The organism is Flavobacterium gilvum, from assembly GCF_001761465.1.
Taxonomy (GTDB): domain Bacteria; phylum Bacteroidota; class Bacteroidia; order Flavobacteriales; family Flavobacteriaceae; genus Flavobacterium; species Flavobacterium gilvum.
The window spans coordinates 4035844-4402594 of sequence record NZ_CP017479.1 but is presented as its reverse complement, the minus strand read 5'-3'; the positions used below and the strand labels follow the sequence as shown (position 1 = coordinate 4402594).

The following is a 366751-nucleotide window of genomic DNA, read 5'->3' as shown; positions in this document are numbered from 1 at the left end:
ATTATTGTTATCAGGGTGATTATTGTCTTACAAAAAAAAATGCAAAAGATTTTCTTTTTTTGGAATAACAAATATGTGAACAATTATCAGTAAAAAAAAATGTTTTGGACTATAATTTTTGAAAATATTTTTGTAAAGGGGTTTTTTGAAAAATAAAATTTAAAGTAAAAATTAATGAAAGATCATCAGATTCAAGTGCGTGTTCGTTACTCGGAAACAGACCAAATGGGGGTAGTTTATCATGGGAATTATATACCTTATTTTGAGATAGGAAGGGTTGAATGGCTTAGAAACAAAGGGATTTCATATAAAATGATGGAAGAGAACGGTATTGGGCTACCAATAGTGAACATGAATATCAATTTTAAAAAATCGGCAGTATATGATGAGTTATTGACCATACATACTGTTTTCAAAAGTCTGACGTCTGTGAGGATAGAATTTGATTGTGCTATATATAACGAGGCTAAAGAGTTATTAACAACTGCACAATTTATGTTGGTATTTGTGTCGCTAAAAACGGGTAGGCCAATTGCACCTCCGGATTACATTTTAGATATGGTTAAATCTTTTGAATAATCCTCAAAATGATTTCTTTTAACTGAGGAATTATAGTTTTTTTATGTCTATTTCAAACAATGATTGAAAAGCGTCGAATACTGTTTCGGCATTTTTTTTTCTTGTTTTTACTGTGATTTTTCCAATTGGCAGATTGGTTTCTTCGTTTATTAACATCTCTTGAGATGCAATTTCTAGCTTTTTTTCTTTAATTACCCGCATGACTTTGTTCATATTTTTATAATCAAAAGAAATTTGAAAAGGGACATCAATTGTTTTTTCGATTATTTCGCAAGATTCCAAAGTAATTTGTGCTGAAGTTTTATAAGCCGAAATCAATCCACCAACCCCTAATTTTATTCCGCCGTAAATCCGAACCACAACTATAAGAACGTTAGTAAGTCCGAAAGATTGTATTTGTCCATAAATGGGGGTTCCAGCCGTACCGCTGGGTTCACCGTCATCATTGGCTCTATATTGAATTTTTTCAGATCCCAATTGATAGGCATAACAATAATGTACAGCGTTTGGGTGTTGTTTTTTTAGGATTTCTATCAGTGGTTTTACTTCTTCCTCTGATTCTATAGGGAAAGCATAACCGTAAAATTTACTGTTTTTTTCTTTGAATAAAGATTCTTCCGAAGGCGATGCAATAGTATTATAGGTATCTTTCATTTTCAAAAATCAAAAATAAATGGTAAGAGGCAATGTCAAAAATCAATTTGAAGTATTAATATAAATTATCTAATTGCCTCATTTTCTAATTTTCAAATTATACCTTTTTCAAATAAATCAACTACATCTTCTTCTCCTACTTGCAGATTCCAAACTGGAAGTCCAAGTGCTTCTGCAGCATCTGTATTTTCTTTTTTATCATCAATGAATAATGTGTGTTTTGCCTGCAACCCGTTTTGATCGAGTACAAAATTATAAACTTCGGGATTGGGTTTTCTCATTCCAATTTCAAATGAAAAGTATATTTTTTCAAAACATTGGTAAAAAGCGCTGTAAAATGAAGTGCCTGTTTTTTGTTCAAAAGTGTCAATATGTATGGCGTCGGTGTTACTCAACAAAAACAAGCGATATTTTTGAGAAAGCATTTGTAGAAATTCCAAACGGTACAAAGGAAAGTCCAATAGTATGGCGTTCCAGGCTTTGGCAATATCTTCGATAGCAGCATTGTTAGTGTGTTTCTGGATTCCGCCCAAAAAATCTTCCTCCGAAATTGCTCCTACTTCATATTGCAAATTCAGTTGGTTTAAATCTTCGTTCCAATGGGAAATGCCAAGATTTTTTAACCCGTCCAAGGTGGCTTGTTTGTCCAAATTGATAAACACATCACCAAAATCAAAAATTATAGCATCAATCATAGTTTCTTGTTATTGTGAGTTCGTCCTCTTCAATTGTATACTTTTCGGAATTTATTTTTGGTATCAAGGGAGCTTTGATTCCATTTCCCAAAAACGCTTTTCCTGTAAAAATTCGGGCCTCATCCCAAAGATTGGCATCGATAAAGGTCTGCAAAGTTTGAAGACCGCCTTCAATAATAACCGATTGAATATTGTGTTTATAAAGTAAATCAGCAATTTGTCCGGCTATATTTTGTTCAAAATTAATAACTTCAAAGGTAGTGCTTTCTTCTGAAATAGCGGTTTTGGAATTGGTAAAGACTATTGTTTTTGTCTGATTATCCAAAACAGCATTCTCTTTTGGTATCCGGTTGTACTGATCCAATACCAGTCGAATCGGGTTGTTTCCATACCAATCTCTAGCATTGAGTTTGGGATTATCATCAATAACAGTTTGAGTTCCTACCAAAATGGACTGTTCCTCGGTTCTCCATTTATGAACCAATTGTCTGGAATGACTGTTGGTGATCCAAACTGGTTTTTTTTCTGATTTTTCAAGTGGCGCTATAAAACCGTCTTGGCTTTGAGCCCATTTTAATAGTATATAAGGTCTTTTCTTTTGATGAAAAGTAAAGAAACGTTTGTTGAGTTCGTTACATTCGTCTTCGAGTATTCCGACAGTGACATGAATACCCGCTTCGATTAATTTTTTGATACCATTTCCGGCTACCATTATATTTGGATCGACCGTTCCGATAACGACATTTGGAATCCCATTTTTTATAATCAAATCACAGCAGGGCGGCGTTTTTCCAAAATGACTGCACGGTTCCAAACTTACATAGATTGTGGATTTCTTTAACAGTGATTTGTCTTTAACCGAATTCACGGTGTTGACTTCGGCGTGGGGTTCACCAGCTTTTTGGTGCCATCCTTCGCCTATGATTTTGTCTTCATAAACAATAACGCTTCCCACCAAGGGGTTGGGATAAGTTGCTCCTAGTCCGTTTTTGGCCAAAGCTATGCAGCGTTTTATGTATTTTTCATGTATTTTCACTTTGCAAAAGTAGTGATTTTTGAGTTTAAGATTTAGTTTTGAAACTTGGGATGTTTCCCATTTACATTGGCTATTTTTGCATATTGATTAATAAATAGTGTGTTTTATGGATAATTGGATGATCAGGAAAATTCAAAAAGAAGACAATCAGTCGGTTGCCCAATTGATAAGAGCTGTATTTGATGAATTGAACATCCCGAAAGTAGGAACGGCTTATGAAGATCCGTATCTCGATTTGATGTTTGAAGAATACAATAAGCCAAGATCGGTATATTATGTAGTAGAAAATGAAGGGAGAATCGTTGGTGGCGCAGGAGTGGCACCACTCGCAAATGAAGCAGAAATTTTCTGTGAATTACAAAAAATGTATTTCCTTCCGGAAATTCGTGGAAAAGGAATTGGAAATCAAATGATGGAGAAATGTTTGCAAAGTGCCCGAGAATTTGGTTTCGAGAAATGCTATCTGGAAACGATGCCTTTTATGTATGATGCTCAAAAGTTGTATAAAAAATCAGGTTTCGAATATATTTGTTCTCCAATGGGAAGCACAGGGCATACGAGCTGTCCAGTTTGGATGCTGAAAGATTTATGATAAATGTATCCCGTTATAAATTAACCACTAAGAACGCAAAGAATTACACAAAGTACACAAAGCTTTGCGTACATTGCGATTCCTTTGCGGACCTTGCGGTTAAATTTTAGATATTTCTAAATCATAATAGTAATTTTTTTTTTTACATTAAATGAAAATAAAAGAATACAGAACCCAATTTATTCAGGAGCTTGCATCTATATATGATGAAGGCGAAGCAGAGAGTTTTTTCTATTTGATATTGGAAGAAAAACAGCAATTGAAAAGAGTTGATTTGGCTTTGAAACCTGATTTGGTGCTTTCTGATGAAGAAATTCAGGTTTGGAATTCGATTTTGGAACAATTGAAATTGGAAATTCCGATTCAGTATTTATTAGGGAAAACAAGTTTTTATGGATTGGAATTTGAAGTAAATTCAACCGTTTTGATTCCGAGGCCAGAAACGGAGGAATTGGTCGATTGGATAATTGAAAGTCAAAAGTCAAAAGACAAAAGTCAAAATCTAAAAATTCTAGACATAGGGACAGGAAGTGGATGTATTGCAGTTTCGCTAGCCAAGAATCTTCCAAATGCCAAGGTTTTTGCAATTGATGTTTCCGAAAAAGCTTTGGCGACAGCCAAAAAAAATGCCGAAAGTAATTCGGTTGACGTTACTTTTATGGAGCAAAACATACTTGAGACAACGGATTTAGGTCAGGAATTTGATATCATCGTTTCGAATCCGCCGTATGTTCGAAATCTCGAAAAAGAAGAAATCAAGAAAAATGTTTTAGACAATGAGCCTCATTTAGCGCTTTTTGTCGACGATAATGATGCTTTACTTTTTTACAGAAAAATAGCCGAATTGGCTCAAAAAAACTTGTCTGTTTCAGGAGAATTGTATTTTGAAATCAATCAATATTTGGGAGAAGAAATGGTTGATTTACTTGAAAAAATGAATTTCAAAAACATTGAACTCCGTAAGGATATTTATGGAAACGACAGGATGATTTTTGGAGCGCATTAGCTCTCGTACAATGTTATTAAGTTAAGATTTGTATTTTCTCGCCAAGACGCAAAGGCGCAAAGTTTTACACGGAATTCTTTGCGCCTTTGCGCCTTTGCGAGAGTTATATTTAGAAAAATCGTATCGAGAAATCGCTAACTTAATGTCATTGGGATCTCGCGAACAAAACGTGTTTTTTATAACATCATAAAAATTAATCGGTTTAAATCAGTTTAATCCGTGGCCAATTAAACATTATTCATAACGCAACGCCTCAATCGGATCCAAATTTGCGGATTTAACAGCGGGATACAAACCCGAAACAAGTGCAACAATAAAACTCGTTAGAAATGCAGCCATAATGGCTCCCCACGGAATTACAAATGCAAAATGCATCGCTGTCGAAAGTCCAAAACCGATTAAGATTCCGAAAATAATTCCGACCAAACCGCCTATTTGCCCAATCAGCAATGTTTCAATAAAAAACTGAAAAGCAATAGTTGATTTTTTTGCGCCCAAAGCTTTTCGGACGCCAATCTCGCGGGTGCGTTCCGTTACCGAAACAATCATAATGTTCATCAAGGCGATAGACGACCCGAGGATGGTGATAATTCCTATGATCCAAGATGCAAATCCTAGATATTGTGTGATGCTAAGGATTCTGTTAATCAAATCATCACTTCGTACTATAGCGAAATTATTGTCTTTTACGGGGCTTAATTTTCGGATTCTGCGCATGCTGCTGATGGCATAATCGATCGCCTGATCTAATAATTCTTTTTTGGCAACCATAACACTCAAACTGTAGTTGATATTTGGAGCGGTAAATAAGGAACGAGCAACCTGAATCGGAATCAAAATTCTTAAATCTTGGCTATTGCCAAAAGTGGAGCCTTTTTCTTTTAGGATTCCGATTACTTTAAATTTTGCCCCTCTTATCGAAAGTATTTTGCCAATCGGGTTAACGTCTTTCAGGATTCCTTTAGAAAAATCGGAGCCAATTACGCAAGTGTAAGTATTGTTGGAAATGTCGAAATTGCTGAAATTCCGCCCCATATTGGTCTCGAGTCCCGAATTGACCAAAAAATGTTCGTCAACCCCCAAAACTCTGATTTCGGGATCGGTTTTCAGGGCTTCGTATCTCACTTCGGCAGTCGAAGTTGCAGTAAAGGACAGCGAGGTTTCGGTAAAAGGATAATTGTATTTATTCTTGAAAGCCACGGCTTCGGGATAGGAAATAATAGGGTTGATGATTTCACGTTCCTTTCCGCCACGTCTACGGGAGGTATTTTCGTATTGGTTAATGTTGAATGTATTGGCCCCCATCGAAGCAAAATCCGATGACAAAGTGTTCTCCAACGCCGCAACAACCGTAAGGATTCCGACCAAGGCAGTAATACCTATAGCGATAATCATCACCGTCAAAATGGTTCGCAATAGCTGTGTCCGAATAGAACCAAAAGCAATTCGGATATTTTCTTTGAATAGTTTTAGCATCATGCTTTGTTTGACACGAAAATACATTTTTTGTTACAATTACTATTTGAGAAATTAAAAGGGCGCATTAAAAAAATCACCATATAAGGCATATAAGAACATATAAGTTAAAGTTTTCTAGGTGCAGGCTTATATGTTCTTATATGCCTTATATGGTTAAAAGAGTTCTCCCAAATTAAATCCCAAATTTTTCAAACATAATTATTTTAAAAGTAAGATATTTGCAGTCGATTTAGGATTTATCGTGTAATCGAAAAATCTAAAATCTAATAATCCAAAAATCTAATAATCTAAATAAATGGCTTCAAAACCAAGTATTCCAAAAGGGACAAGAGATTTTTCACCTGCTGAGGTGGCAAAAAGACAATATATTATCAAAATCATAAAAAGTAATTTCGAAAAATTTGGATTCCAACCTATAGAAACCCCATCTTTTGAAAACTCCGAAACCCTAATGGGGAAATACGGAGAAGAAGGCGATCGTTTGATATTCAAAATATTGAATTCTGGTGATTATTTGGCAAAAGCCAATGAAACCCATTTGGAAGCCAAAGACAGCACACGATTGACATCCAGCATTTCGGAAAAAGCTTTGCGTTATGATTTGACCGTTCCGTTTGCCCGTTACGTTGTGCAACACCAAAGTGAAATTGAATTTCCGTTTAAGAGATACCAAATCCAACCCGTTTGGCGAGCCGACCGTCCTCAAAAAGGGCGTTTCAGAGAATTCTTTCAGTGCGATGCCGATGTTGTGGGGTCAAAATCGCTGTGGCAGGAAGTAGAGTTAGTGCAGTTGTATGACTCGGTTTTTGCAGCTTTGGGTCTTGCAGGCGTTACCATAAAAATCAATAACCGAAAAATTCTTTCGGGAATTGCCGAAGTGATTGGCGCATCAGATAAATTGATCGACTTTACTGTTGCTTTGGATAAACTCGACAAAATAGGCGAGGACGGCGTGAAGAAAGAAATGATTGAAAAAGGAATTGCAGAAGAAGCCATTGTCAAAGTACAGCCTTTGTTCAATTTCACCGGAACAATTTCTGAGAAAATAGAAAAATTATCGGTTTTACTTTCCGCTTCTGAAGAAGGTTTGAAAGGAGTAGAGGAACTACGATTTATATGTGATAATGTTATTAATTTAGGATTGTCTACAGCCAGTTTGGATTTGGACGTAACATTGGCCAGAGGTCTTAATTATTATACCGGAGCCATTTTTGAAGTGGCTGCGCCCAAAACAGTTGCCATGGGTTCCATTGGTGGCGGTGGGCGTTATGATGATTTGACCGGTATTTTTGGCTTGAAAAACATGAGTGGAGTTGGAATTTCTTTCGGACTTGACCGAATCTATCTGGTTCTGGAAGAATTAGGATTGTTTCCCGAAGCAGTAACTTCAACATCCAAAGCATTGTTTATCAATTACGGCGAAGACGAAGCTTTTTATTCGATGAAAGCCATCAAAGAATTGCGAGCCGATGGTATTAAAGTAGAATTGTATCCCGACAATGTAAAAGTGGGAAAACAATTCCAACACGCCGACAAACGATTTATTCCTTATGCAGTAATTGTGGGTGGCGAAGAAATGAATGATAATCAATACAGCTTGAAAAACCTGGTTTCTGGCGAACAGAAAAAAGTGAGTTTACAGGAACTGAAAGATATTTTGAAATAACAGATAAGTCAAAAGGCGAAAGTCAAAAAAAAGCGAATTTCACAGATTGCACGAATTAATAATTTGTGCAATCTGTGAAATTTGTTTTTATGAATGTATGCTAAGCAAACCAAAAAAGGATTGTCCCTTTTTACCATTAAGACATTAAGAAAATTAAGTTTTTAGGCTTAATGAATCTTAATGTCTTAATGGTTTTAGGAGAAAAACAACTTTGTATTTATGGTATGAATTTGGATTTTTCTAACATCCAATTGTAGATTTTATCTTCTCTAAAAAAATGTTCAACACTGCTGTGATTTCCTCCTTTCACAACTGTAAAAGTAAGATTGGCATCGGGATTGCAGGTTTGGATAGCTTTGACCATTTTTTTGGATTCCGAAAGCGGGACAATATAATCTTTGTTTCCATGAATAACCCACAGCGGAATCGTAGCCAGATTACAAGCGTCTTTGGTATTTCCGCCTCCGCAAATGGCAACGGCAGCCGTGATTTTATCGGGATATTTGCCTGCAAAATCAAAAGTGCCATAACCACCAAGACTCATTCCGCAAACATACACTTTTGATAAATCGGTGTTGTAGTTGTTTTGCACATATTCCAGAAGTTTCAAAAGTTTATCGGGATTCCAAGGTCCCGAAGCCAGTTGAGGAGCAACCACGATGGCTGGTATTTCTTTTCCAGTTTCTATTGCTCGCAAAACGCCATATCGTTTTACACGGTCTAAATTGGTTCCAGACAGACTTTTTCCATGTAGAAAAAGAATGACGGGAGCTTTTTTGTCTAACACTTCTTGATTGGGTAAATTAATCCAGAAAGGATATTCGGTTTGGTCTGTGATGGCTTTTAGCTGTGCCTGAACGGTAGGAATAGCACAAAGTGTAAGTAGGTATAGTAGAATTAAACGCATGAATTGGGGGTGTTATTTAAAAATGGGGTTGCAAAGTAAGTTTTTATAATTAAAAAAGGCAAGTTTTTTGGGAATTTGTCTAGTCCTAAAATAACTATACAGAAAAACGTTATGAGAAGTAATAAAAACAAGTAGGAGCTAGTATGAGTTTTTTTTTGGTTTAGATTTGTTTTTGCATTATTTTACAGCCAAAAAATAAAAACTAATATTGTAATTATTAGGTTTTTTGGGGCACAAAATTTTTCGATTAATGTCAATCCACTTTATTTTACAAGTACTTTGAAAAAAAGAAAATAGATGTAATTATAAATTCTAAAATCAGGAAAAGAATATGACCAAAAATTAAAATATTTAGAAATAAATAAACATAATTTTATAAAATAATTGAAATTAATTAATGATTTTTTAAAAAAACTAATAATGAAAAAAGTAACTTTTTTTACCATAACGGTAATGCTATTATTGGTAACAAAATCTTTTTCCGCTGATGTTTATACGGTAGTGTCTCCCAATGGCAAACTGAAGCTGGATATTCGTACAGCAGATTCTCCAAAAGCCAAGGGGGAATTAATTTATAATATTTCCTATAGTGGAAATGCGATTATCTTAAACTCCAATATGGGAATAAATGGTTGGGATAGCGGGTTCACAATAGAAAAAGAAGAAAGAACTTCTAACAATACAACATGGAAACCTGTTTATGGTGAACGTAGTGTAATAACAGATAATTATAATCAGACAATATTCATCGTTAAACAAGAAGGGCATGACACTAAATTGCATGTTGTTGTTCGTGCCTATAACGAGGGAATCGCTTTTAGATATGTATTTGCAGAAAGAGAAAATGCAACGGGATACAGACGGGGAGGTGATTTTATGAAAATTAACTCCGATAAAACCACCTTTGTGGTACCCGAAAAAACTTTTTGTTATCTCACTTATTCAGCACAAGGGAATCCACAATTGATGCCGATTAAGAATTGGAATGGTGAGGCGGAAAGACCTTTAACATTAAAACTTGATAATGGACTTTATGCCACATTGGGTGAAGCTGCCGTAGTGAATTTTTGTCGCACTAAATTCAGGGTTGAAAAAGGGGATGAAAATATTATTCGCAGTTCAATGTATGACATGGTAGAAGAATATGAGCCCCTTGAAATGCCATGGAAACTGGTTATGGTTGCCGAAAAGCCTACTGATTTATTGGCAAACAATGATATTTACCTGAACTTAAATCCGGAATCAAAAATCAAAAACACGGATTGGATTAAGCCAGGAAAAATTATTCGTATAGTATCACTCACCACAAAGGATGCAAAAACTGCAATTGACTTTGCCGAAAAACGAAAATTGCAATATGTGCATTTTGATGCCGGTTGGTATGGTGCAGAAACATTGATGAATTCAGACCCAAGTAGGTATGACCGAGTAGATCCTGATCGTTCATTGGTAAATGATCTGAATTTGGAAGAAGTCGTGAAATATGCAAAATCGAAAGGTATTGGGGTTTGGGTTTACGTAAACCAAAGAGCACTTACGAATCATCTTGACGAAATTCTTCCGCTCTATCAGTCATGGGGAGTTGTGGGAATTAAATTTGGTTTTGTTAATGTGGGTAGTTATAGATGGACAACATGGCTTCATGAGGCTGTGGCTAAATGCGCCAAATACAATATTATGGTAGATATTCACGACGAATACCGTCCAACTGGTTTTAGTCGTACTTACCCTAACTTACTTTCTCAAGAAGGAGTCCGTGGGAATGAAGAATTTCCAGATGCAAATACAAATACTTCTTTACCTTTTACCCGTTTTCTTTGTGGTGCGGCAGATTGTACAGTATGTTATTTTCAGCGCAAAGAATTTAAACCGGAGATTAAAAATGAAGCTCGTTTATTAAAAAACACTTCAGGACATCAATTAGCAACTTCGGTTGTGTTTTACAGTCCGTTACAATTTTTATATTGGTATGATGCCCCTGCGGATGTACTTGATGTACCGGAATTAGAGTTTTTTGACCAACTGCCAACAGTTTGGGATGACTCCAAAATTTTGAGTGGAAATATAGGAGAATCTATTGCCGTGGCACGTCGTAGCGGGACAAAATGGTTCGTGGGTTGTATGACTAATAATGAGAAACGTACTATTGATTTTTCATTTGATTTCTTAGATCCTTCAAAAAAATATCAGGCAACAATTTATTCTGATGGTGGAGAAAAAGTTAAAACTCCGACCCATGTCAAAATTGAAAAAAAGAAAATATCATCTGATTCAAAATTAAAATTAGAATTGCTTGCAAGAGGTGGTTGCACAATGATTATTGAGGAAATTAAAATAGTCGACAATTAAATAGGAAAAATGAAAAAAAATATAGTTTATGCTTTGATATTTTTGTGGGGGCTGAGTATAAATGCCCAAACAAAAATTTATGTATCTCCAAAAGGGAATGATAATGGGAGCGGAGAAATAAAATCGCCATTACGGACTATTCAATCTGCTATCGAAAAAAGTCGTAAAATGCAGGGAGCTGTTGTCATTGAACTTCTTGAAGGCAATTATCATGTGAATAAAACGATCGAAGTCAATAGAGAAGATTTAACAATCAAATCTTATAATAGACAAAAAGTTTCTGTGTCAGGAGATATGGTAATTCCAGTAAATAAAGCAATCAAAATAAAAGATAAACAAATTCTTAGTCGGATTGACAAGGCTCTTGTTGACAAAATTTATGAAATTGATTTTGGGAAAATGGGTATTTCCATAGAAAGGATACATGCTGTGGGATTTGGTCGTGCGAGTAAAGAAGGCTGGAGCGAATTAGTAGTCAATGGGGAACCGTTAAAAATGTCAAGATGGCCAAATGACTCTATGGAACCTATTGGGAAAGTACTGGTTAGTGGAAATGAAAAAGATAAAGAAACAGGAAATCTACCCGTCTTTAAATTTGATACTGATCGGCCAAAACGTTGGGAAAAAGCAGACGAAGTATGGTTGTCTGGTTATTTCGGGTATGGGTATGCCGATGATATGATTCCTGTGAAAAAAATAAATTATCAGGATAGTACTTTTCATATGGCCGATTTTACGAATTATCAGTTTAATTCGGGGAAGCCTTTTTTGCAATGGTTCGCAGTTAATCTTTTGGAAGAAATTGATACGCCAGGTGAATATGCAATTGATGCAAAGGCGCAAAAGATATATTTCATGCCGAAAGGCGAAATTAAAGAATTACGATTACTGACATTAAAAGCGCCTCTTTTTGCTATAGAAAATTGTAAAAATGTCTTAGTTAAAGGATTAACGATTGAGAATTCTAGAGGCATTGGAGTTTATATCGAGAATGCACATAATGCTGTTGTTGACTCTTGTACGATAAGAAATTTAGGAAGCGCTGGTGTTAGTATGGGCAAAGGTAATATACCCAATGATAACAAAAAACTGCACAATATGGCAAATGCCGGAGCTCAAATTTCAAGAGAAATTGGAGGAATGGCAGGCGCTCTGTATGCTAATCCGGTTTTGAACCGTCAGGCAGGAACAAATAACGGTGTGTCAAATAGCTACATTTATGATACGGGTGCCGGAGGTGTTATTCTTAGCGGAGGCGACCGTCTCACTCTTGAAAGAGGAAATAGTTTTGTAGAGAACTGTCAAATACATGATTTTAACCGTATTGAAAAATCGTATAGGCCAGCAGTATGGATCGATGGAGTAGGAAATAGGGTCACTCGTTGTGATATATTTAATGCGCCAAGTATGGCTATTATTTTTCATGGAAATGAGCAGGTTATAGAATATTGTAAAATAACCAATGTATGTACCGAAATTGATGACCAAGGAGCTATTTATTATGGAAGAGATCCTTCTGAAAGGGGAAATATTATTCGTTATAATTATTTTAAAGAGATAAGTCCAAGACACAGTGTTATGGCGACTTACCACGATGATTTGGCTTGTGATGGAAAAGTTTACGGTAACATTTATTACAAAGCAGGTTCTAAGCCTGTGATGATAGGAGGCGGAAAAGACAATCATTATTACAATAATATTTTTATAAATTCTCCTTATGCAATTCATTTGGATAATCGCGGTAACAATTGGGGGAAATTTATGACTGTAAAAGGAGCTATTGTTGATCAAAGATTAAATCTGGTGAATTATACCCAGCCTCCCTATTCAACGGCCTATCCTGAACTGGTGAATTATTGGAAAGAAGGAGCTGAAATGTCGTTACGTAATGTTTTTAATGGTAATTTATTTGTAAATATCAAAAACGTAATTCATGGAGAAAGCTCAATGGGAGAATTTTATAATAATTGGGATACACCAAATGATCCTGGTTTTGTAGACATAAATGATCCTTTAAAAGGATTTAAAGAAGATGCCGAAGTTTTTAAAAAAATTAAAGATTTTCCCAAATTACCTTTTGACAAAATCGGGTGTACCTTAAAAAAAAAATAAGTAACTAAATTAATTTGGGACGGATTAATATTAATAATGAAAATAGAAGAAATTATGCAAAATCTTCATGGGATTTAAAACTAGAATTTTGACAAAGAAAACAGCATTGACTTTGATTCAATACATCAATAAATTTGTATTTGACAGATCTATAAACAATATTAAAAATCAATACATTTAATTACACCCAACGGGTTTACGGTATTAGTTATTTAAGTAACTCGTTGGGCTTAATTAGATTTTGCTACTAAAATATGTGAATTGTGTAGTTAAGACTTGTCAGTTTGTCATTTCGTCTCGTCACAAAAGACGAGACGGAATGAACAAAATGGTATTTTTTCAATTTTAAACAATTATACCAACAGGTTATTTTAGTATTTCTTTTATAATTTGACTTTGTTTTGTTTTTGAAATTTTTAGGGGTGGATACATATCTGGTTTATTGCACCAGTTTTGTTCAAATGCAAAATAATCAGGTATGGAGGCAGAGGTATCTCCTTTCAACTCTGCGATTGACCTAGTTACAAATAATTCCCATCTTGGTAAATAAAAATGCCCCATCAACCCACTCCATTCTTTGTTTGCATATTCATGAAGATTAGTGTCTGAATTATCCGGTCCCCAATAAGTAATCTGCATTTTTGCATTCTTTACTGCTATACTTTTCTCGATAGATGTTTTTCCAAAATCATTAGCCTGTTTTAGCCATGAATAAACCTGAAAATGTTCATTGCAACTCAACAAAGAATCTTGCATTTTTATCATAGACAAAAACAAGTTAGATTGTTTTGAAAACTGGTTAATATTTTTTTGTTCAAAAGCTGTTACCATATCTTGATACACTTTTTCACCCGTATTGGCTAAAACCTGTCTTACAAAATCTATTTTATCAATTTGATAGGTAGCACTGTTGTTCATTTCATCTGAGGCATCCACAAAAAGTTTGACTCCTTCTTTAAATTTCACAACATCATAGTTCCTCTCTCTTGTCCCCCATGAAGAAACACTTGCCACTTTCAAGGAAGGCCTCGCGCAAAATACCGACTCAGGTGGGCCTTCCAATGATTTATTAAAACTGATGTAAATGGTTTGCAAAAAAATCTCCCAAGCCTGTTGTATTTTTTTATTGGATTTTCCATAACGAGCATCAACAAACGATTTAATCCAATCTGAAGTTTCTACTTTCTCTGAGTGCCAGGCAAGATCCAAAACCAAATCATACACTACAGGATTATTATGTATCCCTTCAGGCATAATGCCCACACCTTTCATGAGGGAAGCATATTCGCTGTTATTTGCCCTGTATACTTCGTTGGCAAAACGTTGTAGCTTTCCATACATACCATTTTTATCTCCAAAGTTGGTTACGGTACACCAGATAAATGGTGTGCCTTCATATCCTTTTCGGCTAGACCAATTAGCCGTATTTTCTCCAAACAATTCTTGCACTAGTACTTTTGACTTATCCAGCTTTGATAAAATTTTTGATGAAGGATTAATCTGCCACCCCATCAATACCCATGTACTCCCAGAAAAATGATTTTGCATTTCGGTTTGCACAAGTCGTCCATAATCTGCTACGTTGATATCACCCGATTTTCCTCCTTCATGAAAAGGATCTCCAGAGAAATAATGCAAATCGCTACCATACAACTTTTTCATCTCATCATAATAGAGGGCTGCTATCTTTTTAAAATTATCATCAGGTTTGAGAAATGCTGGACGTTGAAAACCGCCTGCCCATTGTCCTTGTTCCAATATATCTATTCCTTTATCTTTCAAAGTATTGGGCACCATGCCGTAAAAACCCTGCATCACGGGTTGCATGCCAAATATTTTCATTCTGGCTAATATCTTTTTTTCTAAATCCGACTGTTGATTAATAATGCCTTGGGTAATAGGACCTCCCCAGCCTTGCAAATTGCCCATCAGCCACCAAGCTGAAAAAGCTGGGCCTGCAATGAATTGTAGAATTTCTTTTTCATTATAGCCTAATTTTTGCAAAGTATTTTGCCAAACAGCTTCTACACCAATTGGAGCCAACACTAAGTTTACACCATTCAAGGCCATCCAGTCTAGTTCATGTTCCCACTCTTTCCAGCCATAAAAGCTCATGGTGTAATTAATGGTGCAATAATTCAGAGCAAATCGTATATCTGCATTGGATATAATCTTTAGCGGCTCTTTTATTACAGGTAATTGGTCAACAGCAGAAAGATTATCACCCATATGTGACATGGAACGATGGCAATAATTTTTAAGATAATATCCTAGTCCTTTGGTTGCAGCACTGGTGCTTGATGCTGATAATTCAAGACGGTTATTTTTTGTTTGCAAAATAAATACATCCTTCCCGCTTTCTTTCGGTATAGATGAAAAAGATATTTTTTCGGATAACCAAGGTATGCGTCGCTGTGCCAATTCTTTTACAGGTTGATAGATTGATTGAGCTTTTACGACAACCAAAAAGAACAATAAAACAATAAGGAAGCTTATTTTCGTTGATTTCATTTTTTTATTTAGTTTTTTTATGTTGGTGAGATTATTTATTTCCTTTTCGAATCCAGCAATATATTAACCACTTTATCTAGGACAAAAATAATGTATGTTCATGTAAGTGACTTTACTTTTACACCGCTATTTTTCTTAATCTCTGACGTTCTTTTTTGTTGAATATTACTTAGAAATTTAGCCAAATGAAATAAAATTTGGAATGTTGTTAGATGATGTATAATCTAGCGTAAATCTATTTTTTTGCTCTATCATCTCGGACTTTCCTTTCACCTGTATGGTTATATCCTTGCTCTCTTTCATAGCGAATCATTTCATCAGGTCTGAAATTGGTAATAAAGGCGCGACGTTGCTTATCGGTACTGTTTCCTCTGCTGTAATGCAAAGTACCCCCATGATGAAATACACAACTACCGGGTTTTATTTCCATTGCTATTGCTTCTTCTTCATTCGCTTGGCATTGTAAAGCACCTCCTTTTGCCGACGGCTCATGTAATCTTGTAGGTTCTAAGTGAGATTTAGGCACGTACCACATGCATCCGTTCTCTTTTGTAGCCTCATCTAATGCTACCCAACAGCTAGTTGCTCGGGTATCAGGCATACTTATCCAATAAGCACAATCTTGATGCCAAGGAGTAGGTGTGTTGGTATGCGGAGCTTTATTAATGAGCATATCAAAATCAAGAGCAATATCATCTCCTAATAATTGACGGGCAATAGCCAGTGATTTTTGATGAAGAGGTTGGTGTAATAAATTCGGATAAATTCGGCTGGGGACCATTATTTGAGTAATGCGTTCAACGGTTTTATTTGTAACAGTACCATCGGCTTCACCCGCTAAGTCTCCACGGTATCTTGAAGCATCGATTTTATTTGATAAGAAATCCTCATACAAGTTTTGGTAAGTTTTGACTTCCTCTGCAGTTAATAAATTTTCAACTAATAGATAGCCGTTTTTGTTAAAAAAATCAATTTGTGATTGTAGAATAAGATCTTCATTCATTTTTTTTATTTTTTGATAAAGATATATTTATTGTCAACACAAGTTGTTCTGTAGAATATTGTAATACTATTTTGAACAGAAAAGTCGTTTATGATGAAGTTCCTTTAGCTTTAATTTGCGTTGGAGTTTTACCGGTATATTTTTTCATAACGGTCGAGAAATATTGTGTTGTAGAAAAATTGAGCGAATAGGCAAGGGTCGCAAGTGAAATATCAGGCTGTTCTTGTATGATTTCGATTGCCTTAAAAACGCGTTGTCTCTGGATGTAATCCGCAGGTGTGAAACCGGTGTTTGTTTTAAACCAATTTTTGAATCTGGATTCTGAAAGGTTAGTTTCCTTGGCTAGCATTGTTATTGAAATATCTTCTGTAAGATTAGTCGAAATATAATCCAGAACAGAATGCAACCTTTGGTCAACAATTTTTTCTTTTCGTTTTACAACTATATCAAATAGTTGTAATAAAAAAGTCTGTAGCAACAGTTCTGTTCTAATGTTCTTGATTGTTTTATTTTCTTTAGAAGCCTCGTTTTGAAAAATGGCCTCTAGTATTTTTTTTGCCTCATTACCAGCATGGAAATGTCGAATGTTTAGGTCTATTAACTCTCTCAATAAGGAAGATACATTGGCACAAGTTAAATCGCCTGTTTTAGGATTGTTATAAGTTGTTTTTATAATAAGCCAGTACATAGATCCTTTTCCTTCAGGGGCACCTCCAGAACTATGTATTTCGCCAGGAAAATGAATAAAAATATCGCCTCCTTTTACCAAGTATTTTTTATTATTTACGACAAATAGTTGGCTTCCTTTTTCGTAATAACATATTTCTATCATTCCTTCATGGACATGCTCTTCTAATTTTTTTTCAGCTTTATTGTACTTGTACCTTCCTAAGACACACAAATCAATGTAGCCAGATTTCTGAAAATCGATAATAGTTCTTTCTTTGGTTGATTTGATATCTATTTCCATTATAATTAAGTTACAGTATTTAAACAATTTAAATACAATGAAAAAAGGAATTAAAATGATTAATAAGTATAACCAAAGTTAATTCTCCGTTTGTCCCTTGTTTTTGATATACTCGCTAGGCGAAATATTGTATACTTTTTTAAATTCGCGGTTAAAGTATTTAGCATTATTGAAACCTACTTGTTCTGAAACAGATAGGATAGAGGTTTCACCTTTTTGAAATAACTCGACTGCGTGTTTTAGACGCTGTTTTTTTATATAATCGTTTAAAGTAAGGTCGGTAAGTGCGCTAAATTTTTTGTACAAAACGGCTCTACTCATACCAATTTCTGAAGTAATGAAACTGATATCCAAATCGGCGTTGGAAATATTATTTTCGATGATTTGTTGCAGTTTTTGCAGGAATATCTCTTCCTGTGACGATTCTGTACTTATTATAATAGGCAATTTTAATAACTGCTCACTATATTTCTTTTGCAAGGCATTTTTTAAGGATAAGAGATTACGAATATTAAGTTGCAAAAATTGATCGCTGAAAGGCTTGGTAATGTAGGCATCGGCGCCATATTGTAAACCTTGTATTTGATGTATAGGAGCCGACTTGGCTGTTAGCATAATTACCGGAATATGAGAAGTACGTACATCTGTTTTTAATTTTTTACAAAGTTCCAAACCATCCATAATAGGCATCATAACATCGCTGATAATCAAATCAGGAAGATTCTGAATCGCTTTTTTATAGCCTTTCAACCCGTTTTTACTTTCAGAAACATGATATTGATTTCCCAAAGATTGTTTGATGAATTCCCTTACTTCATCATTGTCTTCTACAATTAAAATATGTGCGGTTTTACTTTCGTTCTCAATAACAGGGGAGGCAATATAATCTTCTGTTGTATAATTATTAACTTCTTCATAAATCGGATTTTCGATAGTAGGCGTTGTAGTAATATCAATCTCGTTTATATGATTTTTTCCTAATTGTAATACAACTGTAAAAGTAGTTTTTCCTGCTTCGGTCGCTGTAGCCGGTTTACTAGCCGCCTTTATTTTTCCTTTATGGAGTTCTATCAAACTTTTTGACAGTGCCAAACCAATACCTGTTCCTATATTTTTTCCGGCTTGATAAAAGTTTTTGAAAATATAATCAATGTTATCAATGTCAATGCCTTTGCCATTATCGGTTACAGTAATTTTTACTGTTCGGTTTTTTAGAGCAATTTTTAGGGTTATTCTGCCTTCATTTTGAGTAAATTTGAAGGCATTTGATAGTAAATTAAAAAACACTTTTTCTATTTGATCTTTGTCAAAATAAACCAAAATTTGTGGATCACTACTTTTAAATGTGTATCGAATATGCTTGGACTCGGCAAGGGGTTGGAAATGATCAAAGACCGATTTTAAAGCACTAACAATATCCTTTTCAAAAAAATTCAGGCTCAAGTTACCGGAATCAGCTTTCCTGAAATCCAATAATTCGTTTACCAATCGATACAAACGTTCAGTATTATTTTTAATGCTGACGGCATATTTATTAGCTTGTGTGTTTTCAGCGGTTAATTGCTCTAATTTTTCAATAGGTCCTAAAATAAGGGTCAATGGAGTTCTGATTTCATGGGAAACATTGGTGAAAAAGTCCAGCCTCATTTTTTCAAAATAAAGTTCTTGTTTAAGGTCTGCTTTTGTTTTGAAAAACTTTAAGATGTAATAAGCTATTGCAAAGGCTGTCGCAAAATAGATAAGGTAGGCCCACCAGGTTTTCCAGACAGGGGGAAGTATAACAATTTCAGTTTTTTTGACATTCTTACTCCAAATACCGTCATTATTAGCTGCTTTGACTAAAAGATGATAGTGTCCAGCAGGTATATTGATATAGGTAGCAGATGGAATATCTACATAATTCCAGTTTTTTTCTAAACCATCAAGCTTGTACGCATATTTGTTTTTATTTGATTTTATAAAATTTAATGCCGAAAACTCAATTGTAAAATTATTTTGAGTATGGTCAAAAGTCAAGGTGTTGCTGAAATTGATGTCTTGATTTAGAATACCGTTTTCATCGTTTATTTTGACAGGGGCATTTGATAATTTGAGGTTAGACAGCACAACATCTGGTGGAATCCTGTTTATCGCTATGTTTTTAGGTATAAAACTGACTAAACCGTCAAACGTTCCAAAAAATAGTCGTCCCTGATGATCCTTTAAAACAGAATTGGTATTAAATTGATTGGCAGGGAGACCATCAAGCATGTTGAAAGTTCTAAAAGTTTTTGAACTTAGGTTGTATTTTACCAAGCCATTATCTGTACTTATCCATAAGTTTGAATCATTGTCTTCTATGATGCCTGATATATTGTCGCTTGGTAAACCATTTTTGATATTAAAAATTTTAAAGCTGTTGTTTTCCGGGTTGAGTAATGCTAATCCATTACGTGAGGTTCCTGCCCACATATTGCCTTGACTATCCTGGTAGAAGCAGTTAACACTATAATTGAATGGTTTGTGTAAGCTGTCTTTAAAAATTTTATACTGTATTCTTGAATTTTTATAAAGATGAATTCCTCCTCCCAAAGTTCCTATCCAAATAGATCCTTTTTTATCTTCAAATAGTGTGTAAATAGATTTGTCAATAAATGTTTTTCCCTTGAGAGCTATGAAACTGAATTTTTGATGGGTAATATCAAGAATGTTTAACCCCAAATCGGTTCCAATAAATAAAATATTTTGCTTGTTGATAACTAAGCTGGTGATGCAATCTGAGGCTATAGTGTTTTTGTCGGTATTTCGTCTAAAAGTTGTAACCTTCGAGGTTTTGGGATTAAACAAATTTAAGCCTCCATAATCGCCTGCACCAATCCATAAATTTTGATCCTTATCAATGGCAATGGTCTTAACCAAATTGGAACTTAGGCTGTTTTTATTATTACTATTGTTTTTATATTTGCTAAATTGCTGATTGTTTCTATCAAAGTAATTTAGACCTCCGGCTTCTGTACCAATCCATAAATTGTGATTATTGTCTTCGGCGATTGGACTTATTATATTGCTGCTGATACTATTTTTATTAATGTTATTTTGATAAATAGTGAAAGGAGTATTTACCGAATAAACCACGTTGACTCCTCCAAAATAAGTCGCTATCCAGACGGAACCATCTTTATCCTGAAAAACATCATAGATAGAGTTCTGACTTAAACTATTTGGATTGGATGGATCGTGTTGGTAGTTGCTAAATTGGTGGGTGTAGGGATTTAGAATGGATAATCCATCTTGGGTACCGATCCAAATCGATCCATTTTTATTGAGCAAAATTTTACGCACATTATTATTTACCAATGAATTTTTGTCATTGTTATTTTTTAAAAAGTGTGTCAGCAGTGCTGATTTTTTGTCAAAAAGATAAAGCCCTCTTGTTTTTGTTCCAATCCAATATTTTAAATTTTTATCTTGGACAATGGAATTAATTTGATCTATATTTTCACCGTTTTTAAATATGGAACTCAAATGTCTTTTTATAATGAGTTTTTTATTGGAAAAAAATAATTCAAATAATCCTGCAGAGGTTCCTGCCCAAATGTGTTTTTCATGATCTTCGAAAAGTTCTGAAACATAAATGTTTCCCTTTGCAATTGTGATCGGTATAATTTTTTTCCCCTTGGCAGTTTTAAATTTTAATTGGTTTTTTGTTCCAATCCATAAATTACCTTTTGTGTCTAGTAATATTTTTTTGACGCCTTCTTTTTGAGGAATAATGCTTTCAAAGGAATTATCTTTTGAATGATATAAATCCAAGCTATTCGATTGCACCCACATAGTGTTGTTTTTACAGACTATTAAGGTTCTTATTAAATCAATGGAAGATAGGCTGGTTTTATCTTGCGGGTCATTTTTAAAAACTTTTACTGTACTCCCATCATATCGGTTTAAGCCATAAGTAGTACCAAACCACATAAAACCAGTGGAGTCTTGAGTGATTGATAATATAGAATTGTTTGAAAGACCATTAGTAACATCCAAACGATTAAATGATAATGAATTAGTCTGAGCTAAACTTTTAGAAGTTAAAAAAAATAAAGTCCAAAAGCAAATTCCTAAAAAAAGTGATCCTAGATTATGATTTTTAAAAAGCATTAAAAAAAATTAAATTTTGTAAGATTAAGGGTGCATGTGTGTTATTGAAATATTTGAATTTCACAATTAATGAATGAAAAAGTGAAAGTTCGATAATTATCATGAAAAAATCAATCTTTATGATTACATAACTGGTCAAAAGTAATAGAAAATTCAAAAGTTTGGCTATACAATAAGAAATAGATTTTTTAAAATCAGGTATGATCTTTTTAATCAATTAATTATATAAAAAAATAATCTAAAAAAAAGAGACGATTTCTGCCCAAAAAAAGACGATTGTGTCCACTTTGGAGTCAATGTCAAGGTACTTTTACGAACCAATAAACAGAACCAATGCTTTGTAAAAACAAATTCCTCATAAAAGGGAATATGAGTACAATACGTTTATAACGATATATTCCTATGTAAAAATGGTAAAAAGTATTTAATAATATAGAATAATAACAAATAGAAAAATATGTTGAAAAATAAATTAGTTTGCTGTAGAAGTCTTTCCATTGTTCTTCTACTTTCTTTATTTGGCTTTAAAGCTCAAGCACAATGGGATTTTAAAAGCAATTATTTCAAAATCCATGTCAATAACAAGGGATTTATTACTAGCATGAAAAATACGACTGTAACTCCCAATCGCGAGTTTAGTCCAACAGACAAACCATCACCGCTGATGTGTTTGTACGATAGTCATAAAAAGAAATATTACGAACCACAACAGGCAAAATACGATATCAAAACCAAAACTTTTACGTTGAATTATTCAAATGGTTCAGTAGCAAAAGTGGTGCTTTCGCCAAAAGCAAAATATTTGAAATTAACACTTCAATCACTTACTAAAAGAGAAGGTATAGATGATATTCAATGGGGGTCTTATCATACTAATATCACGAATTTGTTTGGAGAAATGATTGGTGTAGCCAGAGATACGACCAAAGTGGTCAATTACGCAATTGGAGCAATGGCATTGAACGATCAAACTACTGGCGGAATTTCTGGTACTGTAGGAGATGCTGCTCCGTTTCAATATATGATTCATAGCCCAGATCCAAAACGTTTTCCTTTACCAAGTGATTTACATGAGGGACAAATTTTTTCAATTGGAGGAGAAGGAAGAATTGACGTTTATTTTTACAGTCATCCTGAGGAATATTACCGAATTTTATACGGAAACTCGGCTTTGATCGACGAAAAAGGACGTGTTTATATCACTTACCATTCTCTAGATAGAACAAAGAGAAGAGAAATTTTATTTTCATTAATTCCAATGAAGGAAGCTAATATTCCAAATCATATTGATGTTCCTGCAATTCCAAAAGTTGATTATATCGGTTCTTCAATTGCACTATGGGGTAGCCCGGACAATATAGCTCTTATGGATGTATTGCAAAATATAGTGTTATCCGAAAAATTACCCTATCCTACCGTAAATGGAAAATGGATAAAAGATCCGTCAAGATATATTCCGGATGTCACAACTTCTGGAAATCTGTTTGACAGTATTCCTTCTTATACGAAACAATTAGGGTTTAAGGCAATTCACGCAAATGATTTGCCTAATTACAGACCGAATCGTGGTGTTAAAGGATACATTGATGGAAAAGCATTCGAGGAAAAGCCTTTTAAATTCACATCAGGAAATAAATCACATAAAGAATTTTCTGAATTATGTATTCCTTTAGGAATAACTTTCGGACGACATACTGTTTGTACAGCTTTGTCTCAGGGATCCAAAGATGCTAGTCCTATTCCAAGTGACAGTTTGTGTTACCAGCAAAGACGTCTTTTAGCAAAAAACCTTAATGCTACAGATACAATTATTCAGGTGAATGATCCAAAACATTTGGAGGAAATTGGAAGTTGGGAAGGACACAGCAAAAGTTTAAATATGATTAAGATAGGAAAGGAATTGATTCATTATTTGGGAGTTACCTCTACTTATCCTTATACTTTGAAAAATGTAAAAAGAGGGTATTGGGGAACTACTGCAGCAAATCACAAGGCCAACGATACCATCTACAAAATGCAAGTGACTATTAATTGGGGTTATGATGGATTGGTTCCTAATATCGATTTGCAGGATAAGATAGCCGAAGATTATGCTGATGTGGCAAAAATTAACGGAATGTATTTTATGGATTTGGATGGACAAGAATTTCTTTTCAATACAGGTCAGGGATATTACGGTGTGAAAAGATTTTTTAGAAAAATGTTTGACAGAGCTGCTTCTTATAAAATACCTGATTTGAGAATTACAGGTGCCACACTTTCTGAAGGTTCTTGGCATTATCAAAGCGTTTGGAACGTAGGTGGCGGTACAAACATGTACGATGTAGAGAAAAGGGTATGGGGAAGCTCTACAAGTGAAGGAAAAGATCTTAGAGATGTTGCTTTTGCTAATTTCTTTCCTGCAACTTTTGGGGGGAACTTTAGTATAAACAAAAATTCTAAAGTAGAAGATTATGAGCATGTTCAAGCAATTTCAGTCGGCGTTGGAGCGACTTACATGTTGGGACTCGATCAGAATTCAGTTGAAAGTAGTCCTCAAAAATATCAAATCTTTAAAGCCATTAGAACTTGGGAAGATGCCAGAGCAGCCAATGCTTTCCCTGATGATCTAAAAAGAAAATTAGCTGACCCGAAAAGAAGTTGGACTTTGGAAAAAGGAAAAGGGAACAGCACATGGATTTTGTATGAAAAAATAAACGGAACTAAAACCAATCCTATAACTTTAACAAGAGCAGAGGGATATTGATTTGCTATTGCATCAAACCAATGAAAATAAATATAGTTCTTTAGCCTTAATCGCTTTATGCGGTATGGCATTTGTTGGCAATCCCACCTTAATCTAATCAAACTTTATATGTAATGAAAAAGTTTTTTATTATATGCTTATGCTCTTTTTTTAGCTTAGCAAATTTTGCCCAGAAAGATACTGGTAAGGATCATTTTGAGATGAAAAAAATGATTCAAGACAATTTTGTATTTGCTGAAAAGCAGTATCAATATTTAGAAAAGGCAACACCATCTAATGAAATGCCTAAAACATTTGAGAACAATCGCAATGTTAGTTCTGATGTTTGGTGGTGGTGTAGCGGTTTTTATCCCGGGACTCTTTTGTATATCTATGAATACACCAAAAATCCATCGATTATGGAGGAAGCCAAGAAGAGACTCGCCATATTGGATACTGTAAAATACTATACAAAAAATCATGATTTAGGTTTTATGATGTTTTGCAGTTTTGGAAACGCCTATCGGTTGACAAAAAATTCAGCATACAAAAAAGTGATTCTTCAATCATCCAAGTCACTGGCAACACGTTACCGCCCGGATGCCAAAGTGATTCAGTCATGGGAGGTTACCGAGGGGGCTCTGAAACAAAAGGGTTTTGTAGGTCCTGTTATCATTGACAATATGATGAATCTCGAAATGTTGGAATGGGCAAGCCATAACAGTAGCGACAAAAGTTTTGCAAACATAGCCGAAACCCATGCCAATACGACGATTAAAAATCATTTCAGACCCGATTTCAGCAGTTATCATGTGCTGGATTATGATTTAAAAACAGGAGAAGTACGCAAGAAAGTTACCGCTCAAGGGTATTCTGATTCCAGTGCATGGAGCAGAGGCCAAGGATGGGCATTGTATGGTTACACCATGATGTACCGTTTTACAAAAAATCTCGATTACTTAAAACAAGCGCAAGGAATTGCTAAATTCATTTTGAACAATCCTAAATTACCGTCTGATAAGGTTCCATATTGGGATTTTGATACTCCAAATATTCAAAATGCTTTGCGAGATGTGTCGGCGGGATCCCTTTATGCTTCGGCTTTATTAGAATTGGGTCAATATACTTCAGGAAAAGAAAAACAGGATTATATTGATGTGGCCAAAACCATTTTGAAATCATTATCAACTCCAAAGTATAGAGCCGATTTAGGAACTAATGGAGGATATTTATTGAAGCACAGTGTTGGTTCTCTGCCTGGTAAAAGTGAAGTTGATGTTCCGCTTACGTATGCCGATTATTATTTTCTAGAAGCATTGTTGCGTTATCAAAAATGGTATTTATAATCGGTGTGGGATTATAAATCAAACACCTAGATTCGGAGTTGATTTCCAAATAAATCTAAATTTTATTCTTCTCAGGTTATTGTTTTTTATAGTGTAGATTTGTACTCCAAGTCTGCCATAGAGCTAGACTGTATAGCGTGTTTATGCCTTTTGTGCTAACACGCTATTTTTTTGTATTTACTTTTTGGATTCCTATTCATTATCAAAAATGGTTTTGTTTTTGAATAATGTAAAAACAATTTCTAGTATTGGGTCGCTATACATAATGGAGTTCACTACGATAAGAACGTCAGTCTTAATGAAAATAGCAGCATCTACGTTTTTTCTATATGCACAATCCTCAAACTTGTTTTTGTTGAAGGCATTTGCAATACTTACAGACCAAGTCTTTTTTTATGGAGCACTTGCAGCGCTACTTTCAGTATGACATGCAGCTATGTGCTGTGCTATCTTGGCTCATCAGCTATAAATTCAACAAGAGGTATTTCAGGAATAAGCTGAACAAGAAAAAAACTGCTCAGGATTTAGTGTGGATTCAGTGTTAAAATAGTGTTCAACGATTAGTTCAATCCATTGGGTGAAATTATTAAAACCGTCTTTGGTAGTATTTTTTGTGGAGTAAAACGGAATAAAAAATGTATCAAGAATCGTTTTTAATGAAATTTTTCTTGTTCACCATTCAATTTTCTATCGAAAATCAGTCGAACTGACAAAAAATTATCATCAAAAACGAATTCGCCCCAACTAGTTAGTTGACTAAAATAATCTTCTCATTTAAAATTTACTTACAAGGGCGTATCGAGAATATAAATATTGTGTTTTCGAACACTTTTTTTTTGATTGATTTCATGTAAATAAAATATAAAATAAGAAAGAATTTTTATAAAACAAAGTGTTTGGAATATAAAATACTGATTATCAATTGTTTGACTTTATTTTAGTTTTAAAAAAAAGACGTTTTATGCCCAAAAAAAGACGATTGTGCCCATTTTGAAATCAATATCAAGGTAGTTTTGAAAACAGCAAAAGGAACTATATCGATATCGGTATAATTAAAAATAATCGAGCATATAAAATTGTTTTGTGAATTGATTGTTGGCAATTGTATTTTTTGATTTGGTCTTTTAATAAATAATTAATCAGAATAATAATGAATGAAAAATAAACTTAAAAATTAACCTATGTAAAAAAAAACGAACCTATTAACCCAAACCGATTTTTTAATAAATAACTAAAACCAAAATTTATAATTATGAATAATTTAAATTTAAAATGCCAACCTTTTAATAAGGTTTTCAAACTTTTTCTTGTTGGTGTTTTTATGATAGTAGCACCCGTTTTTGCGCAGGAACGAAATAAAACGGTCACTGGTGTGATTACTGATGAACAAAAGTTACCATTGCCGGGAGTTTCTATAGCAATAAATGGTAGTGGAAACGGAACGCAATCGGACTTAGATGGTAAATTTAAAATCCAGGCTGCGACAGGAGATCAATTAGTATTTAGTTTTATTGGATTAGAAAATAAAACGATAACAGTTGGAAATACAACAGAATTACATATTGTTCTTCAGTCTTCCAGTATTGGATTGAAAGATGTTGTTGTAACCGCTTTGGGGATTACCAAAAACAAAAAGAACTTAACGTATTCTACTCAAGCTGTAGAAGTGAAAGATCTCACCAAAGCCAGAGAATTAAACGTAGCTAACTCACTTTCTGGTAAAGTAGCAGGTATTGAGATTACCCGTGGATCTTCTGGACTTGGCGGTTCTACAAGGGTTACACTACGTGGCGATCGTTCTATTAGCGGAAATAATCAAGCATTATTCGTAATCGATGGTGTTCCTCTTGATAATTCAGGTGGTGGTGGAACCACTTCAAGTGGGGGACGCGAGTATGGAGATGGTATATCAAGTGTTAACCCTGAAGATATTGAATCTATAAACGTTTTGAAAGGGGCTTCGGCTACTGCTCTTTACGGTAGTAGAGCTGCAAATGGAGCTGTTATTATTACGACCAAAAAAGGTGCTTCTAAAAAAGGTCTTGGAATTAATTATTCTTTCGGTTCACAACTGGACATGCCTAACCTGATGCAAGATTATCAAAATGAATATGGTCAGGGAAATAATGGTCTTTACAACAGATCTTCGGAACAAGGCTGGGGACCAAAATTAGACGGAAGACAAGTGGCAACATGGAGTAATGCGCCAGAAGATGCCGGAAAAACCTATGCTTTTGTTGCAAACCCAGACAATATTAAAAATTTCTATAGCCCAGGAACAAGTTTCGTAAATAGTCTTGCTCTAAATGGTGGGAACGAAACAACTCAAGGTTATTTCTCTTATACAAATACTAATGCCAAAGGAATTGTTGATAACAATACATTATTAAGAAACAATTTCAATGTAAGGCTGAACAGCAAGTTTGGACAAAGAATCTCTTTAGATACCAAGGTAACTTATTTGAATGAAGTAATAGACAATCGCCAGACCACTGGAGGAGATTTTTTGAATGTTAACCGTCAAATACTTAGAATGCCTAGTAATATTTCGCTAGAAGATGCTCAAAAATATTCTTATGTAAATTCTGCGGGTTCTATACGTCAAAACTATTGGAATCCAGGGACAAACGGGGGACAAAATCCATATTGGGGAAAAAATAATTATACTCCAGTTGATGAACGTAATCGTATAATAGGATTTGCAGCTTTAAATTACAAAATTATTCCAGAATTAAACTTCACTATCCGTACTGGTATGGACAGACATACAGATGATGTAGAAATAAAGATTCATACTGATACTTATACTGTTGCCCCAAAAGGGAATTACGTAATAGAGCACAGAGATATTATGGAATTAAATCATGATTTTCTTTTTAATTTTGATAAAAGAATTAATGATTTTAGTATCACTGCCAATGCAGGAGGGGGTGTTCAAAAAAACAAAGCTACAACCCTAATTACTAATAATGGCGGACTAGTAATTGAAAATCTTTTTACAACAGGTAATGCTGTCGCAGGTACTTTTTCCCGTGCTTTAAGTGAAAGAGAAAAACAATCTTTATATGCAACAACAGATCTAGGTTATAAAGACTTTATGACCCTGTCATTAACTGCTCGTAATGATTGGTCTTCGACTCTTCCAAAAGAGAATAACTCTTATTTCTTTGGTTCGGCTGGTTTGAATGTAATTCTTACTGAAGCTTTTAAATTGCCTTCCTTTATTAGTTTTGCAAAAATAAGAGGTTCGATTGCTCAAACAGGTAATGATGCCCCTCCGTATATTCTAAGTCAAACTTATACTAGTGGAGTTGGAGTACCTCCAAGTGGATTATTTGTCTTCCGTGATGGACTACTACCAATTGATGGATTAAAACCAGAAATTACAACATCCCAAGAAGCCGGTATCGATTTACGTGTTTTAGACAACCGAATTGGTGTTGAATTTACTTGGTTTAATGGAAATTCTAAAAACCAATTAGTGCAATTAACTATGCCAGCTGCATCAGGTTGGGGAGCACAATATATCAATGCGGGTAATGTTCAAAATAAAGGTATCGAATTTACTGTAAATGGTAAAATAATAAAAACAAATGACTTAAAATGGGATTTAACGGTGAATTATGCTGAAACCAAGAATAAAGTGATTGAGATTTCACCTACTTTAAATGAGTTTGTTTTAGGAAGTGATTTTATGAATACCGTAAAAGTTATTAAAGGAAAACCGTATGGAGAATTGTACACACGAGGGTTTGTTCGTGATGCATCAGGAAATATTATTGTGGATGCCAATGGTTTGCCAACTACCACTTCTGCTCAAAGTGTGTATGTAGGTAATACCAGACCAAAATGGACAGGAAGCGTTATGAATAAAGTTGCGTACAAAGATTTTTATTTAAGTTTTCTTGTGAGTGCGCGTATCGGTGGAGTGGTATCTTCATACACAAATGCTAATAATTATGGAGATGGTCTAGCAGCTGAAACTTTGGAAGGACGTGGTGGATTTGTTGTTGATGGTGTTTTTGCTGATGGTACAAAAAACAACAAATCGATTACAGCAGAACAATATTGGACAAAACTTGGAGGAAGAAATGCTCCTACAGGAGAAGTGTTTACTTATAGTGCTACCAATGTTCGTTTGCGCGAAGTAGTTTTAGGTTGGGATGTTCCAAAGTCATTTTTTTCGAAAACACCTATTCAAAGTGCTAATTTATCATTTTCGGGCAGAAACCTGTTTTTTATTAAAAACAATGCCAAAGGATTTGATCCTGAAGTATTGGCAGGTAATGCAAACAGTTCTGTAGGACTAGAATCTTTTGCTCCTCCAGTAAGCCGTTCATTTGGAGTAAATCTTAATTTAAGTTTTTAAAAAATAAACATCATGAAAAAAACAATAAAAAAAACCATTGTCTTTTTGGTTATTACAAGCCTTTTTGTTTCCTGTACAAAGGACTTTGAAGAACTTAACACAGATAAAACAAAACTTGTTGGGTTAGATGTTGCATCGTTAGAATATTCTTTCTCTGCTGCTGAAAATCGAGGGATATATTCGTATGCGGGTCAGTATCAATTAGGTCCCGGGCTCTTTTCAGATTTGCAGGCACAATATTTTGCGACAACGCAAAAAAACTTTGCATCTGATAGAAATGTAATGGTTGCGAACTGGTTAAATGCAGCATGGAACTTTTTTTATGCCGCTGCAAGTCCACAGATGGACGTTGTACTTGAGTACACAAAACCAGGGGGTAAATTGCAGGATCCAATGAAATACGCAATAGCCAAAATCTATAGAGTCAGTATGTACCTGCCTATCACTGACAACTGGGGAGCGATACCTTATTTTCAAGCGGGTAATGGAAAAAAAGAAGTGCTATATGACAGCCAAGAGGATATTTATAAAGATTTTTTAAAGACCCTAAAAGAGGCCACTGCAGTTTTAAGTGCTTATAATGGTACGGGGAAATTTTTCGAAAAAGGAGATATAATTTATGGAGGAAGTCCAGCAAAATGGTTAAAGTTTGGTAACTCTATGCGTTTGAGAGTTGCAATGCGTATTTCAAAGAAAGATCCGGCTCTGGCCAAAGCAGAAGCTGAAGCAGCAGTTGCAGCTCCTGGAGGTTTACTTATTTCTAACGCAGATAATGCCAATGTTTCAGTTTCTCCGATATATACAAATCCATTGGGAGGCTACGCAAACTTGGGGGAGTTTAGAATGAGTTCGTCTATGGAGAGTGTATTAAAAGGCTTTAACGATCCCCGCCTTCCAAAATTCTTTGCACCAGCCTTAAATGGAGGTGCTTATAAAGGAGTACGTAATGGAATGACGGTAACTCAAATGGCTGATCCGACAAACTCAATCAATGTTACTTCTGGAATTAATGCCACTAATGTAAGTAATTCTGTTACTGCAGCAAAAGACAATGAGGGTAAAACACCATGGACAATATTTACAGCTGCAGAAACTTATTTTTTACTTGCTGAAGGAGCACTAAACGGTTGGAATATGGGAGGAACAGCAGCTTCTTTTTATAATGCAGGTATTACGGCATCGCTTAATCAATGGAGTATTACTGGAGCTGAAGTTACAACTTATTTAGCTGGTACAAGTACGCCAATAGCATTGAATGACAGCTATAACACTCCTGCAATGACAGATATTCCTGTAGCATTTGCAGCAACACCGGATAAACAGCGTGAACAGATTGGTACTCAAAAATGGCTTGCCATATTTCCATACAGTTCTGAAGCATGGTCAGAAGTTCGACGTACTGGATTCCCTAAGCTTTATCCTCGATTAAATTCGGATAATTTAGACTCTCCGGCATCAGATCCGTTGAGTATACGAAGATTACCTTATCCTGCTATTGAAGCTGCTGTAAATGCAGGAGGTTTGGCTTCAGGAATTAGTAAATTAGGAGGTCCGGACAAATCTAGTACCAAACTTTGGTGGAACCCGTAGTTGATGTTCTAAAAACCATTTTGACTTCATTTTAGGAATCTAAATACTGAGCGCAACTGGGAACTAATTGTGGTTCTCAGTTGATGCACAGTGTAGATTTGATTACGCATAATGATGAATTTGATGTTCCGCTTACGTATGCTGATTGTTATTTTTTGAAAGCATTATTGTGTTATCAAAAAAGGTATGTATAGTATGAGGGAGACATAAATCGAATACATAGGAGCATAGATTTTTAGTTTATCAAAAGTTACATATGTCACTTGTGTGAAAAAATAAAAATCTGTTTTTGGTATGTTTTTGGTTTTGTTTTTTGGTTAACCCGTTGGGTGTAATTATTTAGAAAATAAAAAAATGCTATTTGTTCATTCCATCTCGTCTTTTGGGACGAGAGCGGTATCACATAAAAAATTGACAAGATGCGATTTGTCGTTCTTTAAAATGATAAAATCGATAAGACTTAACTATATAAATACACGTTTTAATAACTAAATTTAATTGCACTCAGCGAGTTTTTACCTCTATTAGGAAACATGCTATTAATCCGAACCGACTAAGATATTAATTGCTTGACGTTGCCGAAGGCAGCTTGATGAATCGATGTGCTGGTGGCGTGAAGAAAAAAATACCAATCATATTTTTAAAAAAAACCTGAATTAGTATGTTTAATTGTATTTCAGGTATTTAAATCAATAAATGAATTCAAGAGCAAATAAAAAAAGAAACAATGAAAATACATAAACGAGCAATTATTTGTCTAATTTTTGCTGCTTTTTTTGGGGTTAAGGCTTTTGGTGCCATCAAGCTTCCCTATTTATTTTCGGACAATATGGTATTACAGCAACAATCGCATCCGTTGATTTGGGGTTGGAGTACAGCAGGAGCTAAAGTAAACCTTGCCACATCCTGGAATAAAAAGCAGATTACGGTCACTGCCGATTCAAACGGAAAGTGGAAAGCAAATGTTACCACTCCAGTGGCGGGAGGTCCTTTTGAAATAAAAATAAGTGAACCCAACAACAGCGTTATTATTAAAAATGTTTTGATAGGCGAAGTTTGGCTTTGTAGTGGACAAAGCAATATGGAGATGCAAATGAAGGGCTACAAGGATCAACCTATTCTTGGCGCCAGCGATGCTGTTTTTGATGCTGCCAATGATAAAATTAGGTTGTATACTGTGCCAAGAGCAGTTGAGAGAGAGGCTCAGGATAACTCTGTTAAAGCGATATGGAATGAAGCTGAACCCGAATCGGTTTCCAATTTCAGTGCCGCAGCCTATTACTTTGGAAGATTATTGTATGCCAAGTTAAAAGTGCCAATTGGTCTTGTGTGTAACAGTTATGGTGGTACTCCGGTAGAAGGTTTTATGGATGAAGAAGCATTGAAGCCATTTCCAGAAATCACCTCTTTTCCTTCTAAAACAGATACTACGCAAAAGATCAATAATGGGAATGCAACAACGGTGTACAACGGTATGATGCATCTTTTTCTGGGTTATACCATCAAAGGCTGTATCTGGTATCAGGGAGAAAGCAATTCCGCAAAGCCGAAACAATATGAAACCTTGTTTCCTGCTTTTGTGAAAATGCTGAGAACAAAATCGAACGATAATAATCTTCCTTTTTATTATGTGCAAATCGCACCATTTAATTATGGTATTAAATCTCCAAATCTCAATTCAGCTTATTTGAGAGATGCACAGAGAAAAGCATTGGCAGTAATCCCCAACAGTGGTATGGCCGTGACAATGGATATTGGCAGTGAAAACTTCATTCATCCTTGGGATAAGGAAACGGTGGGCAAGAGATTGGGGTATATGGCATTGGCCCAAACCTATGGTCTTAAAGGATTTCCTTATGCCTCGCCTATGTATGAATCAGTGAGTTTTGCAGGGAATGTGGCTACTGTCCAATTTAGTAATACGACAAACGGTTTAACTTCTTATGGAAAGCCTTTAAGCTATTTTGAAATTGCAGGAGCCGATAAAGTTTTTTATCCAGCAAAAGCAGTAATCTCACAAGGAAAGTTACAGGTATCAGCTCCAGAGGTTTCCAACCCGGTAGCAGTGCGTTATGCTTTTAAAGATTTTGTCATGGGTGATTTGTTTAACACCGAAGGATTTCCTGCCAGCAGTTTTAGAACTGATGATTGGTAATAATCAAGTAATCTAACCTTAAAATAATTGTTTATAAAATAGGGCTTTTGGTAAAAGTAAAACCGGACGTTACATCTTTCTTTCGTCAAAAAAAAATGTTTTTATAGGCAATAGTATTACTTATCCGGGTTATTGTGTAACCTGAATAGATACTTGCCTTCATCTTTAATATTCTGAAAGATATTTTGAAATAATTAATATAGGCCTGTCCAGCGAAACTGTTTCTCGCTTGTCGGAGCCTAATCATGCGGGTTGAGGTAAATTTCTCCAGCCCGATTTGCGGGTGCGTCTGGATCGTATTTTAAAAAAATTAAAGACCGACTTCGTGTTTGCCTGTTATGGAATGAATGCAGGGCTTGCTTTACCTGAAGTAGAACAGCAATGTGCAGATATCGAAATGGAATTTAAGAAATGATATAAAATTATAGTAAAATGAGAATAAAAAGCTGTGAAATTACAAATACTGCTCAATGATATGAGTGTTTGAATAATTTCTAGAATGAATAAAATAGCCGTTGTTGGTAAATGTGAAAGAGGTGTAAATAGAATTATGCTAGTTTTTTTTTAACAGATTATTGAAACGGGTAGAATAGAAAAAAATAATAAAAAGTTAAAAATGAGCAATAAAAATTCGTTTTATAAGTGCATAGTTTGTTTGGCTATTATTTGCTGCACGCATTATATGTTTGCACAGACAAATAAAGTCAAGTCTGTCAATTTGGACCCTACACCTCAAAACAAAAATTATACCTATCAACATAATACAAATCCGGGATCACAGTGGTTTCCCGATGCAGGAATCGGAATGTTTATTCATTGGGGAATTTCATCTGTGAATGAACTTGATCTTTCCTGGCCTATGCGAGCGGGAACTCAGATTGGTTGGCGTAACCCTAAATTGAGCGATGAGGAGGTAAAAAAGATAATGGATTCCGGTAATTACATTGCCGGTCATGAATGCGAAAGTAAAAACAATTGTATTACCCCTAATGAGTATTTTGCATTAGCGAAAGATTTTAATCCTAAAAATTGTGATCCTGAAAAATGGGTTAAAGCAGCAAAAGATGCAGGAATGACTTATGCTGTTTTTACCGCAAAACATCATGATGGGTTCGCGATGTGGCCTAGTGCGTATGGAAATTTTAATACTAAAAATTATTTGGGGGGAAGAGATTTTGTGAAAGAATACGTAAATGCCTGTAGAAAATATGGTCTAAAGGTAGGATTATATTTTTCTCCTCCTGATTGGTATTTTGATGGCGATTTTCAAAACTTTATGTATTACGGTGTAGCACGTGATTATCATAACATTCCTGCCTTAGACAGAGACCTAAAACCAAGGACTGCAATAAAAACAAACGAAGAAAAACAGGCACATTATAATGAAGTAGCTCAGTTTATAAAAGGACAAATAGAAGAGCTATTAATCAATTATGGTAAAATAGATGTGCTATGGTTAGACACAGATGGTGTTACTGTAATTCCCAAAGACAATCCAGCTTGGGATAAATGTATCTCAATGGATCGAATTCGTCAATTACAGCCGGGAATTTTGATAACACCTAGATTGTATGGTGTTGGTGATTATAAAACGTATGAAAGCGATAAAAACATTCCAACTGAAATGCAAGATGGCTGGGCAGAATTTTGTACTACCATTGCTACAGATGAGACTTGGGGGTACACAAAGGTTCCGTTGAAATCAACAGCCCATGTGTTAAATAATATGATAAAGGCCAGAGTACTTAACACCAATTCACTATTAAATTTCGGGCCTGACAAAGAGGGGGATTTTAGCCCTGCTATGTATAAAAGTTTAGGAGAAATTTCTGCATGGATGAAGGTAAATGCTAAGTCAATCGTAGGTGCGAAGGCTATTTCGGGAACAGAAAAAGCTTCAGTTCCAGCAACTATGAATGCAAACCATAGGTATCTTTTCTTACTGTCAGAAGAAAAGGAATTACATAAGGACAAAAAAGTAATTTTTAAAACAAATGGGACAGTCAAAGCTGTGCGATTATCTGGTAGTAGAACAAAACTTAGATATGCGGTTCAACAAAATGAAATGATTATTTATGTGCCGGCTTTTTTAAGAACTTCTTTACCAGATGTAATTGACGTAGAATTAAAATAAAGGAGGATATTCATGAATGACGATGTTTTGACTTTCAGGAAAAGTAGAGGTAGAAATTTGTAGAGCTAAATGTAATAAGTAGCAAACGGAAAGTTTGAACTAACCTGGACAACATAAGGAGTTCCGTACACAGAAATCGAGGTTTTCATATTGTCTCTTCCTTTTTTGGGACTAAAATTGGGGAGCTTGTAATTTGCCTTAAAAAAATAGTTGATATGCAAAAAAAACATACCATTCGTGATATTGCTGAGATGGCAGGAGTCTCCACAGGGACCGTTGATAGAGTTATCCATAAGCGTGGTTATGTTTCTCAAGTTGCTTTTGAAAAAGTAAATAAGTTGTTGGATGAAATTAATTATCAACCCAACTTAATTGCTCGTAATTTAAGAAACAACAAAGTTTATCGTATTTGTGTTTTAATTCCTGATCCCAAAAAAGATGTCTATTGGAGTCCTTGCATTGATGGTATTGATAAAGTTATTAGTGAAATGGAAACCTTTGGGATAGATATTGAAATGTCATTTTTTGACCCCGAGAATTCCAAATCCTTTTCAGCTGGCAATTTAGCTATACAAGACACAATTCCTGATGCTGTTATATTAGTTCCTTTATTTCCTAAAGAAGCATTAATTGCAATCGAAAATTATAATGTGTTAGGTATAATGGTATCAACTTTCAATAATAGAATGGATTCTTCATTATTAAAGAATTTTGTTGGACAAGATTTGAATCAAAGTGGGAGAGTGGCTGCAAGATTATTGGAGAGTATTCTAAATAAAGACGGTGATATTGCAGTTATTCATCTGGGCCAAAAAGATAAAAACGATGTGCAAATTCAGGAAAAGGAAAATGGTTTTAGATACTATTTTAAAGAGTCAACCCATTTTAAAAATAATATTATAACCTGTAAATTAAAGCAACTCGACTTTGAAAATGAATTAAGTGTGTTTTTAAAGAATCATAAAAATTTGGCTGGAGTATTTATAACGACATCAAATGCTTATCAAGTTGTTGAGGTAATACAAAGTATAATTGACCGAAAAATAGTTGTTATAGGTTACGATTTACTGGAGGAAAATGTTAAGTATTTAAAAAACAAGGCTATAGATTTTTTAATCCACCAAAACCTGAAACAACAGGCTTATCTTTGTGTAAATACAATAGCGGAATATTTGCTTTTTGAAAAAAATATACCTGTTGAAACGTTTTTGCCGATAGATATTATTAATTCTGAAAATGTGAATATTTATTTAAGTGTTTGATGTTTCCATTTTTGAATAAAAGTACTTTAGAAACCATATTTTTTTGTTTTGTGAATTGATTGTTGGCAATTGTATTTTTTGATTTTGTCTTTATAATAAATAATGAACTGGATAATACTGCATGAAAAAATGAACCTAAAATTAATATATGTTAAACTAACAAAAAATAGAATAATACGTGGGGGAGGTACTTTTGTAAGAGTTCAATTTATAGCCCTTATTTTATTCAGTTGTTATAGTGCTCAATTAAAATCACAAAGTGTGCTTCCAAAATCGTATCAGGTAGTTTGGGAAACACCATCGAAAAATGCTTTAGGTTCTATGCCTTTATCTGGAAGAAAGGGAGCCGGTGCAAATGTATGGGTGCAGGATAATTCGGTATGGGTTTATCTTTCACATAATGGTGCTTATGACGAACAGGGCAGGCTTTTAAAACTAGGATGCCTTCGTATAACACCACAGGAAATTCATCTTGGTAAACCTGGTTTTAAGCAAATTCTTGATATTGAAACTGGTACTATTCGAATTTTGCAGGGTGATTTCAAGATGTCATTATGGTTTGCGGGTGAAACTCTTATTTACGAGGCATCGGCAAACCAACCTATTACTATGAAAGTGGCATACGGAAGCTGGCGTGAAAAACAAAAGGATAGTTTGCGTTTAGATATGAATCGCTTTACTACGGTTACTGCAGACAATATTGTACCACTAAGAAAGTCCTTGCTCTTTTATCACCGAAATGAAGATTTTTCTGTTGATATTATAAAGAAGGCTGGCTTGCAGGGTATTCCTGCCAATGCAGTTAACGACGCAACTACAAAAAGAATTTTTGGAGGAATTCTGTGTTTGGATAATGCTGTCGGGATGCCATTACCAGAGGAGGTACAATGGCAAAATTGGAAGGGTAAAGCATGGCACTATACAAGTATAAAAAGCAAGAAACATGTGGTAACACTGCATTTGGGGGGAAGCCTTAATTCAAATACAAAGCAATGGGAGCAACAGGCAAGTTCGTTATTGTCAGCGCCTAGTCGAACAAAGGCGAGGGAACTCGAATTGAAATACTGGAAACAATTTTGGAATCGTTCGCATGTAGTTATTAATCCAAATAAAACCTTAAAGGATACCGCTTTTGTTATTGGTCGCAATTATCAGTTGTTTCGCTATATGCTTGCCTGCAACAGGGATGGTGAATTGCCGTTGCTTTTCAATGGGGGTATATTTACTGTAGATAATTTTCCTGGAGGAATTACAGGTAATAATGGAGGTGACTTGCCCATTTATCAAAAAGGAGAAAGCACTCCGGATTTTCGCAGATGGATGTTTTGTTCTTTTATGTCGCAAAATCAGCGTTGGCTTGGTTGGCCTGCAATTGTAAATGGCGATATCGATTTGTTATCGCCTTCTATCTCTTTTTACCGTGATCGTTCAAAAACTGCGGCTGCCCGCGCAAAAACAATTAATGCTGCTGGAGTAGTTTATCCAGAGCCACTTGATATCTGGGGATTGTGCAGTTCGGGGGTTGCTCCGGGACCTGATGGTTTAACGACAGCCCCACATTTGAGATACCATTTCTCAATGATGTTAGAACATGCATGGATGGCATTACAAGCACATAACCAATTGGGTATTCCAATTAAAGATGATTTAAACTGGATTAAAGGGGTAGTGCTTTTTTATGATAGTTTTTATAGACAAGAGTATAAAAAAAGGACAGGACAGGAATTAAACGATAGCGGGAAACTTGTTATTTATCCTTCATGTGGACTGGAATTTCTAGAGGGAGCTACCAATCCTATTGAAGTAGTAAGTGGTCTTATCCGTATAACAGATGCTTTGATTACCCTTTCCGAAATAAATGCTGCTGACAAAAAAGAATTGCTTCGTATACAAGCTTCGTTACCTCCATTACCGGAGGGTATCAGGGATGGCAAAAGATCGCTTTTACCTGCGGTGAGTTGGGAAAAGGAATATAATATGTGGGAGCCCATTGAAATGTATGCTTATTGGCCTTACCGCATGGTTGGGGTAACAAAACCATCAACACTTTCCCTTGCCAGGGATACATGGTTGACGATACCTGAAAATAGAGCTAAATTCTGCAAACAGGATTACTCATGGATGGCAAATGTAGCCAATATGGCCGCCTTGGGATGGCCAGACGAAGCAAAAAAAAGAGCTATATATAAGTTGTCAAATATGGTTGCACCACAAGCACGTTTTTCTGCATTCTTCGGGCCGGGTCACGATTGGTTGCCCGATCATAACTGGGGTGGGGCTGGTCTTGTCGGAGTGCAGGAAATGTTGATGGCTGCAGACCCATATGGTGATGACAAAATTTACTTATTGCCAGCATGGCCAAAAGAATGGGATGTTGATTTTAAACTTTGTGCTCCACAAAATACTATTGTTGAAGTATCTGTGCGTAAAGGAAAAATTGTTTCATTGAATGTTAGTCCGAAATCTAGAGAAAAGGATGTGATAATTGCAGAGGGATTTCGGTAATTGATATTTTGCTTATCTTCTAATATGTAAATTCATATTAGTCTAGAAAAATAGTTGATTTTAATGATTAAATGAAAAAATGAATATAAAGTTTTTAGCTGTTTTAGGAATTGTATCAATGAATTGTTTTGGCTTTCTTCCAAATGAATATTCCAAAAAGGTGCAATCGGTGGTAAGGCGTCATATTATTGTTTATACCAATTAGAAATATAAAATAGTCTTTTTTGTTTAACCTCACCCCAACCCTCTCCAAAGGAGAGAGGATAAAGATTGGATTATTTTATATTTTTAAATGTTATAATAACTTATTTTATTCTGAATGCGCCTATTTTATTCTTACAACTGATAAAGCATTGATTACAGGTACACCAGCCAAAGCACTGAATTTAATTTCAATCCCTTCGCTATCTCTTATGTCAATGATGTACTTAAAGGGTACTGCCACTGCTTCGCCATATTGTTCTTTCAGATTTAAATTTCGAAGAAAGGGATAGCCATTGATATCTACATTAAAAATTCTTTTCACTGCTTTATCAACGGTTGCATCTGCTGTTAGGTTATATAATGATTTCTGCATTTGGGCCTCCGATAAGAGTTCTGCAAAATAAAGGCTCACTTCATATGTACCATCTGGAACATCAAAACGGTAGGAGCCGGGATCAATTTGTTGTGTTTGATATAAAGGCTCATCCGCTGTACAGCTGATTTCACGCTGGGATGCCGGCCGACTGCCTGCACGGTATCTTTTACCCGAAGTATAACCCCAGCTTCCTCTGCTGTATGGCTGGTCAACCATCCATGTGCAATGATTCTTTTTGTCGTAATAGGAATAATTTGAGCCGGCATTTACATGTATGGAAGGAAACGATTCCGGATGTTTGTTCAACGGAAAATCCCAAAGTCTAAATTGAATGGTTGCTACATCTTTTATCACATTGCTACCGATTTTACAAACCGCCTCAAGGAGGTTGCTACCATTCGCAAAAGGCACTTCAAAAACAGCTTTATTATCAACAACTGTTTTTTTACCTAATGACTTTCCTTGGAGAAACAACTCAATTTCCTGTTGATTCGAATAGATGGTTACAGGCTGTTTACAGAAATCTTCTTCCATGCTGGCAGCACTGCCCTCCCTTTGCTCCCAGCCCTTGGAAGCAATCGATACCATAGGAGATTTTTGTAAATAAGCTTGGTATAAAAAGTAAGAATCTTTGAGCTCACGGTCTAAGGTTATTAGGCCTTTATTATTTACATGTGGTGTGGCATCCACTCTCGGTTCCGCAAAAAAATCGACAAATGCCCATGCAAACGCACCAGCAATATATGGCCGCTCCATTATAGCTTTGAGATAATGCTCGTGATAGGCATTCTGATACTCCATTGAGAAGTCGAATCGCTCAGGTGCGAAGCTGCGTACCCGGGGGTCGGCGCCTGCACCATATTCTGTTATCATTACCGGCTTATTTGGGTATTTTTTATGAAATGTATCCATGAATTGTTCAAAGTCACTGAGCTTTTCCCCATACCAGCCTTCATAAATATTCCATCCACAAATTTGAGGTAAATCAATCAGGCCAGCATCACGATATCCTTCGAACCATTCAGCATTCGGAATCATCGTAAAACGGTTTTTGTCTTCTTTGTGAAGTATACTGTCAATTGAAATAGCCAATTTGTTTAAACGTCTCAAATTTTCAGGCTTCTTCGGTTTGTTATTGTTCAGCATTTCGTTCATGTAGGCCCAAACAAATACGCTGGGATGATTGTAGTCCCTGCGTACCAACTCTACGGCCATGTTCAAGCAGTTAGAACGGAAATCATTACTGTTTTCATTGATGTAATTGACAATGGGAATTTCCTCTGTTGCAATGATACCTAAACGGTCGCATGCTTCCAGTATCGCAGGGTCATGCGGGTAATGGGCTATCCGTAAACAATTGCCTCCCATTTGTTTCAGTAGTTCAATATCATGAACATGTTGTTCGTTGCTCAAAGCGAAGCCCTGGTGTGAATAATATTGATGACGGTTTACACCAATTAATTTCAGTGGCTTCCCGTTCAGGATAAATCCCTTGTTCGCATCAAATGTATACCAGCGTAAGCCAAGTGGATTGGAAATCTGGTCAATAAGATGTCCTTTCGAATCCCTAATTTCTGTCGTGACAGTATACAAATAAGGCGAATCGGGGCTCCATAAATGGGGATTAGGAATCGAAAATCCATTTTGCTCAGTCTGATATATTTGACCTGGTAAAATTGTAACTGCAGTCGATTTTGTCGTTATCATTTTGCCGCCAGCATCAGTAATGCGGGTATACTGGAGTATTTTTTGTTTGGCTTTTCCGTCGTTTTTTATTGTAGCACGAAGCCGCACTGTTGCGGTTTGTTCTGTCACTGTCGGTGTTTCGATGAAAACTCCATTAGAGCCATTATTGAGCAAGTCGAAATGAACGTTATTAGTTGTAATCAGGTAAACATCCCGGTAGAGGCCTCCCATAAATGAGAAATCAGCATCTAAAGGAGGAATATTCTCATTATGACTATTATCTACCCGCACAGTTATGACATTTTTTGCACCTAATTTTAGAAGTGAAGTAATTTCGAAACAAAATGAAGTGTATCCGCCTATATGTTTTCCAGCTGAAACACCATTTACAAATAATTCACAAACCTGATTGGCTGCTTCAAAATACATGAATACTCGCTGGTTTTGGTAAGAAGAGTCAATAGAAATTTCTTTAAAATACCAAGCACCGCCTCTGTAATAACCATATTTTTCATCTTCACCATCTTCGGCATTAAAACAGTGTGGAAGATTTACTTGTTCCCAATCTTCCTTTTCACGAAGTACAGCCTGCAGTTCTGAGGTATTACTTTTATGAAATTTCCATCCGGCGTTTAGCGTTTGTATTGACCGGTTGCCTTGAGCAAAAACGGTTACAGAAAAAAAACTGAATATTAGGAATAAGGATAGTCTAATTAAAGATTTCTCTCGGGAATATGCTGATATGTAATGGTAGAGAAGACTTGTTAATTCTGTTTTCATAGTATTGTGATTGAACTTAGAATAATGTGCAAAAGTTGTCTAACGAGAGAACTATTGGAATTTCATTGGAAATAATTTGTGTTACATTTTCATCGCCTGTTGTTAAATGTACTTTTGTAATATTAAAAAAGAGTTGAGCAAAAATAGATATTTTCGACTAAATCTGTTTGCATACAGCTAATTTCTTTAATTGATGATTCGACGATAAAAGACGTTGTAAAGCAGGATGATTGGAGTAGATATGTTAAGCGATTTAAAAATCAAAACTGCTGGTCTAGCATGGTTTTTTTGCGACTTGGTAAAGTGTAGTTTTTTAGGTAAAGTTTCAGAAGGAATGCTTGGTTTGTTTATGAGAAAGGAGACTTAAAGATTAAAATGTATTTTTAAGAAAAGTTTGAAAAAAAAATATGGTTTTCCCTTTCAGTACGCCCTTGAAAAACCAATAAAAAAGCCCTAACTGTTTGATTAGTTAGGGCTTACCTTTTGTAGCGAAGACGGGAGTTGAACCCGTGACCTCAGGGTTATGAATCCTGCGCTCTAACCGACTGAGCTACCTCGCCATATTTGAGACAAATCCTGTCCCTGAATGCGGGTGCAAATATAAAACAATAATTATAGTTTGCAAACGAAAAACAACAAAAAAAAATTTTTTTTCAAAACGTTTTTTTATTGAAGTAATAATCTATATATTTCGAAAAAATTAGACAAAATTCATGGATTTAAAAGTGCGTTACGAAATAGAATTCCCTATAAATTCCTCTCCCCAATTATTGTACCAATATATTTCGACTCCTTCAGGTTTGTCGGAGTGGTTTGCTGACAATGTAAATTCGCGAGGTGAATTTTTTACTTTTATTTGGAATGATTCGCAGGAGAGAGCTAGGCTGGCTTCTAAAAAATCGGGTGAGAAAGTAAAGTTCAGATGGGTTGATGAGAATAATAAGGATACTGAGTATTTTTTTGAATTGAATATCTTAGAAGATGAATTGACTAAAGACGTTTCTTTGATGGTGGTAGATTTTGCCCGAAAAGATGAAATTGAAGAAGCAACTCAGTTGTGGGAAAACCAAATTTCGGATTTGAAACATGTTATCGGTTCTGTATAGTAAGATTTGTATATTATGACTTATATTTGTCACGCCTTTTTTGGCGTGACTTTTTTTTATATACAGTATGGTAAATTTTAATGGTACATTGGTGTCTGAAGATACAAATATGTTGGTTCAGAATCGAGGGTTTTTGTATGGAGACGCAGTTTTTGAAACTGTGAAAATTGTAAACGGGAAAATCTTGTTTTTTGAAGATCATTATTTTAGGTTGATGTCTTCGATGCGTGTCATCCGAATGGAAATTCCAATGGATTTTACGATGGAATACTTGGAAGATCAAATTCTTGATTTGGTTAAAAAAGATGGATTAGAATCGTCTTCAAGAGCTCGAATTACAGTTTATAGAAATGACGGAGGATATTATTTACCACAAAATAATACTGTTTCTTTTTTGATACAGGCTAGTCAGCTTGAAAAAGATGTTTATATTCTTAATGAAGCTGAATATGAAGTCGATTTGTTTAAGGATTTTTATATCACAAAGCAATTGTTGTCCTCGATAAAAACGACAAACCGTTTAATAAATGTAACGGGAAGTGTTTATGCTCACGAGAATGGTCTGGATAATTGTATTTTATTAAATGACAGTAAAAATGTTGTCGAAGCATTGCAAGCTAATATTTTTATGCTGACAGGGAATCAATTAATTACTCCTCCTGTTTCCGAAGGTTGTTTGAATGGTGTCATGAGAAAACAAATTTTAGCTTTGGCTAAAAAAATAGATGGCATTGAAGTGGTTGAAGCTATTATTTCTCCTTTTGATCTTCAAAAAGCAGATGAATTGTTTCTGACAAATGTTATTAAAGGTGTGCAACCGATTACAAAGTACAGGAAAAAAGAATTCTCGATTGAGGTTTCCAAAACTTTGGTTGCAAAATTGAATGAGTCTTTGAATTTAGTTTAAATAGGGGTTTTCGGGGGCGTTGGACCAGATAAGGTATTCGCCTCCCAATTCTATGATTTGTTCTTTCCAGAAATGAGCCGTTGGTCTCCCAATGATTTTATTCTCATAATTGTTTTTGGTGATAATCCACGAATTGGCTTCCATTTCTTTTTCAAGTTGGTGTTCTTCCCATCCGGTATATCCTAAAAAGAAACGAATGTTTTCTTTCTTGATTTTCCCTCTATTGATAAGGTCTTTGGTGGATTCAAAATCGCCACCCCAATAAATGCCACTCGATATTTCGATACTGTTGGGAATTAAATCGGGGATGTTGTGAATAAAATAAAGGTTGTCCTGTTCTACGGGGCCACCATTAAAGATTTTGAAATTGGCATTTATTTCAGGAATCAAATCATTGATGGTATATTTCAATGGTTTGTTCATGATAAAGCCTACCGAGCCATCTTCGTTATGATCGGCCAAAAGAATTACGGATCGATTAAACGATAAGTCTCCAATTATGGATGGTTCGGCTATAAGTAAATATCCTTTTTTTAATTTTTCTGAAATCATAAGGCTATATTTTTAATTAAATTTATGAAAATTTAAATACAAACACAAAGAGTTTCGGAGTTTATTCGTTTAAAAGCATAAAAAAACCCTCCAATAGGAAGGTTAATTATATTTTTCGATAAACTATTTCTTAGTTTACTGCTCCTTCTAAATCTGCTCCAGCTTTGAATTTTACAACATTTTTTGCAGCGATTTTAATAGTTTTTCCAGTTTGAGGATTTCTTCCGTCTCTTGCAGCTCTAGATGAAACTGACCATGAACCGAATCCTACTAAAGATACTTTACCTCCTTTTTTCAAAGTTCCGCCTACATTTCCTAAAAATGATTCCAATGCCAATTTTGCAGCTGCTTTTGTAATTCCTGCATCAGCAGCGATAGCGTCGATTAATTCTGATTTGTTCATAATAATTTGATGTTAATGTTGGTTAAAATAATTGTTAATTATAACAAAATTAATAGGAAATACGGTCTTTGCAAGTGTTTTGCTCTTTTTTAGTCCATTTTGTTGATAACTTACATTCTTTGTTCATAAAGTAGGCTAAAATTCTGAGAAAACACCTCCTAAAAGCCTATTTTTATTGATGTTAATAAACCTTCGCTTTCTCCGAAAAAGTAGCGCCATTTGATATTTCTGCAGCAGTCATTTTCTTTTTCCCCGGAAATTGAAGAGACAGTATTTGAATGTAACCTTCGGTAACTGCAATTTTTATTTCTTTTTTGGTACAAAATAAACTTCCTGTTGGATAGGTGTGTTTTTCTAAAATAGCCTTTGCTTCATAGATTTTTATGTTTAATTCTTCGTCTTTATCACTAAAAAAACACCAAGCAGCAGGGTAAGGGCTCAGTCCCCGAATCAAATTGTGAATTTCAGTAATTGATTTTGACCAATCAATTTTGCAATTTTCCTTGTTCAGTTTATATGCAGTTTTGATATCCAAAGGGTCACTTTGGATGGATGTTGTTACATTTCCGCTTTCAATCGTTTTCAAAGTGTCTATTACCGTATCACACCCTAAGAGCATTAACCTGTCGTGTAATTGCCCGGCATTTTCATTTGGTTCTATGTCGGTTTCAGCGCTCAAAATCATTGCTCCTGTATCTATTTTGTCATCGATAAAAAAAGTGGTTACACCTGTTTTTGTTTCTCCGTTGATGATTGCCCAGTTAATGGGAGCTGCTCCTCTATAATTAGGAAGAAGCGAAGCGTGAAGATTGAATGTTCCCAATGAAGGCATTTCCCAAACTACTTTTGGTAACATTCTAAAAGCAACCACGATTTGAAGATTAGCATTTAATGATTTTAATTCTTCGAGAAAACTCTCATCTTTTAAATTTGTAGGTTGCAATAGTTTTAAATTATTTTCTAAAGCATATTCCTTAACTGCTGAATATTTCAGTTTCTGACCTCGGCCGGCCGGTTTGTCAGCGGCGGTAATTACACCTGCTACTTCATAGTTGTTTTTGATTATGGTATCCAGAATGCCAACGGCAAATTCAGGAGTTCCCATAAATACAATTCGTAATTTTTCCATTAGGTTTTTAAAGTGTATTTATTGTTTTTCTGAATTATTAAAAGTTCATCTTCCAATAATTGTTGCAGTACAAAGATAACATCGTCGGCGGTACTTTTTGTCTTGTCTTGGATTTCTCTTGAATTTAAATCTTCATTTTTTAGCAAATCCATGATTTTTTTAGAAAGAACATTATGATCTTTTTTAGGTTTGTTTTGGGTTATGCAATAAGAACAAATGCCACAATCGGTTTCTGCTTTTTCTCCAAAATAATCTAAAATCATTTTGCTTTTGCAGTTTTTTTTTTCCTTTATATAATTAAGAACCGATTGCAATTGATCTTTTTTGAGTTCATTTTGCCTTGCGAGATATTTAGAAACTTTATTTATAGTCCTTTCGTCTTCCCGAATTTCATTAAAAATTAAAGTCGCGTCATTGTTTTTGGAATGATATTCTATAATGTCTTTTTCTTTCAGTTTATGTAATACCGCCAGGATTTCGGACTCAGAGTGATGAGATTTTTTTGCAATCATTGTTAAATTGAAAGCAGTCTGCATGTCGTAAATTCCGGGATAGGTTCTAAGAATGGTCAGAATAATTTCTTCGTCGTTGGGATTTAGACTTGTATATCGAATGACTTCTTTGGATGGAATTAAAAACTGAAGTGTAATTTTTTCTGAAAATTCCTGAGACAAAGTCAAAACGCCCTGCCCGTCCAAAAACCGAATAGCATTGAAAGTTTTAAGGTCAGGAAATCCATATTTCAAACAAAAATGATGCAGGTTAAAAGTGAATTCCTCGTTTATTCCTTCGCCGTAAGCTATCTGAAAATAATTGCAGAGTTTTACATACATCGTATTCAAAAAAGCTTTGTCTGGCAAAACGTTTATGAATTGATTTTCGGTTTGAATTACATCAGATGGGCTAGTCAGCAAAATGGCATATGCCTTATCACCGTTTCTTCCCGCACGTCCTGCTTCCTGATAATAATTCTCTATGTTTTCGGGTAATTGAATGTGGATAACTGTTTTTACATTGGGTTTGTCAATTCCCATCCCAAAAGCATTTGTGGCAACAATAACCTGTGCTTTTTCCTCCATCCAGAGCTGCATATTTTGCTCTTTTTCTCGTGAGCTAAGTCCGCCATGATAAAAAGTGGCATTAAATCCCAAGCTTTTCAATTGGGTCGATAGATCCAGACACGATTTTCTGTTTCGAACATAGATAATCGAAGGCTGTGGATTTTTTTTAAGAATTTGTTGTATCCTAAAAAGTTTGTCTTCCACTTCAAAAACCATATAGGCAATATTCTTTCGGGCAAAAGATTTTTCAAACTGTTGCGGATTGTGCATACCAAGTTCTTTGATAATATCCTCTTTTACCCTTGGAGTGGCAGTAGCCGTCAAGGCCAAAAAGGGAACCTTCGGGAAATAGGTTTTCAGAGCCGAAATCTTCAAATAAGCCGGACGAAAATCATGTCCCCATTGCGAAACACAATGCGCTTCGTCTATAGTTATTAAGTTTATTGGGAGATTTTTTATTCGTTCCAAAATCCAATCCGATTGCAGACGTTCAGGAGACAGATACAAAAATTTATAATTTCCAAATTGACAATTGTCCAACAAGTCAATCATCTCTTCAGATCGTATACCGCCGGTTAATGCAATAGCTTTGATGCCACGGTTTTGTAAATTGGCAACTTGGTCTTTCATTAAGGCAACCAGTGGCGAAATCACCAAGCAGATTCCCTCGTTCATCATGGCTGGAACTTGGAAACAAATGGATTTTCCTCCGCCTGTTGGCATTAAGGCAAAGGTGTCTTCACCACTCAAAACCGAATCGATTATTTCTTTTTGTAGTGATCTGAAGGAGTAATGTTGCCAATACTTTTGAAGAATTGCTAATGCTTCAGACATTATTTCCGGTTTAGATTTCTAATATTTTATCGCACTGAAATACAATAAATTGCTAAATTTTATCTAATATATAAAGAATTCTGTTATCTACACTATCTTTTGGCACTTCAATTAAATTATAGCCATAATTGGTGTAGGTTTGCTTGAGATGTTTGTAAATAGTTTTTGACTGTTCAAAATTTTCATAACGCTCGCTGTCGCTTTCGTAAATGTCCTCCCAAGGCGGAAGAATGAAAATTTTGTCATACACATTTTCACGGCAGGCATTGTCAAAATGTTCAGGAGAATCATCACCAATAAAGTCCAGATAAGCAACGACATCCGGAATGCCACGGTCAATAAAAACCAATTTGTGAGGCTCTTTTTCAGCATTCTTAAATTGGTTTATTCTACCATCAAGCAACATTTGGCTGAACAATAAAGGATCTTCAAGGAACAATTGTTCGATACCTCTTTTTTGAGCCTCAAGTATAACTTCACGCGAAATTTCGGGATAACAGCAATAGCCTTTTGTCTCTAACCCTTTTATGATAGAACTTTTCCCTGTACCCGGCCCGCCAATGATGACAATAATTTCTTTCTGCACTTTTTGTAATTAAGCGGCAAAAATACTCAAACTTATTGGGAATTAAAAAGGGAAATCAGTTATAGATTATGTTAAAATTGAGGAACGAATCATGGGGCATTTTCAGGAATTATGGGTTCCTGCTGTCCGCTATATTTTTTTTATTTTATCTGGTCAGGGTTTTGGAACCCTGACCAGATAAAATAAAAAAGATGCCGCTCCCATCAGGGTTAAAGAGCAGTCATTGTGCTTTTTTGGAAATATTATTTTGATTGAAAAAACAGTATCAAATAAAGAAAATTGTCAGTGATAAAGCATTTGAAGCATAATTCCTAAATCTAAAATCTAAAATCTAAAATCTAAAACGTATATTTGCCTTTATTTTTAATTTAAGAATGGACAACGATAAAGAGAAAAAGACTGCAGAGTTTTATGAAAGACTAAAAGTTGAGTTGGATAAAAGCAATTCCTGGCCTGCAGAATATTTGTTTAAATTTATAGTTCCCACAACCGAAGAAAACATCCAAAAAGTAGAAGATGCCTTCAATTGTATGGGAGCCGTAATCAAAACGACAAAATCCAAAACAGGAAAATTCACTAGTGTTTCAGTTGATGTAACTGTCAAAGATTCACAGGAAATAATAGATAAGTACCAAGAATTATCCACAATAGAAGGTATAGTTTCCTTATAATTATGATCGAAAAATATAAAAAAGAAAATGCGAATGATGTAGTTTTCAACTTGGAATACAATTCCGAAAGAAAACCATTAATCATTCCAGAGTATGGTCGTCATTTGCAAAAATTGATCGAGCAAGCTACCTCAATTGAAGATGATGCAGAACGCAACAAAGCGGCAAAATACATCATTCAGGTTATGGGAAGCCTGAATCCGCACCTGCGTGACGTACCCGATTTTCAGCATAAGCTTTGGGATCAGCTATTCATTATGTCCGATTTTAAATTAATCGCCGATTCCCCTTATCCTATTCCCTCAAGAGAAGTATTGCAGCTGAAACCAGATGTATTAAAATACCCTCAAAATTACCCAAAATACAGATACTACGGGAATAATATCAAATATATGATTGACGTAGCTAACAAATGGGAAGAAGGAGAAATGAAAAGTGCATTGGTAAAAGTAATTGCCAATCACATGAAAAAATCCTATTTGAGTTGGAATAAAGATACCGTAAAAGACGAAGTAATTTTCGAACATCTTTATGAATTGTCTGACGGGAAACTTAATTTATTGCAAAGTTCAGAGGAGTTGTTAAACACGACTGATTTACTAAGAACCAATAAAAGGGTTTCCAATAAAATAGGCCCTGCAGGACAGCAAAAAAATCAAAACAACAATAAAAACAAAACGGGAAAACCAAAACTGTTTCAAAAAAAATAAAGAGACTAAGAGTCTTAGAAACTTAGAACCTAAAAATAAATAAATGGAAGTTTTCAAAATAGAAGGAGGCGTTCGTCTAAAAGGAGAAGTAATACCTCAAGGAGCAAAAAACGAAGCATTACAAATTTTGTGTGCAGTACTTTTAACTCCGGAAAAAATAACAATCAACAATATCCCGGATATTATCGATATCAATAAATTGATAAAACTTTTGGGGAATTTGGGCGTTAAAATTGAAAAATTAGGCCCAGGTTCTTATACTTTTCAATCAGATGAGGTAAATGTTGGATACTTGGAAACAGAAGCTTTCAAGAAAGAAGGAGGTTCTCTTCGTGGTTCTATTATGATTGTTGGACCGCTTTTGGCACGTTTCGGGAAAGGATATATTCCAAAACCAGGTGGAGACAAAATTGGACGCCGTAGATTGGATACTCATTTTGAAGGGTTCATCAATTTAGGAGCAAAATTCAGATACAACAGAGAAGACCATTTTTATGGAGTAGAAGCTCCTGATGGACTTACTGGAAATTATATGTTACTGGACGAAGCTTCGGTAACAGGAACTGCCAATATTGTAATGGCAGCAGTTTTGGCCAAAGGGACAACAACTATTTACAATGCGGCTTGCGAGCCTTATTTGCAACAGCTTTGCAAAATGTTGAATTCTATGGGAGCCAAAATTACAGGAGTTGGTTCTAATTTATTAACCATCGAAGGAGTTGAAAAACTTGGTGGCTGTACACATAGAATTTTGCCAGACATGATTGAAATCGGTTCTTGGATTGGTCTTGCGGCTATGACAAGAAGCGAAATCACAATTAAAGATGTAAGCTGGGAAAATTTGGGGGTGATTCCAAGTGTATTCAGAAAATTGGGGATTACTTTAGAAAAAAGAGGAGATGATATTTTTATCCCAGAACATAAAGATGGCTACGAAGTAAAAACAGATATTGATGGTTCAATCCTTACAATTGCCGATGCGCCTTGGCCAGGATTTACACCCGATTTGTTGAGCATCGTATTGGTAGTTGCCACACAGGCTAAAGGAGATGTTTTGATTCATCAAAAAATGTTTGAAAGCCGTTTATTCTTTACAGATAAACTAATTGATATGGGGGCGAAAATCATGTTGTGCGATCCGCATAGAGCAGTGGTTATCGGACATGATTTTAAATCAATCCTAAAAGCAACAACAATGTCTTCTCCAGATATTCGTGCGGGAATCTCTTTGTTGATTGCTGCACTTTCTGCCAAAGGAACCAGTACAATACAAAACATTGAGCAAATTGATCGTGGTTACGAACGCATTGACGAACGTCTAAGAGCGATAGGGGCCAAAATAGTTCGAGAAAAACAATAAAAATCAATACAATAATTTTCAAAATCGCTTAAAGAAATTATTTTCACGAGAAAATTAAATTTGTTTAAGCGATTTTTTTAATACAAAAAAGGCAAAAAAATGTCTAATGAACAAAAAGCCATTAAGGCAACTTATTTCAGTATCATTGGGAATACTTCCTTGGCTCTTATAAAAGGGGCGGCTGGTTTTTTTGGAAATTCTTATGCCCTAATTGCCGATGCGATAGAATCTACAACAGATATCTTTGCTTCGTTTTTGGTATTGTTTGGTATAAAATATTCCAGTAAACCTGCAGACGATAATCATCCTTATGGACATGGGAGAGCCGAGCCATTAATTACTTTTTTGGTGGTTGGTTTTTTAATAACGTCGGCTACAGTTATTGGTTACGAAAGTATTACAAATATTCAGACTCCACACGAATTGCCAAAATCTTGGACGCTTTATGTTCTCGGTGCCATTATTCTATGGAAAGAGTATTCGTTTCGATTGGTGATGAAAAGAAGCAAAGAGACTAATAGTTCTTCTCTCAAAGCAGATGCCTGGCATCATAGAAGTGACGCCATAACTTCGGTTGCCGCATTTATCGGGATTTCGACGGCATTGTTTTTAGGCAAAGGCTATGAAGCTGCCGATGATTGGGCCGCATTGTTTGCCGCATTGTTTATAATCTATAATAGTTATTTGATTTTTAGGCCGGCACTTGGCGAAATTATGGACGAGCATCTTTATGACGACTTAGTCGAAGAAATCAGAGAGGTTTCTCACCAAGTGGAAGGTATTATCGACACTGAAAAATGTTTTATCCGTAAAGCGGGAATGAAATACCACGTTGATCTTCATGCTCGTGTAAATGGGGATATTACGGTAAAAGAAGGGCACGATTTGTCACATTTGCTGAAAGATACACTTCGGGAGAAAATACCGGAATTGGGTCATGTATTGATTCATATTGAACCGGATTAGTAAAAATGAAAAAACCAATACAATTTTAAGTATTGGTTTTTTTGTAAAGTATTAAATAAAGGATTGTATGGCCAAATCGTAACTTTTCAGACCAAAGCCCAAAATTACTCCTTTTGCATTTCCAGAAATATAGGATTGATGTCTGAAACTTTCGCGGCCATAAGTGTTCGAAATATGAACTTCTATCACAGGTGTGGTTACTGCTTTGATGGCATCGCCAATTCCTATAGAGGTGTGTGTGTAGGCTCCCGCATTGAGGATTATACCATCATAAGTAAAACCGTATTCCTGAATTTTTCCTATCAATTCGCCTTCAATGTTGCTTTGATAGTAGGTCAGTTCCAGTTGAGGGAATTTGTTTTTCAAAATTTCAAAATAGTCTTCAAAAGTCTGACTTCCATAAATTTCGGGTTCTCTTTTTCCCAAAAGATTCAAATTTGGGCCGTTGATAATACAGATTTTCATAAATGGTTTTGTTTATTAAGGTTTGCTGGGATCAATTTTACATCTCAACAGATTATTTTACAATGCCTGTAAAAATAAAGAAACCCTTTTATATAATTAGTTCAGTTTTTATAAAAGTATGTGATATTATTTTTTTTAAAAGAAATAAAGCCGAAAAATTCGCCATTTGTTTTTTAGAATTAGGATTTAAGTGTTTGATTTACAGTTAAAAAAATTAAGAATTTTTTTATAATTTATTGTTTTAGAAAAAAAAATTACTAAATATTTTAGTTGTTTTTTTAAAATCTTAGTAATGTATAAGTTGTTGTTAATAAGGTTGTTATGTTTTAAAATGAAATTTTTTAACTTTTTTTAATAGTTATTTTATATTAAAACTTGATTCTTTGGCGTTTAATACCATAGTTTTGCCGCACGAATAACCAATTAATTTATCAAAAAAAATGAAAAAGATTATTTTATCAATGGTTGCAGTTTTAGCATTTGGTTTTGCAAATGCACAAGAACAAACAAAAAAAGGAAAATGGTTAGTTGAAGCTAACACAAATTTTGGAGCTACTCAAGTTGGTAACACCAGTTTTCAATTATCTTCTTCTGATGGAGATACTCAATGGAATATAGGAGCTGAAGGTGGTTACTTTGTTGCTGATAATTTGGCTGTTAAAGCAGGTTTAGGTTACGGAGATTTTGGTAACACTGTTTTCTCTTATAAATTAGGAGCTAAATATTATTTGCTAAACAAATTTCCTTTAGAGGCTTCTTTCACTGGAGCAAGTATTGAGCACGCTAGAGAAAATCCATCATATTTTGGATTGCAAGGTGGATATGCTTGGTTTATCGGAAAAAATATTTCTCTTGAGCCAGGTCTTCGTTACAATATTTCTTTAAACAACGATTTTTATGATGATGTTTTCCAATTGAATATAGGATTTGCATTGCATTTCTAATCCAAAAAGAAAATATATTTAAAACCTTCCCTCCTCAGGAAGGTTTTTTTTATGGTCAAAAATATGTTACTTTGGCTCTATGAATTGGGAATCGTATTTAAAAAGTTATCAGTCCTATCTTAAGATTGAAAGGGGTTTGTCAAAGAATACCATTGATAATTATTCTTTTGATATTGAACGATTATGTTCTTTTTTGCATCAAAATTCGATTAAGGTTTCACCGATTGCTATTGGCGAAGAAACGCTGCAACAATTCATTTATGCAGTTTCCAAAGAAGTAAATCCAAGATCCCAGGCCAGAATAATTTCGGGTTTGAAAAGTTTTTTTTCCTATTTGATTTTTGAAGATTTTAGAAACGACAATCCTTTGGAATTAATTGAATCTCCCAAAACCGGCCGCAAATTACCAGATACCCTCGCTGTTGAAGAGATTGATGCCATTATATCTGCAATTGACCTGAGTTCGAACGAAGGAGAGCGCAATCGTGCTTTGTTGGAAACTTTATACGGTTGTGGGCTTCGGGTTTCGGAGTTGGTTGCCTTAAAAATATCCGATTTGTTTTTTGAGGAAGGATTTATCAAAATTACCGGAAAAGGAAATAAACAGCGTTTTGTTCCCGTTGGTGATTTGACCCGTAAATATATAGAGATTTATAAAAACGAAATCAGAGTCCATTTGGACATTCAAAAAGGTTTTGAGGATACTTTGTTTCTGAACAGAAGAGGAAGGCAATTGACCCGAGCGATGATTTTTACAATAATCAAGGATTTGACGGTAAAAATTAATTTAAATAAAAAAATCAGTCCACATACTTTTAGGCATTCATTTGCGACTCATTTATTGGAAAATGGTGCCGATTTACGTTCGATTCAGTTAATGCTTGGACATGAATCTATTACGACTACAGAGATTTATGTGCATTTGGATAGAAAATATTTGACAGAAGTAATGAATGCTTATCATCCTAGAAGATAATTTGAATAAAATTCGGTTTTTTGTGTTAATGGTTGTGTGGAATTCAATATTTTTACAATTGTATTAAAAAATATTAGAATTAATGATTTTTACAGCTCATAAAAACCCGGAAGATTTAAATAGATTATACGAAAGTTCAATCAAACAGCTTCCGAATATTATTTTTCAGATAAGGGTGAATTCTCAAAAACAGATAACTGTCGATTTTTTGAGTAAGCCTATTGAGTTTTTAAATGAATTTTCGATAAATGAATTTTTGGAAGACTCCTACAAATTGTCAAATTATAAAATTTATGAGCCAGATTTAAAAAGCTTTTTGGATTCATATGAAACGGCACTTTCTAGTAATGAAAAATGGGAAATTGATTTTAGATTGCTGTTGCCTGAAAGCGGCTATAAATGGCTTCGTATTGATGCGACACCAAAGAAAAATGACAGTGGAGAAGTGGTTTTTTACGGACTTATTTCGGATATAACGGTTGTAAAAGAACAGGAAATAAGACTAAAAGTAGCCGATGAGAGATATCATTTTGCTGTACAAGCTTCAGATAGGGGAGTTTGGGATTGGGATTTGATAACTAATAAAGTATATTATTCTTCAGAATCGATGAAAATTCTGGAACTGACAGAATCGGATTTGGTTGCAGCACCCGAAGAATGGGACGAGAGAGTTCATCCAGACGACAGGGAAGAATATTATGGTAACATAAATCTTCATTTTGACAATAAAATTCCATTTTATGAGACCTGTCATCGGGTTTTGTGTAATGGTAGGTACAAATGGATTCTGGACCGTGGCAAAGTAATTGAAAGAGATGCTGATGACAAGCCTTTGAGAATTGTTGGTACTCATACTGATATATCTGTTCAAAAGGAAAGAGAAATCGAATTGGCCAAAATGCTCGAAATTGTAAATATTCAAAATAATAAGTTGCTGAATTTTGCGCATATTGTTTCCCATAATTTAAGGACGCACAGCGGAAATATTAAATCTTTGTTGGATTTGCATAAAGAAGCACTTTTGTCGGATGTTGACACTTTGAGTAATATTCAGATTGTTTCGGATGAATTGTTCTCCACGATTGAAAATCTGAATGATTTGGTGAGTATATATGCCGAAAAGGAAAGCAATATGCAGTCCTTAAAAGTCAATATTTTTATTGATAAAGTTCTCGACGTTTTGAACGACTCGATAAAACAAAAAGGGATTCAGGTCATGAATTATATCCCGTCGTCAGTTGAGGTGTTTTGTGTTCCTGCCTATCTGGAAAGCATCATGCTAAATCTGGTTACCAATGCAATTAAATATTCGGATCCTGGTAAAGAACCAAAGATCATTTTTACCACCGAAGCTAATGATGATTTCGTGGTTTTGAATGTAAAAGACAACGGATTAGGAATTGATCTGGAAAAACATAAGGATTCAATTTTTGGGTTGTACAAAACATTTCACAGGAACAATGATGCAAGGGGAGTGGGCTTGTATTTAACCAAAAATCAAATTGAAAATATGGGAGGGAAAATAGAAGTCGAAAGTACGCTAAACTTTGGAACAACCTTTAAGATTTATTTTAAGAAGGGGTAATATTTTTATTGTTCAAATGGCAAAAAAAAACCAAATCCCAATTTAAAAATAATTGGAATTTGGAATTTAATAACTTGGAATTTGAGAGCGCTTACTTTGCTATATTTACAGCTCTAGTTTCTCTGATTACGGTAACTTTCACTTGACCAGGGTAAGTCATTTCAGTTTGAATCTTTTGTGAAATTTCGAATGATAAATTAGCAGCATTTTCATCTGATACTTTTTCACTTTCGACAATTACACGAAGTTCTCTACCGGCTTGGATAGCGTAGGCATTTTTTACTCCGCTAAATCCGTAAGCAACATCTTCAAGGTCTTTTAAACGTTGAATGTATGAATCCAAAACTTGTCTTCTGGCTCCTGGTCTGGCACCTGAAATAGCATCACAAACCTGAATGATTGGCGAAAGCAATGATTTCATTTCTATTTCGTCGTGGTGAGCTCCAATTGCGTTGCAAACTTCTTCTTTCTCGCCATATTTTTCAGCCCATTGCATACCTAATAGAGCGTGTGGTAAATCACTTTCTGCATCTGGCACTTTACCGATATCGTGAAGTAAACCGGCTCTTTTGGCAAGTTTAACATTCAGTCCTAATTCGGCAGCCATGATTCCGCAAAGTTTAGAAACCTCACGTGAGTGTTGCAATAAGTTTTGTCCGTAAGAAGAACGGTATTTCATTCTTCCAACTACTTTTATCAATTCTGGGTGCAAACCGTGTATTCCTAAATCAATCACGGTACGTTTACCTACTTCGATGATTTCGTCGTCAATTTGTTTGGTAGTTTTGGCAACAACTTCTTCAATACGTGCTGGGTGAATACGTCCATCTGTAACCAATTTGTGCAATGCCAAACGGGCGATTTCCCTGCGAACCGGGTCAAAACAAGAAAGAATAATGGCCTCAGGAGTGTCGTCTACGATAATTTCAACGCCTGTTGCGGCTTCAAGTGCACGGATATTTCTACCTTCACGCCCGATGATTCTTCCTTTTACATCATCCGATTCGATGTTGAAAACAGATACACAGTTTTCAACAGCTTCTTCTGTTCCAACTCTCTGGATAGTGTTAATGATGATTTTCTTGGCTTCTTGTTGTGCAGTCAATTTTGCCTCTTCAATAGTTTCTTGAATATGCGACATTGCTTTGCTCTTCGCTTCTCCTTTCAGGCCTTCAACAAGTTGTTCTTTGGCCTCTTCAGCAGATAATCCAGAGATAACTTCCAATTGTTGTAATTGACTTTTATGAAGCCTGTCAACCTCTTGTTGTTTTTTCTCTAAATTTTCAATTTTTGAATTGTACTCAGCAGTTTTGGCTTCAAAATCATCGTTTACTTTTTTAGCTTTGGATAATTCATTTGAAACCTGAGATTCTTTGTCGCGAACTCTTTTTTCTACTTCGGCTACTTTTTTGTCTCGCGCCAAAATAACTTGTTCGTGTTCAGCTTTTAGTTCAATAAATTTTTCTTTTGCCTGAAGAATTTTATCTTTCTTTATGTTTTCAGCTTCAAGATTAGCGTCTTTTAGTATAGATGCGGCCTCTTTTTTTGCGCTTTTAATCAAATTAGAGATGTTGCTTTTTTCTATGAATTTGGCTAGACCAAATCCTAGTGCAATACCTGCAATTCCTGAAATAATTATTGTTATGATGTCCATGTTTGTAAAAAAAATTAATATATAAAAAAGCCTACATTAGAAGTTGTATAAACTCGAAAAGACAAGTTTTGGGCTAACTCACTGTTCAAGTTTCCTCGCCGAAGCGTGGCATACTTTAGTAGTGATGATTCGCTCATTCTAAATTGTTAGTGTTGAGTTTACCAATATGAACTAATGTAGGCAGTATCTTAGTCTATGTAAAGAACGTCTTGTGTTTAGAGATATTCGTCCAAAAGCAAATTGATTTTGTTCAATCTTTCAATGGTTTCCTCGCCATTTATGATGTTGTCAATCTGTTTTTGTTCTACTTGAGAGGCAAATTGTAAAGCGCACATGGCCAATACATCTTGTTTGTCTCTTACGGCATAATTTTCTTCAAATTGCTTTATCATTGCATCAATTTTTCTTGAAGCACTTCTAAGTCCTTCCTCCTGAGCAAAATCTACTGTTAATGGGTAAACTCTGTCAGCAATTGATATCTTAATTTTAAGCTTTTCGTCCATTTTTTTACTAATCTGATAGCTGTGCTATACAGTAATCAATTTCACGAATTATTGAATTTATTTTAAGCTTTGTATCTCTTTTATTGTCGTCACTGCCTAATAATGTATTGGCTATTTTGAGTGTTTCTATTTGTGTTTTTAGCGATTCAATCTCATTGGATTGATTTTGTATTAACACTGCAGCATTTTGTAACTCTGTATTTAATTCATGATTGTTTTGTTCTAAACTTTTTATTTTAATAAAAAGTTTTCCAATCTTATTTTCTAGAGTATCAATTATTTCTGCAATCACACTCATTATAATTCCTATTCATTACTTAATCTTACAAAGTTAGTATTCCTTTTTATTAATGCAATATTTTATCGATTTTTTTACGTTAATTTAATTAACTAATTATTAACTAGTGTGTTGTGTATTGTGTTTGTTTTGTCTTGTGGGGTTTGCTTCCTTTTTTTATCTTAGCAAAAATGTATTGTATGAAATTTTCCTTTTTTTCCATCCTCTTTACCACTATTCTTTTTGCCCAAACTGATTATCCTAAAGACTATTTTCGTTCACCGGTAGATATTCCGATTCAATTGTCAGGGAATTTTGGCGAATTAAGACCTAATCATTTTCACGCCGGTTTTGATATAAAAACTCAGCAAAGAGAGGGTTTAAATGTATATGCGGTTGCTGATGGTTATGTTTCTAGAATTAAGATTTCTACTTTTGGTAACGGAAAAACAATTTATATCGATCATCCAAATGGCTATACTTCGGTTTATGGCCATTTGCAAAGAGCAACCGACTCTATTGAAAGTTTTATAAAAAAAACGCATTATAAGGAAAAGGCTTTTGAAATTGAAATGTATTTTAAGCCTAATGAAATGCCTGTTAAGAAAGGACAATTAATTGCGCTTTCTGGTAATACAGGTTCTTCAGAGGGGCCACATCTTCATTTTGAATTTCGGGATACCAAAACGGAGAAAATCATTAATCCGATGTTTTTTGGTTTTGATGCTTTTTTGAAAGATACCAAAAACCCGATTGTTTCTAATTTGTATGTTTATCCACTTGATTCAAAAACAACAGTTAATCATTCCCAGCGGCCTATCCCAATTAATTTGTCTCTGCAAAAAGACGGAACTTATTTGGCTGACAAAGTTGTTGCCAACGGAAAAATAGGATTTGGTGTCATTACTTATGATTATGACGATGTTTCCTTTAACCGAAATGGCGTTTTTGATGTGAACTTGTCCTGCAACGGAAAACCAATTTTTGGGTATCAATTTAACACCTATTCTTTTGACGAAATGCGTTATGTAAACGCTTTAATCGATTATTCGAAGTATAAAAAAACAGGGCAAAGGGTTCAAAAATTATTTATGGATCCACGTTATAATTTGAGTATTATTAGGACTGATGAATCGAATGGGATTCTGACAGTGCAACCCAATTTGATTTCGGCTTGTAATTTGCAGGTTACGGATTTTTATGGAAACAAAACCCAAATTGCGATTCCGGTAGAGTACGATTTGCTTTCGACTATAATCGAAAAAGAACCTGTTGTTTCGAATTATTTTGTAAAAACGTCGAAGGATTGTTTTTTTGAAAAAGATAAATGTTCCGTGTTTTTTCCGGCGGGAACATTCTACAGTGATTTTAATTTGAATTTTGATGTAAAAAATAATGTTTTAACAGTTCATGATGATACTGTTCCGGCGCACAGCAATTTTACAATCACCATGGAAAATGATAGTTTTCCTGCTGATAAAAAAGACAAAGTTTTCATAGGTCGTATAGAGGGAACGAGGATAAGTTATAATACAACTCGTGAAAAAGGCAATGTTTATGAGACAAAAGTGAAAACGCTGGGTCAGTATAAATTAGCGATGGACACTGTTGCTCCTGTGATAAAGATTGCAAAACCAATTGAAGGGAAAAGATTGGATGCTCAAAAATTGCTGCGAGTTAGTATTTCTGATAGTATGTCGGGTATTAAAGCGTATAACGGCTATCTCAACGGAAAGTGGATTTTGATGGAATACGATAACAAAACAGGAGTTTTAACCCATGACTTTGATGACGGAATTGTAGCCGAGGGAGACAATGAATTAAAAGTTATTGTGGTTGATAATGTAGGCAATTCTACTACTTTTGTAACACATTTTCTAAGAAATAAGAAACCGTAAAACAAAATCTATTGAATATTTTTAAACCTCTTTATTGTTTTGTTTTTTTATGGATGGGAATAAATTCATTTGCTCAAACGGCTATTGTAAAAGGAGTTGTTTTGAACGAAAAGAATCTTCCGGCAGAAGGGGTGAATGTGACCTGTCTGACTGCTATTACAAAGACAGATGAACAGGGTTTTTATCAAATTTCAATTCCTGCCAATCAAGATGTTACGGTAGTTTTTACCCATGTTTCCTTAAAAAAAGTCAGTCTGAAAGTTTCATTGTCTCCAAATGAAGTTTTTGTTTTTAATATGAACATGAGTGATTATGAGGAGCAGATGGGAGAAGTTGTCGTTAATTCTACCAATAAAAAAGCAGTTCAGGGGATTGTTACTTTTGAAGCCAAAGACATTCGGTTTGTGCCTGGAGCCAATGCCGGTATCGAAAACGTTTTGAAAACTTTGCCCGGAGTCAATTCCAATAATGAGTTGAGTACACAATATGCTGTTCGAGGTGGAAATTATGATGAGAATCTGGTTTATGTTAACGAAATAGAAGTATATCGCCCTTTTCTCATCAGATCGGGACAACAGGAAGGATTGAGTTTTACCAATACCGATTTGGTTCAGAATATTGATTTTTCGGCGGGAGGTTTTCAGGCTAAATATGGAGATAAAATGTCTTCGGTCTTGGATATAACGTATAGAAATCCGACACAATTTGGTGCTATTATGGAAATGAGTTTCCTTGGTGGAAGCCTTGCCGTGGATGCGGTTTCCAAAAACAAAAAATGGTCGGCAATAACGGGAATCAGGTATCGAAACAATAGTCTTCTTGTTAACAGTGAGGAAACCCAAACCAATTACACTCCGACTTTTGCAGATATACAGGCCAATATCAATTATCAGGCTTCTCCAAAATGGCAATGGAGTTTTCTGGGGAATATTTCGCAAAACAAATATTTGTATCAGCCTTTAACGCGTCAGACGAATTTTGGCACTGCCGATGCTCCAAAGGCTCTTGCTGTTTACTATAATGGCATGGAAAAAGACAAATACGATACTTATTTTGGAGCGTTAAAAACAACCTATCAGGTGAGCGATACTTTTACACTGAAATTTATAGGTTCCCTATTTCATACTATCGAGCAAGAGTATTTTGATATTTACGCACAATACCGTTTGGGAGAAGTTGATACCAATGTTGGTTCCGATACTTATGGAGATATTATGTATTCAAGAGGAGTGGGCTCTCAGCTCAATCACGCGCGAAATGATTTGGATGCTTTAATTGCCAATTTGGAAGTAAAAGGGTTAAAAAATTGGAAGCAAAATCAAATTCAGTGGGGGGTAAAATATACTAGAGAATCCATTCGAGACCGAATTTCGGAATGGGAAATGATTGATTCAGCTGGGTTTGCGATACGACCGCCAAAAGTGTTGCCCAAAAACGATGAGCCCTATCAGCCTTATGAAGGATTGTTGCTTCCGTACCAATATGTAAAAGCGACAAATTTTACCAATATCGATAGGTTTTCGGCTTATGGACAATGGGGGCATAAGGGTAATTTGGGGAAAAATGAAATTTGGTATAATTTGGGTGTTCGTATGCAAAGTTGGGAAGTTTCTGGGGACAATTTAAACGGGAATTTTCAAACGGTTTTTAGTCCGAGAGCTCAATTTGGCATAAAGCCAAATTGGAAAAAAGATATACTTTTTAGGTTCTCGGCAGGGATTTATAATCAGCCGCCATTTTATAGGGAATTGCGCGATTATGATGGGGTAGTGCAGACCAATGTCAAAGCTCAAAAATCGATAAATTTTGTTTTAGGAAATGATTATAGTTTCAAAATATGGCAAAGACCTTTTAAACTGGTGACAGAGGCCTATTATAAAAAAATGACTGATGTTAATCCTTATACGATTGATAATGTAAGGATTCGTTATGCGGCCGATAACAATGCGGTTGCTTATGCTCAAGGTTTGGATGTACGGTTGAATGGAGAATTTGTTCCCGGAACCGATTCATGGATTAGTTTTGGTTATCTAAAAACAGAAGAGAATATCGATGACAAAGGATATATCGCAAGGCCAACAGACCAAAGATTAAAATTTGGTCTTTTGTTTCAGGATTATATGCCAAAGATTCCGAGTTTGAAAGTATATCTTAATTTGGTTTACAACACGGGATTACCCTGTGGTTCGCCCGCTTATGCCGATCCTTATTTATACCAAAATAGATTGAATGACTACCGGCGTGTGGATATTGGTTTTTCAAAAGTTTTCATTGATCAAAAGGTAGGAATGTCCAAAAGGAAATTCTTCAAGGAATTTAAAGAACTGTCTTTGGGTTTTGAAATTTTCAATCTTTTTAATAATCAAAATGCAATAACAAATACTTGGGTGCGCGATGTGTACACCAAGACAGAATATGCAATTCCGAATTACATGACTACACGAGTTTTTAACCTGAAATTGAATGCTAGGTTGTAAATTCCACTCCTTTGGAGGGGTGGCTGTAAGCCGGGGTGGGAAAATGGTGTTTTTTTTAATGAATTTGTGGTGAAACACCCCGCCCTACGGGCACCCCTCTTCAAAAGAGGGGAAGTTGCTCTTCATTTATATTTAGTATTAAATCCAATTATATTTCTTTGCATTTTTCAAAAATGATTACATTTGAGTATATTTTTAATAGTAAGACAGTATGAGAACATTATATTTTGCCTGTATTGGGATTTCGCTTTTGCTTTTGGCAAGCTGTAAAGAAGACGTAGAAAAACCGAAAGTAATTTATGATGCTTCAAAAGGGGTGAAAGAGCCTGCAAAAGTGGATACAACTCAGATAAAAATTGCCGATTTGCCAATACAAATGGAGGGAACCAATTATTTGATCCATCCGGTAGGTGATTTGAGTGTTTATGAAAAAGGAGCGAAAACTAAATATGGCTCTTCGAGTGTGAATGATTTGAGTTTCACGATTTCCAATGAATCGGAGAATGAAATTACGGGTTATTTGCAGAATCTTAAATTTCAGAAAATTGGTTCTGATTCGATAAAAGCCTTAACAGATAAACCGGTTTTGATTCAGACTGCGACTTATTTAAAAAAGGTTTCCGACAAACTCAAAAAGCAAATTATGGTCTATGCCATGATGGATATGGATACCAATAAAGACGGAAAACTCGATGTGAGCGATATTACAACTTTGTATTTGAGCGAAATTAGTGGGGAAAAATTAACCAAAGTTTCTGCTGATTATCAGGAATTGATTGACTGGAATTTAATCGAATCCCAAAACCGCCTCTATTTTAGAACCGTGGAAGATACCAACAAAAACGGAAGATTTGACAGTAATGATGTAGTGCATTATAATTACATTGATTTGACAAGTAAAGACTGGAAAGCAGAAAGTTATAATCCGATTTAATGAGGTTAAGGTCATAAACGGAAAATCAGCTATGCGTTGCGCCAATTTTTATAAATTGACTGCAATGTTTAAAAACAGATGCAATAACATGATTGGTTGGATTTTATTTTTCTGCGGTATTTACATCTTACCATTCATGGTTGGTGAAGGGAAAATACTTCGAAAGTGTAATTATTTTAAGTTTTTTCTTGTTTTGTCTCTAATTCCAATAATTCTAGAAATTGTCCAGCTATTTAAAAATAATGACAAGTTTATTTTTGTGTGTTTAATACCAATATCAATTTTGTTTTTATTTAAATGTGCAGATAATTACATACTCAAAAAATTAAATCGCCATTTTTATTTTTCAAAAAAACACTGTACTGATATTGAATCAAAAGATGCAACTTGGCTTGAATTTTTCATACAAATGTTTATTGCTTTTGGGCCATTATTTTTTTGGATTTTTATTAGTGAAATACTACTCTAATTGTACTGTAGACAATCATCGCTTTAAAAGGTTGTAGTTTTTTCGGTAGTCGGAGGTTGTGATTTTCCATCTAGTGCTCGTTTGCAACGAGTATGAGTAAGTCCAAATTTCTCTCAAAAAGAAATCAGTGCTAATTTGTGTAATTTGTGGCAAAAAAACTCAAACCACCTAAATCAAAATATCACTTTCCAAATCTGATTTTTCTATTTTAAAATCAAATCCAAGCTGCTTTACCAACTGAATCACTAGGTTTTTATACCAATTCTCTGATTTGGGATGGATGTAGATTTTATCAATCAATTGGGAGATATCAACGTTGATTTTGAGACCGTCGTTTAGTTTGATGTTGCTGTCGGTTACATCAGAGATGATGCGAACTTCACGCTCGTATTGAAAACTTTTTCGTTTGAATAAAAAAGGGAAAAACATATCGTCAAACGGAATATATTCTTTTTTATAATCGATATAATTGACTTCGCCTATATATTGTTTGTAGTTGTTTTCGGGTCGAAGCGCATCCTGAAGTCTTTTCACGGTAGACTGAATGGCTAAACCTTCGCTGTTTTGGGTGAAAATTTGCCACATCGCAAATGATTCGTATTCATTGATATGCCAACTGCTGATAGCGACTTTTTCCCGATGTGTTTTGTAGTAATTCAGGAAATCGGGATTGTCTATGGAGAGTTTTTTTATTTCCTCAAATGTTGGCTCGCTAAAAGTACCTTCATATTGATCCTCAAATTTATCGGAACGGGACATGAATAATTTTTGCGAAAGCAATAAATCCAAAAACTTCGACAGGTCCAAGTATTTCCATACGATGGTATCTTGGTCTTGCGGAAGTTTTATGTTGGGATTATTGAGATACATAGTTTGAATTTAATTCAATTTTTCAAAAAGCCATATGACTGTCATTAACTCCTACTAAAAGCCTAAAAGCTAAAAATCGCTTTGACCCTCATTTTTGCGTAAAATTTGGCTCGCAAAGCCGCGAAGACGCAAAGAAATTGATTTCAAACTTTGCGTCTCTACGCCTTTGCGAGAAAAGACCAAGCTTAACTTAATGGCTTTGCACGAGCCCATGGAGTGAACTGTCGAAGCAAATCTAAAATCATTATTCAAGAGACTGCATATTTACTAATTTGTTGTAAGTACCATTCATGGCAATAAGTTCGTCGTGTCTGCCTTGTTCAACGATTTTTCCTTTTTGCATAACTACAATCAAATCAGCTTTTTGAATGGTTGAAAGGCGGTGGGCAATTACAATCGAAGTTCGGTTTTCCATCATATTTTCAAGAGCGACCTGAACAAATTTTTCGCTTTCGGTATCCAAGGCTGATGTGGCTTCGTCCAAAATCATGATTGGAGGATTTTTCAACACAGCGCGGGCAATGGAAAGACGTTGTTTTTGTCCACCCGAAAGTTTGTTTCCGCTGTCGCCAATGTTTGTGTTGATGCCTAGAGGTAAATCTTTTACAAATTCGTAAGCATTGGCTATTTTTAATGCTTCGATGATTTCTTCATCGGTTGCATCTTCTTTTCCTAAGGAAATGTTGGCTTTTATGGTGTCATTAAACAAAATACTGTCTTGCGTTACCAATCCCATCAAGTTTCGAAGAGAGTGCATTTCCATGTCTTTAATAGAAATCCCATCGATGGTGATGCTTCCTTCATTTACGTCATAAAAACGGGTAAGCAAATTGGCGATAGTACTTTTTCCACTTCCGGATTGTCCTACAAGGGCAACAGTTTGTCCTTTTTTGACATCTAGGGAGAAATCTTTCAAAACATTTTCTTTTGCATATCTGAAGTTAATGTTTTTTAGGGATATGGAATCATCAAAGGTGGTTTTTACAATGGCATTTTCTTTGTTTGTAATCTCGTTTTTGACTTCCAATACTTCAAAGACACGTTCTGCAGCCGCTAATCCATTTTTTACAGAGTAAGAAGCTTTTGAAATTGCTTTTGCAGGAGTTAGGATGTTATAGGCCAAGGTTAGGTAAATAATAAATTCAGCTCCATCTAATGTCTTTTGCACTAAAACCAAATTACCTCCGTACCATAGTAATATAGCTATTGTAGTAATACCCATGAATTCACTTAGCGGAGAAGCCAAATTGTTTTTGTTACCTATGCTGTTGGACAGTTTTAGAAGTCTGGTTATAGAATCGTTAAAATTCTTTTTAAAGCGGCTTTCCGCATTATAGCTTTTGACCACTTTTAAACCTGTTAAACTTTCTTCTACAATTGAGATTAAGTGTCCTCCTTCGTTTTGGGCTTGTAACGATTTCGCTTTTAGATTTTTTCCTATTTTGGAAATAATCAATCCCGAAATAGGGATGAAAATCAATACGAAAAGTGTAAGGTCCCAACTGATGACATACATGGTAATTAATGCAAAGACAATTGTTAGAGGTTCTTTTACGATAAGTTCTAATATTGAAAAAAAGGAATTTTGAACTTCTCCAACATCTCCAAGCATTCGGGCCATTACATCTCCTTTTCTCTTTTCGGAATAAAAAGAGACAGGAAGCTCAATGATTTTGTCGTACATTGTTTGTCTTAAGTCTCTTAGAACACCATTTTTAAGATGCATAATATGGAATGATGCCAAATAGTTGAAGAGATTTTTTAACAAAAATGTAAAAATCACCAATGATACAACTAATAACAAGGCAAATTGGGGACCACTTTCTCTGTTTAATTCTGAGATATAGTAATAAAGCATATCTTTGCCATAATCCATTATTCCTCCGATTCCTTCAAAAACTGGCTCCTTTGGGATAGATTTTGTTTTGCCAAAAAGAACTTCCATCATCGGAAGTAATGAAAGCATCGAAATGGTGCTGAATAAAGCATACAAAATGTTGTAAATTATATTCCAAACAATGTTACTTGTATAGGCTTTAGTGTATGGAATTAATTTAAGTAAATTAGAATCTATCATTTTTGATAAGTGTGTTGAAATCAATTTAATTAGTATGTTTTCAACTAATTAATTCGATTTTTTTTTGTTGCAAATGAATTAGTTCAACTGCATAGCAGCAATTATATTTTTAATTTTTTCGTCCAATTCTTGTTCAACTTTGGTGAAATTGGCAACGCTGTCCAATTCGGTTTTTACGCTGATATAAAATTTAATTTTCGGTTCTGTTCCACTTGGTCTGGCGCATATTTTTGATCCGTCTTCAGTATAATAAATCAATACATCCGATTTTGGTACGGCCATAGTTTCTTCTCCGTTTGTAAACAGGTTTTTGGCAATAGATGATTTATAATCTTCCACCATAACCACTCTTTGTCCGTTGATTTCTTTCAAAGGATTTTCACGCAAGGAAACCATCATTTGGTTGATTTCTGCTAAACCTTCTTTTCCTTTTTTGGTTAAAGAAATCAGATGCTCTTTGTAAAAACCAAAATCAACATAATATTGTAATAAAGTATTGTAAACAGAACTTCCTTTAGCTTTTGCCTGAGCTGCAATTTCGCAAATCAATAAAGTGGCTGCAACGGCATCTTTATCGCGTACGGCATCACCAACCATAAATCCAAAACTTTCTTCTCCACCGCCAATAAACTGCAGTTCCGGAAAATCCTTAATCATTTTGGCAATCCATTTGAAACCAGTTAATCCTACTTTGCATTCTACACCGTAAGCTGTTGCCAATTCCAAAATCATAGGAGTGGAAACAATAGTAGAACCCACAAATTGTTTTCCGTTTATTTTTCCGGCTTTTTTCCATTGTTCCAATAAGAAAGCCGTCATCAAAATCATGGTTTGGTTTCCGTTTAGCAAAATCATTTTGCCTTCGTTGTTTCTTACGGCAACCCCCAAACGGTCACAGTCAGGATCTGTTCCCACTACGATATCGGCATTTAGTTTGTCTGCAAGCGCAAGTGCCATTGTCAATGCTTCCGGTTCTTCAGGATTTGGAGATTTAACGGTTGGGAAATTCCCATCTGGTTTGGCTTGTTCCGGAACGATATTCACATTTTTATAGCCCGCTTTTTCCAAAGTACCAGGAACAGACATAATCGAGGTTCCGTGCAAAGAAGTAAACACAATGTTCAGGTTGTCTTTGGCTGCTGCCGATGTGTTGAAACTAGCATTTTCAACCGATGATTTTGCAAAAGCTTCATCGATTTCAGTATCTATATATTGTATCAGATTTTCATTTGCCGAAAAATTGATTTGGTCATAATTCAAGCTTTCGATTGCCTGAATAATTTCACCGTCCTGCGGAGGAACAATCTGTCCACCATCTTCCCAGTACACTTTGTAACCATTATATTCTGGCGGATTGTGCGAAGCCGTAAGGACAATTCCGCACTGGCAACCCAAATATTTAAGGGCAAAAGACAATTCCGGAGTAGGTCTCAAGTCCGAAAACAAATACACCTGAATACCATTTGCAGAGAAAACATCGGCAACCACTTTGGCCAAAGTTTGGCTGTTATGACGACAATCGTAGGCAATAACGACCTTTAAATTTTGCCCCGGAAAAACGCTTTTCATATAATTGGAAAGTCCCTGAGTGTTTTTTCCAAGCGTGTATTTGTTGATGCGGTTGTTTCCAACACCCATCACACCGCGCATTCCGCCTGTTCCAAATTCTAAATTTTTATAAAAGCTATCTTCAAGTTCTTTTGGCGAAGTAGTCATTAATTCTTTAATAGCTACTTGAGTTTCATTGTCGAATGATGGAGTCAACCATTCGTTTACTGCATCTAAAATGTTTTGTGCTATGTACATTGTATTTAGTTTAAGATGTTTTTCTGTTTTTTTGGAGCTATTCCTGCTATTCGCTATATCTTTTCTTGCTTAAAGAAAGCAAGAAAAGGATGCCGCTTCTATCAGGGCTAGGTCCATAAAGCAAGAAAACCAGTTTTTATAACCTATTTTGATTCTTTGTTTTGTTTTATTTTTTTGAGGGCGCAAATTGCGTCCTCAAAGAGTATTATATTTATCCTTTCCTGCTCCCCTCTCCTTCGGAGAGGGGCCGGGGGAGAGGATTAAAAATTCACCTCGGTTGCAACCTTGTATCGTTCTTCATTGTGTTTGGTTCTCAAAATAATTTCTCCAAGAAATCCTGCCAAAAACAATTGCGTTCCCAAAATCATTGTTGTTAATGAGATATAAAACCAAGGGTTATTGGTTACCAAATTATAACGCATTCCCATATACATATGGTATAGTTTTGAAGCGCCAATGTAACCGGCTGCCAAGAATCCCAGAATAAACATGACAGAACCAATCGCACCGAATAAGTGCATTGGTCTTTTTCCAAATCGGGATAGGAACCAAATTGTAATCAAATCGAGAAAACCATTAATGAAACGTTCCATTCCAAATTTTGTTTCCCCATATTTTCGGGCTTGGTGCTGAACCACTTTTTCGCCAATTTTTCCAAAACCGGCATTTTTTGCCAAAACCGGAATGTATCGATGCATTTCGCCAGAAACTTCAATGTTCTTTACAACAACATTTTTGTAAGCTTTCAGTCCGCAATTAAAATCGTTCAATTCAACTCCAGAAGTTTTTCTCGCAGCCCAATTGAATAGTTTCGAAGGAAGATTTTTGGCTACAACAGAGTCGTAACGTTTCTTTTTCCACCCCGAAACCAAATCGTATTTTTCTTTGGTAATCATTTCATACAACTCAGGAATTTCATCCGGGCTGTCCTGCAAATCGGCATCCATTGTGATAATCACGTCACCTTTTGCTTTGGCAAAACCGGCATGCAAAGCCTGTGATTTTCCAAAATTTTTCATGAATCGGATTCCTTTTACATTTGTGTTTTCTGCTGCAAATCCCGAAATGATGTTCCAGGACTCATCGGTGCTTCCGTCATCAAGGAAAATGATTTCATAACTATAATTGTTAGATTTCATTATCGAAATAATCCAAGTGTATAATTCCTGCAGGGATTCCTCTTCGTTTAGAAGCGGTATGAGTATTGATAAATTCATTATTTGTATACTTGCTGTGTAGTGTTGCTTTTAAAGAATGCAGCCATTATTAATCCGAAAATACAATTGACAACGACACTGTAAATGGAGCCTTTTAATAGTTCAATTATGGAATAAGGGTTGCTTTCGTTCAGTTTTTTCATGGCTTCATTGATGGCAGCGGTTGGTGTTCCAAATTTCTGCATCATTTCCATAGTATATTTTGCTGTTAACTCTTTTAAAGTGTCTTTTATAGATGGGTCAATAAAATTGAAAAGAATAATGTTGAAAGTTGTAGATATTGCTACTCCAATAAGTGCAGCAATAAAATAAGTGGTAAAAGCTTCTTTGAAAGGGAAAACTCCGTTTAAGTCTTTTTTGGTTTTTACCAGTAAAATAATCGAAATAATAATGTAGAGTCCAATAATGGTGGCGCCAAGCCAACCCGATATGAAAAGATTGATGTCTATAGCATATATCGTTGCAGTTATTAAGGCAGAAACAACGCCTATTATTATACCGAAACTTATTCCGTTTCTTTTTACGATTTCGTTTACCATTTGGTATATGATTTTTAATTAATCCACAAATATAGTAATTCCCAAAATAATGGCAGGCAAAAAATGATTTTTACGCCTATTTAAAAAAAGTAACACAAAGGTTTGTATATTAAAAAATAAGTGTAAATTTGCAGACTCAAAATAATAATGTTAAAACAAAAAGTTATGGTGCGTCTATACCTTTTCTGTCAGAAGAAAAGCTTCAAGGCAAATTATAATTAACAAATAAAAAAGATTCAAGATGAAAAAAGGTGTACACCCAGAAAATTACAGATTAGTTGCTTTTAAAGACATGTCAAATGAAGATGTTTTTATCACTAAATCTACTGCTGAGACTAGAGAAACTATTATCCACGAAGGTGTTGAATATCCAGTTGTAAAAATGGAGATTTCTAGAACTTCTCACCCTTTTTACACAGGTAAATCTAAACTTATCGATACTGCAGGACGTATTGATAAATTCAAAACTAAATACGCTAAACACGTTAAATAATTTTAACTGTTCAAATACATCAAAAACCTCGCAATTTGCGGGGTTTTTTTATGCAAAAATTTAGTGTGCTCGTTCTTACTACTGCTTCTAAACTTTTATCAACATATAAAATTAGTTGTAACTTTGCATTGATAACCAAATCAGATTTTAATAATTTTTAACTTAATTTATGAACTACATACTTTTTGACGGCCCCGCTCGAAATGCTTTGTTACCATTTACTTTTACCCGTCCGGTAGCCGATATTCTTGTAGGCATTATGACCATTCGTCAAAAATGGGAAGCTTATTTGGGTTCTACCACGACAACCGTGACAGAGGAATATTTGTCAGAGAAATTCCCAATGGTTGAATTGGATGAAAACATAATGATTAATGCCTCATTTTTGCCTAATGCTGTTTTGGCGGAAATGATTATTAATTTAGGGCCAAACCAAGCTGTTTTTAAGGGTGATAATGTTGTGGCTTTTTATACAGATGATAAGCAAGAATCGGTAGATTTTGATACTTATGATATTCTGGAATATAATGATGATTGTATTACGATTGAACATATTTGGGATATTTTTTCGAAGAATGATGCGGCAATTCGAGCCGATTTTGAGTTTTTGACCGAGGATAGAAAGTCGCAGCCAATTCCTAGAAGTGTGAATGTAATTGCGCCTGAGAATATTTTTATCGAAGAAGGTGCGAAATTGGAGTTTGTTACATTGAATGCTTCGACAGGACCTATATATATAGGAAAAGATTCTGAAATTATGGAAGGCGCAGTGATACGTGGTCCATTTGTTTTGTGTGACAATGCTCAGGTAAAAATGGGATCCAAAGTTTATGGAGCAACTACTGTTGGGCCTCATTCCCGAATAGGAGGAGAGGTGAAGAATGCAGTTATTTTTGCAAATTCTAATAAAGGGCATGAAGGTTATTTAGGGGATTCTGTTTTGGGCGAATGGTGTAATATTGGTGCAGACAGCAACAATTCGAATCTGAAAAACAATTACGAAGAAGTGAAATTGTGGAGTTATGAAACAGAAAGTTTCGTAAAAACAGGTCTTCAGTTTTGTGGATTGATGATGGGAGATCACAGTAAATGCGGTATCAACACGATGTTCAACACAGGAACCGTAGTAGGTGTAAGTGCTAATATTTTCGGAAGTGGTTTTCCTCGCAATTTTGTTCCAAGTTTTTCTTGGGGAGGAGCAACCGGATTTACAACTTATATTACCAAAAAAGCTTTTGAAACGGCGAGATTGGTTATGGAGCGTAGAGGTGTGGAGTTTGATGATAAAGAAGCAGCTATTTTACAGCATATTTTTGATGAATCCAAAAAATGGAGGAACGATTGAGAAGTAATTAGATAATGTGTCAATGTGACAATGAGATAATTAAAATGAATTGCTTCGTGAAAGTTTTGTGCTTTTGCGGAGCTTTTTTGCTTAAAAATAGATTTTTGGATGTAATGAAAATTATATAATTATCTAATTGGCACATTGTCTTAATTAAATCTATCTTTGCACCTTCAAAAAAATGGGTAATCAAATAAACGATTAACCGATTAAACGAATTCACAGAAAATAATGATTACAATAAACGATATTTCGGTTCAATTTGGTGGAACAACTCTTTTTAGTGATGTTTCTTTTGCAATAAACGAAAATGATAAAATTGCCCTTATGGGTAAAAATGGTGCAGGTAAATCGACTCTGCTAAAAATTATTGCCGGAGAAAGTAAGCCTAGTACGGGAAGTATTTCGGTGCCAAAAGAAGCTGTTGTTGCCTATTTGCCTCAGCATTTGTTGACAAAAGATAATGCTACTGTAATGGAGGAGGCTTCCAAAGCATTTGGCGAAATTTTCAGTATGAAAGCCGAAATCGACGAAATCAATGAGCAATTGACTGTTCGTACAGATTATGAAAGTGATGCTTATATGAAGTTGATAGAAAGGGTTTCGGATTTAAGCGAAAAATTTTACGCTATCGAAGAGGTGAATTATGAAGCCGAAGTCGAGAAAACCTTGATGGGACTTGGATTTGTACGTGAAGATTTTACGCGTCAAACATCAGAGTTTTCAGGAGGTTGGAGAATGCGAATTGAATTGGCAAAAATACTTTTGCGTAAGCCAGATTTGATTTTACTGGATGAGCCAACGAATCATATGGATATTGAAAGTATTCAATGGTTGGAAGATTTCCTGATTAATTCGGCAAAAGCGGTAGTGGTAATTTCCCACGACAGGGCTTTTGTGGATAATATTACCAATCGTACTATTGAAGTAACAATGGGGCGCATTTATGATTATAAAGCAAAGTATTCCCATTATTTGGAATTAAGGAAAGATCGTCGTATTCATCAGCAGAAAGCCTATGATGAACAACAGAAAATGATTGCTGATAATAGAGCTTTTATTGATCGTTTCAAAGGGACATTTTCTAAAACAGACGCGGTTCAATCTCGTGTTCGAATGTTGGAAAAATTAGAAATTGTTCAGGTTGATGAGGTAGATACTTCGGCTTTACGTTTGAAATTCCCGCCGGCAGCTCGTTCCGGACAATATCCTGTGATTGTAAAAGATATGTCCAAATCTTACGGAGATCACATTGTTTTCAAAGATGCAAATATTGTTATCGAAAGAGGTCAAAAAGTGGCTTTTGTTGGAAAGAATGGAGAAGGAAAATCAACAATGATCAAAGCTATAATGAAAGAGTTTGCTCCTGATAGTGGTTCGGTTGAAATTGGACATAATTCTCAAATTGGTTATTTTGCTCAAAATCAAGCGGCATTATTAGACGAAAACGCAACCATTTTTGAAACGATAGATGATATTGCAGTTGGGGATGTAAGGACGCAAATCAAAAACATTCTTGGCGCTTTTATGTTTCATGGGGATGATATTACCAAGAAAGTTAAGGTGCTTTCTGGAGGAGAAAAAACACGTTTGGCAATGATTAAATTATTGCTTGAACCGGTTAATTTGTTGATTCTGGATGAACCTTCAAATCACTTGGATATGAAAACCAAAGATATTATCAAGGATGCTTTGCGTGATTTTGACGGAACTTTGATTCTGGTTTCTCACGACCGTGATTTTCTTGACGGATTGGCAACAAAAGTTTTTGAATTTGGAAATAAACGTGTAGTTGAGCATTTTGAGGATATTGCCGGCTTCCTGGCTCACAAGAAAATGGACAGTATGAAAGAAATCGAAAAATAATTTTTTATTTTTTATAAATCAAATGAGCAGAAGTTTAATTTCTTCTGCTTTTTTTATTATTTAGCTCGGATACTCTAATAGCCACAAATTACACAAATTAACACAAATTCGAAGAGAGATGTTTTTAAGAAAATTAAGCTTTTGGTACGAATTGTCTTTTTTTTTTTTGATAAAAAATCTGCGTAAGTCTGCGGATTCTGCGTGAAAAAATAATGATAATTTGTGATTTTATATGCGAATACCCGGCGGAAGTAATTCTTTGTAGATTGGATTTTTTTTAAAGAAAAGAACAATTTTTGGATGAATGGGCACCACTTTTAGTTTCTTTTCAGTGGCGGTTTCCATAATGTTTTTTAGGAAATTTGAAATAAATTCTTCGTCGGTGTGATTATCGGGAACATTGATTTTGGTTAAAAATATTTTTTTCTCCTGAAACGAATATTCAATAGATACTATCCCGGATTCTACTTTTGTTTCAAATTGTCTCGCAAAAGTATTGTCTTTGATTTCTAATTTTGTAATGGTTTCCATTTTTTATTTTTTAAGTCTGAGGAAGATTTTTTTAGATTATGCAAAGGTAATCAATTGATAGTCAGTTTTAAGTGTTTTTGTGATTAACTTGTGAAACGGAATTATTAAGATGCTGTTTTTTGTTTGGGAATTGTTTTGATCATTGGCTGGTTAGATTTTTTTTTTTTTTTTTTTTTTGAAATATCAGTAATGAGACTCTTAAAATGGAAATAAAATATTTAATTTTAAAAGGCGTTTTGATAAGTACTTGTATTGATTAATACTGCTTTGGTTATGGATAAAATTCCTGTTTATTTTATGCCGGGTTTGGCGGCTAGTTCGGCTATTTTTGAAAGGATAAAACTTTCTGAATCCGAATTTGAAATGTTTTTTTTGGAATGGGAAATTCCAAAGGAAAAGGAATCGCTGTCTGGTTATGCTAAAAGGATGACAACCAAGATTAAGCATGAAAATCCGGTTTTGATAGGGGTTTCTTTCGGAGGGATTTTGGTTCAGGAAATGAAACGCTTTATTCCCACGCGTAAAGTTATAATTATTTCGAGCGTGAAAAGTAATTTGGAATATCCTAAAAGAATAGTGATTGCAAAAAAAACGAAAGCCTATAAATTAATTCCTGTAAGTTTGGCTCAAAATATTGAAAATTTTGCCCGATTTTCTTTTGGTAAAAAAGTAAATGAGAGGCTGAAATTGTATGAAAGATTCCTTTCGGTGCGAAACGAACATTATTTGGATTGGGCTATTGAGCAGGTTGTTTTGTGGAATAGGAATGTTGTTGACCAAGAGGTGGTTCATTTACATGGCGATGTTGATGATATATTTCCGATTAAGAATATAGATGGTTGTATAGTTGTAAAAGGAGGAACTCACGTGATGATTTTGACTAAATTTAGGTGGTTGAATACAAATTTGCCGAAAATAATATTGGGCCAAAACAAGGTTGAGTGAAATTTAAGATATACTAATTGTGAAAGTTGAGTTGTACTCTGTAGGGCTCTTTTTTTTGGTCAAAGAGCTTTTACCATATTTTCGTTAATGTCTTTGCTGAAGTAATTGTAGCTGCAGGTAATGGCTTCTTTGATTGGAGTTTTAATTTTTATTTTACTGTCAAAATGTTTGATGGCAATGACATTTTTATTCTCGTCAAGAAAAATCGAAGTAGGAAAACCTAATGTGTGTTTGATGCTAGCTACGATATGCGAATCTTTGGAGTAGTATTCATTGGCATAACATACTTTGATATTGTCGTTGAATTTCTTGGCAATATTTTTTAAATCCTTCTTTTTGTCCCAAAATACCACAACAATTTGCAGGTCGTCATGATGTTCTTTTGCCAAAATGTTTAAAGCGGGAATTTCTCCTTTAGGGATTACGCACCAGGAGGCGTAGGTTATAATGAAAACAGGTTTTTGAATTCGGTTTATTTTTACGTTTTTGTCTTTGTAAACCTTTAGACTAAAATCGTCAAATTTTGTCCCGACCAATTTGTTTTTTACCAAAGAATCAAAAAGATTTCTTCCTTCTTCAAAGTCTCTCTTTTCGTATGCTTTATTGCTTGCTTTTTTGTAGGGATTGATATTTTCTTTTATGGCTTCAGATAGGTAGGTGATCGTGTCTTGGCCATAGGAAATGGTTAAGGATAACGACAAAATTAAGGCGTATAAGAATCTGCGCATAAATGATTTAGGACGAAAAATGTTCGGCAAAAGTACTCCTTTGTTGTTAAAGATACAAAAATAACGTTGAATAGCAAATTAATCAGATATAATGCATTTAGGCGTAAAAAAAACCATCCTTTTTTTGGATGGTCTTGAGAAATTAGGATAAAATGAGAAATTAATCAGGGATTATATTTTCTTCATTTGTTCTTTCATCATTGTGATTTGTTCTTTAAGCATGTTTTGCTTGTCTAGCTTTTTTGCTTCGTTCAACAAAGCAGTAGCTTCCAGTTTTCTTCTGCGGGACATGGCAACACCGGCAAGGTTTAATTTGGCAACAGCCAAATCCATGTCCATAGATAATCCAAGTTCAATAGCTTTTTTGAAATGCTTTTCGGCTTGGTTGATGTTTGTTTGCGAAAGCATAATTCCATGCAGGTAATTGAAATATCCTTGTTGTTTTCTGACCAAAGCTGTTTCCGGATTTTTGATGTATGCTAACCATTTTTTGGCTCCTTCAAAATCTTGTTTTCTTAGTTTTAAAAAGGCAAGTAGGATAAATTCGTTTTTGAAATATAAAAAAAGTGGAATTCCAGACAGCAGAATGAGAAAAATTCCGTTTCCTATATTACTTTCTGTAAATTGCCAGATACCAGTGATTATAATGAGTCCGACAAGAATAAGTTTAATATTTTTATGAAACATAATATGTAAAGATTTATGCGTGCAAAGATAGTAAAAGGATTTAAAAATATTTTTTAAAAACTACTTGCCAGAAAAAAAAGTCTTTGTATATTTGCACTCGGTTTTGAAGGAAGCAAAACTCAAAAAGAACTAGATACTATAATTAAGATTTAAATATACAAAGCAATGAGCAAAAGAACGTTTCAACCATCGAAAAGAAAAAGAAGAAATAAACACGGATTTATGGATAGAATGGCTTCTGCTAATGGAAGAAAAGTTCTAGCGCGTAGAAGAGCTAAAGGAAGACATAAATTGACTGTTTCTAGCGAACCTAGACACAAAAAATAATGTTTATGTAAACATCTATAAGGCGTTACTTTTTTTAGTATCGCCTTTTTTTATACCCAAGCGGTACTGTCTTAGTTGAGTTTGATATTTGTGGTTTTTATAACAAATTTCAAATTTTAAGTAATAAAAAAACAACAACTACAATACATAATAAAATGCCAAAAGATACATCAATTAAATCAGTTTTAATAATAGGTTCAGGTCCGATAGTTATTGGTCAAGCATGTGAATTTGATTATGCAGGTTCACAATCAGCTCGTTCCATTCGTGAAGAAGGGATTGAAGTGATTCTAATCAATTCCAATCCGGCAACAATTATGACTGACCCGTCTATGGCGGATCATATTTATTTGAAGCCGTTAACGACAAAATCTATTATTGAAATCCTTAAAGAACATCCGCAAATTGATGCGGTACTTCCAACAATGGGAGGGCAAACTGCCTTGAACTTATGTTTGGAGGCAGAAGAAAAAGGGATTTGGCAAGATTTTGGGGTAAAATTAATAGGTGTTGATGTAAATGCTATTAATATTACCGAAGATCGTGAGCAGTTTAAACAACTTTTGGAAAAAATTAAAGTGCCAACCGCACCTGCAAAAACGGCTACTTCGTTTTTGGAAGGTAAAGAGATTGCTCAGGAATTTGGCTTTCCATTAGTAATTCGTCCTTCCTTTACACTTGGAGGAACCGGAGCTGCTGTAGTGTATAAAAAAGAAGATTTTGATGTGTTATTGACTAGAGGTCTTGAAGCTTCACCAATTCATGAAGTTTTGATTGACAAAGCTTTAATGGGTTGGAAAGAATACGAGTTGGAACTTTTGAGAGATAAAAATGATAATGTAGTAATCATTTGTTCTATAGAAAATATGGATCCTATGGGAATCCACACAGGAGATTCAATCACTGTTGCTCCAGCAATGACTTTGTCTGACAGAACATTCCAGAAATTACGTGATTACGCTATATTGATGATGCGCAGTATCGGGAACTTTGCGGGTGGATGTAACGTGCAGTTTGCCGTTTCTCCAGACGAAAAAGAAGATATCGTTGCTATCGAAATCAATCCACGTGTATCGCGTTCATCTGCTTTGGCGTCTAAAGCAACAGGTTACCCAATTGCTAAAATTGCTTCAAAATTGGCTCTTGGATACAATCTTGATGAATTGCAAAACCAAATTACAAAATCGACTTCCGCTTTATTTGAGCCGACTTTGGATTATGTGATTGTGAAAATACCACGTTGGAACTTCGATAAATTTGAAGGAGCCGACAGAACTTTGGGACTTCAAATGAAATCGGTAGGTGAGGTAATGGGAATCGGTCGTTCGTTCCAAGAAGCACTTCACAAAGCAACCCAATCTTTGGAAATCAAAAGAAATGGAATTGGTGCCGATGGAAAAGGATACAAAAACTACGAGCAAATTATCGAGAAACTGACGTATGCAAGTTGGGATCGTGTTTTTGTGATTTATGATGCTATTGCGATGGGAATTCCGTTGAGCCGCATCCACGAAATCACAAAAATTGATATGTGGTTCCTAAAACAATACGAAGAACTTTATATTTTGGAAAAAGAAATTTCAAACTATAAAGTGGAGACATTACCAAGAGAATTATTGCTTGAAGCCAAACAAAAAGGTTTTGCCGACAGACAATTGGCCCATATGATGAGCTGTTTGGAAAGCGATGTACATACTTTGCGTCTGAACATGAATATCAACCGTGTGTTTAAATTGGTTGATACTTGTGCAGCTGAGTTTAAAGCAAAAACACCATATTATTACTCTACTTTTGAGGCTGAAATCGAAAAAGCCAACGGAGAGCGTTATGTTGACAACGAAAGTGTTGTCACTGATAAAAAGAAAATAATCGTTCTTGGGTCTGGACCAAACAGAATTGGGCAAGGAATCGAGTTTGATTACTCTTGTGTGCACGGAGTTCTTGCCGCAAAAGAATGTGGATACGAAACCATCATGATCAACTGTAACCCAGAAACGGTTTCAACTGATTTTGATACAGCCGATAAATTGTATTTCGAGCCGGTATTCTGGGAGCATATTATTGATATTATCAACCATGAAAAACCGGAAGGTGTAATTGTACAATTAGGAGGTCAAACTGCATTGAAACTGGCTGATAAACTTTCAAAATATGGTGTAAAAATCATTGGAACTAGTTTTGATGCCTTGGATTTAGCTGAAGACAGAGGTCGTTTCTCTGATTTATTAACAGAATTACATATTCCTTTCCCTAAATTCGGTATTGCTGAAACAGCTGAAGAAGCATCTGTATTGGCGGATACTCTGGACTTCCCGTTATTGATTCGTCCTTCGTATGTATTGGGAGGTCAAGGGATGAAAATCGTAATCAACAAACAGGAGTTGGAAGAACACGTTATCGATTTGTTGAAAACGATTCCAGGAAACAAATTACTTTTGGATCATTATTTAGATGGTGCGATTGAAGCAGAAGCTGATGCAATTTGTGATGCAGATGGTAATGTTTACATCATAGGTATAATGGAGCACATCGAGCCTTGCGGAGTTCACTCTGGGGACAGTAACGCTACATTGCCTCCTTTTAACTTAGGAGAATTCGTGATGCAACAAATAAAAGATCATACTCACAAAATTGCGAGAGCATTAAAGACAGTTGGTTTAATCAATATCCAGTTTGCGATAAAAGACGATACGGTTTTTATCATAGAGGCGAATCCTAGAGCTTCAAGAACGGTACCGTTTATTGCAAAAGCGTATGGAGAACCTTATGTAAACTATGCAACCAAAGTAATGTTGGGACATAATAAAGTAACCGATTTTGACTTTAATCCTCAATTGAAAGGATTTGCCATCAAGCAACCGGTTTTCTCTTTCAGCAAATTCCCGAATGTAAACAAAGCATTAGGACCAGAAATGAAATCGACTGGAGAAAGCATCTTGTTTATTGATGACTTGAAAGACGATCAATTCTACGAATTGTACTCCAGAAGAAAAATGTATTTGAGTAAATAAGCTCAAGTTTATATATTGAAAAAGCCCCAATTTAGGGGCTTTTTTTTGTTTAAAGTTAGGGAGCGCGGATTTGCAATCACAAGTGTTCGGAAGATTAACAATATATTATTCGACTCATTTTTTACACTATATTGTCATTCCGAGGAACGAGGAATCTTAGATAGCGCGGATTTGCAATCCGTGCCCACAAAGTATATAGCCATAGGAAATAATAAAATAAAGAGGGTTAAAGGATAGAAAAATAAAGTTGACTGATAGTAGGAACGGGCACGGATTGCAAATCCGCGCTATCGGGTTAAAAGAAAATCCGTGTAATTAGTGACAGTAATATTCTATTTTTCTTGTAATTAATGATGTAGTGATATTATCTTTGGAATATTTTTTCTTTATCCAATTATTATAAGTATCATAATCAGTTTCAATATTAATTGTTTCTGTTTTTTCTTTATTGCTATAAAAACTATCTGATTTCCAATTTGAAACTATGCTTTTTGGAGTCGTAATTGTTTTGAAAAAACTGCGAATTTGTCTTTTTTCATCATAATAATATGTACAATCAGAAATTGAGTCTTTGGATTTATATATGTGTCTGGAATTTCCTAAAAAATTTCTATTATATGTTTCTAAAATCTCTAATGAAAAGTTTTTGTGTTTTATCTCTTTTTTAATTTCTTTCCAAAGTTTCGTTCGATATTTTATTGTTATTAAAGTGTCTTTTATTTTTTTGTATTCAAAAATTATAGAATCGTTTGGGTTTAGTGTTTTTTCATCCTTATCACCCGTAATACTTGCTCCCAAAGTGATACCAAAACCATTTTCTGTGTTAATGAAAAAATCTTTTATTAACCTTCCTTTTTTATCATAAATATAGGTGTTGTAATGTCTTAATGTATCTTGGGTATAAAATTCTTGTTTTATTAATTTTTTTTTATCGAAGCGGTTAATGTATTGCTCTTTAAAATTGTTGTAATAATACATATTTGTAGAATCTGGGTAATCTGAGAAATTATTAAAAAATTGTTCTGAAATTATTCTGGTTTTTCCATCCTCTTTTATTTTTATGTTTTTTATTCTTTCTAATGCATCATATTCGATAGTCTTCCATTCATTATTATGCGATTTGTCAAAATATACATGCTTTGTTATGTTTCCATTTTTAGCAAAGAATACCTTATTAGCAGCTGTAGTTGTATCAATAGTTTTGTTTTTTTCATTAAATGAAGAACTTTTAATTTCTATACTTTTTACGCAACCATTAAAATCTATGGAAAGATTGTTATTAATATCTCCTTCAATTGGTTTTTTTTGAGAATAGATGAATAGATTTGAAAAAAATAAAAAAAGGAATATTATGTTTGTTTTCATTTAATTGGATTTAATGGGGGCTTTTAATAACTAATTTTTTTTTTTACATACCTAATTCAATTCTCTGTTTAAAATAGAGCTAAATTCTTTCTTGTTTTTTTGAAGTTTTTTAAGCCTTAAATTTAAAGAAAAAAGCCATTATTAGGTTTTCTTCTAATTCTGGTTATAAAATTATCATTCTGTTTGGTTTTGTGTTTTTAAACTCATTTATATCAATACTGTAAAGATTTGGAGAAGGAAATTTAGAATAATAATTTTCAATATATCCCCCGAGTAAATACAGTTTTTCGTTTAAGAAGAATAGTTTGGAGGCTTTCATGGGTAAATTAATTAAGTATTCTTTTAGTTCTTTTGAATAAATATTGTAAGTATAGATTTTTTCGTTTTCAAATAAGTAAATCAAATCGTTGTTTGAGCCAATTGCAGGGCTACTTAATGTACAAAACATATTTCCTTCTGTTTGCCATTTTTCGGTAACTAAATCAAAACTTTCTATTATTGACAATGGATTTCCGTTAAAACCACCAAATAGGAAGATCTTGTCTTTAATCAGAATCCCCGTAGTTTCTTTGGCAATTGGCATTGATTCTAATTCATACCAATAACCAGAATCAAAATCATAGGAATGAACTTTGTCTGTGTATTGCTTTATTCCTTTTTGACTCATTTTTATAGAGCCTCCCATGACAATTAAATTGTTTTTATAGGTGAAAGAAGCAAATTCTGCTGCTTGATGAGGATTGGTGTTATCAATTGTAATGGTTTGTCTATTTATGTCAAATACTTCGATTTTATTATCCAGATATTCGAATAAACCATTCGCAGAAATGCTTTTACCTCCTATGACATAAATTTTATTGTTGTATTCGTTTAGATTATGATAAGCTCTTTTTCTAAATTTTATTTTCGAGACATCCCAACGATCATTTTCTATGTCATAAACCATGATGTTTCCTTTGTACATCTGAGCTGAATTTGGATATTTAAGTTCATTGATGAAATCTGTCAATGTTGGATCAGGGTTTTCATATTGTAATTTTTTCCAAGCATCTCTTTTAAAAGAGGCATCACCGCCAATTACATAGATTTTATTATCCTTTAAAACCGAACCAAAATTAGAAATTGCATATTTTAGCGGAGCTAGTTTTGTATATGAAATTTTTGATTTTAATTGTTTGTTTTGGGAAAATGAAAGAGCCACTTCATCTAAAAGTTCTGTTTGTTCATCAAGAAAAATTGTGAATTCATTTTTCTCAAATTCGTTGAAGCTTATTTTTTTTGTAGTATAACCAATATGAGAGAAATATAAAGTGTCAATTTTTTGAAGTTCTGTAATTTTTTCCAATTTGAATTTGCCAGCTTTATCAGTTGTAGTAGTTGAATTGAAAGGCTTAATGGTAATATTTACTCCTTCAATGGGGAGGTTGCTTTTTTTGCCAATTACGGTGCCAATACTATTTTGTGCGATTGAAATTGCAGGAAAAAAAAGTAGAAATAAAATTACTGTTTTCAAAATGTATGTTTGTTTATGGGATTTTAAAAAGATTAAAAATAAGTAATTTCTTTAAAATGATTCATGAAAACTGCAATATTCTGATGTCGTGAATTTTTTATCCGCAGCTTTCACACAGATTATATGTATAATGATTATTATTAAAGAAATCCGTGTGAATATGTGAAATCTGTGGCTGATTTGTCGTGACGAAATCCAGTTTAATTTTGCCTCATAAAATCAAAGGCTCCTTTTCGGAGTTGTATTCCGTATTCGAGATAGGCTTTCATGCAGGCGAGGAAATTGGCCCAGCCTTCGGTGTTTCCCAAAGCCCATTTTAGGTTTTTTTCGTTGTAAGGTTTTCCGTCTTCGGTTACTTTTACAACGGTGCTTTTGTCGGGTTGTGCTTCTAGAATAATTGTTACGACGGTTTCTGGATCCCAAACAAATGAAACGGAATGATTGATTTCGGTTTTGATGTTTTTTACGGGAACTTCCATTGGGAATTCGGGAAATTTCCAGATTAGTTCTTTTCCTGTTTCCATTCTACCAGTGCTTTCGGAGATGAAATAATTGGTCATTTTTTCGGGATTTACGATGCCTTCAAAAACGGCTGTGATTGGTTTTTGAATTTGTATTGTTGCTTTGGCTGTTAGGTTCATAAGTTTATTTTTTAATTTTTTTGGGAATGATCTTAAAAAAGCAAAATGCCGATTTTTAGCCCCGATAGCAGTGAAAATCCTTGTGTGCCGGGGTTCGGCACACAAGATTGTAACGGATAGCGGGAGGATATTTCTTAAAAGGCGAAATGTTTCTGCTCCCAAAAATCGGCATTTTGCGATTATTTCTTTTTCAGTTTTTCTTTGAAAAAATCAATGGTTCTCGTCCAGGATAGCGTGGCGGCGGCTTCGTCGTATCGGGGAGTGGTATTGTTGTGAAAACCGTGATTGACTCCGGGGTAAATGTAAGCGGTGTACTCGACTTTGTTCTTTTTGAGTACGGTTTCGTAGGCAGGCCAACCCTCGTTGACGCGCGTGTCCAGTCCTGCATATTGCAATAGGAGTGGGGTTTTGATTTTTTCGGCCTCTTCGGCGGTGGGTTGTCCTCCGTAATAGGGAACTGCCGCGGACAAAGTTGGGATTTTGACCGCCATCATATTGGCAATCCAACCTCCAAAACAAAATCCGACAACTCCTATATAACCGTTACAGTCTTTGTGGGATTTCAGGTATTCGTAGGCAGCAATAAAGTCTTCGAGCATTTCTTCTCGGGTGCGTTTTTTTTGAAGTTCTCGTCCTGCGTCATCATTTCCGGGGTAACCGCCCAGTGGTGTTAAGGCATCTGGAGCCAGGGTGATGAAACCTTCCAGTGCAGCTCGTCTTCCCACGTCTTCGATATAAGGATTTAGGCCGCGGTTTTCATGAACGACAATGATTCCGGGTAATTTTTTCTTGGCTTCTGCCGGCTCCGACAAAAGCCCTTTGATTGATCCTCCGCCTTTTGGTGATGAATAAGTAATATAGTCCGATTTCAGTCTCGGATCATCGGGTTTTACAGTGATGGAATCCACATAATTGGGAGTCATAAAACTAAGGAGCGAAGGAACCGTAAGGCTTCCTATTGCGAAAAGTGACAGTTTTTCGATAAATTGTCTTCTCTCTATTTTGTTGTGGGCGTAGTCATCGTACAGGTCAAAAATTTCCTGACTGATATCTTCTTTGGTTAGTTTTTTCATAATTTTTTTGGTTTGAACCAACTAATTTAGGAAAAAAAGTGATTGTTTTGGTAAAAACTCAATTTTCTGATTATGGAATTGAGGTGGTTTTTAGCATTGATTTTACTGATTAATTTGTAGAAATCAATTACTTTAAAAGTATTTTCATGATTTAAAAATGAAAAGATTTTTTTACTTTTGCGCCAATCAATATTTGAACTATGTACAAGACTTTTATACGCCCCATTTTTTTTTGTTTTGATCCCGAAAAAGTACACCACTTTACTTTTTCATTTATCAAATTAATCTCAAAAATACCTGGAATTCCATCGCTTTTAAAAGTGTTGTATCAGGTAAATGACAAAAGATTGGAAACGGAAGTTTTTGGTTTAAAGTTTAAAAACCCAGTGGGATTGGCAGCAGGATTGGATAAGGATGCCGTTTTGTACAAAGAGTTATCAAATTTGGGTTTCGGTTTTATAGAAATTGGGACACTTACCCCAAAAGCGCAACCGGGAAATGATAAAAAACGTTTGTTTCGACTTATAGAAGATTCCGGAATCATCAATAGAATGGGTTTTAATAACGGGGGAGTTCTGGAGGCAGTTGATCGATTAAAGAAAAATGACGGCGTACTTATTGGTGGAAATATAGGGAAAAACAAAGTGACTCCAAACGAAGATGCCACTTCTGATTATGAGATTTGCTTTGATGCTTTATATGATTATGTAGATTATTTTGTGGTAAATGTTAGTTCGCCCAATACGCCAAATCTTAGAGAGTTACAGGAAAAAGAGCCGCTTACCCAATTACTTCAAACTTTGCAGAATAAGAATTTGGCAAAGCCAAAGCAAAAGCCAATATTACTTAAAATTGCTCCAGATCTTACAGATGAGCAATTGCTGGATATTATTGATATCGTGAATGATACCAAAATTGCAGGAGTAATTGCAACCAATACAACAATCTCAAGAAGCGGATTACGTTCTGTAAATCAAACGGAAACAGGAGGGTTATCTGGAAAACCATTGACTTCACGTTCTACCGAAGTGATTCGTTTTTTGTCTGAAAAAAGCAATAAAGCATTCCCTATTATCGGGGTTGGCGGAATACATTCTGCACAAGATGCTTTGGAAAAATTGGAAGCAGGTGCAAGTTTGATTCAGTTATACACTGGCTTTATTTATGAAGGTCCGGCATTAATAAAAGAAATAAATAAAGCAATTTTGTCAAAAAAATAGTAGGATAACGATTTTTATATCTGTGTAACCCAAAACCTTTTTATATATTTGAAGGTTATGAAGGCAATAAAAATTATCGAATGTCCGCGAGATGCAATGCAAGGCATAAAAGCCTTCATTCCTACCGAAAGAAAGGTGAGTTATATTCAATCTTTGTTGCGCGTGGGGTTTGATACCATTGACTTTGGAAGTTTTGTTTCGGCCAAAGCCATTCCTCAAATGCGGGATACGGCCGAAGTCTTGGCGCAGCTTGATTTATCTAAAACAAAAAGTAAATTATTGGCTATTATTGCCAATTACCAAGGGGCCGAATTAGCATCCCAGCATTCGGCTATTCAATATCTAGGTTTTCCTTTTTCGATTTCAGAGAATTTTCAAATGCGGAACACGCATAAGACAATTGCGCAATCTTTGGTGACATTAGAAGAAATATTAAATCTTGCTGATAAAACCAATAAAGAAACCGTAGCGTATCTTTCCATGGGTTTTGGTAATCCTTACGGAGATCCCTGGAATGTTGATATTGTAGCGCAATGGACCGAAAAATTGGCTTCGATGGGTGTGAAAATTTTATCCCTTTCCGATACCGTCGGGAGTTCTACACCCGAAGTGATTGATTATTTATTTTCCAATCTGATTCCGCAATATCCTAATATTGAATTTGGTGCTCATCTTCATACAACACCAGATAAATGGTTGGAAAAAATTGATGCGGCTTACAAAGGTGGCTGTCGCCGTTTTGATGGAGCTATTCAGGGTTTTGGAGGTTGTCCCATGGCAACCGATAAGTTAACTGGAAATATGCCTACAGAGAAATTATTGTCTTATTTTACGGTTCAGAAAGAAAAAACTAATTGTAGTCCAATGAGTTTTGAAAGTGCTTATAATGAAGCATCAAAAATCTTTTGGGAATTTCATTGATTATTTGGCTTAAAAGCCGTAAATTAATTGGAATTAAACCAAAAAATAATTGTTGTTTTTAAAATGTTTTTTAGACCTTTAAAAAATAATTACATATAGTGGCAATGCGATGAAATATAGATTTTACAATAGGATTGTTTTAATTACTCTACTGATGTTATGCTCTTTTTCGTGTAGCAGTGATTTGAATTACGATCAGGTAAATAAATTTAATGCAAAGCCTGTTGTAGTTGCAAATCTGGCATATTTTCACGCGGATGCACCCGATTTTGTTGTAAACGGAAACGAAGTGCCTCTTCCTCCCTATACGGGCCCAGTCGGTTTTTTTGATAATTCTTTCGTAAACCAAAACTTGATAAAAGCCGAATTGAATTTTAGAGTTAAAAATACTATAAACAGATCCTTTACTATTTATATTACCTTAAAAGAAAACGATGGAACAGTTGTGGAAAATATTCCAATTTCTGTAGAAGCCTCTGTTGATGGTTCTGAAAAGTTAGGATATTCGGATCCATCACCTTTCGTATTTCCTGAATCCCAAATCGATTTATTAAAGAGGACAACCCAAATGACTTTTGAAGTTAATATGGATCCGGGGACACCGTTAACGGAAAACAGCCGGGGCAGAATTGAGCTGAGCTCAAGTATAACCGCATATTTTGATGTTAAATGAGAAAAATGACAATCCTTTTATGTCTAACAATTTCCTTTTATTGTTTTTCCCAAAATAAAGAAGTTTTATATAATTTCACCCCGCAACCCCAAAGTTTATTGCTTAATCCAGGAGCCGATGTAAAATACAAATGGTTTTTTGGAGTGCCTTTGTTGTCTGGAATTTCTGTAAATGGAGGTTCAACAGGTTTCGATGCTTATAGTTTGTTTGCAAACAATAATGTGGATTTTTCCATCAAAGTACAAAATGTAGTTGATTCAACCAGCAGGAACGATTATGTTACTGCCAACCAGCAGTTGGAAATATTTACCGCTGGTTTAAGAATTGGTGGAGAGGAAAATCCCTCGTACCTTTCTTTTGGAATGTATCAGGAATTGGATTCCTTTATTTATATCCCAAAAGATCCGGCTATTTTGGCTTTGTATGGGAACAAAGATTATATAGGCAAGTCGTTTAATTTGGGCGATTTGAGTGCCAAAGCGGAGGTGCTTTCGGTATTTCACGTTGGATTCAATAAGCAACTGAATGAGAAGTTGACAGTTGGGATTCGCGGAAAAATTTATTCCAGTATTTTTAATGCAACTTCTACCCATAATTCGGGATATTTTTATACTGTTCAGGGGAGTAATTTAATTTATGACCAGGTTATAAAATCCGATATACAGCTTAATACTTCGGGAGCTGCAAAGTATTTGGACGAAAACTATGATGGTGATTTAGCAACAGATTTCAGGAAAGATATTCCAAAAAAAGCTTTCTTTGGAGGAAATCTTGGATTGGGAATGGATTTGGGACTTACTTATTATCCTCAAAAAAATATTCAGTTGACAGCAAGTTTAGTAGATTTTGGGTTTATAAGCCATTCAAAAGACGTTGTGAATTATACCTTCAAAGGAGAATATGATCACAAGGGAGTTGTAAACGATTTTAATGACCAGGGAACTGCAGAAGATGCTTATCAGGATTTTAAAAAAGCCATTCCGAAGGAGGCTTCATATGATAAATATACTACACAACGTCCTCTAAAATTTTATTCTTCTTTCCAATATTCATTTGAAGAAGAAAGACAAACCGAATGTGATTGTGCAACCGATGAGGAATCCTGGTATCGAAGTGCAGTGGGCGCACAGTTTTTTGCTATGTCAACACCAAGAACTCCCATGCTGGCATTGACCGCTTATTACAGAAGAAGAATTCTTAAAGGATTACAAATGAAAGCTACTTATACTATCGATTCCTATTCTTTTTCAAATATTGGTTTGGGGCTGACAACAAAGATTGGTATGTTTAATTTTTATGCAATGGCTGATAATCTTTTGGCTTATAGTGATCTTTCCAAGGCAAATGCGCTCACATTTCAGATAGGATTTAACATAATAGCAGGCGGAAGCAGTAAATAGGGCAGAGAAAAATGATGAGGGGTTTTACCCACAAATTCGCAAATTTTAATAAAAAAATCACTTCTGAATTAGACTTTTTTAATGGAATTAATAATAATTAGTTTCTGAAAAAAGTAAAATTCAGGTTTTAGGGGGAATAAATTTGCGAATTTGCGGTCATTTTGAAAATTAGTGCTTTTGTCTTGTACATATTCGTATTGCAAATAAAAAAAGAGAGTTAAGTTTTTTTAGGTCGTCAAGATTATGTATATTTGCACGCAATTCAACTAGAAATTGCAACATGAAAGCACATACCTCCAAGATTGTCGGCGAAGGTTTAACCTACGATGATGTACTATTAGTTCCCAACTACTCGACTGTTCTTCCGCGTGAAGTGAGTATCAAATCCAAATTTTCAAGAAACATTACGCTAAACGTTCCTATTGTATCTGCAGCTATGGATACAGTTACCGAAAGTTCTATGGCAATTGCTATGGCGCAAGAAGGAGGAATAGGTGTTTTGCATAAAAACATGACAATCGAGCAACAGGCAGCCAAAGTGCGTAGAGTAAAGCGTGCTGAGTCTGGTATGATTATCGATCCTGTTACATTGTTAATGAACTCAACAGTTATTGATGCCAAGAATGCCATGAGAGAATATGGTATTGGCGGTATTCCTATTGTTGACGAAAATAAAATTCTAAAAGGAATTGTTACCAACAGGGATTTGCGTTTTGAAAAAAATGGTTCAAGACCTATTGTTGAGATAATGACTAGTCAAAACTTGGTAACTGTTGCCGAAGGAACTTCCCTTGAAGAAGCTGAGGTAGTATTGCAAGGTCATAAAATTGAAAAATTACCTGTTGTAAATGATAAAAATGAGTTGGTTGGTTTAATCACTTTTAGAGATATTACCAAATTAGCTCAGAAACCAAATGCCAATAAAGATAAATTTGGACGTTTGAGAGTAGCTGCTGCTCTAGGTGTTACTGCCGATGCTGTTGAAAGAGCAACTGCTCTTGTAAATGCAGGGGTTGATGCCGTAATTATCGATACCGCTCACGGACACACAAAAGGGGTGGTAGATGTATTGAAAGCGGTGAAAGCCAAATTCCCAAAACTAGATGTTATCGTTGGTAATATTGCCACTCCAGAAGCTGCTCAATATTTGGTCGAAAATGGTGCCGATGGGGTAAAAGTAGGAATAGGACCTGGTTCTATTTGCACAACCAGAATCGTTGCAGGGGTTGGTTTTCCTCAATTTTCAGCCGTTCTTGAAGTCGCTGCCGCTATTAAAGGTACAGGGGTCCCTGTAATTGCTGATGGTGGAATTCGTTACACGGGAGATATTCCAAAAGCAATTGCTGCGGGTGCTGATTGTGTAATGTTGGGTTCATTATTAGCTGGAACAATGGAATCTCCAGGGGAAACTATTATTTTTGAAGGAAGAAAATTCAAATCCTATAGAGGAATGGGATCTGTAGAAGCGATGCAAACAGGTTCAAAAGACCGTTATTTTCAAGATGTTGAAGACGATGTAAAGAAATTGGTTCCAGAAGGTATTGTGGGTCGTGTGCCTTACAAAGGAGAGTTGAACGAAAGTATGCTGCAATTCATTGGCGGACTTCGTGCCGGTATGGGTTATTGCGGAGCTAAAGATATTCCAACATTGCAGGAATCAGGGCGTTTTGTTCGTATTACCTCTAGCGGAATCACCGAAAGTCATCCGCATAACGTAACCATCACAAAAGAAGCTCCGAATTATTCGAGATAAGATAGTCTAAAGACGAAAGTCTAAAAGGCAAAAGGTGTAGGATTAAGTTCTTGCACCTTTTTTTTGTTTTTTGGGCGTGACCCTTCGTGAAAAACTTCGGGTCGGGCTTTCCGTTCCCGCTTTTTTTCTTTTCAATTGCCCTAGGTTTAGACCTAGGGCAATTGAAAAGAAAAAAGAGCTCCACTTCAATCCCTCACGCGGAACAACTTTAGAATTAAAAATGTGATTTTTTTTCAGGAGAAGTCACAATATTTTGTTGAGATATTTGTTGAGATTTCTTCATAATATTCTTCCTCAAAATTGTCATTCCGAGGAACGAGGAATTCTCAGCTAGCGCGAGCGCAATGCCATTAAGTTAAGGATAAAAACCATCGTTTTGTCATTCCGAGGCACGAGGAATCTCACTAGAGACTCACGTTATGTGATTTCTCCTCCGTCGAAATGACAAAAAAAGCTTAACTTAATGACATTGAGCGCGAGCGTCCCGCTCGTGCCCGCAATCAAAATCAATTCCTTTTTAAATTTTCTAATCATGCCCCAAATCAGACAATAACTTTTTGTCACCAACTATCCATAAAATATCATCTTTTTCCAGAATAACATTCGACTCGGGATTTAGAGTTCGGATTCCTCTTTTTTCGATTCCCACTATCAATCCTTGTGTTTTTTCACGTAGTTTGGATTCCTTGATGCTTTTACCAATAAAAGTGTGGTTTTTCAATTCAATTTGGCGCAGAACAATGTCGGGTTCTACCACTTCTGGTGAAACATCCATTTCGTGTTGGTCAAGGTATTTTTTAAATTCCTGTACTTGGGCATCTGTTCCTATTACACAAATTTCATCTCCTGGAAAAATACGTTCGTTTCTACTCGGAATATGAATGGTAATGTCACCACGTTTTATCGAAACAAGATTAATACCAAGATTCTCCCGAACTTGAAGGTTTTTCAGGGATTCGCCGGCAATATTGGATTCGGCTGCAATGTCGAATACAGCCATGTGACCGTCCCAGGGAGTTAAATCACTACGGCTTCTTTTGGCTCTGGAAATCTCTCTATCGTGCAGATTGCTCAGAAAATGATTTTCAATTTTGTGGTATTGAAAGTGGAGTTTCTTTTGAAAAATTAAATAAATTACAACAGCAATTACCAATGAAATCAGTGCAATTTTTGAAGAAAAGAAAGTGTTTAACAATAAACCGATAAAGAAAATTGTCAATACTATACGGATGAAAAACAACATTGTCAATGGGCCGCGCGATTTTCGGTCTAGCATTAGCTGTTCCACTTCGCGGGTGGCGACTCTGCGGAAAGCCAGGGCCCACAAAAAAGGGGACACTATTGCCAAAGTTATCAAGGCAACCAAAGGATTTCCTAAATGATAATCTATAACCAAAGGCTGAATGAAACGGGCAGAAAGCAAGATGATAGCAAGTATGATTACTACAAGAACAATCACCTGAATTAAAAAAGCATTAATCACCGTTTGCCACAAACTGACTGTTTTTATCGCTTGCGTACTCGCTGAATAACGCTCAATTCGTTTGGTCCATTTTCGGGGTAAATTATGCGATAAATATTCGGAAAAAGGAAGCGAATATTTAATCATAAAAGGAGTGGTAAATACGGTTACCGCCGAAACTGCTACTACAATCGGATACAAAAAAGAATTGGTTGCTTTTAGTGTTACTCCCAAAGTTGCAATGATAAAGGAAAACTCTCCAATTTGCGACAAGCTCATTCCGGTTCTGATGGAATCTTTTAAGGGTTGTCCTGATAAAATGGCGCCAAATGTTGCGCTGACGGATTGGCCAAAAATGGTGACGAAAGAAAGAATAATCACTGGAATGGCGTGTTCGTATAAGGCGTGTGGATTAATTAACATTCCGACTGATACAAAAAAAACGGCTCCAAATAAGTCTTTTACGGGTTTTACAAGGTGTTCAATGTGTTCGGCCTGTGTTGTTTCGGCTATGATGGATCCCATTATAAAAGCCCCAAGAGCTGGAGAAAAACCAACTTTGGCAGCAAAAATAACCATCACCAGGCACAACGCTAGCGAAATGATAAGCAGCATTTCATCGGTGAGTAGGTGTTTGGTTTTTTTGAGAACGGTCGGAATGATGAAAATTCCTCCTAAGAACCAAATCACTAGAAAAAAGACCAATTTTAAAACCGACATCAATAAATCACCTCCAGAAAACTGATTGCTGACGGCAACTGTTGATAATAAAACCATCATCAAAATGGCCAATATGTCCTGAACGATTAAGGAACCAATAACGATTCCGGCAAATTTTTGGGTCTTAACGCCCAATTCGTCATAGGATTTTAAAATAATTGTAGTGGAGGAGATAGACAGAATTACGCCGAGAAAGATACTGTCCATATTCGGCCATCCCAACCATTGGCCAACGAAATAGCCCAAAATACACATACTCAAAATCTGAATTCCAGCAGTGATGGAGGCTGTTCCGCCTACTTTCATTAATTTTTTGAAACTGAATTCAAGTCCGAGGCTAAACAGTAAAAAGATAACACCAATTTCGGCCCAGACTTCGACACTCTTCATTTCTTTGACCGAAGGGAAAAAATCAAAATGATTCCCTGCCAAAAATCCAGCAATCAAATATCCCAATACCAAAGGTTGTTTAAGTTTTCTAAATATCAAGACAGCAATAGTAGCTGTCATCAGGATAAGGCCTAAATCACTGATTAATGGGTTTAAATGGCTTGTAGTTTCGGATGCATCGGTTAAAAGACTCATAAATTGGAATTCTTGCTTGTCAAAATAATTAGTTTTAACAATCGTGAATGGCTAATTTACGAAAAAAGAAAATTCTTTTGGCTTTCACGGCGGTTGCTTGGGGAAAATTCAAACGCAAGGTTCGCAAAAGAAGCGCAAGACACGCAAAGCTTTGAGAACTTAGCGTAAATCTTTGCGAACCTTGCGGTTATTTTTTTGTTTTTTGTCGAGTAACTTGATGCAGAAACAAAAAAAGCCACCCTAAAAAGGATAGCTTTTGATATAAAATATTTCAAGGGTTTATTAAATTCCTATGAAATTGCTTGGTGTAATTTGTAATAGTTCTGCTTTAATCGCATCCGAAACATCAAGCGTAGCGATAAAACTGTGAATAGCATTTTTGTCAATAGCTTCGTTGGTTCTTGTTAATCCTTTTAAAGCTTCATACGGATTTGGATAGGCTTCACGTCTCAAAATTGTTTGAATAGCCTCTGCTACAACAGCCCAGTTTTTCTCTAAATCTTCGTGGAATTTGGATTCATTCAGCAATAATTTGTTCAATCCTTTCAAAGTGGCTTCAAAGGCGATTAAGGTATGTCCCATTGGTACGCCAATGTTTCTCAAAACAGTACTGTCTGTCAAGTCGCGTTGCAATCTTGAAACCGGTAATTTGGCCGATAAATGTTCAAAAATGGCATTGGCAATTCCTAAGTTTCCTTCGGAGTTTTCAAAATCAATTGGGTTTACTTTGTGTGGCATTGCCGATGATCCAATTTCTCCCGCTTTGATTTTTTGTTTGAAATATTCCATTGAAACATACGTCCAAATATCTCTGTCCAAATCAATAATGATGGTGTTTATTCTTTTTAAAGCGTCAAAAAAAGCTGCAAAATGGTCGTAGTGTTCGATTTGTGTTGTTGGGAAAGAGTGGTGTAATCCAAGGTTTTCCTCAACAAATTTGTTCCCGAATTGTTTCCAGTCAATTTGCGGATAAGCTACATGATGTGCGTTATAGTTTCCAGTTGCTCCACCAAATTTGGCCGCAAAAGGAGTGTTGAACAACAAACGCATCTGTTCTTCCAAACGCTCCACAAAAACAGCAATTTCTTTACCCAAGCGAGTTGGCGATGCCGGTTGTCCGTGTGTACGGGCTAGCATAGGAACATGTGCCCATTCCTGTGCCAATTCTTTTAATTTGGATGTCAAAGAAATCAACGATGGCATATATACTTTTTCAAAAGCGTCCTTTGTAGAAAGCGGAATTGCGGTGTTGTTGATGTCTTGTGATGTTAATCCAAAGTGGATAAACTCTTTATATTCGGATAAGCCTAGTTTTTCAAAAGCATCTTTAATAAAATACTCAACGGCTTTTACGTCGTGATTGGTAACTTTTTCGGTTTCTTTTATCCAAAGAGCATCTTCGGTGGAGAAATTTTTATAAATATTACGAAGGCTTTCGAATAAAGAAGCGTCAACATTTTTTAGTTGAGGCAAAGGCACTTCGCATAAAGCAATGAAGTATTCAATTTCAATTAATACGCGGTATTTTATTAGGGCTTCTTCAGAGAAAAATGGAGCCAGGGATACTGTTTTATTTCTATAACGACCATCGATTGGTGATATAGCATTCAATTCGTTCAGGTTAGTCATTTTTGTTGTTTTTTCGAAAGGCACAAATATAAAGAGAATTTGGGGATTAGGGAGTACGAATTTTAAGGTTTGATGAAGAAATTAGTGATATTTTTAATAAAAACAGATGAAGCCTTTTCTTCGGTGATGTAGCTGACTGTACAGTCAAATCGTAAAAGAAGGACTATTTCAATTTTATTAGTACTTTTTTGTATTCTGTTGGATACGTTTAACTTATCATTAATAATCCTGTATAAAATAGAAACTTATATTTGTGTGATAATGTTGACAGCCCCTAATTTTTTAAAAATGAAAAAAAACGTTTTACTAACAGGCGGAACTGGTTTTGTGGGGAGGTATTTGGTTGCTGAACTTTTAAAAAAAGGATATTCCGTTTCGATACTGACCAGAGACAGTAGACCAAATGCAGATGGAATCTCTTATTATATTTGGGATGTTTCGAATCAAAAAATAGACGAAGTGGCTGTGCTCAATGCTGATTATATTATTCATTTGGCAGGGGAGAATATTGCCGAAGGAAGATGGGCTACAAAAAGAAAAGAAGAAATCAGGAGCAGTAGGATTGATTCAGCCCAATTGATTTACTCTGTTTTAAAAAAACATAATAAACAGGTTGAAGCCTTCGTTTCGGCATCGGGAATTGGTTTTTACGGAGTCGTTAATGGTGAGGGGATTTGTACCGAAAACACATTACCTGCCGATGATTTTTTAGGAAAAATTTGCCAGGAATGGGAAAAATCTGCCAGTTTGATGGCTGGTTTGGGCATTCGAACCGTAAAAATCCGAACAGGAATGGTTTTGGGGAGAAATGGAGGAGTAGTAAAAAAACTGGCCCCTATTTTTAAGTACGGATTGGGGAGTGCTTTGGGATCAGGAAAACAATATATGCCTTGGATTCACATCCACGATTTGAGCAGAATTTATATCGAGGCAATCGAAAATAAAAATATGACAGGGGCGTACAATGCCACAATCAATGACAGTACAACGAATTTGTCTTTTTCAAAAACACTGGCGAGTTGTATGGGACGCCCAATGTGGCTTCCAAATATTCCGGCATTTTTGATTCAATTGGCTTTGGGAGAAATGTCTTGTATGGTTTTGAAAGGCAGAAGGGTTTCTTCGGATAAAATAAAAAAACTGGGTTTTAGGTTTCAATTCAAAGGACTCAAAAAAGCACTGAAGGACAGTTTGAGATAGTTGCAAAGTTGCAAAGTCGAAAGTCGAAAGTCGAAAGTTGTTGCTTATTGTTTAAAGCCTAAAGCTACAGCCTTAGTATAAAACACAATCAACTTTCGTATTTACTGTTTTTGAAATTTTGGCAATTACAATACTAGGAATTTCAATTTTAAAATCGTCTGTGTTCAATATAAAATGAGAATTGATGCTGATGCCGTTCGCCACCTTCTTGATTTTGGCATTTACGGCAATCATCCTGGTTTGACCGTGAATAGTCATTTTGCCTTTAATTAGGAAATCCTGATCGTTTTCGGTTATGACTTTCAAATCAAATTTTTCAATAACTCCTTTAAAAATAGCTTTAGAATAGCGGTCACTTTCCATATAATTACTATTGAAGTGCTCTTTCATTAAATCTCTTTTGAATTGAAAATTTTTGATAACGGCGGTAAAAGTGATTTGGCCTTTGTCAGGGATTAATGTACAGTCGACGATGTCATTTTTCGCTTCTACGGCCTCAAATAAAGGCACAGAAGCCTCGAAGTAAATAGTACACTTTGAAGTGCTTAATTTTTCTTGGGCAATGATAGGATATAAAAAAGAAAATAAAGCTAATAGAGTAAATTTTTTCATAATTATATCCATTAAAGGTTCATCTTAAAGATACATCTTTTTTTTAGATTATTATCTTAATATTCTGCCAAAAAAAAGGCTGGTAGCAAAAGATTAATTCTTTTTGTACCAGCGATTTTGAGTTTTAGAAAGGTCGAATTTTGTCTCTTTGAAACTTGAAAAATTAATCTAAATTGATTTGAATATTGTATTTTTTTAGGTTTTCCAAAGTTTCTTTAGAAGTATAATTGAATACTTCCTGATGGATATCGTGTTCTTTTTTTAAGGCAATTTGTTTCAATGCATTGCAAAAGCGTTTTATGTCTTCAAAATTGGATAGAATTAAACCGGGAACTGGTACGCTGTTCCCTTCATTATCTTTGGCAACCATTGTAAAATAGGAAGAATTGCAATGTTTTTTATGACCAGTCTGAATGTTTTCGGCTTCGACCCGAATTCCAACAACCATTGAGCTTTTTCCAACATAATTTACAGAGGCTTTCATAGTTACGAGTTCACCAACTTCGATTGGTTTCAAAAAATTCACAGTATCTACAGATGCAGTTACACAATAATTTCCCGAAAATTTTGAACCACAGGCAAAGGCTATTTGATCCAACAGTGACAAAATGTAACCACCGTGAATTTTTCCGCTAAAATTAGTATGGGAAGGTAGCATCAATACTGAAATGCTGACGTGTGAGGATGCAACTGTTTTGAATGCTTTTTCCATTGGTTTTATTTCTTTGTTTAAGGGGGGATTTTTCATTTTACTATATAATTGGGTTAATTCAAGAGCGTGTTTTCATCGGTTTCTGCTCTTCTTAAAATATTGTCTGGGAGTGCTTTTTTTGCTTTGGCTCCCATTTTTTTGAGTTTTTCTACACTCGTGATGAGGTTTCCTTTACCATCTACCAGTTTATTCATGGCGCCTTGGTATTCTACTTTACTCTCGTCTATTTTCTTGCCTATTTTTATTAAATCGGCAACAAAACCTTCAAATTTATCATACAATGCTCCCGCCTGACGCGCAATTTCAAACGCATTTTCCTGCTGTTTTTGGTTGGTCCACATACTATCAATCGTACGTAAAGTAGCCAGCAAAGTCGAAGGAGTAACAATCACGATATTTTTTTCGAATGCCTTGTTGTATAATGTTGTGTCTTCATTGAGTGCTATCGCAAATGCAGGCTCCATGGGGATGAATAGTAGCACAAAATCTGGACTTTCTATTTGGTACAAATCCTGATAGTTTTTATTTCCTAATTGTTCAACATGAAGTTTTATCGAACTGACATGTTCTTTCAAATAGCGGTTTTTTGTGGTTTCATCTTCATCTTCATTGATGTATTTTTCATACGCAGTCAAAGAAACTTTAGAATCGACAATCATCTTTTTTCCGTCGGGTAAATTGATAACAACGTCTGGAAATACGCGATTTCCTTCTTCGGTGGTAAAACTTTGCTGTACTTCGTACTCACGTCCTTTTTCCAGTCCAGATTTTTCGAGGACACGTTCCAGTACCAACTCACCCCAATTCCCCTGCATTTTGCTGTCCCCTTTCAGGGCTTTGGTCAGGTTAATGGTTTCTTTGCTCATTTGAGCGTTCATTTCGCGTAAGCCTAATATTTGTTGGCGCAAAGCGGCGTGATAGTCAATGCTTTCTTTATGGGTGTCTTCGACTTTCTTTTCGAATAACTGAATTTTATCCTGCAATGGAGACAAGATACTTTTCATGTTTTCCTTGTTTTGCTCCGTAAATTTATTTGACTTTTCGTCTAATATTTTATTGGCAAGATTTTCAAATTCTTTGGTAAATTTTTCCTGAAGTTGTTCTACTTCGTTTTTTTGTTCCTTATTTCGTTCCCAAAGATTTTCAAAATCAACTTCCTTTTTTGTGAGTTGAATGGCAAGGCTGTCTTTCTCGTTTCTAATGTTTTCTTTTTCGGAATTAGCCAATTCCAGTTGCTTTTCGAAGATAATTTTTTCTACCGAAAATTGTTCTTTTTGTTGGTTTATCTGAGAATTCAAAGCAATTAATTTCTCTTCCAAACTAACTTTTTCCGACTGAAAACGTGCAGAAAAAATTAGTTTACCAATGAAAATGCCAATTGCAAGGGCAATAATGAAAACCAATAGGAAAGGAAGTAATGTTGACATAAATATTCTTTTTGAGAGCGTAAAAGTACGCATTAATACGTAGTACTTAGTTTTTAAAAATAAAATTTCACGAATTTATCCGATTCCGATAATAAATCAACATTAATATCGGATTACGGGATGGCCACAAATTCCACAAATTCCACAAATTAGCACAAATTTGAAAAATGATATTTTAATTAAGATTAGGTATTAGATGTAATTTGCACGAATTTTATTTTATGTGCTATTAAAAAAATCTGCGTGAAAAAATCTATAAAAATGTTAATGCGATTTCTAGGTCAATTTCATTTTGTTATAAACTTCAAAAACAAAACTATCTTTGCATTTCTAAAATAAAAAACAAAAATGTCCCACCGTCATTTCATTCTTCATAAACCATACGGTTATTTGAGTCAATTTATCTACGAATTAAAACGCAAGAAGAAACTCTTGGGAGAATTATATGATTTTCCCGAAGGAACAATGGCTATTGGCCGACTTGATGAAGATTCCGAAGGATTACTTTTATTGACTACCGACGGAAAAATGAGTGAAATTATTCGGAGCAAAAAAGTCGATAAGGAATATTATGTACAAGTCGACGGGATTATCACTCCAGTGGCAATCGAAGAATTAAAAAAAGGTGTCGAAATTGGTTTTAACGGCGGGAAATATAAAACAAAACCCTGTGAAGCTTTTATTGTAAACGAAATTCCTAATTTTGGGCCTAGGGGGAAAAAGATTCGTGACGAACGCCATGGTCCCACATCCTGGGCTTCTATTACTGTCAACGAAGGAAAATTTCGGCAAGTTCGCAAAATGACTTCGGCTGTTGGTTTTCCGACACTGAGATTGATTAGAGTCCGAATTGGAGAAGTACATTTGCTCGACCTAAAAGCTGGTGAAGTTTTAGAAGTTGAAGATTTCAATGAGAATATCAATTCTGAAAATCAAATAATCTAAATTACCGATGCCATCAGCAATCAAAAATCTGTAATCAAAAATCTTAAATCACAATGCTAAACATCGTTCTCGTAGAACCTGAAATACCAAATAATACCGGAAACATTGGCCGTTTGTGTGTAGGCACAGAAAGCCGTTTACATTTAATACATCCTTTTGGATTTGTTATTAATGATAAAAATCTGAAACGTTCCGGACTCGATTATTGGGTACATCTGGATGTAACTGAATACCAAAATATAGCGGAATGGATGTTGCAAATTCCTGATAAATCAAGAGTTTTCCTGATGAGTTCCCATGCTTCAACATCGATTTATGATGCTAAATTCCAGGATGGAGATTGGTTGGTTTTTGGGAAAGAAAGTGTTGGTTTGAGTAAAGAGGTTTTGGCGTTATTCGAAAATCACCTAACCATTCCGATGTCGCCATTAATTAGAAGTTTTAATATTGCCAATTCCGTTGCTTTTGTGGTCGGCGAGGCGAAAAGGCAAATTAGATCGAAGATTTTTGATTAACGATTTTTGATTTCAGATTTATGAATATATAAGTTTCTTTTTTTTAATTGCTTTATACTTTTTAACTAATTTGTTTTTAAGATGTTGCGGCGAATGTGTCCTTATTGGGCGATGTACTTAGTATATGATTTTATAATTTTATTTACGCTGATTTCCAATGAAGGTTTTGCTTCTTTGAAAGCATCTTTTAATATACCTTCGGAAGTAAAAAAATCAGTTACAGTTGTCTTTATCGGATTATTATTGATGTAAATTTCTTTTACGGTAAAAGTAAGTGTATATTTTTGATTCTCTCCAAACACAATTTTAAGGGTGTATTTGATATCAAAATCATATTCTACGCCTAGATTTCTGTAATAATACGCATTTTCATAAGGAGCTTCAATGGTTAAGGAATTTGTGGTAACATCAAAAATATCACAACCTTTTACAAAATAATGAGAATATGCCCAGTCTTTGGACATTTCTATTAATTCATTAATCGGATGATTTGGCATTGCTATTTCCAAAGGAAGAAAACCTTTTGGTGTCAATTCCAATTTTGTCTGTGCAGAACCTATGGCAATCCAAAAAATCAAGGCTGTTTTTAGTAAGTATTTCATAGTTAGTTTTTATGACTCTTACAAAGATAAACAACTTATGAATGGTTTTAGAAAGAAAAATTGTCTCTTTCCTTGTTGGAAAACAATAGATAAGGAAGTAAAATGAGGAAACGTTTTTCTGCTTCCTCATTGTTATTTATTTTTTTGTTCGCCATACAAAATCGCTTAGTGTAACATAAGTGTTTCCGTTAGTAGAATTATGAAAAACATTATACTTTGTTGGGTAATTTCCAGATTTTGCAAAGAAATCAGGTTGTGAGTAAGGTATGCTGAAATCTTCTTTAGAAAGAAAATAGTTTAAAGTAATCATTGGTTCTATAAAAATGAATTCACCATCAAAAGTACCATAAATCAAAACTTTGGTAAAAGGAAGTAATGTTGGTAAATTATTGGGAGCCCAATGTTTTCCCATTTCAGCTTCCGCAGTTGCCGGACCAGGAGGAGTTCCGTAATCAGCTGGTAAATAACCAGGAGGAGGGTAGTTATTGAAAGCGTCATTCGTTGCGGGAGACCAAGCCGGTATTGCCATTTGTTCTTCAACAGAAATCATATAGAAATGAATGTCAAAATGTGGTACATCAAAAAAACCTACAGGTTCATGTCCGTGAGGATTCCAGTTGAGTCCAATGTGGTCAAAAGGAGTTGATTGCATAGCTTTCTCATGCAATGGAACAACAATTGTAGCTCCTTCTGGAGGAACGGATTTTGCGTTTTCATCGGAAAGGTTTTTAAAGGCTTCCGGCGTAATTTCAATTCCAATCTCACTAGGGAATCCTTCTTTGTTTACGCTAACCCAGGAACGTACTTTTCCGTATCCAAGCGCAACTTCAGGACCTTTAAAGACATTGAGTTTTTCGTTACTCATTTTTGCAGAAAACGATTGGGTCTCGTTTGTTTGCAAATTGCTATTAACCGTTTCGTCCTGACTGCAGGAAAAAAAGAATAATAGTAAACCTAAAACAATAATTTTTTTGGGGATTCTGTACAAATGTTCCATAATTAAAAAATTTAAAATTGTTTTTAATAATGTAGATCAGTAAAGACTCAGGGAGTGAAAAATGAGGAGGACAAATTTACATTATTTAAATGTAATTATCTGTTATTCAGTGTGTTTATTTGTAAAATAAAAAAATAACAGTTGGTTTTTTAAAAATAATGCCGAAAAGAAAGGGTTTCGAAGGTTCAAAAAAAAAAGCAGAAATTAAACAATTATGAACTTCCCTTTTTCATTATCAAAAACGATATGTTCATCTTTGAATAAAGTATTGAAACTTCCTTTGCGTATTAAATTACAAGGTTCGTCCTGTACCACTGTTTCGGGAGTCATAATAATCATTTCGTCACTCAATTGAATAGCCATTTCGATATCGTGAGTCGAAAACAAAATGCATTTTCCGGTTTCGTGGGTTAGTTTTTTTAAGAGTTTCAGCAACGAAACTTTATGCAGTAAATCCAAATGAGTTGTGGGCTCGTCCAAAATAATCAAAGGGGTGTCTTGTGCCAAAGCTCTAGCAATTAAAACCTTTTGGAGTTGGCCATCACTTATTTCGTAATGTTTTTTTTGGGACAAATGACTAATTTGCGTCAATTCTATCGCATTCTGAACAATTTGAATGTCTGCATCCGATAAAGTCCCAATCCAATTGGTGTAAGGCTGGCGACCCAATGCCACCAATTCAAAAACAGTTAAATTACTCGGAGGCAATTTTTCGGTCAAAACCATGCTTAAGTTTTGTGCTAAAGCTAAAGGTTCATAACTGGATATTTTTTTATCATTCAGAAATACAGTTCCCTGCAAAGGTTTTTGAATCCCAGTAATCGTGCGCAACAAAGTCGATTTTCCAATACCATTGGCACCAATCAAAGCAGTCAATTTTCCTGCCTGTAAGTTCAGGTTGAGGTTTTCGGCAATGGTTATTGTTTCCTTTTTGGAGGAATAACCAATGCTTAAATTTTGAGTGGTTAAGATATTGTTTGACATATTTTATTTTTTTTAACCGCAAAGGGCACAAAGAATATCGCAAAGTTCGCAAAGCTTTGTTTACTTAGCGTCTCCCTTGCGGACTTTGTGGTTAAGCAGGATTCCAATTATCATCTAAAATTCCTCTTTCGGACCAACAACCAAATAACAACCGGTGCTCCCAATATGGAAGTAATTGCATTGATTGGCAACGTAATATCCATTCCCGGCATTTGGGAAACCACATCACAAATCAACATAATTCCCGCTCCAAAAAGTAAAGTACTCCAGAACAAAACCGTATGGTTACTGGTTTGAAACACCAATTTTGCAATATGGGGAACCGCCAACCCGACAAAAGCAATTGGTCCTGCATAAGCCGTTATGCTTCCTGCTAGAATTCCAGTTGCAATTATGATGATTAGTCGGGCTTTTTTGAAATTCAACCCCATACTTTTGGCATAATTTTCACCCAATAGTAGTGCGTTCAAAGGCTTGATGCTTAGTAAACTAAGAAGCAACCCAAACAACACGCAAATGGTTAAAATAAGAATCGATGTCCAGGACAAATTGCCGAGATTTCCCAGAGACCAAAAAGTAAATTTTTGCAACTGTTCCGCAGAACTGAAATAGGTAAGAACCCCAACAACAGCACTGGTAAAACTGCCAAACATCAAACCGACAATCAAAATTGCCATCGTGTCTCGTAAACGTTGGGAAACCAATAAAACCAATAATAAAACAGAAGTACTTCCTAGAGTTGATGCCAAAACGATTCCGTAAGGCGACAATAGAACACCGCTTAAAAAGGAGGGTAATATGCTGGCTCCCAATATGACAAAAGCAACTCCCAAACTCGCGCCTGAGCTAAGCCCCAAAACATAAGGACCTGCGAGCGGGTTTCGGAATAAGGTCTGCATTAATAATCCACTGATTGATAATCCCATTCCAACCAAAACCGCTGTAATCGCTTTGGGTAAGCGGTAATTGATGATGATATATTCCCAAGTCGATTTACTAGATTGACCGCCTGTCAAACTGGTGTACACTTCTTTGAAAGGTATCGCAATCGACCCCAAACTGATGTTTGCAAAAAATAGCACAATCAGCCCTAAAAAAAGGAATGAAAATAGGATTGTATTTCTTTTAGGATTGTTCAATTTACCTTTTTTAGCAAAGACCTAACAGGTTTTTAAAACCTGTTAGGTTTCGTAAGTTGTATTTAATTTAATTTTTTAGCAAAAGTAAAATTATAATTCGGAAGTAATTCCGGATGAAAAATTTTGATATAATCTTTCAAAACCAAATCGGGTCTGGCAGGGGATAATTCATAAAAAACCGTACCGCCGGTAGCGCCTAGTTTTCCTTCAAAAGTGTAAATATTTTTATTAGCGAAAGCAGTAAACTGGCTGTAATGCGGATTAGCTTTTTCCAGTTCGGCCAATGATTTGAACGAACCGGTTGCAATCCAGAAGTTGGCTGTTTTGGCCTTGTCCAATATGTTTTCAAATGACAAACCGAGACTTCCCGTGCCATCAAGGTTTTTCCAGAGATAATCTGCTTTGGCGTCTTTCATAAATTGGGCAACCCAGCTGCTTCCGCGAGCTACAAACCATTGGTCTTGATACATTGAACCATATAAAACAGTCGAAGTTGGTTTTTTGGTGGCAACCAATTCCAAAGCATTATTATATTCTTTCACAATGTTTTCGAATAAAATATCGGCTTCTTTTTCTTTAACAAATAATGCGCCGTACAATTTTAGCCATTCTGCTTTTCCAAGCGGAGATTGCTCCATCCAATCGGCTTGAATCAATACATTTAAACCGCTTTTTTGTAAATTTTCGATACTGGGATTATTGTTGTCAATGCCAAAAGTTACAATGAGTTCTGGTGCCAAATCGATAAGTTGTTCAATATTGAGTTTTTCGTTTTGTCCCACATTTTTAACCAAACCGGCGTCAATTAAAGTCCTTGTTTTTTCGGATGAAATATAATCGGTGTGCGGAAATCCAACCAACGATTTTTCTACACCCAACATTTCCAGAAAAGGAATATTTGTGGTCGATGTCACGACAATAGATTTCAATGGAACCGAAATTTGAGTGTATTTTTTTAAACTATCAGGAACAATTCCGTTTTTTTCTTTTAGAATATAAGTGAAATCTTTTACGGCATCCGGCCATGGATTTGAAACCGTCACAACGGTAAAACCTTCGTGTTTGTGAATTGCCAAACTTTTGGCATAATGGATACTATTTGGGCTGTTGACATCATTTTGAATATCACTTTTTTCATTTTTTTTGCATCCAATAAATGAAAAAAGAAGGACTAATAAAATAACTTTGTAGAACGAAAATCGCATATTTTAGTTTTTTCAATAAGAGCAAAGGTATAGCAAATTATAAATTTTTGAAGTAAAAAATAAGACAAACGCTATCTTTACCAAATGAATACAATAAAAGTGAAACATTGTTCTATTTGTCAAATAGCTTTTGATTGTGGAGATACTGCAGAAGGCAAAGCTTGCTGGTGCAATGATTTTCCACCTATTTTCAATCCTCTTGATAGCGCAGATTGTCTTTGTCCGAGTTGTTTCAAAAAAGTTTGTTCCCACAAAATTGATGAATTTGTAGCGACCATAACTCCTGAAACGGCCATTGGAAACAAAGCTTCGTTATTGCCCGAAACCACAAACATAATCGAAGGAATTGATTATTATTTTGAAGACGGGAACTATGTTTTTAAGCCTTGGTTTCATCTCAAACGGGGATATTGTTGTAAAAGCGATTGCACACATTGCCCGTATTGATTTTAAATTTACACTATGGAAAACGTATCGAATATACTGATTTATCAAACCGAAGATGGAACGACCAAAATAGAAACGCGTCTTCTTGAAGAAACGGTTTGGCTTACCCAAGCACAAATGGCTGACTTATTTCAAAAGAATAGAGTTACCATTACTGAATATTTGGGTAACATTTTCAAGGAAGGAGAACTGGAAGAAATTTTAGTTAGTCGGAAATTCCGACATACTGCTTCTGATGGGAAAAATTATGAAACAACATTCTACAATATTGACGTAATAATTTCGGTTGGTTACCGTGTAAAGTCGCACAGAGGAACCCAATTTCGAATAAAGAATTAACAATAAATGAATTGTCTCCTGTGGAAAATGATTTTATAAAACACATTGAAAATACGGAGCGAATACCAAAGAAAGGAAAGTAAAATGATATATTTAATAACAGGCGGAGAACGTTCCGGAAAAAGCAGTTATGCAGAGAAATTATCCAAAGAATTATCCGAAAAACCAATGTACGTGGCAACCGCCCGAAAGTGGGATGAAGATTTCCAAAAACGCATCGATCGCCACCAAAAAGACCGTGAAGAACATTGGATAAACATAGAGAAAGAAAAACATCTGAGCGAAATAGATTTCTCCGGAAAAGTAGCTATTGTCGATTGTGTGACGCTTTGGCTGACTAATTTTTTTGTAGATACAAAAAATGACGTTGCCCTAAGTTTGGAACAAGCCAAAGCCGAATTTGATGCTATTGCGAAACAGGAAAATGCAACAATCATTATTGTGACTAACGAAATAGGAATGGGAGTTCACGCCGAAACCCATATTGGAAGAAAATTTGTCGAATTGCAAGGTTGGATGAATCAATACATAGCCCAAAAAGCCGATACCGTCGTGTTGATGGTTTCCGGGATTCCAGTAAAAATAAAAGAATAGAATTTTATAAATTTGGGCGTTCCCCAAGGGTCGGGCTGTGCGCTATATCTATTGTGGCGAACCCCGCCACAATAGGATGCCGCTTCCATCCCTAACGCAAAAACTGCACATAATGACATTAGATGAAATTATAAAATCACGCCGTGACACCCGCCATTTTACAAACGATGTAATTCCTGATGAAGTAGTTCAAAGAGCATTGCAGGCAGGACATTGCGCGCCATCAGTTGGATTGACAGATGCTACTAGATATTATCTCATCAAATCGGATGCGATAAAAAAAGCGATAAAAGAACTTTTTTTGGATTACGACCATAAAGCTTCAAATTTAACGGATGATGATTTTCAAAAAGTACAATACAAAGCTTTAAAATTGGAAGCGATTGAGGAAGCGCCACTTGGATTGGTGATTTGTTATGACCGTTCGGTTTTGAATAATTTTACGATAGGAACTGTCGGGAGCAATGAAGCTATAAAATTTAGTGCAGTTTGTGCTGCTCAAAACATTTGGCTGTCACTCACAGAGCAAGGTTATTCTATGGGTTGGGTTTCGATTCTAAATTACTATCAATTCAAACAACTTTTGGGATTACCAGAAAATATTGAGCCTTTGGGGTATTTTTGCGTAGGCAAACCCGCAACCAATTATGACAACCAACCCATGTTGCAACAATTGAATTGGAAACAAAAAGCAGAAAGACCTTTTGTGGAAGAAATTTCAGTTTCTATTCCTATTTCGGTTCCTGAGTCATTGCGAGGAACGAAGGAATCACTTCCAGATAATTACACTATAAAAGAATCTCTTGAGAAAAAAATAGACAATAAAACCAAACCTTTAGGCTCACTTGGTGTTTTGGAATGTTTGGCGAAACAAATCGGTAGCGTTTTCCAAACATTGGAACCAATAATAACAAAACCCAATATTGTTGTTTTCGCCGCCGATCACGGAATTGGAAATCACGGTGTTAGCGCTTATCCGCAAGATGTTACGAGGCAAATGGTGGCTAATTTTATCGAAGGAGGAGCGGCTATCAATGTGTTTTGCAAACAAAATGATATCGCCTTAACAATCGTAGACTCGGGTGTAAATTACGATTTTCCGACTAATGCCAATCTGGTTTCAGCCAAAATAGGGAAGGGAACACAATCGTTTTTGCATGGTCCGGCAATGAGTGAGATTGAATTGAATTTGTGTTTTACTAAAGGGGCAGCAATCGTGAATTCAATTTTTGAAACGGGTTGTAATTGCATCGGTTTTGGCGAAATGGGAATTGGCAATACTTCGACAGCTTCAGTCTTGATGAGTATTCTTTTGGAATTACCAATCGAAGACTGCGTCGGAAAAGGAACTGGTGTTGTTGACGAAAAATTAATTCAGAAACAAAATATCCTGAAAAAAGCTTTGAAAAATTACAACGGCCCAAATGATTTACAAAGTAAGTTGGCCTATTTTGGAGGATTCGAAATTATGCAAATCGCGGGTGGAATGCTTCAGGCGAAACAAAATAATATGCTCATTTTGGTAGATGGTTTTATTTGTACGGTGGCTTTTTTAATCGCTTATAAAATGAATCCTTCAATTAAAGAAAATGCCATATTTTGTCATTCCTCAGCCGAACAAGGGCATCAAAAAATATTGAATTATCTGGATGTTCAGCCGTTGCTGCAATTAGATTTGCGTTTGGGTGAAGGAACAGGTTGTGCGGTGGCATTTCCAATTATCCAATCGGCGGTTTGTTTCCTGAATGAAATGGCTAGTTTTGAATCGGCGGGAATTAGCAAAAAAGAGTAGTTGTTCTTTTGGCTAAAGCCAATTTGAAGCAAATGTTAATTTAATTCCTCCAGATAAATCTGGAGGCAATTCAAAATAGGATTTCTGATTGGAAAGAATATTATTTTGGTAAATCTGGAGGCAATTGAGGAACAAAATATTGAATTGCAATAAGCTTTAAAGATTGTATATAAAAGATAAATCTGGAGTCAATTTAATATGGGTTTATGATTGGAAAGTATATTGGTTTAAATAAATATTGAGGCAATTGAGGAACAAAATATTGAATTGCCAATAGCTTTAGCTATTGGATATAAAATAGAAATATCTAGATTGGCTTTAGCCAAAAAAAAATAAACAACTAAAAATATTAGAATGCCATTTGTAAAAGTCTATATTCACTGTGTTTGGAGTACTAAAAACAGAATTCCGTATTTAGATTCCATTGAATTGCGCCAAAAAGTTTGGAATCATATAAGAGAAAACTCAATTCAAAAAGGAATTTTTATTGATTTTATAAACGGATATTCAGATCATTGTCATTGTTTAATTTCATTGGGTGTTGATCAGAATATTCAAAAAGTAATGCAACTTATAAAAGGAGAATCTTCTTTTTGGATTAACAAAAATGGATTGACTAAAGAACAATTTCAGTGGCAGGATGAATATTTTGCAGTTTCGGTTTCAGAATCGGTCATTGATAAAGTTAGAAATTATATCAAAAATCAAGAGGAACATCATAAAAAGAAAACATTTCAAGAAGAATATGATGAATTTATTCTAAAATTTGGGTTTAAAAAGATTGAGTATAAATGAGATTGATTTCGAATGATTTAGTCGATTTTATTGTAAATACTAAATAAAAAATGAAAAAACAATTACATATATTTTTCACGGCAATGATGTTCTACACCCGAATTCCGTGTCCTAAAAACATCGACCATAATCCTGATTATTTAAACAAAGCATCACGTTATTTTCCTTTGATTGGCTGGATAGTTGGCGGAATTTCTTTTTTGGTTTATTATTTTTCCGCAGTATTGTTTTCCAATGAAATTGCTGTAATTCTTTCAATCATAGCTGGAATTTTGACTACAGGAGCTTTTCACGAAGATGGCTTTGCTGATGTCTGTGATGGTTTTGGTGGAGGTTGGACTAAGGAGAAAATCTTAACCATAATGAAAGATAGCTCTATTGGAGCTTATGGGGCTATTGGTTTGGTTTTATTGTTTTTGTTGAAATTTGAAGCAATTTTTAGTGCGATTTCAAAATCAGAAATCGTTAATCTAGAATCAACAATCTGCAATCTACTAATATTTGTTTCCGCCCATTCGGTAAGCCGTTTGGCCGCTATTTCTATTGTTTTTACTCACGAATATTCAAGAGAGGACGCATCGAGCAAAAGCAAACCGATTGCTCAAAAGTTTACTTGGAAAGAAGTAGTAGGAGCGACTTTCTTTGGATTGCTGCCACTTGTCGTTTTGTCTTTTTTTCAATGGCAATTGCTGTTGGCTTTGGTACCTGTTTTTGTGACTCGGTTTTTTCTTGCCCGTTATTTTCAAAAATGGATAGACGGTTATACAGGAGATTGTTTGGGAGCTACGCAACAGGTGTGTGAAGTGATTTTTTATCTGTCAATTATCGGAATATGGAAGTTTATTTAGTGCGTCACACCGAAACGGTTTGTGAAAAAGGAATTTGCTACGGGCAGAGTGATGTTGGAATTCGCGAGCCTTACGATGCAATTTTTGAATCCATTTTAAGTCAATTGCCTCAAGAAGCCGTTTTATATTCAAGTCCGTTGCAACGTTGTACTATTTTGGCTAGGCATATTCAAAAAAACTCTAAAATAGAATCCATTATTGAAGATTCTAGACTGATGGAAATGCATTTTGGGGATTGGGAACTAAAAAGTTGGGATGCCATTCCCCGTGAAGTTTTGGATCCTTGGATGGAAGATTTTGTCAATGTGAATGTGCCCAATGGAGAATCGTTTGTTGAATTGGATTTCAGGGTTCGGGAATTTTTAGATAATAAGCTTTCGAAAAAGCACACAAAGCCAGTAATCATCGTTGCTCATTCTGGAGTAATTCGAAGTATTTTATGCAAGATAAATAATCTTCCTTTGCAGGAGGCTTTCACAACACAGTTGGATTATGGAGTTGTGATTAAAGGTGAAATGTAAAGTAATTTCGTGTCTGTAAAAGACTGATAAATTAATAGTTATTTTTATTTTAAAATTAAAAAGCTTCATTAGTTTTAATTTTCGTTTTTTTTAACATTATCTTTGCAATCGAATTAAGGTTGTGTTTTTGCTTTTTTTGAAAACACATTAAAAGGGAAGCAAGTGATTGAAGATTGCTGATTAGCGATTTATGATTTTAAATCTAAAATCAAAATTCTAAAATTAAAATTCAAAAATCTTGCGCTGTTCCCGCAACTGTAAGCTATCAAGCTTGTTGTTATCTACAAAACCACTGTCTCGTCCTAAGACGAGATGGGAAGGTCAACAACAAGACGCAAGCCAGGAGACCTGCCTTTTTTCTTAACTAATATCGAGCTTTCGGGAAAAAAGGTTCTGGAATTATGACTATAAAAAAACTGTATATAAGCATTTTTGTATTGCTGTGCCAATTGATTTCGGCGCAAAATGGTGCTATAAACAACTTAAAAGAAGTTGTAGTTTCAGACCGAACTTTGTATTCCAATAATAAATCGCAATCGATTCAGATTCTCAATGATTCGGTTATAAACAAAAATCAATCTTCGCTTACCAATTTGCTGAATTATAACAGTGTGCTTTATTTCAAAGAATACGGTCGCGGAATGTTGTCAACCGTTTCTTTTAGGGGAACGACGGCCTCTCAAACCGCAGTAATCTGGAACGGAATAAATGTCAATTCGCAACTTAACGGCAGTACCGATTTCAATACTTTTACCGCTCCCGATTTTAATTCTGTAAGCATAAAAGCGGGTGGAGGCAGCGTAAGTTACGGAAGCGGAGCCATTGGTGGAACGGTTCATTTAAACAACGATTTGGTTTTTAAAAACAAATTCGAAAACGATTTACGCTTGGATTATGGTAGCTTCAATACAGTTGGTGTGAATTATAAAATGGCGGTTTCAAACAAAAAATGGAGCACGCAAGTGGGGTTTTCTAGAAACAGCTCGGATAATGATTATCCCTACGTAAATCAATATACTTGGGATGGAGTGCAACGGAAAAACGAAAATGGGCAATACGCCACTACGAATTTGTATGCCAATATTGGATACAAAATAAAACCAAATGCTGTCCTTGCTTTTTACAGCCAATCTTCGGACACTGATAGAAATCTTTCTTTAATTTCCGAATCCGATTCTAAAACAAAATACGTTAACACATTTAGTAGAAATCTTTTGGAATATTCAACTTCCAAAAATCGCTTCAGCAGTAATTATAAAGTAGCTTATCTCTCAGAACAATACCAATATTTTGAAAATATTGAAAGTGATGATTTTAGTTTTGGAAAGTCAGAATCTTTTATTGCCAAAATGGATTTGGGGTATAAAGTGACCGATTTTATCAAACTAAACGGGATTTTGGATTACAATAGAACGAAAGGTTTCGGAACCAGTTTTGGTAATAATACACGACAAATAGGAGGTCTTTCTATCAAAGCGGTGGAACAGCATAATGAAAAATGGCAAAGCGAATTGGGTTTCCGAAAAGAAGCAACTTCGGATTATGACAGTCCGTTTTTGTTTTCGTTGGGGACTTCTTATAAATTCAATTCCTTTTATAATTTAAAATTCAATGTTTCGAGAAACTTCAGGATTCCAACTTTTAATGATTTGTATTGGGAAACAGGTGGAAATCCTGATTTAAAGCCGGAAAGCTCCTATCAGGCTGAGATTGGAAATGTTTTTACTTATAAAAAATTCACACTGTCTGAAACGGTTTATTTTATAAAAATAAAAGATTTAATTCGGTGGGCTCCTTTGGATGGAAGCAATTGGACACCCGAAAATATTGATAGAGTAAACAGTTATGGTTCTGAAACGAATTTGGGTTGGTCAAATTCTTTTGGAAAAAATAACGTTGCGCTAAACGCCAGTTATGCCTACACCGTTTCTGAAAATGTTGACACGGGAGAACAATTAAATTATGTTCCTTATCACAAATTGAATTCGAATGTTTCTTATTCGTATAAAAAAATATCGGCTACGTATCAGTTTTTATTTAACGGAGCGGTTACGACACCTTCGCAAAAATACCATTTAGTCAAAGAATATTGGGTTTCCAATTTGGGTGTTTTTTATGATTTTGGCAACAAATATACCTGCAAAATAGGCGTGCAGGCATTGAATCTTTTTAATCAGAATTATCAAAGTATATCTCAGCATTATATGCCGGGCAGAAATTTTTTAATCAACCTAACCTTTAAATTTTAATACAATGAATTTTAGTAAACTAGTTTTAACAGGGCTAATATCTTCTTTGTTTTTTGTGTCTTGTACCAATGATGATACCAATGATGATACACCTTTGGGAAGTTATGATAATGGATTTTTGATTTTGAACCAGGGAGGGTTTGGTCATAACGACGCTTCGGTTTCCTATGTTTCTTCGGATTTTGCAACTGCTCAAAATGATATTTTTTCGGTGGTAAACCCAACAATTACTTTGGGTGATACCGGTCAGGATATTGGTTTTAACGGTGATAATGCCTATATCGTTCTTAATGCGAGTAACAAGATAGAAATCGTGAACCGCTATACTTTGAAAAGTCTTGGAAGCATCAGCACGGGGCTAAAAAATCCGAGATTTATCGCTTTCGCAAATGGCAAAGGATACGTTACCAACTGGGGTGACGGAAGTGTTGCGACAGATGATTATGTTGCCGTAATTGATTTAAACGCCAAAAAAGTATCGAGCTCCATTCCGGTTGTGGAAGGTCCTGAAAGAATCATTGCCAATTCTGGAAAATTGTACGTAGCCCACAAAGGCGGATACAGTTATGGGAATAAAGTTTCGGTTATTGACGCTGCTTCGAGTACGGTTTCTACCACAATCACAGTTGGAGATGTTCCAGAAAGTATGGAAATAAAAGATGGGACTTTGTGGGTGGCGTGTTCTGGAAACCCAAGTTATGTAAGTACTCCTTTGGCAGAAACCGCTGGACGAATCGTAAAAGTGAGTTTGGCAAACAATACAGTGACAAGTACGATTGCTTATTCGGATGTGAAAAAACATTTAACAAATTTGGTTTTGAACGGTTCCGATGTGTTTTATACTGTCGACTCTGATGTTTACAAAATGAGTGCAACTGCAACAGCTTTGCCTACAACAGCTGCATTTAGCACAACATCGCAGGGAGTTTACGGCGTGTATAGTTTTGCAGTTCATGGAAATCATATCTATGTTGGCGATGCGGGAGATTATCAACATAATGGAAAAGTATATGTTTATGCATTAACCTCGCCATCTGTTGGTACATTAGAAAAAACATTCTCAGTTGGAGTTATTCCTGCAGGGTTTTATTTTAATGATTAATTTTTTTTTAGTTTATTTAATTTTTTGGGAAAAAGAAAGGCTTTCAGTTACGAAAGCCTTTCTTGATTAAGATAGTATTTGTTTAATTAGTTAACGTCCCAAAATATTTTGGTTGTCAGCAAATCGCCGCCAATACTTTTTGCGGCTGCATTGTAGTTGGTTGGATTCAAGGTTTGTTCTCTAGTTGGGTATTGCATTCTTGAAGGGACCTGACCATTGGCCGCCGGATCCGCAGATGCCGGAGCATTCAATACAGGGTAATTTAATCTACGGGTCGAAGTATAAGCTTCAAATCCTCTATTGAAAAGCGCATACCAGGCTTGTTCTCCTATTTTTTGTTGCCAAGTTGATGCAGCAGTAGTATAGGCTACATTGGGTTGAGCCAAGTATGCTGTTATGTCTGCATCAGCAATTTCCCAGTCTTTCATCGAGGCAGTAATCGCTTTGTTATAGTGATCTTGGGCAGTTCCGCCAACTGCAATTCCTCTTTCAACTGCTTCGGCTAACAGGAATTCTGTTTCAGCCAAATCAAATAAAGTTGATGGGAAATTTGGTTGTCTGATTTTATCACTAACATGCGTGAATTTAGAATACGAATTCTTAACTCCTACTTTTCCACCTACATACGGAATTTTATTATCTGCAAAATATTCTGTAACACGAGGGTCATTTTTTCCAACCAAATGATTTACAATTGTCTCAGTTACAACAAAGTCATTACGGGCAGAAAGTTCTCTGAAAACAGGATTGGTGTTTGGACCACTATTTTCATACACAAATTTTATATTTTGGTCATTTGATGTAATTACGTTTTTTGAAGCCGATATGATGGCTGCATCAGCAATTGAATTTGCTAATCCAGAAGCTTTCAGGTTGATTCCAATTTTGAGTTTTAAACAGTTTGCAAATTTTATCCATTGATTCATATCGTCATTTCCAATAAAATCTGAAGAACCGAAAGCTCCGTGATTTACATCAATTTTGGCCAAATCATTATCAATACGTACAATTAAATTTTTGTAAATATCAAGTGATTTGTCATATTTAGGTAAGTAATTTTCGGACCCCAGCAATGCTTCGTTGTACGGTACATCGCCAAAAGTATCTACTAATATAGTATAAGAATAACACGTTAATAAGTCAATTAGTGCCAATTGATTTTTTTGCTGTGCTATCAAAGTTGTTTGGTAGCTGGAAAAAACTTGTTTTTCGATAATTTCTTTGGCTTTGTCTAAATCAGCAAGAGGCAATGCATAAAAGTTTTTCCAATGATTATCAGAAATGCTTCTTCCTGTCCAATTGTAGTTTGACTCATCCACATAAGTTGTTTCAGTCCATTGTTGGCATACCAATCTATATATATTCATATTATAATTTGGCGTTGTCATTTCGTCAACAATATTTTTTTGAGCTGTAACAAATAGAGTATTTGCGGGAACTTCCAAAGGGTTTTTGGTATCTGTATTCAAATCTGCAAGAGAGTCTTCATTACAAGCTGCCGTCAGAAATAAAATACCCAGAACATATATTATTTTTTTCATCTTTTTAAGTATTAAAATTTCAGTTTTAAGTTAAATCCAAAATCTCTTGTTGTAGGAAGAGAACCTAAAGAATAACCTCTAGAACCTACTCCAGATCCTAATCCGCTTTCTGGATCTGCATAAGGAAGGTCTTTGTAAATAATCCATAAGTTGGATCCAACGACACTGAAAGTAGCTTCGTTTATTATTTTTTGTTTACTTAACCATTTTGTCGGAATATTATAAGCAATGCTTACTTCTCTTAATTTGACAAATGAAGCATCATAAACAAAGGCTTTACTTGGTTCTACATAATATCCGTAATTAGCATTTTCGTATGATCCTGGGTTTTGAACAGGAATGGTGTTTGGTTTTCCATCTGGTGCAACTCCAGAGTGTACAACCCCATTTTCTCTAATATCTCCCACAGCTGTTTCTTTATATAATCCTCCAGCAAGACCGTAAGCCATGTCCAGTGAGAAAATATCACCACCTTTTTGTGAGTCAATAAGGAAACTCAAAGAGAAGTCTTTGTAATTGAATTTGTTTCGGATACCTGCAATCCAATCCGGGTTTATATTACCAATGATATTATCTGAAGAAGTGGTCATTAAATATTTTCCGGTAGTTTGATCTACTGTTTTCTGTCCATTTGTATAGATATAATCAGAACCTTTTATTGTTCCATAAGGTTGTCCTGGTGTTGCGTTTATAGTAATTCCTTGTGGGTAAGAACCTAGTTGTAAGTTCTCAACGCCTTGAGGTAATTCAAGTACTGTACTTTTGTTGCGAGACCAGTTAACAGTTACATCCCAAGTAAAATCGTTGGTTTTAACCGGAGTTCCTGTCAATTGCAATTCGACACCTTGATTTTGGATTGTTCCCCCGTTTACATAAGCACTGGTAAAGGCAGATGAAGCACTCACCGCAGCCGAAACGATTTGGTCAACTGATTTGGTATTGTAGTACGTAATATCAAATCCCAATCTTCTGTTTAACATCGAATTTTCAAGTCCAATTTCAAATGATTTCGTTCTTTCCGGTTTTAGGTTCGGATTATTGTTTGTATTTGGAAGATAATAAGAACCTTCACCACCAAAATTAGGGTTTCTGTCATAAGTGTTTACCAATGAGTTAACAGGAGCAGAGTTACCAACTTCGGCATAGTTCATTCTGAATTTACCTAAATTCAACCAGTCTTGGTTTAACAATTTTGAGTAAAGTACAGAACCAGAAATTGCAGGATAAATGTAAGAGTTGTTTCCTGCAGGAAGTGTAGACGAAACGTCTCTACGAATGGATGCATCAATAAAATAGGTGTCTAAATACCCCACAGATCCTTGAAGGTAAATTCCGTTTACACCAATTGTTTCTCTTCTTTCAGAAGGGAAAGGCAGCTCATATTTCGAATTCCCCAATGCATAAAGACCAGGAACAACCAATCCTCCAATAGTAGAAGCTTTTACACTGTCAAATAAATTTCTTCTGATATTTAAACCCGCAACACCATTAATACTGAAATCATCACTAAGTCGTTTGTTGAAATTCAACATTACATCATAATTGATTTCTTGAAAATGAATGTCTTTTCTTTGGTAACCCGAAGTTTCATCCACAGGAGAAAGTCCAAAAGGATTTGCAACAGAACCAATAGCTCTTCTTTCTTCCTGCAATTCATTGTAAGTATCAAGCGATACTCTTCCCATGGCAGATAACCAGTCATTAATTTGATAGTTCAAAGTCGCATAACTCAACAAACGAGTTCTTTCGTCAGTGTTGTAATTTTGGTATCTTGTAAAATAGGGATTGTCCCAATATGCAGGTACTAAACCATCCTCAGATGTTGGATCTGCCCAGTTCCAGGAAATGTTTTGCCCTCCTGAATTAAAATAAGCTTCTTTTTGAGCTTGAATATCTGTGTTAACCGACCACCATTGGCGGAAAGCCCCCAAAATATTATCAGAATATCCTGTGCTGTTGCGTCCTTTAGTGTCCTGAAGTGTTACACTAGCATAAGCAGTAGCCGATAATTTGTCTGTAATTTTTTGGTTAAATCGTGCACTGATTTGATTTTTAGCCAATTTACTATTAGGCATGATACCAGTTTGATCTAATTTATTGTAAGAAAGCAAGAAGTTGCTGTCTTCCGTTCCTTTTTCGATAGTCAAACTATTGTTGAAATTTTTTGAATTGTTAAAAAAGGTGATTGGACCATTTTTTGCAGCTTGCCAAGGTGTGGCTTTTCCAAAATTTGGAGAATACTGGGTAAATGCATCCCATTGATAAACCAACTTAGAAGAATCATATTTGTCTCCAAGTGAGGCATCATTTGAAGTATCAACAGTATCGACTGGGTCTGTTCCCAAGAAAGAAGAGCCAAATCCATATCCCGAACCATATTTAGTTTGGTATTCTGGAAATGTTTTTTTATCAATTGTTCCAACAGAAAAACCCGTTGAAAATGTAACACCAATACTTCCGCTCTTTTTGGATTTTCCTTTTTTTGTAGTTACCATTACCACTCCGTTTGCGGCTCTTGCACCGTAAAGTGCGGTTGCAGCAGCTCCTTTAAGAACGTTCACAGATTCAATGTCTTCTTGGTTAATGTCTGATGCGGCATTCCCATAGTCATATCCGGTTTTACCATTCTTTTGGACTTCTTCGTTGGAGTTTGTATTGTCCACAGGTACTCCATCAATAACCCATAAGGCTTGGTTGTTTCCGGTAAGTGATTTGTTACCACGAATTACCACGTTGGTAGAACCGCCAAAGTTGGTGTTTCTAGTTACTTCTACTCCAGCGGCTTTTCCAGACAAAAGGCTCGCAACGTTATTATTGGCTGTACCGCCATTAAGATCTTTTCCCGATACTTCTTGCGTAGAGTAACCTAGTGATTTTTTCTCTCTTTTAATCCCCATTGAGGTTACAACAACGTCTTTTAATTCGTTGGCATCGCTCAACATTTTCACATTGATTGTTGTTGCACTAGCTTTACGTTCTTGGGTTTTAAGTCCAACATAGCTAAATACAAGTATTTGTTCTGGTTTTACTTTTAAGGTGTATTTACCATCTAAGTCAGTTTGAGTCCCTTCTTTTGTTCCTTTGAGAGTAATACTAACTCCAGGAATAGGCAATCCTGCATCATCTGAAACAACTCCCGAAACAGCTCTTTCCTGCGCAAAAATAATTTGCGTCAAGAATGCCAAAAACAGCACTAAGTTTACTTTCATTTTTAACATAATCTTACAATAATTTTATAATTTCATCGACAAACTTCAAAAAAATACGATGAACTACCTAATTTTAAATGTTAAACAATCTTTTTAGTACAGTTTTTTAACAGTAATGTAAGTTTATATTTGTTACGACAACGATGTAATTGGATTTATTTTTTAGGCTTGTTTTTGAAGAAAAATGGATTTAATCTTTTTTTAAGAATCCAAAAAAGGAGATTTGAACAGTGGTTTGATTTTGAAATATTGTGGAATATTCGCTCGCAATATTTTCTTTCCGAGGGATGAATCACTCAATGAACCTCAATCATGATCATAGTGAGCAACGAAACAGCTTCACTTAAGAAAATCAAAGGAAATAATTAGAATGTAGCTACCAGATGTTATTGCCCCGTCAGTTCGTTTTGGTTCGTGCCCTCTGGAATGACGATAGTTAGATGTTGCCTGAAATATTTTTTTAACTAGTCAACTTGAAGGTCATTTTATATAAAAAAATGAAACATTAGAATATAAAATTCCATAATCCGTTAACAAAATTTAATATTAATATTTTTTGTTACGATGAGAAATGAAGTCTAACGCTAAACAAATCAACTTAGTTTAGTTGGGGTTGATCGTAATGGGTTAGGAAAAAGAATTTTTAGAGAATAATTATTGGCTAATTACAATGATTTCAAAAGCCCTGCAGGAACTTTGTCAACATGCATTTGGTTCAATCCATTGATTGATTTGGAATCATCAAAGTATGGGAACTCTTTTCCTTCAGTAGTTTTAATCATTTTGGTAGTTCCTGTAATTTTTCCGATGGCTGTGCTTAATAATGGTTCAGAAGTATCTCCCAATACGCCCAAATTTATTATGTTTTCCTTTAAAGAATAGGTAGGAGTTAAACCATTAAAATAATCACCAAAATCATTTGCATTAACAATCTTCAAAACAATAGGCTGCATCGCATAATGGTGAAGAGGGTTTCTGTTCTCTTTTCCAAAAGTTGGTGAGTCATAAATCGTAATTGATCCAACATTTTTACCTGTGGTAATATCCCCAATCTGAACGACATCAATATAAGGTTTCAAACCATTAATAACCAATTCACTCGCCGAAGCGGTACTTTTTGTGGTTAAAATATAAACTTTGGTAAGATTCAGACTGTTTATTGGAGTGTTGCCAATAGTGTTGGTAAATAAGTTTTTCAATGCATTTGGGTCTTCAGATTCGAAGTAGGCATTGATTTTGTCATTCCATCTTTGTTTTGAAAATACTTTACCGTTGAACTGACCGGTTATCATGCTTGCCAATCGGGTTGCCGTTTGTACAGAACCACCGGAATTGTATCTCAAATCAAGAACTAAGTCGGTAGCACCTTGTGATTTAAATGAAGCAAAAGCATCATTTAAATTGGTGTCATAATTAGAATAAAATCCATTGTACATCAAGTAACCTATTTTGTGCCCTCCAGTTTCAATTACTTTATTTATCATTATCGGATTTTCGGAAAGCTCTGTTTTGGTTAGGTTTACCGATTTTCCGTTTGGTGTAATTTGACCATTATTGTAATCGGCAAGATTTAATGTATAACTATCAGAATTTAATAATAAAGTCTGATAATTACTCGCCGTAAGCTGTGTACCGTTTACGCCATAGAAAATATCGCCACGTTTGATGTTTTTGGTTGATGCATCAGAGTTTGGGATAATATATCTCACGTAACCAAAAATATCATTGGAACCTGAAGATTTATAGTAAAGCCCAAAATCCACGCCATCATTTTTTGTAGTACCTTGAAGCATTCCTTCCAATTCTCTGTAGTCACTAACAATCCAACTGAATCGATCGATAGATTTATCGACTCTCAAAGCATCAAATAAATCTTCCGGTTTTGAATATTGTTTTAGAAAAGAGTTTAAATCGTTTTGATTGGCAAATCTGTTATCGGCCAAATTAGGAACATCGGCTTGCCATAAATAATATAAATTAAGACCTTTCCATATAAAATCATTCACCTCCAAATTCTCTGGAGCTGCAACATCATCCATATCTTCACAACTCTGAAAAGTAAAAAAAGAAATGAATAATAGAAACGCAATTTTGAAAGATATCTTCATATTATGAGTTTATTTGTAGGGACATAACGCAAAAATACTAACTTTAGTTTAAATTAATTTCTTTTTTTGTAACAAAAGTAATACTGGCTCGTCTTGACTGTATAAACGGATTAATAAAATTGCTTTATGAACCAAAATGAATTCGTGCATTTGATTAATCCATTCAAGGATAAGCTCTTCCGATTGGCAAAACGATTACTCGTGAGCACGGAGGAGGCCGAAGATGCCACACAGGAAGTTTTGGTTAAATTATGGAGCAAAAATGAAAATTTAGATACGTACAACAGTGTCGAAGCCGTGGCGATGACGATGACAAAAAATTATTGTTTGGATCAGCTGAAATCAAAACGTGCCAGCAACCTCAAAATTGTGCATTCTAATTTTACCGATAAAGAACCAAGTTTGGATAGTAAGATTGAAGATAGTGACAGTTTACTTTGGGTAGAAAAAATTATTGACCAATTGCCTGAGCAACAACGATTGATTATCCAGTTGCGGGACATAGAGCAATTCGAATTTTCGGAAATAGCGAAAATTATAGAAATGAATGAAACTGCCGTGCGAGTGGCGCTTTCGAGAGCAAGGAAAACGATTAGAGAATATATGTTAAAAGCACATAGTTATGGAGTTCGATAGAATGGAAGCACTTTTAGAAAAATACTTTGAAGGAGAAACAAGTATTGCCGAGGAAAATGAGTTAAAAAACTATTTTTCTTCAGAGGATGTTGCGCCACATTTAGAACAATACAGTTCATTATTTGGTTATTTCATAGAAGCTAAAGAGCAAAAATTTTCGAAAAAAACAGCTCTGATTTCGGAAAAACCAAAAGCGCTATGGTGGTCAATAGCTGCATCTGTGGCTGTCTTGATTGGAGTAGGAACATTTGTTTATTTTAATTCTGCGAATACTGTAAAAGCTAATAAGGAATTAGGAACGTATGATAATCCTGAAGAAGCTTTTGAAGCTACCCAAGAAGCATTGGCAATGTTGTCCAATAATGTAAATGTTGGGGTCGAAGGGGTACAATATCTTCAGGTTTATGAAGTGACCAAAGGAAAGGTGTTTGTGGAGTAAAGAGTAAAGAGTAAAGAGTAAAGAGTAAAGAGTAAAGAGTAAAGAGTAAAGAGTAAAGAGTAAAGCGAGAGTGATTCTAGAGCATTCTGGCCTGGTAATTGAATTGAATTTTAAAAATAATCATTAAATCAAATAAAAAAATGAAGAAGTTAATAATCACATTAGTAATAGTATTAGTATCTAGTCCGTTTTTTGCACAGTCTGCATTTGATAAATTTGACGGCAAAGAAGAAGTAATATCGGTTGTTGTCAATAAAAAGATGTTTGAGTTGATGAGTAAGATGAAGGTAGATACATCCAATAAAGAGATGCAGGAATACATGAACCTAATCAAGAAGTTGGATAATTTACAATCTTATACATCTTTGGATGAAGGTATAAGGAAAGAAATGAAAGTAACAGCAGATAAATACATCAAAACTGCTGGTTTAGAAGAATTAATGCGAATAAAGAATGAAGAAGGAACCACTAGAATAATGGTTAAATCAGGAGCCAAAGAAAACCAAATTAAAGAGTTGTTGATGATTATTGATGGAAAAGCCAAAGGGAGTATTGTTGACGCAAGGGCCAAAGGAGCAAGCGATGAAGCTACAGTTTTGGTGTCGTTGACAGGAGATTTTGACCTGAATGAAATTTCGGTGCTGACCGATAAAATGAAAATTCCTGGTGGAGAAGATTTGAAAAAAGCAACTAAAGACAAAAAGTAATATGAAACAGGCTTTATTTATAATTGCCTTTATAAGTGGTTTGTTTTTGGTGAGTTGTAATTCAGAGCTTACTTTGCAAAAATATTTTGTCGAAAATAGCGAAAAGAAAGATTTTATCGCTTTGGATATTTCATCGGATATTTTGAATGTTGACAAAACCAAATTGACGGCCGTGCAAAAAGAAGCTTTGCAGTCTTTTGATAAAATAAATGTTTTGGCTTTCAAATTAGATGATAAAAACAAAGCACAATTTGAAACAGAACGTGCCAAAGTGAAATCGATTTTGAAAAATACTATTTACCAGCCGCTTATGAGGATTGGCTCAGGCAAAGAAGGTGCATCGGTAAGTTATGTTGAAACGGATGGGAAAATTGATGAGTTTGTGCTTTTTGCCAATAAAAATGATGCCGGTTTTGCTATTGTGAGAGTTTTGGGAAAAGACATGAATCCAACGAATATTATGAATATGGTTTCGGTTTTGAAAGAATCAAAAGTCAATTTAGATCAGTTAAAACCTTTACAGGAATTAATTAAAAAGAAATAAAACAAATTTTATACTGAAAGAAGCGTTTCGATTGTTTCGGAACGTTTTTTTAGTAAAAAAATAACAAGAGTCTTTGGAAGTCTGCGAAGTCAGAGTGAAGTTTTAGCACGCAGACTTCGCAGACTTTCGCAGATTTTTTAAGTATGTTTTTTAGCCACATTCAGAGGTAAGCCTCGCTAGTGCGAGCGTCACGCTCGTACCCATGGAGAGGATAAACCTTTTTTAAAAAATTTAATTTGGATTAATATTGATTGTGTTCACAAGCGGGACGCTCGCGCTAGCGTTGTAAGTAGGATGCCCACAGGTCTGGAGTGTTTAAATTGGTTACGATGCAGGAATCAGATACAGAAATAGTCGTAATCTTAGAAGGATATACTTTTTTGATTTCCAAATCCAATCGGCTGTTTTTATCGGTTGGATTAAGGAAAAGTAAAGTGTTCCAGAATTCAGATTGCAATTTTATCGGGTGCCCATTTTTGCCTTCAAAATTTGGGAGCACGATCTCATTTTGAGTATCGATAATTTTTTGTAATTCGTTTGTATTCAATATCGGAATATCAATCGGGTTAAATAATACCGATTTATGTTTGGGGATTTCTTGTAAAACAGTTTGTAATGTTGAGAAAGGACCTAATTGCGGATTTTGGTTCACCACAATTCTCAATTTTACGTTTTCATAAGGAGCAAAATGCGATTGTGCCTTTGCAAACCATGGAATTGTTTTTAAATATTCTTCGTGGCGATAACCCAATCCAATATAAATTTCGCTTATCGTAGAAGCTGAAATACGGTTTATTTGTTCCAAAATCCAATAGGAGTTTTGGAAATCCAATAATCCTTTTGGAACACCCATTCTTTCGGATTTTCCTCCGGCCAATAATACAAATACGGTATTATTTTCCATAATAAGCTTTCAGTAATTCGGAAGCAATGCTAATGGCAATTTCTTTGGGGGAATTGCCCCCTAAATCCAATCCGATTGGGCAATGGACAGGAGCGATTCCAGGTTTGAAATTCAATTCGTTTATCAAAAGGTTGTTGAATTTGTTTTTCTTGGTTTTGCTGCCAATGAGCCCGATGTATTTTGTTTGTTCGTGCAAAGCCAAAGCAGTAATCTCAAAATCCAGTTTGTGGTCGTGAGTCAAAATAACTACGTAGCAGTTCGGCCCCCAATTTACGGTTTGTTTGTAGAGGTCAAAAGGGATGTCACTGTAAGTTACAGTTTCATCAATTTTGATGGTTTCTTTCCAATTTTCACGGGTATCGAGTAGCGTAATCGAGAACGGGGTGTCCTTGAGAACATCACAAATAGCAACGCCAATATGCCCGGCACCAAAAAGATATAATTCTGGGGATTGATTCATGGGTTCAATAATTAATTCGACTTTTCCTCCGCAGCATTGTTCAAATTCAGGCCCCAAAGTAAAATTTGATTCCAAAATTTTATTTTCTCTAATGGCACGAACCGCTTCGTCGATTACCTGAAATTCGAGTTTTCCGCCACCAATGGTTCCGTGAATTTCTTTTTGATGAGTAACAATCATTTTTGACCCTATTCTACAAGGAGCCGAACCAAGAATTTTGGTTACGGTAACGAGTGCAACGGGTTTTCTATTGCTTTTAAATTCGTGTAAGAGTTCAATCCAATTGTTCATCAAATTTATTCGTAGGGATTTTATTTATTGGTTATTACACGAGTTCGTAATCGCTTAGCGGTAAGTTGTAATATCGTTTTCCTGTCAGTTTGAAAATTGCATTAATTATCGCCGGTGCAATTACTGGTACGCCTGGCTCGCCGACGCCTGTAGGTGTATCGGTACTTTCCACAATTTCCACATGAACATTTGGAATTTCATTCATACGTACCATGCGGTAGTCGCTGTAGCTGTTTTGTTCAATAGCACCGTCCTTAGCTGTTATTTTTCCATAATAAGCTATTGACATTCCAAAAATAGCTGCACCTTCCAATTGGGATTTTATGGTGTCCCTGTTTACAGCTGTTCCGCAATCAATAACGGTATGAACATTGTGCGTTTTTACTTTGCCTTCTATAAGTGAAATTTCCACGACCGAGGCTACATAAGAATTAAAACTATAATGAACTGCCAATCCGTGAGCGTGTCCTTTTGGTAAAGGTTTTCCCCAATTGGCATTTTTTGCTGCCAGTTTCAAGACGTTTTTTAAGCGTGCTGTATTATATTTTAGGGGACTTTTGGTATTCTCAATACGGTCTTCGCCAATTAATTTAAGTCTAAATTCCAAAGGGTCCTGTTGCGCGGCATGTGCCAATTCATCGGCAAAAACATTGATGGAAAAGCCATGCAAAATATTGATTACCGATCGCATCCATCCAATTCTCACCATTGCAGGCGCTTGTCCGAATTCAATTTTTAAATTTTTTATATCAAATGGAACATCGGCAGCACTAGAAATTTCCCATCCGGCGGGGTATTCGGTTCCAGGATTAAAGGTAGACATGATTGAAGGAAAAGCAGAACGGTGTAGCCATCCAGTAACATTGCCTTGTGCGTCGAGTGAGGCTTTCATGTATTGCGAACTTACAGTATGATAATAACCGTGTTTTATGTCGTCTTCGCGAGACCATATTACCTGCACCGGTGCATTGATGGCTTTTGAAACCATTACGGCTTCTACGATATAATCTGGTTTTGATTTTCGGCCAAAACCACCGCCTAGGAAAGTAACGTTTACAGTAACTTTTTCTTTTGCTGTTCCCAAATAGTTTACTACTTCATCTCTGGCGGTTTGAGGGGATTGAGTTGGAGCCCAAACTTCGCAGCTGTCGCCTTGAACCCAAGCTACGGCATTGGGGACTTCCATGGGAGCATGAGCGAGATGAGGTAATTTAAAAGTGCTTTCGACAACTTTTACCGCTTCGCCAAAAGCCTTGTTTACATCGCCAATTTCTTTATCCACCTTGCCTTCTTTGTGGACTCTTTCGGTCAATTCGGCCATGTATTTTTCAGAATCATAGGCTTCGTTTTTTCCGTAGTTCCATTGTATTTCCAGCGCTTCTTTTCCTTTGAAAGCAGCCCAGGTATTTGAAGCAATAACAGCAATTCCGCCAAGTGGCCCGAAAGGCCTTTCTATTTTTTGAAGTTCGATTACATTCTCTAGTCCGCGAATTTTCATAGCGGCTGTTTTGTTGAACGATTTTACGGTTCCAAAAGTAACGGGACATCTAGCAATGGCCACAAATTTCATGTTTGGCAATCGTTTGTCAATTCCGTAAGTGGCACTTCCGTTGACAAAATTCTTTATATCAACGCTTTTTAGAGTTTTCCCAATGTATTTAAAGTCTTTTGGATTTTTATAAATAATATTTGTTGGAATAGGTAATGTTTTTGCGGTATCTACCAATTCGCCAAAGCCAATTTTTTTTCCACTAGAATGAATGATAAAATGATTTTGAGCGGTGCATTCGCTTTCAGGAACCTGCCATTTTTTTGCGGCAGCAGATATGAGCATCATTCGAGTCATGGCTCCCATTTTTCGCATGGTTTCATACAAATAGGTTACACTTCGGGAACCATCCGTGTTTTGATCGCCGTATTTTTTATCGCCAACAGCCTGCTTAACAGTGACTCTGTTCCAATCGGCTTCCATCTCATCGGCAACGACAGAGGTAAGGGAAGTTCGTACTCCATTGCCCATTTCTGATCGTGAGGCTATTATGATAAGGCTTCCGTCCGGATTTAACTGTACAAAAAGGTTTGGATTGAATTCGGTTGCCAATTGAGTTTCATTTTCATTTGAAAAAAGAGAATAATTGCAGGCAAGAATTAATCCACCGGATGCTAATCCAACATTTTTGATAAATGTTCTACGGCTTATGTTTTGGATATCACTCATGATTAGCGTTGTTTCTTAAGTTTCACAGTATGCTGAATTGCGTTTTTAATACGTTGATAAGTACCGCAACGGCAAATATTGCCACTCATGGCATTGTCAATATCAGAATCAGAAGGATTTTTATTGGAATTGAGCAAGGAAGTGGCCGCAATTAATTGACCAGGCTGGCAATAACCGCATTGTGGAACGTTGAATTCCTCCCAGGATTTTTGTAATAATTGCAAATTTTCTGAAGTCCCTTCGATGGTCGTGATGTTTTTGCCAATAACAGTAGAAACAGGTGTTAAACATGAATACGTGGCTACATTGTCAACGAGTACTTTACAAGCGCCGCAAGCCCCAATTCCGCATCCAAATTTGGTTCCGGTAAGACCTATAGTGTCTCGTATAGCCCAAAGTAAAGGCATCTCTGGATCGACATCTATGGTGTATTTCTTCTTGTTTATGAGTAATGTAGTCATTTGTATTTCAGTTTGAAATTATGAAGCTGAAAGTTATGACTTTTTTTAAAATTTGGTTTTAATTTTTTGAAGAAGATTGAAAAGAGTGGGGTTTTATTAGGTCATAAAAACAAAAACAGTGGCTATTTCCTGAAAAATAATCACTGTTTTTGTTAATAGTAAATAGTGTATTATTTACTCATTACCTGATAGCGTTCTTTACTTTTGGGTGAAATTTGTGATAAGCTGTAATTACCAAAAAGTTTATCAAAGTATAATTTTGATTTCTTTGGATTGTTGTTTTCATAATAGTAATTACCCAGAAATTCATAAACTTCGAGAGATCCATAACCTTGATTTGCAATTCGTTCATAGGTTTTCTGGACATCAACGAGTATGTATTTTTTCTTAGTCACCGAATCGTATTTAACGGTCTGCGAATTCGCATTTGCAATAGCCAGCATTATAAAAACGAGGCTAAAAAATAAAGATAAATTCTTTTTCAAAGGGATTACAGTAATTTTTTCCATAGGCTAAATTTTTTATAGTAGAAAAGGACTGCTAAATTGTTTAGGGCAAGCAAGTTAGCGATTTTTTTTGGTAAACAGCAAATGAAAAGTTAAAAAAATATAAAATATTGAATTTTAGTTGTTAAAATTTATGATTTTAACTCAAAAAGAGCATAAAAAGTCAAAATATACTGACTTTTTATGCTCTTTTGTTGTTTTTTGTATTTTTAATAATGTGGAATCCTGACTTTTTTTAACCCGAATTAAACATTTGATGCAAATCGATTTGTTTGTTTTTGTTATCCCTCGAATGATTAAATTAACATTTCTATTTCGAAGGTTTAATAAAAAGTTTTTTTATAATGTCCGAAGTAATTAAGTGGTCTTTGGCCTGCATAATTTTCAGATAGTAATAAGTAAAACACTGCTATTGAGAAAGTTATTTGTTTTTGCATTAAAAAATGAATAAAAAACTTTGGGTATCTTGTGGTTAAATTGTTGTAGGGTTAAAATTTGATCCAAACTAATTATTAGAAGGCATATCTTCCCATAATAGTTGGGAATACTTTGAATTCTTCTGAAGGAACAAAGTTGTTGCTGATTTCGATTTCAGAACCCAAAGAAAAGTTTTTATTGAAGTTGTACATTACTTGAGGTTCGGTCAATAAAATTGCTTTTTTGCTTGAACCATCGGCTCTGTCTTCAGACCAAAAATCAAGAAACCCTCTTATGGTTATTTTGTTGTTGAATAAATTATGGAACCAAACAGCGGTAAACTGCCCGTCAAGCCCAGTAGACCCATGTGTGTTTTTGTACATATAAGTAGTGTTCAAGGTGAAATTACCGATCTTGATGGGAAAACCAAAACCAACTAAAAACGCTCGATTGATTGGGAATCCAAGCGGATTTTCGGGACTTCCGGCTTTGTCGTCGGTCATTAATAAACCGTCATTATATTCTATATGAAAATTCAGTCCTTCCAAAAAGTTGTTTTTGATGTTGAATTTTCGGGCAATTTCGAAATAAGCCAGATTTGCTGAGTCATTGCGCCCAAAGTTGTAATCGGTAAAAAAGAAAGTGCTTCCTAATTTATCTGGTTTAAAAAATTCGAATGTGAAAGTAAGATAATCTCTTTCGGGTAAAAAGTCATAATGCAGTTGCACTTCTTGGGCTTGGGCAAAACAGGAAAATAAAAGCGTAAATAGTAAATGTTTGATTTTTGGTAAATTTTTGGTTTTCATGGTGTTGGTATGCTGGATTTGGGGTTAATTCATTTGCGAAATGATGATTTCCAATATCGAAAAGATTCCTATTCCCCACATGATTGGGTGAACTTTGTCGGTATTTTTGGTTAAAAGACACAGAATGATAAACGACGAAAAACCATAAGCAATTCCCGAACTGATGCTGTAGGTTAATGGCATTAGAATTAATGTCAGGAAAGTGGGAACGGCTATATAAAGTTCTGTGAAATCAATTTTGATTAAGTGTTTTGCCATAAAAATTCCCACCAGGATAAGTGCAGGTGCGGTGGCATAGGCCGGAACGATTCCAATAAGGGGTGCGAAGAACATGGCAAGGAAGAACAGTCCGGCTGTAACAACTGAACTTAATCCGGTTCTGGCACCATTGGCAATTCCTGCCGCCGATTCTATATAAGTCACCGTGCTGCTGGTACCCAAAACACCGCTCAAAGCTGTTGCTACGGCATCGGCTTCTAAAACTTTTTTGATGTGAGGCATTTTCCCGTCTTTATCAATCAATCCCGCTTCCATAGAACAGGCAATCGCCGTTCCGATTGAATCGAACAGGTTTACGAACAGGAAAGAAAATATAGGAGCGATAAAAGTGATTTTTAAGACGGATAAAATTTCCAGTTTTCCAAAAACAGGAGCAATAGAAGGAGGAGAGCTTATGAATTCTGTTGGGACTTTTATACTGTCATCAAAGATAAATCCCAATACAGTTGCAAGCAGGATTCCTATCAGAATAGAGCCTTTAACTCTTCTGATTTCCAAAAATACGGTAACAATAAAAGCAATCAATCCGATAACTACTGCCGGTGTAAATTTTCCTAATCCGACCAAAGTGGCTGGGTTGGCAACAATTAGTCCCATTTGTTTGAAACCTATGAAAGCAATAAACAATCCGATTCCTGCCCCAATGGCAACCCGGAGCGATTCTGGTATGGCATCGACTATTTTGTGCCGGATTCCGAGAATGGAAATGATAATAAATACAATTCCAGACATGGTAACAACACCCAGAGCTTGTTGCCACGTTGTTCCGTGGCTCATAACGAGCGTAAAGGCAAACATTGCGTTGAGTCCCATTCCGGGAGCCATTGCAAAAGGGACATTTGCCCAAAGTCCTACTAGCAGTGTTCCTATGATTGCTGCAATACAAGTAACACTGATAAGAGCTGCTTTGTCCATTCCTGCAGCAGAAAGAATGTTTGGATTTACAAAAATGATATAAGCCATCGTTAAGAAAGTAACTGTTCCACCAATAGCTTCTTGTTTGAAAGAGGAGTTTCTTTCTTTGATTTTGAAAATTTTTTCTAGCATCGTTCCGCTGTTTATAGGTTTGTTTTATTTGAATAAAAAAAAAGGAAAATGTATTGATAGTCAAATTTTTATCTTCCAAAAAATAAGCTTTCCAAGTAAAATTACATTATTTAATTGAAAATTCGTATTAGGATTTTCATTGTTTTTTACAATTAGATTTGCTTCAATTGGGGTTGTAGCAGATATTGTGATCTAAAAGTGAAAAAGCTGAAAATTATTCGAATTTTGAGATAATGCCTAAATTTAGTTTAAATGGAAGAACTATTATTTCAAATGCTGAGCAAATTTATTTGGTTTTAAGACAAATCGGGATGATAAAAATCATGTGTTAAAAAAATATAACAGATATTAATAGGTGTTAATTTTTAGGTCTTGATTTTTTATTTAGATAAAATCGGATTGTTATCGGATTTTAATTTGTAGTGTAAAAATAAAAACCCTAGTTTTTACCAGGGTTTAGAGGGATTTGTGTTTTTAAAAAGTGACCACGGTGGGATTTGAACCCACACGCCCTTACGAGCACCACCCCCTCAAGATGGCAAGTCTACCGTTTCTCCACGTGGCCGAAAATAAGTAGAGACGTTGCATTGCAACGTCTCTATATTCTGTGACCCGACTGGGGCTCGAACCCAGGACCCCATCATTAAAAGTGATGTGCTCTACCGACTGAGCTATCGAGTCATTGCTTCAAGAAACTTATGCTTTGATCACCTATTTGTGACCCGACTGGGGCTCGAACCCAGGACCCCATCATTAAAAGTGATGTGCTCTACCGACTGAGCTATCGAGTCATTTCGTTTCTTGAATGCGGGTGCAAATATAAGGACTTATTTTCGAAGTTTCCAAGCAATTTTATTATAAATTTGTCTTTTTTAATTAAAAACTCTTAACCTCTTAATACGTAAGCTCTTATTCAAATGAAAAAAATTATATTGTTGGGTTATATGGGATGCGGTAAGTCTACAATTGCCCAAAAACTTTCCGGAATCGTCTCTATTCCCTATGTTGATCTCGATGAATTTATCGAAAAAAATGAAAAAATGGCCATAAAACAGATTTTTGATAATTATGGTGAGATACATTTTCGGAAATTAGAGCACACTTATTTTCTTGAATTGCTAAATAATCAAGAAGAGGATATTATCGGGCTTGGGGGAGGAACGCCCTGTTATGCCAATAATCATGAATTGTTGGTAGGGGATAATGTTATTTCTATCTATTTAAAAGCATCTGTAGAGACATTGTTTGAAAGATTGGTAGCTAACAAGAGTAAAAGACCGCTTATCGCTGATAAAAGCGAAGAGGAAATGAAAGAGTTCATCGCCAAGCATCTTTTTGACAGAAGTCCTTATTACAATCACGCACAGTATAAAGTGACCGTCGATAATAAAACCATCGAGGAAACAGTGAATGATATATTGAATCTTTTAGCTTAAGCTGGCGTAACTGTTGTTATTGTTGTCGAAAACAACGGCTACGTGCTCCAATAATGATGTTGAAAGTGATATTCCTTTGAAATCGGCTTTAATTGGGAATTTTTTGTGGTTTCTGTCTACAAGAACAGCAGTTTTGAACTTTTTCAGAGGAACATCCAAAAAATGTTTTACAGCATATATTAAGGTAGTTCCAGAACTCAACACGTCGTCAACAAGTACTAATCCTTTGTTGCTGTATTGGTCTTTTTCCAAAGAAGTGGTTATAGGAAGTTCTGGTTTTTCTTTGTTGATGGTAACTTCGCAAAGCGAAATTTTTATAGGTGAAATACTTGCTAATACCTGAGCGATGTTTTGGGCAAAAATGAAGCCATTGGCAGTTATCCCTGCAATCACAATTTCTTCTTCATCAACAAAAGTTTCATAGATTTGGTAAGCTATTCTTTTGGTGGTGTGTTCTATTTGTTGATTGGTGAGGATTATGTTTGTGCTCATGGCGTGTTTTGATTTTATTTTTTCAAAGATAAAAAAGTTATACCAATTGTATTTATTATTTATACTGATAATCTTTCAAGGATAATTTGCTTTTATTTCCTACTTTAAATGAGTGGAAGTTGTGCTTTAATTTGTGTTTGTTTAATTTATATATTACTCTATTTCGTCCTCATCGATTATTTCATTTCCAAATTCATCAATATCTCTTCTGTCTTTTTTTGTAGGTCTTCCGGTGCCGGTTTTACGGTAGTGCTGTTTGGATAGTTTTAATAATTCCAAATGTTCAAATGCTTCAGCTGGAGTTTCGTCTTTTCGGTAGATGTCAACAAGTTTGGCTCCTACGCGATTGTCAGGAATATCCAGTACGGTAATAATGTGAGTAATCTGATCTTTCCTGAAAGTGATTTTATCAGTAGGAAAAACTTCCTTTGACGGTTTGGCGGTAATTCCATTTACCGTTATGTGGTTTTTTTTGCAAGCCTCGGTTACCATGTTTCTGGTTTTGTAATACCGTACGCACCATAAATATTTGTCTATTCTCATTGAATTTTCTAAAAACGGAGTTAAATACTTTACAAAAGTAAATCATTAATGTATATTTGCGACTTAAACCACACCCTATAATGAGCAAAATTAAATTTTATTTTATTTTATTGATTGCGACAGTTGTTACTTTAAATTCTTGTCACAAGGATGATAATAACGAAGATGTTACTCCACCAATACCTTATGCTGACCAATATCCCAAAGATATTGCCGCGATAGAAGATTATTTAAATACACATTATATAAGCGAAGTAGTTAATAATCCAGGTCAGCCTAATGATCAAGATGTTACAATTTCAAAAATCGATAATCCTGTGACACAACCTTCATTGATGTCTTATTTGAATAGTTCGACTCTTCCAAGATTGACTTTTAGAAATGTTAATGCTCACGATATAACCTATAAGATTTATACTTTGGTTATTAGAGAAGGGAAGAGGAATGATGCCGTAAATGGCGGAGGAGAATATCCTTGCAATATGGATGGGGTATATGCCGGTTACAAAGGAACTTTGTTGGACGGGACCGTATTTGATTCTTCAAATAATGGGCAGTCATTGTTTAACCTTGACGGTACAACTCATGATGGCGGGACTGGTGTAATTCGAGGTTGGTCTGAAGGTTTTCCTCAATTTTTGACAGGCTGGATGTCATCTAATACAGACGGGACAGTACGATATAATGATTTTGGAGTTGGCGTGATGTTTCTTCCTTCTGGAATGGGGTATTATAATAATGCACAGGGAAGTATTCCCGCTTATTCACCTTTGGTATTTAGCGTGAAATTGTTTGGCGTAAAGCGATACGATCACGATCAGGACGGTATTCCTTCTTATCAGGAAGATTTGAATGGAGATCGTTATATGAATACTTTTGCGGCTGGTGTTGCAAATCCGGATGATACTGATGGAGATGGAGTCCCTAATTTTAATGATTTTGATGACGATGGTGATAATTATGCCACTAGAGGAGAAATCAAAGATGCTAACGGTAATTACTACGCATTTGATAAAATACCTGATTGTTCAGGAAATCAGATCGATCCAAATAGATTAAAAAGGCATTTGGATAAAAATTGTATCAAAATGAATCAATAAAATAAAGAATAAAGAATAAGGAAGTCCCATTTGCTAGTTTTGCATGCAAATGGGATTTTTTTTAGGTTTTAATTTGAAGTTTTTTGAAAGATTAAAACTTTGTGTTTACGTATGAGTAATAATTATCTAAAGCAAAGAAATCAAACTAAATAAAGACAAAAAACAAAAAAGCATAAAAAAATCCCGTATCGTTTGACAACGATACGGGATTTCGAATTTATAACGAAAGATTATTTTCTTTTGATAACTCTTTCTACAGCTTCAACAATCGCTTGATTGTTTAATTTGTATTTTTCCATTAATTGCTCTGGTGTTCCAGATTCTCCAAAGCTGTCATTAACCGCAACAAACTCTTGTGGAGCTGGGTGGTGCAATGCCAGTACTCTGGAAACGCTTTCTCCAAGACCTCCAAGAATGTTGTGTTCTTCGGCAGTAACGACACATTTGGTTTTTGCCAATGATTTTAGAATAGCTTCTTCGTCTAGTGGCTTAATTGTGTGAATGTTGATTACTTCGGCAGAGATTCCTTTTTCTTCTAATTTCTCTGCTGCAACCAAAGCTTCCCAAACCAAGTGTCCTGTCGCAACAATTGTTACATCGGTACCTTCGTTTAACATAATTGCTTTTCCGATGGTGAAAGGTTCGTCGGCAGGAGTGAAATTTGGAACAACTGGACGTCCAAAACGCAAGTAAGCCGGTCCGTGGTGGTCTGCAAGAGCGATTGTAGCCGCTTTGGTTTGGTTGTGGTCGCAAGTGTTGATTACTGTCATTCCTGGCAACATTTTCATTAATCCAATGTCTTCTAGGATTTGGTGAGTTGCTCCATCTTCTCCAAGAGTCAATCCTGCGTGAGAAGCACAAATTTTTACGTTTTTGTCTGAATAGGCAACTGATTGACGGATTTGGTCATAAACCCTTCCTGTAGAGAAGTTAGCAAAAGTTCCCGTAAAAGGAATTTTACCTCCGATAGTTAATCCAGCTGCAATTCCAATCATGTTTGCTTCTGCAATTCCGATTTGGAAAAAACGCTCAGGGTGATTTTTCTTGAAATCATCAAATTTTAATGATCCAATCAAATCGGCACAAAGAGCCACTACGTTTTCGTTTTTTTGACCCAATTCAGTCATTCCCACTCCAAAACCTGAGCGGGTATCTTTACTTCCTGTATTTATATATTTTTTCATGTATTTCTTTTGAGTTACTGAGTTGCTAAGACTCTAAGTTGCTATGTTTTAAATCTTAAATCAGAAATCGTTAATCTCTAATCAAAAATCTAATAATCTGTATTGCCTCCAGTGTTGTAATTTTGTTCCAAAGCATTTGCAAGTTGTGCATCATTTGGTGCTTTACCATGCCAAGCATGACTGTACATCATATAATCTACACCATTACCCATTTCGGTATGAAGTAATACGCAAACTGGTTTTCCTTTTCCGGTTCTTGCTTTTGCTTCATTCATTCCTCCAATGATAGATTCAATGTCGTTTCCTTTGGTAATTTCAACAACTTCCCAATCAAAAGCTTCAAATTTAGCTTTTATATTTCCCATTGCAAGAACTTCGTCTGTAGTTCCGTCAATTTGTTTTCCGTTAAGGTCGACAGTTGCGATAAGGTTGTCTACTTTTTTTGCAGAAGCATACATAATTGCTTCCCAGTTTTGACCTTCCTGTAACTCTCCATCACCGTGCAATGTATAAACGATATGGTTGTCTTTGTTTAGTTTTTTAGCCTGAGCCGCACCAATTGCAACAGATAATCCTTGCCCTAATGAACCGGAAGCAATACGTACTCCTGGTAAATTATCGTGTGTTGTAGGGTGTCCTTGTAATCTTGAGTTAATCAAACGGAAAGTTGATAATTCCTTTACCGGAAAATAACCGCTTCTTGCCAAAACGCTGTAAAATACTGGTGAAATATGTCCGTTTGAAAGGAAGAATAAATCTTCTCCAATTCCGTCCATAGTAAATTTCTCATTGCGATCCATTATGTTTTGGTACAAGGCTACTAAAAATTCGGTGCAACCAAGAGACCCTCCTGGGTGACCTGAATTAACAGCATGAACCATACGAAGAATATCTCTTCTTACTTGGATAGTTAAATCGTTTAATTGTTGTGTGTTAGGCTTCATTTTTTGTGTAAAAGTTAAACTGATGCAAAAGTAATTTTTTTTTGCGGGAAGACAAATGATTTTAGAATTAGTTATGATGGTCTTTTTACTGATTTGTTACATTTTTTGATTTTTTAAAGGAAATTTGAAAAATAAAGTTGGGTTATGATGTTTTTTAAGGAGTTGATGGTTTGGGTGAAAGATTGCTTGTTTGTAGTGTTTTGTATGACTCTGTCGGTTAAAATGGAGTTTGTGTTTTGAAATTTTCTTATTTGCTGTGAGCGTAAGGGCAATGTCATTAAGTTAAGCGTTTTTTATGTCATTTCGACGAAGGAGAAATCACATAACGTGAGTCACTAGTCAGATTCCTCGTGCCTCGGAATGACAAAACGATGGTTTTATATTCTTAACGTAATGACATTGAGCGTAAGGGATGGAAGCGGCATCCTTTATGTTTTTCCTTTAAAAACATAAAGATACAGCGGACAGCCCGACAGCGCCGTAGCTTGCGGAGGTGGTGATACGCCCAAAAGAATAGTAGATTGTTAAATAATATCTTAAATTCTGACTACAAAAAATTTAAATAAATTATCTTTGCCGACTGATAAAAAGTCTATATGAAATGAGCCTGAGCTAATCTTGATTGTAAAAAATGATTATTAGCGAATTGCATTTGACCAAAAAGACAATAAAAAAGACAAATGAAGTTTGATTTACTAAAAACAGATCCTCAATCGAAAGCGCGTGCGGGAAGTATTACCACCGATCACGGAGTTATCGAAACGCCTATTTTTATGCCCGTTGGAACCGCAGCTTCGGTAAAAGGAGTTCACCAACGAGAATTAAAGGAGGAAATAAACCCAGACATTATTCTTGGAAATACCTATCATTTGTATTTGCGACCGCAAACCGAAATACTTGAAAAAGCAGGCGGATTGCATAAATTTATGAATTGGGATCGCAATATTTTGACCGATTCTGGTGGGTATCAGGTGTATTCGCTTTCGGCTAACCGTAAGATTAAGGAAGAAGGAGTAAAGTTTAAATCGCATATTGACGGTTCGTATCATTTTTTTACGCCCGAAAATGTGATGGAAATTCAGCGTACGATTGGTGCCGATATTATTATGGCTTTTGATGAATGTACGCCTTATCCTTGTGATTACCGTTATGCGCAGCGTTCTATGCACATGACGCACCGTTGGTTGGATCGTTGCATCAATCACTTGGAGAAATTGCCATTCAAATATGGTTATGAACAAACGTTTTTCCCGATTGTACAGGGAAGTACTTATAAAGATTTACGACGTCAATCGGCAGAATATATTGCCAATTCCGGTCAACAAGGAAATGCAATTGGCGGACTTTCGGTGGGAGAACCTGCGGAAGAAATGTACGCAATGACCGAAGTGGTTTGCGAAATTTTGCCCGAAGACAAACCTCGTTACCTAATGGGAGTTGGAACTCCGATTAATATTTTAGAGAATATCGCTCTCGGAATCGATATGTTTGATTGTGTGATGCCTACGCGTAATGCAAGAAACGGAATGTTGTTTACGGCGAACGGAACAATCAATATCAAAAACAAAAAATGGGAAGCTGATTTTTCGCCAATTGACGAAATGGGATATACATTTGTCGATACAGAATATTCCAAAGCGTATTTGCGCCACTTGTTTGCTGCCAATGAATATTTGGGAAAACAAATTGCAACAATTCACAATCTCGGTTTCTATATGTGGCTGGTTCGCGAGGCAAGAAAGCATATCTTGGCAGGCGATTTTAAACCGTGGAAAGAGATGATGGTGAAAAATATGAGCCAAAGACTTTAAAATAATTATGAATTATAAATTATGAGTTAGCTTGTGTTGCTCTCAATTTATAATTCATAATTTATAACTCACAATCAAAAATATGCTGACAATAATTGACAAATACATTTTAAAAAGATATTTAGCCACTTTTGTGGTGATGCTTTTGTTGTTTGCTCCTATTGGGATTATTATAGATATTTCTGAAAAGATTAATAAAATGCTTCAGAATCAAGTACCAGTCTTGAAAATAGCCATTTATTACTATCATTTTACGATATATTTCATGAACAATCTTTTTCCGATATTCTTATTTATATCGGTGATATGGTTCACATCAAAATTGGCAAATAACACAGAGATTATTGCTATTCTAAGTTCCGGAATTTCTTTTACCCGTTTTATGAGGCCTTATATTATAGGTGCTTCTATAGTTTCTGTTATTGTATTGCTGATGGGTTTTTGGGTCATACCTGTGTCCAGTGAAGGCTATAACAATTTTAGGTATACTTATTTACGGAATGATGGAAAGGCGCTGATGCGGGGGGATAATACCGATGTTTACAGGCAGATAAATGATAATGATTTCATTTATGTGAATAGCTTTAATACGGAGTCTCAAACGGCTTATAATTTTTCATTGGAACGATTTAAAAAAGAAAAACTGGAATACAAAATCACAGCCAGCAGAATTCAATGGAATCCTAAAGAAAAGAATTACACGTTATACGACTACACCAAAAGAATAGTAGGGGCAGAAGGAGATGTTATTGAAAAAGCTCCCGAAAAAAAGATGAAATTTACTTTTGACCTTGAGGATTTGACACCGGTGGTTTATATCGCCGAGACATTGAGCCTTGGAGAATTGAACGCTTTTATTGATAAAGAAAGAAAGCGTGGATCGTCTAATATCAATGTGTATCTAGTTGTTTTATATAAAAAATATAGTGTTCCAGTTTCGGCATTTATTTTGACGATTATAGCTGTTTCCGTATCTTCAATGAAACGAAGAGGAGGAATGGGAGTCAACCTTGCCATTGGTATTGCTGTGGCTTTCTCATTTGTCTTTTTTGATAAAATATTTGGCGTATTGGCCGAAAAATCTACATTTTCACCACTTTTGGCGGTTTGGTTGCCCAACATCTTTTTTGGGATATTAGCCGTTTATTTATTACGAAATGCAAAACGATAATTTAAAGAGTTACCTTAATCTACATTTAATAGTTTTTATTTGGGGATTTACAGCAATTTTAGGCGCATTAATTACAATTCAGTCTGAGTTTTTGGTTTGGTATCGAATGTTTTTTGCGGCAGTTTTTATTGCTGCTTTTTTGGTTGTAAAAAAAGAATCATTCAAAGTGTCTCCCAAATCATTGTTGAAATTTATAATTGTTGGATTATTCATCGCGCTGCACTGGATTTTCTTTTTTGAATCGATAAAAATCTCAACTGTATCAATCACATTGTCGGTTTTTTCATTGGGAGCATTTTTTGCCTCATTGTTGGAGCCTTTATTTTATGGACGAAGAGTGCTTTGGTACGAAGTGTTCTTCGGATTGATTATTATAGCTGGATTGGGATTGATTATGCAGGTAGAAATCAATTATTGGAGCGGAATGCTATTGGCGTTAATCTCTGTGTTATTGGGAGTTTTGTTTACTTTGATGAACGGAAAGTTAATTGCCAATCATGAGCCTTCGATTATTTCTTTTTATGAATTTTTTGCTGGGTTCATTTTTATTTCAATCTATTTTTTATTCAAAGGGACATTCTCGAAAGAAATTTTTGTGATGACTGCCAAAAACTGGATTTTGATTTTAATTTTGGCTTCCATTTGTACGGCTTATGCTTTTACTGCTTCGGTAAAGGTAATGCGTCAATTGTCTCCGTACACGGTGATGTTAACGACTAATTTAGAGCCTGTTTACGGTATAGTGCTGGCTTATTTTATCATTGGCGGAAAAGAAAAAATGAGTACTGAATTTTATATCGGAGCTGTTGTAATTGTGATTACGGTACTTTTGAATGGAATAATAAAACACTATAGAAAAGAAGACGAATTGTAAGTTTTTTAGTTGTTGTGAAGTCGATTTTTTTCTACAAAAACAAAAAAATAAGTGGAAAACGATATTAAATTCTATATTTGCAGTTCCAAATTGAGAAATTAAGAACAAAAATTATACGCACAAATCCTATGGAATATTTAGATTTTGAGCTTCCTATAAAAGAGCTTGAAGAGCAATTAGATAAATGTGTTGTTATTGGCTTAGAATCAGATGTTGATGTTACAAATACCTGTAAGCAAATCAACAAAAAACTGGAAGAAACCAAAAAACAGATTTATAAAAACTTAACTGCATGGCAACGTGTGCAGTTGTCGAGACATCCAAGCAGACCTTATACTTTGGATCATATCAAAGGAATTTGTGGCGATACTTTTCTGGAACTTCATGGCGATAGAGGCTTCAAAGATGATAAAGCTATGATTGGCGGTTTAGGAAAAATTGGAGGACAATCTTTTATGATTGTTGGACAACAAAAAGGATTCAATACCAAGACACGTCAGTATAGAAATTTTGGAATGGCAAATCCTGAAGGTTACAGAAAAGCGTTACGCTTAATGAAAATGGCCGAAAAATTTAATATTCCTGTTGTTACTTTGATCGATACTCCTGGAGCTTATCCAGGTTTGGAAGCTGAAGAAAGAGGACAAGGAGAAGCCATTGCCAGAAATATATTTGAAATGGTGCGGTTGAAAGTGCCAATCATTACAGTAATTGTTGGAGAAGGGGCATCGGGAGGTGCATTGGGAATAGGTGTTGGAGATCGCGTTTATATGTTGGAAAACACTTGGTATTCTGTAATTTCACCAGAATCTTGTTCATCTATTTTATGGAAAAGCTGGGATTACAAAGAACAAGCTGCCGAGGCCTTGAAGCTAACTTCAGCCGACATGAAAAAACAAAAATTAGTCGATGATATTATTCCAGAACCTTTAGGGGGAGCCCATTATGACAGAGAGACTACTTTTAATACAGTTGAGCAATATATCCTGAAAGGATACAATGAGTTGAAAGACTTATCAACAGAGGAGTTAATTGCACAAAGAATGGATAAATACTGTAGAATGGGTGAGTTTAAAGAATAAAACTCCATTTTTAAGTTCTAAATCCGAAGCCTTACAGTTTCGGATTTTTTTTTGGTTATAAACAAAAAGAAAGAATTTATAAACAATAAATCCTAATAACTCAATTGTGATTTTTTTTTTAATTTAGTTACATTCGCTTCATGGAAAATTTCAAAAATATCAGCCCTGTTAAAGTGGACAAAACAACAATTATTAACCTGGAAAAAGGTAAATTACCTCCGCAGGCATTAGATTTGGAGGAGGCTGTGCTAGGGGCAATGATGATTGACAAAAAGGGAGTGGATGATGTAATTGATATTCTTCAGCCTGATGCATTTTACAAGGATGCACACAAATATATATTTGAGGCTATTGTACAATTATTCAATGACACACAACCAATCGATTTGCTGACGGTTTCAGCACAACTTAGAAAAAATGCAAAATTAGATCTTGCTGGTGGCGATTTTTATTTAATTCAGCTTACGCAAAAGATTTCTTCGTCGGCACACATCGAATTTCACTCCAGGATTATTCTTCAAAAATTCATTCAACGAAGTTTGATTCGAATTTCGTCTGAAATCATTGAAGATTCATACGATGAAACAGCAGATGTATTCGATTTATTAGATAAAGCCGAATCCAAACTTTATGAAGTAACACAAGGAAATATCAAACGTAGTTCCGAAACGGCGCAAAGTTTGGTGCTTCAGGCCAAAAAACGTATCGAGGAAATTGCGGGTCAGGAAGGTCTTAGTGGGGTGGCTACCGGTTTTGATAAATTGGATAAACTGACTTCGGGTTGGCAACCAAGTGACTTAATTATCATTGCGGCGAGACCAGCGATGGGAAAAACAGCTTTTGTCTTGTCGATGACTAGAAATATCGCCATTGATTTTGGACATCCTGTAGCTTTGTTCTCTCTAGAGATGGCATCAGTACAGTTAATTACTCGTTTGATTTCATCCGAAACCGGATTGTCATCAGAGAAACTCCGTACCGGAAAATTAGAAAAACACGAATGGGAACAGCTTAGTACAAAAGTTAAGAACCTTGAAAAAGCACCTATTTTTATTGACGATACCCCATCGTTGTCTATTTTTGATTTACGTGCCAAAGCAAGACGTTTGGTGTCGCAACACGGTATAAAAATTATCATTATTGATTATTTGCAGTTAATGACTGCCGGAGGTGCTGCTGGAAAGGGTGGAGGAAACAGAGAACAGGAAATTTCGACAATTTCCCGAAACCTTAAAGCATTGGCAAAAGAGTTGAATGTTCCTGTAATTGCACTATCGCAGTTATCGCGTGCAGTTGAAACTCGTGGTTCTAGCAAAAGACCGTTGCTTTCGGATCTTCGTGAATCGGGAGCGATCGAGCAGGATGCGGATATTGTTTCCTTTTTATACCGCCCCGAATATTACAAAATCGATGAATGGGATGATGAAGAAGCGTCTCCAACAGCAGGTCAGGCAGAGATTATGATTGCCAAGCATAGAAATGGTGGTATCGAAAATGTTCGTTTGAAATTTATTGGTCACCTTGGACGATTTGATAACCTTGAAGATTATGGCAGTGGTTATGATGATTTGCCATCGAGCATGAATCATGATGAAAGCCCTTTCATAACCAAAAACCTTCCATCGGCAAATGAGGCTTTTGGAAGCAATTTTAATCATGATGACGAGGATGATGGTGATGTTCCTTTTTAAAATTTAAAAGTGATAATTTCTAAGAAAGAGAGAATAGACTAGTAAACTAGGATATTCTCTTTTTTTGTAAAAATGATTTTTATTTTATAAAAAAAGTTTAACCGCAAAGAACGCAAAGATTTATTTTTTTTGAAAAACGCAAGGTTCGCAAAGCTTTGCGAACCTTGCGGAGTATTGGAAAAGCATTGAAAAACTTTGCGCTCTTTGCGGTAAATAAAAGAATTACAACAATAATCGAATTCAAGTTCGTATGTAAAAAAAAATATTTTTATAAAAGATAAAAAGTGCGACTTTACTTCCTTCCGATTATCTTTGTTATAAAATAGTTTCAAAATGATGCGTAAAAGAATTCTTTTCTTGTTTGTTTTTCTGTTATCGATTTCTTCGAGGGCTTCATATATTTTGTTGCCAATGGACGAAACTACTCAGCAAAATCATCTTAAAGCGTATGGAATCACCTATTGGGTTTTGGCTAAAAACTACAAAGCAAGTTGGTTGCTTAATTATCGCGGAGGTTCTTTTCTGTTGCCCGATGCCGAGGAAATCAGGAAAGAATGTCAAATACGAGGAGTGAGTTTTGAAGTTATTTCGGATGCCGAGGAAACAGCAATCTTAAATGAGATTTCCAGTCCATCACAAAATATGGAAGCTGTTGTATTAGAAAAGGCTCCAAAAATTGCGGTTTACACACCTGAAGGAAAACAGCCATGGGATGATGCAGTTACTTTGGTGTTGACTTATGCCGAAATTCCGTTTACACCAATATATGATGAGGCAGTTTTGAGTGACCAATTATTGCTTTACGATTGGCTGCATCTGCATCATGAGGATTATACCGGTCAATATGGAAAGTTCTACGCGGCTTATAAAAATGTTCCCTGGTACATCGACCAAAAGAGAGATGCCGAAGCTTTGGCTAAAAAATTAGGTTATCAAAAAGTTTCTCAGGAAAAAGGAGCTGTTGCCAAAAAGATTAGGGATTTCGTGATTGGAGGAGGTTTTTTGTTTGCGATGTGTTCTGCTACAGATAGTTTTGATATTGCACTGGCGGCAGATGGTGTTGATATATGCGAATCAATGTTTGATGGCGATCCAAGCGAACCCAATTATCAGTCCAAACTTAATTTTAATAATACTTTTGCTTTCAAAAATTTTACTTTGGAGAGAAGACCAGAACAATATGAGTTTTCGGATATTGATATGACGCTGAAAAGGAGAATTCCTATGGACAAAGATTATTTTACATTGATGGATTATTCGGCCAAATGGGATTTTATTCCCAGTATGTTGTGCCAAAATCATACACAATTGGTTAAAGGTTTTATGGGACAAACGACTTCTTTTGATTCAGATTTGATAAAATCGAATGTACTTGTTATGGGTGTTTGTGAGCTGAATGGTGAAGCACGCTATATTCATGGGGAAAAAGGGAAAGGAATGTTTACTTTTTATGGAGGTCACGATCCAGAGGATTACCAGCATCAGGTGGGTGACCCTCCGACGGTTTTGGATTTGCATCCTAATTCCCCCGGATACAGATTGATTTTGAATAATGTTTTGTTTCCGGCGGCGAGAAAGAAAAAACAAAAAACGTAAAAATTAAAATCCAAAAATTGAAAATCCCAAATTCCAATTACAGCTATTGGAATTTGGGATTTTTTTATTTGGAATTTATTTTCAAAATTAATTAAGGGAAAATTCAAACCATATAGGGAGATGATCAGAAATTTTTCGGGCTTCTTTTAGTGAAATGAAATTTTTATAAAATAGAATAGCATCCGATTTTATAAAGTTTATGGAATTTGTTTTATAAAAAATATTATCATATTCGGAGGCGAGATAATTACCATTTTTTGGTTTTGTTTTCAGTGATGTTTTTTGATTTGTCAAAATTGGAGAAAAGCCCATTTTTTTTAAGGGTGTAAAAACAGAATGTGACTGAGGACAATTGAAATCCCCTGCAAACAGTAAGTTTTGTGTTGGATATTCCTGAGGTAAAAGCTTAAAATATTTAATTTCGGTTTCGGGTTGTTTACTTTTGGTAATGGCGTGAAAAGAGGCAATAGTTATGTTTTTTCCATTGATTTCGAAAGTGGCAAAATAAGGTTCTCGGTCTATTTCTATATGATAGTTGCGTTCCAACCAAGGTTTTCCTCTTAATTTTATGTTTTTCGTTTTCCAAAGAAAAGCATAACGTTCTGTTTTATAGGAACTACTTGAAGTAGGATCACTTATTCGGTAATCCCATTTTGCTCCTTTACGGTTAAGGGCATCAGCGAGTCTCACCACAGCTTGAGCGCCGCCATTTCCGGCAACAACTTCTTGGATGGCAGCTATATCATAGTCTTTTATAACATTAGCAATAAATTCAACGTCTTGGTCAGATTTGGATTTTCCAAAGTTTTCCAGATTCCAAGAAAGGAGTTTGGTTTGGGAAATGGCCGTAAAGGAAAAGAAAAATAATAGATAAAAAAGGATTGATTTCATGTTTTTGGGACAACTATTTCAGCCTGCAAATGTATCTTATTTTGGAGCAAATTAAAACCGATTTCGTTATTTAAACTGACAAAAATCATATTAATATGGGTTTTGGCGAAGTAATTTTATTGTGAAAATGCAATGCTATTTTTATTAATTTTAATACAAATTCAATTTCTATCCAAAACGCTGTTATTTTGAAAAATTTATCCAAACTTCTGATCGCTTTTTTTCCTGTTTTAATCTTCGCTCAAAGCGGAACTCAAAAAGAAGTAAATCATCAGATGCAAACCTGGGTTTCGCTCAATTCTGTGACCAAGTTCAGTGACCATTGGGGGATTGCTGGAGATGTCCATATTCGTGAAAACGGATTTTTTGAAAGCAATAATTTTTATTTATTGAGAGGCGGAATTGCATATATCCCAAATGCTTCTGTTTCAATCACAGGAGGATATGCACATATGTGGTTGGCTCCTACAAAAGAGGGGTGGTCAACTTATGCCGATGAAAACAGAATATACGAACAGGCACAGTTGATTACCAAAATTGGAAAAGTAAGTGTCCTTCAAAGGCTAAGAAATGAGCAAAGATGGCAGGAAAAAATGGCTAATGATACGCCTACAGGAGAACTTCGCTTTACAAACAGAGTGCGTTATTTGGCCAGTTTTAACATCCCGATTTTTGATGATAAAAAAATGCCTTCTTTGGTTTTGTCTGATGAAATATTGATTCATTTTGGGAAAGAAGTGGTTTACAACACATTTGACCAAAATCGATTATTTATTGGAATCAAACAAAATGTTAACCCAAAATTGAGTTTTGATTTGGGGTATATGAATGTATATCAGCAAAAATATACCGGTTATCAGTATGATATGAATCACACGATTCGGCTGTTCTTTTATCTGAATTCATCGTTAAAACACAGTATTCCAAAACCAGCTGTACATCAATCTGGAGACGAATAGTTTTCTATATGTTTAGTTTTAAGGTAGATAAATATCGAAAAGATTATTCTTAACCGATATTTAATGAATTGGTATCGAATATTTTTGTAAGTTTATGTTCTAAAATTCAGAATAAATTTTTTGGATTTCAGTTTTAAGGTTTTCTTTTATTGTACAAAATGATTTTTTAAAAATTTCATTTTTGATTTCATGCAGTAGATGTTTTTTGTTGATTTAAAATAAGAATTAATAATATAAACTCATTAAAATGGAAGACAATACTGGTTATTCTATATTACGTAATCCCCGATTGAATAAAGGAACTGCTTTTTCCCTTGAGGAAAGAGAAAAATATGGGTTGTTGGGAATGTTGCCCGAAGCCGTAGAAACAATTGAAACACAAATTTTGCGAATTCATGAGCAATTGGACAATTTTTCGAAACCAATCAATCAATATATTTACTTAATGCAGTTGTTGGAAAACAATGAAACTTTGTTTTTTAAGACAATTTCCAGCGATCCGGTTAAATATTTGCCATTGGTTTATACTCCAACTGTTGGAGAAGCCTGTCAAAAGTTTGGTCAAGTAACCCGAAGACAAAGAGGATTGTATCTTTCCATAAAACAAAAAGACAATTTAAAACAAATCCTTAAGAATTGGAAAGAAGATGATGTGCGATTTACCGTTGTCACAGATGGCGGACGTATATTGGGATTGGGAGATTTAGGTATTTTTGGTTTAGGAATTCCTATCGGGAAATTGGTTTTATATACCAGTTGTGGCGGTGTTCCTCCAGAATATACCCTTCCGATTGTTTTGGATGTAGGAACCAATAATGAAGATTTTTTGAATGATCCTTTATATCCTGGGTTAAAATGCAAAAGGATTCGCGGAAAAGAGTTTGATGATTTTGTTGCTGCTTTTGTTGAAGCGATGAATGAGGTTTTTCCTAAAATATGTATACAATGGGAAGATTTTCCTGGAGTTGACGCCATCAAGATATTGAATGATTACAAAGAGAAAGTCTGTACTTTTAATGATGATATACAGGGGACAGCAGCGGTTGCAACCGCAGGATTTATTTCGATAAGCCGCTTGATGAAAAAAAGATTTGTAGACCAGCGTTTTTTGTTTTTGGGAGCAGGTGCAGCGGCTTTTGGCATTGCTGATATGCTGGTCAAAAAGTTTCAAAGAGACGGACTTACAGAAGAAGAAGCTTTAAAACAGATTTGGATGTTTGATGTAAATGGATTATTGGTCAAAAGCCGAACAGATCTTGCCGAACATCAATTGCAGTTTGCACACGATTCTGAAACTTGCAATGATTTTGCCGAAGCAGTTCTAAAAATAAAACCTACTGCTATTGTTGGTGTGAGTACAGTAGGAGGAGCATTCAACCAGCAGGTAATTGAAAATATGAGTGCCATAAATGAAAATCCGATAATTTTCCCTTATTCCAACCCAACTTCCCACTCAGAATGTACTGCAGAACAGGCTTATAATTGGAGTAAAGGGAAAGCCATTTTTGCAAGCGGAAGTCCATTTGCACCGGTAGAATATCAAGGAAAAACATTTACGCCGGGACAAGGAAATAATGTGTTTATTTTTCCGGCATTGGGACTTGCTATTTTTGCTACCGAAGCTACAAGAGTAACAGATGAAATGTTGTTGACGGCCTCTGAAGCAGTCGCTGAACAGGTAAGTTTTGCCGATTTTGAAAAAGGATTAATCTATCCTAGTGTAGCCGATATATTAAAAGTATCCATAAATGTTGCTGTAAAAGTTGCCAAAGAAATTTTTGATTCCGGCTTGGCAGGAGTTGAACGACCTGAAAATATCAGTGATTTTATCAAAAGCAAAATGTACATACCGGAGTATAAATAGTTTTTTTGATTAAAAAAAGCTGAGAATCTTTTTTTAATTGTGTATATTTATGTACTAACTTTATTGTTAATTTAAAAACCGGCCCTGGTTTTTAAAAGAGTGTGTTTTGTTAATGGATTTTAATTTGAAGTTAATGGAAGAAATTGCACATATTTTACGACAGCATCCCGAACTGGCTGTTTTTTTAACACTATCACTGGGTTTTGCTTTAGGGCATATAAAAATTGGCACTTTTAAAATTGGAGTGGTTTTGGGAACCTTGTTCGCAGGTGTGCTTATTGGACAATTGAACATTGAAATTCCACCGATTGTAAAAACTATTTTCTTTGATTTTTTTCTTTTTGCAACCGGTTACAAAGTTGGGCCTCAATTTTTTCAGGGATTAAAGAAAAATGCATTTCCACAATTAATGTTAACCATCGTGATTTGTGTCTCTTGCTTATTAATAGCTTATGGAATGGCGCTATTTTTAAATTATGATACGGGGACTGCAGCGGGACTTTTGGCAGGAGCATTTTCGGAGTCAACACTTATTGGAACGGCGTCGGAAGCGATTCATCAATTGCCAATAGCTGAGCCAGAAAAAATCAGATTAATTAACCATATACCAGTGGCTTATTCTCTTACCTATCTTATCGGGGCAACTTCATTTGTTTTCTTTTTGACAACAATTGCTCCCAAATTATTGAGGATTAATTTGGTTGAAGAAAGTGAAAAACTTAGTCAAACTTTAACTGGAGATACAGAGCATGAGCCGGGAATTCAATCTGCTTATCAGAGATGGATTATCAGAGCTTATCAAATTACAAATGAGAAATGGGTTGGCTTGACGATATCCGAATTTGAAAAAAAGAATAAAGAGTTGCGATTAATCATCCAGAGAATGAGACATAATCTGGAATTAATCGAACCGACTCCCGAAACTATAATTCATAAAGATGATATATTGGTAATAATGGCGCAGCACGGTATTATTTTGAATAGTCTTTCGAATATTGGTCCAGAAGTTTTGGATGAAGAATTACTGAAGTTTCCATTGGCACATATGGATGTAACCATTACAAACAAAGAAATTTCGGGAAAAACAATCAAACAATTGCGCAAGCGTTTCGCCAATGGATTGATGTTGGATAAAATTACCCGGGAATATCAGGAAATACCTTTTAATTTAAATACTGTTTTGCTTAGAGGAGATGTTTTGAAACTCACTGGAAAAATGGATTTGATAGAAAAAGCGGCTAAAGAAATAGGCTATTTGGATCGATTAAGTGTAGCCACCGATATTGTTTTTCTTGGTTTAGGAATTGTTTTGGGAGGGCTTTTCGGATTGTTGTCCATAACAATTTTTGGTATTTCGATAACATTAACTACCAGCGGAGGAGCTTTAGTAATGGGATTGGTTTTTGGTTGGTTACATTCGCGAACACCAATATTTGGAGGAATTCCAGAACCTGCCTTATGGATTTTTGACAATGTTGGATTGGCAACTTTTATCGGTTTGGTAGGAATGGCAGCTGGCCCCAGTTTTATTTCTGGACTTCAAGAAATGGGTTTTAGTATTGTTATAGCTGGTTTTGTTGTTGCAATCGTTCCGCATATTATCGGACTTCTTTTTGGAAAATATGTACTCAAAATGAATCCAATCATTTTATTGGGAGCTCAAACAGGAGCCGGAACTTCAACTATTGGACTAAAAGCGATACAGGATGCTTCGGCAAGTAAATTTCCGGTTTTGGGGTACACTATTCCCTATGCACTGGGAAATATTCTCTTAACTGCCTGGGGGCCAATTTTAGTTTCAATGATGAACTAATAAATAATATCAATTAAATTTTAACATCAATTTTTATAATTCTAATTATGGGAACAACAAGAAAAGAACATGACTTTTTAGGCGAATTGGAAATTCCAGACCATCTGTATTACGGAATTCAAACGTTTAGAGCGGTTGAGAATTTTAATATAACAGGGATTCCAATTTCTAGAGAGCCATTATTCATAAAGGCATTGGGCTATGTAAAAAAAGCAGCCGCAATGGCCAATAAAGATTGTGGAGCATTAGATGCAAAAATAGCCGAGGCTATTTGTTATGGAAGCGATCAGGTAATAGCAGGTAAATTCGATCAGGAATTTGTCAGCGATTTGATACAGGGAGGGGCTGGAACATCCGTAAATATGAATGCCAATGAGGTTATCGCCAATATTGGTTTGGAATATCTGGGACATAAAAAAGGAGAATATAAATTTTTGCATCCCAATAATCATGTGAATTGTTCCCAATCAACAAATGATGCATATCCATCCGCCTTTAGAATTGCGCTGTATTTAAAGATGGATTCCTTTATAAAAACGGTCGAAAATCTTGAAAAAGCTTTTTTAGCAAAAGGGAATGAGTTCAAAAATGTTTTAAAAATGGGTAGAACTCAACTGCAGGATGCCGTGCCAATGACATTGGGACAGGAATTCCATTCTTATGCGACTACCATTGGTGAAGACGTTTTAAGGTTAAAAGATGCTCAAAGTTTGGTGTTAGATATTAATATGGGAGCTACTGCAATTGGTACCAAAGTAAATGCACCAGAAGGTTATCCGGAAATATGTGTCAATTATTTGGCTCAAGAAATTGGAATTCCATTGACATTATCACCAGACTTGATTGAAGCAACGGTTGATACAGGAGCTTATGTTCAAATTATGGGTACAATGAAAAGAACAGCGGTTAAAATCTCAAAAATATGTAATGATTTGAGATTGCTGAGCTCGGGACCAAGAACAGGATTGAATGAAATTAATCTTCCGGCACGCCAACCTGGGTCTTCTATAATGCCCGGAAAAGTAAATCCAGTAATTCCCGAAGTGGTAAATCAAACCTGTTTTTATGTAATTGGACAAGATTTAACAGTGACTATGGCTGCCGAAGCCGGACAATTACAATTAAATGTTATGGAACCAGTAATTTCTTTTGCGATGTTTACTTCTTTGGATTATTTGTCAAAAGCCATTCAGACATTAATTGATAAATGTATTGTAGGCATTACTGCAAATGAGCAACATTGCTATGATATGGTGATGAACAGTATTGGAATTGTAACTCAATTAAACCCAATAATAGGATACGAAGAAAGTGCCAGTATCGCAGGAGACGCTTTGAAAACAGGAAAAAGTGTTCACCAAATTGCAGTTGTTGAACGAAAATTAATAACCCAAGAAAAATGGGACGAAATTTATTCAACAGATAATTTAATTCACCCTAGATATATAACCTCGTAGTTATAATCGGGCAATTGATGTGATAAGTAAATGATAACTAAATTAACTTTAACTTGATAAATTATGAAAAAGATTGCTTTATTATTTATGATTTCAGTTTTTGTTTTACCGATACAGGCTCAAAATAAAACTCAAAAAACTTCCCCCCGAATCATTATTCTGGCAACAGGTGGAACCATAGCCGGCTCCGGAGCATCATCGACAAAAGCAGCTTATACTGCGGGAAAAGTGCCTATTGACGATTTGTTGAATGCAGTTCCTCAAATTCATGATTATGGAAAAATATCCGGAGAACAAATCGCTCAAATAGGCAGTCAAGATATGAATGTGGTAACTTGGTTAAAGTTATCAAAAAGGATAAATGAAATCTTCAAAAATAATGAAGCTGACGCCATTGTTGTTACTCATGGAACTGATACTCAGGAAGAAACTGCCTATTTTTTAGATTTAACCGTAATGTCAGACAAACCTGTTGTGATAGTTGGAGCCATGCGTCCATCTACAGCGATGAGTCAGGATGGAAATAGAAATTTACTTGATGCAGTAATGGTTGCCGCAAGTCCAAAAAGCCAAGGAAAAGGAGTAATTGTGGCTATGGACGAAAAGATTTTTGACGCCAGGGATGTGACCAAAACCAGCACTACAAACTTAGAAACTTTTCAGTCGCGTAACTTCGGGCCGATAGGATTGATTTATGACGGAAAGGTAAATTATTACTATAAATCATTAAGAAATCCTTCTAATAAGTTTGATGTAACAAATCTGACTTCATTGCCACAGGTTGAAATCGTTTATGGTTATGCCGATGCAAGTCCGGTATCGGTAACAGGAATTATTAATTCTGGTGTAAAAGGAATTGTGTACGCCGGAATGGGGAACGGAAATTTTGGAGAACCTGTTGGAAAAGCATTGGCCGATGCTTCCAAAAAAGGAATATTGGTTTGCCGTTCTGCAAGAGCCGGTTCTGGTAGAATTACTTTGGAAAATGAAGTGAAAGATGCCGAACTTGGTTTTGTGGTTTCAGATGATTTAAATCCTCAAAAGTCCAGAGTTTTATTAATGTTGGCTTTGACCAAAACAAGCGATAGGGAAAAAATTCAGCAGTATTTCTTTGAATATTGATGAGTAGGGAGAAGAGTTTTTATGTTTCAATTTTTGGATTCAAATAGAAAAAATCGGTAACCTTAAATATGGCTGTATGATTTGGATTGAGTTTATTGTTCTTATCGGAATGATACTTGTTGGGGCACAAATGAAAGGTATTGGGCTAGGCGTAATGGGTATGGTTGGATTATTTATTTTTCTTTTTGTTTTCAAAATGAAGCCTACAGATCCGCCTCTCGATGTAATGCTGATTATTATGGCTATAGTAACAACAGCAGCAACTTTGCAGGCTTCTGGAGGGTTGGATTATCTGGTCAACTTAGCAGAGAAAATTATCAAAAGCAATCCGTCAAATATTACATTCATCGCTCCATTTACTGTTTACTTTTTGTGTTTGTTTGCAGGAACAGCTCATATAGTTTATTCTTTATTGCCAATTATTTCTGAAGTATCGGCTAAGAAAGGAATCCGACCAGAACGTCCATTAAGTATTTCGGTTATTGCTTCTCATTTGGCCTTGACAGGAAGCCCTATGAGTGCTGCTACCGCTGCTTTGGTTGTGATTTTGGGCTATCCGGGAGCTTTGGTGGATATTATGATGATTTGCATTCCTGCTTGTATCATTGGAGTATTAATAGGTTGTTTTTCTGTTTTTAAAATGGGAGCTGAATTGAATGAAGACCCTGTTTTTCTCCAAAAGATGAAAGATCCTGAATTTGCAAAAACCATGATGACAGATGTTGAAGGAGTAGAAAAACAGTTAAAGCCCGGTGCAAAAACATCTGTTTTGATATTCACTTTTGCAATTGTTTTGATTGTTATTGCCGGAGCTTTTCCAAATTTAGTTCCAAGTTTTGAATCAGGGAAGAGAACCCTTGCCGTAGCAGCCAATGGTTCGTTGTCAATGGTAACAATAATTAGTGTAATTACACTAACGGCTTCTGCAGCCATGATGCTGATAACCAAAACCAGTACTGCCGAGGTTACAAAAGCCAGTTTGTTTACCTCGATGGCTTCTGCAGTAGTGTCTGTGTTTGGAGTGGTTTGGATGAGTTCTACTTTTATGAATTCAAATGAGCAAATAATAGAACATGCTTTAGGCGGAATTGTTAATGATTATCCTTGGACTTTTTCTGTTGCTGTTTTTATAATGGGTATTTTGATGTTTAGTCAGGCGGCTACAACCAAAACAATGATGCCTTTAGGAATTGCGCTTGGACTTCCACCATCGGCTTTGATGGCAATATTCCCCGCTGTAAATAGTGACTTTGTTTTGCCAGGATACCCGACATTATTGGCTGCTATAAATTTTGACAGGACAGGGAGTACCAAAATTGGGAAATATGTAATTAATCACAGTTTTAATTTACCCGGCGTAGTTGCTATTGGAGTGGCAATTGCAGTTGGATTTTTGTTAGGATCGATTTTTTTGTGAATTTTAAAATGAAATAAAAGTTAATAACCAGAGGCGATTATTTTTTTTGGGGATGATTATAAAAAAGCAACCCGAGCGATAGCGAACTGGCGAAGCAAATCTTTCTATTTAGCCCCGATAGAAGTGAAAATCCTTGTAAGTCTCGTCTTTTGGGACGAGACTTACAAGATTGTAGCGGATAGCGGGACTTATGTTTGTTGAAAATGCCTAATTTTTCTGCTCCAAAAAATAATAATTGAACTCAGGTTTATAAGGAATCCGAATATGATATAACAAATAAGTAATCAATAACCAACAACCATAAATAACTAGTTATGAAAAAATATTTTATTTATTTAATGATTGGTCTTTTGCCAATTTTTTCATTGGCTCAGGTAGAGCAGACTGAAAAACAAACGAATGAAGGTGATTTTTTTAAACAGGATTCCATAAAATCGTTGATTCCTGTATCAAAACAATCGTTGATAAGGGACGTTGATGTAATTTTTAATTCGCGTATGGCTTACAACAGTGAATTTATGGATGGAGATCATACACTGTCAGCGTTTAATGTTGATCAGCTCCGACTTGAGATCAAAGGGAAAATTCATGATAAAGTATTTTTCAGATTTCGTAATAGATACACCAGAGAACCTGTTCCTGGGAATTTGGATAACATAAGCCGATCGGTAGATCTTGCTTTCCTTAGGATTGATTTGTCTAAAAGTACCAAGTTGTCTTTTGGAAAACTATGCGCAGATTGGGGAGGTTTCGAATTTGATTTTAACCCGATTGATATTTTAACTTATAATGATATAATTGAATATGCGGATAACTTTTTAGTGGGAGCAGGGTTGTCTCACACTTTTGCAGACGGTAAAAATTCACTTTCTTTTCAATTGTTGAATTCCAGAACTAAAACCTATGAAGAACAATATGGAGCTTCTGCACCACCAAATATAAAACCCTCTGAATATCCTTTGGCAGCGGTGGTTAACTGGAGAGGTAGTTTTTTTGATGGGAAATTTGAAACAACTTATAGTTATAGTTTTTTCAATGAAGCCAAAGGAGCTCACATGAATTATTTTGCACTTGGAAATAAGTTTAAGGCAAAGAATTTTGTTTTGTATTATGATTTTCAATACAGTGATGAAGGGCTTGACAGGAAAGGAATTGTATCAAGTATTATTTCTAGTCAATATCTGTATGCAGCACAAAGTGCTCTTTATGTGGAAAACTGGGTGAGGGCAGAATGTTTGGTCGCTCCTAAGTTTAATTTGCTTTTGACAGTAATGAACAGTAATCATTCATGGAAAGATAATCCGGATCCAAATAGCAGTTCAAAATTATCTACAAGTTACGGACTTATTCCGGCAATTCAATATATGCCTTTCAAGGATATGAATATAAAATTTTATTTGGCTTACACTGCTAGAAAATACAATTATACGAGTTATGCCGAAAATGCATTTGGTGTCAAAGATTATACGACAGGTCTTTTGGGATTTGGCTTTATTGCTCCTTTATTGGTTTTATAAATTGTTCCCGACTAAAAAACAAAAAACCCATTCGCTACGAATGGGTTTTTTTTATAAGTAAGTAATCCTAAATTGAGTTTATATAACGTTTATTTTACTTTATTAAGTACAGCTTTGAAAGCTTCAGGGTGATTCATTGCTAAATCAGCAAGAACTTTACGGTTCAATTCGATCCCGTTAGCTTTTACTTTACCCATGAATTGAGAATAAGACATTCCTTCCAATCTAGCTCCAGCGTTGATACGTTGAATCCATAATGCACGGAAATTTCTTTTATTCACTTTTCTGTCACGGTATGCATAGCACATTGCTTTTTCTACCGCGTTTTTCGCAACTGTCCAAACGTTTTTACGTCTACCAAAGAAACCTTTGGCTTGCTTCATTATTTTTTTTCTTCTTGCTCTTTTAGCAACTGAATTTACCGATCTTGGCATAATTTTATTGTTTTTTTGTAGTAGGCGTCCTGAATTGAATCAAAGGAACTTATTGGCCATACTCCAAGGTTATTAAATTTGTTTTAACCTAAAGAATAAAAAAGTTTAATTGTTTAACGTTTAAAAGTTTATGGTTACCAGAACCAAAAACAATAAACCAAAAACAATAAACTAATTATATAATTCTTAATTGTTTTTGGATGCTTCTCACATCTGATTTGTGAACTAGCGCTGAGTGAGTCAAAGCTAATTTACGTTTTTTAGACTTTTTAGTCAAGATGTGACTTTTGAAAGCATGCTTTCTCTTAATCTTTCCAGAGCCAGTAACTTTAAAACGTTTTTTGGCGCTAGATTTGGTTTTCATTTTAGGCATTTTTTCCTAGTGTTTTTAATTTATTCTTACTTACTTATTTTTGAGTTGCTAAGAATCTAAGAATTAAAGTTACTGAGTTTTGTCTCAGTGTCTTAGTGACTTAGAAGCTTACTAACTTATTTTTTCTTCTTCGGAGCAATGAACATAATCATTCTCTTTCCCTCAAGAATTGGCATTGCTTCAACTTTTCCAAATTCTTCTAAGTCGGTAGCCAATCTCAATAGCAAGATTTGCCCTTGGTCTTTATAGATTATCGAACGTCCTTTAAAGAATACAAAAGCTTTTAATTTTGCTCCTTCTTTCAAGAATTTTTCAGCATTCTTTCTCTTAAATTCGTAATCGTGCTCATCTGTTTGAGGACCAAAACGAATTTCTTTTACTACTACTTGAGTAGATTTTGCTTTTAGAGCCTTATCACGTTTCTTTTGTTCGTAAACAAATTTCTTGTAATCCATGATTTTACAAACTGGCGGCTCTGCGTTTGGTGAAATCTCAACTAGATCCAATTCAAATTGGTCAGCTAATCTTAAAGCGTCTGCAAGCTTAAAAACTCCAGGCTCTATATTTTCACCTACAAGTCTTACTTCCTGTACACCACGAATAAAATTGTTTATTCTGTGTGCATCCTTTTTTTCTACGCGAGGTTGATAACCTCTGTTGCTTCTTATTGCTATGGCTTTGTAATTTAAGTTAAACTGTAAATACTTTTAGTGTTTTATTTATTTCTTCGTTAACTATAGAAGTAAACTCTTCTATAGTAGCGGTAACATTTCCTTTTCCTTCTTGACCTTTGCGACGAACAGAAATAGTTCCGTTTTTCTCTTCTTCTTCACCAACAATCAGCATGAAAGGGATTTTCTGAATCTCTGCATCTCTGATTTTCTTTCCTATTGTCTCGTTTCTGTTGTCAATTAGGGCGCGAATTTCGTTATTTTCTAGCAGATTTAAAACTTTTTTAGCATAATTTTCATATTTCTCGCTCAAAGACAGTATAATTACCTGTTCAGGCATCAGCCAAAGAGGGAAATTTCCTGCTGTGTGTTCTAATAAAATAGCAATAAAACGTTCCATGGATCCAAATGGAGCTCTGTGAATCATTACTGGTCTATGTAATTCATTGTCAGAACCTTTGTAAGTCAGTTCAAAACGTTCTGGTAGGTTGTAATCCACCTGAATTGTTCCAAGTTGCCATTGTCGGCCTAAGGCATCTTTTACCATGAAATCCAGTTTTGGGCCGTAAAAAGCAGCTTCTCCGTATTCGACAACGGTGTTAAGTCCTTTGTCACGTGCTGCATTGATAATGGCATTTTCTGCTTTTTCCCAGTTTTCGTCCGAACCGATGTATTTTTCTCTATTTTCTTGATCTCTCAATGAAATTTGAGCGGTAAAGTTTTCAAAACCTAAAGAACCAAATACATAAAGAACTAAGTCGATAACTTTTTTAAACTCTTCATCCAATTGCTCAGGAGTACAAAAAATATGTGCATCATCCTGAGTAAATCCGCGTACACGTGTTAATCCGTGTAATTCACCACTTTGTTCGTATCTGTAAACGGTTCCGAATTCGGCATAACGTTTTGGTAAATCTTTGTACGACCAAGGTCTTACATTGTAGATTTCGCAGTGATGAGGACAATTCATCGGTTTTAATAAAAACTCTTCTCCTTCAGCCGGAGTATTGATTGGTTGGAAACTATCTGCCCCGTATTTAGCATAATGTCCAGAGGTTACATAAAGTTCTTTTTGTCCAATATGTGGAGTCACAACTTGTTCGTAACCTGCTTTTTTCTGAGCTTTTTTCAAGAATTGTTCCAAACGGTCTCTCAAAGCTGCCCCTTTCGGAAGCCACAAAGGCAAACCTTGTCCTACTTTTTGTGAAAAAGCAAACAATTCCAATTCTTTTCCTAGTTTTCTGTGATCACGACGTTTTGCTTCTTCCAGTAATTCAAGATATTCAGTCAAGTCTTTTTGTTTAGGGAATGAAACTCCGTAAACACGAGTCAACTGTTTGTTTTTCTCGTCACCTCTCCAGTAAGCTCCGGCAACACTCATTATCTTCATTGCTTTGATAATCCCTGTATTCGGGATATGTCCTCCTCGGCATAAATCAGTAAAGGTAGAATGGTCACAAAAAGTAATAGTCCCGTCTTCAAGATTGGTAATTAGTTCCGTTTTGTAAACATTGTCCTTGTACATTTCCAATGCCTCAGCTTTGGTAACAGGGCGCATTTTGAATTCATGCTTCTCTCTTGAAATTTCAAGTACGCGATCCTCTATTTTTTTAAAGTCGGCTTCAGTGATTTTTTGGTCTTCAAAATCAACATCATAATAAAAACCATTAGCAATTGCTGGTCCAAGAGTTAATTTTATTCCTGGGTATATCTCCTCAAGTGCTTGAGCCATAACGTGCGAAGTCGAATGCCAAAAAGCTTTTTTTCCGTCAGCATCATTCCATGTATATAATGTAAGACTGCCGTCTGTCGTCAGTGGAGTAGATGTTTCAATAGTTGTACCATTAAAAGAAGCCGAAATTACATTTCTTGCAAATCCTTCACTGATGCTTTTTGCAACATCCATCGGAGTTGCTCCTGGAGCAAACTCTCTAACTGACCCGTCGGGCAAAGTAATCTTAATCATTGTTTTTTGTGTTTTAAGGTTGCAAATATAAAGTATTAACAAAACACATACAACAGATGTGTAAGGTTTGTTTTTGTATGTCGATTGAATGGTGTGTTATGGAGGTCAAAGGGAATAGTCTTTTCAGAAGCTATTTCCTGCTGTCCATTACAAGCTCTCGGTCATAAACCATTTTTCCTATTGTCCCGTCAGGAGCTTCCGTTGGTCGCTCTGTCGGTCCAGGAAAAATAGGTTTATTTCCTCGAGGCTTTCCATTCCCATCAGGGCTAGGGGATGGGTTTTCATAAGAGGGAAAGCAGATAATCGACACCATAATATATAATAGGAGGGAATTATCCAAAATGAAATCCGTTTTTGCGTGTATCTCCAATGATGCAATAGAAGGGATTCTGCCGTAGAGATATATAACAATACGTCTCCTTGTTATACGTCTCCCGTTTTGTGTTTCCCTGTTTTTGCGTCTGCTTATCTCCAAGAAATCGGTTTTGCCTTTGCGCCTTTGCGTCTCTGCGAGAAAACCCGCCCCTGATTAGAGGTAAAAAAGCAATAAAACCGCGACCGACATCACCCAAACCCCGTAATAGGCAAAAACAAAAATTCGTAAAATGCGCCACATCAATGATTTAAAAAATAAATATAAAAAAGATTAAAAAAGTCATTGTCAAAACGAATAAACGCACTACTTTTGCACCCGCAACAACGCAGACGTTCATAGAAATCCTGACATGCTGATAGAATTAGAAAGAAAAATTTTTTTTCAAAAAAAATTCAAAAAAGCTTGTGAGATTCGAAAACAGAGCTTATTTTTGCACCCCGCAAAATGCGTAACGTTCCTTGAAAAACTGAATAAGAAAAGTGAGAAGTACACGGAAATAAAATTTTCAAAAAAAACTTCAAAATTTTCTTGTTGGTTAAAAAAGAATTGTTACTTTTGCACCCGCTTTGGTAGAGACGGCGATTTATCGCGTCTCGGGCAAAACAAAAGAAGAACACGTTCCTAGACATATTGAATTGACAGCCGTCTCGTCCGAAAGACGAGACAAATAAAATAAGAGTAATAGAATCGGAAGATTTGAGAATAACCACTAGAATCGGAGTCGAAAATAAGACAAGCAGTAATGCTTAATAATATACGATGAAGAGTTTGATCCTGGCTCAGGATGAACGCTAGCGGCAGGCTTAACACATGCAAGTTGAGGGGTATAGTTTTTCGGAACTAGAGACCGGCGCACGGGTGCGTAACGCGTATGCAATCTACCTTTTACAGGGGGATAGCCCAGAGAAATTTGGATTAATACCCCATGGTATATGGATTTCGCATGAAGTTCATATTAAAGTTCCAACGGTAAAAGATGAGCATGCGTCCCATTAGCTAGATGGTAAGGTAACGGCTTACCATGGCGACGATGGGTAGGGGTCCTGAGAGGGAGATCCCCCACACTGGTACTGAGACACGGACCAGACTCCTACGGGAGGCAGCAGTGAGGAATATTGGTCAATGGGCGCAAGCCTGAACCAGCCATGCCGCGTGCAGGATGACGGTCCTATGGATTGTAAACTGCTTTTGTACGAGAAGAAACACTCCTTCGTGAAGGAGCTTGACGGTATCGTAAGAATAAGGATCGGCTAACTCCGTGCCAGCAGCCGCGGTAATACGGAGGATCCAAGCGTTATCCGGAATCATTGGGTTTAAAGGGTCCGTAGGCGGTTTAGTAAGTCAGTGGTGAAAGCCCATCGCTCAACGGTGGAACGGCCATTGATACTGCTGAACTTGAATTACTGGGAAGTAACTAGAATATGTAGTGTAGCGGTGAAATGCTTAGAGATTACATGGAATACCAATTGCGAAGGCAGGTTACTACCAGTGGATTGACGCTGATGGACGAAAGCGTGGGTAGCGAACAGGATTAGATACCCTGGTAGTCCACGCCGTAAACGATGGATACTAGCTGTTGGGAGCAATTTCAGTGGCTAAGCGAAAGTGATAAGTATCCCACCTGGGGAGTACGGGCGCAAGCCTGAAACTCAAAGGAATTGACGGGGGCCCGCACAAGCGGTGGAGCATGTGGTTTAATTCGATGATACGCGAGGAACCTTACCAAGGCTTAAATGTAGATTGACCGATTTGGAAACAGATCTTTCGCAAGACAATTTACAAGGTGCTGCATGGTTGTCGTCAGCTCGTGCCGTGAGGTGTCAGGTTAAGTCCTATAACGAGCGCAACCCCTGTTGTTAGTTGCCAGCGAGTCATGTCGGGAACTCTAACGAGACTGCCAGTGCAAACTGTGAGGAAGGTGGGGATGACGTCAAATCATCACGGCCCTTACGCCTTGGGCTACACACGTGCTACAATGGCCGGTACAGAGAGCAGCCACTTCGTGAGGAGGAGCGAATCTATAAAACCGGTCACAGTTCGGATCGGAGTCTGCAACTCGACTCCGTGAAGCTGGAATCGCTAGTAATCGGATATCAGCCATGATCCGGTGAATACGTTCCCGGGCCTTGTACACACCGCCCGTCAAGCCATGGAAGCTGGGGGTGCCTGAAGTCGGTGACCGCAAGGAGCTGCCTAGGGTAAAACTGGTAACTAGGGCTAAGTCGTAACAAGGTAGCCGTACCGGAAGGTGCGGCTGGAACACCTCCTTTCTAGAGCTTTAGTGTTAGCTGCAAGGCACGCTAAAGAGAGAAGACGAAGAGACAATTGGTTTCAAGACCGAAGATTATATTACTCTTGCTGTTAATTTAAAAAAAAGAATTAAAAATAAGTAAAAAACAGAGTCTCGTAGCTCAGCTGGTTAGAGTACTACACTGATAATGTAGGGGTCGGCAGTTCGAGTCTGCCCGGGACTACTTTTTTAGAGTTATAAGTTATGAATTATAAGTTATAAATTAAAAAAGACTGTAGAAAGCTTAAAAAAAGGAAATTCTAGAGTTGAGAGGTTGTGAATAATCATTCATAATTCATAATTCACAATTCATAATTAGATTGGGGGATTAGCTCAGCTGGCTAGAGCGCCTGCCTTGCACGCAGGAGGTCAACGGTTCGACTCCGTTATTCTCCACAGATAGTATCAAGATGATAGTATCAAGAATTAAGACAAAATCTTAATACTTAATACAAGAATCTTAATACATATTAAAGTTCATTGACATATTGAGATAAGAAATAATAAAAAGTAGAAAGAACAAATGCGTTTGTTGTTGATAGTTTTTAGTTTGTAGTTACAAAACGATAAGCGATAAACAAAAAACAATAAACCGTAAGTACAATAAGCAAAATAAGGGCGTATGGGGGATGCCTAGGCTCTCAGAGGCGAAGAAGGACGTGATAAGCTGCGAAAAGCTGCGGGGACGGGCACACACCGATTGATCCGCAGGTATCCGAATGGGGCAACCCACTATGTTGAAGACATAGTACACCGATAGGTGGGCAAACCCGCTGAACTGAAACATCTAAGTAGGCGGAGGAGAAGAAAACAAAAGTGATTCCGTAAGTAGTGGCGAGCGAACGCGGATTAGCCCAAACCAATGTTGTTACGGCAATGTTGGGGTTGTAGGACCACGATATTTTATGCAAACAGAACCGGAAGTTACTGGAAAGTGACGCCATAGAGGGTGATAGCCCCGTATGGGTAATGAATGTAATAGATAGTGGTATCCTGAGTAGGGCGGGGCACGTGAAACCCTGTCTGAATTTGGCGGGACCATCCGCTAAGGCTAAATACTCCTGAGAGACCGATAGTGAACCAGTACCGTGAGGGAAAGGTGAAAAGAACCGTGAATAACGGAGTGAAATAGATCCTGAAACCATACGCTTACAAGCGGTCGGAGCCCATTAGTTGGGTGACGGCGTGCCTTTTGCATAATGAGCCTACGAGTTAACGTTGCTGGCAAGGATAAGTGGTTAAGCCATGGATCCGTAGCGAAAGCGAGTCTGAATAGGGCGCTTTAGTCAGTAGTGTTAGACGCGAAACCGTGTGATCTACCCATGGGCAGGATGAAGCGCTGGTAACACAGTGTGGAGGTCCGAACCGGTTGACGTTGAAAAGTCTTCGGATGACCTGTGGGTAGGGGTGAAAGGCCAATCAAACTCGGAAATAGCTCGTACTCCCCGAAATGCATTTAGGTGCAGCGCATATTATAAGTTATATAGAGGTAGAGCTACTGATTGGATGCGGGGGCTTCACCGCCTACCAATTCCTGACAAACTCCGAATGCTATATAATGTTTTTATGCAGTGAGGGCTTGGGTGCTAAGGTCCAAGTCCGAGAGGGAAAGAACCCAGACCATCAGCTAAGGTCCCCAAATATATGTTAAGTTGAAAGAACGCGGTTTGTCTGCCCAGACAGCTAGGATGTTGGCTTGGAAGCAGCCATTCATTTAAAGAGTGCGTAACAGCTCACTAGTCGAGCGGACGAGCATGGATAATAATCGGGCATAAACATATTACCGAAGCTATGGATTTGCAGGCAACTGCAAGTGGTAGGGGAGCATTCTGTCAGGGTTGAAGGTTTTTCGTAAGGAGAGCTGGACTGGACAGAAAAGAAAATGTAGGCATAAGTAACGATAATGCGGGCGAGAAACCCGCACACCGAAAGACTAAGGTTTCCACAGCTATGCTAATCAGCTGTGGGTTAGTCGGGACCTAAGGCGAACCCGAAAGGGACAGTCGATGGCCAACGGGTTAATATTCCCGTACTACTGATTACTGTGATGGGGTGACGGAGTGATGAAAGCGCCGCGAACTGACGGAATAGTTCGTTGAAGTACCTAGCTATAAGATCTATAGGCAAATCCGTAGATTTTGGTGAAATACGATAGTACTCGGAGTCTTCGGACAAAGAGATAGTGCGCCTAAGGGCTTCCAAGAAAAACCTCTAAACTTCAGGTAATTAGTACCCGTACCGCAAACCGACACAGGTAGTCGAGGAGAGAATCCTAAGGTGCTCGAGAGATTCATGGCTAAGGAATTAGGCAAAATAGACCCGTAACTTCGGGAGAAGGGTCGCCTCGTCGTAAGACGAGGCCGCAGTGAAGAGGTCCAGGCGACTGTTTATCAAAAACACAGGGCTCTGCAAAATCGTAAGATGAAGTATAGGGCCTGACACCTGCCCGGTGCTGGAAGGTTAAGAGGAGATGTTATCTTCGGAGAAGCATTGAATTGAAGCCCCAGTAAACGGCGGCCGTAACTATAACGGTCCTAAGGTAGCGAAATTCCTTGTCGGGTAAGTTCCGACCTGCACGAATGGTGTAACGATCTGGACACTGTCTCAGCCATGAGCTCGGTGAAATTGTAGTAACGGTGAAGATGCCGTTTACCCGCAGTGGGACGAAAAGACCCTGTGCACCTTTACTATAGCTTAGTATTGACCTTGGATAAATGATGTGTAGGATAGGTTGGAGACTGTGAAGTGGCGTCGCCAGGCGTTGTGGAGTCATTGTTGAAATACAACCCTTTGTTTATCTGAGGCCTAACCCCATATTGTGGGGGACATTGCTTGGTGGGTAGTTTGACTGGGGTGGTCGCCTCCAAAAGAGTAACGGAGGCTTCTAAAGGTTCCCTCAGTACGCTTGGTAACCGTGCGAAGAGTGCAATGGCATAAGGGAGCTTGACTGAGAGACATACAGGTCGATCAGGTACGAAAGTAGAGCATAGTGATCCGGTGGTTCCGCATGGAAGGGCCATCGCTCAAAGGATAAAAGGTACGCCGGGGATAACAGGCTGATCTCCCCCAAGAGCTCATATCGACGGGGGGGTTTGGCACCTCGATGTCGGCTCGTCACATCCTGGGGCTGGAGAAGGTCCCAAGGGTTGGGCTGTTCGCCCATTAAAGTGGCACGCGAGCTGGGTTCAGAACGTCGTGAGACAGTTCGGTCTCTATCTACTGTGGGCGTTAGAAATTTGAGTGGATCTGATTCTAGTACGAGAGGACCGAATTGGACAAACCTCTAGTGTATCTGTTGTCCCGCCAGGGGCACCGCAGAGTAGCTACGTTTGGAAGGGATAAGCGCTGAAAGCATATAAGCGCGAAACCCACCACAAGATGAGATTTCTTTTAAGGGTCGTGGAAGATGACCACGTTGATAGGCTATAGGTGTAAAGGCAGTAATGTCATAGCCGAGTAGTACTAATAACCCGTAAGCTTATGTACACCCTTTTCTCTCTCTGGTCTCGTTCTAAACGAGACGAGAGAGAGAAGAAACTTTCTAAAACACTTTTTATGTTCTTTATCTCAGTATGTTAAAATATTTACAGCGTAGCTGTATTGAAAGTTTAACGTTTAAAGTTTGAGGTTGTTGGTTAAACAACTTTAAACAAAATTAAACCTTAAACCCTCAAGCAAAACCTTAAGGTGGTTATTGCGGCGGGGCTCACCTCTTCCCATCCCGAACAGAGTAGTTAAGCCCGCCTGCGCAGATGGTACTGCAATTTTGTGGGAGAGTATGTCGCTGCCTTTCTTTTAAAAAACCCTTCATCATTTTGATGAAGGGTTTTTTGTTTTACAAAAGATGACGGAATTTTGGATCAGGTGCAAAAGGGATTGATCCTTGATCCCCTAAAACTGAGAGGAAGTATCATCGATTAATTTTATAATACTGACAAATCGTATTAATTGGACATTCCTCACATTTAGGCTTAGGTCTGCAAATTTCCCTTCCAAGAAAAGAAATAGCCATTCCAATTTCTCCCCAAATGGTTTTTGATAAAATTTGCATGAGTTGTTTTTCGACTTTGTTGCCATCTTGGGTTTCCGGGATTAGTCCAATTCTTGGAGAAACACGAATCACGTGCAAATCAGCGATAATACCTTCAGCGGGAACTCCAGCTTCTCTCATAATGACGTTGGCAGATTTTCGTCCGATTCCTTTCAAAGCTGTTAAATTCTCCATTGTTAATGGAATATTTTCGTCTTTTTGGACGGTTTGAGCAATCTCAATCAGCCAATTGGCTTTGTTGCCAAAATTTCGGATTTTGGAAATATGAGGAATTAATGCATCGATATTTGAAACAGATAAACTTTCCATATTGGGGTAAATTTCAAATAATGCCGGTGCTATTTTATTAATATTGGCATCCGAATCCTGAGCCGAAAGAACTACCATTACCAGTAGTTGATACAAATTTTTATATTCCAGCGGATGTTTTTCGCCTTTGTATTTTTCTAATATCGGAGCTAGTTTAGTCTCCCAATCATTTGTTTTTCCAAATAAATCCATGTTGATTTCTGATTTTAGATTTTTGAATGTTGATTAACGATTTTAGATTTAACCAAATCAGAAATCTTAAATCGTTAATCAGCAATATTAAATTTTTATTTCTCAATGTCTTTTATGAATTCATCATATTCTAAATAAAATAGCTCGAGTACATTCATTTTTTCATGAAAAAAGTCAAATATTTCATCCCAATGACTGCGTTTACTGACACTTACGCCTAGTTTTTCGACCCAAATACGGCTAATGGTTTTTCCGTTTTCCAAAGTATAATTTTTTTCGAATACCAAATCTTTGATGAATTCTTCTTCGAGTATATTTTTTAAAGCAACAAGTTTTTCAAAATATTGCATTCGCAAATCCGTATTTCTCATTTCGATGTCAATATGAACTTGAGCTTTTTTATTTTCAACATAAAATTTAAACGAGAAATCTTTGATTTTGGTATCATACAAAACCCATTTTCTAGGATATTTTTGAGCAAATTCAACCCAAAATTCGTGTTTTAGTCTTTGATTCTCTTCTTTGCTGTACATATTCTTGGTTTTGGACGTTTAAAATTTGTTCGGTGCTTATTTCTAAAGTATATTTAAATATTATTTTGATTGCAAAAATAACCTTTGATTATGGATTTTCAAGATTTTTTACGAATAGTTCCTTATTTGAGCATAGTAAATCTTCCGGGAGAAGAAGCTCATAATATTATGGTGCCGAGGGAGCGTCTTGAGATTATGAAAAAATTGAATTTTGACCAGATGAATTCCAAAAAGGCAGGAGTGATGATGTTACTTTACCCAAAAGAAGGCATAACACATTTGATTCTTATTGTTCGTAATTCATACAAAGGGGTTCATTCTTCTCAAATAGCTTTTCCAGGTGGGAAATACGAAAAAGGGGATGCTGATTTTATGGAAACGGCTTTGAGAGAAACCTATGAAGAAATTGGGATTCATCAGGAAAAAATCGAAGTACTGAAAGCATTCACTCATTTATATATACCGCCTAGTAATTTTATGGTTTATCCTTTTTTGGGAATTTGCAAGGAAGAAATAACTTTTTATCCAGATCCTCTTGAAGTTGCAGATATTATCGAATTGCCATTAACGACTTTTTTAAGTGATTCGATTGTGGTTAATGCAACAATGACAACTTCTTATGCTAAATCCATTGAGGTCCCTGCGTTTAAAATTGAGGAACATATTGTTTGGGGTGCTACAGCAATGATGCTTAGTGAACTGAAAGTTGTATTGAATACAATTTTGAATAAAACTAATTTTTGAACTATATGTTTTGTTAAAGACTTAGTTTTTTAATATTAAAAAAGGAATTAATTCGTAATTTTGCAATCCCAAATCCAAAAAACAAACAAACAATTTTATGGGATTATTTAAGCGAAATCCTTTTGGACAGGTACTGTTTATAAAAAAATGGTTATTACGAATCTTTGGATTCATTAGCCACAGGCGTTATCGTGGTTTTAATGAGCTGCAAATAGAAGGATCAGAAATAATTAAGAAACTTCCAGATACAAACGTTCTTTTTATATCCAACCATCAAACCTATTTTGCTGATGTAACGGCTATGGTTCACGTGTTTAATGCGAGTTTGAGCGGGAGAGATGATTCTATAAAAAATGTATGGTATATGTGGCGCCCCAAATTGAATATTTATTATGTGGCTGCCAAAGAAACGATGCAAGCGGGTTTACTGCCGAGAATCATGGCTTATGCGGGTGCGATTTCAGTAGAAAGGACTTGGCGTGCCAAAGGAAAGGATGTAACCGAAAAAAAAGAAGTGAATCCAAATGATACCGAGAATATCAAAATTGCGTTGGAAGACGGTTGGGTGATTACTTTTCCGCAAGGAACAACCAAATCGTTTAAACCAGTCCGAAAAGGAACAGCGCATATCATAAAACAGCACAAACCTATAGTTGTCCCAATTGTAATTGACGGTTTCAGGCGTTCATTTTGCCGAAAAGGATTGTTTATGAAAAAGAAAGGAATCCTACAGTCAATTGTCATAAAAGAGCCTTTGGCTATCGATTATGAAAATGACAGTGTCGAAGAAATTGTTGAAATGATAGAATACGCTATAGAACAACATCCATCTTTCCTAAAGGTAATTCCGTTGGAAGAATTGCAGGAACAGGAAGAGCTGAATAAAACCAGACAGTGGAATTATTGAAGTGCTTTAGCTCAATGTCATTAAGTTGAGTTTTTTATTTTCTCGCAAAGGCGCCAAGACGCAAAGTTTCGCACCGAATTCTTTGCGTCTTGGCGCCTTTGCGAGAGCCATATTTAGAAAAAAGCTTATCGAGAAATCTTTAACTTAATGACATTGTCCTCTAGCTAATCACTATTCACTTTTCACTAATCACTAAGTCTATAAATCAATTTTTTTCAATTCCTCAAAATTGTTTTGAAGGCGTTTTAATAAAAGACCGTAGATTAATTTATAAATCAGCCAGAGGGCAAAAGTAAAAATCGCGGTGGCTATAATCAATACAATAAAGGAAATCAAAGCGATATTCAAAGGCATTTCGGGGTTAGTCACACCGTTTTTTGAAGCTCCTTCCAAATAGCCTTCATAAAACAAGTATCCTCCAAAAATAATAAAAAACACAGCGAAAAAAGTTAAGTTAAACGCAATGTATTGTTTAACAACTTTTCGGGTTTTTAATATTGTTGAAATTAGTTTTTTGGTATTATCATCTACAGCAATTTTGCGGTACATTGTGTAAAACTTAAATATGAAATACAAAATCACAACATAAAGGAGTACCGTAGCACCAATGTAGTGACCATAAACACCCAAATGCTTAATCAGTTCTACATTTTTCTCGTCATATTTGGTAAAAGATAAAACCAGTCCCGAAACCAGTCCCAATCCGAGTTCTATGATGCTCACTATAAAAATCCACTTCACTACCGAAGACGATCTTCTGTGAATCATTTTGTAAATATCATTTTCCGATACCTGTTCAAAAGAAGCAGTATTCTTTTTCCAGTCTTTTTTTAATAAATCCAACTCTTTCATACGCCTAATGGATTTAATATTTTCTTTAATTTACCTTTAATACGATTCATTTTTACTCTTGCATTCACTTCGCTAATTCCCAAAGTTTCTGATATTTCCGTATAATCTTTGTCTTCCAGATACATAAAAACCAATGCTTTTTCAATATCATTCAGCTGATAAACTGCCTGGTACATCAATTTCAACTGTTCCTCCTCTTCATAATTATATTCTATGTCGTGTGTGAAATGTTGTCGGCCTTCGTACTCCACAGTAGCAATACTGCGTTTATTTTTTCGGTACAGCGTGATAGCCGTATTCAGGGCGACTCGATAAGCCCAGGTCGAAAATTTGCTCTCGCCTCTAAATTTTGGAAAAGCCTTCCATAACTGAATCGTGATTTCCTGAAACAAATCCTTATGCGCATCCTCACCAGCAGTGTACAATCGACAAATCTTGTGGATTATATTCTGGTTTTCTTGCAGTTGCTTGACAAAAGAAGGTTCTAAATTCTCACTCATATCCCATTAGTACACTCGATGTACATTTTGTTACAATATGGTATTTTTTTAAATAATTTGGAGCAGAAGATTTTCATTCATAACACCATTTCTCCCGCTTTTCGTTGCAATCTTTTTTGAGCCGAAGAAAAATCGGCTCAAAAAAGGATTTCTACTACAATCGGGGCTAATTTAGAAATTTAGTTTTTCAAATCACCATTTTCAAAAGGCCTTGTTTTATAATAATTCACCATCAAATTCACAAATTTACTGTAGCTGTCCATTCCGTCTTTTTGTTGGTTAATTTTCAGGAAACGATCATAAAAAATATGGAACCCAGTTTCAATTGGAGTTTCATATTGTTCCCAAAAATCCTGACTTTCTTTATAATTTTTCAAAATTCCTGGATTGATAGTTTTGAGTAATTGTTCCAGTATTTTTTCGTTTCTCACTTGCCAATTACCCAAGCAATACCGCAAAGCCATGCTATAACCCGAATATTGAAAATATAGATTGTCATTTTTTATAGAAGACATAAAGCCAATAAAATTGCATTCGCTCTCACTTGCATATCCCATTTGATGTGCCATTTCATGGTTTGTGGTCATTGGGAAACTGTACATTGGTCCCAAATAATTTACCTGTGCCTCATTGGTAAACGGATTCAAATAACCGCCAAACCCCATATAAGTAAGCGGCAAACTAAAAAGAGATTTCTTGATGCACAAATGAGAATAAGTAAAAAAAGGATATTCTTTGGCTAAGTTTTTATATCCGTTTTGATTCATTTCAAAAACCTGCTTTTGTGAATACGGAAATTCAACTTTCAAACTGTCATTTTTTGTAATTTGGTTTTGAACAGCATTGGTTTTGGCGATTAATTTTTTGGTGAAAGCCAATAAATCAGCATCGGAATAATCTCTTTCGATGTTCATTTTTTCGAATAATGGCTCGCGATAGTAATTCAATGCCCAAAAAATATGGAAGAAAAAATAGAATACAGAAAGAACGCTCAAAACGGTTAGAAGGTTATTTTTCCATTCAATCTTCCAGGATTTCCTTTTTTTCCAAAACCATTTTAAAGCAAATAAAATCAGAATAAAATAAATACAATCACCAACCGAAAACGGGATTTTGCCTAAAACAATCCTCAAAGTTTTTGAAAGAAATTGATAAAACCCGTTGCTGTAAATCTGTTCTACACATTCCGGGAAAAACCGAAGGATTTTTAGAAGTATGATTTGTATCAGCAAAAATAAAGGAAGAATATAACTGCGTTTCATTTTTTATAAATTGTATTGTAAAGAAACAAATTTCGAAGGATTTTTTATTTTAAAAAATCAAGTTATATAATAAAAAAATATTTGTACTCGATTTAACCGCAAAGTTCGCAAAGGAAGTGCATTGACCGCAAAGCTTTGCGAACTTCGTGTAATTCTTTGTGAATTTTGCGGTTCATTTTATTAGTTAAAATAAATGAAAACTTTTATAAAACTAGTTTGAGGAGTTTGTAACTTTGAGGTTTTATTATTTTAAACCTTTTTAATTAAAAAATATACAATAGAATGAGTCAAGAAATAAGAAATCTAGAACCAAAAGCGCTTTGGAACAATTTTGCCGATTTGAATGCTGTCCCTCGTCCTTCCAAAAAAGAAGAGCGTGTAATTGAATTTATGAAAAACTTTGGGGCTCGTTTGGGACTGGAAACATTTGAAGACGAAATCCGAAACGTAATCATTCGTAAACCCGCCACTCCAGGAATGGAAAACAGGAAGGCGCTTGTGTTACAAGGACATTTGGATATGGTACATCAAAAAAATGCGGATACCGTTTTTGATTTTGATACACAAGGAATCGATATGTATGTAGATGGGGATTGGGTTCGTGCCCGAGGAACTACGCTTGGCGCCGATAATGGTCTTGGGGTAGCAACGATTATGGCAATTTTGGAAAGTAAAGATATCCCACATCCAGCAATTGAGGCCTTGTTTACGGTTGATGAAGAAACCGGAATGACAGGCGCTTTGAATTTGCAAGGCGGGATTCTGAAAGGAGATATTCTGTTGAATTTGGATACCGAGGAAGATGATGAAATTGGTATTGGATGTGCCGGTGGAATGGATGTTACCGCGACTGCTGAATATGATGAAGAAGACACTCCTGACGGCTCTGTTGGGTATAGTATAAAAGTAAAAGGATTGAATGGCGGTCATTCTGGAATGGATATTCATAAAGGTTTGGGGAATGCCAACAAAATAATGAATCGTTTGTTATTTGACGGTTTTGACAATTTTGGATTGCAAATTGCAGAAATAAACGGAGGGGGACTTCGTAATGCAATTCCGCGCGAAAGCACTGCAAAAGTGATTATTGCGTCCGTTTATGACGAGGCTTTTGTGTTTGATATGCAACAAATTGTAAACGAAATCAAAGCAGAATTTCAAACAACTGAACCAAATCTGGAAGTAGTTTTCGAAAAACTGGATACAGTTCCAGCAAAAGTATTGCCTCCAATAGCACAATTCTATTTTGTTAGAGCCATTTACGCCGCTCACAATGGTGTTTACAGAATGAGTGCCGATTTTGATAATCTGGTTGAAACTTCGAATAATATTGCTAAAGTAACCGTAGGAAACGGAAAACTTTCTGTTTTATGTTTAACTCGTTCCTCTGTCGAATCATCCAAATTTGATATGGCAAATGCTTTGCGTTCGGCTTTTGAGCTAATGGGATGTGAAGTAGAATTCTCGGGCTCGTATCCGGGGTGGTCACCAAATCCAAAATCGGAGATATTGGATGTTTTGGTTTCTGTCTATGAAAAACAAAATGGAGAAAAACCAAATGTAGCTGCTTGTCACGCGGGATTAGAATGCGGTATTCTTGGTACCAATTATCCTGACATGGACATGATTTCTTTTGGGCCGACTATTCACGGAGCACATTCTCCAGACGAAAGAGCGAGTATTTCTTCTGCTCAAAAATATTGGAAATTTGTATTAGAAATTTTGAAAAACATTCCAGTGAAATAGGATTCTGTTTTAGAAAAACAGGAATAGCTTTTTTTCGTTATATTTCTATTAAACAGTTATTTTGAACAAAAAATCACTATTTTAGAAGTGTTGTTTGGGCTGAAATTTCCCCTAGCCCAAATGACATTAACTAGATATAACTGTATAAAACTTATGAAAAAAAATCTATTCCTATTAATGTTGTTTTTTGTTGGTACAATTGCAACTTATTCCCAAGCATCAGATCTTGAATTGGATGCTATGGTTAGTGTTTTGGGTCTTGAAAAAAAAGAAGCTGTTTCAAAACTTGTTGTTCTTCCCGAATCTCAAGCAGAAGTATTTTGGAAAATTTATGATGAGTATCAATTGAAAAACAAACAGACCGCCATTGAACGAATAAAATTGTATCAAAACACAGCTCTTTCTTATCATTCTTTGACTCCGGAATTGGCTGAGTCTCTGGCTAATCAATATTTTAAAAACAGAAAAGATCAAGAAAGAACTCTGGAGACATATTATAAAAAAATAAAAAATGCGACAAATGCTACAACTGCATTTCAGTTTTATCAAGCAGAGGTTTATTTACTGACTTTGCTTAGAGCTCAAATTATGCAACAGATTCCTACTTATGGACAACTGGTGCAAATGAAAAGTCAACAAAAATAGCATTTTATACAAAAAAACGTCTTTCGATAAAAAGTGTTCAGTTTCTGAAATTGAACACTTTTTTTACTGAAAACTGAACACTGAAATCTGTTTTACTCTTGCCTGTAAACTCCCACGCTGTCTTTTTCCAGTCTTTGTTTTAGCCAAACAACTAATTTCATTTTGGAATCAGGATGTATTGGTTTATCACTTTTATACAATAATACTGGGATTGTTTTTTCTTTGCTTGCATATTGCGTAATGGCAATTGATTTTATTTCAGGGAATAAAATAGCTACTTCGCGGCTAACTTTTGTATTGTTGGCTTTAAAATTTGAAATTCTTTTTTGCAAATCCAGAATTAATTGATCTTTATCGGTTTCAGATTTTTTATAATCGTCGATAGAGTTCAAAATATCATTTTTTAAATCAATAGTATCCTGTTTTATGACAAGTTGGGTGTTTGGTAAATCATATTCTTTCAGCTTCTGATTCAGATTTTTTATTTCTGTCTTGCTAAATCTTTTGGATAAAAATGCCAATTCAATAATTTTTGGATTGGCGTTAAAATAAGTTTTTTTATAAATAATAGTGAACTCTTTTTGCGGAAATTCATTTTCAATAAAATCTTTGGTTCGCTGCATATATTTTTTTTCGTCAAATAATCGATAGGCAAAATAAACGCTAGGAACAATCATAATTAAAAGTATTGCAGTCATTGCTTGTTTTACCTGCTTTTGATGTTTTAAATCAATTTGTTTGGCAATTGGGTATTTTAAAAATTTGACAATGGCAAAAGTGGCAATGCATATAAATACGCAGTTAATTATGTATAAATACAAAGCACCTGCAAAAAATAAGTAATTTCCGGTTGCCAGTCCATAACCGGCTGTACATAAAGGAGGCATCAAAGCCGTAGCAATGGCTACACCGGGGATTGGATTTCCTTTTTCGACTCGGGTAACTGCAATAACTCCGACCAATCCACCAAAAAAAGCAATCAAAACATCATAAATATTGGGTGATGTTCGTGCCAAAAGTTCTGACTGAACCTCTTTGAACGGACTGATATAAAAGTAAAACGAGGAAACAATCAGACTGACAACAGTTGCAATCAGAAGATTTTTTATTGATTTTTTGACCAATTCAAAGTCATACATTCCCAATCCAAAACCGGCGCCAACTATTGGTCCCATTAATGGAGAAATTAACATGGCGCCAATAATCACGGCAGTAGAATTGACATTGAGTCCTACTGAAGCAATGACTATGGCACACGCCAATATCCATAAATTGGAACCTTTAAACGAAATATTGCCAATTATGTTTTCTAAAACCTTTTTTTTGTCTTCTTCACCCTTGTGAAGGTCGATAAAATTGATGAATTTGCTGATTAGTTCGTTCATTTGGCTTTAATTTTATTTTGTCTTAAGTAAATTTAACGAAATAAATTAACATATTCTCTCTCGTGTTTTTGGTGTTGAAGTTAAAAAAAAACCTCAATCAGAATCGATTGAGGATTGTAATGAAGTTTGTTTTTAAGATAAATTCTTAAGGTGATTAATTTATGGAAACCACTTTATAATACACATTTTCATCGGTCGATTCTTGACTCCAAGCTACCAAAAGTTGACTTTTGTTAATCGATTTAATGATTGGAAAAGTGGCTGTTTTGCCTTTTTGAGAAATGAATTTTGTGGAAATGATTTTTCCATTTTTGTCGCGGTGTTGTAACCCAATTTTGACAGACATATTGTCGTTTTTAGTTACTGTTTCGTCCCAAACAATAATAATAGCTGAGTTGTTTAATGTTGTAATTTGAGGATGTCTGGCCGATGGTTTGTCGCTGACAATGTTTCGTTTTGCAAAGCTTTTTCCATAATCGGAAGAATTACAATAATAGACTCCGGTTCCTCCGCCCGAAGTGTACCAGGAAAAGTGCAATCCATTTTCGTTTTCGGTCATGGCTGGGCCGGTGTGCGGGCATCCGTTTATTTTCCAGTTATCCGGGCTGATGCGTTTGGGCTGAGAAAAAGTTTTTCCATTATCGTTTGAAGTTGTCAATACCATATCACGGATTTCATCATTGATAATTTGTCTAAATGCTGCGTTGATTTTTCCATTTTTGGTAATAAATAAATCGGTTCGGCAGCATTGACAAGTGGTTTCGGCAATGGGTTTTTCGTTTTGAAATCCAGATTTCCCAATAGTTGCCGCATAATAAAGTGTCGAACCCTCTTTGTCTGTATTGGTTCTGCTATCAAGCCATATTATTGCAGCTTCGCCGTTGGAAAGCAAATCAACATCAAAATAGCGTTGATCTATGCTTGATTGATCTTTTACCAAATTGGTGGCTTTTGTCCATGTTTTTCCGTTGTCAAAAGATTGGGAATATTTGACTAAACCTCCGTATTTTTTCTTTTCGCTTGGATTGTTAACACCCCAAACCGCTATGATTTCATTATTGGGTTTAAAAATTATTTTTGGTGCATTTTCACCATGTAATTCAGCACCTCGACTGGATTCAATTACTATTGGTTTACCGAATTTCTTTTTGTTGGAATCAAATAGAGAATAACAAAGTACTGTTTCCTTATCTTTTTCTTTGACAAAACTCATTACAGGAATTCCTTTTGTGTTTTGTGTGAAAAAAGGACAACTTGTTTTGCTGTTGTTTTCATTTACTATGGGCTGAGGCAATGAATTTACTTTTTGCGCAAATCCATTTGTCGCCGTGATGATTAGTAAAAACAGTATAAATTTATTTTTCATAGTGTTATTTTTTTAGGGAAAAATTATATTGTAAACCAATTAAAAAAGTTCTAGGAGCTGCCGCATAATATGCCGGTTGCGAGTTTGCTGTGTTTGTTCTCGATACTTGGGAGGCATATATTTTATCGGTAAGATTGATTATGTTTCCGTAAATTTCGATTCCTTTCCATTCATAACCCAATCGAAAATTAAAAATGTCGTAACCAGCGTATTTTACAGTGTTGATTTGGTCTTGGTAATAATTCCCAACTGATTGCCATTCGAATGAAGTTCTGAATTTCGGAAACCAATTTGGGTAATAACTGATTTCAGAATTTCCCGACCATCTTGGTGCCTGAGGCATTTCTTTTCCGTTCAAATCTTGTAAAGCATCTGTTGGTTTATCCGAAACTTTAAAATCTATAAAAGTATGCTCAGCAACTGTGCCTCCAAAACGTATGTTCAGTTGGTCAGAAATCAGTTTGTAATTCCCTCCAAATTCCACTCCTTTGTGTCTGGTTTTCCCAACTGAGCGATAGTCAGTTGAATTGTCTGGCAATCGTACGTTTAATAATTCATTTTTGCCTTCCATATAATAAAAAGCATAGTCAAAATTTAATTTGCCTTTTAAGAAAGACAGCCAACCCCCAATTTCGTAATTGTCAAAAGTTGCTGGTTCCAAATTATAGTAGAACTCCGCAGGTTTTCCCGTTGTTCCTCCTGTTCCAGGCTTGGCTCTGAAAATTGAGGTGATTCCTGGGGGGGCAAATCCTTGGGCATAGTTGGCATAAAATCCAGCAGACTCAAAAGGATTGTAATTGCCACCCACTTTGAAAGTAGGTTTGTCATATGTTTTTGTTCCTGCAGAATTGTCTAAAGCATTGTTGTAATTAACTTTTAAATTATCGTATCGTGCACCAGCAGTGACTACAACTTTCTCGATCAGGTTGAAGCTCAGCTGTGCATAAGCGGCTTTGTTGAAAATATCGGCAGTATAGTCGGATAATTTTACATCAGGACGTTCAGCGGTAATTTCATAATAATCCACCGTTTGTTTTCCTGGAGTTCCTGGATTAAGGTTTGCGTTCATTTCCAGTAAATATGCCCAGTAGTTTACAGGAGAATAATCGTATAAGGCACCGCCAACGATTTTGGTATTCAGAAACTCAAATTTTTGAGTGTGTTGTCCGATAGCTCCGTAGCTTTTGAAGTTGTTGGAATTGACTTCACCTGTTGCTGCTGTTGGGTTTACAGTTGGACTCCATTTAATTCCATACGATGGGTTTTGTCCCAATTTGTTATCTCTGTAATAGGCAGTAATATAGCTGTTGGCATTTTTATTCCAATCGTGTTCCAAGGTCAAACGTGTTCTCAAAGCATCTGATTTGCGATAAGTAAAATCGGTAGTGCTTTTGTAGGTTCTGTTATAAAAGGATTCTTCGTTTACAGTTCCACTCATATCAGAATAGTATTTGCCCCACATGGTATTACTGATTAATCGTGTTTTGTTATTGATGTTGTAATCAATTCGGGCGTTGAGATTATCCTTTTTATAATCGGAATAGGTCATCCAGCCGTTTTCCTGTAAACTGGAAATTCCGGCCATATGAAAACCAATTTTGCCAATGGTTGCTCCTCCGGCAACTTGGATTCGTTTGTAGCCCCATTGGTCTGCCTGAATTCCAAATTTGAATTCGGTATTAACTGGTGGTTTTATCGAGATTAAATTGATTGTTCCTCCAACGGCTTCAGAACCATATAGTGATGACACGGGGCCTTTTACAACTTCTATGTTTTGAAGATTGAACTGGTTGATTTCCAATAAGGCATTATGGTTGAAAATTCCCATCGGGCGAATGGGTAATCCGTCTTCGAGATACAAATAATAAGCATTGGTCGTCATCGGTTGACGAATGGCTATCATATGTTGCTCGTTGCCAAGATTTACCATCAATACACCCGGTGTTTTATTGATGATTTCGTAAGCCGCAATGGCTTTGGTTTCGTTAATGATTTTGGCAGTCAATTTACTGACTGCAGAGGGGGTTTCTTTGCGTAAAGTTGCCGAACGATTGGCAGTTATGAAAATATTTTCAAGTGTCTCTGTTTTTGTACTGTCTTTTGTCGTGGCTTTTTGTGCAACAGCTATTTGTCCCATTAACAAAAGGGGAAATAGTATTTTCTTCATTTTTGATTTATATAAATTGAAAATAATAGCAATCGTTTTCATTGTTTTTTACCAATGAAAAGACATTTCAAAGCCGGGTTTAACCACAAAGTGCACAAAGAATTACGCGAAGTTCGCAAAGCGTTGTGGGCTTTTTGGCTTCTTTGTGATTAAAAACTTTTTAATTCGATTATTGAATTTTCTACTTTTTGTAATCTTTAAAAAAGCTGAATGTTGTCGTTAGCTCCGATTGCAGCGAAAATCCTTGAGGACCGGGGTTCGGTTTTCAAGATTACTTCGTCAGTTCGCTATCACTCGTGTGTAGCGTAAAGCGGGAGAATTCTTGAGAGAATAACAAATGTTCTGCTCCAAAAAAGAATAATCGGATTTAAGTTTTTACATTAAAACCGGCTGAATTTTAATTTATATAAAATAGGAGGGAGGTCGGAAATTGGATAACACAACCGAAATTGGTTTTCCATCAATGTGAAAATAGTTCTTTTGAGAAGAAAAACAGGAAGGCGCTATGAAAGAACACACCGTTTCCTGAGTGTTTTGAATGTAAACCAACTCCATTTTTTCTTTGAGGTTGTTTTGCATTTCTTTTTCATTTTCTTCTAATTGTTTTAAGCTTTTTTTGAGGGCACAATGTCCTTGACAGGTGTTTTTAGGGAATTTACGTTGAACGCAAATAGTTTTTACGATTTCGTCCTGGTTTATTTTGAATTTGGCATATATAATTATGTTTCCAAAAGAGGGAAGCAGTAATATGGTAGAAAGTAATATGACAAAAATACGTTTCAGGCGGATCTATATTTAGTGCAAAAGTACTGTTTTTTGTTTAAGACAACAATGTCTTTAATGTGAAAATCTCAAAATATTTTGGTAATCAATGGGTTATGTGGTTTTGACAAGGGAATCTTGTACTTGAACTGGAAGAGATTACATCACAAATGAACCTAAATTTGTCCCAGATGTATCATCTAAATTTTGATTTGATAAAATTATTTCAAGTTCTTCTTTTGATAATTTATTAAAATCTTCTATGTCTTCAATTGATATACCTTTAAAACTTCTACCTATTATTCCTGTGGCAAATCCACAAAATTGTCCATCGGCAACATCTCCATCAAATTCTATATCTATAATATTTGATTTATCAAATACAATTTCTTCTAATTCTTTTTTTGTTTTGGTAATTACAAAAAAATTATCTTTATCGAGTTCTAATTCTTTTTTATTTATTCTCCATTCTCTTAACCAACTAAAATCTCTAATTTGTGGTTTATGTTCTTCAAAGCGCCATTGAGACGAAGGTAAAAGTTCTTTTTTATCTTCAGAACTACCATAAACAACAGTTCTACCGCCCAAATTAAAAAAATAATCTTTTTTTACTGCAATTCCATAAGGTGAATACATTGGGTTTGGATATTTCTCAAATATTTTAAACATTTCAATAAGCAAAGTTATTGGTGATTCTGTAAAGCAAAGAACTCCTTTTTCACCAATGTCTTTTAAATAATTATCGTCTATTATTTTATGTAATGTTTCTTTAGCATTATTTTTTTTTGTGAAATGAAAAAGATAATCAGAAATGTCTTCACGCGATTTTATTATTTTTAGGAAAGTTGAATTCATATGACTAGTTTTGGTAATAGTTTCTTAATTACTAATGTAATTTCAACATCTAGAAGCTTTATTACCACACATTATTTGGTTTAAACCAATTTTTAGGTTTAAGTTTCTCACGTTTTATTTTCTGTAATAATTCTTTATAATCACTACTGTTAGGTGAATAAGATAATGCTTTGTTAATATCGAGTAATGCATTTTCAAAATTATCAGTTATTAAGTACAATACAGCTCTTGTATAATAATCAGAATAATCTTCTTTTCCATTTGCCATTGCTCTTGAGATATATTCAAGCGACATTTCATACTCTAAAATAATAAAACTAATTTCGGATAATTTTCTATAGTAATATTGTCTATCAATATCCTGAAATTTTTTTAAGATGGTGAGATAATCTTGATTTGCATTTTTTCCTTGTTTTTTCAGGAAATCTATTTGTAAATAATCTGATTTGTTTTCAGTAACATTTTCTTGTTGCGAATAAATATCTCCATTTTTAGGCAAAAATGAACTAAATGCAATTGCTCTATTTTCATAATAAAGTAGTTTCTCATCAATTAATATTGCGGAACTATAATCTTCAATTGCTTTGTTAACTTCTTTTAGCCTCTCATAAGCAATTCCTCTATTATTATATGCAGCTGAGGAGTTTGGATAATGTTTTAGGTATTCGCTATAATTTTCAATAGTACCTTTATCATCTCCAACTTCTGATTGGCAATATGCTAAATCAAAAAGTATGTTTTTGTCATCGTTGTTAATCTTTAGAGCATTTCTATAATCGTGAATTGCCATTATGTAACTCGCATTTTCTTTTCTCTTTGCTGCCCTTAAAATTAATTCATCATACGAGAGGTCTTTCTCTAATTGTATTTTTAGGTTTTCCGAATTTTCTAAATTATGATATTCAGGACTTTGATAGGTAGTTTTTGTTAGTTCATTAAACTGAACTAGAAATTGTTTGCTAATTATTTCATCCCGAATGATTGTGATGTTTTCTAAGTTATTACTAGCTTTTCTTGTCCAATTAAATGATCCGTTAATTGTCACTTTTTCGTCTATAATACAAAACTTGTTGTGCATTAAATTTCTCAAAGAATCAACAAAGTATATAAGACCTCCATTTCGATAAAGTTCAGAAAAGTTTAATCCAGATTTTTGATTAATTTCATCATCATTTAAAATAATTTTTATCCCAATTCCTTTATTTGATAATTGAATCAAATCAGCAAATAATTCGTCATCAGTCAACCAAGCAACTGCTAAATAAACAGAAGTTCTTGATTTTTTAAGCTCTTCTTGGATTTTAGGTTTGATATTATTGAAAAGTACTTCGTTGTTCATTTGCTTGTTTTGATTTATTGTATGTTAATACGAAAAAAAAGCTTCTAATGTCTTGCCATTTCAGTACGTGCAAATACATTTTTTAATTCATTTGATATATTTCAAATTTAAAAAATAATTCTTATATATTGCTATTTGAATTTAGGGTTTCTTCTGTTTATGACTTGAATCATTAAATATTTGTAATATAAATGAAAATATTCTGAAATAAATTTAGATTTGCAAAAATCCCCAACTACTTTCGTAATCGGGGATCCTTTTTATTGATTGTATTTTGAGTGTTATTCTTGTACGATAACCCACTCACCGGTAGATAATAAACTTTCGGCTTTTTTGTATTTCATGCTTTCCGTTTTTCCGGTGGCCACTTGTTTAATCGTAACATTGTCGTTACGGTTAATTTTTGGCATATCTCTTACTATAGTTTCGGTAACTTGGCGTTGTTGGGTTTCTCCCGCTTCACGATTGATACTCTCACTATTTGGAATTTCATCTTTGGTCAATTGGTAATCTTCAACCTGACGCTCGATTACGGCTTCTTCGATTACAGGAGCGTTTTGAGCCGGTAAATCACCTTTGAATAAAAACGAAATCACTTCTTTGTTCACATTGTCAAGCATACCACGGAACAAGTTGAAGGCCTCCAATTTGTAAATAAGCAATGGATCTTTTTGTTCGTGAACAGCCAATTGAACCGATTGTTTCAATTCGTCCATTTTGCGCAAATGTTTTTTCCAAGCCTCGTCAACAATGGACAAAGTGATGTTTTTTTCAAAATCAGCAACTAATTGTGCTCCTTCAGTTTCGTATGCTTTTTTCAGATCAGTTACCACGTTGAACATTTTTATTCCATCGGTAAACGGAACTACGATACGCTCAAAATGATTGTTTCTGTCTTCGTAAACATTCTTGATGATCGGGAAAGCTTCTCTGGCGCTTCTTTCTGTTTTTTGAGTATAAAATTCAAGGGTCGCTTTATAAAGTTTGCCTGTGATTTCAATTTCGGTCAGTTTAGAAAAATCTTCTTGAGATACTGGTGATGTAAATGAAAAATAACGAATAATATCGAATTCAAAATCCTTGAAGCTGTTTTTAGCTTTGTTTTCATCGACAATCAGTTCGCAAGTATCATAAAGCATATTTGCGATATCCAGTTTCAGACGCTCACCAAACAAGGCGTGACGACGACGTTTGTAAACTACTTCACGTTGTGCATTCATAACGTCATCATATTCCAATAAACGTTTACGAACACCAAAGTTGTTTTCTTCCACTTTTTTCTGTGCACGCTCAATAGATTTGGTCATCATCGAATGTTGGATAACTTCACCTTCTTTCAATCCCATTCTATCCATTACTTTGGCAACTCTTTCAGAACCAAACAAACGCATTAGGTTATCTTCAAGAGAAACGTAAAATTGAGAACTACCCACGTCACCTTGACGACCGGCACGACCACGCAACTGACGGTCTACACGACGGGAATCGTGACGTTCAGTACCTACAATTGCCAAACCTCCGGCAGCTTTTACTTCGGGAGTCAATTTAATATCGGTACCACGACCTGCCATGTTAGTAGCTATGGTTACCACACCTGGTTTTCCTGCTTCTTCAACGATTTGCGCCTCTTGTTTGTGCATTTTGGCATTCAAAACGTTGTGGGGAATACCACGCATTTTTAACATTCGGCTTAATAATTCTGAAATCTCAACCGAAGTTGTACCAATAAGGACAGGTCTTCCGGCTTTTGATAATTCAGTTACGTCTTCAATAACGGCATTGAATTTCTCGCGAGTCGTTTTGTATATAAAATCTTCTTTGTCAATACGAGCCATTGGTCTGTTAGTAGGAATTTCTACCACATCCAGTTTGTAAATTTCCCATAACTCTCCTGCTTCGGTAACAGCAGTACCAGTCATTCCGCCCAATTTACTGTACATTCTGAAGTAATTCTGCAATGTAATTGTGGCAAATGTTTGAGTAGCGGCTTCGATTTTTACATTTTCTTTGGCTTCAATGGCTTGGTGCAAACCGTCAGAATAACGACGACCATCCATAATACGCCCCGTTTGTTCATCAACAATCAAAATTTTGTTGTCCATGATTACGTATTCCACATCTTTTTCAAAAAGAGTATAGGCTTTCAAAAGTTGAGTCAAAGTATGGACACGTTCACTTTTTACACCAAAATCTTGGAATAACCTTTCTTTTTCTTCGGCTTCGGCGTCTTTGTCCAGTTTTTTCTTTTCGATAGTGGCAATTTCGGTTCCAATATCAGGAAGTACAAAAAAGTCGGCATCAGTATCCCCAGACAGGAATTTGATACCATTGTCTGTTAAACTTACCTGATTGTTTTTTTCTTCAATCACAAAATACAACGCTTCATCCACTTTTGGCATTTCGCGATTGTTGTTTTCCATGTATTGGTTTTCGGTTTTTTGAAGCAGTTGTTTAACTCCTTCTTCACTCAAAAACTTAATCAATGCTTTGTTTTTAGGTAAACTTCTGTAAGCTCTTAATAATAGGAAACCACCATCTTTGGTATTTCCTTCTTTGATTAATTTTTTTGCTTCAGCAAGAAAACCATTTGCCAATTGGCGTTGTAAAGCAACCAGATTTTCAATTTTTGGTTTCAATTCATTAAATTCATGACGGTCTCCTTGTGGAACTGGACCCGAAATGATAAGTGGTGTACGGGCATCATCAATTAAAACCGAATCGACCTCGTCGACAATTGCGAAGTTGTGTTTTCTTTGAACCAAATCTTCTGGCGAATGCGCCATATTGTCTCTTAGGTAATCAAAACCAAATTCGTTGTTTGTTCCGTATGTGATATCCGCTTCGTATGCTTTTTTTCTTCCATCAGAACTTGGTTGGTGGTTGTCGATACAATCAACGGTTAATCCGTGAAATTCAAATAATGGAGCTTTCCATGTACTATCACGTTTGGCTAGGTAGTCATTCACAGTTACCAAGTGTACTCCGTTTCCTGTCAAAGCATTAAGGTAAATAGGCAAGGTTGCCACCAATGTTTTACCTTCTCCAGTTTGCATTTCAGCAACTTTACCTTCGTGCAACACCATTCCACCTATCAACTGAACATCGTAGTGAATCATGTCCCAAGTGATATCTTTACCAGCTGCGTTCCATTTATTGGCCCAAATAGCATTGTCTCCATCAAGGGTGATATAACTTTTGGTAGCAGACAATTCTCTGTCTTTTGCGGTAGCGGTAACTACAATTTCTTCATTTTCTTTGAAACGTCTTGCCGTTTCTTTTACAACCGAAAAAGCTTCCGGAAGAATTTCTTTCAACGTTTTTTCAGATATATCATAGGCTTCTTTTTCAAGAGCATCAATGGCGATGTAAATATCTTCGCGTTTGTCAATGTCTTCAATACTTTCTACTTCGAGTTTAAGAGCAGCAATTTTGGAGTCTTTTTCGGCACGAGCTTCTTTTATTTTTTCTTTGAAAAAAACGGTTCTGGCTCTTAATTCGTCATTTGACAAAGATTGCAAAGGACCTTCAAAAGTTTTAATTTTGTTTAAATACGGTTGTAAGGCTTTGACATCTTTTTCGGATTTATCTCCAACAAAGATTTTAATAATACTGTTTATGAAGCTCATGATTTATTTATATTTCTATTTTATTGTAATTGTGATTGTAAAAAACTGCGTAAAATTAAGCAAAAAAAAAGCCTCTTCTGAGACTTTTTCTTGGTTTACTTTTTTTAGTATTCATCCTCGTTCCAAAGATAATCTTCGTCTGTAGGATAATCTGGCCAAATTTCTTCCATTGATTCATATATTTCGCCTTCATCTTCGATTGATTGAAGGTTTTCTACTACTTCTAATGGAGCACCTGCTCTAATAGCGTAGTCAATAAGTTCGTCTTTGTTAGCAGGCCACGGTGCATCGCTTAAATATGATGCTAATTCTAATGTCCAATACATATTTGTCGATTTAGTTTTTGCAAAAATAAATTTTTTACTGAAAAAGACAAGTAAAAAATGATTTATTTTTTTTAAAGTTAAGAACGTAATTTCAGACAATAATATTAAAGAAAAATATTTCGGCCCAATTGCTGAAAATTCATTCCAAATTCTGTTATCTGTAAGCCGTTATCTTTTAATTGAATTCTATTTTCTGGGAATCCATTTTACTTCTTCGGCGTTCAAGTCTAAAGACAATTTTCGTGCCAATACAAAAAGGTAGTCAGAAAGTCGGTTTAAGTATTTAATAGTTATTTCAGCAACAGGTTCATTATGACTTAAATGTACTGCTAATCGCTCTGCACGTCGGCAGACACATCGTGATATATGACAATATGACACAGTTTGGTGTCCGCCTGGTAAAACAAAATGAGTCATTTCTGGAAGCGCTTCTTCCATAGTATCTATTTCTTTTTCCAGTAAATTGATATCAGTTTCTGATATTCCGAGTTTTTTCAGGCGTAGTTCACCGTTTTTCAACACTTCTTTTTCGGGAGGAGTGGCCAAAATTGCGCCTATGGTAAAAAGCCGATCCTGTATTTCGATAAGGATGTCCTTATAATGACTGTTTATCTCCTGATCACGAATAAGTCCTATATAAGAATTCAATTCGTCAACAGTGCCATAACTTTCTATCCGGATATGGTCTTTTGGTACTCTTGTTCCTCCAAAAAGGGAAGTTGTTCCGTTGTCTCCGGTTTTTGTGTAGACTTTCATTTTTTTTGAGTTGCTAAGTTTCTAAGTTGCTGAGAAGCTAAGTTTAATTGTTTAAACTTTTAATAATTAAACTATTTAGTAGTGTCACTTTCAATCATTCCGTCTCTCAAACGGATTACGCGATGGGCATAGGCTGCGATTTCTTCTTCGTGAGTTACTAAAATAACGGTATTTCCCAAGGCATGAATTTCTCCAAAAAGTTTCATAATTTCTAATGAAGTTTTGCTGTCCAGATTTCCAGTTGGTTCATCGGCCAGAATGATGGAAGGTTTGTTTACCAATGCTCTGGCAATGGCGACACGTTGGCGTTGTCCACCTGATAACTGATTGGGTTGGTGATCCATCCGGTCGCTAAGATTTACCTGACTTAGTACTTCGGTGGCTCGTTTAGTTCGTTCCGTTTTTGAATGTCCAGCATAAATCATTGGTAAAGCCACATTGTCTAGCGCAGTTGTTCTGGGTAAAAGATTAAAGGTTTGAAAAACAAAACCAATTTCTTTGTTTCTTATTTCGGCCAATTCGTCGTCTTTCATGTGGCTGACATCTTTTCCGTTCAAAATGTAAGTCCCGGAAGTAGGCGTGTCCAAGCAACCTAACAAATTCATTAATGTAGATTTTCCGGATCCGGAAGGCCCCATTAAGGCAACGTATTCTCCTTTGTTAATTTCTAAATCAACGCCTTTTAATACATATACTATTTCGTTTCCAAGAGCAAAATTTCGTTTGATATTGGTGATTTTTATAAGTGGCTTTTTCATTAGAGTTTATGGATTGCTTTGCCAGTTTGCCTTTTGGCCTCTTGTGCAAATTATTGATTTTTTGATTTAAAAGTACAAAAGTCTTTCTAATTACAAATTAGTAGTTCTTGGATGCGTTTTGTTACAGATGGTTTTTTGTGGTAAAATCATTTATGCTTTTGCTACAGAATTTGGTTTTGGATATAAACAAATAAAAATTATAATTTAGATATGCTTTTTAATATAGTTTTGAAAGTAAAATAGTATTAATTTTTAATTTTTATGTTTTTTATCGATTAAAAATGAAATTTTAACGATTTTTTAGTTGTTAGATTAAAAATGTATTTCTATATTTGCACTATAAGTTTAAGAGTTAATTAGTAGGTTATTAAATTCTAAATTTACTATTTTGAAAGTTTATTGTCTTGAATTTGATTAATTGATGAAAATCAATTGAAATTAGAATTTTAGATTTGGTATTCAAAATGAAAATTGACAGTCATGGGGGTGGCTGTCTTTTTTTTTGTATATACTTAACCCGTTGGGTAAAATTTTACCACTAAAATGTTTGATTTAGTCTAATTTATACCTATCAGTTTGTCATTTCGAGGTACGAGAAATCGCATTTTGTGAATTTATTATGTGATTGCTTCGCCAGTTCGCTATGGCTCGTGTCCTCCTCCGTCGGAATGACAAAACAGTAACTTTTTCAATTTTTAGATAATTTCACCCAATGGGTTATACTTAATTAATCCATAGAAAGGTTGATTCTTATTTAATATTTTGGTCACAAAAAAAAACGCCTTGTCAATCAAGGCGTTTTTTGCTACAAAACATTAATCTGTTATTTTATAAATCTTGGTAATATCTTTTAATATTTCAGTAAAGTTGATATTCAGGTCGACTAATTTTCCGGTGTGAATATCAAAAATCCATCCATATACTTTTAAATTTCGTTTTCTGATGGCTCGTTGAACTTCGGCTGTTTTAATGACATTGACACATTGTTCCTGAACATTCAATTCTACCAGTTTTTTGTATTTTTCGTCTTCATCGGTTATTTTGTCCAATGTTTTCTGGTGAATTCTGTAAACATCTCGAATGTTTCTTAGCCAAGGATTTAATATCCCCAAATCCGATTGCTGCATTGCGGCATGCACGCCTCCACAGCCATAATGGCCACAAACCACAATATACTTTACTTTTAAATGGTCTACAGCATAATTGATAACCGACATGGAATTGAGATCGGTATTTGGAATCATATTAGCAATGTTGCGATGCACAAATACTCTACCAGGCTCCAGTCCCATAAGTTCTTCGGCTGAAACACGACTGTCTGAACAACCAATGTAGAGGAATTCAGGAGACTGTCCTTTTCCTAACTTATCAAAATATTCCTCATCCATTTTGAGTTGCTTGATAATCCAGTTTTGATTGTTTTCAAAAATTTGTTTAATATCCATGTTTGATTTTGAATGATTTAATTGTTTAAGGGTTTAATCGTTTAAAGGTTCAATCGTTTAACCGTTTACTATTTGTATTGTATTTAAATATAGTGGGGCAATTTATAAATATCTAATCTCTATTTTTTGCCCTCTAACTCCGTATTACAAAATGTTGCTTGGGTTGTTCATATCTAAAGAAAACCAAACCCCATTGATAAGTGTCGATACTGACAGTGACTTTAGGGTGTTTTATTATAATTTCCCATGCTTCTTCCATTTCCTTAGACCAATGGATGTCATCAAAAATCCATACCGTATCGTTGCTTCTGGTAGGCAAAAGTAGTTCGAAGTATTCCAGAGTTGCTTTTTTTGAATGATTGCCGTCAAAGTATATTAATTCAAATGTTTGTTGTTTGTCGTTTGTTGTTTGTTGTTTACTTAAATAGTTTGAAAATTCACAATTGATGAAGTTTATGTTATTAATATTGAATTTTCGCAATTGTAATTGACATTGATTCAGCGTATTTGGACAACCTTCCAAAGTTGTAATGGAAGCCTTTGGATTTCCTAACGAAAGGGCAGAAGTCGCCAATCCAAGGGATGTTCCTATTTCTAAAATATTTGAAGGTTTTAAATACTGAGTGATTCTAAATAATAGTTGGGCTCTTTTTGTGCTAATTCCAGCATTTTTGGCAATCTCGTTAATCGCTCTTGTATTGGATTTGAAAACTTTGGAACCGGCACCAAAATCTTTTACTTCAATCGTGTTTTTATTTTGTAAAAACGAATTTCTATATTTTTTTAAAATTTCATATTCTGCTTTAAAGTCTTTGTCATAAAAGCATTTGGTCAGTAAATTAAAAACAAAAGGGGAATGCACCGCGTGTTCGTTTTTTGAGAGGTATAGAAATTGAAGATACGATTTTATTTGGAATAACATAACGATATTTTGGCTTTTGAAAAGATGAAACAAAGGTACAAAAAGGAATAAATTGTTTGGGTTGTATAAAATATAGAAAAGCTGTTTTAAATATCTAGATTAACTCATAGTGTTGAAAATTAGTTAAAAATTGAAAATGCTACTGTTTAGTCATTTGGAGTTACGATAAACTGCATTCTGTTAATTTATTACGTAATTTCTTTCTCTAAGAAATAACAAACTGATAAGTCTTAACTATACAAGTAAGACATTTTAGTGGCATAATTTAATTGCGCCCAACGGGTCAATCTAGGAATTAAAAACGGCTTAAATAGTTAGTTTAAGGCGTGAATTTTTTTGCAAAAGTTCATGCTTTTGTGGTCTTGTTAAAAATAATAATTTGTAAATTATTTAGTATTAATTTATGATAAAATTGTATTTTGTCGTTAAAATAAGTATTTGATCGACAATTGTGTAGAATTAGTTCTACATTTGCGGTGGAATGAAATTATGATTCCCCTTTCTATTAATGTGTAATCCAGTTATGTGACTTGGAAGGGCGAAGCCGTGGGAAATCTGTAAAAAAAAGACACATTTATCGCTTTACTTTATTGTTAATAATCAGTTGTTTTTGTGAATTTTTAAGGCTTTTTTGTCCTAATTAAAGGTGTTTTTGGAAAATAATATAATTTGATTTGTCCCAAAAGGGCAAAAAAGAGTTAAAAGATTCCTTTACTTTTACAAAAAAAATGGAAACACATTACATAATACAAATAATAATTTGTAGTAATAAAAATTAAAAATGGATAAGAATACTAAAATATACATCGCTGGTCATAATGGAATGGTAGGAAGTGCCATTTGGAGAACATTATCTGCCCAAGGATATAGAAACTTGATAGGCATGTCTAGTAAGGAATTAGATCTTATAAATCAACAAATTGTTCGTGATTTTATTGCCAAAGAAAAACCAGATGTTATTATTGATGCAGCAGCACGTGTAGGGGGGATTTTGGCAAATAATGACTACCCCTATCAATTTATTATGGAGAACATGCAGATTCAAAATAATTTAATTGATTCTGCTTTACAGAATAATGTGAAAAAATTTATTTTTCTCGGCAGTTCTTGTATCTATCCCAAATTGGCCCCTCAGCCTTTAAAGGAAGATTATTTGTTGACTGATTCTCTTGAACCAACGAATGAATGGTACGCTATTGCAAAAATTACTGGCGTGAAAGCCTGTCAGGCCATTCGTAAACAATATGGGAAAGACTATGTGAGTTTGATGCCGACAAATTTGTACGGCACGAATGATAATTTTGATTTGAACACGTCACATGTTTTACCGGCGATGATCCGAAAATTTCATGAAGCAAAAGAAAATAATAATGCTCCTGTAACCCTGTGGGGTAGCGGAACGCCAATGCGCGAGTTCTTGTTTGTTGATGATATGGCTCAGGCAGTAGTTTTTGCCTTAGAAAACACATTGCCTGATTATTTGTACAATATAGGAACAGGTGAAGACTTAACAATAAAATCGCTTGCAGAAACCATCCAAAAAATTACAGGCCATAAAGGCGAAATTATCTGGGATGCCACTAAGCCAGATGGTACCCCGCGAAAACTGATGGATGTTTCAAAAATGCATGATTTAGGATGGAGGCATAAGGTTGAACTTCACGACGGAATTCAAAAAACATACGATTGGTTTTTGGAAAATCAGGATACTTTTAAACAAGTAAAAATGTAGTTGGAGGAGTTTTTAACTGTTTAATCGCTTAAGTGTTTAATCGATTAAACAAATATTCGAATAACCAAATAACCGATTAAGCGATTAAACAATATACAAATGAGCACACAAAAAATAGCACTTATAACTGGAATCACAGGTCAAGACGGATCCTATTTAGCTGAATTATTATTAGAAAAAGGATATCAGGTTCATGGTGTTAAAAGACGTGCATCTTCTTTTAATACACAAAGAATTGATCATATCTATCAAGACCAGCACGAGAATCATGTTAATTTTAAATTACATTACGGTGACTTAACCGATTCTACGAACATTATCCGAATCATTCAGGAAGTGCAGCCAGATGAGATTTATAATTTGGGAGCGATGTCCCATGTGAAAGTGTCTTTTGACTCTCCCGAATATGTGGCCAATGTGGATGGAATAGGGACTTTAAGAATATTGGAAGCCGTAAGAATTCTGGGACTGGAAAAGAAAACCAGAATCTATCAAGCCTCTACTTCTGAATTGTATGGAGGTTTGGCCGAAAATAAAAACGAGAAAGGATTCTACGATGAAAATTCTCCGTTTTATCCGCGTTCTCCTTATGGAGTTGCCAAAATATATGGTTTTTGGATCACTAAAAACTACCGTGAAGCCTATAATATCTTTGCTTGCAACGGGATTTTATTTAATCACGAATCGCCACGAAGAGGGGAAACTTTTGTGACCCGCAAAATTACGATGGCCACTGCCGCTATTGCTTTGGGCAAACAAGATTGTTTGTATTTAGGAAACCTGAACTCGCAAAGGGACTGGGGACATGCCAAAGATTATGTTGAAGCCATGTGGAGAATCCTACAGCAAGACGTGGCCGAAGACTATGTGATTGCTACTGGAGTAACTACTTATATTCGTGATTTTGTGCGTTATTCTTTTGCCGAAGTAGGCATAGAATTGGCTTTTGAAGGCGAAAATGAAAATGAAATTGCCAAAATTGTCGCCTGCAACAACCCATTGTACCAATTGGAAATAGGCAAAACCGTAGTGCAGGTAGACCCGCAATATTACCGACCTACAGAGGTTGATTTACTAATTGGCGATCCAACAAAATCTAAAAAACTGGGCTGGGAACCGCAATACGATTTGGCAGCTTTGGTGAAAGAGATGGTGGAGAGTGATTTGAAGGTGATGAAGTAACACCAGTATTTAAAAGGTGGAAATTGTACGACGCTGAATTATTTTTAATAAAATTAGAATTCAGTATAAAAACTTTTAGCGAATCTAAAATTCTATTTAAAATAACTGACAGCCATATTTAAAAATCAATAAACAAATTATATGAAGAAAAAATTATTTTTTACAGCAATTTTTTGTTTTGTTCTATTTCCTAATTGCTCTGCTGAAGATGAAAATAGTACGCCCAGTAAGTCTGAAAAAATAGCAGAACCAATAATAATTGCCAAAAATTCTATTGTGGCACATCGAGGTGCCTGGAAAAAAAACAATTTCCCTCAAAACTCGATTGCTTCATTAAGAGAAGCTATTAGATTGAATTGTAAAGGATCTGAATTTGATATACAGTTAACCGCTGATGATTCTTTAGTAGTTTGCCATGACGCTCAATATAATAAACTAACAATTGAAAATTCAAAATATTCCGACTTAGTTACTTTTAAACTCTCAAACGGAGAAAAACTTCCAACACTAAGAGAATATATAATTGCTGGAAAACAAAATAATACAACAACACTGATGTATTGTGAATTTAAGAATTATAATTTGAATGCATCTAGAAAAAAGGTATTTCTTTCAAAAACATTAGAATGTGTTAGTAAATTAAATGCACAACAATATATGGCTTACCTTTCTTTTGATTTTGACTTATTAAAACAGTTGCGACTATTGGATGCCTATGCCGATATTCAAAATAGTGACTCTAATGCAAGTATAGAACTACTTAAAACAAACAATTTCTCAGGAGTTAGTTATGACTATTTAACATATATCAATCATCCTGATTGGATTGAAAGTGCTCAAAAGAATAAATTGAAATTAACAGTATATACTGACTATAATGATTCTAATGGGACAAATTATTATTTAAATAAAAAATTCGATGCTATCACAACAGATGAGCCTGAATCAGCAATAAAATCTCAAGCAGAATATAATCAAAATTTAAATACGAGGGGTTTTAATAATACAAAATTAGATTTAAAACTATTGGAAAACCCAACCTCTAATTTAATTTCGCTTCAATCCAATTTAGTATTGGAAGATGACTTAAAAATTAATGTAATTGATGAATCAGGCAAAATAGTGGGGACCAAAGCTTTTCCAAAAGGAACTTCCACTTGGTTCTTTGAGACAGACACACTCAAAAATGGTATTTATTTCTTAAAAATATCTGAACAGAATAGTTCTAAAACTATTAAAGTGATTATAAACAAATAGAGACAAAATAAAAAGATAAAATCATTAAAAAATGTTTAGATAGGTATAAAAATACTATAAAACGGATTGCCGTTACATTAGTAATTAGAATATAATAGCATTAAACAGTGTAGTAACTAAAAGTATTAACCGGTGAAAAAAAAAAAATTGGGTCGTAAATTCAGTAGAACTGTTTAAGAAAGATTTTACAAACATACAACGAGGATTAAAAATACTAAAATATTGATTTTCAGATTGATTTATAGACAATTAATGCTTGTTTTAAAGATAAATATATGGTGAGTACATTTAGTAATAATAGATTAGTAAAGAATGTATTGTCTCTTGGCATAGTGCAAGTTGCAAATTACGTACTCCCACTTTTGGCGATACCTATAGTTTCACGAATAATTGGCCCAGAAAAATTTGGTATTATTAATTTTGTAAGTGCATTTGTTGCTTATTTTACTTTGATTATAGGTTATGGATTCAACTTAACAGCCACAAGAAAATTGGCTCAAAATCCAACAGATAGCCAAATGAGAAATAGAGTTTTTAGCGAGGTGTTTTATGCTCAAATCATTCTTCTTGTATTTTCGAGTATTATTTTTCTTATCTGCTTGTTTTTTGTTCCTGCACTTAGAAACGAATGGGAAGTCTCAATTTTCACTTTTATTGTTTGTATAAGCACTTTACTAACTCAAGATTGGCTATTTCAAGCAATGCAGGATCTTCCAAAAGTTGCAATACTAAATTTTGTTTCAAAGTTCATTTTTATAATACTTATAATACTCATTATAAATCATCAGTCCGATTATATATGGTATGCATTTTCCTTAAGTATTTCTCAAATACTGGTCTCTATTATATCATTTATTTGGTCCATTAATAGGTACAAATTAAAGCTCTATAAAATAAATATTTCTAGCTCAATCGCTCTTCTATTGGAAGAAAGAACCTATTTTTTTTCATTGGTAGTCATAAATTTATATACAAGTACTAATATAGTACTATTGGGTTTTTTGACAAGTTCTGCTCAAGTTGGTTTTTATACTGCTGCACAAAAAATAACAATAATCATACAAGCTATCTTAATTTTGCCCTTAAGACAGGCTCTTTTCCCATTCATGGCTAATAAAATAAAAGAGAATGTTGACAATGGTATCGAAACGGCACAGAAACTATTGCCAATTATATTTTGGCCTGCATTATGCATTTGCATAGGAACTTTATTCTTAAGTAAATATATTATTCAAATTTTATATGGATCGGCGTTTGAGCCTGCAATTATCATACTTCAGATTTTGTCCTTTATTCCGATGATTATTGCTTTAAGTAACATTTGGGGCTTGACTGTCATGATGAATTTGAAATTGGACAAAATTTATTTTAGAATAACCTCAATCAGTGCTTTTAACAGCATTATTTTAAATCTCATTCTTATACATTATTTCGATGTAATTGGATCAGCAATAGCTTGGTTATTGACTGAATTAATCACTCTTAGTTCTATATTTTTTTATTTAAATAAAATAAAAATTCAATTAGTCGGATTAAAATACTTTAATCCAAGATACTTAAAAGGATTGCTATTAACTTACTATAATAAATAAGATGTTTCTTTTGAGTTTTCACTTAAATTAAGAAAACATAAAAGGCATGGTTGTAGATAAGTTTTCTAATTAATAACAATATGATATTAGAACTTTTATTGGTTGGCGCATTTTTGATCTACTGTTTTCAGGTTTCAGAGAAACGTATTCTTTATTTAATTTTTTTTTTATTGCCTATTCATGGTTCTATTAAGTATTTGGTATTTAAAGGCGGGGGAGAGATATTTGCTATATGGAAGGAATTGGGAATATTAGCATTATTTTTTCGGACACTCCATGTCAAGAATTATGCATCAGCTGAAATTTCGAAAACCTTTCTAATATTTTCTCTATTTATTATTGCGTATACAATGATTGGGTTTGGCGATGGTTACCAAATTGCTGGAGCATTCAAAAAGCTTTTTTTTCCTGTTTTTTTAACAATCTCAATATCTAAGATTCGCTTTACCCGCTCAGAAGCCAAAATGTTTTTTCTGGTAATTCTATTGGGTAGTTTGATAATTAATATTACGGGAATAGTAGACTTTGTATCCCCTTCCATGCGTTATATTTTTAGAAGTATAATGGGAGCTTCTTTTCAGGAAGGAAGTGATGGAACTGTTTATTATGATAACTCATCGATGCAGATTATGGGTATTGATCGGGTATGTGGCCTTATGGCAGGAGGTCCTAATCAAATGGGGGTATTTAATAGTGCAATATTGATTTTAGGCTTATTTTGTTGGATCAACAAAGGGAGTTTCAAATTTTCGCGTTCTCAAATATGGTGTTTATTAACCTGTTTAGGAGCTTCGTCTTTTTGCTTGTTAACGTCTTTTTCACGGGCTGGGTGGGCTATTTTGATAATCACTTTTATTTATGTTTTGATTGTTGATAAGCATTTTAGGCGCTTAGGATTAAAATACATTGTCATGGCTTTGTTTTTTGCGGTAATTGTAATCTTTAGTGTGCCTAAGTTCTTTTTTATAATTGAATCTACCCTTTCGGGTAAAGAGGCGAGCTCAGCTGCCAGAAGTGATATGACGATGGATGCATTGAATTATTTGTTTGACAATCCTGAGGGGAAAGGTCTTGGAGCAACAGATTTTGCACATACGCATCTCAATACAGGTCTGTATTTTGCTGAATCGTCACTTATTAATTTTGGAATAGAGTTGGGCGTGGTTGGTGTAGTATTGCTATTGATTTTAAAATTCAAGATTGGTTTTTTAATCCGAAAAAACATCGCAAGAAATGGCTTTGCTTCGATAGGCTATGGCTTTTTGGTAGCATTCATTATCACTAGCGCCGTATCTGTAAATACCTATGAGAACCCATTTATTTATTATGCTTGGATGATATTTGGTTTATCTCTAAATACGAAAATATTTTATAGGAGAAGTTCCAGAAAACAAATAATAAAAAAAAATGAAAATAAAGATATCTATTATAGTTGCAACATATAACGCACAGAAGTATTTGCAAAACTGCCTTGATAGTATTATTCCGCAACTCAATGAATCCATTGAATTAATTATCATAGATGGAGGGTCAAAGGATGAAACTATTAATATAATAAAAAGCAATCAACAGCATATTTCCTGTTTTGTAACAGAACCTGATAAAGGTATTTATGATGCATGGAACAAAGGGATTCAGAAAGCTACTGCTGATTGGATAATGTTTCTAGGCTCTGATGATGTATTGCTGCCTAATGCTCTTCATTCTTATATGGAAATGATACGAAATTGTGAAGATGAAATATCAATAATTAGCTCTAAAGTACGGGTAGTTACTTTCTCCGGAAAGCAGATTAAAATTATAGGCGAAAAATGGGATTGGCATAAATACAAAACAGGTACGTACTCACTAGCACATCCAGGAATGTTGCACAAAAAAATATTGTTTGAGAAATATGGCTACTATGATATCCAATTTAGAATTTGTTCTGATTCAGAATTCTTCCTAAGAACAGGAAAATATTTAAAGGGTGCATTTGTTGATGCTATCAGCGTAAATATGCAAGAGGGTGGAATGAGTGATTCCTATAAAGCCATCGTAGAATCATATTTCATACGAAAGAAAAATAGAACAATTCCCAACTATTGCAATTGTATCAGATTTTTTTGGAGATGTGGAATATTTAGTGCTTCAAAAATAAAAAGAAAAATACTATATAAATATGGGAAAAATTGATTTTGTAATTTTATGGGTGGATGGAAATGAACCGAATTGGCAAAGGGAATTTCAAGCACATTCTCTTAAAGAAAGAGGGGCTAAATCTTCCGTTAGATTCAGAGATTGGGATAATCTTCAATATTGGTTCAGAGGAGTCGAAAACTATGCACCATGGGTAAATAATATTTTCTTTATCACAAGTGGACATGTTCCAAATTGGTTAAATTTAAACGCTCCAAATCTGAAAGTGATAAATCATTCTGATTATATCCCAAATGATATTCTGCCCACATTCAGTTCTAATACAATAGAAATGTATCTTCACAAGATAGAAGAATTATCAGAACATTTTGTGCTATTTAATGATGATTTTTTCATTATAAACCATGTTGATAAAGATAGGTTTTTCAAAAAAAAATTTCCCTGTGATATTTCAGCATTTAATGTTTATCATGGAAGAGATTTATCCACTAATAACATGTGCAATATCGAATTACTGAACAAGCATTTTGATAAAAGAAAATCGTTAAAAAAGCATTTTTTCAAATGGTTCTCTATTCAAAATAATAAATTATTAATTAGAACACTTTTATTGTTACCATGGCCTGATTTTGTAGGATTTTATGATCATCATTTGCCGCAGCCTTTTCTGAAATCGACGTTTAAAGAAGTCTGGGAAAAGGAAGGGGATGCAATTTCCCAATCCATAAAGTATAGGTTCAGACAACGTACCAATATTACTCAATATTTAGTACGATATTGGCAGTTGGCTTCGGGAAAATATCATTGTACTAATGTTTTTAAAGACAGTGTTTATTTTCAAATAGATCAAGATAATTTGAATTTAGCAGTCAACACTATTCGAAATCAATCCAAAAAAATTATCGTTTTAAATGACAAAGAAAACATAGATTTTGAAAATAGTAAAGAACTTATCAATTTGGCTTTTAGCGATATTCTTCCTCTGAAATCGAAATTTGAAATTTAATTCTATTCACCAATAGAAGAAAACACATGTTATGTTCTTCAAAAAATAAGAGTATTCGTGATTGTCCAGAGTGATTCTTCACCTAGGGGATATCTTAATAAAATATTCAAACCACAAATTTTCAGATAATAATATTAGCAGATTTACTTAACAAAATAATTAAATATAAATACTATAATTAGTTGATTAAATAATAATGCAAAATAATCCATTTATATCCATATGTATTCCAGCAAACGGAAGGATAGAGTACGTACGGAATACTTTAACTAGCATTTATACTGAAGAGAATGATTTAAAATTGCCACTTAATGAGTTTGAGGTAATTTTATCAGACAATGACCCGAATTGTGGCTTAGAAATTTTAAAAACAGAATTTCCATACAAAAACTTTCATTACTTCAATACGAATTGCGAAGGATTTTTAAATTCATTCCATGTTTTAACCTATGCAAGGGGCAATTTTTTAAAATTACATAATAGCCAAGAGACATTCAGATCAGGAGCATTATTAAAAATAATTGGATTCTTAAAATCAATAGAAAAATCGAAACCAGCTGTTTTTTTTACAAGTGGTTTTTTGACTACTGGAGAAATAACACATTTTTCAAAATTTGATGATTTTATGTGCAATCTTTCATACTGGTCATCTTGGAGTAACGGATTCGGAATATGGCGAGACGATTTTGATAACATTAAAGAGAATAATAATTTAAATAAATTATTTCCTCACACGTCTCTATTCTTAACCCAATATAATAAAGCAACGTTTATATTAAATGATGAGCTTCTTTTTAATACACAATTTGTTAAAAAAAGAGGAGGTCACAATAAATTCCATGCTTTTAGTATTGAGTACCCATCATTAATCGACTCGATATATAATAAAGGTTACATAAAATTAGAGACAAAGAATAGAATATTAAAAGATATACTCTACAACTATCTTTCCTTACTTTTTTTTAACGTAAAAATTGCAAAAAGAGAGACTTTTAGTGCTGATGGCTTCAAACAGAACATACAAGTGTATTTTCCTAAAGGATCTTACTGGCTCGTATTATGTTTAAGCTTTATAATACCATTAAAAGTAATTTGGAGAAAAATAAAAATTAATTACTTGTTGAAATCTAAAATTTAGATTAATGAAAATAGTAATACTAGGCACTCGAGGCATTCCTAATCACTACGGGGGCTTCGAGCAATGTGCCGAATATCTTGCCTTGGGTTTGGTTAAAAGAGGATTTGAAGTGGTCGTTTACAATTCCCACAACCATCCCTATCAGGACAAAGAATGGAAAGGGGTGCAGATCGTACATTGCTACGATCCCGAGGATAAATTGGGAACAGCCGGACAGTTTATTTATGATTTAAACTGTATTTTGGATATCCGAAAACGCAACTTTGATATAGTTTTGCAATTAGGCTACACCAGCAGTTCCGTTTGGGGATGGCTACTACCTAAAAAGGCAGTGGTAACCACCAATATGGATGGCTTGGAATGGAAGCGCACCAAATACTCTGATAAGGTTAAAAAGTTTCTTCGATATGCCGAAAAATTAGGGGTAAAATACAGTGATCACCTAATTTCGGATTCTATCGGCATTCAGGACTATTTAAAGGAGAAGTACAAAGCGGACTCAACCTATATCGCTTACGGCGCTACCCTTTTTGAAAATCCGGATTCTGCTATACTCAAAACATACCAGTTGCTTCCTTATCAATACAACATGCTAATTGCCCGTCTGGAACCGGAAAATAGTATAGATGTCATTTTGGAAGGGGTTGCACAGGCCAATATTTCTAGCCCTTTTCTAGTAATTGGCAATCACCAAACCAAATATGGTGATTATCTAAAACAAAAATTTGCTGCTTTTTCGCAAATTCAATTTATTGGAGGTATTTATAATATAACCGCTTTAAATAATTTGAGATATTTTTCCAATATTTATTTTCATGGGCATACTGTGGGCGGTACAAACCCTTCTCTTTTGGAAGCTATGGCTTCTAATTGTTTGATTTGTGCTAATGATAATTCCTTTAATAAATATATCCTTGGCAAGGATGCCATCTATTTCAAAAACGCAAATGATGTGGCTATTCATCTGTCAAATGTAAACTATCACGATGCCAAACATCAGTCTATGTTAATAGAGAATAATCAAAAAATTATTGAAATTTATGATTGGGAACTCATCACAGACCAATATGCTAAGCATTTTAATGAGATTGTAGGAGAATTGTCGAATTCCCAAACAAGTTCATTTGAAACCATAGATTCTTTTGTTGTTCCACCCAATGTCAAAACAGCTCCTAGCAAAACTTTGGTAACACCTAACAAAATAATAAGAGATTCTATTAAAACTGAAAAAGCAACAGTTTTAGAACAAAGCCTTTAAGTAAAATAAAAATTGTCAAGTTGCTATGCAAAATGGCTTGATAGAATCCCCCTTGGATAATATAATAAACCCATTAAAAAACTTTAAATACAGGCATTAGTGCTACTACAATTTTTACATTATTCGTTTTTTAATATTTTAATTATTAGTTAGTTGGACTTAATTCACAACTTAAATTAATTGTTTTTTTGAACATGAAAATTTTACAAAAACTCTCAGAATATCGTTTTTCCCGTTATTTCAAAGCCCTATTTTTGGTATGGGATGTGGTTTTACTGAATGTGGCCATAGTTTTATCGGCTCTAATACGATTTGGTAGTATTGATAAACTTTTTTTTAAAGAACAACAAACCATTTCCTTGCTGGCAAATCTAGTATGGATTATTCTTTTGCTTTATAGTGACTCATTTAGAATCGTAAGGGTTGAACCTATCGAAAGAATATTATGGAGAACAATAAAAAAGATATTTATCCATATAGCAGTAATTGCTTTTTTTGTCGTTGCCTTAAAGTATGAAGATATTTCTAGGCTTCGACTGGTTTACTTTTATTGGCTTTTTTTTGGTTTAATGATGGTTTCCAGGTTTTTGTCCATAAAAATTCTGAAGTACATAAGAGCTAGGGGCTATAATTTTAGGAATTTCATAATTGTTGGCGCCAATAATAAGGGAGAAAAGATACGTACGATTTTAGCAAAAGATCTGACCTATGGCTATCGTTTTCTTGGCTATTTTGATGATAATGTAGATACTTCGGCTATTATTTCTCAACCTGTTTTAGGAAGCTTTGATGAAATCAAAGGGTTTATTGAAAATGAAAAGGTAGATGAAATGTATGTCGCATTGCATATTGATAATGTTGATGTTATCAGTAAATTGGTGCGAATTTGTGAGCACCACATGGTGCGAATTAAATTCATCCCTGATTTTCAATTGTACACCAAATCCAATAAAGTGGAGATGACTTTTTATGAAAACACACCCGTTTTAATGCTTCGTCGGGAACCTTTGGAGGCGGCCTTAAATCGGATTCTGAAAAAAGTATTTGATATTTGTTTTTCGTTGTTTGTTTTGGTATTTATATTTCCGTGGTTGTTTCCTATTATAATGCTTATTGTTAAGATAGAATCTCCAGGTCCTGTTTTTTTTAAACAGCAACGTTCTGGCAGGGATAATAAAACGTTTAACTGTTTGAAGTTTAGAAGTATGCGTCTCAATGAAGCCGCAGATAATAAGCAGGCTCAAAAAGGAGACAGTCGAATAACTAAATTTGGTGCTTTTATGCGCAAGACAAGTATTGATGAATTGCCACAGTTTTTGAATGTTTTTCTGGGAAATATGTCAGTTGTAGGACCTAGACCTCACATGGTAAACCATACCAAACAATACAGCGAATTAATTAATAATTATCTGGTGCGCCAGTTTGCTAAACCCGGTATAACGGGATGGGCTCAGGTTAACGGTTTCCGTGGTGAAACCAAAGAGCTCATTGATATGGAAAACAGAGTGGAGTACGATATTTGGTATATCGAAAACTGGAGTTTATTATTAGATATAAAAATTATAATTAAAACGGTTATTAACGCAGTTAAAGGAGAAGAAAATGCGTATTGATTTTAAAAAAGTATTTTTTATTTTTTATGCTTGTCCGTAATCGTACCTAATAAGGCTTTTTTTGCTACAAATTATACGAATTTGCACAAATTTAAAAAATGTAATCATCAAAAAATCTGTGAGAATCAGTTTAATCCGTTCAATCTGTGGCCTATCTTCGGCTTATAGGCAACATAGCGGACAAGCATATTATTTTTTAAAATAACTCGTTGGGTGTAATTATTTTTTAACACATAGAAACATAGAATTTATTGTGTTTAAAAAAGGATTTGATAGTCGTTTTACTTCTCACATAGCTAATCTATGTGACCCGAGCCTGAAGGGCGAACTGACGAAGTAAAAATAGTTCTATTTCTATTCAATCTTTAATGATTTGCTAGTAAATCTATGTATCTATGTGTTTCATTTTTTATTTAAACTGAATTTCACCCAACGGTTTAAAATAAAATTCATGTCTCTCTAATTGTTTTGCCTCTTTAAAAAGGCAATTTGCCTTACTCCAAATGAAATTTTTTAATATAAATCTTTGCCCTTAAATTCCTGATCTAATGAAAGTGAACATTCCTTTTTTTGTAAAAGCACTTTGTCTTTTACTTTTTTTATTTTTTTGTTTCTCATGCGGTTCCAAGAAAGAAGTCGTTTATTATCAAAATATTGATGCATTGAATTCGCAACAAAATCAAAATTCTTATGAAATTAAAATTCAGCCAGATGATTTATTAATGATAATCGTTTCCGCTGATAATCCAGAAGTCGCTATTCCTTTTAATTTAACTTCTGTCGCTGTTTCAAATACAGGTAAACTAGACACAACCACAGGTCAATTGACGATGCAATCCTATTTGGTGAGTCGGGATGGAATGATTGATTTTCCTGTTTTGGGCAAAATACAAGTTGGTGGATTAACCAGAACAGAAGTGCTATCGTTGTTGCAGAGTAAAATCGGTGCATACATTAAAAACCCAATTATTAATCTGCGTGTGATGAATTTTAAAATTTCATTGCAAGGAGAGGTGAATTCGCCCGGTACTTATCCAGTAACATCAGAGCGTGTTACTTTGATTGAAGCCTTGAGTATGGCCAAAGATTTAACTATTTATGGACGCCGAAATAATATTTTGGTCATAAGAGAAACCAATGGCGTAAAGTCCTATAACAGAGTTGATATAACAAAATCTGATTTTATTAGTTCACCTTTCTATTATTTGACTCAAAACGATGTAGTATATGTCGAACCCAACAAGACTAAGGTAAATGCTTCAAAAGTAGGTCCAAATACCTCAGTAATTATATCGGCGATTTCTATTTTGGTATCGCTTTGTGTTCTATTTTTTAATTAAAGATAACTAACAAATGCAGAAAGAAGATTTTTATAATGATTTTATAGAAGATGAAGTTGAAGATGTTAACATTAGGGAACAATTAGATAAATATATAGTTCACTGGCGTTGGTTTTTGGTTAGTGTTGTTGTTGGTTTAATTTTTGCTTTTTTGTATTTGCGTTACACGACTCCAATTTATGAAGCAACTACAACCATATTAGTTAAAGACGAGAAAAAAGGGGGCATGCTCTCTGAGTTATCCGCTTTCGCTGATTTAGGAATGGGCGGCGGCATGAAAAATAATGTTGATAATGAAATAGAAATTTTAAAGTCTAGGACATTAGTAGAAAGTGCTATCAAAAAGCTGAATCTTACTGTAGGTCTTTTTGTTGAAGGGAAAGTGGTTGATCGCGATATATATGGAGGAGCACCAATTAAGGCGCATTTTGTTACTAAAACAAATTTATTTGATAAAGCAAAGGTTTCTCTGGATTGTAAGTTTTTGAATGCGACTACTTTTTCATTAGAAAATGAAGCTGAAGAAAAAGAAAAATTTATTTTGTCTCCAAAAAATGAATTCAAATTTGGAGAAAAGATTCCAACCAAAATAGGTGTTTTAGTCATTCAAAGAACACCTTTTTACGCGCAAAGTCATGAAGGAAGATTTGAATCCATTCGTATAGTTATTAATTCTTTGGATGAAGCAACAGAAAGTTTTAGGAAAAGATTAAATGTTGAGCCTGTAAGTAAAACGAGCAGCGTTGTAACGGTTTCGATTTCGGATCCTGTGGCTATAAAAGCCGAGGATATTTTAGATAATATGATCGAAATTTATAATGAAAATGCTGCCGAAGATAAAAATTTCATTTCAGAAAATACTTCCGAATTTATTGCGGGCCGATTGGCATTAATTGCAAAAGAATTAGATGGTGTAGAACAGGATGTCGAAAGTTTTAAAAAAACAAATAAGCTCACCGATGTTGAATCGGATGCCAAAGTTTTTATAGAAGGTTCAACAGAATACGATAAAAAAGGAGTAGAAACTGAAATTCAATTGAATGTGGTTTCTTCATTGCTTGATTTTATTAAAAAAAGCAACAACTCTGATTTATTGCCTTCCAATTTAATTACCGATAATGGAGATGCAAAAGGATTGATTTCGTCCTATAATCAGTTGGTTCTGGATCGCAACAGGATTTTAAAATCGGCTACAGAGGAAAACCCTTCCGTAGTAAAATTGGATCAGCAAATAGTGTCTTTAAAAGCAAATGTAGTTGCGAGTTTGAGACGAATGCAAGCTAATTTACAAATTCAGAATCGTGATATTAAAAGTCAGGAAAGTATTTTGAATAGCAAAATTGGGCGAATTCCTGTTCAGGAACGTCAGTTTAGAGTAATTGCAAGACAACAGAAAGTTAAAGAAGAGCTGTATTTGTATTTATTGCAAAAAAGAGAAGAAACCGCCATTTCGTTATCGGCAACGGAGCCTAACGCTCGTGTAATTGACGCTGCAAAATCGGGTAAAGACCCTATTAGTCCAAAGAAAAAAATTATTTATTTGGCCGGAATGTTATTGGGATTACTGGTTCCTTTTGGAATTATTTATACCGATGACTTATTGGATACAAAAATAAAAAGCAAACTGGATTTGGAAGGAAAAACACAAATTCCGTTTATCGGTGATGTTCCAACTTCGAGTGATATTGGTGAATTAATGAAAACCGATAGCAGAAGCAGTTCTGCAGAGGCAATTCGTATCGTAAGGACCAATCTGGAATTTATGCTTACAAAAGTTCCAGAAGGGATTGCAAAAACTCTTTTTGTTACCTCTACTTTTCCTAGAGAGGGTAAAACTTTTATGTCAGTAAATCTTGCGGCAACTTTTGCGTTGTCGGGAAAAAAGGTTTTGTTATTGGGTGCTGATATCCGAAATCCAAAATTTGGAGAATATATTGATGTTCCTAACTTGGGTTTGACCAATTATTTGTCAGCAGCAGATCAGGATGTTCGGGATTATATTATTAAGCATGAGGGATATAAGAATTTCTTTATTTTGCCATCGGGCGTAATTCCACCAAACCCTGCAGAATTATTAATGAACGATAAAGTAGATCAGCTTTTCTCAGATCTTAAGAAAGAGTACGATTATATTATTGTGGATACTGCTCCGGTTAGTTTGGTTACAGATACACTGTTAATTGCCAAAAATGCTGATACTTTTGTTTATGTAATGCGTGCGAATGTACTAGAAAAACGTATGTTGTCTATTGCAAATATGTTTTATAAAGAAAAGAAACTACCTAATATGTGTATCGTTCTTAATGATACGGATTCTACAAAAGGGTATGGATATGGTTACGGATATGGTGTTAAGAAAGTAAAAAAGCCTTGGCACAAGAAGATAACAAACCGAAGAAATATTTCGTAGAAAAGCGGCTGTATAAAGTCTCTGAAAGCAAAATCCCTGGCAAAAAGCTAGGGATTTTTTTGTTTCTATACCTTTCAATTCTGAAATGAATTTGATTTAGAACTTGAAAAATTGATTATTTGCAATAACTTCTTTTAAAGTCGCAACATTGTTACTGTCAATTTTTATTTTTTGATTGAATGAAGCTATGTGGTTATTGTGATGGACGTCTGAACCTACAAAGTCATACATTCCTTTTTTTAGAAGTTCTTCTGCGACTTTGGTAATTTCGTTGCCATAGTATCCAACTACAGCAAGCAAATTAAGTTGAAATAGGCAGCCAGCTTTTTTTAATTTATGATATTCATTAAAGTTTTTATGATAAAATAAATACCGTTCAGGATGTGCTAATACCGGAATGTATCCAGCAACCTGAATGTCAAAAAGGATTTTGTACAATTGAACAGGCGCATTCATATAGGACATTTCGACAAGAACATAATTATCTTTAAGAGTCAAAAGTTTTTCATTTTGAAAGTGATTTTCAAACCAGTCGTCCATGAAATATTCGGCGGCAGCCCGAAATGGTATTTTAATGTTTTCGTGGTCTATTAAAAGCGTGGTCTCCTTGTGTTTGGCAATTATATCTTCGGGCGAATTATTGTAGATATAATGACTTATATGCGGTGTTGTGATAAATTGCAGCACCCCCATTTCTTGAAAAGAACTTGCAAGTTTATTTGTTTCTGCTATTGTTTTGGCACCATCATCAATTCCTGGCAATAAATGCGAATGGATATCTACATAATTTCCAGCAAGAAAATCTTTTAAATACGGTTTTGATTTTAAGAATGATAGCATAATTGCAAAAATAACTAAAACGTGTTATTTTTTTCATAGTAAAATGATAAAGATTAAACTGCGGGAGAATGATTCAATTTTGTAATTAAAGCCTGTTTTTTTTATTTCTTGTAATTTGAAATAAAAGAATAACGTTCTTAATCGTCAGTTTAAATCTCAAAATAATCAATAAGAAAAAGAAATCGTTTGAGATTGTAGGTTTATATTTATAAAATAAAATACGGAATTTTTTTAAAAAAACCAATGATATTTGTAAGCAGTTTTTAGAATGCATTTCGGGAACTTTGTGAAAATGAGGAAAAAAGATTGTGCTTTTGTCAATAAAAAAAGCACAGTCACAAAAGAAATTATTTAGAACCTTATTAAATTTTCACCGATGAATGTAGACAGTAAAACAAGACAGGAATTAATAAAACAAACCAGAAAAGATACGGTTAGGTATATTAATCTGCAATTGGCTTCTTTGGGGCAACCTATTTTTCAGGACGACCTAAATTCGGAAGAGCAGTTTTGTAATCCAAAATTTCAGGAATTAACCAATGGTTTGATTAAGAATTTTCGTGAAAAATCACGATTGCTGTCCGGTCATCTTTCCCCTGCCGATACCCGAATTCAAAACTTTTTGAATGATTATCTTAAAGATATTTCATTTGATAAATCATATACAATTCCCAATGATACTTTGATTTTGACTCAAAAAGGTCACGCAAGAGAATTGAGTTTGCCTCCAAATGGGGTGTCTTTTGTGAGCGAGGAAGTTACATCCTACAGAATAAAACAGGGTATTTTGAACAATCCTGCCAGCGATAAAAGAACTACAAAAGGAACTTTTCATATAGTTGAAGGCGATTTGCCAGCACCTTTGGATAAAATTGAAGTACCCAAAATTGCTTTTGCACATTTTTTAAATGCCGCTTTCAATCCTTCTGAAGAGTTGAAAATATTACCATTTACTTCGAATCAGGAAGAAAAAGCCAAAGTGATGGTTTCACTGTTATTGCGACCTATGGTTTGTCCCGAGGTAAAAGGAGTTATTTCCAAAAAATCGATGGAAGTGCGCTTTTTTGTTCCGGGAAATTTGGTAAGTAACCTGGATTTTGTAGAAGCTATTTTTGGTAATGCAGGAGATCCTGGACTCGCTCAAAATGATGCGGCTCTGGATACCGAGCATTGGACAGGTCACACGGGTTGTATTGTCTTGGCTCCACAATTACGTTTGCTGAAGAAAAAAGATATTGGATTGCCTCATTATGACAATGCAACAGACCGTCAGAGAAAAGACGGAATGTGCTGGAAAGAGGAGAACGAATTATATAATGACGGAAATGCCTTTAAAGTAACTTGTAGAGACGAACGAGGAGTTGTTGTAACCCTTATCGCCGATAATTATTACGGTTATTCCAAAAAAGAAATTAAAACCCAAATCAGTTATTCTGCCAATTTATTTGGTTTGGTAGAGGAAGAACATTCTGGAGGAGCAATTGCGTATCCGAGAGGTGTTATGGGGGATATTGTTGATGGGGCAACTTTTTCATCAAAATTCGGAAATCAATATACTTTTGAAGGTGTAAAGTCTTTTTTGGGGGATAGAATAGATGTGAAACCAGGAAATTATGCTGTCGATAAAAAGTATCCAGATTTAGTTTACATTCCTGAGAATGCTTACATCAATACAAACACCAATAGCATCACTTGGACATATAATAATGAGGCTCAGAAATTAATTTTAAATCCAAATAAAGTTTACATTCACCCAACAGGAAATAAATTTAAACTGGAAAAACACAATGCTATTTCTTTGTGGCGAATTGTAAATACTTTTCCGGAAGGGATTTTTTGCCACAAACCTTGTACGGTTTCCGGTGGAGGTAAGTCGGAGATTTCAAAATCGATGCAAAATGCGATTACTTATAGCGCATTTAATATTTTGGATATTGAAGAAGATTTCAAAAAAGCCGATGAAATTATTGAGTTTGATTATTCGACAAGATTCAAAAAAATCGATCCTTCCTTACCGCCATCAAGAACTTTTCTAGACAAAAGAAGAACGTTGGGATCAGCTGTTAAATTGTTGATACCGTCAAAAGAAAATAATGATGAATTCAATCAGTTTATAGAAAGTATTCCGGTGCATATTAGGTCTTTGGTGTTGTTTGTGAAAAGGTTGTACAGACAGGATCACGGCGCTTTGAACTGGAAGGACTGCATGTCGGTTGAAATTATCAACGGTAAAAACGGGACAGGTTTAATCTACAACAATACTCCGGTAGTAGGAAGTTATGTGCGTATAGGATTCAATCAAAAAGGGGCGTGGTTGTTGAATAAATTGAGATCGGACTTTTCTGCCTGTCAAAAAATTCAGATGGAAGATGATATTTCGGCATCGATTACTTTACCAAGAAATCGATTCAAAAATCTGAATCCAAAATTCACCAATAAAAGTTTAAAAGTGGTAGGAAATTGCGAGTCGCATTTGTTCCAAAGACCTGACGAAGCGGTTATTCGAGGTTACGATAAAGGAGCAGAAAAAGATATCGTAAATGATGGTGTTTTCTTGACAAATTACGAACTTTTAACCAAGAAAGATGCTGTCGAAATATTGGAAGATACCATCAATTTTGATAAATATACCCAACCGGTTAAGGATTTGATTCTGAGTATCGCGAATAGTCCAAATGAAGAAGAGTATTTTTCATTGCCTTCTCATAATAGAATTGTTGATGGAGAACCAACGAAAAACCCTCGTTATCTGGAGCCTAATATTTTCATTAATGAAACAGAAGCGAGTTATTTAGCAGAAATCGGTGTTCGTTTGTTCCGAAAAATAAAATCGGAAGATCCTGTAATTGATGTGGTGAATGCCGTATTACCGGGAAGAAGAAACAATCCTGTTGACAAAAAAGCGGGTATTCGTCCGTTGGCGGTTTACAACCCAATCCATTATCAGGAAACACCAGAATTGTTTATGGATTTTATTTGCAGTCTTACCGGAAAATCGCCTTCAACCACAGGAGCCGGTTCTGAAGGAGCTTTGACCAAAGGGCCATTCAATATGCTGACGCCAACGACAGATTTGAATAATGCGCTACTTTCTCATATTTTGACCGAATCAAATGCTTTTAGCACCTCAGCAGGCTATGTGGGAGCAGAAAACAAAGTAGATCACGATATCAGTCTTTTAATTCCCGAAATCTGGGCGCGTATGGCTGCAGAAGATCGTGATCCAAAAGTTTTGATTGCTAATGGTTCTTTGGAAAAAATCGATGATTTTGAATATCAAGGGCAAAAAGTATTGGCAAGCCGATTAGGATACCGTATCACAAGCACGTTCTCGCTAAGATGTTTGAACCGTTTGTTTGATGAACCTAATGCTGTTTTCAACGAAAGAATGCTTAAACCAGAATTACAAGGTTTGGAAGATTATGTGGATGGTATCAATAATATTGTCGAAGCCCAACAAAAAGTCGCCTTGAGTTACTTTGAGGACGGAAGTATCGAAGCCGCCATTCCGCCATTGAAAATCTTATTGCACATGATGGCTTATGGCCATTATGAAGGAAAGGAAATGAGCGATCCTGAATTAAGAAGTTATTTCGAAAGAGAATATGTTATCAATAGCGACTGGTACAAAGAAAGATTGAAATTGAAACAACAAAAAGATATTGCTTTTTATACCAATCAAATTAAATATGTAGAGCAATTTATCGCCAATGAAGGAAATAAATCTCTTGTAGCCGAAATGGATTTGAATACCCGTTTGCAAAACGTAAAAAATATGTTGGCAACGGCAAGTGCACTAGAATATATTGATAGTTTGGTGGGGACAATTGGAGCCGATTTATTGTATGTAAAAAAATAACCTGTACGCTTTTATTTAAATAACCCGTCTGAAAAGAAATTTTTAGACGGGTTTTTAATTTTTTGGAGCAGAAAGATTAGGCATTTTCAGGAAACATTGTTCCCGCTATTCGTTGCAATCTTGTGTACCGAACCCCGGCACACAAGGATTTCCACTTCTATCGGGGCTAAAGAGAAGATTTTGGCTTTTTTATAATCATCCACAAAAGAAAAAATAGTAATAATCAAACTCAGACTATCACGATTTTTTATTTTGTCTATTAAAAAAAATCTGCGAAAATCTGCGAAATCTGCGTGAAATAAAGCAACAATGTCCTAATGCAGATTTTGAGTTCAAACTATTTTACCGAAACTTTAGATTTCACACTTACATTTAAAGACTATCTTTGCGCGCTTGGAATTTATCCCAAGTTTTTATGATGATGAACGAAATAGTAGAGGACAGGACCGCAATAACATTGGAAGAAATCAATCAGTGTATTGCTATTTTGACACAATTGAATACCGATACCAATCAGATTTTTGAAATACCAAAAGAACAAAGAACAGCTTTAATCAAAGCGGCAGGACAATTTTCGCGTCCCGATCGTGATGAGTTTGCTAAAAGAAAAAAAGACGCCAAAGCATTGGCCAAACGCAAACAGGAAAAGAAAGACAGAACCGCCCGTAAGGAAACCGGAATCCGTTCGGCTCGTGAAGCGGTTGTGTTTGTTGCTCCAAAACTTTTGGGCTCTCACGAATTACAACATAAAGAAGAACTGGAACTCGAAACGCCGAGAAAATGTTATGTGTGCAAAACGGAGTTTACCAAAATGCACCATTTTTATGATTCGATGTGTTCAGATTGCGGTGATTTTAACTATGCCAAACGTTTTCAAACCGCCGATGTAAAAGGGCAAATCGCGGTTGTAACCGGATCTCGTCTGAAAATTGGCTATCATATCACTTTAATGCTTTTGCGTGGAGGTGCAACGGTCGTGGCAACGACACGTTTTCCCGTGGATTCGGCTTTGCGATTTTCTCAGGAAGAGGATTTTATGGAGTGGGGGCATCGCCTGAAAATTCACGGATTGGATTTAAGACATATTCCGAGCGTGGAGATTTTTTGCAATTTTATTGAGCAAAAATACGGACGATTGGATATTTTAATCAATAATGCAGCGCAAACTGTCAGACGACCTGCTGGTTTTTACACGCATTTAATGGAAAATGAAGAGCGTCCAATAAATTCTTTACCAAAACAGGCACAGGAATTATTACTCGATCACACCAATTGCTTGGATGAATTAAAAATATTGACCACAGGAGCGTCGTCCAACCAAAATATGCCGGTGACCTGGCACGGCCCCGAACCTGGAATTGGTTTAAGGGCTTCCGCCAAATTATCACAGATTCCGTATTCGTTTGATAATACCTTGGTCGCTCAGGAAGTTTTTCCCGAAGGAAAACTCGATGCCGATTTGCAACAAGTCGATTTGCGAAAAGTAAACAGCTGGCGATTAAAATTGGGACAAATTGAAACTACCGAAATGATTGAAGTGCAATTGGTAAATTCGGTTGCGCCTTTTGTATTGTGTAATCGCCTTTCGGAAGTGATGAAAAAAGACAACACGGGTAAAAAACATATTATCAATGTTTCGGCTATGGAGGGGAAATTTTATCGTGATTTCAAGGAAGATCGCCATCCGCATACCAATATGGCCAAAGCTGCTCTGAATATGCTTACGCACACCGCGGCTGGTACTTTGGCAAAGGACGGAATTTTTATGAATGCGGTCGATACTGGTTGGGTGACAGATGAAGATCCCGCCGAATTGGCCAAACGAAAACAGGAAGAACAGGATTTTCAGCCTCCTTTGGATATAGTCGATGGAGCTGCTCGGGTTATGGATCCGTTGTTTGACGGAATCAACACCGGAAAACATTGGAGCGGAAAATTCCTGAAAGATTACAGACCGATTGCCTGGTAAAAAAACATTCAAAACCCACAACAGAAATAGATTCGGTTGTGGGTTTTGAATGTTGAATTTTAACTCCGGTGAGCAATTATTGCCATTGCCATTGTTATTTTTATTGATTGTTATTAGTTTACTGAAATCAATTTTACATCAAAAATAAGAACTGAATTCCCAGGGATTGGCCCCATATCGTTGCTTCCGTAACCCAAATGAGAAGGAACCAAAAGAATTCCGCTACCTCCCGTTTTGAAATGAGGAATACCTTCTGTCCATGCTTTTATCACTTGGTTCAGACCAAACGAAATTCCTTCAGGACCGCTTTGGTCAAAAACATTTCCGTTAGTAAAATATCCTTTGTAAGCAACTGTCACATTGGATTCGGCAGTAGGTTGTTTTCCTGTTCCCGGATCGGTAACAACATAATACAAACCTGAATCGCTTTTTTCTGCCTTCAAATTATTTTTGGCTATGTAATCGGTGATTTCTTTGTTGTTTTTGGCAACATAATCAACAGTTGCCTCAGTTGTTGTTTCAGGAGTTGCTTCTTTTTTGTTACAAGAAATAAGAAGCGTTAAGGCCACTAGGGCAGATAATAAATGTTTCATAGAAAAGGGTTGTTTTTTTATAAGCGGCAAATATAGCAAAAACCGATAGTGATTTTTGTTAAAAGAATTAGTCGCTATTTTTAGAGTGTATTAAAAGTAAATTCCAAATTTGACGGAAGCTTCCGGATTTAACAATGGAAGATTGTATTCTTTACCATCCAAAACAAAATCATCATTGCCTGCAACTTTAAGGCTTAAACCTGCCCAAGGCGAAATATAAATGTTTTTGTAAATGGTGAAATTATAGCCCAAACTCCCGTTTAATAAAAAGTTGTCAAATTTTTTGGTTGCTGGACTGCTGTCGCTTTGAATGTCACTTTTCCAGTAAACGGGGCCGCCGCCAATCCACCAGCCTTTCCAATTATCTTTCAGAAAACGATCCAAAATCACAGCATAAGCTTGTATGTGATGATTGGTAAAACCATCTTTGGTCACGAAATCAGGTCTGTTGACATCGGCAAAAAGAGCTCTACCACGCCATTTGTCTTTTCCAACCCAACCTGCTCCAAAATAACCACCCGTGGCATAAGGTAAAACATCGAGTTCCAACCCGAAATTCCATTTATTATTTTTGACGGAATCAGAATTTGTTCCGTTTGAAGTTTGTGCTTGTAATTGTACCGAAAAGACAATAAAAGCAAGTAGTAATGCTTTTTTCATGGATGACGTTTTATAAAGATAAATTTAGTTTAAAAACTACAATATCGAAATAAATAATACTTTAAAAGTGTTGACTTTACAAATTTCTTTCTTTTATACTTGCTTTAATTTCTGCGATTCTTTTCCTTGTTAATTGTTCTAAACAAGTTGAATATATTAAAGGTTTAATACTTCCTCCCTCATATTGTGAAGCTTCAAATTTGCAATGAGAATCACGGAATTTTACCCAATCTTTTTCTGCTTGAATCAACAATGTTTTTTCGCTTTGATTCAGCATAGTCATAAGTTGCTTATATACTTTATTCAGTTCTGTATCTGCTTTTATAAAACTAGCAGCAGCAGTTTCGTTCATTTCCATTTGTGTTTGAGCAAATGAATTATTGCTAAAGCATAAAAGAAAGAGTAGGGCGATGAAATAATGTTTTTTTGTCATTTTGAGAATTTGAATACCTAGTTAATATTTGATAATACCTTTTAATCTGAGTTCGATTATTATTTTTCAAGCAGAACCATTTAACTTTCTTATTAGAATAATTACGGTTTCGCACCTACGGAGCTCGGAATCGTAAACTAATTGTTGATTTCTATAAACATTTCGCCACTCTGTGGCTTTATTTTGATAAAATTATCATTACTAAGCTCCGTTAGGAGCGATATGTTTGTAGAAAATTAGGATTATTACCAACAATGAGCTCCATAGGAGCGGTCTATTTTTTAATAATCGGATTCAGGTTTTTAAGCAATTTGCTGCAATATATGACTTAAAACCTACAGCTCCATTTTTGCTGAAAGCTCAAACCAACGTTCCTCTTTTGTTTCAATTTTCTTGATGAGGTTTTCCAGTTCTTTGGCTTTCTTTTCGATATCGGCATCGGCTATTTTTCCATCAGAGAAAAGTTGTTCAATTTTGGCTTTTTCAATTTCCAGATCTTTAATTTCTCTTTCGATTTTTTGGAATTCCTTTTGCTCATTGAAAGTTAGATTTCCGGTTGGATTGTTTTGTTTCCAATCCTTTTTCTCCGATTTGTTTTCTTCTTTTTGGGCAACATCGGCACTGTCTTCATAGGCTCTAAAGTCTGAATAATTTCCAGGGAAAGTTTCAATTTCGCCTTGACCTCTAAAAACGAATAACTGATCCACTATTTTGTCCATAAAATAACGGTCGTGCGACACAACCACCAAACATCCCGGATAATCCAAAAGGAAACTTTCAAGAACATTCAAAGTCACAATATCCAAATCATTTGTTGGCTCATCGAGAATCAAAAAGTTGGGATTCTGAATCAAAACGGTACACAAATACAAACGTTTCAACTCACCACCGCTCAATTTTTCAACATAATCGTATTGTTTTTTGGCGTCAAAAAGGAAACGCTCCAACAATTGTGAAGCCGAAATAATTTTTCCTTTCGTAAGCGGAATGTATTCTCCGTATTCCTTGATAATGTCAATCACTCGCTGACCCGGTTTTGGGTTAATTCCGGTTTGGGTGTAATAGCCTATTTTGATGGTATCCCCAACAACGACTTTTCCACCGTCCAATGGGGCAGTTCCAGTCAAAAGGTTCAGGAAAGTCGATTTTCCGGTTCCGTTTTTGCCAATGATTCCGATGCGTTCCCCGCGCTGGAAATCATAACTAAAATTGTCGAGAATTACACGGTCTTTGAATCTTTTGGAAAGTTTGTGAAGCTCAATAATCTTGCTTCCCATTCGCTCCATATTAATCTCTAGCTCCACTGCATTTTCTTTTCTGCGACTTTGGGCTTTTTCTTTAATTACATAAAAATCGTCCTGACGGGATTTCGATTTGGTTGTTCTCGCTTTTGGCTGGCGGCGCATCCATTCCAATTCTTTTACAAAAAGATTTTGTGCTTTGTCAATACTAGCATTTTCAGAAGCGATGCGTTCTTCTTTTTTCTCCAGATAATAGGAATAATTTCCTTTGTATTGATAAATTTTTCCGTTGTCCAACTCTATGATTTCGTTACATACGCGTTCCAGAAAGAAACGGTCGTGCGTCACCATAAACAGTGTAATGTTTTCTTTGGCAAAATAACTTTCCAGCCATTCAATCATTTCCAAATCCAAGTGGTTTGTTGGCTCATCGAGAATCAACAAATCGGGGCGATTAATCAAAATAATGGCTAGCGACAAACGTTTTTTCTGTCCACCCGAAAGGCTTTTTACTTTCAGTTTAAAGTCTTCCAACTTCAATTTGAACAAAATCTGTTTGTATTGCGTTTCAAAATCCCAGGCATTATGTCGGTCCATGGCATCAAAAGCCTTTTGATAGGCTTCTTCATCTTCGGGGTTTTCGAGTGCTTTTTCATAGGCCTCAATTACTTTCAAACTCTCGTTGTCTGAGGCAAAAATGCTTTCTTCAATTGTCAATTCATCCTGAAGTTTATGATCTTGTGACAAAAACGCCATTCGGATGCTTTTTCTGAGCACAACTTGTCCGGTGTCCGGTTCGTCAAAACCATTGATGATATTCATTATTGTGGTTTTACCCGAGCCGTTTTTGGCAATAAAAGCAATTTTTTGGTCTTTGTTAATTCCAAAGGAAATGTCTTTGAACAGCGTGCGCTCCCCAAAGGATTTTGATATATTTTCTACTGAAAGGTAATTCATTTTTTAATGTATTGAAAATCAATTAGTTATAAATATTTTAAACAAATAGGTCTCTAATTGAGTCTCTAGTCTAAAAAAGGCTTTTTTTTCTTTATTTAAAGGGCAAAGATACCCTTTTGAACGTAACAAAAAAAGATAGCACTCGGCTATCTTTTACTTTGAATCTTTAATAATTCACTGACCTTATATCGCTTTCGATTACTAAAGGGTCTATAAGCTTTAATTTTACCTTCCGATTCGTATTTACCGATGGTAGTTTGACTTTTAATGCCTAAAATAATCATGGCATCCTTCGTGTTGACAAACTGGTCATTTTGCAAAAGCAGAAATTTTAAATTTTCTTGGACATCCGCACTTCTGTTAACATTTTTTTGTTCCATTTTCATTTTTCCTTTCCATTTAAAAAAGACTTGAGTAAGTCTATTTTGTTCTACATCATTTATTTTCTTAAAGATAAATTACATAAATGAATTTATTCTAGTCAAAATTTGGCCATGATAGTAAATCCATTTTTTCTTGTTTAACTTCGGTTAACTGAATAATGAACTTGAAAATATTACGGATATGGATTTCAGAAAAAAGAAGCTTTCGGCTCAAGAAGCCAAAGAAATTGATTTGACAAGCTACCTTTCGTCATTGGGACATCAACCGGTAGAGATCAGAAATGTGGATTATTGGTATCGTTCCCCTTTGCGGAACGAACAGGAGCCTTCTTTTAAAGTAAACCAAAAATTGAATGTATGGTTTGACCATGGACTAGGAAAAGGAGGGAATCTAATTGATTTTGGAATACTGTATCATAACTGTTCCGTTGGAGAACTTTTGCAAAAGCTAGACACTGATTTTTCTCTTCACCAGCCAACCTCTTTTGCTTCAAATAAAAGTGTCGACAGAGAAAGTAAAATCAAAATACTCAGAGATTTCCCTCTTACTTCCCCATCTCTTTTGCAATACCTTCACGATAGAAAAATCCCCATCGAAATTGCCGAACAATTTTGCCGTGAAGTCCGTTATGAATTGAATAACAAAAACTATTTCGGGATTGGTTTTAAAAACGATTCAGGTGGTTACGAAATTCGCAATCCTTACTTCAAAACCGGATGCTCGCCAAAAGATATTACCACCATAGATAACGGCTCAAATGAGGTTCTCGTTTTTGAAGGCTTCATGGACTTTTTATCTTTTAAGACAACAACCAAAAATCTTCCCGAAAAGGGTCAGGATTTTGTTGTTTTAAATTCCGTTTCTTTCTTTGAAAGAGCACGCCCTTTTATGGAAAACCATAGTCAAATTCGACTTTATCTTGACCGAGATACTACCGGTATAAATTGTACTCAGCGTGCACTTTCAATGAGTTCAAAATATAAAGACGAAAGTATACTTTATAAAAATCACAAAGATTTCAACGACTGGATTATGAATCCTGAAAAAGCTCCTAAAAAACATTTGGGACGTAGAATGTGAAATACACTTATAACTTATTTAAGTTTTTTGAGGACTACTCCCTTTTAGCTAGTTTTTTGAAAAATTGAAAGCACTAAAAACTTTTAAAAAGCTGAAAGATTGCCATGTTCCTGCAATCGGCAAGATGTCCGTTTGTATCACAACCGAATCTTGCTGCCTTATCACTCGGGACTCGTGGGCAGTGACACTGAAAAAGGGAAACAGTTGTAGAATATAATAAATGATTAATTATGGAAGAGCAAAACAATAATAGAATCAAGTGGCTTCACTTACGTCTAAAGCCCGATGAATATCAAAAAATACACAGGAGATTCAGTAAATCCACCTGTCGGAAATTAAGTGAATATGCCCGTAAAAATATTTTAAATGAGCCTCTAACTATGAATTACCGCAACCAATCCGTTGATGAATTTATGTATGAAATGATTCGCTTGCGAAGCGAACTCAATGCCTTGGGAAACAACTTCAACCAAGCAGTCAAAAAGCTGCATACGCTCCAACAAATTCCTGAATTCAAAGCTTGGATTATACGCCACGAACTGGAGAAAAAAATCCTTTTCAACAAGGTGGAAGAAATCAAAAATCACATTGAAAAAATCTCCGAAAAATGGTTGAAATCGTAAAATTTTTTGTTGGGAAAAGAAAGAATTCATACCGTTTTAAGATGAAATTCTGAAGGCTTACTACCTCTGGAGATCATACAACCAAAAACGTTTTTAACGGGAGTAGTTTGGGGAAACAATACAGTGCCAAAGCCATTGAAGAACGCTGTGGATTTAAGATTGCTGATGAAGAAAAAAGGAATCAGATTTATGAAAAACTTCCTTGTATAGAATCATTAATTGATAAACTTGAAGATCAAAAAAATATACTTCCCATTCCTGATTTAGTTAAAGTATTGGATATGCTTATGCATGCTGAATAATCTCCAGATTATATACCGAATCAACTGAAAAGCAAAAGAAGAAAAAATCAGAGAAGAGGATTGTCCTATAATTAAAAACTCTTTCTAATTAGTCTTTACTGATGTAGTTAGATGATGATCAATAAATTGGTATTTTGTCGCAAATATTTACTATTTTTGCGACAAATATTTTTTTAAAACACTATGAAAAGCATTGATAATAAAGTGATTTTTAAAATTAAAAAAGCCAAGAAGGGTACGCTATTTTTTACTGAGGATTTCCTGTCTTTTGGTTCAGCAAAAGCCGTTTCAAAAGCATTAGAAAGATTGGTCTTAAAAGAAATGATTTCCCGAGTGGCTAGAGGCATTTATGCCCGTTTGGAAACTCACCCTGTTTTTGGAATTTTAAAACCCACTACTGAAGAAATTGCACAGGCAATTGCAAAAAGAGACAAAGCCCGAATAATCCCAACAGGAAGTTTGGCTCTAAATGCTTTAGGACTTTCTACTCAGATACCTATGAATGTGGTATATCTTACTGATGGTGCTGCACGGAAAATTGATTTAGGCAAACGAAAAATCATATTCAAAAAGACCAGCCCAAAAAATTTGTCAGCCATTGGAAAAATAAGCAGCTTGGTCATTCAGGCTGCAAGAGAAATTGGTAAAGACCATATTTCAGAAAAAGAAAAACAAATAATAATTGATCACCTAAAAAATGAAGATCCATACCGATTGGGGCATGATATAAAATTGGCTCCCGAATGGATTAGAATCATTATGCGTCAGGCATTAAAAAAAGACACAGATGAATAAATGGCTGGCTTTCTCGGATGATCGTAAAATTATTGCCTACACCCAAATTGCAGAATAGACAGGTATGGCTGCACACGCGGTCGAAAAAGATTGGTGGGTGGTTCAAGTATTGGCTGCAATTTTCGAAATGCAGTCAAGACAGCATTTGGTTTTCAAAGGCGGTACATCCCTCAGTAAAGCTTGGGCATTGATTAACCGCTTTTCTTATACAAAGTAAATCATTATCCAAAGCCCATCTATGAAAGCTCAAGCTATATCCCTACTGATTTATATGCCTGATGGGGATGGTTAATTTTTGGATATAATCGTTCTAATTTTTTATGTTTAACCAAGTCTGGTATAATGCTGTTTTTTAAATATTTAGACGTCTTTCCTATAATAGTTGCAATTTCTTCTAGTGTCTTATATTCTGCATTACAAACTTCAAGAATTATTACTTCTAAGTCTTCTTTTTTCATTCTTGATTTGGTTCCTGTCTCAAGTTCATCATTGTCATTTTTGTCTGAGGTGTCCATGTTAGGGTGAGAGGTGTCCATGTTAGGGTGAGAGGTGTCCATGTTAGATTCTAAATTCTCTGCATCTTGCCTGTTAATCAATTCTGTGGAAGAAGTGTCCACATTATTTTTCGAGGTGTCCATATAAGAATTTGAAAAATTACTATTTAAGTGGTAAGTAGTCCACCTCCCTTTATTGTCAGAAATTAAATATTCTTGTTTACACAGCTCTTGTAATATTCTTGTAATATCAGTCTTGTGCTGGTCAATCATGAATTGCAACCTGCTGTTGGTCACTTCCCCTTCAATATGACATGTTGCTAAAATTGTCAACTCATCTTTGCCTAACGCATCAATTTCTTTTCCAAATCTGCTTCGTAAATCGAATAAAGTTTCTTCAGGAATGATACTAAACATAGGCAATTCTAAAATTAACCGGTCGGGTTGTTGGTTGACCTGCAAATAAGGGCTTCTCCAATGTGAGTATTCCCATCCTGCCATAATTTTATTCACACCACTTCCTGCTTTTTCAGCACTTCCCATCATTAAAAACATTTTTTGCAAACTTGGATTTCTACACTCACTAATACCGCCGTGATAATATTGATGTAATGACACTAACAATGTGCCTGGATTAGAAAATAAAAAATTATCTGTTCTATGCTCAATTATAATATTTCCTGGTGCTGTATAATCTGTATGTATCAAAGTATTCACAAAAGCTTCCCGTAAGGCGATATGAGCCGGTGTTTCATCTTGTCGAACACCGTCTTTAAGCTGAAAAGGTTTAGGTAAACTCGATGACAGTCTTGGCCATATTTTTAAATAAAACTGAAAAAGGTTTGCCTCCCAAGTACCGTCTGGTGATATCCTGTCTGTCCAACGAACATTTGGATCGTTGGAAAGCATTTCCCTAAAATCAGGAAAAAAATTAGGTACACATTCCTGATCAATAATGCTTTCAGATTTTCCGAACATTAACAATCCTGCCACAGTGAAACCTTCTTTTTTTGAAACACGATCTTTTCTGTAGCCTCCTAATTTTTCCAGAAGTTCTTTGTCGTCTAAAGCTAACCAAGGATGTGATGGTTTGGATCCGGCAAAAAGCTGACGGTATTTTTTTAAACTGTTAAGATCTATGTCATCCATAGAGAAACCTTCCAATATTCGGCTGTCGTGCTGAATGGTTGTGTCGGCATCGGCGATCATTCTTCTCACTTCTTCACGAGTACATTTGTAATCGCCTTCGTGGTTTCTTTTGTATGTGTTTTCATAAGGATTACGTGTTAAGTGTACCGGACGTTGTGTGCGTTTGGCACTAGGTATTTTGAAAACCAATACTTTTTTGTCTTTGACTTCGACATTCTTAACATCGTCATCGCTCAATAAATTACAATTTACAGCATCAGGATTGTTGATTTTATCCCAGAATACTTTCTTTAAGCTGTTAATTTTTTCCTCTTCAAGTCCTTCTATTTTTAGCAACCCTTTTTTTTCTGAAACCCCAAAAACAATTAGTCCTCCATTGGAATTGGCAAAAGCAGAATAAGTTTTCCAAAAGTCTGTAGGGAAACCTCCCTGTGCCGATTTGTATTCCAATTCAGAAAACTCATTGTTTGGAAAAGTGTCGTATACTGAATGTAAAAAAGACCACTCTTCGTTTTCAAATAAGTCTAATTGTTTGCTATTTACCATATCATTTTTGGGTTATAAGTATACCTATCATAATTTTATGAATTACAGCAAACGAATCCTGAATTGAAAATAAATTATGCCAATGCAACATAATACATACTTTCAAAAGTTAAAAGTTAGATGGATTTCAAGAATTAAAATAGTTTTACAAATTAAGAACTTATTTTATTATAGACAAAACTAGAAACGGTTAATCTATGAACACCTAAAATTCTACCAATTGCACTATATGAAACTTTTTTATCTATTAATTAATTCCTTAATCCTTTTTTCTTGACTTCTAAGTTTAGTTTTCGATGAATTACTACCTTTAGGCCTTCCTAAATACCGGTGTTTATCAACTTGAAGGATGTTCCATTCGTCATTATTTTTCGGTTCTGCTCCAACAGTTCCTGATTAAAAAGGTCAATAGTATAGAGGTTATACGCTTGAATAATGTACATGGGCAAATTTTTCAAATCGTTATTTTTAATTGGATTTAATTCCATAGTTGCGCCAAATGCTTCATTGATATGCTGGCGAAACTCTCTCATGTTTTATATTTTAATAAAGTTAAAAATCAGTGATAAAGTAATCGACTTTATTGTGCAAATAGGACTATATTATGGACAAACAGTTACTTTTTGGGTTAATAGGAAATTATTTTCGTTAAATTAGTAACCAACAAAAAAATAACCTATGAGTGGAGGTGCCTTTGATTACAAACAATATCATATTCGTGAAATACACGAAACGATACAAGGTGAGCTTGAGAAAATGGGGAAGCCTAAATCCAAAGATGATCTTTATGGTAATGAAGAATATTACGAAAAATACCCTGAAGAATTAAATTGGGCAATTGAATGCGAGGAGGTTGTGAATACTTATAAAACGGCTATTGAGCTACTCAAAAAGGCAGAGGTATATGTGCAAAGAATTGATTGGTATTTGTCAGGAGATGATGGAGTAGAAAGTTTTTTGCGAAGATTAAAAGAGGATTTAGAAAAATTATAAAGACTCTACTTTTCAGTACGGGACAAATACTTAAAAAAGAAAATATGGACAACGAGATTGAGGACGACTTTATTAAAAGTTTTAAACCTTTGCTTGAGCAAATTCAGCAATTGCAGGAACAAGCATACTATGTCTATAAACCACAAATAGAACATCTTATTGAAACAAAGACAAAAGATGAAAATGCCATTGGGCGACTCTTAGATCATTTGCTTGACAATTGTGGGAACGATAAAGTATTGTTGCTCTACAAAAAATTATGTCGTTATTATTGGGACATCGATCCTGTAGCAACTGCTTTCTATATACAGTCTTACAGAGAAATGTGGGATGATGAAACTACTATAGACGAAATTTAATCTGCTATATAGCCTCGAAATATTTTTAATGACAATGTTTTATAATTTCAAACTATGAAAATACAATATTGCTCTGACCTTCACTTAGAATTTTTAGATAACCGAAAATGGATTTTGGACTATCCAATAATGCCTAAAGGAGATATTCTGATTTTGGCGGGCGATATTGTGCTTTTTAAGGAAATACATCAACATCAAAAATTCTTTGATTATGTTTCCGAACATTTTGAACATACTTTTTGGATACCCGGTAACCACGAATATTACAATTCTGATATTTCCAAAAGAAGCGGATCGTTCGAGGAACAAATTAGAGACAATGTTATTTTGCTAAACAATACTGTTAAAACCATAAACGGTGTAAGGTTTTTTTTCAACCTTATGGTCTCATATTTCAACTGCAAAGCAATTTATTATTCAGCAATCACTTTCCGATTTCCATGTGATTCGAAAAAATGAAAAACGATTGACAGTTAGTGACTACAATCAATTTTATAGTGAAGGCAGGATGTTTTTGGAAGAGTCATTGAAAAGTCAACCAATTATTCTCTCAGTTGTAATTACTCATCATCCTCCAACATTTTTCAATTATCCTGAGAAATATGCCAATAGCAGCATAAATGAAGCTTTTGGAACGGAAATGTTTAATTTCATTGAAGAAAACAAAATTGATTACTGGATTTACGGTCACCATCATTGTAATGTTCCCGATTTTAATATTGGTAAAACTAAGTTAGTTACCAATCAATTGGGATATATAAAATACGTTGAGAATGAAAATTTTAAAAATGATGCCTTTTTTTAGATATAAAAACGATGATATTTTGGTAGAATATTTTGCTAAGGGAATGACAGCATATTTATTGAAAAGGGTAAAAGAATAAATTTGAAAATCATTTCAAATTTTTCTTTAATCGTTTAAAGTTTCTCCATCACTTATAACTTCTCAAAGACTATTTTTCTAGAATGTATGAAATCTGGGGTATGTTTAGCAATCATACAATGATGAAAGTCTGAAAAAAAATATTGTAAAAACTTTAATTTTGAATGATTTGAATATATCTTTTTATAGTGGTCCAACTCCTTTAATACGACTTTGTCAAATAGGTCATTGTAGTTTAGATCATTCAAAAGTTTAATGCGATTATCTTCATTTTCTTTATGCCATTTTTTTTTAAATAATGCAATGGCAAAACACACCAATTCCGTCTATTGATAAACTTATTAGATTTTGAAATGTCAGTAAATAATCATTCATTTCATTACCTGTGCTATTACTATCTGAAATTCCTTTTTCATTTTTTTCTTTTTAGATTTTGTAAACGAATTCAAAAAGTACTTTTTTTCAGGAATTGGAGTTGAAACGGATAGAATAGTTGAGAAATTATAGCAAAAAAAATGCATCTTAACTAAAAATATGCAGTTACCAATTAAGATATACACTGTAATTTTTTCTAGGTTTGATAAATATCATGTTTATCTCTTTTAAATGTTTATATTTTAGCCAAATACGAATTGATACCCCCAACAATTTACATTTAATTTTGTCGTTTCGTGTATTTTTCTTACACAAGTGAATGAATTGTGCCAGATTACGCAAAAATACAGAGTTGTTTTTGTTAACGGTATGATTTTTGTAAATTATCAATTTTTATAAATTATTTTGAAGTTTTAATAAATTATTTATAAGAAAATACTATGTTGACCTTTTTCTGGTTATCCTTAAAATTTAAATTAATGAAAAGAATCTCATACATTTCAAATTCAATTATTCAGTATCATAAATTTGATTCAGAAATCAATTTGAGTTTTTCGAAAAACAACCCCAAAATTTACTTTACTTTAAAATAAAAAATATGAATTTGATAGCTAATTCAGGTATTCACTATTTGACATTCCCACTTGAAATTGACGTAAATGATAATTTCAAGATGTACTTTCACGAATGGTTCGATATTGAAGATAATCAATTAAAATTGGAAATAGCTCATTTATTTACTGACCAAGAAGTATGGGTAAAAAAGACTGACTTGTCGGAGCTCGGTTATGCAGTGAATGAAAAAGTAACTGAAAGCTGGGAAAATATAGAGGAAGATTTTGTTACAGAAGGTAAAAAACAAATTCCAATTGACACAGATAACCCGAAAGATTCAGGTTGTTTTCAGATGTCAATAACTCGAATAAACTGGGAGAAATTTGAAAATATTTGGTTGCCTTTACCTTTTTTTTCACTTAATGGCAATAAGTCAGAATTTGGGCCAACAAATTGGTGTCGTGGTAAACTGATTCCAACGGAGACTACCGAAAAATCAAAAAAGTACAATCTTTTACTGGCTTTCGATACGAGAACTGTATTTGAAAAAGAGGATTTTGAAGAGGAAGACCTCAATGAAACTCCTATATTTACTAACGATTACGACCAATCAAAAGAGTATGCTTTATGCAATAATGAGTACAAATTAGTTGGTTATTTTTCAGAAGCATTCAACTGCGATTGGGTAGATAAATATTTGCTCAAACATTTTCACGATCATGAGAATATTAATGATTTAGGTAGGCAAAAGCCAAAATTAAATTACGTAGCGCAGTATATATCTTTAATCAGGTATATTCAGCAGCTTAATGTTTTGCCAAAAGTTACTTTGTATTCTAATAAAAATGTAGCTTATGGAAATGTAGATCTGGTGGTGGATATTGGTAATTCCCGTACTTGTGCAGTATTATTTGATAACTGCGATTTTACAAAAGCAAGCCCATTAGAATTACAGGATTTTACGGAACCTGTTTTAGATGGCATACTCAACAAAAACCGTGAATCTTTTGATATGCGTTTGGCATTTCGAGAAGCTGATTTCGGCGGAAAATTCGGATTAATAAATAGTAGGCAATTTGTTTATCCAAGTATGATACGTTTGGGAAAAGAGGCAAATCAACTGATACACAAGGCAACCAATATGAATACCGGAGCTGAAAAAACAAGTACTTTTTCAAGCCCTAAACGTTTTTTATGGGATAATAAACCTCAGAAACAGGAATGGGAATTTGTGCAGTTGAAAGATGAAGGAGCCAAACCATTTTACATTGAAGGTATCTCGGAACAATTAAATTCAGATGGTTCGCTGAATACCGAAGGGGAAGGCGGTATTTTAAAGCATTATTCACGCAAAGCGTTAATGACTTTTGCTTTTCTCGAAATACTAGCACAGGCAAAAATGCAAATCAACAGTTATGAGCAGCGCAGTCATTGGGGCAATGAATCTATGCCCAGAAGAATAGGTAGGATTATTGTCACCTGTCCAACAGCAATGTCTCGCGTTGAGCAGATTGCCTTGCGTAAATGTGCTGAAGATGCTGCCATTATGCTTGACCGTTTCTTTTGCGATAATTATTATTCTGAAATTGATGAGAAACAAGCTCGAGCTGAAATTCAGGTAGTCCCTTCTGCTTCTAAACTTTCGGTTAAAGAAGAACGAACAGAATGGATTTACGATGAAGCAACCGCCGCACAATTTGTCTTTCTCTATGCTGAGATACGAGAACGTTATCTCAAAAATGCAAGAGATTATTTTGATTTCTACGGAAAAGTGAGGAATGATTTGGGTGATTACAACAAAAATACGCTCACTATTGGTTCCGTGGATATTGGAGCAGGAACCACCGATGTAATGATCGCCACTTATAAATACGATGATAGTGCAGGACAATGTACATTAACCCCAATTCCACTATTTTGGGAAAGTTTTTATAAAGCGGGCGACGATTTGCTTAAAGAGCTAATTCAACAACTTATTATCGAAGGCAAATATTCGCCAATCGAAAAGAAAATGAAAGCATTAGGAGTATTATCCGATAGAATTATTGAGAAAAATAACGATTTTTTCGGAGGCAACACGGGTATGTCGTTTCGAAACAAACAGTTGCGTTCGGATTTTAATTTGCAGGTTTCTGTTCCTGTTGTTTCGTATTTTCTAGAATTGATAAAACAAAATAATTTAGAAAGTCATATCTTGTCTTTCAGTGATATTTTTGCGAATAATGTGCCAACCCAAAATGTGCTTAATCATTTTAATGAACATTTTGGTTTTGAATTTGAATCGTTACAATGGCAGTACGAAAGGAAAATTGTCTCAGCGATTATTGAAAAGACTTTTGATTCACTTATAGGAAAAATTTCTTCGTTGCTATCCTATTATGCTTGCGATATAGTACTGCTTTCGGGACGACCAACTTCGCTTAAACCACTGACTGATTTGTTTTTAAAGTATTATGCAATTTCTCCAAACCGTCTGAAATCAATGAATGATTATCGCATTGGTCGCTGGTATCCCCAAGATAAACGTTACAAATTTATTGATGGGAACGGTAAATTTACAAATCCGAAATCAATTATTACCACGGGAGCGATGATAGGGTATATGGCCGAAAATGGAGGATTGAATGGTTTTTCGTTAAATCTGAAAGTGCTTAAAGAAAAATTACTTCCCAAAACCAATTTCTTTGGTAAACTCAATGAACAATTTGAATTTTATGAAACGATAATTTCTCCCGAGAGCAATCGAAAAACAATAGACGTTTCCTCTTTGCCAATAAGAATTGGTGTTCGTCAATTAGATATTTCCGCATATCCTTCTCGACCATTTTACACCTTTGATTTCAACGAATTCAAACTCGAAGATCGTGTTAAAGGTCGATTAAAAGACGAGGACGATAGGAAGAATATCGTTCAAACTGGAATTGATGCTGAAAAAGCAAAGATTAGAAAAAATATGCCGTTAAAAGTGACTATTGAAAGAGATATGAACGAGAATATAGAGGTATTGCGTATTGAAGAAATTTTGGATCGAGATGGAAATTCAATAAATACAAATTTTTTCTCCTTACAAGTTCAAAGTATGAGTGAAGTTGAAAATTTCTGGCTTGATTCAGGCATTTTTTCGTTGAATATTAATAGTAAGCAGTCTTAATAATGGAACAAAAGATATTATCACAACTCGAACTAATAGAGAAATCTAATGCTTGGATTAAAAGTTCTTTAGATGGAGAAAAACAGAAAAACGCTCACCGCAATATAGTAGAATGCCGTCGTAAGTTGAATAAAAAGAAGTTCGCTTTGGAGGGAAATCCCGCCGCTGCGATGTATGGTGAAAGTCAGGCAGGAAAATCATATCTTGTAAGTGCTTTATTGTCAGAAGCAGGAAAACCGTTTATGGTACTTGATGGATTAGGGAATGAATTTGACTTCAAAAATCAAATCAATCCCCGAGGAAATGAAATGGAATCAACCGCTGTTGTTACAAGATTTTCAACAAAATACAAATGGATTAATCCTGATTATCCTATAATAGCAAAATTATTATCTCCAACGGATATAATTTTGGTAATATGCGAAGCGTATTACAACAATTTAAAAGTAAATAAACCTTTAAGTTTTGAAGAACTTAAAGAAAAAATAAATTCATTTGAAAGTATTTATAAAAATAAACAGGAATGTCAAAACTTAATCATTGAAGACGACATCTTTGATATTGAGGATTATTTCAATGACAATTTCTCAAAATTGGTTTATAATAATATTAAAGATGCTAACTTTTTTGAAAAGATATCTTTATTGGTTACGAAAATATCTCCTGATGAATGGAAAGATGTCTTTTCGTTGTTTTGGAATTTTAATCCTCAATTAACAAAACTATTTGATGATTTAATAAAACAATACAAGCAATTAAATTTCGCCGATACGATTTACCTTCCAATTGATGCTGTTTTAAGAAGTAAAGGAACTATACTTGATGTTAGTCGTCTTGATGAAATCTATGATTCATTTAAAGGACAAGAGACTGAGTATTCAGCAAAATCTACTATTTTTTATAAGGATAGAGAGGGTAATGAGCAAATGACTGAATTTTCAAAACCCTATTTGTGTGCATTAACAGGAGAACTCATCTTTGTGTTACCTGATACGATAAAAAATGACAAACCATTTCTTGTTCAAACGGATTTACTGGATTTTCCCGGACTTCGTCGCTCTGAAAACACAGGTGAAGATAATATCACAGACCTTTCTTTAACTACTTTATTACGAAGAGGAAGAGTTGATTATCTATTTAATAAATATTCAAACAATGAGCGAATTAATACTTTATTGTTCTGTCAAAAACATTCTCAATCAGGGCAGAGTATTATGCCAGAAAAATTGAATCGTTGGATTGGAAATATGATAGGTAAAACTTCTGCTGAACGTGAAAACTTTAAATCGCCAGTATCCCCATTGTTTGTTATTTCTACATGGTTTAATAAAGATTTGGAATTTGATTTTAATAATGATAGACAAGGTGAGATTCAGTCTTTAAATGAAAGATGGAACCAACGGTTTTTAAAAACACTTGAAAAGGAAATTTTTAAAGTAGATACTTATTCTTGGCTAATTGATTGGACTAAATCCAATCCTAATTTCCAAAATATCTTTCTTTTAAGAGATTTTGATAAATCTTCGGAATCTAATAGTCAGATTTATAGAGGTTATAATCAATATAAAGAAGAAATGGAAGAGATAATTCCGGAAAGTTATCCTACATTCAGAGAAGACCTGCAGAACTCCTTTATTGACTTCGATTTCGTTAAGCGCCATTTTGAAAATCCATTAGAATCTTGGAACGGAACTGCAAGCATTAATGAAGACGGAACAAAATTGATTATCGACAAACTCACTATTGCAGCGAACAATATTAATTTGGCAAGAATAGAAAAAATGCGAATGGAACTCAATGAAATTTCGCAAACCATACTTATAGAGTTACTCAAACATTTCCATAGCAATGACAAAGACAAGGAACTGCAAAAGGCAAAATCGACGGCTGGAGATATTCAATTCAAGCTGGATACAGCTTTCAGAGCGGATGGGATTAAACTTTTTGGACAGTTGATGAAGGAATTGATGATTGACCAAAGTGCTGTGCTTGAACTTTATCGTAAAAAAATTGGTGATATTGAACACAAGGACGTAATCAATATGGATATTTACAGTACTTATAAACAGCGAGTACCTGTTCTTGAAAATGATACTGCTGATGCATATTTTGAACGTTTGTGCGTCCATTATGAAAAGAATTCAGAAGAACAAAAACAACAATTTCGCGCCGACATTGAATCAAAAAAAATTGATTTAGAGGAGCTTATAAATGGCAATTCCATTCTCATTAAAAACAATGCACAACAGTTAGCAGAAGGATTGCTCGAACATTGGTTTGTGTATGTGAAACTAAACGATAAACACACAATCCAGCAAATTTTGGCGACAGAAGCATTAGAAGATATAACGGATATGTTCCAGAAACTGTTCAAAAAGCTTGCTATTGAGAAACTAATTGCTGAAAAAATACGTCGCTATATTGATGGTCACCATAAAACCGATTTACCATATGAAATTATTGCTGATATAAGTGCCGAACTTTTGAATAAGTGTATCAATACGGTTGGTTTTGAATATTTTGACGAATCTGAAATCAGCGATTTGCGTCAGGCAAACAATAATAATAATTTAGAATTAGTATTAGACCAGAATACTAATCTAACAGAGAAATCGGTTTCCGAATTGTTTGAAAAAATAGAAAATTGGACAACTATTATTCAGTCCACACCGGAAGAAATGGAATCTTTACCAAGTTATCGTAATTATCTATCATGGTACAACCGTTTAAAAGTAGGTTTCGTATCGGTTTGCAATATTCCAAATTATGATATTGTGGCTAATGAAAATTTGGGTAATATTATTAAGGAATGTGAAAGCCTAAAAAACTAAAAATTATGGCTATAGTAATAAGAAAAATACAGTTACTCAGTACAGAATTGAAGTATTTCACGGCAAACCAATTTATACAAAGGAATTCCTTATTTGATCTTTACAGATTGGCTGTATCAAATATAATCAATAGATACATTGATGATAAATATCGGGATTTCTTAGCTTACCCAGTGAAAGAAGGTGATACAATTTCTTTTCATGGAAAAAAACACAATGAAACACCACAACTTTTATCTGAACTGGAGGGTGATGATTTGGTAAAGTATTCAACCATTAAGAGCGAAACACTTTCTCATTACAATGTTATAATTGAAAACCTTCTAAATTCAGGCAAAACTGATGAGGCAGAATTTCTTTCCAAATCAATTAAGTATATAGATGACCGCTTTGTGTATTGTTATGATGAGATTGTGGTTTTAGGTGTTTGGGGAATGAAGTTGCGTGATAATGTAAGAGCTGAGATTACCGAGATTTGGAGAGATTTGGATGCTAAGACAAAGAAGGAGGATGAAATCCCACTTTTTGCCATAACTTTCAATGTAGGTAGCAATGGAAATTTGAAAGGTGACCATGAAATTTCGAAACAACCAAATAAGTTGATTTCCGTTGAAGATCTACCCAAAGTTGAACCACATGAAGGTTACGAATTTGTTGGTTGGGATGAAAACCCGGATGGGTATGAGGTTACAGACGATAAAGAATTTACGGCACAATACAAAGCAAAAGAAATGACGCCTCAGGTTCCGCCTCCCTATGTACCGCCTATTATACCAAAAATACCTTGGTATCTACGTTTTTGGAATTGGCTAAAAATGTTGTTTACAGGTAAAGGATGCTTAAAATGGCTGTTATGGTTGCTATTAATTTTTCTTTTGCTATTGTTGTTTTCGTGGCTATTTCGTAGTTGTAATGGACTCAACTTGGGAGGTGGTGCTGCTCTTGGTGATAATGATTCCTCTTGGGTAAAAGAGGATCCTCGTGTTGGTAATGGAGGAGGAATCTATGATCCTCACGATCCTTACAAACCAGTACCTACTCCACCGGCTTTCAAAGATATATTACCTCCAAATCAAGGTGTATTGCCTCCAATAGATGAAAATCCTGAGATAAAGCCTGGAAATCCATCAATTATAGGCAACCGTCTGAATATCCTGATGGAAAATGAAGACAAATCTATTATGGATTTTGCCAAAGATTTCAAAGCAAAATACCCGGATGCAAATTATAAGGTGGTTTATTACGACAATGTAGTAAAGCGATTGCAAATCGAAATTCCTTCGGAAAAACGTGAGCAGTTGAAAAAAGAAATTCCGGAAAAATTTAAGCCTGATTACAATCTCTTTGTCTTTGACGAAACTTTGTTAGAAGGAACCTATAATCCTAATGACCCTGATTTTAAAGATAATAATAAAAATTGGTATCTCAAGAAAATAAAAGCACCTCAAGCATGGGATATTACCCGTGGTTCTGAAAAAATCACTATTGCTATTGTAGATAATGGTTTCAATCTAACACACCCGGAATTAAATAGTAAAGTAGTGCAACCTTATAATGTATGGAAACATTCAAATGATATTTTTCCTCAAAAGATAGATCACGGGACTCACGTTGCAGGAACGGCATTAGCAATTGCAAACAATGGACAAGGTATTTGTGGTATTGCACCCAACTGTAAATTTATGCCTGTTCAGGTAGCGAATGAAAAAGGTATAATGACAACAACTTCCGTATTGGATGGTATATTGTATGCTTTATATCAGGGAGCAGATGTAATAAACGTTTCATTAGGGGGGCAATTTAGTGGACTTTCTCGAGCTCCTGAAAGTGCACAAAAGGATCTGATAAAAAATCATTTCAAAGAAGAAGAGCGGTTGTGGCGTGAAATAATGAGAATTGCTGCAAGTCATAATTCAACTATTGTGGTAGCAGCCGGAAACGAAAATGTTTTGGCAGGTATAGAAGCCTTGCAACGACCTGAACTATTCATTACAGTTTCGGCAGTTAACAAAGACAGTCAAAGCGTTACTAAAGCTAATTTCAGTAATTATGGCTCTTATTCTAAGATTTCAGCTCCTGGGGTTGGCATATACAGTACAGTAGGCTCTAATAATTATCAGACAATGGATGGTACAAGTATGGCTGCACCCATTGTTTCCGGTGCAGTTGCTCTGATGAAAAGTCTAAAAAGCTCTCTTACCTCCAAACAAATTATTTGTATTTTGCAAAACACAGGATTACCCACTCAAGGTAATATAGGGAAGTTGATTCAGTTAGACAAAGCCTTGCAAATGGTGAAGTCGGGTAAAGGGATTGATTGTACTCCTAAGCCTTCAACGGGAGATGTACAAATACTTTTAAATTGGAATAATTACAATGATTTGGACTTGTATTGTACTGACCCGAAAGGAGAAGTAGTTTGGTTCAAAAATAAAAACATTACAAGTGGAGGACAACTTGAAATTGATATGAATGTAGAATACCCTGACAGTAAAAATCCAATCGAAAATATATTCTGGCCTAATCATGGGGCTCCAAATGGAACTTACAACGTATATCTTAGGTATTATAAAAAACAAGAGCCCAACATAAACGAAACTCCATATACTATTCAAGTAAAATATAGTGGGAAAACTGAAATTTATAAAGGGCGTATAAAGAAAGAAGACAATACTTTACATATCGGGTCATTTACATTGGGAAATAGCAGTACTAATCAAAATCCTCCTAATGCTTCCATCAATCAAAGAAGAAATTCCCTTTTGCAAAAACGCGAAAGTTTACAGCAAGAATTAGATAGAATAGATCGGGAATTAAAAGACATTGGAAATCGTAAATAAAAAAATAAATTATTAAACATTAAAAAAAAATGAATCCGAAACAATTAAAATTTTCATTAGCAGTCGTTATTAACTTATTAACAGCTGTTATATTTGGTTATTATTGTTTTCTAGGTGCCAACTTTTATACATTGGGCGATAAAGGAAAAAGTATAATTATTGCTGTATCAATAATATTGCTGTTGATAGGAACATCACTTGGAGCAAAAAAGCTGAAAGAAACAAAACGTAATTTCAAAAATAATTATATTTTAGAAAAAAGTTTATTGGTTTTGTTCACAGTGTTTATGGCCTGTTCTACTTATTTTCTCTTTTCACATTATTTAGTGGTTTCAGCGCAAGAAAAAACAATTAAAAGCAAACTTAATGACAACATAAATCAAGCCGAAAATATATACGTTGAATATGAACAATATGTTAAAAATAGAGTTTATATATACAGTAGACAACTTGATGTCGCAATATTTAATAAAGGGGGACAACCAACTGTATTAGCTAGATTTGGTATTAATAAAAGTGGTGCTGTTTCACTTTCTACACAAAAAAATATCCAAATTGATAAAATTAAATACCTGTTGCTTCCTCCAAACTTCAGTCAAATCAAAACTAATGATTCTACTTGGTTGGCAAGTGCTCGAAAATGTGTTAATGATTGGGAACCCATAAGCTTGGTTGATGTAATAAACAGCATAGAAACAAATACATCCAATAGTTTAAATCAACTTGTAAGCTTTTCTAAAAAAACAGCACTGAATGAGATATACCCTAAATTTAGCCTAAACCCGAGTCTTTCTTTCATAAATGTAAAAAATCACTTTACAACGCTTGGCACACCTTCTCCATTCTCTATTGTGTTGGCAATTTTAGTTTACTTTCTAATGCTTCTGTCATACTTTATAACAAAACGTGACTCTCGGGGTACTGGAGCGTTAGAAACCGCAAAATATGAAGTGGAATTATAAATCAGGAAATCAATAAGAAAATGGACAAAAACCTTATATTTAGCAACATAGATAGTTTCTCAGCTGATCAACTTTTTGATTTTATCAATCAAGGAATTGTAACTCTTGATGAATTAAGAAATACTGGTGATTTAGATGCTTCAAAGAGACAAGCTATAACAAAATTACAAAAGAGTCGAGAAAAAGAAGATGATGATGCTTGGAATAATTGTAGTAAAGTACGCACTGAAATAAGTTATAAAGAATACATTGACAATCACCCAAATGGCAAATATATTTCAGAGGCAAGTGAGTTAAAATCTAAATTAGAAAAGGAACGTATTGAAAGAGAAAAGGAAAAGGAAGATATTTTAAATTCTATTATCCAAAACCCAAATGATTTTCCTGTTGATACTATTAGAGACTATTTGTCAGATGGCTTGTTAACAGCTGACGTACTAATTCAAAAAGGTATTCCTAAAGAAGTAATTAACAGATTGATTAAAAATGATTCGGCGCCCAATTTTACATTAGGAGAAACCCCAAAGTCAATTCCTGATGGATTTACAGAAGTTTATTTTTGGGGTATTCGAGGTTCAGGTAAAACTACAGCGCTATCGGCAGTTTTAAGTACAGCTGGCAAGAAAGGTTATTCAGAGATTGCTCAAGGTCCAGGTTATAATTATATGTTACAATTACAGAATCTTTTTGCTGAAAATATAACTATTTTACCTACAGGTACACCCACTGAAAAAACACAGTATCTTCCATTTACTTTAAAAAAGAAGAAAGAAACAAACGCTAGATCTGTTTCACTTGTTGAATTGAGTGGAGAGATTTTTCAATGTTTTCTTTACAAAAATGCAAGCAAAAAATTACCAACTATTCATCACCAAGAGACTTTTGATACTTTAATTAACTATTTAAAGGGAAATAATCGCAAGATGCATTTCTTTTTTGTCGATTACGATAAAAAAAATAACGCAGATCAGGATGGATATACACAAGCCAACTATTTAAATGCAGCAGCAACTTTTTTCAATAATCCTGAATATAATATTTTTGGAAAAACAACAGATGCTGTATATGTTGTAGTCACAAAAAGTGATTTAATGCCTGAGGATAAAAACTCAAAAAAAGATCAAATTAGTCAATATCTTAATGAAAATTACACAAGTTTTGTTAATTCATTGGGAGATAAATGTAAAAAGCATAGCATAAATGGTAAAAGGATATTAGGAACCCCATTTTCTATTGGCACAGTTTATTTTGAGCAAATATGTGATTTTAATCCAGAAACAGCTGAAAATATTATTGATATTTTAATGCGAAGAATTGCTCCAACAGGTGAGAGTATATTGGATGTATTTAATAAATAAATAGAGATGGATATAGTAATTCACGCAACTAAAGATGGTTATCGTACTTTGTATACGACAAATGAAGATCTAGCTTATTTAATTGCGAAAGATATGAGAAGTGGGGCAAATAATGATAATTCATTAGGGCAATCTGCTTTTTCTATAGCTTTCACTGCAAACGGTACTGTATACACAAAATATACCATTGTAAAAGATACACAGCGTAGTAATGCTTTGGGGATTATAGCATTTTCACTTTTTTTAAATTACAATAAAATATTAAAAGGAGAAGAAATTATAAGTCTACTTGGCGAGTTGTCAAAAAAATATTCAAATAATTATATTAAAAATAATTATCTAAATCGAGGTGAAAAAACCCTCATTAGAGAAGACTGGGATTTTGTGAATGCTCTTTTAACTGAATATAAAGAACAAGTTAAAATTCAAAAAAACGAAGAACTTGAATCAGGAAATAAAGATGCCGCATTTATATATTATAAAAATGAAGATGAATTAAAGGAATATTTTAACAAGCCCTTTCAGGAAGAATATAGCGATTACAAACAAGTTCTCTTTATAAGTATTGATTTGAAAGATAACTTAAAAAATCCACTTAATGTTTTGTCAAATTCTGGCGAAGAATTGAAAGACATCGATTTGAAAAATGAATACTACTACTTAGACAATTACAGCCGCAGTAAAGGGGTATCAATAATTGCAGATGGTAAAGAACGCACTGATGTGAAGAATAACAATTGCATTAGGGCAAAATGGCAAGTAGAAATCAAATATTCAAAAGAAGAAAGATGTTTTTGGCCTATACAAGCAAAAGGAACCCTGTCTAATCCTGATTCTGAAATCTATAAATACTTAGAATTAAAAAATAATCAAATCAGTATTAAATACGATGCTTTTAATACCCCTGAACCAAAAGTTAAAACCATATCTATCGAAATCAAAGATAGAAAGGGAAATTATATAGATGAGGCAGATATTCAGATTGGCACGAAACCATATGAGAAAATAGGTGGACATCAATACGAATGTACCTTTAGTGGTGAGGATTTAATAAAACGATGGGATATTTCAGTTAAAAAGGGTGTCTTTTCAGGTAATATAGACCTTTTACCTGAAAATCAAATTGGAAATATTGTTTTAGTTATACAAGAACACATTAATGCAACATTCTTAGTCAAAGATGACAAAGGACTTGTATTTGATTATAATATTCAGATTAAAAATCAACAGGGAGATTTATTTTCTAATAGTAAGGAACCTGAATTTATTGGAGAAGATATTGACAAATTATATGATATTACTATTTTGAGTAATAAACATGAAAGTAAAAGTTTTCCTTATTGTCCAGCAAAAGATGAAAATCCGAAAGATATAAAACTGATTAATAAGCAATTGATAGAATATCCGAATGATAAAGGATTTGAATTAATAATTAATAATAAATTTGGTAAAAGAAGTTTTAAAAATAAACCGATTGGTAAATATGAAAAAAACAAACCTGAATTTGGATGTGACCCTAATTTTGGATATAAATTTATTGAATGGAAATATCAAGAACAATCTTCAAAAGATTATGATGGTTATTATGAAGCTATTTTCAAAAAAATGTGGTACAATAAAATTCCAAAATGGTGTTGGATAGTTAGCAGTATCGCAGCAGTTTTTATAATTGTATTTACTTTGATTTATAAATTATCCTATTCAGATAATCCTCAATCACATTATGAATTTCCCGTACATATGCAAAAATATGTTCAAGGAGATTCTCTTTTTCTAGATACATTAAATATATATAAACAAGATTTGGAACATCAAAATCCTGGAGTTATTGAAAAGAAAAGAGGCCTTTTCGATTGGTTTATGGGTCGTAAAAAAGAAAATGACTCTACCGAATATAATGATTGGAAAGAAAATATAAAAAGCATTGAAGATGCAATAAACAAAAGAAATTTGATAAATGATAAAGAATTTAAAAAATTATTAAAACTTGATTATTCACTAGAACAGCAGAATTTAGAAATAGCTATCCAGAAAATTGATAGTACTAAATATAACGAGATTAGAAAAAATCTTGGAGACGTTAGTAATAAAACATTAAGTGAAATTGCAGATGCTATAAATGATATTCTCAAGCCAAAAGAATCATTAAAAGATGAAGAGTTAAATGTTAAGGAGGAAGAAAAGAAATCTTCACAAAAAAAAGAAACTCCATCTACAAATACGTTGGAACAACCACAAAGGCAGGCACCTCAGAAACAAAAAAACATAGCTTTGTCTTCTAATACAAACGAGATTATTCAATATATTAAAGGAGGAGAGTTGAAAAAAAATAAATTAGAAGAATATAAGCAGCATACATCTGATCCTGTTTTAAAAAGTACCATTGACCTGATTTTGAAAATCTGGAAATTAGATGGGAATGGTAAAAACACATATAGTAGTATTCAACAATCCTGCAATGAGAATAAGTATTTAAAAGATAGTGAACTCCATAAAACATTAAAGAGTACCAAAGAAAATGCAAATTATGCAGGGTTAACTACAGCTGAAGATATATTAAAAAAGCTTAAAAGTAAAGGACAATGAAAATTATAAAAATAAGCTTGGCTATAGCCGTTATAGGTTTAATTTCATTTTTTGTTATAAAGTCATTATTAGGTGGTTCTCCCGAAATAAAAAAGGTTGCACCTCCTGTTAACCCTTTTACCAATAGTATTGAAAAGGAAATTATCAATCTTAGTAAACTACCTGAAAATAAATTTTGTAAAGATAAATACAATGAAGTAAAGTATTACATTGATGATTACTTTAAAAGCCAGCTTTTAGGAAAGAATAAGTTTGAAAACAATCAATGGAAAGAGATACTTTCTAAAAATCTATATTCGGTCTATACAGATAAGTTTATTAAACAAGCCTATACTGTTTTTAATAATAAGGAGTGGAAGCTACAAGACCTTTCGCTTATTAGGAGTGAATGTATAACATTAAGAAAATCTGAATTTCTTGAAAAAGGGAGTCCTGTAGATAATTCGTTTTTAAAAATACAGCAAATTCTACGTAAATATGATGAAATTAATAATTTCATCGCAATCTCAAAATATTTTCCAATTCCACAAACCAACCTAAATTCACAATTTCCTTTTGCTGATTTAAAAGCCAAAATTTCCCGTATAGATACCTATAAAAAAAATAAACTTGAAGATGTTTATGTGAATAATTGTACTCGATTACACAGCGAATTAAATACTAATAAAAAAAGGTTAATCGACACGTATTTAACTTATTTAGACACGAAAATCAACAAATGGACTGGTAAATACAAACAATTTGAATTTGCTACATTTAATGAATACCAAAATATAATTTACAATCCATTAAAAAAGGAATTAGAAGACTTTAAAACAAATTGTAATAGTAATTATACTTATGATTATAACAGGTATAACAATATATCGAATAGATTAAATTCTGATCGCAAAGATGCATATTTAAATATCCTTTAAGCCTCTTAAAATTAACTCAAAACGATGAAAATTAAGATTTCTATAGTATTTGTACTATTCAATTTGTTTGCTGTTTTCGCACAACAGGATTTAATAAAAGAAATAGGAAAACAAGCTATTATCATTGATAGCTTAATGAAAGTAAATAAAAATGAAAAAGAAAATTATAGAGTTCAAAACGAAATTTTGAAAAACAAAATTGACTCTATAAAGATTTTAAAATTGACGCTGTCAAAATTAGAAAAATTTAAAGCAGAAAAGGGAAAGGTAGATAATCTGATCAAACAAAAAAACGACTCTATTACTCTATTGAAGAACCAAAAATCGGAATTAAGTCAGAAAATATCTAGTGAAAGAATAATTTGTGAACAAAAAAAATTAGATGAAAAGGAAAAAGTTAAAAGTGAAATTTTGGCTAAAATTATTAATACTTACAAAGGCAAAAAATTTGATGATTTAATTGTCTCATCAAGTAAATTCTCAATAGAACGTGATTTGCAACTTATAGGTGAAAATAATGAATTGAATCAGATTTTTATTGATTTAAACAAATATTTTGATGCCAAATCATTACTTGATAACCCTTTTGATGGTGAAAAATTAAAAAAATCACAAATCGAATTAAACACAATTAAGCAACCGTCGGCATCACTTGATAAATTGAAGATACAAATTGAAAATTATCAACTGCTAGATAAGGGACTTAGAGATTGTCTAATAAATATTGATACTATTGATAAAAAAGAAACTGTATCTGGTATGGAGGACGGAATTAAAAAACTAAAATTAAACAAAATTCAAACTGAAATTTCCAAATATATATTTAACTATGATTTTAATTTTTCTGATTATCCTTATTTGTCAGGTATTTTATTTCAAGTTATTAAAATAAAGTTTCCAAATCCTGATCAAGATATTTCTAAATTAATACCAAACAAATAAAATGAAACAATGTATATTCTTTTTTTTTATATTAATATGTTCATTTACAACATATTCTCAAAACTATTATAAAGAAGGAGATAAATGTTTTGAAGAGGGTGACTACACTTGTGCTGAAACCAAATACAAAGAATTATATAAATCAGCAGCTAGTGAAACAGATATGCAATTTGGTGAAATAAAAATTCAAAGAGCTAAATTGTGCAAGGACAATTTAAAAATAGCCAATCAAGAATTTGCATCTCTAAATTATGCAAAAGCGAAAGAAAAATATCAAGCTATTTTAGATTCCAATCCAAAAGATGTATATGCTAAAAGTCAAATAGATAAATGCGATACTAAAATAAATGAAGCAGAAACAACAAGATTAAATAATACTTCAACTCCTACTAGTGTTCCTACGGGTGCTCCTAAGCAAAGCAATTCAAAAGTAACAAAAACCGATATTTTAAAGAGGGAAGCAAAAATGCGTGAATCAGATAGTCCATTTGCCAAAATACTATATGTTTTACCCGCTGGAAAACAAGTCAACATAAAAGGTAAAACAAGCAGCGATTATTACAAAGTAGAATATAATGGAAAAATTGGATATATCAATGAAGTGTATTTTATGAATAGTGAACCTATACAAAATACTGATAATCCAACAACTTCAACCGTTACTGAACCGGAACCTACAATAACAGCCAAACCAAAAAAATTACCTCCATTTTCTAGTCTTGGCATCCACAGTGGTGAAATCGCAAAATATGGTTTGCTCTACGAAAGTGGTGGGAACAAAACTGTTGGATTTCATATTTCAGCTAGAACTAGTTTTACACCTGAAGAGGATATTCTAAATGGTTCAGGTATAGAGAACAAAACAGAAATAGAATTAGGTCCAAATTTTAGGCTGTCTAACCGGCTATATTTGAATATAGGAGCTGGTTATGGTTATTACGACAAAGTTATTCGTAACGATTATGCAGGCACTTTATCTCTGGAAAAAACGGGTTATTTGGTAACTTCTTCAGGATTAATGATACGAATCAACAGGGTTATTAATATCAATGGAGGAGTCTCTTTTATGGATATATATAATGCGTTTTACAAACCTGAAATAACTTTTGGGGTATCATTTAATCTTAAGAAATAAGGATTCATACTAATTTATGCTGAATCAGAAAAAAATACTTAAAATGAAAAAAATAAAAGCATATAGTGTGAAAATTCTATTCACAACAGTTATGAGCATCTTTTTATTATATAGTTGTACTGAAGAATTTGACTATGGTAAGTCTGATAATGCAGTTAAAACTATAGAATCTAACAATGTTTTACAAACAACGGCAACGGTTTCCGGTACAGTAATTACTGATAATGGTGTTAGTCTTTCTGAAAGAGGGATTTGTTATAGTACAAATAATAATCCTACTGTTTCAGATTCAAAAAAACTAGATTCTCAAGCAACTTTAGGCAGTTTCAATTGTACTTTAACTAATCTGTCTCCAAGCACGACCTATTTTGCAAGAGCATACGCAACAAATGGTTATGGAACGGCTTATGGGGGAGAAGTTACATTCACAACTCAAAAGGCGACTATTCCAATAATCACTTCGACTACTGTAGCCTCGTCAATTACACAAATCTCAGCTATTACTGGAGGGAACATTACTAATAGTGGAGCTTCAAATGTTACTAGCCGTGGAGTTTGTTTTAGTAAAACAAATTCAAATCCTACGATATCAGATACCAAAACCAGTGATGGTACAGGTATAGGACAATATACAAGTTCTTTGATAAATTTATCTCCAAACACAAAATACTACATAAGAGCATATGCTACAAATGATGTTGGTACTGCTTATGGTGATTTAAAATCATTTACTACCACATCGGCAACTATTCCAGTAGTTTCTACAACAATAGCATCATTTATTTCTCAAACAACTGCAGTTAGTGGTGGTAATGTGACTAGTGAAAGTGGAGCTAGTATTATTTCTCGTGGTGTTTGTTGGAGTAATACAACTGCAACGCCAACAATATTAAATTCTAAAACAGTGGATGGAACAGGATTAGGAATATTTACTAGTTCTTTGGCAGGATTAGCCCCAGGTACCACTTATTATGTTAGAGCGTATGCAACAAATAGTGTTGGTACTTCTTATGGCACTGCAATAAGTTTTACTACTTCATTTGCAACAATTCCTAATGGTATAACAACAACGAACGCTACTTCAATTACTCAGTCAACAGCAACTAGTGGAGGAAGTGTTGCAAGTGATGGTGGAGCTTCTATAACTTCTCGTGGGGTTTGTTGGAGTAACACAACTGCAAGTCCTACTATAGCAAACCCAAAAACAATTGATGGCTCTGGTACTGGATCTTTTATAAGTTCATTAACTGGTTTAACAGCAAATACAACCTATTATGTCAGGTCATATGCAACAAATAGCGTCGGAACAACTTATGGAGCCTATCAAAGTTTTAGAACTTCAGCCGCAACCATGCCTACAGGAGTTACTACAAAAAATATTTCTTCTATAACACAAACTACTGCTTCAAGTGGAGGTGATGTGTTAAGCGATGGAGGGGCATTAATAACCGCTCGTGGTGTGTGTTGGAGTGATACAAACTCTCTCCCCACTATATATAATAGCACTACAACAGATGGTTCTGGCGAGGGGGCGTTCACAAGTTCAATTACGGGATTATCTGCAGGTAAAACCTATTATGTTAGAGCTTATGCTACTAATAGCGCTGGTACTGCTTATGGTTCAGTAACAACATTTACAACATTGGCTTCTGCCTTAGCCATTGGGCAAAGCTATCAAGGAGGAATAATTGCATACATTTTTCAACCTGGGGATTCTGGTTATATAGCAGGTCAAACACACGGGTTAATTGCAACAACAGTAAATCAAAGCACAAATGCTCAATGGGGGTGTTCTGGAACATCAATTAACACAAGTACATCTATTGGAACTGGCCAGAATAATACAACAGCAATTATAAATGGATGTACTACTTCAAGTATTGCAGCTAGAATATGTAATGATTTAACTTCAGGAGGATATAGTGATTGGTATCTGCCAAGTTACTATGAACTACAAACATTGTATAGTAATAGAGCTGTAATAGGAGGATTCAGTGGTGGATATTATTGGAGTTCTTCGCAAAGTTCTGCAACAATAGCCTATAGTATTAATTTTTCAACCGGAACAGCAACTAGTACTTCAAAAACAAGTACAGCCATTGTTAGAGCAATTAGAAAATTTTAAATTCTAAAAATCATAATAAGAGCAATCATCGTATTTTAAACTATATTAATTAAGGGAATTTTTATAGAAATACTAATTCCTGATCGCATTAGTACTATTAGTGTAACTGACGATGTTAAATCTAGTTCTAACTAATTTTACAATTAGATTTTTTTTAAAAGGCTCAGATTATTTATTTAAATCTGAGCCTTAATGTTATAAGTTTCACAATTTGTGAAATAGAATCTCTTTTATGGCTTAATATTTGTGTTTAGAATCTATGATAAAGATAAAAAAACGTAAATATTTATGAGTATCAAAAATAAATCATTATTTAAAGATGTAACTGCGTCCCAATACCTTAATTTACTTTATAAGAAATCAATAATTGCTTCTTATCGTACAAAACCACTAAGACGTGATTTATTTGCAAACTATAGTTTAGATTTCAAATCATTTATAAATCACTTAAATTCAAATCAAAACTACATTTCAATAATTAAGGTCATAGAAGATCTTTCAAACAAAAATACTCCTGATTTTGAACTATTTTATTTAAAAAATGGGTCTTATTATTCTCATAATGAAATAGGTTTGGCATTTTTAAGGCAGAAATCAAGATCTTCTTTGGAGAATCTAAAAATAACTTCAGAGACTTCATTTAAAATATTAGTAGATAAATACAATGAAGCAATATTAGATAATCATGTAGACATCGAACAACTCAATTGGGATTTTCTGTTGATATTTAAAACATTTTTTGGGACTATTGAGTTGTCAGAACTAATTGAACTTTATTTAGATATACTTTTAGATGAAAAGGAATATGATGGGTGTGAAATAATTGAGACTATTCTATTTGATGAAAATCTTGCTCCCAATCATTATTTTCTCCAAAAAAATCCATTTATTTTTGAAAAAATTATAAAATGTTGGTGTTTTACAGATAAAAAGACACTCTCCAAGAGTGTTTTTGACAAAATGTTCCAATATATAGATGAAAATTTTGAAATGATGAAAGATGCTTTTGAGTTTCATAATTTAACACCAGAACAACAAATAGTTTATTCCAATAAAATTAAAAATAATATAAAAAAAGAAGATCGTGATTCGTATTTTGAAACATTAACAAACATACCTAAAACATGGAGTTTTGTTAACTTAACACAAATAAATAACGTTTTTAGACTAAATCTAATCGATGAAAATTATTATAAAAAGCGCATAGTTAAACTTGAGGATAATAAGAAAATAACGGATAATTATGAAAACGAAATTGAAAGTTTTAATTTTTTGGTTTTAAATGCAGATGCCGATATACCCAAGCAAATTGATGACAATGAATATTTTCACTATCACAATGTTTATGATTTCTATGAATTAAATTCATCACAAAAAGCAGAATATAAAACTGCATTCAATGGAAAAAGCAATTTGCATAAAGTAAAAAAATATGTATCGTTCAGAATTGTAAGAATAAATGATGCATACTATAAAGATGAGATAACAAGCGATAGTGCTATAAATGAACTACATTTTTTAAGTCAATTTACCTCAATATACGAAAATAACCATGTAGAGAACATTAAAGCCTTTGAATCAGTAAAGAAAAGTAATTTATCTGAAAAGATAAATAAATGTATCTATGCTATTTCTGAATATACAAGATGTTTTAACAACGGTATTTGTGTTTATCATAACGAATACTATTATCGTTTCTATATTTCATTAGAATATAGCGATGCAATTAAATTACCTGAAGAAGTACTTGATATTATAATTCAGGGTGGGAATATTTCAAATGAAGAATGGAATAAGTGGAGCCAGATTGGAAGTAATATTACCTATGAAGCCAATAAACTTATTGAAAGATCGTATTCAGAATTAAGGTCTGCTAAAATTGAAAAAGAGCTTCTTTTGCAACTTATTAAAAATACTGATAATGATTGTAGTGTTTTTATGTCTATGTTTCATGAAAAAGCAGCGTCAAATACACGTTGTAGATTTATTGGTTCTGTAATCTCAAAGCTCATTTCTGCATACATGAAAATAAAGGACTTTGAAAAAGCAATTTATTGGTCAGATATTTTCATTGATACTATTTCAAAATATCCTTTTGTTTATCCAACTTGTAAACCTGAAGAAATACATTCAAAAAGAGAAGAATGCATTGGCAAGCTGAAATTAATCACTGAAAAAAACAAACCAAAACAGTCAGTATTTCTTTCTTTTGAAGAAGCAAAGATTTTTGTAAAGACTTTGAATCTTAAAAGTGAGAAGGAATGGAGGGAGTTTAGAAAATCAGGTTTAAAACCTGAAAACATTCCTTCTTCTCCCGAAAAAGTATACAAAAATGCAGGATGGAATGGCTTTGCAGATTGGCTAGGATATAATTTATCTATAATCGGTAGTGATTTTCTTTCTTTTGAGGATGCAAAGAATTTTGTAAAAACTTTAAATCTTAAAAGTGTGAGTGAATGGAAGGAGTTGAAAAAATCTGGTTTAAAACCTGAAAACATTCCTGCTTCTCCTGAAAATGTTTACAAAAATGAGGGATGGAATGGATTTGAAGATTGGCTGGGATATGAAAAGGTTTCACGTAGTGTTCTAATAGATTGTTTAGATTTTGAAGACGCAAAACTATTTGTGCATCAACTAAATATAAATAGTTTTAGAGAATGGAGAGCATATTGTAAATCGGGAGATAAACCCAACAACATACCTTCCAATCCAAAAGAGGTTTACAAAAATAAAGGCTGGAATGGCTTTGCTGATTGGTTGGGGTATAAAACTGTTTAAAACTATTTTTATTAGATTTTTTAAAATTTTAGATAGCTGTGTAAGTATAAAAAGAGGTTATCAAAAACCTCAATCCACTATTTCAAGGTTACTATATTCATTTGAAATTTTATTTACCTTGATTTGAGTGGTGACTCTTTTTTTGAGTTCGTCAATATGTGAAATAATGCCTATTTGGCGGTTTTCGGTTTGGCGAAGCATTTCCAGAGTATCAAGTGCATTGTTTAGGTTTTCAGGGTCAAGCGTTCCAAAACCTTCGTCTATAAACAAAGAACGTATTTTAGTTTTTTTGCTGGCCAAATCAGAAAGACCAAGTGCCAGTGACAAACTTACCAAAAAAGTTTCGCCACCGGAAAGCGAATTGATGTTCCGGATTTCACCATAAAAACTGTTGTCTTTTATTTGTAACTCCATTTCTTCTGAATTATCATCTTTGAAAAGTTCGTATCGTCTGAACATGGTTTCCAGATGCTTATTGGCGTGCTGAATCAATAGTGAGAGTGTGAAATCCTGGGCGAATTTTTTAAATGTTTTACCATCTGCCGATCCGATGGTTTTGTTCAATAATTCCCATTTTTCAAAATCTTTGGTTTTGGAATTGATATTCTCCACGATCTGTTTGTTCTCTTCCAGGATTCTCCCGTTATTTTCGATTTGCTCTCTCAGTTGTCCGATTTCCTGATGTAAGGCAGAACTGATGGCATCCAATTCGGTTCTGTAGGTCGTTAATTCGTCTTTGGATTTTGCCGTTAGAGGGTTTCCTAAAAGAACTTCAAGTCGGTCGCGACTTGATTTTAAAGCACCTTCGGTCTGTTGTTTACTAATGTCAAAATTCTTTTTTTGTACAGAAATCGACTCGTTGTCAGTAAGCGAAAGGGCTTCTGTTAACGCTTCAAGCGATTCAAAATTATTTTCAGACAGTTTACTTTGCAGATTTTGTTTTGAAGTTTCTTGCTTTTTGTCCAATTCCGTTTTTTCGGATGTCAGTTTTTCTAATGTTTCTTTTTTGGTTTTTATCGTTGCCGAAAGCGTATTGAAAGTTTGAGTAAGTTTGTCGACAGATTCCTGCCCTCTATTGACGATTTCCTGAAGTCGGTTCTCTTCTTCTACAGGAGATTTTAAGATAAAAGTTTTTGTTTGATTGTGTAGCTGATCCGAATATGTTTTTTCCAATTCAGTAAGCTTTGTGATTTCTTTTTTCAGGCTTTCGATTTCAGTTTTAAAATTTTTATCCTGAGTTTGCAAAGTGGCAAGGCTGGTTTTAAGTTCGCCAAGTGTATTTTGGTTGGCTTTCAGTTTTTCCTTTTCCTCATTTAACAATGTGCATGTGGCGGTTAATTGTTTATGGATAATAGCAACTGATTCTAAATTTTGGGTGTCCAAAGTATGCCCGAACTGTTGGAATTTTTCAACAATTATCTCAAAATTGTTTTTGATTGCCCCTTTGTTTTTTATGATGCTGGCCGAAGCAGTTTGATAATCCTTATGGATCATTTCCACCTTATTCAAAATATCTTTCTTTGATGACAGTAACTTTGTCTGTACTTCTAAAGATGAGGTCAAACCCGATAAACTTGCTACATGTTCCTCTGTTTTCTCTAATAATCTGGTTGTTTCATCCGAATTCAACTGGATAATGTCGGCAGTGAGGGGAGTATCAATTTTTAATATCGTTTTCAGGACGTTTATTTCGCGTTCTAAAATCGGCAGATTGTTTTTGGAAGTCAGTATTTGCTGTTCCAAAGCCGAAATACTTTTAATACAGTTGACTTCTTCTGCATTCAGACCTTTTAATTCTGAACTAATTTTTTCTATTTTAGAATCATCATTTTCCTCAAGATCTTTAGGCAAATTGAGTGCATACGGATGCTTGGTAGAACCACATAATGCACAAGGATCACCGTCTTTCAGGTTGTGTCGGTGTTCTTCCAAACTTGCCACCAAAAGTTTCAGTGTTTTGTTTTCTTCCAGCGTTTTAACCAAATCCTTTTTTTCGGAAATCAGTTTTTCAAGATTTTCTTTCTGGACTTTCCCTTTTTTTAAATCTTCTTCGACTTTTTTTAAATTTTCTTTTTCAACTGCAGAGGTTTCAATATATTTTGCAAGTTTAGCCCAGTTTTCAAGTTGTTTGTTTAAATCTTCTTTTGTTTGGCTTAATATTTCAAAAGAGGGAAATTCATTTTTCTGTTTTTCAATTGAAGCTGTGTCATTGGTGAGTTTGTTGATTTCTTCATGGAGCTTAGGTATCAGATTTTCAACTCCAATTTTCTCCTGATCGTAGGCCGATAGCTGTTCCTGCAATTGATCAATGCTAGTATTATTAATTTCTGATTGCAATGTTTCAATATCACGATAAAGCAGCTCTACAGATCCTTTTTCGGCATCCCAAGATTCGTATTTACTGAGAGAAACTATTACCTTTTCATTCGCAGAAATTGTTTGTTCCAAAGCTGATTTTTTTTGAGTTTCTGAAGCTAAATTTTTCTCATTAACAGCATTATCTTCGGTTGTTCTTTTGAATCTAGGAGCGATTTCATTTAGAATTTCTTTGTTTGCCGATATAGCGTTAATCGTTGATTTTGCCTGTTCAATCAACGGTTTTTTCAGTAACAATTCGCCTTTTGCTGCTTGTAAATTGATGGAAGCAATTTTTAATTTTGGTTCAGTGTTACTGAGTTGTTCTGACAGGTTTTTTACGCTTTCAGCAGTTGTAGTTGTCTCATTAAAATTATTTTGACAATTTATTTCAGCATTTTGAAAAGCTTGAAAATCAGTCTCAATTAATTTAGCTTTGTTAAAATCGGCCAACTTTAGATAAATAGCTTCATTTTGCTTAAAATGTTCGTCAATTTCCTGTAATTCCGTATTCTTGTTTTCTATTTCTTTTTTAACCAAATCGATCGCGTCCAACCAAGCAATTTCGGCAATCAAAGTATCCAATTGATTCTTTTGAATGGTGGCCGTTTTTTCCTTTTCTAAAATATCATTCGTGATTTTTTCTAGCTCTTCTTGGCTTAAAAAATTGGCATTGATAGAACTTCTAAGAATGTTAATTTCGCTTTCAAGCGTTTTGGCTTGTTCAAAAACCTTTTTTGAAATCAACTCATAAATCTGGGTTCCTGTAATTTTACTCAGCATTTCGGCACGTTCGTCTGGTTTTGCTTTTAAGAAAGCCGAAAAATTATTCTGTGCCAGCAATATGGATTTGGTAAACTGCTCGTATTTTAATCCGATGATTTCTTCAATTTTTAGGTCAACTTCTTTTACTTTGTCTGCCAATAATAAAAAATTATCCCCATCAATTTTGTACAACTGCCTTACATCGGAACGCAACGATCCCGTTCTCGTGAAAGCTGCATTCCATTTAGCCAAATAAACCTCATTATCTACTTCAAAAGTAACTTCCGAAAAAGCTTCTTTTTGATTACGTGTAATGATTTCCTCCGAAGGTTTATCATTACCGTGCCGATTGGTTTTTCCGTATAAAGCAAGCGTTATGGCATCCAAAATTGTCGATTTCCCGGCACCTGTCTGACCTGTAATGGCATACAAACCCGCATTGCCCAATATGCCTTCAGAAAAATTTATTTCTGGCTGGATTCCTTTTAATGAGTGAATATTATTGATGTTGATCTTGAGGATTTTCATTTTTTACAGAATTGATTTTTTAATACGGTCACGAAATTACTTTAGAACTATTCAGTTGCTTTAACTTTTTCCAAAATCTGATTAAATAAGGGCATCAGTTCATTGATTCCTTCTTCATTAATACCTTTTTTTTCGCATCGCAATTTGAAAATTTCATGAACGTCATCGAGCGGATTATTATCTGTTCCGACAATGAAATGTTCTCTGACCGATGCTATTTCAGAATTGGTTATTCTGGTACTACGGTTGAGGATTTCTATGTTTTTTTCAAAACACAATTCATTAATCTGTTCATTGAATTCAATAAAATTGACTTTTTCGGTGATAATGATTTCTCCCCAAGTTGTTAATTCATTAGATGAGTGATATGATTTTATTTTATCGATAATTTCGTTTGCAGTACCCTCAAATCTGATAATATCCCTTTTTAAGGGTACAGGAATAGGAGCAAAAGCAATATTTTTACCTTCAATTGTCAACAACGTAACTTCTTTTTGGTCGTTACGTTCACTGAAACTTAAGGGAATAGGGGATCCCGAGTATCTCAATACAACGTTTTCAGGATGTGCAATCAACTGTGGTTTGTGAATATGTCCCATGGCAACGTAATCATATCCCTCAGAAAAAACAGTAGAAGGAATTTGGCCTAATGTCCCCGCCAAAACGTGCATTTTTTTTTCTGATGGTTCGCTGGTGACAGAACCTGTAACAAATAAATGGGCAGTGCCAATAACAGGAATGTCTGCATGTTTTTCTTTGGCTTGTTGCAATAAATTGTCATAGTGTTTCTTAACCTCAACGGTAAATAATCCATGTGCTTCATTAAGGCTTTCTCCTTCGGAAATTTTTCTGATATCTCCGTCTCGCAGATAAGGAACTACTGTTACTACAGCTCGAGGTGTTTCTTCTTTCCGTTTAAAAACAGGGATGACAGCTCCTAAATTACCGTGTTCTCCGCCAACAACCGATATATTCAGAATTTCAAAAATATCTTTATAAGAATTCAAACGTGCAGCAGAATCATGGTTGCCTCCGGTAATTATAACTTGAATTTCACTTTTAAATGCTTCGGTGAGGAAATAATGGTATTTATTTAATGCTTCTATCGACGGGTTTGAAACGTCAAAAATATCCCCAGCCACAATGATGGCATCAATATTTTTCGTTTTGGCAGTTTCTAAAAGCCAGTCAATGAACAATTGGTGCTCTTCTATTCTTGATTTCTGCAAAAATGTTTGGCCGAGATGCCAGTCAGAAGTGTGGATTATTTTTAATGTCATAGCCAAATAACGGGATAAATTACAAGCCCCTAAAATAGGCTAAAATGGAAGTTGTTTAAAGTAATTTATCAATTTATTATGAATATACTTTTGGTATCTCAATTCTAACGAAGTACCATGTTATCAATTATCAACCAGGCTTTTATTTGTTTTTGTGAAAAATAATCATCTAAAAACAAAACAATAGGAATACTCTAATAGCTCCTTAAGTTAATTACTCGTTTTTTTTTTGAAAAATTAATCGGATTATGATTTTCATCAATGTCCTTTATTAAATAATTAGTTACTTTAGCCATTTAGCATAGAATACAAATATTATCACGTTTTTAAAATACTTCATGACTCAAGAACAAATAAAAAATTTAGAAAAAGAACTCTGGGATGCCGCCGACGAACTCAGAGGAAACTCCAAACTTACCGCTGCCGAATACAAAGATCCTTTATTGGGTTTAGTGTTATTGCGTTTTGCCCAAAACCGTTATGAAGATGCCAAAATAAGTGTTGCCAATTCCTTGCCCATAAACCCACGCACGGGAACGCAGCGTGAAGCCACCAAAGACGATTACGCCGCTGCCGGAGCAATCCTATTGCCCGAAAAAGCCAAATACGATTACCTCGCCGCACTGCCCGAAAGCGAGGACATAGCCGATGCCATCAACAATGCCATGAAACTCATAGAGGCCGAATACCCCGATTTGGCAGGTATTTTACCGAAAAGCTTTCAGGAATTCGACGATAAACTGTTGCGCGATTTGGTTCGCGTGTTTAATAAGGATGCCGTTCGCCATGCCAAAGGTGATGTTTTCGGGCGCATCTATGAATTTTTCTTGATGAAATTCTCCATGCAGGGTGCCGGTGCCCAGGAAGGCGGCGAATTCTTTACGCCTCCGTCATTGGTAAACCTGATTGTGAATTTTATACAGCCCAATCACGGAATCGTGCATGATCCTGCTTGCGGATCTGGGGGTATGTTTGTGCAAACTGCCCATTTTATACAGGATCACGACCATAAAAGCGTGAACGAATCCATCACCGTTTATGGCACCGAGCTGAAAAGCAACAACGCCAAGCTGGCCAAAATGAACTTGGCCATTCACGGTATCGAGGGCAAAATCATAGAAAGCAACAGCTTTTATACCAACCCACACAACCTGACCGGAAAATGCGATTTTGTCATGGCCAATCCGCCTTTTAATGTGGATAAGGTAGATGCCAAAAACAAATTCCTGGCCGAAGACGAGCGTCTGCCTTTTGGCGCACCACTTACCGGAAACGGAACCGTAAGCAACGGAAATTACCTTTGGATGCAGTATTTCCATTCATATCTGAACGGAACGGGACGCGCCGGATTTGTCATGGCTTCCTCCGCGACCGATGCCGGAAATGCCGAAAAACGCATCCGCCAGCAATTGATAGAAACCGGCGATGTGGAATGTATCGTCTCGGTGGGAAACAACTTTTTCTATACCCGATCGTTGCCCTGCCATGTGTGGTTTTACAACAAAGGCAAAAAGCCCGAAAACAAAAACAAAATCCTGATGATCGATGCGCGCAACACCTTTCGCAAGGTGACGACGACCATTAATGATTTCAGCGAGGAACAAATGGAAGGTCTTACGGCTATCATGGCGCTATTTCGTGGCGAAAAACCCGAAGTAAGTGCCAACAATAATTGGTTTAACGAAAAGTTCCCAGACGGAAAGTATACCGATATGGAAGGCCTTTGCAAAATTGTGGATTTGGAAGAAGTAGCCGCCCAAGATTACAGCCTTACACCCGGCCGTTATGTGGGTGTGGTGGTTGAGCTGGACATGGACTTTGATTACCAAGGACGAATGACAGAGATACATAGCGAATTGGCAACTTTGAATGAAGAGGCCAACCGATTGATGCAACAAATTCAAAGTGTGCAGTTATGAGAGAGGGTTGGAAAGAATACTTATTAGGAGATCTAATTACTATTAAACATGGATATGGTTTTAAAGGAGAATTTTTTGTAGATGAACCTAATAAAAATTTATTATTAACACCTGGAAATTTTGCAATCGGTGGTGGGTTTAAAAGTGATAAAATGAAATATTATGAAGGCCCCATTTCTTCAGATTTTGTTTTATCAGCAGGTGATGTAATCGTAACTATGACAGACCTTAGTAAACAAGCCGATACACTTGGATTTTCAGCAAGAATTCCTAATGACCCAAAAAATGTTTACCTACATAATCAACGAATAGGTTTAGTGTCTTTAAAAAATCATGATTGTGATTTAGAATTTATTTATTGGCTTTTAAGAACTCATTCCTATCAAAGGTATATAGCAGGTTCTTCATCAGGTGCAACAGTAAAACATACCTCACCAGCTAAAATATATTCAGCTAAAGTTCAAATCCCCAAATCCAAAGTAACCCAACGCAAAATAGCCTCCATCCTATCGGCCTATGATGATTTGATAGAGAACAACCTCAAGCGCATCAAATTACTGGAAGAAAAAGCCCAACTTACTTATGAAGAATGGTTTGTAAAAATGCGTTTCCCGGGTCATGAAACGGCTAAGTTTGATGAGGAGACGGGGTTGCCGGAGGGGTGGGAGAAGAAAACGATTGGGGATGTATGTAAAGTTTCAGGTGGAGGAACTCCATCTAGAACTGTTGATGAATATTGGGATGGTGGCGATATTACTTGGTTTTCACCCACTGATTTATCCAAAGCAAACAGCTTATGTGTTTTAGATAGTAGCCAAAAAATCACAGAGTTTGGTTTGAAGAAAAGCTCTGCAAAACTTTTAGATACTAATTCATTTATGATGACCAGTCGAGCTACTATTGGATTGTTTGCTTTGATAAACAAACCGTTTACAACTAATCAAGGATTTATTAATGTTACACCAACAAATGAGTTTGATAAAGGATTCCTCATATACAATTTTAAGTATAGAGTTGAAGAATTTAAAAGTCATGCAACTGGTGCTACTTTTCCTGAATTGTCCAAAAGTAAATTTAATGCTTTAGATATTATTTGGCCCAACGAAGAATCTTTAAAACTATTCAGTGAAATTACATCGGTGATACATACTCAATTGTTCAATCTTACAAAACAAAACCACCTCTTGAATGAAGCCCGCGATATTTTATTGCCGAGGCTGATGAGCGGGATGATTGATGTGGAGGAAATACAAACGACTGTGGAGGAAATGAATATAACCAATGCAGAAAAATAATATATAAAAGACATTTTAAAATCATAGTTTATGGATAATAGTATAGGTTTATTCTCAATCAGTGAATTGCTGGGTAAAAATTTTTTCATTCCTTCTTACCAACGAGGTTACAGATGGTCTGAAGTACAGATTAAAGATTTATTAAATGACATTTACAGTTTTGCCATCAAACCCAATAAAGCTGAAAAGGAATTTTATTGTCTTCAACCAATAGTCATAAAAAAATGTACGGACGAAACAAAAGTTAACAACGAATTGAAAAGTGATTTTGATGATAACCAATGGTACGAAGTTATTGATGGTCAACAAAGACTTACGACGATAAGAATTTTGTTATCTTATCTGGTAAATGAACTTTATCCAGGAAAAACACTTTATGAAAAACACCGAAAGCACCTGTATAAAGTTGAATATGAAACTCGTAAAGGTTGCGCTGATTTTATAGATGACTTCACTGAAAGCGATGATACAATAGATTTTTATTTCATTTCCGAAGCACGAAAAATAATTCACGAATGGTTCGAAACGTCTGCTCATATAAAAGATCCACAGAAAGCAAAGGAAAAAATAAGGAATACGTTAATTTATAGCAAAGAAGATCAAGATCAGGAAGGTGTCGTACAAATTATCTGGTATGAAATCTATGATGAAGGGAAAAGCAGCTCAATAGACACTTTTATACGTATTAATCTGGGAAAAATACCTTTAATGTAAATTCCAGTGATATTGACCACCCAATTCCAATTTAAAGTGACCACCTGATTCCAATTCAAAATGACCACCTAATTCCGGAGCAAAGTGACCACCCCGTTTTCATAAAAAACTACTTTTTTTCATGCGCTAATTAGTACTCAAATATACTTAAAATATTATTCCTTGTTTATTCCTCTTTTCTTTCTCATAGATTCCCCATGCAATTCGAGTCTGTGGGCTTGATGTATAAGTCTATCCAAAATTGCGTCAGCTATAGTTTTTTCGCCAATTATATCATACCAACCTTGTACAGGAATTTGCGATGTAACAATTATAGAACCGTTATTATGCCTGTCTTCAATAATCTCCAAAAGTGTAATTCGGTTTTGACTATCTAATGCCTGGAGTCCAAAATCGTCAAGTATGATAACGTCTTGCCTTTCAATTTTGGCAAGTTCTCTTAGGTAAGAACCATCTGCTTTGGCCATTTTTAATTTAGCAAACAGCTTCGAAGTATTAAAATAGCTTACTTTATAGCCATGAATACAGGCTTGGTAACCCAATGCGGTACCTAAATAACTTTTGCCTACACCTGTACTTCCTGTGATTAAGATGTTTTCATTTTTTTCAACAAATTCGCATTCTGCCAGACGAAGAACTGTATTCCGGTCAAGATTGCGGGATACATCAAAATTGACATTTTCAATATTTGATTTGTAATGGAATTTAGCATTCTTTATACTGCGTTCTATACGACGATTGTGCCTTTCGTCCCATTCAGCATCAATAATCATCGATACAAATTGATCGAGTGTGTAGTGGTCTGTTCTTCCGCTTTCAATCGCTGTTTTAAAAGCATTAAACATTCCGTAAAGTTTCATTTGTCTCATTTTTGTTACTGTGGATTCATTCATGTTTTTAAGATTTAATTTAATTATAATACTGTTTGCCTCTTATGTTTCCGTGGTTCGGAAGTTCATGCTCAGGTTCCTGTTCTAAATCAATACGATCTAAGTTGTTTTCTAAAATATTTTGGATGGTCTTAAAATTGTAAATTCTAAAGTCAAGCGCTCGTTTACAGGCATTTATTAATCGCTGCTTACCAACCTTTTTTTCAAAGTTTAGTATTCCTAAACAACTTTTATAAGCCTGTTCAGGATGGTTTCTGCTTTCGATTATCTGCATAATATATTCTCCTACTGACTCATCAATACTACCTGCCCAATCAATGAATCGAGCAGCACTCCACTGAGCTACAAACTGATGTGAACTGGCTAAATGTTCTGGAGTTGTGGTATAGACATAAGGTTTGTAATTTCGCTGATGAACCGCTATTCGATTGTATTTATAATAGATCTCTACGGTTGATCTTGTGTACAAGAGTTTCGTTTTTTTCTTTACATATTGATACGGAACGCTGTAATAATTTTTGTCTTGACTTAATTGGACATGACCATTTTGCATTACCGTTGCAAAGGATTGATATTTGATTTCAAAGCGTTCTTGTGGTAGTGGACGCAGTTTTTGTTTCTCATCTTCTACAAACAATTCTTTTCGTGAGTAAGGACGACCTGTTAGTTTTCGATTATTATGAATGTCTAATAAATCCCATATCTGTTGGTTTAATTCTTCTAGAGAAAAGAATTTGGTTTCTTTTAGTGTTACATAAATTCTTCTGTATAATATCTTTACAGCCCCTTCAACTAATGACTTATCTCTAGGTTTATAAGCTCTAGTTGGCAAGATTGTAGTTTCGTAATGTTCCGCTAAGTCGGCTAAAGTTTCATTAATTGTTGGCTCAAAACGACTGCTTTTTATTACTGCAGATTTTAAATTATCTGGAACAATTGCTGCAGGAGTGCCTTCAAAAAAGCGCATGGCATTTTCTACAGAAGTAACAAAATCTTCCTTTTGCTGGCTCATAGAAGCTTCAGCATAGGTGTATTGACTAGCCCCTAATATAGCCACAAAGAATTGTACTTCTTTGATTTCTCCAGTGTCGCTATCAATAATGGATAGTGTTTTTCCAGCATAATCAACATACATTTTATCACCGGATTTATGATTCATATGCATCACTGGATTGACTTGTTTACTCCATACTTTGTAATAATGAGCAAATTGAGAACTCCTGTAACCATCAGGGTTTATGGCAGCATATTGTTCCCACATATGTTGTATGGTAACGCCAACTTTTTTTAGCTCACGCTCCATTTTAGGAAAATAATTATGGAGTGTTTGTAATTTGGGACTAATTGATTCCACAGTAGTCTGTGAAAACAAAAGTTCTAGTTCAGCATCTGTTTTTTTATCAATAAATTCAAAGTTTAATCCGAGAACTTCAAATAAAGAAATATACTTCTTTACCGTATTCCTAGAAAGGGATAAGTAGCTACTTATAAATAACTTACTTTTTCCATCACAATAGAATTTAATTACTTTTCTAATTTTACTCATGTCTGTTATTTTGTTTGCCATAATCCGCTTTTTTTTTGCGAATGTATGGTTCTAACGACATGAAAAAGTCTGTAGTTTTTAATAATTAATTTACCCCAAAATTAGGTGGTCAATTTGAACTGGAATGGGGTGGTCAGTTTGCTCTGGAACTGGTGGTCAATTTATACTGGAAAGAGGTGGTCAATTTGACCGTTTTTTCCAGTGTATTACTGGAAAAATTTATCTAAAAGTAATTGAATTGATGCATTTAGTGGAAATATAAAATTATTTTCAAATCAGATATAATGGAAAATTTTTTCCAAAAATTTAATTTTACTGGAAAAAAATAGTTATTTTTGAAATGTAACAGCTATTATAATGGAAAATAATATCCCAATTCATCTTCAGGAAGTAATATTCGCATCTAGTGATATAGCAATAAGCAAACAATTAGGGAAACTGGAAAAAAAGGGGGAAATAAAAAAAATTGCTCCTCGTATATATACTTCCAACTTCAATGAGTCAGCGGATGTAATTATCAGAAGAAATATTTTTGCCATTTTAGGAAAACTCTATCCAGGCTCAGTATTAAGCCATCGCTCTGCATTGGAATTCAAACCAACATCTGCAAATCAAATATTTGTAACCTATACCTATACAAAAAAAATTGAACTTCCAGGAATAACCATCCGCTTTCTGGAAGGACTACCTGCAATAGAGGGAGATAATCCATTTTCGGGCGAATTATTTGTTTCGCAACAAGAAAGAGCCTTTTTAGAAAATCTACAATCTTCACGTCAAGTAGGACCAACTTCAAAAACCATTACGTTACCCGAAATAGAAAGCAAGTTAGAACAAATAGTGCAAGTAAAAGGAGAAGGAGGTCTAAATCAATTCAGAGACAAAGCTAGAGAAATTGCCGAAAAATTAGGAATGCAATCGGAGTTTGAAAAGCTCAATAAATTAATTGGTGCTTTGCTAACAACAAAACCTTCAAAAATTCTAAAATCCCCATTGGCAGTTGCCAGAGCTTTAGGTAATCCTTATGACAAACACCGCTTAGAATTATTCGAAAAACTTTTTATAGAACTCCAACAGAACCCCTATAAAGATAGTCGGGATATAAATAGAGAAATCAGTTCTTTTAGAAATTTTGCATTCTTTGAAGCTTATTTTTCAAACTACATTGAAGGAACGATTTTCGAAATTGAAGAAGCTAAAAGTATCATTCAAACTGAAACTCCAATACCGAACCGTGATGAGGATTCGCACGACATATTAGGAACGTATAGATTAGTGAGTAATCAAAAGGAAATGAGTACAACGCCATCAAATCCGGATGAATTGCTGGACATATTGCAATATAGGCATCAAATACTTTTAGGAGCTAGAGCCTCCAAAAAACCTGGACAATTTAAAGACAAAAATAATCGTGCAGGTGAAACTCATTTTGTTGACCATAATTTGGTTAGAGGGACTTTAATAAAAGGATTTGATTATTATCAAGCCTTAAAAGAGCCCTTTGCAAAATCGGCTTATATCATGTTTATGATTAGTGAAATACATCCTTTCTTAGATGGTAACGGAAGAATTGCAAGAGTAATGATGAATGCAGAATTGGTAAAAGCAAATCAAACACGTATCATAATTCCAACAGTTTACCGCGATGACTATTTGGGAGCTTTAAGGAGGCTAACACGAAATGATGATCCGGCGGTCTATATAAGAATGTTACAAAGAGCGCAAGAATTCAGTGCAACATTAACAGCAAATAATATGAATGCATTAGAAAATCATTTGAAACTATGTAATGCATTTAAGGAACATGATGAAGCTAAACTGAAAATAATAACCAATATATTGTAAATCGTCAGCAAAAAGTGGACTGATTTAAACAAAAAAATAAGAGAGTGTTTTCAAAATCCTTAAATTTTAAATAAGTATGAAAAGATTTTTTTTTCTAATAGCATTACTCATAGCAATATTTTGTAATGCTCAGACCAATAATTTTGAGCAAGGTCTAAAAGCGTTTAATGAAAAAGATTATGAAAAATCACTTACCTATTTTGGCCTTGAAATTAATGATAATCCTAAAAACGGCATAGCTTTGTTCTATAGAGCAACAATATATTATTTTCAGGACAAAAAATTCTATGCATTAAAGGATATAAATAACGCAATTATAAATATATCTCCAAAAGAAAAAGAGAGGCTAGCTGGAGCATATATGTTTAGGGGCCGTATCTATAAAGATTTTGAGAATTATGATAAAACTTTTGAAGATTATTCAAGTGCAGTAGGAATATCTCCAAATGACCCAGATATTTACATTTCCCGTGCTAAAATATATTTTGAATTGGAACAATATTCAAAAGCGGAAGCTGACTATAAGCAAGCACTCAAAATAGATGAATCTCTTGTAAAAGCGTATGCTGGATTGGGGAGAAATTATATATATCAAAAAAATTATACTGAAGCGGAAAAAGTGTTAAGCACATGCATTAAACTTAACCCTGAATACTCTGAAGGTTATTATTTTAAAGCATTAGCATATTATGAGCAAAATAAATATGGTAAAGCAATCGAAGAAATATTTAAAGCCGTTTTATTGGGTGAAGAGGGTAGACTATATAGTGATTTGTTTGTCGAGTACTCTGCGAAAAACTATGCACTATCTCTTTCAATAGTTAATGCCCAAATCAATAGTCAACCTGAAAATGCCAAATGGTATTATACAAGAGCACAATTATTGGAAAACAAAAATAATTTTAAGGAAGCTATTAATGATTATTCCAAGTTAATAAAACTTTATGACAATAATATTGCTTTAAAAGCAGAAATATTAGAAGATAGAGCAAGTTGCTATTCAAGTGCTGGAATGTATGAGCAATCAATAAAGGATTACTCCCAAGCTATCTCAATAGACTCTACCGATGCTTTTAATTTTAGTTTAAGGGGTGATGTTAAACGTTTAATGGGGGATTTTAGTGGTGCAAAAGAAGATTTTACAAAAGCAATAAAAATTCTGCCCAACGAAGCATGGTTTTATTATCAAAGAGGTTGGATAGAAGAAGCGTTTTTAAAAGACTATGAAGCGGGCTTGAATGATTATACAGATGCAATTTCAATAAATAATGGATTTACTTACGCATATTTAATGAGAGGTCGTTTATATGGATCCAAACTAAACAATCCCATAAAAGCCAAAGAGGATTTTAATCACATTTTTACAATTGAAACCAATTTTGATGACCAAGGTAATAATTGTAGTCAATATGCTCTTTTTCATTTGGGGCGCAATAAAGAAGCAATCGCTTTGATGAATAAGATATTAGAAAAATATCCTACAGCCGGAAATTATTATGATGCAACATGTTTGTATTCTTTAATGAATAAGCCAAAAGATGCATTAGAAATGCTGAAGCTTACACTAAAAAATGGATATAGAAACTTTAATGGTCTAGCCACTGATGATTATGTTGAGAATATTCGAAATCTTCCAGAATTTAAAAATCTGATTGCAGAATGGAAGAATACTTTTGATGAATAGCTTAAATTACCGATCTTTATGAAATTTAACTTTTGTGATTCACTAATTCACGTTCTAATTTTATTAGTTTTTTTTCGCCTCTTTCACCATTAATACAATAAAAATCAAGTAATGTTTCACCGACAGCTTCTTTAATTTTTTTATTGATTCTTGATAATACAATATTCGCATCGTTTTCTAGAGGATTAACAAGTAGGTCAATAGCTTTTTGAAGTGTTGCGGGATTTGACTGATTGCAAAAATTTGCATACAGTTGTTTTAATTCTTCTTTATAATCTTGTAATTCATTTAAACTAATCCCGTCATTATATTTTAAAAACAATAGAAAAAGTGCCTTTTCTTTGGGATTCAATCTCAGCTCAAGCCCTCCTAAATCAGTAAAGAAAATCTTTTTGGTATATCCTTTTATTTCTAATCTACTTGGTTGATGGAATAGTTTGGATCTTCCTCTAAAAGTCATAGCTCCACGGATTCCTTCCAAAATTTCAAAAAACTGTCGGCTGTATAATTTAGGTACGTCTCTTTCGATAAAGTGATTCATGCAGCTATCGCATACGTCTGCAGTTCTCATTTTTAAAATAATTTGGGACTTGTCCTGGCAGAAATCCATTACACACCCTTTTGGAGTTTTGTGAATGTTATTCATTATGGCTTCGTTAGTAGAAAACATAAAATATCGCATACTCCAAACTATCACTTCATAGGCAATTGGAAAACGAATGTCAATGGAAGAACCAAAATAATGTTGCCAATTTGATGTTTGTACAAAATAATTTTTCATTGATGGAGAAATACCTCCGAACCAATTTGGTTTATTGCCAATATCTGTAAGTAATACAACAATATCATTTTCAGATATTCTTTTTTGATTTCTGTACTTATCACATTCTGCAAATAATTGTTCCCAAGTTTTAAGAACTTCTTTATGTGGAAAAACAATTCGATTGACTAGTCTTTCATCGTCGATCGAACATAACTGAGGTTCTGAAAAAAACCGAACTTTTTTTAATTTTTCAAAATCTTCTTTGGATTCCCATTCAATTTCCTCACCATTTGGACCGTTTTGCAGAATTTCCTCTTCACATTCAATAAAATTAAGTGGCCCACGGAATTGCTGCAATAAATGCAGCACATTCCGATAGGTTTCTACTTTTAGTTCAGGTGATCGTAATAAATGTATGTTCATGTTCTAAAATTATCAAATAATAATTATTTCCTACGATCCTTTTTCACAATAAAATCTAAAAAATCTTTTTTTGTTATACCGGCTGATTTGCTCTGTGAATAATGACGCATACCATTACTTATTTCATCCATCATTTCATACATATCCCCTTTGTTAAACGATACTACATTTTCTTCACGTATATTCAGCATTTTTGAGGTATGAATTGCATCAATATCTGCTCCCAGGAATGTAAACGTCCATTTTTCCGTTTGTTCTAAGGTTTTAATCGTGTTTGCAATGTTGTGATATGTAAATTCCCTGCTTGCATTTTCCATACCGTCAGTTAGAATAACCATTATTACACTCATTTCATTATTTAGAATTTGAGATTCATGAGCTATTCTAATCTTGTTAATTGACTCACCGATGGCATCGAGGAGTGCAGTACTTCCATCAGGGACATACATTGCTGGGGTTAAGTTTTCAAAACCATTTACATTGGAATGTGAAAAAATGTGGTCCACATCATTATCAAAAATAGTTAGTGAGATTTCAAATTTTTGCTCCGGAAATTCCCTTTGCAATTGTTTGATTGTTTCTAATTGTTTATTGAAACCATCTATAGTCGTTTCTCTGCAATTGTTCATTGAGCCGCTTTTGTCTAATACAAAATGGTAAAGCGTTTTTTTGTTTTTCATAATCTTTAATTTTTAAATATTTATGAAACAAATGTAGAGTGTTGATTCAGGAGAAGGAATTCTTTGCAACCTTGCAATGTTTATTGTAATGAGTTGTATAACTTTCCTATTTTAGCAGTATCTTCTTCTTTCCTATCAAAAGGAGTAAATAGAAAAATACGACTTATCGAATTAAGAGAATTTATAAAGTTTTGAAGATTTAATCTTGTTTATCTTAATAATTTCCTGCGTAAACATTATAGCCTTATCCAGCATATCTCTTCTGTCGTAAATATGTACACTGCTGATATTGCTTTTCTTTGATGGATGTGTAACACTGCTTATTATTATTTCTGGGACTCCAAGCAGAGAAAGATTGCTCACAAAAGTACTTCTTAAATTATGGGTGCTGAACAAGCTGTTGTTTTCTATTCCTACCGAACTAAGTACGCTTCTAATGTTGATATTAAGATTGGCTAATGTAATTTTTGTGAAATCAGGAAATTGATAATTGTTCTTTTTGATCATTTCCAAGGCTGTTGAAAATAGGGGAGTATAACATTCAGTTGAGGTTTTCCCCTGAATAGTATGGAGGTAATAAAATACATTTTTGTTATTGGTACAAAGTTCAATACTTCTGCCTTTTGCTTCTTGCATTGATTGAAGCCTCATTCCGGTAAGGCTTGCGATAATAATATAGTCTTTTGCCATTGTCGTATTTTTTGAAACTGGTTTGTATTTCATTACTTTTAGGATGTCCTCTTCCTTTAAAAAAGCTTCGGTTTTGGGCGAATTGTTTTTTTCTACAGTATTGATTAGGTTAGTATCGCTTAAATCCAACGGAATATTTATAAGCTGTTTTCTAGCGACTTTGCAGAGTAGTATAAAATAATTTTGGTATGCTTTAATGGTATTTGAGGCAAATTTCCCATAAGATTTTGGAGTGTAGCTGTCTATTTTTATCTCGCCTGTTTTAAGTTTGTTGGTTACATCCCAAAAATCACGATAGAGTTCTTCATTTAGATTTTCAAATATTAATTTACTTTTCGCCTCTTGATATCTTTTTACAATTGGAACAAGGTTTCTAAATGAATTTATGGTGTTTTCTTTTACTTCATCTTTTCGGCCACTTCCAACAAGATTCTCCAAATGCTTGATATGGCTATTTAAAAAAGAGAGTATTTCAAAGCTTTCTTCGGGCTTTCTTTTGTCTCTTCCTGTAATGAAAAAAAGATAGTTTTTAACCTCCTCTGCAGTAGGATCCTGATTTCTGAAATGAGAAGCAACTGCTTCGATATCAAATTCAAAATCTGCTATTTTATTACGTAGTAATTTATTATATCGTTCCGATTTTTTGATGGTATTTGGATCATAAATATACCCCATTTTACCTCTTTTTTCTCGAATAATTCCAAAATGTTGGGGCAAAACGGACACTTCCAAAGAGAATTGAAACTTCTTATAACTCAATTTTCCGTCCTTTTTACTTTTGAATGCACCACTCACTTCAGCCATCACCAGCTCAGGTTTGGTGCGGTTTTCCAAGATTTTTGTTTTGGATTTAAGGACGTATCTGTGAGTAATAGCTTTCATCAAAAGTAAAGGTACAAAATTAAATAATAGGTCTCTAATTCGGTCTCTAATATGGTGTTATAAGATGGTATTTAATGGTATTTTATGAAATTTTAAAATTTCACAAAATAGCAACAACACTATATTTTAAAGGGGATAACGTGAATTTGCTGTTTTTGGGAAATCAGCGATATATTTTCTACTGATAAATAATTCACAAGGCTAATTTTTTGGCAAAAGTAAGCTATTATGGAACTAAATGCGAATTATTTAATAACCATAAAAGTCATATAAGTTTTTGTTTTGAAATAGATGATAAATAGCTAAGACACCTTTGGTTGAGCAAATGTTGATTACAATTTACTGTGATACTTTTAACTTAAATGGCTTATATGCTTAAATCAATTTTTAAGATAAGGACTTAAATCAATCGTATGAATTTCTTGTGGATTGTGGATAAAGCGTTTATTGGTAGCTTCATTCGTCAGGTAAAAAAGCTGTCCGTCTTCGGTAGTGATGGCTTCTATTTGATGAAAAATAAGAGAAATTTTTATTTTTCGTTTGTTTCCGGTCAAAAAATCATTGTTTTTGTAGTCATACAAAAGGTAAACAAAAGGTTGCATATAATGCGAATACCCGCATAGAACGATTCCCTTTTTCTGAGGTAACAAGGTGGCTCCGGTGATTAATCCATCTACATTTAGTGTTTCTTTGAATTGCGCAATGTAGGTTCCAGGAGTTTTTGGCAAGCGATATACATTCGTTTTTTCAGACACCCATTGTTTGGTAAATAGGTAAATACTATCGTTTGTAACCACAAAAGCTTCGCAATCAAAATCGGTTGTGTTTACTTCTTTTTTGGGAACAAAATCCGTTTGGTTTTCATAAGAAAAGGCAATCGTATCAATTACGGGATTCTTCATGTCCATGGAGTTTTTCTTAATTCGCAAAAAGTGAAGATCCTTACGATTTCCGAAGACATTATTCCCAAGATCGCCGATGTAGAGGTAGTTGTCGTCTTGGGAGATTTCTTCCCATTCATTGTTTTTTACCCCTTCAAGATTGATTTTTTTTCTAATTTTCCCTTTGGTATCAATGCCGTATAATGTAGTGTTTATATCATCATTGTGTGTCCATAATAAATTGTCAGAAGTAACCAAACCCGATGTTTCGGCTATAGAATCACTCAATTCTTTAGTAAATGTCACTTTAATTCTTGCAGAAACATATCGGCAACTTCCATCATTTTCGGTTGCTTTTGGGTTAAAATTCTCTGCAAGTCGGTCTGTACAACCTTTGGTTTGCGCATAAGACATAGCAACAAACAGAAAAAAAAGGATAAAAATTTTTTTCATAACCTTGTTCAAATCAAACTCAAAGGTAAGGTATTAAACAAATAGAAACAATCCTAAATTCTATAGATAAAAGGATTAGGAGTGAATCATCAAGCTTTTTTAGTAAATATCGTTCCCGCTATCCGTGTGTAGAGAGGTTGCATTGCACGTCTCTACATAAAATGACCACACAGTATATTAAATTTTAATTTTTCTTATATTTGAAAAACTGAAAAGTTTTTACTGCTCAAAAATAACAACCAAACTCTATGGGTCGCATCAAACGAAATTGGCTTCTTTTTCTCGTTGTTACTTCTTCGTTTTCTTCCTTTTCCCAGAAAATAGATTTTAGAAGTGATAGTTTGGATATGAAATACATTTTGAAAACCATTTTTTTGAAAAATGACACCCTAAAGAAAAATGAAAATCAAAGTAAAATAGCCTTCTCCTTAATGCCGGCCCCCGATTTGAAAAGTGCCGAAGGCGGTCTGGTCGTGTCTTTTGTGACCACGTTTTATTGGGACGAGAATCATGAAAATACCAAAATGTCCGAAGTCTATTTTACCCCAACAACCAGTTTTACAGGCCAGTATTCTTTCCCAATACAGTCCTATATATATACCAAAGACAATAAGTATAATTTTATAGGTGATTACAGGTTTATGATTTATCCGCAGTTTACTTACGGTTTGGGTGGAAATAGTTCCAAGGATCCACAATCTGAAGTACATTATCAACAAATTCGGTTTTATCAATTTATTAGTCGAAAAATAATTGGCGATTTCCGTTTGGGATTGGGTTTTCAGTTGGATAATTATAAAAATATTTCTGAGGATTCCGAAATTTCGGGGCCAACAGATTTTTATAAATATCAGGAAGGAGATTACTCAAATGAACTTTCCTCAGGTATCGCTTTTCAGGCTTTGTACGATTCCCGAAAGAATATTTTGAACCCCAATCAGGGCTATTATTTTGAGGCGGATTATCGAATTAACGACCGTGGATTTGGTAGTGATACCAATTGGAAATCAATATATATAGATGCCAGAAAGTATTATTCTTTTAGCGAAACCAGTCATAGAGTCTTAGCTACTCGTGCTTTTTATTGGGCTGTTTTTGATGGAAAACCGCATTATCTGGATTTGCCGAGTGTGGGTTGGGATCGTTATGGAAAAACCGGCAGGGGATTCACCAGAAACCGTTACCGCAGTAATTCCTTGTTGTATCTTGAATCCGAATATCGTACGGATATTACTAAAAACGGTTTTCTTGGAGCGGTTTTTTATGCTAATTATTCTTCTGTTTCCAATTTGGATACCTATCATTTTGATAATTGGACGCCGGCAATTGGAACGGGATTGCGAATAAAATGGAATAAAATCAATAATTGCAATCTGGTTCTCGATTACGGCATCAGTAAAGACGATTGGACTTTTAGGGTAGCGCTTTCGGAGAATTTTTAGATAACTATAATGGAGGGGGGTATTTGTGAAATAAAAAGAGGGGATTATTTTGTATATTTGGGGATAAAATAATTGATAATGAATTTGGATTCTCAAAAAGACAAACCCAACGAAAATCTTCCAAAAGTCGAAGAAAGTGCCAGTGTGTACTGTACTAAAGCTGATTTAAGAAAAGGAAATTCAGATACTGATTGGGATAATCTTCCAGAAATTCTGCAACAATTAATCGAAAAAGGAATAAAACAGTGTGATGAGGGGGAGTTAATTCCCCACGAAAAGGTTATGAGTGATATTAAGAAAAGATTCAATATTTCTTGATGGCATATTTAGTTTATTGGTCTGTTTTATCGAAAGAATCATTTAATGATGAGATTGATTTTATTTTCCTTAAATGGAATCTAGGAGAAGTTTCAAAATTTATAGAATTAGTTAAATTAGTTATTGAAAAATTGATTGAGCATCCTGAAATTGGAATATATGGCAAAGAAAAGAAAATATATTCTTTAGTGATTTCAAAACAAACTAGATTATTCTATCGAATTAATGAATCCCAAAATCAAATTGAATTGGTTTTGTTTTGGAACAATAAACGAAATCCAGTTGACTTAATTAAGTTGCTATAATTGTTTTGGAAATGCAACTATCCGTTATCATCCTTAATTATAATGTTCGCTATTTTTTGGAGCTATGTCTGCTAAGTGTGGAAAGCGCTTTGAAAAACATAGATTCCGAAATTATTGTGGTAGATAATAATTCCCAAGATGATAGTTGCCAAATGGTAAAAACTCGTTTTCCAGATGTTAAACTCATTCAAAATAATGAAAATTTGGGTTTCCCAAAAGGGAATAATATTGGGGTTGCTCATGCCAATGGAGAATATATATGTATTCTAAATCCGGATACTGTTGTTGCAGAAGATACTTTTGTGAAAGTCTTGACATTTGCTCAAAAACAAATAAACCTCGGAATTGTAGGCGTGAACCTCATTGATGGAACAGGTGATTTTTTGCCAGAAAGCAAAAGAGGAATTCCAACGCCTTGGGTCTCATTTACCAAGATTTTCAATTTGTATAAATTGTTTCCAAAAGCATCTCTTTTTAACAAATATTATGCAGGGCATTTGTCTGAAAATCAAACGGGTGAAGTTGAAATATTGGTTGGTGCTTTTATGTTTCTGAAGAAAAATTTGTACGAAGAGATTGAAGGTTTTGATGAAGATTGTTTTATGTATTCAGATGATATAGATTTGTCTTATAGAGTGTTACAAAAAGGAAAAATCAATTATTATTTTCACGAAACAACCGTACTACATTATAAAGGAGAAAGTACAATTAAGGATGGAACTTATATGAAGCGTTTTCAGGAAGCGATGACGTTTTTTTATCGAAAACATTTTCGAGTCCCTTTTCTTTTCACGGTATTTATGAAAGTAGGAATAGTCTTTTTTTCTTTAATCAAAAGGGTTCAGGGCAGAGTTAAAGCCAAAAGTGTTCCAAAAAAATATTTGCTGGTATCGGCTTCCGAAACTTTACGGAAAATAATAACTCCTCTTCTTCAAAAAAAGGTGGATTTTCTTAATTTAAAAACAGAAAAAGAGGTAAATTTGTCATCAATTTCAATAGAAAAAGGGGTGCAGATTGTATTGGATAATGAGTTTGTTTCCTTCAAAGAATGTATAACTGTTCTGGAAAAGTTTAAAAATAAAGGAGTTACTTTTAGAATTGTACCAAAAAGTGCGGAATTTAGTATTGGAAGTGATTCTTCTAACGATAGAGGAGAAATTGTAGAATTAAGAAAAAAATAAATTCTATTAAATTTACATTGGTATTTTTTGTTAATTTCGCAAATGAAAAATCAAAATCATCTTTTAGAATGACAATATGGCAAGATTTGAGTTAAAGCTTCCAAAAATGGGAGAAAGTGTTGCGGAAGCAACCATAACAAATTGGTTGAAAGAAGTTGGCGATAAAATTGAAGCGGATGATGCCGTTTTGGAAATTGCAACCGATAAAGTAGATTCTGAAGTTCCATCGGAGGTTTCAGGCATTCTTGTCGAAAAATTATTTGGTAAAGACGATTTGGTTCAGGTAGGGCAGACCATTGCTATTATTGAAACGGAGGCTGTTGAGGCTGGATCTCCACGTCCTGAAGTTGCACCTGCCATTGTTGAAGAAATTCTAAAAACAGTTGAAGTGGCCAAGGAAACTGTTGCGACGCCGATTAGTTTTAGCGAAAGCGATAAATTCTTTTCACCATTAGTAAAAAACATTGCAAAAGAAGAAGGAATAACTCTAGATGAACTTCAAAGTATTGCTGGTTCCGGAAAAGAAGGCCGTGTGACCAAAGATGATATTTTAGACTATATAAAAAATAGAAGTTTGCAGCCTGCAAATGCTGTAGCAACTCCTACAAAAGAAGTAGAAACTCTAAAAGTGGTTTCGGCGGAAGCTCCATCGCAAGCAGCTGCTCCGGCTTCGGTAAATGGAGCTGATGAAATTGTGGAAATGGACAGAATGCGCAAGCTGATTTCCGGATATATGGTGGCTTCGATTCAAACTTCGGCTCATGTGCAGTCTTTTATAGAAGTTGATGTTACGAATATTGTGAAATGGCGTGATAAAGTGAAAAATGCTTTTGAAAAACGTGAAGGTGAAAAATTGACTTATACTCCTATTTTTATGGAGGCAGTTGCCAAAGCATTGAAAGATTTTCCGGGGATGAATATTTCTGTTGAAGGTGATTTTATTATTAAAAAGAAAAATATCAATATAGGAATGGCGGCGGCTTTGGCAAACGGTAATTTAATCGTTCCGGTAATTAAAAATGCAGATCAACTGAACTTGGTAGGTATGGCAAAAGCGGTGAATGATTTAGGAAATCGCGCCAAAGCAAATAAATTAAAACCAGATGATACCCAGGGTGGGACTTACACGGTTACTAATGTGGGGACTTTTGGAAGTGTTTTTGGAACGCCTATTATTAATCAGCCACAAGTGGGGATATTGGCTTTGGGTGCGATTCGAAAAGTGCCTGCGGTTATCGAAACTCCTGACGGTGATTTTATCGGAATTCGTCAAAAAATGTTCCTGTCGCACAGTTATGATCATCGAGTGGTTGATGGTGCGCTGGGAGGTAGTTTTGTAAAAAGAGTGGCCGAATATCTTGAGGCTTTTGATGTGAACAGAGATTATTAATTCAGCATAAATTGAAAATGAATCCGGCAAATTTTGCAATTTGTCGGGTTTTCTTTTTTTTGGCTCTTTTTAGAGTTATTTTTTGAGGGTAATCAGTACTTAAATTTTTATATTTGCCACAATTCAAACTAAAAAAATGGAACTCAAACTCAATAAGCCAATTTGTTTTTTTGATCTCGAAACTACAGGAATTGATATCGGAAAAGACAGAATTGTGGAAATATCAGTTTTTAAGGTTTTTCCTAACGGAAATAAAGAAAGTAAAACATGGTTGGTGAACCCCACAATTCCAATTCCTCCGCAGTCAACGGCAATTCACGGAATCAGTAATGAAAAGGTGGCCAATGAGCCTACTTTTAAGGAGTTGGCGCCTCTTGTGTATAATATGATTAAGGATAGTGATTTGGCAGGATTCAATTCGGATCGCTTTGATATACCTTTATTGGCAGAAGAATTGTTGCGTGCAGGAGTTGATTTTGATATGAAAAACAGAGTTTCTGTAGATGTTCAGACAATTTTTCACAAAATGGAGGAGCGTACTTTGAGTGCGGCTTTGAGATTTTACTGTGGAAAAGAATTGGATAATGCACATTCTGCCGAAGCGGATACAATGGCGACTTATGAGATTCTGAAAGCACAGTTGGAGCGTTATCCGGAATTGGAAAACGACATGAAATCATTGTCTGAGTTTACGACTAGAAAAAAAATAGCCGATTTTGCAGGAATGATTGCTTTTGATGATAATAATGAAGAGATTTTTACCTTCGGAAAACATAAAGGAGCTAAAGTAGAAAAAATCCTGGAAATTGAACCTGGTTATTTTAGCTGGATTCAAAATGCGGATTTTCCTCTATACACCAAAAAAGTTCTGACAGCAATTAAATTAAGAAAACTAAATACAAAATAAGTTGCTAAGTCGCTAAGTTTCTAAGATGCTAAGTTTTTTGCGTAGTTATCTCAGAAACTTATAATTTTAGAATCTTAGAATCTATAAAAAAATGAAAATAATCTGTATCGGACGAAATTATGCCAGTCATATAGAAGAGTTAAAAAACGAGCGTCCTTCGGAGCCGGTTGTTTTTTTGAAACCAGATTCGGCTATTTTGTTAAAACAACACCCTTTTGTAATTCCGGAATTCTCAGAGGATGTTCATCATGAACTTGAGCTTATTGTGAAAATAAGTAAAGTAGGGAAGTATATTGAGCCCAAATTTGCCCATAAATATTACGATGAGATTAGTGTGGGGATAGATTTTACTGCAAGGGATTTGCAGGCAAAGCTGAAAGAAAAAGGGCTGCCGTGGGAAAAAGCCAAGGCATTTGATGGTTCTGCGGTTATTGGTGATTTTTTGAATAAAAGTCAGTTTGTTTCGTTGGAAAATGTTAATTTTGAATTGAAGAATAATAATTCTACGGTACAAAAAGGGAATTCCAATATGATGATGTGGAATATTGATGAGTTGGTATCATATGTTTCCCGTTTTTTTACATTAAAGATTGGGGATATTATTTTTACAGGTACACCGGCTGGAGTTGCGGCAGTAAGACCAGATGATGTTTTAGAAGGATTTTTAGAAGGACAAAAACTATTTAGAATACAAGTAAAATAATGGCTTTAAAATACAATTTAGCAAAAGTGTACGCGCTTTCAGATAATGATCCAGAGTTTGTGGATGAGGTTTTGAACTTGTTTGTTACGGAAGTTCCAGAAGATTTGAAAAAAATCGGAGAAGGAATAAAGAATAAAGATTTTAAGCAAACTTATGCCTTTGCGCATAAATTGAAGCCAACGCTGGATTTGCTTGGATTGAATGTGGCATTCGAGGAAATTCTTCAAATTGAGGCATGGACAAAAGAAGAAGGTAAAAAGAAAGAGATAATAGAAACATATAAGAGTGTCAAATCTCAAGTGAAAGACGCGATAAAAGAACTGAGAAAAGATTTTAATCTTTAAACTTGGTTTTAAATTTTTGTTATTGCAAAGAGTTTAAATCAATATGATCCACAACCGTATTAATGTGCGGTTTGTGGATTTTTTTATTTAATAAAATAGACAGGCTAATATGAAGGCAACGATAATTACTATAGGTGATGAAATTCTAATTGGTCAAATTGTGGATACCAATTCAGGTTTTATAGCGAAGTCACTAGATAAAATTGGAGTAGAAATTCACGAAATGATTTCGATAAGTGACAATAAAAAACATATTCTCGATACTTTTGCAAAACTCCAAAACACGGTAGATTTGGTTATTATAACCGGTGGTTTAGGTCCTACAAAAGATGATGTTACCAAGAAAACTTTTTGTGATTATTTTGGCGATACCTTGGTGGTTGATGAGGTTGTTTTGGCACATGTCACCCAACTTATAGAAGGGTATTTTAAGAAAAAAATAACTCAAATCAATAAAGATCAGGCGTTGGTGCCTTCTAAGTGTACGGTGCTTCATAATCAAGTAGGTACGGCACCGGGGATGTGGGTAAAAAAAGAAAATACAGTTTTTGTGTCGCTTCCGGGAGTTCCTTTTGAAATGAAATATTTGGTCGAAAATGAAGTTGTCCCAAAGTTAGTGAAAGAATATGAGCGTCCATATATTCTGCACAAAACAATATTGACTTATGGACAAGGAGAAAGTTTGGTAGCTGAACGTCTGGAAGAATGGGAAAATAGCTTGCCTGAATTTTTAAAATTGGCGTATTTGCCAAGTCCGGGAAAATTGCGTTTGCGTATTTCAGGGCGAGGAACTGAAAAGGAGAAGTTGGAGCAGGCTATTACAGAATATGTAAATTCTTTGGATGCTGTTATTCATGACATCATAGTTGGATTTGAGGAAGATGAGACAATAGAAGTGATTTTGGGGCGATTGTTGAAAGAGAAAAAAGCCACTTTGGCTACAGCTGAAAGTTGTACTGGAGGTAAAATTGCAGAGTTGATAACTTCGGTTTCGGGGGCTTCCAATTATTTTAAGGGAAGTGTGGTTTCTTATGCGACAGATGTGAAGATAAATGTGCTGGGTATTTCCGAAAAATTGATAGAAAAACATTCGGTTGTCAGTGCTGAAGTTGCAAAAGCAATGGCTCTGAACGTGAAAACATTACTGAAATCAGACTATGCTATTGCTACTACGGGTAATGCAGGGCCTGCAAAAGGAGAGGCTGATGCCGATGTAGGAACGGTTTATATTGCCTTGGCAACGCCAAATGGGGTTCTGGTAGAAGGGTTTGATTTCGGTCAACCACGTGAAAAAGTGATAGATAGAGCTTCTGTTAAAGGGCTTGAAATATTATTGAAAGAAATTTCAAAAAAAGAGCAATAAATATTTTGGTAGAAAGGTTTATTTTTCTTTTCTTTGCACCCTGATTTTGAATAACGATAAAAGATAAGCATAATGTCAAGAGTTTGTGACCTTACAGGTAAAAGAGCGATGGTAGGAAATAACGTTTCTCACGCTATGAACAAAACTAAGAGAAAATTTTCTGTTAACTTAGTTAAAAAGCGTTTTTATCTTCCAGAAGAAGATAGATGGATTACTCTTAGAGTAGCAGCATCTACGATAAAAACAATTAATAAAAATGGAATCGCTGCAGTTTTGAAAAAAGCGCAGTCAGAAGGATTTATTAAATAATCTTTTCCAATAATAAATAAATAGCAAGATGGCAAAGAAAGGAAATAGAATCCAGGTAATTTTAGAGTGTACAGAGCACAAAGCATCAGGTGTTGCTGGAACTTCTCGATACATAACTACTAAGAACAAAAAAAATACTCCAGACAGATTAGAGATTAAAAAATTTAATCCAATCTTGAAAAGAGTTACTGTTCATAAAGAAATTAAATAATTAGAGATTTTGATAGAATCTCTAATTAATTAGACTAGAGATTTCATTAAAATGTTAAAAAAACATTTGAATCATGGCAAAGAAAACCGTTGCATCGTTACAAACAGCTTCAAAGAGATTGTCAAAAGCCATCAAAATGGTAAAATCTCCTAAAACTGGCGCTTATACATTCGTAGAATCTATTATGGCTCCTGAAGAAGTTGATGAATTCTTGAAAAAGAAATAATAACTATTACATTTTATAGAAAAGCTACTTTCATTCGGAAGTAGCTTTTTTATTTTCTATCTTTACATCTTGAAATTAAAAGACTTTTTACGGAATTTTTAATAAAAACTTGTTTTGACGGTTTTTAATTGAATTTTCCTGTTTAAGTTGACAAATGTAAATTCCAAATCGTAAATCTTCATTTTCATGAGCTTTTTTAAAAAAATATTTTCTTCTGAGAAAAAAGACCAAGGTATAAGCCAAGAGGCGAAACAATCTTTAGACAAAGGTCTGGAAAAAACAAAAACTTCTTTTTTTACCAAATTAACCAAAGCTGTGGCTGGAAAGTCAAAAGTGGATGATGATGTTTTGGATAATTTGGAAGAAATTCTTGTTTCTTCGGATGTGGGCGTTAATACAACCCTGAAAATTATTACCCGAATTGAAAAAAGAGTTGAGGAAGATAAATACCTTGGTACTGATGAACTCAATCAAATTTTGAGAGACGAAATCGCAGGATTGTTATCCGAAACGAATACGGGAGAAGCTACAGAATTTGTCATCCCAGTAGATACAAAACCTTATGTTTTGATGGTTGTTGGGGTAAATGGTGTAGGTAAAACAACTACAATTGGTAAATTGGCTCATCAATTTAAGAAAGCAGGTCATAAAGTAGTTTTGGGTGCGGCTGATACTTTCCGTGCTGCGGCTATTGACCAATTACAGATTTGGGCAGATAGAGTTGATGTTCCTATTGTTCGTCAGGAAATGGGAAGCGATCCAGCTTCTGTCGCTTTTGATACTTTGCAATCGGCGGTGGCTCAAAAAGCGGATGTTGTTATTATAGACACAGCGGGTCGTTTGCACAATAAAATTAACCTGATGAACGAACTTTCGAAAGTGAAAAGAGTAATGCAAAAAGTGGTTGGCGATGCCCCACATGATGTAATGCTTGTTTTGGATGGTTCTACAGGTCAAAACGCATTTGAACAAGCCAAACAGTTTACTACTGCGACTGAGGTTTCCTGCCTAGCGGTTACCAAACTTGATGGAACTGCAAAAGGTGGTGTAGTTATTGGTATTTCTGACCAATTTCAAATTCCTGTTAAATACATTGGTGTTGGAGAAGGAATTGATGATTTGCAGGTTTTCAATAAATACGAGTTTGTGGATAGCTTTTTTAAATAATAGTTTCTTGTAATTTATATGAAGAATTTTAGTCCTATTCATTTTTACTTTGTAAGCATTATTGGTTTAGTTTCTGCCAATTTTTTTAGAGAAAAAAGTATTCCGCTGTATTATGCTTCATTGTTAATTGGAGTTGTATTTTTTGTTTTGGGTGTTATTAGAAGAGTCCAAAACAGAAAATAGTTTCTGTAATGAAGACTTAATTTTGTCCAAAGGGTTTCATAAAAATTGATAGGGCTAGATTAACATTTTCTGCGGCATCTCCCATTTGGATGATTATTAATGTTAATTTAATGAATTGATGATATAATATTTTTGATTTAATTAAGGTAAAAGATTATGTCAAGTGACACTATTGTAGTTATAAATGAGATTCTTCGGTTGTAATAGTTTTGTGTTTTGGGAATGTTTTTTGTTGATATTTTTTATTTATCAGCTTTTTTTGGTAAATATCTATTGAGTAAACTGATGTTAAATTTCTTCAAATTCTTGTTGTAATATAGATTTAATCTTTCTATATCAATAAAAAACATATAAAAAGAAAAACTGAATTGACTTGCTTTTTCATTATCAAAGTCTTTTGAATTAAAGCCATAGTTTTTTCTTAAAAATTGAGCTTCTTCTAAACTGAAAATATAGATTTTAATTCATCATCAACAAATTTTCCTGTTTTTAAAATATCATTTATCAGTTGTAGAGTACCCTTTCTCCTTTCTTTAATAAATTTATCTAACACCTTGTTTCCGTTTGCAGTAAGAAATGAATTTGTTGCTTCGAAGTTATCTTTTTTTAGAAGTAAACGGAATTCTTCTAGTGTAATATTAAATTTATTGAAATCATTGTCTTGTTTCATAACTTTAATTATTGTTTTATTAACTAAAATTATATGATATACTTTTTCCGAAATGAGTGGTAAGATATGTTTCTTATCTTCCCTTTCTAGTAAATAAACATTTATGAAATAAAAAAAATAACCAGCGATATAGGACAAACAGAAATTATCGAGTAAAGATTCAACGTTTTTAGTTTTATTTGCAAAAAGAACAAAAACACTAAACTTGTAATCAATAAAATTTATCCAAATTGTAATAAGTAACGCAATAACAAATATAAATGTGAGTCCTTTTATTTTCATATGTTTATTTTTAGAGTATTAGTATTGTGTTTTATTATTAATTGATTATGAATAATCAAAAAATTTTAGAATAGAAAATAGTTTCTAGAAATACAAATATTTTTTTGTCTAAAGTGTTTCATCAAAATTGGTTAGGGAGAGATTTACGTTGTACGTGAATATCTAAAATAGCTTCCATTTAAATCATATTACTTTTCCATTTTTTTTATAATTGTTGTTTATCAATTGATATAGGAAAAGTAAATGTGAGTAGCGATGTTGATTTTGATGTAGTTGAAAAGAGTAGTTTTGATTAATCCCAAAAATATGAAAAATTGTTTAGCGAGAACATAATTTTTTACTTTCTTTGGTTCTTTAAAGTTTAACTTTGTCGTATTAACAAATGATGTTGCTATGCAGGATGCCCTAGCCCTGATAGAAGCGGTATCCTTTTTGTCTCTTTTTCGGAGACAAAAAGATACAAGCGGATAGCAGGAAATAGCTCCTAAAAAAAAATATTCTATGAAAAAAGTATTTGGTGTTTTGTTGGTTGCGCTTTTATTTGTTGGTTGCAAGCAAAAAATAACTTCGGAAGATGTTGCAAAAATCAACGGATATTGGGAAATTGAGAAGGTGGTTTTTGAGGATGGTAATGAGAAAAAATATGGGGCTAACGAATCGTTTGATTATTTTCAAATTGACAAGAATTATGCGGGAATTCGTAAGAAAGTGATGCCGCAATTGGATGGTACTTTTTTGGTGAACGATACGTTTGAAAATGTAAAAGTACGATTTACAGATGACCATACTTATTTGGATTACAGTACGCCGTATATGAAATGGAGTGAGGAAATTATAAGCTTGACGGATAAGGAATTGGTTGTTTTGAACACGGAGAAAAAAGAGTATCACTATAAAAAAACAGGGGCAATAAAGCTAGGTGGCGATGACAAAAAGACTGAATAATCAAAGTACTGTTGGGGATGTGTTGAAGCAAATTATTGAAGTCAATAAATTGCAGGCAGGAATGGACCAAATTGACGTAAAGGATGCTTGGCGTAATTTGATGGGAAACGGTGTAAATAGTTATACCCAAAATGTTGTTTTGAAAGGATCGACGCTTTATGTTGAGCTGACATCGGCGGTTTTGCGAGAGGAATTAAGCCACGGTAAGTCTAAGATTGTAAGAATGATTAATGAAGAATTACGCAGGGATGTAGTCAAGGATGTGGTTTTGAGGTGATTTTAGATTGCTGATTAACAAATTATGTTTTTTTTAAAATTTATAAAAAGCTTGGATGCTGAAAATGTGTTCAGGCTTTTTTTATTTAGAGAAAAGTATAATAATTAATCGGGGTTTTTCTTTTGTAATTTTATACAAACTAATTAGGTAATTTTTTGTTAGTTTTTGAGTTATCTCATTTTTTTCTCCATTTAGAATTATTACTTTTCGCAAAAATATTTATTTAAAAAAGCTTTGTTTTTTAATTCAATGATTGAATTTATTGTGATTTATAAATATTAAGATTTTGAATTTAAGTTTTTCGTTAAAAAATGCAATATGAATGATAAAAAACAAATATTTCAGACTTCTACAAAAAAGCGCTGGAGAACTTTTCAATGGTCAAGCCGATTAATTTTGTTTGTTCTTGTGTTGATGGTTCCCATTTTTTATATCACTTTAAAAAGAGGGACAAAACCTCAATTGCCGATTTTGGCTAATGGTACAGAATTTGGTCGTACGCTTGATAATCCAATTATTTCAAAGGATTTGACCGTAGAGGAATTAAAAAAGTTTAAAGGCTTTGATTATTTTTTGAGGGCAAAATCGAAAGTCGAAAAACTACAAAAACAAACAGTTACTCCCAAAACCAATGATGTTGTTCGAGCTGCTTTTTTAGTCGATTGGGATCCACAAAGTTTATTTTCGCTTAAAAGAAATGTTGACAAGCTTAATATGGTGGTTCCGGAATGGTTTTTTATTGATCCTAAAACCGATTTGTTACGAACTGAAATTGACACTGCCGCATTGAAGGTGATGAAGAAAGCAAAGGTAAAAATTGTTCCATTAATCAATAACATCAATGAATCATTAGGCGAAGGTAATTTTGATGGAGATCTTATCCATCGTATTCTTCACGACAAATCAAAAAAGGAAAGACTTATTAATGATATTGTAAAGACCTTAAATAAATACAAACTCCAAGGAATAAATGTCGATTTTGAGGAATTTAAAGAGAATAGTGATGAACCCATAATTGCGTTTCAAAAAGAGCTATATGAAAAACTTCATCCTCTAGGCTATTTGGTTACGCAAGATATAATGGCCAATGATGAGGACTTTAACATAAAAGCATTGTCTAAATACAATGATTATATGTTTTTGATGGCTTATGATGAGCATTATGCAGAAAGTAATCCAGGTGATATCAGCAGTCAGAAATGGATTGAAAGAGTTGTGGATAAAACGGCAAAGGAAATTCCGTCAAGCAAAATTATTCTTTGTATTGCTGGTTATGGTTACGATTGGGAGGAAAAAAGAGAAGGTGAAACAATTACGTATGATCAGGCAATTGCCATAGCAAAACAGCACAATGTGCCAATAAAATTTAATGATAACAGCTATAATAATTCTTTTAGTTATGCGGATATTAATGGTAAAAAGCATCAGGTTAATTTTACTGATGCAGTAACTAATTTTAATTCTATTCGGTTCAGTGATGAATATGGCTTGGCAGGGACTGCATTGTGGAGATTAGGAAGTGAGGACCAGCGTTTGTGGAGTTATTATCAACGAAGCCTGACTAGCGAGAGTATCAGCAAAAAACCTTTTGATTTCAAAGCACTGGAAGTTGTCAATGCCGGAATCGAAAGTCCTGCTTACATTGGTGACGGAGAAATTTTGAATGTTATTGCCGATCCAGAACCGGGAAAAATACATTTGGAAATTGATAAAGACAATACTATTATTACTGAGCAAAAGTATCTGGAATTGCCAACTAAATATGTAATCAGTAAATTCGGGAATGTGCACAAGCAGGTTATTTTGACCTTTGATGATGGACCAGATCCTAATTATACACCACAAATTTTAGATATTTTAAAGAAAGAAAAAGTACCGGCTGTATTTTTTGTAATCGGTATTCAGGGTGAAAGTAATATTCCTTTGCTGCAAAGAATTTATACTGAAGGACATGAAATAGGCAATCACACATTTACGCATCCTAATATGGCACTGGTTAGTTCTGATAGAGCGTCGTCTGAAATGGAAACAACAAGGTTGTTAATTGAAGCCACCACAGGAAGAAGCACAGTACTTTTTAGAGCGCCTTATAATGCAGATGCTGAACCAACAACAGAAGCCGAATTAAAGCCAATTGCATTAAGCAAAGCTCAAAATTATTATACTGTCGGAGAAAGTATTGATCCTAATGATTGGGAAATAGGTGTAACGGCAAATACAATTTACAATAGAACAGTAAAAGAATACGAAGCCAATCCAGATAAAGGAATCATTTTGCTTCATGACGCCGGTGGAAACAGACAGGCAACCGTTGATGCATTACCCAGAATTATAAAATATTTTAAAAGTAAAAATGTTCAGTTTACAACCGTTTATCATTTGCTTGGCAAAACCAAAGAAGAAATTATGCCTAAAGCAAAAGAGAATTATCTAACAGTTGATAATATAATTTTTGATTTTGGTTATTGGTTTGGACACTTTATTGTTGCGACATTTTGGGTTGCCATTTTACTTGGATTTTTGCGTATTGGGTTAATGGCAATAATGGCTTTTGTGAAGAAATGGAACGATTATAAATACCCTCCCGCTTATGAAATTAATGGGGAAAATCCGAAAGTAAGTATTATTGTGCCAGCTTATAATGAAGAAATCAATGCAGTAAAGACTATCGAAAATTTACTTTGCCAGGATTATTCGGATTTTGATATTGTTTTTGTGGATGACGGTTCGAAAGATAAAACTTTTGAAATGGTAAATTCCGCTTTCAAAGATAATCCGAAGGTGAAAGTACATACAAAACCTAACGGAGGAAAAGCTTCTGCATTGAATTACGGTATCACATTGACACAAAACGATTATGTTGTTTGTATTGATGCAGATACACAATTAAAGAAAGATGCTATTTCGCAATTAATGAAAAGTTTCACACTTCAATTGAAAAACAATATCGAAATTGGCGCAATAGCTGGAAATGTAAAGGTGGGTAATGAAAATACAATGCTTACCAAATGGCAAAGTATTGAATATACAACCGCCCAGAATTTTGACCGACGAGCTTTTGATTTAATTAATGGAATAACTGTCGTTCCTGGTGCAATTGGTGCTTTTAAGAAATCAGCAATAGAAAAAGCTGGAGGTTTTACAACCGATACCCTTGCCGAAGATTGTGATTTAACCATTCGAATTTTGAGAAGTGGTTATCGAATTGTAAACTGCATAGAAGCCGTTGCTATTACCGAAGCCCCAGAGAGTCTGAAGGAATTTATGAAGCAGCGTTTTAGATGGAGTTATGGCATTATGCAGGCTTTCTGGAAAAATAGAGATGCCTGTTTCAACCCAAAATACAAAGGTTTAGGAATGGTGGCATTGCCTAATATTTTGATTTTTCAGGTTGTATTGCCAATATTTGCGCCATTGGCAGATTTAGTGCTTATTTTGAGCTTAATCTGGAATCATAACAATCCGGAAAGTCTGTATAAAATACTGGTTTATTATCTTGTTTTTATGCTTGTAGATATATTAGTGAGCATAGTTGCCTTTGTTTTTGAAAAAGAAAAATTGAGTAAATTATTCTGGTTAATCCCTCAACGATTTGTTTACCGACAATTGATGTATGTAATTTTATTTAGGGCACTTCGAAAAGCCTTGAAAGGGGAAAGTCAAGGTTGGGGAATCTTAACAAGAACAGGGAATGTCGCTACGGTTAAATGATTTTCAGATTAGTTTAAAACAAAAAATCCCGTTTCAATATTTTGAAACGGGATTTTTTTCTATTCAAAAAATCTTCAATCGTTAATCTAAAGTCAACAATCTAAAATCTTAAAACTGCTCTCTTCCTGCAAAGTGGAATGCACTTTCGATAGCAGCATTTTCGTCGCTGTCTGATCCGTGAACGGCATTTTCTCCTATTGAAGTTGCGTATGCTTTACGGATAGTTCCTTCGGCAGCTTCGGCTGGATTTGTAGCACCAATTAAAGTTCTGAAATCTTCAACAGCATTTTCTTTTTCTAAAATAGCAGCAACGATAGGACCTCTTGACATAAATTCTACCAATTCTCCGTAGAAAGGTCTTGCAGCGTGTACCGCGTAAAAAGCTTGAGCATCTGCTACAGTTAATTGCGTTAATTTCAAAGAAACGATTTTAAAACCACCGTTTGTAATCATTGCCAATATGTTTCCGATGTGTCCATTTGCAACAGCATCTGGTTTAATCATTGTAAAAGTTCTGTTAGTCGCCATTTTTGTCTATGTTTTTAAAATTTTGCGCAAAAATAGACTTTTTTTATGGAATGATTTTAGCAAATTATCAATTTAATGGAAGAAAACTGTTATTACAGTGGTTTTTTGTTTTTTAAACTTTGAAATACATTTTCTTTTTGTAGAAGTAAGCCAAAAGTATCGACCATAAACCGGCATAAATCAAGGCAAATGTTAATGAAGCCGTCATGGGATTATTGAAAAAAGGCTCAACCCCTGTGATATAAAGATAATTCAAAAGGTTGATTTTTTTCGTTGGATTTATTGGATTTGGGAAAGAAATCATAATCATTGCCTGCGGAATTATTTCGGACAGAAAGAATACAATCATAGGATTCACACCCCAAATAAGAAATAATTTAGTTCCTTTTTTAATGCCGGCAATGTCAATACAATAATATAAAATGGATAAAATTAATGTAGCCAATCCCGCAGTGAAAAGAACATAAGAACTAGTCCAAAGTGATTTGTTGATAGGGAAAACAATATTCCATAATTGTCCCAAAACGATAAGTACGATTCCGATTAGGAATATTTTTTTTACTTTTTCTGTTTTTAATGCGGGACTATTTAGTAATTGCCCGATTAATAAACCAATGATTCCTGTTGCAATTGCCGGAATTGTGCTAAGAATTCCTTCAGGATCCCAAGTTTTGGTCATTTGCCACATATGGTCTTTTAATAAAAGACTATCTGTCCAAGCGGCTAAGTTGGTTCCTTTTTCTAGGTTTGTGATTTCGAATCCAGGTGCTGGAATAAGGGTCATAATTGCCCAATAGCTTAGTAGTATTCCAATCGTAACCAATAATTGTGTTCTTTGAGTAGTCTTTAGATACAAAAGAGAAGTTATGAAATACACAATTCCAATGCGTTGCAAAACTCCAGGAAGTCTCACGATTTCATAGTCTTCGATGCCGCTGTAAGCTAAGATTATATAAATTGCAAAAATAGAAATCACCAAATAGGTTTTTAGCTTTGCATTGAAATTCCCCATCAATGCATAACCTACAGCTGCTGTGATAAGTAAACGACAAATTACTAAGGGTATTTCTTCAAGTCCGAAGAGTTGTATTTTTCCAAAAAAATTAAAAAATATTCCCAAACAAATCATTCGTAACGAACGAGTAAATATTTTGCTAAAAGTAGTGCTGTCGTAATTTTTGGTTGGCATGGCAAAAGAAACAGCTACTCCCATAATGAAAATGAAAAAAGGAAAAACTAAGTCGGTTGGAGTGCAACCGTGCCATTCGGAGTGAAGTAGAGGAGGGTAAACGGTGGCCCAGTTTCCCGGGTTGTTGACGATGGTCATTAACAGGATGGTTAATCCTCTAAAAACATCAAGCGAAATAAGGCGGTCTTTGGTCATTTTTTTATAAAGTTGCTGAGGTTCTAAGATTCTAAGTTACAAAGTTTTTTTTGAGTTGCTTAAATCTTTTAGAATTTTAGCAACTTAAAAAGTTATTATGTTAAAATTTTGTTCCAATGCCTTTAGTTGCCTCATTATCTGAGGAATCAAACGTTCTCCATTTTCAATATAAAATTCCGAAAAATTGGCTTGGCGTTCCTGTAAACTTTGGTTTGGGAATAATTCATTTTGCAAATCAATAATACGTTGCAGTTCGTCATGAAATTTTCTTTTTTGGGCTTTGAGTAATCTTTTTTCAAGATTTTCTAAACCTTTTGTTTGTTTGACTTCCTGTGCTTTTACAGCGCCCAAAAATGATTTATCGGTGTGATTGGCTAATTCTGAAAGTGTTTCGAATTGTTTTCTTAGAGCTTCTTTTTGCTCTGTGAAATCAATCGGGAAATCAGAAAGTTTTTGGGTAATGCGATTGACTAATTCAGCTTGTTTCGAAAATAAATCAGACCAGCTAAGGTCTAAATTATCGGCTTTTTTGTTTTGTTTTTCGGTTGTCAAAAGAACTGAGTTTCGTATTAACAACATGGGGAAAGTCACTTTTGCGGAAGCAAAAAATGATTTCAGTTCCAGCCAATAGGCAATTTCTCCACCACCGCCAATGTAGCATAAATTGGGCAGAATTACTTCTTGGTACAGCGGACGCATGATTACGTTCGGACTGAATTTCTCCGGATTGCTTTCTAATAAGTTTAAAATTTTAGTTTCAGTAAATTCAATTTTTGTGTGATTGACCTTGTAAATTCCATTCTCAAGAATAATTCGTTCCCGCAAATTATCTTCAATATAGAATAAGTTAATTTCGCGCGGATTCACTTGAACGAAGTAATTGCTTAAACTTTCGTTGGTTTCGGTTACTTTTCTAAAAGACGTTTGTTGCAATAATTCTTCTTTTATATAAGGAATAAAACTGCGTTTTAGATCAGGATTATCAGCATCGATAATGACTAGTCCAAATTCTCCAAAAAGCGCATTCGCCAAATATCTTGTAGCATCGGCGAGATTATCATGTTTGAGATACGAATCTTCAAAAAGTTTTTTTATGGTATTCGCATTAGTGCTGTGACCTATTTCCAGTTCAAATATTTCAAGAAAATCGTCCAGTCCATCTGTGGATAATCTTCCAACTGGGCCAGTGCTTTCTCTGTTCCAATGAAATTTTTTTCCTTTGAAACTGAAATAATTGATTTCTTCAAAATCGTGGTCTTCGGTTGCCATCCAATACACCGGAACGAAATTATTTTCGGTATATTTTGATTTTAATTCCTTGGTAAGATTTATGGTTGATATGATTTTATATAAAAAATACAATGGTCCAGAAAATAAATTCAGCTGATGCCCCGTGGTGACTGTAAAAGTGTTTGGATTGCTTAATAGTTTAATATTGTTTAGAGTCGATGCTGAAGGATTTAGATTGGCATATTGCTTTTCTAAAACAGAAACTAATAATTCTCTTTTTTTATTCCCATTATTATTTTCATTGAAATTTTCTTTTTTTCAATGATTTGTTTTTCAAAGTTAATGAGTGTTGGGAAATGGTTGTATAAAGGTTTTAATTCTTGCTTTTGGTTTAAATAATCTTGTATCAATTTGGAAAAATATCCTGAGGTTTGATAGCTGATACAGTCGGTAGGCATAATTTTATTTTTTTGATAGCTGTAAATTTAATGAAAATAAGGCAATGGGCAATAGGTTGTAGTAGGTGGAAAACAGAAAGCAGAAAGTAGCTGTGCAAAACCCATAATCTTTTTTGAATTTTCACAATAAAGTTTTGTTTTGGTAAATAAATGTTTGCTACTTTGAAAAAATAAAGGCATTTTTATGCCCTAATTTCATAAAAATATAATTATCTCGAAACCAAAATGAAAAACAATCCCGATCAGAAGAATTCACTAAAACATGTTCTTTTTGGAAGCTTGATAGGCACCACAATCGAATTTTTCGACTTTTATATTTATGCCAATGCAGCGGTTTTGGTATTTCCGCAATTGTTTTTCCCGAATGCAGATAAGACAATGGCGACTTTGGAATCATTAGCTACTTTTTCAATAGCGTTTTTATCTCGACCATTGGGTTCGGCTTTTTTTGGGCATTATGGAGATAAAATCGGGCGCAAATTTACCTTGGTTGCCGCCTTATTGACAATGGGTATTTCGACCGTGACTATTGGATTTTTGCCTAGTTATGCTAGTGTTGGCATGGTTGCGCCTTTGTTGTTAATGTTATGTCGATTTGGACAAGGCGTTGGTTTAGGAGGCGAATGGGGAGGAGCTGTTTTATTGGCTATCGAAAATGCTCCGCCAAACAAACGCGCTTGGTACGGAATGTTTCCACAATTGGGAGCGCCTATCGGTTTGTTGCTGTCAGGTGGTACTTTTTTACTGTTGACAGACTCGATGACCAGTGAAGATTTTATGAATTATGGCTGGAGAATTCCTTTTATTGCCAGTTCACTTTTGGTTATAGTAGGTTTTTATATCCGAACAAAAATCACTGAAACCCCATCTTTTGAAAATTCCAAAAAGGAACACGAAGAAGTGAAAATCCCTTTTGTAGAACTTGTGAAATCCTATAAAAATCAATTGATTTTCGGAACATTTGCGGCTATTACTACTTTTTTGGTTTTTTATTTAATGACTGTATTTGCACTAAGTTGGGAAACTTCTCATTTAGGTTTTAACAAAAGAGATGCTTTGTTGATGCAGTTGTTTTCGGTTTTGTTTTTTGCACTTTTTATTCCTGTTTCGGCAGTTGTTGCAGACAAAATCGGACGCCGAAAAATGCTTATTTCCGCTACAATTGTTATTGCTGTTTTTGGCTTTTTGTTTTCCAATTTTTTAAATTCAGGAAATCCTGTTTTGGTTACCGTATTTTTATGCATCGGAATGTCATTGATGGGATTTACTTATGGGCCTTTGGGAACTTTTTTATCGGAGTTGTTTCCAACTAACGTCAGATATTCCGGAGCATCGTTAACTTTTAATATGGCCGGGATTTTAGGGGCGGCTTTTGCACCCATGATTGCTATTTGGCTTGCCACTAATTACAGTTTGACCTACGTTGGTTTTTATCTGACGATTGCCGCTTGTATTTCGTTGTTTTCGTTATTGGTAATTAGTAAAAAAGAACATAAGTTTTAAATTTGTTTATATATTTCATAAAAAGGACAACAAATTAAATTGTTGTCCTTTTTTTTGGAGATTTTGTAAGTATTTTGAAAAAGGAATACTAATTTTAAAGCATTGAATAATTCTGCCCAAAAGTAAATATCTGGGCTTTTGAAGAAAAATTTGTCTTTCTTTATTCTTTGTTCTGCTTTTGTATTCGTGCATTAAATGTGGGAAATTAGATAAAAGAAAAAAGTTTGTTTGGTTTAAAATTTAATTTTATAAAAATGAAAAAAACAGCATTTGTTTTAATTGCAATTTTGGTTGCATTTACTGGGTTTGGACAAGATATTGCCGGGCAATGGAATGGTTTTTTAAAAGTTCCAGGCGGACAATTAACACTTGTTTTTAATATTTCAAAAAACGAAAAAGGCTATAGCACTACGATGGATAGCCCCGATCAGGGAGCCAAAGGAATCCCAGTTGCGACTACCAGTTTTCAAAATTCAACTTTGAAATTTGAAATGCCTAATGCCAGAATTGGTTTTGAAGGGGTGCTGAATCAATTTGGTGTGATTGTTGGTACTTTTACTCAAAGCGGTCAGTCATTTCCATTGAATTTGTCCAGAGAAAAACTAAAAAAAGAAGCTGCCAAAAGGCCTCAGGAACCCAAAGAACCGTTTCCATATTATACGGAAGACGTAACTTTTGAAAACAAAATTGACAAGAATGTTTTGGCAGGTACGCTGACTTTACCCAAAAAAGAAGGCAAGTTTCCAGTTGCGATTTTGATAAGTGGGAGTGGGCCGCAAAATAGAAATGAAGAAATATTTGAGCACAAACCTTTTTTGGTTCTGGCTGATTACCTAACCAAAAAAGGAATAGCCGTTCTGCGCTTTGACGACCGAGGAACAGGAAAATCAACAGGCGAATTTAAAACGGCAACAACTTTGGATTTTGCCAAAGATGTTCAGGCAGGAATCGCTTACCTGCAAACCAGAAAGGAAATTGATAAAAACAAAATTGGACTGATAGGACATAGCGAAGGAGGAATGATTGCGCCTCTTGTTGCTGAAAATTCGAAAGAGATAGATTTTATTGTTTTATTGGCAGGTGTGGGAATTCATCCTGACCAATTATTGCTTTTGCAAAAAGAAAAGATAGAACGACAAATGAACGTTCCTGAAAATCAAATTCAGCAAGGAAAGGAAATTTTTAAAGGAGCTTATGACATTATTGTGAATTCCGCTGCGAGTCGGGACATTGTAAAGAGTCAGGTAACGACTTATTTAAAACAAAAACTAGAACATAAATTAAATGCAGATCAGATTAATTCATTGTCAGGCAGTATCACGACTCCCTGGATGGTTTGCTTTTTAAAACTAAATCCAGCAACAGCATTGGAGAAAGTAAAATGTCCAGTTTTGGCACTCAATGGTGAAAAAGATATACAAGTTCCAGCTGATGTTAATCTGGAGGCAATTAAAGCGGCATTGACCAAAGGGGGAAACAAAAATGTTGCTATAAAAAAACTCCCCAATCTGAATCATTTGTTTCAGGAATGTGAAACAGGTTCGCCAAATGAATACGCCACAATCGAGCAGACTTTTTCGCCAACGGCATTGGAAGAAATCTCAAATTGGGTTTTGGCGCAGGTGAAGTAATGAATTCGTATTTTACACAAAAAAGACCAATAATTTGGTCTTTTTTTGTGCCCTTTTATCGCTTTAGACTAAAATGACTTCTGAATTCTTTGCCGTTTGCTCTTGTCACTACAAACCAATAATCTGTTGCGGGAAGTTGGTATCCATTATAGGTTCCGTCCCAAGAAGAATCAAGTGTTAATTCTTTTATGATTTTTCCATAACGATCAAATATTTTTATGGTTGATTTGGGTGCCAAATAAGCAAAGTCAATTGTCCAATGATCATTGAATCCATCATTATTGGGCGTAAAGAATTTGGGATAGGGAAGTTCATCAATAAGGTTGATACAGTCACTAGCGGTTGCATTAAGAATATCTATAGTTACAGGAATTCGCTCGCTTTCGCAATTGTTTATTAACTGTGAAGCATAATACGTAATTCCATTTACAAGTAGCGTTGATTCTGTCAAATTTACAGAAGAAGTGTAGCCATCATACCATTTTATATTTTGTCCCGTAATATCAATATCTCTGATTAAAGCATTTTTTTGAATACAAAATACCTGTGGGGAATCCGCAATCGGAATTTGAGTATCCTGAACTTTTACAGTAACAGCATATCTTTCGCTTTCGCAATTATTCAATGTTTGCGTTGCGTAATAAACAGCATTTTGCAATGTTGATTGTTGTAAAATATTCCCGTTTATTGCAGAATCATACCATTTTAGATTTGTTCCAGTTACATTAAGATTTGCAATAGTGGCGTTTTCATCGATGCAAAATTGTTGGCTGCTGTTTCCCGTTGGCAAAGCAGTATCATTAATTTGGACTAAAATAGCAGTTCTTACGCTTTCACACCCTACAGTTTGTGAGGCGTAATAGGTTTTGTTGTTTTCTAATAAAGTAGTGTTTGGCAAGACCGTTGTTGAAAGATTCGAATCGTACCATTTTATATTTTGACCTGCTATTTGAATATTACTGAGGTTTGTATTTTGATTTTTACAAAATGCCTGATTTGTGTTCCCTGTTGGAGCAGAAGGCGTATTGACAATTGAAACCAAAACTCCAAGTCTGGAACTTTCACAATTATTCACAGTTTGAGAAACGTAGTATGTTTTTCCGTTTTGTAAATTAGTAGTTGCTACAAGTAATGAACCATTGTTTATAGCATCATACCATTTTATTGAGTTTCCGTTAACTTGGATATTAGCAATAGTAGGATTTTGACTGGAACAAAAAGTTTGATTTGTATTTCCTGTTGGAGCCAATGTATTTTGAATGTTAATTGTTACCGGAATTCTTTCGCTTTCGCAACTGTTAATAGTTTGAGAAGCGTAATAGATTCTGTTATTCTGAAGAGGAGTTGTATTTGATAAAAGGTTTCCAGTCGTTAATGTGTCATACCATTTTATATTTTGGCCTGTTATTGCAATATTATTTAAAGATGCATTTTGTTGAATGCAGAAAGATTGTGGGGAAGTTAAAGTTGGTAATGGTTGATTATTGATACTAACATCTACTAATTTAGTTATACTACAACCTTCTTGTTCAGTAATATTACATCTATATTGTCCTGCTTTTGATGCGTTTGCATTAAGAATTGAAGGGTTCTGTTGAGTTGATGTAAAACCATTAGGGCCAGTCCAAGAATAACTAATTCCTCCTGCTGCAGAGAGATCAATTGTGCTTCCCAAACAGACAAAGTAGTTGCTAGGTGAAGGGACATTATTGCCACATACCTTAATTTTTGCATACCAAAAATCTTGTAATCCGCTTTTGTTTTCAGATTTATCACCGGAAATGTTGGATTGAGACCAACCAGTAACAACGTAACTTCCATCTCTGCCTTGTACAATTGATTCTGTTTGGTCAGGACCGTTACCACCAATAGTTTTGTCCCATTCAAAATTACCATTTGTGTCTAGTTTGATAACCCAATAATCCGCACCACCACGAGAAGCTTCAGTTTTAGAGCCTGAAATTTCCGAAGCAGACATTGTTGCCAGAATAAAACCATTGTCTGACGTAGTTCTGATGTTTTCAAATGATTCGGTATTGTTTCCTCCAATGTTTTTTTGCCACAATAATTGTCCGTTGTTGTCTATTTTTACAAGCCAGACATCTGGTGAATTACTAATGGTGTTTTCACTTTTTTCTCCTGAAATATTTGAAGAAGAGTCGCCACCAATGATATAATTGCCATCTGAAGTGGTAATAATTGATTTGGCATAATCACCATTATTGCCTCCAATAGTTTTTTGCCAAATAATATTTCCAATAGCATCAATTTTAAGAATCCAATAATCTCCAAAGCCTCTTGAATTTTGGGTTTTATCTCCCGATATATTTGAATGAGATGAACCTGCCAAAATATATCCACCATCAGGAGTTTTAATCATGGATTGAACCCAGTCTAGGTTACTGCCTCCGAATGTTTTTTGCCAAATTATATTGCCTGATGCATCAATTTTTATTACCCACATGTCAATATTTCCTCTTGAATTTTCAGATTTTTCTCCCGAAATATTCGAATCCGAAGAGCCACCTATAAGGTAACCGCCATCATCCGTTTGTATAATTGATGTTAATCTATCAACGCCAGATCCACCATAGGTTTTGTCCCATTTAATATTTCTATTTGCATCCAGTCTTACAACCCAATAATCATCATAACCCCTTGAATTTTGTGTTTTTTCACCAGATATTGGAGAAGAACTGTATCCCCCTAATATATAACCTCCATCTGTTGTCTCTTTTGCTGAAACTAAATAGTCATTGTCGATTCCTCCAATGGTTTTTTGCCATAATAGATTACCAGAAGTATCATCTATTTTAATAAGCCAAAAATCGTTAAAACCTCTTGAGTTTTCAGTTTTGTCTCTTGAGATATCTGAGAATGAATAACCTCCGCTTATATAATTTCCATCATTGGCTAATTCAATAAATGTGGGCCATTCATAATTATCCCCTCCGATTGTGTTTTGCCATTGGATGACTTGTGCATTTGAATTAATAAAGAAAAAGAAAGCTATTACTATAGAATATTTGATAGATTTATAGTTTTGAGGCATAGGTTTTTGGTTTGAGTAAATAGGGATTATAAAGATAATTGTTTTTTGTAAATGTCTTTAATTATTTACAAAACATTCTATTCAACTTTTATTTTATCATTAATCAGTTAATTGAAAAGCAATAATTATCTTTTATGGAATGAAACTGAAAATATCCCGTATTTTTGCAAAAAAAAACTCTTGAAACCAAAACTTTTCCTCATAACGCCTCCATTTACCCAACTGAATACTCCGTATCCGGCAACGGCTTATATCAAAGGATTTCTGAATACAAAAAATATAGATTCGGTTCAGGCAGATTTGGGTATTGAAGTAATTTTGAAATTGTTTTCTAAAAAAGGATTGAGTGATTTGTTTAAATCCATCAACCATCAACCAACGACCGACAACTGCAAACGAATTTTCGCTTTACAGGACGAATACATCAAAACTATCGATTCGGTTATTGCTTTTTTGCAAGGAAAAAATCCAACATTGTCACTTCAAATTTGTCAGGAAGATTTCCTGCCAGAAGCTTCTCGTTTTGAACAATTGGAAGAACTCGATTGGGCTTTCGGGACAATGGGGACGCAGGATAAAGCCAAGCATTTAGCAACTTTATACCTCGAAGATATTTCCGATTTTATAGTAGAGTGCGTCGATGAAAATTTCGGTTTCAGCCGTTATGCCGAAAGGCTTGGGCGTAGTGCCAATTCTTTTGATGGATTGTACGAAGCTTTGCAGCAGGAACCAACTTATATTGATGAAATTCTTCTTTCTATTTTAAAAGAAAAAATAGAAACGATTCAACCGACATTTTTCTTAATTTCGGTTCCGTTTCCAGGGAATTTATATTCTGCTTTTCGCTCTGCGCAATGGGTGAAAAAACAGTATTCAGATATTAAGATTACGATGGGTGGTGGTTTCCCAAATACTGAATTGCGGTCGCTTTCGGATCCTCGGGTTTTTGAGTTTTTTGATTTTATCACTTTGGATGATGGCGAAACGCCAATAGAAGAGTTAATTGCTAATATTGAAAATACAAATCACAATTCGTATAAAAGAACCTTTCTCCTAGAAAACGGAGAAGTTGTTTATAAAAACAATTCCATTAAACCGGATTATAAACAGTCGCAAGTAGGAACACCCGATTATTCTGATTTACTTTTGGATAAATACATTTCGGTTATCGAAATCGTAAACCCGATGCATCGTTTGTGGAGTGACGGACGCTGGAATAAACTCACTATGGCGCATGGCTGTTATTGGGGAAAATGTACTTTTTGCGATATTTCGCTCGATTATATTAAGGTTTATGAACCTGTGGCTGCAAGTTTGCTCTGCGACCGAATGGAAGAAATGATTGCACAAACGGGAGAAACCGGTTTTCATTATGTAGATGAGGCTGCGCCACCGGCTTTGATGCGTGCTTTGGCTCTCGAAATCCTTCGCAGAAAATTGTCGGTTACGTGGTGGACAAACATTCGCTTTGAAAAAAGTTTTACTGCAGATTTGTGTTTGCTACTGAAAGCTTCAGGGTGCATTGCTGTTTCCGGTGGGCTAGAAGTGGCTTCGGACCGATTATTGAAATTAATCGACAAAGGAGTAACGGTGGAACAAGTAGCCAAGGTTACCCGAAATTTTACCGAAGCAGGGATTATGGTACACGCCTATTTGATGTACGGTTACCCAACACAGACCATTCAGGAAACCGTTGACAGTCTCGAAATGGTTCGTCAACTTTTTGAAGCTGGCGTCCTGCAATCTGGGTTTTGGCATCAATTTGCGATGACGGCACACAGTCCTGTGGGAATGTTTCCGGAACAATATGGAGCTATAAAAGAAATAGATGCCATTGGAACTTTTGCTAATAATGATATTAATTTTGTCGATTCGACAGGAATCGATCACGATAAATTTAGTTTTGGACTCAAGAAATCATTGTTCAATTATATGCACGGAATCTGTTTTGACTATGATTTACAGGACTGGTTTGATTTTAAAATTCCGAAAACAAAAATTCATCCCGATTTTATTTTTGATGCGTTGCAAAATGAAAATGATTTTAATATTAAGCCAACGGCCAAAATAGTTTGGTTGGGAGGGAAACCTACCGTAGAACATTTCTCTAAATCCAAAAAAGGAAATTCCTGGGAAATGATGTCGCTTACTTTTCACGACAAAAAAGAAAGTTTTACGATACAGACCAATAAAACAGAGGGTCAATGGCTGGTTGAAATACTGGAGAAAATCTCCGTCTCAAATTTGAAGATTTATTCTTTTCAGGAAATAAAAAACAATTTTGAACAACAACTGGAAGATTTCGAATTGTTTTGGTATTCAAAACCGGTGAATACATTGAGGGAATTTGGTTTGTTGGTTTTGTAATGCTTTTTTTTTTGATATAATAATAAAAAAATCGTTCCCAATGATTTTCAAAAATTGAATTTCTTGGGAACGATCGGGTTTTAGTGGCAAACAAAATCATTTACCAAATTATGGTTGGTTGTATGGTTAAAATTATGTTATTAGTCCAATTTTATTGAGCTATTTTGGAATAACATACGGTTTATTTATGGTTTTTTAAAATTTCAATTGTGTCAGTAGCGTTTGAAATTTCAGCATATTTCAAAGCTGTAAAACCGTTAGAATCTTTTTCGTTAATTTTTACACTTGGGTTTTGTAAAAGATACTTAACAATTTCTACTTTATTGCTTCGTGCAGCAATCATCAATGGTGTTAATCCGTTTGATTTTTGATTTACATCTGTACCGTATTCTACAAATTTTTTGACTATTTCAAGGTCGCCTTTAATGATTGCAACACATAAAGGAGTTATTTCATCGTAGTCGATGGTTATTTTTTCTTTTTTTACTTCCGAAATGGTATTTGAAGCCGTTGAAATAGTTATGAAAGTGAATAGTGCAATTCCTAAAAAAAAGATTGATTTTTTCATGATATTATGTCTTAAAAGTTATTTTGTTTTTTATCCGAAAACGTTTTTTTATTTCGTATTCGAATTTACTAAAAAATATGAATAAAATAAAAAAAAATGTGATTAAAAAATGATTTTTATATTTTTTATCTTGTTTTGTGTGTTTATATTGAATAATTATCAACAAAACCAAAGTAATGACTTGATTAAAATTAATAAAAAAAAGGTTTTTAGGTAGTATTAGTAATAGCCTTTTTTGCTCTAAATAGACTTGTTTGATAATTAGATAAATAAACTGGCTGAAATTGGTACTAACGGAGTATGAAAAATCAATAATTTGCTTTATTTAGTTTAAGCTTTGGGCTGATTTTTAAGATAAATATTCGGATTCAGATTCATTTTTTGGTTGCCGACTTGTATATATGATTTTGATTGTTACTATCACTTTTGTTGGGTTTTCTTATCTTTTTATGGTAAAGAGAAGTTTTTTTATTTGCTTTTGAAACAATCTTATTTATAATTTTTTCTCACGAAAACGTTTTCTTTTTCTATTTTTATGCTGTTTATGTTTATTATTTGGTCTAAAAAGAATAAAGGATGAGTAATTATAAGGTAACTGTTAATGATAGTTTTCAATTTGATTTTGAAAAGGATAGCGTTTTTGAGCTAGACGCAATTCGCACGGGAACAAAAGAATTTCATGTATTACAACAAAACATACCTTATAAAGCCGAAATCACTACTTCGGATTTCAATCATAAATGTTATACGGTTAGGGTTAATAATACCAATTACACGGTGAAGATTTCAAATTCTTTGGATATTTTGATTAAAGAAATGGGTTTTGAAATGGGGTCGACTAAGCAAGTCAATGCGATTAAGGCGCCCATGCCGGGGTTGATTTTAGAAATTAATGTTACAGTTGGACAAAGCGTAAAAGAAAATGATAATTTAATCATTTTGGGCGCCATGAAAATGGAGAACAGTTTTCTTTCGCCTCGCGACGGGATTATCAAATCTATTTCGGTGAGTAAAGGCGATGTGGTGGATAAAGGTCAGTTGTTAATTGAGTTTGAATAGGGAAACAAGAAGTAAGAGACAAGATGCAAGAAAAGTGTTAGGGAAGTTTTTTCTTGACTCTAACAGTGAAGCGGTCTTTCCTCTTTTATCTATTAAAATATGAAAAAAATACTAGTTGCCAATAGAGGTGAGATTGCCATTAGGGTGATGAAAACTGCTCGAAAAATGGGTGTTAAAACCGTTGCGGTTTACTCAACAGCCGACAGGAATGCACCTCACGTAAAATTTGCTGATGAAGCGGTTTGGATTGGGGAAGCTCCCTCGAGCCAATCGTATTTATTGGGAAGTAAAATTATCGAGGCGGCCAAATCGCTAAATGCGGATGCTATTCACCCTGGCTATGGTTTCTTGAGCGAGAATGCTGATTTTGCAGAAGAAGTAGAAGGAAACAATCTTATTTTTATTGGTCCAAAATCAAAAGCTATCAAAATAATGGGAAGCAAACTGGCGGCGAAAGAGGCTGTGAAAACCTATAATATACCAATGGTTCCAGGTATTGACGAAGCAATTACCGATATTGAAAAAGCCAAACAGGCAGCTACAATTATTGGGTTTCCTGTTTTGATTAAAGCTTCGGCGGGCGGGGGCGGAAAAGGAATGCGCGTGGTAGAAAGCGATGCTGATTTTGAATCCCAAATGAATCGCGCCATAAGTGAAGCGGTAGCAGCATTTGGTGATGGTTCTGTTTTTATAGAAAAATATGTGGCTTCACCACGACATATCGAAATTCAGGTGATGGCAGACAGTCATGGTAACATTTTATATTTATTTGAAAGGGAATGCAGTATTCAGCGTCGTCATCAAAAGGTGGTTGAAGAGGCACCTTCAGCTATTTTGACTCCAGAATTGCGAAAGAAAATGGGGGAGGCTGCGGTGTTAGTTGCTAAATCCTGTGATTATCTTGGAGCCGGAACTGTTGAATTTTTATTAGATGAAAAGAATAATTTTTATTTCCTCGAAATGAATACCCGTTTGCAGGTAGAACATCCGGTAACGGAATTGATTACCGGTATCGATTTGGTCGAGCTTCAAATTAGAGTGGCAAGGGGTGAAGCATTGACTATTAAACAAGAAGATTTAAAAATAAAAGGACATGCGTTGGAATTGCGTGTTTATGCCGAGGATCCACTGAATGATTTTCTGCCGAGTGTGGGACATTTGGATGTATATCAATTGCCTGTCGGCGAAGGGATTCGTGTGGATAACGGTTTTGAACAAGGTATGGATGTTCCGATTTATTACGATCCAATGCTAGCTAAATTAATCACTTACGGACAAACCCGTGACGAAGCGATCCAGCTGATGATAAAAGCTATTGGAGATTACCATGTAGAAGGCGTTCAGACGACTTTACCTTTTGGGAAATTTGTTTTTGAACACGAAGCGTTTTGTTCGGGGAAATTTGATACTCATTTTGTGAAGAAATATTACAATGCCGATGTCTTAAAAAAACAAATAAATAAAGAAGCCGAAATCGCTGCTCTAGTCGCATTGAAACAGTATTTTGAAGATCAAAAAATAATACGATTGCCAAATTGAAGAATTAACTTAAACCATTAAGAAATTAAGTTTCATTTAGAAAAGCAAAACTTAATTTTCTTAATCTCTTAATGGTTCAAAAAAAGAGTTGGGTAAAGCCAAAGGAGAAAAAATATTTAAACCATTAAGAAATTAAGTTTCATTTAGAAAAGCAAAACTTAATTTTCTTAATCTCTTAATGGTTCAAAAAAAGAGTTGGGTAAAGCCAAAGGAGAAAAAATATTTGAGCCATTAAGGAATTAAGTTTCATTTAGAAAAGTAAAACTTAATTTTCTTGATCTCTTAATAGGTCAAAAAAGGGTTGGCTAAAGCCAAAAGAGAAAAAATGTTTAAACCATTAAGAAATTAAGTTTCATTTAGAAAAGCAAAACTTAATTTTCTTAATCTCTTAATGGTTCAAAAAAAGAGTTGGCTAAAGCCAAAGGAGAAAAAATATTTGAACCATTAAGGAATTAAGTTTCATTTAGAAAGACAGAACTTAATTTTCTTAATTTCTTAATGGTTTAAAAATAAATTGGCTTTAGCAAAAAAAAAATAAAAACTTAGCGGTTAAAATTGTATGCAAGACAAAATAAAAACACTCAACGATAAAATTGCCGAGGCTCATTTGGGCGGCGGTATAAAGCGTATTGCCAAACAGCATTCGAACAAAAAACTGACTGCAAGGGAACGTATTGATTATTTGATGGATGAAGGTTCTTTTGAAGAAATTGGAATGTTGGTGACTCACCGCACAACCGATTTTGGAATGGAAAACGAAATGTACTATGGTGACGGGGTCATCACTGGATACGGAACCATAAACGGGAGATTGGTTTATATTTTTGCGCAGGATTTTACCGTTTTCGGAGGTTCATTGTCCGAAACGCATGCCGAGAAAATTTGTAAAATAATGGATATGGCTGTCAAAATGGGTGCGCCCATGATTGGACTGAATGATTCAGGTGGGGCACGCATTCAGGAAGGTGTTCGTTCGTTGGGAGGTTATGCCGATATTTTCTACAGAAACGTGCAAGCGAGTGGTGTGATTCCGCAAATTTCGGCTATAATGGGGCCTTGTGCTGGAGGGGCTGTTTATTCTCCTGCTATGACTGATTTTACGATGATGGTAGAAGACACCAGCTATATGTTTGTTACTGGTCCAAATGTGGTGAAAACCGTCACAAATGAATCCGTAACCTCTGAAGAATTGGGTGGTGCGGGTACACATTCTGCCAAGTCGGGGGTGGCGCATTGTACTTCGGCGAATGATTTGGTTTGTTTGGAAGATCTCAAAAGATTGTTAGGTTATTTGCCTCAAAATAATAGAGAAAAACCAAATAATTTGCCGTATGAACTTAAGGATGAAATACGAGACGAATTAGCGAATATTATTCCAGACAACCCGAACAAGCCTTATGATATGCATAGTGTAATCTGTGGAATTATAGATGAAGATTCTTTTTTTGAAATCCATAAAAATTACGCTGAAAATATCCTCGTGGGTTTTGCCCGACTGGGTGGTAGAAGTATCGGGATTGTGGCAAACCAGCCTATGTTTTTGGCGGGTTGTCTCGATGTGAATAGTTCGAAAAAAGCAGCACGATTTACCCGTTTTTGCGATGCCTTTAATATTCCGCTACTGGTATTGGTGGATGTGCCGGGTTTTTTACCAGGAACAGATCAGGAATGGAACGGAATTATTGTTCACGGAGCAAAACTGCTTTATGCATTGAGCGAAGCTACCGTGCCAAGGGTAACGGTAATTACGCGAAAAGCTTACGGTGGTGCTTATGATGTAATGAATTCCAAACACATTGGAGCCGATATGAATTTTGCCTGGCCTTCTGCCGAAATTGCTGTGATGGGAGCAAAAGGCGCATCGGAAATTATCTTCAAAAAAGAAATACACGAGGCCGAAGACCACGAAGCAAAACTCTTAGAGAAAGAAGCAGAGTATGCCGATTTATTTGCAAATCCATACACGGCGGCACAACGCGGTTTTATTGATGAGGTTATCTTGCCTCAAGATACTAGGCGCAAATTGATAAAAGCGTTTAGTATGCTAGAAAACAAAGCAAGTGTCGTACCTAACAGAAAACACGGGAATATACCTTTGTAATTTTAGGTGAGTTGGAAAAATTATTTTAGATCGTTTCAATAGGTTGAAATAAATTTGTTGGTTTTTTTGTATTATTTCATTACGAATACGAACTTTACCAAATACTAAAAAATAAAATTCATTCCTTAAATCAAAATAATGAAATACAATAGATGTGGAAAAAGTGGTTTGTTGTTGCCACAAATATCATTAGGATTATGGCATAACTTTGGTTCTGTAGATAGTTTTGAAAATGCTGAAAGTATTGCCAAAGCAGCTTTTGATAAAGGTATAACCCATTTCGATTTAGCCAACAATTATGGGCCGGTTCCAGGATCGGCAGAAGAAAATTTTGGTAAAATATTATGGCATAATTTTCAGGGAAATTTGCGTGACGAAATCGTAATCACGACCAAGGCAGGTTATACTATGTGGAATGGGCCTTATGGAGATTGGGGTTCGCGTAAGTATTTGCTTTCCAGTCTGGATCAGAGTTTGAAAAGAATGAATCTGGAATATGTAGATATTTTTTATTCGCACCGTCCAGATCCAGAAACACCGATGGAAGAAACAATGATGGCGTTGGATCATGCCGTAAGAAGCGGAAAAGCATTGTATGCAGGAATTTCAAATTACAATCCAGAACAAACCAGACAAGCGACAGAAATTCTGAAACAATTGGGAACGCCTTGTTTAATCCATCAGGTGAAATATTCGATGTTTGTGAGAGCTCCGGAACAGGGATTGCTTGATGTTCTGGAAGAAAAAGGGGTGGGTTGTATTGCATTCTCTCCTTTGGCACAAGGGCTTTTGACGGATAAATATTTGAAAGGAATACCAGAAAATTCAAGAGCTCATAATCCGAACGGACATTTGAGAATCGATGAGGTTTCGGAAGAAAGAATTCAGAAAATTATTAAACTGAACGAGATTGCTCAGCAAAGAAATCAGTCTTTGGCACAAATGGCGTTGGCTTGGTTGCTGAAAGACAACAGGGTTACTTCGGTATTAATTGGTGCCAGCTCTGTAGGACAATTAAATAATAATATTGATTCGTTGAAAAATCTTGAATTTTCGGCAGATGAATTAACTGCGATTGAAACAATTTTAAAATAAAATATTTCGCATTTTGAAAAGCAATTATTTGCTTATAAATTGATTTTTAGAGAGGCACTGCAGGCCTCTCTATTTTTTTGCTGATAGATTAACTAACCACAAGATCGTAACTATATAAGTAATCTTCTCTTACAAAGCCCATTTTTTGATATAATCTCTGAGCGACAGTATTGTTTTTTGCGGTTCTCAAGCGTATGTCGGGTGAACCTATTTCTTTGGCAAATTCAATAGTTTTTGAAATCAATTTTTCACCTATTCCTTTTTTTCGGGCAGATGAATCCACAAAAATATCGTTTAGAATTATAATTCTGTCGAGAGCCAATGATGAAAAAGTTATATAATTCAATACAAAACCGATTAGTTTTTCCTTGTTTTCTTCATCACATGCTACAAAAATAGTAGCTTCATTGTTTTCTAATCGTTCCTTTAAATAGGCGTAATGCTTTTCGTAATTGGAAGGGTTCTTATAGAAAACGGCATATTGATCAAAGAGGTTTGTCAATTGATCTAAATCTTGAGTAGCAGCTTTGCGTATCATATTGGGTTAGTTTTAGCGGTTGGAAAATTAAATTTACAAAAAAAAAAATACTTTTAATGTATTAAACGTTAGATTGCAGTTTAAATCGTTGTTTTAATTTAATGATTTTCTTAAAATCGTGATTTTATTTTAAGTTGTGTATAAATTGACTGAATATTCAATAAAGCTAAAATGAAATGATTAACAAAAATAGATTTTCTCATTATTCTAAAGTGTAGAATGGAATAGGATGGGAAGTTTGATGGTTTTTTTAAAATAAATAAAAAGATTTTTTGATTGTAAATATTTGATAATTAAATAATTGTTTTAAAAATGAGCGCAACAGGTGAATTGTTTAAGTCTATAAATCCGTTTACGCAATCGGTTATTGCGGAACACGGAGTTTTGACTAATTCCGAATTGGATCAAAAATTGAAATTATCGGAATTGGCTTTTAAGAACTGGCGTAATGTTGCTTTTTGGGAGAAATCCGATAAGATGAAAAAATTAGCAGAAATATTGCGGTTAAATAAAGATAAGTTAGGGTTGTTGATTACTAATGAAATGGGGAAAATTCTTCCCGAGGCAATTTCTGAAATTGAAAAATCAGCGGGTAATTGTGATTTCTATGCCGAAAATGCAGAAAAAATGCTTAAAGATCAGTATTACGATACGCCTTTCAAAAGTATGTCGGTTTTTGATCCAATGGGAGCGGTTTTTGGTATTATGCCTTGGAATTATCCTTTTTGGCAAGTGTTACGTTATGCTGCGCCGGCAATTATGGGTGGTAATGTAGTGCTTTTAAAGCATGCTCCCAATGTTGTTGGTTGTGCCAAAGCTATTGAAAAGGCTTTTTTGGAAGCGGGTTTTCCCGAAGGTGTTTTTCAGCAAATTAATATTGATATTCCACAAGTAGAAAGTGTGATTGCTTCGGATATTGTTTCCGGAATTACTTTTACCGGAAGTGAAAGGTCTGGTTCATCCGTTGCGGCACTGGCGGGTAAGCACCTCAAAAAGTCGGTAATGGAGTTGGGAGGATCGGATGCTTTTATAGTTTTGGACGATGCCAATTTGGAAAAAGCTGCAACAGTTGCCGTGAAATCAAGAATGCTCAATGCTGGCCAAGCTTGTATTTGTGCAAAACGTTTCATTGTTACCGAAAAAGTGGCTGATGAATTTGCAGCCCTTTTTGCAGAGAAAGTAAGGGGTTTGCAACAAGGAAATCCGCTGCAGGAAGGTATTCATTTGGGACCATTGGCAAGAATTGATTTGGCAGAGAAGTTGAGTTCTCAATTGGAAAACTCCTTGAAACAAGGAGCGAAGTTAATAATGGGTGGCGACCGTGAACTTTGCAATTTCCAGCCTACTTTGATTGATTTTGTAGACTCGGGTAATATTGCTTTTCAGGAGGAAACTTTCGGGCCGTTGGCTGCTATTACAAGGGTGCGTGATGAAAATGAAGCTATTTTAATGGCAAATAGTCATCGGTATGGTTTGGCATCGGCAATTTGGACAGAGGATAGAGAGCGTGCTTATGCTTTGGCTAGAAAAATTGAATCGGGTAATGTTTTTGTAAATTCTCTTGTTCGTTCTGATTCAAGAATTCCATTTGGAGGGATTAAAAAATCAGGATACGGAAGAGAATTGTCGGAGATAGGAATCAAGGAATTTATGAATATGAAGTCGGTGATTGTTGAGTGATTTTTTTACAAGTGAATTGTTGAGTGTAAAATATAAATTTTTATAAAAAAAATAAAATATACCCTTATTTTTTTAGGGGTGTGTTTCGTTTATTTTTGGTTTTATTAAATTAATGTGTGTATTTTTATGGGGTGGTTTTTAAAAAATTAGATTATTGAATTTTTAAAAAAGGTTCTCAAAAATAAGAAATACACATTATTTTTCGATGATTTTCGGATATTGATAATTCTTTTCGGAAAGTTCCAAAAAATTTTTTCTGTTAATTAAAAGTTAATAATTTCGTCTCAGAAAAGGAAAAAAAATAACCGAAAACAACGAATTAATCCCTCCTTGATTTACTAATTAAAAACAATTAAACATGAGAAAAGTAATTACAATTTTATTTTTGACATTGGCTACAAGTTTGTCATATGCACAAGATGCACCAGAATCTACACCATTACAAATTTCAGGTTCTGGAGATTTATATTATAAATACGATTTTGCAAAAACACAAAATATTAAAACAAGTTTTGGAACAGATCAAAATTCGGTTTCTTTGGGAATGTTAGATATTGCTTTAAAGAAAACCATAAAAAAAGTATCTTTTGTTGGTGAAGTGTCTTTTGGCCCAAGAGGACAATATCAATCAATACCAAATGGTGACGGAATTGATGCGAATTCGTTCCATATTCAGAATTTGTATGCAACATTTGCTGCGACAGACAAATTAAGTTTCACTGCAGGTTATATGGGAACGTTTGTGGGGTACGAGGTGATCTCTCCTTTGGGTAATTTCTCTTATTCGACTTCCTATTTGTTTACCAACGGGCCATTCCAAAATGCTGGTGTTAAGGCAAATTATAAGATATCAGACAAATTTGGCGCGATGTTCGGTTTGTTTAATGATGCTTGGAATTCATACAAAGCAGATCCAATTAAGGGATTGAATGCTGTAGGAGGGCAATTGTCTTACGTTTCTGGCGGAACAAGTGCATATTTTAATGTTATGGATGGATCTGTAAGTGGTACAATTTTGGATTTGACAGCAACTTTTCAACTTGCAGAGAAATTTAAATTGGGTTTGAATGCTGCTGATTTTTCAAATAAAGGAGATGTAGGTTATACAGGATTTGCTTTGTACCCATCTTATACTATTAGTGATGCATTTGCTTTAGGAATGCGTGCTGAATATTTCAAATATAAAGAAGGTTCTGGAGATACAGATGTTACTGCTTTTACACTGTCAGGGAATTATAAAATAAGTGGTTTGACTATTATTCCTGAGTTTAGAATTGATACTAATTCAGATGATGTTATGTTTGTTAATTCGGATATGAACCCTACCAGTTCAGCTTCACAAGTGCTTTTGGCAGTAGTTTATGGATTCTAGGATAAGTCACTTTTCATATAAATAAAGAATTATATTTTTTTTTTTGCTGTCAAAATCACACGTGGTTTTGGCAGCTTTTTTTATTCTAATAATTTTATAAAAGCCATTTTTATTCGGTCTCTATCCAAATCGGTTAAATTGGAACCCGAAGGCAAACTAAGTCCTTTTTCAAAAAGTGTTTCTGCAATTTTAGTTCCATAAAAAGGATAGTTTTTATATAGAGGTTGCAAATGCATAGGTTTCCACAAAGGTCTGCATTCAATATTCGAGTCTAATAAAGCCAATCGGATGGTTTCTCGATTAATGCCATTTTTTGTTTCATTTGGATTTACAAGTATAGAAGTCAGCCAATAATTGGCAAAACTGTCTGGATCTGCCGTTGTGAAAACTGTGATTCCGGGTATGTTTTCAAAAAGAGAAACATAAAAATCATGCATTGCCCTTCTTAAAGTGATATGTTTGTCTAAAACCTTCATTTGTCCACGTCCAATTCCCGCGCAGATATTGCTCATTTGATAATTATATCCTAATTCACTGTGCTGGTAATGAGGTGCTTTGTCTTTGGCTTGTGAAGCCAGAAATTGGATTTTTTGCTTTAATTGATAGTTTGATGTGATAATTGCTCCGCCTCCAGATGTGGTTATGATTTTGTTTCCATTGAATGAAAAAACACTGATATCTCCAAAAGTACCGCATTTTTGACCTTTGTAGCCGCTGCCCAATGCCTCGGCACTATCTTCCAGAATTGGAATTTTGTACTTATTGGCAACGGCTCTTATTTCCTCAATTTTATAAGGAACACCATATAGATGCACTGTTATTATTGCTTTTGGTTTTTGCCCTTTGGAAATTGTGTCCAGAATGGCTTCTTCTAAAGCAATCGGACAAAGATTCCAGGTTTCGGGTTCGCTGTCGACAAAAACAGGGGTAGCTCCCAGATAAAGAATAGGATTTGCTGATGCCGAGAATGTCAGTGACTGACAAATGACAACGTCGTTTGGTTTTACATTCAGAAGAATTAACCCCAAATGAATGGCCGCCGTTGCTGAACTTAAAGCTGTAACAAAAAGATTTTGGGACAAATAGTTTTCCAAATCTTGCTCAAATTCGGAGATGTTAGTTCCCTCTGGAGCAATCCAATTGGTATCAAAGGCTTCCTGTATATATTCTAATTCGGTGCCTCCCATATGGGGAGAGGATAACCATATTTTGGATTTGCTCATTTTATTTGGATGAAACTAAAATGTTTTGTCTGTTACCTATTTTATTTAAATAAAAATTGTTTGATATCGATAAATGTATGTAAAAATATTCTTTTTTTGAAAAAGAAGCGAAGGTAAAGAATGTCACTTTTTTTATTTAAAAAATGTAATGGCAAAAGGTTTTTCTTCGAATAAAAAAAAGCTTTTTGACTGTTTCAAAAAGCTTCTTTATAGGATTAAATTAAATTTTTTATTTTTTGTACACCGAGTAAATAGTGCTGATTGTTTTTTCGTCCAAAACATTATTAACTTCATTTTGGATGAAATGAAGTTTGAAAGCGGTGATGGCAGCCGAAAGATTTTTGGTGCTGTATCCTATTGCTTGTAATCCCATTTCGGCATTAAAATCTGTGGGGGGGCAGGGCAGTATTTCATCGGGCCATACTCCGAAGCCATTTGCAGCCAAAAGTTTCCATGGAAATAATGCGCTTGGATCCACTTTTCGTGAAGGAGCAATATCCGAATGTCCAATTATGTTTTGGGTTGGAATATTGTAATCTTTCTTTAATTTGGTTAACAATGCCAATAAAGTATTAATCTGTGCATCCGAAAAAGGTTCAGATCCATTATTGTCCAATTCAATTCCGATGGAACTGGAGTTAATATCGGTGTTTTTTCCCCAAGACCCATTTCCGGCATGCCAGGCTCTTAGGTAGTCGTTTAGCATGTGAATAACTTTTCCATCTCTGCCTATTATATAATGAGCACTAACTTTGGTGTCTTTCAGGGTAAAAGTTTTTACGGTTTGTTGTATAGAATCCTGCGCTGTGTGATGCAAAATAATAAAATTAGGTTTTCGTAAATTAAAATTCACCGTCCCAACCCATTCAGAAACAATTCCGTTTTTTAAAACTTCACTATCGGTTTTAGAGATAGTGTCTTTAAAATTTAATAACTGGCTGTTGTATCGATAAGCTACACTGTCGATAATAACGTAAGGTTCTTTTTTTAATTCAACTGCTTCCTTTTGGGATATGGTTTCTTTTAAGTTTTTTATTTGGGCATTATAATCCTTTTCGGTTGCAGTGTGAGGATTTTTTGTAGCACACGAAGCAATTAAAAGGGCGAGGGTGATATTGAAAAAATACTTTTTCATAGTTTTGAAATTTATTTTTCAGTGGTTATATTTGGTGTAGCCTGTTGTTCATAGTATTTTGCCTTCGCAAACCATGAATAGTGTCAATTTAGTTAATGATGCAAAAAATATTTTTATAAAGAATTATTAATGTTTTTGAGCTTCCATTTTACTTTTTCGGTCTTCAACCAAATTTTTAAACTTTTCTTTTTGATCTTTATTTAATATTTGGTTCATTTCCATTTCGGTCATATCGTTCAGCACCTTGAACTCATTTGTTTTTTCTTCATCGCTACTTTCCTTTTTTATCAAAATCTCTTGTTTTTTCAATGATTTAACATAGATATTTGTCACAACAACTTCCTGAAGCGCATCCAGATTGAGTTCTTTTTTATAATAGGCAACAATTTTTGCAGCTGTAACTTCAACAGGAATTTCTTTTGGTTTACTAGCTTCGTGTGGCATTTGTGACATTTGACTGCCCCTGCCATAGCCGTTTCCGTAACCATTTCCATAGCCACCGCCATAACCGCCACCATATCCACCTCCGTAACCACCACCATATCCATTTCCGTATTGAGCAGAAACAGCGTTTGCAGATAGCAATAATAATAACGCAAAAAAGATTGTTTTGAATGTCTTCATAATTGTAAAAAATTAAAAATCTAAAAAAAATTTAAAAATTAAAAGAATCTAAAAAATCGAAAAAAATCAGTAATCATGTTTCCGTATCTGCAATCTAAAATCAAAAATCAGCAATCAAAAAAATCTAAACCGGTTCTCCGTACAAATCAAATTCTGTTGCCTCAATGATTTTGATCATTGCAAATTCACCTGTTTTTACATAGTGTTTTGTGGCGTCAATTAAAACTTCATTATCAACATCTGGACTGTCAAATTCTGTTCTTCCAACAAAATGGCCACCTTCTTTTCTGTCAATAATACATCTGAAGGTTTTGCCAACTTTCTCTTGGTTCAAATCCCATGAAATCTGAGATTGTAATTCCATTATTTCATTGGCACGATCTTGTTTTACATCATCCGGAACATCATCTTCCAACAAATAAGCGTGGGTGTTTTCTTCATGTGAATAAGCAAAACATCCCATTCTGTCAAACTTCATCTCCTGCACAAAATCTTTCAGGATATTGAAATCTTCTTCAGTTTCTCCGGGATAACCAACGATTAAAGTCGTGCGGATGGCCATTCCAGGAACCGCCGCTCTAAAGTCTTTCAATAATTGAGTGGTTTTTTCCTGAGTAGTTCCGCGACGCATCGATTTTAAAATAGAATCCGAGATGTGTTGCAACGGAATATCAATGTATTTACAAATTTTTGGTTCGCGTTTCATGATTTCAAGAACATCCATCGGGAAACCGGTAGGGAAGGCGTAATGCAAACGAATCCATTCAATACCTTCAACTTTTACCAATGCTTCAAGCAAATCGCCAAGAGCTCTTTTTTTATACAAATCAAGACCATAATACGTTAAGTCCTGCGCAATCAAAATCAATTCTTTTACACCGTTTTTGGCTAATCCTTCCGCTTCTTTAACCAGCTTTTCGATGGTTTGCGAAACATTTTTCCCTCTCATTAATGGGATGGCACAAAAACTGCAAGGCCTGTCGCAACCTTCCGAAATTTTCAAATAAGCGTAGTTTTTGGGAGTAGTTGTCAAGCGTTCTCCCAATAATTCATGTTTGTAATCGGCACCCAAAGCCTTCAATAAAGCAGGCAATTCCGTAGTTCCAAAATATTGGTCTACATTCGGAATTTCTTTTTCCAAATCCGGTCTGTATCTTTCAGATAAACAACCAGTAACAAAAACTTTGTCTACAAGTCCTTTGTCTTTCTTGTCGGCATATTCCAGAATCATATTCACCGATTCTGCCTTGGCATTATCAATAAAACCGCAAGTATTAATCACGATAATGTTTCCTTCGTCTTCCGCTTTGGCTTCATGGGTTACTTCTTTGCCGCTCGCTTTCAGTTGTCCCATCAGCACTTCACTGTCATATACATTTTTGGAGCACCCTAGCGTGATCACATTTATTTTGTTCTTCTTTAAAGACTTCGTTCTCATAGTATTCTTTCCTTGATAATTTTAGGAATTTTGCAAAATTACAATTTTTTGCGCAAACCCTCCCTGTTTACTTTCAAAATGCCTTTTTTGTTGATTAAAAATAATTTGGAGCACAGCATTCGGTTCTTACAAGACGATTGGTCCCGCTGTCTGCTGTATCTTTTCTTTTTTAAAGAAAAAAAGAAAAGGATGCCGCGACCATCGGGGCTAGTCAAGATATTTTTGTTCTTTCAAGAAAATACTCTGAAAATTATTGCCATCAGTTCTTGATTCTTTTCAAGATGATTTAGGATTATAAATTAGAGTTGTCCATCAAATGACAAATTTTATATATCCGAAATAATAGAAATTTGATCAAAACAGACTATTTTTAGGACCTATAAAAATTTAGATATTTATGAATAAGTTCGAATTCAAAATAATAATTGTTACTGTCTTTTTGGGCAGTATGTTGGTTGCAAAAGCGCAACAAATTAATAAACAATACTTGATTTATAACGCACAGATTGTTGATGTTATTTCTGGTAAAATAAAAAAAGAAAAATCGGTATTGATTGATAATGGAAAAATAAAAGCCATTGGCGATTATCAAAATCTGAAAAAAAATATCCAAGTTAGTCATATTATTAATGCTGGGAATAAATTCCTTATTCCGGGTCTTTGGGATATGCATATTCATTTGGAAGGAGAAAATTTGGTTGAAGATAATAAAGCTTTGCTTCCGTTCTTTTTTACTTATGGTATTACCACGGTGAGAGATTGCGCGAGTGATTTGGGAGAACAGGTTTTGGAGTGGCGCAACGAAGTGGCTTCTGGGAAATTACTTGCTCCTACGATTTTTACTGCGGGTATAAAATTGGAAGGGATTAATTCCAGTTGGAAAGGCGATTATGAAATAGGAAACGAAGAGGAGCTTAATGCAGCTTTGGATAAATTGGATAAAAAACATGTGGATTTTATTAAAATTACCGAAAACACATTAAAAGGCCCACTGTTTTTAAAGAGTATTGAAGAAGCACACAAACGTAATTATATTGTTTCAGGACATGTTCCAACGGATCTTACTTTGGACGAAATGGTTGATGCGGGTTTCTCGAGTGTAGAACATTCCCATTATCTTTTAAGACAAGGTTGTGATGAGAAAACAATAGTTTCAGATTTGAAGGCTGGAAAAATAACCAAGGCTCAGGCCAATGTACTGTATCAAAGTACATTTAATCAGGAAAAAGCCAATGAAAATTATAAAAATCTTGGAAACAAAGGCTTGTATGTTACTCCAACGCTTATTGGAGGAAGACAAGCAGCTTTTGTAGATGAAAATAATTATCCGAACGACAGTTTGATGGCGAGTTATTTGACAAAAGCATATATAAAGGACTATATGTCGCGTATAGAACGTTCAAAGAACGATAAACCAGAGCAAATTGCTGAACGCAAGAAAAGATATTTGTTTTTGCAAAGCCAAATTTCTTATATGCATAAGGCAGGTATAAAAATTATAGCGGGTAGTGATGCGGCGCCATTAAATGCTTTTGTTTTTCCGGGGCAATCATTGATTCAAGAAATGGTTTTGTTTCAGCAGGCGGGGCTAAGTCCAATAGATGTTTTGCGCACTTCCACGATAAATGGTGCTCGCTTTTTGAAAAAGGACAAAAATATGGGATCTGTTGATATTGGTAAAATTGCAGATCTCGTATTGTTGGATAAGAATCCTTTGGAAGATATTCATGCAGTAGAACATATTTCTGGAGTTTACACCAAAGGACGATTTTTTGACAGAAAGGCATTGAATCAAATTCTTGAAAATGTAAAGAAAACCAAGACGGAACTTGACAAAAAAAGGGAAGTTCGATAATGATTCTACATGAAAAAAACCACTTTTGAATAGTACAAAAGTGGTTTTTTAAATTATTTTGAGTTTGTTTTTTTACATTTCAAATACAAAAGTCATAGTGTAATTGTTTTTGTAGGTGTTGATCCATGCTCTTTCGGTAAATCCTTGCGAGAAGAATTGCTCTCTTGAAGAAGTACGAACATTTACATAAGAGAAATCAAGTTTTACCGGACCAAAACTATATCCTAAACCAGCCGAAAAACTATACAAATCTCCCATGGTAACCGAGTCATTATAAGGGCTTCCTTCAAAACGGTATCCGCCTCTTAGTCTGAAATTGTCAATTTTGTATTCAGAACCAATTCGTATTTCGTTAGTGGTGCCAAGGGCATTATGCATTGCGCTATTTACTTCTCTAAAATAAGGATCATTTGTAGGGCCAAATTCAGTGCTACTATAATCTTTGTATTTGTAATCGATACTGATTAAACCCGATTTTCCAAAAACGTAGGCTAAGCTTGCGGTTAAATTGCCTGGGGTTTGCAAATCATAAGGAGCATAGTAATTGATAACCAAAGGATCAACTACGTTATAATCTTTTTTGTTAACCGAAGTCAATCTTTGTGAAAGTTCATCATGTAAATTGTACCATGTTGGAGATTCGTAGGCAAGACCAAAACGAACTTCTTTTGTCAATTTTGCGATAGCTCCCACTTGGAACGAAAATCCGTTACCATAAGTATGTAAACTATTTGAAAAATTTAAGTTTTGAATATCGTATATTGAATTTGAAGGATTGTTATTGGATTCATAAAAGCTTGAATTCTGTACGTAATCGGTAAAATGTGAGTTTAAGTTAAAACCGAAGAACAGAAAATCTTGGTATTGCGCGCCGGCATTAAAAATCAGTTTTCCGTTATGTCCGTTTGAGTAAACGCTATTTTCTTGGTAATATTTACCACCAGCACGAACGTTTGAAGTGTATAATTTATTATCGCCGTTTGTGTCGTCTACAGGATTGATAATGTAGCCTTGATACCCCAAGAAACCCTGTTGGGCTCCATGATCCATCATTGCATATTCTCCATCATGAAGTAAACTCAGAGGAACACCATTTGCATAACTGATAAAATAATTGGCCACAGAGTTAACAGGACTTACTCCAGCCGAGAATAATGAATTGTCGAAATTATTGGTCTGCTCATAATTGATGGACATCGAAAACTTTCTCCAATCGCTGTGTCGGTTTCTGGTTTTAAAAACAAAAACACCTCCGGCCTGATTTAAGTCAAAAGTACTTTCGCTTGACGAAGTGGTAGTTCCAAAATAATTGGAATTGTTTTTTGTGTCGTAACTCCCCATTGTAGTGGCGAATTGATTGTTATTGAACACAGCCGAACCAGCCGGGTTTATATTTATTGAAGATAAATCTCCTCCCAAAGCTCCAAAAGCGCCACTCATTGCGGTAAAACGAGCTGTCCCGTGCAGTTCGCTTTGTGTATAGCGCATGGCGTCTTTGATTTCTTGAGAATGTATTGTAGAGAACGTTAGTCCTGCTACTATATATAATAAAAGGTTCTTTTTCATTAGGTTGATTTTAGGGTTGGTTAGTTATACAGTCAGGAATATTTTATCTTCTTCCACCGCCTCCAGACATTCTTCCACCACCTCCAGACATTCCGCCTCCACCGCTGTATCCGCCTCCACCGCTGGACATTCTAGCCGATCCACCGCTGGACATATTGCTACTACTGCCTCGGTAAGTGCTATTACTGCTAGGTGTATAGCTTGATGATCTTTGGTAGCTGCCAGAAGAGCTGTTTCTAGCTTCTGTGTATGATCCTCTAGATGTTTGATTACTATAATTTCTATAGGATGCACTACTGTTTCTATTGGTAAAAGTAGGAGATGTTCGGCTTGTAAGGCTGTTTACGCTGTTTCTGTTATAGGTTGAGGCTCTATTCGTAATGGCTCCATTGTAGATGCTGTTTCTACCAGAAAAATCGGTTCTAGAATAAGGAGTAACTCTATTAGTGTAATTATTATAATTTCCGCCATAATCAGAACCTCTTCTGCTATAATTATAAGCATAAGGAGTCGCTATAGGATAACCATATCCAGGGTGTCCCCATCCAGGATATCCGCAACCTGGATAACCCCAACCAGGGTATCCCCAACCAGGGTATCCCCATCCTGGATAATAACCCCATCCGTAGTATGGGTATCCATATCCATAATAAGGGTATCCCCATCCATAATATCCACCATACCAAAATGGGTCAGAATAAACAACTACCGTAGTGCTGTCTGGATTACTACCCCAAGATGCATAACCTGTTGCTGTTGACGGTGCCTGTATGGAATCGTTTCCGACGTTATAGTTGCTTCCGTAGCTGTTTACATCGGTGAAAATTTCATCAGAATTTCCGCTGGTGTTTTGTAACGAATTGAAGTATTGTTTATATTGAACTGAAGATGAATTCTGTTGGTTGTCCTTTATAACAACTTTTTCTCCGTTTGTATTATAGACGCCGTCATTGTCATAATAAGAGCTGTTTTGGTAAGAACCACAAGAGGTTACCGCTAAGCCCAAAAAACCTAATAAGAAATATAAAGGTCTTTTTCGAGTAATTAATGTTTTAGTTTTCATTTCGGCAGATTATTTTATTGTTGGACAATACAAATTTAGTTAGTTTTGCGTAATTATTTAGTTAATTTATATATAAACAAATATTATGCCAAATTATTCAAAATGAGCAAGAACCTAACAACACGAGCAGAAGATTATTCAAAATGGTACAATGAGTTGGTTGTTAAGGCCGATTTAGCTGAAAATTCAGGGGTTAGAGGGTGTATGGTTATAAAACCTTACGGGTATGCCATCTGGGAAAAAATGCAAGCAGAACTTGATAGAATGTTTAAAGAAACAGGACATCAAAATGCCTATTTTCCTTTGTTTGTTCCAAAGAGCATGTTTGAAGCCGAAGAGAAAAATGCAGAAGGATTTGCAAAAGAATGTGCTATTGTAACTCACTATAGATTAAAAAATGATGAAGATAGGCCAGGGAAACTGATGGTGGATCCTAATGCGAAATTAGAAGAAGAATTAATTGTTCGTCCTACAAGTGAAGCTATTATTTGGTCTACCTATAGAGGATGGGTGCAGTCCTATAGGGATTTACCTTTGCTGATTAACCAATGGGCTAATGTGGTGCGTTGGGAAATGAGAACTAGATTGTTTTTGAGAACAGCAGAATTCTTATGGCAGGAAGGTCATACGGCTCATGCGACAAAAGCAGAAGCGATTGAGGAGTCTGAAAAGATGATGAATGTATATGCTGATTTTGTAGAAAATTTCATGGCTATTCCAGTTATAAAAGGATTAAAAACCGAAACAGAACGTTTTGCTGGAGCAGAGGAAACGTATTGTATAGAAGCCTTAATGCAGGACGGAAAAGCATTGCAAGCTGGGACTTCGCACTTTTTGGGACAAAATTTTGCTAAGGCATTTGATGTTAAATTTGCTAATGCAGAAGGGAAGCAGGAATATGTTTGGGGAACTTCTTGGGGGGTTTCGACCCGATTGATGGGCGCTTTGGTAATGACACATTCTGATGATCAGGGATTGGTGTTGCCACCGAATTTGGCTCCGATTCAAGTTGTTATTGTACCTATATATAAGAGTGATGAACAATTGGATACTATTTCAAATGAAGTGGATGTTTTGGTTAAATCCTTGAGAAAATTAAACATTTCAGTGAAATTCGATAACAGAACGACTCAAAAACCAGGATTCAAATTTGCTGAATGGGAATTAAAAGGAGTGCCTGTTCGAATTGCAGTCGGGCCAAAAGACCTAGAAAACGGAACTTATGAAGTGGCAAGAAGAGATACTCTGGTCAAAGAAGTAGTTTCTAAAGATGGAATTGAGACCTATATCAGTAATTTATTGGAGCAAATCCAAAAAGATTTGTTTGAAAAAGCATTAAATTATAGAAATACACATATCACTGAAGTAAATAGTTTTGATGAATTTAAAGCTGTTTTGGAGACTGAAGGAGGCTTTGTTTCAGCACATTGGGATGGTACTGCTGCGACTGAAGAGAAGATCAAAGAATTGACCAAAGCAACAATAAGATGTATTCCTTTGGATAGAGTAGAACAGGCGGGAAGCTGTGTGTTTACTGGGGATCCGTCAGTGGGAAGAGTGCTTTTTGCTAAGGCGTATTAAAAAAAAATAATTTTTTTTGCGTTAGCTATTGTGCAAATAGAAAATAGTTGTATTTTTGCATCCGCAATAGAGAAGCAGGGTCCGTTCGTCTATCGGTTAGGACGCCAGGTTTTCATCCTGGTAAGGGGGGTTCGATTCCCCCACGGACTACAAAAATGTTTAGATTGAAATTCTGAGAATAAAAAAACAACGGTCCGTTCGTCTATCGGTTAGGACGCCAGGTTTTCATCCTGGTAAGGGGGGTTCGATTCCCCCACGGACTACAATTTTTTTTAATCTAGAATGTTCCAGAACTTAGAGGGATATTGGTCCGTTCGTCTAGGGGTTAGGACGCCAGAATTTCATTCTGGTAACAGGGGTTCGATTCCCTTACGGACTACAAAAAATGAAATAATTAAGATAAAAAGATAACAAAATGGCAAATCATAAGTCAGCTCTAAAAAGAATTAGAAGTAACGAAAAGAGAAGAGTATTAAACAGATACCAACATAAAACTACTCGTAATGCTATTAAAGCGTTAAGAATTGCAACTGATAAAGCTGATGCTACTGCTAAATTGTCAAGTGTAATCTCAATGATCGATAAACTAGCAAAGAAAAACATCATTCATGATAACAAAGCTTCAAACTTGAAGTCTAAGTTAACTAAGCATGTTGCTAAATTGTAAGTAATATAATTTATATAAAAAAAAGCTCCTTTATTTAAGGAGCTTTTTTTTTTGTCTACTTTTTTGAAATGGACTTGCGATTTTTTGAGTTAGAGGCTTTGCGGTGAATCTTCTCTGTGATTTTGTGGATAAGGTGTTTAATTTTTGTCGTGAGATATCGATATTAAATTTTGGTTTTCAAATTGTCCAGCATCTCAACGGTAATAGGCTTAGGTAGGAATTCAATAACATTAAGGTATGATTTTGATTTCTTGATGTCATCAGGATCTATGGTTGAGGTTAAAATGACGATTTTTGTATTGTTTAGGTTAAAGTAATTGGAACTGTTGAATAAATCGATAAATTCCCATCCGCCCATAACGGGCATATTTAAGTCTAAAAAGATTAATTTAGGTTTGTTTTCTTTTTCAGGATTGTTGTTTGCTTCATTGATTAGATTGATTGCGTCTTGACCGTTGGAGGCGTTTATTATTTCTTTTGCAAAAGAGGCTTTCTGTACTACTTTTTTGAATAGCATCAATGTAATAGGGTCGTCATCAATGCACATGATAAGTTCTAACATTTTTGTTATGATTTAAAAGTTAGTATGAATTCGGTTCCTTTGTCAACTTTACTTTTTATGCTGATGTTGCCTCCCATTGTTTCTATTTGTGATTTAACCAGGAATAAGCCTAAGCCTTTGCTGTCTGGATAATCATGAAACCTTTGATAAAGACCAAAAATTTTATTTTTATTTCTTTCTAAATCGATACCAATACCATTGTCTCTGAAAATAATTTTTAAGGTGTCGTTTTCTTCCTCTGTTATGGTGATGTCAATTATTAGGTTTCTGTCGTGTGATCTGTATTTTAATGAATTGGTGAGTAAATTGATAAAGATGCTTTCAAAATACGCTTTATTGGTGTGTATTTTGGTGATGTTTCCGTAAGAAATATTCAATTGCGGTTTTATTTCTTCGAGCTGAATATGAAGTTGGCTAAGGATATTTTTGAAAACATCCTGGATAAGTAATTCTTCATTTTGTATAGAGGCGCTGTCTTTTATGGTGATTACTTTGGCGAGGTCGTTAATTGTTTCGTTTAGGAGATGAGTTGATATTTTAAATCCGTTCAGTATTTCTTTTAATTCTTCGTCCTCAATAGTAAGGAATTCAGTTAGGTTTAACAATCCAGTCAGGTTTGATAAAGGTGCTCTTAAATTGTGAGAGGTTATATAAGAGAATTGTTTTAAGTCTTTGTTGTTTTGGGTTAATTCCCGAATAAGTATTTCTTTTTCTTTTTCTAATGTTTTTTCTTCTGTAACATCTCTTTGTATGGATATCCAGTGCGAAAGATCGTGTTCGACATTATAGACGGGTAAAAAGGAAAGTCGAACCCAGTATTCGGACTGGTCTTTTTTGTAAAGAATGATTTCTAGAAAGCATTCTTTTTTATTTTTTATTGAGTCTGTTAATTTTTCAATTTCCAGTAAATCTGAATTTTTTCCCATAAAGGAATTAAGGGATTTACCAATAACTTCTGAATGATCGTATCCCGACATTGTATTAAAAGCTGGATTGGCAAAAACTATTTTCGGAATTTGATTGTCATCTGAGACTGCTTCGGTAATGATGATTGCGTCTTTGGCTTCTGTAAAAACAGTTTCAAGTAATTTTAAACGGTTTTCTTCTTCTTTTTGCTTGGTAATATCCTGTATGGTACCAATCATTCTAATGGCTTTATCGTTTTCGTCTTTTATAATAAAACCTCTGTCTAGTACATATTTATAAGAGCCGTCTGAACATTTAAAGCGATATTGATCTTGCCATTTTTCTGTTTTTTGTTCCAAAAAAGAATAGAGTTTAACAGACATCTTTATGCTGTCCTCCGGGTGAATGTTGTCAAACCACCATTTGGAATTATGTCCAACCTGATTTTGACTGTAACCAAATATTTCTTTGATTCCCTTGTTCCAGGTAATCTGGTCTTCCGGGATTTTCCAATCCCAAATCGTGTCACTTGTTGCTTTGGCGACAATATCATATTTGTCGTTGGATTCTTTTAACTTGTCATTCGTGTGTCTGAGATTTTTGTTAATCTCGGAGCTTCTTTTGTCATTTTTGTATAAAATGTATCGAAAAAAGAGACCAGTGGCAGTTATAAAAAAAAGGTCTTTTATGAAATTAAAAGCATAATAATTAGAGAAAGAATAGAGTTTTGCCAATTTAAAGCTAATAATAGCTAAAAATAATGTGGAAAGGGTATATAGTAGGGCTATTTGGTTGGCTTTGTTTTTCATTGAACCAAATATAATTAATAAATGTTAAAATTTGAAATTTCTATATAAATTAATTAGACTCAAATAAAATTTAATAGGGAATAAGTGCTTATATGTTAGTGTAATATCAAAGAATTGCGTAAATGTTTTTTGTGTTAAAATAAAGTGTACATTTGCACCCATTAAAAATCACAGATGGAAGCTATTAGAAACATTGCAATTATTGCCCACGTCGATCACGGTAAAACAACTTTGGTTGATAAAATTATGTATCACTGTCAATTATTTCGTGAAAACGAAAATACAGGTGATTTGATCCTTGATAACAATGACTTAGAACGTGAAAGAGGTATTACTATTACTTCTAAGAATGTTTCTGTAGTATATAAAGGTACCAAAATTAATATTATCGATACTCCTGGCCACGCCGATTTTGGTGGAGAGGTTGAGCGTGTATTGAATATGGCTGATGGTGTTTGTTTATTGGTAGATGCTTTTGAAGGACCAATGCCACAAACTCGTTTTGTATTGCAAAAAGCAATTGATTTAGGATTAAAACCATGTGTTGTTATCAATAAAGTTGATAAAGAAAACTGTACTCCCGAAGAAGTTCATGAAAAAGTTTTCGACTTAATGTTTGAATTGGGCGCTCAAGAATGGCAGTTGGATTTCCCAACAGTTTATGGTTCTGCTAAGAATAACTGGATGTCTGACCACTGGGAAAATCAAACAGAAAATATTGAGCCACTATTGGATATGGTAATTTCAAATGTGCCTGCTCCAAAAGTATCTGAAGGAACTCCACAAATGTTGATTACTTCTTTGGATTTCTCTTCTTTTACAGGACGTATCGCAATCGGTCGTTTGGAAAGAGGTGTTTTAAAAGAGGGAATGCCGATCTCTTTGGTAAAAAGAGATGGTAAAGTTATAAAATCAAGAATTAAAGAATTACATACTTTTGAAGGTCTTGGACGTAAAAAAGTAGAGGAGGTTGTAGCTGGGGATATTTGTGCTATTGTTGGTATCGAAGGTTTTGAAATTGGAGATACTATTGCCGATTTTGAAAATCCTGAAGCATTGCAAACAATCGCTATCGATGAGCCTACAATGAGTATGTTGTTCACGATTAACGATTCTCCTTTCTTTGGAAAAGAAGGTAAGTTTGTAACTTCTCGCCACATTAGAGAAAGATTGACAAAAGAGTTGGAAAAAAACCTAGCTATGAAATTGGGAGAAACTGATTCTGCTGATAAATTCATGGTTTTTGGTCGTGGTGTATTACACTTGTCTGTTCTTATCGAAACAATGAGAAGAGAAGGGTATGAGTTGCAAATTGGTCAACCACAAGTTATTATCAAAGAAATTGATGGTGTGAAATGTGAGCCGATTGAAGAATTGACAATTGATTTACCAGAAACGCTTTCAGGTAGAGCGGTAGAGTTTGTTTCTATCCGTAAAGGTGAAATGTTGAGTATGGAAGGGAAAGGAGACCGTATGATTGTAAAATTCAACATACCATCTCGTGGAATCATCGGTTTGCGTAACCAATTATTGACTGCAACTGCAGGTGAAGCTATCATGTCGCACCGATTTATTGGATACGAACCATACAAAGGTGAAATTCCTGGGCGTAACAATGGTTCTTTGATTTCTATGGAAAATGGAAAAGCGATTCCTTATTCTATCGATAAATTGCAGGATCGTGGTAAATTCTTTGTTGATCCAAACGAGGATATTTATGAAGGTCAGGTTATTGGTGAAAACACTCGTAGCGACGATATGACTGTTAATGTTACAAAAACGAAAAAACTTTCAAACGTACGTTCTTCTGGAGCAGATGATAAAGCAAGAATTATTCCTGCTATCAAATTCTCTTTGGAGGAAGCTTTAGAATATATTCAAAAAGACGAATATGTAGAGGTAACTCCAAAATCACTTCGTTTGAGAAAAATATATTTATCTGAAACAGATAGAAAAAGATTTAAATTCTAATAAACACTTTTTATAAAACAAGAAACCCATTCATTGATTTGAATGGGTTTTTTGTTTTTTGGGATTAATGAGCCTTTGTCATTATAATATTGATTTTAGAATCGGCAGTAACGGTGAATTTGGCATCATCATATTTTGGAGGTCCCATGAATCCTTTTGCATTGTTGGAACAGGCAACAGGTTCTTTGGGCATTCCGATGATGTATTTGTCTAGTTTTCCGTTTTTGTTTATGTCATGATATACAAGAACGGTATATTCTCCTTTTGGGATTCCTGTAAAAGTAACCGAAGCGGTGTTGGATTTAATTGGAGAAGAGGCAATCTTATAAGGTGTTTTGAGGAATTTTTCTTTGGTATTGTACAATTCGGCGGTAAGTGATCCGGTATTGTTTTTTAAATCTGAAACTGAAACAGTAAGATCTGCATTTTGGGCAAATCCAAAACTAGAAATGAATACTAGGATTGGGATGAAGTGTTTTAACATAGTTGTTTGTTTAAAAAGCATTTAATATATAAAATAAATTTTTTGAGGCAAAATCCATGCCAGCTGTAGGTTTTTGCGTAATCAAAAGTGTAGGGTTGAAAAGAAAATGCTCTTTATTGGCAGTGAGCGTGTGAGGGCAATGTCATCAAGTTAAGGATATAAAACCATCGTTTTGTCATTCCGAGGCACGAGGAATCTCACTAGTGACTCACGTTATGTGATTTCTCCTTCGTCGAAATGACATGAAAAACGCTTAACTTAATGACATTGCGCGTGAGGGATAGTAGTGGAAATCCTTTTTTATTATGAAGCGATAGCGGAATAATAAAAAAGATTGAAACGGATAGCCCGACCCCGTTGTGGAAATGGGCTTTCTATGCGTTACTATAAGTAAGCCCATTTTCTCAACGGGGGCACGCCCCAATGAATTTTATCTTTGCAATGAAAAATGACCTTTGGCTTCTCTTCCGTCATCCAGTTTTATGGTGTACCAATAATCATCGGAAGGCATTGGGTTGCCAATGTAGGTTCCGTCCCAACCGTTACTTGAGGCAAAGATTTGTTTGATTGCTTTTCCGTATCGGTCATAAATAAAGATTTTGGCCCCGGAATTGAACATTTCATTTGCTCCTTTGATGTTCCAATAGTCGTTATAACCATCATTATTTGGAGTAAAAAATTTAGGGATTCCCAGTACTGCAATCGTTTTTGAAATGGTTCCGCAACCATTTTTGTCATGGATGTAAAGTTCGAGTATGCCTGGAGGGACGTTTTCGAAGTAATTGGAATCTTGAAATGGTCCGTTTGGAGCATTAATGCTGTAATCGTAATTTCCAGATCCCGAAGTGTTTACTTCAACAGTGTTGGATTGCGATAAGTCGGATATGTTTACCGAATTAAGTGTTGCAATATCTGAGGCTGTTACGGTAATGGTTCTGGATCTGCTACAGCTATTGTCTTCTTTGTTGGATACTTCGACGGTATATTTTCCTTCTTCATTGACATCCAAAGTCTCGTTGTTTTCTCCGGGAATTATGCTTCCATCCTTAGACCAAACATAATTGTAGGTATCGGCTGGAACATTGCCAATAATTCCGGCATTGAGTTTGACAAAAAAAGTAGGCAAATTGGAGCAGATTAATTTATTGGCGCTCAGATCACTGTTGATGTCTATATTTGGTTTTGCATTTACTTTGAGTGTTACGTAATTTCCTAATCCAAAACAGGCATTGTCTAGATTACTATCGACGCGTACCCAAATTTCCTGCTGGTTTGGAGTTGTATTTCTATAATTTGAAGTATTTGTAATTGCGTTTATTTCTGACAGAGCATCGGCTTCATTGGCGTAGTATTTTATAATGTAGTTTGTGCTTGGAGCCGGAAGCATGCCTTGAATATCGGCTGTTACGCTACTGAAATTAAATGCAGTAATGCCGTCTTTGTCATCATGTACGGCATCAATAAAATCATCACAAACTTTAAATATTCTTTTAAAACCTGAATTGATTTGGGTTGTAGAGACTTTTAAATCCAATTGAGCTACGCTAAAACATCCGTTTGAATTTTCAACTCTTGTCCAAATACTTTTATTGCTGCTTGAAAATACTAGAGGATTTGAAATAAGTACAGAAGAATCGTTAGTATTTGCTCCAGCCAAAGTGGTGAAATAGGTGAACTTTTGATTGGAAAAATTAGACGATATAAAACTGTTCTTTTCGGTTATGTTGAAATTAGAAATTCCATCAGTATCATCGTCGCATTGAATGATAGTAATGGGCGAGTTTAAAACCGGTAAGTCTAAAATATTTAGTTTCGCCGTATTGGCAGAAGTTAATCCACAGGCGTTGTTGTTTCTGTTTAAAAGTACACGATATTGGTAACCATTCATTGGGAGAGTTGTTTTTTGGATGGTAACAGCTGTAGTTTTAACTCCTGAATAAATAGTATTGTTTACCAATGAATTCCAAATGTTACCACTATCAGTAGAAACTTGCCATTGAAAACTGTCTGCATTGGATTCAATAGTGAAAGTTACATTTTGTGATTCACAAACGGTTTGGTTTTCGGGTTGTTTGGTTATTATGATAGGAATTGAAAGTATGTAGTTGGAATTGGGTAGCGTATAACCATTTGTACCACTGGTTACTACACCATTGGTGTTTACCGTAACAGGCGAGTTGCCTAATATGCCATCAAAATTTGGGTCAGAAAACCCGGCTTCGATGACATCGTTGCAACCGTCATTGTCACTGTCTGTTTCGGTAAAGTTTTTTATGCCATCTGTATCAGAGTCCAAAACGGTGTATTTTAAAATGCCGCTATCTGTAGTTGTTTCTAATGAATCGGATAATCCATTGGTTCCAAATGTAGGAGTGTCAATAATCCCATTTTTGTTAACGTCTGGTGCATTGCTTCCTGATTCGACTATATCGAATATTCCGTCATTGTCGCTGTCCAAATCAAGATAATTAGGAACTCCATCATTATCAGTATCTAATGGGGGGATTTGTGGTTCAAAAATATCATCCAATCCATTCAAATTGGTGTCTGTATTGGAAAGTGTTTTTGGTTTCACTTGATTTTCGATAAGATCTGGAATTCCGTCATTATCTGAATCTAAATCCAATTGATCTGGAACTCCATCTCCATCAGAATCTTTTGGTACACAAGTCGCTGTGAGTTTGAATGTTGATTTGTTTCCGGCATTTTCTAATAGATTTTTGTGAGTGATTTTGAGTGACTGGGTTTGATATGACAAGAATTGGAAAGTACCAGTTCCTGCCGGCAAAGGAATACTTCCGTTTAGTCGAAAACGAATTTCGAAAGAGGAGAATTGTGTCACGCCACTTTCATAAACACCGTCATAATTGGTGTCTATTAATAATTGGTTGTTTGGATTCAATACCGTAATGGTTTTGTTAATGTCTGAATTGACGATGTATTCGGCATCAGAATTTAATAAATCAGTTGTATTTGAACTTGAAACATATTCTAATGCCAGATTTATCGGTTTAGCAAAAGTCAAATTGTAGCTTGCCGAAAATCCTTTTCCAGCCAAAACTTCGGTAACAAAACTTCCATCTGCTTTACCGACAAAAGGGACGGCTGCAGCCGGAACCGAACTGGTAACTGATCCCGAAAACGTATTAGAATAGGTTCCTGTTGTTAAAGTTCCCGAATTGGAATTTGAAAGATTAACAGGAAGGTTTCCGTATGATTCCGTACAATTTGTTATTCCGTCATTGTCATAATCAATATCGACATTGTCATTTGCTAAGTCATTGTCGATGTTTATCGGGCATTCACTTACCGGAATTTTGTCCGAGAAAATATTGCTTACACAACCCGAAATACTTCCTCTTACTTGATAAAATCCGGGTTGGGTAGGAGTGTAGCTATTCTTAATTTCTCCCGGTATCACTACATCGTCTTTATACCATGCAAAAGTATCATAAGAGGATAAAGAGTTTATTTTTAAGGAAACATTCGGGATACAGGACGAGCTATTTAATGCAATTTTACCGCTTACAATTTCCGGTTTCAAATCAAAACCAGAATAATAACCTCCGTAGGTTGCGGCACCATTAGTTCCAAAATAGGAAACATATACTTGCTTTGTTGATTTTACAGCAATATTCCCTGATAACCCCGATACAGTATAACGAACAAATGCCGATGTTCCCTCAATTGAAACTGGAGGGACTCCAATAGGGCTGTCGTTTAATAAAACGGTAGCTCCAGTTTCGGTAACGACATTCAAATAACCATTAAAAGAATTATTGCCAATCGACTGAATTTGTGGAATGTTATCTACGGTATTAGGCGTCGAACAGTTAATAGGAGGTACAAAAAATAAATTTTGATTAGCCGGATTAGGAGTTCCTGCAATACATTGATAGGCAAAAACATTTTCGGTTGTGGACACATACATATTTCCATTAATGAAATTACTTCCGTCGATAGCAATATATTCTCCTTTATTTAGTATCTTGAATGGTGAAGAAGTATTACCGTTAAGAAAAATTTGGGTGTTATCTGAATGGGCAACCAAAATAACGCGTTCTAAATCATTTGTTCCAAGTCCTTTTATAAATACATATTCTTTTCCTGTTTTTTCTAATGAAACAATTTGGTCAAAGCCAACATCTCTTCCACTACTGGAAATAGCACTGTTGCTTCCGCCAAAAGAGCCAGAATTGACTACAACAGGTTTGTCTGAAGTCACTAATCCGCCTATTATCTTGGAACTATTGGAAGGAGTGCCGCCATAATTATTGTTTTGCATGGCAATCACATAACTTTCGTTTTTATTTAGTATAGCTGTTATTGGTCCTGTAACCGTAGTTCCATCAACAAGAATAGTTCCGTTTGGAATATTTGAAATCGTGATTTTTGTACCGTTTTCTGTGGCTAGAACCGAAGCAAAGTTCAATAAAGTCATATCAAAAAGCGGATTAAGCATTGCTCCAAGCCTAAAAGTAGTTCCCAGTGCGCTATTTCCTTTGGAAACCAATCCTCCGGCGTGACTATATGAACCATTGTTGCTATTGTAGCCAGCATTGACTCTGACGCTGACATAAATTAAATCTTCGGCCTCAATCACATATCCTCGGTTGTCTACTTTTCCTGAAGTAGGAGTGAATAGCTGTGTATTGCTTCCAGTTCCAACGTAATAATAGTACGGGCTACTGCTATTTACAGTTCCGTTAATTACAGCTCCCCCATTGGCAATTATTTTGAAATTGACATTGGTGAGACTAGGTGTCGATATATATATGTGTTGGTCTGCAACTAATCCATTTGACGAAATTAATGGTGGAATGTAATGGGTTTTACTAAATTGTGCAAAAGAGTTTATGGCACAAAATAGAATTAACAATAGGGGGAATTTTGTTTTCATAGTTTGGTCAATTGCTATATAATGAATTGGATAGCGAAACCAAAAATAGTTTTTTATTAAACAATTTTAGATTTTGTTGGTAAAAAAAACAATTTAAATGTAAATTTTTTTTAAATGTGATTTTTTTCTTCTTAATGTTCTAAAATGAATTGGGTGAGATTCGTTTTTTGAATCAAATTGATATAATGATTTTTTAACGCATTATAAGCTTTTGCAGAAAAACTGAGAGTAGTTGATTAAAACTTAAAAATAAAAATTTTATCTTTTCAAAGAAAAATGACCTTTTATTGTTTTTCCGTCTTCAAAGGTTAAGGCAAACCAATAATCGTCAGAAGGTAATTCTCGACCTAAGTAAAAGCCGTTCCATCCAGTATTCGGCTCATTAAGTTGTTTTAGCAATTTTCCGTAGCGGTCAAAAATAGTAATTGACGATTTTGGTAGGAGATCAAGGTTTTTAATCTTCCAAGTATCGTTGAATCCATCATTATTTGGAGTGAAAAAACGAGGATAATCAAGTACATAGATTTGATAGGGAGCCGAGATACCACAGCCATTTTTGTCATTTGTGGTTGCCCAATACATTCCAGGGCTGAGTCCATTAAAAACGGGACTGTCCTGATACAAATTCCCGTCCAATGAAAATTCGTAATCTCCCTTGCCGGAATACGAAATGGTGACAGAATTATCATTGCCTGCAAAATCAGATACAGCTGCATTGGTTATAGTTCCGATACTTGAAGGATTTACAATGTATTTTTTTGTTTTTTGGCAACCTGCTGAGTTGGTCACGGTAACAGTATATTCGCCGGGAGCGATCACGGTTGTTGTGTTTGTTGTTGAGCCATTGCTCCATAAATAACTGGTAAATCCGCTTTGAATAGTTAATGTTTCAGTCGAATTTTCACAAATAAAAGAGCTTTCGTCTTGAAAATCGTTTGGGTTAAAAACGTTTACAACCAGTGTTTCTGGAGTTATTTTGTAACAATCGGTGCCATTTACGATTCGGGCATAAATAGTTTGCTGATTTGCAATCGTATTGGTAAAAAGATTTGGTAATTGGTTTTTTTGTGCAATGGCATCCGTTTGATTTAGATAATATTCAACTACTAAGCCAGAAGGCAGTCCATTAATGACTTGTGGAGTGACTTTGGCATTCAAATCAAATTGGGTTAATCCGTCCTGCGTTGCATCATTATCACAACTCTGTATTGGATTTTGTGGTGAAATGGCATTGTTGGAAATTACTAGATTCAATTGGGCATAATCGAAGCAATTAAATGCATTGCTAACTTTGGCGACAAGCGTTTCATTTGGCACCGAATTAACATACGAAGTTGTATTCAGAATAGGATTTGTTTCATTTTGGGCATCAGCCATTGATTTATAATAAACTAGTTTTGTCAATGAAGGATTATTGTTTTTAATGATGTTATCTGCTTTTGTTAAATTAAATACTGAAATTCCGTCACCGTTATCGTCACATTGGTAAAGGGTGGAATTATTTAAAACAATTTGAGGCGCATATTCTATTTTTATCTCATCTTCGGCAGTACAAGCAGCAGGTAACAAAGGGACTTTGACTTTGTAAGTGCCGGGAGTTGTAACAGTAAGGCTTGGTTTGTTTTCACCAGGCATAGGGATTGTTGAACCATCTTTATACCATTCATAAGCGTAAGTTAAAGGAAGTTTTGTGTCAATAGTAAAACTATCGCCATAACACAAAGGATTATTTGTTGCAGCAGTACGATCAGGACCTAAGTCAATATCAGCAGTAAAACTTCCCGCTTCTAGAAAAACGGCTGAGTCATATAATTCGGAATTGTCATCGGCAATTACTAATTTGATATGATATGTTTTACCGATGACTACATCGGCATAAGCGTTTAGTGTTTTGGTTTGACCGTTATAATTAATAGGACTCGAAGAGGTAATGGTATTATAATTTCCAAAAAGGGTTTCGTTTATAGCAGGACAACCATTTTCAACAGGACCAGGAACCGGTGTTGAGGGGTCATCAATTATTGTAGGATGAATATTTTTGGAAGACACTGGAGTTGTTGTTCCTGGGATTACTGCGATATTTTTATAATTATCGGTAGTTCCTTTTTCCTTAATCAAAAAAGCAAATGCATCTGAGTACTTACAAGAAAAATCTTTTTGGTATTCATTTGATGCAAAAATATAATTAAAACTAATAGCACTAGTTAATGGGACAAAATCAAATTCAAGAACCGTGGCGTTAATGCTGTGAATACCTAATGCTAGATCTAAATCAGAATCACCTTTCCATTCAGAATTCCCTCCTCCTGAATTGGCTGTATAAGGGCCTCTTGCAGCTCTACTGGTTGAGGTTGCTAATATAACACCTTCTCTAAGAGGGAAATTACTAGTGTCGGCATTGAAATAGCCATAACTATTTCGGCCTGGGGTAAACCTGTCTCCCGTTGCATTGAAATTTGAAACATTGGCACAAGTACTTTTGACCAAAACATTCTCAACCAGTTGTTGGGCAGTTTTGTTGTCATCTACTGTGATAAACTGCGCTTTTACTGAAGTTGAGAAAATGCAGAGTATTAAAAAAAGAAGATTTTTAGTGCCTTTCATATGTACAAATATACTATAAATCTCTGTTTTTTAGTGTTTTATAGGATAGAAATATAAATAGAAAAGCCCAGCACAAAACAATTAAAATACTTGAAAAATGCACGCTGTAATCTTTGAGGTTTTCTACTCCCATTTGGGTTCCGATTGTTTTTGCAATAGACGTTCTTGTGAAAGGTTCAACTATTAAGTTTGCCATAGATTCCAACGGGAATAGTTGTGTAATGTAGCTCGCTGTTTTGCCTTCCGGAAAGATGCTGAAGTTTAAAATCGTTTTTAGAATTCCTTCGACAATATTCCATATTAAAAGAAAACCCAATGCAAATGCAGAACGTTTTACCAATATCCCTAAAAACAAACAGAAAGAAAAGAAGCCAACTAATTTTACAAAAAAAGCCAAAAGATATTCCAAATCGGAGAAAACAATACCAATTTCGGTATATGATGAAAAACTATAACCTAAAATTAAGGTCAGCACAAAAACAAAAATAGTTGAGCACAATGAGAAAAAAACAATAGTCAGGAATTTGGAGAGAATGAATTCTTTTTTGCTCAATCCGTCAATCAGATTTTGTTTTAGAGTCCCATAGCTGTATTCATTTGCCATCATGGAAACAATTACGATAGCCAGAAAAAGTTTCAAAAAAGCAGCAACATAAGTGTCGAAATGCCAAATATATGGAAAGTTGAAAATCCCCATTTCGGCAACCTGAAAATGAATATTCCCAATTTCAAATTTAATGGAGGCAATCAAAGCAATAAAAGAAAGCAATACAAAATAAGCCAGAGTAAGCGTACGGCTGGCTTTGTTCAGCCATATTTTTTGTAATTCTATAGAGAGTAATCGTTTCATGTTTTTAATTTTAGTTTTCAGAATTTTGATTTACCATTGTCATTGATATTGTAATTTGCCATTATCATTGATTCTTGGTTAATTCTAAAAATTGTTCTTCTAGGCTGTTTTTGCGTTTTACCAAATGGCTTAAACAAATATTGTTGGAAAATAAAAATTGGTTTAAATCCTTTGAGTCCAAATTTGTTTTCAGGTAAACCAAAACTTTTCCTTCAGATATAACCGTTTTTTCAATCGCCGGATGGGTTTTCAACACCTGAATTAAATTGTCGGTATCATCTGCCTGCAATTCAAAGAATCCTTCATTGGCGGTAATTCCGTCTACAGCACCAGAGTAAAGAACTTCTCCTTTTCTTAAAACCAAAACATGGGAGCAAACTTTCTCGACTTCGTCCAATAAATGAGAAGCCAATAAAATTGTGGTTCCTTTTGATGCAATTTTCTTTATAATATCCCGTATTTGATGAATTCCCTGTGGGTCTAGTCCATTTGTTGGTTCGTCCAAAATCAATATTTCCGGATCGTTCAATAGGGCAGAGGCAATAGCTAAGCGCTGTTTCATTCCTAAAGAAAAAGCACTGAATCGACTTTTTTTTCTGTCATTGAGACCTACCAATTCTAGTTTCTCCGAAATTTTGGAGTAATCAATGTTTTTTATTTTGCAAACCAGTTTCAGGTTTTCCTCAGCGGTCATATAAGGGTAAAAATTGGGTCTTTCGATAATTGCTCCCACTTTTTTCAAAGCTTCATGCGTTTGAAGATTCCCGTTAAACCAACTGTATGTTCCCGAAGTTTTGTTTACAACATTTAGAACAATGCCCAAAGTGGTTGATTTTCCGCTTCCATTAGGGCCCAGGATGCCGTAAACATTGCCTTTTTTTATTTCCAATGAAACATTTTTTAAGGCCTGAAGACTGCCATAACGCTTGCTGAGGTTATGTATTGAAAGAATTGTTTCCAAATTGGTGTTTTTTTATATTGGACGGGTTACTCTTGTTTTTGTTACTCGTATTGTGATTTTTTATCAGACCAATTTCAGAGAAACGTTTTTGTTTTATTTTTATTGCTTTTATAAAGTCAAAACCTTGAATAGACAAGGGTTTTAATGTAAATTTGCAACAAAATTTGTTTGCAATGAGTGAGAAGTTAATGTTTTTTAAAAAACCTACTTATCCAATAAATAGTAGTTTGTTAAATTATTTGGCACGATATGACCGAATTTCGAAGGTGCCTATTGTGTATGATGATTTATTGCGTTTCTCGGGGGCTATAAACGTTTTTGATAAGAATGATGTGGATACATTGTGGATAAGGGTTTATTACAATGAATTTGAACGTGCAGAAATAGACCTGACCTTAAAGAAAATTTATTCGCTCCTCCATTCTGACGGTAATCTTAATATTATAAAATATCTAAATGTTGACTGCATAGATTATTGCACTTTTGGTAATTCGAAACCTTTCAGAATTAAAATCAGAAATATTTTAAACGACAACTACACTCATTTTTATGTAAAAAAAGCCGATGCATCAAGGGTTTATGGCTTAGAATTAGAACATTTGTTGTCACCAGACAAAATGAACTATCTTATTTATAATAATACTCTTGTTGAAGAACACATTATGGGAATTGCTGGTGATGTTTTTATAAAAGAAAATCTAAAAAAATGTAGTGAAACTGAAAAGGCTCAAATTTCAAAAGAATTTGTGAAATTCAACGAGCGAAGTATGATACGTCTTTTAGGAGACATGAGGGCTTACAATTACGTTGTGATTCCAATACATGATTTTGATCAAGTGGTTTATAAAATCAGGGCAATTGATTTTGATCAACAATGTTTTGAAGGTAATTTGAAAGTTTATCGTCCTCAGTTTTTTAAGGAAAATTATCCAATGGTAATGATGATTAAGGAAAAACTGCAAGTAAGCTCTATTGAACAATACAAATATGAAGAAAGGGCACTCTTGGCAAAAAGAATTATTTCTGCAGGAAGTAGAACTGAGCGATTAATGGAAGTTATGGCCGATGATGTTATTTCTACAGAAGAAAATTTGGCTAGACTAAAGGCAGAACTTTACAATTATACACTTGACCTTAACTTTAAAAAAGCAAATTCGATGGGCAAAGTGATGGCAGCCGCTTTTGAATACATTACCCGAAACTTTAAGAATACAAAAATATTTGACAGTAATTTCTAAAAGTAAAGAAATCTCAATATTGTTTATCATTATTGAGGTTTCACTTTAGTTTTGAAAGTGCTGATTTTATTTTTTGATTCTTTTGCGAAAGGAATATAAGAATTTGAACTACTTCAAAAAATTAAATGGAAGAAAGTTTCCTTCTGTTGTAATTCAATAAAGTTTCGTTTATTTCTTTCAATTGCGGAGTCAGAAATGTTTTTCTGTCCTGTAAGTCATTGGTCAATTCTACATTGCAAACCGTGCATTTGTATTCTTTGAAATGTCCTGTTACGTTTCTGACAGTTACTATTTTATGTCCAAAAATGGAACAGGCAGTTTTTTTGTCGGTGAATTTCGACATGAAGTTTAAGAATCTCATACTGTGGGGGTTAAATTTTTTTTGACAAACCTATAATAAATACACTTATAATTCAAAAATAATCGATGAAATGCATATCTTTTTTTGATAAGAAATGTAAATCTTACAATAAAGTTATGTTAGATAAATCCTATAGGGTTTGTTTATTGAAAAAAAATCCCCAACTACTTCAGCAGTTGGGAATTGCAATTTTTATTGAAAAAGATTCCTCTTTATAGTTTATGATTTTTGTTCTTTGTTGAAATAAACCAAATAGTAATACATCTGTTTTTCTTCATCCCAGCCTTTTTCAACAAATTTTTCGGCACTTTCCGGATTAATAAAATCCATTTTGATTTGGATATGTGTATCCAGATTGATAACGTTTTTTATTGATTTTCTAGCATCACTCACAGCGGCATTGGCGATAGGGAATGAGGTTACATCTTCAATGCTGTATTTCTCTCCTTTGTCAACTTTATAATTTTTAAACTCTGGAATCAAATCGGGATTATCCAATACTTCATTTAGGAAGTTGGTTTCTTCGAACTGATCGTTTTTTGCGAAATAATTCACAGAACGGTTCATGAACATTACTTCTTCTTTCTTGTCTTCGGCAGGGAAAACTACATCTTTTGCAAATCCCTGACAGAATTTCAAATATTTTTTGGTGATAAAGTTTTCATCTTCAAAAGCATCTACCGAAAGGAAGTGTTCTAACCAATAACGAGCATCATAGCGATTACTGTCAACAGACAAAATTTTGTATCCTTCTTCTTTTTTATAATTAAAAATAAGACAGCCTTTGTCCATTTTGTTAAGACTTACACCGTGTTGCAGAATCATTTCCAACTGAGTTCCTTTTTCTTCAAACTGTAAAAAGTCGGATTGGATTTCACTTTTGAAAACTCCTATGGCATCCACCACATTATTGTCAATATTCAAATTGGTCAGGTAGGTTACATATACTTCACCATTTTTGATATGTGGGTGATTGGACTGCTCAAAAAGATGTTTGGTTATTTTTTTGGAAACATCATGCAACGAATTTGGATTTGCAAAAATTTCGGTAGCATATTTAAACATATCATTGTAGTCCAAATCTACCTCGTGTGCAAACTGAAAGTAGTTTTCTTCCTTTTCTTTAAAAGGTTTAAGGAAAAACTCTTTCATCAAAGGCACAATTTCGTCACTTAATTTAAAAGGTTCTTCCGATAAAAAAAGAGGTTCGTTGCGACTCATGTTTCCCACGCGGTGAATAGAGAGCGTTTCAATGTGTGTGTTGTATAGGTTGATCATTTTTTTTAAGTTTCTGAGATGCTAAGTTTCTGAGTTTCTAAGATTTTTAATTGCTTTCTTTTATTTTTTTTATGAAAGCAATTAGCATTCTCTCTAACTCTCTACTATCCTCATATAGGTTATTAAATTCTTTTTCTTTTAAAAAATCTATGTTTTTCGAAATTTCTAATTGAGTTTGCAGTTCAAATAAAGAACTTACTGAAATATTAAGAAATCTTAAGAGTTCATTTTTACTGTCTCTTCCAAAGCCTTCGGCAATATTACTAGGAATTGAAATGACGCATCGTCTCAATTGTGATGTTAAACCAAAAATTTCTTCTTTTGGAAATAATTTTGTGCTTTCGTAAATTTTTGTTGTCAATGACATGGCTTTCTGCCAAACTAATAGTTTTCTAAAGTTGCTCATTTTGTGTAAAAGGTACTAAGTTTCTGAGTCTCTAAGTTACTAAGATTTTTATAGATGTAATAAAAATCTTTAAAAATAAAGTATTTAATCTTAGAATCTTAGCGGCTTAGTATCTCAGCAACTCAAAAAAACTAATTCCAATTCTCCTCAAACCCGTAGTCTTCAAAGTTGTCGTCGCCTTCGAACATATCCAGGTCGTCTTCGTCTAAATCGTCTTCAAATTCACCGTAAATATCATCGTGCATATCATCAGCTTCAAAGCTTTTTTCCAAAGCTTCTGCAGGCATTTCGCCATGCGAAAATAAAGTTTCAGGATAGGTTGCCCCCACATGCTCCTCTTCTATAGCGGCCAATTCTACAAGGAAAGTCCACATATTAATGAAATCGTAAACATATATAATTTTGGTGTTTTCCTCGTCTAATATGTCTGAAAGCTGATAATCACTCATGATTTTTTGTTCACCCTGAACATCGCCTGTGTCAAAAAGCGAAATTTCGTCTTCCTGATTCCAGGTTTCATCACAAGTATAGAAAGAAGCTACTTCCATTCCGTCAAAACCAAAAGAATTAAAAATAGCATTGTGTAAATCTTCTAAAGTGTCTTCTGCCAGTATCGCAATGTCTCTAAAAATGTCTTCTTCGGCATCAAGAATGACTCTGAATTTATAAACCATAATCTTTATTTTTTTGAAAGAGCAAATGTAAAGTTTAATTTTAGATTTTAAATTTATGAATTGGGTTTTGTTGAAAAGATTTTAATTCAACTTAATATTAGGTCTTGGTTGTTTTATTGCAAATTATTTTACCGCAAAGCTTACAAAGAATTACGCAAAGTTCACAAAGCTTAGTGTTCCTTGTGCTTCCTATGTGAACTTTGTGTTTAAATATTTTTTATTTTGAAGAAATTCTTCTCAAACGCTTTCTGATTTTATGATAATGCTTGTGATAAGTAGAATGAGTAGGATAAGTTCTGCTTGAAGTCATATTGTTAAAAATTAATGCCGTAAATAGCAAAATCAAAACCCCAAGCAAAACTGGCGAGAACACATACATATACCCCAAAGCTTTTATTTTGTCCGAACCAATAATGGCAATTAGTGCAGTTGCTCCTCCGGGCGGATGCAAAGTTTTTGTAATTTGCATCAGAATTATGGCAAATGAAACAGCCAGCGGAGCAGCAATCCAAATGATATCAGGAACGATTTTATGGACGGTAACGCCTATTAATGCCGAAACTAGATGTCCTCCGACCAAATTTCGAGGTTGCGAAAATGGACTTTGGATAATACCGTAAATCAATACACTCGATGCTCCAAAAGACCCAATTAAATAGACAGCATCGTTTCCCTTAAAGTGAATGGATTGAATGTAAGCAAGGATTCCAATGCCAACAAATGAACCTAAAAAAGACCAAAAATGCTCTTTGTAATCAACGAGAGTTTCTTTGTAAAGGATATATCTTGTTTTGCGATAGGTTCGCTTTATTTTTTTAACAGGCATGAGGGAATTTTTATTTTACTAAACTTGGTGCGTAGGTATAAACGGTGAATGGGTAAAGCATTTTTGCGGTGTATTTGGAAATCAAACAGGCCGCCAAAATAGGTAGGAATAGTGTATAATCATTCGTCAATCCACAAACTAAAAATATAGATGTAAAAGGGGCGTGAATACTGGCGCTAAGGACTGCAGCCATGCCAATAATGATGAAATTTAAAGGAATTACGTTGGCCGAAAAATAGGTGTTTAAAACCATGGCAACCAATAACCCCAAAAATGCGCCAGTAAAAAGGCTTGGTGCAAAAACACCTCCGTCACCTCCCGAAACCAAAGTAGCTGAAGTAACAATTGGTTTTAGAATTAGGATTCCGATGAATGTCAAGACTATCGAAAGGGTTAACTGCGTCTCATTTGGATTGACAGTAAGTTCTTTTATGGAATGATAACCTTCGCCATACAATTGTGGGAATAGAAGCAACGAAATGCTTAAAATGCAGGAACCAATTATGATTTTATGGTAATGAACATCTATTTTTGAAAATTGCTTTTTGAAAAACAAAACGCATCGAGTTAAATAAACCGAGAAAAAACCAGCCAAAATCCCCAAAAGAATAAAATAAGGAATCGCTTTCAAGGACCAAGAGGTAATGGTTACAATAAACAATGGCTTTTCATGCAAAATAAAAATAAGCCCGAAAGCGGTAAGTACAGCAATCAAATTTGTGATTAAAAAGGTCTTGGTAATTTTTCTAGAGATAACTTCCAATGCAAAAAGGATTCCTGCAACCGGACTACTGAACAAAGCGGTAATTCCCGCGGCGATTCCGGCACAAATCAATTCGGTTTTGTATTCCTTAAAAACATTTTGCTTTCTTTGAGCCACCGAACCAATAGTTGCGGATGCTACGACAGTAGAAACTTCTATTCCGGTGGAACCACCAAAAATAACCGTAAGCAATCCGTTGATGAAATGGGACGAAATTTTGTAATTGGGTAAATTCTGTGATTTCGAATTCGTGCTTTCAAAGATTTCCTTGATGCCTTTGTTTTCTTTTTTCTTAAAAAGATATTCTCTTAGAAAATAAATGACAGACAGTCCAAAAATCGGGAAGAAGAGATAATACAAAGGATTCATTGTGGCCTGATGAGCAAATATTTCTTCGTAATACTCGGTTAATCTTTTTAAGGCGATTCCTAAGAATGCCGAAAGAAAACCTATTAAGATTGAAACAACTACTAATTTTTGAAGTTTTGTGAATCTTAAATGGTGTATGGCTTGATTCATTTTTCTTTTTTTGCAAACCCAATAAATAGGTTAAATTAATTTTGATGAAAAACGGATGTTTTTATCCGAAAAAGGAACATAGATTTTTTAGGATTACAAAGCTAAAGAAAGAAAATAGAAAATGGTCTATACCACTACTTTAATTGTATTGTTTTGTGATTTTTTTAAGAAATAGCAATGTAAAAAGATACTAGAAAGGTAACTGATGTCGAGTTGCCACTCAATATCTATGCCCAATATTGTCATTTCGACGGAGGAGAAATCTCAGTTGCTAAATCGACAAAGAGACTCATTTTTTTTACTTAGATTATCGAGCTACTTGCTGAGATTTCTCCTTCGTCGAAATGACAAACTTGTGGAGAGAGGAGATGTTAAAAGACGCTTTTGGTGATAATAACAAAGAAAAAAATCTTTTGAAATTAATAGAGAATAAATTGCAAATCACCTGTTGCGGATTTATCTCTCGTAAAACTCTATCGGTGTGTCATCCGGGTCAGACATGAAGAAAAATTTCTTTTCTGTAAATTCATCAACTCTTATATCCTCGGCGGTGCAGCCTTGTTCTAAAATGTGTTCGCGAGTTTGGTAGATATCATCAGTTTCAAAAGCCAGATGGCGCAATCCTGCGGCTTCGGGTCTTGAAACTCTTTTTGGCGGGTTTGGAAACGAAAACAATTCAATAATATAATTTCCGTTGAGTGCCAAATCCAATTTGTAGGATTCGCGTTCTTCACGATAAACTTCTTGGAGTATGGTCAGCCCCAAAATATCAGTGTAAAAATGTTTTGATTTGGAATAATCCGAGGCAATTATGGCAATGTGATGTACTTTGTTTAGTTTAATCATTGTAAATAGGTCATTTTAGGTAAATTGGCGTTTGGGTCTTGTTCCAATGCTTTGGTGTGTAATCTGTCGATTAATTTTTTGGTGTTGTCAATAGAATTTATTCTAAAAAGAAACAGCACTTCATTTTCATCATCGGCATTTTGCCAAATATGCTCCAAAAACATTTCTTCGGAAGCATGAAAAGCCCTGTCGTTTTCTAAAACCGCTTTGATGGTTTCAAACGGAACATTTCTGAGAGTTGCTAAAAGATGTGGCATTTTATTGGGTTTTAGTTTTTTTTGAAATCAAGGTATTATTTTAAAAAAAACCTAGAACTATTTTTTTGTTATTTTTTCGTGAATCTTTAGTGTTTCCTGCAATGCTGCAGTTCCGTACCAGGGAGTCAATTCGACTTCAAAAATATTGGCTTTTACTGCTGGATCAGTAGCAACTAGCGCTTTTGCTTCTTCGATGGTGGCAACATTAAAGATGTAAATTCCCCGATAGTTTCTGTCGTTTTTCATGAATGGTCCAGCCAGTACCAGTTTACCTTCTTTCGCTAATCGGGTTATGTTGTCCATGTGTCCCTTGAACAGATTGTTTTTTTCTTCGGCAGTTGCGGTGGTATTGCTTCCGGTTTTCAAAATACAAAACACATATTGCTTCATGCCGCGTTCGTCTGCATTTAGGGATTTGGCTAGTTTTTCGTCATAAGCTGAATTTGTTTCTTGCGAAAAAACCAAATTGAGATTGGTTATGAGCAATAGGGTAAGGAAGGCTTTTTTCATAGGTAGTTGATTTTATGAATCAAATTTACGAATTCTAGTGGATTTGTGAACCTGAGTTTGATTGTTGCTGTTTTTCTTTTTGGAATGATTATAAAAAAAAGTAATCCGAGCAAAAGTATAATGTCATTAAGTTATTTTTTTGTTTTCTCGCAAAGGCGCAAAGGCGCAAAATTTTGCACAGAATTCTTTGCGTCTTTGCGTCTTTGCGAGAGTTATATTTGGAAAAAGCTTATCGAGAAATCTTTAACTTAATGACATTGAGCGATAGCGAACCGGCGAAGCTAATCTCCCTGCTCCAAAAATTAATAATTGAACTCAGATTGCAAAGAAAAAAACTTAGAATCTTAGTCTCTCAGAAACTTAGCAACTTAAAAAATAACAATTCATCCATTAAAAATGACAATTCGGTATCAATAAATTTTAATGCCGGCATAACCAACATAAATTTGTTCAAGAATTAATTCTACAATCAAGAGTTTCAATCACAATCAATCACAATTAAAAATTAATCGTCATGCTAAAAATCATCACCGCAATTGCTTTTTTTATGATTAGCCTAATTTTTGGCTAAAATGTAAATCGTATCGTTTTTGTTTTGGATTTAAAAAATAGGAAAGAATGGAGCGGAGTTGATACAAAACCGCTTCGTGCACAGGTAGATAAAGCAATAGAACTTTTTGCTACTTTTAAGCCAGAATCCGCTTTTTCTCCAAAATGGGATTTGATAGAGCGTTGGAAGCTCAGAAAAATTGTAAATATTTTAGAATAAAATACGATGGAAAATAAACAAATATATGTTTTCTCAGAAATAAAAAAAGGAGCTTTAATGTGTTTAAAGATGGCTTTGATTTTTACTTTGATATTTTCTGTGATATTTGGAAACGAATTCAGTTTTGAAAATCTTTGGAAATCATTTTTTATAAGTTCGTTGTATTGTTTCGGGCTTGGTTTTGGAAACGGAGTAATCAATCTTCTGTTGGATAAAAAATGGGATTGGTTGGAACAAACCAATATGAGAGTCTACTTTGGTGTAATTGCTGCTGTTTTGTACACCGTTCCGGCTGTTTTAGGGGTGAATTATCTCATTTTTATTGTCTATCAAAAAAATGACCCATCCGTGTTTTTTAGTTCAAAAATGATACTGATACATCTGTTTTATGTCATTTTATCATTAGGAGTTTCTGTTTTTATGCACGCAAGAAGTTTTATGCTGAATTGGAAACAAGCTTCGAAATCTGAAGTTACCCAACAACGAATCATTGCCGGTACTGCCAATGCAAAATTTGAAACACTAAAAAACCAAATCGACCCACATTTTTTGTTTAACAGTCTGAATGTTTTGAGTTCGCTGATAGAGGAAAATCCAGAAAATGCCCAGCGATTTACAACCTCCTTGTCAAAAATTTACAGATATGTTTTGGAACAAAAAGACAAAGAATTGGTTTCGATTTCCGAGGAATTGTCTTTTGCCAAAACGTATATGAATTTGCTCAAAATGCGCTTCGAAAACAGCTTGTTCTACGAATTGCCTGAAACGAATATAAATCCAGAAGCCAAAGTAGTGCCACTTTCGTTGCAGTTGTTATTGGAAAATACAGTGAAGCATAATGTGGTCAGCGAACAAAAACCGTTGCATATTCGAATATTCATTGATGGAGATTATTTGGCGATTCAAAATGATTTTCAAAAGAAGGAAGTAATGCAGAGCCGTGAGGGAGTGGGATTGCAAAACATAGTGGACCGCTATGGAATTATTACCAACCGAAAGGTTTTGATTGAACAAAATGAACAAACATTTACAGTGAGAATACCAATTTTAACCAAACAAATTAGTGCTATGGAAACAAATTCAGACTATAACGATGAAAACAGAGCTTATTTCAGGGCCAAAAAAAGAGTGGAAGAATTAAAAGGATTTTACGGAAACCTCATTTCGTACTGCTGCGTAATACCGTTTTTGGTTTTCATTAATTTAAAATTTTCACCAGGATTTCAGTGGTTTTGGTTTTCGGCTTTGGGCTGGGGATTTGGAGTTGTAATGCATGCTTTAAAAGTTTTTGGTTATAGCTCAGATTGGGAAGAGCGAAAAATACGTGAAATTTTGGAAAAAGAAAACAACAGACAAATCTGGAAATAATCATGGAAATGAATTTTAACGAACAGGACAGATATTTTTTGGCAAAAAAGAAAGTCGAAAATATCAAGGGATTTTATGGAAATTTAATTGCTTTTGTAATTGTAAATGCAGTTTTGCTTTTCATAAACCTATACACATCACCACAGTATTTATGGTTTTACTGGCCTTTGTTTTGGTGGGGAATTGGAGTGGTTTTTCACGGACTAAAAGTTTTTGAAGTTTTTCCCGCTTTTGGGAAAGACTGGGAAGAAAGAAAAATCAAAGAGTTTATGGAAAAAGAAAAACAGAATCAAAATAAGTAGAAATAATTAAATAAACGAATATGGGACGATTTAGAAGGCAATTCCGCGACGAATTGGCACGAGAGCATGAAAAACACTATGGAAAAGATTTTGTAAAGGAATTTAGCTCAGAGGAACGATTTATTGCCGCGTACAAGAAAGTAAAAAAGATAAAAGGATTTTACACGCATTTGAAGATTTACATCATTGTGAATGTAATCATCATTGCAACGAGTTTAAATCGAGAGATTTTCAGCGAAGGAATTCAATCAAGCGGTCTCCTGGAGTGGCACACGTATTCGACCGCATTATTTTGGGGAATAGGTTTAGTCGCCCACGGATTATCTGTTTTTGGCTCTGATATCATTTTTAGTGAAGATTGGGAACAAAAGAAAATCAAAGAATTTATGGAAAAAGATAAAAGTCAAAAATGGGAGTGAGAAGGAGTTTTCAGTTAGCAGTTTTCAGATGGCAGAAAACGGTAATCTGAGAAATTTAAAATCTACAATCTACAATCAAAATCTGCAATTTAAAAATGACTACAATAATAATCGAAGACGAAAAACCGGCAGCAAGATTGTTGCAACGAAAACTCGAAAAAATAAATATTCAGGTACAAGTAATGCTTCACTCTGTTGAAGAAGCCTTGAATTGGTTTTCCGAAAATGAACACCCTGATTTGATTTTTCTGGACATACAATTATCGGATGGATTGTCATTTGAAATCTTCGAAAAAACGAATATAAAAAGCGCTGTTATTTTTACAACTGCTTATGATGAATATGCGCTTCGGGCATTCAAATTAAACAGCATCGATTACCTTTTGAAACCCATCGATGAGGATGATTTGGAAGTGGCTGTTTCAAAATTTAAAGAACGTTTTCAATTTTTAAAAACAACGCTAAAAGAACCCGTGCAATTGGATTTTGAACAGATCCGAAAAATGCTTTCGAATCCATTTGAAAAAACATTCAAAAAAAGATTTACTGTAAAAATAGGGCAGCACCTCAAAGTAATTTCTGCCGATGAAATTGAATGTTTTTTCAGTGAAAATAAGGGAACTTATCTTCACACTTTTGATAACAGAAATTATTTATTGGACTCAACTTTGGAGGTTTTGGAGCAGGAATTAGACACAGCTGAGTTTTACAGAATAAGCCGAAAATTTATTATTTCGCTTAAAGCAATAAAAGAAATAGTGGTGCACAGCAATTCCAGACTCAAGATAATTTTGCCTACTTATAGAGAAGATGAGGTGATTGTAAGCCGCGAAAAAGTGTCAGATTTCAAAAATTGGATCGGTTAATGCTTGTTTAATGTTTTGCTTTACTTGTGTGATTTTAAGTATCTGAATTTGTGTTTTTTAATATACTTATATAGATTTTGTTTATAACGTGTTTTTGTAAGTAAATTACCTTTAAAAATGTTTCTTGTGAAATTGTTGAATACGGGTTGATAATAAACTGACTATTTAGTCATTTTTTTGTTGAATCAATAAAAAAAGCATCATGAAGTTGATGTTTTTTTTGAACCAGGAATTTTCTTTTTATTTCAAAATAGAAATTGATTTTCCTTTCTGAAGTTTTTTTTTGGTTTAAATTTTATATTCAGTCTAATAAATTTTTGTTAATCACTTTCATAAAATTATTTAAAGATCGTACATTCGTTTAGTCGGTCATAAATAATTTTTTCAGGATGAAACATTTATTCTATTTGGTTTTTTTACTTCTATTTTCAAATACAATTAGAGCTCAAAAAGTAGCTGTTTATGATAATTATGTAACTTTGGAAAAAGAGGTTTTGAACGATAAAAGTGCTACTTATGTTGTCAACTTTTGGGCGACTTGGTGTGCGCCTTGCGTGAAAGAATTACCCCATTTTGAAAAATTAAATTCGGAGAATAAAAAGGTAAAAGTGGTGCTCGTAAGTTTGGATTTTAAGAATCAATATGAGACGAAATTGCTTCCATTTGTGAAGAACAAAAAGATCAAATCTCAAGTCGTTTTGCTGACGGATAAAGATTACAATTCGTGGCTTCCGATAGTGGATAAAGATTGGTCGGGATCGATTCCGGCAACACTGATTATCAAAAATGGAAAGAAAGTTTTTGCCGAAAAAATCTTTTCAAGCGATGAGGAACTCAACGAATTTGTAAACAAGAATAGTAACTAAACCCCCTTAATATTATGAAAATTTTGTCAGGACTTTTATTGTTTGTTTCCGTTTTTTTCATGACGGGATTTGCTCCAGATACGCCAACCCCTTATAAAATTGGTGATAAAGCCACCGATTTTAAATTAAAATCGGTTGACGGGAAAATGTATAGTTTGTCTGATTTTAAAAACGCAAAAGGCTTTATAATCGTTTTTACCTGTAATCACTGTCCGTTTGCCAAAAAATACGAAGACAGAATTAATGATTTGGCAAAAAAGTATAAACCGCAAGGCTATGTTTTATTAGCGATTAATCCAAGTGATCCAAGTTTAGAGCCAGATGACAGTTTTGAATCGATGAAATTAAGAGCCAAGGAAAAAGGATTTGTATTCCCATATTTGGTTGACGAAGGGCAAAAAATCTACCCTCAATATGGTGCGACAAAAACTCCTCATGCCTTTCTGTTGGATAAAAATCTTGTCGTAAAATATATTGGTGCTATTGATGATAATGTGGATAGTGCCAGTGAAGTGAAAGAAAAATACCTTGAAAATGCCATTGCAGCCCTTGAAAGCGGAAAAACACCTTCGCCCGAAACTACAAAAGCTATTGGCTGTTCGATTAAAGCAAAGAAGTGATTTACAGCATAAATTGATTTGAGAAGAGTAAAGACAGATTTGTTTTTACTCTTTTTTATTTGATGTAAACTTTCCTGATTCCTATCAAAACTAAAATCAATACTGAATAGAAAACAAAAAATGGAGCTATGATTTCTATCCCGCCCAAAGGTAAAAGCAAGGCAATTAAAAGCAACTGAAAGCCTAATCCGTAAAGGGAAACCAATGTCATGAACCAATTAGGAAATGTTTTTACTTTGTAGGCATCGCTGTCCAAAGTGTGGATTATTTTGTCAAAAATGCCATAAACAACTGTGTAGACCGCAAACAAAATATCTACCCATTTTTGGCTTTCGCCCGGAAGGGCCCGAGGCGATTTGTTTTCGAAAATTTGGCTCGTGGCGTCTCCTCCCGCCGATTTATTTCTCAAAATAACATAGTAATAATTGTATAAAGTTCCCTGAAGTTGTATCCCGATAAAGGCTAGTAGAGTTATCCAAAAAGTGGTTTGGGAAACGTAGCAGATTGCCATAAAAATCAAGAAATTAAGGATAAGGTCGAATATGCTGTCGAGGTATCTTCCTGTATAAGAAGGTGTTTTTTTAACGCGTGCTAATTCTCCGTCAACTGCGTCGATAATTGATTTTAAAATGATAAAAAAGGAAGCAAAAAAGTAATGGTTTTGTAAAATGCAATAAATCGCAATCAAACCCGAAATGCCAAATAGAAAGGTTATATGAATGGGGGTGAAGCGGGTATTTTTTAGTTGATTTGCAAATAGTCGTGCCAATGGCCTGCCGTAATCGGATAAATCTAGGAATTGGTGTTGGGGAGCGAGTTTTGGCATTTTTTATGATAAAACAAAAGGGTGAGACAATATTGAGGAACTACAAAAATAACGTTTTTTTTTCGTTATGTCTTTGAGAGGAACGAGGCAATCTCGCGTAGTTTGTCCTTTTTAATGATTGATTTTATGTACTAAGCTTCCTGAGATTGCTTCGTTCTTTGCTGGAACATAAAGAACAGGAGATGTTTCCAAAAATGGACTATTGCTTATTCTTTAGCCCTGATAGAAGCGAAAATCCTTGTGAACCGTTTCGTCCCAAAGGCGAGACGGTTCACAAGGATTGCAACGGATAGCAGGAATCCATGCCTGCTGATAAAGCCTATTCTTTCGCTCCTGAAAAAATTATTTGCTCAATCGATGAAGCGTGTAAGTCATTGCGGTCAGCAGGAAGAAGGCATTTACCTGATGAGCCAAGCCCAACCAAAGCGGAACATAGTATAACAGGGTATAAACACCTAGGATAAACTGCAGAAATACAAGTGCAACCAAAGCGTTTACTCCGCTTTTTTGCTGATTGTCGAGCTTGCTTTTTTTGCTTTTGAAGAACAAAAATAAAATGAATCCGACTACAACATAGGCTAATGTTCTGTGAACGAATTGCACACCGCTTTTTCCTTCAACAAGGTTTAGGAAAAGTGTTTTTTGTTCCAAAAAGACTGTTTCGTGAACGAATTGCCCGTCGCTCATCATTGGCCAATGGTTGTGGATAAGTCCTGCATTTAGTCCGGCAACAAAACCTCCGTAGATGATTTGCAAGAGCAGGAAGAATAAAGTGAATTGCGCTATTTTTCGTAACGGGATATTAGCCGGTTTTCTGTCGGGATAGATTAGGTCTAAGGCTACCCAAAGCGTGTAGGCAAAGGTGATGAAGGCAAATGTAAGGTGCAATGAAAGACGGAAATGACTCACATCTGGGTTGTCTACCAATCCGCTTCTTACCATAAACCAACCAAAGAATCCTTGCAAAGCGCCCATTCCTAGTAGGACAAAACATTTGTTTAGAGTAGCTTTGTCGATTTTTTTCTTGAATAAAAAATAAATAAACGGAACGACGAAAACCAAACCTATTATTCTTCCGATGAAACGGTGAAACCACTCCCAGAAATAGATGAATTTGTAATCGGAAAGTGTAAAATCGTTATGAATGTTGATTTTTTGATACTCGGGAAATTGTTTGTATTGTTCGAAAGCTTCCTGCCATTTGGCTTCGGTAAGAGGCGGGAGGGTGTCGGTTACCAAATGCCAATCGGTCATGGATAAACCAGAATTGGTTAATCGGGTGATGCCACCTACAACTACCATTACGAACACTAAAAAGCAACCCGATAGGAGCCAGATAATTACGGATTTGTTTTTTTTTATTTTCATTGAATTGGAAAATTTTGAGGATTTTGTCGAGTGTCCCAGATGTCTAGGATAAAAATATGTGTATCGGTGACGGACTAAATAATTTCGAAGTGACTTGCTATTTTGAGTCTTATATTTTGATTGTTAGATTTTATTGAACTTTCGGGGAAAACTGTAAGTTGCATCAATGATTCTTGAAATAAAATATTAAGTTTTTTGCTGTAAGTTTTGGATTTATTTCTTTTGTTCCAATATGAAAAAATGGAAGTTCTTGATACTCTGGCAAAACTTGTCCAAACAATTATTCTTGTTCTTCGAACCATTTTTCTATTTCAATTTGGGCTTCTTCATCAGAAATATAATCGCCATTTTCAACTTGTTTTAAGGCAATATTTATTCTTCGTTGTTCTTCTTTTGAAAAAACTCTGATTTTTTCATAAGTCATAGTTGGTTCACTAACTAAGAAGTTTGGGTTATTGGAGATTATGGCTTCTTTAATTTTGTTCAAAAGAATGACATCATCAATTGCCACAATTTGTGTTATTAATTCTAATTTTAAGTCGGAAATACTCATGGTTTCTTGCTTTTTGTAAAATTAACCAAAATGGAGAAAACTAATAAAGAACATTTGTTAAACTTTTTTCAATCCCATTTTTTCTCCTTTTTTCAATACAAAATCATAAGCTCGTTGATATTCGTTTGGGATTTCTCCTTCCAAAATAGCTTCTTTCACTGCATCTTTTAGCATTCCGATTTCTCGTGAAGGCTTTAAGTTGAAAATTTCCATAATTTCCTCGCCAGAAATGGGTGGTTGGAAATTACGGACATGGTCACGTTCTTCGACTTCGACGATTTTTTTTCGAACAATTTCAAAATTTTTATGGTATTTTTTGAATTTGTTCGGGTTTTTGGTTGTGATATCCGCTTCGCAGAGTGTCATTAAATTTTCAACATCTTCTCCAGCATCAAAAACCAAACGTCTAACGGCTGAATCGGTGACGATATCCTGTGCCAAAACGATTGGTCGAGAACTCATAATGACCATTTTTTGTACAAATTTCATTTTGTGATTCAGCGGCATATGCAGGCGTTCGAATATCTTTTTTGCCATTTTTCCACCAAGGAATTCATGTCCGTGAAAAGTCCAGCCTTGTTTTTTGTTGAAGCGTTTTGTCGGTGCTTTTCCAATATCGTGCAATAAAGCAGCCCAACGCAGCCATACATCATCAGTGTTGGGACAAATGTTGTCGACTACTTCGAGTGTGTGATAAAAGTTGTTTTTGTGGGTGTGTCCTTCTATTTCTTCTACCTGATTTAAGGCGGTTAGTTCCGGAAGTATAATATCCAAAAGTCCAGTTTTGTATAACAATAAAAAACCCACCGAAGGTTTGTCTGTCGAAAGAATTTTGTTTAGTTCTTCGACAATTCGTTCTCCGGAAATGATTTTGATTCGTTCTGCATTTTTGGCAATTGAGTCCAATGAATTTTGGTCTATGGCAAAACCCAATTGCGTAGCAAAACGAATCCCTCTTAGCATTCGCAAAGGATCGTCCGAAAAGGTTATGTCGGGATCGAGAGGAGTTTTTATGATTTTGCTCTCCAAGTCAGATATACCTCCGAAAGGATCTGAAAGGTCTCCGAAAGTTTTTGGATTTAATGATAAAGCCAATGCATTGATGGTGAAATCACGTCTGTTTTGATCGTCTTCGAGCGTTCCGTTTTCTACAATTGGATTTCGGCTGTCGAGATTGTAGGATTCTTTTCGGGCACCAACAAACTCTATTTCGGTATCTTCAAAACGCAACATTGCGGTTCCATAAGTCTTAAAAACTTGTACTTTTGGTTTTTTTGGAAGTAAATCCGATACTTTTAATGCTAATTCGATTCCGCTCCCAACGGCCACGACATCAATATCTTTTTTGGAATCTCTGTTTAAAAGTAAATCACGGACAAATCCCCCAATCACGTAACTTTCGATATTAAGTTCTTGGGATGCCTGCGAAATGACTTCGAATATTTTATTGTTTAAGGCTTCTTTGTATGTCATTATTTTTGTCTAAAGTTTAAAGTTTAAAGTGGCTAAACTGAAAACTAAAAACTATTTCCGAATGATTTTCACTTGCGAATCGCTTGTCAATTTTATAATAGTGGAAGGTTTTCCAGCGATTTTATCGTGGTGCAAATTTACAACATAGTCAACGCCTTTTATAATTTCGGGACTGATTTCTTTGAAACTTTTTGGTGTTGGCTGCCCAGAAATGTTTGCCGAAGTTGAGACTAACGGTTTTTTCATTCGCTCCATCAGTTTGAAACAAAAGGGTTCTTTGACAATGCGGATACCCAATGTGTTATCGGGAGCGATAATATTTGGAGCCACATTTCGCGGTTGATCCAGTATCAAAGTAGTTGGGTTTTCAGAGAGATCCATGATTTGCCAGGCAACTTCGGGAATTTCTTTGAAAACATTATAAATCATTTTTTCGCCGTTCATTAGGCAAATCATACTTTGGGTTTCGGCTCTTTGTTTGAGTTTGTATATTTTGGCAATGGCTTCTGGATTGGTTGCATCGCAACCAATTCCCCATACAGTGTCAGTTGGGTAAAGTATGATTCCGCCTTCTTTTATTACTTCAAATGCGTTGTGAACTTCTTGATTAATGTCCATTTTGTTTTAATTTAATTGTCTTTTTCCTCGTATTTTGTCGGTCAAATTTCTGAAAAAATAGAAAATTGGGTTGTTTTTTTTTAGCGAGTTTTCACATTTTTTGAATAAGTTTAAATAAATCTCTGCAATTTCATTGAAATTTACAGGGAATTCTTCTTTAGCTTCCTTAGATGCTGATTTAAATTTTAGATAATTCCGATAGTAGACTTTGGCTAATTGATTGTATTCCTTAAATGATTTAGGCTCATCAAGACCTAATATATAGTTGCTTTTTAATTGGTACTTTTTTGATTTATCAGCCTTAAGATTGTTACTAAAACCACTTTGTTGATTGTTATGAATTCTATAGGAAATCAATTTATCGGTTAAATAGCCTAAATTATTTCGGTTGGCAATTGCAATTGCAATCCATTCGTCATGATAAAATTTTTTAATATTAGGAATAGGCAAAATTAAATTTCTAATTTCCTTTTTGAAACAAAGTGTAGCACCAGTAACCATATTTGCTTTAAATATAATATGGTTGTATAAGTTAATTGGTTTTGTTAGTTGATTTTCCATGAAAAAAGTAAAGTCCCAAAGGCTATTTTGAGAGAATTTTTCACTTTTTTCATTGATTAAATCACCGTTGGTAAAAACCGCTTCGGTTGATTGATTCGCTATAAAATATTGAATGATTTTTTCAACTTTATTTTCTTTCCAAATATCGTCTTGATCGCTCAAAAAAATGTAATCACCTGTACAAATAGAGATGGCTTTTTCAAAATTTTTGGTACTTCCTAAATTATCCTGATTTTTAAACAATAAAATTTTGCCAGGGAATTCATCCTGAAATTCTCCTATGATTGCAATCGTTTTGTCATTAGATCCATCATCACAAATGACAATTTCATCGAGAGCCATTGTTTGGTTTAAAATACTGTGAAGTTGTTCTTTGATATATTTTTCACCATTATAAGTGCACATGGCAACAGATAGTTTCATAGTATTTTGGTTATAATGAAAGAATCAAAAAAAGAGCAATTTTGAAGAGAACAAAATTAATTATTTAAAGACTATTGTGAACTGTTTGTTTAAATAATAAATAAATTAAAAAACAGCATTTTTAAAATGCTGTTTTCTGTTTTATAGTTGATATTGCAATGACAATTGAAACTGCATATTGAATTTATTATCTTCTTTCTGATACTGGAAGTTTCTCATTTGGACGAAGTTAAGTTTTGCTTGAATTCCCAAATCTCCATATTTTTTATAAGCATAAGTATTTAATTGTAAATCGACCCACTTATGGTCGTAAAAGGTATATGCATCATAATAAAAATCCATATTATGGGCATAACGTTCTGCTTGTATTCCCCAAACCAAATCATTTTTCCATACACTAACATCCAGAGTTTGTAAATTACTTCCCGGACCGATTCCTGCTCCAAGTACTTCTCCTTTATTGGTATAGCCTTGTAAAACAATCCCATGTTGATACCATGCACCAGCTGGTCTTACAATTCGATCAGCACTTTGTTCCATATGAGTGCTTTCAAAATTAAATTTTAAATATTTATTTTTTTCTTTATTCAGCATAAATATTTTTGTGAATCCAGCAAGATAGGCTCTAGAATGTTCTGGGGAATCAAATAAATCCCAAATAGTTGCAGAATGGTCGTTCCAACCACTTTCGGCATAGAATTCAAATTTAGATTCTTTCATCACCCATCTAAGGAAAAGTGATGCCAATTGATCTCTGTTTTTAGCATCTTCTTCAGGCAAGTTTTTTTTCTGAAAAGGATCAAATATTGGCATATAATCGGTGAAACTGTGTCCCATATCATCACGATAAACCTGTATCGTACGGTTCAATCCTAGAAACAAGCCAGGAATCCATTTTGGGTGGTAGTTTATGGAAAGACCATTAATATAACGCCAATCATCTTTTTTAGCAACTTCATAATCTACTCCATCAATAATAAATTGTGATTTTGGGCTTGTTCTCCCTGATCCTACGAGTTTTCCGGATATTATTTGTCCCTCAAAACTTCCAATGCATGTTTCAACCGGTTGTCTCGTATTCAGGGTAAAATGCAAAAATCCTGTAGCATTGTTACTCATGACTAACGAATTTCGGGTTCCGGGACCCCACCATAAGTTTTCGGTAGATACACCAACTGAAAATTTATTGATATTTAACTTAATATTACTTTGTCCCCAGTTCAAATTATGATAAGATTTGTCACCATAAGGTAGTGGTAAATCAGTAGTGTTTAAGTAAGAAATGTTTGCAAATCGGGCCGCATTGGACTCTGTTAAAGGGAAAATATCAAAATTTGGATTAGCCGCATATACATTTTCGGGTTTCAGTTGCATACTTAAAATTCCATATTCGGCAAACAATCCTGCGCTTAACAATGATTGATAACCTTTTGCAGGAATCATCGAACCGTCATTCCAACCATTAGGATAAAAGGAGTTGTACTGTTGGGTTAAGGTTATTGGGAGAATTTTTATGTTTACTTTTTTATCAGATTTTGTTTGTGTTGAGTCAACAAGGTCCAAAGCTAGAGGTCTTAAAGTATAGGAAACAAGTGGATTTGCATTTCCTAATAATTGTTCGTTTCTGCTCCTTTGTTCTATCATGTCGACTGAGCCTACAGTGACGTTTTGTGCTTTTAAAGATAAGACCGTCAGGATGATAAATACTAATGTAAAATTTATTTTCATGAATTTATTTTTTGGAGACATGATGTTTTTGTGAAAACATCAAATAGGTTTACTATAAAAAATGCAAATATACTTTTATAGGAGGTTTTATGTACAATATTTTGTTATATTTTGTAAGAATCAATAAAAAACTTGTTTGATCCATTGGTCTAACGTATATTTATTAGAAACGACTTCCGGTATTTTTTCATAATCAGTATTGAAGAAAGTCAATGGGATATCGGGCTTTTGTTCGTCTATAACCAAGATGTTATTAGGGTTGTAGAAATCATAATTAATAATGTCGGTATTTGTGGTAATTAGTTTTTTTTCTAATCCAATGCTTTCAAATACCCTAAAAGTTAATCCCTTTTGATGTTTCCTGTTAATATCCAATAAAACTTCGGAGTTGTTCAGATAATCGTTAACCTCTACTAGAGGAATTTGTTTCGATGTGAATTCGACATTTGATATTTGAGTTTTATTTTTTTTGTCAAACACTATAATTTTATAATTGATATTTTTTTCTTTTAAACTTGAGGCTATTTTTTCTGTTATCGTAAAACGCCTGTCTTTGGAACTAATATTAAAAACCTGATACTGTTTTTGTTTATTGGTCGATGGGGTGGTGTAAATCCAATTGGTTATAAATTTCAAATTATATTTTAAGCAGTCTTCTTTTTCAAAAGAATATACTTCGTCAAAACAGGTGATAACATTTTTTGTTCGAGGGCATCTAGAAATACTGTCGTTAAAAAAGGCAATTGATTTTTTGGTGTATTTCTTAAACTCCAAAATAGATTTAGGGTCAATAAATTCTCCTTTAATGGTTAAAATAACGTCTTGGGTTTCGTTGTTTTCTCTTAGTATTTTTAGTATTTCGTTTCCGTAATAAATGTTTTTTATGTTTTTGCGAGATATTATTTTTAAAATTAGATTATAAAGTTTAGATCGAAAATTAGGGTATTTGTATTTAAAATCAAAAAAATTAATATGACGGACAGTATGCCCATTTTTTTCTAAAGCAATTTTTAAATGATTGTTGAGTCCCCAATTGTCATAGCTTATTATTGTAATTTTCATTTTTAAGCGATATTGATTGTAAACATGAGAAGAAATACTTTTAAATGTTTAATTTAATTTCAATCTTTTCTTTTCGTAATAAATTTGGTTTTATTTATAATGTATTAGAAGCCAGTGTTTTTTTCGATTTATTATTTGAACGAATAATAAAGACATTTATTTTAAAACTTGTCTTTTTAATGCTTCAAGGAATTTTGTTCCCCAGCGTAAGTCGGGTTCCATATAATTCCCTTCTGCCCATTCGTTCCATGATTTAATAAAAATAATTTTATGTTCATCATTTTTATTTTTTACAATTTCAACTGCTTCTTTAACGTGTTTTTCAAACAATTCAGGATTAGCATCTGTTAAAATTAATCCTTCACGACCACTGCGGGGACTATGATCCCATCCGGGAATAATGCTAGGGTAAACATTTTCTTTTTTATCTAGATCAGGGGAAATAAATTTTTGAGAAGCAATTTTATAGGGGAATACTTTAATATTGTTTCTAAAAATCTTGTTGTATCTTTTATAGAATTTTCTGGAAAGCGATTTTTTGTCAGACAAAAAATCGTTTAATCGAACCGTATTTATAGCATCAATTCCAGTTTTCAATAGTTTTTGGTCGCTGATTGTAAAATCCATACTGTGTCCTATGAAATAAATTCCCATTAGTCCATTTTCAACTGCTAGTTTACGCCAAGTTTCTATAAACAAAGGGATTTCTGGGTCGGCTAGCGGTTTGTAAATCATGAAAACCGGTTTGTTGTCAATTGTGATATATCTTTTGTCTTTAAACGCAGGCAAAACTTCATTAAAATGAGCCGTATAGTCTTCAATACCAGGGTACAATTGTTCGATTAAAACATTTCGATTCTGTAGCCCATGATCAAAACCCTTCCATGTTTCATTAGCCCAAGCCAAACAAAAAGGAAAATCTGGTTCGCCTGATTCGATTACTTCATTAAAAGGTCTCTCTATTAATCGTTTGCCATTGCCAAACCAATAATGCCAATAGCAAAAACCTTCAATACCATATTCACGGGCCATATCCGCTTGTGCTTTACGGGTTTCTGGAACACGGAGATCATAATAGCCTAAATCTGCGGGAATACGGGGCTGATAATGTTTTTTAAACAAAGCTTTTGCCTTGCCCACATTGGTCCATTCAGTAAAGCCTTTTCCCCACCATTCATCATTTTCAGGAATTGGATGATATTGAGGTAAATAAAATGATATGATTCGGGCTTTTGTGTTCATTGTTGTAATTTATCGATTTGTTTTCGGGGTAATAAATTGAGCGTCAATTTGTCTTTTGCCTTTCATTTTATCTTTTCTTTTTCTGAAAAAATAACGAATTGGGTGCTTCTCTTTCATCTCAAGATCAAACTTAGTATAAAATTCGATAACGGCATTTATTAATTCGAAAATGATAGGAGAATCAATATTTTGATCTTTTAATTTTACATATCTTTCATATCTGGAGTAATATAGATTTGTTAAAAATTTATAATCCTTATATGATTTTGGCTTTTTTGTTTTGATTATAGTTTTTTGTATTCGAATTACATTATTGCTATAATCACTAAATTTATTTTCATCCCCAATTCCTAACTGCTGAGAATCATGTAAGCGGTAAGAAATTAGTTTTTCAGTTGTATAGAATAATGTCCTTTTTTTTGTCAAAATTGAAGCAAGCCATTCGTCATGTAAGAAGTCTTCCATAGTCATAAAAGGGAAGCAAAAAATTTTCACTTCTTTTCGAATACAAAGTGAGGCGCCCGTCAAATAATTACCGTTTGTAATAAGAAAATCGAATAGATCAATCGGTTTGTCTATTTTTGATTCATAAAAAGAAAAGGAATCCCATAATGAGTTGTCTTTGTAAATAACTTCTCCTTTATTATTTATTAATACTCCATTAGAAAAAACACCTTCTGCGTCTGGATTTTGATTAAAAACGGCTAGTGTTTTTTCAACTTTGTCATTTCTCCAAATATCATCTTGATCTGATAAAAAGATATAATCACCACTGCAAAGTCCAATTGCCTTTTCGAAATTCTTATTGCTCTTTAGGTTGACCTCATTTTGATTAATTTTAAAAATACTTGGATTAACTTTTTCATACTTTTTCAATATTGATAAAGTGTTGTCCGAAGAACAATCATCACAAACAATTATTTCATCAACTTTAATCGTTTGATTCAATATTGAATCTATCTGTTCATAAAGAAATTTTTCACCATTATATGTACATAGTGCAACTGATATTTTCATTTTTTGAATTGAATATGGATGTCAAAGTTACTTAAAATGACTTTAAAATTATGACATTTTTGTTTTAGGGTATTTCAATTGGGGTATGACCGTCAATTTCTAAAATGTATTTAATCCAATTGGTGAAGCTGTATTTGTTTTTAATAACGGGATCAATTTCTTTATAATCGGAATTGAGAAACTCGTCCATTTTACTTAAATTATTTGTCTTTTGTAGAAAAAAAACATTTTGCGGATTATAAAAATCATAATCCTTAACTGATAGATTTGTTGTGAGTAACTTTTTGTTATAGCCAAGAGCTTCGAATGATCTAAATGATAACCCGTTGTGTATTGACTCATGATGCAAATCCATAATACACTTTGTGTCGGATATTATTTTCAAATATTCATAGTAGCTGAAGGGAGTTCTACTGTGTTTTAAAAAAGGATACGAATTGGGTTCTCTTTCGTCAGGACAGAATAGAAAAATATTTAATTTATATCCTTTATTGTACAATGATTCACAGATTGGTATTAATTTCTCAATTCTATTGTCGTAAGATCCTATGAAAGTAATATCATATTTAGGATTTCTATTTTCAAGCAAATGTGGGTAGCAATCAAAATAAAAGTTTGTTGTAGGATAGGTTTTGTTTTTTTGTGATAAATCGGTTTTATCAAAAACATAAAACTTAGTAAAGTATGGAACCAATTTAATTATCCTCTCATATCTTTTTAATCCATCCCATTGGTATGAATAATTTTTTGGTGAACATTTTAACAGTTTGTGTATGAAATCATCTTCGAATCTATCGGCACGAATTGTAAGGGTGTAATCTGCTTTGGATAGTTTTTTTAAAAGAACTTCACGTTCAAAATTTTGTCTTAATGTTTTTTTATATTCTTTGTCTCTAAAAAGGTTTTTCCGAATAAAATTTAAAGCCCATTCCTTAAAATTTCTATATTCAAATTTTTCAGTTACTTCGGGAATTATAGCTGTAACTTCGAAACCTAAGTACTTTAAATTATCTTCAATACTACATCTGATTTTGAAATCATCTGTGATTGCTAAAATTATTTTTTTATTGTTTACTATTTTCATAAAAAAGTGTCAAACTTTATTGGTAAATCAAATGTTTAAAAGATAACTAATTTTGTTCTTTTTTCAAATTTAGTTTTTTAAAGTCAATTTATTTTAAAGTAATAACTTAAAATTTTAGGGAAGTTTGTTTGTGTTTGAAGCTTAGGATTTTATTGTTTTTTTGATTAAACCCTTTTTTCTAATTCTTAGAATCAATTATTAAATTTACTTTTGTAAAAACATTTTTTTAATGCGAATATTATATTTCTATCCAGAAAATCCTTTATTACCAAATCAAGGTAACAATTCAAGAGCAAATGCATTGTTACACTATTTTAAAAGCCGTTCAATCGAAGTGGATTTGGTAGGTGTTGAAACAAGTGTTTATTCCTATGAATCAATCAAAGAGATGGAAGAACGCAATTTAATTCGTAGAGGATATTTGTTGAAAGAATTCATTTTAAGGAAGAATAAATTAAAATATTCTTTATTTTATTCTATCCCTAATAAGATTTTGGGCAGAATAAAGCATTTCAGCAGGATACGTTTCACACATCAATCCGATTTCAATAGCATTTTGAAGTCGAATCAATACGATTATATCATTATTTCCTATGCCTATTGGGCAGGATTTGTAATTGATAATCCGTATGTTAAAAATACTAAGCTCTGTATCGATACACACGATTTTTTGACCTCTCAATTTCAAAATTTGAAAGGTTTTAATCTCGGAAAATATTTTCAAAAAGAAATAGAAATACTCAATCGTTTTGATAAGATATTCGTTATTTCTGCCGAGGAAAATTATCTCTTTTCACAATTTCTAAAAAAAGAAGTTATTACGCTTTCACATATAATTGAAAATAAATTCAGTAAAGTTTCATCGAGTAAAAAATATGATTTAATTTATGTAGCCAGTAGTAATTCGCATAATATTGATGGAGCAAATTGGTTTTTTAAGGAGGTTTATCCTTTGTTAAATAAAAAATTAAAAATTCTAGTAATAGGTAAAATTTGTAATTATATTTCTGATTTTGACAATGTTGATAAGTTGGATTTTGTCGAGAATTTGGATGATTATTATTCTGATTCAAAAATAGCTATTTGTCCTATGCTGTCCGGTACTGGCCTTAAGATTAAAGTAGTAGAAGCGCTGTCTTTCGGGCTGCCAGTAGTATGTAATGTTAGGGGAGTGGACGGTATGGTCAACAAAACGAATAATGGATGTTTGGTGGCCAATGTTCCTCGAGAATTTGCAGCTGATATAGAATTGTTAATCAACAATGAAAAGGTATATTCTGAAATATCAAATTACGGAAAAGACTATTTTGCCAATAACAATGACAGGGAAACATGCTACAATATAATTGATGCTATTTTTAAATAAAAGGAAGAAGGGGGGCTAGTTAATTGAGCTTATTTTTAGAAGTGTTTTCTTTAACATTTCACTAGAAAAAGGGTATAAACTAGCTTCAGAGTTGCTTTGCAGCTTTTCCCATAATTCTTTATTGGTGTATAAGTCAATTATAGCTTCGGCAAATCCTTCTTTTGTGTCTTCAATCAAAGCATTTTCTTTGTGTATCAAATGCATTCCTTCTGCTCCAATTGATGAGGTTATGACAGGCAAATAATATTCAAAAGATTGTCCTATTTTTCCTTTCACGCCGGCTCCATATCTTAGCGGAGCAATCATGAATTTATTTGAGATAAAGAGATCGTCAATGTTTTCAACATAGCCCAAGAAAACTAAGTTAGGGTGTTCTATATCCTTGATAACTTCATTTACGGTACCAATAATATTTACTTTTAAATCCGGAATTTCGTTCCAAACCAAAGGCATGATTTCATTATATAAGTAATTCAGTGCATCAACGTTTGGCGAGTGCGTAGAACCAATGAAAAGCATGTCTTTTCGCTCTTCAAAAGGTAAGGTTTCCTCAATGCTTATTTTTGGATAATGAATGTTAGATATTGTAATTATTTTATTTTTTGAACAGATGGATTCCATGTAATCTTCCTCAAATTTTGAAATAGTGATTACATAATTAGCTAATTCAGAGGCTTTTAATTCCATTTTCTTGTATTTTAAATACTTTTTTCTAAATGAAATTCTTAAAGGATCCAGTTCAATTCCCCTTTTGTATCTTAAATGGTGAATATCTACCATATCATAAATCAATTTTGTTTTTGGCATTATTTTTTTTACTGATTTATAATATGATACAAATTGTTTTGGACCGTAAAACCAAGTAAAAGAGGCTTTTATTTTTTGATTTATTAGGTAAAATCTAAAACCGGCAAACATTTTATGCTCATAATATACATTAACCCCCATTTTTTGAAAAAAAGGAATGTAGTAATTATCTTTATAAACAGATGGACATATTAAGGTAACATGAAAGTCAAGTTCAATGTAGCTCTTTATTATTTCTTTCAATCTATTGGAGCCAGAATCCCTGTCAAATTCAGGAATCATTGCATTAAAGAAAACAATAGATTTTTTATTGTAAATTTCTTGAATCCTATTTTCAATAGTTGTGGCTTTTATTCCGTTAAGCTGTTTTTTCCATTTTGCTTTGAATTTTTCAAAATTGGCTTTGTAAAGTGCTTTGCTTTTAGATGAATTGTAAGTTTTGTCATTAAAATGTACAACCTTTGAAAACGGAGTGTAGTATATTTCTTTGTTTTGTACTTGTTTTAAGTTGAGACAAAAGTCTTTTTCTTCAAATAAGGCTGGTGAAAATTGCTCATCGAACAAATTGATGTTTCCATTGTCATCATTTTTTTTAAACAACAAACTGGAATCCGAGCAATAATCTACTTTTACAATATAATTTACTTCGGGATAATATGTTTTTTTAGAAAGACCAATTTGTTTGTAATTGAAGTCTTTTTTAAAAACAGCTCCTGCTTCGAGAAGATTTCCGTTTGGATTGAGTAATTTGGAACCGACGGCCCCAACATTTTTGAAATTTTCGAAAACAAAAAATAATTCGGTCAAGAAATTTTCTTGTACTTCAGTGTCGTTGTTTAAAGTGTAAATATATTCCCCTTTGGCTAACTGAATTCCTTTATTTATGGTTTTCAAAAAGCCTAAATGTTCAGTGTTTTTATGAATTGAAATTCCTTTTATTAAATTGAAATCACATTTTTCAGAGCTGTTGTCATTAATTAATAGAATTTCATAGGGGATATCATTTGTCAAATATTTGTTTAAAAAAAATAAACAATTCCAAGTGTAATTTTCTTGATTATAAAAAGGGATTATTATAGAAACTTTTGGTTTTTCCGATGGTTCAAATAATAACGGAACTCGATTTAATTCCTCCAAAGGTTTAAACTTTATTTCAGAATTCTCTCTTTCGATTCTATAGATTTTTCGAATTCTGGTGAAATAATGTTTTATTTTTTTGGTTATTTTCATTCTAAAGTTGTTATCGTTTGCTTTGATTTCAATGATTTACTTATGTGAGCACCACCAAGTATTAAGATAAAAAGGGACCAGTTTTTTGGTTTAAAAAGACTGCTGAAAAAATACTTTACTATCTGATGGACTAAAATAATTTTATGCCCAAAGAACCCGTAATGTTTTCTTATTACATATAGCAACGATATTTTTATTTCCTTTTTTATGTCAATAGATTTTTGTTCTGTGCTTGCACCATGTAAATGAATGAATTTTGCATCAGGAACCAAACAAGCATGTTTGGATATTTTTTTCAATCTGAGGCACAAATCGGTTTCTTCATAATAAAGGAATATATTGGTGTCAAACCCTCCGATTCTATTAAAATCCTCAGCTCTTAGGAACATAAAACTGCCTGGTACAAAGCTGACTTGTGTCGGAGTTAAATGTCTTATTTTTCTTTTCGGGTATTTTTTGGGGTTAATGAATTCAAGAAAATCCCGGCCAGCAATCTCTTTTAAAGGTGACGTAAAATGATCCAAAGAGACCATAAAATCACCATTCTCTTTATGTGATTGCCCTCCAGCGAGTCCTATTTCTGGATTATTGTCTAGGGTGTCTTTTAGAATAGACAAACAATCGTTTAAAAGTAAAGTGTCATTATTGATAAATGCATAATATTTTGCATTTGAATGTTGGACTCCGTTCATGTTTCCTCCACCAAAGCCAGTATTAATATTACTTCTGTAGAGTTTTAAATTAGGAATTGAAATTGTTTCACAAAAAGTTTTTAGCGAAAAATAATCCTCCTTTCTAGAACAATTATCAGTGATGATAATTTGATAGTTAATTTTTTCGGAAGTATTATCTACTATGGATCGAATACAATTTATAGTATGTTTACTTGAATTATAATTAATAAGAATTATGGCGATGTCAAACATGTTATAAATATTGATTTATTCCTTTTTCGATAAAAATTAATTTCTTTTCAGTAGTCTGTTTTAAAATTTCATCATTTATTGCAAGCTGGCTTCTAGATTGTTCAACGTGATAAATATGATATACCACACCACAGTTTTTGAGCCTTTTTCCTTGAATGTCAATGTTGTGCATTCGTTGAATCATTTCAGAGTCATCGATTCCCCACCCAACCAAATTTTCGTTGAATCCATTGATCTTTATGAAATCAGATTTCCAAAACGACATATTACAGCCCCTCAATTTTGGTGAACGTGTATTGATGCTTTTTGAAAAACGCATTAAATAAGGTAATCGTATAGTTCTGCCTCTTTTTTTTATTCCTTTTGAGTGAATATTAAAATGAATTTTCTTTTTTGAAAATAGTTTTGTTAAATAACCTTTTTTAATATTAACCCGAGAACCAAATAGATAGTGACCTTTTTGTGCATTATCCAAATGGTCTTTTATAAAATGTTTATTCATTATTATATCGCCATCTATTTCAATAATGTAATCATATTTTGAAGCAGCGATAGCTTTATTCATAATTGCCGGCTTTCTGTTTTTTAAGTCTTCATGCCAGATATGTATTAATGGAACAGGAAATGTTTTTTGAAATTCTGAAATTAATTCCTTTGTGTCTTTAGTCGAACCATCATCTGCAATAATTACTTCATTTGGTAATATAGTTTGATGTAAAATGCTCAGAAGTAATAGGTTTAATGCTTCAGGCCAATTATATGTTGGGGTAACTAAAGTGCAATTAGGGTAACTCATTGATCGAAATTTGGGTAAAATTACATAAAAAATTTGAAGTCTAGAATGCAATTCTTACTTTTGTCTTTCTAATATTTTTTCAATGAAATATCAAACGTCTCCCTCTGTTAAGTCAATCGAGAATAAAATTTTACTTTGTATATCAGATTTCAAAACTACAGGGAAACTCTTTGGCGATGGCAAAAGAAATATCATCAAGTTGTTTGATCTTGATGGGGTGACGATGAACATAAAATCATTCAAGATTCCAAATTTAATCAACAAGATAGCTTATAGGTATTTTAGAAAATCTAAGGCCAGACGTTCTTTTGAATATGCCACACTTTTGTTGGAAAAAGGAATTGGAACACCGCAACCCTTAGCTTATCTCGAAAATTACGATTGGATAGGGTTGAAAGATAGTTACTATGCCAGCGAACATTTAGATTGCGACCTGACTTATAGAGAGTTGCTAGAGATACCTTCTTATCCCGATCATGAAAATATCCTTCGCCAGTTTGTCCATTTTTCTTATTCTTTGCATCAAAAAGGTATAGAATTCAAAGATCATTCTCCAGGGAATACATTAATTAAAAAGAATTCTGAAGGGAAATATGATTTCTTCTTGGTTGATTTGAACCGAATGAGTTTTCATGAAAAAATGTCGTTTGATTTGCGAATGAAAAATTTGTGCAGGCTAACTCCTGTAAAAGAAATGGTTGTGGTAATGAGCAACGAATACGCAAAACTTTCGGGGGAACCAGAAAATCTCGTTTTTGAGACACTTTGGAAACATACTGCTGATTTTCAGGAAAAATTTTACAGAAAAAAAAGATTAAAGAAAAAGCTTAAGTTTTGGAAGAAATAAGTCTCCTGTTTTGATTCCACAATTTTTTTAATTCCTGATACCGAATAACTATTGAATAGGCATTTAGGTAACAAATAATTACGCCTTTTTTGCCATCAAGAAACCCTAATCTGATGAAATAATTGTATAGAAAATTATAAACTGGATGGAATAACTGATGCAACACTGTTGGTTTTGTTTTTTCTGAAAACTTTTCCAAGGCTTTTAACTTACCATAAAAAATAATTTTTTCCCTGTAATCTTGGTAACTCAAATAAGTATAGTGAATGAGTTTGTTTTTTAAAAAGGCAATTTTACCATTTACAATCAGTTTTTCGTGAACCAATTTTTTTTCATCGTATCGAGCCAAATTTTTATTGAAAAGTCTAATGATTTTATCGGTTTGATTGCCACTGTATTTAAGAACCGAATCCTCAAACATAAAAATTCGTTCAAAAAAATAAGCTGAATAGGTTTGATTGTTTTGTAATGTCTCTATTATTTCTTGTTTTAATTCGGGAGTCAAAACTTCGTCGGCATCCAGAAATAGAATCCAGTCGTTTTTTGATTGATTGATTGCAAAATTTCTTTGGTCAGAAAAATTTTCAAACTTATGCTGTATAAAGCTTACTTTGTGGAATGATTTTGCAATGTTTTCCGTTTTATCAGTGCTAAAAGAATCTACAATCACAATCTCATCGGCAAAATCCAAATCCGATAACAAAGCTTTTAAATGCTTTTCTTCATTTAAAGTTATGATTAATACGGACAATTTATAGGCATTGCTATTTGTCATAATTTAAAGATTGTTTACTTAACCAAGTTTGCTTTTTTATGGCGTAAAAATAATAAGTGCAAAGATTTTTGAGAATGTATCTATTGGCTTTTAATTTTAAATTAGAAAACAAAAATAGACTTAAAAGCGACAGAAAACTTTTTTCAAGAAGCGTAAAAACAATTAGGGATAGGTGAGCCGGTACTTTAGAAAAAGTATTAAAATTATTGTTTATGTAAATATGTTTCGAAATAATAACTTCTGTTTTGCAGATATATTCTGTTTCAAAATCATTTCTCGATGAGCCTCCATGTTCGTGTAAAACTGCGGTATTTTGGGTTACTGCGATTTTTACTCCTTTTTTACTTATTTTTTTGCAGATTTCAACATCTTCAAAATAAAGCCAATAGTCCTCATTCCAGCCATTAACTTCTTTAAACCAATCTTTGCTGATGAAAATCAGTGCTCCAGAAATCCAGTCAGGATAAAACAATTCCCCATTTGAATCAAATTGATTAATTGTTTTTCGATACAAAAAACGGCTTATTCCAAAAATCAGAATCAGTGATGGGAAAATATTTTTCTGGTAATAAGGGCGGTTGTTTTTGTCAACCTGAATGCACGACAATATACCTATTTCTGAATGTTTTTTGTATGAAAAAAAAAGAGTTTCAAGTGTGTTGGCCGAAATCTTGGTGTCGGGATTCAAAAAGAGAAAATAGTTCCCTTTTGCCTGTCTTGCGCCCAGATTACACCCATTGGCAAAACCCAAATTACTATTGTTTTTGATGAAAATAAAATCCTTAAATTTATTTTGAAAGAAATCAAATTGTCCATCATTCGAGAAATTGTCAACTATGATTACTTCAAAACGGATGTTTGTTTTATTTGTGCAAAGTATCGATTCCAGACAATTAAGTAATGGTTTCCAACTTCGGTAATTGACTATAATAATAGAAACATCCATTAATACGATTGGATAGGTTTTTGACGGATTTGATTTTTATAAAATAAAAAGTAAGCGGTATTATGAATTGTTGGTTATAAAAAAATCGATTTTATCTTTAAAAAGTTCAGGTGTGAGTAGTTGGTACAACGAAGTGTGGTTTTTCTTTATCTCTTTATGGTCAATATCCGTAAATAAATCAGGCCTGAAGTCTTTTAGGTGAACGGATATATTTTTTGAACCATCTTCAAATGTTGCCCAGATATTTTTTTCCACAAATGGTGAAAAAATTGTGAAAGCAGGTTTGTTCAGCGCTTTTGCCATATTGATAGCTCCTCCGTCATTGCCAATAATCAAATCGCATTCGTTCATTATGGCTACAAATGACCTTAAATCTTTACCAAACAAATCGAAACGTATTTTTTCCTGAGTCTCTTTGGAACAGGAATTATATATCGTTTTGGCATCTTCAATTTGACTGTCAAAATAATTAAAAAGAATTGTTACATCTTTATGATTTGCAACATATTCTACAATTTTGGTCATATATTCCAATGGATAAGTTTTGTTTTTTTCGCTGCCAAGCAAACTTATCATTATTGTTGTTTTGGTTCTGTCAATTTTGTGTTTTTCAAAAAGTGAAATCGTTTCTTCTTTTTCTTTTGGGCTCACAAATAGTTTAGGATATGGATCTATTTTGTTTTTATCCAGTTTTAACGGTTCCAGAAGCAAAAGTCTGTTATCAATGGCAAAACCATATTTTGGTTTTTCATTATTGTCAAAACGTTTTAAATTATGAGTATAGAAAACAGTTGTGTACCATTTATGGTAGCCAATTTTAATTTTGGCACCGGTAAACATCGTAATTAGATTGGTTTCCAGTTTGTTGTAAACATCAATGACAACGTCATATTTTTTTGCTCGAATCTCAAAAATAAACTTAAATAACGAGAAATAATTTTTTCTTACTTTATGAGGAAGAGGTATTACGTTGTCAATATTCTGATTTCCTATTAGTACATCAAGACTATTGGTATAACACATGTAATCAATTGTAGCATCTGGATATTGTTTTTTTAAATTATTACATATTATCGTACTTGTAAGTACGTCACCAATCCTTTTTTGTTGAATGACTAAAATTCTCATTATTGTATGGGCTATTTATAAATAAAAAAGTTAAATTTGAAAAGTCATCAATATTACAAAAAAAAAAATTAATGTCGAAGTTGCCAATCTTAATGTACCACAATGTTACAGATGATGTTTTAAAATCCAAAGATTTAACTGTTTCTACCGAAAAACTTGAATCTCATTTTAAGTTTTTGCATGACAATGGCTATCAGACATTTCATTTTGATGAATTGGGAAGTCGTAATTTTTTGCCTAAAAAAAGCGTTATTATTACCTTTGACGATGTTACTGAAAATCAACTTATTTTTGCCGTCCCATTACTTGAAAAATATCAATTAAAAGCATCTTTTTTTGTTCCATTTTCTTATGTAGGAAATTACGATTATTGGATTGAGGGAAAGGAGAAGATAATGAGTGTTGAACAGTTGAAAGGGCTGGATAGCAATCTGATAGAGTTAGGATATCATTCTTTTGAACATAAGAGATATGCAACAATGTCCAAAGAAGAAATATTGAGTGATTTTGAGAAAAGTAATTTTTTTATAAAAAATAACGGACTTAAAATTAAACCTGTTTTAGCTTACCCTTTTGGGAACTATCCCAAAAAAAGTTATGAATTTGGCATTTTTGAAAAAATATTATCCGAGAACGGTATAATTTTTGGGCTGAGAATAGGCAATAGAGTCAATCGTTTTCCGTTTAAAGACAGGTATTTAGTGAAACGAATAGACATAAAAGGCGAAGACAATCTATTAAGATTTAGATTAAAATTAAAAATTGGCAAACTTAAATTATTTTAAAAGAGATTATGAAAATTAGTGGATTGGTGATAACCTATAATGAAGAAAAGCATATAGGAAAATGTATTGATGCTCTCTATAAAGTGTGCGATGAGGTAATCATAATTGATTCACTAAGTGCTGATAATACCGTCCAGATAGCCGAAAGTAAAGGAGCCAAAGTTATTTCGCAAGCTTTTTTGGGCGATGGTCCCCAAAGAATTTTTGGACTTGATTATTGTAAAAATGATTGGATTCTAAACCTAGATGCCGACGAGATTTTGGCAACAGACGCCGAGGAATTTATTTTGTCAGGAAAATATGAAAAGGATGATTATGATGTCTATGCTTTCCGATTGTATAATTATATGGATGATAAACTAATCAATTTTTCTGGTTGGTATCCTGATAGAACGTCGCGTTTTTTTAATAAAAAAACAGCATCTCCATCAAAAGATATGGTGCATCAAAAAGTTTCCGGACTTAAGAAAATAGAGTCAAATGTTCATATTCATCATTATGCATGGAAAGATTTGAATCAATTTATTGCCAAGAAGAATTTGTACTCTACATGGGCTGCACAACAACTTTATGACGACGGTATCAGGGTTTCGGGTTATAAACCGATGCTTAATGGATCAGTTGCATTTATACGATGTTATTTTTTCAAAAAAGGTTTTCTCAATGGACTTGACGGGTTGACCATTTCGATGGTTCAGGCTTTCTTTTCCTATTTAAAATATGCTAAACTTATTAAACTCCAGATTAAAAATAAAAAATAAATTTAGGTTTTATTGACCACTATTTTGGTCGAATAAAATAGTTGCCAAAAAGCCAAATCCCTGTTGTTTCAATTGGGATTTGGCTTTTTTATTTGTTGATGAAATTAGTGTTGAATAGTAATGTTAAACCATTAGGGGTGAGTAAGGAAACTTTTTTCTTGGATAAAATTTCGTTTATTTTTTCAATGAATATTTGTTAAGTATTTGTTAAAAAAAATATAGGATTAAACTTAAGGAAAGTATTTGAGTCTAAAATAATAGATGTTTTTTTCTGTTTGATATAGATAAGAGGCCAAATCGATGATCATGATGAGATTATTGAAGCGTATTTGAGCAATCAGGCATTATGGTATCAGTGACAAAAGAATAGTTTTTCAGTTTTATAATATATCTAAACAGAACAAAAGTATATGGCAATAAGTGGTTTGGTAATTACTTTTAATGAAGAAAAAATGATTGGAAAGTGCATAGATGCGCTTTTTAAAGTTTGTGATGAAGTAATCATTATTGATTCTTTGAGTA

General features: G+C 34.6%; 293 protein-coding genes, 9 tRNA genes, 3 rRNA genes, 3 pseudogenes and 1 riboswitch (1 of these 309 cut by a window edge). Of the genes and pseudogenes, 163 read left to right on the top strand and 145 right to left on the bottom strand.

Features of this window, described 5'->3' with window-relative positions; translation table 11 throughout:
* The first annotated feature begins 174 nt into the window (after positions 1-174).
* Positions 175-579: an acyl-CoA thioesterase gene (locus EM308_RS17820; protein WP_035637071.1), complete on the top strand. Its 405-nt coding sequence runs from the start codon at positions 175-177 to the stop codon at positions 577-579.
* A gap of 30 nt (positions 580-609) precedes the next feature.
* On the opposite strand, the gene EM308_RS17815 is transcribed toward EM308_RS17820, so the two are convergent.
* The 3 genes from EM308_RS17815 to ribD form a co-directional block, all read right to left on the bottom strand.
* Positions 610-1239 (bottom strand): IMPACT family protein, encoded by a 630-nt coding sequence (locus EM308_RS17815; RefSeq protein WP_035637073.1) that lies wholly within the window; start codon positions 1237-1239, stop codon positions 610-612.
* An 86-nt stretch (positions 1240-1325) separates the two neighbouring features.
* Positions 1326-1928, bottom strand: coding sequence for an HAD family hydrolase (locus tag EM308_RS17810; RefSeq protein ID WP_035637075.1), 603 nt, complete (start codon positions 1926-1928; stop codon positions 1326-1328).
* Complete coding sequence (ribD, locus tag EM308_RS17805) at positions 1921-2964, bottom strand: bifunctional diaminohydroxyphosphoribosylaminopyrimidine deaminase/5-amino-6-(5-phosphoribosylamino)uracil reductase RibD (protein ID WP_035637077.1); 1044 nt, start codon at positions 2962-2964, stop codon at positions 1921-1923. The genes EM308_RS17810 and ribD overlap by 8 nt, the downstream gene beginning before the upstream one ends.
* A 106-nt stretch (positions 2965-3070) precedes the next feature.
* Here ribD and EM308_RS17800 point away from each other — a divergent pair, with 106 nt between their 5' ends.
* Together EM308_RS17800 and prmC are read left to right on the top strand one after the other, a co-directional pair.
* Positions 3071-3556, top strand: coding sequence for a GNAT family N-acetyltransferase (locus EM308_RS17800; RefSeq protein ID WP_035637079.1), 486 nt, complete (start codon positions 3071-3073; stop codon positions 3554-3556).
* Positions 3557-3707: 151 nt separating this feature from the next.
* On the top strand, positions 3708-4562 hold the full coding sequence (gene prmC / locus EM308_RS17795; protein ID WP_035637081.1) for a peptide chain release factor N(5)-glutamine methyltransferase: 855 nt from the start codon (positions 3708-3710) through the stop codon (positions 4560-4562).
* 234 nt (positions 4563-4796) lie between these two features.
* Here the strand turns inward: prmC and EM308_RS17790 are convergent, their stop codons facing one another.
* Entirely contained in the window at positions 4797-6041 is a 1245-nt protein-coding gene (locus EM308_RS17790; protein WP_035637089.1) for an ABC transporter permease, read from the bottom strand.
* Positions 6042-6336: 295 nt separating this feature from the next.
* Between EM308_RS17790 and hisS the strand changes: the two genes are divergently transcribed.
* Complete coding sequence (gene hisS / locus EM308_RS17785; protein WP_035637082.1) at positions 6337-7707, top strand: histidine--tRNA ligase; 1371 nt, start codon at positions 6337-6339, stop codon at positions 7705-7707.
* A 217-nt stretch (positions 7708-7924) separates the two neighbouring features.
* On the opposite strand, the gene EM308_RS17780 is transcribed toward hisS, so the two are convergent.
* Complete coding sequence (locus tag EM308_RS17780) at positions 7925-8614, bottom strand: carboxylesterase family protein (protein ID WP_035637083.1); 690 nt, start codon at positions 8612-8614, stop codon at positions 7925-7927.
* Between the two features lie 420 nt (positions 8615-9034).
* Here EM308_RS17780 and EM308_RS17775 point away from each other — a divergent pair, with 420 nt between their 5' ends.
* The 3 genes and pseudogenes from EM308_RS17775 to EM308_RS18145 form a co-directional block, all read left to right on the top strand.
* Positions 9035-10963 carry a glycoside hydrolase family 97 protein gene (locus tag EM308_RS17775; protein WP_035638581.1) on the top strand — a complete coding sequence of 643 codons (1929 nt, stop codon included), beginning with the start codon at positions 9035-9037 and terminating at the stop codon, positions 10961-10963.
* A 9-nt stretch (positions 10964-10972) separates the two neighbouring features.
* Positions 10973-13075 (top strand): right-handed parallel beta-helix repeat-containing protein, encoded by a 2103-nt coding sequence (locus EM308_RS17770; protein WP_035638583.1) that lies wholly within the window; start codon positions 10973-10975, stop codon positions 13073-13075.
* A gap of 58 nt (positions 13076-13133) precedes the next feature.
* A pseudogene (locus EM308_RS18145) lies at positions 13134-13256 on the top strand (IS982 family transposase); the annotation flags it as partial.
* Between the two features lie 185 nt (positions 13257-13441).
* Here EM308_RS18145 and EM308_RS17765 read toward each other — a convergent pair.
* The 4 genes from EM308_RS17765 to EM308_RS17750 all read right to left on the bottom strand — a co-directional run bounded on the left by EM308_RS17765 (position 13442) and on the right by EM308_RS17750 (position 21690).
* Positions 13442-15586, bottom strand: a complete 2145-nt coding sequence (locus tag EM308_RS17765) for an alpha-N-acetylglucosaminidase (protein ID WP_035638585.1) — start codon at positions 15584-15586, stop codon at positions 13442-13444.
* A gap of 235 nt (positions 15587-15821) precedes the next feature.
* Positions 15822-16589, bottom strand: coding sequence for a phytanoyl-CoA dioxygenase family protein (locus EM308_RS17760; protein ID WP_081907321.1), 768 nt, complete (start codon positions 16587-16589; stop codon positions 15822-15824).
* 88 nt (positions 16590-16677) lie between these two features.
* The gene (locus EM308_RS17755; RefSeq protein ID WP_035638588.1) at positions 16678-17559 is read right to left on the bottom strand and encodes an AraC family transcriptional regulator; all 882 of its coding nucleotides are present in this window, start codon (positions 17557-17559) and stop codon (positions 16678-16680) included.
* A gap of 78 nt (positions 17560-17637) precedes the next feature.
* Positions 17638-21690 (bottom strand): hybrid sensor histidine kinase/response regulator transcription factor, encoded by a 4053-nt coding sequence (locus tag EM308_RS17750; RefSeq protein ID WP_051877838.1) that lies wholly within the window; start codon positions 21688-21690, stop codon positions 17638-17640.
* Positions 21691-22147: 457 nt separating this feature from the next.
* Between EM308_RS17750 and EM308_RS17740 the strand changes: the two genes are divergently transcribed.
* The 8 genes from EM308_RS17740 (at position 22148) to EM308_RS17700 (ending at position 39776) form a co-directional block, all read left to right on the top strand.
* Entirely contained in the window at positions 22148-24436 is a 2289-nt protein-coding gene (locus EM308_RS17740) for a hypothetical protein (protein ID WP_035639176.1), read from the top strand.
* Positions 24437-24645: 209 nt separating this feature from the next.
* A complete protein-coding gene (locus EM308_RS17735; protein ID WP_231560031.1) occupies positions 24646-25761 on the top strand; it encodes a glycoside hydrolase family 88 protein in 1116 nt (371 codons plus the stop codon).
* A 1252-nt stretch (positions 25762-27013) separates the two neighbouring features.
* The gene (locus EM308_RS17725) at positions 27014-30130 is read left to right on the top strand and encodes a SusC/RagA family TonB-linked outer membrane protein (protein ID WP_081907237.1); all 3117 of its coding nucleotides are present in this window, start codon (positions 27014-27016) and stop codon (positions 30128-30130) included.
* Between the two features lie 12 nt (positions 30131-30142).
* The gene (locus tag EM308_RS17720; protein ID WP_035635537.1) at positions 30143-31720 is read left to right on the top strand and encodes a SusD/RagB family nutrient-binding outer membrane lipoprotein; all 1578 of its coding nucleotides are present in this window, start codon (positions 30143-30145) and stop codon (positions 31718-31720) included.
* Positions 31721-32447: 727 nt separating this feature from the next.
* A complete protein-coding gene (locus EM308_RS17715; protein WP_035635539.1) occupies positions 32448-33875 on the top strand; it encodes a sialate O-acetylesterase in 1428 nt (475 codons plus the stop codon).
* Positions 33876-34491: 616 nt separating this feature from the next.
* Positions 34492-36009: an alpha-L-fucosidase gene (locus EM308_RS17710; protein ID WP_035635541.1), complete on the top strand. Its 1518-nt coding sequence runs from the start codon at positions 34492-34494 to the stop codon at positions 36007-36009.
* A 215-nt stretch (positions 36010-36224) separates the two neighbouring features.
* Complete coding sequence (locus EM308_RS17705) at positions 36225-37271, top strand: LacI family DNA-binding transcriptional regulator (protein WP_035635543.1); 1047 nt, start codon at positions 36225-36227, stop codon at positions 37269-37271.
* 102 nt (positions 37272-37373) lie between these two features.
* Positions 37374-39776 carry a DUF5703 domain-containing protein gene (locus tag EM308_RS17700; protein WP_035635545.1) on the top strand — a complete coding sequence of 801 codons (2403 nt, stop codon included), beginning with the start codon at positions 37374-37376 and terminating at the stop codon, positions 39774-39776.
* Positions 39777-40101: 325 nt separating this feature from the next.
* Here the strand turns inward: EM308_RS17700 and EM308_RS17695 are convergent, their stop codons facing one another.
* Positions 40102-42822 carry a glycoside hydrolase family 2 TIM barrel-domain containing protein gene (locus EM308_RS17695; protein ID WP_083273913.1) on the bottom strand — a complete coding sequence of 907 codons (2721 nt, stop codon included), beginning with the start codon at positions 42820-42822 and terminating at the stop codon, positions 40102-40104.
* A gap of 147 nt (positions 42823-42969) precedes the next feature.
* Here EM308_RS17695 and EM308_RS18435 point away from each other — a divergent pair, with 147 nt between their 5' ends.
* Positions 42970-43131: a DUF4372 domain-containing protein gene (locus EM308_RS18435; RefSeq protein WP_081907296.1), complete on the top strand. Its 162-nt coding sequence runs from the start codon at positions 42970-42972 to the stop codon at positions 43129-43131.
* A gap of 177 nt (positions 43132-43308) precedes the next feature.
* Here the strand turns inward: EM308_RS18435 and EM308_RS17690 are convergent.
* Positions 43309-43382 (bottom strand) — tRNA-Met (locus tag EM308_RS17690).
* 153 nt (positions 43383-43535) lie between these two features.
* On the opposite strand from EM308_RS17690, the gene EM308_RS17685 reads away from it, so the two are divergent.
* A complete protein-coding gene (locus EM308_RS17685) occupies positions 43536-43928 on the top strand; it encodes an START-like domain-containing protein (RefSeq protein WP_035637627.1) in 393 nt (130 codons plus the stop codon).
* Between the two features lie 67 nt (positions 43929-43995).
* Complete coding sequence (locus EM308_RS17680; RefSeq protein ID WP_035637630.1) at positions 43996-44835, top strand: aminotransferase class IV; 840 nt, start codon at positions 43996-43998, stop codon at positions 44833-44835.
* Here the strand turns inward: EM308_RS17680 and EM308_RS17675 are convergent.
* The 5 genes from EM308_RS17675 to EM308_RS17655 all read right to left on the bottom strand — a co-directional run bounded on the left by EM308_RS17675 (position 44827) and on the right by EM308_RS17655 (position 49400).
* Positions 44827-45387: a YqgE/AlgH family protein gene (locus EM308_RS17675; protein WP_035637632.1), complete on the bottom strand. Its 561-nt coding sequence runs from the start codon at positions 45385-45387 to the stop codon at positions 44827-44829. The genes EM308_RS17680 and EM308_RS17675 overlap by 9 nt on opposite strands.
* A 130-nt stretch (positions 45388-45517) precedes the next feature.
* On the bottom strand, positions 45518-45790 hold the full coding sequence (locus tag EM308_RS17670; protein ID WP_035637634.1) for an HU family DNA-binding protein: 273 nt from the start codon (positions 45788-45790) through the stop codon (positions 45518-45520).
* 181 nt (positions 45791-45971) lie between these two features.
* Positions 45972-46919, bottom strand: a complete 948-nt coding sequence (gene fmt, locus EM308_RS17665) for a methionyl-tRNA formyltransferase (protein WP_035637636.1) — start codon at positions 46917-46919, stop codon at positions 45972-45974.
* On the bottom strand, positions 46919-48814 hold the full coding sequence (locus EM308_RS17660) for a RecQ family ATP-dependent DNA helicase (RefSeq protein ID WP_035637638.1): 1896 nt from the start codon (positions 48812-48814) through the stop codon (positions 46919-46921). Before EM308_RS17660 ends, fmt begins: the two co-directional genes overlap by 1 nt.
* 52 nt (positions 48815-48866) lie before the next feature.
* Positions 48867-49400, bottom strand: coding sequence for an AAA family ATPase (locus EM308_RS17655; protein ID WP_035637641.1), 534 nt, complete (start codon positions 49398-49400; stop codon positions 48867-48869).
* A gap of 374 nt (positions 49401-49774) precedes the next feature.
* Between EM308_RS17655 and EM308_RS17650 the strand changes: the two genes are divergently transcribed.
* From EM308_RS17650 to EM308_RS17635, 4 genes are all read left to right on the top strand, one after another.
* Positions 49775-50071, top strand: coding sequence for a DUF493 family protein (locus EM308_RS17650; RefSeq protein WP_035641212.1), 297 nt, complete (start codon positions 49775-49777; stop codon positions 50069-50071).
* 2 nt (positions 50072-50073) lie between these two features.
* Entirely contained in the window at positions 50074-50781 is a 708-nt protein-coding gene (locus EM308_RS17645) for a DUF4290 domain-containing protein (RefSeq protein WP_035641215.1), read from the top strand.
* A 43-nt stretch (positions 50782-50824) separates the two neighbouring features.
* Positions 50825-52141, top strand: coding sequence for a UDP-N-acetylglucosamine 1-carboxyvinyltransferase (gene murA, locus EM308_RS17640; RefSeq protein WP_035641217.1), 1317 nt, complete (start codon positions 50825-50827; stop codon positions 52139-52141).
* A gap of 99 nt (positions 52142-52240) precedes the next feature.
* On the top strand, positions 52241-53107 hold the full coding sequence (locus EM308_RS17635) for a cation diffusion facilitator family transporter (protein ID WP_035641219.1): 867 nt from the start codon (positions 52241-52243) through the stop codon (positions 53105-53107).
* Between the two features lie 51 nt (positions 53108-53158).
* Here EM308_RS17635 and aroQ read toward each other — a convergent pair whose 3' ends face one another.
* Positions 53159-53572, bottom strand: coding sequence for a type II 3-dehydroquinate dehydratase (gene aroQ, locus EM308_RS17630; protein ID WP_035641224.1), 414 nt, complete (start codon positions 53570-53572; stop codon positions 53159-53161).
* A gap of 440 nt (positions 53573-54012) precedes the next feature.
* On the opposite strand from aroQ, the gene EM308_RS17620 reads away from it, so the two are divergent.
* From EM308_RS17620 to EM308_RS17610, 3 genes are all read left to right on the top strand, one after another.
* A complete protein-coding gene (locus EM308_RS17620) occupies positions 54013-54516 on the top strand; it encodes a porin family protein (protein WP_035641259.1) in 504 nt (167 codons plus the stop codon).
* Between the two features lie 79 nt (positions 54517-54595).
* Positions 54596-55492 (top strand): site-specific tyrosine recombinase, encoded by an 897-nt coding sequence (locus EM308_RS17615; RefSeq protein WP_035641261.1) that lies wholly within the window; start codon positions 54596-54598, stop codon positions 55490-55492.
* A gap of 82 nt (positions 55493-55574) precedes the next feature.
* Positions 55575-57077 carry a PAS domain-containing sensor histidine kinase gene (locus tag EM308_RS17610; protein ID WP_035641263.1) on the top strand — a complete coding sequence of 501 codons (1503 nt, stop codon included), beginning with the start codon at positions 55575-55577 and terminating at the stop codon, positions 57075-57077.
* Positions 57078-57168: 91 nt separating this feature from the next.
* Here the strand turns inward: EM308_RS17610 and rny are convergent, their stop codons facing one another.
* From rny to EM308_RS17595, 3 genes are all read right to left on the bottom strand, one after another.
* Positions 57169-58731: a ribonuclease Y gene (rny, locus tag EM308_RS17605; protein WP_070261886.1), complete on the bottom strand. Its 1563-nt coding sequence runs from the start codon at positions 58729-58731 to the stop codon at positions 57169-57171.
* Between the two features lie 215 nt (positions 58732-58946).
* Positions 58947-59234 (bottom strand): cell division protein ZapA, encoded by a 288-nt coding sequence (locus EM308_RS17600; protein ID WP_035637463.1) that lies wholly within the window; start codon positions 59232-59234, stop codon positions 58947-58949.
* A 7-nt stretch (positions 59235-59241) separates the two neighbouring features.
* Positions 59242-59532 carry a hypothetical protein gene (locus EM308_RS17595; RefSeq protein WP_035637465.1) on the bottom strand — a complete coding sequence of 97 codons (291 nt, stop codon included), beginning with the start codon at positions 59530-59532 and terminating at the stop codon, positions 59242-59244.
* 179 nt (positions 59533-59711) lie between these two features.
* Between EM308_RS17595 and EM308_RS17590 the strand changes: the two genes are divergently transcribed.
* The 3 genes from EM308_RS17590 (at position 59712) to EM308_RS17580 (ending at position 64820) form a co-directional block, all read left to right on the top strand.
* The gene (locus EM308_RS17590; protein ID WP_035637467.1) at positions 59712-61409 is read left to right on the top strand and encodes a M23 family metallopeptidase; all 1698 of its coding nucleotides are present in this window, start codon (positions 59712-59714) and stop codon (positions 61407-61409) included.
* Positions 61410-61462: 53 nt separating this feature from the next.
* A complete protein-coding gene (locus tag EM308_RS17585) occupies positions 61463-63886 on the top strand; it encodes a TonB-dependent receptor (RefSeq protein ID WP_070261884.1) in 2424 nt (807 codons plus the stop codon).
* A gap of 211 nt (positions 63887-64097) precedes the next feature.
* The gene (locus EM308_RS17580) at positions 64098-64820 is read left to right on the top strand and encodes a hypothetical protein (protein ID WP_035641315.1); all 723 of its coding nucleotides are present in this window, start codon (positions 64098-64100) and stop codon (positions 64818-64820) included.
* Between the two features lie 637 nt (positions 64821-65457).
* Here the strand turns inward: EM308_RS17580 and EM308_RS17570 are convergent.
* From EM308_RS17570 to EM308_RS17550, 5 genes are all read right to left on the bottom strand, one after another.
* Entirely contained in the window at positions 65458-66159 is a 702-nt protein-coding gene (locus tag EM308_RS17570; RefSeq protein WP_035633206.1) for a DUF2971 domain-containing protein, read from the bottom strand.
* A 244-nt stretch (positions 66160-66403) separates the two neighbouring features.
* On the bottom strand, positions 66404-68236 hold the full coding sequence (locus tag EM308_RS17565; protein WP_394332820.1) for an ABC transporter ATP-binding protein: 1833 nt from the start codon (positions 68234-68236) through the stop codon (positions 66404-66406).
* Positions 68237-68314: 78 nt separating this feature from the next.
* On the bottom strand, positions 68315-70042 hold the full coding sequence (locus EM308_RS17560; protein WP_035633204.1) for a phospho-sugar mutase: 1728 nt from the start codon (positions 70040-70042) through the stop codon (positions 68315-68317).
* 260 nt (positions 70043-70302) lie between these two features.
* On the bottom strand, positions 70303-71259 hold the full coding sequence (locus tag EM308_RS17555; protein ID WP_035633201.1) for a glycosyltransferase family 2 protein: 957 nt from the start codon (positions 71257-71259) through the stop codon (positions 70303-70305).
* The gene (locus EM308_RS17550; RefSeq protein ID WP_035633198.1) at positions 71259-71798 is read right to left on the bottom strand and encodes a DUF4199 domain-containing protein; all 540 of its coding nucleotides are present in this window, start codon (positions 71796-71798) and stop codon (positions 71259-71261) included. The genes EM308_RS17555 and EM308_RS17550 overlap by 1 nt, the downstream gene beginning before the upstream one ends.
* 241 nt (positions 71799-72039) lie before the next feature.
* On the opposite strand from EM308_RS17550, the gene EM308_RS17545 reads away from it, so the two are divergent.
* The 3 genes from EM308_RS17545 to EM308_RS17535 all read left to right on the top strand — a co-directional run bounded on the left by EM308_RS17545 (position 72040) and on the right by EM308_RS17535 (position 75502).
* Positions 72040-72291, top strand: coding sequence for a type B 50S ribosomal protein L31 (locus EM308_RS17545; protein WP_035633195.1), 252 nt, complete (start codon positions 72040-72042; stop codon positions 72289-72291).
* Between the two features lie 169 nt (positions 72292-72460).
* Positions 72461-73636 carry a GlmU family protein gene (locus EM308_RS17540; RefSeq protein WP_035633192.1) on the top strand — a complete coding sequence of 392 codons (1176 nt, stop codon included), beginning with the start codon at positions 72461-72463 and terminating at the stop codon, positions 73634-73636.
* Between the two features lie 231 nt (positions 73637-73867).
* Positions 73868-75502: an ABC-F family ATP-binding cassette domain-containing protein gene (locus tag EM308_RS17535; protein ID WP_035633190.1), complete on the top strand. Its 1635-nt coding sequence runs from the start codon at positions 73868-73870 to the stop codon at positions 75500-75502.
* A 228-nt stretch (positions 75503-75730) separates the two neighbouring features.
* Here the strand turns inward: EM308_RS17535 and EM308_RS17530 are convergent, their stop codons facing one another.
* Positions 75731-76033, bottom strand: a complete 303-nt coding sequence (locus EM308_RS17530; RefSeq protein ID WP_035633188.1) for a GNAT family N-acetyltransferase — start codon at positions 76031-76033, stop codon at positions 75731-75733.
* Positions 76034-76306: 273 nt separating this feature from the next.
* Here EM308_RS17530 and EM308_RS17525 point away from each other — a divergent pair, with 273 nt between their 5' ends.
* Complete coding sequence (locus EM308_RS17525) at positions 76307-76978, top strand: alpha/beta hydrolase (RefSeq protein WP_035633186.1); 672 nt, start codon at positions 76307-76309, stop codon at positions 76976-76978.
* A 59-nt stretch (positions 76979-77037) separates the two neighbouring features.
* Here the strand turns inward: EM308_RS17525 and EM308_RS17520 are convergent, their stop codons facing one another.
* Together EM308_RS17520 and EM308_RS17515 are read right to left on the bottom strand one after the other, a co-directional pair.
* Complete coding sequence (locus EM308_RS17520; RefSeq protein ID WP_051877607.1) at positions 77038-77706, bottom strand: TlpA family protein disulfide reductase; 669 nt, start codon at positions 77704-77706, stop codon at positions 77038-77040.
* Positions 77707-77877: 171 nt separating this feature from the next.
* Positions 77878-78393, bottom strand: a complete 516-nt coding sequence (locus EM308_RS17515; protein ID WP_035633183.1) for a hypothetical protein — start codon at positions 78391-78393, stop codon at positions 77878-77880.
* A gap of 165 nt (positions 78394-78558) precedes the next feature.
* Here EM308_RS17515 and rpmH point away from each other — a divergent pair, with 165 nt between their 5' ends.
* Complete coding sequence (gene rpmH, locus EM308_RS17510; RefSeq protein WP_008464848.1) at positions 78559-78720, top strand: 50S ribosomal protein L34; 162 nt, start codon at positions 78559-78561, stop codon at positions 78718-78720.
* 155 nt (positions 78721-78875) lie between these two features.
* A complete protein-coding gene (carB, locus tag EM308_RS17505) occupies positions 78876-81731 on the top strand; it encodes a carbamoyl-phosphate synthase large subunit (protein ID WP_035633180.1) in 2856 nt (951 codons plus the stop codon).
* Positions 81732-82046: 315 nt separating this feature from the next.
* On the opposite strand, the gene EM308_RS17500 is transcribed toward carB, so the two are convergent.
* The 4 genes from EM308_RS17500 to EM308_RS17485 all read right to left on the bottom strand — a co-directional run bounded on the left by EM308_RS17500 (position 82047) and on the right by EM308_RS17485 (position 86323).
* Positions 82047-83096 (bottom strand): hypothetical protein, encoded by a 1050-nt coding sequence (locus tag EM308_RS17500; RefSeq protein WP_035633177.1) that lies wholly within the window; start codon positions 83094-83096, stop codon positions 82047-82049.
* Between the two features lie 163 nt (positions 83097-83259).
* Positions 83260-84609 carry a Kelch repeat-containing protein gene (locus EM308_RS17495; RefSeq protein ID WP_035633174.1) on the bottom strand — a complete coding sequence of 450 codons (1350 nt, stop codon included), beginning with the start codon at positions 84607-84609 and terminating at the stop codon, positions 83260-83262.
* Between the two features lie 200 nt (positions 84610-84809).
* A complete protein-coding gene (locus tag EM308_RS17490) occupies positions 84810-85250 on the bottom strand; it encodes an SRPBCC domain-containing protein (RefSeq protein ID WP_035633170.1) in 441 nt (146 codons plus the stop codon).
* 179 nt (positions 85251-85429) lie between these two features.
* On the bottom strand, positions 85430-86323 hold the full coding sequence (locus EM308_RS17485) for a dienelactone hydrolase family protein (RefSeq protein ID WP_035633292.1): 894 nt from the start codon (positions 86321-86323) through the stop codon (positions 85430-85432).
* Between the two features lie 200 nt (positions 86324-86523).
* On the opposite strand from EM308_RS17485, the gene EM308_RS17480 reads away from it, so the two are divergent.
* The 5 genes from EM308_RS17480 to guaB all read left to right on the top strand — a co-directional run bounded on the left by EM308_RS17480 (position 86524) and on the right by guaB (position 92290).
* Positions 86524-87543: a quinone-dependent dihydroorotate dehydrogenase gene (locus EM308_RS17480; protein ID WP_035633166.1), complete on the top strand. Its 1020-nt coding sequence runs from the start codon at positions 86524-86526 to the stop codon at positions 87541-87543.
* Positions 87544-87600: 57 nt separating this feature from the next.
* Positions 87601-88464 (top strand): hydroxymethylglutaryl-CoA lyase, encoded by an 864-nt coding sequence (locus tag EM308_RS17475; protein ID WP_035633164.1) that lies wholly within the window; start codon positions 87601-87603, stop codon positions 88462-88464.
* A gap of 109 nt (positions 88465-88573) precedes the next feature.
* A complete protein-coding gene (locus tag EM308_RS17470) occupies positions 88574-89137 on the top strand; it encodes a hypothetical protein (RefSeq protein WP_156101288.1) in 564 nt (187 codons plus the stop codon).
* Positions 89138-89142: 5 nt separating this feature from the next.
* Positions 89143-90537 (top strand): DUF5723 family protein, encoded by a 1395-nt coding sequence (locus tag EM308_RS17465; protein ID WP_316930222.1) that lies wholly within the window; start codon positions 89143-89145, stop codon positions 90535-90537.
* Positions 90538-90817: 280 nt separating this feature from the next.
* Positions 90818-92290 (top strand): IMP dehydrogenase, encoded by a 1473-nt coding sequence (gene guaB, locus EM308_RS17460; RefSeq protein ID WP_035633156.1) that lies wholly within the window; start codon positions 90818-90820, stop codon positions 92288-92290.
* Positions 92291-92816: 526 nt separating this feature from the next.
* On the opposite strand, the gene EM308_RS17455 is transcribed toward guaB, so the two are convergent.
* Positions 92817-95057: a cation:proton antiporter domain-containing protein gene (locus tag EM308_RS17455; RefSeq protein WP_035633153.1), complete on the bottom strand. Its 2241-nt coding sequence runs from the start codon at positions 95055-95057 to the stop codon at positions 92817-92819.
* A 282-nt stretch (positions 95058-95339) separates the two neighbouring features.
* Positions 95340-96686 (bottom strand): adenylosuccinate lyase, encoded by a 1347-nt coding sequence (gene purB, locus EM308_RS17450; RefSeq protein WP_035633149.1) that lies wholly within the window; start codon positions 96684-96686, stop codon positions 95340-95342.
* 288 nt (positions 96687-96974) lie between these two features.
* Here purB and EM308_RS17445 point away from each other — a divergent pair, with 288 nt between their 5' ends.
* On the top strand, positions 96975-97886 hold the full coding sequence (locus tag EM308_RS17445) for a TIGR01777 family oxidoreductase (protein ID WP_035633290.1): 912 nt from the start codon (positions 96975-96977) through the stop codon (positions 97884-97886).
* Between the two features lie 72 nt (positions 97887-97958).
* Here the strand turns inward: EM308_RS17445 and EM308_RS17440 are convergent, their stop codons facing one another.
* The 3 genes from EM308_RS17440 to rmuC form a co-directional block, all read right to left on the bottom strand.
* Positions 97959-98498 (bottom strand): YceI family protein, encoded by a 540-nt coding sequence (locus EM308_RS17440; RefSeq protein ID WP_035633147.1) that lies wholly within the window; start codon positions 98496-98498, stop codon positions 97959-97961.
* A gap of 163 nt (positions 98499-98661) precedes the next feature.
* On the bottom strand, positions 98662-99210 hold the full coding sequence (locus EM308_RS17435) for an acyl-CoA thioesterase (protein WP_035633288.1): 549 nt from the start codon (positions 99208-99210) through the stop codon (positions 98662-98664).
* 53 nt (positions 99211-99263) lie between these two features.
* The gene (gene rmuC, locus EM308_RS17430) at positions 99264-100637 is read right to left on the bottom strand and encodes a DNA recombination protein RmuC (RefSeq protein WP_035633145.1); all 1374 of its coding nucleotides are present in this window, start codon (positions 100635-100637) and stop codon (positions 99264-99266) included.
* Between the two features lie 348 nt (positions 100638-100985).
* On the opposite strand from rmuC, the gene EM308_RS17425 reads away from it, so the two are divergent.
* Both EM308_RS17425 and EM308_RS17420 read left to right on the top strand, forming a co-directional pair.
* Complete coding sequence (locus EM308_RS17425; protein ID WP_035633143.1) at positions 100986-101582, top strand: pseudouridine synthase; 597 nt, start codon at positions 100986-100988, stop codon at positions 101580-101582.
* A gap of 53 nt (positions 101583-101635) precedes the next feature.
* Positions 101636-102097, top strand: coding sequence for a tRNA (cytidine(34)-2'-O)-methyltransferase (locus EM308_RS17420; protein WP_035633141.1), 462 nt, complete (start codon positions 101636-101638; stop codon positions 102095-102097).
* 101 nt (positions 102098-102198) lie between these two features.
* Here EM308_RS17420 and EM308_RS17415 read toward each other — a convergent pair whose 3' ends face one another.
* The 5 genes from EM308_RS17415 to EM308_RS17395 form a co-directional block, all read right to left on the bottom strand.
* Positions 102199-102699, bottom strand: coding sequence for a hypothetical protein (locus EM308_RS17415; protein WP_035633138.1), 501 nt, complete (start codon positions 102697-102699; stop codon positions 102199-102201).
* Between the two features lie 136 nt (positions 102700-102835).
* Positions 102836-103696 carry a hypothetical protein gene (locus EM308_RS17410; protein WP_051877606.1) on the bottom strand — a complete coding sequence of 287 codons (861 nt, stop codon included), beginning with the start codon at positions 103694-103696 and terminating at the stop codon, positions 102836-102838.
* 204 nt (positions 103697-103900) lie between these two features.
* Entirely contained in the window at positions 103901-104680 is a 780-nt protein-coding gene (locus EM308_RS17405) for an ABC transporter ATP-binding protein (protein WP_035633136.1), read from the bottom strand.
* Between the two features lie 110 nt (positions 104681-104790).
* Complete coding sequence (locus EM308_RS17400; RefSeq protein WP_035633135.1) at positions 104791-105819, bottom strand: iron ABC transporter permease; 1029 nt, start codon at positions 105817-105819, stop codon at positions 104791-104793.
* Between the two features lie 62 nt (positions 105820-105881).
* Positions 105882-107024 carry an ABC transporter substrate-binding protein gene (locus tag EM308_RS17395; RefSeq protein WP_035633133.1) on the bottom strand — a complete coding sequence of 381 codons (1143 nt, stop codon included), beginning with the start codon at positions 107022-107024 and terminating at the stop codon, positions 105882-105884.
* Between the two features lie 84 nt (positions 107025-107108).
* On the opposite strand from EM308_RS17395, the gene EM308_RS17975 reads away from it, so the two are divergent.
* The 9 genes from EM308_RS17975 to EM308_RS17350 all read left to right on the top strand — a co-directional run bounded on the left by EM308_RS17975 (position 107109) and on the right by EM308_RS17350 (position 115711).
* Positions 107109-107471 (top strand): DUF5522 domain-containing protein, encoded by a 363-nt coding sequence (locus EM308_RS17975; RefSeq protein WP_081907211.1) that lies wholly within the window; start codon positions 107109-107111, stop codon positions 107469-107471.
* 15 nt (positions 107472-107486) lie between these two features.
* The gene (locus EM308_RS17385; RefSeq protein ID WP_051877605.1) at positions 107487-107810 is read left to right on the top strand and encodes a virulence RhuM family protein; all 324 of its coding nucleotides are present in this window, start codon (positions 107487-107489) and stop codon (positions 107808-107810) included.
* 84 nt (positions 107811-107894) lie between these two features.
* Positions 107895-108404 (top strand): bifunctional adenosylcobinamide kinase/adenosylcobinamide-phosphate guanylyltransferase, encoded by a 510-nt coding sequence (gene cobU, locus EM308_RS17380; protein ID WP_035633283.1) that lies wholly within the window; start codon positions 107895-107897, stop codon positions 108402-108404.
* A 112-nt stretch (positions 108405-108516) separates the two neighbouring features.
* A complete protein-coding gene (gene cobT, locus EM308_RS17375; protein ID WP_070261948.1) occupies positions 108517-110196 on the top strand; it encodes a nicotinate-nucleotide--dimethylbenzimidazole phosphoribosyltransferase in 1680 nt (559 codons plus the stop codon).
* Between the two features lie 354 nt (positions 110197-110550).
* Positions 110551-110991: an IS200/IS605 family transposase gene (gene tnpA, locus EM308_RS17370; protein WP_035633128.1), complete on the top strand. Its 441-nt coding sequence runs from the start codon at positions 110551-110553 to the stop codon at positions 110989-110991.
* Positions 110992-111041: 50 nt separating this feature from the next.
* The gene (locus tag EM308_RS17365) at positions 111042-111839 is read left to right on the top strand and encodes an adenosylcobinamide-GDP ribazoletransferase (protein WP_035633125.1); all 798 of its coding nucleotides are present in this window, start codon (positions 111042-111044) and stop codon (positions 111837-111839) included.
* A complete protein-coding gene (gene cobC / locus EM308_RS17360) occupies positions 111824-112360 on the top strand; it encodes an alpha-ribazole phosphatase (protein WP_035633123.1) in 537 nt (178 codons plus the stop codon). The genes EM308_RS17365 and cobC overlap by 16 nt, the downstream gene beginning before the upstream one ends.
* Positions 112361-112459: 99 nt before the next feature.
* Positions 112460-112730: riboswitch (cobalamin riboswitch) on the top strand.
* A 31-nt stretch (positions 112731-112761) separates the two neighbouring features.
* Complete coding sequence (locus EM308_RS17355) at positions 112762-114609, top strand: TonB-dependent receptor plug domain-containing protein (RefSeq protein ID WP_035633121.1); 1848 nt, start codon at positions 112762-112764, stop codon at positions 114607-114609.
* Positions 114610-114613: 4 nt separating this feature from the next.
* Entirely contained in the window at positions 114614-115711 is a 1098-nt protein-coding gene (locus tag EM308_RS17350; protein ID WP_035633118.1) for a YncE family protein, read from the top strand.
* 86 nt (positions 115712-115797) lie between these two features.
* Here EM308_RS17350 and EM308_RS17345 read toward each other — a convergent pair whose 3' ends face one another.
* The 3 genes from EM308_RS17345 to EM308_RS17335 form a co-directional block, all read right to left on the bottom strand.
* Positions 115798-117252 carry a SusD/RagB family nutrient-binding outer membrane lipoprotein gene (locus EM308_RS17345; RefSeq protein WP_035633116.1) on the bottom strand — a complete coding sequence of 485 codons (1455 nt, stop codon included), beginning with the start codon at positions 117250-117252 and terminating at the stop codon, positions 115798-115800.
* Positions 117253-117263: 11 nt separating this feature from the next.
* The gene (locus EM308_RS17340) at positions 117264-120461 is read right to left on the bottom strand and encodes a SusC/RagA family TonB-linked outer membrane protein (RefSeq protein WP_231559969.1); all 3198 of its coding nucleotides are present in this window, start codon (positions 120459-120461) and stop codon (positions 117264-117266) included.
* Positions 120462-121126: 665 nt separating this feature from the next.
* Positions 121127-122569 carry a S41 family peptidase gene (locus tag EM308_RS17335; protein WP_035633111.1) on the bottom strand — a complete coding sequence of 481 codons (1443 nt, stop codon included), beginning with the start codon at positions 122567-122569 and terminating at the stop codon, positions 121127-121129.
* Positions 122570-122695: 126 nt separating this feature from the next.
* Between EM308_RS17335 and EM308_RS17330 the strand changes: the two genes are divergently transcribed.
* The 4 genes from EM308_RS17330 to EM308_RS17315 all read left to right on the top strand — a co-directional run bounded on the left by EM308_RS17330 (position 122696) and on the right by EM308_RS17315 (position 124895).
* A complete protein-coding gene (locus EM308_RS17330; RefSeq protein ID WP_035633109.1) occupies positions 122696-123205 on the top strand; it encodes an RNA polymerase sigma factor in 510 nt (169 codons plus the stop codon).
* Entirely contained in the window at positions 123192-123644 is a 453-nt protein-coding gene (locus tag EM308_RS17325) for a hypothetical protein (RefSeq protein WP_035633107.1), read from the top strand. Before EM308_RS17330 ends, EM308_RS17325 begins: the two co-directional genes overlap by 14 nt.
* Before the next feature lie 140 nt (positions 123645-123784).
* Positions 123785-124351 carry a DUF4252 domain-containing protein gene (locus tag EM308_RS17320; RefSeq protein ID WP_035633105.1) on the top strand — a complete coding sequence of 189 codons (567 nt, stop codon included), beginning with the start codon at positions 123785-123787 and terminating at the stop codon, positions 124349-124351.
* 1 nt (position 124352) lies between these two features.
* Positions 124353-124895, top strand: a complete 543-nt coding sequence (locus EM308_RS17315; RefSeq protein ID WP_035633102.1) for a DUF4252 domain-containing protein — start codon at positions 124353-124355, stop codon at positions 124893-124895.
* A gap of 277 nt (positions 124896-125172) precedes the next feature.
* On the opposite strand, the gene EM308_RS17310 is transcribed toward EM308_RS17315, so the two are convergent.
* The 10 genes from EM308_RS17310 to EM308_RS17265 all read right to left on the bottom strand — a co-directional run bounded on the left by EM308_RS17310 (position 125173) and on the right by EM308_RS17265 (position 133075).
* The gene (locus EM308_RS17310; RefSeq protein ID WP_035633100.1) at positions 125173-125799 is read right to left on the bottom strand and encodes a nucleotidyltransferase family protein; all 627 of its coding nucleotides are present in this window, start codon (positions 125797-125799) and stop codon (positions 125173-125175) included.
* Positions 125789-126550 (bottom strand): xanthine dehydrogenase accessory protein XdhC, encoded by a 762-nt coding sequence (gene xdhC, locus EM308_RS17305; RefSeq protein WP_051877604.1) that lies wholly within the window; start codon positions 126548-126550, stop codon positions 125789-125791. Before xdhC ends, EM308_RS17310 begins: the two co-directional genes overlap by 11 nt.
* Positions 126551-126584: 34 nt before the next feature.
* The gene (locus EM308_RS17300; protein ID WP_035633098.1) at positions 126585-128768 is read right to left on the bottom strand and encodes a xanthine dehydrogenase family protein molybdopterin-binding subunit; all 2184 of its coding nucleotides are present in this window, start codon (positions 128766-128768) and stop codon (positions 126585-126587) included.
* 2 nt (positions 128769-128770) lie between these two features.
* Positions 128771-129229, bottom strand: coding sequence for a (2Fe-2S)-binding protein (locus tag EM308_RS17295; protein ID WP_035633096.1), 459 nt, complete (start codon positions 129227-129229; stop codon positions 128771-128773).
* 170 nt (positions 129230-129399) lie between these two features.
* Entirely contained in the window at positions 129400-129738 is a 339-nt protein-coding gene (locus EM308_RS17290; RefSeq protein WP_035633093.1) for a hypothetical protein, read from the bottom strand.
* Positions 129739-130247: 509 nt separating this feature from the next.
* Positions 130248-130958: a DUF5020 family protein gene (locus EM308_RS17285; protein ID WP_035633090.1), complete on the bottom strand. Its 711-nt coding sequence runs from the start codon at positions 130956-130958 to the stop codon at positions 130248-130250.
* Positions 130959-130982: 24 nt separating this feature from the next.
* Positions 130983-132284 (bottom strand): NCS2 family permease, encoded by a 1302-nt coding sequence (locus EM308_RS17280; RefSeq protein ID WP_035633086.1) that lies wholly within the window; start codon positions 132282-132284, stop codon positions 130983-130985.
* A gap of 482 nt (positions 132285-132766) precedes the next feature.
* Positions 132767-132849: transfer RNA gene (locus tag EM308_RS17275), tRNA-Leu, on the bottom strand.
* A gap of 43 nt (positions 132850-132892) precedes the next feature.
* Positions 132893-132965: transfer RNA gene (locus EM308_RS17270), tRNA-Lys, on the bottom strand.
* 37 nt (positions 132966-133002) lie between these two features.
* Positions 133003-133075 (bottom strand) — tRNA-Lys (locus EM308_RS17265).
* Positions 133076-133201: 126 nt separating this feature from the next.
* Between EM308_RS17265 and EM308_RS17260 the strand changes: the two genes are divergently transcribed.
* Positions 133202-133720 carry a shikimate kinase gene (locus EM308_RS17260; RefSeq protein WP_035633083.1) on the top strand — a complete coding sequence of 173 codons (519 nt, stop codon included), beginning with the start codon at positions 133202-133204 and terminating at the stop codon, positions 133718-133720.
* Here EM308_RS17260 and EM308_RS17255 read toward each other — a convergent pair.
* Entirely contained in the window at positions 133712-134212 is a 501-nt protein-coding gene (locus tag EM308_RS17255; RefSeq protein WP_035633081.1) for a phosphoribosyltransferase family protein, read from the bottom strand. The genes EM308_RS17260 and EM308_RS17255 overlap by 9 nt on opposite strands.
* A 153-nt stretch (positions 134213-134365) precedes the next feature.
* Positions 134366-134755: an RNA-binding S4 domain-containing protein gene (locus EM308_RS17250; RefSeq protein WP_035633078.1), complete on the bottom strand. Its 390-nt coding sequence runs from the start codon at positions 134753-134755 to the stop codon at positions 134366-134368.
* An 80-nt stretch (positions 134756-134835) separates the two neighbouring features.
* Between EM308_RS17250 and EM308_RS17245 the strand changes: the two genes are divergently transcribed.
* Entirely contained in the window at positions 134836-135855 is a 1020-nt protein-coding gene (locus EM308_RS17245; RefSeq protein WP_035633076.1) for an FKBP-type peptidyl-prolyl cis-trans isomerase, read from the top strand.
* 230 nt (positions 135856-136085) lie between these two features.
* On the opposite strand, the gene EM308_RS17240 is transcribed toward EM308_RS17245, so the two are convergent.
* Both EM308_RS17240 and EM308_RS17235 read right to left on the bottom strand, forming a co-directional pair.
* Positions 136086-137039, bottom strand: coding sequence for a transketolase family protein (locus tag EM308_RS17240; protein WP_035633074.1), 954 nt, complete (start codon positions 137037-137039; stop codon positions 136086-136088).
* Between the two features lie 89 nt (positions 137040-137128).
* Entirely contained in the window at positions 137129-137983 is an 855-nt protein-coding gene (locus tag EM308_RS17235; protein ID WP_035633071.1) for a transketolase, read from the bottom strand.
* 680 nt (positions 137984-138663) lie between these two features.
* Between EM308_RS17235 and tgt the strand changes: the two genes are divergently transcribed.
* The 6 genes from tgt to EM308_RS17200 all read left to right on the top strand — a co-directional run bounded on the left by tgt (position 138664) and on the right by EM308_RS17200 (position 146208).
* A complete protein-coding gene (gene tgt / locus EM308_RS17230; RefSeq protein WP_035633067.1) occupies positions 138664-139794 on the top strand; it encodes a tRNA guanosine(34) transglycosylase Tgt in 1131 nt (376 codons plus the stop codon).
* 82 nt (positions 139795-139876) lie between these two features.
* Positions 139877-140965, top strand: coding sequence for an LptF/LptG family permease (locus EM308_RS17225; protein WP_035633064.1), 1089 nt, complete (start codon positions 139877-139879; stop codon positions 140963-140965).
* Positions 140952-141839, top strand: a complete 888-nt coding sequence (locus tag EM308_RS17220) for a DMT family transporter (protein ID WP_035633061.1) — start codon at positions 140952-140954, stop codon at positions 141837-141839. Before EM308_RS17225 ends, EM308_RS17220 begins: the two co-directional genes overlap by 14 nt.
* A gap of 128 nt (positions 141840-141967) precedes the next feature.
* Entirely contained in the window at positions 141968-142921 is a 954-nt protein-coding gene (locus tag EM308_RS17215; RefSeq protein ID WP_035633059.1) for an acetyl-CoA carboxylase carboxyltransferase subunit alpha, read from the top strand.
* Between the two features lie 140 nt (positions 142922-143061).
* Complete coding sequence (gene dnaB / locus EM308_RS17210; protein WP_035633056.1) at positions 143062-144612, top strand: replicative DNA helicase; 1551 nt, start codon at positions 143062-143064, stop codon at positions 144610-144612.
* A 333-nt stretch (positions 144613-144945) separates the two neighbouring features.
* Positions 144946-146208, top strand: coding sequence for an asparagine synthetase B (locus EM308_RS17200; RefSeq protein ID WP_394332819.1), 1263 nt, complete (start codon positions 144946-144948; stop codon positions 146206-146208).
* A gap of 87 nt (positions 146209-146295) precedes the next feature.
* On the opposite strand, the gene EM308_RS17195 is transcribed toward EM308_RS17200, so the two are convergent.
* The gene (locus EM308_RS17195; protein WP_035633052.1) at positions 146296-147099 is read right to left on the bottom strand and encodes an endonuclease/exonuclease/phosphatase family protein; all 804 of its coding nucleotides are present in this window, start codon (positions 147097-147099) and stop codon (positions 146296-146298) included.
* A 188-nt stretch (positions 147100-147287) separates the two neighbouring features.
* Here EM308_RS17195 and EM308_RS17190 point away from each other — a divergent pair, with 188 nt between their 5' ends.
* The 7 genes from EM308_RS17190 to EM308_RS17160 all read left to right on the top strand — a co-directional run bounded on the left by EM308_RS17190 (position 147288) and on the right by EM308_RS17160 (position 157248).
* Positions 147288-148058 (top strand): DUF2490 domain-containing protein, encoded by a 771-nt coding sequence (locus tag EM308_RS17190; RefSeq protein ID WP_051877603.1) that lies wholly within the window; start codon positions 147288-147290, stop codon positions 148056-148058.
* 247 nt (positions 148059-148305) lie between these two features.
* Positions 148306-149922, top strand: coding sequence for an NAD-dependent malic enzyme (locus tag EM308_RS17185; protein WP_035633050.1), 1617 nt, complete (start codon positions 148306-148308; stop codon positions 149920-149922).
* A gap of 133 nt (positions 149923-150055) precedes the next feature.
* Positions 150056-151735 (top strand): aspartate-alanine antiporter, encoded by a 1680-nt coding sequence (gene aspT, locus EM308_RS17180; RefSeq protein ID WP_035633271.1) that lies wholly within the window; start codon positions 150056-150058, stop codon positions 151733-151735.
* Between the two features lie 47 nt (positions 151736-151782).
* The gene (aspA, locus tag EM308_RS17175; protein ID WP_035633048.1) at positions 151783-153192 is read left to right on the top strand and encodes an aspartate ammonia-lyase; all 1410 of its coding nucleotides are present in this window, start codon (positions 151783-151785) and stop codon (positions 153190-153192) included.
* A gap of 63 nt (positions 153193-153255) precedes the next feature.
* Entirely contained in the window at positions 153256-154314 is a 1059-nt protein-coding gene (locus EM308_RS17170; RefSeq protein WP_035633045.1) for a type II asparaginase, read from the top strand.
* Between the two features lie 76 nt (positions 154315-154390).
* Positions 154391-155731, top strand: coding sequence for an anaerobic C4-dicarboxylate transporter family protein (locus EM308_RS17165; protein WP_035633042.1), 1341 nt, complete (start codon positions 154391-154393; stop codon positions 155729-155731).
* Positions 155732-156045: 314 nt separating this feature from the next.
* The gene (locus EM308_RS17160; protein ID WP_035633039.1) at positions 156046-157248 is read left to right on the top strand and encodes a porin; all 1203 of its coding nucleotides are present in this window, start codon (positions 156046-156048) and stop codon (positions 157246-157248) included.
* 89 nt (positions 157249-157337) lie between these two features.
* On the opposite strand, the gene rplT is transcribed toward EM308_RS17160, so the two are convergent.
* From rplT to EM308_RS18140, 5 genes are all read right to left on the bottom strand, one after another.
* A complete protein-coding gene (gene rplT, locus EM308_RS17155) occupies positions 157338-157682 on the bottom strand; it encodes a 50S ribosomal protein L20 (RefSeq protein ID WP_035633036.1) in 345 nt (114 codons plus the stop codon).
* A 175-nt stretch (positions 157683-157857) separates the two neighbouring features.
* Positions 157858-158055, bottom strand: a complete 198-nt coding sequence (gene rpmI / locus EM308_RS17970; protein WP_081907210.1) for a 50S ribosomal protein L35 — start codon at positions 158053-158055, stop codon at positions 157858-157860.
* Between the two features lie 116 nt (positions 158056-158171).
* Positions 158172-158729 carry a translation initiation factor IF-3 gene (gene infC / locus EM308_RS17965; protein WP_394332836.1) on the bottom strand — a complete coding sequence of 186 codons (558 nt, stop codon included), beginning with the start codon at positions 158727-158729 and terminating at the stop codon, positions 158172-158174.
* A gap of 16 nt (positions 158730-158745) precedes the next feature.
* A complete protein-coding gene (gene thrS, locus EM308_RS17145) occupies positions 158746-160692 on the bottom strand; it encodes a threonine--tRNA ligase (protein ID WP_035633032.1) in 1947 nt (648 codons plus the stop codon).
* Positions 160693-160822: 130 nt separating this feature from the next.
* Positions 160823-161167 carry a hypothetical protein gene (locus tag EM308_RS18140; RefSeq protein ID WP_156101287.1) on the bottom strand — a complete coding sequence of 115 codons (345 nt, stop codon included), beginning with the start codon at positions 161165-161167 and terminating at the stop codon, positions 160823-160825.
* Between the two features lie 657 nt (positions 161168-161824).
* Here EM308_RS18140 and EM308_RS17130 point away from each other — a divergent pair.
* The 5 genes from EM308_RS17130 to rrf all read left to right on the top strand — a co-directional run bounded on the left by EM308_RS17130 (position 161825) and on the right by rrf (position 167151).
* Positions 161825-163338: ribosomal RNA gene (locus tag EM308_RS17130) — 16S ribosomal RNA — on the top strand.
* A gap of 130 nt (positions 163339-163468) precedes the next feature.
* Positions 163469-163542: transfer RNA gene (locus tag EM308_RS17125), tRNA-Ile, on the top strand.
* Positions 163543-163680: 138 nt separating this feature from the next.
* Positions 163681-163754: transfer RNA gene (locus tag EM308_RS17120), tRNA-Ala, on the top strand.
* Positions 163755-163959: 205 nt separating this feature from the next.
* A 23S ribosomal RNA gene (locus tag EM308_RS17115) occupies positions 163960-166844 on the top strand.
* Between the two features lie 197 nt (positions 166845-167041).
* Positions 167042-167151 (top strand): 5S ribosomal RNA (gene rrf / locus EM308_RS17110).
* Together the 16S, 23S and 5S rRNA genes with 2 tRNA genes alongside form the textbook arrangement of a ribosomal RNA operon.
* 117 nt (positions 167152-167268) lie before the next feature.
* Here the strand turns inward: rrf and EM308_RS17105 are convergent.
* Positions 167269-167910, bottom strand: coding sequence for an endonuclease III domain-containing protein (locus tag EM308_RS17105; RefSeq protein WP_035641119.1), 642 nt, complete (start codon positions 167908-167910; stop codon positions 167269-167271).
* 95 nt (positions 167911-168005) lie between these two features.
* Positions 168006-168443, bottom strand: coding sequence for a DUF4268 domain-containing protein (locus EM308_RS17100; RefSeq protein ID WP_035641121.1), 438 nt, complete (start codon positions 168441-168443; stop codon positions 168006-168008).
* 90 nt (positions 168444-168533) lie between these two features.
* Here EM308_RS17100 and EM308_RS17095 point away from each other — a divergent pair, with 90 nt between their 5' ends.
* Entirely contained in the window at positions 168534-169187 is a 654-nt protein-coding gene (locus EM308_RS17095) for an NUDIX hydrolase (protein WP_035641123.1), read from the top strand.
* Between the two features lie 97 nt (positions 169188-169284).
* Positions 169285-170094, top strand: a complete 810-nt coding sequence (locus EM308_RS17090) for a lysophospholipid acyltransferase family protein (RefSeq protein WP_035641124.1) — start codon at positions 169285-169287, stop codon at positions 170092-170094.
* A gap of 198 nt (positions 170095-170292) precedes the next feature.
* Here EM308_RS17090 and EM308_RS17085 read toward each other — a convergent pair whose 3' ends face one another.
* From EM308_RS17085 to EM308_RS17075, 3 genes are all read right to left on the bottom strand, one after another.
* Positions 170293-170946 carry a hypothetical protein gene (locus tag EM308_RS17085; RefSeq protein ID WP_035641127.1) on the bottom strand — a complete coding sequence of 218 codons (654 nt, stop codon included), beginning with the start codon at positions 170944-170946 and terminating at the stop codon, positions 170293-170295.
* Positions 170943-171446, bottom strand: a complete 504-nt coding sequence (locus EM308_RS17080; protein WP_035641130.1) for an RNA polymerase sigma factor — start codon at positions 171444-171446, stop codon at positions 170943-170945. Before EM308_RS17080 ends, EM308_RS17085 begins: the two co-directional genes overlap by 4 nt.
* Positions 171447-171625: 179 nt before the next feature.
* Positions 171626-172708 (bottom strand): DUF3810 domain-containing protein, encoded by a 1083-nt coding sequence (locus tag EM308_RS17075; RefSeq protein ID WP_035641134.1) that lies wholly within the window; start codon positions 172706-172708, stop codon positions 171626-171628.
* Positions 172709-172990: 282 nt separating this feature from the next.
* On the opposite strand from EM308_RS17075, the gene EM308_RS17070 reads away from it, so the two are divergent.
* Both EM308_RS17070 and EM308_RS17065 read left to right on the top strand, forming a co-directional pair.
* The gene (locus tag EM308_RS17070; protein ID WP_035639433.1) at positions 172991-174454 is read left to right on the top strand and encodes an aminoacyl-histidine dipeptidase; all 1464 of its coding nucleotides are present in this window, start codon (positions 172991-172993) and stop codon (positions 174452-174454) included.
* A 153-nt stretch (positions 174455-174607) separates the two neighbouring features.
* Positions 174608-175099, top strand: a complete 492-nt coding sequence (locus tag EM308_RS17065) for a hypothetical protein (protein ID WP_156101376.1) — start codon at positions 174608-174610, stop codon at positions 175097-175099.
* 92 nt (positions 175100-175191) lie between these two features.
* Here EM308_RS17065 and EM308_RS17060 read toward each other — a convergent pair whose 3' ends face one another.
* The 12 genes from EM308_RS17060 to EM308_RS17010 all read right to left on the bottom strand — a co-directional run bounded on the left by EM308_RS17060 (position 175192) and on the right by EM308_RS17010 (position 190806).
* Positions 175192-176484, bottom strand: a complete 1293-nt coding sequence (locus EM308_RS17060) for a DUF389 domain-containing protein (protein WP_035639422.1) — start codon at positions 176482-176484, stop codon at positions 175192-175194.
* Between the two features lie 154 nt (positions 176485-176638).
* On the bottom strand, positions 176639-177850 hold the full coding sequence (locus EM308_RS17055) for a sialidase family protein (RefSeq protein WP_035639419.1): 1212 nt from the start codon (positions 177848-177850) through the stop codon (positions 176639-176641).
* 4 nt (positions 177851-177854) lie between these two features.
* Positions 177855-180017, bottom strand: a complete 2163-nt coding sequence (locus EM308_RS17050) for a TonB-dependent receptor (RefSeq protein WP_035639436.1) — start codon at positions 180015-180017, stop codon at positions 177855-177857.
* A 402-nt stretch (positions 180018-180419) separates the two neighbouring features.
* Entirely contained in the window at positions 180420-180596 is a 177-nt protein-coding gene (locus tag EM308_RS18300; RefSeq protein WP_231560043.1) for a hypothetical protein, read from the bottom strand.
* Positions 180597-180938: 342 nt separating this feature from the next.
* Positions 180939-181634, bottom strand: coding sequence for a hypothetical protein (locus tag EM308_RS17045; protein WP_035640283.1), 696 nt, complete (start codon positions 181632-181634; stop codon positions 180939-180941).
* A 61-nt stretch (positions 181635-181695) separates the two neighbouring features.
* A complete protein-coding gene (locus tag EM308_RS17040) occupies positions 181696-182973 on the bottom strand; it encodes a phospholipase D-like domain-containing protein (RefSeq protein ID WP_035640282.1) in 1278 nt (425 codons plus the stop codon).
* Between the two features lie 281 nt (positions 182974-183254).
* On the bottom strand, positions 183255-186599 hold the full coding sequence (secA, locus tag EM308_RS17035) for a preprotein translocase subunit SecA (protein ID WP_035640280.1): 3345 nt from the start codon (positions 186597-186599) through the stop codon (positions 183255-183257).
* 104 nt (positions 186600-186703) lie between these two features.
* Positions 186704-186925, bottom strand: a complete 222-nt coding sequence (locus tag EM308_RS17030; protein ID WP_007138072.1) for a DUF2795 domain-containing protein — start codon at positions 186923-186925, stop codon at positions 186704-186706.
* Positions 186926-187111: 186 nt separating this feature from the next.
* Positions 187112-187681 carry a cob(I)yrinic acid a,c-diamide adenosyltransferase gene (locus EM308_RS17025; protein ID WP_035640278.1) on the bottom strand — a complete coding sequence of 190 codons (570 nt, stop codon included), beginning with the start codon at positions 187679-187681 and terminating at the stop codon, positions 187112-187114.
* A 71-nt stretch (positions 187682-187752) separates the two neighbouring features.
* Positions 187753-188439: an ABC transporter ATP-binding protein gene (locus EM308_RS17020; RefSeq protein ID WP_035640276.1), complete on the bottom strand. Its 687-nt coding sequence runs from the start codon at positions 188437-188439 to the stop codon at positions 187753-187755.
* A gap of 815 nt (positions 188440-189254) precedes the next feature.
* A complete protein-coding gene (locus tag EM308_RS17015) occupies positions 189255-189884 on the bottom strand; it encodes a carbonic anhydrase (RefSeq protein ID WP_035640274.1) in 630 nt (209 codons plus the stop codon).
* Between the two features lie 133 nt (positions 189885-190017).
* Positions 190018-190806: a class I SAM-dependent methyltransferase gene (locus EM308_RS17010; RefSeq protein WP_035640272.1), complete on the bottom strand. Its 789-nt coding sequence runs from the start codon at positions 190804-190806 to the stop codon at positions 190018-190020.
* Positions 190807-191587: 781 nt separating this feature from the next.
* On the opposite strand from EM308_RS17010, the gene EM308_RS17005 reads away from it, so the two are divergent.
* From EM308_RS17005 to EM308_RS16950, 12 genes are all read left to right on the top strand, one after another.
* Positions 191588-192538 (top strand): GDP-L-fucose synthase family protein, encoded by a 951-nt coding sequence (locus EM308_RS17005; RefSeq protein ID WP_035640270.1) that lies wholly within the window; start codon positions 191588-191590, stop codon positions 192536-192538.
* Between the two features lie 99 nt (positions 192539-192637).
* Positions 192638-193720, top strand: a complete 1083-nt coding sequence (gene gmd / locus EM308_RS17000) for a GDP-mannose 4,6-dehydratase (RefSeq protein WP_035640269.1) — start codon at positions 192638-192640, stop codon at positions 193718-193720.
* 141 nt (positions 193721-193861) lie between these two features.
* Positions 193862-194977 (top strand): glycerophosphodiester phosphodiesterase family protein, encoded by a 1116-nt coding sequence (locus EM308_RS16995; protein WP_051877898.1) that lies wholly within the window; start codon positions 193862-193864, stop codon positions 194975-194977.
* Positions 194978-195252: 275 nt separating this feature from the next.
* A complete protein-coding gene (locus EM308_RS16990; RefSeq protein ID WP_035640267.1) occupies positions 195253-196569 on the top strand; it encodes a flippase in 1317 nt (438 codons plus the stop codon).
* An 80-nt stretch (positions 196570-196649) separates the two neighbouring features.
* The gene (locus tag EM308_RS16985) at positions 196650-198014 is read left to right on the top strand and encodes an O-antigen ligase family protein (protein ID WP_035640266.1); all 1365 of its coding nucleotides are present in this window, start codon (positions 196650-196652) and stop codon (positions 198012-198014) included.
* Positions 197977-198744: a glycosyltransferase family 2 protein gene (locus tag EM308_RS16980; RefSeq protein ID WP_051877897.1), complete on the top strand. Its 768-nt coding sequence runs from the start codon at positions 197977-197979 to the stop codon at positions 198742-198744. Before EM308_RS16985 ends, EM308_RS16980 begins: the two co-directional genes overlap by 38 nt.
* Positions 198731-199714 carry a stealth family protein gene (locus EM308_RS16975; protein ID WP_035640265.1) on the top strand — a complete coding sequence of 328 codons (984 nt, stop codon included), beginning with the start codon at positions 198731-198733 and terminating at the stop codon, positions 199712-199714. Before EM308_RS16980 ends, EM308_RS16975 begins: the two co-directional genes overlap by 14 nt.
* A gap of 196 nt (positions 199715-199910) precedes the next feature.
* Entirely contained in the window at positions 199911-200852 is a 942-nt protein-coding gene (locus EM308_RS16970) for a glycosyltransferase family 2 protein (RefSeq protein WP_035640263.1), read from the top strand.
* A gap of 4 nt (positions 200853-200856) precedes the next feature.
* The gene (locus EM308_RS16965) at positions 200857-202110 is read left to right on the top strand and encodes a DUF1972 domain-containing protein (RefSeq protein ID WP_081907363.1); all 1254 of its coding nucleotides are present in this window, start codon (positions 200857-200859) and stop codon (positions 202108-202110) included.
* Between the two features lie 194 nt (positions 202111-202304).
* Positions 202305-203723, top strand: coding sequence for an undecaprenyl-phosphate glucose phosphotransferase (locus EM308_RS16960; protein ID WP_035640261.1), 1419 nt, complete (start codon positions 202305-202307; stop codon positions 203721-203723).
* Positions 203724-204271: 548 nt separating this feature from the next.
* Positions 204272-205063 carry a polysaccharide biosynthesis/export family protein gene (locus tag EM308_RS16955; protein ID WP_035640260.1) on the top strand — a complete coding sequence of 264 codons (792 nt, stop codon included), beginning with the start codon at positions 204272-204274 and terminating at the stop codon, positions 205061-205063.
* A gap of 13 nt (positions 205064-205076) precedes the next feature.
* Positions 205077-207473, top strand: a complete 2397-nt coding sequence (locus tag EM308_RS16950; RefSeq protein ID WP_051877896.1) for a GumC family protein — start codon at positions 205077-205079, stop codon at positions 207471-207473.
* A 96-nt stretch (positions 207474-207569) separates the two neighbouring features.
* Here EM308_RS16950 and EM308_RS16945 read toward each other — a convergent pair whose 3' ends face one another.
* Positions 207570-208313, bottom strand: a complete 744-nt coding sequence (locus EM308_RS16945; RefSeq protein WP_035640258.1) for a tyrosine-protein phosphatase — start codon at positions 208311-208313, stop codon at positions 207570-207572.
* Positions 208314-208689: 376 nt separating this feature from the next.
* Between EM308_RS16945 and EM308_RS16940 the strand changes: the two genes are divergently transcribed.
* Entirely contained in the window at positions 208690-212172 is a 3483-nt protein-coding gene (locus tag EM308_RS16940) for a hypothetical protein (protein WP_035638939.1), read from the top strand.
* Between the two features lie 415 nt (positions 212173-212587).
* The gene (locus tag EM308_RS16935) at positions 212588-214141 is read left to right on the top strand and encodes an SDR family NAD(P)-dependent oxidoreductase (RefSeq protein ID WP_035637565.1); all 1554 of its coding nucleotides are present in this window, start codon (positions 212588-212590) and stop codon (positions 214139-214141) included.
* A 113-nt stretch (positions 214142-214254) separates the two neighbouring features.
* On the opposite strand, the gene EM308_RS16930 is transcribed toward EM308_RS16935, so the two are convergent.
* The 5 genes from EM308_RS16930 to EM308_RS16910 all read right to left on the bottom strand — a co-directional run bounded on the left by EM308_RS16930 (position 214255) and on the right by EM308_RS16910 (position 218405).
* Positions 214255-214734: an FKBP-type peptidyl-prolyl cis-trans isomerase gene (locus EM308_RS16930; protein ID WP_035637567.1), complete on the bottom strand. Its 480-nt coding sequence runs from the start codon at positions 214732-214734 to the stop codon at positions 214255-214257.
* Positions 214735-214824: 90 nt separating this feature from the next.
* Positions 214825-215394, bottom strand: a complete 570-nt coding sequence (locus EM308_RS16925; protein ID WP_035637569.1) for a hypothetical protein — start codon at positions 215392-215394, stop codon at positions 214825-214827.
* Positions 215395-215470: 76 nt separating this feature from the next.
* Positions 215471-215827 (bottom strand): lysozyme inhibitor LprI family protein, encoded by a 357-nt coding sequence (locus EM308_RS16920; protein WP_081907284.1) that lies wholly within the window; start codon positions 215825-215827, stop codon positions 215471-215473.
* 335 nt (positions 215828-216162) lie between these two features.
* Positions 216163-218025, bottom strand: a complete 1863-nt coding sequence (locus tag EM308_RS16915; RefSeq protein ID WP_035637572.1) for an ABC-F family ATP-binding cassette domain-containing protein — start codon at positions 218023-218025, stop codon at positions 216163-216165.
* A 146-nt stretch (positions 218026-218171) separates the two neighbouring features.
* A complete protein-coding gene (locus tag EM308_RS16910; RefSeq protein ID WP_231926273.1) occupies positions 218172-218405 on the bottom strand; it encodes a MerR family transcriptional regulator in 234 nt (77 codons plus the stop codon).
* 184 nt (positions 218406-218589) lie between these two features.
* Here EM308_RS16910 and EM308_RS16905 point away from each other — a divergent pair, with 184 nt between their 5' ends.
* From EM308_RS16905 to EM308_RS17955, 5 genes are all read left to right on the top strand, one after another.
* Positions 218590-219489 (top strand): toprim domain-containing protein, encoded by a 900-nt coding sequence (locus tag EM308_RS16905; protein WP_035637576.1) that lies wholly within the window; start codon positions 218590-218592, stop codon positions 219487-219489.
* Between the two features lie 230 nt (positions 219490-219719).
* Positions 219720-220112, top strand: a complete 393-nt coding sequence (locus EM308_RS16900; protein ID WP_035637578.1) for a plasmid mobilization protein — start codon at positions 219720-219722, stop codon at positions 220110-220112.
* A gap of 107 nt (positions 220113-220219) precedes the next feature.
* Positions 220220-220414 carry a hypothetical protein gene (locus EM308_RS16895; protein WP_035637579.1) on the top strand — a complete coding sequence of 65 codons (195 nt, stop codon included), beginning with the start codon at positions 220220-220222 and terminating at the stop codon, positions 220412-220414.
* 183 nt (positions 220415-220597) lie between these two features.
* Positions 220598-221209 (top strand): DUF6088 family protein, encoded by a 612-nt coding sequence (locus tag EM308_RS16890; RefSeq protein WP_035637581.1) that lies wholly within the window; start codon positions 220598-220600, stop codon positions 221207-221209.
* Positions 221210-221273: 64 nt separating this feature from the next.
* Complete coding sequence (locus EM308_RS17955; protein WP_081907286.1) at positions 221274-221426, top strand: nucleotidyl transferase AbiEii/AbiGii toxin family protein; 153 nt, start codon at positions 221274-221276, stop codon at positions 221424-221426.
* 34 nt (positions 221427-221460) lie between these two features.
* Here EM308_RS17955 and EM308_RS16885 read toward each other — a convergent pair whose 3' ends face one another.
* The 3 genes and pseudogenes from EM308_RS16885 to EM308_RS16880 form a co-directional block, all read right to left on the bottom strand.
* On the bottom strand, positions 221461-223398 hold the full coding sequence (locus tag EM308_RS16885) for an RNA-binding domain-containing protein (RefSeq protein WP_035637583.1): 1938 nt from the start codon (positions 223396-223398) through the stop codon (positions 221461-221463).
* Between the two features lie 152 nt (positions 223399-223550).
* Positions 223551-223722, bottom strand: a pseudogene (locus EM308_RS18295) (invertase); the annotation flags it as partial.
* Positions 223719-223931, bottom strand: a complete 213-nt coding sequence (locus EM308_RS16880; RefSeq protein ID WP_035637585.1) for a hypothetical protein — start codon at positions 223929-223931, stop codon at positions 223719-223721. The pseudogene EM308_RS18295 and the gene EM308_RS16880, both read right to left, overlap by 4 nt.
* Positions 223932-224076: 145 nt before the next feature.
* On the opposite strand from EM308_RS16880, the gene EM308_RS16875 reads away from it, so the two are divergent.
* The 15 genes from EM308_RS16875 to EM308_RS16810 all read left to right on the top strand — a co-directional run bounded on the left by EM308_RS16875 (position 224077) and on the right by EM308_RS16810 (position 248188).
* Positions 224077-224391 carry a hypothetical protein gene (locus EM308_RS16875; RefSeq protein ID WP_035637587.1) on the top strand — a complete coding sequence of 105 codons (315 nt, stop codon included), beginning with the start codon at positions 224077-224079 and terminating at the stop codon, positions 224389-224391.
* A 44-nt stretch (positions 224392-224435) separates the two neighbouring features.
* Positions 224436-224750, top strand: coding sequence for a hypothetical protein (locus EM308_RS16870; protein WP_035637589.1), 315 nt, complete (start codon positions 224436-224438; stop codon positions 224748-224750).
* A gap of 54 nt (positions 224751-224804) precedes the next feature.
* Entirely contained in the window at positions 224805-225209 is a 405-nt protein-coding gene (locus tag EM308_RS18350; protein ID WP_262488062.1) for a metallophosphoesterase, read from the top strand.
* 7 nt (positions 225210-225216) lie between these two features.
* Entirely contained in the window at positions 225217-225555 is a 339-nt protein-coding gene (locus EM308_RS18345) for a metallophosphoesterase (protein ID WP_262488063.1), read from the top strand.
* 1051 nt (positions 225556-226606) lie between these two features.
* Complete coding sequence (locus EM308_RS16860; RefSeq protein ID WP_051877796.1) at positions 226607-229714, top strand: virulence factor SrfB; 3108 nt, start codon at positions 226607-226609, stop codon at positions 229712-229714.
* A 2-nt stretch (positions 229715-229716) separates the two neighbouring features.
* On the top strand, positions 229717-232545 hold the full coding sequence (locus EM308_RS16855; RefSeq protein WP_035637593.1) for a virulence factor SrfC family protein: 2829 nt from the start codon (positions 229717-229719) through the stop codon (positions 232543-232545).
* A 5-nt stretch (positions 232546-232550) separates the two neighbouring features.
* On the top strand, positions 232551-235385 hold the full coding sequence (locus EM308_RS16850; RefSeq protein WP_035637595.1) for a S8 family peptidase: 2835 nt from the start codon (positions 232551-232553) through the stop codon (positions 235383-235385).
* A 29-nt stretch (positions 235386-235414) separates the two neighbouring features.
* Positions 235415-236347: a hypothetical protein gene (locus tag EM308_RS16845; RefSeq protein WP_035637597.1), complete on the top strand. Its 933-nt coding sequence runs from the start codon at positions 235415-235417 to the stop codon at positions 236345-236347.
* Between the two features lie 20 nt (positions 236348-236367).
* Complete coding sequence (locus EM308_RS16840; RefSeq protein WP_035637599.1) at positions 236368-237705, top strand: hypothetical protein; 1338 nt, start codon at positions 236368-236370, stop codon at positions 237703-237705.
* 6 nt (positions 237706-237711) lie between these two features.
* Complete coding sequence (locus tag EM308_RS16835; RefSeq protein ID WP_035637601.1) at positions 237712-240291, top strand: hypothetical protein; 2580 nt, start codon at positions 237712-237714, stop codon at positions 240289-240291.
* A complete protein-coding gene (locus EM308_RS16830; protein ID WP_035637603.1) occupies positions 240288-241208 on the top strand; it encodes a hypothetical protein in 921 nt (306 codons plus the stop codon). The genes EM308_RS16835 and EM308_RS16830 overlap by 4 nt, the downstream gene beginning before the upstream one ends.
* A 24-nt stretch (positions 241209-241232) precedes the next feature.
* Positions 241233-242150, top strand: a complete 918-nt coding sequence (locus tag EM308_RS16825; RefSeq protein ID WP_035637605.1) for a hypothetical protein — start codon at positions 241233-241235, stop codon at positions 242148-242150.
* Position 242151: 1 nt separating this feature from the next.
* Positions 242152-243285 carry an SH3 domain-containing protein gene (locus EM308_RS16820; protein ID WP_035637607.1) on the top strand — a complete coding sequence of 378 codons (1134 nt, stop codon included), beginning with the start codon at positions 242152-242154 and terminating at the stop codon, positions 243283-243285.
* Positions 243286-243328: 43 nt separating this feature from the next.
* Positions 243329-245410, top strand: coding sequence for a beta strand repeat-containing protein (locus EM308_RS18445; protein ID WP_035637609.1), 2082 nt, complete (start codon positions 243329-243331; stop codon positions 245408-245410).
* Between the two features lie 288 nt (positions 245411-245698).
* Positions 245699-248188, top strand: a complete 2490-nt coding sequence (locus EM308_RS16810; RefSeq protein ID WP_035637611.1) for an integrase repeat-containing protein — start codon at positions 245699-245701, stop codon at positions 248186-248188.
* 69 nt (positions 248189-248257) lie between these two features.
* On the opposite strand, the gene EM308_RS16805 is transcribed toward EM308_RS16810, so the two are convergent.
* Together EM308_RS16805 and sbcD are read right to left on the bottom strand one after the other, a co-directional pair.
* Positions 248258-251836: an SbcC/MukB-like Walker B domain-containing protein gene (locus EM308_RS16805; RefSeq protein WP_035637613.1), complete on the bottom strand. Its 3579-nt coding sequence runs from the start codon at positions 251834-251836 to the stop codon at positions 248258-248260.
* 47 nt (positions 251837-251883) lie between these two features.
* The gene (gene sbcD, locus EM308_RS16800) at positions 251884-253116 is read right to left on the bottom strand and encodes an exonuclease subunit SbcD (RefSeq protein ID WP_035637615.1); all 1233 of its coding nucleotides are present in this window, start codon (positions 253114-253116) and stop codon (positions 251884-251886) included.
* 338 nt (positions 253117-253454) lie between these two features.
* Between sbcD and EM308_RS16795 the strand changes: the two genes are divergently transcribed.
* From EM308_RS16795 to EM308_RS16785, 3 genes are read left to right on the top strand one after another with little or no spacing between them, the layout of a single operon-like run.
* A complete protein-coding gene (locus tag EM308_RS16795; RefSeq protein ID WP_035637617.1) occupies positions 253455-255035 on the top strand; it encodes a type I restriction-modification system subunit M in 1581 nt (526 codons plus the stop codon).
* On the top strand, positions 255032-256330 hold the full coding sequence (locus EM308_RS16790; RefSeq protein WP_051877797.1) for a restriction endonuclease subunit S: 1299 nt from the start codon (positions 255032-255034) through the stop codon (positions 256328-256330). The genes EM308_RS16795 and EM308_RS16790 overlap by 4 nt, the downstream gene beginning before the upstream one ends.
* A 30-nt stretch (positions 256331-256360) precedes the next feature.
* Positions 256361-257044, top strand: a complete 684-nt coding sequence (locus EM308_RS16785) for a DUF262 domain-containing protein (RefSeq protein ID WP_035637619.1) — start codon at positions 256361-256363, stop codon at positions 257042-257044.
* 155 nt (positions 257045-257199) lie between these two features.
* Here the strand turns inward: EM308_RS16785 and istB are convergent, their stop codons facing one another.
* Positions 257200-257937 carry an IS21-like element helper ATPase IstB gene (gene istB, locus EM308_RS16780; protein WP_035634847.1) on the bottom strand — a complete coding sequence of 246 codons (738 nt, stop codon included), beginning with the start codon at positions 257935-257937 and terminating at the stop codon, positions 257200-257202.
* Positions 257938-257953: 16 nt separating this feature from the next.
* Complete coding sequence (gene istA, locus EM308_RS16775; RefSeq protein ID WP_035634844.1) at positions 257954-259501, bottom strand: IS21 family transposase; 1548 nt, start codon at positions 259499-259501, stop codon at positions 257954-257956.
* 336 nt (positions 259502-259837) lie between these two features.
* On the opposite strand from istA, the gene EM308_RS16770 reads away from it, so the two are divergent.
* Both EM308_RS16770 and EM308_RS16765 read left to right on the top strand, forming a co-directional pair.
* Positions 259838-261325: a Fic family protein gene (locus tag EM308_RS16770; RefSeq protein ID WP_035640068.1), complete on the top strand. Its 1488-nt coding sequence runs from the start codon at positions 259838-259840 to the stop codon at positions 261323-261325.
* A 76-nt stretch (positions 261326-261401) separates the two neighbouring features.
* Positions 261402-263009, top strand: a complete 1608-nt coding sequence (locus EM308_RS16765) for a tetratricopeptide repeat protein (RefSeq protein WP_035640065.1) — start codon at positions 261402-261404, stop codon at positions 263007-263009.
* Between the two features lie 25 nt (positions 263010-263034).
* On the opposite strand, the gene EM308_RS16760 is transcribed toward EM308_RS16765, so the two are convergent.
* From EM308_RS16760 to EM308_RS16745, 4 genes are all read right to left on the bottom strand, one after another.
* Positions 263035-264195, bottom strand: coding sequence for a hypothetical protein (locus tag EM308_RS16760; protein WP_051877882.1), 1161 nt, complete (start codon positions 264193-264195; stop codon positions 263035-263037).
* A 23-nt stretch (positions 264196-264218) separates the two neighbouring features.
* The gene (locus EM308_RS16755; RefSeq protein WP_035640061.1) at positions 264219-264875 is read right to left on the bottom strand and encodes a vWA domain-containing protein; all 657 of its coding nucleotides are present in this window, start codon (positions 264873-264875) and stop codon (positions 264219-264221) included.
* A 171-nt stretch (positions 264876-265046) separates the two neighbouring features.
* Positions 265047-266399, bottom strand: coding sequence for a site-specific integrase (locus tag EM308_RS16750; protein ID WP_156101382.1), 1353 nt, complete (start codon positions 266397-266399; stop codon positions 265047-265049).
* 428 nt (positions 266400-266827) lie between these two features.
* The gene (locus EM308_RS16745; RefSeq protein WP_035640055.1) at positions 266828-267781 is read right to left on the bottom strand and encodes a hypothetical protein; all 954 of its coding nucleotides are present in this window, start codon (positions 267779-267781) and stop codon (positions 266828-266830) included.
* 347 nt (positions 267782-268128) lie between these two features.
* Here EM308_RS16745 and EM308_RS16740 point away from each other — a divergent pair, with 347 nt between their 5' ends.
* The 13 genes from EM308_RS16740 (at position 268129) to ftsY (ending at position 277647) form a co-directional block, all read left to right on the top strand.
* Positions 268129-269223, top strand: a complete 1095-nt coding sequence (locus EM308_RS16740) for a BamA/TamA family outer membrane protein (protein ID WP_051877883.1) — start codon at positions 268129-268131, stop codon at positions 269221-269223.
* Positions 269224-269301: 78 nt separating this feature from the next.
* Positions 269302-269541, top strand: a complete 240-nt coding sequence (locus tag EM308_RS16735) for a hypothetical protein (RefSeq protein WP_035640053.1) — start codon at positions 269302-269304, stop codon at positions 269539-269541.
* Positions 269541-269846, top strand: a complete 306-nt coding sequence (locus EM308_RS16730; RefSeq protein ID WP_035640051.1) for a type II toxin-antitoxin system RelE/ParE family toxin — start codon at positions 269541-269543, stop codon at positions 269844-269846. Before EM308_RS16735 ends, EM308_RS16730 begins: the two co-directional genes overlap by 1 nt.
* Before the next feature lie 11 nt (positions 269847-269857).
* Complete coding sequence (locus tag EM308_RS16725; RefSeq protein WP_035640049.1) at positions 269858-271027, top strand: glycosyltransferase family 2 protein; 1170 nt, start codon at positions 269858-269860, stop codon at positions 271025-271027.
* Between the two features lie 76 nt (positions 271028-271103).
* Positions 271104-272417, top strand: a complete 1314-nt coding sequence (locus EM308_RS16720; protein WP_035640047.1) for a dihydrolipoamide acetyltransferase family protein — start codon at positions 271104-271106, stop codon at positions 272415-272417.
* A 136-nt stretch (positions 272418-272553) separates the two neighbouring features.
* Positions 272554-273324: a 3'-5' exonuclease gene (locus EM308_RS16715; RefSeq protein ID WP_035640043.1), complete on the top strand. Its 771-nt coding sequence runs from the start codon at positions 272554-272556 to the stop codon at positions 273322-273324.
* 91 nt (positions 273325-273415) lie between these two features.
* Positions 273416-274027, top strand: coding sequence for a fumarylacetoacetate hydrolase family protein (locus EM308_RS16710; RefSeq protein WP_035640041.1), 612 nt, complete (start codon positions 273416-273418; stop codon positions 274025-274027).
* Positions 274027-274371, top strand: coding sequence for an Hpt domain-containing protein (locus EM308_RS16705; RefSeq protein ID WP_035640038.1), 345 nt, complete (start codon positions 274027-274029; stop codon positions 274369-274371). Before EM308_RS16710 ends, EM308_RS16705 begins: the two co-directional genes overlap by 1 nt.
* Before the next feature lie 109 nt (positions 274372-274480).
* Positions 274481-275734, top strand: coding sequence for a CinA family nicotinamide mononucleotide deamidase-related protein (locus EM308_RS16700; RefSeq protein ID WP_035640035.1), 1254 nt, complete (start codon positions 274481-274483; stop codon positions 275732-275734).
* 72 nt (positions 275735-275806) lie between these two features.
* A complete protein-coding gene (rpmB, locus tag EM308_RS16695; protein WP_024980263.1) occupies positions 275807-276043 on the top strand; it encodes a 50S ribosomal protein L28 in 237 nt (78 codons plus the stop codon).
* A gap of 28 nt (positions 276044-276071) precedes the next feature.
* The gene (gene rpmG / locus EM308_RS16690) at positions 276072-276254 is read left to right on the top strand and encodes a 50S ribosomal protein L33 (RefSeq protein ID WP_035640032.1); all 183 of its coding nucleotides are present in this window, start codon (positions 276072-276074) and stop codon (positions 276252-276254) included.
* A 73-nt stretch (positions 276255-276327) separates the two neighbouring features.
* Positions 276328-276480, top strand: coding sequence for a DUF4295 domain-containing protein (locus EM308_RS16685; protein WP_070261881.1), 153 nt, complete (start codon positions 276328-276330; stop codon positions 276478-276480).
* A gap of 186 nt (positions 276481-276666) precedes the next feature.
* A complete protein-coding gene (ftsY, locus tag EM308_RS16680) occupies positions 276667-277647 on the top strand; it encodes a signal recognition particle-docking protein FtsY (RefSeq protein WP_035640027.1) in 981 nt (326 codons plus the stop codon).
* A 622-nt stretch (positions 277648-278269) separates the two neighbouring features.
* On the opposite strand, the gene EM308_RS16675 is transcribed toward ftsY, so the two are convergent.
* On the bottom strand, positions 278270-278782 hold the full coding sequence (locus EM308_RS16675; protein ID WP_035640024.1) for a hypothetical protein: 513 nt from the start codon (positions 278780-278782) through the stop codon (positions 278270-278272).
* A 501-nt stretch (positions 278783-279283) separates the two neighbouring features.
* Here EM308_RS16675 and EM308_RS16670 point away from each other — a divergent pair.
* From EM308_RS16670 to EM308_RS16660, 3 genes are all read left to right on the top strand, one after another.
* On the top strand, positions 279284-279727 hold the full coding sequence (locus EM308_RS16670) for a hypothetical protein (RefSeq protein ID WP_035640020.1): 444 nt from the start codon (positions 279284-279286) through the stop codon (positions 279725-279727).
* Positions 279708-280004 (top strand): DUF721 domain-containing protein, encoded by a 297-nt coding sequence (locus tag EM308_RS16665; protein ID WP_035640017.1) that lies wholly within the window; start codon positions 279708-279710, stop codon positions 280002-280004. Before EM308_RS16670 ends, EM308_RS16665 begins: the two co-directional genes overlap by 20 nt.
* A gap of 318 nt (positions 280005-280322) precedes the next feature.
* Positions 280323-283715 carry a polysaccharide deacetylase family protein gene (locus EM308_RS16660; protein WP_035640015.1) on the top strand — a complete coding sequence of 1131 codons (3393 nt, stop codon included), beginning with the start codon at positions 280323-280325 and terminating at the stop codon, positions 283713-283715.
* 108 nt (positions 283716-283823) lie between these two features.
* On the opposite strand, the gene EM308_RS16655 is transcribed toward EM308_RS16660, so the two are convergent.
* The 3 genes and pseudogenes from EM308_RS16655 to bshC form a co-directional block, all read right to left on the bottom strand.
* Positions 283824-284243 carry a nucleoside-diphosphate kinase gene (locus EM308_RS16655; protein ID WP_035640013.1) on the bottom strand — a complete coding sequence of 140 codons (420 nt, stop codon included), beginning with the start codon at positions 284241-284243 and terminating at the stop codon, positions 283824-283826.
* 112 nt (positions 284244-284355) lie between these two features.
* The gene (locus tag EM308_RS16650; protein WP_035640011.1) at positions 284356-285627 is read right to left on the bottom strand and encodes an acyltransferase family protein; all 1272 of its coding nucleotides are present in this window, start codon (positions 285625-285627) and stop codon (positions 284356-284358) included.
* Between the two features lie 84 nt (positions 285628-285711).
* A pseudogene (gene bshC, locus EM308_RS16645) lies at positions 285712-287315 on the bottom strand (bacillithiol biosynthesis cysteine-adding enzyme BshC).
* A gap of 225 nt (positions 287316-287540) precedes the next feature.
* On the opposite strand from bshC, the gene EM308_RS16640 reads away from it, so the two are divergent.
* Together EM308_RS16640 and EM308_RS16635 are read left to right on the top strand one after the other, a co-directional pair.
* Positions 287541-288818, top strand: a complete 1278-nt coding sequence (locus EM308_RS16640; RefSeq protein ID WP_035640007.1) for an MFS transporter — start codon at positions 287541-287543, stop codon at positions 288816-288818.
* 254 nt (positions 288819-289072) lie between these two features.
* Positions 289073-290449: an alpha/beta hydrolase family protein gene (locus EM308_RS16635; RefSeq protein ID WP_035640579.1), complete on the top strand. Its 1377-nt coding sequence runs from the start codon at positions 289073-289075 to the stop codon at positions 290447-290449.
* 55 nt (positions 290450-290504) lie between these two features.
* Here the strand turns inward: EM308_RS16635 and EM308_RS16630 are convergent, their stop codons facing one another.
* Positions 290505-293501 carry an Ig-like domain-containing protein gene (locus EM308_RS16630; RefSeq protein WP_051877909.1) on the bottom strand — a complete coding sequence of 999 codons (2997 nt, stop codon included), beginning with the start codon at positions 293499-293501 and terminating at the stop codon, positions 290505-290507.
* Between the two features lie 180 nt (positions 293502-293681).
* Here EM308_RS16630 and EM308_RS16625 point away from each other — a divergent pair, with 180 nt between their 5' ends.
* Positions 293682-295868, top strand: coding sequence for a B12-binding domain-containing radical SAM protein (locus EM308_RS16625; RefSeq protein WP_035640581.1), 2187 nt, complete (start codon positions 293682-293684; stop codon positions 295866-295868).
* A gap of 181 nt (positions 295869-296049) precedes the next feature.
* Here EM308_RS16625 and EM308_RS16620 read toward each other — a convergent pair whose 3' ends face one another.
* Positions 296050-296436, bottom strand: a complete 387-nt coding sequence (locus EM308_RS16620; protein WP_035640577.1) for an ankyrin repeat domain-containing protein — start codon at positions 296434-296436, stop codon at positions 296050-296052.
* A gap of 576 nt (positions 296437-297012) precedes the next feature.
* Here EM308_RS16620 and EM308_RS16615 point away from each other — a divergent pair.
* The 4 genes from EM308_RS16615 to EM308_RS16600 all read left to right on the top strand — a co-directional run bounded on the left by EM308_RS16615 (position 297013) and on the right by EM308_RS16600 (position 302230).
* Complete coding sequence (locus EM308_RS16615) at positions 297013-297495, top strand: acetyl-CoA carboxylase biotin carboxyl carrier protein subunit (protein WP_035640575.1); 483 nt, start codon at positions 297013-297015, stop codon at positions 297493-297495.
* Between the two features lie 99 nt (positions 297496-297594).
* Entirely contained in the window at positions 297595-299034 is a 1440-nt protein-coding gene (accC, locus tag EM308_RS16610) for an acetyl-CoA carboxylase biotin carboxylase subunit (RefSeq protein WP_035640573.1), read from the top strand.
* A 559-nt stretch (positions 299035-299593) separates the two neighbouring features.
* Positions 299594-301135, top strand: coding sequence for an acyl-CoA carboxylase subunit beta (locus tag EM308_RS16605; RefSeq protein ID WP_035640570.1), 1542 nt, complete (start codon positions 299594-299596; stop codon positions 301133-301135).
* 138 nt (positions 301136-301273) lie between these two features.
* On the top strand, positions 301274-302230 hold the full coding sequence (locus tag EM308_RS16600; RefSeq protein ID WP_035640569.1) for an aldo/keto reductase: 957 nt from the start codon (positions 301274-301276) through the stop codon (positions 302228-302230).
* Positions 302231-302318: 88 nt separating this feature from the next.
* On the opposite strand, the gene EM308_RS16595 is transcribed toward EM308_RS16600, so the two are convergent.
* A complete protein-coding gene (locus tag EM308_RS16595; protein WP_035640566.1) occupies positions 302319-302768 on the bottom strand; it encodes a GNAT family N-acetyltransferase in 450 nt (149 codons plus the stop codon).
* A gap of 312 nt (positions 302769-303080) precedes the next feature.
* Between EM308_RS16595 and EM308_RS16590 the strand changes: the two genes are divergently transcribed.
* Together EM308_RS16590 and EM308_RS16585 are read left to right on the top strand one after the other, a co-directional pair.
* Positions 303081-304448 (top strand): NAD-dependent succinate-semialdehyde dehydrogenase, encoded by a 1368-nt coding sequence (locus tag EM308_RS16590; RefSeq protein WP_035640563.1) that lies wholly within the window; start codon positions 303081-303083, stop codon positions 304446-304448.
* Positions 304449-304806: 358 nt separating this feature from the next.
* Positions 304807-305820, top strand: a complete 1014-nt coding sequence (locus tag EM308_RS16585; RefSeq protein WP_035633950.1) for an outer membrane beta-barrel protein — start codon at positions 304807-304809, stop codon at positions 305818-305820.
* An 80-nt stretch (positions 305821-305900) separates the two neighbouring features.
* On the opposite strand, the gene EM308_RS16580 is transcribed toward EM308_RS16585, so the two are convergent.
* The 4 genes from EM308_RS16580 to rimO all read right to left on the bottom strand — a co-directional run bounded on the left by EM308_RS16580 (position 305901) and on the right by rimO (position 310240).
* On the bottom strand, positions 305901-307043 hold the full coding sequence (locus tag EM308_RS16580; protein WP_035633947.1) for a DegT/DnrJ/EryC1/StrS family aminotransferase: 1143 nt from the start codon (positions 307041-307043) through the stop codon (positions 305901-305903).
* Between the two features lie 229 nt (positions 307044-307272).
* Positions 307273-308178, bottom strand: coding sequence for an N-acetylmuramoyl-L-alanine amidase (locus EM308_RS16575; RefSeq protein ID WP_035633944.1), 906 nt, complete (start codon positions 308176-308178; stop codon positions 307273-307275).
* Positions 308179-308304: 126 nt separating this feature from the next.
* Positions 308305-308802 (bottom strand): hypothetical protein, encoded by a 498-nt coding sequence (locus EM308_RS16570; RefSeq protein WP_035633941.1) that lies wholly within the window; start codon positions 308800-308802, stop codon positions 308305-308307.
* Between the two features lie 124 nt (positions 308803-308926).
* Entirely contained in the window at positions 308927-310240 is a 1314-nt protein-coding gene (gene rimO, locus EM308_RS16565; protein WP_035633940.1) for a 30S ribosomal protein S12 methylthiotransferase RimO, read from the bottom strand.
* A gap of 397 nt (positions 310241-310637) precedes the next feature.
* Between rimO and EM308_RS16560 the strand changes: the two genes are divergently transcribed.
* Positions 310638-312095, top strand: a complete 1458-nt coding sequence (locus EM308_RS16560; RefSeq protein ID WP_051877634.1) for an amidohydrolase family protein — start codon at positions 310638-310640, stop codon at positions 312093-312095.
* Between the two features lie 72 nt (positions 312096-312167).
* On the opposite strand, the gene EM308_RS16555 is transcribed toward EM308_RS16560, so the two are convergent.
* Both EM308_RS16555 and EM308_RS16550 read right to left on the bottom strand, forming a co-directional pair.
* Positions 312168-313661 (bottom strand): OmpP1/FadL family transporter, encoded by a 1494-nt coding sequence (locus EM308_RS16555; protein WP_035633937.1) that lies wholly within the window; start codon positions 313659-313661, stop codon positions 312168-312170.
* Positions 313662-313704: 43 nt separating this feature from the next.
* A complete protein-coding gene (locus tag EM308_RS16550) occupies positions 313705-314724 on the bottom strand; it encodes a hypothetical protein (protein WP_035633935.1) in 1020 nt (339 codons plus the stop codon).
* A 102-nt stretch (positions 314725-314826) separates the two neighbouring features.
* Here EM308_RS16550 and proS point away from each other — a divergent pair, with 102 nt between their 5' ends.
* The 5 genes from proS to rpsT all read left to right on the top strand — a co-directional run bounded on the left by proS (position 314827) and on the right by rpsT (position 316972).
* Positions 314827-316305: a proline--tRNA ligase gene (proS, locus tag EM308_RS16545; protein ID WP_035633933.1), complete on the top strand. Its 1479-nt coding sequence runs from the start codon at positions 314827-314829 to the stop codon at positions 316303-316305.
* A gap of 78 nt (positions 316306-316383) precedes the next feature.
* Positions 316384-316455: transfer RNA gene (locus tag EM308_RS16540), tRNA-Glu, on the top strand.
* 41 nt (positions 316456-316496) lie between these two features.
* A tRNA-Glu gene (locus EM308_RS16535) sits at positions 316497-316568 on the top strand.
* A gap of 44 nt (positions 316569-316612) precedes the next feature.
* Positions 316613-316684: transfer RNA gene (locus EM308_RS16530), tRNA-Glu, on the top strand.
* A gap of 36 nt (positions 316685-316720) precedes the next feature.
* Complete coding sequence (gene rpsT / locus EM308_RS16525; protein WP_035633930.1) at positions 316721-316972, top strand: 30S ribosomal protein S20; 252 nt, start codon at positions 316721-316723, stop codon at positions 316970-316972.
* A 163-nt stretch (positions 316973-317135) separates the two neighbouring features.
* Here the strand turns inward: rpsT and EM308_RS16520 are convergent, their stop codons facing one another.
* Together EM308_RS16520 and EM308_RS16515 are read right to left on the bottom strand one after the other, a co-directional pair.
* Positions 317136-317534: a response regulator gene (locus EM308_RS16520; protein WP_035633928.1), complete on the bottom strand. Its 399-nt coding sequence runs from the start codon at positions 317532-317534 to the stop codon at positions 317136-317138.
* Between the two features lie 5 nt (positions 317535-317539).
* The gene (locus EM308_RS16515; RefSeq protein ID WP_035633926.1) at positions 317540-319249 is read right to left on the bottom strand and encodes a PAS domain-containing sensor histidine kinase; all 1710 of its coding nucleotides are present in this window, start codon (positions 319247-319249) and stop codon (positions 317540-317542) included.
* 174 nt (positions 319250-319423) lie between these two features.
* Here EM308_RS16515 and typA point away from each other — a divergent pair, with 174 nt between their 5' ends.
* The gene (gene typA, locus EM308_RS16510; protein WP_035633924.1) at positions 319424-321220 is read left to right on the top strand and encodes a translational GTPase TypA; all 1797 of its coding nucleotides are present in this window, start codon (positions 319424-319426) and stop codon (positions 321218-321220) included.
* Between the two features lie 64 nt (positions 321221-321284).
* Here typA and EM308_RS16505 read toward each other — a convergent pair whose 3' ends face one another.
* The 5 genes from EM308_RS16505 to EM308_RS16485 all read right to left on the bottom strand — a co-directional run bounded on the left by EM308_RS16505 (position 321285) and on the right by EM308_RS16485 (position 331019).
* Positions 321285-321704, bottom strand: a complete 420-nt coding sequence (locus tag EM308_RS16505) for a DUF2141 domain-containing protein (RefSeq protein WP_081907221.1) — start codon at positions 321702-321704, stop codon at positions 321285-321287.
* A gap of 430 nt (positions 321705-322134) precedes the next feature.
* On the bottom strand, positions 322135-326604 hold the full coding sequence (locus tag EM308_RS16500; protein WP_035633921.1) for a T9SS type B sorting domain-containing protein: 4470 nt from the start codon (positions 326602-326604) through the stop codon (positions 322135-322137).
* 258 nt (positions 326605-326862) lie between these two features.
* Positions 326863-329208 carry a T9SS type B sorting domain-containing protein gene (locus EM308_RS16495; protein ID WP_035633919.1) on the bottom strand — a complete coding sequence of 782 codons (2346 nt, stop codon included), beginning with the start codon at positions 329206-329208 and terminating at the stop codon, positions 326863-326865.
* A gap of 13 nt (positions 329209-329221) precedes the next feature.
* Positions 329222-330058 carry an ABC transporter permease gene (locus EM308_RS16490; protein ID WP_035633917.1) on the bottom strand — a complete coding sequence of 279 codons (837 nt, stop codon included), beginning with the start codon at positions 330056-330058 and terminating at the stop codon, positions 329222-329224.
* Between the two features lie 64 nt (positions 330059-330122).
* Positions 330123-331019, bottom strand: coding sequence for an ABC transporter ATP-binding protein (locus tag EM308_RS16485; protein WP_035633914.1), 897 nt, complete (start codon positions 331017-331019; stop codon positions 330123-330125).
* A 173-nt stretch (positions 331020-331192) separates the two neighbouring features.
* Between EM308_RS16485 and EM308_RS16480 the strand changes: the two genes are divergently transcribed.
* A complete protein-coding gene (locus EM308_RS16480; RefSeq protein ID WP_035633912.1) occupies positions 331193-332257 on the top strand; it encodes a hypothetical protein in 1065 nt (354 codons plus the stop codon).
* Positions 332258-332378: 121 nt separating this feature from the next.
* On the opposite strand, the gene EM308_RS16475 is transcribed toward EM308_RS16480, so the two are convergent.
* From EM308_RS16475 to EM308_RS16435, 9 genes are all read right to left on the bottom strand, one after another.
* Complete coding sequence (locus EM308_RS16475) at positions 332379-332600, bottom strand: hypothetical protein (protein WP_035633910.1); 222 nt, start codon at positions 332598-332600, stop codon at positions 332379-332381.
* Between the two features lie 237 nt (positions 332601-332837).
* Positions 332838-333896: a nucleoid-associated protein gene (locus tag EM308_RS16470; RefSeq protein WP_035633907.1), complete on the bottom strand. Its 1059-nt coding sequence runs from the start codon at positions 333894-333896 to the stop codon at positions 332838-332840.
* Positions 333897-333942: 46 nt separating this feature from the next.
* A complete protein-coding gene (locus EM308_RS16465) occupies positions 333943-334302 on the bottom strand; it encodes a four helix bundle protein (protein ID WP_035633904.1) in 360 nt (119 codons plus the stop codon).
* 131 nt (positions 334303-334433) lie between these two features.
* Positions 334434-334976 (bottom strand): IS1096 element passenger TnpR family protein, encoded by a 543-nt coding sequence (locus EM308_RS16460; protein WP_035633902.1) that lies wholly within the window; start codon positions 334974-334976, stop codon positions 334434-334436.
* 217 nt (positions 334977-335193) lie between these two features.
* Positions 335194-335802 carry an HPP family protein gene (locus EM308_RS16455; protein ID WP_035633898.1) on the bottom strand — a complete coding sequence of 203 codons (609 nt, stop codon included), beginning with the start codon at positions 335800-335802 and terminating at the stop codon, positions 335194-335196.
* Between the two features lie 10 nt (positions 335803-335812).
* Positions 335813-337084: a chloride channel protein gene (locus EM308_RS16450; protein WP_035633895.1), complete on the bottom strand. Its 1272-nt coding sequence runs from the start codon at positions 337082-337084 to the stop codon at positions 335813-335815.
* 456 nt (positions 337085-337540) lie between these two features.
* Positions 337541-337930, bottom strand: a complete 390-nt coding sequence (gene gloA2, locus EM308_RS16445; RefSeq protein WP_035633893.1) for an SMU1112c/YaeR family gloxylase I-like metalloprotein — start codon at positions 337928-337930, stop codon at positions 337541-337543.
* Entirely contained in the window at positions 337927-338187 is a 261-nt protein-coding gene (locus EM308_RS16440; RefSeq protein ID WP_035633890.1) for a hypothetical protein, read from the bottom strand. The genes gloA2 and EM308_RS16440 overlap by 4 nt, the downstream gene beginning before the upstream one ends.
* Positions 338188-338244: 57 nt before the next feature.
* Complete coding sequence (locus tag EM308_RS16435; protein ID WP_035633887.1) at positions 338245-338697, bottom strand: YciI family protein; 453 nt, start codon at positions 338695-338697, stop codon at positions 338245-338247.
* 595 nt (positions 338698-339292) lie between these two features.
* On the opposite strand from EM308_RS16435, the gene EM308_RS18200 reads away from it, so the two are divergent.
* The 7 genes from EM308_RS18200 to EM308_RS16405 all read left to right on the top strand — a co-directional run bounded on the left by EM308_RS18200 (position 339293) and on the right by EM308_RS16405 (position 343907).
* Complete coding sequence (locus tag EM308_RS18200; protein ID WP_197056103.1) at positions 339293-339466, top strand: hypothetical protein; 174 nt, start codon at positions 339293-339295, stop codon at positions 339464-339466.
* Between the two features lie 6 nt (positions 339467-339472).
* A complete protein-coding gene (locus EM308_RS16430) occupies positions 339473-340834 on the top strand; it encodes a 2TM domain-containing protein (protein WP_081907220.1) in 1362 nt (453 codons plus the stop codon).
* 2 nt (positions 340835-340836) lie between these two features.
* Complete coding sequence (locus tag EM308_RS16425) at positions 340837-341136, top strand: 2TM domain-containing protein (RefSeq protein WP_035633884.1); 300 nt, start codon at positions 340837-340839, stop codon at positions 341134-341136.
* 20 nt (positions 341137-341156) lie between these two features.
* Positions 341157-341555 (top strand): 2TM domain-containing protein, encoded by a 399-nt coding sequence (locus EM308_RS16420; RefSeq protein WP_035633882.1) that lies wholly within the window; start codon positions 341157-341159, stop codon positions 341553-341555.
* 95 nt (positions 341556-341650) lie between these two features.
* Entirely contained in the window at positions 341651-342421 is a 771-nt protein-coding gene (locus EM308_RS16415) for a LytR/AlgR family response regulator transcription factor (protein ID WP_035633880.1), read from the top strand.
* Between the two features lie 389 nt (positions 342422-342810).
* The gene (locus EM308_RS16410; protein WP_035634067.1) at positions 342811-343287 is read left to right on the top strand and encodes a TlpA family protein disulfide reductase; all 477 of its coding nucleotides are present in this window, start codon (positions 342811-342813) and stop codon (positions 343285-343287) included.
* A 14-nt stretch (positions 343288-343301) separates the two neighbouring features.
* Positions 343302-343907, top strand: a complete 606-nt coding sequence (locus EM308_RS16405) for a thioredoxin family protein (protein WP_035634063.1) — start codon at positions 343302-343304, stop codon at positions 343905-343907.
* Positions 343908-343962: 55 nt separating this feature from the next.
* Here the strand turns inward: EM308_RS16405 and EM308_RS16400 are convergent, their stop codons facing one another.
* The 11 genes from EM308_RS16400 to EM308_RS16345 all read right to left on the bottom strand — a co-directional run bounded on the left by EM308_RS16400 (position 343963) and on the right by EM308_RS16345 (position 355862).
* Positions 343963-344733: a CDP-alcohol phosphatidyltransferase family protein gene (locus EM308_RS16400; protein WP_035634062.1), complete on the bottom strand. Its 771-nt coding sequence runs from the start codon at positions 344731-344733 to the stop codon at positions 343963-343965.
* 342 nt (positions 344734-345075) lie between these two features.
* Entirely contained in the window at positions 345076-346101 is a 1026-nt protein-coding gene (locus EM308_RS16395; RefSeq protein WP_035634058.1) for a COX15/CtaA family protein, read from the bottom strand.
* Positions 346102-346381: 280 nt separating this feature from the next.
* The gene (locus tag EM308_RS16385) at positions 346382-346654 is read right to left on the bottom strand and encodes a hypothetical protein (RefSeq protein WP_035634055.1); all 273 of its coding nucleotides are present in this window, start codon (positions 346652-346654) and stop codon (positions 346382-346384) included.
* A 57-nt stretch (positions 346655-346711) separates the two neighbouring features.
* The gene (locus EM308_RS16380; protein ID WP_035634052.1) at positions 346712-348127 is read right to left on the bottom strand and encodes a CCA tRNA nucleotidyltransferase; all 1416 of its coding nucleotides are present in this window, start codon (positions 348125-348127) and stop codon (positions 346712-346714) included.
* A gap of 51 nt (positions 348128-348178) precedes the next feature.
* Positions 348179-348745, bottom strand: a complete 567-nt coding sequence (locus EM308_RS16375; protein WP_035634050.1) for an L-threonylcarbamoyladenylate synthase — start codon at positions 348743-348745, stop codon at positions 348179-348181.
* Between the two features lie 6 nt (positions 348746-348751).
* Positions 348752-349729 carry a glycosyltransferase family 2 protein gene (locus EM308_RS16370; protein WP_035634046.1) on the bottom strand — a complete coding sequence of 326 codons (978 nt, stop codon included), beginning with the start codon at positions 349727-349729 and terminating at the stop codon, positions 348752-348754.
* A 141-nt stretch (positions 349730-349870) separates the two neighbouring features.
* Entirely contained in the window at positions 349871-351457 is a 1587-nt protein-coding gene (locus EM308_RS16365; protein WP_197056106.1) for a capsule assembly Wzi family protein, read from the bottom strand.
* Positions 351458-351577: 120 nt separating this feature from the next.
* A complete protein-coding gene (locus tag EM308_RS16360) occupies positions 351578-352519 on the bottom strand; it encodes a hypothetical protein (protein WP_051877640.1) in 942 nt (313 codons plus the stop codon).
* 156 nt (positions 352520-352675) lie between these two features.
* A complete protein-coding gene (locus tag EM308_RS16355) occupies positions 352676-353761 on the bottom strand; it encodes a glycosyltransferase WbsX family protein (RefSeq protein WP_035634044.1) in 1086 nt (361 codons plus the stop codon).
* A gap of 9 nt (positions 353762-353770) precedes the next feature.
* The gene (locus EM308_RS16350) at positions 353771-354778 is read right to left on the bottom strand and encodes a glycosyltransferase family 2 protein (protein WP_035634041.1); all 1008 of its coding nucleotides are present in this window, start codon (positions 354776-354778) and stop codon (positions 353771-353773) included.
* Between the two features lie 64 nt (positions 354779-354842).
* Positions 354843-355862, bottom strand: coding sequence for a CgeB family protein (locus tag EM308_RS16345; RefSeq protein WP_070261880.1), 1020 nt, complete (start codon positions 355860-355862; stop codon positions 354843-354845).
* 229 nt (positions 355863-356091) lie between these two features.
* On the opposite strand from EM308_RS16345, the gene EM308_RS16340 reads away from it, so the two are divergent.
* Positions 356092-357228 carry a glycosyltransferase gene (locus tag EM308_RS16340; RefSeq protein ID WP_035640339.1) on the top strand — a complete coding sequence of 379 codons (1137 nt, stop codon included), beginning with the start codon at positions 356092-356094 and terminating at the stop codon, positions 357226-357228.
* Between the two features lie 15 nt (positions 357229-357243).
* On the opposite strand, the gene EM308_RS16335 is transcribed toward EM308_RS16340, so the two are convergent.
* From EM308_RS16335 to EM308_RS16325, 3 genes are read right to left on the bottom strand one after another with little or no spacing between them, the layout of a single operon-like run.
* A complete protein-coding gene (locus EM308_RS16335; protein ID WP_035640341.1) occupies positions 357244-359265 on the bottom strand; it encodes a glycosyltransferase in 2022 nt (673 codons plus the stop codon).
* Positions 359262-360191, bottom strand: a complete 930-nt coding sequence (locus EM308_RS16330) for a glycosyltransferase family 2 protein (protein WP_035640343.1) — start codon at positions 360189-360191, stop codon at positions 359262-359264. Before EM308_RS16330 ends, EM308_RS16335 begins: the two co-directional genes overlap by 4 nt.
* Before the next feature lies 1 nt (position 360192).
* On the bottom strand, positions 360193-360987 hold the full coding sequence (locus tag EM308_RS16325) for a glycosyltransferase family 2 protein (RefSeq protein WP_035640346.1): 795 nt from the start codon (positions 360985-360987) through the stop codon (positions 360193-360195).
* Between the two features lie 82 nt (positions 360988-361069).
* On the opposite strand from EM308_RS16325, the gene EM308_RS16320 reads away from it, so the two are divergent.
* Positions 361070-361834 (top strand): hypothetical protein, encoded by a 765-nt coding sequence (locus EM308_RS16320; protein ID WP_035640349.1) that lies wholly within the window; start codon positions 361070-361072, stop codon positions 361832-361834.
* On the opposite strand, the gene EM308_RS16315 is transcribed toward EM308_RS16320, so the two are convergent.
* The 3 genes from EM308_RS16315 to EM308_RS16305 are packed head-to-tail and all read right to left on the bottom strand — an operon-like array spanning position 361815 to position 364683.
* The gene (locus EM308_RS16315; protein WP_035640351.1) at positions 361815-362609 is read right to left on the bottom strand and encodes a glycosyltransferase family 2 protein; all 795 of its coding nucleotides are present in this window, start codon (positions 362607-362609) and stop codon (positions 361815-361817) included. The genes EM308_RS16320 and EM308_RS16315 overlap by 20 nt on opposite strands.
* Complete coding sequence (locus tag EM308_RS16310) at positions 362599-363555, bottom strand: glycosyltransferase family 2 protein (protein ID WP_051877901.1); 957 nt, start codon at positions 363553-363555, stop codon at positions 362599-362601. The genes EM308_RS16315 and EM308_RS16310 overlap by 11 nt, the downstream gene beginning before the upstream one ends.
* A gap of 60 nt (positions 363556-363615) precedes the next feature.
* On the bottom strand, positions 363616-364683 hold the full coding sequence (locus tag EM308_RS16305) for a glycosyltransferase family 9 protein (protein ID WP_035640354.1): 1068 nt from the start codon (positions 364681-364683) through the stop codon (positions 363616-363618).
* 71 nt (positions 364684-364754) lie between these two features.
* Here EM308_RS16305 and EM308_RS16300 point away from each other — a divergent pair, with 71 nt between their 5' ends.
* From EM308_RS16300 to EM308_RS16290, 3 genes are all read left to right on the top strand, one after another.
* Complete coding sequence (locus EM308_RS16300; RefSeq protein WP_035640413.1) at positions 364755-365468, top strand: polysaccharide deacetylase family protein; 714 nt, start codon at positions 364755-364757, stop codon at positions 365466-365468.
* An 8-nt stretch (positions 365469-365476) separates the two neighbouring features.
* Positions 365477-366229 carry a glycosyltransferase family 2 protein gene (locus EM308_RS16295; RefSeq protein ID WP_035640357.1) on the top strand — a complete coding sequence of 251 codons (753 nt, stop codon included), beginning with the start codon at positions 365477-365479 and terminating at the stop codon, positions 366227-366229.
* 410 nt (positions 366230-366639) lie between these two features.
* Positions 366640-366751, top strand: the 5' end (the start) of a protein-coding gene (locus EM308_RS16290) for a glycosyltransferase family 2 protein (protein ID WP_035640360.1). It continues 641 nt past the right edge of the window; the window shows 112 of its 753 coding nt (coding positions 1-112); its start codon is at positions 366640-366642; its stop codon lies off the right edge, out of view.

What these genes read in the sequence shown, in the direction of transcription:
- EM308_RS16995 (WP_051877898.1), top strand. Translation starts at nt 193,862, where the DNA reads ATGAAGAAAAAATTATTTTTTACAGCAATTTTTTGTTTTGTTCTATTT.
- EM308_RS16600 (WP_035640569.1), top strand. Translation starts at nt 301,274, where the DNA reads ATGAAATACAATAGATGTGGAAAAAGTGGTTTGTTGTTGCCACAAATA.
- cobU (WP_035633283.1), top strand. Translation starts at nt 107,895, where the DNA reads ATGATATATTTAATAACAGGCGGAGAACGTTCCGGAAAAAGCAGTTAT.
- EM308_RS17550 (WP_035633198.1), bottom strand. Translation starts at nt 71,798, where the DNA reads ATGGTAAACGAAATCGTAAAAAGAAACGGAATAAGTTTCGGTATAATA.
- EM308_RS17335 (WP_035633111.1), bottom strand. Translation starts at nt 122,569, where the DNA reads ATGAAGATATCTTTCAAAATTGCGTTTCTATTATTCATTTCTTTTTTT.
- EM308_RS17435 (WP_035633288.1), bottom strand. Translation starts at nt 99,210, where the DNA reads ATGGAAAAAGCATTCAAAACAGTTGCATCCTCACACGTCAGCATTTCA.
- EM308_RS17195 (WP_035633052.1), bottom strand. Translation starts at nt 147,099, where the DNA reads ATGAAATCAATCCTTTTTTATCTATTATTTTTCTTTTCCTTTACGGCC.
- EM308_RS16915 (WP_035637572.1), bottom strand. Translation starts at nt 218,025, where the DNA reads ATGAATTACCTTTCAGTAGAAAATATATCAAAATCCTTTGGGGAGCGC.
- EM308_RS17225 (WP_035633064.1), top strand. Translation starts at nt 139,877, where the DNA reads ATGCTGACAATAATTGACAAATACATTTTAAAAAGATATTTAGCCACT.
- rpmG (WP_035640032.1), top strand. Translation starts at nt 276,072, where the DNA reads ATGGCAAAGAAAGGAAATAGAATCCAGGTAATTTTAGAGTGTACAGAG.
- EM308_RS16590 (WP_035640563.1), top strand. Translation starts at nt 303,081, where the DNA reads ATGAGCGCAACAGGTGAATTGTTTAAGTCTATAAATCCGTTTACGCAA.
- EM308_RS16580 (WP_035633947.1), bottom strand. Translation starts at nt 307,043, where the DNA reads ATGAGCAAATCCAAAATATGGTTATCCTCTCCCCATATGGGAGGCACC.
- istA (WP_035634844.1), bottom strand. Translation starts at nt 259,501, where the DNA reads ATGGCAAACAAAATAACAGACATGAGTAAAATTAGAAAAGTAATTAAA.
- EM308_RS17600 (WP_035637463.1), bottom strand. Translation starts at nt 59,234, where the DNA reads ATGGACGAAAAGCTTAAAATTAAGATATCAATTGCTGACAGAGTTTAC.
- EM308_RS16705 (WP_035640038.1), top strand. Translation starts at nt 274,027, where the DNA reads ATGGCTTTAAAATACAATTTAGCAAAAGTGTACGCGCTTTCAGATAAT.
- EM308_RS17700 (WP_035635545.1), top strand. Translation starts at nt 37,374, where the DNA reads ATGAACTGGATAATACTGCATGAAAAAATGAACCTAAAATTAATATAT.
- EM308_RS16500 (WP_035633921.1), bottom strand. Translation starts at nt 326,604, where the DNA reads ATGAAAACAAAATTCCCCCTATTGTTAATTCTATTTTGTGCCATAAAC.
- EM308_RS16810 (WP_035637611.1), top strand. Translation starts at nt 245,699, where the DNA reads ATGAGTATCAAAAATAAATCATTATTTAAAGATGTAACTGCGTCCCAA.
- EM308_RS17455 (WP_035633153.1), bottom strand. Translation starts at nt 95,057, where the DNA reads ATGAGTCTTTTAACCGATGCATCCGAAACTACAAGCCATTTAAACCCA.
- EM308_RS17215 (WP_035633059.1), top strand. Translation starts at nt 141,968, where the DNA reads ATGGAATATTTAGATTTTGAGCTTCCTATAAAAGAGCTTGAAGAGCAA.
- EM308_RS16330 (WP_035640343.1), bottom strand. Translation starts at nt 360,191, where the DNA reads ATGTTTGACATCGCCATAATTCTTATTAATTATAATTCAAGTAAACAT.
- EM308_RS17160 (WP_035633039.1), top strand. Translation starts at nt 156,046, where the DNA reads ATGAAAAAATATTTTATTTATTTAATGATTGGTCTTTTGCCAATTTTT.
- EM308_RS17545 (WP_035633195.1), top strand. Translation starts at nt 72,040, where the DNA reads ATGAAAAAAGGTGTACACCCAGAAAATTACAGATTAGTTGCTTTTAAA.
- EM308_RS17775 (WP_035638581.1), top strand. Translation starts at nt 9,035, where the DNA reads ATGAAAAAAGTAACTTTTTTTACCATAACGGTAATGCTATTATTGGTA.
- EM308_RS16665 (WP_035640017.1), top strand. Translation starts at nt 279,708, where the DNA reads ATGACAAAAAGACTGAATAATCAAAGTACTGTTGGGGATGTGTTGAAG.
- EM308_RS17520 (WP_051877607.1), bottom strand. Translation starts at nt 77,706, where the DNA reads ATGCGCAGATTCTTATACGCCTTAATTTTGTCGTTATCCTTAACCATT.
- EM308_RS17010 (WP_035640272.1), bottom strand. Translation starts at nt 190,806, where the DNA reads ATGTTATTCCAAATAAAATCGTATCTTCAATTTCTATACCTCTCAAAA.
- EM308_RS17020 (WP_035640276.1), bottom strand. Translation starts at nt 188,439, where the DNA reads ATGAAAAAGCCACTTATAAAAATCACCAATATCAAACGAAATTTTGCT.
- EM308_RS17685 (WP_035637627.1), top strand. Translation starts at nt 43,536, where the DNA reads ATGGATTTAAAAGTGCGTTACGAAATAGAATTCCCTATAAATTCCTCT.
- EM308_RS16890 (WP_035637581.1), top strand. Translation starts at nt 220,598, where the DNA reads ATGAAAAGCATTGATAATAAAGTGATTTTTAAAATTAAAAAAGCCAAG.
- EM308_RS16595 (WP_035640566.1), bottom strand. Translation starts at nt 302,768, where the DNA reads ATGATACGCAAAGCTGCTACTCAAGATTTAGATCAATTGACAAACCTC.
- EM308_RS17590 (WP_035637467.1), top strand. Translation starts at nt 59,712, where the DNA reads ATGAAATTTTCCTTTTTTTCCATCCTCTTTACCACTATTCTTTTTGCC.
- EM308_RS17070 (WP_035639433.1), top strand. Translation starts at nt 172,991, where the DNA reads ATGAGTCAAGAAATAAGAAATCTAGAACCAAAAGCGCTTTGGAACAAT.
- EM308_RS18445 (WP_035637609.1), top strand. Translation starts at nt 243,329, where the DNA reads ATGAAAAAAATAAAAGCATATAGTGTGAAAATTCTATTCACAACAGTT.
- EM308_RS16965 (WP_081907363.1), top strand. Translation starts at nt 200,857, where the DNA reads ATGAAAATAGTAATACTAGGCACTCGAGGCATTCCTAATCACTACGGG.
- EM308_RS17810 (WP_035637075.1), bottom strand. Translation starts at nt 1,928, where the DNA reads ATGATTGATGCTATAATTTTTGATTTTGGTGATGTGTTTATCAATTTG.
- EM308_RS17820 (WP_035637071.1), top strand. Translation starts at nt 175, where the DNA reads ATGAAAGATCATCAGATTCAAGTGCGTGTTCGTTACTCGGAAACAGAC.
- EM308_RS17540 (WP_035633192.1), top strand. Translation starts at nt 72,461, where the DNA reads ATGAACTACATACTTTTTGACGGCCCCGCTCGAAATGCTTTGTTACCA.
- EM308_RS17315 (WP_035633102.1), top strand. Translation starts at nt 124,353, where the DNA reads ATGAAACAGGCTTTATTTATAATTGCCTTTATAAGTGGTTTGTTTTTG.
- EM308_RS17405 (WP_035633136.1), bottom strand. Translation starts at nt 104,680, where the DNA reads ATGTCAAACAATATCTTAACCACTCAAAATTTAAGCATTGGTTATTCC.
- EM308_RS18300 (WP_231560043.1), bottom strand. Translation starts at nt 180,596, where the DNA reads ATGCAAAACAACCTCAAAGAAAAAATGGAGTTGGTTTACATTCAAAAC.
- aroQ (WP_035641224.1), bottom strand. Translation starts at nt 53,572, where the DNA reads ATGAAAATCTGTATTATCAACGGCCCAAATTTGAATCTTTTGGGAAAA.
- EM308_RS16405 (WP_035634063.1), top strand. Translation starts at nt 343,302, where the DNA reads ATGAAAATTTTGTCAGGACTTTTATTGTTTGTTTCCGTTTTTTTCATG.
- EM308_RS17975 (WP_081907211.1), top strand. Translation starts at nt 107,109, where the DNA reads ATGAATACAATAAAAGTGAAACATTGTTCTATTTGTCAAATAGCTTTT.
- EM308_RS17620 (WP_035641259.1), top strand. Translation starts at nt 54,013, where the DNA reads ATGAAAAAGATTATTTTATCAATGGTTGCAGTTTTAGCATTTGGTTTT.
- EM308_RS16380 (WP_035634052.1), bottom strand. Translation starts at nt 348,127, where the DNA reads ATGACATACAAAGAAGCCTTAAACAATAAAATATTCGAAGTCATTTCG.
- EM308_RS17750 (WP_051877838.1), bottom strand. Translation starts at nt 21,690, where the DNA reads ATGCTTTTTAAAAATCATAATCTAGGATCACTTTTTTTAGGAATTTGC.
- EM308_RS17300 (WP_035633098.1), bottom strand. Translation starts at nt 128,768, where the DNA reads ATGAGTGATATCCAAAACATAAGCCGTAGAACATTTATCAAAAATGTT.
- EM308_RS17325 (WP_035633107.1), top strand. Translation starts at nt 123,192, where the DNA reads ATGGAGTTCGATAGAATGGAAGCACTTTTAGAAAAATACTTTGAAGGA.
- EM308_RS17075 (WP_035641134.1), bottom strand. Translation starts at nt 172,708, where the DNA reads ATGAAACGCAGTTATATTCTTCCTTTATTTTTGCTGATACAAATCATA.
- dnaB (WP_035633056.1), top strand. Translation starts at nt 143,062, where the DNA reads ATGGAAAATTTCAAAAATATCAGCCCTGTTAAAGTGGACAAAACAACA.
- EM308_RS17005 (WP_035640270.1), top strand. Translation starts at nt 191,588, where the DNA reads ATGGATAAGAATACTAAAATATACATCGCTGGTCATAATGGAATGGTA.
- EM308_RS17535 (WP_035633190.1), top strand. Translation starts at nt 73,868, where the DNA reads ATGATTACAATAAACGATATTTCGGTTCAATTTGGTGGAACAACTCTT.
- EM308_RS17555 (WP_035633201.1), bottom strand. Translation starts at nt 71,259, where the DNA reads ATGAATTTATCAATACTCATACCGCTTCTAAACGAAGAGGAATCCCTG.
- EM308_RS17800 (WP_035637079.1), top strand. Translation starts at nt 3,071, where the DNA reads ATGGATAATTGGATGATCAGGAAAATTCAAAAAGAAGACAATCAGTCG.
- EM308_RS17425 (WP_035633143.1), top strand. Translation starts at nt 100,986, where the DNA reads ATGTCCCACCGTCATTTCATTCTTCATAAACCATACGGTTATTTGAGT.
- EM308_RS16395 (WP_035634058.1), bottom strand. Translation starts at nt 346,101, where the DNA reads ATGAAAATAAAAAAAAACAAATCCGTAATTATCTGGCTCCTATCGGGT.
- EM308_RS17490 (WP_035633170.1), bottom strand. Translation starts at nt 85,250, where the DNA reads ATGAACCTAACAGCCAAAGCAACAATACAAATTCAAAAACCAATCACA.
- EM308_RS16335 (WP_035640341.1), bottom strand. Translation starts at nt 359,265, where the DNA reads ATGAAAATAACCAAAAAAATAAAACATTATTTCACCAGAATTCGAAAA.
- EM308_RS17525 (WP_035633186.1), top strand. Translation starts at nt 76,307, where the DNA reads ATGGATAAAATTCCTGTTTATTTTATGCCGGGTTTGGCGGCTAGTTCG.
- EM308_RS17675 (WP_035637632.1), bottom strand. Translation starts at nt 45,387, where the DNA reads ATGATTTCAGAAAAATTAAAAAAAGGATATTTACTTATAGCCGAACCA.
- rmuC (WP_035633145.1), bottom strand. Translation starts at nt 100,637, where the DNA reads ATGTCAACATTACTTCCTTTCCTATTGGTTTTCATTATTGCCCTTGCA.
- EM308_RS16310 (WP_051877901.1), bottom strand. Translation starts at nt 363,555, where the DNA reads ATGGATGTTTCTATTATTATAGTCAATTACCGAAGTTGGAAACCATTA.
- EM308_RS17565 (WP_394332820.1), bottom strand. Translation starts at nt 68,236, where the DNA reads ATGATAGATTCTAATTTACTTAAATTAATTCCATACACTAAAGCCTAT.
- rpsT (WP_035633930.1), top strand. Translation starts at nt 316,721, where the DNA reads ATGGCAAATCATAAGTCAGCTCTAAAAAGAATTAGAAGTAACGAAAAG.
- rny (WP_070261886.1), bottom strand. Translation starts at nt 58,731, where the DNA reads ATGGACATCATAACAATAATTATTTCAGGAATTGCAGGTATTGCACTA.
- EM308_RS16450 (WP_035633895.1), bottom strand. Translation starts at nt 337,084, where the DNA reads ATGAATCAAGCCATACACCATTTAAGATTCACAAAACTTCAAAAATTA.
- EM308_RS17320 (WP_035633105.1), top strand. Translation starts at nt 123,785, where the DNA reads ATGAAGAAGTTAATAATCACATTAGTAATAGTATTAGTATCTAGTCCG.
- EM308_RS17330 (WP_035633109.1), top strand. Translation starts at nt 122,696, where the DNA reads ATGAACCAAAATGAATTCGTGCATTTGATTAATCCATTCAAGGATAAG.
- EM308_RS17475 (WP_035633164.1), top strand. Translation starts at nt 87,601, where the DNA reads ATGAAGGCAATAAAAATTATCGAATGTCCGCGAGATGCAATGCAAGGC.
- EM308_RS17595 (WP_035637465.1), bottom strand. Translation starts at nt 59,532, where the DNA reads ATGAGTGTGATTGCAGAAATAATTGATACTCTAGAAAATAAGATTGGA.
- EM308_RS16555 (WP_035633937.1), bottom strand. Translation starts at nt 313,661, where the DNA reads ATGAAAAAGAACCTTTTATTATATATAGTAGCAGGACTAACGTTCTCT.
- EM308_RS16845 (WP_035637597.1), top strand. Translation starts at nt 235,415, where the DNA reads ATGAATCCGAAACAATTAAAATTTTCATTAGCAGTCGTTATTAACTTA.
- EM308_RS16670 (WP_035640020.1), top strand. Translation starts at nt 279,284, where the DNA reads ATGAAAAAAGTATTTGGTGTTTTGTTGGTTGCGCTTTTATTTGTTGGT.
- EM308_RS17235 (WP_035633071.1), bottom strand. Translation starts at nt 137,983, where the DNA reads ATGAAGCCTAACACACAACAATTAAACGATTTAACTATCCAAGTAAGA.
- EM308_RS16415 (WP_035633880.1), top strand. Translation starts at nt 341,651, where the DNA reads ATGACTACAATAATAATCGAAGACGAAAAACCGGCAGCAAGATTGTTG.
- EM308_RS16685 (WP_070261881.1), top strand. Translation starts at nt 276,328, where the DNA reads ATGGCAAAGAAAACCGTTGCATCGTTACAAACAGCTTCAAAGAGATTG.
- rplT (WP_035633036.1), bottom strand. Translation starts at nt 157,682, where the DNA reads ATGCCAAGATCGGTAAATTCAGTTGCTAAAAGAGCAAGAAGAAAAAAA.
- EM308_RS16950 (WP_051877896.1), top strand. Translation starts at nt 205,077, where the DNA reads ATGCAGAAAGAAGATTTTTATAATGATTTTATAGAAGATGAAGTTGAA.
- secA (WP_035640280.1), bottom strand. Translation starts at nt 186,599, where the DNA reads ATGAGCTTCATAAACAGTATTATTAAAATCTTTGTTGGAGATAAATCC.
- EM308_RS16325 (WP_035640346.1), bottom strand. Translation starts at nt 360,987, where the DNA reads ATGAGTTACCCTAATTGCACTTTAGTTACCCCAACATATAATTGGCCT.
- ftsY (WP_035640027.1), top strand. Translation starts at nt 276,667, where the DNA reads ATGAGCTTTTTTAAAAAAATATTTTCTTCTGAGAAAAAAGACCAAGGT.
- EM308_RS16790 (WP_051877797.1), top strand. Translation starts at nt 255,032, where the DNA reads ATGAGAGAGGGTTGGAAAGAATACTTATTAGGAGATCTAATTACTATT.
- EM308_RS16855 (WP_035637593.1), top strand. Translation starts at nt 229,717, where the DNA reads ATGGAACAAAAGATATTATCACAACTCGAACTAATAGAGAAATCTAAT.
- fmt (WP_035637636.1), bottom strand. Translation starts at nt 46,919, where the DNA reads ATGGAAAAATTACGAATTGTATTTATGGGAACTCCTGAATTTGCCGTT.
- EM308_RS16440 (WP_035633890.1), bottom strand. Translation starts at nt 338,187, where the DNA reads ATGCCACATCTTTTAGCAACTCTCAGAAATGTTCCGTTTGAAACCATC.
- EM308_RS17415 (WP_035633138.1), bottom strand. Translation starts at nt 102,699, where the DNA reads ATGAAATACTTACTAAAAACAGCCTTGATTTTTTGGATTGCCATAGGT.
- rpmB (WP_024980263.1), top strand. Translation starts at nt 275,807, where the DNA reads ATGTCAAGAGTTTGTGACCTTACAGGTAAAAGAGCGATGGTAGGAAAT.
- EM308_RS17055 (WP_035639419.1), bottom strand. Translation starts at nt 177,850, where the DNA reads ATGAAAAATAAATTTATACTGTTTTTACTAATCATCACGGCGACAAAT.
- EM308_RS16375 (WP_035634050.1), bottom strand. Translation starts at nt 348,745, where the DNA reads ATGGACATTAATCAAGAAGTTCACAACGCATTTGAAGTAATAAAAGAA.
- EM308_RS17285 (WP_035633090.1), bottom strand. Translation starts at nt 130,958, where the DNA reads ATGAAAACCAAAAATTTACCAAAAATCAAACATTTACTATTTACGCTT.
- EM308_RS16985 (WP_035640266.1), top strand. Translation starts at nt 196,650, where the DNA reads ATGATATTAGAACTTTTATTGGTTGGCGCATTTTTGATCTACTGTTTT.
- thrS (WP_035633032.1), bottom strand. Translation starts at nt 160,692, where the DNA reads ATGATTAAGATTACTTTGCCCGACGGGTCAGTTAGAGAGTTTGCTCCA.
- EM308_RS16875 (WP_035637587.1), top strand. Translation starts at nt 224,077, where the DNA reads ATGAGTGGAGGTGCCTTTGATTACAAACAATATCATATTCGTGAAATA.
- EM308_RS16745 (WP_035640055.1), bottom strand. Translation starts at nt 267,781, where the DNA reads ATGAAAAAAATTTTTATCCTTTTTTTTCTGTTTGTTGCTATGTCTTAT.
- purB (WP_035633149.1), bottom strand. Translation starts at nt 96,686, where the DNA reads ATGACTAACCTGAACGAATTGAATGCTATATCACCAATCGATGGTCGT.
- EM308_RS17765 (WP_035638585.1), bottom strand. Translation starts at nt 15,586, where the DNA reads ATGAAATCAACGAAAATAAGCTTCCTTATTGTTTTATTGTTCTTTTTG.
- istB (WP_035634847.1), bottom strand. Translation starts at nt 257,937, where the DNA reads ATGAATGAATCCACAGTAACAAAAATGAGACAAATGAAACTTTACGGA.
- EM308_RS17710 (WP_035635541.1), top strand. Translation starts at nt 34,492, where the DNA reads ATGAGCAATAAAAATTCGTTTTATAAGTGCATAGTTTGTTTGGCTATT.
- EM308_RS16700 (WP_035640035.1), top strand. Translation starts at nt 274,481, where the DNA reads ATGAAGGCAACGATAATTACTATAGGTGATGAAATTCTAATTGGTCAA.
- EM308_RS17310 (WP_035633100.1), bottom strand. Translation starts at nt 125,799, where the DNA reads ATGGAAAATAATACCGTATTTGTATTATTGGCCGGAGGAAAATCCGAA.
- EM308_RS17790 (WP_035637089.1), bottom strand. Translation starts at nt 6,041, where the DNA reads ATGATGCTAAAACTATTCAAAGAAAATATCCGAATTGCTTTTGGTTCT.
- EM308_RS16910 (WP_231926273.1), bottom strand. Translation starts at nt 218,405, where the DNA reads ATGGAACAAAAAAATGTTAACAGAAGTGCGGATGTCCAAGAAAATTTA.
- tnpA (WP_035633128.1), top strand. Translation starts at nt 110,551, where the DNA reads ATGCCATTTGTAAAAGTCTATATTCACTGTGTTTGGAGTACTAAAAAC.
- EM308_RS17095 (WP_035641123.1), top strand. Translation starts at nt 168,534, where the DNA reads ATGGATTTTCAAGATTTTTTACGAATAGTTCCTTATTTGAGCATAGTA.
- EM308_RS16820 (WP_035637607.1), top strand. Translation starts at nt 242,152, where the DNA reads ATGAAACAATGTATATTCTTTTTTTTTATATTAATATGTTCATTTACA.
- EM308_RS16340 (WP_035640339.1), top strand. Translation starts at nt 356,092, where the DNA reads ATGCGAATATTATATTTCTATCCAGAAAATCCTTTATTACCAAATCAA.
- EM308_RS17705 (WP_035635543.1), top strand. Translation starts at nt 36,225, where the DNA reads ATGCAAAAAAAACATACCATTCGTGATATTGCTGAGATGGCAGGAGTC.
- EM308_RS17085 (WP_035641127.1), bottom strand. Translation starts at nt 170,946, where the DNA reads ATGAAAGAGTTGGATTTATTAAAAAAAGACTGGAAAAAGAATACTGCT.
- cobC (WP_035633123.1), top strand. Translation starts at nt 111,824, where the DNA reads ATGGAAGTTTATTTAGTGCGTCACACCGAAACGGTTTGTGAAAAAGGA.
- xdhC (WP_051877604.1), bottom strand. Translation starts at nt 126,550, where the DNA reads ATGAACAATTGGATTGAACTCTTACACGAATTTAAAAGCAATAGAAAA.
- EM308_RS16505 (WP_081907221.1), bottom strand. Translation starts at nt 321,704, where the DNA reads ATGTTAAAACACTTCATCCCAATCCTAGTATTCATTTCTAGTTTTGGA.
- murA (WP_035641217.1), top strand. Translation starts at nt 50,825, where the DNA reads ATGGAAGTTTTCAAAATAGAAGGAGGCGTTCGTCTAAAAGGAGAAGTA.
- EM308_RS16470 (WP_035633907.1), bottom strand. Translation starts at nt 333,896, where the DNA reads ATGATCAACCTATACAACACACACATTGAAACGCTCTCTATTCACCGC.
- EM308_RS17410 (WP_051877606.1), bottom strand. Translation starts at nt 103,696, where the DNA reads ATGGAACATTTGTACAGAATCCCCAAAAAAATTATTGTTTTAGGTTTA.
- EM308_RS16960 (WP_035640261.1), top strand. Translation starts at nt 202,305, where the DNA reads ATGAAAATTTTACAAAAACTCTCAGAATATCGTTTTTCCCGTTATTTC.
- EM308_RS16970 (WP_035640263.1), top strand. Translation starts at nt 199,911, where the DNA reads ATGCAAAATAATCCATTTATATCCATATGTATTCCAGCAAACGGAAGG.
- EM308_RS16490 (WP_035633917.1), bottom strand. Translation starts at nt 330,058, where the DNA reads ATGAAACGATTACTCTCTATAGAATTACAAAAAATATGGCTGAACAAA.
- EM308_RS16715 (WP_035640043.1), top strand. Translation starts at nt 272,554, where the DNA reads ATGGAACTCAAACTCAATAAGCCAATTTGTTTTTTTGATCTCGAAACT.
- EM308_RS16730 (WP_035640051.1), top strand. Translation starts at nt 269,541, where the DNA reads ATGGCATATTTAGTTTATTGGTCTGTTTTATCGAAAGAATCATTTAAT.
- EM308_RS16305 (WP_035640354.1), bottom strand. Translation starts at nt 364,683, where the DNA reads ATGAGAATTTTAGTCATTCAACAAAAAAGGATTGGTGACGTACTTACA.
- EM308_RS16795 (WP_035637617.1), top strand. Translation starts at nt 253,455, where the DNA reads ATGACTCAAGAACAAATAAAAAATTTAGAAAAAGAACTCTGGGATGCC.
- EM308_RS16315 (WP_035640351.1), bottom strand. Translation starts at nt 362,609, where the DNA reads ATGACAAATAGCAATGCCTATAAATTGTCCGTATTAATCATAACTTTA.
- EM308_RS16905 (WP_035637576.1), top strand. Translation starts at nt 218,590, where the DNA reads ATGGATTTCAGAAAAAAGAAGCTTTCGGCTCAAGAAGCCAAAGAAATT.
- EM308_RS16920 (WP_081907284.1), bottom strand. Translation starts at nt 215,827, where the DNA reads ATGACAAAAAAACATTATTTCATCGCCCTACTCTTTCTTTTATGCTTT.
- EM308_RS17485 (WP_035633292.1), bottom strand. Translation starts at nt 86,323, where the DNA reads ATGAAAAAACTAACCAAAGAAGATATCAGTCAGGAAATTTTTGACCTG.
- EM308_RS16370 (WP_035634046.1), bottom strand. Translation starts at nt 349,729, where the DNA reads ATGAAACTATCTGTTGCCATGTGCACTTATAATGGTGAAAAATATATC.
- gloA2 (WP_035633893.1), bottom strand. Translation starts at nt 337,930, where the DNA reads ATGATTAAACTAAACAAAGTACATCACATTGCCATAATTGCCTCGGAT.
- EM308_RS16360 (WP_051877640.1), bottom strand. Translation starts at nt 352,519, where the DNA reads ATGAAAATTACAATAATAAGCTATGACAATTGGGGACTCAACAATCAT.
- EM308_RS16825 (WP_035637605.1), top strand. Translation starts at nt 241,233, where the DNA reads ATGAAAATTAAGATTTCTATAGTATTTGTACTATTCAATTTGTTTGCT.
- EM308_RS16760 (WP_051877882.1), bottom strand. Translation starts at nt 264,195, where the DNA reads ATGAACATACATTTATTACGATCACCTGAACTAAAAGTAGAAACCTAT.
- EM308_RS16900 (WP_035637578.1), top strand. Translation starts at nt 219,720, where the DNA reads ATGGAAGAGCAAAACAATAATAGAATCAAGTGGCTTCACTTACGTCTA.
- EM308_RS17090 (WP_035641124.1), top strand. Translation starts at nt 169,285, where the DNA reads ATGGGATTATTTAAGCGAAATCCTTTTGGACAGGTACTGTTTATAAAA.
- EM308_RS16850 (WP_035637595.1), top strand. Translation starts at nt 232,551, where the DNA reads ATGGCTATAGTAATAAGAAAAATACAGTTACTCAGTACAGAATTGAAG.
- EM308_RS17240 (WP_035633074.1), bottom strand. Translation starts at nt 137,039, where the DNA reads ATGAAAAAATATATAAATACAGGAAGTAAAGATACCCGCTCAGGTTTT.
- EM308_RS17280 (WP_035633086.1), bottom strand. Translation starts at nt 132,284, where the DNA reads ATGCTAGAAAAAATTTTCAAAATCAAAGAAAGAAACTCCTCTTTCAAA.
- EM308_RS16455 (WP_035633898.1), bottom strand. Translation starts at nt 335,802, where the DNA reads ATGCCTGTTAAAAAAATAAAGCGAACCTATCGCAAAACAAGATATATC.
- EM308_RS17295 (WP_035633096.1), bottom strand. Translation starts at nt 129,229, where the DNA reads ATGACTACATTACTCATAAACAAGAAGAAATACACCATAGATGTCGAT.
- EM308_RS17955 (WP_081907286.1), top strand. Translation starts at nt 221,274, where the DNA reads ATGGCTGCACACGCGGTCGAAAAAGATTGGTGGGTGGTTCAAGTATTG.
- aspA (WP_035633048.1), top strand. Translation starts at nt 151,783, where the DNA reads ATGGGAACAACAAGAAAAGAACATGACTTTTTAGGCGAATTGGAAATT.
- EM308_RS16520 (WP_035633928.1), bottom strand. Translation starts at nt 317,534, where the DNA reads ATGTTAGAACTTATCATGTGCATTGATGACGACCCTATTACATTGATG.
- EM308_RS17560 (WP_035633204.1), bottom strand. Translation starts at nt 70,042, where the DNA reads ATGTACATAGCACAAAACATTTTAGATGCAGTAAACGAATGGTTGACT.
- EM308_RS16755 (WP_035640061.1), bottom strand. Translation starts at nt 264,875, where the DNA reads ATGAAAAACAAAAAAACGCTTTACCATTTTGTATTAGACAAAAGCGGC.
- EM308_RS17735 (WP_231560031.1), top strand. Translation starts at nt 24,646, where the DNA reads ATGATTCAAGACAATTTTGTATTTGCTGAAAAGCAGTATCAATATTTA.
- EM308_RS16605 (WP_035640570.1), top strand. Translation starts at nt 299,594, where the DNA reads ATGCAAGACAAAATAAAAACACTCAACGATAAAATTGCCGAGGCTCAT.
- EM308_RS16640 (WP_035640007.1), top strand. Translation starts at nt 287,541, where the DNA reads ATGAAAAACAATCCCGATCAGAAGAATTCACTAAAACATGTTCTTTTT.
- EM308_RS16515 (WP_035633926.1), bottom strand. Translation starts at nt 319,249, where the DNA reads ATGAAAAACAAAGCCAACCAAATAGCCCTACTATATACCCTTTCCACA.
- EM308_RS16650 (WP_035640011.1), bottom strand. Translation starts at nt 285,627, where the DNA reads ATGACCAAAGACCGCCTTATTTCGCTTGATGTTTTTAGAGGATTAACC.
- EM308_RS16870 (WP_035637589.1), top strand. Translation starts at nt 224,436, where the DNA reads ATGGACAACGAGATTGAGGACGACTTTATTAAAAGTTTTAAACCTTTG.
- EM308_RS16840 (WP_035637599.1), top strand. Translation starts at nt 236,368, where the DNA reads ATGGACAAAAACCTTATATTTAGCAACATAGATAGTTTCTCAGCTGAT.
- EM308_RS17725 (WP_081907237.1), top strand. Translation starts at nt 27,014, where the DNA reads ATGAATAATTTAAATTTAAAATGCCAACCTTTTAATAAGGTTTTCAAA.
- EM308_RS16720 (WP_035640047.1), top strand. Translation starts at nt 271,104, where the DNA reads ATGGCAAGATTTGAGTTAAAGCTTCCAAAAATGGGAGAAAGTGTTGCG.
- proS (WP_035633933.1), top strand. Translation starts at nt 314,827, where the DNA reads ATGAGCAAGAACCTAACAACACGAGCAGAAGATTATTCAAAATGGTAC.
- EM308_RS16725 (WP_035640049.1), top strand. Translation starts at nt 269,858, where the DNA reads ATGCAACTATCCGTTATCATCCTTAATTATAATGTTCGCTATTTTTTG.
- EM308_RS16615 (WP_035640575.1), top strand. Translation starts at nt 297,013, where the DNA reads ATGAGTAATTATAAGGTAACTGTTAATGATAGTTTTCAATTTGATTTT.
- rpmH (WP_008464848.1), top strand. Translation starts at nt 78,559, where the DNA reads ATGAGCAAAAGAACGTTTCAACCATCGAAAAGAAAAAGAAGAAATAAA.
- EM308_RS16945 (WP_035640258.1), bottom strand. Translation starts at nt 208,313, where the DNA reads ATGCTATCATTCTTAAAATCAAAACCGTATTTAAAAGATTTTCTTGCT.
- EM308_RS16475 (WP_035633910.1), bottom strand. Translation starts at nt 332,600, where the DNA reads ATGTCGAAATTCACCGACAAAAAAACTGCCTGTTCCATTTTTGGACAT.
- guaB (WP_035633156.1), top strand. Translation starts at nt 90,818, where the DNA reads ATGAAAGCACATACCTCCAAGATTGTCGGCGAAGGTTTAACCTACGAT.
- EM308_RS16460 (WP_035633902.1), bottom strand. Translation starts at nt 334,976, where the DNA reads ATGGTTTATAAATTCAGAGTCATTCTTGATGCCGAAGAAGACATTTTT.
- gmd (WP_035640269.1), top strand. Translation starts at nt 192,638, where the DNA reads ATGAGCACACAAAAAATAGCACTTATAACTGGAATCACAGGTCAAGAC.
- EM308_RS17170 (WP_035633045.1), top strand. Translation starts at nt 153,256, where the DNA reads ATGAAAAAGATTGCTTTATTATTTATGATTTCAGTTTTTGTTTTACCG.
- EM308_RS17250 (WP_035633078.1), bottom strand. Translation starts at nt 134,755, where the DNA reads ATGAGAATAGACAAATATTTATGGTGCGTACGGTATTACAAAACCAGA.
- EM308_RS16675 (WP_035640024.1), bottom strand. Translation starts at nt 278,782, where the DNA reads ATGAAAATAAAAGGACTCACATTTATATTTGTTATTGCGTTACTTATT.
- EM308_RS17220 (WP_035633061.1), top strand. Translation starts at nt 140,952, where the DNA reads ATGCAAAACGATAATTTAAAGAGTTACCTTAATCTACATTTAATAGTT.
- EM308_RS17025 (WP_035640278.1), bottom strand. Translation starts at nt 187,681, where the DNA reads ATGAAAGTCTACACAAAAACCGGAGACAACGGAACAACTTCCCTTTTT.
- EM308_RS17695 (WP_083273913.1), bottom strand. Translation starts at nt 42,822, where the DNA reads ATGAAAACAGAATTAACAAGTCTTCTCTACCATTACATATCAGCATAT.
- EM308_RS17050 (WP_035639436.1), bottom strand. Translation starts at nt 180,017, where the DNA reads ATGAAGAAAATACTATTTCCCCTTTTGTTAATGGGACAAATAGCTGTT.
- EM308_RS17245 (WP_035633076.1), top strand. Translation starts at nt 134,836, where the DNA reads ATGAGCAAAATTAAATTTTATTTTATTTTATTGATTGCGACAGTTGTT.
- cobT (WP_070261948.1), top strand. Translation starts at nt 108,517, where the DNA reads ATGACATTAGATGAAATTATAAAATCACGCCGTGACACCCGCCATTTT.
- EM308_RS16550 (WP_035633935.1), bottom strand. Translation starts at nt 314,724, where the DNA reads ATGAAAACTAAAACATTAATTACTCGAAAAAGACCTTTATATTTCTTA.
- hisS (WP_035637082.1), top strand. Translation starts at nt 6,337, where the DNA reads ATGGCTTCAAAACCAAGTATTCCAAAAGGGACAAGAGATTTTTCACCT.
- EM308_RS16320 (WP_035640349.1), top strand. Translation starts at nt 361,070, where the DNA reads ATGAAATATCAAACGTCTCCCTCTGTTAAGTCAATCGAGAATAAAATT.
- EM308_RS17480 (WP_035633166.1), top strand. Translation starts at nt 86,524, where the DNA reads ATGTACAAGACTTTTATACGCCCCATTTTTTTTTGTTTTGATCCCGAA.
- EM308_RS17385 (WP_051877605.1), top strand. Translation starts at nt 107,487, where the DNA reads ATGGAAAACGTATCGAATATACTGATTTATCAAACCGAAGATGGAACG.
- rimO (WP_035633940.1), bottom strand. Translation starts at nt 310,240, where the DNA reads ATGAGAACGAAGTCTTTAAAGAAGAACAAAATAAATGTGATCACGCTA.
- EM308_RS16930 (WP_035637567.1), bottom strand. Translation starts at nt 214,734, where the DNA reads ATGAAACATTTATTATCTGCCCTAGTGGCCTTAACGCTTCTTATTTCT.
- EM308_RS17680 (WP_035637630.1), top strand. Translation starts at nt 43,996, where the DNA reads ATGGTAAATTTTAATGGTACATTGGTGTCTGAAGATACAAATATGTTG.
- EM308_RS16350 (WP_035634041.1), bottom strand. Translation starts at nt 354,778, where the DNA reads ATGAAAATATCAGTTGCACTATGTACATATAATGGTGAAAAATTTCTT.
- EM308_RS17645 (WP_035641215.1), top strand. Translation starts at nt 50,074, where the DNA reads ATGATCGAAAAATATAAAAAAGAAAATGCGAATGATGTAGTTTTCAAC.
- EM308_RS16975 (WP_035640265.1), top strand. Translation starts at nt 198,731, where the DNA reads ATGGGAAAAATTGATTTTGTAATTTTATGGGTGGATGGAAATGAACCG.
- EM308_RS16575 (WP_035633944.1), bottom strand. Translation starts at nt 308,178, where the DNA reads ATGAAAAAGTATTTTTTCAATATCACCCTCGCCCTTTTAATTGCTTCG.
- EM308_RS16860 (WP_051877796.1), top strand. Translation starts at nt 226,607, where the DNA reads ATGAATTTGATAGCTAATTCAGGTATTCACTATTTGACATTCCCACTT.
- accC (WP_035640573.1), top strand. Translation starts at nt 297,595, where the DNA reads ATGAAAAAAATACTAGTTGCCAATAGAGGTGAGATTGCCATTAGGGTG.
- EM308_RS17755 (WP_035638588.1), bottom strand. Translation starts at nt 17,559, where the DNA reads ATGGAAATAGATATCAAATCAACCAAAGAAAGAACTATTATCGATTTT.
- EM308_RS16765 (WP_035640065.1), top strand. Translation starts at nt 261,402, where the DNA reads ATGAAAAGATTTTTTTTTCTAATAGCATTACTCATAGCAATATTTTGT.
- EM308_RS16465 (WP_035633904.1), bottom strand. Translation starts at nt 334,302, where the DNA reads ATGAGCAACTTTAGAAAACTATTAGTTTGGCAGAAAGCCATGTCATTG.
- EM308_RS16990 (WP_035640267.1), top strand. Translation starts at nt 195,253, where the DNA reads ATGGTGAGTACATTTAGTAATAATAGATTAGTAAAGAATGTATTGTCT.
- EM308_RS16430 (WP_081907220.1), top strand. Translation starts at nt 339,473, where the DNA reads ATGGAAAATAAACAAATATATGTTTTCTCAGAAATAAAAAAAGGAGCT.
- EM308_RS16560 (WP_051877634.1), top strand. Translation starts at nt 310,638, where the DNA reads ATGAATAAGTTCGAATTCAAAATAATAATTGTTACTGTCTTTTTGGGC.
- prmC (WP_035637081.1), top strand. Translation starts at nt 3,708, where the DNA reads ATGAAAATAAAAGAATACAGAACCCAATTTATTCAGGAGCTTGCATCT.
- EM308_RS16365 (WP_197056106.1), bottom strand. Translation starts at nt 351,457, where the DNA reads ATGAAAATAAATTTTACATTAGTATTTATCATCCTGACGGTCTTATCT.
- EM308_RS17500 (WP_035633177.1), bottom strand. Translation starts at nt 83,096, where the DNA reads ATGAAAACAAACATAATATTCCTTTTTTTATTTTTTTCAAATCTATTC.
- EM308_RS18350 (WP_262488062.1), top strand. Translation starts at nt 224,805, where the DNA reads ATGAAAATACAATATTGCTCTGACCTTCACTTAGAATTTTTAGATAAC.
- EM308_RS16655 (WP_035640013.1), bottom strand. Translation starts at nt 284,243, where the DNA reads ATGGCGACTAACAGAACTTTTACAATGATTAAACCAGATGCTGTTGCA.
- EM308_RS16425 (WP_035633884.1), top strand. Translation starts at nt 340,837, where the DNA reads ATGGAAATGAATTTTAACGAACAGGACAGATATTTTTTGGCAAAAAAG.
- EM308_RS16355 (WP_035634044.1), bottom strand. Translation starts at nt 353,761, where the DNA reads ATGAACACAAAAGCCCGAATCATATCATTTTATTTACCTCAATATCAT.
- EM308_RS17080 (WP_035641130.1), bottom strand. Translation starts at nt 171,446, where the DNA reads ATGAGTGAGAATTTAGAACCTTCTTTTGTCAAGCAACTGCAAGAAAAC.
- EM308_RS17650 (WP_035641212.1), top strand. Translation starts at nt 49,775, where the DNA reads ATGGACAACGATAAAGAGAAAAAGACTGCAGAGTTTTATGAAAGACTA.
- EM308_RS17465 (WP_316930222.1), top strand. Translation starts at nt 89,143, where the DNA reads ATGACAATCCTTTTATGTCTAACAATTTCCTTTTATTGTTTTTCCCAA.
- EM308_RS17570 (WP_035633206.1), bottom strand. Translation starts at nt 66,159, where the DNA reads ATGTATCTCAATAATCCCAACATAAAACTTCCGCAAGACCAAGATACC.
- EM308_RS17345 (WP_035633116.1), bottom strand. Translation starts at nt 117,252, where the DNA reads ATGAAAAAAATAATATATGTTCTGGGTATTTTATTTCTGACGGCAGCT.
- EM308_RS16980 (WP_051877897.1), top strand. Translation starts at nt 197,977, where the DNA reads ATGAAAATAAAGATATCTATTATAGTTGCAACATATAACGCACAGAAG.
- EM308_RS16830 (WP_035637603.1), top strand. Translation starts at nt 240,288, where the DNA reads ATGAAAATTATAAAAATAAGCTTGGCTATAGCCGTTATAGGTTTAATT.
- EM308_RS17040 (WP_035640282.1), bottom strand. Translation starts at nt 182,973, where the DNA reads ATGAACAACGAAGTACTTTTCAATAATATCAAACCTAAAATCCAAGAA.
- EM308_RS16630 (WP_051877909.1), bottom strand. Translation starts at nt 293,501, where the DNA reads ATGCCTCAAAACTATAAATCTATCAAATATTCTATAGTAATAGCTTTC.
- typA (WP_035633924.1), top strand. Translation starts at nt 319,424, where the DNA reads ATGGAAGCTATTAGAAACATTGCAATTATTGCCCACGTCGATCACGGT.
- EM308_RS17290 (WP_035633093.1), bottom strand. Translation starts at nt 129,738, where the DNA reads ATGGAAAAAATTACTGTAATCCCTTTGAAAAAGAATTTATCTTTATTT.
- EM308_RS16770 (WP_035640068.1), top strand. Translation starts at nt 259,838, where the DNA reads ATGGAAAATAATATCCCAATTCATCTTCAGGAAGTAATATTCGCATCT.
- EM308_RS16635 (WP_035640579.1), top strand. Translation starts at nt 289,073, where the DNA reads ATGAAAAAAACAGCATTTGTTTTAATTGCAATTTTGGTTGCATTTACT.
- EM308_RS16710 (WP_035640041.1), top strand. Translation starts at nt 273,416, where the DNA reads ATGAAAATAATCTGTATCGGACGAAATTATGCCAGTCATATAGAAGAG.
- EM308_RS16955 (WP_035640260.1), top strand. Translation starts at nt 204,272, where the DNA reads ATGAAAGTGAACATTCCTTTTTTTGTAAAAGCACTTTGTCTTTTACTT.
- EM308_RS17670 (WP_035637634.1), bottom strand. Translation starts at nt 45,790, where the DNA reads ATGAACAAATCAGAATTAATCGACGCTATCGCTGCTGATGCAGGAATT.
- EM308_RS16735 (WP_035640053.1), top strand. Translation starts at nt 269,302, where the DNA reads ATGAATTTGGATTCTCAAAAAGACAAACCCAACGAAAATCTTCCAAAA.
- EM308_RS16495 (WP_035633919.1), bottom strand. Translation starts at nt 329,208, where the DNA reads ATGAAAGGCACTAAAAATCTTCTTTTTTTAATACTCTGCATTTTCTCA.
- EM308_RS16785 (WP_035637619.1), top strand. Translation starts at nt 256,361, where the DNA reads ATGGATAATAGTATAGGTTTATTCTCAATCAGTGAATTGCTGGGTAAA.
- EM308_RS17365 (WP_035633125.1), top strand. Translation starts at nt 111,042, where the DNA reads ATGAAAAAACAATTACATATATTTTTCACGGCAATGATGTTCTACACC.
- EM308_RS17770 (WP_035638583.1), top strand. Translation starts at nt 10,973, where the DNA reads ATGAAAAAAAATATAGTTTATGCTTTGATATTTTTGTGGGGGCTGAGT.
- EM308_RS17350 (WP_035633118.1), top strand. Translation starts at nt 114,614, where the DNA reads ATGAATTTTAGTAAACTAGTTTTAACAGGGCTAATATCTTCTTTGTTT.
- EM308_RS16385 (WP_035634055.1), bottom strand. Translation starts at nt 346,654, where the DNA reads ATGAGTATTTCCGACTTAAAATTAGAATTAATAACACAAATTGTGGCA.
- EM308_RS17260 (WP_035633083.1), top strand. Translation starts at nt 133,202, where the DNA reads ATGAAAAAAATTATATTGTTGGGTTATATGGGATGCGGTAAGTCTACA.
- EM308_RS17720 (WP_035635537.1), top strand. Translation starts at nt 30,143, where the DNA reads ATGAAAAAAACAATAAAAAAAACCATTGTCTTTTTGGTTATTACAAGC.
- EM308_RS17105 (WP_035641119.1), bottom strand. Translation starts at nt 167,910, where the DNA reads ATGGATTTATTTGGAAAAACAAATGATTGGGAGACTAAACTAGCTCCG.
- EM308_RS17255 (WP_035633081.1), bottom strand. Translation starts at nt 134,212, where the DNA reads ATGAGCACAAACATAATCCTCACCAATCAACAAATAGAACACACCACC.
- EM308_RS16660 (WP_035640015.1), top strand. Translation starts at nt 280,323, where the DNA reads ATGAATGATAAAAAACAAATATTTCAGACTTCTACAAAAAAGCGCTGG.
- EM308_RS17440 (WP_035633147.1), bottom strand. Translation starts at nt 98,498, where the DNA reads ATGAAAAAATTTACTCTATTAGCTTTATTTTCTTTTTTATATCCTATC.
- aspT (WP_035633271.1), top strand. Translation starts at nt 150,056, where the DNA reads ATGGAAGAAATTGCACATATTTTACGACAGCATCCCGAACTGGCTGTT.
- EM308_RS16620 (WP_035640577.1), bottom strand. Translation starts at nt 296,436, where the DNA reads ATGAAAAAATCAATCTTTTTTTTAGGAATTGCACTATTCACTTTCATA.
- EM308_RS17515 (WP_035633183.1), bottom strand. Translation starts at nt 78,393, where the DNA reads ATGTTTCATAAAAATATTAAACTTATTCTTGTCGGACTCATTATAATC.
- tgt (WP_035633067.1), top strand. Translation starts at nt 138,664, where the DNA reads ATGAAGTTTGATTTACTAAAAACAGATCCTCAATCGAAAGCGCGTGCG.
- EM308_RS16435 (WP_035633887.1), bottom strand. Translation starts at nt 338,697, where the DNA reads ATGAAAAAAGCCTTCCTTACCCTATTGCTCATAACCAATCTCAATTTG.
- EM308_RS16420 (WP_035633882.1), top strand. Translation starts at nt 341,157, where the DNA reads ATGGGACGATTTAGAAGGCAATTCCGCGACGAATTGGCACGAGAGCAT.
- EM308_RS16805 (WP_035637613.1), bottom strand. Translation starts at nt 251,836, where the DNA reads ATGAAAATCCTCAAGATCAACATCAATAATATTCACTCATTAAAAGGA.
- EM308_RS17420 (WP_035633141.1), top strand. Translation starts at nt 101,636, where the DNA reads ATGCTAAACATCGTTCTCGTAGAACCTGAAATACCAAATAATACCGGA.
- carB (WP_035633180.1), top strand. Translation starts at nt 78,876, where the DNA reads ATGCCAAAAGATACATCAATTAAATCAGTTTTAATAATAGGTTCAGGT.
- sbcD (WP_035637615.1), bottom strand. Translation starts at nt 253,116, where the DNA reads ATGACATTAAAAATAATCCACACTTCTGACTGGCATCTCGGCCAAACA.
- EM308_RS16585 (WP_035633950.1), top strand. Translation starts at nt 304,807, where the DNA reads ATGAGAAAAGTAATTACAATTTTATTTTTGACATTGGCTACAAGTTTG.
- EM308_RS17660 (WP_035637638.1), bottom strand. Translation starts at nt 48,814, where the DNA reads ATGTCTGAAGCATTAGCAATTCTTCAAAAGTATTGGCAACATTACTCC.
- EM308_RS16295 (WP_035640357.1), top strand. Translation starts at nt 365,477, where the DNA reads ATGAAAATTAGTGGATTGGTGATAACCTATAATGAAGAAAAGCATATA.
- EM308_RS17030 (WP_007138072.1), bottom strand. Translation starts at nt 186,925, where the DNA reads ATGTATTGGACATTAGAATTAGCATCATATTTAAGCGATGCACCGTGG.
- EM308_RS16935 (WP_035637565.1), top strand. Translation starts at nt 212,588, where the DNA reads ATGATGATGAACGAAATAGTAGAGGACAGGACCGCAATAACATTGGAA.
- EM308_RS17340 (WP_231559969.1), bottom strand. Translation starts at nt 120,461, where the DNA reads ATGAAAGTAAACTTAGTGCTGTTTTTGGCATTCTTGACGCAAATTATT.
- EM308_RS17740 (WP_035639176.1), top strand. Translation starts at nt 22,148, where the DNA reads ATGTTGAAAAATAAATTAGTTTGCTGTAGAAGTCTTTCCATTGTTCTT.
- EM308_RS17610 (WP_035641263.1), top strand. Translation starts at nt 55,575, where the DNA reads ATGATTTTTACAGCTCATAAAAACCCGGAAGATTTAAATAGATTATAC.
- EM308_RS17355 (WP_035633121.1), top strand. Translation starts at nt 112,762, where the DNA reads ATGACTATAAAAAAACTGTATATAAGCATTTTTGTATTGCTGTGCCAA.
- EM308_RS17165 (WP_035633042.1), top strand. Translation starts at nt 154,391, where the DNA reads ATGATTTGGATTGAGTTTATTGTTCTTATCGGAATGATACTTGTTGGG.
- EM308_RS16410 (WP_035634067.1), top strand. Translation starts at nt 342,811, where the DNA reads ATGAAACATTTATTCTATTTGGTTTTTTTACTTCTATTTTCAAATACA.
- EM308_RS17780 (WP_035637083.1), bottom strand. Translation starts at nt 8,614, where the DNA reads ATGCGTTTAATTCTACTATACCTACTTACACTTTGTGCTATTCCTACC.
- EM308_RS17060 (WP_035639422.1), bottom strand. Translation starts at nt 176,484, where the DNA reads ATGAACGAACTAATCAGCAAATTCATCAATTTTATCGACCTTCACAAG.
- EM308_RS16925 (WP_035637569.1), bottom strand. Translation starts at nt 215,394, where the DNA reads ATGAAAAAAGCATTACTACTTGCTTTTATTGTCTTTTCGGTACAATTA.
- EM308_RS16740 (WP_051877883.1), top strand. Translation starts at nt 268,129, where the DNA reads ATGAAATACATTTTGAAAACCATTTTTTTGAAAAATGACACCCTAAAG.
- EM308_RS17635 (WP_035641219.1), top strand. Translation starts at nt 52,241, where the DNA reads ATGTCTAATGAACAAAAAGCCATTAAGGCAACTTATTTCAGTATCATT.
- EM308_RS17445 (WP_035633290.1), top strand. Translation starts at nt 96,975, where the DNA reads ATGAAAAAAAACGTTTTACTAACAGGCGGAACTGGTTTTGTGGGGAGG.
- EM308_RS16880 (WP_035637585.1), bottom strand. Translation starts at nt 223,931, where the DNA reads ATGAGAGAGTTTCGCCAGCATATCAATGAAGCATTTGGCGCAACTATG.
- EM308_RS17100 (WP_035641121.1), bottom strand. Translation starts at nt 168,443, where the DNA reads ATGTACAGCAAAGAAGAGAATCAAAGACTAAAACACGAATTTTGGGTT.
- EM308_RS17065 (WP_156101376.1), top strand. Translation starts at nt 174,608, where the DNA reads ATGAAAAAAAATCTATTCCTATTAATGTTGTTTTTTGTTGGTACAATT.
- EM308_RS17760 (WP_081907321.1), bottom strand. Translation starts at nt 16,589, where the DNA reads ATGAATGAAGATCTTATTCTACAATCACAAATTGATTTTTTTAACAAA.
- EM308_RS16940 (WP_035638939.1), top strand. Translation starts at nt 208,690, where the DNA reads ATGAATGTAGACAGTAAAACAAGACAGGAATTAATAAAACAAACCAGA.
- EM308_RS17715 (WP_035635539.1), top strand. Translation starts at nt 32,448, where the DNA reads ATGAAAATACATAAACGAGCAATTATTTGTCTAATTTTTGCTGCTTTT.
- EM308_RS16570 (WP_035633941.1), bottom strand. Translation starts at nt 308,802, where the DNA reads ATGAAGACATTCAAAACAATCTTTTTTGCGTTATTATTATTGCTATCT.
- EM308_RS16300 (WP_035640413.1), top strand. Translation starts at nt 364,755, where the DNA reads ATGTCGAAGTTGCCAATCTTAATGTACCACAATGTTACAGATGATGTT.
- EM308_RS17585 (WP_070261884.1), top strand. Translation starts at nt 61,463, where the DNA reads ATGGGAATAAATTCATTTGCTCAAACGGCTATTGTAAAAGGAGTTGTT.
- rpmI (WP_081907210.1), bottom strand. Translation starts at nt 158,055, where the DNA reads ATGCCTAAAATGAAAACCAAATCTAGCGCCAAAAAACGTTTTAAAGTT.
- EM308_RS17580 (WP_035641315.1), top strand. Translation starts at nt 64,098, where the DNA reads ATGAGAACATTATATTTTGCCTGTATTGGGATTTCGCTTTTGCTTTTG.
- EM308_RS17615 (WP_035641261.1), top strand. Translation starts at nt 54,596, where the DNA reads ATGAATTGGGAATCGTATTTAAAAAGTTATCAGTCCTATCTTAAGATT.
- EM308_RS17045 (WP_035640283.1), bottom strand. Translation starts at nt 181,634, where the DNA reads ATGAATTCAACTTTCCTAAAAATAATAAAATCGCGTGAAGACATTTCT.
- EM308_RS16480 (WP_035633912.1), top strand. Translation starts at nt 331,193, where the DNA reads ATGAGTGAGAAGTTAATGTTTTTTAAAAAACCTACTTATCCAATAAAT.
- EM308_RS16835 (WP_035637601.1), top strand. Translation starts at nt 237,712, where the DNA reads ATGGATATAGTAATTCACGCAACTAAAGATGGTTATCGTACTTTGTAT.
- EM308_RS17015 (WP_035640274.1), bottom strand. Translation starts at nt 189,884, where the DNA reads ATGGATATTAAACAAATTTTTGAAAACAATCAAAACTGGATTATCAAG.
- EM308_RS17530 (WP_035633188.1), bottom strand. Translation starts at nt 76,033, where the DNA reads ATGGAAACCATTACAAAATTAGAAATCAAAGACAATACTTTTGCGAGA.
- EM308_RS17185 (WP_035633050.1), top strand. Translation starts at nt 148,306, where the DNA reads ATGGAAGACAATACTGGTTATTCTATATTACGTAATCCCCGATTGAAT.
- EM308_RS17200 (WP_394332819.1), top strand. Translation starts at nt 144,946, where the DNA reads ATGATGCGTAAAAGAATTCTTTTCTTGTTTGTTTTTCTGTTATCGATT.
- EM308_RS16400 (WP_035634062.1), bottom strand. Translation starts at nt 344,733, where the DNA reads ATGCCAAAACTCGCTCCCCAACACCAATTCCTAGATTTATCCGATTAC.
- EM308_RS16345 (WP_070261880.1), bottom strand. Translation starts at nt 355,862, where the DNA reads ATGAAAATAGTAAACAATAAAAAAATAATTTTAGCAATCACAGATGAT.
- EM308_RS17395 (WP_035633133.1), bottom strand. Translation starts at nt 107,024, where the DNA reads ATGCGATTTTCGTTCTACAAAGTTATTTTATTAGTCCTTCTTTTTTCA.
- EM308_RS16885 (WP_035637583.1), bottom strand. Translation starts at nt 223,398, where the DNA reads ATGGTAAATAGCAAACAATTAGACTTATTTGAAAACGAAGAGTGGTCT.
- EM308_RS17470 (WP_156101288.1), top strand. Translation starts at nt 88,574, where the DNA reads ATGAAATATAGATTTTACAATAGGATTGTTTTAATTACTCTACTGATG.